Here is a 461,373-nt window from a genome sequence, read left to right as displayed (position 1 = left end):
ATTATACTGGCAAGTCTTGCATCTGCTTCAGCAGAAAAACCAAGCCAGGACCACATCCGCAAAATCCAGACCGCCGCGATCCAGAACAAGAAAAGCCCCGTCGCACATTGGGGCTTCGATCCTGAAAACTATACCCAGTGGTCAAACCATTCATTACGTCTGATTCCCGTCTATACCTTCGGTACCAAAGGGAAGCCGAACGGAATCGATCTGAATTCCTATACCGGTAAGAACAGCCCTTATCGCAGTGCAAAAGCTTTGGAAACCATTTACGGTTTCCTGCCTGAAAACAGTGTGAATCCCAAGGCCGACTACCTGGATCAAACCAATCTCTATGAAATCCAGCAGGCAGCCCTCAAAGCAGGAAAGAAGAATATCATCCTGTTTGTCTTCGATGGGATGGACTGGCAAACCACCAAAGCAGCCGCCCTGTATTATACCGGCAAAGACAATTACCAAGGCGGACGTGGCACCGGATTCCATTTCCAGGATTATCCCGCCGCGGGTACAACTCAGTTTGGCTTTATGGTAACGGCACCGCATAATGCGGGATCGAACGTCGACGTCAATCAGCAAAGCGTGACCAACCCCGGAGGCAAAATTCGTGGCGGCTACAACGCCCAAAAAGGTGGCCCGAACCCCTGGACTCCCGGTAACGATAAAAAATACCTGATTGGAAGTGCGAGCAACAATTACGGCGAACACGCTTATCCCGATTCCGCGAATACCGCCACATCAATGACAGCGGGAATCAAATCCTATAACAATGCCATCAATGTCGACCCTACGGGAGCCCCCGTCACGACGATTGCCCATCAGGCACAACAAAAAGGCTATTCGGTCGGCGTTGTCACCAGCGTTCCTATTACGCACGCCACACCGGCCGCCGCCTATGCTCATAACGTCAGCCGCAATGACTACCAGGACCTGGCCCGCGATCTGGTTGGGCAAACTTCGATTTCGCATCCCGAAGACCCGCTCCCAGGTCTCGACGTCGTTCTGGGTGGTGGCTTTGGCACAATTGAAAAACCATCGGGAGCAAAATCGCATGGGGAAAATTTCGTACCCGGCTGGAAATACATTTCCGAAGAAACGATGAAGAAAGCCGATGTCAAAAATGGAGGCAAATATTCGGTCGCCGTGCGGACTCCCAAGGTCAAAGGCAGCGAGGGACTGAAACAGGCCACAGAAAATGCCGTCAAGAATCATACCCGGCTGCTGGGTGTATATGGCGTCGAAAAATATGCTGCCCATCTCCCGTTCCAGACCGCCAACGGTGACTACCAACCCGCGGTCGGGTTAAAAAACAGCGCGGAAGTCTATTCCGCAGCAGATCGCCTGGAAAACCCCACACTGGCAGACATGACCGACTCCGCATTGCAAGTGCTCAGTCAAAATAAACAAGGCTTCTGGCTGCTGGTCGAAGCGGGCGACGTCGACTGGGCTAACCATGATAACAATCTCGATAACTCAATCGGAGCTGTCAAAAGTGGCGATGCCGCGTTCAAGGTGATTACGGACTGGGTCGAGAAAAACAGCAACTGGGACGAAACCGTCGTCATTCTCACCGCCGATCATGGCCACTATCTGCACCTCGATCAACCTCAGGCCTTGATCCCTCCAAAACAGGAAAAGCAATAGATCTGAGAGGCTCAGTTTGCCTGCAGTTTGCCGGCTGTGGGAGTCAGCAAGCCGGCATCCAGCATTAACTGAACCAGCTTTTGCGCCACTGGCCCCGCTACGCGGCTACCCGAGCCGCCATGTTCAATCACAACTGCAAAGGCATACTTTGGTCGCTCTGCAGGTACAAAACCCGCAAACCAGGCGTGGTCATTTTTCCCGCCACCGGTCTCCGCCGTTCCCGTCTTACCGGCAATGGTAATTTCTTTCATCCGCACCGTTTTATAACCCGTTCCCCGAGGGTGGGCGACCACATTGATCAACCCCTCGCGGACCCGCTCCAGTGTGCCAGGATGAATGCCACTCACATAACGACGAGGATGTGAAATCATCTGTCGCGTGGTCGTAGAGGATTCTGCGGAAGGCACGATACTGTGCCCCAGATGTGGCACAATCAGTTCTCCGTCATTGGCGACCACCGCCATCAAGCGGGCGATCTGTAACGGAGTCACCGTCAAACGCGACTGACCGATGGCGATCCCCAATGTATCGCCGGGATACCAGGGAGCGCTTCCTTTTTTCTTTTTTGTGGAAGGATCAGGCAGGTGCCCGCCTCGTTCGCCGGGAATGTCGATGCCCGTCGGTTTGCCAAAGCCCAGTTGACTGGCCCAATGGCAAATCATTTCCGGTCCCATTGTGCGGGCGGCCTGAAAGAAATACACATTGCAGGACTGACATAACGCCTGCGTCAGATTGATATCATTATGCCCGACACCATAATGGCGATAAATATAATCGCGGTGCCGATCAGGTCGATCCAGATAACCGCGACAGGCATAAGATTCATCCGGATCAATTTTGCCGCTTTCCAGTAGCGCGATTGAAGTTAGTGTTTTAAACGTCGACCCGGGAGGCAGCATCATCTGTGTCGCCCGCGGAAACAAGGGACGTTTGGGATCATTCAGCACAGCCTGCCACTCTTCAGGCGAGGGACTCAATAACAAGTTCAAATCGTAGCGCGGCGCAGACGCGGTCGCAACAATCGCACCGGTTCGCACATCCAATACCACCACACAACCGCCCGAGGAAACATCGAGCGCAGTCTCCGTATTCTCATCCGCAGGCTGTTGTAAATCGGATAAAGTCTGATCCAGCAACTTTTGAGTCTGCCCCTGAATCTGGGTATTCAAAGTCAGTACAACATCATCGCCCGACTTGGGTTCACGAATCACCTCGGTGCGAATAATCTCTCCCTGCCGGTTTTTGACCACCCGCTTCAACCCACGCAGCCCACGCAAATAACGGTCGTATGTTCGCTCGACTCCCATCTTCCCGATCCGATCTCCCTCCCGGTAATCGAGCGGATCTCCTTCCGGGAACCGTTGCTTACGAGCAGCCAGCATCTTTTCATCAATGCGATGACGAATGCCGATTTCATGCGGCGCGATCGTCTTCTGCGGATACTCACGTAACGTCGCAATTTGAATATTAATTCCCGGGAACCGCTCCGGATGTGCCGAAATGGCCAACGCAATTTCGCGTGGGATGCCTGATGTAATCGTGTGATAATCAAGTTCCTCGCGCACCACAATCCGGTCGCGTTGCGGACGACGAGGAGGCCGCGTCAGTGTCTCTTTCAAAAGGTTCCAGAACTCTGTCAGATGATCTTGTGCATCGACCGTTTCAGGTTCCCTAGACGTGCTCACAGATTGCGATGCCGTCTGTTTGCTCAACGCACGCTGATTTACACTTTCAATGATCGTTTCCACCCGTTGTTGAATCTGCTGGCGAGACTCTGCTAACTCATCCGAGGTCGAATGCATCACCAGTGCTAACTCATCCCACAATTGCTGACGGCGTGCTAACACCTGTTCTTTGGCGGCTTCGACCTGATCTTGTTTGCGACGATCAACCGGTTCCAGAAGCATCAAAGCCTGCTGTTTTAGCCAGCGTTTGTTCGGCGGTTCCTCGAGCCAGCGATAATGCGCCTGCAGATCGAAGCGTTCGACATCCATCGCCAACACGCGGCCATCAAGGGACACGATCCGCCCGTCGCGACTGGGAATCGTTTCAAACGATTCGGTCGTCCGACCAAACTGAGAATAAAAATGCTCTGCATTCATCATCTGGATAAACAGCAGACGCCCACTCACCGCCAACAACGGCGCAATCAGGATTAATCCCAGCAGAAAGACCCGCACGCCGGGCAGACGATCCACCTGAAACGACTGCCCTCTCGCATCGTTTTCTGAACTCAGATGATCATTGCCGGGCCGATTTCGCATGGGAATAAAAGGTTACTCTGAAGGAGATCTGGAAGGGAAACACAATCAGTGGGAGTAGCGACTTTCATAGCCGGTTCCCTGATGCAGATTCTGCTCAAAATCAAGGGGCACCAACCTCAGAACGAGTTTGAACGAGATGAGAAGAGCAAGTCCCGCCACCGCAGTATAGAGCGCATTTCCGACTGTCTGCTGTGCCAACAAAGTCAGATCGGGTAAGGCCTGCGTTTCCAGTCGATTTAGGATTTGAAACAGACTGTCAAAGATAAATGCGAATGCCGCCATCAGGACAAAGCGACTGATCAGTGAACGGATCTGAAAATGAATCTGGATGCGGTACGCCAGCCAGATCAGCCCCGTCAGTAATACAATGCCCGTGCCCGGAATCGCTGCATCGAAAGTCTCACAGATGAGCCCTGTCACGATCGCCCACAGAAAAACCCGCGGATCACGGTACCAGAACAAAGCAAAGCACAATACCAGCAGCAGCAAGTTGGGATGACTCCCCGCAACGTCCCCATTGGGCACAAAGCTGATCTGAGCGATCAGCATAAGATAACCGAAGATCAATAAACTGAATAATTTCACGAGTTCGTTCCTTCCTCAGTTCGTCAGCATCCGCCGCGGATTGATAATCTGCCGGAGTACACTCACCTGTTTGACATCCGAAAGTGTGACCGCCGGCTCAACAATGATTTTCCAGTAAGGAGCGCCTCGGGGAAGTTCGGCTTCGATCACGCGACCGTAATACATCGGTTGCCCCAAAGTCGATTGCATATTCAGCGGCAGTTCCCGATCGACTTCGCCCGTATACACTTCCTGTCCCACCTGAATCGATTCGGTCGGTGGAATCTGCATTAACTGGCATCTTCCTTCCCCCAGTCCCACCAGAATTCCATCGGTGCCCCATTGCAATCCCTGGTCCGTCTTGCGGGCAATCCGCGCCGATCCGCGATACTTCACCGACGTGATCGGTATCAGACTGCTCGTCCAGCGTCCGACTTCGCTGATTTTTCCAATCACCGCCTTCCCGGCATATAGTGAATAGCCGGCTTTCACTCCTTGTTCGGCGCCCTGATCAATCAACGGCAAATCGGACTGCAGCACGAACGAAGATTCATGCACTCCCTGCGCCTGCCCCTGATTCAGTAGTTGCCCTTCTCTTAACAGGGCAATTGATGACTCACCCAAAATATGAGCAGAGATCAAATCCGGCACCAGCAGACGTTCGCTCACCTGTGTCTGGTAGTCGGGAGCCCCCGTTTGCTTCAGCTGCTGCAGTTCTTCGGATAACTGCAGAGTCTGTAACTCAAGCCGCCGATTTTCCTGCTCTGCTTTCGACAATTTCGATTCGAGTTGTTGAGCGAGCGACGTGTCCTCTGTTACTTTGGTGGCCGGTAACTCCCAGTCTTTGATCTGCTGAACCAGTACCAGCCCCGGTTTCGCAGCATCACGTACCAGACTGTAGACGCGGCTCGAATAGGCAGACGGCACCGCATACAGGCCGATACCGGTCAGCATCGCTAGTAATACCAGCTTGATCTCCGATGAGCGCATCTCACGTTTCATAAACTGCGGCCCGTCCCTTTAAAAATCGCCTTCACCATTGTCGAAAGCGTGTCGCCATTGACTCAAGTGTTCCAGGCAAATCGCAGTTCCCCGCGCCACAGTCCGCAGCGGATCTTCATCCACACGCACTGGAATTCCCAATTGCTCGGTCATGTAATAATCAAGCCCCCGCAGCAAAGCACCGCCGCCCGTGAGCACCATTCCGTTATCCGCCAGATCTGCCACCAGTTCCGGCTTACATTGTTCGATGGTCTGCTTACAGCAATTCAAGATCGCTTCCAAAGGTCCATGCAACGCATCGCGAAGTTCTTCGCTGGTCACGATGGCTTTCCGGGGAATACTGCTGATGATATCCAAGCCTTTGACTTCGCCCGTCAATTCCTGTTCCAGCGGATACGCACTCCCCAGTTCCAGTTTGAGTTCTTCTGCCGTCTGCACGCCCATCCGCAATGAGAAATGCTGTTTCATATATTCCACAATGGCTTCATCGCATTTATCGCCGCCAATCCGAACCGAATTGCTGACAACGGTATCGCCCAGACTCATGATGGCGACTTCACTGGTCCCGCCACCAATGTCGCAGACCATACTTGCCATCGGTTCGGAAATCGGTAAACCGGCGCCAATCCCCGCCGCCTTCGACTCTTCAATCAGGTACACACGGCCCGCACCGGCGCGTTCCGCACTATTGAACACAGCCCGTTTTTCAACCGGCGTAATACTGCCCGGCACGGCAATCACGACCCGTGGTCTCAGCCCGCGAGAATGATGGCGGGCTTTGTGAATAAAATAACGCAGCATCGACTCGCAGAGTTCAAAGTCGGTGATCACACCCTCTTTCAGAGGACGGACAGCGATGATGCTGTCGGGCGTGCGGCCCAGCATCTGCTTAGCCAGTTTGCCGACTGCGGTTCCTTTTCCCAGAATCTTGCGGCTACCCTTATGCAGGGCCACCACCGAGGGTTCATCCAGCGCAATCCCCTCGCCCTGGATCGCGACGATGGTATTCGCCGTTCCCAGATCGATCGCCAAGTCAGGACAGAGCCATTGACGTAAACGGTGCAGCATCCTTGCACTACCGCTTCTTAAGGAAAAGAGTAAACTGCGGAAACAGAAACCAGCGGCAATCTCAGACACCGACCGCTGAGAAGCCTGCTATTCACAAAACATCCTGTTAAGATTGGGAAAATGTATTCGAGATGGTGAGTTTCTGCAAGATGCAGTTTTGAAACCGCCCCCCATCAGATAAAACAGGAAGATTTGGTAACCCTGGTTAGTCTTGCCAGATTTGGATTCCCCCCATTCGATGCTATAATTGAGAAAAATCCATTAAAAGAGAGTGAACCGCCCCCCTATGTATGATTCGGACGATGAAGAAGAAATTGAAAACACCACTGCGCAAGAACAACAATTCTTCATCCTGGGCGGTTCCCTGTTTTCGATTGCCTTTATCGTCATTGCCTTTGGCGTCGGCTGGGTCCTGGGAGTCAGTCCGCTACAAAATCTGAACTGGAGCTGGCCCGATCTCGGCATCGGAGTCGCTGCAGCGATGCCCATGTTCCTGTTTTTTCTGTTTGCCGTCCGCACGCGCATTCCAGCATTTCAAAAGATCAAACAGTTCCTGCTGGATGAGCTCGGCCCGCGAATTGAACATGGCTCGATTCTGGAACTGTTCATTCTCTGCATTTTTATCGGCCTGGGAGAAGAGATGCTGTTTCGGGGTGTTCTACAGTCATGGGCAACTCAATACGGCGTCGTTTTTGCCATCGTCTTCACAAGCATGCTATTTGGAATTGTCCACTCCATCACCCGTCTGTACGTGATCGTCGCCACGCTGATGGGCGTTTACCTGAGCCTGCTGCTCGTCTTTTTCTCACCCCAGAATCTGCTGATCCCGATCACCACGCACACCATCTACGACTTCCTCTGCTTTATCACCATCATGCGCCTGTACCGTCAGCAGGTGATCGCCGCGCATCCTGAAGTTTAGATCGAGACCGAGTGTGGCCGCTTATTTTGCTTCCAGCAACTTTCTCAGTTTCTCGCGGCCTGCTTTTTCCTTCAGGTTGAATTTACCCACAACATTGCCCTTTCGATCGATCACAATGGAACTCGGAAAGCCGTCAATGCCGTAGTCGACGCTCATTTTCGAATTGGCAACCGGTTCTCCGCCGGGCGAGTAAGGCAATTTTCGCAGTCGTGTCAGGGCCACCGGAAACGTAATTTCTCTCCCCTTCCAGACATTCTTTTGAATCTTGGTCAGTTTCTCATTCATCGCTTTGACCGAAGTCACCTCGTCATCTTCCCCATACGGTGTATGAATGCCGATGATCACCAGATCTTCATTCGCAAACTCGTCTTGTAATTTGAAGAGTTCCGGAATCCCGGAGTAAACACAAGGACCACACCACCAGCCCCAGAACTCCAGAATAACGACTTTGCCGCGTAACTCCGACAGCTTGACAGGCGGGCCATTTTTCCATTCCACGACATTGACTATTTCCGGAGCGGGCTTGCCTTCAAGCATAATCCACTTTTTAGCATCAGCATCTACCGTTCCTGCATCGAATTCTGTTTGTCCCTGCTTGATCACGATTGATTTTTCCACCGGGCTAATATGCGCCCCGTGGCCCACGATGGTAAACGCTCCTGGCGGCAGGAAGAAATGAAGTGTCGAATCCGGCCCATTACACCATTGACACATCAGATTCTCGAAAGCACTGACCCCTTGAATCCGACCGAGCTTTTTCCCTTTCGATTTCAGTTGGCTACATTCGATCTGCCAGGTGACATGACATTCGGGATACATCGTCAGGACCAGTGGCGACTTTTTGTCCTGAATGAGATCCGTGCGTTTGACGGCAACGAGTCTCCGCCCAGCATGGCGCGCATAGATCATACCACGATATTTGTCTGGATCGAAAAATTGAAGCATTCCATTGGAATCTGATTTAAGCTCGAAATGCCCAAAATTCCAGTCGGCGACATGCTCGTTATTAAAGCCTTTAAAAATGGAAAACATCCCTGTCTGTGCGCCCGCAACAGGTTTGCCCTGTTCGTCGATCAGTTGCACCGTGAGAAACGGTTTGACTTCGGAACTCGCCACTTTTTTCTCATCGTCTGCATATACGACGCCTGAAAAAAGTAATGTGGTTACCAACATGAAATAGTTGAATCCGAGTCGCATCACATTCTCCGAAAAATGTCCCGTTGGTATTGAAACCCTCTCTGCAGACAGTCATTCAAGCAACTTTTGTCTATCATATCAATTTTTTTACAAATCCCACTCGTACCGGACAATAGAACCCATAAAAAAACAGGACGAGCATGCAGAGCTCGTCCTGTTTATTAATTTAACGTCCGTTTCAGTTTTACTTTTTCTTTGAAGTCTTCGGAATTTTCGGATCTCGCTTCAAGGGTAGTGAAACCTGTTTTCCAGTCCAGGAAGACTGATAAATCGCCAGAATGATTTCCACACTCTTACGACCATCATTCCCGTCAACCAAAGGCTTCTTGCCTGTTTTGATCGATTTGATAAAGTCTTTCAACTGTTCCATATGACCGGCATAGGAAATTGCTGAGGGATCGCTGGCACCGCCGGTATTGCCGCTCTTTTTCGCCAGATCCGTGCGAATTTTCTTGTCGCGGGCATTCTCTTTTGAGAACTCCCAGTGCAAAACATCGTCCTGCTCGATAATCACAGTTCCCTCCGTACCGGAGATTTCTGTTTTCTTGAGCAGACCGGGATAGACGCTGGTGGTGGCTTCAATCACGCCGAGCGCCCCATTTTTGAAGCGAATCGTCGCAACGCCCGTATCTTCTACTTCGATGCGTTTATGAGCCAGTGTGCCGGTCATCCCGTTCACGTCGGCAACTTCACCCATGAACCAGTATAAGAGATCGACATTATGAATCGCCTGATTCATATACGCACCACCCCCATCCAGTTGCCAGGTACCACGCCATCCGCCGCTGTCGTAATATTCCTGTGTTCGCCACCATTTGACATAGGTATCACCAAGTGTCAGTTTGCCGAAGCGACCTTTCTCGATCGCTTTTTTCAATTCCTGATTCGCAGCTCCGAAGCGGGACGGCATGATGGTTGCCAGCTGAACCTTATTTTTCTTGCAGGCGTCGATGATCGCATCACAACGCTTCAGTGTTATTTCCAGCGGCTTTTCAACGACCACGTGCTTGCCCGCTTTGGCTGCGGCGACCGCCGGGTCCATATGTGCTCCACTGGGAGTGCAGATGCTGACGACATCCACAGCGGGGTCTGCCAGCATCTCATCTAAATCATGATAGGGCGTGCAACCATTCGCTTCTGCAAATTTATCAGCCGATCCTGCAAATCGATCAAAGCAGGCGACCAGCTTGGCGCCCCGAATCTCTTCGAGCGCCTTTGCATGAAAATTCGAAATCATGCCACAGCCGACAATTCCAAAACCTGTTGCCATAACTGTTGCTTTCTGTAGTACGTCAAAAAAGTGACTGTCTCTCCCATGTGAAACACGGGATCCGAGAACATAAAGTATCTTAATTAAGTGGCTCAACCAACGTTTTACGAAGTATTGTCGGCGATTGCAACGCGCGCCGAATCATTTCCCCTGTTTGCCCCTGAAACCGGCCAGGCTACGCACAAAACAATCTTAATCTACCAGTTCGACCTGACAGAACCGTTTCCTGCCCACCCAGAGCAACAGCCCCGACTCTACCGCGATCGCCTGATCATGGGCATCGATCAGTATTTTCTCTTCGCCCATCTTGGCACCCTTTTGTTGAATCGAACGCCGGGCTTCGCTAGTGGATGTACACAACCCGGCTTCTTTCAACAAATTCGCAGCAGGTAAGGTCCCATCCTCGTTCAGCTTTGACTTGGATAGTGTGACCACGGGGATCTCTGCCGGCATCCCGCCCGAACCGATCTCCCGTTGCCAGCGCTGAGCCGCTTCTTCTGCTTCAGCAGCATCGTGGTACTCGGTGATAATCGTTTTCGCCAGTTGCACCTTGGCTTCTTTGGGGTGCCCTTGAAGAATGGTCTTCACTTCTTCAAGAGGAAAGTCGGTCAACAGTTCATAAAACATCGGCATACTATCATCGGAAAGCTGCATGAACTTTTTCATCATTTCATACGGCGCTTCGCTGATGCCAATGTAATTCCCCAGGCTCTTGCCCATCCGCCGCACACCATCGGTGCCCACCAGAATCGGCGACATCACACTCACCTGCTGCTTCAATCCCTGATCTTTCTGCAAATCGCGGGCCAGCATAAACGAGTAGAGCTGCTCGGTGCCCCCCAGTTCAATGTCTGCTTTAATTTCAACAGAATCCCAGGCCTGCATAATCGGGTACAAACATTCGTGCAGATAAATGGCTGCTTCTTCACGATACCGCTTGGAAAAATCATCGCGCGTCAGCAACTGGGCCACTGTCACTTTGCTGCAGAGTTCCAGAATATCGGCAAAATTCATTTTGCTGAACCAGTCACCGTTCCGGACGACTTCGGCCTGCTCCAGATCAATCACTTTCCCGACCTGATTGAGATAATCGACCGCATTCGCTTCCACCTGTTCGGCTGTGAGACGCGCCCGGGTTTCATCCCGACCACTGGGATCTCCTACGAGTGCCGTATAATTTCCGATAATAATCACTGCCTGATGCCCCAGTTCCTGAAACTGACGCATCTTCCGCATCGGAACCGTATGTCCTAAATGGAGGTCAATCCCTGTTGGGTCAATGCCGTATTTCACCCGCAGAGGGATTCCAGACTCTCGACTCCATTTTAATTTTTCCGCCAGTTCCTGTTCAGGAACGATCTTCTCAACACCACGACGGATGACAGCCAATTGCTCTTCCACAGGCAAAAATTGCATTGAACGTACCAGACTCTTCTCTTATATAAATGGTTCTGAAAAAGGGGTTTCGCCCATTTTGTCGACTCATGCCACGAGCGTCAATCTAGGCAGCAGAATCGAGGTCAGTTATTTAACAACGATTTGTCCAATGAATGCCTCTCCCAATCAGGTCCGCCTTTGATCAGCAGCAAAACACCGGGCAGAGAGAATCAACGGACTCAATCTTGTGGGTTTTACAAAATGCCGGAAATTTCCCCTGTACACAGAAAGAATGACATTGATACAACTCCTTTAAATCAGTTACAAGAATCGTATCATAAACGCGCCTCAGATTGATTGAATATCCGACACGCCCTCCCCCTCAATCTCAAAACTAAGCCTGTCTTTCAATGGACATTTCAAATATTTTACAATTCAAACAGGATCAGGAATTTTCAAAACTCCTGCACCATGATAATTATATCGACCTCACCAAAGCCGCCCTCGAACTGGCCCGCGATAACCAGCCCGACCTGCAATTTGAGCCCGTTCTGATCTGGATTCGATCTCGGGCCTGTGAACTTTCCGGTCGTGTCGCACTGGCCAACGATGATCGAACACTGGTGCAAAATTTCGTAGACTGCCTGGCAAAACAGCACGGACTCATGGGGAACGCTGCCTGCTATCATCAGCCGGAAGGCAGCTACTTAAACCACGTGATTGAAACCAAACAGGGACTGCCGATTGCACTCTCGCTCATTTATATGGCAGTCGGAAAAGAGCTGGGAATTGAGATTCACGGAGTCGCTGCGCCCATCCAATTCCTCGTGCGTTACGAAACACATGCGGGTCCGTTATTTGTTGATCCTTATGCCAAAGGAGCCATCTATAACGAACAGGAGTGTATCGAACGGTTGGCTGAACTGGGAGATTTTCCCCACAACCAGCTCATCAGACTCTTAAAGCCGGCCAGCCATCGGGAAATTATCGTCCGCATGCTGATGAATCTCAAACGCATTCACGAAGAACGCCAGGATTATCAGAGCGCCTGGAATGTACAGCGACGCCTGTTTGCACTCAGCCCGCTGTCGAACAAACACAAAAAAGATCTGGCAGCGCTCAGCTTTAAAACAAAACAACTGAGCCTTGCTGTGGAACTGCTTGAAAGCTGCCTGAAGAGCTGCCCGATTTCCGAACAGGATGATATCAAACTGATGCTGCAAAAAGTTCACGCAGAACTGGCAAAATGGAACTGACATCGGGCAAACCGCCTGAGTCCAGTTTACAAACTGCTTACGCAACCTTTATTTTTGTCTGATATAGAAATTTGCCGCCGCTCTGAAACGTCTGACTTTCAGAAAAGCGACTCCAGGCCAGGCGGACGACGAGAAACTCCTTCACCGATTTATTCAAATCAAAGGTCACAGCAACTTCACGTGAATAGATGGGGGAAAGGTGTGAAAAGGAAATCCCCTCGATCGATAGATTGCGGCCTTCCACAACCTCGATGTCGGATTCCAGTTTTTTCGTTTTTGAATCGATCATCGCCAGACCAATCGAACGCTCCAGAGGAATCCGATGCCATTTACGGCTGCTGATAGTTGCGGGCTCCAGATACCAACTGGCGACAATTGTATCCGCCAGTTTATTCAGTTCGGGAATCCGTCGCAGGCAGGGAAATTTTTTTGTTTCGCGTAAAAACGCTTCGCGTTTGTCAAACTTAAACTCCGGTGCCCTGAACTCTTCTGAATCGCGCGACGTGACTTCTCTCTCGCATGCACTTAAGATTTGCCCCATTGAACCTGCTCTTTATAAACGTACTAAACTAGAAAACTGATCGAAGCTGTCAGGAATTCATGAAATGAGTTCCCAACCTCTTTGCAGAAAAGTGCTGACTTAAGAAATGATGCTGGGGAGTTTCAGGGAGAGAGATAACTTTAATTTACCCTCAAAAGAATTCATCGTCAAATTTCGATGTGATATGATTCCTGGACGATCTGTCTGACTTCAGCAATAATCACCCCAAACGGAATAACCGATTGCCTCTCGTCACAATTCCGGAAAAATTGCGAACACGAAATCTCAGGTCAGATAACGTCTTAGATAGACACCGAGAACTTGCTGAACAGAAGCAGAGGTTTAGTCCTCCTTTTCAGATTCCGGCAGAATCGCAGGCTCACAGACCGGGAACTCATGCTTCCAAAGCTGCTTTCACTTCTGCAATCACAGGCTCCCATTCTCCCAGTTGTGTCTGCCGAAACAGGCGGGCCGTCGGATACCAGGGACTGTCTGTTCGGTCGAGCAGCCACCGCCATTCAGGCAGCTGAGAGACCAGAATCCAAACTGGAACACCTAAACAACCAGCCAGATGCGCCACCGCCGTATCACTGGTAATCACAAGATCCAGATTTTGAATCAAAGCAGCGACCTCGGTAAAGTTACCAGTTTCGGCCCCGTACTCTGCCCCGGGCTGCAACAGGTTCCAGGATGCCTGTAGAGCCTCAATCTGGTCCAGTCCATTGACCTGCTGCAGGCTGACAAGTTGTACGCCCGGAAGTTCACCTAAAGGCAAAAACGTCTCTAATGGTATCGAGCGAAACTCATCCTTGGGAAAATTGAGATTGCCGCTCCAGTTCAAACCAATCTTCTTGCCCGCATAACCAGACAGGAAATCATGCCAAGACTGCTGCCGCTCAACGGGGGGCACAACAAAGGGCACATCGACGGGAATCGTTTCCTGAGTGGTTTCCAGAAAAAGGGGAACGCTCAATAACGCCGACTGATAGTCATGCTCGGGAATTTCATCTCCCTCAATCAGAATCTGGTCGATCTCGGGAATCGATCGCAGCAGCGCCGCAAGCTCGGTCTGACAGAGCAACAGCACCTTCGCGGCTCCCTTTCGCTTCAATTCCATCGCAAACCGCACAAACAAAAACGTGTCTCCAAATCCCTGTTCGCACCAGAGAAAAATCGTTTTTCCGGCTAAGGGCTCTCCCTGCCAGCGTGGTCCCGAAAATACAATGCGTGGTGCCGGTCCAATATCGGCTCGTCGTTCATAGCCCCGCCAGCCAGCTGCCAGATCCCCATTCAACATATAGGTTGTCGCCAGATTGAACTCCGCCATCGCAAAGTCGGGACGCAGGCTGAGCGCTTTCTTGAAATTTTCGCAGGCTCCTTCAACATCATGCTTCAATTTGAGCGCATTCCCCAGATTGTTATATCCTTCGGGCTGGACCGGCGCCGCTTGAATCGAGCGTTCGGCAGACTGAATGGCAGCTTCGATATTTCCCATCGATTCATACGCATAGCTCAGACTCACCAGGATCTGATAATGTTCCGGATGCGTCTCTAACATCGACTCATATAATTGAATCGCGTCGCGATACTGGCGTTGCAATACCAGCACGTAAGCCAGTTTCATCGCCAGATTAAAATCCTCGGGGACTTTTTCCAACAATTCTCGATAGATTGCTGCCGCCTCTGCCCAGTCTCCTGCCAACTTGAGCACGTCGGCGACCTTCTGATACGTTTCCAGGTTCTCTCTGTTTAAGTCATACGATTTTCGATAGCACTTGACCGCTTCGGTGAATAAACCGCGGCTCTCTAATAATGAACCCAGGTTGAAATAAGCACGCTCATAATGAGGATTGATCCGCAGTGCCTGCTCAAACGACTGGCCCGACTCCTGCCACTTGCCGGCAGCATGGTAAGCAACGCCTAAATTATTGTGTACGTCTGGCAACTCGGGCTGTAACTGAGTGACTTTGAGAAAATTGGTGATGCTCTGATCCAGATCCCCGCGCTGCAATTGCAGCGTGCCCAGATAGTACATGGCTTCCCAGTTTTGGCCGTCTGATTTCAACACACTTTGGTAGATCGTTTCTGCCTGATCCAGCTCCCCCGATTGGTGGTGCGATAATGCCGTTTTCAGTTGTTCCTGGATCTCAACCATGAGAAAACCTCTTCCCTACCTCTATTTAGGCAGCCCGGATCAGGGACTTTGGCCAAGTGGCTTTGAATTTAATGCTGGGTCAAAGTAACATTCTAGTAGCAGTACTGCAATAACTGTTTGATGTTCCTTGTTAGAGAAAGTAAAACGCATGGCCGCCCTTGTCTCCTGTTTGACAAACTCCTATGGTCGCTTTGGTCCCATCGCTGCAATAGAGCACATCCGTGATGCCGGGCTGTCCCACTTGGAACTGAATATCAAAAACCATGGTGTTCCTTCGTTCTTTAAAGAAACACCCCTGCTTACCAATGCGTCCACAGCTGACGACGTGGAGCAAGTGAAAAGCCTCCTGGAAAAACATAGCGTCAAACTTTCCAGCTGTAACATTACCAGTGGAAATCCACTCGAACCCGAGATTGTCTCAATCACAAAACAGAAGCTCGACCTGGCACATCTGCTGGGAGTCAAACTGGTCGTGGGCGGCGCCGGAGAAATTGAGCAGGAATCACAGAGAGAGGATCTCTACAAAAATTTACGTGAGATCGGAGATTATGCGTTCGCAAAAGGCATCACTTACTGCTTCGAAACCCATCCGGGAATTTGTGTGAATGCGGCCGGCATGTTACGTACGATGCAGGACCTGGATCATCCCCACTTAAGGCTCAACTTTGATACCGGCAACATCAACTATTACAACAAACACGCCAACGTTCTGGAATCGCTGCATGAAGTGGTCCACTATGTGAAACACGTGCATTTGAAAGATTCCTACTGCAAATACAAAGACTGGAATTTCACAACCCTCGGCGAAGCGGGGGGCGTCGACTTTCTCAAAGTCCGTTACATTCTGGAAGACCACAAATTTGAAGGCCCTTACAGCCTGGAGATCGAAGGCATTGAAGGGGAACCCGAACTCACGCTGGAAGAACATCACAACCGTGTGAAACAGAGCGTGCTATACCTGAGGGAATGCGGTTTCTTTGAATAAGGAATGGTTCCGTGCTGGAATACGTTAAGACCATCGTGACAGGACAATTTGAAGCGGCGCTCAGTATGTTGAATGAATGCATTCAGAGTTGCCCGCCTGATCGCTGGGAAAATCGCATAGCCAATATGGAATTCGGACACGTTGCCTACCATACGCTCTGTTACGTAGACCTGTACCTCTCTCCCGACAACGACAGTTTTCAGCTGAGAGAGTTTCACAACGAGTTCAACGATAACTGGTTTAAACCGAAAGCGGATCACCCCATCACACAGGATCTCGTTTCTGACTATCTGCAGGTCTGTCTTCAGAAAATGCGTGAGACAATCGCCGCAGAGAGTGAAGCGTCTCTTAAACAGCCAGCCGGTTTTGACTGGCTGGCCCAACTCACGTGGGGAGAATTGCACATCTACAATCTACGGCACGTGCAGCATCACGCAGGACAACTTAGTGCCTATCTGCGGCGCATCAATGTCGATACCAAGTGGAAATCGACAGGCTGGTCCCCTCAAAATCCCTGAGACCCAGCCTGCCTGTTCCTTAATCGGCAATCGGCCCCAGTTCTAATTCCAGATCTTTAAATCGTACTTCCATCGGGCCGCCCGAATGAATCTGGAATGCGATGATTCCCGCTTTCGCCCCTTGCGGATCATTCAGGTCGGTACAAAGCTTTCCATTGATATAGGTACGAATCCGTGGGCCGACGGCGACAATCCGATACTCGTTCCATTCGCCTTCTTTCACATGTTCTTCGCCTGATTTTTCAAACAACAGGCCGCGACCATGTTCTTCGTACAGCTTACCCCACCAGCCTTTGCCGACGTCCGCCTGATACCCTTTGACGTGACCGCCCGATTCCAGACTGCTGCGGAACTGAATTCCACTGTTGCCCGCATTGGGCGTGAGTTTAACTTTGGCTTTCAACTCAAAATCGCCGACGCGCAGATCACTCACCAGAAACTCATTCCGCTTGATCCCCGGCGAACGGCCTACAATCTCGCCATTCTCCACGGACCAGAGTTTGCTGTTCCCTGTCCAGCCTGTCAGATTCTGACCGTTGAAGAACAGTTTCAGGTTCTCTTTCGTCGCTTTCATCGGAACCTGCTTGGAGCTGGCCAGATAAGCCACCAGAGATCGCACTTCATCCCGATTCAACTGCTTCCACAAATTATCGGGCATCATTGATTTATCGCTCAGGCTCATCTCATCGATTTCATCACGGGGAATAATCACCGTTTCATTGGCCGTCGCAACTGCCACCGCGTTTTTATCCTGTTTCTTAATGATGCCGGTTACAATTCGTCCGGACTCCGTCAAAATCACCACCGGTTGATAATCCTTCGCCATCACGGCACTCGGATCAATCACATTCGACAGTAAATAGTCCAGGTTGGCCCGGTTGGAGCCGGTCAATTCCGGACCAATCGATTCGCCGGTCCCAAACAGTTTATGACACTGCTGACAGGTCTTCGCGAATACGGCCCGTCCCAGATGTAGATCCGGTGTCGGACGCGGCCGGGAAAGCATACTTTTATAGCTGGCGATCAGTTTCTTCTTATCTGCCGCTGTCTCGCGCACAATGCCCCAGACCTTGCCAATTTTTTCGTTCAGACTTTTATCTTTGAGGTTACCTAGCTGACGAATAATTTCCGCAGACAGATCTTTGGATGCAATCTCTTTCGCTTCCACAGCCGCCACGAGCTGATGGGCATAATCGGATCGACTGGCGAGCGTATTGAGTGCATCTCGCTTTTCGTTCAAATCGAACTGCGAATAGCGTTTCAGAATCGCAGGCGCTGTTCTTGCATCTGCATAACCGGCCAGGCCCCTTAGCGCTTCGCGGCGTAGGTTCTTTTCATCCAAAAGACTAATTAAAATCGGGACCAGTTGAGGGTCTTGCGCTCCCAGCAAAGAAGCCAAAGCCGCCTTCCGGCCTGCCAGATCACTCTTGGGGTCCACTACAATTTCGCGTAAGCGTTGCATCGCCGCTGGATCGCCAAAAGTCACGGCCAATGATAATGACCGTGATCGCACCAGAGGATCTTGACTATTAATCAATTTCTTCCCGACCGCAGTCCACGGTTCAGGCATCGGGAATTTGCGACGTCCACGCAGAGCATTGTTGATCGAATCCAGGAAGACTTTCTGGCGGTCGGCCGTCTTTGCCTCTCCCAGTTGTTGAACCAGAAATGCAACTGCCTCTTCTGTCCCGATATCGGCAATCCGCCGCAATGTATAAGATTCAATCAACGGAATCCGGGAATTTTTTGCCAGCTCAAATGACCGCTGCATATTATGGGGCGCCAGAGGTTCAATCGCATACCAGTACAGCAGTGGCAGATTGTGGTCGCTCTGATCTTCCGCATGGCTGACCAGCCCCGACAGAATATCCCACCGCTGATCTAGAGGTAATCGATTCGCAGCCGATCCCAGATACAGTCGCACAACAGGAGAAGGATCTTTCACCGCCAGTTCTGCTAACTGTGACAGAATCGCACTGGAAGGAGTCCCGGTTTCGAGTGCCAGCTGAATCGCCCAGCCTCGCATAAATTCACTCGGATCTTTCAGCGCCTGCAGAACTTTCTGTTCTGAGAGGCCACCCGTCACATGTAACGTCCACAATGCACGCAACCGGCGGGTCACATCATCATTGTTGAATGCCATCTCGGCCAATTGTGCGTGAACTTCCGGGTCCGCACCCCGTTCCTGTAGAATGCGACGCGACTGTCGGACATACCAGTCGTTCTCGTGCAACTGCAGCTTAACCAGTTCCTCACTGGAAAGTTTCTTCAGATCCACTTTCACGGGTTTCGCATTTTTGTAAGCCACCCGGAAAATCCGACCATTCGAACGGTCATGTTTTTGAAATTCACGATGATGACACTGATTCGTATCGTACCAGTCAATAAAATACACCTGCCCGTCAGGACCATACCGCAGGTAGAGAATTTGTGACGAACGGTCATTCGCCAACAGAAAATCGGGAGCAAAATCACCTTCGTAGCCCGATCCCTTACGTGCCAAAACATCCTGATTCAATCGGGCACCGTGAATATTATTCATGAATAACTGATTGCGATATTTTTCCGGCCAGCTGCCACCGAGATAAATCATGGCGCCCGCATGGGCGTGCCCACCACCGACCAGATCGGAAGCCACGCGGTCAGACTGGTTCCATTGGCCGCCGGTCCAGTGCCGGTGCTTGGCAATGGTTTTGATATCCTCGTAGGTGTAAGGGTTGAAGTGCTGCCCTGCCTGTCGGCGGTAGCGGGCATTCTGCACGATGTGAAACAGGTGTGGAATCACACAACAGGTCAGAAAGCATTGCCCTTGATCATTAAAGTCCACGCCCCAGGGATTACTCGTTCCGTGTGCAAAAACTTCGAACACGTGACGCGTGGGATGATACCGCCAGATCCCGGCGTTGATCGGCTGCCGCTGATCATCAGGAGTCCCCGGCTTGCCGACCCGGGAATGAGTAAACACGCCGTGACAACCATAGAGCCAACCATCAGGGCCCCAGATAAAGGAATTCAATGTCTCGTGCGTATCTTCATAGTGCCAGCCATCCAGTAAAACCTGTGGCTCGGCATCCGGCTTGTCATCGCCGTTTTTATCGGGAATAAATAACAGATACGGCGCCTGACCGACCCAGACACCACCAAAGCCGACTTCCAGACCGCTAACCAGATTCAATTTGTCTTTAAAAATTTTCCGCGTCTCAAATTTGCCGTCGGCGTCTTTGTCTTCAAAAATCAGAATCCGGTCTTTGCCTTTTCCCTCCGGCTGCTTACTCGGATACGCATAGGACTCCGCCACCCACAGACGCCCGCGGTCATCAATGGTCATCGCGATCGGCTGCTGCACATCGGGCTCGGCGGCAATCAGATTGACTGAAAACCCTTCCGGTACCGTCATCACTTCGGCGGCTTTTGGTCCGAGCAGACCATCGTATTTCTGCGTATGCGTCTTGGGAGGCGCACCACTGTTGGCAACGGTTAAGCGCGCTGGTTTCTTGTCGTGAAAACGAAAATGGTCGAAGTTGATATGCCCCCAACCACCCCGATGTTGATCGACCAGACGAATGAAAATTTCCTTCCCCTGATACTTGGAAAGATCGACCAGTACCTGATGCATCTGCTCATTGTTTCGACCGCTGGCTTTCGTAATCACCTTATTCGTTGCATGGTCCACAATTTCAACACGCGTGGAATCGTGCGCCCCGCCACCCACATAAAAGGAAGCAAAGGGATGATTCACTTTGATCGAAGCCGACGTCAACGTTCCCGTCGGCTTGTCTTCCAGGAATTCATATGTTCCGACCCAGAACTGCCCCTGGTGATTACTCCGCATATCACTTCGGCGGGCATGCACCGTATCCCCTTTGGCAGGTTGCCCCTGAAATGCAATCCCATCGGCAATCCAGTCATTCAGGTTGCCCAGCTCGAAATCCACATTCACACGCTTACCTTTGGAATTCGTCGCGAAAAACTCACCCGGCTTCAATTCATTCTTCAAGGAGACCTTCGGAGGCACATACTTTTTAGGCTGAGCCTTCTCCCAGGTTTCCTTGTCAACTTTCTGCTTCTTATGGACCAGCAGATAGGTGCCTGATTTATTTCCGACCACTAGATCGGGCAGTTTATCTCCCGTGACATCACCGGCAACCACTTGCGTTCCCACGCCCGATTTGTCATTGATGAGAAAAGGGAGAAAATCAACACTGTCTTTGTTACGGACAATTTTAAACCAGTAATTGACAGACGGATCTTTTGCACCGGGATCATGTCCCTGATGCGCCCAGAAGCGTTTTCCGGTCACGATATCTTTAATGCCGTCGCCGTCCATATCGATCAGATCAACGGCGTGCAGCTGAGAAAACACGACGCCATATTTATTCTCTTCAGGACGGCTCCCCATAATGACATGTTCAACAAACGTGATTTCATCATCCTGCTTCTGATTCTCAAACCAGGAGAGTCCATACGCGTGGGCCGCTTTGCTGGAGATCACATCCTGATCGCCGTCCCCGTCCACATCGTAGGCATACATCTGGGCGCCGCCGGCTCCGGTGAATTTGAAAGGATGCTTAACCCAGAAGCCCGGCTTCTTGAGATCCGCCGGTTGTTCCCACCAGCCATTTTTTTCAAGGATGTCGGCCCTTCCATCGCCGTTCACATCACCTACACCGAAACCGTGTGTAAAGCGACCGTACTTCAGGTTGGGAGAAATGGGATAAAACTGCCAGGGCTTCGTTGGATCTTTCCCCGGCCCCGCGTATCCCAGCTGACCAGCCGTGTGAAACACCAGCTCCGGTTCGCCGTCTCCTGTCAGATCGGTATAAGTGGGGGACTCATTATCGACCACCGAATGGGCCAGATGCTTCTTCCAGTGCCCCGGTTTGCCCTGAGGATTCGCATACCAGAATGCCGCCTTGCCGGGAAAACCAATAATCACGATATCCTTCCAGTTGTCCTTATTGATATCATGCACGTACGCGAAAAAGTTATCGGAATATCCATTCACATTCCATTCTTTGACCGGATAGAATTCGTGCTTCGTTTCGAATTTGGGTCCTGCATACCAGTAGGGCCCCGCGATCACATCCTGATGACCATCGTTGTTTAAATCGCCGAAGGTGGCGCCCTCGGAATAGAACTTGGTTCCCAGTTGCATCCGGTCAAACTGATGAACGGTATAATCTTCAGCAGCACAAAGAGGCGCTGCCGATATCAGCAGCATCAATAACAGGGAGTAACGAGCCATAACCATTCCCCTCGGTAATTTGTTTGAATTGGGTCGATCAGATCAAGTGAAAGAACTTCGTATATCAAGACGCCGCTTATTCCAGCGTAAACTCAGGCAGTTTTTTCAGTTCACCGCCCGCCACCGCAGATTCATGTGCCAGAATGCCGACGCTGGTCCAGTTAGCAGACAATGGAGCGTTTGGCCAGGGATCAATGTCTTCTACCAGTGACTTCAGAAACGCATTCACCAGATGTGGATGCGAACCCCCGTGACCGGCTCCCTGTAAGAAGGAAAGATGGTCAGCATCATGGATCGCCCGCGTAAATTTCTGAATTTCCGGCGGCAATAAATGAGCATAGTCGGGCACTTCCACACGCTCCGGAATTTCGGGCTCCGGCTTCTTGGCGGTATGCAGAACCGGGTTTTCCCCTTCGATTAAAGGCCACTCAAATGACTTTTTCGTGCCATACACGTCGACCGATTCCCGGTACTGTCGTGCTGTGTCAAACAGGAACCGCCAGATGTGAGCTGCGATATCAGAATCTTTGATTTTGATATGACAGGTTTCCACAGCAAACTTGTTGCCCGACTTCTCGGCAATGTCGTCGTTCACCGTGCCGGAACCGAAACAACTGACATACTCGGCACGACCATTGACCATCCCTAACACGGGGCTCACCACATGTGTCGCGTAGTGCATGGGAATCATCCGTTCCCAGTATTCCGGCCAACCTTCCATGTCCTGCGGGTGACTGGCCTGCATGTACTGAATCTTGCCGAGTTCCCCTTTGTCGTACATCTCTTTGATGAATAAAAACTCGCGGCTATAAACCACCGTCTCCATCATCATGTATTTCAAGCCGGTCTCTTTGACCGTATTCACGATCTGCTCGCACTCTTCCACCGTCGTCGCCATCGGCACCGTACAGGCAACATGCTTGCCTGCTTTCAAGGCTTTGATCGACTGAGGCGCGTGATCGGGAATCGGCGTATTGATATGGACGGCATCCACATCCGGATCAGCCAGCAATTCATCATAAGACGTATAACGTTTCTCAATATTAAATGTATCGCCAATTTGATTCAGATGCTCCTCGGACCGCTGACAGATGGCATACATATTGGCGTTGGGATGTGCCTGGTAAATGGGAATGAATTCTGCCCCGAAACCGAGCCCGACAAGCGCGACATTGATTTTTTTCTCAGTCATGACTTTCCTTCTACGCTGCATAGATCCCTGTTGTTTGTTGCGATCCCAAATTCACCGATGGATCAAAGTATATTTATTGTAAAACGTCTCAAATCAAGTACCATGTAAACTTGCGCATAATAAATTGAGGTATTTCACCGAACCGGAATTCGCCCTTTCCTAGCTAAATACAGGCAGAAACGGCATCTCTTCCAGTTACGTGTTACCCCATCCCTTTAAGAATATTACATTTACGTCAACAAAACGCTGAACATTCTACTGCCGACCATGAAACAACGCCCCTCGATCGCACTATTGATTGAATCCTCGAATTCCTACGCACGGGGGTTATTACGCGGCGTGATGTCCTATATCCACGAACATCATCCCTGGTCGATTTATCTGCCCGAGCATGGCAGAGGGTCCGTGCCCGTCAACTGGCTCAACAGCTGGAATGGTGACGGAATTATCGCCCGCATTGAAAATGAAAAAATCGCCGAAGCGGTCGTCAACTGTGGCGTACCCGCCGTGGATGTGAGTGCCGCCCGTCTCGCGCCGTCTCTTCCCTGGGTCGAAACCGATGACCGTGCGATTGCCACCCTGGCGGCGCAACACTTAATCGAACGTGGTTTCCAGCATTACGCCTTTTGTGGCGACGATCGATTTAACTGGTCCCGCTGGCGCGAAGACCATTTTCAATCCTGCATCAAAGCAGCAGGCTACACCTGTCAGATCTACCCTCAAGCAAAGGGGCGCAAAAAAACGATCCCCTGGGAGCAGGAACAACGGCGACTCTCGGAATGGATTCGTCAGCTCCCCAAACCAGTCGGCATCATGGCCTGTTATGATATCAAAGCACAACAATTACTTGATGTCTGTCGTACCATCAATGTTTCTGTGCCCGAAGAAGTCGCTATCATCGGCGTCGATAACGACGAGATTCTCTGCAATCTTTCCGAGCCTCCTCTCTCCAGTGTCATACCCAATACACGGCTCACCGGTTACGAAGCAGCCGCCCTGTTGGATCGAATGATCGCCGGCCAGACCGTCTCTTCAGAAGCCCATCTCATCAAACCGCTGGGCATCGAAACCCGTCAATCCACCGACATCCAGGCCATTGATGACAAATTCATTTCCGAAGCCGTTCGCTTTATCCGACAGCATGCCTGTGATGGCATCAATGTGCAGAACGTACTCAAACACGTTCCCCTCTCCCGCCGCGTCCTGGAAAGCCGCTTTCAAAAATTCATCGGCCGCTCGCCTCATGAAGAAATCATGCGAATTCGTCTCGACCGTGTCAAACAGCTACTCGAAGAGACCGATCTCTCTTTAACCGCAATCGCAGAACGCACCGGATTTCGCCATCCCGAGTATCTAAACGTCGCGTTTAAAAAACAGACCGGAACCACCCCCGGCTCATTCCGCCGCAAGCAGAAACAGACTCGCTGAACAGAATTCTTGAAAACCCCGCATCACCGCGTGATTTTTTCCCCGTTCTCTCGCCTGAATAGAAGAGCCGGTTTCACAACCGGTTCGCAGATCCACAATTTCCGGCATTCAGATGAGAGGCCAATACCAATGATTCAATCCCAAGATCCTCGTTGTAAACGCTACCTGCTCCTGGCTTACAGTGTGTTCTGGGGCGGAGAGTTTCTGGTCATGCTACTGGCCTATCTCGCGAAACAGGTCTTGAAAATCGAACCACATGGGATGGATTTACTGATTATGGGACCGGTTTGGCTCATTATGTTCGCGGGGGCAGCCCTGTTATTGGTTGGAAACTTTTATCTGAATATATTCGAGAACAAAATCACTAATCTGATTCTGGGGCTGATCAGTTCGATCATCCAGGCAGGCGCAAATTTTATTCTATGGCTCGTAATCTGGTTTATCTTTCTCACAGAAGTTCTTGACATTAATATCTGTTGATTGATCAGCAAATTCAGAACACCCCTGTTTCAATTCTTCCAGCAAACCGTATATTAGTAGATATTAATACCAGCCCTCTTCGCTTTTTACCTAATTTCTACAAATCGACGGAACAACATGACTGACACCGCTTCCCCTGCACCAGCTGAGAAGATCAGGAAACGCATCGTCTCTCTGGACCAGTTTCGCGGCTACACAGTCGCTGGTATGTTTCTTGTCAATTACATGGGCTTTTTTGTCGTCTGCCCGGTTGTACTCAAGCATCACAACACCTACTGCAGTTATGCCGACACAATCATGCCGCACTTTATGTTCGCGGTCGGCTTTGCCTTTCGGCTGACGTTCGGGCGACGGATTCAAACCGAAGGCGCTGTCTCAGCATACATGCGCGTGGTGCGACGATTACTGGGACTGGTGCTCGTCTCTTTAATCATCTACCGCGTTTCTCCGATCGCCAAAACATGGAGCGAACTCCAGTCCATCGGCGCGTGGGATGCCATCGCAGGGCCACTCAAACGGAACTGGTTTCAAACGCTGATGCACATCGCGGTCACTTCACTCTGGATCGTACCAGTCATCCGCGCGCGGGCGTCAGTGCGGATCGCATACATGATTTTCTCAGCGGCCGCACATGTGGTGCTGTCTTATTACTTTTACTTCACGTGGGTCAATTCCCCGCCGAATGGCATAGATGGCGGACCACTCGGTTTTCTGACCTGGAGTATTCCCGCCATCATTGGCACCCTCGCCTGCGACTGGATCGTGGAAGCAGAAGGCTTGCCGCGCATCAAACCGTTCCTGTTCTGGTCGGCAGTATTGATGCTGCTGGGCTGGGGCATTTCGTGCGGCACACGCTTTTATGATGTTCCTGTCGCAGATCGGACCAATCCGGCGATACAAACACACAAACTCGCCGCCCACCCTGTCATTCCGGATGAAGCGCAAATCAAAGCCAAACAGGGAGAGCCATTCACGGCGTATCTGGCAGAACCGCCATTCGTCAAACCTCCGGAACAGGAGCAGCGACAGTGGAACTACTGGATGATGAGCCAGCGGGCAGGCACCCTATCCTACCTGGTCTTTTCTGGGGGCCTGTCTCTGTTTGTTTATCTGCTGTTCCATCTGGCCTGTGATCGAGGCAACTGGCATCTGCCGCTGTTTCGAACCTTGGGAACAAATGCGCTGGTCGCTTACATTCTACACGACCTCGTGATGGAATCCGTCAAACCCTTTGCGACAAAAGATTCCCCCGCCTGGTACGCCTGGGGCAGCTTCATTCTGTTCTTCTGGATCACCTGGCTGCTGGTTCGCCATCTGGAAAAGAACAACATTCACTTGAAGCTGTGACCCCATTCTTAGCTCGAACGAATCGTCGACAGGAACTGATTGACTGCGCTGTTCAAGCTTTCGGACTGCTGGGAAATATCGTTTGCTGCATCTAACAGATCGCGAGTCGAGTGACTTGTTTCTTCGGCCGTCGCAGCAACCCGCTGGATACTTTCCTTCGTTTGTACTGTCTTCTCAGCTGCGTCTTCAACGTTCTGGTGAATGGTCGCGATCGACTCGCTTTGCTCTGAAATCGATGTGGAAATCGATTCACTGATTTCATCCACTTTGCGAATCGTATTGCTCACAGTGGAAATGTTCGAAACAGCGTCATTCACCACACCTTGAATGATACGAATCTGGTCCGTAATCTGATTCGTGGCTTTCGCAGTATCCTGCGCCAGATTTTTCACCTCAGACGCAACCACAGCAAAACCGGCTCCCGCCTCACCGGCACGGGCAGCTTCAATTGTGGCGTTCAAAGCCAGCAGATTTGTCTGCTTGGCGATGTCGGCAATCATTTTCGCAACCGAACCGATGTCGTTGGTCGCTTCCACCAACCCGGACATAAATTCTTTGGCATGCTCGCTTTCATTGACCGCTTGCTGAACAACTTCCGTCGACTCTTTCACGCGGGAGTCAATTTGTTGAATCGACTGATTCAACTGAACCGTGGATTCTGCTACCACATCCACGTTCTGGCTGGTTTGATTCACAAACTCGACAGAATCAGACGTTTCCTGGTTGGCTCTTTCCGTCACCGCTGTCAGCGATTGCACCGTGGCATGCAGTTGTGTGGCTGCTGCAGAAACAATTGTGGAAATCCCCTGGACTTGTTTTTCAAAATCATCCGCCATTTCCAGACGCTTGCTTGCAGCCTCTTCGATCTCTTCTGCCTGATGCTTCATTTTCTCACCGGCAGTATTAATCACCTCAGAAGCCTGTTTGAAACTTCCCCGCATCCCTTTCAACAGTACCTTGCGATAAAACTTACCGTTGGCAGCGGCCGTCAGCGATGCTTTCGACTCTCTCACAAATGCATCGGTGTAATCCAAAAGACTATTCACAGAACGAATCGCCCGCTCCATGTCACCATCAATATCAATATGCAATAGCCGTGCTTCCAGATCTCCCTGCGCAGCAGCTTCACAGACATCTGCTAATTTCTTGATCCAGTGCCGATAACGCTCCAGCTCAATGCGTTCCTCTGCAGAGATTGATTCCTCTGGCTTGCTGTCTGCGGCATTCGTTTTCGCTGTTTCCAGTTCTAACATCTGTCACCTTTGTTATTTCAAACTGAAAGTTTCGGTTTGATAAATTGATAAACGCGTTCTAAGTCTCCTAGAGGGCAAACACATATTCGTCGTATTGAATCCCCGCTTCTTCCAATTGGGAAACCAGAGCATCCGTTGCCTGCTGCATTCCAATCCGCCAGTCAGAGCTGGAATCTTCAATGCGTTTGAGGGATTGATAAAGCGCTTCTACTTTAGAGACAGCCGTCCGATCGGGAACTCGTCGGCTGGAATGATATCCAATGATTTTCCCGGTGTAGTCAAAGCTGGGTGTCACATGTGCCAGCACCCAGTAATGATCGCCGTTTTTGCAAAGATTTATGACGTACGCGAAAATCTCATTTCCCGATTCAATGGTGTCCCAAAGCAATTTGAACACGCAACGCGGCATATCCGGATGCCGTATCAAATTGTGAGGCTTTCCCAGCAACTCTGCTTCGGTGTAACCAGCCACCTCAATAAAAGTGTGATTCGCGTAGGTAATCAGGCCCTTCAAATCCGTTTTACTGACAATGATGTCGTCATCGTCAAAAGTTCTCTCAAAACCGGTTGGAGCGGGGCGTTCCATTTGATTCTTTTCCTGCATTTCAAAAATCGCATTCGATGAGCCAAAACGGGGAGCAACAGCTCAAAAGGCGCATTAGTACAGATATTTAGATATCGATATCACTTAATAGTTTTCGAACCAAACCATGCCCGGTGATTACAAAAGAAAATGCTTAGCGTCATTTGAGCGCAAAAAATCTGCCAATTGTCGTTTCAGGTGAATTGAATCGCCCCTAAAACCCAAAAGAACGATACAAACGTGAACACACCCAGACCATTTACCGCCACCCGTTTTTGCGATTCAGCGCACCAGAAAATATTGGAGATTTCAGCAAACGTCAAAGCGATCACCTTACAGAGAAAAACCTCCCTGATCGCAAGAAACCAGAAACCAGCCCTCGATGCTAAAGCGCAGGCAGATCAACCTGGCTTATGGAAACAACAGCGGGACAGAACTGCAACACGGTGAAAAAAACGACTTTCAAACCAGAGTCACTTCTTTATCGCCCTCAGTCACTTTGCCCAGCACGTGTGCGGGGCACTGGATGGATTGCAGTTTCTCCTGGACTTCCTTTGCCTGTTCTGCTCGCACGATGGCAACCATCCCGATTCCCATATTGAAGACGCGGAACATTTCATCCTCATCAATGTTGCCCAGGGTTTGTAACCACTTGAAGGCACTAGGCACTTCCCAAGATGACTTCTTCATCTCGATGCGTCGATTCGGCGGTAGAATTCGTTCGACGTTCTCAACCAGCCCTCCACCGGTGATATGGGCCAGGCCACTGAAGACAATTTGATCAGGATAATTTTGGTAAATCGTCTCGATCGCGCCGGCATAGATGCGGGTCGGCTCTAATAACAGACTTCCCACAGTCCGCTGGTTCAGTTCTTCGATCGGGTCATCAATTCCCAGACCCGCCATTTCAAAGACGACCTTACGAATCAGGCTGTAACCATTCGAATGAAAACCGCTCGACTCCAGCCCCAGCACAACATCGCCGGCCTGAATCGCATGGCCATCCAGGATCTGATTCCGCTCGACCACACCGACGCAAAACCCGGCCATGTCAAAGTCGCCATCGCCATATAAATCGGGCATGATGGCAGTCTCTCCTCCCAGCAAAGCAGCTTTGGAGAGCACACAGCCTTTACTGACGCCCTCCATCAATTCGACCAGTCGTTCTGGATCATCTTTGCCCAGCGCGATGTAATCCAGAAAGAACAGCGGTTCCGCTCCCAGACACAGGCAATCGTTCACACACATCGCAACCAGGTCGATGCCGATCGTATTATAGGTTTCCGCTTCAATTGCCACCTTGATCTTGGTTCCGACACCATCAGTTCCGGAAACCATGACTGGATCTTCATAATTCCGGGCGGCTGCTCCTGATCCCGGATTATTCAATCGAAACAGTCCGGCAAAACCTCCCGGCAAATCCATCACACGCGATTTCTGAGCAGCATGCGTTTTTGCTACTAAGGGATGAATAGAAGACATCGCTTTCTGATAGAGATCCAGATCAACGCCGGCATCTTTATAAGTCGCTTTAGTCATGAGGTCATCCGAATATGAAAGAATTGAACCAGGAATTGTTCGATCGCGCGCCTCGATTCAGCAAAGGCGGCTAACTTTGCACAGCATAACATTCCCCGGTTCATAAGAAAATCAAACGTCTTGGTTATTTGAGAGCCCGAATGGGAAAACCCGCGCAAACACAGATTCTTCTTAAAACTCGCAGATATGATCCTGACGTTCACTACATCCACGGCGAACTGCAGCATAAGATTCCTGCAATTCAATAGATGCTTGTTTATGTTTTACACTCATATCCGCGCTGAGGAGAAACCCTGCATGAAGTTAGCAACGTTGCAAACAGAACAAGGCACCACAGTTGTCTCGGTTGTTGACCAGGCAAACGAACTGACATTTTTTGATCTACGTTCCTTTGACGAGAGCCTGCCGCGATCGCTCAAAGGCATTCTCAGTCTGGAAAATGGACTGGAGCGAGCCAGAAAAGCCGCCGCGCAGGCTGAAGAGGCAGACCAACAGATTACAGGGACTCTGTTGGCACCAATTCCCCAACCAGGAAAAGTGCTCTGCATAGGCTTAAACTATCGGGATCATGCAGAAGAGACAGGAATGCCTTTTCCGGATGAACCCGTCTGTTTCAGCAAGTTCTCCAGCGCAGTCACCGGACCAGAGCATCCGATCCGCATCCCGGCTATTGCCAAAGAAGTTGATTATGAAGCAGAGTTGGTGGCGGTCATCGGTAAGACCTGCCGCAACGTCAGCCAGGCAGACGCTCCCCAATACATCGCCGGCTACATGAACGGCCACGATGTTTCGGCACGCGACTGGCAAATAGGCCGACCGGGCGGACAGTGGCTGTTAGGAAAAACAGCGGACACGTTCGCTCCGACTGGCCCTTACCTGGTAACGGCAGATGAAATTAATGACGCCAACAACCTACCCATCAAATTGACTTTGAACGGAGAGGTATTGCAGAATTCCAATACCGATAAATTCATCTTTACCATCGAAGAGGTAATCCAGTTCGTGTCTCAGTTTATGACACTCGAACCAGGCGACATCATCTTTACCGGTACACCTCCCGGAGTTGGAATGGCCCGCAAACCACCTGTCTATCTTAAGCCTGGAGACCAAGCCATCGTTGAGATACAGGGGCTGGGAAAATTACAAAATTCCGTAGAAGCGTGGAATTGAAATGTGTTGTCTACTCGGAAGTAGTAACTCGAACTGCACGCAGGCCTCGATCACTCTTCTCGGTTTCAAACTCTACAGTTTGACCTTCAACCAGTTGATCGAATGTGACGCCATCCAGTGATGAGAGATGAAAAAAGATATCCTGTTGACCATCGTTGATGAAGCCAAACCCTTTTTCAGTAATTTTTTTGATTGTTCCAGTGGCCATAAAGCCCATCCTCTAACTTAAAAGTCGCTCGACAATAAAACGGAGTCTATTGTCACTCTGTAACTGATCACCATGATAAGCAACTTGGCCCTAAAATGGTGACACTCTGAAAAAAATACGCACAGCGTATTATAACGCAAAAATAAAGAAATAATTATAGGTAAAAAAGAAAGTCAACAGCCACCACAAACAGGTTTCTAAATCGACTTGATTCCCTTAACCTGAGATAAGTGTGACAAACACTTATTGAATTAGCAAACTGTTATATCAAAGTTTCTCATAAAAATTTTGAGAATTCTAAAAAACGCTTTTCGGCACATTCTCCCATAAATACCGGGTTTCTCTAAATTTAATCTTGACCTTGACCACATTTTTTGGCACCCCACCAAAACCACTTTTTCCCCCTGAACAGAACACCTGGCCGCATTCACTCCAGTCTACGCGACTGATACAAGCGCCTTCACAAATGCAGTATTATCACTCTCCAAAGTGGAAAACCTCTTCACTTCTGACGATTTCAAACTGAATTATGACTTTAAAACGGGCATGTCGCTTGAAATCTACCCTCCTGCATTTTTTAATGCTCTTAGATTCCTGTCGAAGTACAGGAAACAAGTGACTCATTTTTTTACAACAACGATTCGGAAGGGACAACACAATGTCTTTCACAAAATTAAGCCGGCTCTGCGCCCTGCTTCTGACTGTCAGTCTTTCAGCCTGGACGGTAGGTTGCGGCAGCCCTGCTTCAAACGCTCCAGAAAAACCCGCTGCGACTGATATCCCTGCAGGCGATGCCCCTGCTGCAGATGCACCCGCTGAAGCAGGATCATCAACCGGTGACGCCGGCGCAGAAGTACCAGAAGGTGGCGAAGAGCCAGCAAAAAAAGCTGAATAAGCTGCCTGGTAGCAAACTGAATTGAAAACGCCCGTTCTTAAAAACGGGCGTTTTTTATTTGAGTCAACAAACACTCAATTGAGCCAGCACAAACCACCAGCGCCGAATTGCGCACCACCCTACAGATGTCACACCCCAATTCGGTAAAGATCACTTAATAAAACCGTGCTATTTCCTGCACGACGAATTATAATGGACTCACTTTCTTTTGAGAGGATCTAACTTCCTTTCAGCTTCTGTGCCATTACTTTCTCCTGCAAAGAATCATCGTGAGTCCTGGTACTCCCCGGTTCATACTTCAATGTCAAAGGAACACTTTTGTGAAATCAGCATCTGCCCTGGTACTTTGTTCGTGTCTGTTTCTGAATCTCTGCCTGCAGGATGCAATGTCCGCAGAAAAAACCAAACCCCAAGGCAAATGGATTCCCTTGTTCAACGGGAAAGATCTTGATGACTGGACCGTCAAAATTCGCGGCTACGATGCAGGAGACAACTTCGGCAACACGTTTCGCGTGGAAGATGGTCTCTTGAAAGTCGACTACGATCAATATGATGAGTTCGCCGAAAAATTCGGACACCTGTTTTACAAAGACTCGTTTTCAGATTACATCATCCGTGTTGAATATCGCTTCACAGGAGAACAATCAAAGGGAGGTCCCGGCTGGGCATTTCGCAACAGCGGAATCATGGTTCATGGACAAAGCCCCGAAAGCATGTCAAAAGATCAGAAGTTTCCCGTTTCCATTGAAGTCCAGTTACTGGGAGGTAAAGGCACTGGAAAACGCCCCACAGCAAACTTGTGTACTCCGGGCACGCATGTGGTGATGGACGGAAAACTGTTTAAGCCACACTGCATCAACTCCAGTTCCAAAACCTATCATGGCGACCAGTGGGTCACCGTCGAAGTCGAAGTACGCGGAAACAAAGTCATCAAACATATCATCGACGGGGAAACCGTACTCTCATATACGAAACCACAACTGGATGATCAGGATGCGGACGCCAAGCAGCTCATCGAAAAAGGAGCGCCGATCATGTTGGACAAAGGAACCATCTCCCTCCAGTCCGAAAGCCATCCCATCGAATTTCGCAAAGTAGAGCTCATGAAACTGGCACCTTAATCAGGTCTGCTATTGCTATTGAGAATCGGTTTCAAAGAACGGACGCCTGGGCTCTGGAACGGGAGAGATCTTGTTTCAATACAGGAAAATAGGCGATTTTGATCAGTTTCAGTCTGGAACAAATCCTTCGATTTACGAATACTACCTGTAGTATCTCAGACTGAAATTGATCTTTGTCCGACTCGACTAATCGTCGGCAGTACTAAGCAACTACGAAAGAAAGCAAAACCAAATGAAGGGTAGCCAGAAAATCATCGATGCCTTGAACGATGGGCTCACTATCGAACTGACGGCAATCAACCTGTATTTCATCTCATCAAAGATGTGCAAAGACTGGGGCTTCGACAAACTGGCCAAGCATTTCTACGATGAATCCATTGAAGAAATGAAACATGCAGAGCAAGTCATTGACCGGATCCTCTACCTGGATGGCGTCCCGGAAATTGCCCGTTATGATGTGATTCAAGTCGGAAAAACCGCAGAAGAGCAAATCCGTAACAGCCTCGCCCTGGAGACCAAAGGGGTCGCCACCTATAATGGAGCAATCGAACTCTGCCATCAGGAAAAAGACGCCGGTAGCCGGGAATTGATGGACCAGATGGTCGTAGAATCGGAAGAAAGCATCGACTGGTGTGAATCACAGCTCGAACTGATCACCCAGGTCGGAATCCAGAATTATCTCGCTGAGCAGATCCGGGAATAGGTTCCGTTTAACCAAGTGAAACGGCAGCGGCACAGAGACAACGCCGCTTGGATTGACCGCAATCATCGCACAATCCAGCCAGCAAGTCTTTAATGCGACAGTGGCAAGCGGTGCAACCTTTTCCCGCACCGCAGCCACGCGTTACTTCATGTACCGACTCTGCACTGGATTCGGTAATGCACTGTTGCACTTCTTCCGGTGTCACCTTCAAACAGTGACAGAGAAAACGGCGACGCGGAGCAACCTCAGTTGTCTGAACTGCGGCAGCGTGCTCTAACTTGCTCTCAGTAACAGTTGACATATCTCGTTATACCCAAGCGTCTGTTGCATCCAATGTGACAAGACGCTTTTTTATTCAGAGTGTATCGCGTGGTAATTTTCACAGGGTTCCACAGGCAGGAAACGCTTTAACCCTGGTTTCAGGTTTGACCTCACGGCAAGTCGAGTATGAGACTCAGTCTCAACTAGAACTAGTATATCGGTATTCGCAGAACTGTCAACTAGTCTGAAAAAAGATTTTTCACCTCGTCAGGATTAACCCGACCAAAACAGCGCACATTCATACACACCCAATATCAAATTCGTGCTGTCCACGAGGCAAACACCTGCAAAGCACCAGACCCTGCCCCAGATACGAAAACAGGCCCGCCGAAAGGCAGGCCTGAGACACTCTGGAAGGCGTGCAGCCACTCATGTCGTCTGCTTCTTAAATGCCGTATCGGGATCACGAAACCGATATCCGACACCCCGCACGGTCTCGATCAACTCGGAGTGCTTATCCAGCTTCTGACGCAATGCCCGAATATGTACATCAATCGTCCGTTCCAGGACCAGTGCATCATCCCCCAGAGCAGCATCAATCAGCTCGGCACGAGAAAACACGCGGCCCGGCTGCCTGACCAGTGCTTCGAGTAATTCGAACTCACTCCGCGTCAGTGAAATCGGCACATCATCAATCATCACACGATGCCGTCTGCGGTCGATCATCACTCCCTGGCTGACAATCGTGTCTGTGGCTTCTCCGTTGCTCTCACGGCGTCTGAGCAAGGCCTTAATTCGTTCCAGGAGAATTTTCACGCTAAACGGCTTCGTTACATAATCATCCGCCCCTAGCGTAAACCCGACCACCTGATCCGTCTCTTCTGACTTTGCCGTCAGCATCAGAATCAGCACGTTGCTGGTCACAGGATCAGACCGAAGTCTACGACACACTTCCAGTCCATCCATTTGCGGAAGCATCAAATCCAGAATAATCAGATCCGGAGTTTTGAGTTGTGCCTGTCGCAGCCCATCCATCCCATCCAAGGCAACAACCGCATCGTATTTCTCCTGTCGCAGATTGTATGCGAGAACTTCAGAGAGAGAACGATCATCTTCAATCACAAGAATGCGTTTCTTTGACATATCTTTTTCTTACACCACTTAAACAAAACAAATCAGGTAGAAAATGTTTCTTTATGACGATGACGAACAATTTCGCCTTCCGTCAGATAAATCACATCTTCCGCAATATTGGTCGTATGGTCGGCAATACGTTCAATGTGACGCGCTGAAGAAAAGAAATGTAGTGCCGGCTTTATCAATTCTGCATCGGTTTGCATCAACAGATAAATCTCGTTGATAATCTCACGATTATATCCGTCGACAATATCATCCCGCTTACAGACATCACGCGCTTTATCAGTATCAAAATCGACGAAAGCATCAATCGCATCACGAAGCATGGAAACCGTCACTTTGGTCATGGGTTCCAACGAGGAAGGAATGCGAAAATTGGGGTAATGGGACAACCCGATTGTCCGCTCTGCGATATTCACTGCCAGATCAGCGATACGTTCCAGATCGTTGTTGATCTTCAGCACCGTCGCCGTTTCACGCAAATCGACAGCCACTGGCTGATGTAGCGCCAGAATCTTCAGGCAGTCTTCTTCAATTTTGACTTCGCTTTCATTGATAGCACGTTCTTTTTCAATGACTTCGTTCGCAAGATCAACCTGCACCTCATACAGTGCACGGCTGGCTTTGGAAATCATCTCTTCCACCAGTGAAGACTGGGTGATAATTTCTCTTTCAAGCGATTCCATATCGCGCTGTAAGTGTTTCGTCATTGTCTTACCCAAACCTGCCGGTGATATAGTCCTCGGTCTGCTGCTTCTTGGGATTCGTAAAGAGCTCTTCCGTCGCCCCTGACTCCACCAGCAAACCCTGATAGAAAAACGCAGCCTGATCCGACACGCGTGCCGCCTGCTGCATGTTATGTGTCACAATGACAATGGTATACTGTTCTTTAAGTTCAAAAATTAAATCTTCAATGCGGGCCGTAGAAGCGGGGTCCAAAGCAGACGCCGGCTCATCCATCAGCAAAATATCGGGATCATTGGCGAGCGCACGGGCAATACACAGCCGCTGCTGCTGACCGCCGGATAAATTCAAAGCCGACTCACTCAACCGATCCTTGACTTCATCCCACAAAGCCGACCTTTGCAGCGATTGTTCAACAATCTCATACAACACTTTTTTCTTACGGATGCCGGCAATCTTGGGACCAAAAGCGACATTATCAAAAATCGATTTAGGAAACGGCGTTGACTTCTGGAACACCATCCCAATCCGTTTTCGCAAAGTGACAATGTCTGTCCGGGAAGAGTAAATATCCTGGCCTTCCAGTAGAATTTTACCCTCGACCCGAGTCCCTTCGATCATATCATTCATCCGGTTCAGACAACGCAGAAACGTCGACTTACCACAACCAGACGGACCAATAAACGCAGTCACACAACATTCCGGTATCGAAAGCGATATGTCGGTTAAAGCCCGATTCTCCGAATAATAAAAGGACAAATCTCGCACGCTGATTTTCTCAGTCGCCTGCGCTAATTCATCTGCAGTCCGCATGCTCTTACCATCGGGAATCGAAGGACGAACGAGTGGAGCTTTTGAATAATCGGAAGTCGCCTTATCGGATGGTTGCATATTTTTTTTAACCGAGGGTGTAGAAGCCATGGATTGAAAATCCTTGCTGAGTCCAATTATAGTTACTTTTTATCAAATCTCTGTGTCTATTTTTCGTTTTTCTGCTGCTGCTCAAAACGCGTGCCCTACCAGCGGATTTTTTTACCATATTTATGTCGCACAAATACGGCAATCGCATTCATACTGACTAATAAAATTAGCAGTACCAGAATCCCGGCTGCCGCCAGATGATGAAACTCTTCCTGAGGACGCGCAGTCCAGTTAAAAATCTGAATCGGCAATGACGTGAATTCATCGGAAAGACTCTCAGGCACAAACGGTACGTAAGCCATTGCCCCCACGACAATTAAAGGAGCCGCCTCACCCAAGGCACGAGACAGGGCTAAAATCACCCCCGTCATGATTCCCGGTAATGAAGCCGGCAACACCTGATACCAGACCGTCTGCCAACGCGTGGCACCTAACGCATACGCAGAGCGACGAATCGAATCAGGCACCGATCTCAGCGCTTCCTGTGAAGCCAGAATGATAATTGGCAACACCACTAGCGTCAGAGTCAACGCACCGGAGAGGACACTTCGATCAAAGGCCAAAGCCCGCACAAACAAGCCGAGTCCTAAAATCCCGTACACGATCGAAGGCACACCTGCCAGGTTGGAAATATTCAATTGAATCAATTTACGCCACCGGTTCTTGGGAGCATATTCTTCCAGATAGACGGCTGCGCCCACTCCTAAGGGAACGGAAAACAACGCAGTCAGACCGATCAGCCAGATACTTCCATATAACGCAGTCTTGATTCCCGCCTTGTGAGGAAATCGGGAAGGCAGCCGTTCGATAAAGTCCCAGCTCAACCAGCCTTTTCCCTGAATAATGATATTCCAGATCAGAACCAGTAACATCAGCACGCAGGTCATCGTCGCCAGAAAACAGAGGGACGTAAACAGAAAGTTTGAGATTCTGCCACGCGGCTTGGTTGTATATAGATCGAGTTTGTTGCTACTCATTCGTATTTTTCTCCTACGCGGGAGAGAATATATTGTGCAAGGATATTCATGGTCATCGTGGAAATGAACAGGGTCAAACCGACGGCAAAAATCGTACGATATTCTACGGTGCCCGTCGGCGTATCTCCCTGACTGACCTGCACAATGTAGGCGGTCATCGTTTGGATGCTCTCCAAAGGATTCAATGTCAACTTCGGAGTCGCCCCGGCAGCCAATGTCACCGCCATCGTTTCACCGATGGCGCGGGAGATGGCTAACAGAAAACTGGCAATAATTCCCGATAACGCGGCCGGCACAACCACGCGCACCGTCACTTCAAATTTATTCGCACCTAACGCAAATGCAGCCCCTCGTAAAGACAGAGGAACAGACTGCAAAATATCTTCACTTAAGGAAATGATCATCGGGAGAATCATAATCCCCACAACAATACAGGCACTGGCAGCATTGAATACGCCCGCACTGGGAAACACGTACCGAATAATGGGAGACACGAAGACAACCGCCAGATATCCATAAACAACAGAAGGGATGCCTGCCAGAATTTCCAGCATCGGTTTCACAACATCACGAAAACGGGGAGACGCATATTCGCTAAGATAAATGGCCGTTCCCAGACCGATCGGAACCGCCACAAACGCTGCTCCCCCGGCTACCAGTATCGTTCCACACATCAAAGGCAGAATCCCGAAATGCTGTGGCTTCAGGAGAGGCGCCCATCTCGTGCCTGTCAGAAACTCGATAATCGACACATCAAAGAAGAACTGCACTGACTCATACAACAGGACAACGACAATGCCCACAGTCACCAGCACAGAAATGCTGGCACACACAAACAGGCTGAAATGAATCAAACCTTCATAGACCGGGCGCAGTCTGACCAGCAGACCATCGCCCCTTTCTAAAGAGGTAGAGCGAGGCAGCTTGATTGCAGCTGCCTCGCTGAGTTCCATCTCGATCGATTGTTCTTCTTTCGAACGTTCGTCTGTCACTTGGACATTGCTCCCTTAAGGGCTTCTTCGTTCGCTTTCGCAACTTCATCAGATACCGGCACATAGCCAACATCTTTAGCAAGCTGAGCCGCATTTTCGAGATAAAACTTGACAAACGCCGCTACCTCAGGTCGCTCTAATGCTGACTTTCGCACATAGATAAACAGAGGGCGAGACAACGGTGCATAAGAGTTGTTACGTACGGTTTCCAAAGAAGGCTTCGTACAACCTTTGCCACCATCGACGGCCAGTAATTTCAGCTTATCTTTGTTTTCATCGTAATAAGCATATCCAAAATAACCGATTGCAAATTCATCTGAAGAAACACCGGTTACCAGAACATTATCGTCTTCACTGGCGGTGTAATCGGAGCGGCTTGCTTTTTCTTCTCCCACAATCGCTTCGGTGAAGTAATCGAAGGTTCCGGAATCAGTACCAGGACCATACAGCTTGATGTCTTTGGCGGGCCATTTGGGATCCAGGTCTTTCCACTGTTTCACGCCACTTTCAGGACGCCACAGTTCTTTGAGCTGACCGACGGTCAAACACTCACACCAGGTATTCTTAGGATTGGCAATCACAGCCAAGCCATCAAAGGCAACCGACAGTTCGATAAACTCGATTCCTTTTTCTTTGCAGGCTGCAGCTTCTTTTTCTTTCATCCCACGCGAAGCATCGCAGATATCAATTTCACCGGCGATGAATTTTTTCATTCCACCACCAGTACCGGAAATTCCCACAATCGGATGCACATCAGGCTGCACAGTTCGGAATTCTTCAGCAACTGCTTCACTGATGGGATAAACTGTACTCGACCCATCAATTTGTACCTTGCCGGACAGCTTCTCGCCGCCATCCGCTTCGCTCCCTGCTTCTTTAGCAGCAGGACCATTTGCGCTGTCACTGTTTCCTTTACAGCCAACACCAATCAGGGAAACCCCAACAGCCAGGCACATCAGCCCGAATACTTTCCCGATGTTTGTCTTGATCATTTCGTGCGTCTCTCCCAATGAGATATGGTGGTAAAACAAGATTGTTATCTGTGCAAATTAAGGTGCCAGAAACAGACCAGTCAAAACCAGACAACGGATGACAGACCTGCCTCGGACGTGCATTACCATACCCGCTAATTGTTAAGATAATATTAAGATACCGTGAAGTACTTAATCTTTCCCGAACATGGGGCGCAGAGAAAATGGTTCCTGTAAGTCTTTTTATAAAAGCAACTTACGAAACTCGTTATTAAGAATTAGCCACGAGGAAGCCGCACAGAAAACGTGCTTCCCTCACCGACTTTGCTGGTCACACTGATTGTCCCCTGAAAGGACTGAACCAGATGCTTCACAATCGAAAGCCCCAGCCCAGTGCCACCCAGTTCGCGCGAACGGGCTTTGTCAACACGGAAGAATCGTTCGAACAGACGGGCCTGATATTTTTCCGCAATCCCGATCCCCGTATCCTGCACCTGCAGTAGAACCATCCCAGAATCTTCTAGCTCCCAGCGAATCGTAACCCGCCCCTGATCGGGAGTGTATTTGATCGCATTATTAATCAAATTCCCCAGAATCTGATGCAGCCCCTCTTCGTCGGCTTTTACTTTGATCCCGGGTTCTTTTTCTTCAATTAACAATTCAATCTGATTGGACTCAGCCACTTTTTGCTGGTCGACCAGACACGATTCCACAAACGGCCGCAACTCAATGCTGATGATATCAAACACCTGATTCCCGGATTCGATACTCGCCAGACTGATCAGGTCCAGAATCAGCTGATGCAGACGGTCGGCCTGTTCTTCAATCCTCATCAAAAACGTCTTGTTGATTTCCGGGTCGTCCATCGCTCCCCGAATCAGCGTTTCGGTATATGCCTTGATCGAACTCAACGGAGTTTTCAATTCATGCGACACATTCGCCACAAATTCCTGCCTGAGCGACTCCAACCGGCGCAACTCAGTCATGTCAAACAACACGATCACCAGGCCAGGACAGGGAGTTCCCGGCAACGGTGTCGTCGTCACCCCCAGAATCCGATCGCTGGTACTCTCCAGTTCGACCTCCATTCGCTGCGGTTCTAACGTGTTCAAGACCTCTGTCACCGACTTTTGCAATTGATGATTGCGAACCGATTCAAACAGCGGCTTCCCCTCCGCTTCTTCCGGAGAGAAAAACAGCAATCGACCGGCTGATTCGTTGGCGAACAACACATGCTGCCGTTCATTCGTCGCAATCACTCCTTCGACCATCCCTTCCAGAACAGTACTCAACCGGTCTCCGCTGGCCTGCAACTGTCTGACGCGCTCGGCCATCTCCTGACTCATATGATTGAACGACTGTGCCAGAATACCCAGTTCATCATGCTGCGGAAAATAGAGCTTCTGATCATAATCCCCGCCGGCAATCGCCTCGGCGGCATTGGTCAGAATCGTCAGGGGACGAATCATCCGCGCCACAACCCAATAGGTCAGCAGCATCACCGTAAAACTGACCAGCAAGGCAATACTCCAGATCAACTTCTCGATTGAAGAAGTCTCCTCCTGGATTTTCGCCATCGTGATGGCAACCCGCACCACTCCTTCAGGCTGCCCGTCTTCCTTGAATAACAGGGCGTAATACAACATCGGTTCACTCAACGTCGGACTGAGCCGTTTTGAACTCCCCTCGCCGGTCGACATCGCCTGAATGATTTCAACCCGATTTTTATGATTCTCCATCTCCCGGACCAGCTCCAGAGTCTCCTGATCCGAGTCGGCGATCACCAGTCCGTCCATGTCAATCAGAGTCAATCGCGTTCCGGTCTTCTGCCCCAGCTTTTTCACTTTTTCCTGCAGTTGCTCTGAAAGTCCCTGCTCGAAAATACCATCCAGACTGCTCCGCATGATAATCGCCGAATCGTGCAGACGCTGCTTAATCTGTTCTTCAACCTGATCCTGCTGGCGTCCGGAAACAATCAAAACAAAGACAATTGCAGACGCAATATTTAAACCGGCATAAACCAGAAACAGTTTCCAGAACAGTCGCGAAGACCACATCGATACATCCACCTTGATGATTGACAGAGCATTCAACGATCATTAATGGCTGAATAGACTCTGAATACGCAATACGATACTCGATTGCCGGCTAAAGAGAATTCGCTTATTGTGATACCGATGCCTGTCTGTTCGCAAGGGCTGAACTGCATTTTCATTCAGAGTTCACGAGAACTGAGTAAAATAACGCGTTCGCGAATCCACAATACCTGCATCATAAAAGAAATACTCTTGAACGACACGAGCAGATGCGAACCCTGTCAAACGCATGTCGCAATTTGCTTTCAAAAAATGCACTGGATCATTCCCCGTCTCAGACAACCAGGTTTTCACCCCTGAAAAACAGACCTTTATTTCCGATTGACTCACAGCCGCGGCTCCCTAACATGCGGAGTTAGCGTCGCGCGCGCGAGCAAACACGATTTTCATCAGAAACTAAGTTCAGACTGCCTGAAACAAACGTCGCATTAACTCTTGCCCTGCCCGATGTTACCAGGACTCCGTTTTCAATCGCCTCTTCCAACAGCGTCTCAATTGTATCGTTTTGATACCGCTTCATTGCACTTTCCTGCGCTTTCATCGAACAAGAATTCCACTTCATCTGTGAATTTTCGCTTGCCCCATGCGTGCACTTCAGCATCATTGAGTGACGTCAGCCAACCACACACCACGTTCGTCCGCCAGCGCATTCACACCATCACAGTCAGCACACGCAGCCAAACCGCAACGGGAATTGTATGCGATAGCAGGCAACGTCACTAACTGAAGATCCGGCAGCAACGAACTGAATACGCCCCTGATCTGAGTGTTCAGACCAGGGGCGTGTCTCCTCAGGCAATCACTTTTGTGACCACGCCTGAACCAACGGTCTTACCGCCTTCACGGACGGCAAACCGATCTCCCTCTGCCAGTGCAACCGGGTGCGTGAGTGAAACACTCAACGAAACACCGTCGCCGGGCAAAGCCATATCAACGTCTCCCAGAACCATTGCGGTCCCGGTGACGTTGGTCGTGCGGAAGAAAAACTGCGGCGTATAACCGTTAAAGAACGGCGTATGACGGCCACCCTCTTCTTTCTTCAACACATACACTTCCGCTTCAAAATCCCGGTACGGCGTAACCGAACCCGCAACCGCCAGCACCTGGCCGCGCGACACTTCGTCGTATCCGGTCTTGCGCAACAGGCAGCCGACATTGTCACCAGCACGACCGGTCTCAACCAGCGCACTGAATGATTCGACTTGTGTCACCGTATCGACACGGGTCTCATCGCTCAGACCAAGGATCTCGACAGATTCACCGGCACGGATCTCTCCCTGCTCGATCTTTCCGGTCACAACCGTGCCACGCCCTGAGATCGAAAATACATTTTCAATCGACATCAGGAACGGCTTGTCGGTCATCCGCACAGGATCAGGGATAGAACGATCCAGTGCATCCAGCAATTGATTGATACACCGCGCTGCTTCCTCATCCGCCGGATGATCGTGAGCCTGTTTTGCAGATCCACGAATGAAGGGAACATCGTCTCCGGGAAAGCCGTACTGTGTCAGCATGTCCCGAATTTCCATTTCCACCAGTTCGATCAGATCGGGATCATCCACCAGATCGCATTTGTTAAGAAACACGACCAGATAAGGCACACCCACCTGCCGCGCCAGCAGAATATGCTCGCGCGTCTGAGGCATCGGACCATCGGCGGCCGAAACCAGCAGCACCGCACCATCCATCTGGGCCGCACCGGAAATCATATTCTTGATATAATCGGCGTGGCCGGGACAGTCGATATGGGCATAGGTACGATCTTCCGTTTCGTATTTGACATGCGAAGCGAGTATCGTCACCGTCTTGCTCTTATCGCGCACGATACCACCCTTGGCGATATCCTGATAAGACTTGGCCTGCGCCAGACCCTTCTCCGACTGCACTCCCAAAATGGCAGCCGTCAGAGTCGTTTTCCCATGGTCAATGTGACCAATCGTACCAACGTTGACATGAACTTTCTGAACCATTGCTCATAGCCTCCTTTCTCAAAGAGGAGTAGATCGCATTTACTGGCCAGCCTTCTGAGGTGAGCAGCCTCAGCAGCCTTTTTGTGCCCGTGCAGCTCCAGATCAGTTGATGCGACGAAAAAATGGTGACGTTAATTTCCAATGAGTTATGTACATAAAAAAACCCGCCTGATTGGGGAATCGGGCGGGTTGAACTGATGAATGAATAGTTGCGTCTCACACTCCAGACAACGATCCCACCCCGCCCTTGCTTGACGAGTCCTCTGATGATCTTGATCTGGTGAAGAATTGGAACATGGATTTTCCCTGTTTTAAAAGTGTGTGGGAGAACAGACACACCCGCCTCAAAAGGGTTCGGAGATTTTTCGTCAGCAAGACGAATCGAATTCGCGCAGCCATTAAGGAAACGCGCAACAGCAGACCTTCAAAGGCAACACAATCTTTGGCCGATTAGAAAAGAGAGTGGACCGAAAACAGCCAAGATAGCGTTTATTTAATCGTTCTGATCCTGATTTTGAGGTCGATCGAGTTCGCTACGTAAGAATTCACCGTAGCCGACGGTGTGTTGTTGCCCCTGTTCACTGGACGATGACCGCAGAAGAGGCCCATTAGCCGCAGGGCGTTAGCCCCGGTTGGACGTCAGGGGCAAGAACCGATCGAGTTAAGAAACACCACCTTGCACCGGTTCCTTACATTCGAAACACCATTTCGAGTTAAGAAACGCTAGCTAGTCAGGAATCGACGTCACCAGTTCTTCAGCAACGGCTTCCAGCACATCGGACGTGATCACAGGCAGTTCATCAGCATATCCGACTAACAAACCCAGATCACATAGACGATTGATCTTGCGAGGATTACCTTGGGTTAACTCAAACAGAGTCTCATAGGCCTCATCATCAAACACCGGCTCATTGCGGCCGGCCACTTCCAGCCGATGCTCCACATAATTGCGCGTATCTTCCGGAGAAAATGGTTTCAGCAGACAACGCACCGCAATCCGGTCGTCTAACTGGGCTGACCGTTGTAGATGGCTTAACAGCAATTGATCGCCAACTAACAACAGTGTGAAATCAATCTCGGACGTCTGTTGAAAATTCAAGAGCTGATGCAGCGTTTCGAAAATACGCTGATCGACAATCAGATGTGCCTCGTCAATCACGATCACAGGTTTGTGTCCCTGCTCGCACAGCAACAGCAACTGCCTGTGTAAGGCCCGTACAATCCGATCTTTCCCCGGCGTCACCGGTTCAATGCCCGCTTCCTCTGCACCAAGCTCGACCGCCAGATACGAAATCAGTTCGATCGGCGATAATTGGGGAAACACCAGATGCACGAACGGCTGATGCTGCTCAGCCAGCTGGCTCTTCAGTACATGACACAGATACGACTTTCCCATTCCAGAGCCACCAACGAGTAAACCAGCCCCCTTGCTGTTCTCGATGAGATATTGCAGCTTCAGTAAGCCCGCCTGATGGGGATGGCTTTCATAAAAAAAAGTGGCGTCCAATTTTTCTTCAAAAGGACCACTCTGCAAATTCCAGTAACTCTGATACATAAACTCTGATTCCCGGGAATGGTTTAGCGTAGGGCACTCTTATTGACACGTTGACTGATTAATTTCTCAAACGACGAAACGAACCATTCACTGGCAAGTCGTCAATTTCTTCGATTTCTCCCGTCAGCCAGGCGGCTCCATCATTGACTGGCTGACTCTGGCTGCCTGGTTGGTTCTCTCTGGAAATATAAACGGGGTACTCGCCTGCCACCTGCATGACGCGTTGTTCCCCATTCTGCTGACCTACCGCGTGATACACGCCCCCGTCATTCTGAGCTGTCCCCACAGCCTGCTCGACAGAAACGGTCCGGATCACAGAAGTTGGTTGAATCGGATTTTCGAAGCTTGAACTGACGGACGATTCTGTTTCAAGCTCCTGAAGTGGCAAAGACGCATCCAGACCGAACTCCATCGAAAGCTCATCGCTGGCCCCTAATTCCGGGGAAATCGTTTCCGGTTCCGACAACGCCGCCGGTTCCTCTAAGGAACTGAAAAAGGAAAGCAGTGCCATCATCGAAAAGATACTTGCCGACAGACCGGCAATCGTTTTCGTTGTCTGATTCCACTTGAAGGCAAAAGAGCATCTTCGGACAATCGGCGCAAACACCAGACGAAATAAATTCAGAGTGTGTTTGAAAAATAGAGACTTAAGCCAACTCATCTCTCGTTCCTTCGAGGGGTGAATATCTGATTGACAACAAATACGAGCTCAATCCCTGAATTTTTGCCAGACGGAACTAGACCGTCTATCACTGAAGTGAAACCCGCTCTGTCTGGAGACAGCAAGCGCTCTTCTTATATCGGTTAATGAGTATACCACTCTTGACTGTTTCACGGACTTGGTAAAACAGGAAGACCTGCTAAACAGGGTGACTAATTCAAGTCCAATACATCCGCCATGGTATACAGCCCCGCGCCCTGTGTTGCCAGATATTTAGCGGCAGCCAAAGCGCCATAGACATAACTGTCCCGGGTATGGCCGCGGACCGTCAAGTCGATCGTCTCACCCATCATGCCGAAGACAATCGTATGCTCGCCGACATTGTCGCCGGTTCGCAGAGCATGATAGCCAATCTCGCAGGTAGGCCGCGGCCCCGGACGTCCGTGCCGCCCATGAATGTGCTCGGTCTGTCCCATTTCATCGGCGATGATCTCACCAAAATGCAGCGCCGTCCCGCTGGGTGCATCTTCTTTAAACCGGTGATGGCGTTCGATTACTTCGACATCCACGCCGCCGGGAGAATTTTTGAGTGAATGCGCGGCTTCGCGAACCAGCTTCATCATCAGGTTGACGGCCAGACTCATATTCGGCGCCAGAATCAGCGGCGTCGTCTGAGAAGCGGTCAGCACTTCATTCCGCTGTTCCGGAGTCAATCCTGTCGTCGCCGCCACCAGCGGAATCTGCCGTTCCGCACAGATCTCGGCTACTTTCACCAGACCCGCCGGTAACGAGAAATCAATGATCACATCCACCCGGTCCGTCAGCTCTGATTGAATCGGAACACCAATCGGACCAATGCCCGCCACTTCGCCGGCATCTTTCCCCAGCACGGGAGAATTGTCAGACTCTAAAGCCGCCCCGAGTTTTAAATCCTGATCCTGATAAACCAGCACGGCCACGCGCTGTCCCATCCGACCACCGGCCCCATTCACTCCGACGAGAAGTTGATCACCCATTTCTGACTCCCACTGACTGAAACGTTTCGATGCACATTGATGTATTTTCTGGTACAGATCTCTGCTGAAGATCGTAATACAAGATCCTCGACTTTTCCATGAGACCCCCGGTCATTCTACCTGCATTTTTGACTTTATTCACCCCGGTTTTTGATTTCTGCAATCGCACACTGTAATTCGTGCACCACTTCTGCCTCAGACTCAACAGCCATCCGCTGCTCCAGAGATGTCGCGACCTCAGCCCCTCCCAACTGTCCCAGCGCCCAGGCCGCCGCTCCTCGAATCAACGGTTCCGAATCCATTAATACAGTCAATAGTACTGGCACTGCGGCCGCCTCTCCCCGATTGCCCAGCACAATCGCCGCATTCCGTAATAAACCGGCCCGTCGCGCACGCGACATCGGCGTACTCTGAAACCGTTTCTGAAAGCCCTCTTCATCCAGCGTCAATAATTCGCAGGCATCCACGGGCGAGAACGTCTCCACAGGCTGAAAGGCAGGCTCATGACTGACGGGCGCTTTGCGATTCCAGGGGCAGACATCCTGACAGACATCGCAGCCGAACATCCAATCCTGCATTCCCGGTCGCAACTCAGCAGGAATCGGCTGATCGCGCAGTTCGATTGTCAGATACGAAATGCATTTCCGCGCATCCAGTGTTCCCGCTTCCACGAATGCATCGGTCGGACAGGCTTCCAGACAACGCGTGCACGTTCCACAATGCGACGTCTCTTGCGGCGCGTCATATTCCAGCTCATCACTCAGCAACAGTCCTGCCAGAAAAAACCAGCTTCCTTCACTCTGATTCAACAGCAGCGTATTTTTTCCAATCCACCCCAGGCCCGCCAGTTGTGCGAAGTCGCGTTCCAACAACGGCGCCGTATCCACAATGCCGCGAGTTTCACAAGCGGGAAACTGCGCGTGAATCAGGCGTGCAAGCTGCTTCAGCTTTTTGCGGATCACCTTATGATAGTCGGTCGTCCCCCACGCATAACGAGAGACGCGCGCCTCGGTTTCTGAAAGGGGCGACGGTTCTTCCGTCCGGTAATTAAGCGTCAGCATCAACACGCTGCGCACCGAACTCATCACGTATCGCGGATGCTCATAGGCGTCTTTCCGCCGCTCCAGATAACTCATCTCGCCGGCGTAACCCTGATTCAGCCAGTCCAGAAAACTATGATACCCCGCTGGAGTCACCGCCGGTGCGACCCCCGCCAGATCAAAGCCGACCTCACGTGCCATCTGTTTGATTAGCGTGCTTTGTTGACTCCGATCACAGTCTGATCGTTCTGATGCTTCGGCCATAGTGTTCTCGAACGCAGACGTGTTGATTCAGACCGAAGGATGTGACTGCAGCTGTTCCCACTGCGCCCGACCTACCGTTAAGACTTCCGCATCATCACATTTCGTTAACGGAGTATAACGCGGATGCCTCGATTCTTTATAAGGATCGTTGTGCCGCGTATTGTAGCAGCAGATAAAGCCCCACCGCGGATGCTCGCTCTTGTTTTGATCAGAGCGATGCAACAGATTCGCATGAAACAGCACGGCAGACCCCGGCTCCAGTGTGCAGTAAACCAGTTCGAAACGTTCGCAGGCGGCCTCAACCCGTTCCGGGTCAGCTCCCGTCTGATCTCCCACCGGGCCATGATTGATCCGCCCCATCAGGTGACTCCCTTTGAGTACCTGCAGACAACCGTTTTCCCGGGTCGCCCGATCCACGGCGATCATGCAGCTTCCCATATCCGGAAACAGACAGCCGTTGTTGTACCAGTAGCCGTAATCCTGATGCCAGGCCCACGCGCCGCCGACCTTGGCCTCTTTCTGAATCATCTTGTGATGGTAATGATAGACCTCATCGCCGAGCAGTGCTTCCATCCGATCAACGACACGCTGACTGCGGGCGATCGCACCGTAAATATCATCGTGCAGCTCATTCTCGACACTCAGTTTGACCGCGCCCCCTTCGCCGTCCGCGCGACTAAAGGTCGCCTGCTGCATCGCCAGATCCGCACGGCCAATCTGTCCCAGCAGAGTCACTTCTTCCTGACTGAAGAGCCCCTCCACAATCAGAAAACCATCCTGCTGAAACCGATTGATCTCATCTGCAGTGAATAACTCCGCGCTCATCTCACTTCCCCCATTCTCAAACAGAGTTTTCATGAATTCAGGAAGCAACGGGTGGCACTGTTGGCTTGCCCAACAGTGTTTTTCAGCTCCCTCAACAACTCAAATCACAACCAATATTCGACCGGCGTGTGCCACTGTTGGCTCGTCCAACAGCGCCGATCCGATCTCTGCAATCAATACTCCAGACACCCAATAATAGATACCGTTTTGATGGAACGTCCCGAAATATTTCTCACTGTCGGACAAGCCGACAGTGCCACCCCAAGTTCTATCAGGATGACTTACAGAATAATTCAAACTCCCTCTCTAACAGTGTTTCTCAGCTCCCTCAACAACTCAAATCACAACCAATATTCGACCGGCATGTGCCACTGTTGGCTCGTCCAACAGTGCCGATCCGATCTCTGCAATCAATACTCCAGACACCCAATAATAGATACCGTTTTGATGGAACGTCCCGAAATATTTCTCACTGTCGGACAAGCCGACAGTGCCACCCCAAGTTCTATCAGGATGACTTACAGAATAATTCAAACTCCCTCTCTAACAGTGTTTCTCAGCTCCCTCAACAACTCAAATCACAACCAATATTCGACCGGCGTGTGCCACTGTTGGCTCGTCCAACAGTGCCGATCCGATCTCTGCAATCAATACTCCAGACACCCAATAATAGATACCGTTTTGATGGAACGTCCCGAAATATTTCTCACTGTCGGACAAGCCGACAGTGCCACCCCGAGTCCGATCAGACCAACAAAAAACATCTCTGATATAAGGAGAACCTCTCATCCAGTTTAACCTGTTTCCTCACAGGTTTCGAGCATCTCCCGTGCTCAAAACAAAAACACAGCCCGTTAACGAACAGGCTGTGCTTTGAGTTATCTTCAAGAATTGGGTTTCAAAGAATCGGAATCAGGCTTCATCCAGCAGATTGACTGCCGCGAATTCCTGACCTTCCAGCATGGCCAGACTGGCGCCGCCACCAGTACTGACGTGCGACACCTGATCGGCAAAGCCCAGTTGTTGAATCGCAGCAGCACTGTCACCGCCGCCGATAATGCTCGTCGAATCACTGTCGGCAATCGCCTGGGCAACCGCCTTCGTGCCGGCATCAAAGGGAGGCATCTCGAATACACCCATCGGACCGTTCCAGACAACGGTTTTCGCTGACTTGACGGCTTCTGCATAAATCTTGGCTGTTTCAGGACCGATATCCAGGCCTTCAAAACCGTCGGGAATCTCACCCGCTTTGACAACCACTTTGTTACAGTTAGCGTTGAAATCGTCACCGCAGTGCGTATCCACGGGCAGCATCAGTTTGTCGCCCCCTTTGGCAATCAATTCCTTAGCCAGATCGACTTTGTCTTCTTCGACCAGACTGCCACCAACCTGCCCGCCTTGCGCGAGAGAGAAAGTATACGCCATCGCGCCGCCGATGAGCACTTTGTCGCAGATTCCCAGCAGATTATCGATGACTTTAATTTTGTCTGAAACCTTCGCACCGCCCAGAATCGCCACAAATGGACGTTCGGGGTTGGAAATGGTGTCGGTGAGATATTGAATTTCTTTCGCAACCAGGAATCCGACGACTTTCGGTTTACCGTCCATCGCTTCCGGCACTGCGACCATTGAAGCGTCGGTACGGTGGCAGGTTCCGAATGCATCGTTGCAGTAAATATCAGCGAAGGCAGCCAGCTCCGCAGCGAATGCAGCGTCCCCTTTTTTCTCGCCGGCATTGAACCGCAGGTTTTCCAGAATCAGCACCTGACCATCTTTCAGGTCAGCCACTTTGGCTTTCGCATCATCGCCTACTGTATCCGTCGCAAAGGCCACGTCCTGACCTAATAATTCACCCAGACAAGCGGCCGTCGGCTTCAGGCTGAACTTTGCATCGCCGGCGTCTCCTTTGGGACGACCGAGGTGACTCATTAAAATCACGCGTCCGCCGCGCTCAATGACCGATTTAATCGAAGGCAGCGCCATCCGCACGCGGCGATCATCGGTGATCTTGAGATTCTCATCCAGAGGAACGTTGAAATCCACACGCATCAATACAGCTTTGCCTGCAACGTCTACGTTTTCAATTGTCTTTTTAGCCATGGAAACTTGAACCAGTCTCTTTTCATACAGAGGTTGAGATAGAATGTTAGTGTGATGAATACTTTAGATCTGAAAAGTATTCCTGATGATATTTTTTGCAAACGCAACTTTAAACACGTTTCGTGGTCGCTGCTACAAGGCCAAGAAAAGACTACTCGTCCATCACGTCTTTTTCTTTCGCATCAGCCATGCTGTTGACTTTGCCTTCGAATTTTTTGGTCAGATCCTGAATGTCGGTCTTGGTATTGTCGCGCTCGTCTTCCCCCATCACTTTGTCTTTTTCGGCCTGATCGGCGTGTTTGTTCGCATCGCGACGAATATTGCGGATCGAAATCCGGGCTTCTTCTGCCAGTTCTTTCACGCGTGAAACCAATTGACGACGACGCTCTGTCGAAAGCGGGGGAATGTTCAACCGCACGACGCGCCCGTCGGTATTCGGAGCCAGGCCCATATCGCTGGCCTGAATGGCTTTCGCAATCTCGCCCACCATCTGGGCATCAAACGGACGGATCAAAATCTGCTGTGGTTCCGGTACACTGACGTTTGCCATCTGCTTCAGTGGGGTCGGCGAACCGTAATAGTCAACGCGAACCGAATCCACAAGCCCCGGAGTGGCACGGCCTGTTCGAATGCCTTGCAGCTGTCCCTGCAACACATGAACCGCTTTGTCCATTCTCTCTTCCGCGTCGAGTAAAATTTCATCCTGGTCCATGTTACAAGTCCTTTGAATAGATGGCTTTATCTGAATAGAATCTTCAAGTGATGATGATCAATCGGTGTTTAGCAGAGTCTGTGCCCCCTCTCGCTTGTGGAAAAACAGGACGACTGAGCGCAACATACTCCTGGTTCCCTCGAACGGGAACAGAAACTGGCCCGATTTTAGTTGACCGGCTGGGAAAATCAAACCGTCAGATACGAGAAAAACCAGCTGAAACGTGTCCAGCTGGTTTTTTATCAATCATTTTTGCTTAAAATCCTACCCACTCTCAACGGCGGATCAGGAAATGGGCGATTCGTCCCGCGTCATTAAACCACTTAAATAAAGCAGGTTTTTCTCGGTCGGGATGTTCGTTCGGAACTGCAGATTCTTATTTCCCGCATGCAGCAGATCGCGGCGGCTGATCTGACCGACCAGCTGAGCACCATCACGCACCACCGGCAATCGGCGCGTCGCCGTGCTCAGAAAGATCTGGGCGATCGTCAGTAAATCGGTCTCTTCCGAGATGCAGCGTGCTTCGGTATCAACAAAGGGAAAAATTTGAGACGAGGGAAGTTGCTCATAGCTGGCTTTGATCAGCACGTCCATACAACAGCGTTCAGAAAAGACCCCCAACACCCGGTTGTCCGGGTCAATCACAGGGGCTCCTGAAATACGATGGTTCAATAGCATCCCAATTGCTTCCAGTACATCCATGTCCGGAGTTAACGTAATCAACTTCGTGACCATAATGTCCTTTGCGAGAACTGGTTTATTCATCGCACTTCCCCCTTCTAAATTGGCGTTTAGAATCACAAGGTAAAGGGAGCACACTACGAAAGAAATGAATTCAAAATAGTTGAGAATGTGTGCTCTCACTTCAGATATGAAATAACGCAAAACACGTTATTAAAAATTCAAATGTGGGAAACCTGTGTATTCTAACAACATAATTTTGACTTCTCAAAAAGTTTTCTACTGATCACCAGGTGTTCGATTGATTCTTGAAACCATTATCTTCTTTTAAATCAAGAACTTAATAAATTCCCGAAAAAACACCTCCCCTCGTTTTTTTCACCAAATTTCGATTGATGCCCGAAGAGTTGGAAGACCAGACTTATCAGGAGTGACTTGAGACGCCTATAATCATAACTGATTCAAAACTCTATTCTCTGAAGGCTTGTCGCAGTTTCAACCAGTGAGTGAACTGACCAACCATAGAAATCAATGATAATGGCACATCGAGTGGAAATTGACGGAGTCGGCTTACATCTGGGTCGCGCCGACCAGACATCCAGTGAGTGGATCGGGCAACACGAAGCACTGAAACAGCTTCTGGCCTGCTGGCTGGTAATTGATGAAAAAGATATGCCCTTGACGCCTCGACTCGTGGGAACACCGGGCATCGGCAAAACATCGCTCGCCATCGCAGGTGCGCGAACGCGCGATCAGGAACTCTATATTTATCAATGTACGGCCGACACACGGCCCGAAGATTTACTCGTGACTCCCGTTTTGGCCGAGAGTGGCAAAATTGCCTATCACGCGTCTCCGCTGGTCACCGCGATGATTCGTGGCGGAATTTGTGTGCTCGATGAAGGCAACCGCATGAATGAAAAGTCATGGGCCAGTCTGGCCCCCCTGCTCGACCATCGCCGCTATATTGAATCGATCGTCGCCGGCGTCACGATTCCCGCCCACCCGGAATTTCGTTGCGCCGTCACTATGAACGAAGACGAATCCACGTTTGAAATTCCCGACTACATTCTCAGCCGTCTGCAACCCAGTATTTCGCTCGAGCATCCCAACCGGGAAGATGAAAAAATGATTCTGCATTATCATCTTCCCTTTGCCGACGAGCATATGCTCGACCTCACCGTCGACTTCCTGCAACAGTCGCACAGCCTGAAGTTGGATTTCTCCACCCGCGATGGCATCAACGTTTTGCGTTTGGCATTAAAACGCGCCGCCCAGGACAAAGACCATCCCCTCAGCAAAGATGTCGTCTGGCTGGAATCGCTCAAAAGCTGTCTTGGCGACGATGCGCTCGACCTGGAATCTCTGTCAGAAAAACGAAAACAGAGCCTGGGCGGAAACATGATGCCGATGGGACTGGGAGATTTCTTTTTCTCACCAGACAACCCGCTGCACCCCGATCGAGACGATGACGACGACCTGGATGATCTGGATTTTGACGACGATGATGACGACCGGGAAAGCTATTAAACTTCACAAACATCGTGAGCGGCTTTGAACATCGTCTCTACTCAGGTTTCCGGGCTTCCACCGGCGGCTCTTCAAAACTGAGCCGGATTTGAAACGGTTCAATCAGAATCTGTTTCCGGTCTGCATCAGGAACATTCCAGATCCGTAGTCGATTGCTGCGCGTCGTTTCCTTCAGCACCACGTCCCCGGTTCGCAGATCAACCACCTGCAGGTCAACCAGTGTGCCATAGCTGGAAGGCGATCCCTGAATTCGTTTAATCCCGAATGTGATGACAGGCAGATCCAGAAATTGAGAAAATTCAATCCCCTGCGCCTTTAGAGGTAGTGACCACATCAACTCACCTGACTTGCGATCAACTGAATACACCATCCCGCTGAACAGAAATGAGGTCATGCTGAATTTTCGAAATGTAACTCGCTTTTGAGGAATACGCTTTTCAGGAATGTAAGGCAGGGTGACAAAGACCAGATATTGCCGCTGATTCTCCAATACCAGCAAATTGAGCACATTAGCCGCTGGTTGTCCTTTGACTTTATTTTTCACCTCACCCGTCCGCAAATCCAGAAACGAAATCGTCCCATCTGGTTGAATCATCACCAGATCGTAATTTTGTCCCAGTGTATAAGTCGACGACTTGCTCAATATCTGGCTCCAGATTTCCTGATTCGTCGTGAGATCCTTCAAGCGGAGATTTCGTCCGCCATCAGCTTGTTTGGTGATTGTCAGTATATAACGCTCAAACGCAAAAATGGGAGATTCGTCTTGTCCCAGTTTGAAGGCGTTGATCTCCTCTCCACTCTGACCACTTAAGACTCCATACCGTGTTTCCGAAGTATGATACCGTGTATCCGAACGCGCGATCGGTGTCATTACAATCACACGATCAGCATCACCAAAATGCCTGCTGCTCGTAACCACTCCCGGTTGCTTCCATAATACCTTACCAGTTAACAACTCGGCTGCGATCAAGTCAGTACCCAGCTGATAGCAGAGAAAATCCTGGTTGATCGTGCCGATCCTTCCCAGGATCTCGCGGTCGGCATTGCGTGTGATATACTCGCGTAATACCGGAGCCACACCGGTGCGCTCGATCGAAATATAGTCCCGCAGACTGGGTGGCCCGGCAATCAACCGCTGCTTCCACAACAACGTCGGCCGATTATTTGCATCCCGATTCAACGTATCCAGCACGATAAAATGAGACCCAAAGTTGACGACAAGATAATGCTGAAACACGCGAGCAGAAAAATACAGCTGATTCGGAACCTCAACCTCCGCTTCCAACAGTGAAAATTCCCACTGCTGTTTCCCTTGACCATCGTAGGCCAGCAATTTCTCTTTGGCCGGTCCTACCTCCAGTTGATAATTTTGAAACAACGGATTCGAAAGACCGATAATCTCTACCGGTAGCGAGGTATTCTGCCCTCTCGGATGTTCGCCGCGATAGACTTGCGCCGGATAGTCGGGCCACTCTGATTTCGTAGACTGCTGTTTCTGGAAACTTGATTCAGAACGCCATTCTGCTGCTAACTGCAACGACGTTTTCTGATCCAGGCAAACGACATTCGGCCAACGTGAAACCAACTCGTCCAGCAATGCATCTGCTTGCGCGGCATGACGCGTCCCCAGATAAATTTGCGCCAGCCTGGCTGTCGCAAATGCTGCCATTTCAGGATTCTTTGATTCTCGGAGATGTTCCAGATGCTGCATCAGGTGGCGACGCAAGGCAGCCTGTTCGTTGAGGGAACCGGCATTGATCGCCTCCTGCTCTAAGCGTTCAATCAGAAGCACACGCGCCTGCTCTGTTTCAGGAAGGTTTCCGCAACACAACAGAAAACGCTCCAACACATCCCGTTTGGCATTGAGCAGCTTCTCTGCAAAATACAGGGAAAAGAACTCATCGATCTCAGCGCGTTGCTGCTCGGAAGCGCGTGCCAGTAAAATTTCCAGTTGCGAACGAATCCATCGATCCGTTCGAACAAAAGAGCCTCCTTTGATCGTCTCCAACTCCAGAAGCCCGCGCAACTCAGACAGGCGCAGATAATTTTGCAGTGCCGCTTGCAAATTGCCCTGTTGCTGATAATTCAGAGCCAGAATCTGATAAAACCGCTTGCGTTGATCATCATCAACCAGCAAGGACTCCGTTTTAGAAATCTGGTTCAGATTCTGATTAAAATCATGATCCAAACTCTCCAGTAACATATCTGCATATAATCGTCGAGCTCGAATCGTAGGCTGGATTTGAATCGATTGATCGATTTTCTGCATCGCCAGATTCACATCGCCGGCAAACAGATTCAGTTCGCCCCGCAGCAGTTGAGCCAGAGCCAGATCCGCAGGCTGATTCGATTGATCGGCGAGACGAATCTGCTGCCGAATTGATTCCACAGATCGGAAACCGACCACCTCAGATTCATTTTGAGACACCAGCATTCCCCCGGCAGCAGCAAGATTACCGACAAGGGAATCCATCTCAACTCGGGTCCGTGCCAGTATCAAACCATCGTCCAGCCGAATACTGAGAATTTCTCCGGTATCCACCGGTTGAAAATAGGTATTCTTCACCACGATTCCACGACCACTGGGAGCAGGAATCGGCTGCGACTTCGGCCAGGCAGAATCGCCATCACTCAGTTTGATCGCCTCGATACGATCGTTGCTTACCAGCAGAATTTTGTCACCCTGAACGTCTGCGACAAATAATTTTTTCCGCCGTGCCTTCGACCATAACAATCGACCGTCGAACAGATCCAGACATTGAAGATTCTGCAGCTTGCGCGAGTAGATCAGCACCCGATTTCCCACAATCAACGGAGTAAACTCGGCCCAACCTTCCTCGTTTTTGTTAGTATCACGGGCAAAAGCGGCGTACATCGTAATTGCTTCGCCGCCGACATCCACCTTGCGCCACAGTATTCTGCGATTCACGATATCGATGCCGACCGTACAACCTTCGCCCGTTTCACAGACCAGCACACCATGGGCAAAAGACGGACTTAAACCCATCCGCCGTCGAATATGATCCATCGGGCGGCGATCCGTTGTAAAGTCGCGGGCAATCGGATACTTACTGCGATATAAAGATTGCGTCCAGAGCGTTTTACCCGTTTGCGGATCTAAGACCAGCAAACGAAACTCTCGCCCCTCTTCCGCCAGGCAGTAGAGCTTCCCGTCCAGAGGCAACGGCGCCCCCAAAAAATAATGCCCGGAATAGTTCATCGGGTTTTGCAGTCGCGGCCCCCCCGCTTCCCAGACAAACTTTCCTGAATCAGCTTCAAAGGCCATCAGACGGTTATACGAATTAGGCACCAGAATATTGTCGCGATCCAATCGACTGAAGTGATAAAATCCGGCGATGAATCCGACATTTTCCACACTAAAAACCAGTTTTCCATCCGTACTCAAGTGACCGGCGGTATAATCCTGCCAGGCACGCTGGGTCAGATATTTCTCCAGCGGAGTCTCAGGCATTCCCAATGACTCTTCGTCTTCATTCTGCGGATCTTGTAACAGTTTCTGATACAGCGCATCTGGCAACGTGGTTTGCCAGGTCAACTCTCCCTTCGATAAGGAAACTGCCTTCAGATTACGATGCGTTCTGAAAATGACTTGATCCTGGATGATCAACGGGCTGGCAGCCGGCAGCACTCCCGGAACATGTTTGCGACGATATTCACCCAACTTCTGCAGCATATTTTCAAGCGGCGGCGCATCTTTCTGACTGCTCAGTACCGAATCTTGTATCGTCGAGAAACGCCAGACCGGTTTTGCAGACGGCACGGCAAATAGAGCCGAAGCCAGACGTGAAGGACTGCCACGATACATGGTCCAATCCTTTTGTTCCTCTGCCGCTCTCAAATCTGGAGTACCCAGGAGAGCGGCAAACCAGTCCACCGGATTATCATTGGCGAACGTCAGTGTGATTTTTGTTCCATTTGGTAACTCAAAAGGCTTTCCGGAAGTCAAACGGACCAGCTTCTTCAACGTTTGACGGCATTTCCCCTGATTCCCCAGATAATACCAGGCAACCGCCAGTTTGAACGTCAGATGGGGCTCCTTTGATTGCCCCAGATCATGCCGATCGCTCAAAGCCTCCCACTGCCGCGTCGCCGCCCAAAAATCTCCCCGTTCAAAGTAATACGCGCCCAGAGTATACGCGGCTTCCGCTCCTGCTTTGGTAAAGAAATAGCGGCGCACCACTTCCTGCAGTTGATTGAGATCATCCTGCTCCACTGCCTGATTCAACAACTGCTCGGCCGCGGGACCATACTGCAGAGAATAAAAACGTTTCCCTTCAGCCGGCAAATCTGCGATGACCTGCAGCGCCATACTTTTCAGGCTGGAGAAATCCAATCCTTGTTCGGGAGACACATAATCCTCAGGGGCATCCAGAATCGACTGCAACTCCGGGATTCCCGCCGAGTATTTTTTTTCGCCAATCAGCTGTATCGCATCCCGATAATTTTTGGAGTAGAGCCGACTGGTGGGAAACAATGCATGACGATCCTCGCCCGGCTCCGCATTGCGCAAAGGTTGTGCGAAGACGGGAACAGAAAAGAGCGTGAGAAAAACCAGAAGCAACACCACCAGAGAAACGCAGTGTAGACAATAGCCGGTTAATCTGTCTGACTGTTTAAAAACGAACATAGGCGAATGAAGAGATTCTACTTCCTGCAAAAATTATTTTCATTGTAAACAGGTTCAGAGCGTGCTTCAAAACCCATTTTTCGGATGGAACGCGTTGGGATCAGGTTTATTGAACAATCAATCTGGTATCGGCAATGATTTCCTGAATCCCCTCATCGTTAAGCTGCCCTTTCTGGTAAGCCCGGTTTGCTTTTACATCACCTTTCCAGATCATCACATTGACCGTTGCCTCATTTGTGACATTATAACCTGCCGGGCCGGCAGCCCCCTCAAAAACCGTTAAGGGAACATGTTTTATTTCTGTTTCGTGAGCCACCTGTTCCAGACCCGGTTTCGCGGACGCTGGATCTTCGGTTAAAACGACCACAAACGCTGCCAGTTTTTCAGCCTGATGTGTGGCTACTTCCCTGTCGATTTTCTGAATCAGCGTTTTTGTATTCTGATCCAGATCACGAACAAAGATCCCTACCACAGGCCGCTCACCGTACAGGCAACGGTAACAGAGATGTTTTCCCTGATTCGGGCCGGTCACGTCTTCGACATCAAACGGCAACGGGATCGCACCAATCTCCATTCCCGACCGGAAGGAGACTTCTTCGGTCTGACTCAAGTCGGGTTGATTGCCGTCGGCTGCGCTGCCGGGAATTGCTGAGGCTGCCCCCCGTTGACTCGCCGGTTCTTCAGTCACGGAATTCGCAGCTTGCTCCACATTCCCGCAGCCCGCCAGCATCATCGCCGCCCACACAGGACAAACAACGAACCCTGACCAGACTTTGTTCATACGGATACGACACATCACTTTGCTCCGACTGGATTTACTTTAAATAAAATCTCACCTGCATCATCAATTGTATGCCGCCAGTACGTTGACTGTCGAGTACGAATCATGATATTTGCAGGTGAGTTCCAGGCCTGTCCAGTAACCGAAAACCGCTATTTCAAGCTGTTGACAAGCTTCAAAATCGCTTTACTGTCATCGGCGGCTTTGACTTTGGTGTTTTTCATGACGACTTTCCCGTTTTTGTCAATCACAAAAGTCCAGCGTGCGGCTGTCACACCACGGGTCAAAGTTTCTTCTTTACCATCAATCGTTCGCTTGATTGATCCGCCTTTTTTCAACGGGACACCGAATTTCTTCGCGACACCGCCATCTTCATCAGCCAGCAGAGTGAAATTCAGATCGTACTCTTTTTTAAACAGCTGATGACTTCGGGGGGAATCACCACTCACCCCAATCACTTCCACATCCTTTCCTTGCAGCGTTTTCATATCATCCCGAAATCCACAAGCCTGCTTGGTACAGCCACCGGTCATATCTGCGGGATAAAAATAAACCACCAGGATTTTCTTGCCAACATAGTCGGTCGATTTCCAGCCTTTCCCCTGATCGTCCTTGGCGGTAAACGCTGGGGCTCGATCACCCACATCCACTTTTCCGGGAGGCCCTGAGACCTGCCCCGAAGCACTGGCAGACAAACCGCACAGACAAACGAGACTCATCATGGAAATCGAGAGTTTACGATACAAAACCTTCATGTCTTTCACCTTGTGTTTAAAGTTACAGATTGATTTATCAACAAAACACTTTGAAAACTATTTTGCTATGAACGCAGAAATCTTCTTCTCGTCGTCCGCTTCAGACGGCAACTGACTATATTCACCAAATGCGGTCACCTGACGAGGCTGAGCAACCAGCAATTGCTGCCCCGCGATGATTAAATTCCCCCCCGTTTTCCCATGCAGGGCTCGCAACGCGATTCTTTGTGTTAAGGTTCCCCGTTCGGAATCGACGACCAGAATCTCTTCCCGTAAAGGCCAGTAAACATAATCTCCCGCCAGAACTCCTCGACCATAACCATAGCCTTCCGGGTCCTGGGAACCCAGCTTCCATTTGACAACGCCGGTAACTCGATCCAGGCCCCATAGCTGGTTGCCGCTGGCGATGAGAGTCGATCCATTCACACCCAGCAGATTCCGAATTTGATGCGGCAATTCCCGCCGCCAAAGTAACAAACCGGTATCAGCATCCAAGGCCATTAATTCAGTGGAGTCCTGCGGAGCGGCAAACAGAATCCCACGATCATACACGCAGGGCACCAGCCCCGTTTCCATATGATCGCTGAGCTCATGTTTGTTGACTCCCTCTTGTGAAGCATAGGTCACCAGCCAGTTGATCTTGCCGTCTCGGGAGTCCAGTGAAGCGATGGCTCCCATATCCGTGGAAAGATAAAGCTGGCCTTCTGCCAGGGTCAGTAATAAATGCGTGATATAGTTCACACCCTCTTCAATATTTCGTAACGCCAGACAAACCTTCTGATTCCAGATCAGTTCCCCGCTCTCTGTCGAGAAACACGCAACATTGGTTTGTACTTCTGGAAAACCGCGATGCAAAATCACATACAGTCGATCGCCAGAAACGACCGGTGCCCCTTCGAATGACCAGACATAATTCAGTTCGCGCAACTGAGCAGAAGAAATTTTCCAAAGTAGTTTTCCCTGCCCCTGATCAATATCCAGGCACACCAGATCCGAAAACAGACCCAGGCGTTCATCTTTGGCAACCGATGTCACCGGAGATCCCATGCGGGCATAAAGACGGCCATCGGCAATCGTCATCGTAAACCGAGGCACTCCCACCACAGGCCGAAAGGGAAGTCGGGAGGTACCACCCGGCACCGTCGGGTAAATGATCGGGCTAGCCTGTTCTTCCCCGGACCACGCCGGTAGTCCGCTCTTCCAGTTCAACGCATAAATCCGTTCGTCATCATTGAAGTAGACATGTTCCCCACTCACGACCGGAAACAGTCCGGGGGAAATTCGCTGCGCGAAGGCCGGCTTGCGGGGAAACTCCTGGCTCCAGTTAAGCGGCACTGGAAAAGACCATGCGATCGCACCGACATCCAGTTTTTTTTCTGCGCTGAAGTTCCGTCTCTGATCACCGGCAAACGTCTGCATTTCCAGTCGTGTCGCGGGAAGCGATACCTGAGAAGGATCTGCCAGGATAGAAGTTAAGATCGCTGCCAAATTTCCCTTTTGCCCCGCCAGAGTACCAGTCGCTTCCGGATATTTCTTGCGGAATACATCCCTTTCCAACGCAGCCCGTTCAATGTTTCCTTCGAAAAAGCTGACCAGAACAAGCCGCGCCAGGATAGACGGTATCGGTAAATCGGTGTCGGGATAAAGAAACACGCCCGGATCATACTGGCCCCGCGGAGCGGCGTCGGTGGGAGGGATCAATTTCCTCCAGTAAGCGCGGGCTTGAGACAAATCTCCCTGTTCCCAGGAAATCTCTCCCAGTCGATACAAGGCGTCATCTCCATAACTGCTCATTAAAGCCTGTTCAATAATATTCAACAGCGGTTGAACGGTCGCATCTGTCTCGGCCTGTTCCCACCAGCGTTTGGCACGCGGGTCAGTTTTTTCACGATAGATGGCGATCGCTTCACGCGGAAAACCAGCCAGCAGATTCTGGCAGTATTCCGACACCCGCAGATACCGGCCCGGCGATTCGGGATACAGCGAGTCGCCGTATTCATTGGAAATCTGTACTAAGATGTTGACCGCATCTTCCCACTGTCGCTCTGCCAGATAATCACGCACGGAACCCATTTTTTTGAGTACCGTATTATTCACATCCAATGAGACAGATTCACGAAATTTCAGTGAAGCGTCTAGCGGCTCCGGCTGCGCCAGACAGAACTCTGCCGAGAAACAAGTCGTTCCCAACACAAGCAGTGTGATGAAACCACGAAGCATTTGCATGGTTATGACGACCTCACCATCTTCGGCAACAGTGACAAGGCATTAAAAAGGACACGCCCCATCGGACGTGCCCGTATCGAAAAATCTCTCAGATCACTGAGATTGATTATTTAAACTTGGCAGGACTGATTTTGATCTGACCCAGATCAATGGTTTCTCCCGCTTTGACATTCACATCCAATGAGCGAACGATATAGCCACCCTTTTCATGCCAGATACGGAATTCGTTTTCTCCTTCGGGAAGGTTTTTAATCGTGAATTTTCCATCTTTATCAGAAACGACAACATAGGGGTGATCAGCAACAAACCAGTAGGCCTTCATAAGGGGATGAATGTCACAGGTCACTTTAAAAGGCAGTCTTTCACCAACCGGGTTGGAAACTTCTTTTCCCACGCGATCATTGGGGGTCAGAATGAAATTCACCGCTTCATTTCTGAATGGATGAGTATGTGTGTTATGAGCCACGGGATCAGCTGACTTCACCAGCACGTTTTGATCCGTGCGAACGACCATCGCATGTGGGAAAAAAGTACAAGCCTTCTGATCAAAGACCACGGTCTTTTCTTTCGATTCCTTCAGGTCAGGATGAATATCTTTGACTTTCCGTAAGTACATGAAGGCGTTTTTGATCCCCTTGTTATCGGCATTGATCACGAGCTCATTAGACAAATGATCTGTGGCAGCACAGACGGCAGTATCCTTGACAAGCGGGTCGCCTTTTTTACGCTCAATGACAGGCTTTGGTACATCGCCGTCATAGACAATCTGCCCTGTGATAGATCCCCAACCCTCTGCAGAAACGGTTGCTGGGCTGAGAAGACTCATACCGGAAACCAGAAGAGCAGCGATGAAAATCTGGCTAATATTCAATTTTTGCATGATTAAAACACCTCGTTTATTTGAAGTTCGATTGAAAAGACCATCATGGGGGAAGGAGACGAACCCTGCTTCAATGCAGAAGGTCCGTGTTTTTGGCAGGTTACAAAGTCAGGTGAGATTCTAAATCTCGAGACAAAAATTCCGCACTAATGAATTCTCGTCAGACTTCAGGATGACAGAACAAAGACCCAAAATCAAGTATTTCCGAAACAGGATTACCTCAATTTTCCGGATCAAAGGGGCACTCAAGTCCGATATGTATTTGTTTTTATGTTTAAAAAACAAAATTGAAGAGAATTCCGTGCCAGAACAAAAACTCAGTCCAAGGACACTTCCTGCATCAGATTCTGAAGTAATCCCTCAAAAACCTCATTTCCTTCTATGATTTCCGCACCGATTTCAACCGACCAGACCGGTATTTCAGACAATTTTTGTTCACTGGTTTTAACCAGATCTTTACTCGTCGTCAGAATTAACTCCGCGGAGGCATTCGCTGCCTGAACTCCGATCTCCTCCAAATCGTCACTCGAATAATGATGATGGTCCGGGAAAATTTGCATTCCCGCTACGACAAAACCGGCGTTCTCCAGTGTCTGGCGAAAACCCTCGGGATTGCCAATCGCACAGAACCCCCACACGGTTTTTCCGGCAACAGAGTCCAGAGATTCTGTTTCGCCTGAAACATTCACAAGTTCCTGAGGTCGAAAGACCGCACAGGCGATTCGATCTCGCGAAAGAGTTCGGGCAACCTCCTCTTTCAGATGCGCCAATGCCGCGGGCGAACATTGATCGGCGCGGGTCAGGATCACAAAGTCTGCCCGCTTTAATGACGACTTTGGTTCGCGCATCAAGCCGCGTGGCAAAAGCCAGCCATGGCCCCAGGGACACACGGCATCAATCAGCACAATATCCAGATCACGCGCCAGCTTGCGATGCTGAAATCCATCGTCCAGAACCAGAAGTTGCGCGCCCTCGTTAATTGCCTGCTTTGAAGAAGCGCAGCGATTCGGATTTTGATAATGCGGAACGCCGGGACACAGCCGATCCAGCAATAACTTTTCATCATTCACTTCGCCCGGTAAAGCACGATACCCGCGGCTCAACAATGCGACTTGAACCTGCCGTTGTTGAAACCACTTCGTCAGATAAGCTACGAACGGAGTTTTGCCCGTGCCTCCTGTCGTTAAATTCCCCAGGCTGATGACCGGAACACGAGGCCGCTCAATCGTGCGCAGCCGCCAGTCGAACATTCGATTTCGAATTGAAACCACCGCGCGGTAAAACAGACTGAAAACCCACAGACAGGGTTTGAGCGCCTGAGCGCGCCAATCCTGTCTCTGGCCTGAGATGATCCTCAGATATTCCACTTCGTTCACAAATCGGCCTGCTTTTACACTCGACAGAATGAAAGGAGTCGGTCGTGTCATCACAAAAAAACACGCCCTGTTCTGAACATGATAGCTGAGTCGAATCGTTCTGGCTAACCTGCAGCCAGTCTTCAAGACTCAAAATACTACCGCGCTCAAAACAGGGCGTGGGTGCAACAGGACAAATCAAATTGAACCAGAGCTCATTTCAGGAAGATCGTCGTAACAGATTGGTGACAGACTCCCTGAGCTCCTCGCACAACACTCAAGTGTGCGATCAGTGCTTCGGGTAAGGCTTATAACTGAGTTCAACGATTCGCCCCATGATTAAACGGACCCGTCTGGTTTGGGGAACTCTCCCGGTTTCAGGAAAAATCGCATACACCTGATAAACGTGTTGAATACCGGGAATCAAAGGGCGCTTCGTTACAAATTCCCAGATATCATCGTTTTCAGGATCACGATAACCAACCATTTCATCCCGCTGGGGATTCAACGCAACCACGCGAATATCTGTCGCACCAGGTGCATAGATATCCAATCCCGCATCACGTGGGTGGCCTTCAGGCCCATCGGCCGGCATCATGCGGGTGGGACGCATATAAGCGGTGCCCATCGTTCCCGGATAATGCAGGATCGTCGGCCTTCTTGGCATCGCCATCGGCTGCATGGCTAACGGCGGCGCTGCACTCTCACCGGCTGGTATCCCATTAAAGCCAGCAACACCACCTCCCGACTGGCACGACTGGCAACCAACGCGCGAACTGTTTCCCAAACCATAGACGGCTCCTTGATAATAATGATCTGCTATTGAACCTGAACCACAGCCACAGGAACTTTCCCCGCAACCGGTTCGACATTTATGTTTATGTCCCAGCTTCCACGGGCTGCAACATTTACCCGAATGAAACAGAGACAGACCACCCCGACCGCAATGACCTTTACCACATTTATGGTGACCAGCTTCGACCTGGTTCGGCGATGCCAACCAGACCAGTCCCAGAACCATCAGTCCGGTCAGACCTGCCTTGGCAGTTTTTATGTTCATCATTTTAACCTAATACTCCCTGTTATAATGAGACCGAACTGAAGTTCTCCCAGTGTCACTGAGCACACAGTGACGTTTCTCATCTTTTCGCTTTAGCAACTCTCAACTCAAAACGCTTTTTTGTATGAAACGAACCAGTTCATTCACACTCAGGAGAATGAAGCCAGTCTGATAGCGAAAGACATCCCGTCTCCCTTATCACATCGTCAGACAAACTCGATGTTTGTCTGTTGGTCATGGTGTATTTGTCAGAGTGACTTCAAATGCAGCACACTCTACTTTCAAACGTATCACTCCCCATCAGCCATGCAGAATGGAATTCAGAGAAAGCCGGTTTTTCGCGAATTGAGTTGAACTGCTTTGAGAGTCCTTTCGAACCGGTAAAAAACTCACCTCAACCAAGATGGGAAAGCCTGTTAAAATAAGGAAAACTTTGTCGTTCAGGGGAATCGATTGCATCAATTTTCACCAGTTTTACTGAAAATCCGTATGCAACCAGTATTCACCCAAATCTATTTACAGAAGCTAGTTGCGACATCACAAACATCCGCATCAGAGGGCTTGAATCGAGTCGGATTAATCCGCTTGCGCCGGCAAGGGCTAGCAGTTTCGAACTGAAAGAGACAACATTGACAATTCCACGTATGCGAACTAAATTGCCACCACCAAAGTGTCGATGCCGACTGATGTATTTGTCACACATACGCCAATTGCTTATGTTCTGAATATCAAAATTGATCTCGGATGCATAAACGCACTATAATGCTGGCGATCTGATTTAGGCCTGATGAACTGTTCCTACTTCTGAGTTTCAGACAACGGCAAGAGTTTATGTAAGCCCGATTTTACAAGTAGTGTGAAACGTCTCTGTGAATGGATTCTGCACTAATTATGATTGAAAAGTTGCGTGCTGAAAGTCGGTCCACTCGCCTGCCTTTTAACAATCTCAGTAGCTCAACTTTATTCATACATCGAAGTTAATACTTTTGCAGAAGTGAGATTCTATAATGTTAAAAAAGAGTAGTTTCCGATTTGGTATTCTGAGCCTGTTTTTGTTTGTGTTGACCACCGCTCCTTCCTACGCTCAGGAATGGGCCCAGAAGATGTTCGACAAAGACAAAATTGACTTTGGTGTCATTGCCCGTGGTTCTGACGCTCAATACCGTCTGAAAATTAAAAATATCTACCCTAACCAGGTTCATATTTCAAACGTCCGTACCACCTGCGGTTGCTCTGCTGCAGAACCGTCCAAAAGTATTCTGGAACCTGGCGAAGAAGGTTACATCCAGGTCAAAATGGATACCGCTCGGTTTCAGCGACGTAAAGATTCCAACGTCATCGTAACCATCGATGCACCGCAGTATGCCGAAATCCGAGTTCCTATTACTGCTTATATCCGTACCGATGTTGTCTTCACACCCGGTGCTGCCAACTTCGGTTCTGTCGAAGTCGGCAAAGGCGCTGAAACCACTGTCGCACTGGCCTATGCGGGCCGTGATGACTGGGCCATAACCGGCATCGAAACCAAAGACCCTTCTTTGACAGTGAAAGCCATCGAAACCGGTCGTGGCGGCGGACGCGTGAATTATAATATCGTACTGAATCTGTCTCCCAAAACGCCCCTGGGTCCCATTCGTGAGCAGATCATGTTGAAAACAAACGATGTCAACTTCACAACCGTGCCTCTACTGGTTGAAGCAAAGGTCGAGTCGGATATCACGATTACTCCCGAAGTCGTTTCACTGGGAATGATGATCCCCGGACAGGAAAAAACGGTCAATGTGGTTCTGCGTGGTAAAAAGCCATTCGAAATCAACAAAATCGAGTGTGAGTCTGATGATGAAGCATTCAAAATTCGGATGCCTAAAACAACTCAGCCGATTCACGTTTTGCCGCTGACCATCATGCCTCCCAACAAACCCGGTGATTATTCAGAAGAATTCACTGTGACCATTGCCGGACGTGGTGAGCCAATCACATTCAAAGCCTTCGGTAAAATTTCTGATACGAAAACGAACTAGTTTCACCACTGGTTCTTCATTGCGAGAAAAAAGGGCATTCTTCGGAGTGCCCTTTTTTATTGGGAAGCGATCCGTTCACGTCGGTTAATCTTCAAGTTCATTCAACCGATCCAGCACGATTTCCAGCATCAGTGGATGTAATCCCAGATGAGCACACAACCGGAATCGGGTTTCGGGATAGGTGGTACAGAATTCACTCCGATACTGCTCCAGATCGTTTTGCACGTGCACTCCCGCCGACAGAAAATATGGCAACATCAACACCTCGTCTGCTCCCGCAGCAACACAACGCGCCGCTCCGTCGGGAATCGTCGGTTCTGCCAACTCCAGATACGCAATTTCGATGATGGGAAACAGGTTTCGCTCCCGCAGCATCTCTGCGAGTTTCACAAGATCCTGGTTGGCCGCATCGCGCCGACTGCCATGCGCAATCAGGAGAACTGCCTTCGTTCTTGCATCAGTCATGAATTCAACCATAATAGAAAGTACCAGCATTTACTTACGCAACCACCGGTGCGATTATAGACTCCCGGCTGCATTCGGACACTGTACAATCTGCAACCAGTAATTCTCGGAACAACGTCACACTCCAGCGGCGATCAATTCACTTCAAAATCGAGTAGCAACCTTGAACACACACGAACACGAATCGGCCCCGGACAGGCTCGGCGAATATCTGATCGGAAAAAAAATTGGCGCCGGTGGTATGGGATCAGTCTACCTCGCCACCAATGTCCATACCGATCAAGTGGTTGCCATCAAAATTCTGCCTAGTTCGCTTGCACGGGAAGCCGGTTTTGTCGAACGCTTTCATCGTGAAATCGAAGCCCTGAAAAAAATGCACAATCCCTATGTGATTGAATTTTATGACAGCGGCGTCGAAAACGACATCTACTATTACGTCATGGAATACGTGGATGGGGAAACGCTCACCAAACGACTTCGCCGCGATAAACGGATCGACTGGAAAACCGTGATCGAGATTTCCATTCAGATCTGCTCGGCACTCAAAGCAGCACACGACGCCGGCATTATTCATCGTGACTTGAAACCGTCCAATCTGATGCTCAAAGACGACGGCACGGTCAAACTGGCTGACTTTGGAGTCGCCCAGTTGTTCGCGACCGAAAAACTCACGGTGACTGGCGGAATTATCGGGACTGCCGAGTATATGTCTCCCGAACAGGCGGAAGGAAAGCGCGTCAGCCGACAGAGCGACCTGTATTCTCTGGGAGCCGTGATGTACGTCATGCTCACCGGCAAGCCTCCCTTCAGCGGCAAAACGATGCTGGCGATCATCCAGAAACAAAAATACGGTCAGTTCGATCGCCCCGGCAGATATGTCGACGACCTCCCGGTCTGGCTGGAAGAAATCGTCTGCCAGTTACTGGAAAAAGATCCTCAAAAACGCTTTCCCGATGCCTATGTACTCTCCCGCCGCCTGCAGGAAGTCTTGAACAAATACGAGATGTCAACTTCGGAGGACACCTACGCCCTCTCAGGAACAAGCGATGTTTCCGTGACTCCCACCGTTGTGCAATCCGCGTCCGACCAGGAAGCCGGTTCCGGTACTCTGATGCAGGGCTTAATGCGGGCACAACTCGAAGCAGACAGCACCGGCTCCAAACTGAGCCAGCTCTTTGACAACACGTTTTTTCTGCTGGGAATACTGGCGCTTCTGGTACTGGGTGGATACTTCTGGTTCCAGGAACGAGAGTTAACAAAGTATGAAATGTTCGAAAAGGCCCAACAGATTCTCAAACAGCCTGAAAATCCCGAATGGTATACTGCCCGCGATAAATACCTGCTGCCTCTCTTAGAATCACCGCCCACGGAGTTGGAAGAGAAGATAAAAAAGTCTTTAAATCAAATAAATACCTATGAACTGCGCTCCAAAGCAGGCATGACCGCCAGGCGCAGATTACGCAGCGGACAGGAAAATGAACCCCGACGATTCATTATGCTGGCACAACATTATCTGGAAGCAGGTAATTTGGTACAGGCGGAAATTATTCTGTCTGCTTTGGTCGATGCACTGCAGGGAGACACTGAGCGAAAGGAGATGCGCGATGTTGCCGAACTCATGCTCAACGCTTTAAGAGAGGACGCAACAAGAACAGCGCAGCGTTATGTGATGCTGACTCAGTCCATGTCGAATGCGGATACCTTGTTCAAGGAAAAGAAATACAAAGAAGCAGCCGACGTCTGGAAAGCGCTTATTGTATTATATGGTCAAGATCCCAATGAAGTGGCTCAAAAGCAGATCGACAAAGCGAAACGAAACCTTGCGAACCTGCCCGAACTGAATCAGGCAGAAGACGCTCCTACCGAAACTCAGAAAGCTGAACCAGAGAATGAATGATTCGATTAATCTGAAAAATTATATTCGTGAAATCCCCGACTTCCCCAAACCGGGAATTCTCTTCCGCGACATCACTCCTCTGCTTGCCGAACCGGCAGTCTTTCAAGAAGTCATCGATCGCCTGACAGACTATTACCGTGATAAACAAATCACGGCAGTCCTGGCAGCCGAAGCCCGTGGCTTCATCTTTGCAGCCCCGTTGGCGCTCGCGTTGGGCGCTCGGTTCATTCCAGTCCGCAAACCGGGGAAACTGCCGTTCGAAACGAAGGCCTTCCATTACGAACTGGAATACGGCACCGATTCGCTGGAAATGCACACTGATTCCATTCATTCCGATGATCGCGTGCTGATCGTGGATGACCTGCTGGCTACCGGCGGTACCATCTCCGCCTGTATCGAGCTGGCGAAACATTCGCATGCTGAAGTGGTCAGTTGCGCGTTTCTAATTGAACTCTCGTTCCTGAAAGGGCGCGAGAAAATGAATGGTTGTGACGTCTTTTCACTGATCGAATACGACTCAGAATAACAGCAACCTTAAGGAACCCAGATTGCAGACGGGCTTTCAGTATTCGTGCTATTGTCGATGCGCCGCGCTTTGATGCGTACATAGGGCGCAACAAACCGACCCCGGTGCCGAAAGTGTCCGACTGGCGCACTGGGGTCTGCACGCATCGGCTCACGTAAATCTTCAATTACAAATCCCTGGCGGCACAAACCGCCCACCAGTTGATCCCAGCGATGCAGGTATTCCGTCGCCCCTTCTTCCCGGTACGATCGATCGTCCGCTTTCGGTAACGCCCCCTGCTGATAATATTCCAGACCGATCACGTACTGATTCTGCTGATCGCGGCTGGTAATCTGCAAACTGGTCGGCGTCTTATGCTGGCTGATATAGAGCCCCCCCGGCCTGAGGACCCGCGCCACTTCACGATAAACGGCCTCCACATCCGGCACGTAACAGGTACTCACCGGCTGATGCACGATGTCAAACTGCGCATCACGCAACTCAGACAGATCATCCATCGAAGTTTCCACAATCCGCACACGCAAACCACGTCGGCGTGCTTCCTGTTCGTCCAACTGCAGCATCTTATTACTCAAGTCAACCACAGTGACCTGCGCTCCGGCAGACGCATACAGAATCGATTGCCAGCCGCCCCCCGATGCCAGGCACAGTACCTGCTTCCCTTCTACGGAAGCGGGTAACCAGCCGCGGGAATCCAATGTCTGTAAAGGAGCACGGCACTCGTCATCAGTCGCGACCTTGGTAAACTGGCTGCGAACCTCTGCCAACCGATTCCAGGCACTACGGTTGATGGGCAGGTGTGACATGGGGAACTCTCGCTAACAGGCCGTGCTTAAGATTCCTGAGCTTGCGTTTGACTCTGTGCATCCAGCAACGCACCTGCAAAGGTCACCAGATCCCCCTTGCCACGTGCCACGCGCTGCAATACATCCAGATGATCGGTCTTGCGGCACAGATCCGTAAACGAAAATGTATTCGGATCTTCAAACTGACTCAGATAGGTTTCCGCCAGTTCAATCGCCCGCTCGTTCTGATCCACACGTGTTAATAAATCGATCAACACATAGGCAATCATCTGCTTGTCTTCATCGTCCGGCTCTTGTTCGAGCTTCTTTTCGAAATAAGCGATTCCCAGATTCCGATCGCTGTCCTCTCCCGTCAGCGCTTTAAAGAAATGCTGATGGGCCGGATAAAAATCTTCGAACGGCGCTTCTCCCGGATACTGAAACTGCTCATCCAACTGGGAACCGTATTCACAAAGCTCGATGACTTTGGCAAGACTCGGGTCGTCATCGTTCAACAGTCGGGCAAACCGCACAACGGAATTCAAATGCGAAACGTCAATATGATAGGCGCCCCCTTCGAACATCCAGTCTCGGCCTGCCATCAACTCCCGCAGATTCTCAGTCGGCGGTGCCATCGGAACTTTTTGCTGAACCTGATACTGCAGTGACTGCACCAGATCGCTGTAAAGCTGATCGACCAGCAACCGTGCCACCTTCTGACGGCTTTCCGGCTTGAGCTGCGCATTCATCTGATCAAACACGGTAATCGTATTACAGATGCCATTCACCTGCAGCATAATCTCAAACCCTTTTTCCGGGTTCGCGCCTTCATACACGCAGACCTGAATCAGTTCTTCGACCTTGCCTTCAGGAATCGTCCGCGGATTGATCTTGTTCAATGCCTCGGCTACCAGCTCCGGTTCTTGAATTGTCTGGAAATAGAGCCAGGCATCGGAATAGAGTTTTTCATCGAGAAACAGGCTGCCGACCTTACGGGCCGCATCGATATACGCATGCTCAAACTCTTTTTTCTGTTCCTCGGGAACCGGATCAAACGAGGTCGGCTGCAGCAACTCAACACCCAGTGCCTGTTTCTTTTTCATCAGCAAGGCATCAAACAGACGATGGTAATTCTTCTGTTCAGTCAATGTTTCAATCAACCGATCCAGCACGGCTTCCGGTGATTGCTGCTGTAACTCTTCCAGGGTTGTAAAGATATCTTCAGACATAATGCTTCTCTTATTTCTGGTCGCTTCAGTTTGACTGGCCTCTGCCAACAAGTGGCTCGCTTCGGATTCCCCCGATTGAATTCCATTGTAAGAATTCTCGAAGTCCCTGAGTACCCTGCCAATCCAGAAAGAGAAGATTCACTCTATTTCGCAGAATCTACTGTCTTATCAGACCTGGAATGAAATGTCGCCCAAAATGGTCCGCACGCTCGTTGGCGTACTCGCCAGATATTGATCACCTGTCTATTCCGGATTCATGGGCCACTACTCCACAAACAGCAAAGGCATCAGATCGCCGTCCGTATCAAACCGCCCGATTACCGATTCGTAATTCGTATGGTGCCCCAGCACGGCCCGCGCTTGCGCTCCCTTTTTCAAGCTGCGATAAACCAACAACTGATGTTTTCCAATTCGCAAACGATGCCCGGAGGCTTCATCTCGGGCGGAAATATTGCCCCCCTCACTCACGGTCAGACTCGCCCAGTCTGCCGGTTTGCGTTTTAATCCCGGCTCCCAGTCAATGATCAGCGGTGCATACAAGCCATTGGCGCCGGAAACTTGTTGCTGCAATACGAGTTGACTCTGATCATTCAACGTCAGGCTGCCCGGTTGAAAGAAATCCCGCTCCTGTGGCAGACCAATTGGAAACACACGTGCTGACAACCCTTTTGTCTTAAGCACCATCTCGTGAGTTTCGTCATCCAATGTACCCGTCATTCCCGGTGCTACAGGAATCACAGACCGATATTCCAGATTGGCGGTTTCGGTTCCCATCACAATATCAGACAGAAATACAAAATGCTGATTGCGGGGCAGTAAAATCTGGCGTTCCAGCGTGTATCCCGATTCCAGATTCATTTGCAGTTCCAGATAGTCTGCATCTTCATCCGAATTCCAGCAGACCGAACTCCAATCGCCGTCTCCGGTAATTTCCTTGCCATCCACGGTCAATGAAAAGTCCCAGGCCCCTCCAAACAAGGCTTTGCCTATCGCCGACAGACTCAACACCGGCAACTCATCATTCCAGGTGACCGCCAGCAGATTCGCCGCATCCGACCAGTAATTTCGCATCAATGCCAGAGCAGACCAGTCCGACTGACTCGAAGCATAGTCCTCTGCTTGAATCAAGAAACTCTTACGCTTTTTCTTATCAACGGACAACGAATTCAAATACATTCTCTCGGCACTTCTGCCGGGAAGCTCTGCAAAGTAAGCCGCTAATGTCAGCAGGCCAAGATGCGCCACGGAATGCGTCGGACACACTGCGATCTTACCGGAAACGTCACAGGCAGCCGCCAGCTTCTCAACCGAAAATTGAAATCGTTCCAATGCCTCTTTATCCCAGACCGGCTTTTTCCAGACCTGGCCTGTGAAGAGAGAACGCGTCAACGTTGCCAGCCAGAAATCGATTCGAGGCAGATAATCCGCATGCGGAGTGCCGTCGTTATCAGTTCGATCAAAAAAGCAGTCACGCAGATTTTGCTGGCCCAGTTGACGAAAGTGTTTCGCTCCTGAAATTTCCGAGAACAGAAAACTGAGACGCCAAGGCAACTCGCCGGAAATCAGAATCACCTGATCTTCCGGTGTCTCTGAAAAATCGGTCTCTTCCAGATTAAAACAAAGTGAGGCAGCGGCAAACAGACACTGACGCCACATGCTTATCAGCGCTGCAGGCGCTAAACGAGAACCCACATTTTCCAATAGCTCGGTTAACAGTAGCAACTCGTAAGGTCGCAGAGGTTCGGAAGTGGTCACCTGATCCAGCCAGCCACGTAGCAGACGACTGACTTCATCCCAACTCAATTCAGGTGTCTTTTTTCGCTTTCCACTTTTTGATGTTTTTTTATTCTTGCCAGGCAACTCCTGGACGGACTTGATCAGTTTGATTAAATCCGATGCACGGCACGTTTCGTCATCCGTCTCTTCTGACCACAGCGAAGCCCACATCATCTCTGCTGCATGTTTGACCTGCTTCTTTTGTTTCGCCGTTTCTTTCAGTCGCGCACACAGGCCTTTCGTGAACCGATTCAGATCGCCCGCCTGGGCCCCCTTCATCAGATCTCCGGACGGTTTCGATTTCCATTGAATCGCCTGCAGAAATTCTTCATCCGATAAGGAAACGATCTGTTGGGGTACTGACTGACCAAATTCGATTGACACTGTTTCTTCCATTTTTATGTATTCCCAACAACCCGAAAGATTTTCGCTCAGAACACCCTTCCAGGATCGATTTCTAGAACGACAATTGAAATACCGGTCAGCAGAGCCCGGTGAGACACCACCAATTTGCGCCAACTGGAGACTATAGGGTAACGGTATTTCTTGCGAAATCAATTGATCCAGCACCCATTCAGCATCACACGAGAAACATGTGACTGGGAATTTAACAAAAGATCACTGCCGGAAAGCCCCTCAGCATGGTCTGGCAACTGAATCAGAGCCAAATCAGCCCGTTTTCCCACCGTCACCGAACCGATCTCTTCTGACAGTTCCAAGGCACGTGCTCCCGCTAAGGTGCCGCATTCCAGAATCAGATCGGTAGAAACACCCGGAAATGACGAACGTAGAAAGAGTAACTCAGTCCAGAGACTCAAGTCCGGATTGGACGCCCGGCTGTCCGTCCCCAGCGCCACATTGATGCCCTGCCCGATCAGAGTCAGCCACGGATGAGGGGGATGCCCGAAATAATGGTGTGTCCGCGGACAATAGACGACCGTAATCTGCGGAGCCTGCTTCAAAAACTCCAGTTCCTCGGCTCCGAAATAATTTCCATGCACGGCCAGAGCCGATGTGAGCTCAGCCAGCGGTACCAGATAATCATACAGCCGCATTCCCTGTTTCAGGATGCCTGGATCCCAAAGCCCCAGCTCGGTCAATAAATCAACAAACGGCCCTTCTTGATGTTCCAGCAGATCCAATTCCGCCTGTGTCTCAGCCAGATGGACGGCCGCCGGCGCTCCCTGGTCGCGGGCCTGCTGAATCAGATTCAGATATAAATCGGGATGCACACTGTAAGGCGCATGCGGACTCAGCCCGAGTCGCAAACGGTCATACGCGTCCCCGGATGTCTGCTGTTCTAAATATTCAGCCGCCATTTGTTCCTGACCGGCAATTCGCTCAGCCGAGAACCCAAGGCACTCTCGAAATACCACCGCACGTGGCGCCGGCGCAGTCTGCTCCAGTTGATGGACACTTTCGACACTCGTTGCAATCTCTCCCAGACAGGTTGTGCCCGCCGCTAAACTTTCTGTCATTCCCTGTTGAATGCTCTGTTCCACAGGCACAGTCGACTCAAACCGCGACTTCATGATCGACCGAATCCAGTCGGTGAACGGAGTTGTTGGCCCCAGCGGTTGTGTAAGATGACTGAATTCGAGGTGCGTATGCGCATTTACCAGACCGGGAATCAAAGCGGTATTGCCCAGGTCAATCGCCCGAGGGTGATCGCCGGCATACACGGCAGAGATCCGGGAACCTTCGACTTCAACGACAGCGCCTTCCAGCGGTGGTCCATCGACGGGAAAAACCCAGCCTGCTTTTAAGATCTGACGTTCCAAAATTCTGCTTTGATCAAAACGGAAGTAGGGTGCAAGAGAATAAACAACCGCGGCATTATACCAGACCGACGGTTATTTGGTATCTGTCAGGCGGCGGTCGAATGAGGAAGAACTCAGGGATTCAGAAGGTAGTGAATCCTGGTCGCTTTGTGTTTTCGACTGCAACACCGTCCAACGTAACAAGGCGACTCCCACGATGGCACAAATCAGCAATAAAGGCCACGAATACCGCAAACCTTCCGGTCCCATCGTGACAAAATGCTGTAAGCCATTCTCGGGTACCCAACTCTCAGGAATGCGTTCGCGCAACACGGACAGGGAGTTATAGATAAAGTGAAAGATCACTCCCGGCAACAGGCTGCGACTATAAACGGCAATCATTCCCAGCGCCAGCCCCAGCAATGTGGCGTTAAACACCTGCTGAGGAATCATATGCATTGCACCAAAGGTCACACTCGACAGAATAATCGCCAGCCACGCCCGGCCCCGACGACCAAACCCACTCAAGATAAAACCGCGAAACGCTAATTCTTCGCAAACCGCTGGCGCGAATGCAAATGCCAGTAAGATCAACCAGATCGGCTGGTTCGGATCGGACATACTTTTCAGAACCGCCACGGTTCCTTCAGGCAGAGACGGGAAAAACCAGTCCAGACTCACCGCCAGTTCAAGTGACAGTGGATGTAACGCGAACGGCAGAATGAAACCGACGGCCAAAAACCCGAGACTCGGAAAATAGAGCCGGAATGTTTTTCGCATACTGGTCGTCAGCATGATCCCCATCATTAATGCAGGGGTCGCAATGATCGCCAGTTGTTGAATCATCAATAACTGCATCATCCGTAACGGACGCTCGGCATCAGTCGCCATCCGAATCGCATCGCCCATCGTATTCATCACGCCAAACTGTAATAACATGATGAGCACAAAACAGAAACCGGCTTCCGCAAAGCTGGGTAGCGCATCCTTGGTCCGCATCAGATGTTTGAGCCACAACCCCACTTCAAACCGTTCCGCTTCACGGAACAGCACATCTTCACGCTGAAATTGATCGATGGCCCACCACAGCGCCAACAAACTGTAGCCCACGCTCGTCACCAGAACTGGAATCGCATACACATAAAGAATTCCCGCATTCACGGATGAAAGCAGCATCCCCTTCAATAACAGCGCCACACCCACCACGGGCATCAAACTGTAAAACGCATTGATCTCCACAGCCGGAGAAAGACAGAACACGGTTAACCCCAGTGTCACCATCAATAACGGCGTAAGGTAATACTGTCCCTCTTTACTACTACGGGCAAAAGTCGCCAGCGCCAGACAGAGGGCACTAAATAATGCCGACAGCGGAATCAACAGCAACACAATCCAGAACAACGCGGAAAAGGACGGGAAGGAGAGATCGCCAATCTTGGAAAGCGCCCCCGCTCCCGCCACATTGACCATATGCCGCCCGGTAAAGCCCATGCTGGCCAGATTCAACAGCGCCGTCGAAACGCTGAAAATCATGACCGTCAAAAATTTGCCTAACACAATTTCAGTTCGTTTCGCGGGTGAGATCAGTAAGGTCTCCATCGTGCCCCGCTCTTTTTCGCCGGCTCCCAGGTCGATCGCCGGATAAAAAGCGCCAGTGGCTGCCATAATAATCAACAGCGCCGGAAAGAGCTTACTCCAGAGATTGGCCGCCAGTTGGTCATCCTGGGCTAAATCGATGGCATCCGGATTGATGGGCGTCGGCAACGATTCCGGAAGATTCGCCCGGCTCAATCGATCGCGCAGAATTGCTTTCTCCCAGGCCCGCATCACTTCTTCCACGCGGCGATAGGCAATCATCGATTTTTCGTCGGCACTGTTTTCCAGAATCAGAGGCCGCAACGAATCTGCCGGGTCAAAGTCAATCGGTTCATGCCGCGCCAGTTTCGCACTGACCTGCTCAATTTCTTTAGACAGTCCCTTGGGAATCAGGATCAGCACCTGAATCTGGCTCTCTGCAAACAGCTTACTCAGCCGCGCATTCGTCTCTGTGATTTCCCGCGCTAACTGGTTTTCCTGCTGCAGATCTTCCTGATCTTCAATCTCATCCCACTGACTCAGCAGTTCCTGATGTTTCTTCAGAACCACTTCCAGTGCCCGCGCCTGCTTCAGCAGTTTCTCTCGGTTCTCATCCTCCGCCGAGTCACCTTCCGCATCGCTATCTGTAATGACGCGCAACTTCTCTGCGTCGGCCGGCATCGTGAACCAGTTGGAAACAAATCGGTCTCCTTCCAGTAACTGTGGATGCTTCGGCAAATCCTTGGCGCCCAGCACGACCACATTGCGTGGCTGTTCGGAAAACAGCACCGTCATCTGCACCATGCCGATACCCATGGCCGGGTACAGCAGCAGCGGAAGAATCGCCACCATGAACAGCGTACGCCGATCGCGCATCTGATCACGCAGTTCACGCAGTAAAATAAGTTTGATATTCTTCCACTGTATCATCTGATTTATTGGGCCTTCATCGCCAGCTGGTCTTCATGCTCTTGGATTAAACTGAAAAACAATTCTTCCATATCGGACTCGTGATATTGTTCTTCCAGTTCCGGGATACTGCCGATCGCCAGAATTTTTCCTTTATAGATGACTGCCACGCGGTCGCATAACTTTTCGACTTCCCGCATAATGTGAGTGGAAAAGATAATGCACTTCCCTTCCTCACGCAGCGCTTCAATGGTTTTTAAAACCGCACGCGCGACCAGAACATCCAGCCCGGACGTCGGTTCATCAAATATCAGAACCGGCGGATCATGAATGATAGTTCGGGCAATCGAAACTTTCTGTTTCATCCCGGTCGACATCTTTGAACCGAGCATGTCTCGAATGTCATTCATCTGCAGCGTCGTAAAGATACGATCCAGCCGCTCCTGCAGTTCGGTTTCTTCAATGTCATACAGACGACCGAAATACTCCACCATTTCCCAGGCGGTCATTCGATCATAGATGCCGGTATTACAGGACATGAAGCCGATATGGGTTCGCACATCCTGTGGCTGGGTCATCACATCGTATCCGGCGACCGTCGCCACGCCACCGGTCGGCTGTAAGACAGTGCTCAACATGCGAAGGCACGTCGTTTTTCCGGCACCATTGGGTCCCAGTAACCCAAATATCTCGCCGGCTTCAACATCAAAACTCACGGAATCGAGCGCAACAATACTGCCACGACGCAAATCATCGAAACTCTTGCTAAGTTGCTCGACGTGAATCATATCCGTCCATCATCCCTAATGCCCGCGGTAGTCAGAGGATCAGTTTCACACTGTCACACTGAATTGAGAGGCTTACTTATATGTTATTATTACTAGCAAGCATAGCCTATCACGGCGAATCGGCTCTTTTCAGACGTGACTCTGGCCGATTTTCTCTCAGTTGAGTACCGGCAGAGGAACGCGACCTGATCCCTTGGCAGGACCATTAGAATCAGGATCATCAATATATTCATAAAAGACATTCCGTTGCCGCGGAATATATCCCGATTCGGTAATACAACGCCGAATGGTCTCAACCGTCAGATGATGCGTGGTTCCCGCCTGTGATACGACGTTCTCTTCGATCATCAGGCTGCCCATGTCATTCGCACCGAAAAACAGCGCCATCTGGCCCGTTTTTTCACCCTGCGTCACCCAGGAAGACTGGATATTTTTGAAGTTGTCCAGATACAGCCGGCTGACCGCCTGTGTTTTCAAATACTCAAACGCCCCCGCAGGAGGCACATAATCCATATCCGTATGGTCCGGTTGCAGTGTCCAGCAAATGAACGCAGAAAAGCCGCCCGTCTCATCCTGAAGATCGCGCAAACGATCCAGATGCTCAACCCGTTCGGCCAGTGTTTCAATGTGACCAAACATCATCGTGGCACTCGAAATCCCGCCCAGCTCGTGCCAGACTCGATTCACCTCCAGCCACTCCTCTGTCAGCGCTTTGCCGCGCGTAATCTCTTTCCGCACGCGATCCACGAGAATCTCACCCCCGCCTCCCGGCAGACTTCCCAGACCGGCTGCTTTGAGTCGTTCCAGCACTTCCCTTAACGACAGCTTGTTGACTTTGGTGAAGTGATGTAGTTCCGGCGGGCTGAAGCCATGCACATTCACCGTCGGATAGCGTTCCCGCAGATCGCGGAGCAAGTCTTCGTACCACTCCAGCTTCAACGTCGGATGCAGGCCTCCCTGCAGCAGAATCTGATCGCCGCCCAGTTCGATTGTCTCTTCAATCTTCTGATACAACTGCTCGGGCTTGAGCACATAGACATCCGGGTCTTTGGGGTTTCGATAGAAGGCACAAAAATCACAGACCGCAGTACACGAATTGGAATAGTTAATATTCCGGTCGATGTTATAGGTCCGATAAGGCTCCGGATGCAGACGTTTCGTGACTTCGTTGGCGGCTTTGCCTAAAGCCACCAGATCGTGAGACTCCATTAATTTGAGTCCCTCTTCTCGATTCAGACGCTCGCCGGCGACCGCTTTATCCAGCAGAGATGCAATTTCGGAAGACAAGAGGAACCCCCTCGGGAGCCAGTCCCGTTTTAATGGCTAATTCTTGAAACAGACGTAACCCGCAACATTCAGCAGGTCCCAGATAAAAACTCAGATTATTCTTCAGGTAACTCTCGGCCACCGCCACGTCAATGCCCAGCTTCGGTGCTTCCCGTCGCGCGATTTCATCCAACATCGCAACACCTTTGTCGCGGGCGCGGCACAATGCCGTATCCAGATTTCCCGTCTCCTGATCCCGCCGCACGGCCCACATCGCAAAGACAAACGGCAGCCCCGTCCAGCGCAACCATTCTTCGCCCAGATCCCAGGTCGCAACAAATTTGGTTTCCGGAGTATGAATCGCACGATCGCCGATCAATAAAATCGCATCCGCTTCCGTCGCTTCGATGGTCTGCTCAATCGGCAGGGGCTCCACTTCCGGGAACACGCCATATTGCTCAGCCAGCATGATCCGCACCAGCGTCGCACTCGTCCGCGATCCCATATCGAGCGCCAACCGTTTGATCTCCCCCAGGGGAACGCGGCTATACATCTTCACACTCAACACCGGCCCCTGCGTGGCCACACAGGCATTCGAAATCACTTCATAATCGGGATTCCGGATGACCTCAATTGAGGGAACCAACCCGACATCAATCCGCCCCGCTGCCAGATCATCGGCCAACAGGCTGGGATAATCTAACATCAGTTCAGCATTGTCAGCCAGATCTTCCAGATCTTCAATCAAAGGCTTCGAGTTGAGATAGGAGACCGCCCCCACACGGATGGGAGGCGGAATCAAGTCAGACATTATCGTTTGGCTTTCATTTCCAGTTGCAGTATCCGACTTATTATAGCCAGCAGTCTTCATCTCGCAATCAGCTTATAATATGGTGAAAACAGCGCCAGAACGCACTCTGATGCACATTCTGACCGTTGGTGTTACAATTCGTTAATTAATGCGACCTACAATATGATATTCTAGCAGTTTATGCCCCCACTATCAGGGACTATCTACCCGAAAATTCAAGGACGGTTGAAATTCGGGGGTATAATTCAGGCTGAAAAACCATCTACAGGCATCAGAAAGCAGAATCAGCATGTCAGATCATAAAAACGTGAAAGTTGGCTTCATCGGCGCTGGCCGGATGGCGACCGCACTCGGCGCCGGTCTGATCTCATCTGGATTTACGAAACCAGACCATGTCTCCGCCAGTGATACCTACGATGCAGCCCGAGAAACCTTCACCCGGGAAACAGGCGCTCAGGCGGTTGAATCAAATCTGGCCGTGGTCGAGCAATCCGAAATTATCGTTCTCTCGGTGAAACCACAACACGTCTCCGAAGTACTGGAGGAAATCAAGGGAACGCTTACCGACCAGCAACTGCTGGTATCGATCGCAGCCGGCTGCCCATTGTCACTGTTTGTCGAAAAACTGGGTAAGACAAAACGATTAATCCGCGTGATGCCCAACACTCCCTGTCTGGTCAAACAGGGTGCCTCCGCTTTCGCACGCGGCGGTCAGGCATCGGAAACCGACGCCAGTCTCGTCGAGTCGCTCCTGTCGACCGTCGGAACTGCCGTGGAAGTTCCCGAATCCCAACTAGACGCCGTCACCGGCCTATCAGGCAGCGGCCCCGCTTACATCTATCAGATTATCGAAGCTCTCAGCGATGGCGGCGTTCGCATGGGACTTCCCCGACATATCGCCACACAACTGGCTGCCCAGACTGTCAAAGGTGCAGCCGAAATGGTACTCGAAACCGGTGAACATCCCGGCGCACTCAAAGACGCCGTCACCAGCCCCGGAGGCACCACCATCGCCGGCATCCATGCCTTAGAAGCCGGCGGACTGAGAAACAGCCTGATCAACGCCGTTTCCGCTGCCACCAATCGCTCGATCGAACTTGGCAAACAATCCTGATCTCAAGGTCCTGTTGTTCGCGACGGCCCCCGGGTTCTTTTTAGCAGCCCGTTCGTTAATTATATTAACGAACTTGTTTTCCCTGCTGCTTTTTCTCAGAATGAAAAGAACCTGCATTCCAGATCCCACCTGAAAACAACGGGAGTTCCATCTATGATCAACCAACGATTGAGTCGTTTTTGTGTATTCTGCTGCCTGCTTGCCCTCTCCCTCACAACAGCGACGGCAGCCGAACCCGATCTGAAGACTTTGCTCGCAAAACCGATCCTAGAAAAAGATCAACCTTGGAAAGAGGTGCAGGCATTCATCGCTCCCAAGGTTCCCGGCATGCCCGAAGTCAGCAGTGTGGCCGAATGGGAAAAAACGATCGCCCGTATTCGCAAGGATGTCTTGAACAAAGTCGTCTACCGTGGCGAAGCCGCCAAATGGCGGGATTCCAAACCGAATGTTGTCTGGCTCGAAACCATTGCCGGCGGCCCCGAATACAAAATCCAGAAACTCCGATTAGAAGCTCTCCCCGGTCTCTGGGTGCCCGCTCTGCTCTATATTCCGAACGAGCTCTCCGGCAAAGTGCCCGTGGTCATGAACGTCAACGGCCATGATCGCAAAGACGGCAAAGCGGCTGACTACAAACAGGTCCGCTGCATCAATCAGGCAAAGCGGGGCATGCTCGCACTCAACGTCGAATGGCTGGGCATGGGTCAGCTCGGCACTCCTGGCTTTACGCATTACAAAATGAATCAGCTCGACTTGTGCGGTACCAGTGGACTCGCGCCTCACTACCTTTCCATGAAACGCGGACTCAACGTATTACTGTCGCACCCCAACGCCGATCCGAATCGGGTGGCGGTCGCCGGACTGTCAGGCGGTGGCTGGCAGACCATCTTCATCAGTTCGCTCGATGAACGCGTCACGCTTTCTAACCCGGTCGCCGGCTATTCGAGCTTCCTGACACGCGTGTATCACACCAAAGACCTCGGCGATTCCGAACAGACACCCAATGACCTCGCCCTCTATGCCGACTACACACACCTGACCGCGATGCGGGCTCCCCGTCCGACTCTGCTCACTAATAACTCCAAAGACAACTGCTGCTTCGAATCGGGATATGCCCAGCCACCACTGCTCAAAGCGGCGTTCCCGATTTATCAACTCTACGATAAAGAAGACAACCTGCAGAAACATGTGAACGACGACCCCGGCACGCATAACTTCCTTAAAGACAATCGCGAAGCCCTGTACCGCATGCTCTCGGCCCATTTTTCCGATCCGGGCAAACCGCTGCCGGTGAAAGAAATCGAGTGCGACGCGGAACTCAAGTCGTTCGACGAACTCAAAGTTGAACTCCCTGCGAATAACGCCGACTTCCACAGTCTGGCGTTGAAACTCAGTCAGAATCTGCCACGCCCTGCTAAGAAATCCTCTCCCAAAAAACAACGGGAGTCGCTCAAGAAAATCGTGCATTCCTCACCAGCAAAAGTCACCGGAGCTGAAGTCGGCCAGAAAAAAGAAGACAATACCACCATCACATTCTGGAAATTGAACGTCAACAAAGACTGGACCGTTCCCGCCGTCCAGTTTTCACGCAAGCCTGCGAAATCGACGACGATCGTCATCGCTGACGCCGGCCGCCAGAGTCTGGCGGCAACCGTCGAACAGCTGCTCTCGCAGGGAGAAAATGTACTCGCCGTCGATCCGTTTTATTTTGGCGAATCAAAAATCAGCCAGCGCGATTTTCTCTACGGCCTGCTGGTTGCTGCCGTCGGAGAACGACCGCTGGGCATCCAGGCCGATCAGCTCACCGGCATCGCAGAATGGCTAAAGCAAGACCAGGGACAATCGACTGTTCAAATTCAGTCAGCAGGTCCCCGTAGCAGTCTCATCACCCTCGTTGCAGCAGCAATCAAGCCCGAGGCGATCAACGGCGTCAGTCTCCAGAACTCCTACGGCTCACTCAAAGAGATCCTCGAAGAAGACAAAGCGGTCAACCAGGCCCCCGAACTGTTCTGCTTCGGACTGCTCAAGGAATTCGACATCAAAGATCTCGTCGCACTGGCAGGATCGGAAAAAGTGACGTTCATCGAACCCAGCGAGCGTGTGAAGCGCGAACTCTCTCACGTCACCGTCAAAAAAGACGTCAGCTATCTGGGTGAGGGGCGCACGGAAAAACTGGATCTGTACTTGCCCGATCCGAAATTTCAGAAAGGCCCTTACCCTGCCGTCGTCATCATTCATGGCGGCGGTTGGCATGGTGGCGACAAAGGAGCCCGCCGCGAAATCAACATCGGCACCAATCTCGCCAAAGCAGGTTACGTCTGTGCCAGCATCAACTATCGGCTGGCTAAGAAACAATCGAAGTTCACTGACAATCTGAAGCAGGTCTGGCCCGGCCATCTGCAGGACTGCAAAACCGCCGTCCGCTATTTGCGAAAACATGCCGACCAATATCAGGTCGACGCCAAACACATCGGCGCCATCGGCGGTTCCGCCGGTGGCCACCTGGTCGCCATGCTGGCCGTCACCGGCGATGATCCAAAGCTCGAACCCAACGCGCAGTACGCCGACTTCTCCTCGCGCATTCAGGCCGTCGTCCCCATGTATGGTGCGCATGATCTGACCACACTCGCGAAATCACGCGATATGCTCTCATCCTTCACAGAGGCAGAAAAAGAACTCAGTCGTCAGGCGTCCGCGGTGAACTACATCACCAAAGATGATCCCCCGTTCCTCATTCTGCATGGCACCAAAGACGCGCTGGTTCCCGTAGAACAATCCGAACTCCTGGCAGTCGCTCTGAAAGAGGGGAATATCCCCACTGAATTACTGATCATCGAGGGCGCTCCTCACAGCTTCCACCTGCAGCCAAAACAGCAGGACCTCAGACCTACCGTGATCGGTTTCTTCGATCGCCACCTGAAACCCTGATCTCACAAGCCCTCCTGGAGTTGACACCAGGTCAGACTCTGTTAAAATAAAACAAAATGTAGCCATGGCTACATTTAAACACTTGTCTACTGCCCCTGATGGGAGATGAATAATGAGAAGGCTGCTTGCTTTCACCCTGCTATTGAGTTTGCTTGTCGGCTGCCAGTCCAAGGAGGGCACCTCGCCTGACAGTACCACGGACCAGAAACAGCCGGAAATTGAGCTCAAATACCCGATTCCGGTCGCGGCAACTGTCGGCATGGTGGCAGACCTCGTCAAGAATGTCGGGCGCGAATATGTAAACGTAACCCAAATCATGGGATCGGGTGTGGACCCCCACATGCACAAAGCCAGCCGTGACGATGTGCAGACCATTATGAATGCCGACCTTGTCTTTTACTCCGGACTGATGCTGGAAGGCAAAATGGCCGATACGCTGATCAAAGTCTCGCGCAACAAACCGGTGTTTGCAGTGACGGAACTGATCGACGAAAAAACGCTACTCGAACCCGAAGACTTCAACGGACACTATGACCCTCACGTCTGGATGGATGTGGCCGCCTGGTCTCAATGTGTGGATGCCGTGAAAGATGCTTTAAGTCAGGTCGATCCCAAACATGCTGACGTTTATCAGAAGAATGCCGCAGAATATAAAAAAGAGTTAGAGCAGCTGCACCAGTACGGTTTGAAAACCATGCAGTCCATTCCGGAAGCGAGCCGCACCCTGATCACATCCCACGATGCCTTCAATTATTTTGGTCGTGCCTACGGCCTGGATGTTCAGGGCGTTCAGGGCATCTCCACCGAATCCGAAGCGGGTCTGAAACGCATTAATCAACTCGTCGATATGCTGGTTAAGAAAAACATCAAAGCGGTCTTCGTCGAAAGCAGTGTCTCCAAAAAGAACATCACTGCTCTGATTGACGGTGCTAAAGCGCAAGGCCATGACATCATCATCGGCGGCGAACTGTTTTCCGATGCGATGGGCGAAGCAGGCACATATGAGGGCACCTACACCGGCATGCTGGATCACAACTTCACCACTGTCGCACGTGCCCTGGGAGGAACAGCGCCGGAAAAAGGGATGCAAGGCAAGCTGACGCGCTGATCAAAACAGACAACACACATTCGCAAACTGCGCAATTCAATCGAAGCTGCTATACTTGAGAGAAACTTATTTCGCTCAATCATTTGATGAAGTAAAACCGGACTTATGAATACAAGAGAAAGCGTCGCCGCGGATACACCGTCCGAATTGTCCCCCACAGAAACTCCCCTCTCGGTATATGACTTAACGGTGGCCTACCATCGTAAACCCGTCATCTGGGATGTGAGCTTCGATATCCCCCCGGGAAAACTCGTCGGCATTGTCGGGCCGAACGGCGCCGGCAAAAGTACCCTGATCAAAGCCATCATGGGACTGATTCCCAAGGCTTCGGGGCGCGTCCAGATCTTTGGCAAACCTTACCAGAAAAACCGGCACCGGGTCGGCTATGTCCCCCAACGCGAAAGTGTCGACTGGGACTTCCCCGTGGATGCCCTCGATGTGGTGACGATGGGGCTCTACAAAGAAATCGGCTGGTGTCTGCCTGTGCGTAAAAAACACCGCACCCGCGCCATGGAAGCACTCGAACGCGTGGGAATCGCCGACTATGCCCATCGGCAAATCAGCCAGCTTTCCGGCGGCCAACAGCAGCGCACCTTCCTGGCCCGCGCCCTGGTTCAAAACGCCGACCTGTATCTGATGGACGAACCGTTTGCCGCCGTCGATGCCGCCACGGAAAAAGCCATCGTGCAAATTTTACATGAAATGAAACAGGCCGGAAAAACCGCGCTCGTCATCCACCACGATTTGCAGACCGTGCCTGAATACTTCGACTATGTGATTCTGCTCAATATGCGGGTCATCGATCATGGACTGACGGCGGACGTCTTCACACCAGAGAACCTTCAAAAAACCTATGGCGGTCGTCTGACACTACTCGAAGAAGCCACCGAAACCATGCGACGCAGGGAGCAGTCGCTATGAGGGCGTTCGCGCTGGTGTTGCTCGTCGTCAGTCTCTGGCCACACTCTTTCATTCTCGCGGCTACCGACTCGAACGAGATTCAGACTCAAAAATCCATCACCGACCGCAGTATCGCGATCCCGGAATGGAACGACTGGAAACGTGTGTTCCTGCTGCAGGATTACAACACCCGCATCGTCATCCTCGGCACCACACTGCTCGGTATGTCCGCCGGTATGATCGGCAGCTTTGCATTATTACGCAAGCGGGCCCTGATGGGAGACGCCCTCAGCCATGCTACCCTGCCCGGCATCGCCATCGCCTTCATCATCGCCACCTCTTTGGGCCTGAACGGGAAATCGCTGCCCATCCTGCTGGCGGGAGCTGCCGTCAGCGGCTTGCTTGGAATCGGCGGCATTCTCTTGATTCGCAACCTGACTCGCTTAAAAGAAGACGCCGCCCTCGGCATTGTGCTCAGTGTTTTCTTTGGAGCGGGGATCGCTCTCTTGGGCATCGTCCAACAGATGCAGACCGGCCACGCCGCCGGCCTCGAATCATTTATTTATGGAAAGACCGCTTCCATGGTCGCCAGCGATGCCTGGCTCATCGGCTCCGCAGGTCTGACCTGCATGCTGATCTCCATCCTATTATATAAGGAATTGACGCTGCTCTGTTTTGATGAAGGCTTTGCCAATGCGCGCGGCTTCCCGGTAGTACTGCTGGACATGCTCTTAATGGGTCTGGTCGTCGTCGTCACGATCATCGGCCTGCAGGCTGTTGGATTGATCCTGATGATTTCCCTGCTCGTCATCCCCCCCGCAGCAGCCCGCTTCTGGACAGAAAAAATGGCGTATATGTCACTCGTGGCTCTGATACTGGGAGCCCTCAGCGGCATGATCGGCTCAGCCATGAGTGCCATCTTCCCGAATCTTCCCTCAGGAGCGATGATTGTGCTCGTCGCGACCGCCATGTTTCTCTTCAGCATGGTCTTCGGCATTCCCCGCGGCATCCTGATCCGCAAACTGCGACGGCATCAGTTAAATTCGAAAGTGAATCGACAACACCTGCTGCGCGGCTTGTATGAGTATCTGGAAGCACGGGGACTGCTCAACGAAAAACAGACCGCAGAATCCACGTTCGTCCCCATGTCCACTTTACTGAAAATGCGAAGCTGGTCACCGGCCAAACTGAAAAAAATCGTGAATCGGGCACAGCGGGACCAGTTAGTCGTCTCCCTGCAGGCAGATCAAATCCGATTGACCAAGGCCGGTCTTCTGGAAGCGGCACGCATTGTTCACGAACACCGTTTGTGGGAACTCTATCTCATCACATACGCTGACGTCGCGGCCAGCAAAGTCGATCAGGATGCCGACGCCATCGAACACGTTTTAGAACCCGAAGTCATTGCCGAACTGGAAACGCTACTCGTTCGTCAGTCGACCGCAGGAGTCCTGCAGAGCCCGCATGCGATCGAGATCCAGCAGGAAAAAGCCAACGGACACCAGTCTGGTACACGGAGGGCAACCTGATGGGGGGACTGGAAAACTGGAACTGGTTTCTGGATGGCTGGATTATTGTTGCGGGAATTTTGTGCGCCGCCTCGACGGCACTGCTGGGCAATTTTCTGGTCTTAAGAAAAATGAGCATGCTGGGCGATGCGATCACACACGCGATTCTCCCCGGTCTGGCGGCCGCCTTTATGATCAGCGACAGCCGCAGCAGTTTGCCCATGTTTGTGGGCGCCGTGATTGCCGGAATTCTGACCGCCCTGTTTACCGAATGGATTCGCGGCTTCGGTAAAGTCGATGAAGGCGCCTCGATGGGTGTGGTCTTCACATCACTGTTCGCTTTGGGACTGGTGATGATCGTGCAGGCTGCCGACCACGTCGACCTGGACCCGGGCTGCGTTCTCTATGGAGCAATTGAACTTACGCCGCTCGACACGATCCTGATTGCGGGCTGGGAAATCCCGCGCGTGGTTGTCGTGCTCTCGGTAGTTTTGTTAATCAATCTGCTGTTCGTGATCTTTTTCCTGAAAGAACTGAAACTCAGTTCGTTCGACCCGGCACTCGCCACCACCACCGGCTTTAACGCCACGATGATCCATTACACTTTGATGACTCTGGTCGCCGTCACCGCGGTCGCCAGTTTTGAAACGGTCGGAAATATTCTGGTGGTCGCCATGTTTGTCGTACCGCCGGCAGCCGCCTATATGCTGACTGATCGACTGGGCCGCATGCTCGTGCTCAGTGTGATCCTGGCGATTTTCGCCGCGATCACCGGCCATATCAGCGCCATCACCGTCCCCCATTGGTTTGGATATCAAAGTACGTCGACCGCCGGCATGATGGCCGTCGCCTCGGGCCTGCTGTTCGTTTTCGCGGCCCTGTTTGGTCCCCGGCACGGGATCATTGTCATCTTTGTCCGTCGCCAGATTCTCGCCTGGAAAATCCTCGCCGAAGATATCATCGCACTCATGTACCGCATCGAAGAACGCGATCCACAGCAAAAACCGGATGTCAATTATCTGCGCGACATTCTGTTCTCGCGTCCTGTTCCAACGCAGCTCACACTTCGCTATCTCACAAAACAGGGACAGATCAAGGACACCAACGGAGCTTATGAATTAACGGAAACCGGTCGCGACATGGCCCGTCAACTCGTCCGCTCGCATCGATTGTGGGAACACTATCTGGTCGAACATGCGGGCATGACAGCCGAAACCATTCACAAACAGGCCGAACGACTGGAACACTTTACTGACCGCGATTTACGCGAAAAGCTCAATGCCGATACCCTCGAAACCGACCAGGACCCGCACGGCCGCCCGATTCCCCCCGAAGAGAATTCGGATTAACTCACAAATAGTGCTTGAATACCCTGCATTAGCGCGCCGTCTGCCTGGGGGCCGCTGAATGCCACGCTGACTTCATAGCCCCCCTGGTAATACGCTTCGGCCGTCGGCAAATACCAGGGGCCCCCATCACCGTAACCGGCGGTCGCGACAAAGCGGTCTGGCTGCAGCATCTGGGTACGTAGCTGATATTCCACAAAGGGCTCGGCGGGCAGATGGAGTAAGGAAATTTGATTGAGGTGCAACGCGCTTAATGTAATCGGCTTTTTCTGTGCATGGCGGTGGAGCCAAGCTAGTGTGAACGCCGGCCGATTGCGATGCACCACCCGTCGCGCATGATCGTTGATCTGCTTCTCAAGTTCGTCCGCCGAAAATACCTGATTCACGGGAGGCAGAAAATCAGCCGTCGCCCAACGGATTTTTTTAACGGGCTCCGGTCGCAATTGTTCCGACGCCTGTTCCATCGCTGCAAAGATCCGCTGTGTCAGTACCTGCCGATTTTCCCTGTGGGAACTGTTGTTGTATTTTCCAGCGTTAATATTGCCCGCACAGCCCGTGAAATAGACGTGCGTGCAACCCGGCGTATCATGCTCCGCTTTGAGCCGCCGTGCATGACCGACGAATTCACTGGTCACATTCCCTTCGGTGCAACAATAGCTGATGGGATGGACGGCGTAATAATAACAGGCCGCCACCTTCTCCCGGCCGTCATAAAAAGCCACTGTCTTCAACCAGGGATCAATCACCCCCGCCGGTAAGTCGCGAATATCATCACTGCTGGCGGCGACACTCCGATTCTTTAAGATCTTGCCTGCCTCGTTCAGAATCCGACGGTTCGATGCTACCTGCTCCACTTGAGATTGGGCCGCCGCAATGTGTGTTAATCGACGAGGTCTTTTCAGACTCTCCCGCACGGCAGCACCGGCCCGCTGCAGACAGACTTTGAAAAATTCCGGATCGAGGTTGGGCGGCAAATCGCCCTGAGCTCGTACGATCTGATCGGTCTCCAGACAGGCAAACGGCGCATCATGCTGATGCACACACTGGACCGCCACCCGGTCCGCAGTGGTCCCCGCCGCATCGGCTAAGGCTTTGCGCCACTGATAATGGGCGTCGTTACAAAGCCCCGTCCAGTCGACCGAGCAGACCACCATCGGCGCTCCTTCCCACAGGATCACAAACCCGATCGCTTCCAGTGGATCTTCAATTTTCGCAGCAGACGGAATCCAGCCGCCGCACAAGGAATGGCCGAGGGGAGGTGTGACATCAAATCGAAAAGCGGCAATCTGCAGTTTCATGGTTTCCTCAACTGATCAAAGACAAAATCTGTCATTCAGCATACGAGGAATGGCATGCGAAAACGAGACTTTCACTCATTTTTTCGCCGTTAATGCTCGGAGGAAACGGGAACTTCCTCTTCTTCAGGCTCGGGTTCAGGCTTGGAATCTGTTTGCGGATCCCATTCCCGGCCCACAATCAAACGCGCTCCACGCCGGAAACTGAGATAGGACCAGCCCCACTGCATGACAACCAGCACCCGGTTTTTAAACCCGGTCAGATAAAAGATGTGCACGACCAGCCAGACCACCCAGGCAATGAACCCGGATAATTTGAACCGCCCGATTTCCACAATCCCGCGACTGCGACCAATGGTGGCCATCTGCCCTTTGTCGCGAAAATGAAACTTACTGCGCGGCTTGCCTTTCAGTTCCTCGCGAATTGTTTTGCCGATAAACTTTCCCTGCTGCAACGCAACCGGTGCCGTCCCCGGTAAGGGAGTCCCCGTCTGATGTGTAAAGCTGGCCTGATCGCCGGCGACGAACACATTTTCATGCCCCTGCAGACTCAAATCCGGTTCCACAACAACGCGGCCCCGATTGTCAACATCCATACCTCCCGATTTCCCCAAGGGAGATGCTTCAACACCCGCAGCCCAGAGCACAGTCGCGGCGCGAATTCGCTCATCTCCCAATTCGACTCCTTCATCGTTGATGTTCGTCACCATCGAAGAAGTCCAGATCTGGACACCCAGATTCTCTAAATCGCGGGCTGCCCGGTTGGACTGTTGTTCGGAAAACATCGGCAAAATCCGTGGACCGGCTTCGACGAGAATCACGCGGGTATGGCTGGGATTGATCCGGCGAAAATCCTTGGACAAAGTAAACCGGCTCATCTCGCCAATCGCGCCTGCCAGTTCTACGCCGGTCGGACCGCCACCAACAATCACATAGGTCAGATATTTCTTTTGCTCTTCAGGATCGGTAATTCGTTCCGCATGTTCAAATGCAGATAAAACTCGTTTACGAATTTCCGTCGCCTGAGAAATGTTTTTCAAACCGGGCGCGTATTCTTCCCACTCATTGTGACCGAAGTAACTGTGCGTCGCACCACAGGCCAGCACCAGATAATCAAAAGGCAATTCGCCAAAATCGAATTTGACTTTTTGCCCCGGGAGATCAATCGATTCCGCTTCCCCTAACAGGACGCTGGTATTTCGATAAGTTGAGAGCAGGCTGCGAATCGGTGTGGCAATATCTGCGGGACTCAGTCCGGCCATCGCCACCTGATATAAGAGCGGTTGAAACAGATGGTAGTTGTGACGATCAACGAGGGTAACTTCGACTCCTCGAACGCCGCCCAGTTCCAATGCCGCGTTCAAGCCGGCAAAACCACCACCGATAATCAGCACCCGTTTGGGCTCTGTTTTGCTTCCTGGGTTCTGTAACGTATTCATCACACTAGTTTTATAGAAAGGACGTTCATACCAATCAAACAGAAGTCAGCGCCCTCCTCGATTTCGTTCATGCACACACTATAGCTATTCTAGACGATTCGTCTATGCGCACAAATTGCGTTCTTGAAAAAATCCAGTACTCAGGTTGTGAATCAACAAGTACTGATGAATTTTAAGCGAGAAGATCATGAATCACTTCGCCGTGCACATTCGTCAGACGGCGTTCGATGCCATTGTGATAATACGTCAAACGTGTGTGATCAATGCCCAGTAAATGCAGCACCGTTGCATGATAATCGTGCCAGGCAACCGTCTGTTCGACTGATTTCCAGCCGAATTCATCGGTCGCACCAAAATCAATCCCGTGCTTGAGACCGCCCCCTGCCATCCAGACGGAAAAACCGTTCATATTATGATCACGCCCCGTCCCCACGGTGTTCGAGGCAGATTGAGTAAACGGGGTTCGTCCGAATTCCGTTGAAAACAGAACCAGAGTGTCATCCAGCATGCCCCGCTGTCTCAGATCTTTCAACAAACCGGCAACGGGCTGATCGATGCGGGTCGCTTCGCGAAGGTGATTTCGTTTGACGTCTTCATGACCATCCCAGTTAATCCGCGGCGATCCAAACGAGCCACCAGAAAACAACTGCACAAACCGCACCCCCTGTTCCAATAACCGCCGTGCCAACAGACAATTGCGGGCAAAGGGAGCCGTCTCTTCAGAATCGAAGCCGTACAGGGCTTTCGTGGCAGCCGTCTCTCCCGACAGATCCGTCACTTGGGGAACGGCCAACTGCATTTTCGCTGCCAGTTCGTGGCTGCGAATCCGGGCGACCAGATCGCTGTTGGCTCCGGTCCGTTCAAGATGACTCTGATTGAATTGATTTAATAACTGGCGACTGGCGACTTCGGTGGCATTCGAAATCTTGCGACCGGGAAACAGATCACGTATCGCCGGTCCTTCGGTCTGGAAGGGAACCCCCTGATGCAATGCCGGCAGAAATCCGTTCGACCAGTTAATCGTTCCCGCCGCCGGATAGCCGCGGACATCGGGCAATACCACAAACGACGGCAGCTCATCGGTTTCACACCCTAAGCCATACGAGAGCCAGGCTCCCAGTACCGGAAAGCCGTTCAATCGAAAACCCGTATTCTCCTGAAACGTCGCCGGCGTATGATTGGCAGAGTCGGCTTTCATGGAACGAATCAACGTCAGCTCATCTGCCTGTGACGCGATGTGAGGAAACAGGTCTGAAATCCAGAGCCCACTTTTGCCCCGCTGTTTGAACTCAAAATCATTCTTGCGCAATAATCCAACCTGACCGAAAAACGTTTCCGGCTTCTTCTCGGTCGGCATAACCTTGCCATGCAGTTTTTTAAGCGCCGGCTTATAGTCAAACGAATCCAGGTGACTCAATCCCCCGATCAGGCAGACATGAATCACCCGTTTGACGCGCGGGGGGAAATGAGTTCCCGTTGGTAGAGTTTTCCCCGGAGCCTCTGCACAAAGTGGTTTCTGCTTCAGCAGCAAATCCATCAGCGCCGTTCCCGCCAGGCCGGTTTTCGCCCAGGAAAAAAATTCGCGACGCGACATACTGTCTGCATCACAGGTAGAACCGGCTTTCGAATTTTGATCAAAGGGATTCGTCATCATGGCTTCAATTCACATATAAAAATTCATTGCTATTCAGAATCACGCGGCACAACGCAGACAAACCGTGCTGCTCCAGAAAGTCGCGTGCCAGCTTCGCCTCTTGCGGTCGGGGACGCCGTTGAAACGCCAGTAGAAACAGTTCATCAATCTGCTGCTCCTGTTTTGAACCCGCCCGTTGCTCAACGCGCTCGGCTAACTGATCTGACATCCGCAACACGAATGAGGCATTCATTAACGACAGTGCCTGGAGCGGCGTCGTAGTGGAGGCCCGATCGGGCGTCGTCGTAGAAGGATCAGGGCAATCAAACGTTTCCAGCAAAGGATGCCGCCCGCCTCGGGCAGAAAACCGATAGATCGAACGACGATTGAATTCTTTGCCGACCGGATCCAACGGCTCGTAAAACTGGGTCCCTTTGAAGAAATAGGATTTCACATCCTGGTATCCCTGGCCGCCGACTTTGGGATTGAGTTCGCCGGCTACTTTCAGGATTGAATCACGGATCGACTCGGCTTCGATTCGCTGCGGGCTTTTCCGCCACAACCATCGATTGTCGGCATCGACTTTCAATGCCTCGGGCTGTGGTTCTGAAGATTGTTGAAAGGTCGCCGACATCAGAATCAGACGATGCAATGATTTCAGGCTCCAATTTTCGCGAATCAGTTGTGCCGCCAACCAGTCGAGCAGTTCCGGATGTGTACAACGTCCGCCGTTAAAGCCGAAATCATTGGGCGTATTCACGAGCCCCTGCCCGAAATGATAGTGCCAGACCCGATTCACAATTACGCGGGCAAACAACGGATTTTGCGAATCGGTCACCCAGCGTGCAAATTTCATACGTCGGTCGCGATCCGGGCTGTCGGACGCCAGTCCCAGATCGCCCTTCACGCCTTTGATTGCATTGAGCCCACCCGGATTGACCACGTCCGCCGGGGCATTCACATTCCCGCGTCGCAACACATGCGACACGCCCGGATTTCGGGAAAGCGCCGCATAGACTTTCGTCGGTTGAATCGCCTGCAGACGCGTGATTTCTGCCTGGAGTTCCTTCCGTTCTTTGAGCAGGGTTTGGCGCTGGATCTGTTCGGGTTTCGTCAATACCGCCGTCAGCTCTGCTTCTGAAAAATAAGTGCCTCCCCATTTTGCAGACGCTTGTATTTCTTCAGCCGTCAGTACCCGGTCATACAGGCGGGCTCTGCTGATGACACCTTTTAAGAGTCGATTCCCAGCAGGTGATCCATGTCGTAATCCAAACAAAATTTCGGATTTCCCGGCTGAGAACGGTTGTAACTGTCGCGACTGGTAAGCGATCCCATACGGTGCACCATTGCGATAGGCGGCGATTTTACCGTCGGCGTAATAGACAATCGCAATCTGTACTTCTTTTTCTGCCGCCTCTTGTTCTGCGATGCCCTGAAACGATTTGGTCCTGCTGAAATTATTACTTCCCGCCAGCCAGTGCCCCGGCTGCTGCTCGCCAAACACAATCGCATCGAACAGAACTCCGTCCACCGTCTGCACACTCATCACGCCACCGCCACGTTGATCGAGGTCCGCAAGTTTTACCCAGGCTTCGAGCGTCTTCTCTTTCAGATTCACCTTCAGCGGCTCGGTATTCAAAAACGATTGATTGCCGTCCACCACTAGTCCCTCTTTGGTCTGTTTTGCAGAACCGTGTAACGTCCCTTTTAAGCCCCCCACCTGATCCAGAGTGCTATTCTGAAAATCCCAGGCAGCAACCGGTGACGAGACAGAGACTGGTAGATCACTTTTATCTTGCGTTGTGCGACTGGCCATCACACGCTGGCGCGCCTGTGCGTCTAACTCGAATAGAGTCGCCTGAACTTTCTGCAGCTTCTTGCTATGTTCGGCCAACTGTTGCTGTGCCTGCATGTACTGGGGATTGGGAAGATCACGTTCGCCATGTTCGACGCCCGCCAGTGCAGCGGCAATCTGATAATATTCCTGCTGGCTGATCGGATCAAACTTGTGATCGTGACAACGGGCACAATTCACCGTTAATCCAAGAAACGTCTGGCTGACCACCCCAATTTTGTCTTCCAGTTCATCCTGACGCATCGTTTCCCGCATCGCCTGACTCTGGGGAATCACCACATCGTGCGGGCCGGCAACGAGGAACCCGGTCGCGATCACCGCACTGGGATCGTCGGGCTTCAGCATATCACCGGCCAGTTGCAATCGGACAAACTGATCGTAAGGCAGATCCCGATTGAACGCCTGAATCACCCAGTTCCGATAATGCCAGGCATTCGTACGTGGTTGATCCCGCTCGAAACCGTTACTCTCTCCAAAGCGAACCACGTCCAGCCAGTGCCGCGCCCAGTGTTCGCCGTAGTGCGGCGATGCCAGCAATTGATCTACCCGTTTTTCATAAGCATCCGGTGCAGGATCATTCACGAACGCTTCCACTTCTTCCGGTTCGGGGGGCAAGCCAATCACCGAATAATAAAGACGACGAATTAAAGTTCTGCGATCGGCGCGGGACTGGGGTTCAAGATGCTGCTCCCGCAATCGCGCCAGGACGAACGCGTCAATCGGATTGCGAACCCACTGTTTGTCGGAAACCTCTGGAACAGTCGTCTGGCGTAACGGCTGCAGTGACCACCAGTCATAGCCGCCCCGCTTTTTCGTTGTCTTGCTGAAGGGATCAATGGGATCGGTGCCCCAAGGCGCACCGGCCTGGATCCATTGTTTGAACAATCGCTTCTCATCTGCAGAGAGAGGATGTTCGGGAGGCATCTCATCGGACTCGATATACTGCCAGATCAAACTTTCGTCCGGCTTGCCCGCTTGCAGCGCGGGGCCACTTTCTCCTCCCTGAAAGGCTGACGCCCGACGGGAAAAATCGAAACCAGCTTTGGGATCCAGACCCGCATGACAATCCAAACAACGGGCGGCAATTAACGGGGCGATCACGCGGTCAAAGTCGGCTTGCTGCGTCGCTTTATTTTGAAAGGACTCTTCTGCTGGAGAGATCACAGGGCAACCCAACCAGAGAATCGCCGTCAAAACCATTCCAAGTTTTTCGCCTGCGCGCATGGCACGTTTCTTTCTGCTGCCGTTCGATTCGAAAGGAGGACTGCTCTATCGCTGATTGTCAATTTCCTGCGGATGAGGTTGACACACGTGCCTTGACCCCATACCATATTTCACTATTGAAACCTATTTCATATATGAAGTCAACAACAATGAGCGTCCCGCGCACAAATCCGAAAACCGATGCAGCCGCCTCTCCCAGTTTGCAGCGGGGCATTGCCTTGCTCGAATATCTGGCAAAACATTCGCATGGCTGCACCCTCAGTGAACTCAGCGAACAACTTTCCATTCCGCAGGCGTCTTTATTACGCATCGGAAAAGCACTGGAAGAGATGGGCTATGTCTCGCGCGATCTGGCGACGAAAAAGTTTTATCTCACGAACCGTTTCCTGCAGTTAATTCCTCCCAGCGTGCAAGATCGCCCTTTATCAGAATGTGCGATTGGCCCGATGCGGGAACTGCGTGACATGACCGGCGAGACCACGCAACTCTGTTGTCTGATTGATACCGAGATCGTAATCCTCGAACAGTTGCTGGCGCGACACGCCTTCAAGTACTCTGCGGAGATCGGTGCCCGTGCGCCTTGCTACAGTTGTGCTCCTGGAAAAGCCATCGCTGCTTTTTTACCGGAAAATGAACGCGAGGATCTGGTGAATCGAATTCGTTTTAAACGATTCACTCCACAAACGATTACTTCAAAACGTGCTTTTCTCAATGAATTGGATCTGATTCGCCAACGCGGCTATGCGATTGATCATGAAGAGGGGCTGACAGGCATTCGCTGCATCGCCGCTCCGATTCGAGATCGGAATGGCATCGCCATCGCCGCCTTTACGATCACGGGGCCAGCAGAACGAGTTCCGCAGGATGAATACGAATCGCTGGGGCAAATCGTTCAATCCCGGGCGAATGCTGCCACCGTGGAATTTAATCGATAAGTCTGCTCGTCGACATCACGGAATCCGCTTCAAAGGATCCACACAGTCCATACAATCGCACCAGTCGCGCTGACCGCTGATTTCACCACGAACCTGCCACTCGGATTATCAGGATTTGAGCCCGTCGTTCCTGCTGTCCCATTTCATGTTGCGATTTGACAACCTTCATTCCCGACCTAGTGTAAATATAGTCTATCCACATTGATGTATTCATTGGGTTGTATTAACAACGCCAAGCAGACATCAGTGTCTTAAATATGCTCCCAGTAACTATGTCTTTGTTTTGATACGAGAACCTATTCACTCCCCAGTGATAGTGACGCGTGATTGAACCAAAACAAATTCGTCTCCTGACAAAGACATTGCGATAAATCAGATTTTTTGTGGCGCGAAACAGAAAACCGAATTGTACGTGACAAACTGTGTCAGAGTTCCATTCGATTTTCGTATCCGCGTTAAGGTCGCAAGATGAACAGTCCTCTCATAGCAAATAGTAATTCCATGCCACAGCAACAGTCTGTGCATGGCAGCTATAATATGGGCTCTTCACAGATCCTGAAGGAACTCATCGCCCTTTCGACCGAACACGAAGAATTCTCGTTGGAATCGGGTGAAACGGATTTCGTCGATCAAGTCATCTCGCGCAAACACCTGCGGAAGTTACTCACCGCACTTCAGGCCCGCGATGCATCCACATTATGTCATTCCCGCCGCGTTGCATTCCTGGCAAAAGGAATCGCCACCAATTTAGGCTGGGAAGGAATTCATCTGAAACGGCTGGAAATCGCCGCGCTGCTACATGACATCGGAAAGATCGGTGTCCCCGACCATATCATGCTCAAGCCTGGCAAGCTGACATCAGATGAAATTGAATTGATGTCGCATTATCACAACATCGGTATCGATGTTCTGCAGGCCTGTCAGACCGACCATGAAGTTTTGACAATACTCTCACAAACCCGCTACCACTTCAGTGGCGCGACCAACGGCTTTCAATATATTGGTAGCGACGTGCATCAGGGTGCCCGCATCCTGGCGATTGCCGATGCCTATGATTCTCTGGCGACCGACCAGGTCTATCGGGCCGGCAAAAAACATGATGAAATCATGGCCATCCTGATGGAGGCCGCTGGAACTCAATTTGATGGAAACATTGTCTGTGCCCTTTCACGTTGGGAACAGAATGAACAAGACGTCTTCCATGATGCACTTCTTGAAGTCAACCGGCTTTATCAACCCAAGCCATTCAGCGAGCAGGAAGCACAGGAAGCCAACCTGATCAACAACATTTTCTCCTATCTGTTTCAGATTGAGAGTCTGTATGACGGATTTTATATCGTCAATGCCGATTTTCAGTTTCTCCTCTTCAGCCCGGGTCTGGAAAAACTGGCCGACATCCGGGCCATCGATATCCTGGGTGAAGCCTGGACCGCAAACAGCCTGCCGCTAACCAACAAGGAAGGCACCAGCCTGACCAGAGCAGAATGCTCGATGAACCGGGTCATTGCTAATGGAAAGCCGATGACCACCGAATTCATGCTGGAACGTCCTGGCGGCCGCCTGATCAACATTGAAGTTCAGTCGGTTCCCATGTTCGGCGAAGACGGACACCTGATGGGTATCGCAGAAATCTATCGCGACCTGTCCCGCGGCTTAAAACGACCTCAAGAATTCAACGACCTCAAACAGGCAGCCAGTATGGATGCTCTGACGTCCGTTGCCAATCGAGGCGAACTGGAAACGCAACTGGCGATCATGCTCAGCAGGTTCAACAAAGAAACCGATCCGACACCGTTGAGCCTGATGTTTATCGACGCCGATCACTTTAAAAACATTAATGACTCGTACGGACATTCGGTGGGTGATGATGTTCTTGTTGAAATGGCACGCCTGTTCCAGCACGAAACCTATTCGGGAGAACTGGTCGGACGCTACGGCGGGGAAGAATTTGTGATTCTTTGCCCTGAAACCGATTTGGAACATGCGGTGAAAAAAGCAGAACGCCTGCGGCTGGCAGTCAGTAACCTGAAGCTTGAGAAACTGGAAAAAACGGGTCTCTCTGCCTCATTCGGAGTGGCTCAGGTTGAAGAAGGCGACTCAGTAGAAAGTCTGTTCCGCCGCGCAGATTCTGCCTTGTACCACGCAAAAGAAACAGGCCGCAACAAGGTTTGCTCCCTCACCAGCCACCAGCTATTGTCCGGCATCGACCCAATCAGCGATTCGGTAGAGACGACCGTTGATGAAATGGTCTTTGAAAATACATTCCAGGCACTGATCTCCTCCGACATTATCGTTTACAAGCTGGGCGGTTTTGTAAATGACAATGGTGCGAAGTTGACAGAAGTCAACACAAACCGGGCCGTGATGCAACTCGGCAAATCAGGACTGCTCCCCTTCTGGGGTAAAACCGATGATCGAAAACCAGTTGAAGTGGAAGTCGAATTCGGGTGTGCCGCCAAAAAAGCGAACTCTAACAGCCGCAGTTCCACACCACGCGTCGATGTGATGATCCGAATTACACCACAGGGATGGGTCAAAAAACCACAGCTGTTCCAGCAACGTGCCAATCGCGTCTACCGACTCTTAAAAGATTACTTCGCTGCAGAGTAATCCTGAGCGGCAGAATCCGCCGGTCCACTCTCCTCTCCCCCCTTTCATGTTCCCTCACACGCCAAGGCAGGCAATCTAGCGAAGCCTTACGGAACACGTTGACTGATCCGATATTTGAATATCCAACGATTCTATCTGTCTTACGCCCCCTTATAACCCGCAAGACACGAAAAACCATACACGCCCCAATCTCGCCAACCCGATAAATCAAGCGTATCGATAAACACTCAATCTGCGCATGGTGGCTTACTAGTGGTTTGCAAAATAGACAACAACGGTCCTCATTTTCTTGAGTTCATCTCAGAATCGCGGCTACTGTTCTGCACTTTTCTGGCTGTAATTCTGACAGGACTTCCCGGGTGCGCTCATACAGACGAAGATTATGATGACACATGCTCTACCGTCTCCTGCCGTGTTAAGAAATGCTTTCTGTTTCATCATGATAAATGTTCTCCACATCCGTATCGTTCGCTGGAAGGATATCAAACTGACCTGGATAAATATGTGGTGAAGCACGCAGCCAAAAAGTGCGCTAAGCGCTCCTTAAAGACAATGGCTTGTAGTTGTAAAGACAAACCATCCAAAGCGTTTCGCAAAGGATACCAGCAAGCCTACATCGATATCGCACTAGGTGACTCGGGTGAAGTCCCACCTGTTCCTCCCGAAGAATACTGGGCCGCCCATTACCGAACACCGCAAGGTTATCTGGAAGTCCAGGAATGGTTCACCGGATATAAACTGGGAGCCGAGCACGCACTCGCCGATGGACGCTACGATTATAATAAAATCGCCACTCCGTATTCTCTGATGGACTGGAACCAGAGTGTTGCCGATCACTGGGATGAAAATACAGCCTACAGACAGGAGAGCCCTCCAACGCAGCCAACTCCTCAGGCGGCACCTCCAGCACCACTGAGCACTCCGTACCAGAATCAAAGTCCACAACCGCCGAAAATGACGCTACCGGAGCCCCCGCTGGCTTTACCGGCTCCCCCTGCACCGGCGGTTCCAGAACAGAGTCAGCCCAAACCAATCCAGGCGGTTCCCCAGAAAAAACAACCACAGGCTCAACCGATACTGCCCCCCAAGCAGCCTCGCAGTCAGCCTCCCGTTGTGGCTCCGAAACCACCATTACATGTGCAGCAGACAATTCCTGCTCCCGCATTAAAACGCCACCAGCCGGAAATCGGCAAACCGGCACCGCGTGCTTACATCAACGATGATCCGCCACCGAGTCCGTACAAATTACAGTCGTATCCTTATACGCCAATCCATACACCGTTACCCAGTCGTAGAACGCTTTCAAATCAATACCAGCAACAGAATCAGATAAACATACAACGTTTGCCGCGAATTTCGGAAAGGCAGCCTGGTATTAACAGGTAGTCACTCAGAACCCACTGTACCTGAGTCGCCGTGTGTTCTGAACCGAAACTCATTCAAAGGAAATGAACGACAGGATGTCGCAACACTTCAACAACGCCGTCTTCGAATTGAGAGGTTCGAGCAGGATGCTGAAACACCTTAAAACAATGCCTGCAATCAAGTGGCATCTTCTCTGCGCGCTGTTGTTGCCTCTGCTCTTCAACGGCTGTGCTGCCATTCATCCGATCAAGGGAATTCCCGCTCAATATCTGCCTATGGAATACAAGGGAGAAGTGCGCTCCGGCAAAGAGACGATTGACCTCTCTCTGCTACGACAACCCGCGCCGAAACATTATCTGCTCGATTCCGGAGACGTTCTGGGAGTCTACATCGAAGGCGTTCTCGGCCAGTTTAAAGATGTGCCTCCGGTTCATTTTCCTCAGACACAGGAAGTCGCCCCTTCCCTGGGTTACCCGATCCCCATCCGTGAAGATGGTACGATCTCACTCCCGCTTATCGGAACCGTCTTTGCCCGCGGACTGACTCTGACCCAGCTCGAAGAAACAATCCGCCGCAAATATACATCAGAAAAAAAGATCCTGCGCGAAGGCCGTGACCGCATTTTGATCAGTCTGCAGAAACCACGTTCCTACCGAGTGCTTGTCATTCGTCAGGAAAATGCGAATGACATTGTGGGTACAACCGTCGGTAATTTAAACGTAGGACGATCCAAACGCGGTACGGGGCGCGTGATCAACTTACCTGCTTACAATAACGATGTCCTGCACGCACTGGCAGAAACCGGAGGACTACCCGGACTGGATGCAGAAAATTCGATTTATATCATTCGCGGCGCCGCCCATCAGATGAACCATTCGATCTGCCCTCAACCCATCCAGACAGGTTCTGCCAACCCGAACAATGACGGTAACCGTCAACAGATCCAACAGGTCTCCGACACCTATACTCCCATCCCTCAGTCATCACCGCTGCCAAGCGATACGGCATTCCAGGTGGGTCAGCCACTTTATTCTTCTGATGGCGGCTTCTATTCGGGTGACTTTATGGCCCCCACAGTCATCAATGATTCCACCATGCAGCGTTCCGGAATCATCAAAATCCCCATTCGCCTGAGTCCCGGCGAACAGGTGCACCTCACACAGAACGATATCATTCTGCATGATGGAGACGTGGTGTTCATTGAATCCCGCGACACGGAAATCTTTTATACCGGTGGGCTGCTGGGGGGCGGACAATACACGCTGCCCCGCGATTATGACCTGGATATTCTGGGAGCGATCTCCATCGCCCAGGCATCACAGAACGGAAGTAATACCAAATCGAATGGCGGCCCTTCTGCGCTGAACCAGGATGTTACCATCAGTGCGAGCAACGCCATCATCCTGCGTCAGCTCCCTAACGGAACTCAATTGCCAATCAAAGTCGATTTGTATGAAGCGGTGCGACATCCCAGTCAACGCGTGCTGATTCAGCCCGGCGACTATGTGATTCTGCAATACACCAAATCAGAAGCAATCGCGGCCTTTGTGGAACGTCACCTGCTGGAAGGTGCATTGTTCGGGCTGGCAGCATCCAATCTGCAGGGAGGCGGCGGAGGCCGCTAACCAGTTAAGCCGATTCCATTCAACGCGTCCTGAATCGAAACAACCGACGTCTACTTGCGGATAATAAAACCCTGTTTTTCAGTGGGCTCTGCTAGAAGCACGCGCCCCGTATGTAGTTTGCCTTCCCGTCCGCCACGGGCAATGAGCAACAGCTTGTCATTGATTCGATCAATGCCGAGACTGCACTCGAGATCAAATTTCGCAAGAAACTGGTAACTGGTGTCTGCTTTTAACAGTTTCGTTCCATAACATCCGAACCACCATTGATTGTCGGCAAACGCCGCCGTTTGAATTCCCAGTAAGGTATAGCCGCTTTTCAGAACATGTTTTTTGACAAACTTAAAATTCGGATCATATTCGTACAGATAATTCTCTTCGATACCTTTCGGCAGTCCCCCCACCACGATGAACTTGCCAGCATGCACGGCAATGCCACCCGCACCATAAATCACTTCGGGAGTCTGATGCTTGGCAATCAACAATAATTTTTCTGCATCATATACGTAGACCCATGAATCTGCTTTTCCCTGGGGGTTATTGAAATCGCCAAAGTTCACCGCGACAAAAAGTTTACCTCCTTGAAAACAAAGATCCCCGTGATGATTGCCTACTGGAATTTTCACCAAAACCTTGCCCGCTGCATTAGTTTTGACCAGCTCCGTTGTAAAACTCCAGAAAATGTGCCCCTGCCCATCGATGCAGATTCCCTGCAGATGATGCGGATAGGCTCCCTCGCATTGAACGTTGGAATATTCTGTTTTCTTCTGAACCGCTGCTGCCTGATTTTCTGCCCGACTTGTCTCAGACAACCCGCTCACGAGCATGAATATCAAAACAAAATACACGCGCTGTAAATTCATAGCTTAAGAAATCTCCCACAACAAACAGAACTCTGATCAATCCTATATCCCAATCAATGACGTCCGTTTGTCATTTTTCAACTTCATATTCGAAACAAAATTAATCCGCGGAAATCAGATCCGGACCATCGCCGGCTCTTTTTTCATAGGTCCCTTTTGACGATTTCACATATTTGGTGAAACCGAGTTCGCCCAGACGTTTATCGTCGTTTAATGTACGCTTTGCTTCTGCATCCGACCATTTTCCGGAAAAATGGGCAGCCGTAATCACTTTACGCACCGGCTCCCCCGTCTCAGGATGGGTCGTTAATACAGGATCACTCATTCTTTGAATGACCTCAAAACGCTCACCCGGCGTTCCGTCCGGTTTAATCACTTCATAAACATAAGTAGGCATTGCTACTCTTTACCTCTCAACTCGACTTGGAAAACGTGATGCTAAGCCTCAAAACTCACCAGTCTGGGTTCTTCCCTGACTGTGATCACATCAGCTTACAAAGATTTTGATAGACCTAAAACAAGGCCCACCAGAGAATATCAGGGATAATTCCTCTTTTTCTCTGTGAAACCAGCTTCTGAAGACTCAAAAGGAGCCTTCTCGGACAGTAGAACCCGTGTCCTATTGTTAGTTTCCATTACAAAGACGGAATAATCCATTAAAATCAGGCAGATTTCATGTAATATAGCCGATGTGACAGTGAATAGACGCCAGCGGAACTCGGCTTGCAACACGCCCCTCATGCACATCCGCCCCCTCATTCTGCCTTATCGGAATCATACTCATTCCAGCAGAAGAGGAAAAGGTCCTGATGTTTGAACCTGAAGCTTGAGAATTAGTGACTGGTATTGCTGGACCTCGCGAGCTAGAATCTGTTAGCATCGTCTATTGCTGAACCCAGACAAACTCACATACGTATACACAACGTGGGTAGTATTTTTAATAGGAGAATAGTCCGTGCAAGTTGCGATCACTTGTCGTCATGGTAGCGTTTCAGATGGTCTCCGCGATTATATTACTGAAAAGTCTGAAAAGTTACTGACGTACTTTGAGAGGGTAACTGCAATCCAGGTAACGATCGACCAGGGTGAAAACCAGAATCGGGTCGAAATTCTCGTTGATGCAGAACACAAACATAATTTTGTTGCCCATGCAGAAGGAGATGAAGTTAAACCAAACTTTCATTCCGCACTGAGTAAAATGGAACAACAAATTAAAAAATATAAGGAAAAAATTCAGGACCACCGTCGTGATCTTCCTTTGAATGAAATCGCGGAAAACAACATTGCGGAAGCAGAATCTGAATAATTCCTGTGTCCTCAGTTACTTTTGGCTGAGTGATAAAAGAGTACTGACTTAGAATATAATTATAATGAAGTGTGATCAGCTCGGAACAATACCCCTCATTCTCCGTTGTTTAAGCTGTCGCAATTTACAACAACGTCTTGCGCTTTAACCGCGGACACTGATTTTTTTGCAGATGTAGTTAGAAGGAAAGAATACATGAAGTTAACAGACTTCGTGGTTTCGGATGCGATCATTCCGGAATTGAATGTAACAACCAAAGAAGAAGCAATCCGCACGATGGTTGCCAGCCTGAAAAATGCAGGCAGCATCTCTGCTGAAGATGAGGAAGGTATCGTCTCGGCAATTCTCAAGCGAGAAGAGCTGGGTTCAACCGGTATCGGAAATGGTGTGGCCGTCCCTCACACCAAACATTCTTCCGTAGAAAATCTGACCGCCGCAGTCGCCCTCTCTTCGGAAGGTGTCGACTTCGCCAGTCTCGATGGTGAGGATGTTTATATTTTGTTTTTGCTAATTTCGCCTCTGGATCGTCCTGGAGATCACTTACGCGGGCTGGAAAATATTTCCCGCCATTTGCGGAATCAAAAATTCTGTAATTTTCTCCGTCAATCCAAAAACATAGAAGACATTGTTGAACTACTTAACGAAGCTGACAGCAATCAGCTGGATTAAGTACCTGGACACACAAAGTCAGGGAGAACCTGTTCGAATTCAGCTCATACTTGCCGCCAATGCCGACCATTCATTTTGAGTTTCAGAAGAGATGCTCGACTCTGGCTCATTTCTGGTCGGACAATGAGGAAAGGGGTAATTACGAAATCTCACTGAAAATGCCATCATTCCTGAATGAGACACGGTTTGTTTTTCAGGTTGCTTGAGTAGTTATCAATTAGTGCCATGCAAGAATCTGTATGTCGTCAGATCGTCACTGTCAAAATGAAAGAGGGGCTGCACCTTCGTCCGATCTCGGAAATCGTCAGAATCGCACGCACTTATAACTGTGAAATGACGATTTCGAATGGAGACGTTTCCGGCAGTGCCAAAGAAGCCTTTGATTTGCTGGCCTTGGAGGCGAAGACCGATATCGAACTGGTATTAGAAGCCAGTGGAGAAGATGCCAGCAAACTCATGGAAGAAATCGTTCAGTTTTTTGAATCAGGGTATAAAAAATTCGAAGAAACGTCTGATCCATCTGAATAACCCCCGTACACACCGACTGAGTGGCTTCCCGCCAGTTGCCTGTCTGTTGAAAGCGCCATAGTAGGCCCTAATTGAATGCTTGTTAAACGTGGAATTGCAGTTTCTCCGGGAGTAAATTTCGGCCCCGCGCTCATTTTGGGGACGGAAGACTTTCGCATTCCACGTCAATTCGTCAGCGTCAATGTCATCGAAACAGAAATAGCGCGACTGAAATCCGCCTTGGACGCGGTCTGTGAAGAAATCGCTGAAAATGAACGACTCGCTTCAGATAAACTGGGAGAACAATACGGAGCGATTTTCGCAGCTCACCTGCAAATGGTCAGCTCACCGCGACTGCGCGAAGAGATCGAAACCCTGATTCGCGAAAAATGCTATTCTCCGGAACATGCTTCCAGCCGGGTTTTCCGCCGTTACACCAAACTAGTCCAGCATCTGGGCGATAATTATCTGGCAGAACGGGCCAGTGATATTATTGACCTCGAAAAACGGCTCCTGAAACAGCTTCTGGGTGAGAAACGAGAAGAACTTTCCAATCTAACCACGCCCATTATCGTTTTGGCAAACAATCTGACTCCCAGTGAAACAGCGGGTCTTGCCAAAGAATTTGTACTCGGTTTTGCCACTGAAGTTGGCGGCCGAACCAGTCATACGTCGATTCTTGCCGGAGCCCTGGAAATTCCTGCTGTCGTGGGTCTGGGTGACTTTCTCTCGGATATTTCCGGCGGTGATATGGTCATCGTGGATGGCAATAACGGCGAAATCATCATCGACCCCGACGAAGAAACGCTCGCCAAATACAAAGATACGGGAGAACGTCAGCGTTCGATGGCCGCCCGACTGGCGGCCCGCCGAAAAATCCGCTCTGAAACGAAGGACGGAACTCGGATCCACGTCATGGGGAATATTGAATTCCCCAATGAAGTCGAACACTGCCGGGAACGGGGCGCAGATGGAATTGGCCTGTATCGAACCGAATTCCTCTATCTCCAGTCCAATACCGAACCGACGGAAGAAGTCCACTACGATGCCTACTGCCGCGTCGTTCAAGCTGCTAAAAACCGGCCGATTGTTATTCGAACCCTCGATCTGGGTGCTGACAAAATCCCCCGAGGCTACAGACACCTGGCAAAAGAAGGCATGAATCCGGCATTAGGACTGCGGAGCGTCAGACTCAGTCTGCGCGACCTGCCTTTATTTAAAACTCAGCTGAGAGCGATCTTCCGTGCCGCCGTCCACGGCGACGTGCGGATCATGTTTCCCCTGATTTCCACCCTGTTGGAATGGCGTCAGGCCAAAATGATCGTGGGAGACGTCCTGGAAGACCTCGAAGAACGCGGAGTCGACTTCAATCCGAATATTCCGATTGGAATGATGGTCGAGGTCCCCGCGGCAGCCCTTCTGGCAGAAGAATTTGCAGAAGAAGTTGACTTTTTCTCCATTGGGACAAATGATTTAATTCAGTATACTCTAGCCGTGGATCGTTCTGATCCCGCAGTATCGCCTCTGTACAATTCTTCAGATCCTTCGATTTTAAGGCTGATTAAAATGGTTGTGGAGGCGGCCCATAAGAAAAATATACCGGTCACCGTCTGTGGCCAGATGAGCTCTGATCTCAAGTCGATTCCATTATTGGCAGGACTGGGAATCCGACAGATCAGTGCCACTCCACTGGCGATCCCGGAAGTAAAAGAAGTAATCAGACATCTGACAATAGAACGGGCAGAGGAAATCGCCGCACATGCGATGACCATCGATGTTGCCCGTGACGTAGAAAGTTATTTAAGAGGAGAATTGTATAAAATTTGTCCTGATCTGTTTGATGAAGAACTCCCCCTGTAACCAGATTACGTTACGATGCGGAACACTCTTTTGACACCAAGCAGACAGAACATATTGATTTCCGGATGAACGCGAAATTTTAACCAGCATTCATCATCACAATTTCACGTTTACATTTTGCAGTTGGTTTACTCGGTTTCAATGAAACCATCCAACTGCCGTCCAGTTCACCTCGGTGGTGAATGGATCAAGTAAGAACAAATTCCATTAAGACGAAATGTATTGCAAAATCATTTCCTGGCCCTGAAACGAACAACGTGTGAGCATCACAGGGGAATGCAATGGGAAGTCCGTCAAACAAATCTGGTATATCAGATCCAGTCAGTTTGAAATTCCCGCATCCCGTCGCCTCACATCAATGACAGCATGAACAAACCACCTGATCATTTACAGCAAACAATCAGCAAGACGGCAATTGCCGCCTTAAAGTGGAATGCTGCGGCTATCATGTCACATTTTCAGAGTCAACGAGGGACTCCCCCACTTGCTGGAACCACCTGCTCTTCACCTCAGTTTACCGCGATGGATGCCCGGCTTTTTGAGCTGTGCTCCGTCTCCGATAATCTGACTGACGAAGTAAGCAAACCAGAATCAGCAAACTCAGGATCAAAGCTCCTTCATGACATCGCACAGGAAATGATTCGACTCAACAATCGCATCATGAAATCTCTCATTGATTGTGTGCCTTCGGTTTTATGCCGAAGAAATACAATCCCCCCCAAGAGATCTGCCCGCTACTGGATTTTCTACTTCAGCGGCAGACTACAGACCGGCACACTCCAGGCAAAGATCCGATCGATGCAGGAAACGTCCGTCTCTTCAGCGACTGAGGAAGAATACAATTTTCGTCGTGAAACCACACGACAAAGGGTATTCCATGAAAAAGGAAATGCTGATTAATGTCCTCCAACCGGAGGAAAGTCGAATCGCCATCGTGGAAGATGGTATTCTCGAAGAACTTTATGTAGAACGAAACAGCCTCGAAAACCTGGTAGGTAATATCTACAAGGGAAAAGTGGTCAATATTGAACCCAGCATCCAAGCTGCGTTCGTCGATTTTGGTGTCGGACGTAACGGCTTTCTGCATGTCAGTGACATCGAACACCAGTACTACAAACATCTCACGGAAGGCAGCGACGGGAACGGCAAACCCGGGCGGGGTAAAAACTCAAAAGGCCGCCGCATCAATGAACGCAGCGTAGCCAACAAACCGCCGATTCAGGAAATCCTGAAACGCGGCAGTGAAGTCCTGGTGCAGGTCATCAAGGAAGGCATCGGCAACAAAGGCCCTACCCTTTCAACCTATATCAGTATCCCCGGACGCTATCTGGTGATTATGCCCGGTCTGCAGCGTGTCGGCATCAGTCGCAAAATAACCGACGAAGATGTCAGACGACAATTACGAACTATCCTCACGCAACTGGCACCGCCGCCCGGACTTGGATTCATCGTGCGGACCGCCGGCATTGATCGAACGGCAGATGATCTCAAACGCGACTTAAACTACCTGCTCCGCTTGTGGGGCACCATCGTCGGTCGTATCAAAAAACTGCCCGCTCCCGTTGAGATTTACTCAGAGAGCGACATGATGATTCGTACGATTCGCGATATCTATAACAGTGAAATCGATACACTCTATATTGATGAGCCCACCGCTTATCAAAGAGCACGCGATTTTATGAAAGTCGTGCTCCCCAAACACGTCAATCGAATCAAACATTATACCGGCAACGATCCCATTTTTTATAACAGCGATCTCGATGATGAGATCTGCAGTATTCAAAATCGGCACGTCCCGATGAAAGGCGGCGGATCGATTGTGATTGACCAGACAGAAGCCCTGGTCGCGATTGACGTCAACAGTGGAAATTACCGCGCCGATGACAATGCAGAAAAGACCGCATTTAAAGTGAATATGAAAGCGGCCGAAGAAATCAGCCGTCAGATCAGACTCCGCGACCTCGGCGGAGTGATTGTGATCGACTTTATCGATATGCGGGAAGAAAAACACCGCCGCTCAGTCGAACGCCGATTGCGTGAACTCGTCAAACGTGACCGCGCGCGAACGAAAGTTCTGCGTATCAGCCCCTTTGGTCTGATTGAAATGACCCGCCAGAGAATTCGCCCCTCACTCCGCAGAAGCATGTATGAAGATTGTCCTTCGTGCCGCGGAACAGGACAGGTAAAAACAGCCGAAAGTATGGCGATTGAAGTCATGCGGACGCTGATGACCACGGTGAATAAGAAGAACATTACCCGACTCGTACTAAATGTACACGAAAACGTCGCTAATTACCTGAATAACAAACGCCGCAAAGACATCACCAACCTGGAAGAATCTGCCAAAACCTCAATCATTATCAACGCACGTACAGATGTCGAACCAGAGCATCTAACCGCGCGTTGTTATGACGATATTGGAAATGAAGTGAATTTCTAGTCGTTTCTGACTCGAAATTTCAAAAGTGACACTTTACAATGCCCTGCTCGATATTCGTGTAACCAGCACAGGTTCTGCGCTTTGCTACCCTCGTGGCACGAGTTAACCGGCAAAGGCAAAAGTGTTTAACGATATACTATCAATAGCATTGCGCAATTGATTCTGAATATGACTCGGATTGACTTTGATTCACAAATCCGACTTCAGCACATTTATTGATCAAAGAGTAAGAAGAAAAGAAGGTTTGAGGATGTTTGTAGTAATCGAAGATGGCAGCCGTCAATATACGATTCAGGAAGGCGATACCCTGACAATCGACTACCGTGCTACAGCAAACGAAGGTGATGCCATTACTTTCGAAAGCGTTCTGCTGGCCAACGGCGGTGGAGCCAGTGCCATCGGCGCTCCCACGATCGAAGGCGCATCGGTAGAAGCAGAAGTCGTAAATCCTGAACTCAAAGGCGAAAAGCTCGAAATTCAAAAGTTTCGACGCCGAAAAAATTCACGTCGCCACACAGGACACCGCCAGAAATACACAACGGTTCTCATCAAAACAATTAACGTCCCCGGACTGGAAATTGTTGAAGAATCTGCTGAAGAAGAAACCGCTGCCGCGGAAGGTTAAGCTCCTTTTGCTCAACTCAGTTCAAGCAATTCTTCCTCAGTAGGAATTGCCGGTCTCGGCACGTTCTCTCATAGAATCAAGCTCCCTGAAACCAGTTTTCAGGGAGCTTTTTTTATTACTCCATTCCTGTCCCCTATCCGCGCTCTCAAAGCACATTCATTGAAAACGGGGTTGACCAAAAACTGTTATTCCGCATACCTTTATGCCGTTTTGAGGATCATGATGGCATACAATTCGCGACTCCAGTCTACCTGTGAACCGCTTGAATAGCTTGGATAGGACTTTCAGATGCACCTGTTTTTTTCAGTGGGCGAACCCAGCGGCGACCAGCATACCGCTCATTTGATTGAAGAAATTCGCAATCGCTGCCCGGAGGCCCGCTTCTCTGCGTTCGGTGGACCGGAAATGCAGGAGGCTGGCTGCCACCTGGAAGTACGTCTCACTGATTATGCCGTGATGGGAATTCTGAATGTCCTGCCGCTGATCTTTAAATTCATCCAACTCATCAAGCAGGTTGGCCAGTATCTCGAATCAGAACGCCCCGATGCAGTCGTCCTTGTTGATTTTCCCGGCTTCAACTGGTGGGTCGCCAAAAAAGCAAAAGCGCTGGGCATTCCCGTATTCTATTACCTGCCTCCGCAACTCTGGGCTTGGGCGCCCTGGAGAATTCGACGCGTGCGTAAAAATGTGGACTACATTCTCTCCGGTTTAAAATTTGAAAAGCAGTGGTACGAGTCACGAGGCGTCAAAGTTGATTACATCGGCCACCCATTCTTTGATGAAGTCGTCTCCAAAACGTTAGACCAGAATGTTCTGAGTGAACTCGCGCAGTCCCAAAAGAAAACCGTCGGCATTTTACCCGGTTCACGAACCAGTGAGCTCACCCGTAATTTCCCCGTCATGCTGCAAGTGGTCCGCCAACTGTCAGAGCTGTTTCCCGACGCGACATTCCCCGTCGCCTGCTACAGACAGGCCCATTTTGAACTCTGTCAAAACCTGATTCAGGAAGAACAGGCCACGGACCTGCCAATCCAACTCTATTTGAATAAGACATCAGAAATCATTGAAGCGGCTGACTGCTGCCTGATGGTTTCAGGCTCGGTCAGCCTGGAACTGCTGGCAAGAAAAACACCGGCGGTCGTTCTTTACCGCAGCCACTGGGGGATGTATTTCCTGGCCCATCTACTGATAACCTGCAAATACATGTCGCTCCCCAACTTGATCGCGGATCAAGAATTGATGCCGGAATTTCCCTCTGTCGGGTCACCGGAAAAAGATGTCGCCAAAATCTCGGCAATTTTCAACGACTGGCTCAGTACACCCCTCTCGCTGGAAAGAGCCCGTACGAAACTGACTTCACTCTATAATGAAACTGTGATTCCCGGTGCTTCAGCCCAGGCTGCGAAATCCATTGTGAGCCATATCCAGCCAGAAACTCAGCAGAAATCCGCCGCGTAATATACATATTTTCAGTACCGCTCGCGTTCGATTGTGTTAAATCAGGCACAAAACACCAAATTTCCAATGAGAATTTGGGGAACCTGTAATTGTTTGTTTTGTGTGAATGGTCCTCCAGAATTCTGCTCGTTAGAATCGTCGGATACGCTGAAACGGGCTGGTAAAATGCTGAAAGCCAGCCACAATCTTTCTATCTGAATAACATCTTGGAATATCGGGACGACGTACACTAATGGGAAAAAAAACGATCCGTATTGGAATTGTTGGTGCAGGGGCAAATACGAAAAGTCGCCATATTCCGGGATTTCAAGCAATTGAAGATGTCGAAATCGTCGGCGTCGTGAATTCCACACCAGAGTCGACGGAAAAAGTCGCCCGAAAATATGCTATTCCACAGACCTATGCCCATTGGCAGGAACTGGTTGAAGACCCTGAAATCGATGCAGTGATGATCGGAACCTGGCCCAATCTGCATTGTGAGATTACCTGCATGGCCCTCGAAGCCGGCAAGCACGTTCTGACTGAAGCCAGAATGGCACGCAATCTGGACGAAGCCAAAAAGATGCTCAAAGTATCACAGGCCCGCCCGGATCTGATTGCACAGATCGTCCCCAGCCCCTTTGGTTTAAAATACAACCAGGAAGTCATCAAGCTGATCTCCCAAAAATATCTGGGAACGCTACGCGAAGTCGTCGTCGTCGGAGCGGACGACTCCTTCTGGGATTACAGCAAAAAATTGCATTGGCGACAGGACAAGGAAATCAGCGGCAACAATGTTCTGACAATGGGAATCTTGCACGAGACCTTGAGTCGCTGGGCCCCTCCCACAGAACGGGTCTTCGCTCAATGTTCCATCTTCGAGCCACAGCGGCCTTCCGCTCAAGGCCAGGGTAATGCCGATGTAACGATCCCTGATAGCGTCCAAGTCGTCAGCAGACTTCAAGGAGGCGCCAACGCCATCTACCACTTAAGCGGTTCGATTCTGTTTGGCCCGGGCCTGCAGATCCACCTCTATGGCAGTCATGGAACAATTAAAGTTCACTTCACACCGGAAGAAAAAATCTTTGTCGGCCATATGGGGGAAGACGAACTGAAAGAACTCCATATCCCGAAAGAAGAACAGGGAGGCTGGCGCGTCGAAGCAGAGTTTATCGGAGCCATCCGTGGAGAAGAAATCATCCACCACACCGACTTCGCGACGGGCGTCAAATACATGGAGTTTACGGAAGCCGTCGCACTAAGTTGTCAAAAAAGTGAACCCGTGACGCTTCCACTGTGACCAGTCTCTAGCAAAGCTATTTGTAATGGCTTGAATTAACTTTCATCATCAAATTCTGGAAATCTGCAGCAATACCAGCTCAGTGAATGATGCACTATTATGACGACACCATTTCAATGGGAATTAGAGATTGCTCTGTCAGCAGTCAAACAGGCCTCTCAAATTTGCCGCTCTGTACAAGCAGCGATCACTGATGAAGTTCTGGAAAAAAAAGACAAAAGCCCGGTAACAATTGCAGATTTCAGCAGCCAGGCCGTCATCTGCCGGGCACTCAACGAGACATTTCCACAAGACCCCATCATCGGCGAAGAAGATGCTGCTGAGTTACGTCTGGAAGAAAATCGCGCGTTCCTGGAAATGATTGTCGCCGAACTCAATGCGGCGCAAATTCCGGAAACCTCTCCTGAAAATGTCTGCCGCTGGATCGATCAGGGGGGCGCCAAAGAGTATAGCAGCCGTTTCTGGACTCTGGATCCCATCGACGGAACCAAAGGGTTTTTACGCAAAGAACAGTATGCTGTTTCACTGGCCTTAATTGTCGACGGAAAGATTGTGCTCGGCATCTTAGGTTGCCCCAACATGCCTTTCCCGATTGATGAAACGGTCACGGGAACACTGTACTACGCTGTCGCCGGCCAGGGCGCTTTTGCGATTCCCCTGAATCAGGATCAGGAGCAGGCAGCATTTCCGATTCGAGTCACCACCACTGATGACTTCTCACAATCACGCTTTTGTGAATCGGTCGAATCGGGACACAGCTCGCACGGACATTCACAGCAGGTTGCAGAAAAACTGGACATTGAGAAAGAACCCAGAAGACTCGACAGTCAGGCCAAGTATGCCGTCGTTGCTCAGGGCAATGCCGATATTTACATGCGGCTGCCAACCCGCGTTGGTTATCGCGAAAAAATCTGGGACCACGCTGCCGGAGTACTCCTGGTACAGGAGGCGGGCGGCACCGTGACGGATATCACTGGCAAGCCACTGGAATTTGATCAGGGCTACGAATTGAAAAACAATCAGGGAGTCATCGTGACCAATGGACCTCTTCATCAGGAGTTGATTCAAACTCTGGGTGAACTGGCAATCAATGAATAGCCGCCGGCTTTCACTTTCGTATTGTTGATGAATTTTTGAACCGACATGGACTGGCAAATTGTAGTAACGTTCCTGGTATTGGGAGGAGTCATTGGCTCTCTCACGTTTCTACGTGCCGGTGCTGATACGATTCTCATGGGCGGGCTCACCATACTGGTTATCACCGGTGTAGTCGAAGCCAAAGATGCCGTCGCCGGCTTTGCCAATGAAGGCCTGATCGCTGTCGCGTTCCTGTTTGTCGTGAGTGAAGGGATTCGCCAGACTGGCGGCTTTGCCTTTACCGGTCAACAACTGCTCGGCCACCCTAAGTCGCTGACCGATGCCCAGTCGCGCGTGATGCTCCCCTCGGCTGTCTTAAGCGCGTTTCTCAATAACACGCCTGTCGTCGCAATGATGATGCCCGTCATATCTGACTGGGCCAAGAAAATGCGGATCTCGGTTTCGCACCTGATGCTCCCTTTAAGTTACGCAGCCATTCTCGGCGGCTTATGCACGCTGGTCGGTACGAGTACCACGCTGGTGGTCGACGGATTACTGCAAGAGCACGACAATCACCCTGGCCTCTCCATGTTTGAAGTTGCCTGGGTTGGTGTCCCCGTGATGATTGCTGGCCTGATCTACTTGTTGATCTGTTCCCGCTGGTTACTTCCCGAACGCAAACCGGCAATCACTCCCATGGATGACCCGCGGGAATATACCGTCGAAATGGTGGTCGAACCAGGCTGCCCGCTCATTGGCAAAACAATCGAACAGGCTGGCTTGCGTCACCTGCCAGGCATGTACCTGATGGAAATCGACCGGCAGGATACTGTGATCGCCGCTGTTTCTTCGAATGAACGTCTCGCCGCCAACGACCAGCTCGTGTTTGTCGGCGTCGTAGAGTCAGTCATCGACCTGCAAAAAATCCCCGGACTCAAACCAGCCACCGATCAGCTCTTTAAACTGTCTGGCCCCCGCTCGGAGCGTTGCCTAATAGAAGCCGTTGTCTCTGACAGTTTTCGATTCATCAATATGTCGATTCGCACGGCAAAATTTCGCTCCAACTATAATGCCGCCGTGATCGCCGTGGCACGCAACGGTCAGCGGATCAACAAAAAAATTGGTGACATTGAACTCCAGCGCGGCGATACCCTGCTGATCGAAGCACATCCTTCTTTCATTGATCAGCAACGAAATTCTCGCGAATTTTTCCTCGTCAGTCAGGTGGAAGATTCCACACCGCCGCGCCACGAAAGAGCCTGGATTGCCCGTACGATCTTGCTGGCGATGATTGTGATGGTGGCCTTCTTCAATGTTAAAATGATCGTCGCCGCCATGGTCGCTGCCGGGCTGATGACGGCCACACGCTGCTGCAGTGCAACCGAAGCCAAACGCTCCATCGACTGGGGCGTGTTGATTACCATCGCCGCCGGACTGGGAATTGGTCGGGCCATTGAAAATTCCGGAGCCGCGAATCTGATTGCGTCCACCTTCATCGGCGTGGCAAATAACAGCCCGTTAATCGTGCTGGCAATTCTGTCGTTAATCACCTTGATCTTCACGAACCTGATTACCGCAAAAGCAACCGCTACGCTGATTTTTCCCATCACCGTTGCCGCAGCAGCATCGCTCGATGTCAATCTCATGCCGTTTGTGATCACCCTGATCATCTCGGCAGCAGCCTGCTTTGCCACCCCCATTGGCTACCAGACCAATATGATGGTCTTCGGCCCTGGTGGGTATAAATATGCTGACTATCTTCGTATCGGCGGCCCACTGACTTTGATCGTCTGGATCCTCACCGTGATCATCGTACCTCTTGCCTGGCCCTTCCATCCGTGATAATCTAGCTCTAGACTGTGTCCAGTTTTACTGTAGCGTCTCCAAGGCTATTTGGACCAAGTATATTAGATTGAGGCACGCTATAGTAAAATGTGATGCGCTCTAGCACCTGCTCTCATGTTTCCCGATCAGGCGGTTCGGTCTAAGTGTGACCACCGCCCTCCTTTCGGGCCGTCAGTCATTTGCTGTTTTGTTTCGTTGAGAAACACTCCTATTCATTATCAGGACTCCACCATGAAGCGCCTCTTCTGTTTCCCGATTCTTGTTGCTCTGATCGTTGGCCTTTCACTCTGTTCGAATCCTTCACAGATACAGGCACAGGAGCCTGCTCCAGAAGATCGCGCCAAACTGGAACAGCAGCTTCAGGATCTGCAGAAACAAATCAAGGACCTCAAGCAGAATCCCAAAATCAAAAAGTCGCTTCTGGCAGATGTCGAAGTTTATGCGAAGGCCGCCGAATGGATTTTGCGACATAACGAATTTTACAAACCGCAGTATGTCAAAGACACATTTCAGATTCTGGAAACGGGGCAAAAACGAGCACAGCAACTGCAAGTAGGCAAACCGGAGTGGACACAGCAGACGGGAACGGTCATCTTCGGTTACTACTCAAAAATCGACGGTTCTGTTCAACCCTATGCGCTCACCTTTCCCGCAGACTTTAAAGAAAAGTCCAGCCATCGCTGGCCGCTCCACGTTGAACTGCATGGCCGAGGCGGCAAACGCAACGAAGTCTTCTTTCTAACGCGTCCTAACGGCAGAGGACCGCGAAAAGATCACGACTGGTTGCATCTGGATCCGTTTGGCCGCACCGATAATGGCTGGCGCTGGAGCGGCGAAGTCGACGTACATGAAGCCATTGATGATGTCAAAAAACGTCACCTGATCGACAAGAAACGAATTACACTTCGCGGCTTCTCCATGGGAGGCGCAGGCGCCTGGCATCTGGGACTGCATTACCCTTCGCTCTGGTGCGGCGTCGGACCCGGTGCCGGATTCGTCGACTTTTATCAGTATCAAAACTACAAAGAAAAACTTCCGCACTATCAGCACAAAACACTGCACATTTATGATTCCATCGACTACGCCCTGAATGCCGCCGATGTCCCTGTTGTGACCTATGGGGGCGGAAAAGATAAACAACTCGTCTCCAGCACACGGATGGTTGAAAAAGCGAAAGACCTGGATATCGAAATTCCGCTGTATATCAGCCCGGAGGCAGCGCATCAATCACGCATGCCCGCTTATCAGGATTTTCTCGCTGACCTTCTGAACCATTCAAAACAGGGACGCCCTGCCTGGCCCGGAAGAAAACAGATTCGCTTTATCACGTATACCCCCAAATTCAATGAGTGCGAATGGCTGACGATTGAAGAACTCGATGAAATGTATGAACCCACAATCGTTGAAGGGGGTATCGACGACGAATCAGGCAATCTGCAACTGACGACAGAAAATGTCGCTGCTCTTTCCCTCGCGCGCAATGTGGCTGCCAAAGTGGAACTGGATGGCACGCTGCTTCCACTGGAATCGGCCGCCAATGGGCTATTGCCTCAGGTTTATTACGTGAAAAGCAACAGCGGCTGGGATGTTCTGAAATATGAAGACTCAAAAACCTTCATCGAAAATCCGAACCAGCGAAAACGACACAATCTGCAAGGCCCGATTGATGACGCGTTTACACTCCCCTTTGTATGCGTCACAGGCACCAGCTCTCCTTGGGAGCCCGAACTCAATTCCTGGTCAAAATCAGTACTCACATTATTTGAAAAAGAGTTCGACAAATGGCTGCGAGCGAAAGTCCCTGTCATCAAAGACACTCAGGTCACGGATCAGATCATCGCTGACAAAAACCTGATTCTATTTGGTGACCCGGGTTCGAATGCCTTGATCGCCAAAGTCGTCGAAGACCTGCCCATCGAATGGACCCCAGATCAGATTACCGTGAACGGAAAAAGCTACGACACCAAAAATCATGGCGTTGCTCTGATCTATCCGAACCCGTTAAACCCCGCTCGTTATGTAGTCATCAACTCCGGACACACGATGCATGAAAAGGATTTTCTGGCTTCCAATTCCTGGCTTTTCCCCAAACTGGGAGACATCGCCGTGATTCAGTTTAAGAAATCAAAAGATGGCACCTATGAAAATGAAACTGTCTGGGCAGAACTCTTTGACAGTAACTGGAAATTACCATAACTCCGCATCAAACGCAGATCTGCTTCTGTAACAAACCAGGAACGTTGGGATTACGTAATGGATTATCACGACCCCGGTTTCGGCTCTGAAGGTGAGCGGGAACTTCAGAAGCGTTACGGAACGGAAAAACGCGCCAACAGTTTCTACGATCGGCAGATGATCGATTATTTGAATCCCCGGATGCAGGAATATATCCGGGAACAGGAGTTGCTGTTTATCGCCACATCCGATGCAAAAGGTGAATGCGATAGCTCATTTCGCGCCGGCATCCCCGGCTTTGTGCGAATACTGAATGAGAAACAACTTGCCTACCCCGAATACCGGGGCAACGGTGTGCTCGCCTCGCTCGGTAATATTTCAGAAAATCCGCACATCGGCTTGATGTTCCTCGATTTCTTCAAAGCTACGATTGGCCTGCACATTAATGGGAAAGCATCTATCGTCGAAAACGAAGAATTCCTGCAATCGGACAACACGCCACAAGAAATCAGAGACGACATCGCAACCGAAGATGGTAAGAAGCCGGAACGCTGGGTGATGGTGGAAGTCGAAGAGGCATATATCCATTGCTCAAAACATATTCCCCTGCTGACCAAACAGGATAAAAAAATTGCCTGGGGCACAGATGATATGAAATTAAAAGGGGGTAACTTCTTTGGAGTCGCATCAAAAGTGAATTCCAGGAAAGAATCCGGGGACGGCCCTACCTGAAAATAAATCGCGTAAACAACCTAAACATATACACTTAAGAGAAACCGAACCCGTAAAATTTACAAGAAAGCAACGAACATCCCTCCTTCTTGCGGTTCAAATCACGGATCGCTTGAATCGATCTTGCTTCATTCTGCGATTTTTCATAAAAAACCCACTCTCCTATCACATCATTTACTAATGCATGGCTCTGTCTTGTTCAGATTCGTGCATCCCCTTGACCAAATCAATGACCGCGGCACCTGTAGTGTGTCCTTATTTATTGAGCCCTTTACCCCAATGATCCGGGCAACGTAATGAAACAACACCGGCTCAGCACGGTACTGCCTGCTGTTCTAATTTTAATCTTGATGAGTGGCTGTGCTTCCACATCAGGCCAGCAAACGATGGCCTGGAAAGCGCCCACTGCGCCCTGGAAGTGGGGAAAATCCAAGAAGCCTTCAGCAACAAAGTCTTCCGAAAAAGCAGCAGTCGTCTCTGTGGATGATACTTCAAACAGCCGTGACGATACTCCAGCAAAGAAAAACAAAGAGACTGCTTCCAAAGTGAAAACAGGCAAGGTGACGACACACAATGTCGAACTCCTGGCTTATATTAACGAAGAGCTCAAAGACGCGTCTCCCCAGGAACGTGCTCAATATCTGAGCAGTTTCAAAGGTGTGGATCCGGAAATGATCCGCAATATTCTCCGTACGCGGAGAATCGTGAATAGCATGGATCAGCAGCCGGAAACGCAATTGGCGGAACATAATCCCGCAGACGTTTCTTCAATGATCCTTCCCGGACTGGGACACACACAACCGGGCGATTCTCCATCACCGGTCGTTCAAACCAGCGTTCAGCAAATGACTCCTCCCGGGCAGTTATCGCCTGATCACAGTCAAACGAATGCCATGTCAAATCCCGTGCAACTGGGAAATCTGGAAGCGATCGGCACGAATAACACAGACACCGGGTTACCCGTCATTTCCCCAACACAGCAACAGGCCTATTCCAGATCACAGACCATCAGCCAGGGACTGAATCATATTCCTGTGGTGGGAACATTAAAAACAAGGCTCTCTTCGGCATTTCAGCAGGGAACTTCTGCACTGCAAAACGGCATTTCCCGCACGAGTACGGCGATTATCGGTCAACAGGAAGGCGCACCACAGCCAATCGAAACAGCAAACGCACAAATGCAGCCAGCCGTTCAAGAACCAGCGGAACTGAATCCTGCACCAACCGTCAACCCCACACAACGAATGGGGGAAACCGGTAATTCTTCAGCAGCGCAACTGAGCCAGCTCATTTCAGTCGCAGAAGCAGAGCTCTCGCAATTACAAACGGGAACGACCCCTGAAGAAAAACAACATTTTATTGAACGTCATGTTTACCTGCGGATGTTGTATCTGATGGCAGGACAACACGAACGCGCACTGGAAGCAATTCCCGGAATTGAACCTGCCGACCAGGAATTCTGGCAGCAGACTTTCTGGGCAGTAGCCAACTATTTCGATAATGAGGCTATCCCGGATCAGGCTGACCGCGCGACACAAACCGTCGCCCAATTAAGACAGGCAACCGCCCGCCTGCAGGAAAAAGCCAATCTGAAACTCAAAAATGTTGCCTTCTGTCACAAGATCAACAGCTTTGGCAGTTATGAGCGTTTTGAACGCGATGAATACACGCCAGGCCGCCCCGTACTCGTTTACTCAGAAATTGAAAATTTCACCAGCGAACTGACGGCCGACGGCATGTATCGAACTCTTTTGAAATCCAAAATTCAAATTTTCAAAGCCGGTACGAATGGGGATCTGGTCGCAGAAATTCCCTTCGACACAACCGAAGATCTCTGCCGCAATGTACGCAAAGACTACTTCCACAGCTATAAATTTGAGATACCGCGGAATATCTCACTGGGCCCCCACGTCATGAAATTAACTGTGGAAGACGAAATCAGCCAGAAAGTGGCAACCTATACTCAAAACTTTACGGTTCGGTAAACCACGCATGCTTTCCAGTCCTTCTCCTGTGAACTGTCTTCAGCCCCGCTCTGGACACGCTTTCTGCTCTTCCCCTTGCCGACAGGCAACTGCATTCCGCTGGAATTTTCTGTCTCGTCAGCAGCAGGGAGATCAATTGCATTTTGCTTCCGACCAGGAAGTCAACACCAGGCGCAGCCTGAAAATGGCCAAAGTAGAAGCAGTTCTGTTTGTTGCGGAAACGGCACTCTCCACACGAAAAATTGCACAATTGGCAACGCTGGCGAATGCCGCTGAGGCAAAAGAACTCATCGACCAGCTCAACAACGCCCTGACTGCAACCAACTCGGCGTTCCAAATTAAACGTGTCGCCACCGGCTACCAGTTGATGACACAACCACAGTTTTCGTTCTGGTTGAATAAACTCCATCAGAGGCAGGCAGCGCTCAAGCTCTCTTCACCGGCCATGGAAACGCTGGCGATTGTCGTTTACCGTCAGCCAATCACCCGGGCCGACATTGAGTCGATCCGCGGAGTCCAGAGTGCTGAAATGCTCAAGCAGTTAATGGAACGTGGTCTGGTCAGAATTGGTGGTAAAGACGACTCGCTGGGACGCCCGTTTCTATATGAATCCACGCGAAAATTTCTGGAAATCTTTGGTCTGAAAAACCTGGACGACTTACCCATGGGGGAAACCCTGCGCATTCGCCCCGAACAGAAACCACAACCGGCGGAAGCAACTCCAGAAAACGAACTGGTTGAAGCTGCTCCAGAGCATGATGTTGAACTGGAATCAGACCTCAGTGAAGAAGAGGCTACGGAAGTCATAGAGGATACCAGTGATACTGAAGACGAAGATCTCAGCGCCGCCTGACATCTGCTGAGAAGATTCTAAAGCAGGTCAACGAATGATTGGTGTTTCGACCTTGATCTCCTCCTGAGGAGTTGGGGCCTGGTTCTGCCAGTTTTCTCCCACAATCCAGCGATAGTTCAAAATCCGTCGCCCATTGACTTGCTCAGCACGAATCCAAAGCTCTTTTCCCTTTAATGTATCTGCATTCGGTATGTAATACAATTTGCGATCCTGGCCATTTTTGAGCTCTGTAATAAAGCGTTGCATCCGTTTCATACTGGGAATAAACAGACTGCAACGAAACTGCAGGGTTTCCAGCGGCGATGTGTTATTGACAATGATCTGCTCTACTTCCAGCACATTTCCTTCGAGTTTCTTGTCAACCACATTCACCACAATATCGCCTAAACCTACATGATAGGGTCTGTGCACGCGAATTGAATATTTGCGTTCTGCAAAGATCTCGAAATCTATCGAGACATCTTTTTTTCCGAGGCTGGCATTGGAAGGCAGTGTCATAAATGTCTCTAAACGGTAGTCCTCACCTGTCCCGGTATTGAAGACCCATTCCTGTGGTTCCACTTCCCAGCCCTTGGGAACATTGAGCACGGCTTTCCCGCGAACACTTTGTGCAAAAGTATTCTTGCCGATGACCGCATCAGGATGGCCTCCGTATTCACTCTTTGATTTTCCTTTTTCAAATTGTGCTGCCAGTCGCCAGTACGCGATCTGCTTGTTACATTTTCGCACAATCACAGGAGCAGGCCCGACAGGTAATATATGACGTCGTGTTTCAGAATCACGTTCCAGATTGATTCTTCTGCCCCAGACATCGGTCGCATATACGTCTTCGCCCAGGTAAATCGTCTCTTCTATTGGTTCTTGATTCCAGGCAAACATAATTGCTTCATCATCTCGTGAAAACACATAATTTGTACTCTTATTAGGCATATTGAATGCCCCCTGATACTTGGCTCCCTGTAAAGCCAGCGCGACGGTTCTCCAAGGCAGAAACAACAGAGTCGGCGAACCATTCTGATTGAGTAGACCATGTTGCTCATCAAAAATAGAATCAGCAAAAATACCATCTGCTCCCATGTACTTTGCGGTCACCATGCGCTTTGCCAGATCGATTCCCCGCTCTTCAGGCAGGTAACCATCTTTGGGAAGTGGTGTGATGGAAACCCAGCGCGGGCTGGCCCCGGGAGAGATTCCGGCATTCTGTAATGCGCTAGCCAGTTCAGCAGCTGAGAGTCGTTCATCGTTTTTGATCGAAAGAAAACTGTTTGTGATCGTTTTTTGAGGCAGAGGCGTCTTCCAATCCCAGTGAATCCCCACATGGGTATCCCGGCCGATGAGGTCCAACTGAGACTTTACATTTTTCAAAGTTTGATTCAGGTTCTGCATCCCAATAAAACTCTTATCATCATCCCCTCCCAGCTGCCAGTAATTGACCAGCGAAGTATAGCGGGCAAAGACTTCTTCCAGCGAAGAGGACCAGAAACTGGCAGGCATCGTAAAGATCCCGCTGACCCCCTGCCAGTCTTTCGCAAATTGCGATCGTAATTCTTTAGGAGGATGATTCAGCAGTCCAATCGGGGTAATACTTCTGTTTGAAAACGCATCCAGCATCTCTGCAATGCGGCTGGGTCGTTGAAGATCTTCAGACGCCATCACATTCCACAAAGGAAATTTAATCCAGTTGATCCCTGCCTGTGCAGCAATGTCGGGTAATTCGTTTATCGGCAGTTGATCATTTTCCTGCGAGATCGTCCAGCCAAACTCTCCCTGGCTTCTGGGAGTGGCCAGATCGATCACGGCAAACGAGGTTTTCTTTGCCAGGATTGATTTCTCATCGCGCACTAATTTTGATCTGACCTCATAAAATCCATATTCCATCGGCTGCAGACGCCAGACTTCCGTATGATTGTTTCCATCCAGCAATCGGCTGTTAGCAACCCCCTTAACGTCTTCCGGATCAGTCATTAACTCCAGCGATGAGTCGGCCACTTTGCGATTCATGCTGTCAACCAGTTCCAGATCCAGGCGATATTTATTCTGGGGATTCAAACCACTGATGCGGCTGCTGACCCGAATTTCTGCCGAATGATCCACAAAATGGCGATGATAATTATTCAGAATGTCAAGTTGCGGCAAGCTGCCAACCCAAAGATCATCAAACCAGACGTCGCCCGAAATATCTTTCTGATTGTTATGCGCCAGATGGCACCCAATCACGATGAAACGCACATTAGGTTTGGGAGTCATCGGCCCTAATGTGACTTCAACCCACCCCTTATGAGTCCCTGAAACAGCACGACTTACAAAATTCTGAACACGTTGGCGTTTATGATCCAGAAATGAAATGGAAACCAGAGCGGCGTCGTGTTTTAATTTCTGAGTTTTGATGTAACCCCGAAAGACATATGCGTGATCAGAATCAATCTTCTCAGGCGGGGAATAAATGGTAGCATGCCCTCCATTCACTCCGAAATGCAGACTTTGTTGACCGCTTCGCCCCTGGTTCCGATCGATGCTCACTTCAACATACTGAGGATAACCGGAACCTTTGCGACGCGACCAATCATCCGGCAGATCATCAAAGTCCAAATCCTGATTCGTTTCAAATGAATAAGACAGGATCGGCAGCGTATCTTCCACCAGATGACCCTCAATGGGTAAACTAGCCAGTGCAGCAAGGTAGCAGGTGAGAAACGATGACAGTATCATGGAGCTTTCCTGAATTTGAAGATTCCTGTACTTACAAGATCGTCCATTTTTTGATCGAATCTCAATCGGGAACTGGACGGAAAACCCTGTTTTTCCAATCCTTTTCTATTCACGACGGGATATCATTCTCTTTTCACAAACGGTTAGATAAACTTTGCCAATTGACCGAATTACCGCAATTATTCCACTCAATTAAAATTTCAGTCAGAAATGCCCTGTAAGGAAACGAATGTTACGACTTAAACTCGCTGTCGCCACCCGTAGCTTTGGGTTGCCAATCAAACGGGCAATCAAAACAGCCGCCCAGATCGGCGCGCGGGGGGTGCAACTGGATGTACAAAATGAGATCACTCCATCCTCGTTCGGTGCGTCCGGCGATCGCCAGTTCCGCAAACTTTTGGAAGAGTTCAACCTCTCGATTGCTTCCTTGCGACTCCCCGCCCGACATGCGTTAACCGAGCCCGAATTTATCGACCAGCGAGTCTCACAAATCAAATCGGCTCTCGAGTTTGCCTGGCGCTTACGGGTGCCGATACTGATTATTCATCCGGGACAGATTCAAACCGATGAGGGTGGAAATTTCCTGCTTGTCTGTGAAGTCCTGAATGACCTGGTACGATTTGCATCACACATTGGAACAGAACTGTGTATTGCCTGCGAAACCAATTCCACATCGACCATCCGCGAGTTAGTTTCAAAGGTTAATGCGGGATTTGTGGGAATCGATTTTGATACTGCGGATATGGTTTTCAGTCATCAGAATCAGGAATCCGCCATTCGCGAACTGCATACGTGGATCAAGTCCTATCGTCTGCGGGATGCGATTCGAGAAATGGACCGGGGTGGTTCGGAAGTTCCGATCGGGCAAGGCATGGTCATGTGGGACCAGTTTCTGCCGCTTGTGATGGAAACCGGCTATCAAGGCTGGCTAACCGTCGATCGTACGCAAGGCGATCAGAAACTCGAAGACTGCCAGCGGGGCATCTCGTATCTGAATTCACTGCTCCCCTGATTTCAACCGTTTACCAGCAATTAAAGTGAGATCATGTCATCACTGGAACCTGAAATCCTGTCTGTCACGGAAACCACGCGTCAGATTAAAAATCTGGTCGAAGCCAATTTTCCGTATACTTGGGTGATCGGCGAAATTTCGAACTGCACAATCGCCAGTTCGGGACACGTCTACCTCACATTGAAAGACGATGCCGCCCAACTCCGCGCCGTGATCTGGAAACGAACGGCCTCGCGACTGAAGTTTCAACTCGAAGACGGCATGGAAGTCGTCGCGGCTGGACCGATTGAAGTCTATCAGGCACGCGGCACGTACCAGCTGAATATCGAACAACTCCTGCCACAGGGAGTCGGTGCGCTCGAACTGGCCTTCCGCCAGATGCAGGAAAAACTGGCCGCGGAAGGACTGTTCAGCCCCGAGCACAAACGACCCATTCCTCAATTTCCGCGCAAGATCGCACTGGTCACCAGCCCCACCAGTGCCGCCGTCCGCGATATGCTGCAAGTCATCACCCGCCGCTGGAAAGCCGTCGATCTGGTGATCGTCCCCGTCGCCGTTCAGGGAGAAGGTGCAGCAGAACAAATTGCCGCAGGAATTGAAATCGCCGCCCGAATTCCAGGTGTGGAAACCATAATCACCGGACGCGGTGGTGGCAGCCTGGAAGATCTTTGGGCGTTTAACGAAGAAGTCGTCGCCCGCGCAATTTTTGACTGCCCGATACCGATCATCAGTGCCGTCGGTCACGAAATTGATATCAGCATCTCCGACCTCGTCGCAGACCGTCGCGCGCTCACCCCCAGCGAGGCGGCTGAACTGGCAGTTCCGCTGCAGTCGGATGTGCTGGCAACGTTGACACACTGGAAAGACCAGCTAACCGCAAACCTGAAACAACGTGCCCGACAAGCCCGCCTGCAACTGGATGCACTCGCGGCTCGCCCTGCACTGACCCGACCTTTGGATTTGATTCACAACCGTGCGGCACAACTGGACGAACTGGACCGCCGCTTGAAACGCAGCACGCGCGAAATTCTCTCCCGGTATCAATCAGAAACCAAACATCTTTCTTCTGCGCTGGATGCACTCAGTCCTTTGAAAGTGTTAAGCCGCGGCTATAGCATCACGCGCGTTGAAACCGGAAAACAAGAAACAGAAATCGTCAAATCAATTCGACAAATCAACGCCGGGGATGTCCTGCAAACGCATGTGACTGATGGTACCATCACCAGCCAGGTTCAAAAAACAGAACCGGAATCAAACACAATCAAGTAAATCACCACTGTTTTTCAACCAGCAGAAAACTCTCATTTGAATAAGACCTGATCACATGGCAAAGAAAAAAGCAGCAAAATCGGAAATACCTCTGTTTGAAGACTCACTGGCAGAACTACAGGAGATCGTCAATACCCTCGAAGAAGGGACAGCCGGTCTGGAAGAATCGATGGAGCAATTCGAACGGGGCGTTAAACTGTTACGATCCTGTTACCAGTCTCTTGAATCAGCCGAACAGAAAATCGAAATTCTGACGCGTGTTGACGCAGACGGAAACCCGGTCCTGGAAGACTTTGATGCGACCGCTTCCATTGAAACCAAAGGTCCTTCCAAAACCGGACGACGCAAAAGCAGTTCAAAAAAGAATGACGAAGAAGACACTGATCGGACTCTGTTTTAAAAAACAGATGACGACGCATTCTCTGTAAGTTTCAAAGAAATTCACATGTCACAACCATTTCTACAATTGGCCATTGATGTCGGCAACAGCCGGATCAAATTTGTCTTACTCAAGACTGATGTCCTCGCGGAAGAGAACAGCCCTCTACCGCAGGTTGTGCATTCCATTTCCACATTGATCGACGGCTCTCTTCCCTGGGAGCAAATCAACGCCTGGTTTGAGGAACAACAGGAATTAACATGCCAGACAGTCGTCGCCGGTTCCAATCCGCGCGGCATCGCACGGGTTGTGCAAGATTGGCCGCAGGGAAATCTGCCGGTCCCCATCGAAGTTCTCAACACAGACAGCTTCCCTCTGGAAATTTGCGTCGATGAACCACGTAAAGTCGGCATTGACCGCTTGCTGAATGCAGTCGCCGCGAATGCTCTACGCACAACCGACCAGGCCGCCATTATCATTGATACCGGAACCGCAACCACTGTGGATGTCGTGTCAACTGATGGCAGTTTTGCCGGCGGTGCGATTCTACCGGGCTTTGAACTCTCTGCCAAAGCACTAAATGACTACACGGCTTTACTCCCCTTGATCCCCGTCGATGATCTACATCAAACAGAACCGATTGTGCTGGGAAAAAACACCACCGACGCGATTCGTAGCGGACTCTTCTGGGGACAACTGGGCGCGGTACGTGAACTCGTCAACCAGCTTCTGCAGCAATCGCTGCCAAATGCCAGACAGGTTCATCCCCTCGTCTTATTAACGGGCGGCGGTTCAGCCCTGTTGGCACCGCACCTGATCGAAGCCGTGCAGTTTGAGCCTTTGCTCTCATTACAGGGACTGGCACTGGTGGCACAAAAAATCAGTGGGGATCAATAACCGGCATGTCAGATCGTCTCCAGCCAAAGTCACAATCCTCGTGCACAGCCGCGCTGTTAACGCCCCGTGGCAGAGGCGCCGTCGCCACCATTCGCGTTCACGGCACACTCCCCGCGCTGACTCATGCCATTGATGCCTGCTTCTCGCCCGCAAACAGAAAATCATTAACAGAGCAGCCCCTCAATCGCATTGTATATGGACTCTGGGGACAAACCAACAACGAAGATCTGGTACTCTGCCGCATCGAACATGAGACTGTCGACATTCACTGTCACGGCGGTATGGCAGCCGTCGAACGAATTCTAGCCGACCTGCAAGTGCAAGGCTGCACAATTCAATCATGGCAGGAATTAGCCTGTCAGACAGAGCCTGCACTGGAAGTAGAATTACAGGCAGCACTGACTGCTGCCACGACATTCCGCGCCGCAGAAATTCTGCTGCGCCAGTCGCAGGGAATCTTGCGCACCACCTTCGAAGCGCTGATTCCCGACGAAACTGCAGACTTCGATGCGGAGTTTTTTCAGTCACAAATTCAAAACCTGCTCCGCTGGGAACACCTGGGGCTGCATTTAACGGCTCCCTGGCGAGTGGTACTCGCGGGCCGACCGAATGTGGGCAAATCGAGTCTGATCAACGCGATCCTGGGATACGACCGCTCAATTGTGTACGATGAAGCAGGCACAACCCGCGATGTCCTGACCGCAACCACAGCCATTGAAGGCTGGCCTTTTCAATTCTCCGATACCGCAGGCATCCGCGAACAAGCCGATGACTTGGAAGCAGCAGGCATCCAGCGAGCCGAACAAACCCTCAGCCAGGCTGACTGTCGTGTAATCCTGATTGACACCAGTCAGCCGGCACATCCGGACGATCAGCGACTGCTCTCACAATGGAATGATTCCATCGTGGTCGCCCATAAAACTGATCTCCCGCAACTCTGGGATGAACGGCTCCCCGAACAGGCAATTCTAGTTTCTTCCAAAACCAAAGCCGGCATCGAAGCTCTGTTAGAGACGCTGGTAAAACGCCTGATCCCGGAAGTGCCTCCCGAAACGACTGCAGTCCCCGTTACCAAACGGCAGATTGACTTGTTACATCAGGCAACTGCAGCACTCACGAACCAGGATCCGACCGCATATCGCAGTCTGATCCATCAGTTGCTGCTGCAGGAATCAAACCGCGAAACACTCAACGACGCGCCTTAACTGTCTGTTTCCACTGATGCAACGCCATCATCAAATTACCCTGAGTCCACAATAACGGCGTAATATCGTTGGGAATGTATTTCCCTTTTTCGAGGAAGTACGACTCCGGACAGAGATAAGGACCAAAGCGGCATTCCTCAGTTGTCAACTGATTCAACGAACGCTCCAGATGGAAACGCTGTTTTTCAAAATCGTCCGACTTGTCTGACTCGAGAAATCGTTGTCCGTAGATCACTGACATAATCGAATCGAAAATGCACCACTGTGCTTCCTGCCCCGGTTTTAACAGCTTATCCCGGCTGGCCTGATCCTCGCTGAAGTCGCTGGTCCGGTCATCTTCGCTGAGCATATCTTTATAGTCGGCACACCAGTACGAATCTCCCAGATAACGGCGGATGCCATAATCGCCCATCAGGTGATTTCTGGTATCTTCCAAAATCCTCTCGGCCATCTCGCCCTGTACCAGTCCCAGTGGATAGATCAGGAATAACAGCGCGCCATCGTATTTTCGCGCCAACAAAGGATCGGCTTGAATACACTCAGCTGGTAGAATTTCTGACAGTGTCGCTTGCCCCTGTTGAATTAACTCATCGACCATCTCAGAAGCAACCAGTTTTTTCCCATACTTAAGCTGGCTCCAATTCTGGCTTTGATCAAGATACTGTTTCAAAGTCAGTAATCCACTGACGACAGTGCCGATGCTGGACGCCTCTACCTTGCGTGCCTCTTCCCAGTGACCACTGTCTGCATCTTCCCAGAAACGGATCTTCCCGAAATAATGCACAAAAGCCGCCAATAACTCGATGGAATCATGCGTGGGCGTCAATTTCCCCTGTAATGCCAACAGACTATAAAACCAGAGATAATAACCCAGTGCATCATTTTGGGCGTGTGCCCACTTTTCATCAATTTCCCCCAGCGTGTTGCCGTCAAAGCGGATGTGTGGGCGCTTCATCACTTCCGTTGCGTGATGTTTTCCGGAAATGATGTTGTCAAAACGATCTCTGTGTTTGATGAAATAATCGGTCAATGTCGCTGCTGCTTTGCAGGCTGGCTCTGTTTTTCCGACCGCATTCAGGGCATGCGCAACATGAATATTATCACGAACCCAGATACTCTGATAACCCGTCGATTCATGAGCGATTGCTGCCGGAAACAAACCGTTTTCCAAAGCAGGAAACGAAAACGTATTCTGTGCTTCCAGAAAAGAAACCAGCTGATCGGTTTCCTCGATTGTTTCTGGAACCTGATTTAAAGAGGGGAGTTGACTGCCATCCATGATAAACACCTGACTTGAAATAGTTTCTTAAAATGATTCATCCCTGGAACCATCGATTTGTCTCATTAAAAAATGCGTCGAGCCGCGCGCAACGAATTGTGAAACAATTGGCTTCAAAATGCAACGGCAGACAGACGGGAACCTGCATTCTCGCTTGTTTCCAAAAAACAACAGCGTTGCATTTCTGCATCATTTCCTAAGTCGAGTCCATGACCGAGAGGAGCACATTCCACTGAAATCAGCCCCTCAACACCATCTGAAACCTCTATAATCTGCAGCATCATCCTAGTCTCCTGCATACGGAACCAACTTCAAACGTCTCCCCCGTTATCTCATCAGCGGGAATAAGATTTGCATTTCTCTCTTTCTGTAGAACTCTTCCATCTTCACACAGCCTTTTAAGCGTCGGTCTGGTTCATGAAATCTGCCTTGTCATCTATGATTCGATCCCCCAAAACAGGTCTCATCGCCTTGCTGATCGTCTTTTCGAGCCTGGCTGTGGCCCGCTGGAACCAGCTTTATTTTTTCACTCCCGACAGTGCCCGCTATGTCATGATGGCGAAATCACTTGTCAGCGGTGCGGGATATCGACTCATTGATACGCCGGGAGAACCGCTCTACGCACATCGTCCTCCCGGCATGTCGCTGCTGCTGTCACCCGCAGCGCTGATCGCTCCCTACAATATCTTACTTGCCAAAGCGACGGTCCTGCTCACGGCCCTGGCGCTGATTACACTGCTCTACCTGTATGTAATGCGTTTACAGGAACCATCACCGGACGCTGATCCCCGGCATTCGCGGCACTTCTACTGGCCTGCGTTTTTGATTGCCTTTCTGATTGCCATCAATCCCTATACCCTGTTTTTTTCGACAATTGTCATGAGCGAAATTCCGTTCATGGCTTGTTCTCTGGCGATTCTCTTTCTCCTGGCCAATCGACAGGATCGTCCCGGTAAAACAGATCTTCTGCTGTTCACCGGGCTCTTGGTCTTCCTCCCGTTTCTGAGGACAATCGGCATCGCTCTGGTTCTGGCTGTCGGATGCTGGGCCATAATACGACGCCAACGTTGGCCCTGGTTATCGGGCGTCGCCTGCTCTCTTCTGGCAACGGGCATCTGGATGGTTCGAAATTCCGCGTTGGAGCACAGTGGTTATGCGTCCGTCGCGTTGAAAGAGCTGCAATCACAGGGAATCGTCGGAACACTAATGAGCATCATGCAAAGATGCACCACACACTTTGAAAGTTTCTGTCAGAAGCTCTTCCCGGACATGCCCGGCTCAACACCCCGCTATACCCGCATGATTCTAGACGAAAACGCCTTGCTTCCCGGCCCCACCTGGATCTATCTCGCAATAGGAGCGCTGGTCCTCATACTGTCCTGTTATGGAATGCTCAAACGCAGACAACAAGGGGGAACCGTTGCTTTGTTGTATCTTATTTTCAGTCTGGGAATCCTCTCTCTCTGGCCGTGGATGCAACAGCGGTTTACTCTGCCGCTCATTCCCGTAGCCCTGGCCTTTATCCCCGCTGGTTGGAACGCATTTGTGGGACATATCGAAGTTGCCCGACCTATGACGCGTAAGGTGTCATTGGCTATGTTCTCAATACTCTTACTATTGTATTGCGGCTGGCAAATCAAAACGGATGCGTCGCTGATCAGCGCCAATCTGAAAATGATCTCGCAGGCGAATCAGTTCTATACGGATCAATTGCCTCCAAATCAATTCAGTCACTGGAACGCCGCCGGCGACTGGATCAAACAGCATACCCGCCCGGACAGCCGCCTGATCACACGCCGCGCCGATGTTGCAACCACCGGACAGCGTTATCAGCGTCTGAACTTTTTTGAAACGACCAATGCAGAAAAGCTGCATCAGGCGATTCAGGACTTTTCGGCCAACTATCTGGTCACCTTCAGTCGCGACACCGTCTCGGCTTTTCCCTGGCACCTGCTGGATCAAGATCTCGTGTATCGGATGACGCCCGTGTATGACGAACAGGGTGTGATGATCCTGAAACTGGAACCCAACAGAACTGGCACGATTCGCCAGGAATACTGGAATGCCGACGATTCGCTGAAGATCGCCAAAAAAGCCATCGAACGATTTCCGCATCGTCTTTCATTTCAAGTCGCCTTCACACAACAGCTGTTCGAAGCCGGTCACTATGCCGAATTGATTGAATATGTAGAACAGTTGCAGGAACAAAAAATTGAAGACGTCAGGCTGACCAATCTGCTGGCCTGGTCTTACATCAAAACCAAACGTTACCAGAAAGCCATACGTGAGTTTGAGCGGGCCTTCTCCATGCCCGACCAGAAAATGCTCCGCCGCGATCTGGTCCAGGGAATCAATCTCGCTCAGGAAACATTGCAGGCCAGCTACCAGCCCACCAGCGAGAAACAGCCATCAGAAGACGTTATTGAAAACAAAGATCTCCAGCTGGCGAAAACCTATTTGCGTTTGTCGTACATTCAGAAGGCGGAACAAATTCTCAGCGAAGCCTTGAATCAACCAGCTTCCTATCAGAATCATCAGGCAGAATTGCACACATTGCTGGCCAAAGTCTATCTCGCCGAAGGCCGCAAAACAGAGGCATTGGCACAACTGGACCTGGCCTTCCAATCCGGAAATTCCGAAGCCCGCCAGCTGTTAGACATGCTGGAACTGGAGGCACGAGTAGAAGTTTTTCTAAAAAACCGGGAAAATAATCATGATGATAAAAGCACACAACAGACAACCGTGATACTGCAGGAATTAGGGGCACTCGCTCAGTTTTACGCAAATACGGGCGTTCCCGGGAAAGCATTGTCTCTCATTGAACGGGCGAATACATGCCTGCCCAACGAGCCACAACTGTTGAAGTTACTTCTCAAGTACCAGCTGTTTTATGCACTGATTCCTGAGGCAGAAGAAACATTATTACAGCTGCGAAAATTGGCTCCCCACGATCCCGATCTGGCAGAGCGCGCCGAAATGATTGAGTGGCGAAAACAGACGCCCCGTTTCTAAAAGTCAACCATCAACACCGCTGGATGCGTTATTCGCGTGCCAATCCGACATGCCGCCGAATAGAATGTAGAATTTCGATACCGCATTTTGTTGCGAGTCAAAACGGAGGACTTCTCATGGAACTCTGGATTGATGGCTGGATGTACTACTTACTTGATATCTGGCACAACGCAACAACTTCAGATTATCTTAAACTGCTTCTCTGCGTGATTGTGGTCGGTGGCTTATTTAACGTTCACCGAAGCAATCTCAAATAATCACTCGTCCTGAGTGACTTCAACGCACCACTGTTCGCCGGCGTAAGATATCACATCTCCCGGCGACAGTTGCTTGCGTCGTCTGGTCTCGACGATTCCATTAACGGTCACTTCTCCTGCCTGGATCACGATCTTGGCATGACCGCCCGTCCCGACCGCAGCCTGCTGTTTTAAAAACTGATCTAAACGGATCGGTGGGCGTGTTTCTGATACCATGCGGTTTAATCTCTCTTAGGATGACTTCTTCTTGGTTTTCTTCTTTTTCGGCTTCCAACGCTGTTTCAATTGTTTCAGTTCTTCAGGCGTTGGCGCCTTAAAGGTCGCGTCCTGAGGCGTATCAGATGCAAGCGGGCTCGTATCGCCGGCTTTTTTCTGCCAGTCTTTCATCGCCGCCAGCAAGCGGTCTGAATGACTCTGACAGGCCGACTGCCCAAACAGATTCTTCGTTTCCGCTGGATCATTTTTCAGGTCAAACAGTTGTGACTTATTGATCTGTGGGTAGGTAATCAGTTTCCATCTGTCATCGCGAACCGAACGTTGCACGTCTTTGTAAGCAGTAAACAGGGTCTCACGAATTTCTGGTTTCTTGCCGCTGATCACAGGCCACATGCTAGAGGCGTCCAGTCCTTGCGGGACTTCAGTTCCCACCATTTCACAGACAGTCGGAAAGATATCATACAGATAAACGAGCGCATCACTCTGGCCGTGTGGAATCCCCGGACCACTGAAGATGAGGGGCGATTTCATACTGTGTTCATACAAGCTCTGTTTCCCCATCAATCCATGACTGCCAACAGCCAGACCATGATCGGATGAAAAGATAATCACGGTATTCTCATATTCGCCACTCTCTTTAAGCGCGTTCAGCAATCGACCAATATGACCATCCAGGCCCGTGATGTCGGCATAGTAATCATGCAGGTGCTTTTTCACTTCCGCTTTGCTGCGCGGGAACCCGGCCAGTAATTCATCACGTACGACCTGTTCTCCATTATTGAATGGATGCAAAGGCAGATAATTTTCTGGTAAGGGAATTTGGTCGCGCTGATAGAGATCCATATATTCCTGATCTGCCACGCGAGGGTCATGCGGGCAGGCAAACGCCAGATACATAAAGAACGGTTTGTCTTCTTTTGTTTTCAAAAACTGAATTGCATTATCGACGATTTCTTTTCCGGGCTGGCCCAATAGACGTGCCTGTTGATCATTCAGATATTGGGACTGATCGAACCGCTTATGGATCTCCATCGCCGTGTTCCCTTTTTTACCATGATGGTAAGTGTAATACCCGGCTTGTTTCATGGAGTCTGGAAAATTCGGTTTCTTAGCCGAAGCGTAACGCCCCGTCCAGCGGAAATAGGTGCGTCCGCTGAGTAGCATGTTCCGACTGCAGACACAAACAGCACCGGAGTTACTTCCCAGGCAGTAGGCATTGTTAAACACAAACCCGTTCCGCACGAGTTGATCCAGGTTCGGCGTCTGGATCAGTGAGTTCCCCAACGCATGAATGGTGTCGGCACGTTGGTCATCCGTAAATAAAAACAGAACATTCGGTTTTTGCTGCTGATCAGCGGCTTCTAAAATTCCCAGGCGGAATCCAAAACAACACAGCATAAAAAACAAAGCAAGAGAAACTCTCTGTCGAAAACTCATGAATGCCTCCAAGATTGAGCGCGAATCTGGTATCCTGATGGTCGATGGAACACAATTGAATCCAGCTTTAAACTTCAAATATATAGCAAGGACCACCCAAATGCCAGAAGCAGCCTATGATCCCGTCAGCATGATCAAACCACGCCGGAAATTGACGGGAATTTCAGCCGTTTTGCTCCCCTATCTGGAATCCGGGGAAATCGATCGAGATTCATTAAGTGCCCACATCGCCCGCACCGCTGAAGTGGGAATCACCCCCGCCGTCAATATGGACACCGGTTATGTGAATCTGATTGACGAGCCGACTTTTATTGAGGTCCTGAAGATCGCACAACAGACGCTGAGCGGCGGACCGTTTGTGGCAGGTGCTTTTGTCAGCGATCAAACGGGAGCCAACTTTGATGCCGCCGGTTATCAGAGAAAAACGGACCTGATCCAGGAGCACGGCGGCACCCCGGTCATCTTTCAGTCATTCGGTCTGATCGAACAGTCGCCCGCAGAGATTATTGAATCCTATCAGACGATCGCCGCCAATACTGATCGTTTTATCGGTTTTGAATTAACCAAAGATCTGGCTCCCTTCGGCTCCGTCTACGATCTGGACACCTATGCCGCCCTGATGGAAATTCCGCAATGCATCGGCGCTAAACACTCGTCCTTCCATCGGGAACCAGAGTGGGAGCGGCTACAGCTGAGAGATCAGAAACGGCCCGATTTCAAAGTTTTCACAGGCAACGACTTCGGCATCGATATGGTCCAATACGGCAGTGACTACCTACTGGGCCTGAGCACATTTGCCCCCGACCTGTTTGCCAAACGGGACGCCTACTGGGCTGCCGGCGACCCTGCGTTTTATGAATTGAACGATCAGCTGCAATATCTGGGATATTTCACGTTTCGCAACCCTTCCCCGGCTTACAAGCACTCAGCAGCTCAGTTTCTGCACCTGCGAGGCTGGACCAAAACGAATTTGACCCATCCCCAAAGCCCCACCAGACCCGACACCGATATCGAAGTCTTACGTGAATTGGGACAGCGACTCAATGTCATCGATTAATCAAAGAAGCCCCAATCCCTGTCGGAGATTGGGGCTTCTTCTATTTTTTATTAGAGAAACAAGCCGAAAAAAGAGTCAGATCGTGTTTAGCAATCAGCCAAAGGATCTTTCTTTTCGGTAATCACGGGCAGTTCCTGTGATTTTTCGGCGTTGATCTGAGTGTATTCCTGCCATTTTTCTGGAACATTGTCCTCATGAAAAATTGCTTCTACCGGGCATTCAGGCACGCATGCTTCGCAGTCGATGCACTCATCGGGATTGATATATACCATTGATTCCCCTTCGTAGAAGCACTCTACGGGGCAAACCACGACACAATCCGTATATTTGCAATTGAAGCAAGCCTCTGTAACCACGTGTGCCATGAGTTTTCCTTTCTGGACGTTGCTCTAAAAAAATTCTGTGAAACCGCTCAAAGCCGTTTCATTGAGTATAGGCTTCAAAGATCAAAAAAACAGCTGTTAAGCTTGACCAATTCGGGTGAAACCATGCCCGTCAGGCCATCATTTACGTATATAGTCGATTTTGGAATACGGTTCCAGTTGGAACTGATGCTTCATCGTAAAAGGCATAAAAACAGGTGTCAAGACTACAAAACCCGCCTGAAACCCGTCAATGCTTCTACTATCGGCAATCCCCAGGGCAATCATTTGCTGTTTGTAAAATAAGACCTTACGGTCCTGGGCCGTCCACTTCCTGAAACCAACATTCCAGAGTCTCTACTTTTCAGATCGACACATATTGACAGGAAACGGTTCTCGACATAATCTACGCACGAAATTTCGAATCACTTCTGTGAAACCCAAGATGGGGATTAGCCAAAGTGACCGGAACAGACACATCTTACCTGAAAATAAGGTGTACCAAATCTCTCAAAACCACCAACCTTACCTGTTTTTGAGCACGGAACTCCCCGGATTCCCATAGCGAATGGAGTCGCTGAATGACAAACGAGACCCCCACCCCTGTCCCCTTCATCAATCTTGTCGCCCAATACCAGAGAATTAAAGACGAAGTTCAGGAAGCAGTCCTGAAAGTATTTGATGATCAGGCATTCGTCCTGGGTGACGAAGTGGCAGAATTTGAATGTGATATCGCCGAATATTGCGATTCCCGAAATGCCATTGGAGTCGCCTCTGGTACAGATGCACTTGTGCTGGCATTAATGGCATTGGAAATCGGCCCTGGTGATGAAGTCATCACCAGCCCCTTTACCTTTTTCGCGACGGGAAGTTCCATCGCACGCGTTGGTGCCACGCCGGTCTTTGCTGACATTGATCCTGTCAGCTTCAACCTGTGTCCCAATTCGATTGAAGACAAAATTACGGAACGCACCAAAGCCATCATGCCGGTCCATATCTTCGGGCAATGTGCAGATATGGAACCGATCTGGCGAAATGCGGTTCGCAATGGCATTCCGGTGATTGAAGATGCCGCTCAAGCCATCGGTGCCGAATACCGCGGGCGACGTGCCGGTGTTCTCGGAACCATTGGCTGCTTCAGCTTTTTCCCCACGAAAAACCTGGGAGGTGCCGGAGATGGCGGGCTCGTCACAACTGACGATCCCGATCTGGCCACACGCATCAGACGCCTACGCGTTCATGGAGACCTGGGCGGATACCAGCACGCGGAAATCGGCATCAACAGCCGCCTTGACGCACTGCAGGCTGCTGTGCTGCGAGTCAAACTGCGACACCTGGATCAGTGGACCGCTGAGCGCCAGGAAAACGCACGACGCTACAATGCTTTGTTCCGCCATTATCAGCTGCTGGATTGCATCGAACCGCCAACGGTACTCCCCGATCGGCGACACGTTTACAACCAGTACAGTATTCGCGTCAAAGGCGGGCAGCGGGATCAGGTTCTCCAGGACTTGAGAGAAAAGCACACCGGCTGTGCTATCTACTATCCCCGTCCATTACATATGCAGCAATGCTTCCAATACCTGGGATATCAGCAGGGAGATCTGCCGGCAACAGAACTCATTACCAGCGAGTGCCTGGCACTGCCGATCTTCTCGGAACTGAATGAATTTCAACAGGAGACGGTGGTACGAGGAATCGCAGAAAGCTTGGGACGTCTTTCCTCTTCGCAGTTCCCAACACTCTATTCTGAAACACCCCCGGCTTCAAAAGCTGCTTAATCAGCCAAACTGAACTGATGCAAACAATCATCCCCCTGATTCCTTTACGAATCAGGGGGATTTTTTTATTGCCCACAATCCTGTTTTTCCGCTTTTCCCAAGTGGAAAACATACAAAAGTTATCCTGTTTTACCCAACCGGACCTCCAGCAACTCTCTCCCCCTGAAAATCGTGTAAAAACTCAAGTAGTCCCCACACGTGTTTGATTTGTCGTGTAAATTGATAGTAATGAAATTAATTTCCTGCATTGATGTGCAAAGCATCCACGACCAAATCCAAACTCCTGCCAAAATATTGACACTGATCGGCAGTTAAGGAGATCACATGCCGACTCTTTTTCAAAAAACAACAGTTCGATTCCTGGTAATCTTGATCCTCAGCGGGTCAACTCTGCGCCTGTTACCTGCTGAAGAAAACAAGAAAGAACCTGATCCTACCGCCGGCAAAACAGCCATCGCGCTCAATTACTGCCGTGCCTCGTTCTACCGCATCAAAAAATCCGGCTCCAAAGAAGTCATGTTCGAAGAGCGCGAGAAGATTTTGAACAACCTGAATCTGAACGGCGTAGGAGACGAGAAAGTCATCAAGCTCTACTCATCGGTCCTTGATGAGATCGGCCAGGTTGAGATCGCTGAACAGGAACGGGAGTACTTCAAAAATAAACACAACTACCATTCACGCCAAAAGTTAGCCACCAATGCGCTCGCTCTGACAACTGATGTCCTCACCTTCCAGTTTGGCAATGCCATCCGAACGGGTGCCAACAGTTGGTGGGATTATCGAAATGTGGAAGCGCAAAAAGATCTGGATCTCTGGAAGGTCGATAAAAAACGCATGGAAACGGTCGTTTCCAAATCAACGCTGTTTCTGGATACATTCTGGAAATTGGCACAAGAAAAAAATATCCCCGATGACTGGTTGATCCGTGATGACGATCTGGCATCGCTTGACGAAGCGATGAAGGAACGGAACCCCCGTATTCGTTTACGGATTTTAAAACGTCTGGAACGCTTTATGAGTCATTACCCGCCTTACTGGTATTACGTCGCACGGACCCAGCAGGCACAGGGACAACTCTTCGCCGCCTCCAACACCTATTCTGAGCTGGCAGACCGTGGCGAAGGCTATTTCCGTCGCGATGATATGCTGGCTTCCGGTACAGCAAACCTGGCTGGCATTCGTGACTATCTCGGACAGCCCGGAGCCGCACAAATGGCTCTGAAATCGCAAACCTATTCCAGTGAAGTCTGGGAAGCCAACCTGCTCTGCTCGCGGATTTTGCAAAAGTACCAACAACACGAGGAAGCAGAAGAAGCCATTCTCCGTAATCTCGATGTGGACCTTGAAACCAAACAGAGTTCGGTCGCCCTGCTCTCGCACTATTATGCAACCAACAATAAACAAAAAATGATGGCCCAGTTGAACCAACCTAAGATAGTGCAATCGGTCCCCGTGCCGACTCTGATTCAGTGCGCCATGTTCCTGGGAGCAGAACGAACGCCCCCGATCGCGACAGCACAGATTGAGTCTTCACTCTATGTCTACAAACAACTCCATTTTGGAGCGGACGACATCGTCATCGCTTCTACGGGCAACTGGCATTTGCATATGTCGCAAGCAGAGCTGGTCATGGCGAATAAAACGTATTCCCGACCGAAACTGGCGTCCGGTAAAAATGAAATTCATGCGCGGTTTGAACGCGTCGCCGAGTTTGGAAATCCATTTGGCGCTTCGAACCAATTGGCCTCTCAACCAAAACTACGACTGAAATACCCGGATGGTTCCAGCCTGGAACTGAAGCTGGCCACGGCACCACAAGACCGTGCCTCCCTGGAAGGGAATAATTTAATCAGTGCCCTCAAAGCCCCACCCGGGCAACATTACAAAATTGTCGGCGCGGAAATTCAAGGACAAACCATAGCCTTCCATCGAAACGCCATCGAAGACGATGGTCGTCGGATTGTCCGGCAAAAACCAACGGTCACACCAGATACACCTCGGATGTCGCAAGGAAAACAGCTTCCGCAGGGTCCCATCAACGAACAACCTCTGCAGGCGCAAACGACCCCGAAACTTCCCACTCTGGAAGCTCCCGAACTGCCGATCCCCAATTCGCCTCCTCCCATCCCTGCCCTTTCGTTTGACCTCGAAGAAAGAACGGACGACAAGAAAGGGAGTAAGAAGAAAAAAGGGACTGTCGTGAGTTTCCCGGCCCCGCCGGAAGATGACTAATGTATCGTAACCTCGTTTTATAATGGCTGCCTGCGCTGGAATTGAAAAACCGCGGCGAGAAATAGTGGTCTTCGGCCCGGTAGCCCGGTATGATACTTGTACAGATTCCTCAGCCCCTATCTAAGTTTCCGGGCTGTTTCCCGCGATCGGAATAATTTCCGTAACCTGTTTGCAGCAACCTGAAGCGACTGCGAACACTCTTGCTTGAGCCAGAAAACATGCTGCCCTCCGAAAATGATGTCACACAGCCTTCCTCAATAGAAGCCTGTTCACTTCCGTTGATTACTGACCTGACCCGCGATCAGCTTGCCCAGTGGTGCATTGAGCACGACTCTTCCTCTTATCGCGCAGACCAGATTCGACGCTGGATCTTCACCAAACGCGTGAACGATTTTGATGCGATGCACGACATTTCCAAGAAGTTTCGTGATCTGCTCAAAGAGAACTTTCGCCTGTTTTCCACCACCATCGTCAAACATCAAACGTCAAAGGATCGCACAGAAAAACTACTACTTGAGCTTCACGACGGTCATCATGTGGAATGTGTGCTGATGCGCGAGCCCAAGCGAAATACCGTCTGTATCAGTACGCAGGTCGGCTGTGCAATGGGCTGTGTCTTCTGTGCCAGCGGTTTACTGGGGCTGACCCGCAATCTGACCATGGGAGAAATCCTGGAACAGATCCTGCGGCTGGACCGGGTGATCGGCGAAGATGAACGCATCTCGAATATCGTCGTGATGGGTATTGGAGAACCATTGGCCAATTTGCCCGCTTTGATCCCCGCGCTGGATACTTTGAATCACAAAGGCGGCATGGGAATTGGTGCGAGGAAAATTACTGTCTCGACTGTAGGACTTCCAGCTAAAATTCGAGAACTGGCGGACGTCAATAAATCGTATATTCTCGCCGTTTCCCTGCATGCTCCCAACGATAAGCTGCGCGATCAGATCGTTCCCACGAACAATAAAATCGGCATCCAGAAAATCATGGATGCAACCGACTATTATTACGTCACCACTGGCAGGCGCGTCACCTTTGAATACATTTTGCTGGCAGGCGTCAATGACAGCCCTGCACATGCACACGAGTTGGCCGGCCTGTTAAAACATCGCAATGCCCATGTGAATCTGATCCCTGCGAACGGAGTCGAAGAAACAGGCTACCAGAGCCCCACAACGGCCGACGTGGATCGTTTCTTCATGACGCTCGCCAAGGGAGGTGTCAACGTAACCGTCCGTAAACGAAAAGGGGACGATATCGACGCCGCCTGCGGTCAACTACGTTTAAACCGCGAGAAAGAAAAAGACCTGGTTCAGGTTCAATAACTCAAACCGGAATGCCGCTAGTCCAGTTCGAAATCTTCCGGGTTAAAATTGACCAGCACATCATCCCGGAAAATGAGATACACACTACGACCGCTTTCATCCGGTCCCCACTTGTAAGCTTCATCGGTGGTCCGAAATGTCCCGCCAGTTGCTTTCAACCATTTGGAAGATTCCTGGTACTCACCTTCTTCACCAAGCTCTTTCTCAACGGTGGCACGTGTCATTCCAGAATACAAGCGGTTTTTGAGAATCCAGTCCAATGCTTTAGAGTCTCGCTCTGTCTGAAACCGCATCCGGTATTTTTCTGCCGAATTCACTTTTTTCTCGACACGATGTGAACCAGACATCGCTTTTGAATCCCATTCGGGCATCGTCTCACACCCTGAGCTCAAAAGAATGACTGCAATACTGCATACCATCCACGGCACCATACATCGAAGGTTGGCCATGATCCTGTCCACCTGATTGAAAGTAAAAAAGTTGTGAGAGCATGTAACTGCCAGGATGCGTCTGCAGTGGCAAATTACTTGAGAGAAGTGATTCGGGAGGGTGAATTGCTCTGTGAAGTGTGGTGCTTTTTAGCAAATCGTGCCAACTATGCCAAGGGCAATCTCGGCCAGCAAAATGTCGCCTTAACCTGCTGTTTTCAAATCCTTTAAGTCACTAATACTGCCCCAAAATCAAAATCGAATCTTTCACTGGGTTGTCAGATTCCCTGCGCACGTCTATCCTGAAATTGTTTGCTTTTTCGTTCTCAGTCGGCAACGTATTTCCCACAAGGTTTAAATCAATATGAAAATGTTTTGTGCTGGCCAATGGCAGGATACCAAACAGACCATCAACGTCACCAACTCATTCGATCAATCGATCATAGACACTGTTCCCAAGGGGAGTGGTGAAGACATCGCAAAGGCGGTCACAGTGCTGGAGCAGGGCGCCCGCATCATGAAAGCCATGACTCCCTATGATCGCAGTCTGATTTTGCAAAAAGCAGCTGATCTGCTGCTCCAGCATCAAGACGAATTTGCCCGCACGATCAGTCTGGAAGTCGGCAAGGTTCTGGCAGAGAGTCAGGTCGAAACCAGTCGCAGCGCCGAAGTGATTCGACTGTCAGGTGAAGAAGCCCGCCGCATGACCGGTGAAATGATTCCCCTGGAAGGAAATGCCGGGGGAAATAATAAAGTTGGTTTCACGCTCCGCGTCCCCTGTGGTATTGTGGCCGCGATTACACCGTTCAACTTCCCTCTGAACCTGGTCTGTCACAAAGTGGGTCCCGCGATTGCCGCTGGAAATGCGATTTTGATTAAGCCCGCCAGTGATACGCCACTCTCAGCTTTGAAACTCACGGAGATTCTGCTCGAAGCCGGCCTGCCTCCGGAAGCGATTGCCTGCGTCACAGGGCCGGGAGGAGAAATCGGACGCGCCATCTGCACCGATACCAGGATTCGAAAAATCAGTTTCACTGGCAGCTATGAAGTGGGAACCAAAATCTGCGAAATGGCCGGTATGAAACGGGTGACGATGGAACTGGGCAGCAACAGCCCGGTTGTCATAATGGATGATGCCGATCTCGACAAAGCGACGACTGCAATTACGATGGCTGGATATGCGAATGCCGGTCAGGTTTGTATTTCCGCACAACGCATTTTGACGTCTTCAGCGGTCAAATCAGATTTTGTCGATCTGCTGAAGTCCAAAGTCGAGAATCTGACCACCGGCAATCAGCTGGAAGATTCGACCAAAATCGGCCCGATGGTTCGTGAATCAGATGCGACCCGTGTCGAAGAATGGGTTAATGAAGCCGTCAGCCAGGGAGCCCGTTTAGTCTGTGGCGGACAGCGACAGGGTGCCATTTTTGCCCCGACGATTCTGGATGAAACCAAGCCGGACATGCTGGTCGTCAAAGATGAAATTTTTGGACCTGCCGTCGCACTCTCCTACTTCAACGATGTCAACGAAGCCATCGCCATGGCCAACGATACGACCTACGGACTTTCTGCCGGCATCTTTACCCAGGACATTGACCGGGCCATGAAATTCGCCCGGCAAGTTGACAGTGGAAACATCCACATCAACTGGTCCAGTCAGTGGCGAGCCGACGCGATGCCTTACGGCGGTTTAAAGCATAGCGGAACCGGCAAAGAAGGTCCTAAATATGCGATTCAGGAAATGAGCGAAGAAAAGATGGTGGTCATGCATCTGGCCGATTAAAAACCGGTAGACAAGCAGAACCGCTACAGCGTTATCCTACTTCATCTGGTAGCGTTTCAGCGTTCTGCCATCACGATATTTCCCGCTCTGCTTGGCCTGGAAAAGTTCGTTGGTGTGTACATCAATCGCGGTTAAATAATTCCCGCGATAGGCGGCGGTATCGAGACAGACCCAACCATCGAACACCAGCGGCTTCCCAGATTTCTGCGCCGTATGCCCGCAAATGATACGTCGTCCGGACGGGTCCGGCTCTTCGTCACCTTTGAGACGGTCCCAACGCAGTTCCTGAGGAGTCAGATCTTCCAAAGGCACGCCGGGTACAGCCGTCGCATGCACAAAAATATCTGTCTCGGTCTGATAGTAATCCAGAGCCGTCGCCATAAAAATACGATGCTCTTCAGGAACCAGATCGTAACGGCCGCCGTAGGAATCGAGGGCTTCCTTGCCGCCATGCTGCAACCACGTTGACTCCCAATGACCGCCGTTCATACCGTCCAGCATCATCTCTTCGTGATTACCTTTGATCATCACTAATTTGCAGGTCGCCTTCAGATCGAGCAGAATCTCAATGACATGCTTCGTACCGGGACCGCGATCAACGGCATCACCCAGACAGATAAAGGTATCATCCCGAGTCAACTCGAGATGATACAGAATCGTTCCCAACGCAACATCGCAACCGTGAATATCACCGATTGCAAACGTCCGTCCTTTCTGTGTCGTTTGATCCATCATGCGACCGCATTAATTCAAAGGTAAAGTTTCCTGTATCAGGATTTGTCAGATTGACTGGGAGGCATAATCCGAGTTGGCTTTGAACTGGGCTCCCCTTTCAATAACTGTTGACGTGCCTGAGTCTGTTGTGCCAGTCCATGAATCCGGATGAATCCCAGTGCCGTCTCATGAGGAAACTGATCGCCTTCCTCATACGTGGCCAGTTCCGGGCTATAGAGACTATGCTCACTCTTCAAACCGGTGACTGTGTGGTTTCCTTTATACAGAGAAACACGCACCGTACCCGAGACAAATCGCTGGTTCTTTTCAACAAATCCCATTAAGTCCTGATGGAAAGAGCTATACCAGAGACCGTCATAAATGATGTCGCTACAGGTCTGACTGATAAACGTTTTGAACCGTAGTGCCTGCCTGCTGAGCGTCAGGTATTCCAGTTCACGATGTGCGTTATGCAGAATCACAGCAGCCGGAGCTTCATAAATTTCGCGGCTCTTGATCCCTACCAGACGGTTTTCAACATGGTCGATCCGACCGACGCCATTTTCTCCGCCAATTTTGTTCAAGTGCAGAATCAGATCAGCGCCATCCATCTCCTTGCCATCAACGGCAATCGGACGTCCCTGTTCGAATTCAATCGTCACTTCTACAGGCTGATCAGGAGCCTCTTCTGGCGCCACCGTCCATTTGTAAGCTTCTTTGGGAGGTGCCACCCAGGGATCTTCCAAAATCCCGGCTTCCACAGAACGCCCCCACAGATTCTGATCGATACTGAAGATGCTCTCTTTCGTCGCTTCGACTTCAATGCCATGCTCTTTCGCGTACTGCAGTTCTTCCGTTCGCGTCCATTTCCATTCACGCACGGGAGCAATGATTTTCAACTGTGGTGCCAGGGTTTGAAAGGAAACATCAAACCGGACCTGGTCGTTCCCTTTTCCCGTACAACCATGGGCTACAGCCGTCGCACCATGTTCCTTGGCGACTTCGACCATACGGTGTGCAATCAGCGGCCGTCCAAGTGCGGTCGCCAGTGGATACTTGCCTTCATACATGGTCCCCGCCATCAGCGAAGGCCAGACGAAGAAATCAACAAACATGTTTTTTGTATCTTCGATGACTGCTTCCACAGCACCGGTTTTGATCGCTTTTTCTTTGATTCCATCCACATCGCGACCCTGGCCGAGATCACAGGTATAAGTGATCACGTCCATGTCATATTTTTCATTGATCCACTTAACAGCCACGGAAGTATCCAGGCCGCCACTGTAAGCCAAAACTACTTTTTCTCTTGCCACGAAATTCTACCAATCTTCTGGAATTGAAGGAGTAAAGATTCTATTTGATGGAATCTGCGAATGATGCAAATGTTACTATTATCAGTGCCTGTCCGCAATGCGCACCTTCTAACATTCTAGTCCCTCGCCCGGTTTATTAAAGCCAATCCAGAGCGATTCCGCTCGAGAATGAAAGTCTGAACGGCACATCTGTCACTGAGATGCAAGCCAGGGTCAGGGTAAAACGAAACGCACCCGACAGGAAACCCGCCGGGTGCGTTTCAATCTATTAGAAAACGGACGACATGTGACCTTAGTGCAGGTCGTCGTCATGATCGTCCTTACCCTTTTCAGCGATCAAAGCATCGCTGGTCAGCAGCAATGTTGAAACACTGGCAGAATTCTGCAGAGCAGAGCGTGTCACCCGAGTCGGATCGATGATACCGGTCTTGACCAGGTCTTCGTACTTCGAAGTGGCAGCATTGTAACCCATGCTGCCATCAAGTTCAGAGACCTTTTCGCAGACGACGCTGCCATCATCGCCGGCATTGTTGGCGATGGAAGTCAGCGGAGCACGGCAAGCACGCAGGATAATTTCGTAACCCACTTTTTCTTCCTGAGAAAGACCGGTCGGTTTGCAGGCTGCAGAACAGCGAAGCAATGCCACACCACCACCGGGAAGAATACCTTCTGCCACAGCAGCACGAACAGCGTGCAGAGCATCTTCAACGCGGGCTTTCTTTTCTTTCATTTCACTTTCAGTTGCGGCACCAACGTTAATTTGTGCAACACCGCCGGAAAGTTTTGCGATTCGTTCTTCCAGCTTTTCTTTATCGTAATCGCTGGTCGAATTTTCCAGTTCGCGGCGAATCTGTTCGATACGGGATTTAATTTCCCCAGGCTTTCCACCACCTTCAATGATTGTGGCGTTGTCTTTATCGACAGAAATTTTCTTGGCAGTACCAAGATCAGAAAGCTGCAGATTTTCCAGCTGAATTCCCAGATCTTCGAAAATTGCCTGACCGCCAACCATGATGGCAATGTCCTGCAGCATCGCTTTACGACGATCACCATAGCCGGGTGCTTTCACGGCACAGCAGCGGAACGTACCACGCAGTTTGTTGATCACGAGAGTCGACAGGGCTTCCCCTTCGATGTCTTCTGCGATAATCAACAGCGGCTTGCCGGCGTTGACAACTTTTTCCAGAACAGGAACCAGGTCCTTGATGTTGGAAATCTTCTTTTCATGAACCAATACATAAGCATCTTCCAGATCACAAGACATGCTTTGAGGATCGGTCACGAAGTAAGGCGAAAGGTAACCGCGGTCAAACTGCATCCCTTCGACGACTTCAAAACTGGTCTGCAGGCTCTGGCCTTCTTCAACGGTAATCACACCATCTTTGCCAACCTGTTCCATGGCGTCTGCCAGAATTTTTCCGATTTCTTCATCGCCATTGGAGGCGACTTTACCAACCTGAGAAATCGCTTTCTTATTTTTGCACTCGATCGACATTTTCTGGAGTTTTCCCACAATGTCATCGACCGCTTTGTCCATACCACGCTTCATTGCGATCGGACTGACGCCGGCAACAACCGACTTCAAACCTTCGTTGTAGATTGCTTCTGCCATAATTGTGGCAGTCGTGGTTCCATCTCCGGCAATATCAGATGTTTTGCTGGCCACTTCGCGAACCATGCGGGCCCCCATGTCTTCAAACTTGTCAGACAGTTCGATTTCGCGGGCAACAGAAACACCGTCTTTAGTAACAGTGGGGGAGCCAAAGCTCTTTTCCAGAATAACATTACGACCTTTAGGGCCCAGCGTCACGCGAACGGCTTTCGCCAACTTGCTGATACCACGTCGCATTGCTTCCTGAGCTTCCTGATCGAAGGCAATCATCTTTGCCATTTCACTATATCTCCATGTACTCAGTATGAAATTTGAAAGGAAGAGTAACCAGCCCACCTGAAACAGGGGCGATTACTGCTAAATACAGAATTTGACAGCTTAATAAGTTGCCAAAATGTCACTTTCGCGGAGCAACAGATATTCTTCTCCGCCAATTTTAATTTCGTCCCCGCCGTAGGGACTGAAAATTACACGATCCCCTTCTTTAACGGTCAATGGAAGCTTTGTTCCATCTGATTTGACATGTCCATCTCCGACGGCAACAACTTCGCCACGCTGTGGCTTGTCCTGTGCACTGTCTGGCAGAACAATTCCACCGGCGGTGGTTGATTCTGCGACTTCTCTTTTCAGAACGACTTTGTCACCAAGAGGGACAATCCGGGCGCCTTTACTTGCCTTGGCAGCCTTCTTCGCCATTGGGATCTCCTAGATTTTCTTTGATTTCTGACTCAAATGTCTTCACATCGAATGTATTTATAATCTGTGGTGGCCCAAAGCCATTCCACAACAACGCTACTGCTACTGAGATCACATACAGAGACCTCAGCGTGCTCTCCCTAGGTGCGAACGCCGTGCCTATTTCGATAATAATTCATAACTTCAATCACAATTTACATTTAACTTCAAACCCTCTGATTCGAAGCCATGTCGTTTCCTGCCGGACAGTCTGACGGGACTTCAATTCTGCTGCCATATTGGCAGCAGGTTGAAATCGAGTGTTGAGATCACCCTATTGGCCCCCGATAGGCTCTCCCTTTTCAAAACTTATTGAAAATCTGAATATTTATAATTGACACAACTGTTAAAATAGGTAATATCGACACACGAAACACCTCCCTGAAACTCTCGTTCAGGGCAGAGGGCTTCTCTCCCTCGATTCTCCTTCTGTCAGCTCTACACACTCTCTCTCAATGTATTCGTCTTCAAATGATTGAGATAAGACTACGAGAGGAGTTTGACGTGTCTGAGCCAAATTGTTCCCCCTCCCCATCAAACGAGATTCCAACCCTGACACATCGAGTTCGATGGGCGCATGAGTTGGTTTTACAAGGCAAAAGAACTGAGGCCCGGGCCTTGTTCTACTCTCCGGAAATAGAAGCGGCGGAATGGGAGCGCTGCCTGCACCTGGGCCAGTTTCTAATAGAAACTGGTTATGCATCAGAGGCAATTGAACCACTTTCGATCGTGCTGGATTATGCACATCAACAACAGGAAAACCAATTACGGTCAGTCGTCTGCCATAACCTTGCGATTGCTTATCGCAAATTAGGTTACTTTGAGCTGGCAGCTCAGTTCCAGCAATATTCCATCTCCTGGGGTGACCTGCGATCGGCAAATCACCTCACACTGGAACAGGAAGTTGATCAACTCTCTGATGATGCAGCCTGCGATCTGACAGGCCGCGCCAATGATGCGATTCTCCAGCAGGATTACCAATTGGCGGAACAACTACTGAACATTTCTCTGACTCGAGAGATTCTTTATGGCAGCCCCGATGCCCAGGCGGCAGACTGGGGAAATCTGGGAATCCTTCATGGTTTGCAGGGGAACCACACGCGCGCCATCACTTATCTATGGAAAGCCTATCTGCTGCATAAACAGACGACAAATCTGCCTGCGATGGGACAGGACCTGACTCATCTTGCCGAAATCTTCTGGGCATTGGGACGTTTTCAACGTGCAACACGCTGCCTTTCGCGCTCGATTCACTATTTTTCACTCTGTGATCAGACAGCCGACGCACAAACAGCGTCTGCCCGATTACACGAATTTCAGCGCCTGTTACAGGTCAAGCAACACAACCCCCTTCTGAATTAACTATATTGGTCTCAGGAAGATAAAGAGGGGGACGACATGAATTTCAGGTATTGTCCACTTGCGAATTGCCCCCCTGTCTGTTGATAATTAAGAAACGAGCGAGGTCGAATCATACCTTCCACATCCTGATCCGGAGCCAGATGATCTGTTCCGAGGTTGATCGACTCTCAAAGAATTCGAGCGATTTCCCAAAGACATCTCAAAGGTCATTCATGCCCATTAAGGTTCGCTGTAAAGAATGTAATGCTTCATTTTCCGTCAAAGATGAAGCGGCAGGCAAACGGGTTCGTTGTAAAGCATGCAGTGCCCCGGTCAAAGTTCCTTCAGGCCAACCCAAAAAGAAACGCCGTTCTTCCAGTGACTCTGCTGATACCGATGACTTTTTAGCTAGTTTTGACATCGATAAAATCGAGGACAAAGAATCGAAAATCTGTCCCCGTTGTGGATATGATGTCGATGAAGAAGATATCGAGTGCGCCAATTGTGGAGTCGACCTCAGCACAGGGCGCATGAGTGAAGCGACGCGTCGAAAACGAAAACGTAAAGGCCCTGCCGTTGAAGAGTTCTACTCAAAAGCATGGGGAGATGCGTATCGTTTTCTAGGGAATCACAAAGGGCTGGCGATAAAAACGGCCATCTACTCTGTGATCGCCAGTTGCCTGTTTTTCAGCTCCATCTTTATGATGTTCTGGTGCCATCGCACGCCGCCACGCGCATTCTGGGGATTTATCGCCTTTGTGTCGATCATGGCAATCCCGGGTTGGATCTGGTTCATCCAGACCGAAGTGGTCCGCTTTGCATTACAGAAAAAAGATAAACTGAAACGGATCAACTTCGACTTCTTCTTATGTTCCGCCCTGGGTATTAAATTTATTTTCTGGACCATCCTGTTCAGCCTGCCTGCGCAAGCCATCTTCGGTTCACTGGGTTACTATTATATCTCGAACGGTTCCACACCCGTCGGTGCGATCCTGATCGCCGTCGGCTTTATTCCCACCTTCCTCATGTTCCCTCTCGCAATACCGCACATGACGATGGTGGATACCACTCCCGGCTGGATGCCACATAAACTGGGAAAAGTATTTCTGGTACTGTTCAAACCCGCGATCTTCTGGTGTTTTGTATTTCTGATCACGAACCTGCCTGCCATTGGCTGCCTGGCAGGTATCGGTGCTGCTTATGGTAACGACCTGAATAAATTTTTCTCGAACGTCCGCTATAACTCGACAATTGCCGCGGATAATTCTGCAAAAGAGTGGGCTGATGAAAATAAAGTGAAAGACTTCCAGCCAGGACCCATGGTGGGCAAAACTCCCGCTGAACTGAAACCGAAGGTTTTGATCGTCCCTTCCATTCTCTGGTTTCTTGCCTGTCTTTTCTATGCTCCGGCCATGATCTATAATGCACGCGTGAATGGTTTATTGGCATTACACAGCAAACCAGACCTGGGCCTGATTACCAAAACTCAAGAAACGAAGTATGTTTCTAAGGCAGAGAGAGCACAAACAGGTCCCGCTACAGCCCGCTGGAAACTGGCGACAATTGGAGTGCTCGCAGGCTCAGGTGTAGGAACCGGGCTCTACTTCCTCATTCCCATGCTACCAGAAATGCTTCTATATGTTTTTATTGGTATATTTGGCTTAACGAACTTGGGTTGTTTTGGGACAACACTTGTAAAGATAAAGCAGGCAGACGGGGTCGGACAATGCGTACTTGGCTTTTTTATCTCACTATATGCTTATGGAAAAGGATGGGTTTACGCTGAGAAAGACAAGGAAATGGGCTCGGTAATGCTCACATGGACCCTATCCTTGATTGCTGGGAACATTTTAGTTCTGGGAATGGATCATCATGGACTCCTAAACGATAAAGAGAAGCCTCCAGCCGCCAATGCACCTGCTGAAGTTCCTGTAGGCGAAGCGGCTCCTTAATCCCCGAATTCTGTGTCAGCAGAAAGCCTCTGGTTGACAGCCCTGTCTGGTTGTTTACAATAGAGAAAGTTTTCACCGCTCTTCCCTCCTGCTCATCCCAGCGGGCAAATGGAGTGGGTACTCCTGATTCACTCTCCTGCAACGACGTGATATCATCGGGAGCCAATTGACAGTGTTCCATTTGTTCTGAACAGTGCCCCACTCATCCACTCGATGTCGTTGTCGCTCATCTTGTATAGCGCAATCCGTGGTGATGCTGTTTGAAATTGGTCTCTCCAGAATGATAAAGTTCCATGAAACCACATTCCCACGATCTATTTGATGAATCCACCATGAGTTTCGGGGATCACCTCGAAGCCCTTCGCATTCACTTGTGGAAAGCGTTGATCGGCCTTGCCATCTGTGTGGTAGGCGCTTTATTTATTGGCCATAAAATTGTCGCCGTTGTCCGTGCTCCCATTGATGCGGCTCTCAAAGAATACAATCTGGATCCTGTGACTGAAGAAGATTCAGAAAAGAAAGAGCAAAAGACGGTCGCTGAACTGATCGCCAGCCTCGAAAAACAACCAGAACAGACAGCGGAAACCAAAGCTCTGCAAAAAATCCTGCTGGATTATCAGCGCCGGATTGATAATCTGGAAGATAAAATGTCAGAGCCGGTCACTCTGGCAGTGCAGGAAGCATTTACCACGATTTATCTGAAAGTCTCCTTCGTTGCAGGCCTGGTATTTGCCAGTCCCTGGGTCATCTATCAGATCTGGCAATTTGTGGCGGCCGGGCTCTACCCGCACGAACGAAAATATGTCTATGTCTATCTCCCCATCAGTATCTTTCTGTTCCTGGGAGGAGCTCTATTCTGTTTTTACGCCGTGTTCCCGTTTGTGCTCAACTTCCTGCTGGGCTTTAACAAACTACTCGGCGTGAATCCCCAGATCCGGCTCTCGGAATGGATCAGCTTCGCGATCACATTGCCGCTGATGTTTGGGCTCAGCTTTCAGTTACCACTAATTATGTTATTCCTGGAACGCATTTCCATATTTACGGTGAAAGACTACAAAGAAAAAAGTCGGATGGCGATTTTGATTATTTCGATTATCTCTATGCTGATGACCCCCGCCGATCCCATGAGTATGCTCCTGATGATGATCCCCTTGATTCTGCTGTATGTACTCGGGATTCTGATGTGCAAATATTTCCCGAGTGCTAACGCCAGCCCTTTTGAAGCAGCTTAAACCGGCTGATTCCAGGCTCATTTTCCTCTGTTCATGGTTTGACAAGTTTCATTACAATGCCTGCCCTCCGGAACATTGGTTTCCGAAGTAAAGCTTGTATCTGATACCAGACCACTGAGGTTGAATATGAATACTCCTGATCCGGAATCTGTCGTCGAATCGGCTGCCGCGCCGACCAAGAATAAGAAATTCCTCAAAATCTCACTCGCCGTCTGCTTGATGATTGCCGCCGGCGTCCTGATCTGGGAGGAATTTCTGGAGGATCGACTGGTCGCCAAACGCTGGGGTGTGGTCGAACCGGGCAAAATCTATCGTAGCGGTCAGGTTTCCAGCTACCTGATTGAGCCGATGCTCCGTGAAAATAAAATCGAAAAAGTCATCGCCTTAAACGGAAGTGACTTGAACAAGCCTTATCTCAAGACCGAAGTGGAAACGGCCCGGAAACTGAAAATTGACCATCAGGTCTTACATCTGATTGGAGACGGCACCGGCGATGTAGAAGACTATGCCGAGGCCGTCGCTGAAATCATGCGTTGTGAAAAAGCTGGCAAACCCGTTCTCGTACACTGTGCTGCAGGCGCTCAACGGACTGGCGGCGTTGTCGCCGCATATCGAATGCTGGTTCAAAAGAAGACACCAGAAGAAGCCTATCGCGAACTGTTACAGTACGACTGGAAGCCCCATAAAGACCAGGCGTTGATTGATTATCTCAATCAAAACCTGGCCGCACTTTCCAAACTACTGGAACAGAAAATCGAATGGTACGAACCACCGGCCACGATTCCAGTCATCGGCAAATAGGCTGAAGTCCTGCCATGACTGGACAGAGAATTCAATTCGCGAGATATTATTTTCGCAAATTGGCAAACTGATTGCGCAGATACTCCTGAACGGTGATCGTATTTACGTCTTTGTTCTTGCGCAGAGTTTCCCAGTGATGAATGAGTCCACGATCTTTACTGTCCAGTTTCCAATGGATTTTGTGCTCTGCCCTTAAATGCAGTTTCTCTTCGAGCCGGGTCTGTAATTCCACTTCAATGGGAATCAGATCGCGCGAGCGAAGTTCCTGATTCAGGGAAATCCGCGAGCCAGGGGGTAATGTGTAGGGATGCAACACATAATTCAATCGGGCCATCCAGTCTGCAAACCGTAGATACGTTTCAACTGATGCCTTCTGATCGGGGGCAACACACTGCACGCGATAGTTGATCAGCTTACTGTCCAGAGTCAGTTGGTTTCTGGAATCATCAAACTCGACATCAAAAACCGGGTCGAGTTGAAATTTCAATTGTTCAGCGATTTCTTTACCCGACGATTTCTGTTTTTTGATTCGATCGTGGATATATTCCTGGGTCTGATGCCGCGCCACATTCAGCAGGTTCTTAATTTCATCAAAGTTGATCACCGCTTTGATCATGCGAGATTCATTGAGAATGATTAAGCGTTTCTGTACTGGATCGAAGATGGTAACTTCTCCCAAACCATCCACATGGTCGTAGACTTTTTCTGCGTGAAAAATCGAGACGCTACGGGAAACAATCGTCGGATCCACATCCGTTTGATGATGATAAACGGTGGTGCGAATCCGAAATTCCTGTGCCATGCAGGTAGGAATTCCCACAACATGCGCGACTGCAAACATGCCAATGACGAGAAATGATCTCCACATATCGGCTTAACTTTCCTGTGATAATAATATTTACGAACAATGATCGCCTTCACAAAATGTGAATTGACCAGCGATGATTCGGAGAATGATTGTTTGAAAATGGATTGAGAATTGAGAGAAGAGAGCAGAAGACTAAAAAAAAGCCGGTTTTGCTGCAAGAGGAATTTTGCCTCTGAGTCAGGCTCCTGTCCGCAACTTACTTGCACTAAAAGCACCACTCAAAACAAGAAAACCTAACTTATTTCATTCATTACACTTACAAGCACTACCCTTCGTTGATTCACCCGATCTTCTTTTGCCTTGAGCAGGCCCCGGTTTCTCTTTTCTCATCGGAACTTCATAATAGGAGTCCATTCGCACGATTCCGCGAACCATTTTTCAACTCGATTTCGCACAGAAACAGGATCACACATGGGTTCCCAGTCCGGAAAAAAATCACAAGACCCCGCTCTCTTGCCAGTCACCTATCACCTGAAACTTCCCAAGGATATTGTGCCGGAGGAAATTCAGCAGAAAGTGAAATCAGCGGAGAAAGGATATGTTCTCTGTGAATCCTATCCCTACCGAATGAAAATGGATCGGAAGAAATATGAACGGGAAATCAAACCGTTACAGATCGAACTCTTGAAGCTGCAAAAATGGGTAAAGTTAAATCGAGAACGAATCGTGATCCTGTTTGAAGGACGTGACGCGGCCGGTAAGGGAGGTACCATCAAACGCTTTATGGAACACTTGAATCCGCGCGATGCGCGGATCGTCGCGTTACCCAAACCGACAGAAACCGAACGGGGCCAATGGTACTTTCAGCGCTACATTCAGCATTTGCCCACCAAAGGGGAAATCGTCTTCTTCGACCGCTCCTGGTATAACCGAGGCGTGGTGGAACCGGTGATGGGTTTTTGCCGCCCTACCGAACACCATACATTTCTCCGCGAAGCGCCGCAGTTTGAAAACATGCTGATCAATTCCGGGATTCACCTGTTTAAGCTCTGGTTCTCAGTCAGCCGTGAAGAACAGTTCCGCCGATTCAAAGCTCGCGAGACCGATCAATTAAAACAATGGAAACTGAGTCCGATTGATATTCAAGGGCTCAGCCTCTGGGACGAATACACCAAGGCTCAGAATGCCATGTTCATGGCCACCGATACCAAAGCCTGTCCCTGGACGGTGATTCGATCAGATGACAAAAAACGCGCTCGCCTGAACTGCCTGCGATACGTGCTGAATCACCTCAATTATCCCAACAAAGACGAGGCCCTGGTCGAAGATTATGACACTCAAATCATCGGGCCGAAAGAAGTCATTTATGATACAAGTGAATGGTAAGCCACATTCTACTCTGCCAAACGGCAAGTCATTCAATACAATAAAAACTTTGCGCGCCTGATCGCAAATTCCGCCAGTTCCTGTTGATACAAAGCTTGGATTGCAAATACAGATTTACCAGCAACGACAGCATCAAACACACGCTGATTTGCCAGCAAACGGTTAAAACGTTTTGTCTCCCACTGATCAGGAAACAACAATCGTAATTGATGGGCCACTTCCAGCCCCGTACGCACCGATTGAAACTGCCGCCGATCGGTGATAATGAAATTCACCCCGCCACATAACTCTCCCGCAAACTTACTGGACTCCGGTGTAAATTGAACGGGCACAAAACGTACTCCGGGTAAACCAGACCGATTTAACTGCCGCGCCAGTTTCATCCCATCCAGCCAGGGAGCACCAATCCATTCAAAGGGAGTATCCGTTCCCCGCCCCACCGAGAGATTGGTTGTTTCCAGGAGGCCGATGCCGGGATAAAGAACCGCTTCATTCAAGTTCCGCATGTTGGGAGAGGGATTCACCCAGGTCAGACCGGTCTCGTCGTAATACATGTGCCGTTTCCAGTTCTTGAGGGGAACTACCTGCAACTCCACATTGAGCTTCAACTCCTCGTTAAACATCCGTGCCAATTCTCCGGCTGTCATACCATGGCGAACGGGAATGCGATGATAGCCCACAAACGACTGAGATCCTTCATCAAGGACAGGCCCGGCAAAATCGACACCGTTAATCGGGTTCGGACGATCGAGCACAATGAATTTGATGCCCTGCTTTTTAGCTGCCTGCATCGCATTTCCCATTGTGGAAATATAGGTATAAAACCGTGTGCCGATATCCTGAATATCGAACACCAGTGCATCCAGTTCCTGCAAGCTCTCTGGCGTAGGCGTGCGCGTTTTTCCATAAAGGCTGAAGATTTTCAAGCCGGTTTTCTGATCAGTGGAATCACCGATTTTCGACACGTCCAGTTTACCGGCGAAACCATGCTCGGGACTGAATAAGGTTTTCAATTGAACGCCGGGCGCCTCTTGCAGAAGTTGCACTGTGCTCTTTCCATCGCGGCTTAAACCGGTGTGATTGGTAATCAATCCAATCCGTAAGCCTTTCAATGCTTGAAACTGCTGCTGCCGCAAAACATCAATGCCGGACAGTACTTCTAAACTGTCGCTTGAAACAGCAGCTTTCCCCGTTCGCGACTGCGTACGTTGATCGATCGCCGCGGCCGCGATCGTTCCGATGCGGCCTGCCAGCGAATTGACCGAACCTTTTCCGTCCGGGTGAACTCGATTGCTGAGAAAAATCACAAACAGGTCCTGCGCAGGATCAATCCACATGGACGTCCCTGTGAAACCGCCATGCCCAAACGCATGACGTGAAAAGAAATCGCCTCGATTGGAAGAATAACGCGACAATTTATCCCATCCCAAACCACGGATCACATCCACTACAGGATAACCGCGGGTCATGATGTCCACGGTCTCCGGTTTTAAAATCTGAGCTCCCTCATAAGTGCCCTGTTTGAGCAACGCCTGTGCATAAACGGCCAGATCTTCCGCAGTCGAGAATAACCCTGCATGCCCGGCAACCCCACCTAATGCGTAGGCCCGCGGATCATGTACTTCGCCTTGCATCCAGCGTTTTTTACGTTGCTGGGTTGTCGCCGCCCGTTTCTGCAACTCCGGTCCGGGCAGATAACCAGTCTCTTTCATTCCCAGAGGTTGAAAGATATGCTTGCTCGAATATTCATGAACCGTCTGCCCCGTCACCCGTTTCACAATCTCTGCCAGCAAGATGAAACCGACGTCGGTATAAGCAAAACGGGTTCCCGGCTCGTAATACAACTTGAGCGCATAAATCCGCTCCATCGCTTTCTCGGGGCCATCCTGATAATCCTTCATTGAGTTATCGGGAATCAGGCCTCCCTGATGGGTCAATAACTGATAAACGGTCACATCCTGTTTGCCGTTCGCAGCAAATTCCGGGATGTACTTCGAAACGGGATCGCTGAGTTTAATCTTGCCCTGCTCCACCAGCTGCATCACGCTCGTCGCAGTCGCGACCGGCTTTGTCAACGAAGCCATATCAAACACCGTGTCGGTGGTCATTGCGATTTTTTCAGGTAGCAGCTGACGATCGCCAAAGGCTTTGAGAAACACAACCTTGCCCTGATAGCCTACCAGCACGACGGCTCCGGGCATCGAATTCCGTTCCAGGCCACGTTGAACCACAAAGTCAATCAATGCCAGTCGCCCCGGATCCATGCCGACGGCTTCCGGCTTGACGTGAGGCAGTCGCGGTGGGGCTTCTGCATGCCCGTTCTGCAAACTAATAACAAGAAACAGAAAACAAACTGCATTTAACGTGTGGCTCTTCATCGATTCATCCCACTGCGTGACTCAATTTGAGTGATATGCCATGACAGCAATTAATCCAGTTCCCATTGAAATCGAGCTGCCATCGGCATTCGGCGTCCCGACCCAAAAGCGCGGTTGGAAAGTTTAATCCCCGGCGGCATCTGACGTCGTTTAAATTCATTTCGATCCAGTTTATTGGCAACCCAGCGAACCGTTTCAATGGGATATTCTTTGGCCAGGCTCTTAACGGAAAGCTCGTCTTCAATCAAGCCTTTTAGAATCGCGTCCAGTAAATCATATTCGGGCAATGAGTCCTGGTCGAGTTGATTCGGCGCTAATTCCGCACTGGGTGCTTTTTTCAGAATGTGCTCGGGAATCAGCGTGCGTCCCGCTCTTTGGTTTACATACTGAGCAACTCGATAGACATCGCGTTTGAAAACATCACTCAGCACGGCAAAGCCGCCTGCCATATCGCCATATAGAGTGCAGTAACCTACCGCCAGTTCGCTCTTATTACCGGTCGCCAGGGCCATCCAGCCATGTTGGTTGCTGCGGACCATGACATTCGCCCCACGAATCCGAGCCTGCAGATTCTGGTCGGCCAGTCCTGCCGGCTCGATCTTTAAATCGTCTCCGATCACAGGCAGATTTTCAAAAGCCCGATGTACTTCATCGATGGGAATGATTTCATAGTCCAACCCCAGATTCTTCACCAGTTCCAATGAATCAGCCACGCTATGCTCGCTACTATAGCGGCTGGGCAGTAACAGTGCATGCACGCGTTCGGGAGCGATCGCCTCAGCAGCGATCGCACATGCCAGGGCGCTGTCGATTCCCCCCGATAAGCCCAGTACACAGTCAGTGAAGCCGCACTTCTGCATGTAATCCCGCAAGCCGAGGACAAGCGCCTGAAATAATTGTTCCTCGCGGGAACTCGTTTCGATTTCAAGTGAGACCGCTTCCTGAGGCGACTCTGTATCATACATTTGCAGGCCTTCTTGAAACCCAGGCATCTGCAGCACGATCTGATTTTTCCCATCGGTCACAAAACTGTGGCCGTCAAATACCAGGTCATCGTTGCCACCGACTTGATTCACAAACAGATAGGGAATCGCATATCGATCAACGTGTGTCTGCACAATTTGATGGCGGCGCTCTCGTTTATCAATTTCAAACGGACTTGCAGAAATATTGATTAATAAATCTGAACCGGCGCCTGCCAGGATCTTCACCGGATCGGGTAACTCCAGCGGCTGATTGTGATAAAATGTATCCGGCTGCCCCCACCAGGCATCTTCACAAATATGCAATCCCAGTTTGAGTCCCTGAAACTCGATCGGCTTGATGCGACTCAAATCGGCATGACGAAAATAACGCTGTTCATCAAACACGTCATAATTCGGAAGCAGCAATTTATGAACGCGAGACACCACCTGACCCTGATGCAGTAAACTCGCCGCGTTGGCGATCCGGCCTGGTGGCAGGTCCCGTCCGGTAGGATGCCCCAGGATGACACCAATCTCCGATTTGATCTCGCGCGCCAGTCGTTCGACGGCCCGGTCACAGGCTTCGACAAACCCTTCCCGCAATAGAATATCTTTGGGAGGATAACCACAAACGACCAGTTCTGAAAAGAGGACCAGATCAGCGCCCGCTTGTTCTGCCTGCTGTATCACTTCCCGTATTCGCTGACAATTTCCAGAGAGATCTCCTACTGTTGGATTCAGTTGTGCCAAGGCAATTTTCACAGACGTTCTTTACTCCTGAAACAGATGCTATCGGAATAGCGATTTTAACGCTCGTTCTGGCTGTAGCACCAAAACTCGCCGAAAAACAGCGCACTTTCAATGGTACTTCAATAAAAACGAGACGAATTACTGACTTTTTTTTGACCTGCAGAGAGTCGCGAACTAAGTTTAGGTGAGCAGATCCATATCTCTCAAGGGAACAGGGCTAGTTGTCTATGCCCACTTTGTATCGATTCCCCACCTCGAATCATCCCGGGACTGAGATCTCTTATGGCACATTCTAGAAAAAGAGCGTCAACAGAAACAGGCACACGACCTTTACTGAGTCATACTTCGATACTGATTATCAGTATCTTCATACTCGGAATGGCAACGGGAGAGCTTTCTACACTGCCCGCAGACAGCACCTTTCTGATGATGGGCGTGTTTGGTCTGGTTTCTTATTTTGGACTAGGTGCCCTGGCTTCCACGAGAGAACGGAAGCGAAGAAAGCAAATCCTGGAGCAAAAAGGAGAGGCGCTGGAAGGACGGCTGGAACGTCATCTGACCAACGACACCCAAACCAACTCGCCCCAACAAGTAGCCTCTGCAGCCCCCGATCAGACCAGCAGTCAATACCAGACGGTCAACACACAACCCTTCCCGTATCAAAACCGCTTTTAAGTTTCTGCCTGCCAGTTTAAATCAAAACGGCTCTAAGCGGCATGAACGCCGGCTTAGAGCCGTTTCATTTTTTTGGGTCTAAACTTTTAGTTGGCCGAAGGCGGACTGACTCGACGAACGCGGCTTAAGGCATTCTTCGCAGCAGTTCTGACTTCCGAGTTCGTATCAAATCGAGCCTTCTGGAGTTCGGGAATCGACTTGTGAGCATAAGGCCCGATTTCTCCCAAAGCATAGGCGGCTCCCGCACGAACCTGGCTGGCTTTATCCTGCAGAGCAATGGATAACGCTGCAATCACCCGATCATCTTCCGGCTTAAGATCAGCCAGACTGTAACTGGCTAACCAACGGATATTCACATCCTTGGACAGCAGACAATCTGCCAGTGTTTTATTAGCCTGGTATTTCCAATCAGAGTTCCGAGCCAGTAATTCCGCGGTATGCAGACGAACATACTCATTATTATCCGACAGAGATCGAACCAGAATCGGCGTCAACTCCTGAGATTGGAATCCAATCTGAGCCAGGACCGCTGCAGCAAAGGAACGATCGCTTTCCACAGAAGAATTCATGGCATCAATCAATGTGGGAACGGAATCATCGGTGTTCCCTTCGATTTTCCACAAGGAAAATGCAGACTGAATCCGTACTCCCATATTCTCATGCAGCGACAGTGATCGCAGTGCGGGGACAGCAGCAACCGCTTCCCCTTCCATTGATCCCAGACGTTGAATGGCCTGCTTCAGCATCGGTACTTCAATCGAATCGAGCTGCGCGACCAGTCTTCGTACTTCACCTTTCGCATCCGGACACATGCCAACAGCTGTCATCGGCTGAGTGACTTCCAGTTTTGGTTGACTCACAACCGCGTTCTGCACGAGAGATGGTTTGCTCTGCACAACAGGCTGCACTTCGACCTGGCGAGACACAGGACTGATCGTCGTTGTTTTCATCTCGGGATCAATCGGATTCCACTTACCAATCCGAGTTACAGCACGTCCTTCAAACGGCGATTCAACGGCCGCGACCTGATTCGAATGCTGATATTGTTTTTCGAACGGATTTTCCTGTTGAACTTCTGGGACCGACTGTTCAACCAGTTGGAACGTGGGCTGCTCGCTGGGCAATTCTGCTTCCGGAGGTGTGAAATCAGCAATCAACTCGTTCTGTAATTCACGCATCAGTTCATAGGCAGAACGTTTCTTTTTCTCTTGCTTCTGAACAGGTTTTGACTCAACCCGGGCGACCTGCTGTTCACGAGCAACTTCGACTGTCTTTTTCTCTCTCGCGACAGTTTGCTCCAGCCGATTCAGGTCATCATCGGTCAGTTTTCTGAATGCCACTTCTTGTTTTGCTTCAGAACGGGCTTCCGTTTTGGCCAGTAGCTTTTCAAAGTCGACTGTTTCTCTTTTCGTTTGTGGTTTGACTTCCTGTGTCTGAGCCACTTCCGCCTGCGGTTTTTCAAACGCCGATTCAGCCAAAGCCGGATCTGTTAAAAATGGGTTTTCGATTTCCTTTCCGGCATTCTTTTTGACAAGGTTGTCCTGAATCACGCGGAACGGAGAATCCTTTGTATCAGCAACTTCGATCTTCGGCTGTGGAAGCTGCTTTTTCTGATCAGACTGAGCCACCGATTTTTCCGTGACTTTTCGAAAGAAGTCTTTCTCCATTCCTGCCGTACTCAGCTTCTGCTTTCTCTGCTGAGATTGAGAATGATTGACCATCTTCATGTCTGTTTGAGCTGCTTTTAAAGCCGGATCTGTCGAAAGCTGGGCGATGTTCTGCTCGACACGCTTCAACAATTGCTCATTCTGCTGAAAGGCTTTGGAACCTTTCTTTAAATCTCCACCGACAGCCATTTTGCTGCTCGCCAGAGCCTTCTGATATTGCTTCAACGCTTGTTGTTTTTCTCCACGCTGTGAATGCAAATGTGCGACAATTTCATGCGCTTCTGCAGGCGTGCTGATCTTACAGAGCTGTGTATAGCTTTCTGACATTTTTCCCTGAATGCCAAGCACGGTTGCCAGACGCGTTACCGCACGCTCACTCTTCGGATCAAGATCAACCGACTCACGCAAAATCTCTTCCGCCTGCTGATACTTTTTCATTTTATAGAGTGCATAACCATAGTCACTCAACAGTTCTGGATTTTCAGGAGTCAGTTCCTGGGCTTTTTTGAAATACCCCAACGCTTCTTCACGGTCACCCAGTCGATAACTGACAATAGCCAGCCTGTGACAGGCAAAGGCGCGTTTCGGATCTGCTTTATGAATTGTTTCGTAGGCTTTTTTCGCCTTCTCCAATTCTTTTTTATTTTCCAGATCCTGCGCAGCAACCATTTTGCTATCCAGGACTTTTTGTCGGGTGGATGAGGGGAGCATGGCTGTGGGCATGTGTGAACAACCAGCGAACGGTACAGCGACAGACGCTGAAAGAACTGCGGCCCAAATACTGCAGCGCTTCATTATGAAATCCTCGAAAAAGACACGTCGAGAGCGATTAGTTTGCTTTAGCCGTTTCGTGAATACGATTCCCTGGAAACATCTGAGAGCCAGTTCAATTCTCGTCCGACTAGATCACTCTACCGGATGTCATTCCATTTACATGGATCATGTCAAATGAAATGCTTTGAACGACCACTCACGGCTTAATGAATAGTTCGGTTATTCACGTTGTGCTGATGCAAAGGGAACTACAGAATATCGTGCTCATAACGAAGATCGTGCCGGAAGAACTGATTGTACCGCGTAAAAAAACAAGGCGGCGTTTTCCGAAAAGTCAAAGTTTAACGATTATCCGGAATCTACCGCCGGCTCATTGAAACGCTTCTATCAAAGTCTACGCTTTATGATTCTAAAGCAGCCAAAATCAGCTTCAACATCTGACGGGCGGCGGTAAGCTGCCTGTATTGACGAAGTGTAAAATCTACGCTGGGCTGAAAATCGAGTGGCACTTCTTCCATCAGCCTGTCACATTGAAAGGTTTCCACAGCAAATAATTCCGGCGAACTGTCCAGACCCGACGCAGTTCGAACTGCAACTGCGATACAAATCATTCCGTCCTGCTGCTGGGGTGCATCGGGGCCCAGATGCCCCGTAATTGATGCAGCCAGTGACGCTTCCGGAGTCTGTTTCAAAACTCCCAGCGCCATCTCGCGGGCTGTCTCAACGCTCACATCCGTATATTTTTCGAGTGTCTCCGGTTTCACCCCCAGCCATTTCATTTTAGTATCCCAGCGGTAAACCACTGCGGAACCGCAAAAGTACTCCGAAATTCCGGGCAAGCTTGTGAATGAGGTCGCAACCAGGCCTCCGGTACAGCTCTCGGCAATCACCAGCCTTTGGCCCCGTAGTGTGAGCGCCTCTTTAACTTGTGTCGCAACCTGGATTAAAAACTCGGGTACCATCCGGATCTCCCAAAAAACAACCTTCTGCCCACGATTGATAATTTACACATCACGCTATCTATTCTACAGTGTGGTCGTTGTAATTATTACCTTCTCGCAGAAACTGAAAGTTCTACTCCCCAAATCATGTCGCGTTCCAAACCCACCAAAGATCTCAAACCCTATTTTCGAACTCTGGAAGATCTGGAAGGCCCCTTCGACTGGTCTGATTTTTTTGGCAATGACAATCCGGTGGTGCTGGATGTAGGAGCCGGCCGCGGTTTGTTCCTGTTCAATGCCAGTGGCGCTACACCAGATAAGAATTTTCTGGGCATGGAAATTGATTACCGTGAAGGACGGCGGGCCGCTACGAGATTACTGAAAGCCGAACGGCCGAATGCCCGTGTACTCGGCGGCGATGCACGCATTGCCTTTGATAAATTCATCCCGGACTCATCCATCTCAGAAGTTCATGTTTACTTCCCCGATCCCTGGTGGAAAAAACGCCATCATAAACGCCGCATCTTTACGGACGTCTTTGTCAACCGGATCACCAAGGCACTCAAGAATGGTGGGGAGCTTCATTTCTGGACTGACGTAGAAGAATATTTCGAACGGGTCAAAAATTTAATGGACCATGCGTCCCAGTTCATCCAGCGAGAAGCACCGCAAGAGAGTCTGCCCGAACACGACATGGATTACCAGACCAGTTTCGAAAGGAAAAAACGAAACGAGGGCTGGAAAATCCACCGCGGTCTCTGGGTACTTCAAAAGTAAAACACGTCCCCACAGTATCCGCGTCAGTTGTCTAAGACCGCCTGCTGCAAATCGATCGGTCGATTAAATTTGGCCCGACGTCCGATATGATACCACCAGATCCCTCGAATCGGATAAAACAGCACTGACCGGACATGCTCGTGCTGTTGCTGAATACTGCTGAGATAAGCTTCTTCAAAGCACGGCAGTTGATCTTGTAATTGAAGATGTTTAATTTTCATCAGGTCAGCGACAGCAGACTGGTGTCTTTCGCTTAAGAGATCAGTCTGTTCAATCCCAAATGACTGCACAAAACGCCGGGGCGGCGCAGGAAAAATTAACGACTCCCGATCATTGGCCGTCACCAGGGAATAGTCTTCTTCAAAGACAGTCGTAAAACTGTGAAAGCGTCCGTAGGGTGACAGCGTGACTTGAAAAAATGTCGCGTCATTCACGCTCTCCCAGGCCAGAATGAAATTCTGCTGCCAACGATAAACGCCCACCATTTCATAATGCATTGACTGAGCCCAACCGGACTCGATCCCACATTTTTCTGTCAGAAGTTCATTCCCGTCTTCTTCAGGCAACAAGATCAATTGTGGAGATCTCATATGCTGAATCGCATAATAAATCAAAATGGGAATCAGCACGAACAGATAACAGACAATGATTACCAGCAAGATCCATAAACCATTGATAAAATTGGCGTTAGCCAGCATAATCCGCTTCCGGAAAAAGTAGGTATGACCATCGGTGAAAGATTCACGGCTCTTTTGCGCGTCTAAGATTTACTTATCTTCTCACCCAGGCGATCAATTTTCCAGCCTAAAAGCTTGGCGTTAATTTTATCACTCAACGCATGGCACATCTCCAGAAATGCATCAGTCGCACGATCCTCATTCAATTCGTGCGCTGAAAATTGCTCCAGTGTCCCCTGACGCAAACTGGTCACATCATCAAGCAACCTCTGCAACGCGGGACCATCATCCTGATTGTTCCCATCCAGTTGCATTTGTTTATTTTCGATCTCGACAAGCTGTCTGATAAAGCGGTCCAGCCTGTGCTCCTTGGCTTTGGAGCGCCGCTTCTGAAACCATCGAAATAATAAATAAGCGGCAATCAACACCGATACCAGAAACGACCGCATCCCCTCCGTCGCTTCAACAAAATCGGAATTCAGAAATGGTTTTAGCTCAGGGTTATAAACATGGTCAGCCCCCGAATGCACGGGGAAGCCCTGATTATCTTGTGCAAATTCATGTCCTGCAGCAAATAGTTCGTTCAAATGCATCTGCCGCGAAAAATTCTGATGCAGAATAATCGCAGTCACTTCAGCAATCAGAGCATCAGGCGTCGATCCCTTTGTCAGCAAATGCGCGCCACAGGCAACGGTCTGTAGATTATTTTCAGGCACAATCGGTTCTTGAGTTCGAAACATGCCTGCTGGTATTTCGTATTCATAAAAGTGAGACGCCTTGCGAGTCAGAGCGCCGGTAAAGGGAATCTCCAGAATACGATAGTTGCCTGTTTCCAGTAAATCATGCAATACGGGTGCTTCAATCCCCACTGTCACAATCGCAGCATCCAGTGTTTTCTTTCCAAACTGTTCTTCGATTTCCTGATAGGAAAGGTACGCAGGTTCGATTTGATCCAAACTGAGTTGTAGGTGTCGTAAAAGCGGAAGACTGGCTGCCAGATCTCCCGATCCCTGATCACCAATCGCAATCCTGCGCCCCTTCAGATCCCTTACACTTTCAATGCCGGAGTCAGCGGGCACAATGACATGCATCACCTGCGAATACAAATTGGCAATGAAACCGATCTGATCCTCCGGGCTCACCAGCAACTTTGGTTGCGCCTGCTTCGCAGGTTCGAGTGCCGCCAGGGCATACTCGGTACCCGGTTGATAAAAACCCAGATCTACTTTTCCTTGACGTACTAACTCCAGGTTTTCCAATGAGCCTTTTGTTTCCAGAACCTTTACATCGACAGGCAGACGTTGCTCCAGCATGGTTTTGAGTTGCACCGCCATTCCATGATATCGGCCTTCCGGATGACCGGCGGCAATGGTGATCTGCCTCGGTAAGGCGGTCATCCAGCGATAGGTTTGATGCAGGATCACTGGCAGGAAAATCAGCAGGATCACAACCAGAATTTTTAATAAAGAACGCTTCATATCTATCTTCTTCGATGAATTCTCAAAAATAGTAATGCCTGATTATCTCAGCAGAATGTGCACAGAATATCATACTCATTTTGACTGAGGTTATCCCCTTTACAGGCGGAAAATCAGCGTTTCCTTCTCAAAGAACGAAACTCATCCCCACGAGTGTCAAACTGTTTTTGGATTTCCCGACTTTGCAGTGCTGTTTGCCTTGGCGCGATTTTTTGGCGAACTATGCTAAGGGACGATACCTCTGTATCATTAGGAAGTCGTTGTGATTTCCCTGACCTTTTTTCCATGTAATTATTAAGCGAGTGAGTTCCATGTACCGAGTCCTGATCACGGACAACCTTTCGCCAGCTGGTCTTAAAATTCTCGAAGACAACCCGGAAATTGAATTGGATATTCGTTCCGGACTCTCGCCGGAAGAAGTACGGGAAGCACTCAAGTCAGCAGACGGAATCATCATCCGCAGTGCTACGAAACTGACGGAAGAGGTTCTGAAAGATCAGCCAAGATTGAAGGCGATCGTACGAGCTGGTGTGGGCGTCGATAACATTGACCGTGCCGCCGCCACGCGTGAAGGAATCGTCGTGATGAATACGCCGGCTGGAAATACAACCAGTACGGCGGAACAGACGATTGCCTTAATGATGTCACTGGCCCGTAATATCGGCCCGGCTTACGCCACCATGAAAGAGGGAAAATGGGAACGTAAAAAATTAACGGGCACCCAGGTCGCCGGCAAAACACTGGCGATTATCGGCCTCGGTCGCATCGGGCTTTCTGTCGCACAACGCGCACAAGGACTGGAAATGAAAGTCATCGGATATGATCCTTTCATGTCCGCAGAACGCGCAGCCGAGTATGGCATCGAACTTTATAAGGAAGTTGATGAGCTGGTAAAGCATTGTGACTTCCTGACCGTGCATACTCCTCTGACAGACGAAACACGCGACCTGATCAATGCCGAGCGGATCGCCACCATGCGTCCCGGAGTCCGAATCATCAACTGTGCCCGGGGAGGCATCGTCAACGAAGACGATCTGGCTGATGCCTTGGAATCTGGTAAAGTCGCCGGCGCTGCTTGCGACGTCTTCACACAGGAGCCCCCGGAAAACCGACGTCTGATCGACGCCCCCAACATGCTGGCAACTCCACACCTGGGTGCTTCCACAGATGAAGCTCAGGAAATGGTCGCACTGGAAGCCGCGGAAATCATTTCCGACTTTCTGACGAAGAATGAAATTCGCCACGCCATCAACATGATTCCCGTCTCAGGTGCAGAGATGGCAGACCTCAAACCACACATCGAACTCGGACACCGGTTAGGCCTGTTTTTGTCACAACAGACCAAAGGCAGTTTAAAGAGCGTTCAGCTTCAGTACCGCGGTGAAGTCGCTGAAAAACAAACCAAGCTGATTACCTCCAGCTTCGCTGCAGGCCTGCTCTCCAACGCTTTTGAAGCGGACGTCAATATCGTAAACGCGACCGTATTCGCGAAAGAACGTGGCATCGAAATTTCGGAATCACGCTCCACCGAAGCGGGAACGCTGTCCACACTGATTTCAGCGACGATTGAAACCGAAGAGGGAACGTGCTCAGCTGCTGGCACCATCTTCGGCCAGGATTTCCTGCGTCTGACCAAACTGGACGAGTTCTATCTCGACGCTTACCTTGATGGAAATCTGCTGATTTACCGGCACCATGACGTTCCCGGCCTGATCGGCTACATCGGCACCGTTCTGGGAAATCACAATGTCAATATCGCCCACATGGCGCTTGGCCGACTGCAAAACCAGCCCGGTGGCGAAGCCATCGCAGTCTTGAATGTGGATGGTGAAGTCCCCGATGCAGCGATCGAGGAAGTTTCCAGCCACAAAGATGTTTCCTGCGTGAAACTCATTAAAATGCCACCCGCGACCGCTCCACTGTCCTGGTTGCAATAAGTTCATATTGGCTTAACCGTCGCTTCATCAAAGCTGATCGAGTTCGATGAAGCGACAGAGCCATTTCAGTATACATTTTGCCCCATCCCCCCGGAAACAGTTGATTGGGAGGCCCCCCAAGGTATAAAATATCAAAGGTGAGGGTACGCGCTTAAATCAAGTAAAGAATTTGCAAATTTTAATTGACTGCAGCATCTGTTAAGGTATTATGCCCGTCAATTCAAATGTTTCTTTACTTATGAGTCGCTTCGATTTTCATCGTTCCCCAATATTGCCATAACCTTGCTAAGAGATCTGGAGGGTGGGCGGCATATGATATCTGCAACTACCGGTAAGGCACAGTCCAGCGCCATGCAGGCGAGCGTGTTGGCGCTGAACAAGACTTATTCGCCGGTCCACGTGATCTCCGCCAAGCGTGCCTTCTGTCTGCTCAGTAAAGACATTGCGGAAGTCATCAGCGTAGAAGATGGCACCTACATGAACTATGACTTCGGTTCCTGGATTGAAATCAGTGGGCTCAGGTCAGAGTTCAATGAACGAACGGAACTGGAAGACTGGATTCTCACCGTCAATTTTGAAATCCAGGTTCCCCGTGTCGTTCGCCTGCTTCGCTATGATCGCATCCCCAACAATACCATCAAGTTTAACCGCCGCAACATCTTTATCCGAGACAGCTATCGCTGCCAGTACTGCCAGAAGAAATTCGGCGTGAAGCAGCTTAGTCTGGATCACGTTGTCCCCCGCTCTCACGGAGGCGGCATGAGCTGGGAAAATATTGTCAGTGCCTGTCGCCGTTGTAATACCAAAAAAGGAGGTCGCACTCCCTCTCAGGCTGGCATGAAACTGCTGCAGAAACCGGCAAAACCCAGTCGTAATCCGGTTCTGCTCCAACAAGTAAAGCATGAAAAATATGCTTGCTGGAAAAATTTTGTTGGCGGTAAAGAGTTACTCTCCTGCGACTGACTTCGCTTTCTCACATCATACAAGTGATTGAACACTTTCTCCCCACTGGAATCTTGACACATTTGTCATAAACTGATCCATAAAATCGACATATTCCCCGATATTATGACGATGAAATCAACTGATTTCTCTAGCCATGGTTCCACTCACCCCGAGGACCGTCTATAGTACGGTGCTGATATTTAAGCCCCTCGCTACAATTCACCGTGTTTACAAATTCAGGAATCTGGAATGTCGTCTTCTCCTTTAAACGTGGCCATTATCGGTATGGGAACCGTTGGTACTGGTGTCGCGAAAATCTTGCTCAACCGCGCCGAACAAATGACCACACGCGCCGGCCGTCCGATTCACCTGAAGCGAGCTGTCGTGAGAGATCTTTCCAGACCACGCGAGATTGACCTGGCAGCAGAAGTACTCACCGACGATATTGAAGCGGTCATCAATGATTCCTCGATCGACGTCGTGATTCAACTCGTCGGCGGAATTGATCCGGCTTACGATATCATGTTGCGTACCCTCGAAAGCGGTAAAGATGTCGTAACCGCGAATAAAGCGCTGCTCTGCGAAAAAGGGGAAAGCCTGTTTCAACGTGCTAAAGAACTGGGACGCTGCATCAGCTTTGAAGCAGCCGTTGCAGGTGGAGTACCGTTAATCGAAACCGTGACTCAGGCGATGTCAGCCAATCAGATTACTTCGATTGAAGCCATCCTGAATGGAACCAGCAATTACATCCTGACGCAGATGTTTTCTCATAACGTGAGTTATGCAGACGCGGTCAGCAGTGCGCAGGAAATTGGATATGCAGAAGCGGATCCCGCGATGGATGTGGACGGTACTGATGCCGCCCAGAAACTGGGAATCCTGGTGCAGCTGGCACTCGGCGTCAAAGTCAACCTGGATCAGTTCCTCAGGCAGGGAATCGACTCCCTCTCTTTAGCCGATTTGCAATACGCCCATGAGCTGGGATATACCGTCAAATTACTGGCAGTCGCCAAACTGCTGGATGGCCAACTGGAAATGCATGCTCAGCCCACGCTGATCCGCAATGATAACCCCCTGGCCCATGTAGAAGACGCCTACAACAAAATCGCCCTGGAAGGGGACGCGGTGGGGAAAATCTGGCTGTCAGGCATGGGAGCAGGTCAGATGGCAACCGCTTCTGCCGTGGTGGCCAACCTGATTGATGTCGCCGTCGGCCGCGCCGCAATCACCTTCCCACGGCTGGACCTCTGGAATCCTCGCCCGGATATCAACATCATGCCCCGTGAAGAGATCTCCCGGCGCTACTTCCTGCGATTGAATGTGGAAGACCGCCCGCATGTTTTGGCAGATATCACCAATGTACTGGGAGACCACGAAATCAGCATCGCCAGCCTGGTCCAACACGAAGCGCCTGAAGTCGATCAGACCGAGGACTACCCGATTGTGCCGTTGGTAATTATGACACACCGCACCACAGAAGGCCGCTTCCAGGCAGCCAGCAGGGAGCTGGATCAACTGACTTGTATCCGAGCTCCCTTTGTGCGTATGCCGGTCAACGATTGAACCAGATCTATTCGTCTTTCTTAGCTGCTGCTTCTTTGGGTTTGTCGTCAGCGGCCTCTTTCTTCTCAGACTTTTCAGCCGCCGGTTCAGCAGGCTGCTTGTCATCCTTTGCCTCTGGTTCAGCAGTCTCAGACTTCGCATCTGTCTTAGCAGGCTCCTCTTCGACAATTGTTGCCTTGACGATGTAGTCCAGCATCGGAAACTCTTTTTTCAGGTACGCATTGCCTTCTCCCACAATTCTGCCTTGAGAGGGCCCGGGGCCACTGGGAGCGCCTTCACCATATCCGTTGTAAAGGGAATCGACCACTTCCATGCCTTCAATGACTTTTGCAAAGGGAGAGAAGCCATAATCCAAATTTGAGTTGTCACCATAATTGATAAAGAACTGAGTGGACCGAGTATCGGGACCGGCATTTGCGAAAGAGACATATCCCCGTTTATTCGATTCCACGACGGGGTCGTCTGGAATGTTATTGTCGCGCCATTTGGCATGCAAGGCAGGATCACCATTGATCCCCACCTGTGCCATGAAACCATCAAGCACGCGAAAGAAAGCACAGTTATCATAAAATCCTAATTCAACCAGTTCCTTGAATCGTGCAGCCCCTTTAGGCGACCATTCCGGATGGACTTCCAGCAAAACATCACCCTTGGTGGTTTTTAATAGGACCTGATAATCATCCGCTGATGTAGTAGACGTTCCACCTTTGGAAGCCGCCTCGGGAACTTCCGCATCTCCGCCTGTCGGAGTTTCACTGTTACATCCTACAAAATTGACTGCAACCAGACACAGCGCGAACAAAGTAAAACGTGACATTTAATATTTCCTTAAGCTATCTGAAGTAATGAAAATGTGTATGAACTCAACCTGATTTAAGTTTTCTGAAGCTCCTGACTGAGCTGTTCAAACTCGGCCCGCAGAACGGGCATCGCCCCCGCTTGACTGGCAACCAGACCTCCCACCCGATTGGCAAACAGCACCGCCTGTTCCCAGCCCCATCCTAACAGACGTCGGGAAATCAGAGCGGCGGTAAACGCATCACCGGCTCCCACCGCATCTGCCACCTCTACAGGAGTACCCGGAATATCATATTGCCGATCGTCGGCGAAAATCAAACATCCTTCCGCACCGCGCGTGATACAGATTGCGTCCACTCCATATGCCTGTTGAAGATGTAGTGCAAACGCCTGCAGGTCTTCGGCAGAAATGGCCAGCAGTTCAGATAAAACCTGCACCTCATCCTGATTCAGTTTGACAATCTTCGCTGCTGTCAACGACCGTTCAATCCAATCACGGTCGTAGTACTTCTGACGCAGATTAATATCATACACGACCAGACAGGCTGAACTCGTCGCTGCCAGACACTGATGGATTGACTCGCGCGAGTCTGCCTCACGCTGCGCCAGCGTGCCGAAGCAGACGGCTTGCGCCTGTTTCATCAACGCAGCCAGTTGGTCATTGAATTCCAAATGATCCCAGGCAACCTGCTCATGAATCGTATACTGCGGATCGTTGGCATCACTGAATTCGACGGTCACGGTTCCCGTCGGATGGGTCTCATCAATCTGGACGTACTCAGTGGAGAGCTGCTGCTGCTTTAAAAATTCAAGTAACTCTGTCCCCAATGCATCGTCCCCGACGCGGGTCACAACAGTCCCCTGACAACCCAGTTGATTCGCCTGAAAGGCAACGTTCGCCGGTGCACCGCCGGGACGTCTCTCATCACCAAAACAGTCCCACAGCAATTCACCTAAACCGATTACCAGTGGAAGCGATGTTAAATTATTCATGGAACTCTGATTCAATTCTCATTCAATTCAATTACACTAATTCAAAGCGAATGAACCGACGACTCTCATGTCGTTCACTCAGCAATTGCTCCTGTCTGGGCATACCATACCATAACCCGGGATACAAATTCCATGCATCGCATTTATGAATACCGTCATTTAGTCACCCCCGAGGAAATAGACGGGCTGGGACACGTCAATAATGTCGTTTACTTAAAATGGCTGCAGGATGCGGCGGTTGCCCACTCCACCGCCAATGGCTGGTCCGGCCGCCGTTATCGGGAAATGAAAATCGGCTGGGTGGCCAGGAGTCACTACATCGAATATTTGCAGCCCGCATTTGTGGATCAGGAAATTGTGGTTCAAACCTGGATTTCCACGCTGCAAAAAGTCAAATCCCTCCGAAAATACCGGATCATTCGGCCCACTGATTCGGAGCTGCTGGTTCGCGCAGAAACTAACTGGGCGTTTGTGAATTATGAAAATCTCACGCCACGCCGCATTCCGGAAGAAGTCGCTTCCTGTTTTTCAATCGTTCCCGAGCAAGATGAACCCGCCTGAAGATCAATCACTTTTGATTCGACGGCCAAAATCCTAGTGAAGTTTTTCCACTCAAACGTGAAATCGACGTTCCCGCATGTTACGCTATAAACAATTCCATTGCGGGCAGTTCTTGACTCGAATTCGATTTCATTTTCCTTTCTTCCAGTTCATGGTGAGCAATGACGGATCAACCCTACGAAACGCTTGGCGCATTCTATCTAGGCCGAGAATACGATCTCCCCAACGACACGATTAAAGACGACCTGGTTCTGTATGACAGCAAAGACCTGACAACGCACGCTGTCTGTGTCGGCATGACCGGCAGTGGTAAAACGGGGCTCTGTCTGTCACTTCTCGAAGAAGCTGCCATCGATGATATTCCCGTCATCGCCATCGATCCCAAAGGGGACCTGGGGAACCTGCTGCTCAACTTCCCGGAATTGAAACCCGCTGATTTTCGCCCCTGGATCGAAGAAAGTGAAGCAGTCCGCAAAGGGAAAACGCCGGATGAATATGCCCGCTGGACAGCCGACCTCTGGAAAAAAGGATTAGCCGACTGGCAACAGGACGGCGACCGGATTCAGCGGCTGTGCTCTGCTGTCGACATGGCCATCTACACACCAGGCAGCAACGCCGGTTTACCGATCTCTGTTTTAAAATCGTTCGATGCACCCAGTGATGCTGTTTTGAAGGACAGCGATGCCTTTCGAGATCGGATCATGTCAGCTGTTTCAGGCTTATTAGCATTACTCAAAATCAATGCAGACCCGATCAACAGCCGCGAACATATTCTGCTCTCGAACATACTCAGCAGTGCCTGGAAAGAAAAACGCAATCTCTCCATCGCCAGTCTGATCCAGGAAATCCAGGTTCCACCGTTTGATAAGATCGGCTTCCTGGATCTGGAAACGTTTTATCCTTCGAAAGATCGTCTGCAGCTCTCAATGCAACTCAATAACCTGCTGGCTTCTCCGGGATTTGAAGCCTGGATGGAGGGAGAGGCATTGAACATCGAAAATCTGCTCATGACGAAACAGGGAAAACCACGTATTTCCATTCTCTCAATCGCCCACTTGTCCGAATCAGAGCGTATGTTTTTCGTGACGGTCTTGCTCAATGAGGTGCTGGCCTGGGTTCGAAGTCAGTCGGGAACATCAAGCCTGCGAGCGATTTTATATATGGATGAAGTCTTCGGCTACTTTCCTCCCACCGCGAATCCCCCTTCCAAAACACCGATGCTGACACTGCTGAAACAAGCCCGCGCTTTTGGATTGGGGGTCGTACTCTCAACACAAAACCCGGTCGACCTCGACTATAAAGGCCTCTCCAATACGGGAACCTGGTTCATCGGTCGCCTGCAGACCGAACGGGACAAAGCACGCGTTCTGGACGGACTGGAAAGCGCGTCCGGTTCCGCCGGCAGTCAGTTACATCGTCAAGAGATGGAAGCGATTCTGTCTGACTTGGGAAGCCGCGTCTTCTTGTTACACAATGTCCATGAAAATGCACCCGTCGTATTCCACACGAGATGGGCCCTCTCTTATCTCCGCGGCCCACTCACGCGCACACAGATCAAAGAGCTGATGGAACCCCGCAAGGAGGCACTTGCCGAATCCGCAACAGAATCAACGACGACTGCGCCAACGATCGCCACCGTCACAAAACAGAGCCCGAGTCAGCCGCCATTAATTCCCCTTGATATCAAACAGCGAATTTTCACCGCTTCCACATTGTTGCCTCAAGGGAGCCGTCTCGTGTATCGTCCCGGCATCATCGGCCTGGCAAAACTAAGATATGCTGACGCCAAGTCGAAAGTTGATCTCTGGCAGGACGTCGCCATGCTGACCACAATTACGGGCACACTTCCCGAATCACTCTGGGAAGAAGCCGTATCCATTCCCCCTGGTAATCTGGAGTATGACAATGAACCCGCTGCACAAGCACAATTTGCTGAAGTCGATAGCGCACTGACACGGAAGACACAATACAAAACCTGGGAAAAGAATTTAAAAACGTATCTCTACCAGGAACGTTCTTTGAACCTGTGGTTCAGTGCGGACCCCAAACTCTATTCGGATCCTGAAGAAAACGAAGCCGCGTTTCGCGCCCGACTCAAACAACTGATGCGTGAAGAACGCGATTTGCAGATTGAAAAATTGCGCACAAAATATGCGTCCAAATTTGAAACGATTAAAAACCGCATCCGAACTGCCGAAGAGCGTGTAGCACGTGAAGAATCTCAATACAGCGATAAAAAGCTGAGTACCTTCCTTTCAATCGGCACGACCATATTCGGCGCCATCATGGGCCGAAAAGTCGCCAGCGCGACCAATGTTCGCAAAGCTTCTACTGCAGCGCGCAACGTGGGCCGTGCCGCCAAAGAACACGGCGACATTGGTCGCGCCAAGGAAGCACTGGAAGTGCAACAGCAAAAATACGCGGACCTCGAAGACCAGTTCCAACAGGAATTAGATAAACTGGCAGAGCCCATTCATCCTGAAGACCTCGAAATCGAAGAATACCCGGTCCGGCCGCGCAAGTCAGACCTGATGGTAAATGAAGTGGCATTCGCCTGGCTCCCCTGGTCCGTCGATGCGACCGGCATCAGCCAGCCACTCTATCGACTGGACGGAGAATAACACGAGATGTGTAAAACAAAACAGGAGCGACGCCATTCACGCTTCGCTCCTGTTTGAAAGCTTATTTTACCACAAAGTTAATCATGCGGCCTGGGATCACGACTGCTTTTACAATCGTTTTTCCTTCCAGGTACTTGGCGATGGTCTCGTCCTGCTCAGCTGCCTGCTGCATCGCTGCCTGATCGGCGTCGGCTGCGATGGAAACTTTGGAGCGTAACTTTCCGTTGACCTGCACCGGTATTTCGACAACCGACTCCTGCAATAATGCTTCGTCGTATTGAGGCCACGACTGATAGGCCAACGAGCCGGTATGCCCCAACACACTCCAGAGTTCTTCTGCAATATGTGGTGCAAACGGCGAAAGAAGTAACACAAAGTCAGACAAGACAGACTTCGATCGAACTTTCTGCTGTCCCATCGCATTCGTGAATTCCATCATGCGGCTGATCGCCGTATTGAAGGATAATTTCTCGATGTCCTCAGTGACGGCTTTGATCGTTTTGTGCAAAATCCGTAACTGTTCTTCGGCCGGTGGCTCTTCCGAAACCGCTTCATTCAATATGACTTCTTCAGCGCGTTCCTCAATCATCAACCGCCAGACACGACCGAGAAATCGACTGACTCCTTCCACGCCGCTCATGCTCCAGGGTTTCGTTGCTTCCAACGGCCCCATAAACATCTCATACATGCGTAAGGCATCGGCACCGTACTGTTCGACCACAAAGTCCGGATTCACAACGTTGCCCCGTGACTTCGACATCTTATGAGCGCGGCTATTCACAAAAATGGTGGGATCATCCACAAGTACAAAATCTTCACCCTGTTTTTGCACCTGATCCGAAGTTAAGCTGATGCTATTCACGGGCTTGCCCGAAGCTGTCTCGATCCACTTTGTTTCGGACTCATCCGATTCTTCAACTTCCTTGGAAGAGACCCAGGCACCCTCTGTCGTCTGAAAGCCCGTCAATTCGACATCGCCTAAAATCATGCCCTGATTGACTAACTTCTGGAATGGTTCGGGGCAGGTCACAAAGCCACGGTCAAACAATACCTGATGCCAGAAACGGGCATAGAGCAAATGCAACACCGCATGCTCACCACCACCAATATAAAGGTCCACGGGCAACCAGTTTTTTTCGTTCTCCGGATCAATAAAACATTCGTTATTCTTCGGATCTGCGAACCGTAAATAATACCAGCACGAACCCGCCCATTGCGGCATACTGTTGACTTCACGATATAAACGGGTTCCGTCGCTATCGGTTTTATACAACCATTCGTCCGGTGCGACAGAAAGCGGGGGATCGGGTGTTCCAGCCGGCTTGAATTCTTTCAACTCGGGAAGTTCAACGGGCAAACTCTCTTCCGAATCAGCACGCATTAAACCGGTGATCTTGCCATCCGCATCCAATTCATGCCAGATCGGAAATGGCTCACCCCAGAAATGCTGGCGACTGAAGAGCCAGTCCCGCAAACGATAGTTAACGGCGCCTTTCCCAACACCCTGCTCGACCAAATTCGCGGTGATCTGTTTTTTGAAGTCCGCGGTTGGTGTGCCGTCAAATTCACCAGAATTGATAGCTGTCCCCAAGCCGGAAAACGGTGTTCGTTTTTCTCCTTCAATTTCCGTTTCGAGTGCCAACTCGTCTTTCGAAGGCTCATACCCGGCCGGTGGTTCGACAACGGGAATGATCGGCAAGTGAAACTCAACAGCAAATTCCCAGTCGCGCAAATCATGCGCAGGAACCGCCATGATCGCCCCCGTCCCGTAGCTGATCAAAACATAGTCGGCAATCCAGACCGGAACTTTCTCGCCATTCACTGGATTCACCGCATAGCTGCCGGTAAAGACGCCTGTTTTTTCTTTCGCCAAATCGGTCCGATCCAAATCGCTTTTGAGTGCGGCCTGCTTCCGGTATGCTTCAACGGCGGCTTTCTGGTCAGCAACCGTTAACCGATCCACAAATGGATGCTCCGGCGACAACACCATGTAGGTGGCACCATACAAAGTATCCGGGCGGGTTGTATAAACCCGCAAGACATCTTCTTCAGACTCTTCCGGAAAACCGGATTCAGCCCGCGCCGTTTGCCAGTCTGCAAATGCCTGATCCAAATCTGAACCAGACTCTTCAGAACCAATAAAGAAATCGAGTTCTGCCCCTTCGCTGCGACCGATCCAGTTTTTTTGCAACGACTTGATTGAGTCCGACCAGTCCAACCCTTCGAGACCATCAATCAAGCGGTCGCCGTATTTTGTGATACGGAGCATCCACTGGCGTAACGGAATGCGTTCGACCGGGTGGCCTCCACGTTCGCTCTTGCCGTCGATAATTTCTTCGTTCGCTAACACGGTTCCCAAAGCAGGGCACCAGTTCACGGGCGCTTCATGCTGATAGGCTAACCGCTGGCGGTCCTGATATCGGCGGGTCGTTTCTTCCCCCGCTGCTTTTACTTTTTCAGGAATCGGCAATTCGCTGATCGGCCGGGCTCGCCCCACGCGTTGTTTGCCATCGGGGCCCGTCCATTCACAGTCACTGTCAAACCAGGAATGAAATAACTGGAGAAAGATCCATTGCGTCCAGCGGAAGTAGTCCGGATCGGTGGTCGAAAATTCGCGGCTCCAGTCGTAACTGAAACCCAACATCTTTAACTGGCGACGGAATGTATCGATATTCTTCTGCGTCGTGATTCGGGGGGGAGTGCCTGTCTTGATTGCGTGTTGCTCGGCGGGTAACCCAAAAGCATCCCAACCCATCGGATGCAAGACCTGCTTGCCCTGCATACGGGCATGCCGACAGACAATATCGGTCGCCGTATAGCCTTCGGGATGACCCACGTGTAAACCATCGCCCGACGGGTAAGGGAACATATCCAGCACATAGAGCTTGTCTTTACCCTCAACGAATTCGCCTGTCTTGAATGTTTCGTGCTGGTCCCAAAAGGTTTGCCATTTGGTTTCAATCCGCTTGGCGTCGTAACGAGGCATTGTGTCCGGTCTTCCTAAATAGGTCATGGGCACCAAGGCCCGGTCAATAATGATTTACAGCAATTTGATTTACAGTCTGACAGGGTTCATTCCCCGGCCGCACATCGTAACAAACAGACAGGTAAACTGTCAGTGTTATCTTTAGCAATAGAGTAAGTTTAGCCATCCTCAGAAACTTTGCAATTCTGCCTGTTTTTGATATCGAGGGTTTCTTTACAGTCTATGATTTGTCAAAATGGGAGCTCCTCGATTCTGAACTTACCCGTTACCAGTATCAGCGCATTCCTATTATTCGGCTTAGTCCTGGAGTAAACATAATGGCAGTTAATTCACCCTCTCCGTTCGAACAGGAATCCCATCGACGTGACTTCCTGAAAACATCATCTTTGTGGAGCTTGGGAGCACTGACTGCAGGCTCATTGATCACAGACACGACAATGGCAGCAGGAGTTCAGGACAAAAAAGCATCTGAAAAACTCAAACTGAGCCTGGCCGCCTATTCTTTTCATCGCTACCTGAAACAAAGCTGGCCCAAACCACGTCCTAAAAAGATTCCCGCGACGATGGATATTCAGGATTTCGTCCGCTACTGCGGAAAGTTGAAACTCGATGGTTGCGAATTGACCAGTTACTATTTTCCCAACCCGGTCAGCGATGATTATCTGAAACAGACACGCGATCTCGCCGGTTCTCTGGGACTGGAAGTTTCGGGCACCGCCATTGGTAACGATTTCTGCCTTCCCCAAGGAGCTGCCCGAGATGAGCAACTGGAAATGACGCGGAAGTGGATCGATTATTCTGCAATTCTGGGCGCGCCAGTCATTCGTATCTTTGCAGGCCGAGTGCCTAAGGGAGGCAACGAAGCCGAAGCGATTCGCATGTGCCAGAAAGGCATCAATGAATCGCTGAAATATGCCGAGAAGAAAGGTGTCAGCCTGGCACTTGAAAATCATGGCGGCATCACATCGACTCCGGAACAGATGATGCGAATCATTGATGGCGTCAACAAATCACCCAATTTCGGGATCAACTTCGACAGTGGAAACTTCCGCACAGAACACCCGTATGAAGATCTTGCCAAAATTGCGCCACTGGCAATCAACGCCCAGATCAAAGTGGAAATGGGAGTACGTGGAAAAGAAGTGCCCGCGGATATTCCGCGGATCGTTAAAATTTTGAAAGACGCACACTACAAAAACTTCATTGTGCTGGAATATGAAGCCAAAGAAGAACCCAAGGAAGCGATTCCCGGCTATATTAAACAACTGCGGAAACTTGTTTGAGGCACTCTGTTTTCAATTTCAGTTACCGTTTAGTAAGAGACGATCATGGAAGAAGCTCAGCCTGAACCCCCTGAACAGGAAAAAGGACGCTCGTTCTGGAGCCATCAATTGCCTCTGGAACGAGAGACCTGTGTCTTTATTCTGGTCAATGCGTTAGACGTGTTCATGACCTATCTACTGCTGGTGACAGGTGGCTTCAGAGAATCCAACCAGCTTGCCAACTTTTTTATCGCGCGCTGGGGTATCAAAGGCATGGTGTACTTTAAGTTCGCCCTGGTTGCAGTTGTCACCGTGATCGCACAAATTGTTGCCAGAAAAAAAATGACGACGGGTCGTAATCTGCTCAACTTTGGTTCTTTGATTGTTGCTGGCGTCGTGATTTACAGTTTTGTGCTATTTCTCCGCTCAGGGCACATGTTTCAATGACCTGATGCAGCCTGTAGACCAGGATTACTCTGTTTGCATGGTGGTGAGGCGCACCAACCCGGCGAATAAAATCGCAGCGGTTTCAATTCGTAAAATGGCCTCACCCAGTTTGACCGGTGACGCCCCTCGATCCAACGCGGCCTGAAGTTCTTCAGAAGAAAAGCCTCCTTCTGGTCCGATCAATAGAATCACGGAACTCGTGGCTGCATCTATCAAAGTGGAGTTTAACAAATCTAACGGGCTACCAGATGGGTCTGCAATCAATATACGATGACCGGTCTGGCTGACTTCTTCCAGAAACTCATCCCATTTCTGTAGCGGAGCCAAATCCATCAGCCGCGTCTGGCCCGATTGTTTCGCGGCAGCGACGATCGTTTGTTGTAATTTTTTCAATCGATTCTCGCCTGGATCAACACTACTACGTTCCGTGATCAAAGGCACCAGCCTGCTGACGCCCAATTCCGTCGCCTTCTCTACCAGCCAGCGAAAGCGGTCTCCCTTGGGAACTGCGGTCGCTAATATCACTGGTATCTGGGAATTTGCCTGCGATTCGCGTCGCGCGGTGACTTTGACTTCAACCGTTTTTCGCGTCGTGTTCGTAATCACCGCGTCTGCTTCCGCCCCCGTCCCATTAAAGACTTCCACAGAATCACCGACCCGCAGTCGTAAAACGTGCAGAAAATGGTGCGCTTCACTACCTTCTATAAGGAGAAAATCCGGGGCAAAAGAACCTTCAACGTAAAATCGGTGGGGCATAAAATTATTTCAAGCTCTTCAAAATACGTAAGTTGAGGAAAAAAAGAACAGACGGACGGGGTTCGGTCATGCCGATGACACCGAAAGACCGATTTTAACAATAAGGGGAGTTTCGAGTCCAGAAGATGGTTGTCACCAATACTTTGGCACGATGCTCCCCATTGATGGATGGTATCTCGCTCCGTGTGCTTTCTGCAAGGAGCAGAGAATCTGAACACATCGGTTCTAACTCAAAAGACAACAGGTCAAAAGCGAATCATGTATTGCGATTTCTGGAATTTGTCACAAGCACCGTTCGACCAACAATTGGATCTGGAATACTTTTTTGAAAGTGAATTCCACGAGGAAGCGCTGGCCCGCTTATTGTTTGTGGCAGAAGAGCAAAAGAAATGCGCCGTGTTCACAGGCCCTGAAGGAACGGGCAAGTCGTTTACACTCAAGGTTTTCGAGACGATCCTGAAAAGAAGCCCCTATCAGTGTGAATCGATTGATCTATTCGGCCTGGGAGAAGAAGAATTCCTCTGGCAGCTCTGTGCGCAATTACGCCTGGGACCCGCATATACCACTCAGTTGCCTCAGCTCTGGCGACAATTGACTGATTACCTGATGGGACTGCAACTGACGCAGGGCCGCTTGATTCTGCTTCTGGACCATGTTGATCAGAGCCGCGCCGAATGTCTGAAATCAATTGAACGCTTGCTGCACACCGGAAATCAACGATTTCCTTCATTAACAATCGTGACGGCATTAGAGAATCTGAATTCCGGGGAAGCGGCAGCTGTCTCTCAATTCTCAGACTTGGCGATTGAACTCGGACCATTTGATCAGGAAACAACAGAAAATTATATCAGGTATCGCCTGAATTGTTCGGGTTGTTCCAAATCCCCTTTCACGGCTGACGCATTTCGAGAAATTCAAAAAGCGACCGAAGGAATACCAGAGAATATCAATCAAATCTGTGATCTGGCCTTGTTGGCGGGATACGAACAAAACCTGCAGGAAATTGACTCAGATGTGATCACCAGAGCAGGATTTGAAATAAAAGGCACGTCCCATACAACAAACCGCATTTCCGAAGTCATGCATGGTGTATAGAATAGTGGTGACAACAACCACTTTCATCACTTTTGAATCACTGGCGGAAAATGCATATTTGTCTGTTTGATATTGATGGCACATTGATCGATACCGGTGGTGCCGGACAACGATCGATCCTGCATATGCTGGAAGAAGAATTTCAGGTTTCTGCGCCCGTGGAAGGCATTCCGACAGCCGGGCGAACGGACCATGCCATCATGGTGGATCTCTTCGAATACTTTGGCATTCCGAATACCAGCCAGAATCGGCAACGCTTTGAATCCGCCTATCTCAAACTGCTTGCCGAAAAACTGAAAGAACGGCAAGGCCGCGTCTTGCCGGGCATCAAACCGATCCTGGAACAACTGTCCCAGCACACGCACATCGACCTCGGTCTACTGACCGGCAATTTTGAACATGGTGCCCGTCAGAAGCTGGAACACTACGACCTGAATCACTTCTTTGAATTCGGTGCGTATGGAGATCATCACGCCGATCGAAATGACGTGGCACACGAGGCAATCAAACAGATCCAACAACGCCACACCTCCGAGTCATTGACAGAAACTTCGATCTGGGTGATTGGAGATACGCCCAGCGATATTTACTGTGCGCGGGCGATTGGCGCCAAAGTGATTGCCGTCGCGACCGGTGTTTACCCGCTGGAAGAACTCCGCGCATGTGAACCAGACTACCTGTTTGAGCATTTCGAAGAAATCGAACCCCTTCTCTCACTCTTCGCGGCCCCCGAAACAGCTGACTAAAACAGCGTTTTCTGTTCCTGAATTGGCGCGATGCATTCCGGGGAATCATGGGCAACTTTATTCACATGGGAGCTGACAGGAAAAACCTGCATCTCCTCTGCGGGATAGGTCTGAAGTAACCGCTCCAACTGAGGAATGGGAGTGGTATCCGCACTCAGCCAACGCTCATATTGTTCCGGGCGCAGAATCACGGGCATGCGGGGGTGAATGGATTCCAACAGCGCATTGGCGGCCGTCGTCAATACAGAGCAGGTTTCCAGCTCTGTTCCGTCAGGGCTGTGCCACTGCTCCCAGATCCCTGCCATCGCAAACAGAGGTGCCTCATTGATTCGGACACACATCGCTTGCTTCGAACGATTCCCGGCACTCTTCCATTCATAAAATCCGTTAGCGGGAATCAGGCACCTGCGATAGCGAAATGCATTCTTGAATGCCGGCTTAGAGGACGCCGTTTCTGAGCGGGCGTTAATCATTGCCTGCCCCGGCGCAGGATCTTTCATCCAGCTGGGAATCAGCCCCCATTGAAAATGGTTCACGTTAAAACCGTCCTGGCCTCTGGTCATTGCCAGCACTGGCTGAGAAGGTGCAATGTTGAAACGGGGAGAGATTCGCGGAAAATTGACCATGTGAAATAATTTCATGATCTCTTCGTCAGGTGAAAATAAGAAAAACCGTGCACACATAATCTCGATTCGCCTTCACTTGTTTCGTGCAAACAATATGATGTTCTCTAAGCCAACGGTACACTATCATAGCTCGTTCTGGGCTGAATCTCCATTCATCCACTACAAGACATGACGCTACTCTATAATCTCCTACAGGAACTGATGCCATGACTGCCTTGCGAACTATTGGAAATACAAATATTCAAGTGACCCCCATCGCGATGGGCTGCTGGCCGATTTCCGGCGTTACGAGTGTTGATGTAACTGAAGAGGCAAGCCTGGCGACCTTGAATGCAGCTTTTGAATCAGGCATCAACTTTTTCGATACCGCCTATTGCTACGGTTATGAGGGAGAAAGTGAGCGTCTGATCGCGAAAGCTCTGGGAGAAAAACGAGATCAAATTGTGATTGCCACAAAGGGTGGCATTCACTGGTCCGACAGGAAACAGGTTCGCAATGCCTCACCCGCCAGAATCAAACAGGAATGCGATGAAAGTCTGTCGCGTCTGAATACAGACAGGGTAGAGCTCTATTATTTACACGGACCTGACCCCGAAATTCCTGTCAGTGAATCAGCGGGGGCGTTTAAAGAACTGCTGGAGGCCGGAAAAATACTTTCGGTCGGCGTCTCAAATTTTACTCTGGAACAACTACAAGAGTTCGCTGCTGTCTGCCCGATCTCAGCGTATCAACCACGGTATAATATGCTGCAGCGTGAGATTGAACTAGATCGTCTCCCCTGGTGCATTGAGAATCAGGTCTCTGTGATGGTTTATTGGCCGCTGATGAAAGGATTACTGGCCGGCAAACTTTCCCGCGATCATCAATTCGCCCCCGAAGATGGACGGCAAAAGTATCCCATGTTTCATGGCGAAGAATGGGAAAAAAACCAGAACTTTCTGGATGAGTTACGAATGTTGGCAAGAGACTTGAATCATACGGTAGCTCAGGTTGTCATACGCTGGACGATTCAGCAGACAGGAATTACGTGTGCGTTATGTGGCGCTAAGCGCCCTGAGCAGATTATCGAAAATGCGGAAACCATGAACTTTGAACTATCGGACTCGCAAACGGAGTCAATCAATCGTCTGATTCAAAAACGTGGTCCGATTGACTCCTGAGTATCAAAAAACAGCTCCTGTTTAAGGAAGAGTCAATCCTTCGCGAATCGAATAGCGAGCAAGTTCAACGCGATCATGAATTCCCAGCTTGTGCATGATTCGGTATTTGTGACTGTCGATTGATTTTTCAGAAAGATGCATAGAGCGTGCGACTTCTTTGACACTCTTCCCCCGTGCCAGATGCCGAAGCACTTCGATTTGCCGAGAGGTCAGTGATGCCAACATACTTTCTGATTGGATCGAATACCGATTCTTTTTATGATCGAAAATCAACCGTTCCTGAACGGATTGCGAAAAACAATATTCACCCCGAGCCGCTTTTTTGATGGCGTGAATCAAAGATTCAATTGGCTCACCCTTCAACAAATAACCGACCGCATTTACCCTGAGCGCCAATTCAATAAAGATATCGGAGAGATAACCGGTAAGAAAAATCATTTTGGTGTTCTTCAAGCGGGATGAAATTTCTTCGCCAATATCAAACGAACCGCGTCCTGGCAACTCAACATCCAAAATCACAACATCCGGTTCCGTTTCAAGAATCAGAGCCAGACCATCATCGGCATTAGTCGCCGTCCCGACGACTTCAATATCTGAGTCTCGTTGAAATCGTGTCACCAATGAATCAACGAGCATCAAGTGGTCATCGACTAAAACGACGCGGATTGTATCTGTTGAAGTAAGCATGCTGGCCCCCGGAAAAAATAAGTGCTAGAAATTATAGATATCAATTAACTAATGGTTCAATCTACTTTCCACCATTGTCTATTTATTATTAGCCCCTTCCAATATCTCTCTGCATTTCTTAGAGAGTTCATGTACGTCACTCGTAACGGATTCAACTAATGGATCTAATTCTTTTAATATGCCAGCTAACTCTGACTCAATATTCTTGGAGGGCAATGCCCCAAGGCAATCGTGTTGACACTGTAAAATGGTCAAGAAGTTATTCAATCGATGACATGTAGTACGGACATCTTGAGCGAACTCAAAGTGATCTTGTTGAAATGATTGTGCCATTGGCATTTGCGCTTTTGCTAGATAACACGGCAGCTATTTAATTATATCAGCATGTAGGAAGAAAGAACTGAACGAGTTTCTCGATCTTACTTCTGAGAAATGATGAATAAAGTATTATTGAAATGATAATACGATTTCTTCGTATCATAAGAAGAGACAGACGAATCATCAGTTAGACTTTCTACCTGCCATTCTTATCACACATCGTATACGAATTTCATTCATGGACTCAACTGCAAATCGAGAGAATTCTTTAGTAGAAGCCTTTACACACCAATACTTTCACGAATCTAAACGATCGATATGAGTGAAGCACCTCACTGCAGAAATCCGGATCTTTTTATCCTGTTTCATTTCCTCTTCACGTAACTTAAGACAGAAACTACAGGTTTCTCTTTGCTCCACATTCAAAAGGCCTCTTATCTGACTTATGTGTAGCAGTATCGATCTGTCTTAGTCTATTGCCTGGCTATTATTAGGAGGGATTTCACTGTATCTCTGCAGGACAAGGCCTCCAGTACAGTCGACAAAGTCGGAATACTCAGAAATGGTCTAGGGACCGTACAATTATTATTTCCAATATCGTGTTGATATTTTGGCACATGTAATTTTTCGTGATCTATGTTCTAAGTGAACAATTATTGAAACACACGATTTGTCAGGCAGTCATCAAAGAGTTGAGCAGAAACAACCGTTCAACATTGAAATTCGATAAGCCAGCAAGACGAACGAGAAATACCTCAGAAGAATCGATTTATAGATTTTGAATTATTCCCAGGAAACAGGAACTTGATAATGACGTCAACAACTACAGGTAAATCGGAGCTCACTGCAGAATTTGTGAATCCAATCATCAGCTCAACAATCTCTGTTTTTGAAATGATGCTGGGTTGCACGCCGAAACGTACTGGATTGAGTTTGAAAGCAGACCACCTTCCAGAACACGAGTTAAGTGCAGTGATTGGGATTTCTGGAAAGGCAGCTGGAACGCTCGTTCTCAGTTTATCAAAAAGTGTAGGCATTGGAATTTTAGATCGTCTCGTTGGGATTTCGTCCGATGAAATCAATGACGAAGTCTGTGATGCCGTTTGTGAATTAGCGAATATGATTGCTGGATCAGCTAAAGCTCAACTGGAGCACCTGGAAGCATCTATTAGTATTCCCAATATTATTACCGGAAAAGGGCACACTGTTCATTATCCTTCGAATGTTGTGCCAATTTGTATCGCGTTCGATTCGGAAATCGGAACCTTCACTATTGAAGCAGGATTTTCTGATCGCTAAAACGCCCCTGTTTGACTAATAGACTAATACTTGTTTTTGAACGAATTACTGACTTAAAGATAAAGGCCATTCCAATGAAAGTATTACTTGTTGATGACTCAGGAACAATGAGAACAATCCAGAAGCGATGTTTGTCGAAACTGGGTATCGAAGATGTGACTGAAGCAGAAGATGGAGTTCAGGCGTTAGAGATATTCCAGGCTTCCACATTTGATATTGTTCTGAGCGATTGGAACATGCCAAATATGGACGGTCTGCAACTCCTGAAAGAGATTCGTCAGCGGAACAAAGACATTCCCGTGATTATGATTACAACCGAAGCAGAACGTGCTCGTGTGGTCACGGCAATTCAAGCTGGTGTTTCTGATTATCTGGTAAAACCATTCACACCGGACAGTTTGAAAAGCAAACTGGAGCGTTGGGTCACTTCAAACGCATAAAGTTAAGTCAAATAATCTGTAATTGATTCCACCTTGGTTAACTTTGAATGCGCTTTGAAAAACGCGGCGTCACTCAGAGAAATTCGAGTCTTGAAAATGACTGTATTTTCATTGAATTGCATTACCGCAAAGGTCTTAGATAATGATTTCGCCTGAAAAAATTTGGTCTTCCGATCAACTACCAACCTTACCAGCTGTCGCAGTGCGGTTGTTGGATCTATCAAAAAATCCGGACACGGATATTAAGGAAGTAATTGAGACGATCAAAGCAGATCCTGCGATTACTGCTAAAATATTGAAAGCCAGTAATTCTTCATTTTTTGGTTTGAGATCTGAATGCAAAGGGATTGAACGGGCCGTTCCCCTGCTGGGAACTATGGTGGTCACTTCTTTGGCTTTGAGTTTTTCGCTCTCGGAATCGGCAATCACGGAAGGCCCGCTGAAATCACGATTTGATTCCTATTGGAAACAGTCCATCATTCAGTCTGCGGCAGCGGAACTGTTGGCTTCGAAACTGGGAAATGAATTAAAATATGATAGCTTTCTGATCGGGCTGCTCCAGGATATTGGCCATCTGGCTATGCTTCGATCAATTCCCAACGACCTGTTACCGGTCCTTGAGCAAGCGGAATCGCAACAACGAAACTGCTCTGAAGTGGAAACCGAGGTCCTGGGTATTAATCATACCGAAGTCGGCGTCAAAATGATGGAACGCTGGCAGATGTCAGAACAGTTCAAATCGGCAATCGCACATCACCATGATACATTTGAGCAACTGAAAGCGTTAGAATCAGATCCAAATTTTAAACTGATCATCATCATTGCAACTTCAGCATCCATTGGTGATTATTTCTGCTCTCCTAACAGCGGACTGGCCTTACATCGACTGCAGGAACTGACCGCCGAATTCTATAATATGCCACACGATGACCTGCATGGATTTCTTGAAAATGTCCAATCACGGTTTGAAGAAGCAGCTCAGGTTTTCCAAGTCAATATGGATGATATCGGATCACCTTATGAAATCATGGCTACGGCAAACGAACAACTGGTTCAATTAACGATGAAAGCCCAGGTCGATTCGACTCAAGCCTGTGCACGCCAAGCCGTCATCGAAGAACAAAAAGTCAAACTGGAATCCGAAAACAAACAACTGCAAAGCAAAGCAATCCACGACCCCCTGACAAAAGCTTATAACCGCAGTTATTTCAACGAAGCCTTTGAAAAAGAAATCTACAGTTGCGCCCGTGCTGCACATCCAATTGGGATTATCTTCTCGGATATTGACCGCTTTAAACAACTTAATGACACCTACGGGCATCAGTTTGGAGACCTGGTTTTACAGCGTGTTGCCCACGTTGCCAATGAATCCACCCGCCGTTCTGACGTATTCTGTCGCTATGGCGGTGAAGAATTTGTGATTATGGTCAACAATCCTTCCGAAAATGGAATCAAGGAAATGGCAGAAAGGCTGCGGGCTCTGATTGAGAACGAAGTTATTGAGTTCGAAGGAAAACGGGTCCCGGTGACAGCCAGTCTGGGTGCGGTCGTCGGCATTCCCCCTCGAAATATCACGGGCTTCGCCGAGCGTCTGGTTGCCGAAGCAGATGAGGCAATGTACGAATCAAAAGAAAAAGGAAGAAATCAGGTCCATGTCCGTTCCATTATCAGCCAGGAAGATCAGGAACTGCATCGACTCATTAAGCGCAGCAGATTCAGTCGCTGGTTGGTGACCAAAAAAGTCTTTGATATTCCCACCATCTCGAAAGCACTGTTAAAGTGCCCTAAACAGGGTGAACAAGTCAAAATAGGCGAACTTGCCATCGCTGAAAAACTATTGACGGCGGAACAAGTTGTCAAAATTCTCGATCAGCAGAAAGAAACAGAAAGTCGATTCGGCGAGGTAGCAATCCGTCAGGATCTCCTGACACTCGAGCAAATTGCCTATCTACTGGCATTGCAGATTGAACCTCCTATCGCCCTGGGGAAAACTTTAATTACCCTGGAGCTGTTGGATAGTACGAATACAGCAGAACTGGTGAAACAGTACCTGTCTGAGATCAAAGACAATGCAGCACCAAAAGAAGAACATCGAACTGAGTATGCAAATTCATAAATTCAATCTGAAATCACACTGATCTGGACGTTGTACGTGATCTCAGATCATGCCATAATCCACGATTTTATACCGCCAATGAAGACAAGAGGCTCGTGCTTGTTTTCGCCACACAAACCGAAAATGGATTTTCGAATATTTACCCATTTACATTAATCCCCCTAATTACGGAGGGCGATTGAGATGAACTTAATCGCTGGTGCACATACGCAACTGGAAGCAACAACTCTTGCATCAACAGCGGAAGTACCACACGACGACCACCACGCCCACGCAGAACCACCTGCTTTTTATAGCGTGATTCCTTTCGCCGCACTTTTGTTGTGTATTGCGTTTCTCCCTTTAATTCATAAAACCGAAGAATGGTGGGAACACAATAAAAACCGCTTTCTCGTTGCCGTCAGTCTGGGGCTGGTGACTTTGCTTTACTACACCTTTCTGTATGGACACGGTGTGGTAGACCACGGGACTCATGAAATGTCAGCTCCCGGATTTCCGGCGGCGATTGTTGTCCTCAAGAATGCCTTACTGGTTGAATACATTCCATTTATCGCACTGCTTTTCAGCTTATATGTCATCAGTGGAGGGATTGCCTTTAATGGGAATCTGGTAGGACGCCCTGCTTTGAACACAGGGATCATCGCCATCGGGGCCGCCATCGCCAGTTTCATCGGGACAACCGGGGCTGCGATGTTGTTAATTCGTCCGCTCTTAAAAGCAAACCAAAAACGAGACTATGTAGCCCACACCGTCATTTTCTTTATTTTCGTCGTTTGTAATACGGGCGGCTGCCTGCTTCCCATTGGTGACCCACCTTTATTTCTTGGATTCCTCCGGGGAGTTCCATTTACCTGGACGCTTTCACTCTGGCCGATGTGGCTGGCAATGAACCTCTCGTTACTGGCTGTTTACTTCGTGTTCGATACAATTCGCTATAAAAAAGAAGATAAAGAGAAAGTCGAAGCACCACCCGAAGTCTCAGAACCATTTTCACTCAAAGGCAGCATTAACTTTCTCTGGTTACTGTTAGTCATCTTCTGTGTTGCAGTCCTCGATCCTTCAAAACCGGTTCCAGGTACTGAGTGGCATGCTCCGCACTTCTTTCGCGAAGTCTGCATGTTTGCACTCGCTGGAATCTCTTTGTTAACCACTTCCAAAATGATTCGGAAACAGAATTCCTTCAACTATGAAGCGATTCTTGAAGTGGCGGCTTTATTTGTCGGGATCTTTATCTGCATGCAGGCACCCGTCCAAATTTTGAATGTGAACGGAGCCTCGCTGGGAATTAATTCTCCCTGGAAGTTTTACTGGGCAACAGGTGTGCTCTCCAGCTTCCTGGATAATGCGCCGACCTATGTTGTCTTTTTCGAAACAGCAAAGGCAGCCGGTACAAACGGAGCTGCCGTCGCGGGTGTCAACGAAGTTTCACTGATTGCAATCAGCTTAGGAGCCGTCTTCATGGGAGCCATGACTTACATCGGGAACGGCCCGAACTTCATGGTCAAAGCCATTGCAGAAAAGAATAACATCCGCATGCCCAGCTTTTTTGGATTCATGGCCTATAGCTGTGCAGTCCTGCTCCCACTCTCGATTGCTTTGACCTTTGTCTTCCTGGTCTGATTTCCCAGCCCTACATGGAAAATAAAAACAGGCAGCCCGGGTGACTCCACCTCAGGCTGCCTGCTTCTTTAACAGGGTCTGTTGATCCCGGAGTCTTATTTCTTCTTCCGGGCAACGACTTTCTTCAAAACGTACTTACGGGCCACCGGCTGATTGATCTTAAAGATTTTGTCTTCCAATGCCAGATCAGCCGCTTCGCTTTCCTGAATCGTCTTTTCCTGGTTTTCCAGTTGTTTTTCTAACCGGTCCAGTCGAGCCACCTGCGTTTTATCCTTCTGATCTCCTTGCGCATCCAGCTCGCGTTTGATCCGTGCAAACTGCTGAAAAGCGCGCCAGCTGTTCCGTTTATTCTTGACGGGACCATCGTTGCGTTCTTTGTTCAACAACGCCACTTTCATTGCCTGTTGGTACTGAGGCGTTTTTGCGTTGCTCTGCAATTCAATATGTCGTGCCAGGGCCGTATTGGCATATTGTCCCACCACGTTACCGTCAATCGACAATACATAACGACCGGCTGGCAGCCCATGAATCGACAATGATTCCTGGCTCATCCGATGCCCCAGCTTTGTCAACTCAGCTCCCAGTTGCGCTTCTTGCGGCACCACCCAGGGCAGGCTATCTGCCAGCCACGTAAATGAAACGCCATCATCGGTATATTGCAGATCAGAAAGCGTTCCCCCTTTGGCAGTCGCAGTGGGTTTTCCTTTGGCGGTCTGACTGATGTTAATCCGTGAAACCTGCCGTTGAACGTTCATATCAGATAACAATGCATACGCCATCACAACCTGCCCTGGTGGATCAGGGTGTATGGCATCTTTAATGATTGTGAACGAAGGATCTTTCTGACGGGCTGTGAGAGTGATATTATTTAACGGACTATACATGTCGACAAAGCCAAATCCCGACTCTGCTGCCACTTCGCGCAACCATGTTCCATAGTATGCGAGTACCGAGTTATACAATTCGACTGCTGCGGGATCCCGTTTCCGTTTACCCATGCGCGCGGCGCGTGCATCAAACATGGTTGGCGTCATCAGAATCGGTTGTGCACCGATTCCTTTGATTTTAGCGATCAATTCCTGCATATCTTTGTAATATGTCTGGAAAATGGTTTCATTGAATGGTTGATACTGCCCGTCGTTCATCCCCAGTAAAACGGTCACATACTTAGGTTTATAAGCGGCGACATCTCGATCGAAGCGGGCCAGAGCATCCCAGGCCTTGGCACCACCCACACCGGAGTTATGAAACTTCAATCGCATCTTGGGATAGCGTGTATAAAAAAAGTCTTCCACATACTGCGTGTAAAGACATTGGTGTGTGATACTGTCGCCGAGAAAGACGATCGAATCTCCGGACTTGAGTTCGAGTTTTGCCAGCGGTGCTTTATGAGTTTGTTGCTGTGCTTCCTGGGCCTGTAAACCTTGAGCCGTCTGCAGCAGTAATAACAGCGCAAACACAGAGATCAGTCGCTTCCTGATCAAAGAATAATGCATGATGTCTCTCCTCGTTCAAAATTGAAAATAGAATGATCCAGTTCCCTCAGGAACGGTTTATTTGAGTGAAAGTGAGACCTCCTACTGTCCTCTGAGCGATACCAATTTGCAAGCGCAACCTCTCCTGGGAGTCTCAATTTAGCCCAATTTCGAATCGGGAGCCAATCGTGCATCACGGTCTACAGACCGGGTGGATGAAATAACGGGCTGGGATCGGCTTGCGGTAACTGCAAGCGATCTGCAGTCTGTACATCAAGGAACACAGCAGCAGCCGGATCTGCAAAAACCAGCCGCCACCCGGGGTTTGCTCCCATTCCACGGATTTCATTGCGGGAATACCGGCTGTCCAGGATAATCACCGGCAATTGTCCCTGTTCATCCTGCAGAACATAGGCCCAGTTTGCATCCCCTGCCGCCATTTGCCGTTGAATTTGTTCGTAGTACTGGAATGTTTCTTTCGAATTCACTTCCAGGCGGCCATCAAAAAACACTTTTCGCTCCGGACCATTATGAAAGATGTACACAGCCGCTTGTCCCATGTTGGAAATAAAAGCACGGTGTGGCATTCCGGGCTTTCCGGTAAATTTTGCAGCGGCATGGGCATACCAGGCTTTCTGTTCTCCTAAACCCAAAACCTTGCCTTCCCCTCCCCAGCGCGCCCAGTGGCCCGTTAAGACACTGACTGTCAAAAACAGAAAGACCAGTGTGGAACTCCCCTTACCTGCGATTGACTTCTCTAACCAATGGGAGTTCACTGTGGAAGTTTCAGGAATCGTACCTGTTGCAGTTCGCAAAGGCATCGTTAAGCGCAGCCAGTCAGAGACATTGTCGCACAGGATGATACCCGCTATCAGCGAAAAGATTCCGGTATTCCGTGATGCCTTCCATGCCAGATGAGTAAAGGCAACAAAGAGCAGAATACGAAAGGGATTGACGCGTTTCCTGGTCAACAAGGGAAAGAAGCTGCACAGCGTCAGCAAAGCCAGCAGCACCTGTGAGAACAGATACAGATTTCGTAAACCGTACTGCCTGATGAAATTGATCGGGGGCTGAAATTCACCAACACGAACCGAATAAAAAGCCTGATCAACTGAAAATTTTTCATAGAGCGTTAGCGGAAACAATACTCCCTGCTCCAGATAAGGATTCAAAAAACAGGCCAGCCCTGTCAGCATACCAACTCGAATGAAAGTCATTCCGGAGATTGCCGTGGATGGCAGTTCCATCCCAAAGCGTCCCTGTGCCCAGACACGAATCAGATGATCCATTACAAACAGTACACTGACCACCAGCCCCAGCACAAACAACGCATGGCTATTCACCCAGAGCAACGTAACGAGCGGAATCAACCAGATCAGTTTGGGGTGTATCGAGATACGGCTGATCACATACATCCAACATGCAAGATACATCAGTGACAACATTTCCGGTCGAACCAGAGATCGGCCTGAGATACAAATCACGGGCAAAACCCATAACAACGCTTTCAGCCATGCAGGGACCGCTCTACCTGCAGCAAACCAGGCGAAGCCAATCGTCACAGACAGACAGAAGGCTTTGGTCAGAATCAGTAAATCAACGCCTCCCCAGCGATACAGCCAGGTAACCAGAATCTGGAACCCCCAATGCAGATCAATCCAAGGGCGATCAGAATCAACAAACGTAAACCAGTCGAAATAAGGAACTGTGCCACGCTCCAGAATCAACTCTCCCGTTCGCAGATGCCACCAGATATCCATGTTCCTTAACGGAAAGCAGGAAATCAGAAATGACCAGATCAGCAAAAACGATAAAAAAAAGAGTTCAACAGGCCAACGCCCCGTGTTTTGTAACTCCGCCGAGAGTGAGTCGGTCTCCAGCGACTCACGGGTAGCCTGTTTGGTCTCCTGCTTCTGTCGAAGCGAACTTTTTTTTCGGGACTGATTTTGAGACCGCCTTGCTTTGCGGGACATAGCACAAACGCTTTCTGTCTGACTTGATCAAGGAACGAACCTGTTGCTGGATTCTATTGTAGCCTGTTCTTCCCCGCCAAAAAAATGAACAAGGGTCGTTCCTGGCAAATCTTCCTTAGTCTGATCGCACAAACACCTGTCGTGCCCGTGTTCTGCACAACATAACGACTTGTCGCATTGTTTAGATCGGAACGCGCTGCTGTTCGGATTCGGGCGACCAGTCAAACTGGTACTGGTCCCCTTTTTGCAGTCGGGTCAGATAAATAATTTGATGTGTGTGCCCGACAAAATGTGGCACGGTATGGGAAAGGGCCCCCAGAACGGAAACAGAGAACCCCTGGATCTCACGCGTTTCCAGCAGCGTATTTGCAGACAGGGACTGCATTACTTGAGATGCTTGTTCAACTGTGCGGTTCAGCATGGCTTCTAGATCGTCTCGGGCAAGCCGCTGGTCCGAACAAAATTCCTGCTCGCGCTGCCGCTCATCCTGAAGTCTGTTGATTCCGCAGACAGCCCATTGATTTAAGTTGCCACACAGATGCAGTATGAGGTTCCCAATACTGTTCAGCCCAGGCTCTGGACGCCACCAGATTTGATCCAAGTCAAGCTGCTTCAGACAATGACTGATTTTGTGGAGCGACTGCTCCAGCAAATGGACCGACTCTTGAATAAATTCCTGAGTAATCTCATCGGCGGAAGGAGCCATGAATGTGCTTTCCTGTCTCGACCAGACTAAGTCAGGCGTGGCCCCAAACCATTCGCCAGATGGTTAATAATCCCGGCAACCGCACCCAGATATTTATTCCCTTTGGAACGCTCGATCTCACAGGAACTGGAAGACGGTTTTAACGCCCGGCTCTTGGCCTTCTCCGTCATCTTATCAAACACATCATCACGCAGGTCAAACAGACGTGAGGAAATAAAGATGTTGGAGGGGTTAAAGATATTGATTGCCGCTGCGACGCCGATTGCCAGGAATTCAATCGTGCGATCCAATTCCGGTGTAATATCGAGTTCGCCCTTCTGTACCAATTCTTTGATTGTGTCAAATTCCAGCTCTTTCCCCACACGTTGAGAAACATAGTGCGTTAAGGCCAGATCGGTGGCGACGGTCTCCAGGCACCCCTGGTTTCCACATCCGCAAACGCGGCCCCCCTCAGGTTCAACCGTGATATGTGCAATCTCACCTGCAAGACCGTGCTGACCATCCAGTAACTGACCACCGGTAAAGACTCCCATACCAAATCCGGAAGTAACATCCAGGTTGATAAAGTCATCCATTGCCTGTCCGGCACCATAGGTCTTTTCAGACAAACTCAATGAGGTCGATTTCTGAACCAGAATACATTCCAGATTGGTTTTATTGGCAATATCGGCGGCGGGAGTCTGACCATCCACAATGTGCAAGTTCGAGGCCAGGAAGATCCGCCCATCATTACTGTTGACCAGACCGGGAACCGTAATTCCTACGCCCAACGCTGGTATTTCCTCTTTCTCAACCAGATCCAGAATTTTTCTGGAGATCGTTTCGATCAATTCGGAATATGATTTGGGGGTCTTAAATCGATCCAACTTGTCTTCATGTAAATGGCCATCCAAACCTGAAGCAACCACCGAGCAGTAATCCCAATCCAGAATCACACCAATGACCTGAGCACTGAAACGGGGAAGCTGCAGCAGTTTTCCAGGACGGCCCACTGAAAATTCGGCCGTCTCCCGTTCCTCCAGCAGCCCAGCATCAAGTAACGCACTGACTGCTTTTGAAACAGTCGGCGCACTGATTCCAGAACAGCGCATTACATCTGCACGTGTTAAAGTTCCCTGGCTCTGGATCACTTCCAAAACCTTACGAACGTTCATTTTTCGTAATAAACTCGGTCGGTGTGGGGATTGCATAGTCACTCTACGTATTAAGAAAGAAATGAATTTAACAACGACAGATTGCTAAATTGATTAACAAATCAGTTGAACTGCATCACAAAAGCGAGAACAGGCCCTTACTAGACTGGCATACTTGGAACGCCTGAGTTGCAGGAAAGTAAAACATCCTGTAGCTGTAATTTCATATGATACGGAATCTTCATATAATTACAAATGCCCCGCAAATCATTAGTATTCATTTTTTCATGTTGCGGTATTTGGGCTCGAAGTTTCAGATATGAAACTGAGCGGAAGAAATTGCCCGATTTTAGTAAACAAACAGACCCGATTGACCAAATAGAAGTCAACTCGGGCCTGCTTGAGTTGGCAACTACCACACTTGATCAACCGGGTATGTAAGTAGCACGGTCTAACCGTTAAGGGACAATCAGTATTTAGAGTGAGAGCATAACTAAGTGTTTTCACTGACATGCTCTAATCAAGTATAGAACACACTTGGGGAACATGCGTGGAGGCATCACTCTTAAAATAGGCAGTTTATGCCCAACCAGAAAAACTTAGCATTAGTCCACTTATATCTTGCCCCGTTCATAGAAAGACTATTACTAGTAAAACGCAAATAAAATCTCAGAGTAACCAAAACTCTGAAAAACAAGTCTTCTTATTACGAAAATGATCCAACTTGAGTGGGAGAAGATTCAGGTTTTCGCTGTTAAAACTAAAATGGAATCGATTCTGGCAGATGATTCCTTGAAACCGGTTACTCCGTCGGCTACCTGGAAGCCTATTTTTCCACAAAAAAACGCCTCAAGACGGAAATCCTGAGGCGTTGAACGCTTGATAACTTAAAAATCAGGGCTATTCTTTCCCGGCAGCTGCTTCGTTATAGACATGCAAATCACGTGTCGGATAGGGAATATTAAATCCACGTTCATCAAAGCCCAGTTTGATTTTCTCTGTCAGATCCCAACGGGTCGCCCAGTAGTCGGCATTTTTCACCCAGGGCCGAACGACAAAGTTCACACTGCTGTCCCCCAGTTCATTCACTGCGATGATCGATTCCGGATCTGACAGCACACGCTCATCAGCCTGAACAGTTTGTTCTAAAAATGATTTCACTGCTTTCAGATCATCGTCGTAGCCACAGCCAATGACCAGATCGATGCGCCGTGTTTCTTTTTTAGAGTAGTTCCTGATCGTCCCGCCTGTGATTTTGGAATTGGGTAGAATAATCGCAATATTGTCACCCGTTCTTAAATGAGTGGAAAAAATCTGAATTTCTTCCACGATCCCGGCAGTGTCTCCCGCTTCAATATAATCGCCGACCTTGAACGGCTTGAACAGGATCAGCATCACGCCCGATGCAAAACTGCCCAACGTTCCCTGGAACGCCATGCCGACCGCAAAACCTGCTGCAGCCAAAACCGCAGCCAGCGACGTCGTATTAATCCCCAGCTCGGACAACGCCGCCAGGATCACGATCACCATCAAGACCGAATAAATAATATTCGCGAGGAACCGGGCCAAAGTCACATCCACTTTTGCCTGATTCATCAACCGGTTACAAAAGCGACTCAAAATATTGGCAACCCATTTCCCCACCAGAAAGATCGCAAGCGCCACAACAATATTGATTCCCAGTTGCGTTCCCTGTGTGGCCAGATACTCTTTGACAGTAAGCCAAAGATGATTTGCCGTTGTGATGGGATCTTTGGGAGTGATGGTCTCTTTCTGAGCAAATAGTAATGACCACATAGTCTGGTCCCTTTCTGAAATGAAAAATGATGAGAAAACGAAATGGCAAAACGACGAGCGTCGAACTGAAAACCGGGATCACCATTCCTGTGTGCTGTCTCTGGCTGGCACGATTCTATGAGGTTTCCCGCTCCAGTCCAACTTCGAATTTCATTATTTTCCGATGCAGATTCAGGCTGACACCTTTTGAGGGAAATGCCATAATGACTCCACAAAACAGTCCTGATCAACTACAATCTGTGGAATGCCAGTCGTGACTCGTATTCTCTGAGTTCTGATCGAAGTCTTATTTGCAGGAAGCAACCAATATGTTTATCCCTTTCCGCATCAGCTTGATTGTCAGCTTCTTCGCTGTAGGGATCACACTCTCCTCCCTGTCTGCTGCCGATCCGGAGAAAAAGAACACTGATTCTTCAAAAGCACTCGTCACTGTCAACGGCCAGCCTGTGACCCAGGCCGATCTGGATTTTGCTTACCTTTCGCGCGGTATCGCCAATGCCCACCAGGCTGCCAGACAGCAAATTCTGGAAGGTCTGGTCAATCAGCGGTTAATCGAAGCCTTTCTGGCGCAGCAAAAAATCACCGTCCCGCCGCAACAACTGGACGAGAGCGTTTCACGGGTCGAAAAATTAATCCGCAAAAAAGGGGATGAGCCTGAGCAGGTCCTTGCCAAAATGGGATTCACCCCGAAAAAGCTGCGAGCGGCGATCGCTCTTCCCCTGTCGTGGAACATTTATGCTAAACGAGAAATCACACCGGCCCAGATGCAAGCCTATTTCGACGCACACCGGGAAGAACTGGACGGGACACGCGTGGAAGCCAGTCATATCCTTTTGAAGTTGCCACCAAATGCAGATCAGGAAGCAGTGCAACAGGCCAAACAGAAACTAGCTGATCTTCGCAAACAGATCCTGGCCGGAACAGTTTCTTTCACTGACGCAGCTGCCCAGCATTCGGAAGCTCCCAGCAAAAATGAAGGAGGCAAACTGGTCACATCGGCTTATCGCGGTAAAATGCCCGTTGTTCTAACAGAACAGATTTTCCCATTAAAAGCAGGCGAAATCAGTGAGCCCTTTCAAACTCCCTTCGGCGTTCATATCGTCACACTCAATAAGAAACATCCCGGCCAATTCAGCCTGGAAGATGTACGAGGAGAAATTTTTAAAATTCTCTCCCGCTCTCTGTGGGAAACTACCATTCAGAAATTGCGCAGTACCGCCAAAATTGACTGGAAAACAGACTCACCAAATTAGAAACGCGCTTCCAGACTCAACTCACCTTCAATAGTTGAGAGAATCATGTATGCCCCCTAAAAAACTGATTGAGACAATCACTGTCGAAGGTACACAACCGGGGCAACACCTGCTCATCTTCGGAGGTGTTCATGGAGATGAATACGAGCCGATGGCCGCCATTCGACTCCTCAAAACACAAATCAATCCTGACCAGCTTTTCGGTAAAGTCACGCTGGTCCCGGTCGTCAACCAGCCCGCGTATGAACGGCTCAATCGGTGTGGTCCGGATGAACTTGATCTGGCAAGAACCTTCCCTGGTTCACCCGCAGGTTCAATCAGCCAGCAAATTGCCGCCGAAGCGACTCGACTCATTCAATCTGCCGACTATCTGATTGATCTGCACACCGGGGGTGTGATATCAAAGCTGGCTCCCTTCTCCGGATACACGCTGCACTCTGACCCCATAGTCCTGGAAACACAGCGGCGGATGGCGCGAGCCTTTAACCTGCCCGTCGTGTGGGGAACGTCGGCGCACCTGAAAGGTCGCTCTCTGTCAGCGGCCCGCGATCATCGTGTGCCTGCAATCTATGCCGAATGGAGTGGCGGCAGTGGCTGTGACCCGGAAGCCGTTTCCGGTTATGCAGCAGGGTGTCTGTCGGTGATGTCTGAACTAAAACTACTCGATCGTGACGTTGAACTAAAACCCATTTTGCATCACATCGAAGATGACCGCCAGGAGAGTGGTCATCTGCAACTCCAGAATCATGCTCCCGTGTCGGGATTCTTCGAGCCCGCTGTCCGGTTGATGGATCAGGTTCACGTCGGTGATCAACTGGGGACAATCAGCTCTGTGACGGGCGATGAAATTCTTCCTGTCACGGCCACGCAAACAGGTGTTGTGCTGGGACTGAGAACACTGCCTTATGTCAAACAGGATGAATGGCTGGCTGTGATTCTGGAAACCAAACGATAAACCACAATCGAGAGCCAGAGGATCTAGAGATGAATGAACGACCCGTTGCCATGATCACCGGCGCAGCAGGAGGCATCGGAGGTGAAACCGCTGTCTGCTTCGCCGAACGAGGCTATGATTGCGTTCTGCTGGCACTCCCTTCAGATGATTTAGAACCGGTCACCAACCGTATTGAGCAAGCCGGCGGTCAATTCCTGTGTTGCCTCGGGGATCTCACAGATCTCGACTATGCAAAGTCCGCCGTTGAACAGTGCATGGCAACCTGGAGACGCATTGACGTACTTGTCAACAATGCCGCCTGGCGTGAAATCATCACGATGCGAAAGATTGAACTCGCCAGTTGGGAAAAAACCTTACGCGTCTGCCTGACTGCCCCTGCCTTCATATCACGCTGGTGCGCCGAACAGATGGAGCCCCAAGGCAAGGGTGTCATCATCAACGTCTCAAGCATCCAATCCCAAATGGCTGCCGGCATCAGCCCGGCTTATGTCGCCGCTAAAGGAGCACTGGATTCACTCACTTACGAACTGGCAACGCTCTATGGTCCTGCAGGCATCCGTGTGCTCAGCGTCAATCCCGGCGCCATTGATACCGCTATGGGCAAAGACATCGCCGTTGACCAGCAACAGACAACGGCTGACAAAATCCGTCAGGCTTCCGAAGAGATGATCCCCCTGCGCCGCTGGGCTCATCCCCGGGAAATCGCCCGCAGTATTGTGATGCTCGCCAGCGACGATGCCAGCTATCTTACGGGCACTTCGATCACCGTCGATGGTGGCTGGAAGCAACAATGCTCCCCCTATCCGATCAAGCATCTGCAACTTCCTGATGAATTCCCCGCAGAGTAACTTTATTCTGCTGCATTGAGACGTCTGATTGCAATTCGAATTGCCCCCAGACTGGAATCATCCACACACTCCACAGACGAAGGTTCTCTCTGTTGAGAGTGTAGCCGTTCCAAAAGTGAAACCCTGAACTCGCGCTGCTGCAGCAACAACCCGCCAGTCAATGCCAGCGCATAATTTTCATTGGTAAAATGCAACCGGGAAACAACCGCCTGGACCAACTCCGCAAGTTCTGTCACCGCCTGCTGTAGTATCTCAATCGCTACAGGATCTTCGTTTTCTGCCGCCTCAAACACCAGCTTTGATAATGCGGCAATATCGCTACGTTTGCTTTCAGGATGATAGACATAACGAATTAATGCTTGCGGATCATCCAGGTTTAATGCGCGAAAAACCATTGACTGCAAACTGGTTTCCGGACCGCGACCATCGACGGCTTTTGTAATTGCTTTCAGCGCCGCCAGTCCGATCTGATATCCGCCTCCTTCATCTCCCAGCAAATATCCCCAACCTCCCGCGCGCGCAATTTTACCAGTTTGATTCGTTCCGTATGCCAGTGAGCCAGTGCCTGCAATCAATGCCACACCGACCCCCTCGGGTGTTCCCGCAGCCAACACGGTCTCAGCATCGGTCACAACATCAATTTGTTCTGCGACTTGATTCTCCTGCGCCCAATTCACCCACATCTGCTGTTCTTCTGCCCGACCGGCTCCTGACATTCCCATACACAAGGCAGCCACCCTTCGGGGCTGTGTACCAGCAGACTGGAATGCAAGCTCAATCGCCCGTAGTACTGCTGTCGCCGCTGGCGTGATGCCAATGACATTCAAATTCGAGGCGCCTGCTGTTCCCCGACCCACGACATGAAAATCGCCCCCCTCAGAATGAACCGCAAGAGACGCCAGAGTCTTGGAGCCACCTCCGTCAATTCCCAAAACGAGTTCGTTCGAGTGCAATGACATACTTCTGTTACTTCCCGGGAGAGCACAGAGACGCGTTAAGCAAAAACTTAAACGCCCTCTGTTCCTTCTAAAACCTGTCTAAGATGACCGTGCGCCTGTTTGAGCAGTTCTTGTGCAGTTTCCGGTGAAACGTTTCGCTTCACATGCACAATCGCCGTTTTCAGTTCTCCATGGCATGCTTCCAGAACAGACTCGGCTGCTTCCCGCGACAGATTGGTAAATGCAATCAGAATTCGAATCGATCGATCAATCAGTTTCTGATTCGTTGCACGTAAATCAACCATCAAATTTCCATACGTTTTCCCGATGTGAACCATCGCCCCTGTCGTCAGCATGTTCAATACCATTTTGGTTGCGGTTCCCGCTTTTAAACGGGTCGAACCTGTGACCACTTCCGGGCCTACAACCGGACAGATCGTCAAATGGGCGACCTCTGCCAGTTGGTTTTCCTGATTGCACGTTAATGCAATCGTTTGCGCCCCCTGCTCACGTGCATACTTCAAACCGGCAATCACGTAAGGCGTTCGCCCACTGGTGGCAATTCCTACCAACACATCATTTTTGTTGAAGTCCAACTCTTCCAGATCGGCAACGGCAAATTCCGGTCGATCCTCGGCCCCTTCAATGGCATTCGTAAGTGCCTGTTTGCCGCCGGCGATCAATCCCACCACAAGCTCGGGAGGACTGTTAAACGTTGGTGGGCACTCGCTGGCATCCAGAACACCGAGCCGTCCCGAAGTACCTGCCCCCATATAAATCAGACGCCCGCCTTTTAAAAAAGCATCTGTAATCAGATCAATGGCGGCGGCAATGGTCTCTGCTTCCGCTGCGACGGCAGCAGCGATCTTCGCGTCTTCTGCATTCATTAACTGTACGATTTCCAGACTGCTCATCGAGTCAATCTGATCCGAAGCCGAGTTACGCTGTTCTGTTGTTAAACGATCTAACATGTTGATTAGCCTGTCAAAAATACGATCTGCCAGTTACTATGATAACCGGGTTTTTGATTCCCGAAAGGATGCAACCCACCAATCTGGTCTTGATTTGTTAAAAGCCTTTGATTGATCCTGTCCTGCATATCGTTCATCGCATTCTAGCCAGACACACATTGAATTGAATCAGGTATCGCCTCTGTGAACATTGCCATTGGAACTGTCGACCTACTGATTCTCGGCCTGTATCTGATTGGCGTCGTGATCTTTGGTTCCTGGGTTGGCGGAAAGCAGAAAAATCTGTCCGACTACTTGCTCGGCGGAAAAACGCTTCCCTGGTGGGCTATCCTGGGATCGATTGTCGCAACGGAAACCAGCACGGTCACATTTCTCAGCGTACCGGGCATCGCCTATGAACCGGGAGGCAATCTGCAGTTTTTACAACTGGCACTCGGCTTTATTGCCGGACGTTTCCTGGTCATTCTGTTTTTGCTCCCGCTTTATTTTCGCGGAGAAATCTATTCCGCTTATGAAGTGTTCAAAAAGCGATTCGGCGGGACGACAGAACGTACGGCTTCACTGGCGTTTATTGTGATGCGGACTCTGGCCGATGGACTGCGACTGTATCTGACAGCACTGGTGCTGGAAAAGGTAGTCGGCATCCCGTTGACTGCCTGTGTTATTACGATTGGTATCGGCACCATTATTTACACCTGTCTCGGTGGAATGAAGTCAGTCGTCTGGAACGACTGCCTGCAATTCGTCATCTATATTGCGGGCGCCGTTTTTGCGTTCGCCATCATCATCCAGGCACTGCCTGATGGCTGGAACGAATACCAACAATTCGCGGTCACACATCATAAGTGGACGATGTTCAATTTTGACTGGGACCTGTCTGACAAATATACCTTCTGGGCCGGTTTGATTGGGGGACTGTTCCTTTCCATGGCCACACATGGTGCTGACCAGCTAATGATTCAACGCTATCTGGGTGCGCGAAGCCAGAAGGATGCCGCCAAAGCCCTGGGTATCAGCGGGTTTGTTGTTTTTGCACAATTTGCACTGTTTCTTTTATTGGGAATCGCGCTCGCCGCCTTCTACGATGTCTTTCCGCCCAAAACCGCATTCCAGAAAACAGATGAAGTCTTTGCGACCTTTATCATCGACAATCTTCCGGTAGGCATTAAGGGGCTGACTCTGGCTGCCGTCTTTGCCGCCGCCATGTCAACACTCTCCAGTTCACTCAGTTCCACCACGAGTGCTCTGGTCAATGACTTTTATTTGCCGCTGAGCTCAACGACAAAAAAACCGGCAGAGCTGGTTACAATCGGTCGTGTCTTCACAGCTTTGTTTGGAGTGGCTCAAATTATCGTCGGCATCGCCAGCCAATCGATCTCAGAGAGCGTGGTCGGGAGTGTATTCTCCATCGCCGCCATCTCAACGGGCCTCATTCTGGGAATCTTCTTTCTAGCAACCTTCAGTAGACAAGCTTCACAGGTTCCCGCACTCGTCGGATTTCTCATCGGCTTAATCATCGTGCTCTACGTGGCGTTCGGGATGAAAGAAGAAGTCGCCTGGCCCTGGTATACACTAATCGGAGCCAGCACCGTCTTTATCGTCGGAATAATCGGCAGTATATTTCTGCCTCAAGTAAATCAATCTACCGACGAATGAATTCTGACTTAGACCGTACGCACCACTACTGACAGCGCCAAAGGATCTGATCGGAAATCGCCAATTGTTCTTGTGCCGCAGCGATGTCACTTTTAAAGCGACGAGCATCAACCGGATACCCCTTGGTCGGCTTCAAGTCAGGAACGTGCTTCGACCAGTACTGATTGAACAGCTCCATCATCACTTCGCGCGTATACTTGCAGACCATCGAAGAGACCGCTACCGGGAAATGGGCTTCTGCTTTTGTCTGAAACCGAATTTCCGTGTTTCCCACTTTATAGACACTCTTCGCCGTTGATTCTTCCACTCGAAAAATCATCTCCCCATCAAGAATTTCATCCAGAAATTCATCGTAGCGATTCCGGCCGCCATGTTTATCACCAATAATGAGAGTTGGCTCTGTCGAATCCCGGTCCCAGACACGGGTCAGTAGCTGCATACACAGCCGCGTCAGCATGACTCCTTTACTGCCATATTCCCGGCACAGACGATTGAAGCGTGCAGGCAACACAATTTCGGAACAAAATGCGTGCAATTGAATTCCCGCAGCATCAAGGACCTGTTGTAAATCCTGTTTCGACAATTCAACAGACTCGGCTGTTACTGCTGTGGGAATCGTGAACTCACCGTTTTCATTCCAGGGCTGCTGCTGAATTTCCACCAGATGTTCGGGAGAAGCTACCAGTAAACGCCAGAGCGTCTCTAACGAGGTCAGTTCCTCTGCCCCATTAAATAGTTGCAGAAACGGGAATGTCGATCGCTCCAACGGACTCAGACCAGCCGTGGAAGAATGCACCTGTTTTGAATCGGCCACGTGCAACTGACTTGATTTTTTCCCTGGCTTCTTTTGAGAAACGACCGATTCCAATGCTTGCCAGAAATCAAACTCACGCGGATCTCCCGGTACTTCCCATAAACTCGCGGTAATCACCAGCGGTCCCAGATTGGGTCCGTAACCCGCTTCATCCATGCCGATCAAATAACCCATAAACTGCCCGCGAATGCTTAAGAAAGATCAATGAAACAAGATTGATACTACGCGGACATGATAAGAGAATCCGATCGTTAGCGAAACGATTGTTGGCAGAGAAAAAACAAGAGTCGCCGGATTATCAGGCTGTCATTCAAAACGCATCAGACCAAATGTATCGGGGCGCGGCTCTGTCGTGAGTGGATGATTCCAGCCTTGTAAACCGATGGCCGGCAGAATGCGGACCACAGAAAAGCCCCATGTTGTACGTTTTAGTTGTGTGGCAGGGGCCAGTTCCTTCAGAGGAATCGCAATCTCGGTTCTCCAGTACTGTTTGTCCTTTTCACGGGCCACGTACCAGCGCGGGTTCCAACTCTGATCAATCCAGCAACGATCGCTGGTCCAGCCTCTATGATCCACTTCCATCTGATAATAGGTGGTATAATCACGGTCGATGTCAAACGCAAACGAAAGTCGATCCTGCAATTGCAGATCGGCATCATAATCGCGGCCCGTATCAGGAGCCGCCGGGTAATTCAGCCCCGTGCTAACCGGGATGCTGGCAGCAAGATACAAATATTCTTTATCGTATGACATCAGCACAAACGGCCGACTGAGATTGTCACGCCCTGCTTCGCCCTGCTTTTGCAGATCAGAGACTGACTTTTCGGAAAGACGCAGTTCATCTGCTTCCTGCCAGCATTCATCCGACAACAACCCATCCAGCACAGGCCGTGTTTTGGTAAAGCGACAAAGATAAACGGGCCGAGGCGGCGTACTGGCCGGATGCAGCAACCAGTTTTCGGCTTTGGCAATATTTTTCCACGATTCATTGGCTCCGGGCTTATGAAAGTTGTGAAAAATATCATCGGCTTTACCGTGCGATCCAATCAAACGATAGAGCGAGGCGAGAGGAATCTGAACTTCCGGCGTTTCGTAAAACGCGGGCGCATATTTCTGGAACCATTTTACGGCCGCCAGTGCCTGTTTTTTCCAGTTCTCAGCGGTCTGAGTCCGCCAGTTGTCTTGAGCCCCCGTATTGAGCTGTCCCACTTGTCTTACGGTACTCAACAACGGGGAAGGAAGTTTCTCAGAAAACTGAAACGCATTTTGTACCTGACTCGATGCCTGCGGATCAGAATTCGTTGACCGCGAGCGTTCCACGGGAACCTGTCGATTTCGTTGCCAGGCGATCTCTTCACTGGACCAAAGTTGAAACAGCCATAACATACCCCGTACGGCTTCGGGCTCCTGCGGAAACTGTTCCACCAACTCCTGATACGTGGCCTCTGCTTTCACTAAATCCTGATTCGCAATGTATTGCTGTGCCAACTGCTCCAGTTGTAACGCTGCCTGACGACGCGAGAGTCCTTGTGTGATTGTTTTCAAATGAGACATCAGCTGCGCGGAAAATAAAGGATCACTAATCAGTTTAGAGGCCATTGCTTTCAGATTCCGTTGACGTTCCGCCAGTTTTCGATTGCGTTCCTCATCGGCATCATTAATCGAAAGTAACTCACGTCGGGCAGCAGAACCGGGGGCCAACCCGATCCCGGCAAACAGCGTTCCACCCGAAACAGTGGGTTGACTGTCGCCATCGTGGGACTGATCCACGTCGACCAGACGATAGACGCTGCGTTCTGCATCAGAGGTCAGAGTTTTACCAAGAATCTGTTTCCCCGTGGAAGCAACTGTCGCTGCCGTCGTGCCGAGACGAGCCAGATATTCGTCGGCGTCCACAGAAACCTGACCGGAACTACCGGGCGGCAATCGCAGGTACACTTTCTTGACCTTCCAAGGTGTCAGACCTGCGTGCTCACGGTGTTCAATATACCGCGTCGAATCCGCAGCGTAACGCACCGCCTGCAACATGGCATCTTTGACCAGGGTCGAAGCAGCATCTTTGCCTTGCGGTTGATCGATAATTAAAACCTCGGGCCGCCATGTCCGTAACTGCGCAACGAATCGACTCAACGTGACGGACGCCAGCCGACCTTCGGTATGCCGATTCCACTCTTCAATGAGACGGTCTGCATTCTGTTCGAGTCCTGGAATCTGAACCGGAAACCGCCAATCCTGCTGTCCCATCGATCCGCCGACACTGATCACCGATTCGTTCAACCGCAAATCCAGGTCCTGTTGTGGCTGACTGTCCGGTCCCAGATCACGACGAATGGGTAACGCGACCAGACTGCGGTAACCCTGGTCGCCCGCATATTTACTCAGCATATCAAACGAAATTTGAGAGGGTCGGGCATGCACACACATCAAAGCCACACGGCGGGGAGCCCTATGGTTTGACTGCCAGGTACGTCCGCCGTCCGTTGTGGATAGTATTGTGCCCAAGGCTCCGACAGCACAACCGGTCCGATCATCGACAAAATGAATCGCTGCCAGCGGTGCACTCTGACTGGTCCATTGCTGACGCCAGGTTTTTCCCCGGTCTGATGAGTGCCAGATAACGGAACCCGGATCGCCGGCAACCCAAACCAGATCGCCGCGAACTTCGACGGCTCGAAAATCTGAAAAATCTTTGAGTGAATCAGGCAGAGCCGTCTCCGGCATCTCCCAGACAACGCCCTTGTTGACTGATTTTCGGAGTAAGGCGCCATCGCCGACCATCCAACCGGTGGCCGTCATCGGAAGTTTGACTTCTTGTATTCCTCTTAATCCTTGAGGCGGAAACCGTGGGGGCAAAACTGCACCGCCGCCCACTAGAGTCAGTCGGCCTTGAGATCCCGCAATCACTCCCGTATCCACATCAAAAAACGCCGCGGAACGGTAGCCCATGGATTCGTAGCCGGTCACATCCTGCCATGTCTTACCGCCATCGGTGGTTTTAAATACGCCGGTCGCGTGCTGTACCGAAGCATCTCCGACAACCACACCTTCCTTCATTCCGAAAAAACGGACATAATGCAAACGAGGCAAACGTTTTTGGATCAGTTCTTCCCATGTCTTTCCCCCATCCTTTGTGAAGAGTAAGACTCCCTGATTCAGATGCCCGTATGCTGCTGTACCGCCGCCGGCAATCCAGCCAATTTGATCGGTCAGAAAACAGATATGCCGCAAGGGGCACTGCACGGGGCTCGAAACAAACTGCCATGTCTGTCCGCCATCCTCAGTTTTTCGAATCACCCCACGGTCACCAACGGCCCAACCAGTCTTAGATCCCAGAAACTGCACCGCGTGCAGGTTGGCATCATCCAGTAAAGGCGAACCTGCAGACGCAGATCCTGTGTCAGCAAACAAAGACTGAGAAACAGTCAGCAGACCGAGAAACAGCAGGCACCTGAACAATGCTGACGGCCTCTGGATTTTGTGGTTCTCTTGGTTAAAAAACAGCATCGGACATCCTTGTTCGAATCGATTCCACGCAAAACAGACGATCAGCCAGGCCGCTTCAACTCAGAATAGCCCTGATTGCCTGTCAAAAGCGGGGCGTAGTTTACAAAAATGCAGATTTTACGGGAGGGGAAGTTTAAACTCATTGCAGGTCCAATTTCACAAAATCCCGGTATTTTCCCCCGTGGATTGCTAGTGTCATCCCTTGAAGGGCCTCCCCGGATTGTTATACTGGGAAATCCTCGTGATTGAGCTGATCTTCATTCATCCGTACAGGATGGAAGAACTGACTCAAAAAATGCCCAAGTGGCGGAATTGGCAGACGCGCTAGCTTGAGGGGCTAGTGGGGGTAATCCCCGTGGAGGTTCGAGTCCTCTCTTGGGCACTTTGATATAAAAGGACTTAGAGCAATTCAGCTCTGAGTCCTTTTTTCATTGAATGGAATCACCGCGGACAAATCGCGGACAGAATTTCAATGAGATTGGAATTACATTGGATTCTGTAGATACCGTAATAGGGGAGCCTTCGGTGAAACACTTTTCACTACAGGAAAGGGATTGGCATGCTCCCCTTAACTTGAGCTATTTATTGTGAGAGTTTTCAATAGAGAAATTAAGGAGACAATCATGACGAAACGACGTAGAAAACGACATACCCCGGAGCAGATTATCCGTAAGCTCCGTGATTCCGAGACGATGCTGAATGCCGGAAAGACAATCGGTGAAGTCTGCCAGCAAATGGAGATCTGCGAATAATCCTTCAATCGCTGGCAGACTCAGTATGGCGGGATGAAGGCCGAAGAAGCCAAGCGTCTCAAACAACTGCACAGCGAAATTACCTAACCCAACCTTCATAAGACCTGGTACACGTTTTTAAGGCAGCTCAATCTCCTAAACTTCAGATTTTGGATTGTCCCAGACTTCCAACAAGTAAATTAGCCAGACCTTATTTATAGTTCACATACAATAAATCAAAGTCTTCTTTGAAATGCTCATAGATTATTTCTCTTAGCTCTGCATTCCAGCCAACACTATCTTTTACTGCCTTATAACCTGCATAAGATTTAGATTCATTCATTCTAGGAATTGGAAAATTCTTTGCCGTCACAAAAGGAAGCTGAAGAAGCTCTTCTTCTAGGTTCGCTGAACTAAAAACTAGATCAGCAGCATCAATATAGATTTTCTGTAGCGGTAGATTAATATGTTTTTCTTTGGTGAATTCTTCAAAACCTAATTTTTCATCCATGTAAAGATGTGAGAACAGATAAAAAGATTCCCAGCGTATAAAAGGTTCTCTAGTTGTCGTAAATGCTTGATAGTCTTTGAATTCTTCAGGAATATCAAATCGATGTCTTTCTACAAAAGGCTTATCAGGAATTCTTTCTTCAGGATCATTAAAGTATTGAAAATTGAATTCATCTTTCAGCCAATTACTTACACTGATTCCCGCACACTTAGGACAATGCAAGAAAATCGATTTTAAATTGTGATTGATGAGCATATCAAAGCTTCGTATTGTATCATAATTTTGATTAGTATATCAATTTCTGGATCCTGATAAGGGGGCAAAGTCAAATAATGTTAAACCGTTATAATAGTTCCATTTAAAATCATTGATTCAAAGCTGCTAATATATTCTGAAGGATCAAATTTCTGAACTGCGACCTGATATGCCATTTCAACTCTTTGATGATTCCGATCCGCCTGCTTTATTGCTTGAGCTAGTTGGTCAAGACTAGGTTCGAAAGGAACTTCGATGGCAAGTTTACCATATTCGGGTTCGAAATCCTGAAGAAAACCGACACGGGTTGATACCACGGGACATTTTGCCCCAAATGCTTCCATAGTAACTTGAGGTCCTCCCTCTTTAGGAGAAACAACAACAAGGCAATCCAAGACACCTAAGATCGAACCAATGTCTTCTGTTCGAGGGATGATTGTAACTTTATTACCACAGATCTGTTTTGCCTGCTCAATGACCTGCTGTTCATGGACTCCCTCTCCAACGAGCAAAGCGTGATAGTCATCACCCATTTCCCGTACCGCATTTACAACCGCTAGAGGATTTTTACCATTTTCAAATCTTCCGATATATCCAACAATTTTTACACCATCTTTAATTCCCCATTCGCTCCTCAGTTGTGATCGATCACGTTTTGCAATACACCGATTGAAGTCGAGACCATTGTAGATTACGTTTACACTGTTTCTCATCCATTCTGGAAAACAGTTTTTCCCCCCTTCAGATACTGCATGAAGTAAATGTTGTTTCCCATATTTTAAACTTACATCAATGTTTTTTCGGGTCCATTCACATTCCCCATGCGCGGATGAAATAACGACTACTCTATTCCAGTCAGTTTGATCCAGTTCCGGATTTGTGGCAATTGAGCCCCAAAGATTGACAACATCAGATCGATTTACAACAGCTTGATGGGCATTGGGAACGATAGTTACAAGCCCTTGAAATCTGGGATCATCTACACTGCAATAAATTGGACAATGATTTAACACTTCCCTGGCTGTTTCAGGATCAAAAGTCCCTGGCCCCTGTATGGCGATACCTGACCATCTAATTTTGTTACTACTTTGATTTAATAAAGTAATTATTGCACGCGAAACCCCACCCATTGAGCAAGTGCTAATACAAAAGCCAACTCGTGTCTTTGCTAATTCGAAATGGACGGCATTTTCAAACTCCAACAGCATCTTCGAAGGGCTGAAGGTTCTCCAAGCAACAGATTTAGCTCGTTGTACTTCTGCTGATTTGAAACCCGACCTCTTCACCGCATTAGCTAGTTCGTCTGGTGTAGGATTCAGATTTATACGATGTGTTAAAGTACCATGTTTTTTTTCCAATTCGGGAATCATTCCAACTGGGGTTGAGATAACAGGGCATCCAGCAAGCCATGCTTCAGCTGCTACCATTGGGCCTCCCTCTGCAGGGGATGCTATGATTAGCCTATCTAATGCAGCTAACATTGATCCAATATCTTCTGTTTTATCGAGAATTGTACAACGTGGTCCACAGAGTTTGTGAATCTCTGACCGTAGACTAACTTCAGCGTAACCATTCCCAATGTAAACAGCATGATAACCTTCACCCAACTGCTTTACGGCTTGAGCAGTTGCAAGAACATTTTTGTCGTTCGCCATTCGTCCCATGTAACCAATCGCAGTTACAGTTTCTGAAATCCCCCATGCTTGTCTTATCTTCGCCCGATCAATAGTCGGTGCACATCGTGAAATATTTACTCCATTATAGATTACATGCACAGTGTCATGTAATTCTTCTGGGTATGCATTAACCGTTTCTTGAGAAACAGCAAGGTGAACATGTTTCTTACCATACTTAAGCGCAGTCCGTATCTGGTTCTCACTGTTAATACAGCTTCCATGAGCTACCGTGATGATTGTTTTATCCTGGAAATCTGTTAGATCAAATAAGTCATGAGGCTGAGTATATCCCGTCAAATAAATTACATCACTATGATTGATCACCTCTTGAAATGGATTGCTAAACTCATCAATCGAATAGATATTACAAAAACGTTTTATTCTTTTTCCAACGTCATGGTCATAATTCTTGAAAGTAGAAATAGCAATTCCAGCCCATTCCATATGAGGCATTATAGGTGCTTCCATTAAATTCAGAAGTTGGCGTGAAATACCACCAAACGCCAAATCATAAAGAATGAATCCAACTTTTATCGACGACTTACAAATGTAATCTTCACGAGAACCATCGACTTCAGTCGCTTTAGAAGAATTCTTGTAATTTCTTAGGAACTGATCTGATAGTTGTTTGCTTTTTACGATTGACGTTCGCTTGCTATCGAGAGGCACATGACTCACATTCGGAAAGCTGTTGCTCTTTAATTTTTGATTCTTGTACTCTTTGAGTTTTTTAACAATATGGGACTCATACTCTTTTAGCATATGTTTTACATCAAACACTTTTCGCGATATGTTCCATGCCCTCTCAACAATTGGACTAGCTCTAGTCGCTTCCATTACAGTTTGAGCAATCTGACATGGAGTTGGGTTATCCGGTACATGAAAAACTAATTGCCCATATTTTGACTCAAGTTCTGGAATAAACCCAACTCTTGTTGAAACGACCGGACATCCAGCAACCCAAGCTTCTGATACCACAATCGGACCTCCTTCAGAGGGAGAGGCTGAGATTAAACAATCCAAACCTTCAAACACAGAGCCGATATCTTCGGTACGAGATATTATAGTACAACGTTCACCACAAATATCCTTTACGCGACTGATAACATTATCGTTATCGAGCCCTTCCCCAACATAAATAGCATGGTAACTCTCTCCTAACAGGGAAACGGCCTCAGCAGCTGCAAATATATTTTTTCCTGGAGCGAACCTACCAACGTACCCTAACGTGATAGTTTCTGGGCTAACCCCCCAACGTCTCCGGATTTCACTTCTGGTAACGGTAGGCTTACAGCGCTCAAAATCAACTCCGTTATAAATTACTTTGACATGATCCTGTAAGTGACTCGGGAAGACTTCGACGCCTTTTTGCGATACGCTAGTTAAAATTGATTCGTTGGCATAACCTAGGCTAGTTTCAATATTTTTTTGTGTCCATTCATTTTGTCCATGAGCAGTCACAAGCATCGGCTTTTTCTTCCAATTTGTGATTGCCAGTTCTGTAGTAGGAGAGGTATATCCCCACAAATTAATAACGTCAGACCGATCGAGGACCATTTGACAGGCGTTTCCGACAACAGAAACCAAACCTCGGAATTCTGGATGATCAATAGATGAATAAATAGGACAGTGCTTTAAGATTTGTTTGGCAGTATACGGGTCAAAAAGAAATCCACTTCCAATGGCAACTCCTGACCAGCAAAAGTTATGGTCGCAATTTGAATTCATCATATTGATCAAACTTCTTGTTACTCCTCCCATTGACAATGATGGAATACAAAAGCCTAATATGATCTTCTTGCTGTCAAATCCATTAACATGTTTAGAATGTTGAGGCTTGATTTCCTGTGGAATATAATTCCTTATTTTCCTATTCAAGTTTCGTTTTTGTCTTTCGACTGGTTGTAAGGAATCACGGGCAATAGCATCAGATGAATATAAAACCTTCCCATCTCGCATTATTAAATCGGGTTGAATCTCAGAACTCACTTTTGCCTTCATGTTGTCGTCAATCAAAGTTTTTGTCTTAGAATGTTTCGACAAGCAATGTAAGTTTTGTTGAAACTGTGAGACCTCTGTGTAGATTACGTTAAAATAATAAGTCCTTTGCCAGCGTTTAATAATGTGCTTTGTTGAGGATGTTGAATGTGATTTTCCATCAGTACGGATTTCAAGGATGCAGCCAGATTCTTCTAATAATTCAGGTAGCAAAAAGCTGTCTGGCATTCTATTCGACGATAAAATCAATCGAAATTCACTACTATACCAGTGGTGCATCAAAGAACTGATTATTTCTTTTAGATTCTGAATGGACAGAAACTGATTATAATGGATAGAAATTCTTTTTGGATTAATATAGTTAGACCAATATTTGATGGCGTCTAATGTAAGTTCTATTTTTTCTAAAGATACATGCGACGAAAGAATATTATCAGAGCTTGTGGTAAGCTGTATCTCTAGGTGCGCACTTTCCATTCTCATAAAATAAACATCCTTCCGATTACCCTCATTGATACTAAGTCAGGGAAGTAGAATAAGTGTGCAAATCACTCAAAAAATGTTTGCCATAGAGGTGCAATTCGAACATGGTGGCCTAATAATTACTTGGATTCTCTTAGCCAGACTCAAATTCGCATTGTTCTCGATAGTCCTTAGCTTGTCGATTTCCACTAGCTGTTGCTCTGGGATAAATCGTTGAAGATTCACCAATATGCTGCGCTAGGCTGGGCGAGTGAACAAAATAAGGAAGGTTGTTACGTTCACACCAAAATCCAACAACAGAATCGATATGATGTAAACCATCTGCAGGACCAAAATCGCGATGATTGAGTACCATTGAATCACATAATATAGCTCGAGCGGAGGGGTTCGAAAAAATATAAGCGAGAGCCCCCCAACTATCCCATCCTCGATCTTCTCGGATAAAGCCAGGTTTTGTCGCTTGGGGATAATGGCTGGGACAATAGATTGAAATGACTCCGATTTGTTTCTCTGGCCATAAAGTGAACTCCAGGTAATCCCGTAAGTCAGTCGCGAACAAGACATCATCCTGGCATAGCAAAAATGCTTCTGCTCGTGGATTACGTAAAACTAGTTCGGTTAATGCTAAATACCAGTTGGGAAATGCTCCCAAAGTTTCGTCTCTTCTTGACACAGGTAGTCGGTTAAATTCAGAAGGGATTTCTACACCTGGTTCTGTAAATAGTCGAGGAAAATCCCACCCCGCAGCTTTGAGACTGTCTAGGGTTTGAAGTAGTGTGCTTTTCTTGCGTGGTGCTGTTGTAACGCCGACAGCCCAGTGCTTGACATTTTGAACTCTGGAATTATCCATTCGAGAGCACTTCCTAAATATTAATATTTATAGTGAGAGGTCAATCTGTTGATGAGTTGAACACAGGAAGAATATTTTACAGGTTTGTTAATATCTATTAGACATGGTTAAGTTCGATTCCAGTTGATTCTTCAGCGGTAATAAACTCAATCGAAAGTGAATCAGCGATATCATCTGTTAAATAATCAAGTGAGTTTACTTTGATTACCGAAGCCTTCTGGTAATCGTCAGGATCATTCTGGGCTTTCTCCTGAATCTTTGATTCCACTATGTCTGAAACGAGACGGCTTATAATGCGGCCTCCTTCGCGTCCATTCGAAGTTTCGTTCAAATCGTGTCCTTTTTTTCCAATCAATCTGGCAACATCAGGATGACATTCAATCGTTTTCTGGCGCTTAATACTCCACTGTTTACTCATATGATTGAGACGACGTCCGGCAATTCCAATCATAGATTCTTCATCCAGAGAATTGAAAACCATAATTCTCTTGATCCGGGAAAGAAATTGAGCCGGAAAAACAGGTTGGCTTGATCGCTCATGTCTTACTTTTGATAAAATCTGTTTGACTCGCTCTGCAATTTCCTCAGCAGGTGTTCCATTTTTAGACATTTGAGATATTTGTTTGTCACCTGCATTGGTGGTCAAAATGAAAATCGCCCGATCTGCATACGCTTTTTGACCGCGTTGGTCTACTATCCATCCTTCATCAAACAGATTCAAAAAAGGCTTCCAGATATTGGGGTGGCATTTTTCGGCTTCGTCCAGCAAAAACACCGAATAGGGATCCGAGTTCAATTCGTTTACAAGACGCCCCCCCTCTTCATGACCGACGTAACCTGGTGGTACTCCCATAATGCCGGAAACACTGTGTGGCTCAGTATAATTTCCCATTGCATAAACCTGGACAAGACGAGAAGTTGAATAGAGTTCGGCAATGCGTTTGGCCAGTTCAGTCTTTCCGACGCCTGTCATACCAGCAAATAACATGACAGACGCTGGTTTGCCTGGTTCATTTAAGCCGGATTTAATCAAACTCAGTTCGTTAGCAACCAGACGAACCGATTCGTCCTGCCCCACGACTGCATCCAATAAAGGGTCTTCAAATCCAGTCGTCTGAGATTCTCCGGAAATGGTTTCTTCTGGTATCCCTGTCTTTTCTGATATGGCAGCAACGATATCAGATAAGTTGATTTCATCTCGATTCAGATTACGTTGTGTGCGATCGAAGTCGATGTTGGCACAAATCTGTTGAAGTAAATTGACCGATTTTGCAGGATGGCATTCATTGAGTATAAAAGTTGATGTGAGTGCGACGGCGCGTTCTGCTACACTTGCATCGATTGAGATCTGATAAGTATTTTGAAGTATCTCAGCTTGTCGTTCGGTAATTGTGTTCGCAATTTCTTCAGATGGTTCATCCAATTCGACACGGGTGAAATAATCGAGCATCTGCGCATCACTGCTGATGAGGTCGTTGAACTCCCAGCTTGACATCACGCCGATCACGCGTAGATTTGGTCGACTGATCATGGACCGTAAGAGAGGTTTATTAGAGCCGCCCTGGCTGCGTCTTAAAAGCGATCCAATTCCATCCAGGCAGAGTACAATTCCCTGCATCTTGGAAATACTTGCAAAAATTGATTCCAGACAGGCACGGCTGTCTTCAGGGCCAACATTATTACAATCCAGCCAGAGAAACCGTTCGTTACTCAGGAAGGGACTCTCGCCCTGTGAATTGTTCAGCGCAAGGGAGCGGATTAACGTGGTCTTGCCGACTCCTTTATTGCCCGTAATCAGGACATGTTTCCCGGGCATATAAAGCGTACGCAGAATTTTATCAACCGCAAATCGAATCCGGTCATCATCAACAATTCCATGCTCTAAAGGACCGGGATTGCTGTTAGCCCAACTTGTTAAATCAACAACTGGCAGTAATCCAGCAAGGTGTTGCAAAACGTCATTGGTTTGATCGACATTAGAGTTTTGAACAAATGATCGTTCCATGTTGAGGGGCAACCTTCAGTAATTAAACTATATTGAATACCCAAACAGGCCAACTTGAATATACGCTAGTGCAAGTGGCTCCGTTCAGATTGGATGGAATAATGTGTTGGTCTTTAATGAAACTTAAGATGTTGTCAAGAATTACTTTAGGGAGATACTAAATACGTCTGAACGAGTGAAGTATATACAAGAGGTCAGATTGCTTCAAGAAAAAACTACACGCTTTTACCTCCCTATACTTTGTTTCTGTTTAGTATGTGATATGAGATTAAGTTTATGTAACTACTGTTTCACCTGCCCAGCAGTTGTTTTGAGAGAATTAGGTGAATTGAGGGGGGGGGGATTCATAACCGCAAGAACCACTGGCTGCTGCATTCAGCGAATTGCATTAGTTGGATAATTCTTCTTTCAGAGACGATTTAGTTGTGGACTCACGCCCCAAGTGGGGGCTGCAGGGAGTTACCTTCCACACCCAATTCCAGTCAGATTGAATTAGACTACAGATTAGATTTTTAATATTCTGTAAAATGGAGGAATAATTCAGAGGATTGAAGTTTTCAGTTCCTGTAGTCGATGAAATTCATCAAATGATGCGCGGAGGACTACCTGCTCCTGCTGCCGGACAATGATTGTGTTCCCGGTCTCTTCCGGCTCAAAACCATAATGGTTCAGATAATGCCGTAATGCGACCTGATGATTTTCGACTTCTCTTTCAGAGATGATCTGGGGAAAGACTGTGATAATCCGTTGCAGACTATTTTCGACTGACCAGGGTATCTGCGGTTCGACGATGAGCAGCAACACGGCTCCCCCAGCATGAGGCCCTCGATAATAAGCCTGCCCCAGTTGTTCGCCGACGGCGATCATCCCCAGGGTATGGCCATCGATTGATTCCAGTGAAAGGCATGGTTCTGTCAGCTCGGGAATATCCGCCTCTTCTCCCCACTGTTTCATCTTTAAGGCAGTCTGGATTCGTTCAGGATGAAAGAAACTCATTTCATTCGCCCAGGACCAGAGCCAGGTGGCATCTGCTTCCGCTTCTGTTCCCAGGATCTCCGCCTGGAAATGATAGCGGTCGCCAAACGACAACACGCCGGTGGAAACATCATAATGCCAGTCGAGACCTTCAATCAGATCAGCCAATAGAAATTGTCGATCAAGTGCGTAGCAGTAGTGCTGATCAAGGAGGGAGGAGATATTCATTCTATACTTCAGTTGACGATCAATGCTCAATGTATGAGTTAAGGGGGGGCTCGAATTCAGCATGGTCTCAATAGACAGCATTGATCCGTGGATTTCATAATTGAGCTTGTCTGTGTTTGCCAATCTCTCTTCTATTAGTTTTTATTGTTCGCATCATATCTATCTCATTAAAATTTTTGATGTTCGAGTGGTTTAAAATAAACATCTTTCGAATCAATTTTATAGTTATCAGAACTTGACCAGCCAAATTGAGAATAGTCCAATTTTCCTGCAAATAAATAATACAAAAATTTAGTTGTGCTCATCTGAAACTCTGCAAATATTCCATAATCATACACAGTGAGGACTTCCCAATCATTGGGATCATCTTTTTTAGATAACCAAAAATAGAAGACCCTGGAATCCGAGAAACCCCAAAGAAATATTCCTCCCTTTTGAGGGTAAATTTCGTACGGGATATATTCATCCCCTTCAGCATCCTTAAAATCTGAAATTATTTCATTGTAAAAATCTAAATTATTAGTGTAGCTAGGGTCAGCAATATTTAATGGAGTTAATATCGCACCTTTCCCTTTACACCAAAATTCTCCACTCCCATATACTGATAAAAAACGCTGAAAATCATCTGGTATTTTATCTATATAATTTTGTTTTGATAAAGAATGTATAGGTTGATTGGGGGGAGGAACTAACTTTGTTATTTCATTGATGTAGTCGATACTCATAAAAACCCCTTTCTATTTCTTTTTACAAGCTGATGGCACAGGTTTATTTGGGTCGTTATCAACGACAGCATCAAGCTTGAATTTATTTCCATTCATTCCTCTTGCTTTTATAGTATAACTTTCAGGAACAAGTGGGTCTGAACCATAGTTTATTGTGATAATCAGTTTTATACATCCACATCCTAAGGCATCACCAATTCGATTTTCGCAGGTTTTATATCCACTAAGATTTACTCTGGAATATTGTGGAGTGAAATTACATGATCCGGTCTGACCTCCAAAACGGGAGGCAATAACATGTCCTTGCTGCCAACGTGAACTGCTATAAGGTGGCGTTTCCCTAAATTTGCCCCACCAGGGTGGGGTGTCTAAGTTTGTTCGAGCAGAATCATTTACTATTATTGCAGTACCTCCTGTCGAAACTGTTATTGGTTCAGGATACCAACTTACGTCGACGGTCTTACTTCTACATTGTGTATGTTGATTAGAACTTGGGCATTTTTCTGACGCATTATGCACGAGCATTCCACTTTGTCCGACGCGATAAACGTGATCGCCATCGACTTCGATATTATAAACGCGTTCGGGAGTGCGTTCCAGATTGCGGTTGGTAAATTGCCGTAAGCCGTTGAGTGACTTCAGACTATCACCGGGCTGGAACTCGTCTGCGGGAACCCAGGTTTGTTCTTTGGGAGCCATGAGTTCCAGCGTGATCTCCCTGACTGCGGTAGCCAGAGACGCGAAGGCCTGTTTCTTTTCTGTTTCGACAGGCAGCGAGTAGATGGAAGGTGATTCACAACCGCAGGAGCTATTGACTGCTGCATTCAACGAATTACAACATGCGGTTAATTCTTCTTCCAGGTTCGTTTCAGCCGCGGTTTCGCGCCAGAGGGGATGCCCGCCGGTGACGCGGAGCGGCGTAGATTCGCCTTCGATATCGAATTCCAGGCATTCGCCGGTTGAGTGCGCGAAGGTCGCGGTAATTACACGACCAGAGCCGGTTTCGATTTCCGGACAGTCGTCGATGGCTTCGACCAGCGCTTCCCCTTCCACGCCCATTTCGGGCATATCCAGCCAGAGCGTCTCGCCCACTTCCGGCTGATGCAGACGGAACCAGTCCGGATCACGCAGCAGCTGCAGATGAATGGTTTCGTCATCCAGACAGGGTAGTGTGAGCGTGATCACCCGATGCGCGGCCCATTCCAGGCTGGTTGGTTCATAGGGTACTTCACCTGTCCGTTCATCCGGCAGGTAAGTTTTCACACGCTGACCAATGCAAAGCGTTTCGATCGCTTGTGTCCCCTGTGGTGTATGCACCAGCGTGCCGGCACCAAAGCAATTTCCTGCATTACACTTCCGACATTTGGTTTCACAATTACCCCCGCTGGTATTTCCACCACCTTGACCACCCGTATCTTCGGTGTCACAAGCTACTGGTAATGCGCAATTGCCTGATTTACATTCATCGGGTGGTCCTTGAGGAAACAGGCTTTTCAGTTTTTCCATGACCCATTTAAGCGCTTTCTTGATGGCATTTTCGATCATGCACTTAAAGTTGCAAATTGCTTTTTTGATACTGCAAAGTACATTTTTGCCAAGTGCTCCAGCTACAATTGCGGCAATGAGAGCTTCGATTGCCGCTGTAATTAATCTGTAAAGAATATTGCATATTTGGCTGATGCTACAATTGCCATTGTTAAAGCAGCGAAGTGCTTGCAGGAATCCTTCAAAGATCCCCTTGACAATGCTACACCCATCCTTGATGAGTTCGCCCAGGTTACATAATTTGCCAATGATTCCTGAGATTAAATTGAGAACAAAGTCTTGAATAACACCGAGAATATTTTTTAACAGAGTTCCCAAGGGATCTTTTAAGAATTCATTAAATGCATCTATGGCTCCCTGAACGACTTCTTTTATCTTCTCTCCTGTTAGCCCAAGCTTACCAAGTATACAACTGAGAAAGCCGCCACTATCAGATGAACTCCCTCCAAAAATACAGTCAATGGTTGTTTGCACAATGGTAATTGCCATATCGACAATCCATTGAATGATGCCAGTTGATTTGTCAAATACAGTCCCGGCAACTTGCCAGGCCAATCGGGCAAGATTTTGTAGTGAGAGACCAATTGCACTAGCAATGGCTGACCAGTTTCCGCTGAGGAGATCTCCAACATTGATATCAAGACCAGAAAGCCTGCCTAAAATACCGCTGATTAAGTCTTCAATATTTGCTTTTATTTTCTCGTAAACGCACCCAAGAGCTGCTTCAAACAGATTATAGAATTCTCTAAGGGATCCTAATCCAAGCTTGGATGCCTCACAAATGATATTGGGAATCACTCCTGCGGCGCCCAGGCAATTGTCACTTAAGTCACTTAAGTTACAGAGGATTGGACAGACTTTATTGATCCAGTAACAAAGACCTTCTGTATCTTCTTCTGCTGGTTCATCGTTCGATGAATTATCACTACACTCATCATTCGAATTGCATTCTCTGGGGAGCAAGATGGAGAGGTAGCTATCTCGGATAAAATCATCTGACTTAGTCCACGCGTGTTGCCCAAAACTGGAATCGGTAAATTCACCTTGTGCAATAGCCGTAGCAGTATCCAGAGAAACTTCGCAATTCCAGAATTTTTCATTAGCCCCTCTCCGATCCGGTTTAAATTTAGTAGGATCTGATTCTAAAAGCGTCCCGATTCGTATACGTTTCGTACCTTTACCACAATTCGGACCTTCAATTAAAAGCCAGACTCCTCGCGGGAATCTTGGGTCCTGATTTGTTACGATTGTGTGTAGACCACTCGGATCTGTTAGAGTGGCTGCATTGTTGCCAGCATAGCGATAGAGGTTAATATCACCTGCGGCAAAACCAAGTGGGTCTTCTGATTTGAATCGTCCTTCATCGGCACCATAGATACGATTGCGGAGACTGTACAATCCGCTTTCAGAATCCCGATAATATCCCTCTTTCCCAATCCATTGATAGGGGTTAATGGTCGTACCCGTACTGCTCTTCACCTCTCCGAATACATCATAGAGATAACTGTCGGTGACAGTTTCTGTGTCATCCGTTATTTCACTGGTGCTACCTAGTGGATCAAAGTGATAGAAGCTACTTTCGGTGTCGCGTTCTTGGCTGATAAGATTACCATAAGCCTGTGGCACGACGGTATATTCCGCTTCGATTGTACCTATTTCGTCAAGTTCCAGAATGATATTCTGGTCATCCCACATATAGGACGTGTATTCCAAATCTGTCTCTTTCGACAACCGGTATTCGTTACTCTTCTTGTTAACTGGAGCATAGGTATAAGTTACGATGTCACCATTTGGACTTTCGACATTTGCAAGCTGATTTTCATACGTCCAGGAGTAAGTAGTAATATCACCAACTGAGTCTTCAATAGAACGTTGGTTACCATCTTTATCATAAATATAGGTTGAAATCCCAGATGATTCCTCACTGTTTTGTAGCCGATTAGCAGCGTCGTATGTGCTTGTTGTAATACCTATGTTATCTTCCTTCACGAGACGGTTACCAACAGCATCATAAACAAAGGTAGTAATAGTGGTGTCAATAGAATCGGTATAACGTTCGGAAAGCACCTGTGAAGTTGAATCGTATGTCCAAGTGGTAATGTCGCCATCTAAATTTATTCGCTGGGTCCGATTTCCAGAAGCGCCATAGGTATCCGCAAAGGAAGAGAAGGGAACATTGCCTGAAGTAAAGTGCGTAATATGAGTTTCTCGACCGGCTGCATCATAGACCATACTGGTGCGAGTTCCATTAGCCAGCTGTTTTTGAATTTCTCGGCCTGCAGAATCGTAAGAGAAAGTCGTCCTTTCATTGTGCTCATTTATGAGAGTAGTGAGTTTACTACGTACATCATAAGTATAAGTTGTTCTTCCAACAAAGGTCTCACGAATTGATCGTTGGCCAATGGCATCGTAAGTCCAGGTAACCCTTTTTCCAGCAGGCCAGGTCAAACTGCGTACTTGATTTAAAGAATCGTAGGTACGAGTAAAGGCACCTTCGCTGCTGTTGATCACAAGTGGATTGCCGATGGCATCATAGGTCCATGTCGTTCTCGCGCCATCAGGATAATGACGTTGAGTTTTACGACCAACGGCATCATAAACATACGAAGTCCGAATTCCTTCAGCATCAATTCGCACGTTTATGCGACCTGCTGAATCATAAATGGTGGTTTTACGATCCTGGAGGGGATTGATTTTGACAATTTCACGTCCCATTGCGTCATAAAGGAACGAAATTCGATTATTTCGCGCATCCTGTAAGGCACTGACTTGACCAGCCTGATCAAGAATACTCGTTGTACGAAAACCATTCGCATTTACCTCCGCAATGGTATGCCCGGCGGCATCATATACGGTGGTGGTGATCTCACCGAGTGGATTGATGCTGGCAACAGAGCGCCCCGCCAGATCATAGACGGTAGTAGTGCGTGCTCCCAGGGCATCGATGGCGACAACGGTGCGACCGGCACTGTCGTAGACAGTGGTGGCGATTTCATTCAGCGGATTGATGCTGGCGATGGCCTGGCCGGCGGCATCGTAGGTCGTGGTCGTGATCTCGTTCAACGGATCGGTTATGGCAATGGCGCGGCCGGCAGCATCGTAGGCGGTTGTCGTGATCTGGTTTAACGCGTCAATCGTACGAATGGCCTGGCCGGCAGCATCGTAGACACTGGTCGATCGATAGCCCAGGGCGTTGATCTCAGCGGTTTCCTGCCCCACTGCATCGTAGACGGTCGTCGTAATCTCACCGTCGGCATTGATGGTGCTGATCTTCTGACCAATGGCATCGTAGGTCGTGCTGGTTCGGTACCCCAAGGGGTCTATCTCAGTGATTTCCTGCCCCACCGCATCATAGACGGTCGTTGTGCGTTCCAGTAGTGGATTGACGCTGGCAATGGTGCGACCGGCGCTGTCGTAGACGGTAGTGGAGATTTCATTCAGCGGATTGATGCTGGCAACAGCGCGGCCGGCGGCATCATAACTCGTGGTGGTACGGTCGAGCAGTGGATTGATGCTGGCAATGGAACGCCCGGCAGGATCATAAACGGTGGTGCTGCGTTCTCCCAGTCCGTCAATGGATGCAACTTCCTGGCCAGCGCTATCATAGACGGTGGTCGTGCGCTCGTCTTCCGGGTTGATGGAAGCAATGGTATGCCCGGCGGCATCATATACGGTGGTGGTGATCTCACCGAGTGGATTGATGCTGGCAACAGAGCGCCCCGCCAGATCATAGACGGTAGTAGTGCGTGCTCCCAGGGCATCGATGGCGACAACGGTGCGACCGGCACTGTCGTAGACAGTGGTGGCGATTTCATTCAGCGGATTGATGCTGGCGATGGCCTGGCCGGCGGCATCGTAGGTCGTGGTCGTGATCTCGTTCAACGGATCGGTTATGGCAATGGCGCGGCCGGCAGCATCGTAGGCGGTTGTCGTGATCTGGTTTAACGCGTCAATCGTACGAATGGCCTGGCCGGCAGCATCGTAGACACTGGTCGATCGATAGCCCAGGGCGTTGATTGTGGCAATCTGTTGACCAGCGGCATCGTAGACGGTCGTCGTAATCTCACCATCGGCATTGATGGTGCTGATCTTCTGACCAATGGCATCGTAGGTCGTGCTGGTTCGGTACCCCAAGGGGTCTATAGTAGCGCTTATCAGACCGCGCAAATTATAAATCGTCGTCGTGCGGTCCCCATTGGCACTAACTTCTGCAATTTTTTGACCAGCATCATCATACACATGAGTACTTCTGTAACCAAGTGGATTGATTGTTGCTATCTCATTTCCGTCATCGTTATAGACAGAAGTAGTGATCTCACCTAACGGGTTAATTGTGGTAATTCTATTACCATCTAAATCATATGAAAAAGAAGTGGTGTTACCGAGGGGATCGACCGTTGCGACGACTTTTCCATTTGCGTTATAGACTGTTGTTACTGACTCATTAAGAGGATTGGTTTCGGCAATGGCACGGCCTGCGGCATCATAAGAAGTCGTCGTCCTGTTACCAAGGGGATCAATAGTTGCAATTGGCCTTGAAGCATTATCAAAAACTGTTGTTGTCCGATCACCTAACGGGTTAATTATTGCAATTGCCCGATTGTCATCGTCATAGACTGTAGTGGTTCGGTAATTCAAAGGGTCGATCGTAGCGATTACCAAATCATCGCTATTGTAGACATTTGTGGTGACATATCCGAGCGGATTCGTTGTTCTGATTTGACGTCCCAGAGCATCGTAAGAAAATGAAGTTCTGTTTCCTAAAGCATCTACTGATGCCAGTAAGTTATTGCTTGAGCTATAAATAGATAGGTTACTTTGTAAGTCTGGATTTGTAACAGAAATTTGATTTCCATCGGCATCATAGGCAAATGTCGTGCGAAAGCCTGACGCATCGACTTTGGCAATTACGCGCCCATCATTGTCCAGGAGATTTGTTGTAATTCGATTGAGGGGATCAATCGTGGCGATAGGCCTGGCATTGATGTCATATAAAGTAGTTGTCCGATACTGCATTGGACTAATCTTGGCGATAGGACGCCACAGATTGTCATACACTGTTGTGGCTAATAAACCAGAGGGGGATTCCGTTCGAATTGGCTTGCTGACGCTATCGTATGCAATTGTCACTCGTGTCCCCATCGGAGAAATCGTGGCGATTACTCTTTGGTTTACATCATAGACAGAAGTCGTAATTAATCCCAACGGATTGATTGAACGGATTGGATTCCCATTTTGATTATAAGAGTAAGTCGTTCGTTCGCCTGTCGGGTTGGTTTCAGATATCAGTAGATTATTTTCATTTCTCGAAAAAGATGAAACCAAACCCATGGGGGAAGTCTTAGTCGCAACCTGGTTATATTGGTTGTACGAGAAACTAGTGCGTTTTCTTGATGGTGAGATTGTTGAAATAGGATTGCCATCGCTATCATATACGTTTGTTCTCGTATAGCCCAACGGGTTAACAGTACTAGTTTGGAGACCGTTTGAGTCATATGCACACGTTATTCTTGATCCGTTGGGACTTTGGATACTATTGATATTCCCAGATGAATCATGAGTCAGCGTCGTTCTCGCACCATTCCAGTTGACCCAACCACGAAGTCTATTGTTTGAGTAATACTTATAGCTTGCGACGTTCTGAGTACCAGTTTCAAGCCCAGATAAATATTTCTCTCCTTGGCTGCCAGTATGCGAGCTAAAAGAAGTTCTGATTCCTGAGGGAGAAACCATTCCAGCTGGATATCCATTATCATAAGGATATGACCATAACTGCCCATTTTTTTCAGTACTGGTAATGTTGCCGATGTCATCATAGGTAACAGTAGTTCTACGATGATTTGGGTCAATTACAACCTGTTTATTCGAAGCTGGGTAAGTAAAGGTGAATCTGGTCCCGATCGGATACGTTAGAGAGATAACTCGTGAGTCTTCATCATATGCGTAAGAAGTAATATTCCCGCTAGGCTTTTCAATTGCAGTGATATTACTACTATCTTCCTCATAAGATATTGTATATGTTCCTCCTCCAGCTGGAGTAAAAGTTTTAAGTTTACTTTCCTCATAGGATAATTTCGTTTTACGATTACTCGAATCTATAATCGTAACAATGTGTGGCTGAGGGTCTTCATTGTACTCAAAAGTAAAACATAGACCGTAAGGGCCGACTATGGTGTCTGGTACAGATAAAACGCCAACTTGTTTTCGATTTATCTGCCAGGCAGAACCAGACTGATTTATTTCAACGAGACAGCCATCCTCATTGAAAGTCCACTCTTTGTTTTGGACAAGATCTGAAAGAGTCCATCCTGAAAGGTTTTTGCGCAGAGTAAAGCTTGTACCATTTGATGACGTATAATTCCCATTTGAATCTTTGTCATTGAACTCGTAGGCTCCTCCATCCCCTAAAATAACAAGAACGTTATCTATATTTATTTCGCTGGACGAAGACGAACTGGACGAACTGGACGAACCATTTTCGGGTTCGAAAGGGATAATACTAGCATCAAAATTCGGTATAAAACCAAGGCCACCAACCCCATCAATTGCAAGTGTAGACTGATAGGAAAATCGTGGTTGAAAGATATTTTGACCATCTCCTGGAGGAGAGAAAGAACCTCCAGTGGATCCATCCACTTGAGGTGTGAATAAAAACCTACTCATATTGAAAATCCTTATTTTGGGCATTTATTATCGGGATCGGGAGGAAGGATACCTGGTGTTGGTGCAGCAGGGATTGTCGGTGGTGGACCTCCTGATCCTCCTGTTCCACCACCAGCTGTTGGTTGCCCTCCAGGACCAGTACCTCCAGTACCTCCGCTTGTAACAGGTCCTTTAAGATAATAGAATCGAATCGTACCACTCCATAGTTCTTCTTCAGTTTTTATACACCTGATTTGATATGTTTGTACTGTAGTCGTAGTTGTTGAATCAGGCATAATGCCAGAAACAACGAGGGTACCTTTTATGGGCGGCTGCTTGTCATTGATTATCCACTCAAGGTCCTCCTTTTTGCCACTACTTAAAGCAGCTTTTAATGCAGCACCTTTTGAAGATGTTGCACTGCATTTGAAATTAGTAGTTTTAAGCGGTCCATAATCTCTGACTAATTCTGTCTCCCCTTCTCCAGACACCCCCGAAACGACAGGGCACTGCTGAGATGACGAAGAACTAGACGAAGAACTAGACGAAGAACTAGACGAAGAACTAGACGAAGAACTAGACGAAGATGAAGACGAGGTGGATGATGATGTTGATGTACTAGTTGAAGATGGATTATAAATTGAAGAACTGGATGAAGAAGAACTAGATGAAGAAACGCTGGTCGACGGTGCGGCTGATGAAGAAGATGACGACGAACTCGGTGCTGACGAACTCGGTGCCGAAGAACTCGGTGCTGAAGAACTCGGTGCCGAAGAACTCGGTGCCGAAGAACTCGGTGCCGAAGAACTCGGTGCTGAAGAACTCGGTGCTGAAGAACTCGGTGCTGACGAACTCGGTGCTGACGAACTCGGTGCTGACGAACTCGGTGCCGAAGAACTCGGTGCCGAAGAACTCGGTGCCGAAGAACTCGGTGCCGAAGAACTCGGTGCTGAAGAACTCGGTGCCGACGAACTCGGTGCCGAAGAACTCGGTGCTGAAGAACTCGGTGCTGAAGAACTCGGTGCCGACGAACTCGGTGCCGACGAACTCGGTGCCGAAGAACTCGGTGCTGAAGAACTCGGTGCCGACGAACTCGGTGCTGACGAACTCGGTGCTGACGAACTCGGTGCTGACGAACTCGGTGCTGACGAACTCGGTGCTGAAGAACTCGGTGCTGAAGAACTCGGTGCCGACGAACTCGGTGCCGACGAACTCGGTGCTGAAGAACTCGGTGCCGAAGAACTGGGGGACGATGAACTAGAAGGGCTTCCCGAAGAGCCAGAGTTGGCTAAGCTGGAGAGCATGACCATGGCTCCAATGCTCAACTCTGGTGCAATATAAAATGATTTTTGGGTTGAATCTGAATCGGAAAATGAGGCTCGAATATATTCTGGCCAACCATTTGCAATTGCATTATCGGCAGGCAAATTTGTGTTCAATTTTAGCAAAATTGAATTTGATAAATCACAAATGCTGTATGCAGTCCATTCAGGACCTTGTAGATCTCCTTCTAGTTTGAACCAAAGTTCAAACGTTCCATTCTTTGTTATGTTAGCTACGAAAATGGCCCTATCTAGTTGTTTCTTGGGAATGAAAGATGACTCCCAGACACAGCTTTTCAAGCTACGTTCGTGTAAATTTAGCTGGTATTCACCATTAAACTCTGAAAGAGTTTTGTCAGCACCGTTGATCCAAACACAAACTTGATCAGAAATGGCAGATGGCCAATTGAGGTCAGCAGGATTCTCGTTCATATGATTTCAATCCGTCGAAGTGAACGTATGTAATTTAGTTTGAGAGAAGTTAAAGTATTTCCCGCAAGTTCACTCAGTACATGTACACAGTAATATTATGTTTTCTATTCACAAAAACTTGATGTTATTGGTCTGTCGTCTACTAATCAATACTAATCGGAAGTATAAAATGAGTTATTTCACTGGTTTTCTATTACAAATTATCATGTTGTTTTGTATGTTTTGGGCAATGCGTAGACTTGGTAGTTTGAATAAAGAAATATTTAAAGAAATGAAAGAAAATCAGTAAAGCGGGCAGGTGCGAATGTATACTTGTTTATATGTGCGTTAGCGATTCGTGGATTAGCTCAATTCAGCTATTCCAGAAGCATTTGAGTGAACAAAATGCACTTTTTCTGTCAAAGTCTTTATGTACATTTTGCTAGTAATTAAAAATGAATTCTTACTGAAAGTGAGTCGTTGAAATGATCGTTTATCCGCTGAGGAAATCCTAAGTAAAACAGTGAGTGATGTTATATTGCTCTAAACTACATTGACTAGAGTGAAACGGAATTAAGCTGAGTGTTCTCCTCTGCGAACTTAGCCTATTAGATTGTACGGGAGTGGGGTAATTGGACAGACTAATTCTATAGTATGGTCTAAGGATAATTTCAAAAAGATACCAGCTTAAAAGTTATTGCTTTCTCGATTATATTCTCTTTCTGTTCTAAAAAACTCTTGGTTAGAAGAATGATTTAATGATTGATGAACTTTGTATAATTGGGCATCCCAGTCGGCTTGGTGGGGCTGATACTGAACTTGATCACCAAATATATTGTTGGCAGGCAATGGGAATTGAAGTACATATTTGCCCGACTGGATCACTTGATGACAATCTAAAGGCAATGGAGATGGGAAAAAGGGGGTGTGTTTATCATCAAGCTAACGACTGGCCCTCACTCGATGGAATGCACTGTATCTCGTTCTGCAATGGTCAGTTTCTCAAGCACGTAGAGTTGATCAAGCGCTATGCACTTACGACTACTTTTGTTAATTGTATGTCCTGGAATTTCGATAAAGAAGTTGAAGCCCAGTCTAAAGGCCTTATCGATTTTCATCTCTACCAGACACAACATTCTTTTGAAAAAGTTAGTCCGAAACTAAAAAGCCTTGGGACTTACCGTCCGCTTTACTTTGTACCCTATTTTCACGCTGAAGATTTTCCATATATCGATAACCGATTGCAGGACAAATTTCGTTTTGGAAGAATCTCTCGTGATGATGGGGATAAGTTCAATTCAAGACAACTTTGGATCTACGAATCAATGACAGCTCCTGTAGCTAAAGAAGGTTTAATTCTTGGCTGGGGACCAAAGGTTGAAAAGAAATTCGGTCGATGTCCAGAATCGTATATCAATACTCTTCCACCTGGATCGATAAGCCAGCGTGCCTTTTATGCACAATGTGAAGCAATCATCATGTCGACCGATACATTCGAAAATCTTCCCCGCGTTGGATTTGAAGCAATGGCTTCTGGATCAATTCTGATTGTTGACAATCGAGGTGGTTGGAAACTGGAAGTGGAAGATGGTGTAACGGGTTGGCTTTGTAAAGACGAACGAGAATTTGTTTACAAGGCATCTCGTTGTGCGTTTGAAAACGAAGAGCGCAGCCGGATGAGATTCGCCGCACTTAAAAAAATTCAAAACGCGTGGGGATTGCAGCCTGCTATGGATTCGTGGGCACAAGTCTTCGCACAATGGGAGTCAGTGGATTCGTAACCCGTTGTTCTAACAAAGGTCGGATTTGGACTGGCACATTTACTCAATGGCGTTTCTTGCCTGACTATCCCCTGAAACACAAGAGCAATATATGGAGATATTTCTTTGACAGCACAAAACCAACCAAGTACGGACCGAGTTACTAAATTAACCGATATTCGTTGGCGCCGTGAAATTCCATTGTGGTTGAAATCAGAGAAGCTGACAATCCTGGCAGAAATTGGCGTTCGGGATGGGGACCATTTACATTCCCTTTTGAAATCCAACCCTGAGCAAATGGTTGCTATTGATCTGTGGAAAGATGACGGAGTGTTAGGGCACAATGATGCGTTGTTTAATCAGGAACAAATCGAGCGTTGTTACCAAAAAGTGTGTCGTTTGGGAGAACAACATTCTTGCTTAGAAATTTATCGAGGATTGTCTGCAGAAATCGCACCACACTTTTCGGATGGTCACTTTGATTTCATCTATATTGATGCAGATCATACCTACGAAGGTGTCTGCCAAGATCTGGAGCTATGGTGGCCTAAAGTTCGACGCGGTGGAGTACTTTCTGGTCACGATTATATTCTTCGAAAAAATCCAAAAGGCTTGGTCTTTGGAGTCGTTCCAGCCGTCCATGAGTTTATCGGTAGACATTTTTTACAAGAACAATTTTATTGCACATGGCCAGATGAGCAACCTGGGAACTGGTTCATTCGAAAAACCTGAAGGAGATCTTTATGTCAGCTGGTTTTATTACTCTCGCAATAGGTGAAGGATATTTGCAAAAAGCCGTTGCATTCGCATTGTCTGCAAAGAGGTTCGGCTATTCCACAATTTTGATGTATGCAGATGCTGATCCAGTGTCCTATCAGAATGTATTCTCAAAGATAGTGAGCCTTGAAGGAACTAAAACAGTAAATACAACTCATACCTATCGTTGCTTTGAATTTAAGAAGTATGCTTATGAATTCTCCGAGGAGTTCGAATCTTGTGCGTTTGTTGATGCGGATTCATTGGTTATCCGAGACCCCAGTGAGATGTTCAAGTTAAGCGACGAATATCCGATTCATACACCTGGTGCGCGGGTTTTGCAAAATCACGAAAAATGGGGAGCAATTAATGAGTTGACCTCTCGTGAAATTTCGAATCAATTAGGAGCAGCAGTAGATGCTCCTCTTCACACGCTCAACGGTGGTTTTGTGATGTGGCGGCGTGGAAAATCTGCTGCTCAATGGTTTGCAGACTTCCAACGTGGTTTCAAAGAAATTTCATTTTTTTACAAACAAAAAACTGGTAAATCTCACAAGGTAAGGGATGAGCTTTGTATGTCAATTGCCTTTGCCTCTCAAAATATCTCACTACCGAAGTCAGATACATCGATTGGAATCTGGGATGCAGGTAATTTAGTCCTTGACATTGAAAAACAACTTTTTCAATGTCAAAAAGGGTTTTATTGGGAAGGACACACTTTTAATCCTTACATCGCACATTTTGGTGGAAGTAAGATATCACCTTTGTATCGCAAATTAGTTCGATATCTGCTTGGAATAAATCCTAAACTTAATCTTCCGCTTTTCGATACAGATCAAACGACGTCTTTGTTCAAGGAAAATGCAGCGTTCAATGGCTTTTCAATCAGTAGCATTGAATACGACTTTCTTGTTAATTTTGTGAAGCAGCACAAGATTCGACGGGTCTTAGAGTTTGGACCTGGTGCCTCTACTTGGGCTTTTCTTCAGGCGGGTTGTGAAGTTATATCCTTGGAGTATCAGGAGAAGTGGTATCAGCATTACTGCAAAATTTTTGAAGATCAACCACAGGTACAGATACTCAAGTTTGACAATCAACCAGAATTACATATCCCTGAATTAGAAAATAAAATATTTGATTTCGGTTTTATTGATTCTCCCGAAGGCACCCTTGGCAAGCATTATAAGAAGTTTTCTCGTTTAAATTCTTGTGAAATTGTCGCAACAAAAACACCACTATGGATGCTGCATGATGCAAATCGTCCTGGAGAGAAAGATACCCTTGCAGTTTTTATTGAGAGAGGATGGCAAAAGAACTCTCATGATAAGGTACCGAAATGTGTGAGCATGTCTCGTCCTTTCTCAAAATGCGAGAATTCAAGCGGAGTCACGATAACATCGAGAGATTTCACTCTTGATCATACAGCCCCCAAGCCACGCGCATACGATTTTTCTCACTGGCCTGTATTACCCAAAGCTTCTTGCCAATGCATTACTTACGGGCGTCCTGAATTGCTCAATGAAGCTATTGAATCGTTCTTGAGACAGGATTATCAAGGTGAGAAAGAGCTTATCATTCTTAATGATCATTCAGATATTTTATATGAAGAGTTTGACCACCCGGAGATTCATGTTTTCAACATCAAACAACGATTTCAATCAATCGGTGAAAAACGGAATGCATGTTGCGGTCTTTGTACTGGAGATGTGATCTTCCCTTGGGATGATGATGATATTTCCCTGCCTTGGAGAATTTCCTACTCAATTGAACAAATGAAGAATTGTAGTTACTACAAACCAGATCGTCTGTGGTACTGGAACAAAGGATCGATTAGGGTTTCCAAAACGATGGCTCATGGAATGGGAGCCTGGAGCCGTACTTTGTTCGATGAGGTTCAGGGGTACCCACATATACAAAGTGGGCAGGATCAGGCGATAGAAAAACTTTTTCAGAAGACTGGAAAAAGGAATGTGCCTGAAATAAATGAGAAAGATATTTTTTACATTTACCGTTTTCCAGGTACAGGCAGCTATCATCTTTCCTCATTTGGATATGGCAACGGACTTAAAGGGGCAGAGGAATTTGTCAGTCAGAAAGTTCGCTCTGGAATCTACAAAATCGACCCTCAGTGGAAGCAAAATTATGTGGGACTATCAAATGATGGTGTTGAACAATCGTTGGAACATATTATTTAATTGAACTTGAGATTGAATAGCACTGGTCTAAAGCTTTGTGTAATCATATCAAGGTTGCTTTGCTTATTTTACTCGTGTGAATCCTATGTCTGAATCTTTCAGTATTCAAACTATCTGGTCAGGAACATTCAGTTTTCGTTATGAGTAATTATTAGTTTTTTCCTGGAGTTGAAAAGTATTTCATCGCAGACTAAGTTCACAGAGCTTTAGTTTACATAAAGTTTAATTGCTGTGAAGCCTCTTTATGTCCTGGGAAAATTCGTAGTGTTTCCTGCCAGGCATTTTTTGCATTTAAAATATCACCTTGGTTATGATAAACATGGCCGAGGAGATTCCAGGTTTCTGCAGAATTCGGTCTAATTTCAAGTGATTTCCTGTAATTAGTGACTGCTTCTTCAAATTGATTAAGCTGTAGATACGCCGTTCCCAGATTATGGAATGCGGAAGCATCACCAGGATCCTGTTCGGCCAATTTATGCAAGACATTGAGTGAGTCCTCTAGCGTAGATTGTTCGAAGTGTAAACGACAGAGCTCTCTCAGCAAACCGAGTTCCTGTGGTTTTTGTGTGAGCTTTTTTTCCAATAATTCGATCGCTTGATTGGGATCGCCTTGCTGCTCCAAAAGTCGTGCAGAAAGAATGAAACCATCGATGTGGGTTTCAACTTGTCCACACATCGTCATTGTCAGCTGTTCGACCTGTTCCAGTTTCCTAGCTTTGAGTAGAGTTTCTCCCAGACATTTCCAGGCAGTGGTATAGTTTGGAATTTCTTTGATGATGAGGCGCCATTGTTCTTCCGCCTGTTCGTGCTTGCCCATGTCATCATAAACAACGGCGAGGTTATGCCGAGTTTTGTAACCACACAGGCCGACATCGATACTGGTAAAGTGACGATCGGTTTGTTCATTCAGGACTCGCAGATATGTTTTTTCTGCATCGATTAACCGACCAAAGTGGTGGTGTAACATCGCTTGCCGAAACAAAAGTTCCTTGTCACCGGGAAAGTGGGTCAGCCCCTGGCAACAATAGTCCCAGGCCTCCAGGTGTTGCTCGTTTTGAGAAAGGGCATTGACCAACAATGCGTAGGCCTTGCGAACCTGAGATTCACTGGGATGAGAGACATCCAGACATTGTTTCAGATACTTGATGGCCTCTGGATATTTCTCATCATCTGCATAAGTCATTCCCAGATTGAAGAGCACAAAGGGATGGTTGGGGCGTTCCGTATTATCCAATTCGAGGAGCCGATAATCGCGTTCCAGCTTTCGCTTTCGTCCTTCGACACTGTGATCAGATCCTGAATGCACAACATACAGATCGGTCCAGGATACATCGCCTCCTCTCCTACGGATGGCGGGAATTATCTGCTCATGAATTCGATGCTCAAAACGCAAATCCGGATAATTTCGAAACAGTTTCACATGATCCACGGCTGTCATACTGACATCACCTTCCGGTCCTGGGCAATGAACCTGCATGATAAAGCCCAGCAAGTGGTCTGGATGGTCTTGTGCCGCCAGTTCTTTTAGCTTTCGACCGCATTCTTCCGTGATAGTATCATCGGAGTCCATCCAGAAAATCCATTTTCCTAGCGCATGTTTGATAGACTCATTACGTGCGGCTGAAAAATCATCGCACCAAGGGAATTCAAACATGCGGGCACCGTACTCACGGCAAATATCAGGGGTGCGATCTTTTGAGCCGGTGTCAACAATGATAATTTCATCTACCCAGGGCTTAATGCTTTCCAGACAGGGACCGATGGTATCTTCATTGTCACGGACAATCATGCAGAGTGAGAGCGTATGTGGATAATCGACTTTGTCAGTTTCCATTGTGTCTTGAGACAGTTCTTTTTGTTCGACTGGTGTTTGCCATTTCTCTCGATATTTCTGCTCATTTTCTTGCATGATTCCTGTGAAATCTGCATTTGATCCAATGAAAGAGCGACTACCGAAGTGATGCACGAACGAGTCGGCAGCAATCACAGTACGGTACCCGGCAGCATTGGCCCTGCGACAAAAATCATCGTCTTCAAAGCATCCAATGCCGAAGCGTTCATCCAGTGTTCCAATTTTGTCAACCAACGTTCGTTTGAAGAGCATACAAAAACCGACCAGCCTGGATTCATCCAGCGACTGCTGATCATGTCGTTTTCCCAAATCCCAGGCGAAACCATCCAGGCTGGCTAAATCGGTATAGGTCACAGGGATCTGTTGAGGTCCGCTGATATTATTAGATACCGGGCCCACTATTCCGATATCTTCAGAAGAATGTAGTCGTGCCAGCAGGCGATGTAACCAGCCCGTGGTCATCAATGTGTCATTATTCAGAAGCAGAATATTGTCTCCTGAAGCAGCCGCGATTCCTTGATTCACGGCTGCCGGGAATCCTAGATTTTCGGAGTTCAAGATGACATCTGCGTCAGCAAGCGAGTTGAAGTAATCGGGGGTACCATCGGTGGATCCATTGTCGACCAGAATGAGTTCATACGGCTCATCGGTTCGCATTCTTAAACTGTCGATGCATTGCTGTGTGTAGGGCAGTTGATTATGCGTCACAATGATAATCGAAGTCAGGCCATAATCCGGTTGAGGGCGTTTGGTAGCGGTAATCAAATACTGATAGGCGTAGAATTCTTCGACTTCCTCAGGAGGGAGGCCATCAATGTGCAGACTGCCGATTTGAACTTTGCCCGGGTATCCCTGTTCTTGCCATTGCTGGTATCCCGGTCCTGGTACAATCTGGAGTTGGTCGATCTGGTAACCGGCGCGGAAGAACAACTTTTCAATTTCACGCCTGGTAAAAAATCGGTAATGAGTCTGATCAAGCAGTCCAGCACGTTCGTAAGTCCAGTTTCCTTCAATCAGGCCAGCGAGAACACTCTGATTTCTGACATTGGGGATACTGGCAACAATCGTTCCGTCTGGAGTCAGCCAATGGGCAATTTGCTTTAAAGTCTGATCCGGAGACTTCAAATGCTCAAGCACATCCGCACAAACCACACAATCAAATTCTGCTTCAGAAAATTCATTGGAGAGTGTTTCGATATCGTGTTGAACGACTCGGTCCAGACGATTACGGGCGTCCTGTGCTGCCAGTGGATCTAATTCAACTCCCGTGACCTGCGCTGATTGGCGCTGTTTGAGCGATTCACCCAAGCGTCCTGTGCCGCATCCCAGGTCGAGTATTGATTGTGCTGTTGACGGAATTAAAGCCACGACTTCTGGACGGGGGAATTCGAAATAGGGACGGTCCTGTTTGGATGAATTTTGAGAAAGTGTAGGAATTGTTTTATCTCCAACTTTTGATTCTTGAGAATGCTTACTTGAGGAATTTTCCAATAATGAAAGAGCCCGTATTACTGCTTGCTCGCTCAAGTCCATATGGTCTTCCCGCACCGAAAGCGCTTCTTCTCCACTGGCACCATCCAGATCGGTGACATCCGCTAACGATGACTGATGACGACGATTCAGCAGTAACGAAAAGATACGATCCGCTTTTCGAACCAGAAGTTCGTCAACCCCATATTTCTCTTTGTACGCATCGAATACATTTACCCATTCTTTTTGAAAAAAAGCTCCCCAGCCTACCAGTGACATCTGTGCCTTTCCGAAACAGTTCTCTGCATTCGCAAATAGATGGGGATGCTTGAGTCCATGGGCAATCCGATCGGGTGACGCGAGAAAGGCTTCATACAGTTCAGGAATGTTGTGGACGATACAATCATCGTCCTGCGTGAAAATAATTGGATGCTGCGCTTGTTGAGCACATAAAAACCGTCCATAAGTAACTAGATTTTGATCGGCTTGAATGACGTGTACGCCCGCGATGTCGATTTCCAGATGTATTTCCGGATTGTTGTTCCAGATCAGGATGTCATCAATGAACGCGTACTGCCGCAGATGGGAAATGATTTGACCGAGATTGTCAGGACGTTTCCAGGAAAGCAGACAGGCTGAAACGGATTTCTCCGGTAGGGGAATATGGTGATTTCTGTGACCTCGTTCTTCGGTTGAAGAATTTACAGGAGAGGGGGCCTGAACATTCATAGAAACGCTGGTTTTTGATTGCCGGTCTTCAATCGATGTCAGTAACGCCTGCATACGGTGCTGATACGTGTGCTGAGAAAACGCTAACTCGTGTCCCTGCCGAGCAAGTTTTTCCCGTTCTGACTCATGTTTCAGGTAATAGTCCACTTTGTCGAGCATTTCTTCAGGACAAGTATAGGTGGCAAAATGTTGTCCCTCTGAAAACAATTCAGCCTGTCCGTTCTCAGCCAGATCATTGGTGAGCAACAGACTGCCACAACCTAATGCTTCGAATACGCGCATGTTGATATCGTTTTTAACACTGTGGTTAAAGACTACGCGGGAAGCGGAATAGATGCGGGCCATCTCTTCAAAATATTTCTGGCCAATAAAGTGATCCGGATATTTTTGAACGAGCGTATTAAGTAAGTCACACCGCTCCTGGCCAATCAGATTTCCTACAAAAGAAAAGTCATACTGTTTCTCTACCTGATAGGGACGGTGAATTTCTGGATCACAGGCTAAAGGCAACCACAGTGCGGATGAAATGCCTTTGTTTTGGAGTTTTCTGGCACCATCTTGCTGCGCAGCAAACACAAAATCGTAATGAGACGCTTTTTCCACACACCAGGGTAAATCCATGTGTGTATCAATCACCCAGCAAGCTGCTGGTCTGAGATGCTCAGGTAAATGATATTGAAAGCCGTCGTCAATATTGAGAAACAGATCAAACTGATCAGCGGGAATTTCTGGAATTTCTTCTGGTAGAAAGTGTTCTACATCCACTAAATCTCCTAATGCACGTCGACAGTAAAATCCAGTCGTTTCGGGACGTGCCTGATTGTCAAAAATGAGAGCGATACGCTTGAAATTCACGGTGTTCCTCACTGAATTGAAGCTATTGTGCTTTGATGGCATAACAATATAAGTCGCTAGCCTGTCGATTATGTTTTAGATAGAGTTCCTCAAAGATCGTTTCCTGGATCCAGGAGAGAAACAGTGGCAGGCTGACATTTTGATAGAAGTTGGCATCAGGACCATAGCGGGTCCCGGTGCGCGTAGTCCCATGCTCCTTTCGCCCTTCACCTGCGCATGTCATGAAGAAAAGGCCACCAGGACGCAGGAGTGTTAACATATGAGAAACAGTCTGAGCAGCATACGGATCATGCTCAAAAGTTTCATTCGAACAGACGACATCGAATGATCCCGGATCGGACTGGAATTCATGTCCTAAGCAAATCTGGTCGACATCAGGGCCTGCCTCTGCATCAATTCCGGTGTAATCTGAATTAATAAATTCGTCACGCACAGAGCCGTTAATGTTGCGTGAACCGACTTCCAGAACTCGTGTCCCCTCAAAAAAGTTCGAAAATCGTTGTTTTACTTCGTGACAAAATTCTTGTTGTGCAGGATGCGCCATGGAGATCCTTTCCAAGTCATGATTATTTAAATAAAGGCTGATTCGTCTTATTGAAAAGTCGTTGGTAATCGCGTTGGATGACATCCTGCCATCGAAATCGTTCTTCAAATTGCCTTCTTCCATTTTCTCCATAGGCGTTTAATTGCTCTGGGTGATCGAGTAGTTGATTGAGCTTCCTTGTCCAGTCTCTGACATCTCCTGGTTGGCAGAGCAAACCTGTTTTCTGGTCTGAAACACTAAAAGGGAGTCCCCCAAGATTGCTGGCTATAACGGCTAAGCCACTGGCCATTGCTTCAACTGAAGTTCGACTCAGACCATCAGGAACGACAGTCGGTACGGCACAGAGATCAGAGTGCCGATAGTAGCGGGGAAGTTCTGCCTGTGACTTCCAGCCCACATATTTCACAAATTCCTGTTGTTCCTGAGGGGGATCAGAGGTCACAATCAATTCGAAGTCCTGCCTTGTCTTCCAGAGCTGTTCACAGGCTGCCAGTAAAACAGGGAACCCTTTGATTGGTTCATGGATGAGCCCGGCAAAGATGATGGAAACTTTGGACTCACTGATTTCTGAAGGGCACTTTTCGTCTGCAGGCAGTGGCCAGGGGAATCGGGAGTCATCCATTCCCCAGGTGACGACTTCCACACGATCACAAATAGATTCATATTGCGCTGCAATAGTGGGATTCAATACCAACACTGCTTCCGCATTTTGAAATGATTGCTGTAGGAGTTCATTGTATTCAGTCGATCCGACTCCGCTAAGCTGTCGTTCTAACTGGTGAAGCTGACCGGATCGATTTTTGACAAGGCAGTTAAAACACGTCTCCGCGTTGGTAAATTGATTATTTTCACAGGCAACAATACCTTGAGGTCCTGGAAGAATCTGTAAATTATTCAGGGGGCAAAGACACTCCAAGGCCTGCATTCGCAGAAAGTAAGGAAACTCATTGACGGCATCTGCCAGATGGGGTTTGAAATTCCAACTGTCTGTGATGAGCACACAGTCTGGCCCCCACTCACGAACTGCCATTCGAATACGATCCCGAATTGTATTTGCTTTCCATTCTTCTGGTGCAAAATTCAAGATTTGACTTTGAATAGGAGCACCAGATTCAATCTGGCCGATCTGCCAGGGATCATAGCGGACACAGAAGTGTCGCACTTCGTACCTAGACTGTTCCAGAAACTGAACCAGTTCCGTAGTATGGATATTGCCGCCACCCGTTGATGGCCAGTTATATAAAAAACTGACGATGGCGATTTTCTGGTTACCATCAGAATCAAGTGGTTGAGAGATGGAACCGTTAGATTCAGTCAACGTGGCTACAGAATTCACTGAGGGAACTGAGAATCTCTGAGACACTGTCTGCCTGGCAGATACACCAATCAATATGCGATCAATAATCGTTTTGAAACGCTTGCCGATGTTCTTCCGTGAAAGCGACTCTCGTAACTCAGCTCCAAATTCAAGCGTTCGTTCACGATATTCATCAGAAAACCAATATTCATGATCGTCGACTGAAGCTACTTGAAACCCTTGTTTGGCTAAATGTCTGACGCTGGAACTGTCTGAGTTCATAGCCAGAGGCAAACCGGATGCGAGGCATTCAATGGCTTTAGTCGGTGGTTTGTGTCTGGCCCGAAAATCTGTACCCTTGATATCGATTGCACAATTAGCAAGTCCGGCCCACTCAACGTGTTTGTCCGGAGTCCATTTCTCAATACGAACTGCCTGATTTCCAGTAAATCCTAGTTTGATTGGAGAGACAGCTGATGCTCTCTGCTCCAGATTCGTGAGAATCCACAGTTCACGAGGCAGTGGATTGCGGTTGATCCATTCAACCAAGGGGGGAAGATTTGAACAGATTCCCGTCCAGAGAATTGGTCCCTCTTCTGGCTTAAAACCAAGCGTTTCAGAAACGAATCGCACATGATGATCGAGATATTCTACAGGCGCATATGAGTTGAAATATTTTCGGAGCGATTCAGCGTGTGCGATGATCTGTCGGCATTGAAACAGCCAGTTTCCGTCTCGGTCAATGTCACGCACGGACCCGTAGCCATCTACAGGGCAAAAAATCACTGGGACATCTGGAGGTCTTGTCTCCATCAATTGCGGAAAGTCGTACTTAACAATGATGGCCAGATCACAATGGGGAATAGACTTCGTAAAGAATTCGATCTCATAATTCTTTGACAGCTCCTCTCCAATCTCTTTTCCGATCCATTCCCAGGAACCAATGCCAGGGTAAACAGGACCTATACCGATGTGAGATCGTTGCTCTGTCATTTATATTCCAGACGCTATACATCTCAACTCAGGGAATGCAAACCTGAAAAGAGAATGGAGTATGATTTATTGCGTTAAGAGTGATCAACGAGTTTTGAATTATTAACTCGAAATTTATTTCCAGGTCAGGATTAAAGGAAACAATAGATCTGCCCCCACGTCTATTGTGATTTTATGTTACGTTCTTATACTGTAATATCAAGTTATTATTTTATTTTAATATACATCAGATGTGATTAAACATGCACTATTGTGGTGTGATCATTTTCTTTGATTTGTGGTCCAAGTGTTGTGTTTACCGCTGAGATGAGGTTGAACTTATCGAGTACTGGAAATCTGACTGTGTTAAAACACAAAAACGATTCGAGACCTCGCTCATTTTGTAATTTATACGAAGGGTACCAGACAGATTTGAGTTTGAGGGACAATAACTAGTAGCTACAGTGGACAAATCACAGACACAGTTTCAATGAGATTGGAATTACATTGGATTCTATAGATACCATAATGGGGGAGCCTTCAATGAAACACTGACCGAATCGCAGCTTGTTTCACTTCGGGAAAGAGGTGACGATAACGACGGCGCATTTCTTCCGTCGTGTGTCCCACGAATTCATCGATCAGCCTTTGGTCAATTGAATGGGATGCAAGATTACTGATGAAGGAATGCCGCAGGCAATGCCACCCCGGAATGACGCTCCATTTACTGTTTTTCAACACTCTCTTGAAACTACTGTGTGCCTCATCACGTGTAATAGGTCGGGCTTTTTTAGCCTGTTTTTGATTGAATATATCCATTAGGGCGAATGTATATTTTCCACCAGGATGCTCGTCTTTCCATTCCTGCAGTGTTTCTTTCAGTAGCGAAGACATTGGAACCCTGCGCGTTGATTCTTGCCCACGACGACGCTTTTTCTCGCGAATAATAAGTACATCACCCCGAATGTCGGTGAGCTGCGATCGCATGAGTTCACTACGACGGGCTCCTGTATGTGCTGCCGCGACAATCATTGGATATAGAAACGTGTGCGATGCTTTCTTACGCACATGTTGAATCAATTGATCAATCTCATCTGTTCTCAGATACAAGCATTCCCAGAGCTCGCTTTGCTGTTCCTCAGTCAGATCGCCCTGTTCGATCTGAACTGTGATTTCATTGAAGGTTTGAAAGATAGGTCGTTCGGCTGACTTTGGAAGTTGTACATCTCGAATTTCAGGAATCTCAGAATCATGTTTGTCACGCTTCTTACCCCACTGAAGTACGCGTCTCAAAGTGACCAGTTCTTTTTTAATTGTATATGAGCTAACTTTTCCTTTCCGACGACCATTTTCTCTCCGACGTTTCTTGCTGTAGAGATCAAGGGCGTTCAAATCAATGTCTTCAATGACTACATCTTTCCCCAGAATGCGGAGTAAATTATTCCGATGTGTTTTTATTAACGAGATCGTTGATTCTTCCAGGGAATCGTCTGGCAACGAAGTAAAAAACGATTCGAAAAGGTCGTGAAGAGAGAGCCGAGTTTCAGAAATTGAATCACTATCACTGACATGAGGAGTTGTTAATTTGCCATCAGACAGCAAAAACGTTGGAATATCGGCATCAGGTGGCAAAGAAATTCGACCACTCTTAACGTCTCGAACCGTCTGTTCAAGATTTGCCAGTAATCGATTGGCTTCTGACTCGTCATCGGTATGCAGCGACCGCGTATACTTCTTGCCGCCGAACCGAAACACGACATTGAAATAGCCAGTGCGGTTCTCAAGTGAGGCCATGAGAGACGATAGCACCTTGCAGGAAAAACATTGTGAAGTCCAGATCTGCCCGATTGTGGGCGCCGTTTTCAATTTCGAAGGATGAGTGGTCTTGGACCATGATTTAGAATGCGTTGGACTTCTTCATGACTGACTCGCCATTCATGTTTCCGCCCATTAGCTTCCTTTTCTGCAGTAATACGACCAAGGCGGCACCACTCGCGGACTGTAAACTCGGCCCGGCCTGTAAGTTCCGCGAGATCCGCTGTGCTATACCATTCCTTCTGAGACTTTTGTTGGATCAGTTCAGAGAGAAGCATTTCGATCTTTTCGAGTCGATCCTCAATTTCTGGGACGTTCATCTGCATACCTTTCAAGTTTCGAGAAAGAGGGGACGGTGATCGAAGTTTCAATCACCGTCCGGAAATGAATCTGCCGGTGCTTCAATCCAGAATGATTTCGGCTTCAGCCCGTTCAACGTATGCCTGTGCCATTTGCAGCACGCGGACGGCCTGAGGTAATTCCGCCAGGTTGAAGGAAGAGGTATATTTAACGTCCTCCCCATCCTTATACCGTTTCTGCACATTGACACTGCGAACCGTGATGGGGCCTTCGTCTGTTTCAATTTCATGCCCGAAAACGGAAGCCGTGATGAATCCAATTCGGAACACTTTTTCCGGAGGATTATTACTGTTTCGTTTTGCACTTTTTTTAGCCATTGGTTCAACCTTTCTGTGGAAGGAACAGTTCTGAATTGCCTCTCATAGTTAATCAGCAACCCGTGAGATTCGTTTACCTGTCTGCATTGAAAAAACATCGAATCGAGCAGACAGACCGCGACCATGACACGAGTTTGCAAAGTGCGCAAGGAGATCGTGAACATTTTCAACGAGAGTTTGGCGGTCGTTTGAAACCGAACAAAGGGTGATGAGCGGGAGAGGATGTTCCGCTCATCGAATGAGATTCAAACAATGAATCGATTTCAGCCAGTCAAAATGCCTGGTACATCCAAAGATGACACTCGACGAAGTTGTCCAGCCTCCTGCCACAGAGGGTAGGTTTGATTCCGGAACGGTTGAGAGGGCAACCGTTCCGAAATGCTTTGATTCTCACTCCATTCTCGTTGGCTTGAGCAAGCTCCTGACAACCAACGAAAATCCTTCACCGTTGCGTTTGCATCCTTAAGCATCGTTCTGCTCCTCAGCTTTGCCACCGTTTTCAATAAATTCCCATGCTTTGATGAGTGCCATTGAAGCGGGCAGTAAATGTTCCGGAAAAAGAACGTGCGTTCGCTTTGTCTCATTGCCATCCCGGTAGGAACGGGTGAGACTGACCATCCACGTTTCGCGTGATTGTCCGTCGACAGAAGGAATCTGCTTGGGCCAGACAGCAGCGCTGATACCGCTGAATTCCACACGACAAATGGGTGGCTGTTTTGCTTCCTTAACCTTGTTAGTGGCGTTAGAAACTTTTGCCGGTGTTGTTTTCTTGTCATTTTCCATAATGATGAGGGAGTAAAGAAATTGAAATCCGTCAAATTGACGGGACGAAAGACCTGTCTCAACCAAATACCAAACCAACCCTCTCTGGTCGGGTTGAAGTTGAAACCGGTCGTTACATCCAATAAAAGTTGATGAGCGCGGGAGAATAACCTGCTCATCGAGTTGAATTCCTGATAGGAATTATGGTCAGCTTTAGAAAGCGTCTGGTACGTCTGAAAACGACACTCAACACATTCGCGAGCCTGCATCCGGAAGTTGACAACGGCAACTTCCGGATGACACACTGTTCTCACTCCTGCGGAATCGCTTCCGTCCTGATGGTCAGACCATCATAAATGCGACTCCCACCACCAAATGCAGAGCCAGGAGGCTCAATTCAAGTCCCATGCCCGGGAGGACACGGGGCTTGTTGGTTTTTCGAGTTGGCTGTGAAGCCCACTCGATGGTTTGAAACAGGTTTCGCCACTTTCCTTCCTGTTTTTTGAACTGAGTTGCCTGCTTCTGAAAACGGCTTAGATCTTCGAGAAGTTTTCTCCTCCGTTCTGTCAACCGATTCCAGTCATCAGCAAGGTCGACCTGGCGGGCGAGCAGTTGCATGTTGACAAAAGTTGGTTGTTTCCAAAACTGAAACCAATGTGGTTTCGCAATGACAATCGGTGCCATCATTTTGGAATCGACATCGTGTCGCACTGTGGTTGGTACGTGTTCCATACAGTTAGGGGTGAAATGGGGTACAAAAACCGCCCGTAGGCGGACATCGAAAAAGTTCGCTCCCGTAAGACGCTGCCGTGTCAGCGTGTACAAGAGATCTCGAACTTCCTGGATGTATTCAATCCGGTCATGCCGGAATCGATTCGTTTGAAAGGCACGCAATGGACTGTTATGCAGACTTGCAAGCTGTCGCCCAAACCAAAACAGTCCGGCATTGCCGGTTCGTAAAAAACAAAACAACATACATGGGAGGGAGTACGACTTATGCTCTTCTGACCAGAGGAAGAAGAGTGGAAAACAATCTGACAGTGGCAGGCATATGGCCGGTAGCTGACGGATGGTTTTCCGGGGGTGTCGGGGGCGATCTAGCCCCGACCTCACAGGTTGACTCGGTTCACCCCTGGAAAGCTGTGAGGTCGGGGATGGATTGAGCTTGCCGAATGACAGCCACGACACCCGTAAGTCGTTGGTGGGCAAACAAATACACATACAACCCACAAAACAGTCAGCGTATGTCGGGGCGGAGACCTGCCCGGAGACTCCGAAACAGGTAAATCGTTCATGATTTTGAGACTGCCAACGCATTGTCTGCCTCCTCACTATTTCGAACTAATTCTGATGTGACGGTTAATGATGTCGTTGGCTTGACCAACGGTTGTGGCTCGTCAGCTTCCGTCCGATACCAGACCCGCTCATGCAGGAATGTTTTCGGTGTTAATTCTGTCAGTGACGCAAACCGCCAGAAATCTGCGCCTGTTTTTTTCTGAAAAGCGCGACGAAGGGCATCACGCCGTTTTACACTCGGTGCAACCATCACCACGGTGAACCGATTCAGAGTTGTTTCCGGGAAATGTTTTCGGTGCCGTTGTTGGCGATGGAGTTCCGTATAACCGGGAGACTTCAATGCCGCGACACGATTGTGACTGTAGTTGTCACGATCCCGATCCTGCTCCAAATAGAAGACACCACGATGCCCGTCTACTTCCAGCAGAAAACCGGAGTCGGGAGCACAAATGATTTTTTTAGGGGCCGTCTTGAGTTCGGCATACAACCGAATTCGTTGTTTGGGATCAGGGTTCTCCGGATTGAGATATTCCTGCTCATTGCACCAGGTCACCAATTTGACAGAGCTTTGGGCAATGGCTTTGTCGAGCAGCATATGCGTGTTGGCAACCGCCAAATAATGATACAGATGCATCGGCTGCGCAATGCTGGTCGGCTTTACTAAATAACGATCGTCTTCAAAATGCTCCGCTAAAAACTGGCAACCTTTCTTTGCCAGATGATAGACGGGAGCCGGAGTCTCATCGCGCGGGTTCACGACCAGCATCCGCTGTTTGCTGATATAGCCGTCGTGCAACAGAGCCGAAAGGCGGCGGCGGGAGAGGCGACCATCTCGGTCGGTCGGATAGCACTCCTGCTGCACCATACGGCGATTCATCAAAAAATACCGGGCCAGCTTCTCGAATACCGGAATGTCTCTTGTGGTAATCATCGTCTGTCTACCTCTAACTGGGAAACGGATCATCACCTGCATCCTGCTCAGGTAATGCCAGACCCAGATTGTGAATGATTGCTTCCAGTTCCTGTTGACGTTCGGCTAAGACCTGCTGCGGGGAAGGAAAGACCTGTGCTAACAGGTCCAGGTAATGTTCCATACGCCGCGCAACAAATCTCGGGGACCAGCGAGCAGGATCTTGTGCCAAGGGGAATTGAATCCGCATCGGTTTTCCCGGACCGTAGACAATCGCTTCTCCAATCTGCAGTGATGCCAGCCGGGTCGCATACATCAGCTGGTGTTCTTGTGGCGAATAAAAGGTGACTCCAGTCACGACGTCTCTCCAAAGTAGCCGAGGAACCAATGACTGTTTAAAAGTTCTTCCCCTCGTTTTCCCCACAGATTGCGACCAGCTCTGACTGGTTTGGTGAGAGTGTCCCTTCGAGCCTCCCGTCGTCGAAGAACGACCATCGGTACGGTTTTCAGATTGCCCTGCTGTCGAAGATCGGGCATCACTGACCGCCTGTCGTATCTGTTGCAATTGTGTGTTGTAGGGATTCTGACTGGTTCCCGTTGTTTGCGAGCTTGATTCCGAATGACTGGTGGATGAACCCACCGAATGGCTCTGGGTATCACTCCACTGCTCGGTCTCCGTAACACCGTTTGATTCAGAGCCTCCCGTTCCCCTGGTTTCCGACTCACTTTCACTGAAATCCATCAGGGTGACTAAATCATGGCCCGCCTGATACTGCTGCGACTGCACAGTCTGATGTTTCACTCGCTGAGGATCATAGGTTGGGAACCCGATGATCTCGCCGAAAAACTTCGCATCATACGGATGCTTATGGCGAAATAGAAAATGTAGACCACACTGCCCAATCAAGGCATTTAGTAAACGATCATCCACACGATCCGGAAACGGATTCGCCCCTTGCGTGGCACAAACCAGACGTAATAAAAACTTGCGGATTTGGCCGGCTGCAGCAGTCAGTTCCGGTCCTGATCCCCTGGCAAAGACGGGAAGCTCATCCAGAAAGGCAAAGTACGGAGTAGGAGTATCACTATTAAAAACGTCGTGTAATAACTCGGCCAGAAATAAATTAGCTAATATTTGCTGATCTTCCTCCCGCAAAACGCCCCCTTGTCTGAGATTGACAATCACGATGGCGTTTTTTCGTCGCAGCTGTCCAAAATCGAGTACCCCGCTCGTCCGGGAAAGCATGGCTTCGATAATCGGATTACTGAAAAACCCCAGGATGCGGTTGCGCGTCGATTCGATCTCTTCCCGGATATCTTGCGGACGACCGGCGGCCAGATTCTCAAAGAAGTGCCGTGCCATGACATCGGGGACCGCTTGTACCAGAGCATTGTAGACATCAGAACCAACATCCAGAAAATGCTTTGCATCCGCCAGAGGTAAACCGAGTTCTGCAAGCGTCTTCAAAATTCTCATTGTCCAGGTAAAGAGGCGGGGACGACTGTCAAAATCTTCCTCTCCCCAGGCAGAGAGCAGAATCCGGCAAACATGCCCGATTTTACTGACCAGCCGAGCGCGGTATTGGATCGGGTCACGGGTCGATTCGACTGCGAGGGGATTGATACAGGTCGTACGCGATGTCTCAGCCGGATCGATATACACGACCCGGTTGCGGATCGATGCTTTCTGAGCCATACACCAACTCAGTATGTCTCTCGGATCAGAACCGTGCGGGCTTATGAACAGAAAGCCATATCCCAAGATCGCCAGGAGCTGCATCAGCACTTTCATCGCATTGCTCTTTCCGAAACCGGAGTCGCCGGAGATGAAGATTCCCGCCTGACTCTCAGCAAAAAGCTGTTTCGACGAGAAAAACGAATGCCGTCTGGTTCGGGATAGTCGCTTCGGTCTGATAGTTCTGGAAAGCTGGTTCATGTCTCTTCTCCTCGATTACCAAGCGTCATTTCCATCAAGGATTCCACTAATTGCTGGTCCTGTGCTTCCTGTAATTGCTGCTTTGTATCCGGATCCAGGCTCGCCTGATTCAGCGCAGCCTTCCGGTCAGCATGCTCCCGCTGCACTCGCTCTAACGTGGCAGAGAAATTTTCTGCTGGTCTCATGGTTCTGTTTTGCAACTGCCGCGAAGCTGCCTGTTCAATATAACTCGCCTCAAAACCGGCAACGCCCAGTGCCTCGACCAATACCGTGAGAGAATCGAGCAGAACCTGGGTCTCAGTACCCATCCGCAGACGGCGTACGAAATGTCTGACCAGTTTTTGCCGAAAGCGACGATACTGCCTTTGCCGCAAAGCCAGTGGAACCTCACTGGCGGCCTCCGCCCGAGAGGCCGCCCGCTGAAAATCAGGAGCCTGATCCAGCTGCAATAAAGCGACCTGGAGTGCACGATATTTTTGATTGAGCGCTTGTTGCCGACGGCGACGTTCATACATTTGCCTCTGCTGCTGTTGCTGGCGTCCCACTGAAACTGCATCGTTCTGTCGTTGCCATAGGTTCTGCCTGTGAGCAGACCGGATCACGCGATAGAACCGCTTACACAGCCACCAGCCCCCACCAGCCAATACCACAAGTATCAGAAGTATTTCCATGTGATATTTCCCCCCTTAGAAGAAAACATATCTAAAGTACTAACCGCCCCTGTTAATTGACGGTCGTTGATTTTTTCTGGTGTCCTTGCTCCGTTCTCACCCGAATAGAACCTGAGCTTCCTTCTGCCGAACGCGAAAACGTGATTCCACGATACGTTTCACAATCCGGACAGTAAGCGTTCCCTTCATCCGGATCGCTCAATGCAATGGAATTCCAGGCAAACAACGATGGGCATTCTGCATCGACTCCCAGATGCTTGCGGATCACATCTTTTCCATTGATGCGAAAATCGGGACGGATGCCGACCTGAATAAATTGGCGGTCTCCCAGCTGGTCAATCAATTGCCCAAAGCGATTCTCACAACCTCGGGTAAGAAGCCCCAGACAAATGTGACCGGCAATGGAGTCGAGCAATTGGATATCGAAAATTGTTGCGCCGTCACTCGGAGGATCGAGCGAACGCCCCTGCTGAGCAGCCTGCTGTTGTGCCTGATAGCGACCACTGCAGAGGCAGCGAAAACAGCATTCAAGATCCGGATGCCAAAAAACGACTTCGCCTCCGGCACCACCCGGATACAGGCCGATCCAGATTGCCGAGGCATTTAGAAGGAGAGCAACCTCATTACCCCGAGATTGGGCGGCAAAGGAATCGGTCGCAAAAATGAACAGATCACTGCTGCCGAATGATTCACGTATTTCTTCATCACTCAGTTTTGTAAAGTCCTCCGGAAAACAGTCCACCACCGCTTCAGGATTGATTTCCCAGATCTTGTTAGCCACAGCATGCACCTTCGGCATCCCAATATCAGCCGGAGAATGCCCCTGTCGAGAAATGTTTGCGTTTTCAATGATATCCAGGTCAACAAGCTTCCAGTGTTGCACACCGCATCGAGTGAGATTCTCAATCAGTGGCGCAGATCCACCGGCACCGATAATTGTCACTACCTTGGATTGGATGGTTGGAATATCAATCACATTTTTGATTCGCTCAAATTGCATGGTTCCATGCCTTTCTTTAATGAACTACGTTGTAAACATTGCTCGCTGCTCCTGAATAAAACCCGCCAATGCCGTCAGATCAGAATCAAGCGGGGAACCAGGACTTCGCGGGGATTACTGGCATCGATCTGGTAGGGATAGAGTCGACCATCGGCAACAATCGGGAGCATCACTTGTGTTGCTTCCGTGTTCTTAGGATTGGCAAACAGTTTGGCGACATACTCCAGATCCCCAAATGAAGGGTGCAACGCTCCGGGCGGATGTACGTGAACGACCCCTTTGCAATTCAACCCGACACCTTTTCGGTGTCTCAGGGTTCGATTGAGACTTGCGGCATCCAGGGTAAATGAAGAATACGTCGCATGACCGTTTTCGTCGGGAACATAGTGCGTGACGAGATCATCCTCTGCCGTAGGTCCCAGTAAAATTCCGGCCTTCTCCTTCTGAAAAGGATGCTCTACAAGATCTTCCAGAATTTGCTGGTAAACCGACCGAATCATTATCAGGATCGGGCCGAGGCCGGTCACTTTGAGATCTGATATTACGTCTTGTTTGCTCCCTTTGCGTTTCTTCCGACGACCAATGATAGGCTTCGGATTTGGTTGAATCTGCGTTTCCGGATCAGAGTTTTCTTGAATGAAGTCCGATCCGATAGGGAAGCCATCACAACACGCATTTTGTAGCGAATCCAAGTTTCTTCGCCAAAGTCCAGGCAGGTCGCCGTGAAAAGCGAGTGGGGGACTAAACATGATTGTTCTCCGGTTAAATGTGACAGAATAAATAAAAATGTGGGAAAGCCGGGGATCGATCATTTTGGTATCGACCCCGGCAATGCTCAGCCACTACAGATAGACTTTCATAACTGTCTCTATCTGCCAGTGTGCAGAGTTCCGTCCTCCAGTTCTTCAATACCAAATACAACGTATTTCATGACGAAGTCCTTCATTCAATGTCGTTCCACCTGGTAACCAGTCGTCATCGCAACGTTGGAACGAAGCCCGCTGTGGTAACGACCTCAGAAAAACACAACCGTTAAACGTTTACTCGCTTGCGGCCATTGGGAAATCTGCCAGTACGGACGTACTGGCTGTACCCTTCACAAAAAGCTATTCCAATCGCTTTCGCCTTATCGAGCGTGCGTGGTTCCTTTCCTTTGGAAACGCAAACCCTTCCATCGGAATACAGATGGCAATCATTCACGTTAGTGCTCTGTGGATTGTGCGGGTGTTGGGAGCAACGAATCTCATACGTCCCATTCCATTTCTGTTTGTACGTGACGGTATAGTTATCACTTCCATCGACCCGGTAATGTTTGGTAACAGCCATTGTTTTGGTACTCCTTCTTCATAGGAAAATTGTTTTAGTGAAACCCGAACAACGGGATTGAACACAGACGGTAAAACATATTACTTCGATGAAACTGAACTCGCTTTCGGGACAGAACCGTTCTTCTTTTCAGTTTGAGACTGACGAAATCGAAGCAGTTTTTGCAGTTCCTGGAAACAAAGAATCGCATGATCGATAGTTCCATCGGCAGAAGATATTTCCACCGCTTCGCCTTCACGTCCTGCGTATTCACATTTAGCTTTTTTGTGGTAACTGTGAATGGTGTACATTGATTGTTGGACCTTTCTCGTTTGATATTGAGACAGTAATGCTATTGCTTTGTTATGATTTCTTTGATCTTTAACCAGAGACGTTGGTGGACTAACACAAAAGGTGTTTTGATCGATGCGGTGGTCACTCCCGAAGCGATAGCACCTTCCAGGTTATGATTGAACATCCAGACAACGACCGTTGAGGTTACAAAGAGTGTCCCCCACAAACTAAGCTTTTCCAGAACATGGATTGTCATGTTTGACTCCCTTAAATGATTAGCCAAATAATAAAAGAGTCTCCGGTCGTATCCGGACATCCCTGTGGAACGCTTAGAAAAACCAACGTCCTGCTCAAGATATACATTCAGCATGTAGATGCTAAATCAATGTCTGGACGAGAAATTGGAGACGAGACGGCTCCAGGAGTACGATATCCTTTTAATGACATCGCTCTGCCAGGGGGCTCTACCCTTAGGCGCAGGCGCTGCAGTTTCCACGCTTTTGCAACGGAATTAAGTCAGTTGCCGGGACTGCGATGAAAACGAACACCACGCAGCAGGTCATTTATCAGACCAGTCGTATTGGCGGTGTGGCAATGTGCCAACCATGCCTGCAACGAGCGGCTGACATCGCAGCAATCGATTTCCCCTGCAGAAAAAAGCCGCTGTTGCTGACGGAGTCGCGACCGCATGCGGCGGACACTTTGTTGAGCCAAACGTCTACCGTTGGGTTTCAGTCGAAATCCAAGGTATTTCACGCCATGCTGTGAAGCATGCACTACTGTCTTTTGGGAATGCAACCGAAGACGAAGCGTCGCCAGAAATCGGACCACTTTTTCAGCTGCCGACCACAGGACTTTTTTCTCATCGGCAAATAGTAAGAGGTCATCTGCGTAGCGCACATATCCCGGAATACGGAGTTGCTCCTTGATGAAGTGGTCGACCGGATCGAGCAGCACATTGGCAAAAAACTGACTGGTGAGATTGCCAATCGGCAGTCCGGTCGGACGCAGGATATCTAATAGGTTATCACCTGGGAACCAGGTTCGAGGCGTCTCATCATCGAATATGCCCTCACCTGAAGCCACGATTTTCGAAACCAAGTCCAGTAGCCGATGATCGACGATTGTACGCTTCAGCAAATCAAGCAGTATCTCATGGTCAACGTTCGGAAAGAACCGCTGAATATCGGTTTGCAGGACAAATGAATGACGGCGGAGAAAATGCTGTGCCCGGTCGAGAGCTCGATGTGTTCCCTTTCCTCGGCGACAGGCATAACTGTCGTGAAGGAACCGCCGCTCAAAGAGCGGTTCGAGGACATTCACGATCGCATGGTGGACGATCCGATCGCGGAAGGGGGCAGCACTGATTTTGCGAGGTTTGGGATCACGTATGAAGAAATGCCGATAAGGTCCGGGTTCATAAGTTCCACCATCAAGTTCGCGTTGAAGTGTGAGCAAGTTCGATTCCCATCCGAAGTCAAAGGCGATGGCTCCACGTTTGAATCGCTTGCGGCGGCGGCAACGACGAGAGGCAAGTGTCAAGTTGTCCCATGATGCGAACTGGGGCCAGAGATTGCCGTAGGATTTTGCCACCGTGTCCACCTTTCAATAGAAACAAAAGACGGGTGGGGACGTTCGCTGACGCTACCAGCCCCCGCCCGTCGCTGCGGCTTCGGCCCCGTCGCCCAAAAAAGAAACACTCTCATACCCTCTTTTGGGATGGGTACACAGGAAACAGACCTGTCGTCCTCTTGGCACAGGCCGGACGTGCAGAACACACCAAGGTGCAGCAGACCCGACATCTGGCATAACGAACGATTCGGGGAGAACAATCACTCGGCACAATCGAAAACCAATTGTGTTGTTCCTGTTGTCGGGTGTGTTCCTGTTGCGGTACGCGGACCGACAGTTGTCGGCGTTGTTGTTCCACGACCCGCCACGCAACACGCGCAACGAACCCACGGTTAGCGGTCTGCCCCCTTTTGCCAGGCCCCCAGAAGTCGGCCTAGCTCATCAACACATTCTGCCGCAAATCGAAATTGATTACTACCTAATAATGTCAAATCAATTGTATAACGGAGCAGACCACGTAGGCAGAGTAGCTTGCCGTCGGCAAGTGCGAGAAATTCTTGACGCTGTTTACCACGCAGCGTGTTCGCCATCAGGATCAGTTCTTCAAACTCGAACGCGACACCTTCCAGACGATTCGTGTAACTATGCCGTAGATGCTTGGGAAATCGCTGGGTGTGTTTCAACAGCCAGAAAATAAAGTCGTGTGTTTTGACAAAGAGTGGTGTCTTGGGAACATTCATGGCCGCATTGCGACTGGGGGCTTCGCCCCCAGACCCCCTAGAGTTCAGAGTACAGAGATACAGAGTTCATTAAGATGAGGACGACTCGGGGAGAACAATCACTCGGCACAATCGAAAACCAATCGTGCCGTCCCCGCTGCCGGGTGCGTCCCTGCTGCGGTACGCGGACCGACAGTAGTCGGCGTCGTTGAACCACGACCCGCCACGCAACACGCGCAACGAACCCACGGAATCGTTCAAATTGGCGGTGAAAACCATCTTGTCTACATGCGTCTTGATCATTTCGAGTTTTTGTACTCGAGTCGCCGACTTGACAATGTGATTAGGGATGATCTCTTGTTGCTGGAGCTGCTTGATGATTCTGTCGAGGTAGAAGTCATGGGAGTAGCTGTCCTGGCACCATTCCAAAACGTTGCCGTGCATATGCCAAAGCCCAAACGCATTCGGGAGAAAATCATCAGTTAGAGGATCACCGTTTCCGGAAACCGGAACCGTGCACTGACGATATTTATTGTTGGCAGCATCGTCACGGTAATCGTCAGAGTCCCTGCTCGGATCGAAGTTGACCTCCCTCGTCGAGATTTTTTCAACGTTGGTTTTGTTAGCGAGAGAAAACAATTCCCGTTCATCATCATGTCCCGCTCGGCAGGCGAATTCCCATTGTGTTTCGGTGGGAAGTGCGTACTCTCCACCCAGCCAGCGAGAAAAAACGACTGCATCATACCACGACACACAAACAACGGGTGCATGATTGGTAAACTCAATGGCTACTTCGCCCTCATCATTTTTGGGAGCCACTCGCTCGAAGCTTTGCGCAAAAATGGTTTCCAGATTCGGATCGAATAAGCGGTATTGCTCCCTCGTCACCGTAGTCGTCTGCATTTCGAACTTTTCGACCCGGACACGATGAGGCGGAAACTCATTCTGATACTTGCTCGCTCCCATTCGAAAGATTCCGAAACCCTCGTTTGTGTTCGGACAAGGAGCAAAGTTCTCCACCAACATACGAGCGATTTCACCACGACACCGCGTAAATCCTGGATGTGGGTTCTGGTCCTGCATTCGCATGAGTTGCTGAAATTCACCCCGAAAACGATTCAGAACGAATTCTGCTCCAGGTAGCTGGTCTTCCTTATTGGGTGTTATAAATCGTGGCCAAGCTTGAAACATCAATTTGGTTGGTCGCGAGCCGCCATTCTTAGGCGGAAGGAATAAAACAGAAAGAGAAGCGGAAAGAATCTTTGGATTGGACTGCACGATTGTAGCAGGCATCTCGATGGCGAAACGCCATGCGTCCATCCAGGCTGGGTCGTTCGCGCGATCCAGCAATACTTCACGCTCGACACACTCAATCTTTGTGATGTTCTCCTTGTTATCATGCTCGATTAACGCCCAACCACCCCGCTGTTCGTTTTGTGCTAAATACAGTCCACAGTAAAATTCCATCATACTGCGGTGCCGAAACCCAAAAACGCTTTGTGTACTTGACAGAATGACTCCTCGATACGCAAGCCCAGCCGCTTTCCCAACTTCCTCCCATTCCTCGTCAGTCACAGACTCGGCCAGACGTGCAGACACATTTTTGCGAAAATTCCTGACTTCTCTTTCCCCCCACACACGACCGCTGTAGCCACCTTTACTCGAACGACCATCAACCATCATTTGGAAGCCTGCCGCGCTCACGATGCTTTCGATTCGATTTGGAGCCTCCTCACTAAATCGCCATCGAAGTGTTGGCAACGCTCGTTTGGTTTCGTGAGCGATTACTTCCAAGTAAAGTTCCGAACGATTTGCAAATGAACCGAGTAAATTGTCTTCGGCAAGATTTCGAATGTATTTCAGTAGGAGTGGTGATTGAAATAATGCTGAAATCTGGTCATATTGGGGAGCGATCTTCTTGAGGCCATCAATCAATCGTTCGCAGCGAGTTGCCCCCTCAGTTGATTGAGTCTCCTCGATGGTCGCGTCCAACCAAGCGTCTAATTCAGCGTCTATTTTCTTCGCTTGTGCATAAGTGACTTGTTCAATACGGGGATTATTTTTACAAAGCTCGTTCCACAAAGTTTCGCGTCTGCCAGGTAGATCTGCATCAGGCTCGGGCAGGTCGAGTTGCTCGATTGGTTTCAGCTCGTCATGAACGGGGCGAAGCTGAGTCAGATATTGATATTGCTGCTCGACGTCAAATGGGTCTATCTGTGCGTAACGCCAGTCTATATATAGAAATAATGGATTGACCTCATGTTCGACCCCGTATGGCCGACTAGTAAGCAGCACGCGACAATGCTGTCCAGTTTTCGCAAGGAACGTTTTGAGAGTGTCAGAGGCCGCAGTTACTTCATCCGGACCGAATTGATCAAATCCGTCGAGGATCAACACGACACGTCCTGCATCAAGGAGGGTTGACGTCAGTTGATTCGGATCGATCCCGTGACGCTCGCAGTCAGACTGAATTTCATCGCTGATCGCCCGTTTAAAGTCAGCAGGCCAGCCGAGTGCATCTTGAGTGGCAAATCTTACGGGGAGGCAAGCTTTGCCATTGTAGAATTCGTTCCAAGATTCCGTCGTAGAAAAATAGGCTTGCACGCGACGACTAAAAATCGTCTTTCCCATCCCAGAATCCTGCACAATACATATTCGTTGTCCGGCTTCAGATTTTAACAGTGCAACCAGTTCTTTCGTATTTCCACTGCGCGGAGTAACCGGCTCGAATCGTTGGCCCGAATCGCCTCCCACGGGGTTAGAATCCCGAAAATGCATACCGAGGGGCAGCAGCGAATAGTGGGGTTCCACATAGAAGCAAAGTTGCTCACGTTTGGTGTCCGTCTCACAATCCTGCTCCCAATTTTCGCGAAGCCGCTTGCAATACTTCTCAAGAACGACATCCACACTTGAATCAAATTGTGGCGGATCTTTGATCGGCTGACTGTCACCGCGACGAAAGAGTGACTCATAGGTCTTCAACAACCAAGAGAGTTGCTCTGCTGTTACAGGTTCAAACTTACCGGGTTTGTCTTCTGAAAGAATTCTGATACAGGTATGATCGAATAGGTCATCTGCAAGAAATCTGGCCACATATCCTGTCGAACTCGCTTTTGCTTGGTGAAAGCTGAATAGTCGAAGTAACAACGGATTCGTTGATTCCTCAGACTTGACATAACCAAACATTCGTTTGGCATAGTCTGTAAGCTCTCTTGGCTTAAGCTCCCCCAAAGCTTTACCGCAGGGCAGACGATCCGATTTACTAGCTTGATACACGACAACGCGTAAGATTAATTCAATCAATTCACATGCGCCTTTTTGCGGACTTGAATCGAAAGATATTGGACTTTCTAGTGGTTTATCTTCTGGTTTAGAACTGTGGCTCAACAGTCCTGAAAACCAGAACTCAGTATTTATCCAAGATCTGCTTATGTCAGGCGCTGTCTCTTTCGTCAAATCATGGATCTGAGCTAACGATCGGAAGTAAACTGTCAAACTTCCTTTTTTTGGCTTCTGGCTCTGATTTTTCATCCCCCAATTTTCCCCCGCGATCCCCCTTTTTTGAATTTTCTTTTATTAATCTCCCATAAAACAAGCGAAAAAACAAGTCACATTCATCGCGGGGGATTGGGGTTCAGCGGGGGGATTTTATTAGTCGGACACTTCTTGATTGTGGCAGACAATCAGCAAATCATGCTGTTTTCGGCCTTGGAAAGGCAAGTGCTCGCTGACTGCAGCAGTGGGCACCGGATGAGTTAGATCCGATGCCCGTGCCAGTGCCGCTGTTACATCGCGGAGAATGACGACACTGACTCGCACACATTACAGGTGCACCGGCGTTGTGGTCAAGCAGTTGTTCGCCGTGGAATACTCCAACACCAAAGGAGATGTCCATGGACACTCAGCAAAGAACTATACCACGTGGCCGAAGCTCTCGGCCTGACCCCCAACCTTTGCCATCGACAAGCGGAAATGGCGATCAAAAGCCCCCCCGTCCACCTGTCATCGTGGCGGGAGAAGGTGGAATGTTTAATCGCGAATTTATTGAAGGATATTTGCGCAGCCTTCGGGATTCGTTAGCCGACAGTGCTTATGGAGGAAGTTCTGAAAAAGATTCGGAATTCATGCACTGGTCACGTTAGATCGCCTGACACGCCGGGGGCGCTTCGAGTTTGAAGCGGCCCCGTTTTTCTTTCTATAGCAGTATCACAATAATGCTCTGCTTTAAAACCACGTAATTCACACAAGGGATAATCACAATGGTAAAATATAACAATACACAACATATTGAACAGTTAATCTGGGCCAATCATGATGGAAGCCGGTGGAATCATGATCCGCTAGATCCGGATCGTGCTGCGCGTCTCAGCAAAGAACTCAAACAGGCCGTTAGCGAAGATTTGAAAAATCGACTTGAAATTGGCCTGCATTATGCAAGCGATTACTCTGAACGTGAGATCGCCATAGTTGTCGGTAAAAACCCGTCAACCATTCACAGAACGATCCCGACAGCAATGCGATTACTGCGCGTGTATTTCTTAGTTACTCTGATAGGAGAGTGGCTTGATAAATATGGTGCCTGCCTGCTTTCCATACAGTCTGCTAAAACTATCAACTGGGAACACGATGGTTATTTCGTCACCCCACAACACCATCATTCCCTGCGGAAACGTCCTGGTCGGGAACAACTCCTCCGGCTTCTTAAACAGCAACGACGACTGCTTGAATTAGCAGCCGACCTGGAGGCAACCAATTCCGTACCCTATGTCGCTTGCTGGAAAGAGAAGCAAGCCAATCGCTGGTGCGTTGATTTTCCGCTGTATTTCAAAGACCGCAGTGCCGCAATCGCATTCGCCAAGGACAATAGTGTGAACTTCATTTTCCACATCGCTTCCAGTGAAAACGAAATTTTGTAATCAGGGAACAAGCGGATTGATATAATCTCTCCTACCTTGAACTCTCTCTGAATCTGAAACAGGGCGGCAAATTAATTTGCCGCCCTGTTCTCTTTAGCTTTCTTCAGAACCTACTTTTTTCGAAGCGCCCCACTTCAGTGGTCGAGGGTGATTGTATAGGTTTTTCCTTCTTCTCTTCTTCAGGTCCCTTTGAACCACCGTTTGTCATGTCTTTCTCCATTTCTAAATTTGAGTGCCAATAGCATTTTCCCATTTCAGGATATTTCCTATTTTGGGATACCCTGCCCAACTGAATAGTCTGCTGCAACTTGAAATTAAAAAAGAGCAGGCTAATGAAGAAATCTCGTTACTCTCAAAAATACTCACAGCTACTAAAAGCTTTAAAAGAAGCTAGAAAAGAAGCCGGGGTAACCCAAACCACGGTAGGAAAAATATTTGGGGCTCACGCTTCTTTTGTCTCTAAGTGTGAATCAGGGGAAAGAAGAATTGACGTGATTGAACTGGCGGCATTCTGCAGGATCTATAACGTACCGCTCGCGGATTTTTTACAACGAATCGATCCTTCATAAGTATTGACTGAGTCTCGGCCCCATCCAGATTATGTGAAGTTGACGGACCTTGGCCGCATAGACCTGGCGCGTGCTGCGAGATCCTAGAATGGTGTTGGTACGCTTGAAAGAAATCTCCTCCAGCAACTTCGGGCTGCTCATCGCGTTTGTATTGCCTGGCTTTACGGCCTTGTGGGGCGCGTCGTACCTGTCGCCAGACGGATCCATCTGGGTTTCTGGACCGCCCCGTTTGGCTGGGGTGATGCCGGCCTGCTCCTGCTCGCCGTAATCCTCTACATCGGATCCGCGACACACTTCGCAATTTTTACGAGCGCGTGAGCGACTTGCTCGCAACCAAACGTCCTGAGATGATCGACTGCGAGCAGACAATCGAAGCGGGCAGTGAAATCAGCCAACCCGTAGACAGGTAAAAGGTCACAGAAGACTGACTCACAAGCTCCTTACGATCGATTGAGTCAATCTTCTTTCTTCTTGCGGTTTGTTTTTTTCTTGTTAGTTTTCGTGTTTGTTGTAGGTTTTTGGGCAGGGTTTTTCTTAGCCACTTGTTCAATCTTCTTTAGTTCATCCAGTGTTTTCTCAAAGTCCTGATCAACAGGATGAGGGAGTGCAGCTTGTTGTTCTTTGTAGCGGTCGTATTCTGCTTCTGCTTTCTCTTTGGCGATTTCGTGTGAAATCTTGCCTGCATGACTGAGAACTTCACGGTCGGAAAGACGCAAAAAGTCGTCGAGCTTTTTGATCCAATCCGTCATATACATCGGCTGCCGATTCATCGCCTGTAATTCTGCGAATTCCAGATAGGCAGTGACAGTTCGATTCAGGACTTCAATTTCTGCTTCAGTGAGATAATTTTTCGCAACGCTCACTTCTGTCTTACGGGGCTTCGCCCCTTCCCAACTGGTCAATCCCATGTTCGGTTTCGTTGCATCAGCACGGCGATGAATGACTTCAGCGGCGGTTTGGCCATGAGCTGCCCAATGCATCTTGTTCTGGATCGTTTTGAAGAAGAGAGTTGAGGTTTCTGTTTGTGGGTCGTAATCGATGCTGGTTGCATAAATATCGAGAACCTTTCGCCAGAAGACGCGTTCAGAAGAACGAATATCTCGAATGCGTGATAGTAATTCATCAAAGTAATTACCGCCCCCCGCTCGCTTGAGTCGTTCGTCATCCATCGTGAATCCCTTAATGAGATATTCACGCAATCGCTCGGTTGCCCAGATGCGAAATTGCGTACCACGATGCGATTTGATGCGATAACCAACGGATATAATGGCATCCAGATTGTAGTGATCAACCTGCCGGGAGACTTCTCGTTTACCCTCTTTTTGAACTATTAAGTATTTCTTAATAGTTGCCTCAGGAAGAAGCTCCCTTTCTTCGTAAATTGCTTTGAGATGCTGATTTACGTTCGGAATTGTTGTCTGAAACAGCTCCGCAATCAAGCGTTGAGGCAGCCAGACGGTCTCTTCTGCCAGACGGACTTCAATCCGAGTTTGTCCATCTTCTGTCTCATAAAGCAGAAAATCTCCGGGATTATCAAGTATTGGGGCTGGCAGTTTATCACTCATTGATCACACTCTACTGTTTTTTTAATTATAGTTAAGTACTTATAGATAGTTTTATCAGTGACGACACATGCAAACCAGTGATTTATTTCGTAATAGTCACAATCCGCGTGCGAACCCCCGTTTTGCGAAACGCTTCTGAACTATTGAAGGCGTCTTCGGGAAGTTGTTCTGATTCCCCACCGACTTCATTCAGCCAGTTCCGAAATTCTGTCGCCTGGCTGTCATTCCGAAAGAAGGGGCCTTCGCTCATAATGGCGACCAGTGTTCCGTGGGGTGCAAGCAGACTGAAGGCATGGCGAACGTGTTCGATATCCAAACTTTTTTCAAAGGGTGGGTTCATCAGAACGCGATCATATTCGCCCTGATGTTCCAGAAAATCTCCCCGATTGACATTGTGCCCTTTCGCTTCGAGAACATCGAAGAGTGTGCCATTCAATTCGATAGCGATCACTTCAGTATCAGGATAATGCTGACGAAGTATGTCGAGAATATCGCCTTTTCCAGCGGAGGGTTCGAGGATACGGTCTCCTGGTTGAATATCTGCCAGTTCAAGCATTCGAGAGATAATTGTTTTCGGAGTGGGAAAGAATCCACCCAATTTGCGACCAACGAGAGCGTGTTCTGCTTTCAATACGGGATCATCAGCTTGTTTCTTTTGCAGATGCGGCACCAGTTCCCGGAGCGCCATGCGTAGTTCAGGAAGTGTGTGAATATTGGCTGCACGGAGTCGTTTAAAGTCGCCGAGCGAGTGCTCAAGCCATTGGACATCGATACCGACATCTTTGCAACGAGTGCAGAAATCGGAAAAACGTTCGATCTCATAGTCTTCTTTGAACTGAATAAAATCTCCTTCAGCAGGAATCCATTTTTTCATTCTCTGTGCCCGTTGCTTGACTCCCTTACGATTGACTGCACGGGCAATCACATCTGTGAAATTGCGTTTATAGATATTGGGATAGGGGAACTCTGTGAAATCCGCGTCTTCGATATCCATTGGGCGGTGATCGAGTTCTTCAACGGCGTTGTGCCGATCCCAGATCCCCATTTCTCCTTTTTCGCTGAGGAGCAAATCGTTTCGCTTTCGTTTTGCACGTCGAAGGACTGCAATCAGAGTCGCAAGCTGAGTCTTGGTTCTGATGCCATCGAGATAGATTGCCTCTCCTGAAGCGAGAGCAGTAGACAGACTCCGCAAGGTTCCCGCGAAAGCAATATCGACATAAGCCCGTCCACGAATGCCGGCTGCCATTTCTGATCGGCGAACGGTATTGGTCTGCCGGTCTTGTTGCAAAGATTCGTTCGCGTTCTGTTCAAGATCATCTGCCAATTGAAGAAGTCGTTCACTGGCGGTTTCAATCTTCCGTGTTTTGCGGTCTGCCAGTTCATCGCTTCGATCTGCATTGCCATGCAGGAGCGACTGGAATTTCTGTGCGGATTCTTCATACTTGAATTGGAAACCGGCATCATCCTTCTTGAAACTGGACCACCAGCCTCCCAGTTGTTTCGCCTTGAATTTCAGGTCGCTGAATGTAGCACGATCCACGCGCTCATTCAACTGACAAATCCAGAGCGGAATGTTTTGGCGAGTATGAAAACCCTCTTTGATGGTGATCTCTAAGCCCAAGAGATCTCCCGAGAATTGTTCGACGGTTGTTGGCTTTTTGTTGGCACGCTGCAAACGTGTTTGCTCTGCTCGCAATCGATCATATTGGATCAACTGCTCATGACTGAGATGAGATTCTCCTTTTCGATCAATGAAGTACCGGAACTCAGCGAGTGTTTCCGGATTTGTGAGGGATTTTTCGCTTTGTTCTATCGTGGCCTTTCGTTCTTGAACATATTGCTGAATGTCTTCATCAGTCAATGATTCCACCACCTTACGAATGGCATCTTCGTAAGATTCTCCCGAGAAGGGTTGATAGGTGACGATGTTTTTGAGGGTGTATGCCAGCGACATCGACCGAATAATCGCCTCACCATTCTGCTGTTTTGTGTTCCGTCGGGCATCGAGGCACCCAAATCGATAGGCCAGCACCTGTAACGCTTTTGCATTCTTGTCAGCAAGCAGCTCTGCAATCAACGCTTCTCTGCTGGAGTTCAGGCGTGAGAAATCGGCTTGAAGTTCAGACGCCGATAAATCTCCAGAATCGAGACGTTGCAGAAATGCTTGAAAGTCATCAAATTGATAGGGCCGGTGATGTTCCGTGAGTGATTCCACACCTTTGCCGTGGGAATCACGAGACGGGGTTTCGCCGGAATCCAAATTTGATGATGAGACGCGGTTTATCTCAGTTTCTTCCTTTTCTTGAGGCGTATTCTGTGTATTTGCTTTCTCAATCACTTCCGAAAGTGGGAATACGTCGTCAGAAACAGATTCGACTGCGGGATAAATGCTGCCGATTGCGAACCACGTTCCCTCACTTCCTTCTCGGAATGAAACGCGGACTTCCCGGTTTGCATGAGAGATCCCAACCACCTTGCCGATTTCCTGCTTGTCGCGACTAAAAAAGGCTTCAACCGTGTCACCTCGTTTGACAGTAAATCGGTGTTCGCCTCCATCGACATGATCGCCAACTCGATCCACGGTGAGCGTATTCCGATCCTCATCCGGATCAGGCCAATGATAGAATGGGGTTCCCTCAAAATTGTCTTGTCGATCAGGACGAAGAAAGAGCGGACGTTGAAACAGAAACCCTGGTTCGCCAAACTCGGTTTCAACGAGAGAGACATTGCCTGATTTTTGCAGGGCGACTAAAACACGATGGACTGGATTCGCCAGTGGGGCAGTAGAGTCGATCTCTGTAAACCCCATGTCACTGCGAATGTCTGACAGGTTCACTGAACCGACACAAGCAGAGAGATATTCGAGAATGCGACGTTTCAACGTCAGAAGATTATCTTCGACAGAATGCTCATCAGAGGATGAATCAACTGGATCTTTTTCTTGAAGAACGACATCCGGCTCCACAAACCCGAAGAGACTCGTCTCAAAATGCTTTAACATTTCATTGCGAGTGTGCCGTTGTGAATCGCTCCCACCCGCATCAATGTCTGCACTAAAGAATTTTTTGGCACGATCTATAAACTGATCCACACAAGCTTCGCGGGACTCATACTCCGCCCAGGGAGTAGAATTCCCTCTCAGATCTCCCACATGGTATCTCAAATCCGTACGAAGTGCCCAACGGTCCGAGGGTAACGGCGCAATTTCATACTCTGCCGAGGCACCTCGATCTTTTGTCTGAAGCATGCGAACTCCCTCACTGGTCTCCTTTGCCGGATCACGGACCGTTGCCGCCCACTCCTCATGCTGCTGAAGCCGCTCATCCAAATCCCCGGCAATGACTGATCCCGCTGGTTCTTCAGACGAATGTTCCGCTGATGAGTCACATTGTTGATCAACGTCCTCTGTGGAGCCCTCCTTGCCCCCGGAATCGGTTTCCGGTCGTGCAGACTTCAAAAAGTTCCGGTCATAACTTTCAGGAACAGTTTCATCGCCTGCCGTCAAACATCCATTCTGAACGGCCCAGCGAAAATCTTCCCGAATTTCGTCAATCACTTCCCGTAATACATGAACTTCCTGAGCTAGCAACTCAACCGTATCCTGCAATTCGGAAAGGGATTCTCCCGTGTTGTGTTGGCCGTCGTTAGAAGACATGGGCAACAGCGTGCCAGAAAACGATCATGGCATCAAGAAGCTGTCCGACCTGGGAAATGCCCCGCTAAAATAGCGACATGGAGAAACAGCATCGCAGCAAAGCGGCAACTACTGGATTTTGTTTAATTCGTCTTGCTGCAAGGCAAGCCGGGCCGCATGGCGAACGGTTAGCACAAACACGATTTGTTCCCGAATCGTAAAAACAATCCGAAACGGACCGTACAAGGCCTGACGGATTTCTGCTTTGACAAACTCGTTCTCGGGAGCCAGTCCACAGGCTTCCGGAAAGGTTTCGAGACCGGTCAATTTTTGTTCAAGATCGGGCTTTCCAGGCACTCGGATCTGCCGGTCCATGCTTGCGGATATAAGCGTAGGCACTTTTAATGTCCGCTTCCGCCCGGCGTGAAAGTTCCACTCGAAATGTCATGCTTCGTCGAGTTCGGACAGGACATCACGAAAGGGACGGGTTCGCCCCGCATCGACGTCAGCCAGCCCTGCCTCTAATGCTTTGAGGGAAGCTGCCAACTCCTCATCCGTACCAACCCCAGCATATCTCGATAGATCTCAATCGACATGAGGATGTACTTTCGCCCTTCCTCGTCCACTTCCACCAGTCCGTGGTGTTCGTCGAGGGCATTCCGCTGTTCTTCGGTGAGTCGTGGTTTTAACATGGTTTTAGTATAGCAGAAAGTGGCACATTCTGTCAGCAAAAAAGAAACACTTTCTCCCACTCCCTGATCTCCCAATCCTCTTCTGTACAAGGAAAAAATGTCACTCTACAGATCAGGGAGGTTATTCCACGGTTTCGGAACGAGCCATTGCTTCCAGCTGTTTTTTAAGCCGGGCACGAAATTCTTCAGTAAACGGCGGCAACCCTTCGATGACGCTATCTCGCTCAACCACTTCCAGGATCAATGCATGACGTCGGGCCGAGTCCCGTAAAAAGGGAGAGGCTTCGCTCAATGTCTTACCGGTTCCGAAATCTTTCATTCTCCCATTCTATCAATCATCTCAGTCCGCAGCGACAGAAGTTTTTTGATTGCGACCATACCGCTGACGGGACGTTCTGCGGATAATTTCCAGACGTCGCGGGTCACTGGACTGTTGCGGGGGAAGCGTCTCCATCGAGAAGGGTCGGCTGGGCATTCCGTCGACTAGCAGCCGCACGTAAGCCCGATACTGGGGGAGATTTACCAGATCCTGAACGGCCAGATGATTTCCCAACTCAGAAGCCAGAATTTCCGCATCCCGGGCCCCCACCTGAAACGCCAGCAGACTTCCGACATTTCCCCAGACCGCATGACGGGTCCGTTCTTCTATCTGGTCCAAATACTGATTGGCAATAGTGAGGCTCAAACCATACTTCCGGGACTCGGAAAGAATGGTTGCAAAGGATTCGGTTACAAAATTCTGAAATTCGTCCACATAGACATAAAACGGTGTGCGGTCGGAAGCATCCAGTTCCGCACGACTCATGGCAGCAAGCTGTAGGCCGGTTACCAGGAAAGAACCCAGCATGGTGGAGGCGTCTTCTCCGATTCTCCCCTTACTCAGATTGATGAGCAGGATCTGTTCCCGGTCCATGACAGTCCGCAAGTTGAGTTTGTTCTGCGGTTGTCCCAGAATCCCACGCAGAATCGGATGCGATAGAAATTGCCCGACTTTATTTTGAATAGGGGCCACGGCCTCCGCTTGAAACTGCGGCTTCCATTTCGCAAATTCCTGTTCCCAGAATGCACGCACCACTGGATCGCTGGTTCGATTCACCATCTGCCGGCGATAGGCTCCGTCGTTGAGCAACTGTAGCAAGGAGGCCAGGGACGTTCCCGGCTGTTCAACCAAAGTCAGCAAAGCATTTCTCAGAATATACTCCAGCCGAGGTCCCCAACTCTCGCCATACAGTTTCTTGAATGTCGATAGCACTCCTGAAGCGACCAACGGTCGCTGCGTCTCCTGCAGGCATTCCAAGGGATTATAAGCCAGGGGAGTCGCTCGATCCCCAGCATCAAACAGTATTACTTCATTCGTACGCGACCGGGGGACAGTGGCTGCCACTGCCTCGCTCAAATCTCCGTGCGGATCGATCAGGCAAATGCCTTTTCCCGCTGTGATATCAGAGGCTAGCAAATTCAACAACAGCGTTGACTTCCCCATCCCGGTCTTCCCCACAATGACCAGATGGCGCAGACGATCTGCGGGCCGAATACCAAACAGCTCAGACCGGTTGTTGTGAGTCGTCTTCCCCAGCACGGCTAGCTCTTGTTCCTCTCTTTTGAGGGGAATCCGTACCGGTGCCGGCAACTGGCGACTCTCGACGGTCGCCAGCGTGGGAGAGCAGACCTGAACCGTAGCCGGATGCCAGAGTGTGGCCAGTTCCGGAGTCGAGAGTACCATCGAACGAGGAAACCACGACGATCGAAATGTGCCCTCTGCTTGAAAACGTCCCAGGGCAGCGATCAGATCGTCCCGCTTTTGGCGAAAGAGGGAACACGAGGCATCGCCAGTAGAGACTTCAACCGCCAGTCTCACTAAAAACAGACGGCGATGGCAACGTTGTTCCTGATCACAGTGTCTCTCAAGTAGACGTTTTCGCCAAACTGGACACGGTTTGAACTGGATGCGAACGAGAGCAGCGATCGCGCTCTCAGCAATGGTCGCCAATACACCCGACAATGGATCGGCAAGCAGTCGTTGGTCCTGGTCTGTAAAATCTTGCCAACTGCGTAACCGACTGTTTTGAGGTTGCAGAAAGAGCCAGCAACGCCTGAAACGGGTTGGGGAATCAACGTCATCCGTGCCCCGCACCAGATGGCTGTCTGGATAAGCAGCCTGCAACTGCTGCTGGAAGCGAGTCAGTAAGGACTGGGAGGCGCGACAAGCAAGCATGACCTCCCCTCTTCTTCGCTCGATTCGTAGTTCCACATTGCCAGCGAATAGCTGGCCTGTGAACAGGGCATCCAGAACCTGTTCCATGTATTGGGGGCCGCGCGGATTATCGGGGGGAACGGAAACCGTCAACAACATCTGCACCAGTTTATCAAACATTTCCGAGACACGATGATCTCAAGCTTACCGTCCCGTTTCCCCGAGAAACTTTCGGCTGTTTTGGCTCAGATAAGCCAGATTCTCGGCCTGATTCACCCAAGTGGTCTATCAAGAGGTCAGCGATGCCAGGCGAGCACGCCAGCGAGCGTGCGGACCATTTCTGGAAACGAGCCCTTCCCGGTCTGATGAGACACCACCCCGTCACGTCTGGGAAACCGCTCGGGGGTGGGCTTGCCGTGGCCTGCCCCGTTCACCGCAGTCCCGAAAGTCAGGCGGGAGCCAACCGGCATCCACCACAAATGCCGGTTGATTGAAAGGCCCGCGAGCATGTGGCGTGGGAGAGCGCAAGCCCGGACTTCCCCGGTACTTCAGTGGAGTTGGCCTGCCGACAAGGGCCCGAGAATATCACACTTCAAAAGTCGCGGCCATTTGGTGTTTGGGCTGGTTGCGTTGTGGGCGATCCTGAGAAGAGGTTTGCGGAAGCAATCCTCGCTGCCGGTCGCGATTATCGACCAGGCAGACTTCATTGAGCGGATTGCCACAGGACAGAAACGTCGGCAGGTGTGTTCCCAGAAAGACCGTACGACGGGGATTGGCCATCACCTGTTTCGCCGCCTGCATGATGTGATCCAGACGTTCTGAGCTGCGGGTTGTGACAAACAGCACCACATAATGTTCCGGTTCAAAAGGATCAATGGTTCCCTGATGCTGATCATAGCCGCGCAGTTTACTTTCAATGGATTCTACCGCTTTATTGCTGCGGATCCGTTCTGTGCTGTTATCCAACTCCACTAGGTATTGAAATCTTTTGCCTTCCGGTGTTACCAGCTGAAATCCGCTATCCGGAAAGAGCGTTTTGTCACCAGCCTGGATTTTCAGTGTGTTTTCCCGGACCAGATTTTTGACGTGCACTCCCTGTTTGTGAGCAGCTACCAGCAGATGCACCAGAAATTCTCCCAGTGACCGGGTATGCCCATGATGATTTTCGGCAATTACTTCAAAATACCGCCGGCGCGGCAATTCCGCTTGCACACCGTGTAACCTTTGAAATCCCGATCGGGTCAACTTGAAATAATGGGGCGTTCCCACACCAGTGGTCGCATAGGGCCAGGCTTGCAGATAGCCGGCTTCTGTCAGTTTTTGCAATCGCCGTTGCAGTAAACGTAGTTGGGTAAACGGAGCGACAAAAGTCTGACTCAACTTGAAAAGCTGCTGGGCCGTCAGGGGATGGCAGTCGAGATAGAACAGAATCTCTGTATCCCGCTCCGTCAGTTTCAGAGTCGTTTTCGTTGCGCGTCGCATACAGACAGCTTACCATTTCCCGGACCGTTTGTTTTCCATTTTGGATTGTGAATTCACCTCGCAAGAAGTTTACACAGGGAGTTGATGAGTTGATCCAGCAGACCTCGCTGGAACAGGTCTTGAGTCATTTTCATCTGCCGCTCCCCGACCAAACCACGGGCGAATATCGAATGCCCTGCATGTTCAATGAAAACTGTGCGGAAAGCAGTTATGGTTCGCTGACCATCAATCAGAGCGATGTGGCCAAACGGATTTTCTGCCACTCCTGCGGCGTGCGGGGAAATCTGCTCACACTTCTCTGGGGACTTTCCGAACATCGCCCTCCCACGAGTGGTAAACTACGAGGGGACGAGTTTAAGGAAACCGTGGCTCTGCTCAAAGAGATTCTGGGAGACGAACCACACGAGAAAGAAATGTCTGAGCAATCAGTCCCAACACAAACATCGTCCGCTAAAGAACCGGCATTCAACATCCCCCTACACGACTCGGACAACGAGCGGGCCCGTGACCTGGTCACGCTCCACGAAACTTTGATCGTACATCCGGACGAAATGAATCCGGACGCGGCCGCTTATTTTCGGAAACGCCCCTGGCTGACTCCCGATATCGCCCGCCGCTGGCGGATGGGTTATCTGCCACATTCGGCCAAGAGCCTGCTAAGGGGCCGGATCGTCTATGCCTATCCCAACGAACAAAACGACATCCTCACCTATTTTGGTCGCGATCCCGCCTATGACCGGAAATGGCAAGCATGGAAACAAAAGGGCGCCCGTGAAAAGAACAAACCGATAAAGCACCGTTTTGTCAAAGGCTTTCAGCGGGGACTTGAACTATTTGGCCAGAATGGTGCACAGCGGTTATCAGAAAACCGGCTCCAGGAATCACTGCAGCAACTGGGGCTGGCAGTGGTCGAAGGTCCCAATGACGTGATTCGCCTGGATTGTTTGAATGTGGGGGCCGTCGGCCTCTGCTCCAACCAGGCTACCAATGACCAGATTGCAAAAATTGTCACTTTCGCCAAGCAGGTCGCCCGAGGTCAGGTGGTCCTGCTTCCCGACTGTGATCCAGAAGGAGAGGCCGGCTTTAAAGAGTTGCTCTGGAAGCTCAACGAACAGCCAGACATCAGTGTGAAGCTGGGCTGGTCCAGTGGCATGTATGGGGGGCAATTTGCGGGGCGGCAGCCGGAATCTCTTACTGACGAAGAATGGAACGAATACCTGCGTCCCGCATTGCTGCAGACTTAAAGTCCGAGGGCCGCCTTCAATGCTTCATCTACGTGCTGCATCACTTCATCTGACAGACTTCCCAATGTCCGCGTGATCAATGTTTGTCGCACAGTAAACAGATGCCGCCCCAAGACACAGGAAGACCCATGTAGGCCGGAACCGGCCCCCTCAGACGTAGTCGGATCCACTAAAAAATGCGTCCGTTCCTGAGCATGACGAATATTACCCGTGATCATGGCCACTATCGTGTCCCGTAATCGGGCATTGTCCACATCATTCTGGACAACCAGAGCAGGTCTCAGTTTACTGGAACGTCCGTCCGTATAAGGAAAATCGATGAGGACAATCTCCCCACGTTTCATGCAGAGGGACGCTGGTAGCCTTCAAGCAAGGGATCGTCGTTGTCATACTCGTTCAACGACTTATCCACCAGCTGGGTCACGACTTCAGAGGGAAGAACTGACCGATACTGTTCATAGAGATCCGCGCGCATAATGACCACGTGGATCCCATCCTCCGTGATTTGAATGGTTTCTCCTTTTGAGAGTGCCTGCTTTTCAGTATCGGTCAGTTTCATAGTGCTGCTTCCGGAAATGATTGTACAGAGTTTTCAAAAAGAGTCAATTTTTGATGTTTGGGAAAAGGTGTCAACAGCCTGTCAGCCACTCGACAGGAAATCCCTGATTGATGCCATTTCACGGAATCTCCCGCGCGCGGCTGCCGCCTCTCGGCGGCAGTGGGATGCCCACCGAAGAACGGGGCGTCTGATTCATAACAATTCCGATTCAGCACAAGGCTTCCGACAACGTCGGGGGAGACAGGGGAAGCGCTGTGAGCCCGTTGCTCGACGGGCGGCGGTGTCGCCTCCGGCGTGGGAAGCGGCGTGCGGCACACCACGAGCGTCCGGACCGTTTGACTGGCCCGACTCAGATCAGCGTCGGAAATAACTTCCTGCCCGAATTGGTCTTCATAGTCTCACGTCCGGATGTACGCGAGGTCCCCGGTGCAGCAGCCCGTCGATCTTGATCGCAGGAGTTGTCGGAAGCGGGGACCTCGCGGGCAATCGTCCCGCGAGTGGTGTGCCCTCATACGAGGGGATTTTGGCTCTGTCAAGCCAACGACGCATTCCTCTCTGAGGATCGTCGCGGTGATCAGACGGATGATCAACGATATGATCACTCACATGAGCACTCTTCAACAGCGTCAGCTGTCTCGTTTGGCCAGCTCAGCCAAACAGGCCATCATCACCAGGGGATCATCGTACTTTCCCTGTTCGATAAACTGTCTGACCGTCCGGCTGCAGGTCTGCATGACTGCCTGACGGATCTCATCCCGATCCGCCTCAGGGAGTTGGTTCCACTGAGTTCGGTACTTGTCCTGATGCTGTTTTTCCTGCTGACGTTGACGTTCTTCCTGTTGTTCCTGAATATTTTGTGCTTTTTCTTGCTGCTCTCGTTGTTGCCGCTGGTTCCATTGTTGGGCCACGTCGTTCCAATAGACCATCGTCGCTCCAAAGGCACGGGCTTCCGGAAACTGCACCCGCATGGCTTTGATGACACCGGGTAGTATCTGCTGAACCATTTCGAGTCCATATTGTTGAATCACATGCTCAGCCTGCTGCCGTTCTTTGACGGTGGGCTGATGCTGTTGATTCCCGTTCCAGCTCTGATAGAAGTCTTTGATCATATTTTCGGCAGCATTAGGTGCCCTCTTTGGCGAGGAGGTGGGGATACGCGATTCCGTTGTCGTCTGTTGCGCTCCAGATCGCTGAAACTGAATCTGCCAGTTCCCTGGTCCCAGTTTCTGATAGCGTTCCGATGGCGGCAATGGATCGATGAATCCCGGAATCTGTTCCAGTTCACGGACGCCGGTTGCCAGACGTTCCTTGATCTTGCCGATATGCTGTGTCTCTGCCAGCCCCAGATGGCTGGCAAACATGATCAGATCCATCTCAAACTTCGGTTCTTCGGACAGATGCTTATCCAGAAAGCGATACATGCGGCGAGAAATGGGCCGTTGGAGTGAAAAAAACTGGTCGGTATTCAGAGTACGGACATTGCCCCGCTGAATATCGGCAAAAACTTCCGACGCCCACTGAAACCAGCTCGCTTCCCTGCTCCGCTCTCCGCGTCCCCGCACCTGTTTCGTCAATTGATAAGACTCCAGCAGCCCGGTGGTGAACTCTTTTTCAAAGGTTCCCGCTTCCGTCGACCAGGAGTTTTCATATTTGAGCGTGAGTCCGGTCAACCGATCCAGGGCAATGGCCAGACGCTGGTTGCTGCTCCCGTTGTGCGGCCACTTCATCAGATCGAAGAGCTCGCCATTGCGGAATTTGACCCGAGGTTGCGAAAATCCGTTTTTGATGCGAGTGAGGGTCAGCAAGGCGACCAGCACTTCATCTTCCAAAGGCGTCGGAAAACCGTGCTTGGAAGCGGTGCGTCTGGTCAGCGTCCGAGGGACGACTTTTTTCAGATCTTTGTCGAACGCTTCAATTTCACTCACCAGTTCATCCGGTCGTCCCCCATTCTTGTCCTTGGGCTGCTGGTGCTGCAGGACGGCGATCGGAAAATCGATCAGGTTCAACTCATCCCGCCCCCGTTCATGGCTCGGTTCCAGCCGTTGACTGGTTGCAACATCGCTCATCCCCAGCAGACTGCCACAGGAAGCCGATTGCGCCAAGTGGGCCAAAAACAATCGATTCGCGCAGTGAGTGTGTGAGTGATTAAATATTTTTTAAAACACACTCACACTACAGAGTCTCCCATTAAGTCGATGACTTCGTGTTTACCGGTATTCCAACAGCAAAAGTGGAGGTTTCCAGATTCCGTTTTGTCTGTAAGAGAACAGAAAAAGTCCTTAACTGATCGAATTTGCGTCCGTAACTCATCGCCTGCGGTCTGTAACCCGTCGGCTTTCGTCCGTAAGACATCAAGAGGCTTGAGTTATGTGGAATTCAAGCCGGAATCCTCCAATGAGTGGCGAAAAATGTCCGTATGTGGTCTCAAATTGGTCTGTAAGTGATCGGTACTCTCCAACAAGCTGAAAAGATTGGCTGACTGTTGCTGAAAACAGGTATCAGACCTTAAGAATTTTGTCCTTAGGCCATCGCGCAAAATGTCCGTAATCGATCGAGGTTTTGTCTGTAACCTATCGAGAAATCAGATTGACAAACGAGCGAATTTGTTCGCTGATTTGTAGTTCACTAAATTAGTGATTGTTTGAAGTATCAAAAAGGAAGCAGGGAAGCAACCTGGAAAGAAAATGGAGTTTCCCCGAAAAACATTTTGATTGTTGGCTTTCGTAAGCCAAACACGCTCACTGATTCACTGTAGGTCTGCCGGATCGGAAGACCGTTCGATGATCTGTTTTTTAACTTCCCGTAACGTCATTAGCAGATCGGTGTCAGAGACGCGTTGTTTGCGATAAGTAAAAAGCACTGAACCTGTTTTGGTTTCAAATTTGCGACGGGTGACTGGTGCCCCCGGTTGTTTGGGTTGGCCGTTTTTTTGCATGTAGCGGCTCACCAGTTTTTCCGTATCGAGGGCCGTTAGCTCCTCACGCTGAATCCGTTTGAGCAGGCGAATTTGTCCTTCCACATCTAGGCGGGCCAATGAGTACAAGTGCCGACGGCTGATGCGACCACTGGTATCCTGACGTGCCAGGCTTTGCACTCCTTCGTCTAGATCCAGAATCTTCAGGAGTTTGGAGATTTCTCCCTTGGATTTACCGGTCTGCCGGACCAGTTCCGTCTGAGAATAGCCATTGGCGTCACGCAGGATTGCTAAGGAATCGGCCAGTTCAAAAGGATTCAGATTCGAGCGCTGCCAGTTCTCCACGATCTGTTCCAGTAACACCTCTTCCGCTTTGGGCGTTTTGACCCAGCAGGGAATTTCCGTCAGATGCGCTGCTTCGGCAGCCGTATAACGACACTCACCGGCAATAATTCTGTAGCGATCTTGAGCTTCGATATACTGCACACTGATCGGCTGCAGGATCCCCAGCTGCTTGACCGACTTCGTCAGTTCTTCCAAGTGAGCAGGATCGATCTTACGTCTAGGCTGGTTGGGATCGGGCTCAATTTTTTCAATCGCAATCAAAAATGCCCCTTTGAGTCGCCTGCGTCCCTCGGTACTGTTCCCGACATCCGCTTCGATCGGTTTAAACGGCAGTGAGTCCGTTTTTTGAAACGCGGCGCCGGCGGCGTCTTTTGCTGCTTTGTGCTTGCCGGATGCGGGTTTCGACTTCGGCAAAGAATTCCCGTGCGATGCGGGCTTCTTTGCTGTTTGGCCGGCGGAGGTTGACGGGGACGGCATGAGTAACAGCTTGTTCATAGCCTGCCCAATCAGGGATCATTATGTCAAAGGCTTTTTTGCCGTAGCGACTTCTTAATTCGTCTGAGTAGATTTGATGGTATTGTCGACGGGGTTTGATGCGGGAAATGAGATACCCCAGCAGTTCCAGCCGGGAATTGTGTCGTTGTTTGACATAATCAACCGCCTGCGTCACTTTTTCCACTCCCTGAGCGCCCCAGTCAGCGGGCTCCAAGGGCACAATCACAAAATCCGAGGCCGTTAAGGCTGCAAAGCCGGTCAGCGATAATTTCGTAGGACAGTCAAACAAGATGTAGTCGTAGTCGCCTTGAACCTGCTGTACCAGATCTACCAGACTGAACTGCAGATCAGCCTGCTCCCACTCTTTCTGACTGGCGACATCTAACGGCTGCAGGGCCGAATTCGCGGCGATGAAATCGATGTATGAGAACTTGGATTGCTGGATGATTTGCGTAGGATCAATGTCTTGAGTCGGATCGAAGAGAACTGCGGAGCCGAATGAAGAATTCTGATCGGGCCCCTGCATTAAATTACGTGTTAAATTTCCCTGCTGGTCGAGGTCCACAGCCAGAACTCTTCTCCCCTGCTCTTCACAGTTTCCAGCTAAAAGCCAGGTGGTATGGGTTTTGCCGACACCTCCTTTGAGGTTGATCACAGTAATTGCCTGGGCACGTTTGAGAGAGGGCATGATAAAAGATTACCAGTTTGTCTCTGGTTTCGTCGAGCTAAACAACATCTCATTCATATATAAACACCGTTCATTTGGAAAGAATGCTCAAGTTACTTCTAAATGCGAAATATCCTTGAATGCATACTGACTTCAAGCAACATCACTAATCGTAAAAAACAAATGGAATGATATAGAGAAATCTTGGTGTTATGTAAAAAGCCGTAATTAAAATATCAGTTGTTCAGAATGCTTAGAAATTTAGTTATAATCGATTGACCTTCCCCCCAACCTTGAGCCAGTTGGAACGTTAGAAATCCAATGTAAATCATCCTCGGCGCGCCGAGGATGATTTTTTCGCAAACTCCACCGGGGTCAGATTTCCCAGTGAGCTATGTGGGCGGTTTTCGTTGTAGTCCAGCCGCCACTGGTCGATTTGTTCCTGAGCATCTGCCAGGCTTAAAAACCAATGCTGGTTTAAACATTCCTGGCGAACCCGTCCGTTGAACGATTCAATATACGCATTATCCGTCGGTTTTCCAAGCCGACTAAAATCCAGAGTTACCTTGTTGAAGTAAGCCCACCAGTCCAGGCTCTTCGAAATGAACTCAGGACCGTTATCCACGCGAATCGATTGAGGACAGCCCCGAACCTCTTTGACTCGCTCCAGAGCTGCTACGACATCATCCCCCGTCATCCGGGTACCGACCCGAATGGCCAGACTCTCACGACTAAAGTTATCGACTAACGTTAACAGCCGGAATCGCTTCCCGTCAAACAGTTGGTCGGACATGAAGTCCATACTCCAACTCTCATTAGTGCAGCTGGCTTTCGGTCGCGTTACTCGGACCTGACAACTTCGATTCCGCCGTGGACGTTTTCGACGCATTTGTAGGCCTTCTTCGATATAAAGTCGGTAAACCAGCTTATGATTTACTTTCCATCCTTCACGCAACAAGAAAATATGTAACCGCCGATAACCGAAATCCACACGGGTACTGGCAAGATCACGTAACCAGATTCGTAATTCGGCCCGCTCGTCTCGAACACTTTGGTAACGGTGGCTAGCTCGCGGAAAGTTCAAGGCTTTACAAACACGACGTTCACTTTCGGCATAACTGACTTGCAACCGTTTCACCACTACTCGACGACGATCGGACCTCATACCTTTCCCTGGACAACATCCTGCAACATCTTTTTATCCAGGCTGAGATCGGCTACAAGCTGTTTCAGCTTTTTGTTTTCTTCTTCGAGTTGCTTCAGGCGGCGTACTTCAGCGACTCCCATTCCGGCAAACTTCTTTTTCCAGCGGTAGAACGTTTGTTCGGAGATGCCCATCTTGCGCGTCACCTCAACGACAGCGGTTCCTGACTCAGCTTGCCGTAGTGCAAAAGCGATTTGTTCCTCTGTGTAGCGTTTTCGTTTCATAGATCTGGTCCTTTTTAAAATGAAAGAATAACAATATTTCTCACATTCCGCATGGATCAAGAAACGGGGGCAAGGTCAAAATCACCAGGGACTCAATCATCAGATCATTGAAGCAGGAGAGGAAGTTGGTCAGAGTGCTGGAGAGATTGATTGTCGCGAACGGCTTGGCGGCCTGCTGAACTATTACTATCGCAAAGCGGCATAGTGATTCTGATCATCTCATTCTGTTTCTTCTGCGATCACAGTGCGCGCATTCTATTAAAATTGCACTTGAACGCTCTCAGCTTTATCAAAATAGGTAACAGTCGGCCGAGAATTGATTGTCTCAACTGAGTAGAAAGCTAAATCGAGAAAGAGTTTAACGCGCGGCTGAATAAATTGACCCTACGGGGGATGAGTAAAGCAGAACTCAATTGTTATAAAGTCGAATGTGGTTGCGAAAGTTGGTACGCAGCATGTTCAGCGGATGATGCAAAGAGGAATCAAAAATAATATGAAAAGAAATCGCCCCGTGTGATAGACGCTCGGGCTCATTATGAATTTTCAGACTCTCTGAAAAGGAAACGATTCCGTCCTGATTCATTGAAATGCAACGGAAAAAAATCCTCCCCACCAGGGCTGATGGGGAGGCATGAATCAATCGAAACAAAAACAGTCCTCGGCGACTTAGAACTCACCTAAGGTTTCACCACCTGCTTTTGTCACTAATGCTTTATTGATTCCCAAGTCCAGGTTTTCACTGACAAAACGGACAGATCCGTCAGTCAATAAACCGTGAGCTCCCCCGACATGAGAACTGCTCCAGTTGGTGCAGCGGGTATCGTCGGCACCATTGCCACCTGCAACTTGCTCAGGATCGGCATTGATTGAAGAGGTATGAGTGTCAATGGATCCCAGTGGACTGATCCAGGCAGCACATTTATTGATTTCAGACGGAAATTTCTTACTGAAATTCCAGTGATGATTTTCATAAATGGCAATCGTATTTGAAGTACCATCGACAATGTCGCGAATTCGGGCCGAACCGCGGTACCAGAAAATCCCCCCGACGCGACTGAGATCATTGTGGGTAATGTCTCTACCAGCATCAACCCAGGGTGCACCATTGGAACCGGTATCACTACAGTCCTTCCAACCAGTCCAGATGTAACCCATACTGCCAACATAATCGGTTCTAGCAGCCTGAAGTGCCCGCGAATTTCCACCGCTACCAGAAAAGCTATAGTGCATGGCAGAAGAGGTCAGCTTGGGCTGTGGGTTACTGGGACACAGGAGAATCGGAATCGTGGTTATTCGGGCAGAATCATTCGAAACGCTGTCCATGCCCGGGAAGGACGAAGTAGATCCCGAAGTATTGGTGATGTCATCAAAATTCATTTGATTATACAACGGCGCCTGGTCCATAAATGGCAGCGTCATGGAAATCCAGGAAACCGAACAGCCTACCTGTCCTGGACTGCGAGAGGCATCATAATTATGAGGAAAAATTCCATGAGTATCATGATAGTTATGAATCGCAACACCCAACTGTTTCAAACTGTTTTTACAGGTAGATCGACGGGCTGCTTCGCGTGCCTGCTGCACTGCAGGTAAGAGTAAAGCAATTAGAATGGCGATGATGGCAATCACCACCAGCAGCTCAATCAGAGTGAATGCGCGTGTTCGCATTCGTAGCTTCATAGATAAATTTTTCATTGAATGGTACTCCTGAAAAAGTAAAAAAAAGAACTACTCCTAAAATGCATCCTTTAAAGCTGAACCGGTACCTACTTAAAATAAAGAAAAAATCGGCATCTTAAAACATTATATTAAACCGGAAAAATTGTGCTGTTAAAATTCAATATCGACGACGTTTTCACCCTCTTTTACGGTGGCACTCTTGGGAGTTGTCATCTTAGAAGTATACGATTTTGGAAATGGTAATTTTGCTTTATTGGGATCACCACCACTGGCATAACTCTCTTCGCTGGGAGTCACAGATAAAACAACTTTATATGTACCAACCTGAGCTCCCTTTCCCCCTTTGGGATTGCTCACTTCATAACTGCCGTCTTCACCTGAAACACCGATTGCGGGAATCCCATCTTCAGCAGGGACAAACGAAACGCAAACATCCTTGATACCTTTTCCATCTTTTTTGATGGTCCCCTTGACCGGATGTAAAGTAGGAGCATCTTCCACACCACCACAGCCAGAAACTCCCAAACAAAAACAAATCAGAAAACACAACAGGAGGCACGATCGAAGAAAGAAATGATTCATTTGTTGGGCCCTTTCTCACATCATCATGAGATGAGAATTCAATTCAAAGTTGATAAGAAATTCGCTTCACAAAACGTGACTCTATTCCCACTTTGGAGTGATGGTTTCAAACCTCAAACACATATTAAGCAAATTTAAACATAAAAATCACGCAATATTTCACGCCAAAAGAAACTGTGGTGGAGTTTGTGATACAAATTGAAACATGATTGAGTTGCTTGTTGGTGGTATCGTCAACAAGCAAAAACGTAGAAATGGTTTCAGTGCGTACACACATAATTTATGAATAGCTATTTTTTGATATATGCACAACCAGTCAATTCTAGCAATGGCATTTACAAAATGTCAATCCTTTTCCGGGTTGAATGAATAATTGCGTTTTTTTAATGAATCTTACTTTAAGAACATATAAGCACATGAGATCGCCTGCTTAGTAGAATGTCTCTAACAGCCTGAGGCAGGAATCGGAATTACAGTCGTTTCTGAATTGCTGAGTAAACCTCCAGGTCGCCATTCAGGGACGTTACTTTGACGACGTAATGGGAGCAACGTTCGCAGAGCGGTTGCGTTCTGTTCTGATTGGAATTTCGATCAGAACAGAACGCCTGCTAATCCGCCGATTCACTTCGACTGACTCTAGCGGCTATCTGCGATTTATGCTTGACGATGGCTCAACCCGGTTTCTTGCCTTCGACGAAGAACAGACAACGGAGGCCGGTGCACGGGCGTTGTTTAATTACGTAATTGAGAACTACGATTCACCCGATGTTGTGCACGCGTATGCAATTGCCGATGCAAACTCGGATGCATATGTCGGGTCGTGCGGCTTCGCACCTTATGACGATGCTGTCGTCGAATGCTACTTTACAATCAATCCAGAACATCGAGGGAACGGGTTTGCTGTCGAAGCGACAAAAGCCCTTGTTGCTTCTCTGTCACACTTGGTCGAAGTCCGAGCCTACTGTCATGCCGATAATGTCGCAGCACACTGTGTTGCCCGGCGTTGTGATATGATCCCGTTGGGCTCTGGTCGAAATAAGAATCCAGGACTTGAAGGTTTAGTATTCGTTACACGAAAGGACAGATAATCATTAAGGCTTTGACATCGCGAGCGTGCAAGCGGAAGTTCAAGCTCTTTGTTCAGAAGCCCGGTGGGGTAGGGCGGCGGAAGTCACTTGGTGCCGTATGAGAGAAGATTGTCAAAGGTCACAACGCGGCGCGATAGCGGTCGGCCGGTGAACGCGTTTGCCACCGATTTTTCGAAAGCAACCTAACATGGCAAACCCCAAGCAACTTCCGGCAAGCGATCACGGATGCGCCGAAAACTCGTGGGCACCGTTTGATTCCTCAGGCACACTGTTTGACCACCCATTGCTCAGGCTCCTCACTCGCCTGGCAAACTCATCCCTTTTTACCGAACCAGATCAGATTCCTGCTGAACTCGACGTGATTTATTAGAATGGGTGTGCTGAACTAGGAATCGTAGTTGGAACGTCCATTAATTTCGGAGACCTTAAAGATATTTGCTCATCAACGGCTGGTGCAAACGGCAATCTTCTGATGTTCTCCTTTAGTCTATAATCAGAAACGTGAGAGACTGTTTTGGGAATAAACATTATGGAATTGAATGTATCTGCGTTTGATACGATTGGTCTGTGCAAACAATTTCCTCTTGGAGCACTACAAGCCGCTTCATTGAACCGAGGTGCAGGAGTTGACCTTTGGTCAGCATCCAGAGAGTTGCCATTGCATTTTTTACAATAGAAGTTATGTGATTGGGGAGTATGCTGACCAAGCACTCTTTGATAGCTTCTACAGACTACCCCTTTTACAGGTTCGAAGCATCTTGATCCTACGCAACCGGCAAGTGGCAAAAAAAGGAAAATTCCCGTGATCACTCTCAATAACAAATACAATTTAAAGCTCCAATATATCCGTATATTTTATAAGCTTAGGATTCAATCCAGAGTGACATATGGATGCAAGAACAGTAGTCTGCCTGCTTATTTGTCGACATTTTAATCCAATGGCCTTAAGAATTATTACAGAAAATTAAACAAACATTTGACCTTTCCCCGTTTCCTGATTCATGCGGAATGTGAGAGATTTTGTTATCTTGTATTCAGGAAAAGGATCAGATCTATGAAACGAAAACGCTACACCGAAGCACAAATTACATTTGCTTTACGTCAAGCAGAATCAGGTACTGCGGCAGCGGAGATTGTCCGAAAATAGGACCGATCATCTGGCTAAGAGCATGCTTCAAATGACTAATATTGTCCCCGTATGGTCAATTAATTCAGCCGTGCGATAAAATCTTTGATAACCTGGCTTTCTAATCAGTTGATACCATCCATTCTTGACTGACTTTCATCCTACGCTGGTAAGATAGGAGAGTTTCGTGCTGAATTTCTGTGAAGTTTGCGTACTGTGATCGCTGGAGAAACTGAATGATATGATCAAAACTACTACGCCGCTTTGCGATAGTAATAGTTCAGCAGGCCACCAAGCCGTTTGCGACACTCAATCTCACCAGCGCTTTGACCAACTTCCTCTCCCGGTTCAATGATCTGATGATCGAGTCCCTGGTGGTTCCGTTCTGTGTGATAATGAGTCAGGTATTCTGTAATTACATTTCTTAACGAGTTCTCCCCAAAGAATATCATTCTGTCGAGGCACTCTGATTTGAGTGAGCGAAAGAATCGCTCAATAAAAGCATTCAGATTAGGAGACCGTGGTGGCAAGACAATCGGCTTAGTATCTGACTGGTTTAAGATCATTTGAAATGACTCAGAAAAAGTCGTGTCTCGATCCATGATTATTTTTTGCATCTCACGCAAAAACCCTTCGTCCTCATCTGACAGGTTTCTGGCGATCTGTTTCATCCAAATTTCGTGTGGATTCATTGTGCAACCAGCAAAATGCGTTCTACGTGTCTTCAGTTCGATTACAAACAGCAAATAGAAAGTCACAAGGCCACTTTTCGTCCAGACTTCGTAACCGTTTCAGGAAATACACGGTCTATCAACGGGCATCGCGATATTTTTTCTTTTGAGAGCCAACAGAGGCTGAACTGAATAACTACCAGTTCATCGACGGCAAGTGTAGTGGGCTTCCGGCTATTACTACCGCGGACAAATCGCGGACAGAATTGGAAATTTTAAGGCAATTTATCTACAACGGCATCGCAGTGTAAAATCAACACATCTTTCTGGCATCAACGTAGTTACAACGTGAAAGCAGCATTTTCCCAATCTCCCATTTTTAGCTTGAGGGGCTAGTGGGAGTGGGGGTAATCCGCGTGGAGGTTCGAGTCCTCGTTTGGGCATTTTGAAATCAAAGGACTTAGGGCAATATCGCTCTAAGTCCTTTCTTATGAACGGGACTACTGCGGACAATATTTTAATGTGATTGGAGTGCTTTTGGTGAAACACTGACCGAATCGCAGCCTGTTTTACTTCGGGAAAGAGATGACAGTAACGACGGTGTATTTCTTCAGTCATGTGTCCGACGAATTCATTGATCAGCCTTTGGTCAATCGAATGGGATGAGAGATTTCTGATAAAGGAATGCTGCAGGCATTTTCCCCCAGGAATGACGCTCACATTTTAGTCTGAGGTCTATTTCAGTTGATCACTCGAAGTTTCAACTCGCTGTAAACGATAGACATCGATACCAACGGGATCAGAATAAACAGACTGAATTAAAATAGAATCGAATCTGGTATCGCTGAACGCACCTTTCTTGTCCCAAGATCGCTGTACCACCAGAAATTTCACTTTGGAATCGGCAAGTTTTCGGAACACTGCTTCTGATGAGGGTTCTGCGTTGATGGCTTCGCAAATGTCGAAATACTCATCCGGAAAGAAACCGGAATAGCCATTGACAAGTGGGACACCATGGAACGTGCCAAAGTACATCCACTTTGCCGTGGTCTCAAAGTCTTTGACTTTAAATCCAGCGGCAAAGGGAAAACAAGCTATTGCATGGTTGGGGGGAGTATTCTCTCGAATAAACTGAATCCACCCAGCATGACTTTCGGCACTGGGAATTTTTTCAAGCGCAGGTTCAGATGGAAACACCTCAAACACAGCAATCAGACAAAGGATTAGAAGCGCAGGTTTTACTATATAACTTTGCTGTTTTCTCGAACACAATCTTCGACTAATCAGGAAAGCTCCATAAAGACCTTGAGCGGCCAGTAGAGCAATCGTCATTTGCACGAAAAATGCAAATCGAAAAACATTGCGTACTAGAGAAAATCCGGGGCAATACTCTGTCAAAGTCCACCAGGGTCGCCATTCATAGATAAGAAGGTTCGGTCCCAGAGAAAGCAAAAAGGCAAGAAGCATGGTAATCAGCATAAACATCGTCCACCATCGCCAACGTTTCCGCTTCAATCCCAGAATGACTCCGATCATAGCAAACCCGGCCTTAAACCACCCGGGAGAAAGTCGACTCTGGTCTCGCGCTGCGCAGATATCAAATTCGATCAACTGCCTGCCTTTCGATGCGGTGTAGTCTCCTGGTAGAGCAGAAAGTTGTAAGACTGTCATCGGGTGACGTTTGAAGGAGTTTTCTTCAGAGGCTTTTCTCAAATGGAAAACTACGGGGCCTGTCATCACTGCTGCAACACAAATTCCAATGACCAAAGTGGCCCATAAATTCGGATTCAGCAGCCGCTTCCACAATGTCCCTGCAGCCCCGAGAAGCAGCACCGCCAGAAAGAAGCCCTGGTGACTACAGGTCAGAAAAGTGAGTCCGAACGCGACCCCAAGTTCCGCTCCAAGAAAAAGGGAAGAGCTTCGGGAAATTTTCAACAAGACGATCCAAGTCCACAGGATCCCCCAAAGGGGGGTCAACTGCAGGACATCTTGTTGCCAGTGTACAATCGGCAGCAGCAACAGCATGGCTCCCCCCACGATTGCAATGGAACGATTTACATTTAATTTTCTCAATAACAAAAATGCAAACAGTCCGTTGAGCAACAATGCAAACCACAGATAAATGTTATAGGCGAGAACGCGAGATTGGGTGAACCAGAAGAGGGGCGCCATGAGAATCGTAGTTGTTTGTGGCTCCGAAAATGCAAATGTATTTGGGGTTGGATGAAATATCGGCGCATTCCAATAGCTGTTAGTCCCCTGCAAAAACCCTTCCGCATTCCACCAGATTGTCCAAAGATTGAACATCGGAACTGTTAATGAGTCTGACGTCCCCGTTGGTAAACACGTTGTCGGACAACGTGCCAATGGCCATGTAGACCAGATAGCCAAGGTTGCATAGATAACAACGACAAGAGTTCCGAAAGCTGGTTTTGATTTAATTACTCTTCGGACTGATAAAGTCATGCAATGAAATGGCTCCCATCGATCATCAAACTACCTCAAGTCTCAGACACAGATATGAAAATGACTGTTAATGCAGAACTACCATTGGAAACGATTGAAAGAAGAATCAGACAGAAGAGAGATCATGAGAAAACAGCTCCCTCATCAGGATACCGGGCTTCCGAGGATTGTCAATTTGAGTATTGCGGTATTAATCAACCGGGTAGTTTGAGCTCGTATTTCTTCTCAATAAACAGAATCGTGAAACAGAATCATGGGGTACTTTTAATGTGGAGCTAATTTAGCTTGCATTACAATTTATGATGCTTCCACACCGCCCTGCTTCAGTGAGCAACTTTTGCGTTGCCTGTTTTCATGTTCCTGCTCTTTCAGCCGTTTGGATGCATTGAAAGGTGCTCCCACGAAACTGAGCTAGCCAGCTATCAAAGGATTGCTCACTAATTTCTCGCTGCGGAAAGACTTTACTCATCGTTTGTAACACATTCAACATGGTCTCAATGTTACAACGCTTTTGGACAATCAGTTCCAGGCATGCGACCTCGTGCAATTTTTCTCAAGTCTTATACGCATTAACTCATGGCAATGCGGCTTGAAATAACATATTTTGCTATACGACTAATTTTGAATCAAAGAATTAGTACATATCCCTCAACAAGTAAAATGCCTTTTGCACAGTTAGATGTTCTTAAAGAAGACTACATTCTTTAATGTCTTAATGAGTAATAATTAAGGCTAATTCTCAATCATCTAAGTTTCCGCAAAAGAGGGAAAACTTACACTTCATGAAATGTTGTCTTCACTTAGATTTAACGCAAAATTCTTTATTTTCAAAATTTCGTTAGCACTTCTCAATACTGCTGTATAACGTAGTCCAATGGTCAATCTGTATGTTTATGGCTTTATTTATGCATTTTTATTTTGTAAATACCTTTAATTAAAAGGCATTTACCTCCACTGCAGTTCCAGAATCATCGTTCTTAATTTTGGAGTTGCCTGCGGAAAATTCCTTCACGGTTCTAAGAATCGATACGCCACTTTTGGCAAAAAATTCATCTATCACGATTTGTCTTATCTCATTTTTTAATGAAAGGAAGAGAGGCATGGACCTGAAACGTCAGCGGAAACGTGGTTTTTCATTACATGGTTTTACACTTATTGAGTTACTGGTTGTCATTGCCATCATTGCCATTTTGATTGCCTTACTACTACCAGCTGTTCAACAGGCGCGCGAAGCAGCCCGTCGGACAGAATGCAAAAACAAATTGAAACAATTGGGAATCGCGATGCATGGTTATCACGAAGTGCATGGCTGTATGCCGATGGGAGCTGGGTCCAACGGCGGTCCGGGAGGACGGCGGCAGAGTGGGTTTGTGGGCATGCTTCCCTTTATTGATCAGGCTCCACTCTTTAATTTAATTGCAGCGGGTGGTACTGCCGCTGCAGTCGATGGGACCACAAATTATAATGGATTCGATTTTGTTCCCTGGGATAACAATCACAAAGCTGTCATAACAAAAATCCCCATGCTGTTGTGTCCATCAGACGGAGACACGACCGAAGAAAATCCACGTGCCAAATGCAACTACATGTTCTCGCGAGGTGACACTGCCTGGGACACCAACCCCGGATGGAACGGAAATGGTGGTCGTGGCCTGAGAGGTTTCTTTGTTGGTGGATCAGGCAACTCCAACGTGCGAAGAATCCGCGACATCACCGACGGCTTAAGTAACACGATTGCCATGGGTGAGCGTATTAAAGCAAAGCCGGGTGGAAATTCGATTCTGACTGGTGCAATTGCCACAAATATTACTCAAGCCCAATATCGTGCAGACGCATCGGTCTGTCTCAATAACTACAATAACTCAACCGACCAATATGCCGGGAGTTCGAGTCGTTGGGCAGGTTTGCGTTGGATGGATGGAACGGTAAGTTTTACCGGTATGACCACCATCCTTGGCCCCAATAAGCCGAGTTGTACTCAGCCAGGTGATGATCACGATGGGATCCAGGATCCAACCAGCCATCACGCAGGAGGTGCCCAGGTTCTTATGGGGGATGGAGCAGTTCGGTTTATCAGTGAGAACATTGACGCCGGCAATCCCGCTTCACCATCTCCCGCAGGTGCCACAAGGAGCCCCTATGGTATTTGGGGCGCATTGGGTTCTGTCGCAGGGAGCGAAACGATCGGCGAGTTCTAGGCTGGCTGAATCAGTCTATTCACCATCGACCTGAAAACCGGAGGGCGGTCAGAGTACCGCCCTCCGCAATGGTTATGTGTAGCGTTATTCGTGATACCAATTTCTAAGGGATTCCTACAATGAGAGTACGGATTTTACTTATCATCTCTATTTGCATGTTTTCATACGGTTGTAGTGGAGGTAGTGAAGAAGATCGGAAGCCTGTCTATAAAGTGACCGGAACCGTGAAATTAGGGGGTGCTCCCATATCAGGCGCAAGCGTTACTTTTGTGTCCAGGGAAAAACAACCCGTTGCTTATGGACGCACCAACGGCTCTGGCGCGTTTGAACTGACGACTTACGATCCCGATGACGGAGCAGCTGCCGGCACGTATGCTGTGCTGGTTACCAAGTACTTAGGCAAAGCAGCTAACGCCAGTAACATTAATGCTGCTCATGGAACCGACCCTACAAAGAACTACGATTCAGTCAGCGGCCACGACGCGAAAGCGACGCAAACGACTGACAACGTAATTTCGGCACAATATTCCGATGTGGCCACGACTCCGTTATCAGCAAATGTCGAATCCGGTGGAGAGAACAAATTCGATTTCGAACTCAAATAGCGGGATGGAGTGCTGATTGCACTATGTCCAATGGGAGACACTTGAGAATTGATGCAATGCTACTTGCTCGATGGCAAGTGGCATTGTTCGTCGGAACACTCTGCTTGGCCAGTGTGTGCGGTTGTGAGTCAGAACCTGTTGATCCGGCCATGTCTCTTCAGCAGGCTGAAGCGGCCCTCATCAAAAAAGACTTCGACCGCGCCGAAAAACTTGCCATGGATATTCCTGCCAGTGCCCCCGAACGCTCAGCTGCTCTCATCGTGGCCGGAGAAGCTGCCATGCACGATAAACGATTCATCGATGCGCTGGAATACTTTCAATTGGCGATTGATTCCAGCAAAACCCCAAAACACACCAAAGTAGCCAGATTTTCATTAGCCGAAGTCTATCGTGAGCTTGGACAATTGACGAATGCGATTCAGGCCTATCGGCAAGTGCTGAATGCAAACCCAGACAATGCTGCCACTCACGAACGGCTCGCATTCTTACTCAGTACTACCGGAGCACGCTGGGAAGCATTACCCCATTTCTTTTTTCTGGTTCGTAGTGGCACAGCCACGATTAATGAATTGGCAATCTTCGCGGATCTTGATCGACATGTTGAGCATAAAGCATTCCTTGAGTCTTGCTTGCTAAAATCAAAAGATGATCCCTATGTACGATTCGGGCTAGCCGCGCATTCGTTCTGGGACGGTGAGCCAGATCAGGCAAAAGAAAGCTTGCGTCAGATTGTTTTAGAAACTCCCGAACTGATCTCCGCACAGGCAATGCTGGGAGAATTACTGCTCGATGATAAAGAAACACAATTTGTGCAATGGCACCTGAATTTACCGGACGAAGCCGAATCGCATCCGGATATCTGGTATGTTCGCGGGCTTTGGGCACGCCGACATGACCAACGTCATATGGCCGCACATTGCTTTTGGCAATGTGTTTGCCGCGACCCAAGACACCGGCGCGCGAACGTTCAACTCAGTCAGGTGTTGGCATCACTTGGCGAAATAGCTTCGGAAGCATTTCGTGAGAGAGCGGCTCAGATGGTCGAACTGACACAGCAAGTCGACGACGTACTACGGAGTGGGGGACTCAATGAAGCAGCCGTTCATCAAACACTGGATTTATTGGAAAAAATGGGACGAATTTGGGAGACATGCGCCTGGGGGGTCCTGGCGCGTAACCAATTTAATACATCCGATTGGCCACAACAATATTTAGCGCGATGTGCGCCTCTATTGAATAGCGACCTGCCACTGGTGCAAGACGCTCAAAATTTGACAAAAAGAATTAACTTAACGTCTTATCCAGAGTTCCAATTACCGCAAGTCGATCTGAATTCTTCGGTCGAAGACTCCAAATTTCAGGTCAATGCTCAAATTCGGTTCTCACAATCAGACACCGGCATCGACTTCACCTACTTCAATAGTCCCGATCTATCGACAAAGGGTGTACGTGTATTTGAGTCAAACGGTGGTGGGGTAGCAGTTGTGGACTTCGACGGAGACGAATGGCCTGACCTGTACTTTACTCAAGGGACGGAATGGAAATCCGGTAAGACAGAGCCGTCGCCTTCCAAGCAGTATACAGACCACTTGTTCCGAAACTTGGGAGACTCATTTGAAGACATTACGGATTTATCAGGTCTCGGAAATCAGGGATATGGACAAGGTCCGACTGTAGCCGATTTTAATAATGACGGATTTCCCGACCTCTATATCGCCAACATCGGTCGCAATCGGCTTTACAAGAACAATGGAGACGGTACGTTCGAAGATGTTACCGATGCATGTGGACTAACAGGACAAGACTGGACGGCAAGCTGTGTCGTCGTTGATCTGAACGCAGACGGATTACCAGACCTGTTTGACGTTAACTACCTGCAAGGAAAGAATATCTATACGGCAATCTGCCAGGGGCAAGCATGCTCTCCCTCCGTTTTCATTGGAACTCCAGATCGTTTGCATCTGAATCAAGGTGATGGAACATTTGCCTGCATTCCGGATATCACTCCTGCAGCGGGAGCAAAAGGCCTGGGGGTCGTGGCACTTAATCTACATGATCGCAAACGACCATGCTTGTTTGTAGCCAATGATCAAACTCCTAATTTTCTGCTTCAGGCTTCCAGCACAGACGATTCTTCCAGTATTCGTTTGGAAAATAGAGGATTCATTGACGGAATCTCCCACAACGAAGATGGACTGTCAATGGCTTGTATGGGCATTGCCGCCGACGATGCAGACGGAGATGGGCGGATCGATTTCTTTGTCACGAACTTTAAAGATGAATCAAACACTTTCTATTCGCAAGACACAGAGGGAATCTTTATTGACGCGACAAAACAAGCTGGCCTGGCTGGCCCGAGTTGGCCTTTTGTCGGTTGGGGGACGCAGTTTCTGGATGCCGATCTCAACGGTGCGGTAGATATCATTGTGGTAAATGGTCATGTCGACGACTATCGTGATGTGGGAGGCGAATATCAAATGCGTTCTCAGTTTTTCAAAAACATGGGGAAAGGGCGTTTTATCGAACTTCCCGCAGTTGATGTAGGATCATGGTTCGAGAAAAAAATTCTAGGACGAGGGTTGGCACGTCTTGACTGGAACCGGGACGGCTTGCCGGATTTTGTCGTTTCCCAAATCAGCGAACCTGTTTCTCTCATGACAAATCGGACCACTGGAAGTGGCCATTTCATTAATGTCTGTCTGCATGCGACGAGAACCGCACGTGATGCGATTGGTACTGTCGTGGAGGTTGTCACGGAAGATCGACGCTGGAAAAAGCAAATCGTGGCCGGGGATGGTTACATGGCGAGTAATCAGCGGATGGTTCAATTCGGACTGGGAACAGCTGACTCCATTCAAGAAATCCTGATCCACTGGCCTTCGGGTGGTATGTCAAGAATGAAGAACCCTCCGGTCGATGCCACTCTGGAGTTGGTGGAGGGAAAGACTCATTTCGCACTATGGCGCGGTTCGGATCTCGAAAAATCAAATGCCGAATTAAAATTGGAATATGAAAGTAAGCTGGCAAATTCCAATGCGGTCTCGGAGAAACATAATGTCCGCAAAAGATAACTCTCCCCTTACACAATCTCGATCCAATCGAAGGCGGGTTGGGCTGGGTATTGTTCTGTTGATCCTCGCAATATGCGGATGGGTAACTTGGTATCAATTGTGGAGCCCCAATGTTAGTACAGAACGATTGATGCAACAGGCTAAACGTGACCATGCGATGGGACGGGAACAACAGGCAGAAAGAAAAGCCGCTCAAGTTCTGAATATCAACCCTGGACTTGATGAAGCGGTATTTCTCGCAGCTGAGTGCGCCGTATCACAAGAAAAATATCAACATGCACTCGACTACCTGAACCAATTGCAAACATCCAAGTCGGATGTGCTTCTACGTGCAGCATTGTTCACAGCAGATTTGCAGCATTATCAGCTGAGTCGATTTACCGATGCAGAACAGTCCTACCGCAGGGCGCTCGATCTTGATTCGGAAAACATACAGGCCAACTCCAATCTGGCGAGACTTCTGGGGCTCTGCGGGCGGCGGACTGACGCAATTCCCCACGTCTTAAAATTGATTCGCCTGGGAGTAGAAACGGATTTGCTGATGCTGCTCGCGCGAGAATCAGGTGTCATTCACGATCAGGATGCGCTGAAGCGGGCGAATGTAGAGGTTCGCGATGATGCGAATCCTTTGCTGGGTCTTGCCTGGCACGCTGCAGAGAACGAGCAAACCGAACGCGCCATCCAATTACTTCGAGACGCGATCGATCGACAGCCCGATCTTATTGCCGCCCATGTAGCGCTGGGGCGTCAATTGCTGATTACAGGTCGATTCAATGAACTTTTTCTCTGGGAAAAACAGATACCGCCTGAGGCAGAACATTATTCGGAGACCTGGCTTATTCGTGCACAAGCCGCAGAGAAAGAGGGATTGAAAGAAGCGGCGATTCGTTGTTATTGGGAAGCGGCCCTGCGCGCCCCGGAATCAAAACTTCCAAACTTTCGGCTCGCAACTTTACTGTTTGAAACGGGAGACACCGAAACGGCAGAAAAATTTGCAGAACACGTTGATCAACTACAGAAATTGAATGTGACCCAAGATCGGATTTTTTCAATGAATGATCAACCAAGCATCGAATCCGTATTGGAATTAGCAAGAAGCTATGAATCAGTTGGCCGATTCTGGGAAGCTTATGCCTGGTGCCTCTTATCTGTGCGAGTTAATCCATTACATCAGAATGCGCAGCTCTATCTGAATGAACTAAAAAAACAAGTTGAGGGCATCGCGCTGCAGCTGACAGCCAATACAGCGAACGTTGCAAAGTCTGTTGACCTCTCGATGTATCCTCTTCCAAACTTTCATGAGTCTCATAAATCTCCAGACAATATTAGTTTAATCACTTCATCAACAATTTCTGTTCGGGACGATGCGCAAGCAAATGGTTTGAATTTCCAGTATTTTAATGGGACCCAGGGCTCCCCTTCGCGGAGAATGTTTGAATTCACAGGCGGCGGAATCGGCGTCCTTGACTTCGATATGGATGGTTTCGCCGATATTTATTTCACACAAGGACGCCCCTGGCCACTCAACACGCAAGTGAATCATTTCTCCGATCGTCTCTTTCGGAATCGTGGGGCAACTCGTTTTGACGATGTGACGAGCGGCGGCGGTATTCGAGAAAGCGGCTTTGGGCAGGGAGTTGCCGTCGGGGACTTTAACACAGATGGGTTTCCAGATCTGTATGTAGCCAACATTGGGGCGAACTATTTATGGATGAATAATGGTGATGGTACATTTTCAGATGTGACGTTAGTGGCAGAGGTCGGTGGTAATCAGTGGACGACGAGTTGCGTTCTAGCCGATTTAAACTCTGACGGATTGGCAGACATCTACGCCGTTAACTATTTAACCGCAGAAGATGTCTTCGAACGAGTTTGTAAACACCCTGATGGGACACCGCGCGCATGCTTACCGTTTCACTTTGAAGGGGAGACGGACCGTGTATGGTTGAATGACGGAAACGGACACTTTACTGATGCGACAAAAGAGTTTCTCTCCGTAAAACCAAACGGAAAAGGACTCGGTGTCGCAGTTTGGGACTCGGACGGAACCGGAAAACTGAGTCTGCTCGTTGCGAATGACACCGGGCCGAACTTTTTTTTCGTCAACGAGTCGAACAGTAACAGTAAGATCAGTTTACAGGAACGTGGGACCCTGGCCGGCCTGGCACTCAATGAGGATGGAAAGGCCGAAGGATGTATGGGGATTAGCCTTGGCGATCTCAATGATGATGGAGAATTGGATGTCCATATTACGAACTTCCTGAGCGAATCAAATACCATCTATACGAATTCGACGACAGGATTTTACGAAGATCGAACCCGTATGCTGGGGCTGCATGCTCCCACATTAAATGTCCTCGGGTTTGGAACACAATTCCTTGACATGGATCTTGACGGACGTCTTGAATTATTCGTCTCGAATGGACACGTTGATGACTTGCGCCAATACGGACGACCGTATCAAATGCGACCACATCTGTATCAGGGGAACGGACAGCGATTCTTGAAAGTCGATGCAACCACATTGGGTCCGTATTTTCAGCAACAAAGACTGGGACGATCCGTTGCTAGAATTGACTGGAATCGAGATGGGCGAGAGGATCTGATCGTTGGTCATCTTGATGGTGGCTCCGCTCTATTAACAAATACCAGTGTTTCGACAGGACATTTTCTTTCACTCAGATTCTTCGGCGTTGAGTCAAATCGAGATGCGATTGGAACAACGATTCAAGTTCGAATCAACGGCAACACGATTACACGTCAACTCACTGCAGGAGACGGGTATCAAGCCAGCAACGAGCGCCGTATTGTAGTTGGTGTGGGACGTGCCAGTTTAATTGATGAACTGATTGTTCGCTGGACTTCGGGAAAAGTACAAAAATTCGAAAACGTGCCAGTTTCCCAGGAAATGTGGCTCCTCGAGGGAGGGAATCTCATTTCAATGACATTGGACGCAGATTCTGATAGCTGAATGAGGCTGGATCAAGCATCGACCACACTTCGCAAACACCTGATTATCGCCAACGTTTCGTAATTTAAAAGTAGATCGAATTTTAAATTACAAAGGGAGCTAAACTTATCTCAGCAAGATTTCATCAAAGATTGGAATGTTGACGACGGTATTGACTGGGGGGGATGCCGACCGCCTTCTTGAACGCAACTGATAGATATTCTTCATGTTGGAATCCTGCACAGTTCGCGATTTCGAACAGTGAAAGCTCCGTTTCAGTGAGTAGATTTTTCACCCGATCAATTTTTAGTCGGATAATTTCCTGATGCGGAGTTCGTCCGAGTAATTTCTGGAATCGATGTTCCATTGCACGTCGTGAAATCGGGATCTCTTGCAGAACGTCATTAACATTGATCCCTGAATAAGCATTTTTACGAATGAAACTTACGGCATGAGCAATTTCCGGATCATCAATCGCGAGAATGTCTGTAGATTGACGGGTTTCAACACCAATCGGTTCAATCAATAATGCATTGGGATTCACGGATTCGCCCGCCATCATACGGTCGAGCAAGTGAGCAGCTTCAAAACCTGCCCGAGAAGCATTGCAGCGAACGCTGGAAAGAGGTGGGTCTGCGAGTTCACACAGCAGGTGATCATTGTCAACTCCTAAAACAGCAACTTCCTCAGGAACGGCGATTTCAAGTTCCCGGCAAGCATCAAGTAACGCGCGTGCCTTGATGTCAAAACAGGCAAATATGCCCACGGGACGTGGAAGCTTTTTTAACCATTTGACTAGTTCGTTTTGCTCCACACTCCACGAATATTCAGAAGAGTTCTGTGAAACGGAATCGAGTTCAAAGTATTGTCGTCCTTCATTTTTAATAATTTGAGCAAAATACTGCTTTCGCCAGTTTGACCAGTTAAAACTAGGATCACCACAAAAAGCAAAATTCTGAAAACCGCGCTCCATCAAATGTTCTGCGGCCATTTGAGCAATCGCTTCATCATTCGTTTCTACCCAAGGGATGTCTGGCAGATGACGAGCAGCACTTACGTCGACGATCGGTAAACCGGTATTTCTCAAAATGGCTGCGATTTTATCCGTTTCTACCCGCGCAATGATGCCATCTCCTTTCCATTCAGACAACCAGGCAGGAGGCTGCCCACCTCGTTCCTGTTCCGGTAGATAAATAGACCAGCGCTCGTGTAACCGGACATATTTGGCAATTCCTTCCAGAACACCTCGCGCGTAGGAATTAGAAGTTTCGATGAGTAAAGCCACTGAGTGAGTTCGCTTCATACTCGTTTCCTGCCTGATTCAAACTGTGCAATGATGGGCGACCTCGTATTGTAAATTATCTCATTCGCAAAGTCGACAAGATCTTTCTAACTCAGCAGAATTCTATAGTTTATTCTTAATAAAATAGAATATTGAGTATCCTTCAATGTTTCTCGCGATGTAATTAATCTCAAGGACCATCTGTATTCACTCATCATATTGTGAGTACAAATGAATGCCAGAATTTGAACTCATTCCTCGGCGGAGTTTTTCCGCAAATCATGGCAGTAAGATCTGGAAGACACCGAACTTATGGGCTCGCAGGACGATTGAATCAGTCGTCCCTGAAGTAACAAAACCGATACTACATCATTCAGTAATTAATCGGATGAATCAAGAAGAGGGGACCTATCACCCTCAGAACCTTCCTCACGAATTCGATATAGAATCATAGTTGATTCTCGATAATCATGACATGACGGGAAGTTTTTTACTTATCCCTATTCAGCCCCCCTGGTGTTCATAGGAAGACATCCATCATTAAAACAAACGATGGCTCGGTTTAAAGTAATGACTGTGATCTGGTTTTGCCTCGTGGGAATTGGCATGTCATCTCCCAGGAAATATCAGGCGACTCCCGAAGAGGCACAGGATATGATCAGTGCCTGCGATGTCAATAAAAATCACAGGCCGTCTGCCGGAATATGCTCATTCAGGTACGACCTGTTGCCATGCTTTCGATTCCGTCATGTATGGTTGCAAATGTTACGAAATCGGGATGATGATTTTGCCTCCACTTTAGTTTCTTCATTCAAATTCTTGCATAGAACGACATCAAGTCACTCTTTAATAACGCGCCTCTGCTTCATCATTTTCATTGATGGAGGGAATCTTCTCTCTTAAGAGAGGAGGTGAATCGGATCGTTTCATTTTCTGAACAAACGCGACTAAATTAGAACGCCTGATCGATTCCAAACACACTGCAATCTTCTATTAAAATCGCAACTCCCAACCTCTATTTCACTTGTGAAAATGAGACCGCTTAAGGGAGGTCTATTTTAGCTTCAGCGGAATTCCTCCACGATTTCATTTACTTTTACCGATTATGAAGTCTCTTCATTCAAAACCTCATATTTAAGATTAATCGATCTTTATTTGTTCTGAAATTGCAGCCATAACCCAGAAAAGCAACTTACTCTTATACAGCAATGTCGCCTTTTTAAAACAATTTTCAGGAAACTGGAAACTCACTTTAGTTGATAAATTGAATTCACGAAGTAATCACTCACATGTCACATACTGAGAAGATGATTGACCAAAAAGATTTACCCCCTCAAGAAGGGATGAGCCAAAGCCTGGCTCTACCAGCGATGCTCGTTCTCTGGCTGGGTGCTGTGTTACTTGGTATGTCTGTGATCTGGGAATATCAAGTGACGCCGGGTGAACTTCCCGATGCACCAAAAGATTGGCCAGCCGACAGTCGTATGACCTGTAATCATAGACGGCCGACTCTGGTTATGTTTGCGCACCCTCGTTGCCCTTGCACGCGTGCCAGCATTGGTGAACTGGCCTTGATCATGGCACATGGTCCAGAACGGATTGATGCCCGCGTATTATTCTATAAACCTGCCAGTTTTCTTGAAGGATGGGAAAAGACAGATCTCTGGGAAACCGCGAAACATATCCCCGGAGTCTCTGTTTCGAGTGACATAGATGGTTCTGAGGCCCATTTATTTGGTGCCACGACTTCCGGTTATGTCTTACTTTATGATGCAAATGGACAATTATTATTTCACGGTGGTATCACGGGTTCACGGGGCCATTCAGGTGACAACGTGGGAAGAACAGCAATCGAGACAATCTTAACCGGTGGCAATACCGAAAGACAAACAACATTCACCTTTGGATGCCCTCTGCTAGGACGAAACGACGCTTGTCAGCAGGAGAATCAATAATGCCTACTCATATTTTATCTACAACGATGAATGAAACAGCTTCGAAAAGAGCTGATGAGCTATTTACGGAAAATCGGCGAGATCTTTACAGAAGAACCGACCGACTCTTTGCCTGTCTGATGATTGTGCAGTGGTTTGCTGCGATCGGAGCCGCATTTCTGGTAACTCCCCGAACATGGATCGGCTCTGTCAGCGAAACACATCTGCATGTCTGGGCGGCAATATTATTTGGTGGATTGATTACTCTCTTCCCTGTGCTTTTTACCTTTCTCCGTCCTGGTGCCACCTTAACACGACATTCGATCGCGATTGGCCAAATGTTGACGGCTTCACTCTTAATTCATTTGAGTGGGGGACGCATTGAAACACACTTCCATATTTTTGGATCGCTGGCATTTCTTGCTTTTTATCGAGACTGGCGCGTCCTGATCACTGCCACAACCGTTGTGGTAATCGATCATACAGCATTTGGTCTCTTCTATCCACAGGCTGTATTCGGAACGCTCACAGCAAGTCCATGGCGGATTGTGGAACATGGTGCCTGGGTTGTCTTTGAAGATATCTTTTTGCTGATTGCCATTAATCAGAGTTTAGGTGAAATGAAAGCAATGGCACGACAACGGGCAACCTTGGAAGAAACGAATGAAACAGTGGAAACAGAGGTTCAAAGACGAACACACGAATTACATACTGCCAACCAGTTGATCTCGGAAAATAACCGTAATTTAGAGCTGAAAACCCAGGAACTGAAACAGCAGGCTGAAGAGTTATTGGCAGCAAACGAACGGGCCGAACAACTCAGCGCTTTTGGTAAAATATTAGATCAATCTCATAACGAAATATTTATCGGCGATCCCGATACCTACCATTTTATTTATGCCAATCGAGGAGCGCGACTCAATATTGGTTACAATCTGGAAGAGTTACAAAAACTCACTCCTGTGGATATCACTTCGGGGCTCACAATGCCTGATTTAGAAAGGATGCTGGAACCCCTCAAGCTTGGTTTGCAAAGCTGTGTCGAATTAAACAGCATACATCGTAGAAAAGATGGGTCAGAATACCCAGTCGAAGTGCACATTGAATCTTCTGTTCTAGGAACGAGAAAGGTTTTTGTAGCCGTCATACTGGATATTACAGAACAGCAACGATCTTCCAGAGCAATTGAGCGGCTGTCACGATTCCCCGACGAAGACAGCAACCCGGTCATGCGAGCCTCTGCTGACGGGACGTTACTTTACGCCAATAAATCGAGTAAACATTTACTTGACTTCTGGGAAACCCAAAAGGAAAAACCACTCCCTGACGAAATCTATTATACGTGTCAGCAGGCTTTGAAAACGCATGAAACAATTGAACTCGAAATCGATGCCATCGATCGATATTACTCTCTGATCGTGACACCGATTGCCAAAGAAGAGAGCTACGTCAACCTGTATGCAACGGACATAACCTCGCGTAAGCATGCTGAAGTCGATCTAATCAAAGCAAAAGAAGTAGCTGAGGCGGCGAACCGCGCCAAAAGTGAATTCCTGACCAACATGAGTCATGAAATCCGAACCCCCATGAACGCCATTTTGGGGTTCAGTGATCTTATTCTAGACAGTGCCGGTGAACCGGGCGAAGTAGAAGCGGCACGTACGATCAAGGAAAACGGAGAATTTCTAATCAAACTAATTACTGATATTCTCGATTTATCCAGTATCGAATCTAAAAAACTCCATGTTGAATTAGTACGGTGCTCTCCTCACGAAATCATGAGTAAAGTGGTCTCCCTGATGAAACTCCAGGCAAAAACCAAAGGCCTGGTATTTGATTTCCGAATTGATGGTCCCATACCAGAAACAATTAATACTGATCCCACAAGATTGACTCAAATCTTGATCAATCTCATTGGAAATGCCATTAAATTTACGGAGACAGGAACCGTTGAGGTGATCACTCGCCTGGTCAATGAAAATAGCCAGCAACCTCAACTCCAGTTTGATATCATCGACACCGGCATTGGGATCGCCGAAGATAAAACCCATCTGCTTTTCTTACCGTTTACCCAAGCCGATGGTTCCATGACACGGAAATATGGTGGAACTGGTCTGGGACTGGCAATCAGCAAACGGTTGACAGAACTTCTGGGAGGAACCATTTCTGTTTCCGGTACTCCTGGAAAAGGAAGTACCTTTTCCTTCACCATTAACACTGGTTCCCTGGAGAAGATTCCCTTGATTGAAGGTCATATCACAGCACCAGTCATCAAGAAAAACGACACACAGACGGCAGTACCAAGTGAGTTCCCGTTACGTGACCAACATATTCTGGTCACTGAGGATGGAATCGACAACCAACGACTGATCAGCTTTATTTTGAAAAAAGCAGGCGCGAAAGTCTCGTTAGCCGAGAATGGACAAATTTCCTTTGATCAGGCGACAGCCGCAATGAAAGAGGGAAATCCTTTCGACGCGATTCTGATGGATATGCAAATGCCTGTTTTGGACGGTTATAGCGCCACTCAACAATTAAGAGAAGCAAATTTCAACGGACCGATCATAGCTTTAACGGCACATGCTTTGAGTGGAGATCGTCAAAAGTGTATTGATGCCGGCTGCGACGACTATCTGACCAAGCCAATTGACCGCAGAAAACTAATCGAAGTTGTGGCCAGTTATGTTCATGAAGCAGAGAATAGTCAAATATGTGCCAGCTAAAGCAGCTTCTCCGACATTAAACAATCTGTCTGCTGATTTTTATAAAAATCAGCAACTTTCGCCGTGATATTCTCCTGAAGACCCCGCCTTGATAATTGCAGGTTCTCATTATTAAGGGGGGGTTCTTGATGCGATGGACATTATTTCGGTCCCGACACTGGAAGTGGGGTAGAAGAAGCCGCCGTTGTGCTATCGTAAGTATGGTCATTTTCTTACTGACGGCAGCGCTGATCGGGCGACCATTGCTGCACTTAGCTCGAACGGCCTGGCAGGATACCGAAGTGCGCGAATCACCGCCGGAAGGTTTCATGGATGATGCCAGCCGAATGAATTTAACCCCAATCCATCAGGTTTGGCCGGTTCCCCTGGATACGACAGCAGCCGAAACACAACTCGCACAACTGTTTGCGCACGCGCATCGAACAGGATTACGCATCTCGATTGCTGGCTCGCGTCACAGTATGGGAGGCCACACTCTAATTCCTGGCGGGATCATGATCGACATGACGCCCTTCAAAAAAATGGAACTGGATGAAGCACAAAATTTGCTGCACGTTCAGGCGGGAGCAAAATGGAGTGAAATCATTCCCTGGCTCAACCAGCGAGGAAAGTCCGTCGCGATCATGCAGTCGAACAATTCCTTTACTGTCGGCGGGTCCATCAGTGTGAACTGTCATGGCTGGCAATATGGCCAACCTCCCATCGCCTCGTCAGTGGAATCCTTTCGTTTGATGTTGGCTGACGGGAAAATTGTCCATTGCAGTCGAACCAGAAACAAAGAACTGTTTTCACTGGCGCTAGGTGGGTATGGCCTGTTTGGAGTAATTCTGGATGTTGATTTGCGAGTGGTACCGAATGAGAGATACCGATTGGAACAATCAATCGTCCCTGTCGAGCAGGCCCTCGGTACGTTCGATACAATGATCGACGATCCCAATGTCGCAATGGTATTCGCTCGAATGAATATCACCCCCGATCATTTCCTGCAGGACGTCATCATCAATGTATTTTATCCTGATCCAGCTACTTCGGGAAAAATACCTGATCTAACAGAACCCAGCATAGCGGCAATTCGACGTCCTATTTTTCGAGGTTCCAGCAGCAACGAGTATGGAAAAAAACTGCGTTGGAATGCGGAGACAAAACTGCAACCACACTTGCAACAGAAATATTATTCGCGGAACCAATTACTGAATGAAGGTGTGGAAATCTTTGAGAATCGTTCTGCAGATCACACCGACATTCTGCACGAGTATTTTATCCCCAAGACAGGTCTTGCGGAATTTGTCAAAGCGTTACGTGAAATCATTCCACGACATAATCAGGACCTGTTGAATGTGACCGTTCGCCAGATTAATACGGATCAGGATACCTTTCTCCGCTATGCAGACCAGCAGATGTTTGCATTCGTGATGCTGTTTTATCAACCACGAACGGAAGGGGGAGACAGAAAAATGGAGGTAATGTCTGTGGATTTGATCGAAGCAGCACTTCAAGCAGACGGCCGATACTACCTGCCCTACCGTCTGCACGCGACACCACAGCAGTTTCACAGAGCCTACCCACAGGCTAAGCAGTTTTTTACATTAAAGAGAGACTATGATCCGCAGGAACTGTTCCAGAATCAGTTCTATCAGAAATATGGCAATCCAGAGAAAGAGATCGAGTATGATGAAGAATAAGATTACGAGTCTGATTTTCTCGGTCACGATCATGAAAGCAAATCAATGTGGATCCGCCTGAGGCTGGATATCGGCTGGCGCGACTTATGCTTTGGTTTCTGCAGTTCACTACTGCCGGGAGGCAGGCAAGTCGCTCAGGCAAAACTGGAAGACCTCTGGTCGGGAGGCAACAATGATGCACTGGTATGTCTCTCCGTCCGTAGTGGATTCGATCTGCTACTGCAGGCCCTTGACCTGCCGACAGGATCAGAAGTTCTGTTTTCCGCAGTCACAATTCCCGACATGCCACTGATTGCGAAAGCTCACGATCTCATCCCTGTCCCCGTTGATCTCAGCGGTAGCGATTTTCAGCTTGATCTGACCGCCTTACAGAAAACAGTCACTTCAAAATCGAAAGTGCTTGTCGTATCGCATCTGTTCGGCGCCCGACCTGAGATGGAAGAGATCCTCAAAGTGGCCCGCAAACATAATCTCTACGTCATAGAAGACTGCGCTCAGGCATGGTGTGAACCCGAGTGGCGCGGAAGCGAACAAGCAGACGCCAGTCTGTTCAGCTTCGGTCCCATTAAAACGGCAACGGCGCTGGGCGGCGCACTTTGTCGTGTGAGTGATCCTGCGATTCTTGATTGTATGCGAAACAGACAAGCACAGGAGCCCGTTCAGGTCGGTAGAAAACTCACCTGCAACATCTGTAAATTCGCCTGCCTCAAAGCGATTTCGACAAAACCCTTTTTCGGTACCATCACCGCACTTGCCAGACGACTTGGAAAAAGTGTTGACGACATCCTCGGCGGTCTAACTCGCGGCTTCTCAGATGATAATTTGCTGGCCCAGTTACGCCAACAGCCCAGCACCGGCACACTCCAGCTGCTGAAACATCGCCTGCAAACCTACGATACTCAACGAATCCACCGACGAATTCAACACGCACAGCGTATCATCACCCGGTTAGAACTGGAACTAACACAGCCGGAACGAATTAATCCACAACACTCGTTCTGGCTGTTCCCATTGCTGAGCGATCAACCTGAGGCACTGATCTCGCAGTTACAACAAGAGGGCTTCGACAGCACTCAGCGGGGACGTCTGGCGGTAGTTCCTCCACCCACTGATCGACCTGGACTCAACTGCCCGCATGCAACGCATCTGTTAAACCAAACGGTATTCCTCCCCTGTTACCCGGAACTGACCGACGCAGCCATTGATAGGATGTGTGGTTTGATCCTCAGTCTGGAGCAGGAAAAGACGGGCTATAACTGATAGATCTCATACGGAGCACTGCAGGGTGTTCCTCGTGAGACGTGCATGCGTCTCTCTCCTGGTTCAATGATCACAGAAAAAACGGTTTGCCAGAATCCGTGATCTGGATCATCATTGACATGCCGGCAAATGGAACGGGGATGGCCCTGATGATCTCTGAGCGCCGTCTTGATCTCCTCAACTCCGATCTCGGCGGTATTTGCACTCAGCAATTCATCAATCCGGGCTTTGCGAGGATGGGAACCGATCAGCTCCGGAAATTGTTCGTTATATTCACACAAATCCGGATGCAGACAATGATTGGTATGCGTTATCCAGCTGGTTTCTTCCGGACGTAGAACCTGCACATCGTCTATCGTGACTTCGAGGTCGGCAGGCCCTTCGGGTGTGGTCAACATGATGTTCGCCGGAATCGCGCGCTGTGCCCGCCTGATCGCGTGGACGGCGGTATCCAGACTGGTCGCCTCATATAATTCGCGGAGCGTGAAATAATGTGGAACTCCCAGCGAGCGACTCGGTGCCGGCAGCGAATTCAGACAGGCCCCGATCCCGGCTTCATTAAAGCCGATATAGGAAATTAATCCTGCCTGGGTCAGTGTCATCAGTGCCGGTTTTCCAACCGGGCGGCGTGTCAGCATGATGGTGAAGGGATCGAGCGTAGGATCATTGTCCCAGTTTTGCGCGACAATCGCGGAACATTTAGAAGTCGCAGGCAGGCTGATTGAGGTACAACCTGAGTCGGAGTCCGGGGTGAACTGGTTACGAATCTGCAACAGCATGATTTTCCAGAATGGCAATCTCGTGGCTTCAGCAACGCCCCGCAGTTCCTCAACAGAATCCGGGCTATATTCTTTCACAAACGGCAAGCACTGTTCCGCCAGCGATTTCGCGTGATCACAGCCGACCTGCATCGTCTCTTGCAGACGCTCGAGCGCCACTTCACAAAACACCTGCACTTCTTCTCTGGCTGTCTCTCCCAGCTGCTGACCCATTTCACGGGGCGTACCAGTGACTTCAATTTCACGATAACGGGTGGTTTCAGGCATGAAAGCTTCTCACTGCTGATTGAGGAAATCGGCTTTTGTTCTCACCTTCATCATACTGATTCCTCTTAGAGTTGTTGAGCGTCCATCGAAGATATGGCTGTGTCCTGTACTTCTTTTTTTATGAATGTCTTCTCATCGGAAGCTTCAGCACGAAATTTTTCGCGGAGAAAGGACTTCACAATGTTACTCCGAGAGAAGTCGGAGCCAGTAATCAAGGAAAGCCAGCCTTCACCAAAAGACAGAAAATCAACCAGACTATGGCGATCGAACACTTTCCGAGTCAATTCTTCAATCGTCTGCTCGTGCGTCGCAAACTGATGTACCCGACTGCGAATCGTCAGCAGAAATTCCAGTTTTCTCTGTAACTGCTGTTCTACCGCCTGGCTCCCTTCAAAAACGGTGCCATGGGCATCAAATAGCCATTCGGGACTTAAGGCCAAAACCTTTTCCAGGCTGGCTATCCATTGGGGACCATCCGCATCACCCAATTGACTGTCCAGATCGGCGGCGATGTAGAGATCTCCGCTGAATAAGATTTTTTTGTCCGGTTCAAACAGACAGATATGCCCCGGACAATGACCGGGCGTTTCGATTACATCAAATTGCGTATGCTCTGTCTTGATTGACGCCCCGATGGGACTCGCATCCGCAATCTGAGTCGGGCCAAATAGAAAACTGCGATACCAGCGCAATTCGACGGGAAAACGAATTTCCGGAATCGCATCCGGATGAACCAGCACCTGTGCTTTACACAGCTCGACCAAAAGGTCGTTGTTTCCCGTATGATCTTCATGATAGTGCGTGTTGACGACCGTGGTGATGTTATCCACGACTCCCAGTTCGATGAGTGTCTGTTTCAAACTGCGACGTGCCCAGGGAAAGCCCGTATCGATCAGCAGTGATCCATCCACGAGATAACAGACGGCGTAATCGTATCCTCCACTGAACCGGCTTAACAGGCGTGTCAGTAAATTATCGATCTGGATACAGGTGATATATTCCACGGGTTGCGTCACAGTCACACGAAAGGGCCATAAGGGAAAACGCCGACAGAATAGTGCATAAGGCTGCCACAATAGAAACCGCAGCCATTTTCCAATCATTGTCTTCTCCCCCACAGGAATCTTGTTTGCTCATCAGAACCAGAAGCGGATCGACTGGAGCCCCATTTTCTCAAACCAGGGATCCAGACGTTGTGCCAGCCGAGGCCAGTTCTGATGAGGAACGTTCGGATAGAGATGATGCTCCAGATGGTAGAGATGATCAAAGGCAATGAACCGAAACAGTGTCCCTCGAAATAACCGTGTCTGATGCACGGCATCGGTTGCCCGCGGATCATGTGGGATAAATGCAGTAATGAGCGGAATAATCCAGCTCCCGGCAATCATCAGACCGACATAGATGACAGGAATAAGAGTATACGGAATCGCAATCAGGGCTCCCAGGATCAGGCAAAACACAACCACGCCTTCCACGATAATCCAGTTCAATCGACCTCGCGGATTTCGCAGCGCCCAGATATAAATTCGAAACTGAAACACAAAACCTTCCAGGATGGCCCGCGGGAAAGACATACGGGATGCATCAGCTTCAATATCATCTTCATGCGGAAATCGTGCATGGTGGTTCAAATGGACCACCTGATAAGTATGACCGCTCCGAAGCGCGATCGCTTCGATCAGAAATAGGAAAAACTCATTGGTCCTGCGCTGTAAACCCAGATTGTGATGAACCAGATCGTGTGAAGTAGAACCGTAAGTAATGAAGCTCATTACAACCAGTGATAAGACTGCAAAGCCCCAGTATCCAGAACAGGCAAACAGCCAATACGCCAGACAGGCAATGAAGGGGACTGAAAGGGTTCGAATCCGCTGACATCTTGTAATCTGAAGTAAATCAGTACCGATGTCTGAAAGCCGAGGAAGATCTGTGGCTGCGATGCTCGTATTCATGTCGAACGCCAACAGGATAAAATGAAACACTGACTAAAACTATCTTAGCATAGGTGATCTGAAAATAAATCTGTTAACGAGATATTAAAGTAATTTGAGAAAAGTTGTTCCTGAACCGTTTTCAAAGTTTGGTTGCCCCAGGTTTGCGGACGGCACGAAAGCCGATACTGGGTGATGCCAGAGTCTTGGGCTTGGGGTAGATGCCGCCATGATAGACCACGATCCAGGCACTTCGTTCGTCCGCTTCGTCAGATGTCCAGAGATAAATCAGGGGGGCAAAGGGATCCCAGAGCGGAGACTCTTTATCAGGTTTGCGTTTGTAGTGTGGTTGATTTCGAACGGGGTCCCATGTTCCGCCTGCATTTCGATTGCCGCGCGTCAATGAACAGACAACTTCTTCGCGCGTTGGCAACCGCCAGAAACCTTGCGGTTCGTTGGCCAGTGACAGACCATCTTCAGTCAGATAGCGAACGCGTTCGCGGGCCTCGTGCCAGTCAACGCCTCCATCCCGACTCCACCCCGGACCGGCCGGCGCCCAGACGAGAGTCACCCCCAGCCCTTCCACCAACCGCTCTCCCCGATCACCATCATCGAATCGCGTGCAAACCCGATAGACAGGCTCTGCCCCCGATCCCAGTAATATCAACAGAGGAATTCCCACCGCAACAGCATAAGCGGCTGCTTTGGGCTGCGGTCGCCCGAATAGAAACAGAAGGCCCACTATCATCGGCAGGGCCGTCAAACAAAGTACGATCTGAATTGAAATACTCGACCGATCAATGATGATCAGAGTTGCGATCACCGCTCCCAGCAAAATAAACAACACTGCGCCGACACGGGGCCAGCGAATTCCCAATACGGCGACACCACTAAAAACGACTGCCGGGCTGAGATAAGCGGCCGTCTGCAGCAACCGCATCCCTAACAGAGGTTGCCACCAACCTTCGTGAAAAGCTTCGATGGTCCCCCAGAACGACCAGAAGCCGGCAGCGAGGGTGACCAGCACCACACCAATCCAGCCAATGAGATTCGTGGTGCGCAACTGGTTCTCCTTTATGATTCGGAGTGATACTGGGACTGCCCTTCATCACTTTTGCGAATGTTTTAAGTGTCTACGGCACTTCCCACAAACGCGCTGTACCATCCCAGCTTGCAGTCGCCGCCAGTTTCCCATCGGGGCTAAAAGCGACTGACGTCACTCGATCTTCGTGTTGAACTGGCTCTCCCTTGAGCTCGCCCGTTTTCACATCCCAAAATCGCGCAGTATTGTCTTCGCTTCCTGTGATCAGGGTCTCTCCATCAGGGCTGAATGCGACTGCTTTCACGGGATTGAATCTCTCATGCGGCAGCGGTTTCCCTTTGAGCTCACCGCTGGCTAAGTCCCACAGACGCACCATACTGTCCTTGCTTCCAGTGGCAATTGATTTTCCATCGGGGCTGAAGGCAAGTGCGTAGACACCATTAAATCTTTTGTTCTCAAGAGTTTTTCCCTGAAGTTCGCCAGTGATTAGATTCCATATTTGTACTTTATCACCACTTGCGATGCCAATCGTTTTCCCATCCGGATTGAATGCAAACGCATTAACTTGACCTCGAAACTGTAGTTGGGTTCCGTTTTTTTCACCACTTTCAATATTCCAGAAAGTGACTTCACTGTTCCGGTTACTTGCAACCAATTTTTGACCATCGGGGCTGATTGCCACAGCATACAGGTTTCCCAGATTTTTAATTGGCTTACCTTTCAAACGACCGCTGGAAACATCCCATAGGCAGACAGCTCCATATTCTCCGGCTGTGATCGCTGTCCTGCCATCAGAGCTGAAGGCCAATGCGCGGACCTCTTCGTTATGCTTTAACAACTTCCCTTTGGGACTTCGTGAGTCAACGTCCCATAGCCGCGCTACTTCGTAGTGACCCGCAGTGAGCAGAGTTTTACCATCTGGACTGAAAGTCACAATATTAACTGCTGATTGATGTCGAAGCGTATTTTTACTGTCGGCAGTTGTCGCCATGAAAACGAGTGCCGCACCAAAAACGAATAAGCCAAAAGGCGTTGTAATCCACCCCCATCTTCGCTTGTACAAAGCAAAAATGAATTGACCAATACCGTTTGTGCTCAGGCGAGGTTTATTACGAACCTCACTTGACACTTCAGACGATAAGTCTGACTGCTCTTCCATCTGACTTCTCCAAGACACCTCATTGAGCCAGGTAAGGGCGGCATCAGGAGGAACGGTAAAGCCCAACGCCCCCCTGGTTCAAATTACCGGCTCGCTTTTTCGTTCTTTTTGGCCTTCTTCAATGTGGTCAGGTACTCGACGATGTTGACGAGTTCTTCCTGAGTCAGCACTTTCTGCAGGTCAGCAGGCATGAGGGAGATCTTTTGTTGAATGATCTCATCCACGTCATCCATTTTGAAGGTGCGTGAAATCGCTTCCGCATCCTTGATCGTGATGGCGTCGTCAGTTTTATTAACCAGGAGTCCATTCACAACGTTTCCCGACTCCAGAATCAGTGTATACGATTCATAGTTGTGGCTGATGCCGGCACTGGGATAGAGGATCGACTCGAACAGCGCTTCGCGGCTCAGCTTCTTACCGATTTCAGACAGATTTGGCCCCACCTCTTTGCCCATGCCATTCACGACGTGACACTTGGCACAAGTACCTTTGGTGTTGAACATCACACGACCATCCAGCGTATCACCCTTCATCCCTGCCAGAACGTTAATGGGAGGTAGAGGTTTGTTGTCTTTGGTGGGCGGTGCCGGGAAAAGTTTGGCGGCCCGTTCTTTGACATCTTTCATAATCGTTGAAGACATCGCAGCAGCAGCAGTCTGTTTTAATTGTGAGTCAAAAGAATCTTTCTCTGCCAGGTCCAGCAGCGCATGTGCGCCGGGCCGAGTCTTGGCAATCGCCCGGACGGCTTCGCGACGATCGACCAGTGGTTCCTGATTGTCTTTGATGATTTTTAACAGGATCGCATTAGCTCCATTATGTCCGGCACTTCCCAATGCCCAGATCAGATCAAGTTTCTGATTCTGTTCTTTTTCGGTATCGCCTTTATCCTGCAGCGATTTCCGAATCAACGCATTCTGTTTCAGACTGAGAGCAGCGCTAATCGCATCGACGGCTGCCTGTGATTTACCCGATTGGCTGGCTAAAGCGACTAACTCGGGATAGTAATCAGACGCCTTGAATTTTCCGACCAGCTTTGTGAACTCGGGAGTACCCCGGCTACTGTCGATCACCTGCGCCAATGCACGCTGGTACTTTTTATCTTGTGTCACAACGTTCGCAGGCATGCGGGAAATGGCTTCTGCGATGATGTAGGTTTCCCGGGTTTTGTTACCTGGTTCCTGCATGAGTGCCAGTTCCGCAACCGCTGCATTTTTTTCTTTTCCGGGAATGAAGTCCAATGCACGGAAATAACGAGGCAGCTCAGCTAATTTCGTATCCGGGTTCTCGATAATTTTAACCAGATAAGGCACAGCCAAAGGAATCTTGGAGCGCCACAGTAGATCGCGGCCAACGGGAGTATCCCAATTGTCGCCCGCCTGCTTGAGCCAGGCTGACATGAATTTTGACTCCTGCTCATCCATGCCAATTCCGAGTGCTTCCAGATACCAGCGATCTTTACCATCATATTGATCAGCCAGTGTGACCCAAAGTCCGGGTGCGGCCGAGGATTGATTGTGATGCAGTGCGATGGCACACTCACGACGCACTTGCGGTGAGGGATCTTTCACTAACTGTTGCACATAGGGAATTACATCCAGTTTGTAACGGCGTGCCGCACGCAGGCCGGTGATGCGAATATCAGGATTCTCATCTTTGATCGCGCGTTCGACGTACTGGTTTGCCTTACCCTTAATGCCAGCCAACAGCCAGAGGGCGCGAGCGCGGTTCCTCTGGTTGTCAGTCTGATAGAGTACTTCCAATTGTGGTTCCGCCTGCTCCTGTAATTCGTGCAATTTATTCCAGGCCAGGTAACGGGTTGCCAGATTCGGGCTTTTAATGCCGGCAATCGCTCCCTCGATTGTGTTCAGGTCGAGCTTCTCGAATTGATATTTCGTATTGGGAGGCGCGATACGGAAAATTCGTCCGCGTTCCTGATCGCCAATCCGGTGTCCCCCCACGCCGGGATCATACCAGTCGGCGACGAACAGGGACCCATCGGGGGCAACACAGACATCGGACGGACGAAACCATTTGTCTTTTTCACTGGTGATGATATTGGCGATTTCGGCTTTGTAGCCAGCCCCCTCTTTTTCAACCGGATACGCGCGGACCACATTCGGTCCGGCATCGGAGTGAATAATTTCACCCTGATATTTTTTCGGTAAAAGAGAACCTTCATAAATGCAGATTCCCGTCGGTGAGCCGGCACCGGTCTGCAGCAAGTTTGGAACCACGCCCGGATCACGCAGGTGCCAGTGACGCAGGGGAATTTCAGTATGCATGCCAGTTCGTGGCGTCTTCCAGCGCGCCCCCGTCAGTTGATCGAGATAGCCGTAATTTCCGTATTCCATTACATAATTGATGCGGACACCACGGTTACCGTCGTCATCGTTATCTGACTGCCAGAGGGTGCCGAAAGAATCGACGGTGATTTCATAGTTATTTCGGAAGTTATGCCCCAGCACTTCGAAGTCAGAGCCATCCAGATTACAACGGAAGACCATCCCTCCCCAGTAAGGTTTACCATTATCCAAAACGGGACGTCCGTCACTTTCAAGAATCGGTTTTCCATCACGATCAAAAACCTGTTTTCCGGTATTCCCATAGTTCCAGTATAGTTTTCCATCGGGACCAAAAATCGAAGTATGGGCAGAATGGTCGTGCTCGCATCCAGCAACTTTGAACAGCAACTCTTTCTTGTCTGCTTTACCATCGTTGTTTTCATCGGTGAAGAGAAACACATTGGGTGAAGCAGCAACGATGACTTTGTTTCCCAGAACACAGATCCCCTGTGAACCGTTGATTTCATTTCCCTGATAAAAAACGGTTGTCTTATCGGCTTTTCCATCGGCGTCTGTATCTTCCAGAATCAGAATCCGGTCGCCCTCTTTGCGGGTCGGAATCCCACGCAGATTGGCGCGGTAATTGACCACTTCGCAGATCCAGACGCGGCCTTGTGAGTCGACGTCCATACTGGAGGGACTGCTGATTTTGGGTTCGGACGCAAACAGAGTTGCCTGCAGGCCGGGAGCCACCGTTAAACTGGGGACAGCCTGGCTGGGGTCATGTTCCGTCTGTGCAGACACGTTTGCGAGGTTGAATGTCGTATTCAGAAACAGGGCGGGAATAATCGCAAGCCAACGATACTTCATGGAGTCAGTTTCCTTCTTATGTTTTAGCTGATGTCCCGGGCGTGAGGTTCATTTTAATCCAAAGTTGTTTATTGATTCCACTCAGCGAGCATCGCTTTGATGCGTGCGGGATTAAAGTTATCTGGTTTAGAATAATCCTGATTTTTCTCGAGTAACTCGACTGTCACAGGCGCCGAATCGATGCCCTGAGAAGGGACTTCGACATGGGCCGTCCAGGCAATCGCATTCAAAACCAATTTGCGAAAATCATCGTGGCCCCAGTTCCAGTGAAAGTGGCCGCCGGTAAAACCAAAACCACGCCCGCCATCGGGACGTTCGTAGGCCCAGGCCATGTGTTGCGGCTGCCCAATTTCCTTACGTACCGCGGGATTTCCGCTGTGAGCACCATCAGGACGTTTGAGTGTTTCTTTGGGAGGAATCGCTGTCAGAATCGGCTGCACGTTTTTCATGTCGGGCTGAAACCGCATGTGATAATACCATTCATCATTGATGGCAAACGGCTCAACACCGTTGGAGATGGGATGAGCGGGCAGACTCTGATAATCGGCAGTCCAGTGAGGATTCACCGACCACCATTCTTCAAAGTAGCCACCAATCCAACGCAGAAATGCATCTCCTGATTCGCCTTTTGGTACTTCAACGCCGTAATGAATGTTGACCATGCCGACGCCTTTCTCGGCCAGCTTATTGAGCTCATCCAGATGGGCGTTATAAGGGTGACGACCGCCACCATCGCAGTAAATCACGATCGAATCAGCATCCTGCAGAATACTGGAGTCTTGAGGCCAGCCTTCGGTGACAACAGTGGCTTCAATATTCAAACCACTCTTGTTCAACGCGTCTGCCAGCAGGATGCACCCGGCACGATGCTCGTGTGCTCCATAACCGTGGCTTTTTTTACCGGCGATCAGAACGACTTTTTTTTTAGCGCCGTCGGTCGAAGAAGTTTTGTTTGCTTTCGGGAATTCTTTCAACTCAATATCGCGGAACTGCACAACCATCGGTGGCCCCTGATGAAGCTGCAGTGCGATGATTCCGTCAGCCCGTCGCTGTTCCACATCTTCATCAGTCACGTCAACGGTTGTCACGCCATTGATTTTATGAATGAAGTGATTGCCGCGAGCGATAATATGGTAATCGTTCCAGTCTTCCTTTTTGATCTTTTTCTGAATCTCATCTGTATCGCCGACTGATCCAACAACTTTGGGTTTGTGATCTTTCCCGATGACCGTCTTCTGTCCGCGTAAACCGAGAATGCCGCGAAAGCGCTCGCCATACAGAATACCCGAATATTTATCACCGGCTTCCATATCGGCCTGATATCCGCCGACCCGCCATTTGTCATCGCCGGGAACTGAGAAACTGCGGTATTGAATTCCCGAATTATGTCCAATGATTTTGTATTTGAGTTTTAATTCAAAGTCGCCGGGAGTTCCGCCACGCCAGATAATAAAGGTATTACCTTTCGTTGGATTTTCTTTAGTGGTTCTACCCGTGATGGCCCCATCTTCAACAGACCAGAAACGAGGATCGCCGTCCCAGTTTTTGAGTGTCTTGCCATCGAAGATTGGCTTGAACCCGTCCTCGCCTGCTTCAGAAACAGGAGGGCTTAAAAAGAAAGCCAGACAGAATAAAGATAGAAAAATGGGGGTATGAATGTAGATCAAGCGCCGTGACGTCATTAGTCCCTCCGGGAAGATAATCAAATGAGAAAGGTCGTTTCTCACTCTGGCAGGATAAGCTGATACGAATCTCTCTACTATCTTAAACAGGCGGGGGGACGTTTATCTAGCGTGAAACCCAAGATTGCCAAATAGATAAGATTGTTAAGTAATTCTTCCCTTCGGAGAGAAAATCCAAATTCAGACCTGGGTCACCATCAGAATTAAGCAAAGGCGTAAAAAAAGGCGCTGTTGCCAGCGCCTGGGTCTTGTTTGTCGCTTTGGATTTGTTTTACTTCAAAAAGACTTCTGCTTCTTCCAGGAAGTTGGGTTCCAGCGCCCGCATTTCGCCGACGGCATCAGCGAGGGCAACAGGAACAACTTGTGTTCCCCGCAGCGCGACCATATAGCCGAAGTGGTGTTTCAATGCCAGCCAACCGGCGTGAACACCACAACGCGTTCCGAGTACGCGGTCATAAGCACTGGGTGAACCGCCGCGTTGCAGGTGCCCGAGTGTCACATGTCGGGTTTCGAAGCCGGTTCGTTCTTCGATCAACTTGGCAACGGTTTCGCCGATGCCCCCCAGTTTGACGTGACCGAAATCGTCGATTTCCCCATCCTGTGTGGTGACGCCTTCTGCTTCACTGAAATGTGCACCTTCACTGACAATCACGATGCCATATTTTTTACCTTTTTCCCGACGTCGTTTTAAGACTTCTACCATCCGGTCCATATCGATTTCGACTTCCGGAACCAGTGTGTAGTCGGCTGCTGTTGCCAGGCCGGAGAACAACGCAATCCAACCAGCATGTCGGCCCATTGTTTCCACAACCATGACGCGGCGGTGTGACTCAGCAGTCGTACGCAAACGGTCAACCGCTTCCATGACAATATTGATCGATGAATCAAAACCAAACGTCACATCTGTCGAGCTGAGGTCGTTATCAATGGTCTTCGGGCAGCCGATGACAGGCAGTTTATGATCATTCCAGAGTTTGTTGGCAACACCCAGTGTATCGTCTCCGCCGATAGCAATCAGACAATCGAGGCCGAGATGTTCAAGTGTTGCAATTACTCTGGGAACATCTTCTTCCGCATTCTTATAAGGATTTGTGCGTGAAGAACCCAGGATGGTCCCCCCCTTGAAGATGATGTCATCTGTGTTTTCGGAAGTCAGTTCAATGTAGTTTCCCTCAATGGCACCACGCCAGCCTTCGAGCAAACCGTAAACTTCACCGCCTGCATTACAGATCACACGTACCGCACCGCGGATCACTGGGTTCAAACCGGGACAATCCCCACCGCCTGTTAAAATACCGACTTTCATTATTCTTCCTGTACCTGTTTCTTAAAAGTAAAGTCTCGAGATCTGAAACGAGACTTGAAAATGTACCATACAACAAATTGAAGTGAGCGAACCTTCGCCTTATAAACCGATGCGTTTTGCCGACAGGGGACTCAGCTGAGATGCGCGAATGCGTAATCTGACAAGTCTGTTACAATACAAAACGATCCGATTTGATATCGCCTTAATCGCACGGTGTTTATTTACCAGGTACGTTCGATAAATGTAGTATCGACCTTACCTTCAATGAATGCCGAGTGATTAAAGATTTTTTTCGCCAGCGGGATTGTGGTTTTGATCCCTTCAATGACGAATTCATCCAGGCAACGCCTCATACACGCCAGCGACTCTTCACGAGTGGGGCGATGTACGATGAGTTTGCCAATCAGAGAATCATAGTAAGGGCCCACTGTGTAACCCTCGTAAATATGCGAATCAAAGCGGACTCCCAAGCCAGCGGGAACTCGCAGCTTTGTAATTTTTCCGGGTGAACCACGAAAATCATTTTCGGGATCTTCCGCATTGATCCGCAGTTCAATCGCGGAGCCGTTACAGGGAATATTTTTCTGTTTGAAATCCAGTTTTTCCCCGGCTGCAACTTTGATTTGCTGTTTGATCAAATCGATGCCGGTAACTAGTTCACTCACCGGATGTTCGACCTGAATTCGCGCGTTGACTTCGATAAAGTAGAACTGATTATCAGGCCCGACCAGGAACTCAACCGTTCCGGCGTTGGTATACCCGGCTGTTTCAATCAGTCGACAGGCAGCCTTACAGATATCTTCGCGAACAGAGTGAGGCAAATTGGGAGCCGGGCTCTCTTCCACCAGTTTTTGATGTCGCCGTTGCAGACTACAATCGCGTTCCCAGAGATGCACTACGTTCCCATGGTTGTCGGCCATGATCTGGACTTCCACGTGGCGGGGATTTTCGATGTATTTCTCGATATAAACACCGGCGTTTTTAAAAGCGGCTTCTGCTTCTGCTGCAGCTGCTTTCAAGCCGGCTTTCAGAGAAATATCATTGCGGGCCACCCGCATGCCTTTACCGCCACCCCCGGCCGTCGCCTTAATCAAAACCGGATAACCAATTTCTTTCGCCACGCTTAATGCTTCTGCTTCATCGTTTACCAGACCTTCGGTTCCCGGTGACAAATGCACGTTGGCTGATTTCGCAATTTCGCGAGCGGAGACTTTATCTCCCAGCTGCGCCATCGCTTCATGTGGCGGGCCGATAAATTCAATATTGCAGCTGCGACAGACTTCTGCGAAGTGCGCATTCTCAGCCAGAAATCCATAACCGGGATGAATGGCTTGCACGTTACCGATTTCAGCCGCACTGATAATGCGATTGATCATCAGATAGCTGTCTGTTGCCGCCGGTGGTCCGATGCAAATGGCTTCATCGGCTAATGAGAGGTAGTGTGCATCCCGATCTGCTTCACTGAAGACCGCAACGGTTTCGATTCCCATTTCACGACAGGCGCGAATGACCCGCAGTGCGATCTCTCCTCGGTTTGCTACCAGTATTCTTTGAAACATGTGTTTTTGACTTGGTAAAAGGACCTACATCTGAAATTATGATCGCCACCGTTTAAAGCACGGCATCGCGAACATTCTACAAAAAGGCATTAGCCTTGCGTGATTCTGAACAGCGGTTGGCCAAATTCGACCGCTTCACCATCCTTCACCAAAATCTCGGAAATCGTCCCGTTCATCTCAGCAGGAATCTGATTAAAGACTTTCATTGCTTCCACAATGCAGACAATCGTATCAGCGCCGACTTTCGAACCGACACTCACGAATGGAGGATCATCCGGACTGGGAGATGCATAGAATGTACCAACGGTCGGGCTCTTGATCACGGGCCCTGATTCCGCTGCGAGAGCCGCCGCTTCCTGTGGAGCCGCGGGGGCAGCAGGGGGCGCTGGCGCGACGGGCTGCTGATGCTGAGCGGGATGAGGCATCGCCGTAGGAACCATCGAGATGGTCTCCTGCGGACCACGTCTTAATTTCCAGGTCTCATCGCCACGCTTCAGATTGACTTCCGTCAGTCCGTGCTTCTCCATCATTTCAAACAGTGTTTGAAGTTTTTCCAAATCGAACGGTTCACCTTTCGGCACCTCGTTTTTTGCCATTGACCTACCTTATTTCATATTCTCAAGCTGCACTCGCATTGCCTGTTATCCTGAGGGAATATCAACGCAAACTGTCGTCAGCAACGCATTTCAGTTTCAAACTCAATGTACCTGACTCTAGCTGGAAAGGGATCGCACACAGATTGCGCGCACGCTCTACCCTGCCCGACTTGCTAAGGTAGAGATTCTAAGCCAAATCGCCTTTGAAAACCAAGCGAAACAGGGGGAGTTTCTCTAATAAAATCATGCACAACGCGTGTTTGGCTCTTGGATTTCAGGAAACGACCTAAGTCTAAAGCAGTACAACTTTAACGATTTTAGGGACCCGCGTGATCAGAGAACGCCTACAGCAAAAATCAGTTATCGTTTGGATAGTACCGCAATCATCTCGATCTGAAATCATAAGATGGTAGATTCAAAGTCCTTAGGAACACTTGTGAGAACTTCATGTCCGGTTCGAGTGACTAATACATCATCTTCAATTCGGACTCCGCCCCATCCCGGCAGATAGATACCAGGTTCGACCGTCACGATCATACCTGGCTTTAATTCCGTAGTAATGTTCCCCCCCAATCGAGGCCCTTCGTGAATATCCAGGCCGATCCCATGCCCCAGACTGTGGGTGAACTGTTTTCCAAAGCCTGCTTTCTGAATGATGGTGCGTGCGGTCTGATCAACTTCCTGACAGGATACCCCGGGACGGATTGCCTTAATGGCTGCCACCTGAGCCTTGAGAACAGTCTGGTAAACTTTTTCGAATTTGGCGGAAGTGCGCCCGTGCACAATCATGCGGGTTAAATCACTTCGATAGCCTTTCTGCGTCATTGCTCCCCAGTCAACCAACAGAAAGGGGGCTTCTCCCACCTGCTTCTGTGTCGGTATCGCATGGGGCAGAGCAGCGCGTTCGCCGACAGCGACAATCGGATCAAAGGCAGCCTGGCGTGCTCCGAAACGGCGCATCGCATGCTCCAGTTCATGGGCTCCCTGAAGCTCGGTCATCTCGTCGGTCAACATCGCACGAAACACTTCATAGCCCCGCTGTGCCTGAGAAACGGCTTCGCGGATCTCCTGAATTTCGGAGACGTCTTTGATCATCCGTAATTCTTCCACAAGTCCGGAAACGGGAATCCACTGGACGGCCGGCGTGAGACCGCTTAACGCATCCAGTAAGTCGCAGGTCACGACATGGCTTTCAAACCCCAATTTGGGAAGATGGGCTTTTTTAAGCACTTTTTCGAGAGCTGCCGTCATGGATTCCGTTGCCTTACGGATATAAACATCCAGACCGGGGCATTCTTCTTCAAGCTGTGTGGTGTAGCGACCATCGCTGATTAAAACAGTCTGACTTTTGCCGATGAGCAAATAACTCGAATCGCCGCTGAAGCCAGTCAGATAGGTCACATTCGTTTCGCTGGTTACCAGCAGTGCCTCTGCACCGATCCGCTTTAGTTGTGAAATTAATTTCTTTTGCCGGGCAGCGAGATAATCCTTACTCATGTTGTTCCTTAAGCTGGAGAGTCCTGTGAGTCATACTTGCTAATTTTGATCTGATTACTTTCAATCCACCACTTCGATCAAATCGGTTATCGAAGTTATTCCACTTAAAACGATCGATGCCGGATCTTATACCTTTTATCAGAAATTTGCGAAGAAAAAAAACCGAAGTTTCTGTTTCTTCTGCCAAGGTGCTATGATTTTAGCAGTCTATCGCTTTTGGATAAGAACTGTCTCTCCTCAATTTTTTCTGAATATCGATTTTTCATGGAACAGAAACCGACCGAACTGATCTTCAAAATTCAGGACATGGATTGTGTCGAAGAAGTCTCAATTCTCAAACGGGAGCTCTCCCCGCTGGTTGGCGGCGAGGAGCACTTGTTCTTTGACGTTCTCAACAGACGAATGATCGTCAATCCCCAGACAGAAAATATCACAACCGCAGCGATCATGGATGCCGTCAGCCAGACAGGCATGCGAGCGGAGATCTGGGATGAGAAGAAAAAGCAGGATACAACAGCCTCATTCTGGTCTCGACAGGGGAGAACTCTGCTCACCAGTCTGAGCGGTGTCATGATGGGGACCGCTTTTTTGACTCATGTCTACTTAACAGGCAGCATTGGTGCAGCTCTCGGTGCTGAAGAAGCAACGAACGGTTTCATGCCGGTTCCTGTGCGGATACAGTACTTGATTGCTATCATCACGGGCATCTGGTTTGTACTTCCCAAAGCCTGGTATGCCTTCAAGCGTTTGCGTCCAGATATGAACCTGCTGATGTGCATCGCCGTCATCGGAGCACTCTGTATTGATGAGTGGTTCGAAGCAGCTGCCGTTGCATTTCTGTTCGCTTTCTCTCAACTACTGGAAGCGTGGAGTGTCGGCCGCGCCCGCAGGGCCGTGGCCGCACTGATGGATCTGACACCGCCGATTGCCCGCGTACGTGATGAGAGCGGAAACGAAACCGTTGTCGCTCCTGAGGAAGTCACGATGGGTGCCACTTTTATTATTCGACCCGGCGAAAAGATTCCCCTGGATGGCCGAATCATCAAAGGCCAAAGCGAAGTGAATCAGGCACCGATTACCGGAGAATCAGTCCCGGTAGTCAAACAGGAAGACGACGAAGTCTTTGCTGGTACAATCAACGGTGATGGACTCCTGGAAGCAAACTGCACCAAGTTAGCCGAAAATACGATCCTGGCACAAATCATTCGCATGGTTGGTGAAGCACAAACCCGCCGTGCTCCCTCCGAATTGTGGGTCGAAAAATTCGCCAAAATTTATACCCCCATCGTGATGGCCGTGGCGTTATTGATGCTGTTGACACTACCCACCCTGTTACAGATCTCGTGGCATGATTCTCTGTATCGCGCACTGGTGCTACTCGTCATCGCCTGCCCGTGTGCACTGGTAATATCAACGCCGGTCAGCATTGTGGCCGCTTTAGCATCTGCTGCCCGGAATGGGGTACTGATTAAAGGCGGTGTCTTTGTCGAGACCCCTTCCAAATTGAAATCGCTGGCGTTAGATAAAACAGGCACACTGACTCAAGGGAAACCTGTTGTCACAAAACTTGTTCCTTTGAATGGTCATACGGAATCAGAGCTTCTGGAACGGGCGGCTGCTCTGGAAGCACACAGCAATCATCCCCTGGCGGTCGCCATTCTGGACGCGGCGGAGGAACGTCAGATAGCTTTTGAACCAGCAGACTCCTATCAGATCATTCAAGGAAAAGGCGCCACAGCGCTGATCAAGGGAAGGGAATTCTGGCTGGGCTCGCACCGTTATCTGGAAGAGCGTAAAGAAGAAACGCCCGAAGTCCATGAACAACTGGAAACACTCTCTAACGCAGGGCAAACCGTAGTCGTAATCGGCAATGAAACGCATGTCTGCGGATTTATCGCACTGGCAGATCGCGTGCGTGAAACATCGGCAGAAGTGATTCGGGAATTGCACGCAGCCGGCATTGAACAACTGGTAATGCTGACAGGGGATAATGCCGGCACCGCCCAAGCCGTCGCTGAAGAAGTCGGCATGGACCGGGTTCATTCTGAATTACTGCCGGAGGATAAAGTATCTGTCATCGAATCACTGGTGGAAGAATACGAGTTTGTCGCGATGGTGGGTGACGGTGTGAATGACGCACCGGCGATGAGTCGCTCCAGTCTGGGGATTGCCATGGGAGCCGCCGGCAGTGATGTCGCCATTGAATCGGCTGATATCGCTTTAATGACTGACGATCTGATGAAAATTCCGTGGTTGATCAGGCACTCGCATCGTACACTGAAAATCATCCGTCAGAACATCATCTTTGCCTTAAGTATCAAGGTCTTATTCATGATGCTGATGGTATTGAACCATGCGTCTTTGTGGGCGGCGATTGCGGCCGACATGGGAGCCTCACTGCTGGTTATTTTTAATGGTCTGCGACTGCTACAGGCACAAACCATTGCCCGATTGAAAAATGTCTGACGCATCGCGATTCAACGCGTGTAATCGCTACGGTTTGCAAAGACGGCTTCCGGAATTTCCTGTCCGGTAATCGCCTTGAAGATCTGATTCAGCTGTTTACGATAAATTTCGTCTACACACACGACCTGGCACCCTCTGTCCTTTGCTTCCCGGATCAGATCGGTTTCTTCAGGCAACTGGCTGAGATCCATCACCGTCATAGTCTCGCGAAGGTAGGCCGGGTTGAATTCACTCTTTCCGTGCCCCAGTTTGAGATCAGGGTCCGTCTGGATTACCACATCGCTCAACGTATCATACAAATTGGCAAATGGAACATAACGAATATCAAACGTCCGCGCAATACCCTGTGCGGCCCGGTCATTGTCTGATGTCACACTGACGACGGCTCCCTGTTGTGCTAGACTGTATACAATGGCTTTCGTCAAACCACTTTGACCGAGGACCAGAATATTTTTGCGTTGGAAGACATTCTCCGTTCCCGTCGCCTTACCTTCGAAGGTTGCCTCCAGACTTTTGAGCGCGCTCCGCCGCATCGTATCATAGGCGTGCCAGCCATCCGGTTGATTTAACTGCAAATCACCATAACCGGTCTGTTCCGATGACTCTTCCAGATGCTCGGCCAGCGGTAAAATAAATTCTCCCATCCGCGGGCTGACCACCAAAGAACGAATTTTCAAAATTCCCAACATTTTATGCACCTGCTTGAAATCGTTGATGACCAGCGGCAAGCAGGTGTAATCCAGGCCTAACTGTTCTGAAGCATTATTGAAAATTTCGATCGTGCGCCGTTCGGCAACTCCCAGTCCGGCGACCCCGATAAAACGCGTTTTGGCAGAGATGCTTCGGTGATGATACACTTCATCCAATTCCGCTAACGTGGGTTGTCCTTCAAACGCTTCCATCCCTTTTTCCAGAGCAGCGTAAATCCAGGGAGAACCATATTTGATGCCCAGCAGCGAAAATGTAATGCCGGCTGCCCCCAGTCCCAGTCCTACAACGGGGATCTCGCGTTTCTGACTGATCGCCGCCAGGAGAGGCCAGGCAGTTTGCAGGGTGGGAGTTGGCCAGGTGAACTTGATGATGTCCGCTTTGGCTTCGGCCATTTCATCAAAAATCTCATCCACCTGCGAGAGTGGTTTCCTGAGACTCGTATAGCTGATAACACGTTTGGTTTTGCCAAATCGCGGCACTTGTTGTGCTGTTTCCAGATCAAGTTCGATGTACGCAGGCTCTGCAATAATCGCCTGCTTCAACAACTGAATTCGCTCGGAGTCTGTTCCTTTAAACTGGCCCCCTTCTTCCGGGCGGCGGCACGATACCAGGATCGGTATCTCAAACCCGGAAATCAAATCTCCAATGTCCGGAGTTTTGATCAATCGATCCAGACAGAGCTCTACCAGGTCCGATTGGGCGGCTGCGTTTAGAATATCAACTTTCGCAAAATTACGAGACTCGGGAGTCACGGAGATACATATCATGAGATCACACAATCAATGGGAAAGGAAAAGACCATCAGAGCCCATCAATTATGTCAAATCCATCGGTGATTAAAAGCGCCAATACAGATCTTCGGTCAATTTCTTTCACCACAAGATCCAGCATTCCAACATAAACAAAAACACCCCCTCTAAAATAGTAGAGGAGGTGTTCTTTGGAGATTCATCAGAGGTAAAATCACAACAGAAGTTCTGCTTCAGAAGTCAGTTGGTTTACCTTTTTCTGATTGATGTTGCAGGAGCCAAAGGAGGTTGGGCGTTTGCCGAGTGCACTGGAGGTTGAGGAGCTGTCACGCAATTCCCCGATGTACAAGAGCCGCAATTGCATTCAACAACCCACTTATAGCCACACTTATCACACGTATAATTATGTTTCTTCAGGACACGTACGGTTTTAATTTTTCCACATTTCAGTTCACAGCATTTTTGCCAGGGGAAACGCACAGGAGGAATGCAGATATCTTTGCACTCAATATTGTAGCAATGCTTTTTGACTTTTAATGTTTCTACATACAGCCGACAGGATTTACAGCCTTGTGAACAGTAGTTGCTGTTTCCACATGCACCGTTCACTTTGTTACAACAGGGAGCACCAGGATTGGCAAAATTCTGGTTTCCCCCGATGGTCATGGCTGTGACTGCCAGTAAAACAATTCCAAGATATTTCATAGGACTCACTTCCTGAAAGATTATTTTTGATCGTTCACACTGTTTATTCCAATTCGACCTGCTGTTAGAAGTCGACCATGAACCGTGTACCAAAGATGTCTGACTTACCACCGGTATAGCCATCGATCGGACCGCGGTCATCAATTTCAGCATGGATATAGTTAAACTGCATTCGGGCATGAGAATTCCACCACCAGACCAAACCCAGTGTCCAGTTGCGTTCGTCACCGCCAGTAACATTGCCGTTACTTAAGTCAAGATATGAGTAGCGTGCAGCAACCTGCCAGGCTCCCCAACCGCTTGCGGTATCACCGTCACAGGTATTGACGAGGAAGAAGTTTTCCAGAGGTTTCACACGAGCAATCGTTCCCGATTTCCGGTCGATCGGCTGGTATTCGCCAGTCAGGAAGTAAGCTGCCTGCACATAAGCACCTTCAAATGTCAGATCGGAACCAGAACTGCCGCGACCGACATTCGTAACCTGATATTCACTGACAACAGAGAAGGACCCTACGTTTAACATGGCTTCAAATCCAAGTGTATTGAACCAGGTTGCGCCAGCGATCCGACCAGTATCCAACCAGCGAGTACTTCCCGTACGTGCTTCGGGGCGTGTTCGGAAACGGGCTTCATTGTTATCCGTTCCGGAACCGGTGGCGTCACCATCAGGATTCGCCCACATGTCGGCAATACCCAAGTGCAGGTAACCGCGACCACCAGAAGTTTCATCATACCAGGGAGTTCCCGCCAGACGACCGTTGACACTCATTTGCCCTGCATCACCAACGTATTGGCCATCTCCGGCAATGTTTTCCAGATTAAAGATACCGTAGCGCCAGTTCCAGGTTTCATCTTCCGAAACACCATAAGCACAAATCCCCAGACGACGTGCATCCTCATTGAATGCTTCAATCACCAACGGACGTTCCATGAATGTGTTGTAACGACTACTGTTAAGGTGATCCATACCCAGAGGCCGTTTCTGATTACCAATTAAGAGTGTCTGAAAGACGGGTAGATCTTTCCATCCCATATAAACATCTTTGAAGGCCGGATTACCAGGATTACCAAAGTCATACTCAAATTTGTAGAGCATGTTATCTTTAATGTCGCCGGAAACACCAATACGCAGACGGCGGAATTCAAACCGGTTTTCTGGATCCATCGGGTCGGGAGGATTATTGAAGGCGGCAATGCCGGGAGTGCTGTCAGAAAAATTCCAGCTATCTAAATGAATTCGACCAAAGACTTTCAATGTCGTTACTTTGGATGCATCTTTGGCTTTCTTTTCCTGCTCAGATTCGCTGAACTTTTTCCAGTCTTCCTCGAGCGTCGAGAGACGGTTTGCCAGATCTTCGTTGCCGGCGGCAAAGTTATTGATCAACAGTTGTTCGGAATCATCCAGACCACCACCCACATCTTTCAAATGAGGAGGTAGAGCAGGTGCTGGAGGCGGAGTTTGTATTTGCTCCTCTCGTTTTTCCTGTTTTTGCTGCTCCAGTTCCTGGATTCGCTTTTCGGCAGTTTCTAACCGGTCCAGCAGTCGTTCCAGTTGATCAGAACTGAGTTTTGTGTCTTCTGCAAAGACACTTGGAGAGGGTACAATTGCCCCCACGAGGAGTAAAATCCCCGTCAGTTTCATGAATGTGCGCATCTTCATCCCTGATGTATCATCGCCCATAATCCATTACAGGCAAGGTTGTGCTAATTTCACTATTCATTGTGCGTCTGCACTAGATAGTCCGATTCCTATAGACGCTTATCGGTGATTCTTTTTTTAAGCGTATATTAAGAAATGATGAAGAAGCTCTGCATTCCGTCTCCCATTAGCTACACGCCCGACAGAGCCCCTAATCGGAACATTTTAACGCAGTAAAGCTCGCACTCATCTGAACTTATCACTACGTATTGAGTGATGCCCCAGTGGCTGCCAGTCAATCAATGCCTGTCGATCGATAAGGTAAATAACCGTATTTTAAGGGTTTTGGCTTTGACGCAACTCACATTTGAGCAGAAGTTCGAAAACTTAGCTGAGAAGGTCCGAACAGGCTCTTGCCTTGATCTCTTATAAAAGCTAAATTCAATCGCAATTAGTTTGCTATTACAATACATGCATGCCGATGGTGAAACCATGCCGGCAATCTCATATGATCAATTTGGATCTCAGGTGACTGTTTAACTCCATGAAACCCCTTTCTCCTTTTAAGCATGACATAAAATTAACGCTGCTCCTGCTGATGATTCCCTTGGTTCTGTTTCTGGTCGCGCCCGGATTTTTCATTTCGCGCGCAACCCTGGCCGCAGAGCACACTCATCCGCACCCAGAATCGGAAAATGCTGTCGACACACCGGGGGAGACAACAGAAGCATCCCCACAGAAAACTGGCAAAACGTGGGCATACACTCTGCTGGGAGGCTATTGCAGCGTGATCGTCTTTTCTTCATTGCTAGGGGGATGGTTGCCTTCACTGGTCCGTTTAACACATACGCGCATGGAAACGTTAATCAGTTTTGTGGGTGGCCTCATGCTGGGCATCGGCGTGTTCCATCTGCTGCCCCACGCGGTTGCTGAAATGGGGTCGGTCGATCGCGCTGTCTGGTGGATGATGGCGGGAATCGTGACACTCTTCTTCTTACTGCGAACGTTCCACTTTCACCAACACGGAACCGTGGAACTTGATGAGGAAGAAGATCACAAACACGACCATGATCATGACTGTGATCATCATCATGCGCACGCCCCGGTGCACTCGCACTCCCATAACCATTCACACCAATTGAGTTGGATCGGGATTGCACTCGGTCTGGCACTGCACACGCTGATTGACGGGCTGGCGCTGGGCGCCAGTATCATCGCCGAACAACACCATGAAGTCTTTCTGTCTCTGTTCGGACTGGGAACATTTCTAGCGATTACGTTACACAAACCTTTGGATGCGGTTTCCATCACGTCTCTGATGGCCGCCGGTGGCTGGTCTGCAGGCTGGCGAAATGCCGTGAATATTGGTTTCGCCTTAATGTGCCCCTTGGGTGCTTTGCTGTTTTTCCTGGGTGTTCAGCAGTTTTCCGGCAATCAGCACATCATCATCGGCTGCGCCCTTGCCTTTTCGGCTGGTGTTTTCATCTGTATCTCACTGGGAGATTTGCTGCCGGAAATGGAATTTCATTCTCATAACCGGTTCCGACTCTCGTTTGTATTACTGCTGGGAATCGCGCTGGCTTACGGCATCGGATTTATTGAGCCTGGTCACGTGCATGATCATGGGAGTCATTCCGGACATTCGCACGATCACGAGCACTAAATTAAAGAGTGCCGCTCATTTTTCCTCGCACTCACTGCAAATCCCCTTCAAGAGAATTTCCGTGACAGTGCCGACTTGAGTCCATTGTTTATTTTTGGGCGTCTTGAACTCAACATCGTGCAGACAGGAAACGCTGCCACATTCAGTACAGACAAAATGAGGGTGCTCAGCATCTTCGGGTTCATCCGGGTTGCGCAGCTCAAACCGCCATGCATGGTCGCCCAGTTCAGTCCGTTTGACGAGTCCCGCTTCAGCAAGATCAATCAGATTGCGATACACGGTTGCCTTATCAAACCCCATCGGAGTCAGATCTTCTGCGATCTCGGCATGAGTCAGAGGTGAAGTCGCCTTGCGTAAGAATTGAATCACGGTGATCCGGGCTGCTGTACTGCGCAAACCACTATTGCGCACTAAGGTGCGGATTTCATCAATCTCTTCAGCTTGGGACAGATTTTTCATTATGTTAGATCCAGGCACCCCACGGTGCCATTAAGTAAACAAACGGTTTTGATCAGTGCATCTTAACGATTATATACCAGGATTACGAGATACCGAAAATTATTTGTCGTTTCCCTGCGTTTCCGGGGTACTTGGCGAATATCCTCTCCAGCAGGGAATCCAACAGCGAACGGAACGTTGATAGTCGGCATACGCTCTATCAAATCGATGCAGGAGGTCCTGCTCCTCAATGGGTCGCACATAATAATTCCAGAGAAAAAAACCGACGATGATATAGCCTAGCGTCAACCAGGAACCACAAAACAAAGCGACCGCAGCACCTTGTGTCAGGCCCGCGATGGCCATCGGATTCCGCACATACCGATAGGGGCCGACGACAACCAGATGACGTGCCGTATCCAGGGGGAGCGGTGTCCCCCGGCCGTAGATTCCCATCATTGCACCGCTGGTCAGTCCCAGACTCCCCCCCAGCACGAACAGAATCACTCCCAGCACCCGCTGCCCGTTGAACCGAAATGCCGGACAGCCCAGGATCGATTCCAGCCAAATCAGCGCCGCAGGGATCACCAGCAGAAACAGGCTCCAGAAAATGACCGTCTGGCCAAAAATCTTCAGTAAAATTAACCAGAGTGGTGCGTCAGGCGTCGTCGGTCGGAATTTGATTTTGAACATGCTCGGCTTTCCCGCAATGACCGCCCGTGTGAATACAACAGACCAGCAACATCAGACTCAGACAGACCAGCATTAAGCCGGTTCCCAACCAGCCCCCCTGCGTCGCCAGGCTCAGCGACAGACAGTACAGGCTAACGTAAGCGATCCCCCCCGTCAGAAACAATAACACTGACCCCGCCCAATAGCGCTGCTTCCGAAGACCATACGCCAACACGAAGGAACCAGTCACAAAAATCACGCCGTCCGGCAGCCAAAAGGCCAGCAGCACCCGTTCCGGCAGTGTTTCTGACAGAAACAGCGAACGGCTCTCGGGGACCGCCAGTAATAGACACCACCACCCTACTCCGCCCAGCCCCTGCAGCAGCGGATAAAGAAACAGCCAGCTTTTCAAATCCAGACGCGATTTCATATTGCCAATCCTTGCGAAAATGACCACGATTGCCAACAGGAAATATCATTTTTTATGAAAACAGAGCCAGGAGCCTGCCATGATAGACGCAGAAGACCGCTGGGATGGGTCTGAATATGCAGATAATTCATCGATGCAGTATCGCCAGGCGTTAGAAGCTCTGAATCGGATCGACGTTGGTTCGTATGAACGCGTACTCGACATCGGCTGTGGCAATGGCGCCGTCACGAAATATATCTCTGAGCAGATGCCCGCCGGTCAGGTCGTTGGAATCGATGTCTCTCCTTCCATGGTGGAATTCGCCCAGCAACAGTACGCCAAACCGGGACGAATCGACTTTCAGCAGATGAGCGCCGATCAGCTTGAATTCAACAACGAATTTGATCTGGTCTGTTCGTTCAGCATCCTCCATTGGGTCAAAAGGCAATGGGACGTCTGGAGCGGTATCCATTGCGCACTGCGTGACGGTGGCCGTGTGCTGGCAGGATTCCAGGCCGACCACGAAGAATTCTGGGACGCAGTCTCCACGGTCTCACAACGCAGCCGCTGGAAGCCATTGTTGACGGACTTTGACGATCCCTATAACCATTGGACACGCGAGTTCATGCTGCGCTGTATACGCGGCAATGGATTCTATATCGAGCGGTTCGATGAAATCATTGGCGACGAATACTTCGGCACAAGAGAGGCCCTGGCTGACTTTTTCTGCTCCTGGGTCCCCGTTGCCCGCCACGTATCAGCCGAACTCCGGGAAGAACTCATGCACGAAATTCTCGACCTCTACTTCCAGCGAGTGGATGCCGAACTGGCAGAGAAAGCGGGCGTTCGAATGAAACGCTATATCATCCAGGCCTGGAAAAAATGATGGCCTGGCTAACAGTGAATCGCCTCGATTCCCCCGACCTGCATATATAAAAATTTTCGTGAGTTTCGTGGTTCAAAAGATATAAAAAACGGGTCTATTGCAGCCCAGCTCGATTTCTTATTGTCAATCGTTGCGGAAAGGGGCACGATTTTAGAATAGAGATTTGAAATCTCTGTCTGTATTATGATAGTTTGAATGGTTCCAAGTAACTGAGACAGACTTCAGATTGATGAAATCCCACCAGAACGAAAGCCCTCAGGATATGAAACGACTGCTCCTTACCACCGCCCTTGTCTTCAGCATCTGCCTGATTTGCAGTCAAACCAGTCAGGCACAGCGTCCCAAACCTAACTATGACGAAGCAAAAGTTCCAAAGTTCGAATTGCCCGATCCGTTGGTGACTGCGGATGGCAAGCAGGTGGATTCGGCTGAACTCTGGTGGAAAGTCAGACGGCCTGAAGTATTGCATCTGTTTGAAAGTGAAGTTTACGGAAAAAGCCCTGCTGCTCCCCAAGACATGCTGTTTGAAGTCACGTCAGTCAAAAACGATGCCTTGGGCGGCAAAGCGATCCGCAAAGAGGTCTCTGTTTATTTCTCGGGTAAAAAAGAAGAGCCGCGGATGGATCTGTTGATCTATCTGCCCGCCAAAGCCACGAAACCGGTACCTGTCTTCATGGGACTCAACTTTTATGGCAACCATACCATCACCGAAGAAAAAGATGTCAAACTCAACGATCATTGGATGCGTGCTAATAAAGATAAAGGCATTGTAGATCACCGCGCCACAGAAAAATCGCGTGGGGCCTCGGCTTCACGCTGGCCCATCGAAAAGATCATTGATCGTGGCTACGGACTGGTCGCCATCTACTGCGGCGATATCGATCCCGATTATGACGATGGTTTTAAAAACGGAATCCACGCGATCTATAACGCGAAACAAAAACCCACCCCCGATGAATGGGGCACCATCTCGGCCTGGGCCTGGGGACTCAGTCGCGCCCTGGATTACCTGGAAACCGACAAGCAGATCGACGCGAACAAGGTCGCCGTCATGGGACATTCGCGCCTCGGTAAGACATCCCTCTGGGCCGGTGCGCAAGACCCACGTTTTGCGCTGGTGATTTCGAATGACTCCGGATGTGGCGGAGCGGCTCTCAGCCGACGCCGTTTCGGAGAGACACTGAATGTCATCAATAATGCATTTCCACATTGGTTCTGTGACAATTTCAACAAGTACATCGATAAAGAAAATAAGTTACCCGTGGATCAACACATGTTGATCTCTCTGATCGCCCCGCGTCCCGTGTATGTTGCCAGTGCCGAGGATGATCGATGGGCAGATCCCAAAGGGGAATTCTTATCCGTAAAGTACGCTGAGCCAGTTTATGAACTATTGGGAACATCAGGATTCGGTGCCAAAGAAATGCCGAAAGTCAATCAGCCGATCCAAAAGCAGATGGGATATCATATGCGGACTGGCAAACATGATGTCACCGATTTTGACTGGCAACAATACCTCGATTTTGCAGACACACACTTCAAAGGCAGCTAACATTGGGAGTTGTTCTCGTAAAACAATAATCTGAACACCAGTTTGAAGTAATGTCTTTCAGGCTGGTGTTTTCGGAGCTTTTACCGATACCGAAAGCGTTCGATCGACCAGGTTTTCACTTCTACAGAGGGAGATTTCAGTAACGCCGCTTGCCTCTGCCTGAAATCCCTCGATAATATGAGGGAGCGTTACTTTACTAGTTTAGATCGATCTGACAATTCCAATATGATGATTCACCGTATCCAGCTCTCCATTTTATCTGACTTGCATTTAAACAGACTCTGTCTGATTGCCCTGGTTCTGGCCTTACTTCCTGCTTCGTTCGCGCAGGCGGATAAAGCCTCTGATGAATTTCAGCTGGCCATCGGACTCTATAAACAAAACCGCTGGGAACTGGCGACGGAGACCTTTCAGAAATATCTGAAAAATTATCCGACGCATGAGAATGTCCCTCTGGCGAAATTTTATCTCGGCCTGACACTCGTCAATCAGCAGAAATACAAGGAAGCCCGGGACGTTCTGCGGGATTATGCCAAGCAGTATCCCAAAAACAAAAACCTGCCCGATGCGCTCTACCGCATCGCGGAATGCAGTTATCTGCTGGATGATCTGGACTCGGCGGAAAAGGAATTCACAGACTTTCTCAAACTGTATCCCAATCATGCTTTGGAAGAATGGGCCTATCCCTATTTTGGCGATGTGATGCTCAGGCGTGGCAACGCCGAACTGGCAATCAAAAGTTTTCAGAGATCTCTGGAGCGGCACCCCAAAGGGGCCATGTCCGAAGACTCACAATTCGGTCTCGCGTCTGCGTATTTGCGGAACAAACAGCCTGACGAAGCAGAAAAGCGATTCAAAGAAATCGCTGGCAAAAAAAATCATTCTCGTGCCAGCGACGCACAGATGTCATTAGCAACATCGCTGTTTGATCGTGGACAATTTCAGGAAGCGGCCAAGGCTTTTCTGGAACTACCGGTGAAGTTTCCGGAGAGTCCTTTGGGAATCACAGCCCGGCTGAATGCCGGGTACGCGTTTTACGATCTGCGTGAATACGCAAAAGCCATCGAACAGTTTGAAATCGTCGCCAAAGATCCGAAACAGGCTGCAAATGCTCTGTATTGGAAAGGGGTCAGCCTGAAGGGAGCCGGTCAACTCACTGATGCGATTACCGCCTTTGAACAGGCGCTCAAATCAAACCCGACTCCCCAACAAAAAGAATTAACAAACTACCAACTGGCCGACGCTTTGTTACGTTCCGGGAAACCGGCGGCTGCCAAAACCTTATTCCTCGAACTGGTAAAGCAATCGCCCAAGAGCGATCTCGCCGACGACAGTCTGCATTTTGCCGTTGAAGCCGCCATGCTGACAGATCAACTGGCAGAAGCCGAGCAACTGGCGGGACAGTTTGAAAAAGCGTATCCCCAAAGCGGTCTGCGACTGCACCAGGAACTACTCAAAGGCCGCATCCGCGATGCCAAAGGTAAGCCAGAAGATCTTAAGGCAGCACTGAATCACTTCCAGACGGTGTTAGATCAAACGAAGCTCGAAAATACCCGACTGCTGGCCCGGCTTTATCTGGCACGCACATATCAGAAATTAAAAGAGTATGACAAGTCGATTCAAGTTCTGGAGTCGTATTTAAAAGATCCAAAAACTGACAAAGCATCAAGCGAATATGCCGACGCGCTGATTCTGCAGAGTAACAGTTTTAATTCACTGCAGAAGTATGCCGAAGCAGAATCGCTTTCAAAAGAATATCTGAAACAATTTCCCGATGAAGTCCGATTTAATCAGATCCTGGCAAATCTGATCATCATCACCGACAAAAATGAAAAGCCGAAAGAAGTCGATCAGTACCTCAAGCAATTGCAGACACGAAAGCCGGACGCCGATCTGCTCATTCAAACGTATCGCCAGTTAGCAGAACGAAACTACGAGAAAAAGCAGTGGGAACGGTCTAAAATATTCTTCGAGGAAATCGTCAAGCTCGGTTCGGATTCACCGGAATATCCGGCTGGCCTTTCCGGCTTGGCGTGGAGTGAATTTCAACTGGGTGAAAATCAACAGGCGGCTGCTCACTTTGAACAGTTTGTCAAAGAATTTCCCAAAAGCCCGCTCGCTGCTGAAGCGACCTATATGCAAGGTCGCAGCCTGGAAAGCAACAAGCAGCTGGAGGCAGCAGTCGCCGTGTATCAAAAAACATTAGCGCAATTTGCTCCTTCACGTTACGCGATGCTGGCTGGCTTGCAGGCAGCACGCACCCTGTTTCAGTTAAATAAAATCGATGACGTCAACAAAGCCTACGAAACACTGCTGGAAAAATTTCCTAAAGCAGACAACCTGGACAAGATCCTGGATGAATGGGCGTTAATCAATTACGAAGCAGAACAGTTTGAACAGTCGGATGCGATCTTTCGACGCCTGGTAAAAGAAACCCCTGAGAGTGATCTGGCCGACAATGCCCGGTTGAGCCTGGCGGAAAGTGATTTAATCGCCGGCAAGCTGGAAGCAGCAGCGAAATCATTTGACGAATTGCAGGCTTCACCCAAGTCCGATGAAAAGGTACAGCAGGTGTCCCTGTATCGGCTAATCGAAATCAATCTGGAACTGCAAAAATGGGATCAGGTTGAAAAATTTTCGAAAGCATTACTCAAGCGATTTCCCAAGAACGAATACGTGGCGTTTGCCCAATTCCATCAGGCCGAGGCGGCCCTCTATCAAAATCAGGTGGAAGCCGCCCAGAAGGAATTATTGAAACTGGTCGATGGCAAGAAAACAGAGAAACTGGGACAGGAACCCTGGTACCCGCGCGTCTGGGTGCTGTTAGCAGAAACCTATTTCCGTCAGAAAAAATATGACGAAGTCCAACAAACGGTTGATCGGTTCCGCAGTTGGGATTCGAAAAGCCCCTTTCTGTATCAGGCGGATGAAGTACTCGGACGCAGTTTGAAAAATCAGGCAAAATTTGCAGAGGCCCGCAAGGTCTTTCAGCAGATTATCGATTCCGAAAATGGCAGACGCACCGAAACCGCAGCCAAGTGCCAGTTCTTACTGGCGGAAACCCTGATGATTCAGGAAAAGTTCAAGGAAGCACTCCTGGCATATCTGCAAGTCGATATCCAGTATAAATTTCCCGAATGGCAGGCCCCGGCCCTGTTTCAGGCGGGGACGTGCCACGAAGCGCTGAACGAATGGGCTCAGGCGTTAAAAACATATCAGGACTTCCTGAAGCGTTTCCCTGAACATGAACTGGTACCTCGCGTCAAAGAACGCCTAAAGGCTGTTCAGGCTCAAATCAACAAGAAACAATAGTCCCTGCCCCCTTCTGCAGACTTTCATCACCGCCGGTTCCGCCTGGGAATTCCGATTCCAGACTCGACGGGAAAACCAAACTGACGTAAACTAGGTCTCATCATGTAAAAGTATCGTAATTACAATCTCAGGTTTTTCAGTTCCAACAGCGCAGTATTAGACCTGAATCAGGCCAGCATCAGAAACCTGTGGCACGTCTCCATTCAATTTAGAGTGACTTTCATTGCACATGATCAATTTTATCAGCAGCCCAAAACAGCCTTCCGCTGATCACTCCGATCAGGGACAGTGTGCGATTTTCTCTTACGAGCGACTTTCTCGGTTTCTGCTGCAGCTCATCATGATTCCTGTGATATCGCTATTGCTGTTTTCCGGTTCTGCAGAAGCTCAGGAACGGCTACCCAAATTCGTGGAATCGGTCAATGGAAAAATGGTGGAGGTCACTGATCCCAATGGACCACTGCCTGAAGACGGCCAGCCGATCAAACGGAATACGGTCATTCCTTCCACGCCGGAAGACATCATTCAGGAGATGGGTTATTTTCTCCTGCCGTTTGTGATTGCCTCGATCATTTCCATGTGGTTTATTATTGAGCGACTGGTCATTCTCAGGTCAGGACGTGTGATCCCCCGACATTTTGTGAGCCGATTCCTGAAACTCCTGAAGGATGGGAAACTCAATGCGCGCTCCGCACTGAAACTCTGCGAAGAAAATCCGAGCCCCATAGCCTCGGTCTTTGCGCACGGTGTTCGCAAGTGGGGCAAACCCAGTGTCGAAGTCGAACAGGCCATCATCGATGGCGGCGAGCGACAACTCTCGCAACTCCGCAAACACTTGCGCGTCATCAATGGCGTGGCTACCGTAGCCCCCCTGATGGGTCTGCTGGGAACCGTCATCGGTATGATTCAGGCATTCAATGAAATTGCCAACAGTAGCGCAATGGGCAAAGCCGAAGAGCTGGCTGTCGGAATTGCGATGGCCCTGTTAACAACGGCCTTCGGTCTGGGAATCGCGATCCCCTCGCTCATCATGTATATGTACCTGGCAGGCCGCGTGGATGGACTGGTCATGGAAATGGACCAAAATGCACAAGACTTAGTGCATCTCATCTCGGCGGAAGGCCTGGCATCCAATGCCGCCAGCCGCAAAACAGCCACTGCGTCGACTCCCAAAGCCAAACCGGATAAAACGACGAGTAAGTCGTAACAACACGGGTTTGAATCATCATTGCCCTGTTACTTTTCATCATTGTACCATTGTTCTCTCTCTGCAACCTGCTTCCATTGCTCCCTGGTAATCACATCCATGTTTTGCATATTTGTACCAGTCAGGACACATTTCTCATCCCACGAAATCAGCTCCTGTATATCAGCTGGGCATTGTGCGGATAGCTTTGGAATTGTCTGAGTATCAAATCTCCAAAAACCATCTTTAATCAACCCCATAATCTCTCTGACATTTTTGGGTTTACGCGTCGCTGACCAGGATAAGATTTGATTTACTATTTCCTCGTTCTCTTTAACATCATCGTCCAAATTCCAATAGTTGAATTCTCTAAATAAATATTTAGATTCACTAGCCTGCTGCAAGACGATCGAATAGTCAGATTGAAATTCAGTGTCATAGTACCAGGGATCTATGTTGTTTTTTGTTTCCTGAAGTGTAATCACAAAGGGATCAATCCATACAAGCCGGCTGGAGATCAACTGAAAAGTCCGTTGAAGCTCTGGAAATAATCGATCAACCTCAAAGCATCTTTGCAGTAAGCTCAGAACTTCTTTTTTTGCTTCTACCTTAATGCGGTTAATTTCGTTCATCATAGATTCAATTCTTAATAGCATCCAATTAATGCTTCTCTCAATCATAAATAGAAATGAATAGCACAGACCGATTTCAGTACTTGAAAAGCACTCTATTCCAATCCCTGGTTATCAGTTACATTTTTGCCATATCCTAAATCCTCAGGCCTTCCCTACGTAAAATGTACGAACCCCCCCTACTAAGTTGTTCCGAAGCCTATCCCTATTTACAATAGAACCAGTTTTCTGTCAGGGGGTTCGGTGTCTCGCATCGCTCTCATGACTGATTTACTCTTTATCTTAACACAAAGAGACGCACCATGGCTGAATCGAAAGAATTCCAGGCAGTTCCTCAGGAAGAAGACTTGTCTCAAATTGAGCGTGATCTGAAGTTCTACCCTTCCACAACCACGAACCCGGCGCTGTTATACGTTGAGCAGATCGAGCAATTCAATCGGGACGGTTATCTGCGCAGTCTTCGCATTTTCGATGATCAGGAAGTAGCGGAGAATCGAGAGTACTTTGACCGTCTACTGGAAACTGTCATCGCAGCCGGCGGGAACAGCTATTCCATCAGCACCGCCCACATGAAGTATGGCAAAGTCTACGATCTGCTGACGCATCCCAAAATTGTGGCGTACGTGAAAGATCTGCTGGGAGAAAATCTGGTCGCCTGGGGTTCGCATTTCTTTTGTAAGATGCCTCATGATGGAAAATCGGTTGCCTGGCATCAGGATGCCAGCTATTGGCCTTTGTCTCCTTCGAAGGCGGTCACCGTCTGGCTGGCCATCGATAATGCCGACCCTGAAAATGCCAACATGCGATTCATTGCCGGCAGCCATCATCACGGACATATGACCTATCGTCCGAGTGGCTCACATGAAGACAACGTGCTCAATCAGACGATTGATAATCCCGAGCAATATGGTTCCCCGATTGACGACTCGCTGCAAGCGGGCGAAATTTCTATTCACTCCGATCTGCTGCTCCACGGTTCCGAAGCGAACGAGTCAGACCGCAGACGCTGTGGTTTGACACTCCGGTATTGTGCCACCGACGTCCGCGCCGGCATGGACTGGAACGCCAAAGGAGTAATTGTGTCTGGTTCTGATCCGTCCGGTCACTGGCTTAACCCTGCCCGTCCTGAAAACGATTAAACATTGATCCCGCAACCTGGAATCCATCACTGATGCAGAAATACTATGCGGAAATTTTTGGCACCTTTATCCTGCTATTTTCGGGTGCAGGTGCCATCGTCACAAATCAGGTCTCTGGGGGAACAGTCACCCATGTCGGGATTGCCCTTGTCTTTGGGATGGTGGTTACTTCGGTAATTTATGCGATTGGTGAAATCTCCGGCGCGCATATCAATCCAGCAGTCACAATCGCGTTCTGGGTCGCACGACGTTTTCCCGGGAAAGAGGTGATTCCTTATATTATCTGTCAGGTGATCGGCGCACTGGCAGCGTGCCTGTTATTAAAACTGACTTTCCCAAGCTTGGCCAATTATGGCATGACGCTTCCTGCCGGGAGTGACATGCAATCGCTGATTTTGGAACTCGTTTTGACCTGGATGCTGATGTTCGTCGTGTTGTGCGTGAGTACGGGCGCGAAGGAAACCGGGATTCTGGCCGGAGTCGCCATCGGCTCGGTGATCGCGCTGGAAGCGATGTTTGCTGGTCCGATCTGCGGTGCCTCCATGAACCCGGCCCGTTCATTAGCCCCGGCGCTGGTCAGCGGAAACCTGAACTCGCTCTGGCTCTATTTTGTCGGCCCTATTGCCGGTGCAATCCTGGCGGTCCCTTCCCTGTGGCTGGTCCGCAATCATCACAATCAGGCTCCTGCGGATGAGACTCCAGACCAATTGGAATCGTGAAATTCCAATGACGAATTAGAAAAAAGATGTGACGTCTTCACAATAAATCGAAACCGCTCGTTTTGTAAAACACAACGACAGAGAGGAACAAACCATGATTCACTGGCAACAGATTTTTGTTTGGGGAATGGCTATTTCAGGATTCGCAGGTTCCATGGTCTATGCGGCGACACCTGCCCCCTCGGGGGATGCGTCCGTTGTCTCTCCGCAATCGAAAGTGGAAGAACTCTGGGTCGATAAAGGCTTCACTGAAGGTGCCTGCGTCGACGTGGATGGCATCATCTATTTCAGCGATATCAATTTCGCAGGCGGTCTTGGTAAGATTATGGCCTTTGATCCTGCAACGGGCAAAACCACTGTCTTCAGCGCCGATAGCGGACAAAGTAACGGTTTGATGATCGACCAGAAAGGAAACATGCTGGCGGCCTGCGGTGCCAATAATGGAAAACAATGTCTGGCCCGTATCACGAAGCAGGGAAAAGTAAAATGCATTGTTGATCAATTTGAGGGAAAGAAATTCAACGCTCCGAATGACCTGGTCGTTCACCCCAAAGGCTGGGTCTATTTCACCGACCCCCGATATGTCGGCACCGAGCCTCTGGAACTCGATCACATGAGTGTCTTCCGCTACGACCCCAAAACCAAAACGGTCCACCGAGCCACAACCGACATCACCAAGCCCAATGGGACAGTCGTATCTCCCGATGGAAAAACGCTATATGTGGCAGAAACTGACAATGGTGTCACCGGTCTTGAAAAAGAACCACCCCAAAATCCGAAAAAACGAATGACTCTGAATGCGTTTCCGATTAAAAAAGATGGATCGCTGGGTAAGAAAAAAGTACTGGCTGACTTTGGTGGGAAAGAGACCGGCATTGACGGCATGACGGTTGACCAGAAAGGCAATATCTATGCCGCCTTCCGGGCGGAGAGCCGATTTGGGATTGTCGTCTTTTCTCCCGAAGGAAAAGAACTGGCTTACATTCCGACTCCCACACTGCCAACCAATTGTACCTTTGGAATCGGCGATGATGCTTCCACGCTATATATCACCGCTGGAAGCGGTCTGTATCGAATTCCCTGCAAGATCCCCGGGTTCCACCCCTCTTTACCTGTCAAGAAATAGGATCTTCAGCGGACCTCGTTCAAGCGAATTAATCGAGCCAGGGCGACCCCCTGGTGATTGACTTCCCTGATAACCTGCCCCACTTTCATTTGCTGCGGCTTCAAGGTGTCCGGCAGGTACGGGTTTCTCTGAAAATACAATACATATTCTGAAACAGGCTTCTCAGACTCGAAGGGGATTAATCGAATCCCCTTCTGTTTCAGTTCCGGGGTTTCCTGCAGCATTTGCAGATAAGCTGGATGAAGTAGTGGTGCGAGTTGAATAACACTGTTTTCGGGAACGTCCTGAACCACCCGTTGTAACATGTCGGCGGTAATTGAGTCGCCCCAGTAAGTCAGCTCCATGCCCGCGGCATTCGCTCCCTGCAGCCCGCCGATCAGCAAACTGTAGGAACTGAGCCAGTAGGGAGCAAAAGCCAAAGTGGCATATGCTTGTGACAATAACAGGAGCACCGCCACACTGGTCGCGGGTTTACTGGGAATACGCTGGCGTAACCAGTCGAATGCCAAAGCTCCTCCCTGCCCAATAAGAATGGCTACGAGCGGAAAGACCATTAAAAACAGACGCACGCCATCATAGACGGTAATTCCAGGTAGCGAAAACAAGAACAGAGGCCATAGCAAAGAAAGCAGTAATAATATTTCTCCGCTGGGTCGACGGTGACTCCCTTTCAAAGCACGTACGATATTTGTGGAGCCGACAGAGCCCAGGACCAACAGCCCAACAGGGATGGTCGTCAGCAACATAACCCAGGGATAATGCCAGGGCAGATCGCGGTCGGCGTACTTGCTTCCGAAATATTCGACATAGAGAGCCGCCCGTCCGGTGGTTCTGCCAAGATATTCACTGAGATGTCCCACAGGATCGAACCAGAGCCACGGCCAGCCGACAAAGAAGATCAGAACGCCGATACCACCCCAGCAGATTAAAGGAAGAATCGCTTTCTGCCGCCATTTCCACAGCGCCCAGATCATGACGGGAATCGGAATCAATACGGCCTGTATCTTCGTCAGCAAAGCCAGCCCCAGAACCAGCCCGGTCAGACAGGCTCGCTTGGGAGTGGGTGGTGATTCTGTATCCCAAAAGTACACCACAGCCAGAACCGTGCTCACATAAAAGAGAGCGGTCACGGTCTCCAGAGCCGCCAGGTGCGCGTGGCCAAACAGGCGTGGCATCGCGACCAAGGAAGCAACGGCAATCAGAGCGGCTGTGTGTCCTGATCGTCGGAAAGTAAACCAACCTACCACAAACACGAGACAGGCAAAACAAAAGGCGGACGCGTAGCGGCCATAGGTGACAACGAACGGGCGCTCATCACTGCCTGCAACCCCGGCGACGGTCTCGTGGGCAATGCCAATCAGCAGACGCCCCAGGGGAGGATGATCGGGCAGATAGTTGGGATGTTCAAAGATTTCCCGCAGACTTTCAGGAGCAATGACCCCTAACCCATAAACCCGGATTGCCCGGACCAGAAACACGCCTTGCCCGACATTGAAGGGTTCATCCACCGTCATGCCGGGCCCTGGCCCCGTGAGGCTCAGATCCTGTGCACAATCAAGTTGGGCCGCAACCAGCACAAACGCGAGACAGGCCAGCAGAAGATACCAGAACGCGGCAGCCGGTCGCTGTTTGTTTTCAGATTCAGAAGGAGGCTTGAGTTGAGTCATACCCGTCATTATGCAGAAAGTGTGCGCGTAAAAAAACCCGACCAAGAGTTTTACCTCTTGGGCGGGTTTAGTCGTTCACGCAAACCAGCAAATCCCTTTGCGATTGTTCTGGTTGGGCCAGCGGGCCGTACTCTCGAGACCGTCCATAATATCGAGAACCTGACGTCCCTGGCAATCTCACCTCGAGGCATTCCTGCCCGTCATTAGGCGATTTGCTTTTTACGTCCAACCAAGGTCCGAATCCGTTCGGCCAGTAATGCAGCGTCAAATGGTTTCCGGAAAGTTTCGTTGAACAAAGTTCTGTCGAATCCGCTGGCGTTATCTTCATCGCTAAGCAGAGCAATCAGAACAGAGTCTGTGTAGTCTTTGTTACGTCGCAGGTTTTGAGCGATCATCAGAGCTTCATTTCGCCCCATAGCAAAATCAACAATTACACAATCAGGGTGTAATGATTCAGCCTGGATACCAGCTTCAAAACCACTAACGGCGTATTCAATTTTGAAGTCTTCCGTGGCCATCAGGTCATCAAGACTTGCTCGAACCTGAGTGTCAGCCCCAACGAGCAGCAATTTGCCCATGGCTTCATCTTCCAGTTCGCCCAATGGCATACCGTGTTCTTTAAGAAATCGAATAAGGTGCTCACGTGGGATTCGTCGGTCCTGAGAACCGGGAATCCGGTATCCTCTCAGGCGTCCCGAGTCGAACCACTTACTAACCGTGCGGGGTGCAACCTTACAGATCTTTGCTACTTGGCCAGTAGTGAAGATCGTTTTCATTGCGGGCTCTCCAATCACTTGCTTGGCAAATCTATTCGAAGAATGGTTACATTTCTTCTTCTTTAACCCCTACTACATTTGCGGCTATCCTGGCCAGTCAGTTTCACGTTGTAACCTGTGTAGTCTTGGGTCGGGGCTTGTTTCAGGAGACAGCATCTCCAGAAACTGTTTCAAAATGCCAATCTTTAATTTTAAGGAAATTTGGGATCTGGTACGTAATACTTTTTGGGGTCGGACTGAATGACAATCGCAATACCATTCAGATCAGTTCGTCAGACTAGATCCGTCTTGTCCTCTCCCCCCTTACAGACAATTGATTGGGAATGAACCAACCAAACTGATGTTGACTGGTTCGACGTGGTTTTTACGTCTTTCCGGCTTCAACCGTCTGCCCTAATTGCATCGACGAAATTAGCGTGAGGACTTTAAGTTCTTTGACAAGAGAGACTGCCGTAGTGACAGAGAGGCTGGGAATAGCTGACGGGGAAGAATCAACTGTGCGGAATATTATGTTGTAATCCACTATAATTCAGGCACTTAATGCACTTGTAGCAAATACTTAAGATATGAACCAAATTTATTGAGTGACTTGAATTTTTCGCGCAGGATTCTCTCTTTTTTACACCTGATGCATTCGAAAGGGGCGGATAACCGTTATGACATCAGCAACCTGTCTCAGGTTCCATGTTTTGGATCTGTCAAATCTATTACGCCGGTTATGCCGGTTTCCGTTGGCAATATTTGATAAATTCCAGCCCAATTTACCCTGCCTCAATGTCTGCTGAATTCTGGTTTTTCGCTTGCTCTCTGAAGGATGTCTGGTCTAAGATCAGAACACGTTCAGCAAGCTTCCTTGATAATGAGACCTTCTTCTGATCACCATCGATTCTCCTCAAAGACTCTCGATTCCAACCATTTGATTATTGAATACCTCAATTTAGAAATAACTCAATCGTTATGGCGCAGTCTCTTCAAGAATATGCTGATTGGTTAGCCAATCGTGATGATCTCATCTGGCCAGTCGCTCCCGAACTGGTAACGCCGAAAGCCACCCCCTTTTTAAAACCCTTAAGGGGAATCACTGCAGTCACATTCAGTGTCTACGGAACATTGCTGCATATTTCTGATGGTTACCTGCTGTTTGATCATGAACAGCAACTGCGAATGCAGATCGCCCTCGATAAAACAATCAAAGAATTCAATATGTGGAACAGTATGTCACGCAAACCGGGGGCTCCCTGGGAATACATGCTGTCCCAATATCGAAACCTGTTGGAAGACCAGCAGATTTCACAAAAAGTACCAAAAGGAGAGAAACCGGAAATCAACTCCGTCGAACTCTGGAAACAACTGATCGTTCGTCTGCAGAAAAATGAATATACGTTCGATGAATCATTTTATGGAAGCCTGGACGAGTTCAGCCTGAAAGTCGCTTACTTCTTCCATGCCTCCCTTCAGGGGCAGCAGCCGATGCCCGAGGCACTGGCCACACTCAGCCAGTTAAGCGCGCGTGGCAAAAAAGTCGCGCTGTTTGCTGATGCACAGCCTTTCACTCTGGTTCACGTATTGCGAGGATTGAGCTCGCAAGGTACACTGCCGCCGCTTGCCGAACTCTTCACCCAGGAATGTTTTTGTCTATCCTACCGTGAAGGGGTCCGCAAACCATCGGCTTCGCTTTACGAAAAAATGATCGATCGTTTCGAGCAGTTAAATATTTCGCCGCAGGAAATTCTGCATGTCGGGACCCGAATCCATGATGATCTGGCGGTCGCGAAACGTTTTGGTATCAAAACGGCTTTATTTGCTGGTGATTCCCTCAGTATGCGGGCCAGTAAAGAAGAAGTCAGAGATCCGGACCTGAAACCTGACAGATTGATCACCAATTTAAGCCAATTAGCGGAAATCCTCGATTAACATATGCTGCCAATTTTGCTAAGATCACGGGCTTAACAGCATGATCATTGCCTGCATTACCTCGTAAATCGCAGGTAATCACAATATTTTGCTCAGTCAAAATCATATCAATTTGAAGATAGCCCCTGCCAGGGAACCAGGGCTATTCATAATGATGCCCCTATTGGAGAAAAGAGACTATGCCTCCCAAGTTGCTTTACGGTGGAATTGACTTCGATTTTGAGAACCCTTTGTTCGGAATCGAAGACATCCGGGAAATTAACCCTCAGCGATTTGAGATGGAACAACTCTCGGGGATTGTTCATATCGATAATGAAAAGCACGGTATTGTAGGTTTTAAAGATGTGACCGAAGATGAATTCTGGGTCCGTGGCCATATGCCTGGCTTTCCCTTGATGCCAGGCGTCATTCTCTGTGAATGTTCAGCACAACTGGCTGGTTTTTATGCCCGAAAATTTAAGTTGCTCGGCGGCGACTTCCTGGGCTTTGGCGGCATGAACGATGTTCGTTTTCGTAGCCCTGTCTTTCCCAATCAGCGTCTGGTCATTATGGCACAATTGGCGCGGATTCGTGCCGGCAAGCGGGCTGAGTTCAACTTCCAGGGGCTGGTAGAAGGTAGTATGGTCTTCAGCGGCCAGATGATCGGCGTCCCGATTGACAAAAACCAGCAAATTCCCGGAACTTAGTCACCTTATTTGGTCGTTCCATTCAGAATCTCAAAAAAGCCAGGCTCCTGCGATCAGGAGACTGGCTTTTCTATTAGCGATTTAAGACATCCTGCATGTTCTTTTTGTAGGCTTCCACACCAGGCTGCCCGTAGGGATTGGTGTTGATCAACCGCCCTTCTAATACGGTCGCCAGCATCAACATCTGCAAGGTCTGTCCGACTGTATATTCATCCAGACAAGGCAAGATCAAATCAGCCGTTGGACGATTCGCATCGGCATACGCCTGATTCGTCCCCTCAATGGCAGCAGACAGAATATCGGGAATCGTTTTTCCCTGCAGCTTGTTAAGTTGATCCTGATTTTCGTTTTCGGGCACAACCGGCACTGCAACCGAATCAGTGTCAGCACGCTCGACAATCACATTCGTAATCAGTTTATCAAGGGCACCTTCCTGGTGTTGTTGTCCCCGGCTGTGCAGGTCTCGCGTATTCACAACCGTCAAAGGAGTTGCCCCTTTTTCTTCTTTCCCCAGACTCTCTGCCAAGAGCTGGTCGTACCAGAGACCCAACGCTTCGAGCCGTTTGCCCCAGGTAGAAAGAATTCGGATCGAAACGTTTTTCTCTCTTTCAAACAAGTGGCAGGTCGCCGTGTAATCCAACACCGGATTGTCGCCCATGGGCTGAGAGTTAAACCGGCTTGTCATGTCAGCGGCCCCTTGCAATAGCTGCTTCAGGTCCAAGCCCATCACGGCAGCCGGAAAGAGTCCTACCGCAGTGAATACCGAAAAACGTCCGCCGACATTGTCGGGAATCGGAAAGACGCTGGAGTACCCTTTCTCATTGGAAAAGTTTCGCAGTTTGCCTTCCAGTCCCGTAATTGGGACGACCAGTGAACGGCTCTTCTCTGAATCTGCACCATAATATGCCTCGAGCGCTTCGCGGAATAAACGGAAACCGACGGCCGTTTCCAATGTTCCCCCGGATTTACTGATGACGGTTAAACTCCAGCGCTGCAGTACATCATTGGGATCCTGGCAACTCGTTTTCAGTAAATCGCGGAGTGCTGTGATCGAATCATTGTCTACATTATTGCCTTCGAAATAGAGACGAGGCACACCCGCTCTCTGTTCGCGGGTGAGTTCATTATGCAAAGGATGACAGACGGCTTCGAACAACGCCCGCATTCCCATATACGAACCACCAATACCCAACACAACGAACCGGTCGGACTGCTCTCGCAGCTCTTGGGCTTTGGCTTCAATTCTTCCCAGCAGACTTTCGCCCTGCTTTTCTTCATACTCATCCAGCAACTGCTGCGGCAGATTCTGGAATCCCGCATCGAGCGGTTGTTTGTCAGCCGGTATCTGGTCGGTTCCCAGCAGTTCAATATCCTTCAGCATCTCCTCACGGGCTGCCATCAGATCGGGCTGCAGTGCTTCGTACCATTTATTATCAATTAAAAGACGGGCCGCTGAGTCATCATATCGTATGGAGTTTGTCATCCGGGAACTCTCTTTCATAAGGCTCTCATGTCTTACAACACTTACGCATCTTCTGCTGGTGGTTCGATTCCAAAATCTTCGATCGTTAATAATGCTTTGAAGGGAATATTCCGTTTCTCGAAATTGGCAGCGCCTCCCTGCAAACGATCAACAACTCCAATCGCCTGCACGACCTTGCAACCAAATTCTTCGGCACGATCGACAGACAGCAATGCACTACCGGCTGTGGTAATCACATCGTCTACAATCACGACTTTGTCGCCAGGCTGCACAGGGCCTTCGACAAATTTGTTGGTGCCATGCCCTTTGGGTTCCTTGCGGACCATGAAGCCATTTAAAGATCTACCTTGCTCGGCGGCCACCGCGAGCACGCCGGCAACAATCGGATCAGCACCAATGGACATGCCGCCGATGGCATCAAATTCCACATCGGCCAGCAATTCCAGCAGGCCCGCACTTACAAGTCGCAACCCATGCGAATGCAGGACGACCTGTTTTCCGTCGAGGTAGTAACTGCTTTTCTTTCCCGAAGCGAGTGTGAAATCCCCGAATTTTAATGCGCGCTCTCGAAACAACTCGATCAGCTTTTCCCGATCAAACATGAATGCTCTCTTCTCTACCCTGAATGTGTGTTCTGATAATGAAGAGCCAACCACCGATTAGTTCGTGTAAACGATTGCGGCTGGCTCAGCCACACGTATTCTACAGGCTGGAATTCAACATTCAAACAGCCCCGCGGACAAAGAATGAAAAGCGTTTGAGATTCGCAGGAAATCAGGGACGAATCACGACTTCTGATCCCACTCCCAGCAAATCATAGACTTCAGCGACATGCTCATTGAGCATTCGCACACAGCCTTTGGATTCTGCTTTGCCAATCGAAGCCGGGTCAATTGTGCCGTGAATGCCGTAACTGTCGCCGATGTCAATCCAGCGTTCGCCCAGTGGATTCGTGGGATCATCGTTGGCGATCACACCATCGGGTCCGTAATATGTCGGATCGACCAGTTTCTCTTTGACCTGGAATTTACCGGTGGGTGTCGAATGATCCTTGCCGGTTCCGATCGCGTAACGTTTCACAAAATATCCGTGTGCATGGATTGTCAAAGTGAATTCGCTCAAATCGACAAAAGCGGCGAACGGTCCCTTGATCACTTTCAGCTTCTGTCCCGGTCTGATTCTCTTCGGATCAATTCGATTCAGCTTCGCCAGATATTCCCAAGTGATTTTGTATTGTGTGGCCACTTTTCTCAGTTGATCGCCGGGTTCAATTTCATAGGGTGTCATGAAATGAGGTTGTGGCGAGAAATAAATGATTCGCGCTGTCTCTTCAATGCGTGATTTGATCACAGGATACAGGTCTGGCTGATCCCAGTAAATTTTAGATAGTTTCTTGTGCGCCTCGATAATTTTTCTCTGCTGAATCAATTGGTCGATGGCAATCAAATCGGGAGTTGTCTCTTGAGATGGATCGCTGCCGATTTCTTCTTTATAACTGGCATGTTTGGCCGTTTTGATGACAGGCGCACTGGCACGTTTAATCCCTTCGGGTGGATTCAGTTGTTTGGGCGCATTTCTGTCTGCCTGCTGTTGTGAACCTGCCGGCTTTTGACGTCCGACCAAAGGTTGCGCAGCGCCTTTGAATTGTCTGGGTTCCATCGCTTCATGAACGGGAGAATCGATCTTGGTATCAGCCTCGACAATCCCGCCTGTGAGTGTCCGCTTGTAGATACGCGGAATTTCGATATCCCGGCTCTGATAGGAACGCTGATTGTCACTCCCGTCCGTCAATTCTTCTGCCGGGGGTTCAGATTGGGCAATGATGGTCTCTTGTTCTAAGACCGGCTCAACATACTCAGAAGCTGTCTGATTCCTGCCAGTTGCTGATGCCGCTTCCTGAGTTGACTCATTCAAAGCACCCGTTGGTGCACTCCCCAGTTGAAGTGGAATCCACTCATTCTTCCAGGCGGCTGTCCCCAAAACGCCCAGGACCGCTATAATTATTAGACGAAAGGGTGTGATTAAACGGCTCTGTTTACGATATCGCATCTTGCCATCATCCTTGATTCACAATGCATACACAGTTTGGTTAAAATCAGAGAGGCGGAACTATAGCAAATCCGCCGAATTAAGCCTACGGCGATCCTGATGAATTCCTCTTGTGTATCCGGAGACGTAAGTCGTATATTAATAATTATTTAAGAGTATCCTAACAGGGACTCAGATCGTGAATAATTAGAAAGTTTTGCCAAAACAACACTAGGCATCAGCATGCTTATTGCATAACATTTGCAAAAACAATCGCAGAGAGCCTTTCCCGTGATACCGGGTTGGCATTCTCAGATTTTCAAACGAGGTCAGTATGTCACTGCTGCTGGAAAATGTAAAAAAAAGTTATAAGGAGCCCGATGGTTCCACGCTCCCCATTCTGGACATCGAACGATTCGAGCTGAAAGACAACGAACAGGTCGTGCTGATCGGCGAGAGCGGCTCGGGAAAATCAACCCTGTTAAATGTGATCTCCGGCATCACAGCCGCCGACAGCGGCAAAGTAACCATTGCCGGCACCGAGATCGCATCCATGCCGGAAGTGGTTCGTGATCGGTTTCGAGCCGAGCGGATTGGTTTTGTGTTTCAGACATTTAACCTGCTGCCCGCATTTTCCGCCTTAGAAAACGTGTTACTCGGAATGAGTTTTTCCCGCAAAAAGCCGAATCGTGATCGAGCCAAAGAACTGTTGGCGCTGGTAGGACTGGAACATCGCCTGCATCATCACCCGAAACAGATGTCAGTTGGGGAACAACAGCGTGTGGCGGTGGCCCGCGCTCTGGCCAATCAACCGAAACTGTTACTGGCTGACGAACCGACAGCGAATGTCGATGTGGCCAATCAGGAAACCATCCTGCATCTGTTGCGCGATGCCTGCGCTCAGAATCAGATTGCCATGCTGCTGGTGACTCATTCGCAGGAAGTGGCCAAACAGTTTGAACGCGTGGAAACTCTGACCGACTTCAATAAAGTACACGTTCAAGTTTAGCTTTGATGATTCTTATCGACGTCCTTCATCTTTTATTCCTCAGCGAACAAAGTAATTCCCCACTATGAATACTCTGACTATTGCCTGGAAAAGCATCCGACAACGTCGCCTCGCCTCTCTGTTAACGGCTTTGAGTGTTGCGCTGGGCGTCACACTAATGGTCTCCGTCCTCGTCATCAACAGTGTGATTGACCGAATGTTTAATCAGACTGCCAGCGGTTACGACCTGATTGTCGGTGCACAAGGCAGCCCATTACAACTGGTTCTGAGTACGGTTTTTCGCGTGGGAGCCCCCATTGAAAACCTGCCTTATCGTTATTACACCGAACTGAAAAAAGACCCTCGCATTGAAGAAGCCATTCCGTTTGCCATCGGAGATGTGACCCAAAAAGGAGGGTTTCCGATTGTCGGTACGATTCCCCGCTATTTTGCGTTGGAATATGTTCCCGGTCGTCATTTTCGGATCAACAAGGATGGAAAATTTCTGCCGGGCACCTGGGACGCGGTGATTGGATCTGTCGTTGCCAAGCAAAATAACTGGAAGATGGGTGATGAATTCCAACTGATTCATGGTTCTGCTGAAGCCGGACATGTGCATGATGAAAAATTTAAAATCGTTGGCATTCTGGCACCCACGGGAACTCCCAATGATCGAACGGTCTTTGTGAACCTGCGCGGGTTTTACCAGGTTTCCGGACATGAAAAACCACTGGATGAAGCACTGAAACGGGAAGCGGCATTTTTTGGAGAAAAACTCGACGAAGAAAAGCTCAAAGCACTTATGAAAGAAAACGCGGCTCACGATCATCATGATCACAGCGGCCACGATCACTCTGGTCACGACCATGAAGTTCCCGACGCCCAGAAAGAAGTTACCGCGATTCTGGTGCAGATGAAAGGCGACCGCTTGCGCGGCTTTACCACAATCAAGTTCCAGTCAGATTTAAAAGAAGCCAATCAGGCACAGGCCGTCAATCCGATCCAGCAAATCAGCTGGTTGATGCAAAATATTGTCGGGAATGTGCGCACCATGTTGATCGTGCTGACCGCGTTAATCATTGCCGTCTCCGGCGTCAGTATTTTTGTCAGCATTTACAACTCAATGTCGGACCGTAAACGGGAAATCGCCATCATGCGCGCTCTGGGAGCCGGCCGCACCGCAGTATTTACGATTATTCTCTCCGAGTCAGTACTGCTCTGCCTGGGGGGCGGCATCCTGGGAATCATCTTGGGACATGGTCTTGTTTTCGTCGCTGCTCCCATCATTGAAGCGCGCAGCGGGCTGTTGATCAATCCACTTGCCTTCAGTTCTCTCGAACTGATTCTGCTGCCGGTTCTGGTTGTGTTGGCATCTCTGGTCGGATTCATTCCCGCGATGACTGCCTACCGCACTGACGTCGCCAGTACCTTGAGTGACTGAATCGAATCTGCCTTAAGTCCAGCAGCTGAATGTTTAAGATGCGCGGATCGTACGTACTCTTCACCCAGTATTCACATGTCGCTCACCAGCACTTCATGCTTCGTCTCTACAATGCCCGGAATATTCTAAAGTAATTTCCTTGAGTAGAGACGCTGCATGCAATTTCAATCTGCGTACATCTCGACGCGTCTGGAACAAAGCAATCGGGGTCTCTTAATCACCTGGTCTGTGATCGCGGCGTTTACGACCTACTTCTGCATGTACGCCTTTCGGAAACCCTTTACTGTCGCACAATATGAAGACCTCGTTTTCTGGGGCGTAGGGTATAAAGTCATTCTGCTGTTTGCCCAGGTCAGCGGATATGCGCTTTCCAAATTCATCGGCATCAAAGTAATTTCCGAAATGACACCGAATCGTCGTGCAGCGATGATCTTAGGATTGATCGGCGTCGCGCATCTTGCTCTGCTCCCCTATGCGGTCGCCCCGTATTGGCTGAAGCCCGTTTTTCTGTTCTGTAACGGTTTGCCTCTCGGAATGGTATTTGGTTGTGTGTTTGCATTTCTTGAAGGAAGGCGTGTGACGGAAGCGATGGCAGCCGGACTATGTGCCAGCTTCATCATGGCCTCTGGAACTGTGAAAACCGTCGGTGCGATCCTGATGCAAGACTACGGCGTCTCTGAATTCTGGATGCCGTTTCTCACCGGTGCTTTGTTCTGGCTCCCTTTACTCATTGGGGTCTGGATGTTGCAGCAGATTCCCCCACCGGGTGAACTGGATGTGACGGCACGCTCGAAGCGATCCCCTTTTAATGGTGCGGAACGCCGCCAGTTTTATTCCCGGAATGCACTGGGGCTGACGGTCTTGATTTTACTCATGGTGTTGCTCACGATTTTTCGTAGCGTGCGCGATGACTATGCTGCTGAGATCTGGTCCGGTTTCGGTGTCGAAAAACCGGAAATTTTTGCCCAGTCAGAAATGCTGGTCGCGATTGCTGTTGTAGCACTCAGTGCAGCGGTGGTGTTTATTGGTGCCAACTATCGCGCGTTCAAAGTCGGTATGTCAATGGTCGGACTCGGATTTGCCTGCGCACTGGTCACCACATTGTCTTATTGGGGAACGACTCACTGGACGGAAGAGGCCGCATTTCAATTTATGGTTCTGATTGGCATCAGTCTGTATGTGCCCTACGTGCTATTCCATACGACGATTTACGAGCGCGTGATCGCCATGCTGCGAAACAAAAGCAATGTGGGTTACCTGCTTTACCTGGGAGATTTTGCCGGCTACATCAGCACGGTTGTGATGATGGCAATCGTCAATCTCGTCTTTGAAAAAAATCTGGATTTTGTTTCGCTGCTGTTCTGGCTGGCGCTGATCATTTCCCCCGTGTCCATCGTGGGCACCGTAGTGGTTGTTCTGTATTTCCGCCAGAAACAGACCGTCAGTGAAGCAACATTATTAGAACCACTTCAACTCGAAACTGAACCAAAACTTGGTACGAACACAGGTGTATTGTAATGACAATAACTATTCATCCAGAGCAACTCGAAATCTGGGAATCAACTGGCTACTTGAAACTCCCCGGCTTTTTAACACCAGTTGAGACCGATAACCTGCGCCAATGGATCGAAGAAATCAGTGAATGGCCCGCAAGTGATAACCAGTGGATGCATCATTTCGAACAGACGCCTTTCGGAATCAAACCAGCACGGACGGAATACATTTTAGGCTATCATACCGGAATACGAAAATTATTGACCGAAGGCAATGTGATTGAGTCCGCCGGTCAATTAATGGGCAAACCGGCGATTCTCTACAAAGAAAAAATCAATTACAAATATCCCGGAGGCGGCGGTTATGCTCCGCATCAGGACGCACCCGCATATGAGTTTATCAAGAATCATATTACATGCTCTATTGCCGTCGATGCAGCAACACCAGAAAACGGCTGTCTGTTTTTTGCCCCTGGTCTACATCAACAAGGCCTGCTGCATCTGGATGAGCACGGCTGTATCGAACCGCATTTCGCTTTAACATTAGATTGGAAGCCGGTTTCGATGCAACCGGGCGATGCCCTGTTCTTCAGCTCGTATGCGCCTCATAAAAGTCCTCCCAATAAAACACAGCAACCACGGCGGACTCTGTATCTGACATACAACGCTGCTGAGGAAGGAGATCTACGAGAAGAATACTACGCTGACAAACGACGTTCGCTCGCTGAAGTAGGACAAACCAGCGACGAGAAACTGAAAATCAGTAAAATTGGTCATTTTGATGGAAAGCCTGCGGAGCAATCATGAAAGAAAATATCGATATCTCATTGTGCGACACTTTATCACTCTCAAAGACACGTAGGGAAAATGTCGATGCCCTCTTTAACTTAATGCAACGTCATGGCCAGAGTTTTTATGATGAAGCGGTGACGCAACTGGAACATGCATTACAAGCCGCCCATTTGGCGCGAGAGAGTCAGGCGTCAATGGAGCAGATTACAGCGGCGCTGCTGCACGACATAGGACATTTCCTGATGGATGAACACGACGAACAGAACGATTTTCTGGTCGAAGACTGGCACCACGAAACCATCGGTGCACAACAGTTAGAGCCGTTCTTCGGCAAAGCGGTCACCGAACCCATCCTGCTGCATGTCCCCGCGAAACGCTATCTCTGTACGGTTGACGCCGAATATTTCAATGGGCTCTCTCAGGCATCTCAACGGAGTTTCAAGTTGCAGGGAGGTTTGATGACCGATGCGGAAGTAGCAGAATTCGAAAGTAACCCCTTTCATAACACCGCGGTCTTACTGAGACGCTGGGATGATGGAGCCAAGGTCAAAGGGTTGGAAGTGCCCGAGCTAAATGCATATCGGCGAGATGTGGAAAGCTGTCTGGAATGCGACTGATTTCTGAGACCGGTTTCACGCAAACTGAATTGAGGTAGCATCAACGGGAAATCATGTGAACAGATCGCTGAAATTGATGATAAAACAGGTGCAACTCGACTTTCGCAAAAACATCGCCGTAATCTCTTATTTAAAATAGACTTATAACATTCAGACGTGAAGCCTTTTCTTAGAGAAATCAGGATCACCCTCACAAATTAGGGTTGAGATTCTTAAGATTGATAAAAATTCAACAAAACGTGTAGCCCAGCCGTATATACTGTAGAGCCAGAAGCATGCCGACAGGGGTTTAGAGAGAAGTCATGATTTGACTTTTCGGAAGCTGAAAATTAATCAGCCTATCCCCTGCGTTCACTGATTTCTCTAGCATTCTGTAGGAATTCAGGGGTGCTCTGCCCCCTGAAGCATGATATGATAGTTGTAGTGCTATGTGGCTCTCATAGGGAGTCGGATCAAGTTCGCTCTCTCTGAGCGACGCGTGTTTCTGACTTATTCGTTTATTCCTGGTTCTTGTTGAATTTTTGAAAGGCCTTGCAAGATGTCGCAAGTTCTTGATGGATCCAATCACTCTTTAGAAAATGTCGCGCCTGTGCACGATGAGTTTTCTTACAAACCGGTGCCTCCGACTGCGGTCGTCGGTCTGGCGTTGGCGTTGCTTTCGTTCATCGCCCTGTTCGGAATTATTGGTTTAGGAATCGCCGTCTTTGGGATTGTCGTTTCTTTGATCAGCTTATTCAGTATCAATCGTTCTGGGGGAGAATTGGGAGGAAAAACAGTCGCACTGGCAGGAGTCTCACTCTCAACGTTTTTCCTTATCAGCGGGATTTCCTATCAGTCTTTTGTATACGCGCATGAAGTCCCCGAAGGATATCAGCGACTCAACTTCGCCAGTGATATTGCCTCTAAAGATTTTGTCCAGACCGACGGTGTTACCAGAGTTAACCCCGACGTCATGAAGATGGACAAACAGAAAGTCTTCCTCAAAGGTTATATGTATCCCACCCGCCAGACAGAAAACCTGAAGAGCTTTATTCTGGTCAAAGATAATGGCCAGTGTTGTTTTGGCGGACAGCCTGACGTCAAAGATATGATTCTGGTCGAACTGCAAGGCGATCAGCGCGCTGATTTTTATGCGGGTCTGGTCTCGGTAGCAGGCGAGTTTTTAGCCGAAGCACCGACGCAGGCTGGTGAATTAAAGCCCGTTTATCAATTGAAGGGAACACACTTTGAGCAGGCACAGACGGCCTATTAATCATTTGAAGCAGCCCCCGATTCCATTGAGAAAGTAAAAACTGAATTACCTGTTAATCTCTGAATGGCTCAGATTGAATTCCAGTCTGAGCCATTATCAACTTTGTTAAGAAGTTGGTGCAACCACCCGATCATCAGGAGTTTGATCACGTGCCCGCCCACCTTTATCCCACCCGATATATTATGATTCTATTGTCTCTCCTGACTGTAAGCAGCCTGCCTCTAATGGGTACCGGCTGTTCTTCGTCAGAGCCGACAGAGTACCGGCAGTTCAGCGAAACGATCGACGAACGTAGCCAGAAAACCGATGCCGATTCAGAAACCGAACAGGCGGCTGGTTCAAAAACTACAATCACAAATCAGACTCCCCCCCCTGAAAACGAAACAACAGCACCCGCGAAACAAACTACGACATCGCCAGAAAAAACAGCGAATCACACACCCTCGGTACCCACAAAAAAAACCACAGACAAGGTTGCAAACAACCCGGAACCGGTGAAACAGATAGATACGCAAGTCGGGGAAGAGGCGGCGCCCCTCGTTGCAAAAAAGCCGGATCCTAAAGATCGTGCATTAAGCGAGCAGGAGCAAAAAGAACTTGTCTCCCTCGAGCCACGCGAAGTGAAAATCCTGGTAAAAGAACGTATCTTTCGCAAAACGACTCCTGAGAACGCATTGCTGATTAACTATGATGATATCGATTTGCTGAAAGTCATGAACATGGAACCGGTGACTCCCGAAGCGCCGGAGCTGATGCCTCAATGGCTGAAAGATCTGGATGGCAAGCGTATTCGGATTCGAGGATTTATGTATCCTCCATTCCAACAGACAGGGAATGAGGTTTTTCAACTGGCCCGCGATAATCAGATTTGCTGCTTCGGAAAGAATCCGAAAATCTATGATCTGTTTCCCGTTATAATGCGGGACGGTGTCACAGCTGACTATATCCTGAATCGCCCCTTTGATGTTGTGGGCGTGTTTCATATTAAAGCAGAAACCATTGATGGCGAACTTGAGCGGATTTATCTGATTGACGACGCCATTGTGATTGACAAATAATGACAACATCCGATTCCCAATCTATAAACACAAAACAGTTTTAACCGCCACGAGGTTCGGCAATGAATGGTCTGACAAAACACGTTAAAAATCGCTTTTTCCTGGGACTGCTTTGCGGATTACTGATGCTGGCACAGGTCAGTACTGCCTCAGCCTGCCCGTTCTGTTCTGCCCCATCACTGACCTTAACCGAGCAACTCTCCCAATCGGATGTTGCCGTTCTGGTTCAGTGGACGGAAGCAGAGAAAGGGACGCTGGACAAAGCCGGTAAAACGGTATTTGAAATTAAAGAGATTGTCCGGCAGGCAGACAAAGATAAACTGAAAGTCGGCGATCAAATTACCATCAATCGCCATCGTCCCGGCAAAAAAGGGAATCTGTTTTTGCTGTTGGGCACCAAAGGAGCCAGCATCGACTGGGGCGATCCAATCGAAGTGACTGAAACCAGCTTCCACTATATTTCGCAGGCACCTGCTCCTGAAGAAAAAACATCCAAACGTTTGCGGTACTTCCTGAAGTTCCTGGAATTTCCGGACCAGATGATCTCGAACGACGCCTACGCCGAATTCGCTAATGCACCTTATGAGGATATCACGCCGCTCTCCAAAGAGATGCCACGGGAAAAAATCCGGAAATGGATTGTAGATCTGGAGACCCCTGTTACGCGACTGGGCCTGTATGGACTGCTATTGGGTCTGTGTGGCCAGGAAGCTGATGTCGCATTCATGGAGAAGAAAATCAATGAGCCCACAAAAGAGTTTCGATTGGGCATTGATGGTGTGATCTCGGGATACCTGCTGCTGACCGGTGCGGACGGACTCGACAAAATTGATGAAACCAAGTTTGTTCCCAAGGATGTCGCATTCAGTGAAACGTACGCTGCGATGCAGGCTCTGCGGTTCATGTGGACTTATGGCGACGGACGAATCAGCAAAGAGCGTTTACGTCAATCAATGCGTCTGCTGCTGGATCGTCCCGAACTGACTGACCTGGTCGTCGCGGACCTTGCCCGCTGGGATGACTGGAGCGTGTTGAACCGCCTGATGGGGATGTACGGCACAGGAGACTATGACATCCCGTCCATCAAACGGGCTATTGTGCGTTATCTCCTGGTCGCTTCCAAAGGGAAGAATAAAAAGGGTGGCGGCCCTGATGCCGCGACCACGGAAAAAGCAAAACAGATGCTCGACAAATTGCGAAAAGAAGATCCAAAAACCGTAAGAAGTGCCGAACGCTTCTTTTTCTTGAAATAAGACGCGAAAGATTCCACCAAGAGCGTCATAAGGAAATGACGCTCACTTCACTCTGCTTCAATTACCCGAAGGATCGGGAATGCATGCTCTGAAACAAAAATTAGTACTTCGCTCTTTCTCCGTTCTGGTGTGTGGCCTACTGGTCATCATCTCTGCACAGAATCTCAGAGCATGCCCGTTCTGCCCTGGCCCATCTAAGCCCTTAACCGAACAGCTCTCGCAAGCTGATGTTGCTGTACTGGCAAGCTGGGTGGAAGCAGAAGAGGGAACGCTGGAACAATCAGGAAAAACGGTCTTTGAAATCAAAGAACTCGTCCGTCAGCCCCAGAATGCGAATTTCAAAGCAGGCACTCGAGTCACCATCCAGCGGCATTATCCTGGCAAAACCGGGGCTCTGTTTTTGCTGCTTGGAAGCCGGGGAGCCCAGATCAAGTGGGATGATCCAATCGAAGTGACTGAAGCCAGTTTCCGCTATATCACGCAGGCACCCGGCCTGGAACAGGCAACCACCCAACGGCTGAAGTATTTTCTCAAATTCCTGGAACACCCGGACCAGACGATTGCCAACGACGCCTTTGCCGAATTCGCAAACGCGCCCTTCGAACACATTACTCCACTGGCCCAAGAGCTTCCGCGAGAAAAACTTCAGAGCTGGCTTGCCAGTTCGAAGACCCCCGTTCCGCGGCTCGGTCTGTATGGTTTATTAATGGGCCTGTGTGGCCAGGAATCTGAAATCGCGTTCATGGAACAGAAAATCAATGAACCGGCTGAAGAATTGCGACTGGGCATTGGTGGCTTAATCTCGGGCTACCTGATGTTAACAGGTGCAGAAGGACTGACGAAAATCGAGCAGAGTAAGTTCCGCGCTAAGGAGGTTGCATTTAGTGAAACCTATGCAGCCATGCAGGCACTTTCCTTCATCTGGACTTTCGGTAATCACAATATCAAAAAAGACCGACTACGCGCATCAATGCGGCTACTGCTGGATCGCCCCGAACTGGCCGACCTTGCTGTGGCAAACCTTGCCCGCTGGGAAGACTGGAGTGTGATGGATCGTCTGATGGAATTGTACGGTCAAGAGGACTATCAAAACCGGTCCGTAAAAAAAGCGATCATCAGGTATCTGATGGTCGCCGCAAAAGGGAAGCAGCAATCCGGGGAAGGCCCCGATGCAGCCACCGTGGAAAAAGCAAGACAACGACTCGACAAATTGCGTAACGAAGATCCAGCCACAGTCAAAAGTGCGGAACGGTTCTTTTAAAGTGACTTAAGGATTTACGGGCATTTTGTTTTTTCGCCTTGGGAACGTTGTCAGCAGAGGCGCGGTTTCGCTAGAGTGGCAGTACTGCTTTTCTCGTATTTTAAGACTTCATCGATAGAAAATATCTGTTATGCCTCGAACGATTTGTACTGCGAAAATGTGTGAATTTGGCCCGCATTTTGAAATTCTGCAAGGGGGTGGATTTGAAGTGGCCATCGTCCCGAACGAAGTGGACCTGCGTAAAGAGCCAGATCGCGTTTTAGAACAGGTACAAGGCTTCGAGGCGATTCTGGCAGGTGCGGAATTATATACTCGGGACATTCTGGAACAGCTCCCGGACCTGAGAGTCATTTCACGCTACGGGGTCGGATATGATGCCGTCGATTTAGATGCCTGCGATGAACTGGGAATTGCAGTCACAATTACTCCGGGTGTAAATCATCACTCAGTAGCCGAACAGGCGTTTGCACTGTTGATGGGTGTTGCCCGTTTAACGCGTTCACAAGATCGTGCCGTGCGGAGCGGGCAATGGGAACGAGCTTTAACGCCGCGCGTCTGGGGCAGCACCATCGGCATTGTGGGTCTGGGACGAATTGGCCAGGCAGTCGCCACGCGCGCCATCGGGATGGGCATGCAGGTACTGGCTTACGAACCTTTTCCCAATCAAGCCTTTGCTGACGAACATCAGATCAAACTCGTCGATCTGGATACTCTGTTAACTCAATCGGATTATGTCACATTGCATCTCCCCGTGACTCCCGACACGATCGACATCATTAATCGGGACACACTGGCTAAAATGAAGTCTGGATCCGTCCTGATCAATACCGCTCGAGGTGGCCTTGTGGATGAAGAGGCGCTCGTCGAAGCCCTTGAGTCTGGCCATTTACGTGCTGCAGGTCTGGATGTTTACAAAAAAGAGCCATTGCCTGTTGAAAGTCCACTGATCAAACTGGAAAATGTATTGTTGAGTTGTCACATCGGTGGACTGGATCAGGAATCGCACCGCGACGCGTATGCGATGGCGGCTCAGAATATCGTAAAATTGTATCAGGGAGAATGGCCTGAAGAGTGTGTTGTGAATTTGAAAAACACAACAGACTGGAAATGGTCGCGTTAACTCTTCTGATGAAGCAAGCAGGTTGGCACTCTCAGCAGCAAGAAACTGGACGCATCCATTATGACAGCCCCTCATTCCAGTTTTTTGAAGATCAGCCCCCGGATTTCTGTTTTACCTTTAATCCACGGGAGCGGTGACTTTGCGATTGAAGTTCGCCGGGTCATGCTGAACAATGACTTTGATTGTCTGGCGGTTCCGTTGCCCCCTTCATTTCAAAGCAATGTCGAACGGGCGATTACATTCCTTCCCAGTATTACCGCGGTTCTGCAGGAAGAGCCCCCGATTACCGGCTCTGCCCCCTGGGAAGAAGAGGACGACGATGAGGACGAAAACCAGCGCGTCTTCAGTTATGTGCCCATTGATCCCTGTCAGGGAGTCATTGCGGCGCTCCGCATCGCGATGATGGAACGCATCGACCGTCATTTTATCGACCTGGAAACACAACGCTTTGAGAGCATCTCCGCTTCATTGCCTGACCCGTATGCATTAAAAAAAGTCCCTCTCGAAAAGTTTTCCGCAGCGGTGCTGCCGGCGTTGAACAAATTACCGGAAGGGCAACCTCTGGACCGCTGTGCCATGATGGCCCATCGTTTGCGGGAACTGGAAAAAAAGTACAAATCTATTTTGCTGGTCTGCTCGCTTTCTGACTGGCCCTGGATTCACGACGCCTATATCGATCAACTTCCGCTGGAAGTCGAAGATGAAGCGGTCAACGACACCACGATTTATAGTGCGGACTCCGAAACGCTGTTATTTATGCTGGGCGAACTGCCTTATATTACAGGCCTGTACGAAGCAGCTCGCTCTGAACTGGAAGATGATGAAAATCTGTCTGTCGATGGAATCAAAGAACTGGCACTGACCGCCCGGGATCGCTATCGCCTTGAGCTGAAGTCACGTGGCCGCAAGATCACACCGAAACTGCTCTCGGTCTATTTTCGATATGTTCGCAACCTGTCACTCATCGAACGCCGCATTACTCCCGATCTGTATACTCTGGTAAAAGCAGCTCAGCAAGTCGCCGGCGATCAGTTTGCCATTCAAGTGGCAGAAACGGCCCGCGAATATCCGTTCGTGCATTTGCTGCCATTCGAAAAACTCAGCTTCGGAATTGAGCAGGCACAGCTTCCCAACGGGACCATGGTTGAGCTCAGTAATCGTCTCCCGGGCAACCCGATTTCCTGGCGCAGCTGTGAACTGATTCCCAAACCTCCCAAGCCGAAACAGGAGGAATGGGAAATGAACTGGGATCCGTACAAACAATGTAGCTGGCCGCCGGAAGATGTCGCCATTGAGAAATTTCGCACGAGTGTCAAAGACCATGCCCTCTCACTGCTCGGAGTCGATCTGGCACGAACCGAGAAATTTACGACCAGCATGAAAGACGGTCTTGACCTGCGCGAAACATTGCGAAACTGGCACACGGGGGAAATTCATGTCAAAGTCCTGCCTCCCAGTCGCGGTCGGCTGGATTGCGTGATCATGCTGTTTGATTCACCCGCTGATCCGAGAGACTATCCCTATCGACTCACCTGGCACGCCGAGCATCAGGACGAATCAACGCTGGCTTTTTTTGCAACAGACTATCGCAAGGAAATGGTAGGGCCGGGCATTGGTATGGCAACTTATGGGGGCGCCCTGTTTCTGTTTCCGCCACGTCCGGTTTACGATATCTGGAACGACGTGCAATTTGACTTTGTTGATACATTGGAAGAACGACTGCTGGTGGCCGCCTGCCATTATAGTGAAGAATCACATATCGCCTTGCTTAGTGAGGCGCCACCTGGTGCCGGATGGCGACGTCTGGCGAAACGCTATCAGAAAAAACTGATCCACGTCCCACTGGGACGTTTCAGCCAGGAGACGATTCAACAATTACAGATGTTTCATGTCCTGAACGGGCAAAATATCCGCAGTTTTGCCGCCCATTACATCAGAAAAGCTTAGTCGTTTTAGTCATCCTCTCCCCAGTTTAATCAATGCCGACTTATATAATTAGTTTTTTTAACAAATTGCCATCATGCCTGTTTTTATCGTGTTCATTGCTTCGAAAAGCGGTTAGAATACGTTTTGTTTTATACTTCAATCCCGCCATCCCTTTACTCCCAAATCAACGGAGAACCAGACTATGTCCGATTCTGTCAATCGTCGCACTTTTTTAGGGCAAACAGTAGCAGCCTCTGCTGCCGGTATCGCCGCCCCTGCGATTCTCTCAGCCGCCAATAAAGCCCCCAGCAAAAAAGTCACCATTGGAATCATGGGGATGCAACGCGGCCTGGCTCTGGCGAAAACCTTCGGTGCGTTGGACGGAGTTGAAATCAAATATGTCTGTGACACCGATGAAACTCGAGCCGACAAAGCAGCCAAGACTGTTGAGAAAGCGACTAAGAAAGCGCCACAAGCCATTGGCGATTTCCGCAAGATTCTTGACGACAAAGACGTTGATGCTTTGATCGTCTCTGCTCCGAACCACTGGCATTCACCGGCTACGATTTTGGGTTGTTCGGCAGGTAAGAATGTATATGTGGAAAAGCCCTGTAGTCATAATCCCAAAGAAGGCGAAATGATGGTGGCTGCTGCCCGCAAAAACAAACGGGCCGTCCAGATGGGAAGCCAGCGTCGTAGTAGTGAATCCATCATGGAAGGGATTCAGAAAGTCAAAGAAGGTGTGATCGGCGATGTCTATCTGGCACGTGCCTATTACCAGAGTGCCCGTGGTTCCATCGGAACCGGTAAACCTGCTTCTGTTCCCAGCGAACTGAACTATGATCTGTGGCAGGGACCGGCTCCCCGTCAGAAATATGTAGACAACCTGATCCATTATAACTGGCACTGGTTCTGGAAATATGGCAATGGCGAACTGGGAAATAACGGCGTTCACTCTTTGGATCTCTGCCGTTGGGGGCTGGACGTCGATTATCCGACACGTGTTGTCTCCAGTGGTGGCCGCTATGCCTTTGATGACGATCAACAAACACCAGACACCCATGTCGTAGCTTACGAATTCGACGGCAACAAACAGATCACCTGGCAGGGAACCAGTTGCAATCGTCACAAGAATGACTTTGTGACCTTCTTCGGCAGCAAAGGAAACCTGATCATCGGCACATCCGGTGGTTACCGCATTCTGGACGCCAAGGACAAAGAAATCGAAAAAGTAGACGGCAATCAGGGGATGAGCGAGCATGCTCAAAACTTCATTGACGCGATTCGTAATAATGAGCCGATGAGTCTGAATGCCGAAATTGAAATTGGCCACAAGAGCACGCTGCTATGCCACATCGGCAATATTGCCCACCGCACAGGTCGTACGATGACCTGTGATCCCAAGAACGGTCATATTCAGAACGACCAGGCCGCCATGGCAATGTGGGCACGGGAATACGAGCCAGGCTGGGAGCCCAAAGTCTGATCCCATCAGACTATTCTCAGTAATCAAATATTTAACAAATAAGGGAGCCGGTAAAGTGCCGGCTCCCTTATTTTCCAACTCAAAGAGAATGACTTTCCATGCGAACTCTGCTGTTTTTCCTTTGTATTAGTTTTGTGACGCAAACGGTTTCTGCCACTGAGATTCAACGCATCTGGCTGACTCACAAATCGAACCAGCCAGACAAGATCGTTGTGAACTGGTTGACTGAACAGCCCGGCGATTCAATCGTACGTTATGGTTTATCGCCCGAGTCGATGGACACCGTTCGGCTGGAAGAAGCGACAACACTACATCACGTTGAAGTCCCTCTTGCGCATCAAAACGCAACATATCATTACTCGGTAAAAACAGGCACACAGCAGTCTGCGATCAATACTTTTAAAGCGTATCCGACTGATCTTCTCCGGGTCGCGATTGTCGCCGACTGGCAGTCAAAACCCGACTTATCCAGTCTGATCAAAGAAGATGTGCACCTGCTGTTGACCGCAGGAGATAACATCCGCAATCTCTGGCAGACTTGTGGAGTCGGGCAGCGCAAGTGCATCAAACCATACATCGAGTTAATAGAGACGTACCCGGAGTTATTTCAATCGACGCCCTTCATGCCGATTTTGGGAAATCATGACCGCGAGGTTCATCCGCGTGATAAAACACCACCCGCGCATGCAGTCTATGATGTGGAAGCGACCGCGTTTCGGCGCTTCTTTGAACTGCCCGATGAGGAATGGAAATGGCACTTTGATCTCCCGCAGTTTGATCTCCGCTTCATCGGCCTCGATTTCAACCATATTTCGGACTTCGGCACAACGTGGCAAACCTGTCATGCGTTTGACCGGAATTCCGATCAATACCGCTGGTATGAGTCACTCACGACCAAAGCTCCAGGAAAGGTTGTCACGCTTTATAATGAGCGAAATGCGAATATCCGTAGCCAGCTTCGGGGAGGCTGGCACCAGTTGTTTCAGAGAGGCACCATCTGCGTGACCGGCTTTGGTTACTATGCCGAGCGGGCCGAACTAGACGGGTTAACTTATTATAACACATCCCTTAGCGGCACAGGTACGCAGTATGCAGATCCCCACTCGCAGTTTCTGGCGGGAAAGCACAGCTATCTACTTCTGACCTGCGAACGAAGCTCCGGAACAATGACCGTTGAGCTGAAAAGTTTGAAGAATGAAGTTCTGGACCGCCAGAGATTTCCCGCTTCAGTACGGAAGTCTTCAAAACCATAGACGTACACTCTGCGTTCTGCTTCGAAGTTGTCAGGAAGTACAGGCACGGATCATATTATTTCTCGCTCACCAGCGAAATTCTCGGTTCCAGCTCCGGAATATTGTCAGGCACGGAAAAATAAGTATCCTGCCGTGGTGCCGGTCCGCGATTCAGCTTATGCCATTGGCTGGGCTGTAGCGCATGCGGAAGCATTTCACATCCGGAAGCCAAAAGAGACATGCTGGGAATGATCGCGATGATGAGTACTTTTGAGAGAACTTTCATTGAGAGAATCCCGTTTCTTTTTCTAGTGTTTTGTCAGCAGGCGCGCACACAAACAAGGCGAACACTCTGCTCGTCTTTTAAAGTCGTGAAGTACAAAAATTGGAATGTTTCAATTGAGAAGTGAGAGATGAGGGTCGGATTCTAGCCAGACCAGGGCTGGCTGCCAAGACCATTTTGACCTGCAAAATCTGCCGCTAGAAGCATCAGGCGAGTGATTTTCGATTGCGAAACTGCTGTAACTGCTGTTTCAACTGAACAATAAGTTCCTGTGCAGCCGCACTTTCCGGCATGAAGCGAGTGCTGGCATAAGCGGCATACCATTCAGAAAAATTCTGATCGTGAATACGCCGCGAAAATTGCATCAACGTCTCACCTGGCTTGCGAACCAACTGATGTTTTCCCATCAGACGATCCATCTGTGCCAGCAGTAAATGTAATTCTTGAATCCGAAGAGGCTCTTCCCGAAACGCGGCCCGTGCCCGAAGCCGTTTTCGAATAATGCGAATGCCCCAGCGAAAACCAAACCAGAGAGCAACGCCACAGACCAGTAGTGCCAGTGGAAGTTGTGCTTCTGAAAGTGCCAGAATCCATTGCCCTTGCTGCAGGGCTATTTTCAGGCGTGAAAACTGACCAATAAAGGATTCCCAATACTGTCTGGCAGAGCCGGGTGCATAATAATCGGGCTGACCGGCTGGGGGCGTGGATTCAACCGTGACCCAACCTTGCTGCTCATCCCAGGCTTCGACCCAGGCATGTGCGTGCCTGTTGCGGGCAATCCAGAATTGATCATAGTGATTTCTTTCGCGGACGACGTAACCTGTGACATAGCGACAGGGAACTCCTGCCAGTCTTAATAACAGAGCTGTACCTGAAGCAAAATATTCACAATGCGCGTTCGGCTTTTCCAGTAAAAAATAAGTCAGTGGATCTTTGCCGCGTGGAATTGAGATTCCCAATTCATATTGATAATTGTTGGGAAAATACGTTTGAATGCGTTCGATTTTCTCAGCAGACGTTTTACAGCCGGCAAAGATCTGGTCTGCCAGTTCTTTGATTTCAGGAGAAATGTCGTACGGAAGTTGTAAAAGTCGTTTTAGAGCCGGTGCTGACTCCGGCCGATGGGGGAGTTGATTGCGTGGGAAAAAAAGCAAATAAGGATAACCACGTTCCAGTGACCGTGATGTCAGTACATCCTGACTGTCGAACTGCATACTGTCTGCGACAGCATTGACCAGTGGTGTATTTAAGGGGGCAAAAATATGTCCGGGCACGTCAGTCCAGATTTGAAATTCGATCCAGCTGGAAGAATTCGCCTGCCCCATCTGGAACCAGGTTCCCTCTTGCAGGATGTCGGTATTGACCCCCGCTGGTGGGACGGCGATGATCGGCGCGTTGTGATTCCCGACCTCAGAATGCCATTCCGAGTTAAAGAACTGCACAAAAGCACGACCGCGTAAATAGCCCGGTTCATCTGTCGATTTGACGCGTAAGCGGACTTGCTCGGCTCCGGAATCAAACTGTTTCGCTAAACTGCCCAGTTTTGAGATGGAGGAAAAACCGGCGCGCGAGGTAATTGCTGAAGTGCGCGGCTCTATCAGGCGATAGTAAAGCTGGTCCAGCTCACGTTCGTAACGATCTAAGCCCGTCGCCGTCAACCAGCCTAATAGCCAGACCACAGCAAAGACGTTCGCACGTATGATATAGACAGACCATTTCTTGTTCTGTTTTTTCTTTTGCTTACGAACCGCATGGCCCAGTTGGCAAAAGACTCCCGTTAACAGCACGTAACTGAAAACCAGCACCTGATAATACAAACCTCGCGAGCTGTGAATCAGGATATCCCCCGTCAAAATAAAAACAACGACGCCGAATAATGGAAAGGAATAGGGCAAAAAAGGAACAAAGTGATGATCAAACAACTGGCGGAGTTGGACGGTCATGACAAACTGTGCAGCCGCATAAGCTAAGGGCGTTCGAATTGCCATTTGGTCCAGGGTGAACTCATGCTGCGAGAGCATATATTTAACCATAAACGATATGGCCAGCAGGCTGGTCGTCCAAAAGACCTGACGACGCGAAAATGGAAATCGCAAAATGGGAAAGTACGATAATGCTGCCAGAATCACGATACTGGCAGAGAAAAACAGCGTTTCCGACAAGATACCAAAGATGGCAGCTTCCAGGCTGAGCATCGTGAACGCGATTGTCCGCTGCGCATTCATATCGATTCCACCTTCCCGTTGGCGATTTCATCGGGCGTGAAATGATATGCCTGACCGAACTCATCGGAATTGTAAGGTTTTGTTGTTTCTCCCTCATGAATGATGATCGTTTTCAGGCTGGAACCTGAATCCAGTACGGCCCGTGCCATTTTTTCGCGCTGCTCATCCCAGTCCAGAAAAATGCAGACTGCCGTCGAGACATTGGACAGTTCCTCAAAAACCGCCGGACCGATCGTTTCAAAGGGATCATCGGGGCAACGATCAACGCAAGACAAAATTTCCAGCACATTATCAAAGTGCGCTGTATGGCGTCCCGCACGAAATACATATAATTCCGGACCGGCAGCGAACAGATCGATCAGATACTCTCCGCGGGACAGAGCATCCGCAATGGAAGCTGTCAGACTGATTCCTGCTTCCAGTACATTCATGGAATGGGCGCTGTCTGATTTTGACAGATATCGCTGACGAAGACTCTTCAGCTTACGAACCAGCCACGCATCGGCAGGCATGTAAGTATCAAGGATCAGGGCAATGCGGCAATAATATTCTTCCTGATACTCGCGCACGACCGGTTTCCCCAACCGCGCCCAAGAGCGAAAATCGAGTCGGCGCGCTGGTTCGCCGGGGACGTATTCCCGGTTCCCGACATACTCGGGGGATTCTCCCACATTGGAAGTTAACGCGATACCCCCCGGCTGAAATTTACTACCGACCGGTAAATCGACACTCGTCAGTTGATGAAAGGCGGGCAGCACGAGCAGTGATTTCCCCGGCAGGGCAGCACTGCCGGAACGATTGAGATGAAAGGGGAATAATGTATGCACGCCCAGTTTGGGTAGCGCGTAAAAGCCTCTTTGTGGTGCATCGATCGTTACCGTTACATCGACGGATTCCCCGCGCGGCAGATATTCCAGAGTATCATCCCGGTCGGTTTGCGAGAGCGGTTTTTCCAGCCAGCGAAAGGAGACCGCCATATCATAGATTGGCAACCAGCCCTTGTTCGTCACGGTAAAATGTCCAATCGCCGGCTGTCCGGCTGTTGTCTGGGCCGGAAAATCTCCTCGTAGATCACAGCGAGGTCGAAAAACCCAGGACACGATTCCGTCAATCAAAATCAACGCCATCAGCACGCTGAACAAATTATAGATGGGAACAGAGACGGAAACCGTACCGATACCGGATAGAAAAAATGCGAACAACAGAATTTTGCCCGGATACGTCACCCGGTAGTACCAGTAGTGCTTGTGCATGCGTACTAACAACAGGCGATTCGTAAACGAATCTTTTTTTCGAATCGTCGGTGAATAAGGGTCGTATTCCGAGACATGCATTACTGATTCAACACTTCTTGATTACTGAGTTGAAACGAGAACTCACACTTTCGCATTCGTCGCTCTACCGAGCGCATCCTATCAAACCGCAGTCCGTATGCGGGTTAGTTGGGTACTTTCACTTTTTGAACAATATCAGACACCACATCCATTTTAGTGATACTGCTGTATTTTGCTTTCGAGGTTAAAATTAAACGGTGCGCTAAGACATAATCGGCCATGTGCTGCACATCATCTGGCAATACATAGTTCCTGCCTTTTAAAAATGCGATCGCCTGCGCCGCACGGAACAGCATCAGAGAACCGCGGGGGCTAACGCCCAGTTTCAGACGAGGATCGTTCCGCGTCGCATTGACCAGATCGATCATGTAGCGCGCCACACTCTGTTCGACATGCACGGTTTTCACCTGATCCTGCATCTGCACAACCTCTTCATGGTTCAGCACCCGTTCCAAATGGTCCACAGGATGCTCGGTCGATTGCGCAAACAAGATTTCGATCTCATGCTCTGCATCAGGGTAGCCCAGTTGCAGATGAATCAGAAAACGGTCCAATTGCGCTTCCGGCAAGGGATAGGTGCCATGAAAGTCGACCGGATTCTGCGTCGCCAGAACAAAGAACGGGGAAGGAAGTAAGTAACGAACTCCTTCAATGGTGGCCTGCGATTCACTCATCGCTTCCAAGAGCGCTGACTGCGTCCGAGGCGACGCGCGGTTAATTTCATCAGCCAATAAAATATTACAAAAGATGGGACCTTCCCGAAAATGAAATGTGCCATCCACGGGATTATAGATCGAAGACCCCAGAATATCAGTCGGCAGCAGATCGGGCGTAAACTGGACACGATTGAAAGGAACATCCAAAGAACGGGCGAGTGCCTTGGCCAGTGTCGTTTTCCCCGTTCCCGGCACATCTTCCATTAACACGGACCCATTCGAAAGCAGAGCCACGATCATCATATCGATGCTCTCTGACTTCCCTCGGATCACGCTGCTGAGATTACTTCTTAACAGGCTCAGTTTTTGGGCGTATTTTTCGCTCTGTTCCGGCAAGGTAGACTGTGCCATACGATGTCTCAATCATTGATAGAGTTTGATTGGAGAAATGCAGTTTCAAAGTGATTTTTCGAAAATGATGTTAGATCACAAAACTAAGTGATACATTGAATTATAACAGATCAACAGAAAATGAAAGGACCGACGAGCATATATTTCCCTGTGCGCAGCATCAATTTTGAATTCTATGTGAAGTTATTCCCCCTTGTTAAGCCAACAGATGCTTTTGGATTTGTTCAATTCACCCATCATTTCCCAGGTTGCCAGGGTTGTGGGCCATTCGGCTTCGCACTTAAAAACTTGGCATCCGTTTCCTGGTACCAGCGATGCAGTTGTTGGCGCATGTCAGCGACGCGCTGTGTTTCTTTGGATGCCAGATCTGTCCGTTCCCCGATGTCCTGTTTCAGGTTATAGAGCTGCACACGACCGTCTTCGAAGCGCTCAATCAGTTTCCAGTCTCCCTTGCGGATCGCCCCACCGGGGATGCCCCCCTGATTAGAGTAATGCGGATAATGCCAGTACAAAGTATCACGCTTCAACTGGGGCTGGCCTGTTAGTAAAGGTTTAAGGCTGACGCCGTCCAGGTGCTGTTCGGGCTTCGCAGGCAGACCGGCCAGATCCAGGATCGTGGGATAAAAATCGGTCGTGATGACGGGTTCATCACAGGTACTCCCTGGCTTTGTACCGCCCGGCCAACGAACCAGAAAGACTTCGCGAATACCTCCTTCATAGAGCCAACCCTTGCCCCCTCTCAAAGGCAGGTTCGAGGTCGGCGAACCTTCCGACGTACTCAAGCCCCCATTATCAGCAGTCAGCATGACCACGGTATTGTCTGCCACACCCGATGCTTCCAGTTGTTTCAGCACTTTACCGACAGCCCGGTCCATGGATTCCACCATCGCCGCATAAACGGCATGGTTCTGCAGAATTCTGACGCGCCGTTTTTCTTTGACGGGAAATACCTGCTCTTCGTCAGCAAATTCTTCCTGTCCGGTTAAGCCCAGCCGCTTTGCTTTCGCCTGATATTTGGCAACCAGAGGCTTGGGCCCCATCAACGGAGTGTGCACCGAATAAAAGGCAAGATACGCAAAGAAGGGTTGCTCGCGATGTGCGTCGATGAACTTCGCGGTTTCCGTAGCCAACCGATCGGGCAGGTGCTCTCCATCGGGTCCGTCGGTTAAACGCGGATTTCCATATGGGGAGAAATATTTTTTCCCACCATAAGGGCCGCCTCGATGCCAGCCTGCCCGGTTGATATCAAAGCCCTGGTTTTCAGGCCAGAACTCTTCGGTCGGTCCCAGATGCCACTTCCCGGCGAAAAACGTAGAGTAGCCATGTTCCTTGAGTGCTTCTGCGATGGTGACTTCACTTAAAGGCATCTTGTCGTTGAGCGGTGCGGGCAAATATTTACCGGCACGTTTCCCGGAAAAGAAGTTGGTGGCATCTACGCGGGTCGGATATTTTCCGGTCATGATGCTGTAACGTGTGGGGCTGCAAACCGGATTGGCGGCATAACCATTGGTAAACCGCATGCCGGTTTTCGCCAGCTGATTGATGTGTGGTGTTTCGTAAAATGTGTCCGGATTATTACAACCCACATCCATATAACCGAGATCATCCACCAGAATGAACACAAAGTTCAACGGCTTTGAGTTATTTTTTTCGGCAGCAAACGTCAATGAACTCTCAAGAGTCAGCAACATAAGCGTCAATATTAGAATAGAGCGCGACATAAACCTCATGTTGAAATACCTCAGTAGAAAAGATCAGCTGTTTTCAATTCCGTATTGCTTCAGTTTCTTACTTAGTGTGGTCCGATGCAAGCCCAGACAACGAGCGGCCGGTGCACATTGCCCATGAAATTTTTCTAAAGCGACTTCCATCACGGGCGGTTCGACCAAAGCCAGCAGTTTCTCATAAATATCCGCCGCCTGTTCCGGATCAGTCAGTTGCTGCTCGGCCCACTGCTTGAGCAACGATGCAATTTGCGCGTCAGAGCCTGCCTCCGTCTCATCCATTCCCAGAAACGATTTGGAAACGGGAGGTGGTAAATCCTCGGGGAGAATCGTCCCGCCACGTGCGCGGAGCGCTGCATGCTCAATTGCATTCCGCAACTCACGTACATTCCCATACCAGGGACGTCGTTCGAGTTCCGCAATCGTTTCTGGAGTTAAACGGTGCTGCATGCCTGTCTGGCGATCGACAAACCGTTCCAGAAAAAATTCGGCGAGCACACGAATATCTGCGACGCGATTTCTCAAAGGAGGAATCTCGATTTGAAACGTACACAATCGAAAATAGAGATCGTGGCGAAATTTCCCTTGTTTGATCAATGATTCCAGATTGCGATGTGTGGCGGCAATGACCCGAAAACTGGTTTTGACGCGCTGATTCGAACCGACCGGCAGGACTTCACCCTCTTCAAGTGCCCTTAAGAGTTTGATCTGAATCGAAAGCGGAATGTCAGCGACTTCATCCAGAAACAACGTTCCCTGATCGGCCTGTTCGAGGAACCCAACCCGCGCCGATTCGGCGCCGGTAAAAGCACCTTGTGCGTGGCCGAACAGTTCGCTTTCTGCCAGATTTTCACTGAGCGAGGCAATATTCACCGCTACAAACGGGCCGGAAGCACGATCGCTAAATCGATGAATGGCCTGCGCCGCCAGCTCTTTTCCCGTACCACTTTCTCCCGACAACAGCACACTCGCTTCTGAGCCGGCAACCAGCGCAATCGACTTGAACACATCTTGCATCTCCGGCGTCGAACCGACAAGACCTTCTACCTGGCGGGTCTCGCCGGGCGTGTGTTCTTCGCGCTGTGACTCAGTGATGGCTTTATCTAGTACCTGTTCCATCTGATTCAGGTCGAAGGGCTTTACAATATAATCGAAGGCTCCTTTGCGCACTGCCTCAACTGCAGTCTGCAAATCGCCGTAGGCGGTGATCACAATCACGGGGACCGGGCCAATTCGATCATAGAGCCCCTGCATGGCGGTTAAACCATCCATCCCAGGCAGGCGAACATCCATCACCACGACATCGGGGCGATTCTCTTCAGCCAGGCTTAAAGCCTGTTCTGCGGTCGAAGCCATGATCACCTGATGGCCGTGGCTCTCGCCGAGTTGGCTGAGGCCCCAGCAGATGGATTCTTCATCATCAACAATTAATAGTTTCGACACACTCTTTCTCCACATTTACCAGAGGCAACTCGACGATGAAGCATGTTGTCTGATCCCGCCGTTCCCAGCGGATCTCACCGGCATGATTCTGCACGATTTCTCTGGCGACAAACAAACCCAGACCGGTGCCATCTTTTTTGGCTGTGACCAGGGGTTCAAACATTTTATTCACGATGGAAGGCTCCGGACCCGGGCCTGTATCCTGTACTTCCAAAGTAACAGACTCTGGGCTGCTTTGAAACAGCCGGATACTGATCTGCCCGCGATCAGTTGACTCTGATCCCTCTTCTGGCTCTACAGGAACCGCTGCTTCAATGGCATTGAGTAAGAGGTTGGAAATCAGTTGTTCGAGCGATTCCGCGTCTCCCTGAATCATAATTTCTTCTGCAACCGACGTATCTTTGATTTCAATCCCAAAGTGTCTGGCTGTTGGCGTAACCAGACTGATGACTTTGGATACCATTTCACTCATATTAACTTGTTCGAAACTGGAAAAGTGCCCCCCCTTATTCTCCAGAAAGCTTTGTAGATACTGCTCGATCATACACAGCTGACGATTGGCAACCTGCAAAGTTTCATCCTGTTGCTCAACAGGGCATTTGCGGAGATGCAAATCCAATGCGATCCGGCATCCGGTAACAGCATTCCGCAACTGGTGCGCAATGGCCCCTCGCAGTTGCCCCAGTGTTTTCAATCGTTCGCTACGTTTGACTTCGTCTTCGTAGTCACCTAACAGTTCTGCCATCTGGTTGATGGAAATACTCAAATCCCGAATTTCATCATCACGGCCTGGCAGAATCATGGGTTGAAAGTCCCCATGCGCGATCTGTGCGACTTTGCGATCCAGTCGCTGCAAAGGACGCGTGACACGCGCGGCGATCACTGTCGCCAGAAAAGCAACAACTACCAGAGCAATGCTGCCTGCCAGGAGAGAGGGATAAATGGCATTCGAGAGTGCTTCCCGGTATTCCTTGACCGGATAATAAATATGTAAATACCGTAACCCCTGAGTACGACCACGGGGCTGGATCTGCACGACTGAATGAAAAAACGACGCATCGCCAGTTTGGATTACATCGGAAATTTGCAACTCATTCCATTCGGGGGGAGCCTGTGAGACGGGGGATGGAATAAAATCAGAACGGGTCGAAGACAGCACGTCGCCCTGCTGCCCTACGAGTACAAAATCGGCTCCGGATAAACCCTTGGTTTGATTTAAGACCGCTGCGGTGAGCGGAAAGGTAGCTTCGTTCAATGTATGCGCGATTTGACGGAACTGATCCCGAATCTGCAATTTAATCTGGTTGGTCGAAAGATAAGCATGCAATAACGTCACGCTGACAATCGCGCAAACCATAATGCCGACCATCGGAATCAGAATCTGGTACCTCAACGGCCAGCGCATTAATCGGAGTGCCTTCTTTTACTGAAACGAAAACTGTTTACGAATTCTGTGATGTGCCTCCTGCAAACTCTGAACCAGTGTGCTTCTTCCGCATGCCGATTCGCCACAGTTTCTTCCCTGATGCTCCTTATTTTATGACAAACGGGGAGAAGAAAATACGATGAACCTGTCAGAACAGCCAGAATTCTCTTGTGGAGCTGATCAACAGGACCTGTTTTGGCACAATCCGAACAACTGACCTGTCGTGTATTTCAGCGCCGCTGTCTGTTTTCCTGACACATCTGTCATCAATTGCGTCGTTTCGATTCGGTCAACGAATTCTAACTCGTTATAAACCGAACCAACGGCTCAGTATTTGACGGAAGCCCCTTGAAAACAAGGACTTTGGTACATATTTTGCACTTATTTTGAGATAGATTATTTGATTACAAACGAGAAAGAGACCTCTACAGGAACAACTGAGATGCGTAACAAACGTGGATTTACCCTCATTGAATTACTGGTGGTGATCGCCATCATTGCGATTTTGATCGCCTTACTGCTACCGGCAGTGCAGCAGGCACGTGAAGCGGCCCGCAGAACCCAATGTAAAAATCATCTGAAACAACTGGGACTGGCCGTGCATAACTACGCCAGCAGTTACCGCTACCTGCCTCCCGGCGCGAGTGTGGATCTCTCCGTTTCTGCTACCGGGAACAATGGCTCGTGGGGCGTGCATGGCCGCATCTTGCCGTTACTGGAACAAGGCAATCTGTATAACAATGTTGATCTCTCGATCGCCTGGGATTTTCAGACCGCCATCGATGGATTAAAAATCCCCGTTTATGCCTGCCCCAGCGATCCGAACAGTGATCGTGTTCGTGATCCGGGAGGCGGCAAGGTCAAACTCTACCCAACCAATTATGGATTCAACTACGGAACCTGGTTTGTGTTCAGCCCCACCAATGGTTCGGGCGGTAATGGTGCTTTTTACCCCAATGCCAGTTTGACGATGGCGGCGTTTACCGACGGTACAAGCAATACGCTACTGGCGTCTGAAGTCAAAGGCTGGCAGCCTTATACCCGAAACGGAGGCCCTTCCAGTACTACCATCCCGGGAACGGCATCAGCTGCTGCTACGATCGTTGCCTCCGGGGCCGACTTCAAAACCAATACAGGGCACACGGAATGGCCTGACGGGCGCGTCCATCACACCGGATTCACCGTGACGATGAACCCCAACACTTATGTGCCTTACACGAATGGCGGTACAGAATACGACGCCGACTTTAACTCGTGGCAGGAAGGGAAAAATGGAAGTGCCGGTTCGCCGACATATGCCATCATCACCTCGCGGAGTCATCATATCGGAGTCGTCAACGCGGTTCTGGTCGATGGATCGGTGCGAACGATTAGCGAGAATATCTCGCTAGAGATCTGGCGGGCATTGGGAACACGTGCCAACGGTGAGGTCCTTGGCGAATTCTGATTCATTTGCATCACGCGTTCAATTAAATAAAAACGAAAAGAGTTGATCTGACCTCAGATCAACTCTTTTTTTGTTGAACTCGAACTAATTGAGAGAGAATCGAATTTCATTCATGCCCTGCTGAATGAAAATGGAACCAATTCCTAAAACTATGGGAAATATCCCGATCTCACCTTTCAAAAATAACTTCAAATCTACAACAATGTGACAGGCAAACAAATCACCTCTCTGTTTTGAGGATTCTGCTAACACGGAAAGGGATCAGAACGATGAGTTATCAACCGCGTGTTATCGCTTTTGCAGGAAGCACCCGAGAGAATTCATACAATAAGCGTCTCGTCGCAATTGCCGCTGGAGGAGCCCAAGAAGCAGGGGCCGACGTGACCGTGATTGACCTGCGCGATTATCCCATGCCGTTGTTTGATGAAGACCTGGAAGCGAAGGAAGGTAAAAACGAACACGCCCGCAAATTCAAAAAACTGCTGGTAGGCTGTGACGGAATTCTGATTGCCTCTCCTGAATACAATGGATCGCTATCGGCGGTACTGAAAAATTCGATTGACTGGGCCACCCGCGCTGATGAAGGTGATCCCCCCGGTTCCCTGCCCGCCTTTCGTGGCAAGGTGGTTTCCATCATGAGCGCCTCACCTGGTGGCTTGGGAGGCCTACGAGGGCTCGTTCATTTAAGAGCCATTCTGGGTGGCCTGGGTTGTATCATGCTCCCGGCTCAGACGGCCATCTCCAGTGCCCATGAAGCATTCAATGAAGCCGGTAATCTGAAAGATGAAAAACAGCAGCAGCAGATACTGGATCAGGGTCGGGATCTTTCCAGTTTCATTGCGCAGTTGAACAAGATGGATTTTTGACCGATTCAACTTGAAAAACTTTGCCGTCATTCCACACAGGCTACTTTCTTTTTCATAATTGCTGTGGTTAAGATGAAAGGAACTCTCCTTTTATCATTACTTCCGAGTTGACTACAGGAATCAACATGAATTTCAAACAACGCCTGCTATTGCCGACCATCGCGGCACTTCTGTTTTGTGGATCTCAACTTCATTCTGCGACGGCAGCAGATCAACCACTCACTCCCTCCTCTGTTAATACAAAAGACAAAACAGACTGGTTTGATATCAAAAACCTCGGTGTGGAAGGGAAAGGCTGGACTGAGACAGAGGCCTTTTTTGATCGCCTGCCTGCGAAAGCCAAAGGCGTGGTTCGCCCGCCTGTCTGGTCACTCTCGAAACACTCGGCCGGCATCGCCGTTCGCTTTGTGACCGACGCCACCACAATCAAAGCCAAGTGGAAACTAACCTCTCCCTCGCTGGCAATGAACCATATGGCGGCGACCGGCGTGAGCGGGCTGGATCTGTACGTGAAAACGGAGTCTGGAGCATGGCGCTGGCTGGCTGTCGGCAGACCCTCCAAGCAGAGTAATAACACGACATTGATCTCCGGCTTGATTCCCGGCAAACGGGAATACTTTTTGTATCTTCCACTCTATAATGGTGTCACATCGGTGGAAATTGGAATCCCCGAATCCAGTCAACTCTGGAAAGCCCCGCCGCGCGAAGCGGGCAAGGATAAGCCGCTGGTCTTCTGGGGAACATCGATCACGCAAGGTGGTTGTGCCTCTCGCACTGGTATGGTACACACTGCAATTCTGGGACGCCGGCTGAATCGCCCGGTGATCAACCTGGGTTTTTCCGGCAATGGCCGTATGGAACCGGAGGTCGCCAAACTGATTGCCGAACTGGATGCGAGCGTATTCATTATGGATTGCCTGCCGAACGTGACAGCCGATGTGGTTGCCAGAGAGACCGAGCCACTGGTCAAAACGCTACGGGCCGCCCATCCGGAAACACCAATCCTGCTGGTGGAAGACCGCACCTATTCGAACGCGTATCTCAAAAAGAGCAGCCAGGAACGACACCGTACCAGTCGTCAGGCACTCCGCGAAGCGTATGAACGTCTCAAAAAAGAGGGCGTCAAAAACCTGTATTATCTGGAAGGCGATGGGTTACTGGGCGACGATACTGAGGGCACGGTCGATAGTTCGCATCCGACTGACCTTGGTTTCTTCCGACAGGCGGATGCCTTCGAGAAAGTACTCAAGCCGATCCTTGAGCAACAGTCCAAGTAATGTGGGTTCGTCTCTGCTGCTTCCTGTTTCTCGCTGTGCCTTTGTCGTGCGAGAAACAGGAAGCACCGTCTCAACCAAATACAGCACTCTCCTCGGACGCACGCTTTGAGGAATTTCACGCCGAGATTCAAAATTTTTGCGGCAACTGTCACCTCTGTCCTGATCCGGGTGTTCTCACGAAAGCATCGTGGCGGATGCAGATTCCGCGTGAGTATGCCCACTATGAACAGTCGCAGCACAAGCAGCTCCGTGTGCCACCGATGCCTGAAGTGATTCAATACTTCGAATCACAGGCACCTGAAAAGCATGTGCTTCCTCAACAGACCGCGAACCCCCTGCCCGGCCCGGTCACGTTTCGAAGACAGAAAATTCCAAATCCGGTAGCCGATCAACTTCCCGGCGTTTCTGATTTGAACTGGCTTCCCGACAAAAAAGGAACCGGAGAATTATTGATCACTGACCTGGGATCGGGTGAGATCGGACGCACTCTGTTTACAGCAGGTAAACCTGCTTTTCAATCGCTGGCAAAACGGAACCACCCGGCACACATTGAACGTGTCGACCTGAATCAGGATCTGCACGACGAATATCTCATCGCTGATCTGGGTAGTTTCGGTCCCGAGGATCATGACCGGGGGAAAGTCACTCTGCTGAGGTTCGATGAAGAAACACAGAAATATATCCCAAAACAACTACAGGAAGGACTGGGGCGGGTCGCTGATGCCAAAGCTGCCGACTTCGACGGGGACGGCGATCTCGATCTCATTGTCGCAGAATTTGGCTGGCAAAAAACGGGCCGCCTGCTCTATCTGAAAAACGTCTCTCCCTCCAAGACAGATCTCAAGTTCGAAAAACAAGTACTCGACGATCGGCATGGCGCAAGCCATGTGCTGATTACTGATTTCAATCACGATGGTCTGCTCGATTTTGTCACACTGTTCTCACAGGAACATGAAATCATCGTCGCGTTTTTGAACCAAGGTGACGGTCGGTTTAAAAAAGAGACCGTGTTTCAGGCCTCCGATCCCGCCTATGGTTCCTCCAGCATTTCGCTGGTAGACATTGACCAGGATGGCGACCTCGATTTGCTGTATACCAACGGCGATACAATGGATAGCTTTGACCTTCGCCCCAGTCATTCGCTGCAATGGCTGGAAAACAGGGGCACATTCCCCTTTCAACACCACCGGATCGCCCCCTTAACGGGCGCCTATTGTGCCACGCACGGCGACTTCGACGGCGACGGAGACACCGATCTCGCAGTCTGTACGATGACCTGGGATTATCAGAAGCCGCGGAATACGGTCGTCTGGTACGAGCAACAAAAACCGGGAGAGTTCATTCCGCATCCGCTCGATTATTCGAAGGGACAACATGCGGTCATTGAAGCAGGCGATTTTGACGCTGATGGCGACCTGGATCTGGCCGTCGGAAATTTTGAGCCACGAGAGATCGATCAGACAGCGCCTGCCGAATGGTTTTCGATCTGGTGGAACGAGGGGCCTGACAACTGACTTTTTTTTGCTACCACGAAATTCACAAAACCACACGAAAGAATGGTTTGCCAGGAACGAACTGGATTATTTCTGGGACTTCAGCAAATCGCTGATCTTTTTTTCGGGATCAACCGAGAAAATGGTTTTCGCATGCGGATCGGCGACTAGAATATTCTTTCCTGAGAGTGTGATGCCGACCGGATTGATGAATGGTTCGCCGGAGACCCATTTTTCTGTTTTCCCGTCGGGAGGGACTTTCCAGAGCGCTTTCTCATAGCCGTCACTGACGACTGCCGTACCATCGTCGAGGACCACGACATCGTGGGGAAAATTGAAGGGACGCCCTTTCACGACAACGGTCACTTTTCCATCGGAAGTCACTTTCAGCAGTTGATCTGCGGTCCCTGAAACGACCCAAAGATTCTCTGCCTGATCCAGAGCCAGACCGCGAGGTGCACTGACTTCGGCAAACAAAGTTGGCTTGCCGCCGGCAGCGGGTACTTTCCAGATTCGATGCAGTTCCAGATCGGAAACCAACAGATCGCCATTTTTGGTGACAACGATATCCATGGGAATCCCGATCCCCCCTTTCGTTAAGGGCGTCGGCTTGTCTCCCGCTTTTTCAAATCGATAGACATCACGGGTTGAAGAATCGCCGGCGAGTACGCGACCTTGCGAGTCGAGTGTCACACAACGAACGGCGTTCAAAGGCGTACGAAATACTTTGGAACCGGTGAAATAACTGGTGGCTTTCCCATCCTCTACGCTCCAAATTCCCGGTAGCTTCAGATCGGCCACATACAGGGGGCCTTTGTCGGCGGAGGCGACAGACAGAGGGTATAACATCTCTGCTGCCTGAACGATGTTTGTCGTGCAGAGAGAAAGAAACAGCAGAATCACGGAAACGCTACGAATGAAAAACTGCATTGTGTGGAGTACCTGGTCTAGAAATAATAATGAAAGGCCTGACCGCATTTTATCGAAAGTGTCGGGCAATTGCACTCATGAAATGCCGCTCAAGGTTTCAGCAGATGATTCCAGAAGCGGGCCCTGTCCTGTTTACGTGTGTGATACTGTTCTCGATCCTGCTGTAGCACCGACTCATCCGGATACCCCTGTGTCGGATAGGGATAGCTCTGCATCTCCCGAAATGGCAGCGGCTCGACCGACTGTCCCAGAATGGTATGCAGGTTGGCGTCTTTATCCCAACCGACGTTATGCAGAAAAAAGTCACGTTTCCAGCCCGGTTTCACCGGCCCTGCAGGCACGGAAAAACGGAGTCGCATCTCATCCCCCGATCCCATGATCACCAGCCGATTGTCGGCGGATTCCACTAAAGGCTTCACATCTCCATAGCGGGTGAATCCCCCCTGCATGGGCGGCCATTGAATACTGGTGGACCGGCTCTGATAGTCATAGCGTTCCGGGCCATTCCCGCGATGAATGATGGGCGTAGAAAACCCGCGATAGTGTAAAGTCGCAGATTCCAGCGGTAGCCCTCTCATCGTAAGTTCCGCCGCTGTTTCATCCACCGTGAAAAAGACCTGATCCCAATAGAATTCCATATTCGTTTCAATGCGCACACGATAATCGTCGGTCAGAAACTGATCGGTCAAATCGACAACGATCGTTTTTGTCTTCCCGCCGGGGAATCCCATGAAGGGCTGGATCGTTTTCCATTTTCCCTTTGCATAAGGCACCGACAACGACGGAGGTCGCGGCGAGGGCATCGACGGATTTTCCGATAACGCCAGATTAATGCCTGTGTCCGTCGGATAAATCCAGCCGGTCAGAAACAGTTTGATTCGGGGCGGCGTTTTCGCGTTCTTGACAGCCGCACTGTTCAAGTCCAGTTCCAAAGCGTGATCCTCGGTCAATCCCTGTCGATATTTTTCATCGAACGTTTTCGCATAAACGTCGTCGGCCTCTTTGATTTCAGGTAGCACATCGCGGCCTTTGTGATTGATGGCAGAAACGGGCGTCTGCGGATGCTGAACGGTATGCGTATCTACCTCGGCGATATCAGCAGGTCCTACCTTTTCATTGGAATAGATTTCCACTTCCGCTGGATGATCGATGGCAATCAATTCGACCATATCGAAGTAGCCGGCCTCCCAAAGCTCTTCAGTAATCCTCAGCTCATAGAAACCATCTTTGGCTTTCAAGCGGTTTCCGTCGATTTTAAGAAATTCCCAGTCACGACAGGGAGCGACGATTCCCTTTCCAAACTGCAGGCCAATCGGCGCCGCCCAGAGTAAATCGGTGTAGAACGAAAACTGTTCGCCGTCCCAGGTATAAAGATAAGGACAAGAACCCATCAGCGTCTGTTTTTCATAGATTCGCTGATCGGTCTTGGCGTTGATGATGTTCACGGGAATGCCGTTGGTCCATAAGACACGAATCGCTTCAGCGACTGTTTGTTTCCCGAGTCCGAAGTGCGTCGATTGTCCGGCAACGATCTGGGGTTGATAAATGGCGCCGCTACGTAATTCCAACAGACTGCCAATCCCATAATGATTGACGCGACCGCTGGCCGACTTAACTTCGCCTTTGACCTGTTCGGCCCGGAGTGAGACATCGATCCAATGATTATCATTTCCCTTATTCTGCCATTGAATCAGTTCGTTGCCCGCGAGCGCAATCACATCGAGACTGCCATCCTGATTCAGATCAGACAGTCGAAATTTTTGAATCGGTTTTGAGTTGGTGATGACCTGATCTTTCACATACGCGGTCTGCTCGGTTTTGCGTTCTGCTGTTCCCAGTAATAACTGCAGCTGAAGCGAATTCAATGCCACCACATCTAAAACGCCATCGTTATTCAAATCCCCGGCTTGCAAAACATTCCCCTGCACATCGACAGGCTCTGTTCCTCGAATGGGCTGCACAGAGGCAACCTGCACGCTGCCCGGTTCAGGATGATTAGTTTTCGCCAGCATGAGATCTTTGTGCCGTACTCCAACCAAATCCCAGGAGCCATTGCGGTCAAAGTCGGTCAGAACGCATTCTTCGAACTTATTGGCCGTGGGACCGTCATCCGATTCGACTTTGGAAAAGGGGCGCCAGCGAAAGCGGCCGTGGCGCAGGTTTTCCAGATAGCCGGCCTGCCTGGACTTGCGACTGCATAAGATCAGATCAAGATCGACGTCGCGATCCCAGTCGACGCGAACAATCGAAGTTGTCTCTAAATCTGATGGCGGTAATTGAGAATTGGCACTGATATCCTGAAACGAAAAATCACCCCGATTCGACCAGAGCGACAGACCGGCGTCAGTCGAAGCCACCAGGTCGAGGTCTCCGTCATGATCCAGATCTGAAAAATTGATCGCTAGAACAGCGGCGAGTGTCTCTAATGTTGTTTTCTGGGCTTTCAGAACCAGTGATCGCTGTCCGGTTTTAGCGTCTCCCCGATTTTCAAAGACCTTAACACCCGATTTTCCAACGAGCACCAGATCGAGATCGGCATCGCGGGAGGGGGAAATCGGAAAGACTTTCTGTTCCTTTTTCTCGTTCGTCGCAGACTGATTCATTTGTTGCACATCTGCATCGAGATCGACTGCGTGAACTTTAGAATAATCGCCGCCACTCTCCTGCTGTGTGATCAACCCCCAGGCCCCGTCGGCATTCTGTTGATATACAGAGATCTGCTTTGTTGTGAGAAGAATTAAATCAGGCTTACCATCCAGGTCGAAGTCGGCAATCTGCAGATCTTTGATTTCGGAAGGCGGCCCGTCAGCAAATTGCAGTAAACTGGGATCTGCAAACTTCACGGAAAGAGGTTTTTGCTGCGCGGGCCACTCGACGGCTTCATAGAACGCGGGTGGAAAATCGTGGATCACAAATTCGAGTGGATTCTGTTCGACCTGACGGCGATCACTTTTCACCAGATCTTCTGCAATCAACACATTTCTCAAAATTCGTGCATTGCGGAGTACGACGTTCCATTGCTGCTCTTTGAGAGCCGTGAGTGAATCGTCGATCAGTTTGTTCAAATCGAGCCGTGTATGATCTTTAACGCTGTCTACCAATGGCGCCGCCAACTGTTTGATTTTTTCAAAGACGGGAGTCGCCTGCGCCGATTTCTGATCGGTTACGACCTGCAGATAATCAAGTGAGAGAAACAGATTCTCCGGCTGCCGTTCCCAGGCCTTTGCCAGTGATTCTTTGGATGCCGCTTGCAGCGTCGGATCAGTACTCTGTTTTTGTGTCTGTGACAACTCAAACCAGATTGCGGCGTCCTGGGGATCCTGTTCGATCGCACGTTGGAATTCTTTCAAAGCCTGCGCTGTTTCGCCGAGTGCGACATGAATGCGGGCAGATAAAACGTAGCTGATGGCAGAAGCAGGGGCCATCTGAATCAACTGTTTCACCGTCTCAAGGGCCTGCTTCGCCAACGCCTGCCTTTCCGGTTGAGCGGATACTTTTTCCGGCGTTAATTGAAGCAAACGACAGATGGTGAGATCGCGAAAGCCGATTTGTTGTGTGGGCAACTCTTCTGTCAAACGCTCCAGCAAGGCATCGCTGTCGGCATAACGTTCGTTTTCGAGGTAGGCGATACCTTCATTTTTAAATCGCAGCAGTTCTTCCGCCTTTTCGTAGGAAATCGGCTCCAGCGCATTGGGACCATTCTGTTGTCGAGGTGGCGCCTTCACGGTTAAAAACAGTGCCAACGAACCCAGAAACAGAACCACGGCTGCAATGATCAGATAATGAGAGGGCCGGGAAGACATGAGTCAGACCTTATAGATGGAAATCCTTTGAAAATACTCCTGACCTCCAAGGATACACTTCTGCTATCTGAATACCAGTCAATCTCTTACCACTTTCCGGGCTCACATCAACTCTGACTCGATACGTCATTCGCCAGGCACAAATCTCTGCCGATTTGTTGACTCTAGTTGAGAACAGACCTAGAATCGGACCATTACATTTGAACAGATAGAGTGCTCGCCATTACATTCCTACCGAAAACTAATCGCGGAAGTTCTTTTCTAAATTACACTTACATCTCAGGTCAATCATATGTCTTTTGATGCGTATCATAAATGGCTGGGAATCCCTCCAGAGGAACAGCCGCCCCACTACTATCAATTACTGGGGATTTCCGTCAAAGAACGCGACCCTGAAGTCATTGAAACTGCTGCACAACGACAGCGTTCCATCCTGGAAGAGAACCTGCACGGCCCTCACCGAAAAGCAGCCTCACAGCTGATCTTTGAAGTTGAAGAAGCCGAACTGACTCTATTGAGCCCGGAACTGCGAGAGGAATACGACCGACAAGTCAGGCTGGTTCTCAAGAAACAGAAACGGAAGCAGAGCGGGCATAATCTTGATCCTGATTCCAACAGGCCCGCCGGCGAAGGTAGCGGATTATTGTACCGTTTCGTGGGAATCATGTCGGTTATTCTGGCTGGTTACCTCATCATGGCCTACTTCGAATATCAGAAGCCACGCACCGAAGAAGAAAAGAAAAAACTTCGCGCTCAACCGATCAGCGTGAAAAAACAAACCATACCGACGAAACCGGCAGCAGAGAAAACAGAGCCTTCAAAGCCTACACCGGTTCCCCTTGCAAAAACAGAAGCAGAGGCCGCAGCATGGATTTTCTCTGTCGGTGGAAAAATCAGAATAAAGTCAGGTAATGGGAGCGAATCGATCGAACGTGATACTGATTTACCGCCAAGCCCCTTTGAAGTGATTATAATCGACCTCAACAAGTGTGACGTCAACGATGAGACACTTGCCAATATTCTTCCACTGACTTCTGTACGATCTTTATTGCTCAATAGTACCAAGATCGCGGACAATAGTTTTAAAGTCATCAATCAATTAAAAAACCTGCAACATCTTTATGTTGCAGGGACAAACGTCACTGGTCAGGGAATCGCTCAATTGAGCGATCAGCTCAATCTTAAAGCCTTGTATGTCAATAATAACCGCGGTATTGATGATGAATCTATCAAATATGTCGTTCAATATCCTCAATTAACGGGTGTCTCTCTCGCAGAGACCGATATCACCGGTCGCTCATTAGCAACATTGACCAGTTTGAAAAATCTGATCAGGATTCAGATTCATCTCACAGAAATCGAAGATCAAAGTTTAGATCAACTTCAAGCATTTCCGGAGCTCCAGGAATTGCTTCTGGGAGGGCCATTAAATTCCGAGCAGGCAATTTTGAACGCACTTCAATACTTGAAGAAGCTGAAAGTTCTCTGGATCGTTGATGTCCCACTTTCGGATGCAGGAATAAATCGCCTGGCAAACATGACAACATTAAAGGAGATTCGATTAGTTCGCACCAAGGTCACCGATGCCAATGTAAATCGGCTCAAGCAAGCATTGCCAGGTGCTGAAATTACCGTAGAAAAATAATAGTGAGCTTATCGTAACTCAATTCTGTATCGCAGGCACAAAAAAAGGCGAGTTACCATCCAGTTGACAGCAACCCGCCTTTGAATATTTTGTAACTGAATTAACCGAACAGTTCGCGAACAGGATCTCCCATATCGGTGATTGGCACGGGGCGATCGCCGGAGAAGAGTTCTTCGGTCGGATCGATTCCCAGTGCAGCGTAAATGGTTGCATGCAGATCGGGTACGGAAACGGGCCGGGAAACGATCTTGGCTCCCAGTTCATCGGTTTCGCCGATGGTTTTTCCGTTCTGCAAACCGCCGCCTGCCAGCACGACGCTGAAGGCTTTGGATTGATGACCGCGGCCTCCGCCGGAATCGAATGAGGCGGGGCGACCGAACTCGGAAGCCACGACAATCAATGTTTTGTCGAGCAGTTTTTGTTGCTCCAGGTCGAGCACCAGTGCAGACAAGGCACTGTCCAGCTCTTTAATCAACAGATGCTGATTCAGCTGGCCGTCGTTATGGGTATCCCAGCCGGTTCCATTCACGAAGTTCAGGTTGTGTGAGACTTCGATGAATCGCACGCCGGACTGGATCAACCGTCGTGAGAGCAGACAACGTTGGCCGAACTCACCGCCATAGGCGTTTCGCAGGTCACTTTTTTCATTGCCCAGCTGGAAGACTTTCATGAATTCGGGACCTGACAGACGCAGCGCTTCGGCCACCGATTGATCGTAATCCTGAATCGTCTGTCCGCCCACACTTTTCTGACGGTACTCGGCCCGCATTTTTGCCAGCAGACGTTCGCGGCGGTCTTGCCGACTTTGATTCACGCGGGATGATCGTGTGAAACCACTGGGACCTGCGTTTGTATCGGTCAGATAGACATAGCCGGCTTTGCTGCCCAGAAATCCGGGGCCACGGGTCACGTTAGGATAACCGATGAGCACATAGGCGGGAGCGTGCTCGCTGGCCGCGCCTCGTTTATGAGCAACAACCGAACCAACAGAAGGATACGTAATCGTGCCAGTCGTAGGCCGACCGGTGTGCATGCGGTTTGTCGCGGCCGCGTGTTCGTCGATCACTTCGTGATGCACGCTACGGACAATGTTGAATCGATCCAGAATCGGTGCGCATTTGGAAAGATGCTCACAAACATCGGTACCTTTGATCGCAGTTGGAATCGGATCGTAATAAGAACCAGCCTTCTTTGCTTTCGCATCTCCTTTTCGTTTCGGATCCCAGGTATCGATATGGCAGGAACCGCCACCCAGCCAGATCATGATACAATGTTCTGCTTTACCGACGGGGATCGGCTGTTTTTTAGCCCCGTGTTTTGTTCCATGCTTTTCAGCCGCCAGCAGTTGCTGCCAGGGAGTTCCCAAGGCGGAAGCTGCCAGGCCGGTCACAGAAGCCTGTCGTAAAAAATCGCGACGTGTTGAATGAAATTCGTTCATGATGCGCTCTTATTTATTTTGAAAAGGTGTACTAAATCAGTTTATTTTCATGACAATCATTTTAAGCATTATGGAACAAAGACAAATTCCGGCGAATTCAATAGAGTCCAGAGCATATCTTCATAGCGATTCCGCCAATCGTCTTGTAGACGCTGTGTTGGTGGATCACCTTGTTTGACGGCTTCCTGCAGTTCGACTTTGATCTCGTTGGCACGAGGGCTCAAATGGTTTGACCAACCCACCAGATTCCGTGGCAGTGGTTCGCGACTCACAATCTGAGCATTCGTATTCACACGCTCGGCATAACCCGGTTTCAAGAGTTCGACGAACATTTTCATCTCACTGTCGGTCGGTTCGCGGGTGAGTGTTTTCATTACCGTCTGCTTGACTAATTCATCAACAGACTGATCCTTTAATGCCAGGTTTGTGAAATCACTATCGTCAGAAAGTCGTGTGAAACGTTTGCCGATCACGCCATTGGCGAGAATCGCCGGCTGCAGCGCCGTCGATGTGTACTCGCGAACGGTTACCGGATTCTGTCGTGTATCCCGCCAGCCGAATGTTTTCAGCAAGGTAATAAATGGCTGTCCAAACGGCAGTGCCAGACTGGGACGATCGCGTTCATTGGAAGGCGAAGTAAACTGCCAGGCACGACGCGGCGTTCCCAGATCAAGTGAACTGTGATAATCCCGCGAGCCATCGATGTCGATACACATCCGGCCGGCGTCCAGTGGTTTTCCGCAAATCGCAAACAGTGAATCCACAATCTGCTCTGCTTCCATGCGGCGTAGAACCGGGGAGGCAAAATTGTAGGTGGAATCAATGAGTGATTCAATTTTTGCAATGTCGGTTGCCGCCTGTCGCTGATACAGATCAGATTCAAAAATCAGTCGCGATATGTACTTTAAATCATACCCATGAATCACAAACTGTTGTGAGAGGTATTTGAGCAATTCCGGATGTGATGGTTCCTGACCATCCCAGTCATCAACGGGTTCGACCAGTCCCTGACCGAGATAGCGTTTCCAGATCCGGTTGACAATGACATTCGCAAATCGCTCATTCTGCGGAGAAGTAATAATCGCCGCCAGTTGTTCGCGAGTGTCCTTGGATGACCGCAAATAGTTCTCCGGAAACTTGCCGGGCTTAACCAGTTTTTCAAAGGTCCATTTGGGTGAGACGTTTTCGCCTGGTAATAAGGTGACCGAGACCAGCATCGAATTGGATTTCGGATCAAACCCGGGAATCGAACTGGTTTTGGGAACTCCTTGCGAAGATCGTTTGAGCATCGCCGCCAGGCTGAACAAATCACGTTGTTTGAAATCGTGAAACGGTGCATCGTGGCAGCGGGCACATTTCATATTCAAGCCCAGGAACGTCTGGCCTACGATGTGTGCTTTGGCTGCCATCGGTGCGTCGTTCTGCGATGCCATTTCAAATCCGGCAGGACCACCAAAGTATTTACTGCCTTCCATCATAACCAGTTCGGTCAGGAAACGATCGAAAGGTTTATTATCGTAAAACGATTCGTGAATCCACCAGCGGAATGGTCCGGTATTGTTCAAGGTTGGATTCACAATATTGGGATTCTCAGCCAGCACGTCCTGCCAGTAGCCCACCCAGTTGTCAGCCCAGGCGGGATCATTGATCAAACGCTCAATCGCAAAAGCACGGCGGGCTTCCGGTTTTTGAGCCAGATACTCCTGAACCAGTTCAGGCGAAGGTACGGTGCCTGTGGTATCAATTGAGAGACGTCGCAAGAAGGCGAGATCATCCAGTAAAGGTGATTGCGCGGCTTTCTCTTTTGCCAGACGTCGATTGATGAAATGATCGATGGCATTATTGGCACGCAGACCTTTCGAAGCAGAGGGCGCTTTCACCTGCGGCTGCTTGAGCGTTTCTGCTTTGGCAAGCTTGTGACGCCAGTCCCAGTACTTGTCTTCTTTGGCAGCCGCTTTTCTGCGATGCTCTGCGTTGACAGCGATCATGTCGTAGCGGTACTGGCGTTCGAAGGGGAGCCAGTCTTTGTCTGTGAGCATGACGACCTCATCGGTTGTCGTCAGTAACTGGAAATCTTTTTCAGGGTCACCGATGAAGACCGCAGTTTCGCCGAAATCAGGCCGATGGCTGGAACCGCCGACAATCATTTCAAAGCGGACGCGATGCGGTTTGCCATCGCCGGCGTATTCAACGACTTTTTCGGTATCGCCTCGATGCAGAGGGCGAATATTCGGCGCCAGGCTGCGATCGACTTCAAAGACTTTACCGTGAGCACTGCCGGAAATTTTATGGAAGCCCGTTTCGGCGATCAGTGTGTCGTCTATATACAGCCGCGATGCATTGCGGGCGCGAATCAAAATCCGTTTTTTCCCTTTGGGAATGTTCATGTTTGACATGGCACGAACCAGAAACGGATCAGGGCGATCCACTTTCACGCCTCGCTCAGAATAGCGATTGGGAATTTCAATCAAAGCGAAATGTGGTTGTGTGAATGTTTCCGCATAACGAGGGGGACGGAAGCTCCAGGACTTCCGATTGGGAATGCCTTCGTAGATATCAACCTGAACCCGATCAGAGGGAACGGCGGTCCAATCGATGCGGGGCTTGGGGGCAACGTATTTAAAATGAGCGGCAATCTGTTTTGCCGAGAGCACCTTACGATACAGGGCGAGTTCATCCATCAGACCATCGAAGGAGCTGTTCGCCGAGCCTCCCATGGAAGAACCGATCCAGACCTCATCATTATCGACGACGGGAGCGATCGTTGTATCGCCGCCCATATCCCATTTCCCGGAGATTGCTTGACCATCGACATACGCTTTGAGACTTTTCTTTTTTCCAAACGTGTAAGTCACAGCGACGTGATGCCAATTGCGGGCACTGATGCCAGCCCCTTTGGAGGTCCAGCGGTGGAAATTTGGTTTGACGTCTTTCTTGTCCGGATTGCCTCGAAACAGAAAGCTGATTTCAGAACCGGTCACTCGCAAGCCGTAGTTCTGATTATCGCGGGCAAATCCTTTGCGGCCCGTGCGGCCTTTGCCGATAATATAATAATGTCGTCCGGACTGAGTTGAGTTGAGGTTCACCCAGGCTTCGAGCGTGATCTCATCCCCGGCGGTGAAATCGAGGAAACTTTTCTCGCCTGGATCGACAACGCGGAGATAGCCTGCACCCGGTTTGAAGTGAGCCGCCTGATTTTTTGAACTGAAGAGCGGGAACTCAGAAGGACGCGGACCAGCGGCTGCTTCAGCGAGCTTGCCACTTTCCAGTGCCATCACGGGCCCCGCTTTCTTCGGAGCGGCTTGAACGCCCACGTAACCCTCTTTGGATCGTTGTTCGAAGCTCCAATAAGCGACTGGTTTTTCGGAAAGGATCAGCTCGCTGTAAGTCGCGGGTGCTTTTTTCGCTGGTTTTGGTTTTTCGGCGGCGACTGACAGGCTCGAGAATAGAGGCAGGGCGAGCGAAACAATCAGGAGGGAGCAGGAACTCTTAACGAATGCCAAATAGTTCATAGCAGGCAATTCCAGATAAATTCAGGTTCTCGGAAGAGATATCACAGCAGGCGAGTTTTGTGAGAACCGGACATTTCCGACCCACAAACAATACTGTACACAAGGATGCCACATTTATATAAATCGTGATCTATAAGAATATACCGAAGCCCCCGCTGATCTCACTCCAAATTATCACCTGATTGGGGAATTTGTAAAATTATTGTGAGGGAACCCCTCTTTTTGTGAGATTCTGCTTTATCTGGACACATTTATGTATGGCAAAATAGCCTCGACTAGATTCCTAATGTCCCAATTTACGATTTATTCGGATCAGATTTTGACTAAGGGACGAAAATAAATTCTGGTGAGTTCAACAAGGTCCAGAGCATGTCTTCATAGCGAGTCCGCCATTCCTCTTTCAGGCGTCTGGTCGGTGGGTCCCCTTTTTTGACAGCGACTTCAAGTTCGACTTTGACTTCGTTGGCCCGGGGGCTCACATGGTTTGACCAGCCCACCAGGTTTCGCGGCAACCGCTCACGGCTGACGATTTCGGCCTGCGGATTCACCCGCTCCGCGTAACCAGGATTCAACAGCTCTGAAAACATTTTGCGTTCCTCGGCCGTCGGATCACGTGTCAGTGTTTTCATCACGGTTTCTTGAATCAACGCTTCGAGCGGCTGATTCTGTAACGCGAGTTCTGTGAAAGCGCTGTCATCGGAAAGCCGGGTGAAACGCTGCCCTAACAGGCCATTGGCGAGAATGGCTGGCTGTAATGCAGTCGCTGTGTACTCGCGCGTCGTAATCGGATTCTGACGTGTATCCCGCCAGCCAAAGGTTTTCATCAACGTAATAAAGGGCTGCCCAAACGGCAGCGCCAGACTGGGGCGATCCCGCTCATTGGATGGAGATGTAAACTGCCACGCACGTCGCGGCGTTCCCAAGTCGAGCGAATTGCGATAACTGCGAGCGCCATCAATGTCGATACACATCCGGCCGGCATCCAGTGGCTTTCCGCAGATCACAAACAGGGAATCCACAATCTGCTCAGCTTCCATGCGGCGTAAAACCGGAGATGCAAAATTGTAGGTAGAATCAACCAGTGATTCAATTTTTGCAATGTCAATGGTCGCCTGCCGCTGATACAGGTCTGACTCAAAAATCAGACGTGCCAGATACTTTAAGTCATAGCCGTGTAGTACGAACTGCTGCGAGAGATATTTGAGCAGCTCGGGATGTGAAGGTTCTTGACCATCCCAGTCATCGACCGGTTCGACCAGACCATGCCCCAGGTACCGCTTCCAGACCCGGTTCACAATGACATTCGCAAAACGTTCATTCTGAGGAGCCGTTATAATCGCCGCCAGTTCTTCGCGCGTATCCTTGGAAGAACGGATATAATTTTCCGGAAATTTGCCGGGCTTGACCAGTTCTTCAAACGTCCATTGGGGCGTGACTTTTTCTCCCGGCAGCAGTGTGACCGAGACCAGCATTGAGTTTGATTTCGGATCGAAGCCGGGAATGGAACTGGTTTTAGGAACGCCTTGCGACGACCGCTTGAGCATCGCCGCCAGGCTGAAGAGGTCGCGTTGTTTGAAATCATGGAATGGCGCGTCATGACAGCGGGCACACTTCATGTTCAGACCGAGGAAGGCCTGACCGACAATGTGGGCTTTCGCCGCCATCGGCGCATCATTCTGCGATGCCATTTCGAAGCCGGCCGGCCCGCCGAAGTATTTGCTGCCTTCCATCATCACCAGTTCGGTGAGGAAACGATCGAAGGGTTTGTTGTCGTAAAACGACTCGTGAATCCACCAGCGAAAGGGACCGGTATTATTCAAAGTCGGATTCAAGATATTGGGGTTCTCTGCCAGCACATCCTGCCAGTAACCAACCCAGTTATCGGCCCAGGTGGGATCATTGATCAAACGATCGATCGCAAAAGATCGACGTGATTTCGGACTCTGGGCCAAATATTCCTTGACGAACGCAGGCGTCGGAACGGTGCCCGTGGCATCGAGTGAGAGCCGGCGCAGAAACGCCAGATCATTCAAATGTGTAGACTGTTTCGCCTTTTCTTTGACTAAACGGCGATTGATGAATTGGTCGATGGCGTTATTGGCCCGTAGCCCCCCGGATGCTGTCGGCACCTTGATCTGAGGCTGTTTCAGAATTTCCTCTTTCGCCAGTTTATGCCGCCAGTCCCAGTACTGATCCTCTTTCGCTGAGGCTTCTCGCCGACGTTTCGCATTGACAGCGATTTGATCGTAGCGGTACTGACGCGCGAAAGACAACCAGTCCTGATCGGTCAGCATCACCACCTGATCGGAGGGCGTCAGTAGTTGAAAATCTTTGCCGAGATCGCCGATAAAGACCGCGGTTTCTCCGAAATCAGGCCGATGCTTAGAGCCGCCCACAATCATTTCAAACTGTACACGATGCGGCTTGCCGTCGCCTGTATATTCAAAGACGGCTTCGGTATCGCCCCGATGCAGCGGACGAATATTCGGGGCCAGACTCAGATCGACATCGTAGACATTATCGTGTCCACTGTTGGTAATATTGTGGAAATTGGTTTCCGCAACCAGCTTATCGTCAATATACAGCCGCGACGCATTCCGAGCACGAACCAGAATCCGTTTTTTGCCTTTAGGGAGCGTCATCCGTGACATTGCCCGGACCAGGAATGGATCGGGCCGATCAATTTTCACGCCCCGTGCCGAGTAGCGGTTGGGGATTTCAATCAAAGCGAAGTGGGGTTGCATGAACGTTTCCGCGTAACGGGGCGGGCGGAAGCTCCAGGATTTCTTATCGGGAATCCCTTCATAGACTTCCACTTGTACCCTGTCACTGGGAATCGCCGTCCAGTCGATCTTTGGTTTGGGAGCGACAAATTTAAAATGAGCCGCGATCTGTTTTGCCGAGAGTGCTTTTCGATAGACGGCGACTTCGTCCAGCAAACCATCCAGCGAACTATTGGCTGATCCGCCCATGGAAGAGCCGATCCAGACTTCATCGTTATCAACAACAGGCGTCCGCGTTGTATCGCCGCCCACATCCCATTTCCCGGAAACCGACTTGCCATCAATGTAGGCTTTGAGGCTGTTCTTTTTCGCAAATGTGTAAGTCAGCGCCAGATGGTGCCAGTTGCGGGCACTGATGCCGGCCCCCTTTGAAGTCCAGCGGTGGTAGGTCGGCTTCTCGTCTTTTTTCTCAGGCTCGGTGCAGAACAGAAAACTGATTTCTGAACCGGTCACCCGTAGACCGTAGTTCTGATTGTCTCGGACCTCTCCTTTGCGATGCGTACGGCCTTTTCCGAGAATGTAGGAAAATCGCCCCGCTTTTGTCGAATTCAGATTCACCCAGGCTTCGATTGTGATGGCATCGCCGGCGGTGAAATCCAATGGGCTTTTTTCCCCCGGATCGACTACTCGCAGAAACCCGGCTCCTGCCTTGAATCCGGCGGCCTGATTTTGGGCGTCGAACAGAGGAAACTCGGAAGGCCGGGGGCCAGCTGCCGGACTGGCCAGCTTGCCGCTCACGAGCGCTTTGACAGGTTCGTTTTTTGCTTTCTCCGCGACAATGCTGCTGTAACCTTCAGGAGCCCGTGTCTCAAAATTCCAGTAGAGTGTCGGCTGGTCTGAAAGAATCAGCTCGCGATAACTGGTCGGGGCGGCTTGGCTACTTTTTTCTTTTTGCGCATAGGACGGGCTCGCAGCCAGAGGCAGAGCGAACAAAAGACCCAGCAGGCAAAGGAAGCGCTTAACGAATGCCAATTGGTTCATAACGGTCGGTTCCAGACAATCAAGTTCTCAAGGAGAGACGTCATAGCAGGCGAGTTTTGTCAGAGACAGGTCATTCTTAACTCGACAAACACACTATTCATCAGCAGACCACAGTGTCGTAAACCGTGATCTAGTCTAATATACCGGTCACCAGGTTGATCTCACGCAAAATTAGATCGGGTTTGTTCAATTTATAATTTTTTTGGGAGAAACCCCCTCTTTTTGTGAGATCCCGTGTTTTCTGGTATATAAAGGCAGAGAATTTTAACACTACCCGTCTCCGGTAGTACGGATATTGAGGATCACCGTCGACTTGAAACCTGAAGAGACAGAAAGCTTTGTTCAACTTTTAACCGCTCACCAGAGCGTGCTCTATGCTTACATCCGCTCATTACTGCCAGACTCAGAAGCGGTACAGGATGTGCTGCAAGAAACAAATCTGGTGCTCTGGCGTCGTTCTGAAGAGTTCGAAGCGGGCACGAATTTTGTCGCCTGGGCATGTAAGGTGGCTTACTTTCAAGTGTTAGCTTTCTATCGTGATCATAAACGAGATTCGATGGTCTTTAATGTAGAACTGGTTTCGATGCTGGCGAAACAAAATGAGGAGAAGCTGGCGGGTTCGCACGACCTGCAGCGGGTACTTTCCCGTTGTCTTGCCAAACTTCCAGAACAAAGCCGCCGCCTGATTCAGCAGCGCTATGCTGTGGGCGGATCGGTACAGGCGATTGCGGCGGAACAAGGTCGTTCCGTAGGCGCTGTTTCGCAAACGTTGTATCGCATACGGCAACTTTTACAAGAGTGCGTTCAAAAATCACTTGCCCGTGAGCAGGGAGAAAATTTGTCATGAATCAGAATCATCAACCTTCCGAGGACCAGAATGATCCCCAGGAAATTATCTCTGCCTTTCTTGATGGTTTACTAACCGAAGAAGAAAGTCAGGCTTTTCTGAAACGCCTGGAATCAGATGAAGCGGCACGGGATCTCTATCTGGAAATGATCAATACCGAATCCCTGCTGCAATGGGAACAGGGGCAAACCGCACCCTTGCCGGACCTGCTCTGCCTGACACCTGAAACAGCCGTGTCACAACCGGGCGTTGACCCTGGAGTAGTCTCGGCGCGAAAGCAACTGGCGTTCATGCGGTATGCACTGGCGGCAACGGTTGCCGTCTGTCTGTTTCTGACCGTGCTCCTGCTTATGGAAAGCCATCCCAGCCAGGCCATTGCGCGACTGGATTCGAGTGACGGCGTTCCCGCCGCCATGATCATTGAGGAACATCGCCCAGTCTGGGAACAGACCGAATGGACGCAGGATGTCAGCAAACCTCTGGTTCCGGGTTGGTTAAAATTAAAGTCCGGACGCGCGCTGATCGACTTTTTGAGCGGAACCACGATCGCGTTGGTGGGGCCTGCCGAGTTGGGAGTGAACTCGGATGATCGTGCGTATTTAAGAGCGGGTCGTCTCGCTGTTGTGGGAACGTCCCGTGTTCACGATTTCACGTTGACGACCGCCAATCTGACGATTCTGTCTCAGTCGGCTAACTTTGGTCTCTCAGTCACCCCCGATGAACAGACGGAACTGCATGTATTTGAAGGGAGTGTTGCTGTTTCTCAATCACAGCCCCAACCCGATGCAGAAATCACGCAAGACCAGACACCGGAAACCGCGGATTCGATTATTGTAGAAGCCGGGCAGTCGATTGTCTTTGATAACAGCGGGCAGGAAGTCGTCCGTCAACTGGCAGACCAGAGTGCCTTCCCCACCCGTGATCTGTTTTCTGTCGCAGATCCTCCCGGAGATATCCCGGCGATCGACTTTGCGGCACACAAAATTGAGCCTTACAGTTTTCAGGACGGGCAATATGAGTTACCGACGGATTATCAACTCATTGAACAGGGCAAAGGAATTCGTCTGTGGGGGAACGCCTGGAAGACGCTGGATGTGAACGCAGAGATTACCCCCAATACAGTGATCGAATTTGATTTCCGCTCTTCGCATCAAGGCCAGATTCACGGCTTTGGTTTTGACACCGACAAAAAGTACGATAAAGGGAACCATGTGTTCCAAATTTACGGCTATGAAGCCTGGTCTCACATCGGACAGCAGTTCAATACATATTCGGGAACTGGCTGGAAACGATTTCGAATTCGTGTGGGACGTTACCTGACCGGGAAATACCGTTACCTGCATTTTATTGCCGACGAAGATGTGATTGCCCGTGCGGAAAGTCAGTTTCGCAATGTGCGGATTTATGAGGCACCGACGCAACCATAGTTTTCTGATTGTGTAGGTCGAATTATTTTATCTGGTTCAAAAAATAACAACGACCTCAGTTTCCCTCAGTGGTACGATTCCACTGTTGGTTTCCTGCTCGCTGCGCTCGGCCCGGATTATATCCGGGCCCACCCCCTGTTCTCTTGCCAATTTTAATGACTAGTACTCAGTTCGGGTTCGGGCTCATCGGTTTCGGGGGGAGGTGGATCGTCTTTGAATCCGCCGAGGATCAGAAAGGTGGCGGCGAACAGCAAATAGCCAACGCCGATACCGGTTGCACGGAAGGTGAAACCATCGACATTATCGGCCATGAACGCCAGTCGGAAATGGATGTCATTGCCGATGATTTCATAAGCACTTGTCAGTCCGACAAAGGCGAAGAGTGCTGCAATGACGGACCAGACTGCGGCCGAACGATATTTGCCATCAATCAAACACGCACAAATGGCGGCAAGGATCATGCAGGTAAAAATAAAACCGCGTTCCATCACAACCAGGCCGTGCATCAGAAAACCATTGACCTCGGTAAACAGATTTGTGGAGAGAATCTCCTGCAGTGATTTCCCCTCGCCAACGAGTAAAGTCCCCTGCATGACGGTTGTCCCCCAGGCGGCAATCGCCGGGAACAGACCGAGGGCGACAGCAGGCGCATGTCGTTTGGGGGAAGCCTGAAATGCCTGCGCGGTAATCACCATGCCGATCCAGAGCACAATCGCGATACCCGCTTCGAGTGGAATGATCTTGCTGATGACACCTGTTGTTCCGGTGAGGCAGATGAACAGAAAAAAGATCCCATTCAACGTGGAATAACCGGCCCGCGAGCCCATCTCTTTCCAGCCGGGATGACCGATATAAATCGTCGTCGGAAAACAACTGCCGAGTAGCGACGCGACAATGGTTCCGGCGCCGTTGGCAATCATGGCGGGCTTGGCAGGATAACTGTCGCCGGCGGCTTCAGCCGACTCGATGTTCTGCATACTGCCAATCACGTTAAACAGACCCATGGGAAAAATCACCGACATATACCCCAGCCACTCACTGGGCTCTTTCAGCAATTCCCAGAGCGCAGAACCCGCAAAGTGCGGCGGATACCAGCCCCATTGTCCCCAGGCAGTTTTGATGGCTTCCGTACTCATCGCGGAGCCTTCCATCAGGTTTGGAATGACTTCGGGGAGTACCCAGGCGCAGATGGTGCCGACAATGATCGCCAGTAATCCGCCCGGAATGCGAAAGGGAAGTTTGGTACGCGAAAAGAGAGTCAGTAGCACAACGGCTGCGGGTAGCATGGCAATCAGAGGTCTCTGATAAATTTTCAGTGCAAACGTCATCGAGATAAAACCGATGGCGATACCGGCGAGTGTAGACAGCAGAGCCGCCCGCGGCGTCAGTCTGCGAACCCGATCGGCGATGAAGGCACCACAAAATTCGATGATGCCGCTACCAAAACAGGCCAGCAGGCCCATTTGCCAGGCCGCTTCCGGACTATTGGTGCGCTGATAGACGGGGACCATCACAAAAAAAATGTAAACCAGTAGCGAGGGCGTGTTAATCCCATACGGGAGCGCGCAGACATCGCTGCGGTTTTCCCGTTTCGCCAGTTGATGTGCCTGCCAGGCGTAAAAAATATTCCCGAAGAGGATACTGAGCGCGGCTCCGGGAAGAATATATTGCAGCAGTAATTTGGAATCAGCAGAGATCCCACACAGGCCACACAACGCTACAATTAATAGAAGCTGGACGAGGTTATCGATCATCAAAGCGAAAAAACCGTCCAGGTCGCGTCGTACGAAGAGGGGGTAATTGCTGTGCTTCATATTAACTGAGCAGTTCCTTGATATCTTCCTCTGTGAAAGGCTTTTGCAATCGAGCGCCTAATTGTGAAACAATGCGGGCCGCGGCGTGAGAGGCAAGGTGTCCCGCTTGATGCCAGTTCAAGCCGTTGGTAATTCCATACAGGATGCCCGCGGCGTACATGTCACCGGCGCCTGTGGTATCAATGGCGTCTGTCTCAACCCCTTCAATGGGAATGACGCGGCCTTCGTGCATCAGAATAGAACCATCGGGGCCAAGTGTCAGTGCCAGATTGGGAACATGTTTGTGGATGATGTGGGCACAATCGACGGCGTCATGTTTCCCGGTCAAACTGCGGGCTTCTTCCAGATTACAGAAGAGCAGGTCGATGGGGCCTTCAATTAATTGTTGAAATTCGTCTCGGAACATGTTGATCAGAAACGGATCGGAAACGGTGAAGGCAACTTTGACGCCATGTTTTTTGGCGAGTTCAATCGCACGGTAGGCAGCCCGTTTCTGGGTTTCCCCCGTAAACAGGTAACCCTCGACATAGACATACTCGGATTGTTTGATATGTTCCTCGTTTAAATCGTCTATACTCAGTGAGGCAGAGACCCCCAGGTTTGTGAGCATGGTACGCTGGGCGTCTTCGGTAATCAGGACAACACAGGTCCCGGTATGTCCCTCCGGGGCAGGCTCAACATCGATGGTCACGCCCAGTTTTCGCATATCTGCCAGGTCAAATTCGCCGAGCATGTCACTGGCCACTTTGCCGGCGTAGGCTGCGTTTCCACCGAAATCAGCAACACCCAGGACGGTATTAGCAGCAGAACCGCCGGCACATTGTGAAATCGGTGCACCATCTAGTTCGCCGAGTACTTTTTGTTGTGTTTCTTCATCAACCAGGGTCATGATACCCTTGGCAAATCCCAGTTTTTCCAGCGTGGCGTCTGAGACCCGTGCCTGAATATCGACCAAAGCGTTTCCAACGCCATATACATCGTATTGCATGTTTTCCCTTAACCTGATGGATTCTGAATCGTTTCAATTCAATCTTTTCAATCTTTTTACGGGGCAGATCGAACGCCAGATCAATATTTATCACAACGTGCAGATCATAACCAATGAATCATTCAATGGGAAACCACAGAGAGTAACCATCTAATCAGTTTGAAAAAAGCGGTCAGGTCACTACTATAGAGTCAAGAATCCAGTAAGCGTTCCCATCCTGGGGCAGTTCTACCGCAAGTACAATGATTTCTGGTCTGGATTCGACGACAACCAAACAGACGACAAATAGACTCAAACCACCGCATCAACAATTGAAGGATGCTTTAAGCATGACGAACTCCTCATCTGCGTATGACATGATGTACTCACTACCACCCATTGGTGGAAATCCCTCAACACGTCCCCAGCAGACGAATCCGGGGAGTTTTGCCAATCCGCCGCAGATTGCTCCAGGAGTTAAAGGTGCTTTAACGTTTTCTTCCCCTGATACTCCGGGAATGCCAGCTGTTTCCGATAAAACAGCCTGGGACTTCATGCCGGAAGGCTGGGAGCTCAAAGCGGGCTTCGAAGAAAATTATGAAACCGCAGACGCCTGGACGCCGCCAGCCGATTTTCTGCCGGTGACCCAACTGGAATTTGCCCGTTGCGGCACAGTCACACCGGAAATGGAACGGGTCGCCGAACGGGAGCCGCATCTGACAGCCGAACAGATTCGCGATGAAGTCGCCGCCGGTCGCATGATTATTCCGGCGAACAAAGTGCACCTCGGCTACCAGCTCGATCCGATGGCTATTGGCCGGGCCTCAAAAACCAAAGTCAACGCGAACATGGGGGCCTCTCCGGTTTCCTCAGGCACGGACGAAGAAATCGAAAAATTAAAATGGGCCCAGAAGTGGGGTGCTGACACCGTGATGGATCTTTCCACAGGGGGAGACATTGATGGCTGTCGGCAGGCGATCATTCAAAACAGTACGGTTCCCATCGGAACGGTTCCCATTTACTCGATGATCATTGCCCGTCGTCTGGAAGATCTGGATCATGCCAGCATTCTGCAGATGCTGAAACATCAGGCGAAGCAGGGAGTCGACTACTTCACGATTCACGCCGGCGTATTGCAGGAGCATTTGTCATTGGTCGCACAAAGACTGATCGGCATTGTGAGTCGCGGCGGTTCGCTGCTGGCAAAATGGATGCTGCACAACAAACAACAAAACCCGATGTACGAACTGTGGGACGACATCTGTGAGATTATGCGGGAATACGACGTCAGTTTTTCGATCGGCGATGGATTACGTCCCGGCGGACTGGCCGACGGTTCCGACCGTGCCCAACTGGCAGAGTTATGTGTACTGGGTGAATTGACCGAACGTGCCTGGAAAAAAGGGGTACAGGTCATGATCGAAGGACCGGGGCACATTTCCTTCGACCAGATTGAATTCAACATGAAGGTGCAGCGCACGCTGTGTCATGGTGCTCCGTTCTATGTACTCGGGCCACTGGTCACAGATATCTTCCCCGGTTACGACCATATCACCAGCTGCATCGGTGCGACAGCAGCCGGCTACCACGGTGCAAGCATGCTGTGTTATGTAACGCCGAAAGAGCATTTGGGCTTACCCAAAAAAGACGATGTGAAGCAGGGCTGTATTGCCTATAAAATCGCCGCACATGCCGCCGACGTGGCACTTGGTATTCCGGGAACCCGGAATCGCGACGATGAATTAACCGAAGCCCGTGCTGCACTCAACTGGGAAAAGCATTTCGAATTGAGCTTCGACCCTGATACGGCTCGTGCGTTACACGACGAAGACCTGGACGTCGACACGGACTTCTGTGCGATGTGTGGCCATGATTGGTGCAGCGTGCGAATTTCGAAAGAGATTCAGGAATTCATGTCGGGCAAGTCGGAAGACTATGCCTGGGACAAGGCCAAGAAAACACTGCCGTTGACCGAAGAACAGCAGGAAATTCTGGAGAAGCGAGGGGTACTCAGCCCGGATCAGATCCATAAGCTGGCATCGAAAGTCAAACAGGAAATGGCCGGCGATCAGGACAAAGCATCGTGCCACAGCGATTATGTGGCTCCCGAAGAAGCGCAACAGATGCAGACGTCTAAAGAGTTGCCGGTATTGAATCAACGCCCGTAGCGGATCATTTCATCATCTCTACTATCAAAAGCGGCATTTCCAGCAAGCTGATATTTGCCTGCTGAAAATGGAATTTGCACCTGCGCGGAACGTGTCAAAGATGACATACGATTCATCGCCTGATAATCACATCAGGCTGTCTATCTGCTGTATCTATAGTAACCACCGCCCCCAGCCAGAATTACAACTACAACAACCAGCTTAATGATTGCTGTCCAAAAATTGGCATTTGCCGAGAACCCTGAATTACAGTAGGGACAGGGCGCGGTATTACCATGGCCTTCCGCCGTAAATTCCCGATTGCAACTCTCGCAAGTATATGTGTTCTTGCGGGTAATAGGAATACGGGGTCGTGAGAAATTATTTGATGCAACCTGATTGTTCTCTGTTTTTTTATTACAGTGCGGGCAAGGTGCAGTTAGCCCCTGAAAAGAATCGGTCTTGAAGGATCGAGAACAATTCTCGCACGTGTAAATCGTATCGGTATCCTTCAGGCCGCAATGCGGACACTGCGTAAAAAAATGAGAGTCGGATTTATGAGTCTTTTTACACAGCGGACAGGAAAATGTTCGCTGCTTGAGGTGTAAGTTTTCATTCATGCGATTGGGATTCTGATTGGAGAAGGGACTATTCCCCGTCATTGCACCAGGAATTCGTCCGGGAATTCTCCCGGGAAAACCTCGGTTCATGCCTCCTGGAATTCCGGGGTTGCCTCCGCCATTCATAGCCAACTGTTCTGACTTTTTCTTTTCTCGTGGTTTGATCAGGCTCAGATCCTGATCACTGAAGAATTCCGTGATGAACAGTTCTTCTTTTTCCCCCGTATTGATCACAGCGACTGACTTGCCGTACGCCAACCGGACAAACTTACCTTTCAGCTGACGCTTGCTGCGATCGGTCCAGATACGGAATTCGTTTTCTCGCTCTTGGGGTGTGATAGAGAGATCAACTCCCGCTGCTTCTGCAGGAAAAAAATTGCCGGGAATTTCTTTCCTCAAACGTTCCTGAACGTACTCCTGGTCTTCTGCAGAAAAATTCAAATAAGGAAACTCCTGCGTCGCGCCGGTTTTGGTGATAATCAGCGTTACGTTGCCGTCTTCCATTTTCACATAGGAAGCGCCCACGGAATTCCCTGACAGATCGGTCCACTTGCGATGATTATTCACGCGGATGATTTGTTTCAGTTTTGTCGGTGAGAGATCGGGATCGAGGTCTTCGCGATAAACGAGCGGAATTTCGTCCATGCGACCGTGCATTTTCAACGCGTCTCTCAGAAGTTGCAGGTCTTCCTCAATCAGGGTCCCGATATGCACGCGTGCAAAGCCTGTGTTTCGCGTCACAAACATGACTTCGCGGCCGTTGATGCTGCTGAAACGTGCTTCAGACTTCTGGCCTTTTTTATCTGTCCAGACCCGAAAGTCACGCAAGGCGGAAACCAAGGCCGGGTCGATCTCAGTATTGGCTTTGATCACGTCGGGATCGTCATCCTTCGCGAGTGCTTTGGCTTTCTCGCGCATTTCTTCCCGATGTTTTTCCAGCTGCGCTTTGGCTTTTTCCTGCGCCATTTTCAGTGGATTCTCACCGGGCTTGATCGGATTTTTCATCTTGATTGTTGCAGACGGTAATTTAACCGGTGGCCCCCCACTCGAGAGGTTGCCTGCCTTCTCACCCTGATACTCTTTGGGCAAGAACGCCTGCATCTTATTCCTGCGGTGATATTCAATGACCCAATCCAAGTCTTTCTGGCTGAGTTGATCGAGGGGAATCTGCAACACTCCCGCTGGTTCTTTCTGAAGGAGTGCTTTATTCAGGGAAAGCGAAAGAAATTTGGCCTTATATTGTTTTCCATCCTTCAACGTCCATTCACGCACCGTATACGGTTTATAAGACGCTTCCGCCTCCGGCTTAACGGGCAGACTCTTTTCGGGCTGCTTTGTTTCGGGCACCGTTTCCGGTTGCTGCTTTGATTCTGGTAGTACAACCTGTGGTTTACGATATTTAGGTGGCAGGAAGCTCAGTTGTTTTTTTCGTTTGTAATACTCATAGAGCCAGTTCAAATCTTTCACACTCAGTTTTTCAAGCGGTACGCGTACCGTCCCCTGTCCCTCCAGTTTGAGCGTGGCAGTCGGACCCGAAACGCTAATTAATTTTCCCGTCGCTTCGGTGCCATCTCGGTAGGTCCAGGTGCGGACTGTGAAACGTTCGTAACTCTCTTCTGCAACGAGTGCTTGAGAAAGAAAAAATGAACTCACAATCGCACAGAAAAGAACAAATTGTGTTTTTGATGACTTCATTGTGCTCAAACCGTAATAAGAATGTAAAGTAGCCCCTTCCCACGAAGGCTATCGAGCATATCCACCAGAATAGCCAACATCCGTTCAAGTTCAAATAGAGAATTTCGAAAATTTCCAATCAGAAACTCGACCGAAACCCGTAAAAGGCGCAACCCGTTTAATCATCAGAACGAACCGATATAAACAGGGCGATTGGAGCCGGAAAATCTAACTCTGTTTTTTCAGGTTTTGTCCAGTTATAATAGGATTTGTGCAGTCGTCGTTTTTGCGGAATCGACTTTGGGTTTGATTTCCTGAAATCAAGGAGAGTAAATCGCTTTATGTTGAAATCTTTAAAGGGGCATTTTTTAATCGCATCCCGCAAGTTAAATGATCTCAATTTTTATCGATCCGTCGTCCTGATTGTCGAGCACAATGAGCAGGGGGCGACAGGCCTGATCGTAAATCGTCCTTCTTCTTTTTCGGTCACGAATGCGCTTTCAAAATATTTTGATCTACCCAAACTGGAAGACATGGTATTTATGGGGGGGCCTGTCGAGCCGAATGGCATGTTTGCTTTGCACAATGCAAGCGACCTGGAGAAAGCCCAGGAGCCGATTGTGCCCGGCTTATTCATGGGCAGCAGCCCGGAAGTCTTCGAGCAGGTGATCTGGCGGATTTCTGAAGGAGATCCGCACTTGGACTTTCGGATTTTTTTTGGTTGTGCGGGTTGGGCGCCGATGCAACTGGAGTCGGAGATCAATCGGATGGACTGGCTTTACACGCGTGCCACCGTTGAAGATATATTTGAAATCGACGCTTATGACATCTGGGATGCATTAATCAAACGAGCAATGGAGGAACGACGTTTTCTCCCACAAGAGGAAACAGCGCACCCCGAATGGAACTGATGACAGCGAACTGAAGAATTAACACCGCACTCAAATCCAACAATATGAAAAGTAATATTACGTATGACGTCTATTAAAATCACCGATCCGGAAACAGGTTCGTTCGCACATATTTTACCGGAGCTCGGTTTTAACTGTTATCAGTTTCAGGCCATGGTGGATGGTCAGTGTATCGACGTAATCGACTCGCTTCCAGAATTTGAACAAGGCAATCAACGTCCCAGCAGCAGTGGCATCCCGATTTTATTTCCTTTTCCCAATCGAATTGCAAACGCACGTTATAAATGGGAAGGCGTGACCTACGAACTGCCTCCCGAAAAAACCTATCATGACAAAACAGGAAATGCGATTCATGGGTTTTGCCTGGATCTTCCCTGGCGCGTGATTGCCCAGGAAGAATCATTTGCGATTGCCCAGTTTCAGCTGAGCATTGATGGAAAAAACCGTTTGCAATACTGGCCCGGTGACATCTTCATCGAAGTCAAATATGAGGTCAAAGGAGCCACACTACGGGCCGACATCCGCGTGGGAAATCCGGGGACGACTTCTGTTCCCTGGGGGCTGGGAACCCACCCCTATTTCAAAGTCCCTTTATCCGAACAAAGCAGTCCCAAACATTGCCTGATCGAAGCACCGGCAACAGAAGAGTGGGTCTTGGAAGACTGCCTGCCAACTGGTGTTAAAAAAACAATCTCGGAAGCCCATGATCTGCGAGAAGGAGCCTGGCTCGATCAATTGAAACTGGACCACGTCTTAAGTGGGCTGCCGGAAGAAACTGATCAGTATGAAAGTCTGATTATGGATGAGCAGGCAGGGCTGGTGGTGTCTCAGGATTATGATTCCCTGTTCTCAGAACTGGTTGTCTTCACCCCCCCCAACCGGAATTGTGTCTGTCTGGAACCTTATACTTGTGTCACAAACGCCATCAATCTGACCCGACAGGAAGCCGAAACCGGACTGCGGGTCTTACCGCCCGGATCAGAGATGAAAACCTGGATTGAAATCCGCGCCGGTAAAGTGATTGTTTAACTAATGTAGGGAGAAACAGAATGCGATGTCGAAACTGGCTCAGCCTGATTACGGCGCTGATTTCAGCGACGCTCCTGTTGTGGCCCGCAGTTGCTCCAGCGCAGTCAGACAGCTTGCAAAAACAGGACGCTCAACCGCCTTCGAACTCAGCGAACGTCGAGCGTCAACAGCAGCTGATTGAAATTGAACAACGGTTGAAATTATTAAAACGACAGCCCGCACATCAGCCGGCAATCTCCCCCGAAACAGAGTTCTTCCTAATGATTGATAACTCTGTCAAAGATATCATTAGGAACGACAGAAAGAATCAAGCTCACTTTTTTCTGACCCGGCTGACGCTCGTGAATCAAAGCCAGCGCCCTCTCAAACTGATCCGCAATCAGATCAAAGCCACAGTCGACGGAAAAGTTTCTCCGGTTGCGGGACTCCCAAAAATTCTCAATTACCAAAGTGTCCAACTAGGTAAAGTCAACCAGAGATTGAGCAAGCTGAAGTTTGAAGACGAGGTCGAAGTGGCCCCCGGAAAACAGGACAGTCTGTGGGTCGTGCTTTCCGATCTTATTTCAGAGGAACGTATTCCGGATATTGAACTTCAGGCGACGGTAAACGATCAGCGTTTGCAATTGAATGTGAATCGTTTTGAACTGGGAAGAATGCAGTATACCGTGCAATCGATGGGCCCCAGTCAGTGCCTGGCAGAACTGACGATCAGGGGAGAGTTGAATTCGATCAACGTCGGAAGTTTAGTACAGCAGATCGATCAACTTACGGCCGTCAACGTCAAACGATTTGTGATCTATTTTCCCGATCCCAAACCCAATATTGATCTCGGAGTAAAACAGTGGTTGCCTCGTGCAGCAGAACACATTGGAACGAACACCATTATAGAACGACGTTTCCCGGCATTCCCATCCACGGTCACCGAGTTGCACCTTTCCGGTGAAGTATTTAAAGATGTTAAGCCTCGCTATCCAAGCATTCTGCCGACTCAATTCACACATGCAACAGAGGAAGCTGCGATTCACGCTGCCCTCGACAGTGCAATGAAAGTTCTGTCACGGGAAAAAGTAGCAGAACAAATCCGCACAGGGCCGCCCGCTGTGCAAATCGCTGGACTCATCAGTGGAGGTCGGCAACTGACAAACGAAGAACTTCCCTTAGTGCTGGAACGGACTTCGCATCCGAACGAGGAAGTTCAACTGGCAGCCCTGTACGCCCTGCGTTATCTGGGAGAGCCACGCGCTTTTGAACGGCTGACACAAGTCGCTCAAACGCCTCCCGGGCCGAAGTTTGAAATGGCAGTCGCCAGCCTTGCGGAATCCCGCTTTGCGGAAGGCCAGAAGATTCTATTGAAACTATTACAACAACATCCGCCTGAAATTCAGAAAATCATCATTGGTATCATCGCCCAGAGTCCGCGTCCGCAATGGAGTACTACAATTTACAAGTTCCTTGATAGTAAAGATCTGGAGCTGCGCAAAGCGGCTATCAAGGCTCTGGTTCTCAACGGTCACCCACAATTGTTTGATGTATTAACTGATGCCCTGAATTCTCCATACGCCGATCTCAATCAAGTCGCCTTCCAGGAACTGATCAAACGCAAAGACTCTGCGAGTGAAGCACTGGCCATCAATTATGTATTGGAGCAACTACAACAGACTCCCCCGACGCAGGAAATGTTGAAGTTTATTGACCGCTTGAAAGATCCTCGCGCGATTCCGCTCTTGTTTCAACATTTACAGGGCTCAAAGCTTGAAGCAGGCTTGCGCATTTTAACTCTCAAAACACTGGCTTCGATTGGCGATCAGACCATTGACGAGAAGTTTCTGAAATATTATCCGCAAGCGAACTCGACAGAGAAAGTATTAATTCTGTCCTCGCTGCAGCAGCTGGAATCGCCCCACTTTTTTAATCTGGCCGAACAAGCACTGAATGATAAAGAGCAATCCATCGTGAAAGGTGTGATCTCAGGCTTGCGTTCCTCTTCCTCAATCGAAGCCGTCACTATCTTGAACAAGGCCCTTCAAAAGACAGATCAGTCTGGCACATGGACCGGCATCTATTCCGCCTTAATTTCCATTGGTACCCCCGAGGCACGCCACGCCATTATGGAAGCACGGTATACGGGTGACATCGACGCAAGGAAACAAGCGGCTCAGTCTGCTTTGAGCAGCCTTTATCGGAGTTCGCCTGGTAGCCATTTTTATAGAAAAGGAGAATTGCTGCAGAAAAAAAATGAGTGGCAGGATGCGGTTGAAGAATTTCAGGCCGCGATCAGCGTCGATTCTCAACTGGTCCCCGCCTATCTGGGAATTGTGGAGGCAAAATCGTCACTCAAACAATACGCGGAAGCACTTCAGTACGCAGACCGTGGAATTAAAATTGATAAGAAAGAACCACGGCTACATATCGCCAAGGGACGGATCTACATGGAACAGTCCCAAATGGCAGAAGCGACAAAGCAATTTCAGCATGCGATTGATATTGATCCCCAAAACCCATTCGTTTACGCCATACTCGCTTCACATTATTCTCAACTGCGCCAATTCGATAAAGCCATCAAAGCCTGCGACGCTGCAATTGAGATTAATCCGAAATATCTTTTCGCCTACACAATCAAAGCGCAAATTTACAATGAAACCGAACGTTGGGATGAAGCAATCAAAGTATATGATCAGTTAATAATTCAAAATAAAAATTATCTAAGAGCCTATACCGGCCGCGGTCATACTCATTTACAGAAGTCGGATTGGAAGGCCGCACAGAAAGATTTCCAAAAAGCATTTGAGCTTGATAATCGAAGTTCACAGGCGATTACCGGGTTGGCGCTTTGCATGGTTTACAACAAGGAAGAAGAAAAGGCGATCGAGTTTGTCGATGAGCATGCCGATCAGTTCGCCAGAGACGATCTGTTCCAATACAATGCCGCCTGTGTCTTTGGCCGTGTGCTATTCAATCTGAAAGATCAGGCTAAAACTCCTGATTTACAGAAAAAAGTGAAAGCATATCAGGAGAAAGCGATCCAGCATCTGACAAACTCATTCCAGCAGGGATTCGCTGATGTAGAATGGATGCAAAAAGATCCGGACCTCGCTGAATTACGGGAGCTCCCCGCCTTCAAATCGTTGGTAGAAACGATCAAAAAAAACGCCACCAAAACCAAACCGCAGGAGTAACCCCTGCCCTCAAAATAGGGGCTCTGCCCTAACCTGCTGTTTACTCTGGGTTTATCGACAAAGCACAGCAGCCGTTACATCGTCAATCATGTCGAGGAAAAATTGCCGTTTTCCTGTTTCCCGCTTTCTGCTACATTCCCGGCACTCTCTGCCAAACTCCCTTTCGGTGGATTCCACTCCTTTCGCGAAGTTCCATTCGCCTCCCCGTTTCATAGTGAGTCTCATGATGCGTCGTCATCAAATTTTCGCTTATCCTCTGGTGTGTTTAACCTTATTCCCTATTCAACTGCTTCGAGCCGATGAACGGCCCCGTTCCGATCAGCGCGAAACAGCGAAGACTGTGGATCAGTACGATCAATTTTCCGGGGGCAACCTGCCCTACAAGCCTGTCCCAAACGCTTCTGAAACAATCTTAAAACGCTGGTCGGCTGCATCCCGGTTTTTGTCGCCGGTCACCCCTCAGTCAAAAGTGGAAGAATTTAAAAAAGAGAATCAGACGTATTTTACCGGTCATGAACTCGCGCTGATTTCCGAATTTCAGCAACCGGTCACCGCGCAAACATTACTGGATGATTACGAGTGGCACGTGGTCAGACAAAGCAAAGCAAATATCATCCTTCGCGGTCAACCGAAGGATGTTTTGACACGTCATCTCTGTCGCCCGTTCGAATTATCCATCGATCCGCAATCAATGCTGCCGGAATCGTTGACGTTCCTGTCAGACCCAACCAGTCAAAAACAGGGTTTTGGCTCTATCGAACTGACGGCTTTAAAAGTTTCAGCAACCAATGTCGCAATGCATTCAAACGATGCACCACACTTTGTATCCCGCAAAGTGATGAAGGCGATCTTTCCCCAAAACAAAACTCCAGAGCAGCCAGCTTCTGCAACGAGTCCGATTAAGCGCGTCTCGTTTTCCAAATCGAGTTCCGAAAGTAAAAATGAGGCGGAACTGCAGGAAATCGAAAAACTGGTCTCGCGCTGGATTATGGAATCCCAACGGATCGACTCGATACTTCTAGCAAATGGCGTCACGATTCTCGGGCCGGGAGACAACCGACAAGTCACCATACCAGCAAAAGGATATACAAAAGCTGATGGAACGCGAGTCGGTGGCTGGTTGGGATTTCAGGGTTCGCTCCGCCCCTGGTTGATTAAAGTTGACCAGAAATCATTTCTGATCGAATCGTTCACAATTGAACTGGCGACAGATGAGTCAGGTCCCTTAGCGACACGTTTCACCACCTTAAAACTCAAGCCAAACCCTGACGCGTCGTCGCAAACGAACCCTGCAGAAAGATGGGATACGGTCGAAATCGAATTCAGCAGCCGTCAGCCACTGCCCGTTAAAATCACGAAGACCAGGCTCAATTTTGTACAACAGTTTCTGTTGTCAGATATAAAAGTGAAATACGCCGAGTAAAACAGGCCGCGGTTCACTCTTCTGGCGTCTCCCAGTCGCCCCAATGCTCCAGATAGTGCTTGTAGGCCGCGTTTCCTTCCGATTCCCGTTCCAGATACTGATAGGCTTCGGTGACAATCTCCTGCTCTGCCTCGATACTGAGGTGCCCTGTCAGCACGCGCGACCTGAGAAAGACAAAATAGGTATCCAGAACGTCGCAACGACAGTAGTCATTGATCTCCTTGACTTTTCCTTCGTCATACATGGTTTGCACCTGAGATCCGTCAATGCCGGTTTTTCCGGGTTTGCCAATCAGATTCGCCAGCAGGTTCAAGCCGCCGGTAACGCGACCAGCACCAAAATTGGAAAACAGATCCATCAAGTCGAGGTGTGCTGAAGTATTATAACGATTGCGACACTGGTCAAAACTACGCGCCTCGATATTGAACCAATCTGGTAGTGAAATCCCATAGCGATAGGCGGCTAATTCCAGGACCGGCAGATCATAGCCGCGGCCGTTGAAGGTCACAAATGTGGGCTGACCGTAGTGCGACCAGCCTTGCCAGAACTTCTTCGTAATCAGATGGGGACGATAATCGGGCGCGTCAAGAACCGTTAAATCCTGGAGCCGATAATCGGCGGTGATTTTGGCCACAGCAACCGAGATGGGTAGCATAAAGGTCGCAGGGATAAAATCACTGCCAGTCGCTTCGATCTGTTCCGCCTGATATTTCGCCAGAGCAGCCGAGGGAGACAGCTCTTCACCAGGATAACGAACCCGAGAAATCAGGTCGCCATCGGCGATGGCTTCCACGTCAAATACTAGATAGGCAACTTGGGACTGGGACACGTTTTCGCTCGCATTTTGTTTTGTAAGTTATGATAATATCAGCAGTTAACGCATTCACTAACGAACAGGATTTTGACGAAAAGGGGACTGGTTCCCGCGACATGCCGGATGGCCCCTTCCATTCGGTTCTGTTGATAAGTATAAACGATAATAAGAATTTATAGCAGTTTGGTAATTTCTTGATAAGGCTGTGGTGAATATGACCAACCCTGATGATCAACTGGTGGTTCAGGAAGACGCAGAGGCACAACGTGATCTGGAAGCGCAGGCTATTCGCGGTCTGTCGAATGCATATCTGCTGATGCGCGATGAAATCGGCAAAGTGATCATTGGTCAGACGGAAGTCGTCGATGAAATTTTGATTTCGCTATTCAGCCGCGGCCATTGTTTGCTGGTGGGAGTACCGGGGCTGGCCAAAACGCTGCTAGTCAGTACGATTGCCAAGATCCTGCATCTGTCCTTTCGTAGAATTCAATTCACGCCTGACCTGATGCCTTCGGATATTACGGGAACTGACGTTTTGCAGGATGATCCGGAAACGGGCCATCGTTCGTTTCAGTTTATGCAGGGGCCGTTATTTACGAACGTGTTACTGGCGGACGAAATCAACCGTACCCCTCCCAAAACTCAGGCTGCATTATTGGAAGCGATGCAGGAACGGCATGTGACCGTCGGCTCGAATACCTATCGGCTGCCCGAGCCTTTCTTCGTTCTGGCAACACAAAACCCGATTGAACAGGAAGGAACCTACCCGCTTCCGGAAGCACAGTTAGACCGTTTCATGTTTAATGTTGTGGTCAACTATCCTTCCGCTGCAGAAGAACTGATGATTCTGAAACAGACGACAGGCAGCCATAAACCCGACCTGGAAGCCGCGCTGACTGGTCGTCAGATTTTAGCGCTGCAGGAAGTGGTCCGTAAAGTTCCTGTGGCCGAGCATGTATTTGTGTATGCCCGCGATCTGGTGCGGGCAACACGTCCCGTGGAAGCGACGGCTCCCAAGTTTGTCAAAGAATATTTATCCTGGGGCGCCGGCCCGCGTGCGGGTCAGTTTTTAATCCTGGGTGCCAAAGCTCGAGCGATTCTGGAAGGTCGGTTCCACGTTTCGACCGAAGATATCAAATCGGTCGCGCACGCTGTGCTGCGACATCGAATTGTGACCACGTTTCAGGCGGATAGCAAAGGCCTTAAGCCGGACGATATTATTGATATGCTGATTGAACATGTTCCGAATCAGCTTAAAGCGCAGGCACAGGAAGCTGTCAAAGGCTAACAACGACGGCTTCTTCTTCCGCTGGCCACTATGAAATAATGACGTGTCATGTCGATTCCCGCTTCACAACGCATTTTTCTGGATAACAATTCCACGACTCGACTTCTGGATGAAGTCGTGGATCTGGTGGCAGAACAGTATCGGACGCATTATGCGAATCCGGGGAGTGCCCACGCCGACGGACGCCAGGCACGCCGCGTTCTGGAAGATGCCCGCGAATTGATCGCATCACTACTAGGTGCGAAACCGCAGGAAGTGATCTTTACCAGTGGTGGTACGGAGTCCATCAATCTGGCGATTCAGGGTTTTCTGACTGGTGCGCCGGGTGAAATCGCTTTACCGGCGGGAGAGCATCCCGCGACCGTGAATACGATTCGTAGACTGGCGGCCCGGGGTATCAAACAGGCGTTGATACCACTCGATGCAGAGGGCCGACTGCAGACCGAAGCCCTCAATCAGTTCGCCTGGGATCAGATTCAGCTGGTCACATTGGTTTTAGCACATAATGAAACCGGCGTGATCCAGGAAATCGCTCCTTTAGCGACGCTCTGTGAAGAACACCGAATTCCCCTGCATTTGGACTGCGTGCAGGCCATTGGCAAAATTCCGTTTCAGTTTCAGGATTCGGGAGCGACGGCCGTCAGTCTGGCGGCGCATAAATTTCACGGGCCGCGGGGCATAGGTGCGTTGATTGTAAAAGAAGGCGCGCGACTCCATCCGCAGATTGCCGGCGGTCATCAGGAACGCGGCAAACGCGCGGGCACCGAGCCGGTTGCTCTGGCGGCCGGCATGGCACGGGCACTCGAATGTGCGGTCCGCGACAGGGATCAACGCGCGCAACACGTTGCGAAATTGAGAGACCGCCTGCAACAGGGACTCAGCGAACAATGTGAGCCTGTTGTGATCAACGGATCTCAACTACACCGTCTGCCCAACACGTTGAACATTTCATTCCCCGGCCTGGATGGAGAGGCGTTATTGATCTCTCTGGATCTGGCGGGAATTTCGTGTTCGCTGGGCAGTGCCTGTGCCAGTGGTTCAAGAGACCCGGCTCCTGTGTTACTGGCGATGGGCTGCGCAGAGCGCGTCTACCGCTCTGCTGTCCGGTTGAGCCTGTCGTTCCTTAATACGAGCGAGGAAATTGAAGAGGCCATTAGCCGTATCAGCAGAGTGGTCAATCAGCTACGGTCTTAGACTCGCGAACCTGCGGGTAGAGCAGCTGTGCCTGTTTGGCGTTGAGCCACTCTTTCAGCAGACCACGAGGCAGATCGCGGCCGGATTACTCTCCCGGTGCGTCAAAAATGGTGAACTGCGGCAACGGCAAATCCGATTCGCCGAGTTCTTTGAGTTGCGTTTCAATCATTTGGATGCGGCTGGCGATGAGCTCGCGACGGTGCATCCATTTCTCTTCCCAGTTTCGGAACATGGTTTTCAGATTTTCTGATTCTACTGTTGATGTATGACGGGTCTTTTGAATTTTTACCAGTGATCTTCCTAATCGTGAGTGGGCTTCCCTAACCTGATGACTCGTGTGTTGAGGACACAAAGGCATGCGATGCTGCTCCCTAAGGTGTGCGATTCGTTAAAGTGGTCTTCTTAGGATGAATACATCTTGAAAGTGAATTTGATCAGCGCAGGTGAACTATGATTGTTTAAAATTATTCCATCAACTGTGAGCGACATCAATTGTCTATTTATTCAACCACCTGCTGCTGCCTGTTCGCTTTTGGCAAGATATGAAAAATGGATCGTCATTGCCGATCAGAGATCTTGAGCGAGATGCGGCGACTTTTTGCACGAATTCTGGGAGAAGCACAACAGACTAAGTTCATTTGTTACGACCTGCATTCATCAGAACAATTGTTATTAACCCGCATAATCAATAACTCTGCAATAGCAGTCACAAAATGCACGCCATGATTTCAAGCGCGTGTCGAGTTTGATGCTGCCAGGAAGTTCTTTCTGATCTGATCCTCAATGACCGAAGGCTTCATGACAGTAATCCATTTGTTCTTGCCTGAATGAAACGAGGGTTCCTTACTGATCTATAGATTATGGTGCTATTCCATAGATTCTGTTTACGGGAAGTCTTCATTCTGAGATTGCTCCTGCAGCTTCACTTTGAATTGTGAGCAAACTGAAACTGGTTCGTTATATTTTGCGCGATCGGCCTGGCTTCATTACAAAGCTACGAACGATAGGATTCCTGAGAAACACTCCACTGAGAACTTTCTAATCGGAAGTCGCCTGAAACGTCACTTTTTGATCGCGGTCTGTTCTGAAAATGCGTGGGCCATACCGACCGGCTGTCAAACAGGATGGATTGTGACGATTCTAGCCATCCCAAAGCCGGGGCAAGGTCCGGTTAGGCAAGCAGTAGCGATCGTACCGGCTGCCTTAATATTGATATCCCTTTGCGTGTCATGATCGCAAATTTCCTCTCTTACGCTAGGGGAGTTACAGCCGACATTTTGATGAAGGATGGGATAACAGTCACGACTAGTCCTTTCCAGTGTGTGATGACAGAGAGATCGGTTTATTTTCAAAAAAACACCAGAGACACCTAATTTACCCAAAGTAACATTCCGATATCAAAGGAGTGTGGTTGCGCAGCTTCCCTCTGCGTAATCCACAGCGTGATCTGAATCTGGAATGGTTTTGTTATGGAAAGATAAGCCACATCAGTTCGAGAAATCCTGTCAAAATGTATAACAATGATTGGCATTTTGGATTTGACAGGAACGAAAACTAATGTCTGCGAGTGGTTTCAGCATCACTCGGGAACCTAAATCATAAAGTAGCTAAACCCAGTAAATCCCTTGGGAAGCTTTAATTACAAGTGAGAAAGGCTGTTTGCCATGACACGAATTAATACTAACGTTGCCTCGTTGCGAGGTTTGCGTAGTTTAAATAAGTCTACAAATCTTTTGGATACCTCACTGACTCGATTGTCAACCGGTTTGAAGATTAACTCCGGTAAAGACAATCCTTCAGGTTTGATCGCCAGTGAGACTCTGCGATCTCAGGTATCAGCGATTGAGCAATCAATCAAAAACAGTAACCGTGCCAGCAACGTAATCGCGACTGCTGACTCGGCTTTGGGTGAAGTCACCAACCTGTTGAACCAGGTCCGAGGTCTGGTTCAGGAAGGTTTGAACGAAGGTGCTTTGTCACAAGACGAAATTGCGGCGAATCAATTGCAGATTGACACTGCTTTGTCCGCGATCAACCGTATTTCTGCCAACACATCATTCGCCGGCGACAAGCTGATCGACGGAAGTAAGGCATTCCGAACACAGGCTTCGGCAACCGACTCTGCTAAACTGTCCGACTTCCAGGTCAACGAAGCAGTATTTGGTTCCAGCAGCACAATTACTCTGGACGCGACCGTCGTGACAGCCGCTACTCAGGCTAGTTTGGATTATAGTGCTGTTGACGGTGGTCTGGCCTCTGCAACCACGATTGAAGTTGGTGGTGCCTCTGGTAGTCAGGTGTTGTTCCTGGGGGCTTCCAGTTCTCTAGACAACGTTCGTGACGCTGTGAACGGTGTGACCGACATTACGGGTGTGACAGCCACGAAGACGAACAAAGTAGCCAGCAACCTGCTTGTCAACAGTGCTGCTGCAAACTCAGATATTACATTTACTGACGCCCGGTCATCAGATAGTGTCTTAGGTGACACCGGCCAAAACATTCGAATTTCGTTTGTTGACCCGTCTGCTAACAGTGCTAGTGCGAATATCACATTCAACAATACGAATACCGATATTAACATTATTGTCAGCCTGTCAACGCTTGCAAACGGTGATATTTCATCGAATGCGACATCAATCAAAGCCTTACTGGATGGTAATGCTGATACCAACGTTCTGGTCTCGTCGGCCGTGGAAGGTGACGGTTCCGGTGTTGTCGACGCTGCTGCTGCTGCTGCCCTTTCCGGTGGTACCAACGCTTACCTGACATTCAGTGCTTCCAACTATGGTTCTGATGAATTTGTCGATGTGAACGTTCTCTCGGGAACCTTCGATACCGTCGATACCATCGCTTTAGGTAACTCTTTGAAACGTGATATTGGTTCTGACATTGTCGCCCGTATTAACGGTCAGGTTGCTCAGGGCTCTGGTCTGCAGGCTAACCTGCGGTCGCAACAGTTGGACGCTTCGTTCTCTTTCACTGCTGCTGCTAACACCGTAAACAATACTGCCAGTCTGACGATTACTGGTGGTGGTTCACTGTTCCAGATCGGTCAGGACGTATCAGCCGCCGGTCAGGTTGGTATCGGAATTGAAGCTGTGAACACGGCCCGACTGGGTGGTGTTTCCGGTAAGCTGTTCGAATTAGGATCAGGCGGTGGTAAGAGTCTGCTGGACGTCGGTCCTTCGGTCCCTGGTGCTGATTTGGTGAATATCATCGAAGAAGCGGTGAACCGTGTCTCAACACTTCGCGGTCGACTGGGGGCGATTCAGAAGAACGTGATCGAGACCAACGTCTCCTCACTGGGTGTTGCTCTGGAAAACATTTCTGAAGCTCGTAGCCAGATCGTGGATACCGACTTCGCTGTCGAAACTGCGAATCTGACGAAAGCTCAGATTTTGAACCAGGCTGGTATTTCGGTACTGTCGATTGCCAACCAGAACCCACAGCAGGTATTGAGTCTCTTAGGATAATCCTTGAGAGAGTCGGTTACCGACTGACAAATAAGTTAAATTCTAAAACACTACTCATCATCAGATGGGTAGTGTTTTTTATTTATACCCACTGTTCTCCCCATCCCCCCAAAGAACATTTGAGTCAAATACCTCGTTTAAGTCTGATTCTACCCTGATTCAAGAAACTATTTATCTCTCCTCCCGCCGCAGCCGATACAAACAGAATAACCGGCAAAGTCTAGCTAGCGATGCAACCTGGACAGGTTTCAACAGCTCGCATTGAAAAAAATACAATCCGTACTGTTATTCAAAGAAGATTCTATGCCTTCACCACAGGAACTATTGGCAACAGCGGTTCAACAGCACCAGGCGGGAAATTTGCCAATCGCGGAAGAACTATACCGGGAAGTGCTGCGTCACGATCCAACCCAGGCTGATGCCCTGCATTTACTAGGCGTGGTGTATTTGCATTTAAAGCAATACGAAAAGGCCATCGATTTTATTACGCGCGCCATTTGTCAGAATGACGGAATCGGGTCATTCTTTTCGAACCGTGGTGCTGCCTGTAAAGGCCTGGGGCGCTATCAGGATGCGATTACAAATTATGAACGCGCACTTGAACTCGAGCCTCAAAATCCGGCGTTCATACTAAATCTGGCTATCACTCTCACCGCAACCGGAAAAAAACAGGAAGCGATTGCAGCCTATCGCAAAGCGATTCAGCTGAAACCGGACTATGTCGATGCCCTGATTAATCTTGGCAATCTACTTCTGGAAGAGGCTGAGGATCTTGAAGAAGCGATCACCCTTTGCCAGCAAGTCGTCCAGTTAGCTCCTCAGGTTCATCTTGCTCATTTCAATCTAGCCAATGCGCTCGCAAAACGGGAAGAACCGCAGGCCGCCGAATTGTCCTATCAACGGGCGCTGAGTCTGGCACCGAACCATCTCGATACGATGAAGAATTATGCCGTATTTTTGTCGTCACAGGAAAAATACGAAGAAGCCATCACAATTCTCAGAAGAGCAGCGATCCTCCAGCCTGACTGCTGGGAGATCATTAATAATCTGGGCATCGTGTATACCGAGGTGGAAGATTACGAATCTGCCATCAAATGTTTTCGAGACGCTATAAAACGCGCCCCCGAAAAATGCGAAATCCTGTTTCATCTCGGCAAGGCATTGGAAGAGTCGGATCAGATTCCCGAGGCAATGCACACTTATCGGGATATCTTGAAAATACAACCCAATCACCCCGGTGCCGCATTTAGCTTAGGATCTCTGGTGGCATCACTGGGTGATCTGGATTACGCTTATGAAATCTTTCAGAGTCTCTATCAAAGCGACCCGACGAATACCGCATCCCTGTATGGAATGGGCTCGATCCGGGTGCAACAGAGAAAAATCGGTTCTGCAGTCGGTTATTTTGAATCATTAGTGGTACTGGAACCAGACCACCTGGAGTCGCGGCTGCATTTGATCGATCTCTATTCTCGACAATTACGTGACAAGGAAGTCGAGAAACATGTCGAAGAAGCACTCGAATACCACCCGGAAAATGTGGTACTCTGGAATTATCGAGGCCATGTTCAAAACCGAAAACAACAGCCCAAAAAAGCCCTGAAAAGTTTTTTGCGTGCCGTCGAACTGGACGATACTTATTTTCAGTCTTACAGCAATCTGGCTTCTATTTATCAAGGCATGGGCCAGTTCCAGGATGCAAAAGAGGCATTGGAAAAAGCGTACGAATTGCATCCTCAGCCGGAATATCGCCTTGCGTTGGCCAGTTTATTGCCACCTATTCCCGCTTCGCTGGAAGCCATAGAAGATGTTCGTATTTCGTTTATGCAAAAAATCGAGGAGATGCATGCCGACGAGGTACAAATCGATACTTCGATTAAAATAACTCCCGGCACATTTTATCTGGCCTACCAGGGATATAACGATCGCCCAATTATTGAACGCATGGCAGAGTTATATCAATGCAAGAACACTGTTTCCTGGAATCAGCAGGAACCTACTGTCGAGCGGGATGGCCGGATTCGAATCGGCTTCATTTCCAGTCTGTTCTATAATCATACTATCGGCTCCCTGATGAAAGGGATCATCAAGAACTTTGACCGGGAAAAGTATCATGTAATCACGATCTCTCCCACAAAATATAATGATGAAGCCGCTCAGGAGATCCGGGCGAATTCAGATGAATATGTTTTTCTGGGAATCGATCTGCAACGCGCCAATCAGGTTTTGCAAAGTCTGGAACTGGATGTCCTGTTTTATGCAGACATCGGTATGGACCCGTTCATCTTTTCGCTGGCCACTACGCGGCACGCGCCTGTGCAATGTGTGACCTGGGGACACCCGATTACGACCGGTTTAAAAACCATCGATTACTTTATCTCCAGCAAACTGATCGAGCCGGAAGACGCTGATGAACATTATTCGGAAGAATTAGTTCAGCTGGATGCGCTGCCGTCCTACTACATTCGTCCCACCTTGCCAGAGAAAATCAAATCTCGGGCCGCATTCGGATTTTCCGATGACGAACACATTTATGCCTGCCCTCAGACGCTGTTTAAAATTCACCCCGAATTTGATCAGGTTCTGGCGGGAATTCTGCGTAAGGATCCCAAAGCCCGGATTGTCATGATCCGTGATAAAAACTCCAAATGGAAAGATTTGCTGGTCACACGTTTCAACAAATCATTCCCAGATGTTGTAGATCGTATTCACTGGCTACGCGGGATGTCGACGGGCGATTTTTTGAATCTGATTTACATTTCTGATGTCATGCTCGACCCGATGCACTTCGGGGGTGGAAACACATCGTACCAGTCAATGGCCATCGGAACGCCTGTGGTGACTCTACCAGCGAAGTATATGCGCGGCCGAGGCATGCTGGCGGTCTACAAAAAAATGGGCATCCTGGACTGCGTCGTTTCGTCAATTGACGAATATGTCGATCTGGTCTGCCGCATCGGTGAAGATGAAAATTTCCGTGACCAGCTCCGTCTGAAAATTCTATCCAAAAGCCACCTGGTATTCGAAGACATCAACACCGTTCGGGAAATGGAATCGTTCTTCGAATCGGCTTTACAAAAAATCGAGTCGCAAAAAAAAACTCCACTATCTCTCACCAGTCAGACAAGTTCTGCCTCAAACAAGGATGACAGCATGGATGCTTCATTAAGTAAAACGGAAAGTGAAGATCACTCCAAAATTCTGAATTCGGCCATGCAGAATTACACCTGCCCTGCTTGTGGATATCATATTGCCGTCCAGTTTTACGATGGGGGATTGCTGCCTTTAACAACGCTGGCGTGGCCGCAAAGCTGCGAAGAGGCCCAAGCCATGGAGCGTCTGCCACACGATTTCATGCGGTGTGTTGACTGCGGCCACATTTCGAATGCGGCCTTTGATTATGCCAAGGTCCCCTACTCTGATAAACCAAACCTGATGTTCAACAAAGGCGCCATCTGGACCGAACATCTGCAAAAAGTCTGCGATCTGATCGCAGAGACTCTGCCCGAAAACCCGACGGTTGTGGAGATTGGTTGTGGCGAAGGTCATCTTCTGCGTTCACTGGCCAAAAAAATTCCCAACGGAACATTTATTGGCTTTGACCCGAATGCGGAAATTGAAACCGAAGGCGCACTGATTGAAGCCCGGGCCATGCTGTTTGAACCAGGCATACATCTGGGAGAACTTCGTCCCGATCTAATCATCAGCCGCCATGTGTTTGAACACCTGATGAACCCGCTCGGTTTTGCGCAAGAAGTCGCCTTTGCCGCGAATGTAGCCGACTGCGAAACAAAAGTCTTTATCGAAGTTCCTTGTATCGATGGCGTGCTGGCCGCGGGGCGCACGGTCGACTTTTTCTATGAGCACAATTCGCATTTCACGACTCAGTCACTTGAACGGCTTTTGACCCGCTGTGCGACCAGCGTTAATCTGATCGAAACCAGTTATAATGGCGAAGTCATTTATGGCATGGCCACTTTTCAGCCACAAAAGCATCAGGTCGAACTGGCGCGTCAGGCCGTCGCATTTCAGGAAAAAGCCTTGCTGTCCGCTGCTCAACTGGCGGTTCAGTTTGAAGAACTGGTAGAATCCGGCAAGCGGACCGCTATCTGGGGTGGCACTGGAAAAGCGGCTGCCTTTATTAACCAGAACCAGCTCGACAAACAGCGATTTCCCATTGTCATCGATTCCGACATGAATAAAGTCGGCACGTTTGTTCCGGGAACCGGTCAGGAAATTCTGTTCCGGGATCAACTGAGCTCAGACCCGGTTGAGGTCATCTTAATTGCCACGCAATGGCGGGCCGCCGATATTGTGCTCGAAATTCAACGCAATCAAATTCCCTATGAAACCATTCTGATTGAATATCAGGGTCAACTGATTGATTATTTCCAGGACAAACACCCTTATCGTGATGAAGAGAATCATGCGGAGCCAGCAGTGCCCCGCCCCCAGTTTCTCACTCAGAAAAACAGGCTGCGTGATTCGATCGATACTGATCTCAAATAGCACATCGCGGAGGCGCGCTGCGTAAGCGGGCTTCTGCTCAATACGAATACAGACAGGATTAAACATGATCATCTTCAATTTCGGAATTCCGAACTCAGGCACAGACTGGTCACAGGAAGTATTCAAGAAAATCTGGGAAAGCCAGAATTTTTCGTTTCAGGCTGAAGAAGCGCATACCCTCGAAGAGTTGAACCAGATCATTGGCACAATGAATGTGAACGAGCGGATGATTCTGCGGTTTCATTTATTGACTGAAGAGGCGATCGAAGCAGCCCAGCAGGATGCCGTTCGGCCTTTCTATCATTACCGTGATCCACGAGACGTGGTCTGTACCGAGATGCAAAACAGCGAAACCCCATTCGCGACCGCCGTTGATCAGACGGTTGCCGCCTATCAGGAAATTCATCATGCCCTTTGCCTGCCTGGAATCATGGTAATCCCCTATGAGCATCTTGCCGGCAATGCGGAAGGGTTGATTTTCCAGATGGCAACCAAACTGGGAGTACTCTTAAAACTGGATGTCGTTGCAGCCATCGCCGAGGAAATGCGCGCGATGCAGGCAGAACCCCAGTTTGCCGCGGCGGCCTCGACCAGCGGCGATGCATTCGCGACACAATCGGTACGCATTGATGAGGAACACACAGAGGAATCGTCCTTCGTGCAGCCTCTGATTGTCGGTAAGTGGCGTGACCAGCTGTCGCAATCAGAAAAATCGATGGTCACTCGTTTCTTTAAACCACTCGTTGATCAATTTGGCTACGACGCATAAACATTTAACATTACACGTTGTACCAGGGATGGTAAATCATGCTGCCTATCAATCAATTATGTACATTGAATTGTCCCACTGAGGGGATTGAACTTTCCGATCAGCACTTGAGCCAGTATGCAGACGATGGTGTGCTGCTGGTAAAAAATCTGTTTGATCCTGCGGAATTTCTCCCGATTCGAAATGATCTGGCGGGCCGCCTTAGTCTGCTGGAGCGACATTTTGGCTGTGATGTTTCCGAAGATGCGAATGCAATCACACAAATCAGCGACCGCCTGATGCGTCTGGAAGCACAGGCACCGGGAACGCAGAGCATTCTGTACGATTCGATGAATGCGGCCCCTTCTCTGCATGCAATGGGAACCAATCTCAAGCTGATGTCCGTTCTGGAACAACTGCTCTCGCCTGAAATTTCAATCCATGACCGCTATATCATCTTAATGAGTATGCCTCATGCGGAATGGCACCTCGCTTCGTGGCATCAGGACTGGTATTACAATGAAGGTCCGCATTCCACAATCACACTGTATGCGCCCTTACAGAAAACTGATCACCACAACGGCAGCTTAACCTTTGCACTAGGCGAACATCAGAGAGCACCGATTCCGCATGATGAACATGACCATGGGATCAAGACCAAATGGCATTCGCTGCCGACCGATGTTGTTCATAACTTCGAACGCGTCGTGCCGACCGCTCTGGAAGTCGGCGATGCCCTGCTGTTTCATAGCCTGGTGCCGCATTCTCCCTGCAAAAATGAATCGAACTACATTCGGTTTGTTCTGAATTTGCGATACCGGGACTTGAGAGACCCGCAATTCCTGAAAGATGGCTGGCGAATCAAAGAAATCACACGTGCCAGACAGGCCATGCAGCGAACCGCTTCCTGATCGTGCGTTGATACCGTCCGAGTTCTGACAGATTTTCACATAATACTTCATAAAAAAAGCTGATTTGAAATGGCAGAAAAAAAAGGCCTGCTTCGAGGCAACGTCGGTGAGTCACAAAATCAATCGACAGATGACTTAAATGCGCTCAACGCCGTCGAACAATATTGGGAATCGAGTGTTGGCACGAATTTGAACAAGCTGGATGCGTTTACCAAATACGTGTCGCGCCAAGCAATTACCAAATTAATGGCCCGTTATGAAATTTTTAAACAACAACTGGAAGTAAACGGTTCGGTTGTGGAACTCGGGGTGCACCGGGGCGCCAGCCTGATGGCCTGGGCCAATTTCAGTGCGATTCTGGAACCCGTAAATTATCTGCGGAAGATTATCGGCTTTGATACCTTCGAGGGGTTTCCTTCCCTGAGCGAAAAAGACACGACCGGAACCAGCGAACACCTGGAAGTCGGCGGCTTCAAGTCGGAAGAAAATGCAATGGAAGATCTAGAAAAAGCGATCAATCTTTATGACTCCACGCGCTACCTGAATCACATTTCTAAAGTCGAGTTAGTGAAAGGAGATATCAGCGTCACACTGCCGGCGTATCTGGAGCAGAATCAGCACCTGGTTGTCTCATTATTGCACCTGGATGCCGACCTGTATGAACCAACAAAAGTCGCGTTGGAACTGCTGATTCCGCGGATGCCGAAAGGCGCAATCATTGCCTTTGATGAGCTGAACATGGATTTATTTCCGGGTGAAACCCTCGCGGCTATGGAAACTCTGGGACTACCGAATTTACGGCTGAAACGGTTTCCTTTTGCCACCTCACTTTCCTATGCCGTGATCGAATAGAAACGTATCTGAAATATTCACTACAACCACTACAGTCAACTGAAAAACCGCTCCTTAAGGCCGATCTTCGCACTCTCAATTCAAGCAGCAACCTTTCGCTAACCGATACATATTGAGATGCAGTCGTTCATCCTGCGCGGACTATTGCTGACATTGATCAGCCAGCGAAGTCAGGATGCAACGAGTTGATTTTCAGTCGGGCTAAAAAGTATTTGATCAAACTCTGAATGTCAGGGAACGATCCGTGTACGTTCAACGAGCAGTTGCTCAGTCACTTTAATACAGGCTTGGTACAATGTCAGGCATCAGTTCCGGTGTCGGTCTGGCAACCGGATTAAACATTACGGAAATTGTTGACGCCATTATTGGTGTCCAACGTAATGCCCTCGTGCGCCTCTCAAATCGGGCATCCGCATTTGAAGCGACCGAAGGGGGGATCAAAACCCTTGAAGCCAACCTGCTGACACTGAATACCGCCGTTCAAAAACTGAATCAGCAAAGTACCTTTGAAACACTCAAAGCCACCAGTTCAGACACCAGCCAGTTCAGTGTGGCTGCCAACAGTACTGCGACTGCAGCGACCTACCAGCTGCAGGGACTGCGAAAGACATCGAATCATCAGGTGATTTCGAATGGTTTCGCCGATGCTGACACAACCCCCATTGGCACTGCCACCACGATTACGGTTTCGGGTGGAGGCAAGCTGGATGAACCCAAGCTGCTGGAAGAGCTGAATGACGGCCTGGGCGTTCAACGGGGCAGCATCCGGATTACGGACCGGGATGGACTGACCGAAGTGATCGACCTGAGTAAAACCATCACGATTGACGATGTGGTAGACGAAATCAACCAAAGTGCCACTTCGATCGTCGCTAGCATCGAAGACGATCACCTGGTTTTTACAGACACCGGAACCGGACTGGGCACGCTGAAAGTCAGTGAAGTCGGTGGCGGCCAGACGGCGGCGGATCTGGGCATCTTGAAATCGGTCGTGGCCTCGACATTTAGCGGCGATTCGGTTTATCGCGTCACCAGTGACTTCAACCTCTCGCAGATCAACGATGGGAACGGCATCACTACAGTGAGTGGGTCGGATGACTTTCAGATTACAGTCGCCGACGCTTCCACCATCGATATCAACCTGGACACAGCACAGACCGTCGGTGATGTAGTTGACCTGATCAACAACAACGGCGCCAACGGCGGGAAAGTAACCGCGGCAATCACCGCTAATGGGGAACTGAGCCTGATCGATAATACGGCCGGTGCGAGCACGTTTGAAGTGACTGCATTGAACAGTTCTCTGGCAGCCCGTGAACTGGGAATTCAAACCACAGGGCCCGGCGGAACGATTACCGGTACGCTGTCGGGGGGATTAAATTCGGTCTTACTTCGGAATTTAAACGGCGGCGTGTCTTCTGGCGGAACGATCCCGAACGCAGGGCAGATTTATATCGAAGACGGCGCGGGCGGCAACGCGACAATTGATTTTTCCTCCGCCAAAACACTGGACGACGTCATCGACACCATCAATGCCAATGGTTCGATCCAGATAGAAGCCAGCCTGGACGCCACGAAAACGGGTATTCAGATTAAAGATCTCTCTGCGCCTTCGGGAACATCGATTGAAATTCAGGATGTCACCGGGAACCTCGCCGGCTTTCTGAAAATCGACGCAGTGCTGGCAGATGGCAAACATACCGTCAGTTCCGGCTCACTGGACCTGCGTTATATTAACGAACAAACCTCACTGTCGACCTATGCCAAGAATGGCACGGCGGTTGCGTCCGGCAGTATTCGTATCACCGACCGAAATGGCGTCAGTTTCAATGTCGATTTATCCGATTCGACAACCACCAAAACCATCGGTGACGTACTGACGAAAATCAATGATGCCGCAACAACCGCAACTGCGCAAATCAATGCACGACTGAATGATACTGGCGATGGTTTTATTATAGAAAGCACTGGCGGCAGCAGTTTTGATGTCAAAGTCGAAGAAGTTTCCAGCGGTACAGTCGCGGCTGACCTGGGAATTTTAGGTTCGGGAACAACGGGCGTCGACAGTCGCCAGACCACGGTGATCACCGTGGAAGCAACAGACACACTCGAAGACATCGCCGATAAATTCAATGCAACAGGGGTCGCATCGGCGACGATTATTGACGACGGGACCGCGTTCAACTCGGCCCGACTTTCGATCACCTCTTCGCGAAGCGGTGCCGCGGGAGAGCTGATTCTGGAGAGTTCATACGATTTCGGCTTCGCCACTTCCGTTGATGCGGAAGACGCATTGATACGGATCGGCAGTAACCCGCAAACCTCGTTCTTACTCACTTCAGCGACCAACAGTTTTGACGACGCAATTACAGGACTGGAGATCGATCTGCTGGCAACAGGCAGTTCCCCTTCCACGATCAACGTGACACGCGATACTGCGGGTATCAAAACAACCATCAATACGTTTATTTCCGCCTACAACAGCTTTGTGGACGCCAAAGAATCGCTCACCAGTTTCAATTCCGATACGAACGAGCGCGGGGTCTTGAACGGAAACGGCATCGTCTTGACGACGGTTTCCCGTCTGGAAGGCTTGCTGACAAAGAAACTTTCTGTCAGCAACAACTCAATCAAAAGCATGTCAGAACTCGGAGTGCAGTTTAGCGATAACGGAAAGTTGAAGCTAAACGAGAGCATTCTGGATCAGGTATTGCTTGATGATCCGAACGCGGTCACTGAATTCTTCCAGCAGGAAGATACCGGCTTTGCTGTCGTGATGGATGAAGTGATCACAGCACTGACTGATCCCTTCACCGGTTCATTCAAAGCTCAGATTGACTCGCTTCAGGCATCGGCACTTTCCTTGAACTCGCGTGTGGAAGAACTGAACGGGATTCTGGAAGACCGCCGCGAACGGTTGATTCAACAGTTTACACTCCAGGAAACGATCGTGAATCAGTTGAATTCACAGCAGACAGCGCTGGAAAGCCTGCAGTTATTAAGTTCCAACTCATCCAATAAAAAATAAACCATCCATCAATTATTGATTTCTTCAAACCAAAAGAGGGGCCTTCAAGGAGATGAACGGAAAAGATTACATAGAGAACCAGGTTTTAACGGCAACGCCGCACCAGCTGCATTTAATGGTCGTTGATGGCGCACTCCGTTTTGCCCGGAAAGCAGCGCAAGCGGCCGAAGAACAAAATTTCGAGCAGGCCCATTTTGCGTTGGATAAAAGCCGCGATCTGGTGGCGGAACTGATCGGAGGACTCGATCCTGCACAACAACCCGAGTTGGTTGAGCAGTTGAAGGCGTTGTTTGTTTTTGTGTATGAGAACTTGAATCATGCTGATGTGAAGCAGGAAGCCAGTTTCATCCATGACGCCATCAAAGTCCTGAGCATTCACCGGGAAAGCTGGTGTGAACTGATCGAACAGCTCCAGTCGACCACAACTGAGGAAAAAAAAACGGTTCATTCTCAAGAACCAATTAAACGACCGCATCATATAGAGCATTCTGAACAAGCACACCAGAGCCGTTCCTGGTTGACTTAATCATAGGAAATCCTGTTGCTTGTGGCGCATAAAAAAGCACCCTCACCATTTACGATGATGAGGGTGCCTGAGGTGGAGACTCCCGCCTCGATGCAAGCCTGCTTCCTATTGCGGAAACGCTGTATTACTTAAAAGGCTTAATAGTTATAGCCGCCTCGACCTTCCCGTACTGGTGGACGATCGCAGACGATGTCGTTTTGGCCGTCACAGAAGTCAAATTGATCATGGAAGTCACTGCCATAGGTGTAGCCTTTATGGCCTGAGGCACCGGCGACATAAAAACTCTGGTTAATCCGACCAAAGGCACTGCCGACATCTTCGAGTTCCTGGTTCACATTGTTGGCGACTTCAGAGAGTCCGACAATCATGGCCAGGACGGCAATCGTTGAGACAAGGACCAGTTCGGACGAGACGATAAATCCCGCCTCTTCATTCATCAATTGGATCAGCACGGTTTTCATGTTGATGGCCTCCAGAAAGAGTTTTGGTTCATTTTTGTTTCGGGTTTAAAAAAACCTGCAGGGGTGGTGAAGCCCTGCAGGCTCTCAGCATCGGAAAGAAAGCACGTTTCGGGTAGAGGGTTGTCAGAGTGTGACGCGTTGATTATTGCACGTCCCACTGACCTGAGCAGAAGTCGGATTGATCGTAGAAGCTGCTGGATTCGGTACAGCCTTTGTGGCCGTGTGCGTTGCTCAGCATGTAAGACTGATCGATAGAAGAGAAGGCACTGCCGACATCTTCGAGTTCCTGGTTCACGTTGTTCGCGACCTCAGAAAGTCCGACAATCATAGCCAGAACGGCGATGCTGGAAATCAGCACGAGTTCTGCAGAAACAATGAAACCGGCTTCGTCGTTGATCAGTTGGTTGATGATGTTTTTCATAGTTGGTGTCTCCTGGTGGTGTAATATTGTTTTGCATCGAGTTAAACGTTTCAAAGTTGATACTGGGATGTAAAGCAAGCTGAATACCAAACGGGCCAAACCGTTAAAAAGTTTTTACATTCTGTTTAAAACGGGAAACGTAAGTCATTGCTTCATAGGGAGATATAAATTCTGATTGTCGGCGTTTTTTTCTGACCGAGGTTGGAACAGGCCAAAACCAGGATGAGGTCTCATCGCAACACGGGATCACAGCAGGCAGACAGAATTACCATAAGCTGTTTTCATAAAAAGAGTTATCGCAATGATGTTTCCATGCAACATGTTGAGAAATCACAACATGCAAATCAGGCGAGAGCCCGGCATGCCGAAAATCGAGAGTGAACCGTGCCGGAGCGGAAAACGCTCTTCACACAAAAGCCGATTCCTGATATGAACCGCAGCCGAAATAGTGGGGGTGTTGTTTCAATATGACTGGGAAGGGAATCCCAATGCGTAGATCATTTCACCTTTCAATCTTTTGTTCTCTCATACTTGGCCTTTCCTGGACAGGCTGTCAGATGGGAAGCGATGGACCAATTACCAGCACATTTGGTTATCGCGATGTGCCAACACAAAGCGAGCCTCCCGTCGAAACAGAAGAGGAAATCGAAAGCCGACTGAGTAAGGAAGCGGCGGACAAGTAAAACAGTAAACTGTTGAGGTTAAACAACCTGAGGCAGAACTATTTTCAAAGAGATCTCGTGATCTAAAGAAAAGAGGCAATCTGTCCGGCAATGTTAGCCGATGACGATACTGGATCAATTCTCGAACGACGTCGATTTTGACGCCGTCGAGGTATGAGATTAAAAAATCAGACTGAATTTGACTTGGACAAGGATGGAATAAGTCAACCAATGAACGGGCTGCGATTAATTTGGGTTCTCTGTATCAGCGCACTTCTACTGGGCACACAGACAGGATGTCAGGGTCTGGCCAATAAAATGTTCCAGATAGACAGCAACAGCCGCTCTCCCTTTTTTGGTCTGCAATTTTATACCAAGCAAGACAAGCCTGCCTCGATCCAAAATGTCTCTCAACTGCAGCCTGTAGAACTGGAACCGGCAATCATCCAGACGAAGGCTGAAGAACAGCCCTCGCGGTTTTCCAAATTTCCCAAGTGGTTGAATCCGATGTCGAAGAAGTCACAGCAGGAAGATCGTATTCCCCTGCCCCGCACCGATCTGGCAGAAAATGAAGTGATTCTGGAAGAACCCGCTGATGAATCAGCCAGCGGTGATTTAGGATCTTCGCTGGAAGATTTTTAGAGAAGACCTGAGCGGCACGACCATGGCCGCCGGTAATTTATAATCGCATGTGATCAAAAACGGTAGCGAGCGCCACTCCGCTTACGATAGGTGTGCTTTCGGATATTTCGTGGCCGTAATTGATTAGACTGTGTCCAGTTTTACTGTAGCGTCTCCAAGGTCATTTGGACCGAGTATATTAGATTGAGACACGCTATGGTAAAATGTGATGCGCTCTAGCTTCTCTTATCAGATCTCGCTGGCGTGTGCCACTGCTCGGCTTGTCCGACAGTGCCGGTTCAATTTCGGAGAAACAGTTTCAACAATTTCTCGTAGGGGTAGACCCATGTGTCTACCCGCTTGGCGAAACTCGATTGCGGATGACCGGTTGATGGGCTCTACTCAAACATTCGCAAGTTCATTCTTGAAACAACCCAGTCCCTGCGGGCCGACACTTGGGTCGGCCCCTACTGAAGAGGACTATGGGGATTTCTTTTTGCGGCGGGCTTCTGCTTTTTGTTTTGCTTCTTCGATAAACGTTTCGGGATCTTCTTCAAAGGCCTGTTTGCAGCCAGTGCAGCAGACGTAATAGTTTTTGCCCTGATAGCTGACCTGGATCGTGCCCGCGCCTCCGGTCACGATGCATTCCGGTCCGCCACTGCCTGACTCGGCCAGTTTCGTGCCTGCTCTGGTGTAGCCGACTTCTGCGAGGCGGTAATAAAATGACTGACCTTGATTCTGCTGCTCAAACAGAACCAGCGTGCGTTTTTCGTTGAGTCGCCGTATCGAGATGCGGTAGACGGCTCCTTCTTTATTGGGCGCAGATTCCAGGACCAGCGTGTCTTTCTTCAGCGTGCCTGTATAATCGCGTGTCTTGCCGTCGGGCAGGACTGTAGAAAGCAAGTACGTTTTCTTCTGCGGATCATAGGTGAGCAAAGCCGACTTGAGAAATTTGCCATCCGTAATCTGGTAGGCAATGCCGGTGGACTTCGGATCGAATTTCCAGACCCACTCTGCTTTTTCTGACCAGGCCCCTTTACGGGAATTCCGTTTGATCATCCCCACGCCGCGCCAGCCACCAATGAGCGAATTGAATTGAGCGAGTGCCTGTTTCGTTGCTTCACGATCTGATTTCGAAACCGCAGCAGCCTTGTCGGCTGGTTCTCCCTGAGCACTGGTCGACAACCAGAGCAATCCAGCAATACAAAACAGAGCCACAATCGATTGAGATGAGATTCGCATCAGACAGATTCCAGACAGGATAGAAAAACGGTTTCGCTCAAAGATGAAACACATCAACAGCGGGAACCGGTCGCACGGATTATCAATTTCTTATCGTAGCATACAAAAAAGCGGATGCAACGACCGTTCAGCGGAGATTCAGCTAAGCGACCCGGGTGATATCAGTTAGAATTCCGATTGCAGGTCAGAATATTAGAATGTACTACTTCTACAGTCTGGTGCAAACCACACAAATCAATTGGTAAACGCGAACGCTTAGGATGTCAAATGATTGGCAATTCAAGATCTCTCAAAACCCGATAACAGGCTCAGGTTGCGACCTGAACAGGAAGCACCAATACGGTGAATCGCATCAAAAGTGCGTGAAACAAGCAGGTTTTATAGTGCTAACAAACTCAGCTTCATCGAGTTCACCTGAAAAGGGTGGTGACACTCGCGCGCCCGACGTTATCTCCGCATGTTACCGATGGTCGAGATCGCGTCAAGATACAAATCTCGAACTGAACTCAAGGAAGAAACACTGATGGGCAAAGCATTGTATCTGCCAAACTACGTTGAAAGTTTAACTGATTACAACAAGCATCAATCAACTTATTCACGCGTGAGCTTTTTGAATTTTTCGTTGAGCTCTTTGGTGATCGGCCCCGGTTTGCCATCGCCGATCTTGCGACCATCCAGTTCTACGACCGGAATGACTTCTGCGGCAGAGCCCGTCAGGAAGCATTCATCGGCGATGAAAATATCATGTCGTGTGAAAGGAATCTGTTCAACGGTGATGCCGGACTGTTCGGCGAGTTTGATCACGGCGTTTCTGGTAATGCCTTCCAGAATGCCGGCGTCAATCGAAGGCGTTTTGACGACTCCGTCTTTGATAATGAAAATATTATCGCCGGTACATTCGGCGACTTCGCCTTTGTGATTGAGCATCAACGCTTCGAGACAGCCGGCGTCGGTACCTTCAATCTTGGCCATAATGTTATTCAAGTAGTTTAATGATTTCACACGCGACGAAAGCGCCGCCGGATGGTTGCGGATAGTGGCTGCGGTGATAATTTTCAAACCATCTTCGTAGAGTTGAGGATCATACAAGGAGATATTATCGGCGATGATAATCACCTGAGGATTGCTGGTACGGCGGATGTCGAGTCCTAACGAACCGGCGCCGCGCGTGATCACCAGCCGCACATAACCATCTTCGATCTTGTTGGCAGCCACGGTTTCGTTGACGGCTTTGATCATCTCGTCTTTTGAGAGAGGAATCTCCAGACGAATGGCGAGCGCGCTTTCGTATAAGCGGTCGATGTGCTCCTGCATCAGGAAGACTTTTTTGCTGTAGACACGAATGCCTTCAAACACGCCATCGCCGTACAGCAGACCGTGATCGAATACACTGATTTTTGCTTCTTCCTTGGGAAGCAGTTTTCCGTCAAGATAAATTTGGAGCGACATTACAATCTGGTACCATTCTCAAACTAGGCCAAGACACGACTGGCAGGTTTTGGCGGAATTTCCATCCTGTGTTGCAATCAGAGAAATCCATTTGCGACCGAAGAATCACATGCAGTGGCTCACGCCATTGACACAAAGCGGACGATGGTGGTTCAGACCAATAACAAGCGTTTGATCGTTTGTTACTAGGCAGGAACAGAAGCGGCCTGAGATTTCCCCAGAACCTCGATCTGTCCTTCCCGCAGGCGAACCGTTCGATGTGCCTGTGCTGCAATCGAATTATCGTGCGTTACCATGATGATAGTCAGCTGTTCCTGCTCATTCAAGTTGGTCAGCAGGTCCATAATTTCTTTCCCGGTACTACTATCCAGATTTCCGGTAGGCTCGTCTGCCAGCAGGATTTGCGGCTTGGCAATTAATGCCCGGGCAATGGCGGCCCGCTGCATTTCTCCGCCCGACATTTCAGAGGGGCGATGCTTGATTCGATGCGACAAACCGACTTTTTCAATGATCTCCAGCGCATCCTGTTTAAACTGTTTTTTGCGTTTCCAGTATTCCCATGTAGAGTAGCGGATCATGAGCGGAGAGAGCACATTTTCCAGCAGATTGAGTTCGGGCAGCAGATGATAAAACTGGAAGATAAACCCGAAGACCCGGTTACGAATCTGATCGCGGGCGTGGTCGGGCAAATCGTCGATCCGCTGGCCTTCCAGGCGAATTTCCCCGACATCCGGAAAATCCAACAAGCCGAACAGATGCATCAGCGTACTCTTTCCCGAACCGGACTGACCAACGATCGACAGGAATTCTGCCTTGTTGACTTCGACATCAATCCCGCGCAGAACAGGGACTTTGTGTTTGTCTTTTCGATAGGCCTTTTCGACGGCAATCGCGGATAACTGTGGATGCGGCATGGAAATGGTCTCTGTCATGAATTCATACTCGACATAAACGGGAGAACGACGAGGGTAACAATTTTCTCTTGTTTGAATGCGTTCTATTTCGGAGAACCCTATTCGTATCGTAACGACTCGACAGGATGGAAGCGGGCTGCTTTACGGGCGGGAAGAATGCTGGCCAGGACAGCAATGATCATCGCGCCGACCGCCACCCAGAACACCATCATCGGTTCCACATGAGTCGATATTTCGGGGAAGTAATAAATGCGCTGGTCGAACACTTTTCGACCGGTCACAAAGGTAATGAATTTTTCGATCTCGTTGATATACTTCACAAACAGCAAACCGACGATCACACCCACTCCACTGCCGACCAGCCCGAGTGCCAGTCCGTAAGACAGGAAGATCGACATGATGCCATTCGAGCTCGCGCCCAATGCTTTCAAGACGCCGATATCGCGAGTTTTCTCGATGGTGATCATGAAGAAGATCGCGAGAATCCCAAAACCGGCGACAGCAATGATCAGGAACAGCAAGACATTCAGGATCGCCGATTCCACTTCAACGGCTGCCAGCAGCGGCCCCTGCTTGTCTTCCCAGGTCCGTACACGGAAGAGATTCGCAGGTAATGCTTCTTCTAGTTTGCTAACGACCATGGCAGCGTCTTCCGGGTTTTTGAGTTTGATCTGAATCGATGTAATCGCTTTCTCGCCACTTTCCGGATCGAGCATGCCGCGGGCTTCCTGCAGATATTCCAGGTTGCAGAAAACCAGGCTGCTGTCGTGTTCACTCATGTCGCTCTTGAACAGATCAACGACGGTGGCATTGAAGTGAGTTGGTTCAGGAGGATGGCCGGCTGTCACCGTACTGATTTTGACATCATCGCCGGGCTTGACGATCTGAAACATTTCCGTCTTACCGGTATCCGGATCTTCATATGGAAAGCTGACGAGTCCGTAGCCGATATAGACGCGTGCCTTCAAAGGGCTGCCGGGATCAAGTTCTTCTTCTTTCCCAAAGGCCTTTGCTCCTGTTTTTTCATCAAAGGGATTCACAACCGAGTTTGCTTTCTCTGCGACCTGGGGTTTTGAATCAAAGGGAGATTCCTTAGATGATTCCGAGTCGAAGTCGGGTTCAGGCAGTGGCTCGTTCGATGCCGGTTCTTCAAAAGAGATCTGCTTGTTCTCTTCTTCAGGCGGCGGATTATGATTCCAGCGATCGACCATCCACTGGGCGCGGGTCGTCCATTCTTTGCGATAAGCCATCGCTTCCGGCGAGAGCTCCCAGTCGGGAACCGCATTTTCAGCGGTGTTGACCAGGTATTTCGAGAGCGGCCCGACGGTCGCTTTGGTATCGGGGTCGATGCCGATCAAAGTGACCGGTTTACTCTGCCATTGTGAGCCGTATTGCACACTGAGCATGGCATAAATTTCGACCGTTGCCGTGATGCCCTCAATGTCTTTACCCACCGCACGATTGATGCGGTCTTTGAGATCCTGCGTATTCGGAACGCCATCGAGTGAATTCGTCTCGACGATGACATCGGCCAGAATGCCTCGCAGCCGGGTTCGCATATCGGTGCTGAAGCCATCCATGACGCTGTTGACGACAATCATCGTCGCGACGCCGAGCGTCATGCTGATGATACTGGCCAGTGCAATATATCGGGTTCGCAAATATCGCAGGCATAACAGTGATTTGTACATACGGCCAATCCTTTGGCTGATTGAGTATTCTGCCGGCTCTCATCCAAATGAGTGCCGGACACATCCCTGGTTTACTCTGGTGGTGCTGGCTGACCTTCGGGCCGAAGTAGCGGGAAGTAAATCACGTCGCGAATACTGTGACTGTTGGTCAACAACATCACGAGACGATCAATGCCTATTCCCAAGCCTCCTGCCGGCGGCATACCAACCTTTAACGCTTTAATAAAATCTGTATCCATCTTCGCCATCGAGTCTTCATCTGACAGACCCGACAATTGTGTTTTAAATAATTCTTCCTGCAGCAGCGGGTCATTCAATTCGGTGTAGGCATTGGCCAATTCCATCCCATGCACGAACAGCTCAAAGCGCTCGGCGATGTTGGGGTCATCCTTTTTCCGTTTGGTTAACGGGCAAATCGACGCGGGGTAATCGATCACAAAAACCGGCCCGATTAAATGTTCCTCGCAGGTGGCTTCAAACACTTCATTCAGCAGCACATCCGGGTGCACATTTTCGGTCTCGATGCCATGCTGCTTTGCGACTTCGGCTACAGCAGCAGGATCATGGGGATCGCAGCCGGCATGTTCTTTGACCAGGTCGTAATATTTTTTCCGTTCCCACGGACCACTGAAGTCGATCGTCTGATCTTCACCCCAGGGAAGCTGCATCGTATCGCTGATGGCTTTGACGGCATCAGTAACGATGGCTTCGGTCAGATCCATCATCGTTTCGTAATCGCCGTACGCCTGATAGACCTCAATCATTGTAAATTCAGGATTATGCGTGGCGTCGATACCTTCATTCCGGAAGACGCGACCGATTTCATAAACGCGTTCAATCCCGCCGACCATCAAGCGTTTGAGGTGCAGTTCCAATGCGATTCGCATATAGAGTTGGATATCGAGCGTATTATGATGTGTAATAAAAGGTCGGGCCGCCGCACCGCCGGCAACGGCATGCAACATCGGCGTTTCGACTTCGGCAAACTTATGATTGCGCAAAGTCTGTCGTACCGAGTCAATAATCTGACTCCGCTGGAGCATTTTTTCCAGAACGCCTTCGGTGTAAATCAGATCGAGTGACCGCTGCCGGAGCAGCAATTCGACGTCTTTGACACTGTGATGTTTTTCCGGAGGCTGTGCCAGTGATTTGCAAAGCACAGTCAGTTCTTTGACAAAGACCGAAATTTCACCGGTCTCGGTGCGTCGCAGACAGCCATCAATACCGATCAGATCGCCGAGATCGAGTGTGCCCATCAATTCCCACTGGGCTTCCGTCAAATCGCCGCGGGAGAAGAGTAACTGAATTTTACCGGTCCAGTCCTTGATATCATAAAAGCGAAGCTTACCCGCTTTACGACGTAGCATAATCCGGCCCGCGATGCGAACCTCTTCACCATCGACGCCTGACTCTTCAGGAGCTTGATCGCGTGCCTCGGCGATAGGAGTGTGGCCGTCAAATCGCTGCCCAAAAGGATCGAGTCCCAGGGATTGGATTTTCTCTAACTTTTTAATCCGTTCTGCTTCGAAACGGTTGGGTTTCACTTTGGACATTGAAATCGATTAAGTCTAAGGCTGTATAAGATTTATTTACTGTAATTGACACAGGAATTCGGTCACTGTTCGAAATGTGTGTCAAAAAAGAGAATTTAAACTACTGAGAGAGGGGGGATAATGGCGAAATCTGCCGGTCAGGTCAATGGCAACCGGTTGAGAATATACATAGAGACATCTAAACCGGCAGGAATTCACGACTTTTGCTCACGCTGGTTCCACATCACAGTCCCATTGCAGCGGATCGGTTTCCTGCTGGCTGGCTCCGATTTTCAATTCCGGAAACTGCTGTTGTAAGAGTAGTGCCATTCGCTCCATCGCCGGTCGCTCGGTGGCGTAATGGCCGGGCAGGATCAATCCCATGCCCAGTGCACGGGCTTCCAGACAGGCATGGAATCTGGCTTCGCCGGTCAGGAGAACCTGACAATCATGACGATGGGCGTCTCTCAAGAATTCCGCAGCGGCCCCGCACGCGATGCCAATTCGACGAATCCGCAGATCAGATTCGCCGACAAACTGCAACGAATTCACTTTCAGTGCCTGCTTGATTAACTGATTCAGCTGCGGAAGTGTGAATTCCGCGGGCAATGTTCCATACCGGCCAGCGCCTCGTTGCTGTTCTCCCGACTCTTCTGATAGGGAGACGATGGGCCGGAGAACGCCGATCTCTTCCAGGCCGAGTAAATTCGCCAGTTGCCAGTTGATGCCTCGCTCAGCGCTATCATATGAGGTGTGCGGACTATAAACAGAGATTTTCGCCTGAATCAGATCGAGCAGCATTTTGCCTTCAACCGTCGTTGAGGTAATCTGTTGCACAGGTCGAAATAGAATGGGATGATGACTGATAATCAAATCGGCGCCAGCTGCGATGGCTTCTGCAGCCACATCCGGCGTCAGCGTTAAACAAGTGATGATTTGATTCACGTTTTGGGCCGGGTCTCCGGTCAGCAGTCCGACATTGTCCCAGCTTTCGGCCAGATCGGGAGGCGCGAGGTTGACGAGATAATCCTGAATTTCTGCTACGTTGCTCATCTTGTATTTCTCCGGCTTTTCTGGAGAGTCTGCAATTCTCACTCTGTGGGAAAATCGTGGAAGTTGATATCGTTGGGTCACAAATCTGAATTGATCAATGTATCATACAGCACTATACTTGGTGAAACCAAAGAACATGTGATTCATTTCTTCGAAATAAAGCAAGGTCAGCACTATGGGTCTGAAAACACGTTTGATCGCTCTGTTTGTGATTGCCTTTGGCGCCTGCATCATCCTGAACGGTCCGGATATTCTGGTCTATCTGGTCGCGCAAGCAGTCATCTCAGGAACATTTATCACGATGTGCCTGAAGAAAGAACGCGAGATTATCGCCAAGCAAAACCAGGCGGAAGCCGGTTCTGAGTAGTTGTTGAGTTTCGGCTGTTCTAAGCTGCTTTTTCTTCGAAAAATCCGTTTCCCCGGCTGAGAGACCGCCTGCTGGCAAGACATCTGCGGTAAAAGTTGGTTAGAATAGGGAAGACTGTTTAAAACCTTCTCTATTTCTCTCTAACCATGAAATAACCGTAAGAATGTCTTTTTTCAATTTGCGTTCTGTGTTTCCCAAAACCAGACAGAATTCTTTAACGCCGGTTCGTAAAAACGGCTTTACTCTGATTGAACTGCTGGTGGTGATTGCCATCATCGCCGTACTCGTTGCATTGCTGTTACCCGCAGTACAGCAGGCGCGCGAAGCTGCTCGAATGGCGCAGTGCAAAAATAATCTCCGGCAAATTGTTCTGGCCTGCCATATGTATGCCGACTCGAACGGCGGCTATTGGCCACGCGCTGCTGCAGACCACCATGCTGGTTTTGGAGGAAAAAAACGCTGGCATGGAGAGCGGGTCACCGCGGACGCAACATCCAAGTTCCAGGCACACCTGGGCCCCTTGGCGCCATTCCTCGAACAAAATGCGGAAATTAAAAAGTGCCCCACATTTGGTAACTTTGCCGCACACGGGACCGTGCCGAATGCATTCGAAGGTGGTACGGGCGGTTACGGTTATAATCAGGCCTATCTTGGGGGTACTTCCTGGAAGAATCCTTATCCGATCAGCAACATGGTGGCTACCAATATGCGGGAAATCGGCAGCCTGGCACGAACCGTTGCCTTTTCGGATGCCGCACTCGCACAAGGCTTTCCTGACCTGCACATCATTGAATACAGCTTCATCGAACCACCGTACTTTATTGATAACTGGACTCCCACCTACCAGGAAGCCCCCTGGCGGCCTGATCCCTCGATTCATTTCCGCCACACAGGAACTGTTGCCAACATCGGCTGGGCAGATGGACGCGTTACCTCTGCGGTGATGTCGGGTACGGGTACCTCGGCTTACGGCGGAGATCCCAAGAAGTTTCAAATTGGCTGGTTCGGTCCGATGGACAGCAACGTTCTATTTAGCAACAAAGATAAACTGGAAGCCGACATGGGAGGCGTTCAGTAATGAGCGACTCTGCGTTGCGAAAATTTTCTTATTTGCTGCCTGTGCTGTGTTTGATGCTACTACAAAGCTGTGCAGAAGAACGTCCGGCTGTCCCTCAACCGTCGGCGGAATACGTCGTGATGATTGATGAGCAGGGAACGCCGGAAAATATTTTGATCGACCAGTTTTTCAAAAAGGAAGATCACGCCGACGGAGTGAAGGTGCTGGTCGTCGATAAGCAAAGCACAGCACATGCAATGATTGCACCAGCGGAATTATTGAAGCAGAACCCAAACGCCGGCCGTTATCTGATCTTCAAACATGATGACCCGAAACGTCCGTTTGATGATCTTCCCCGTTAAGCTGTTACTTAAGAAATCTGGAATGACACCATGAAGCGTACACTTTCTCTTTTCAGCATCTTACTGTTCGTCCTGTTGATATCACCACTCTCGGCACAAACGGTGAAAACCCTGGCGGGCACCGGGAAACAGGGACACACGGGCGATGGCGGGCCGGCTGTGGAAGCGATGGTGGGAGAGCCTTATGGCCTCACACTCGGCCCGGACGGGGCGTTGTATGTCTGTGAAATCAAAAGCCATGTCATCCGTCGGATTGATGAAAAAACAGGAAAGATTTCCACCGTCGCCGGTTCGGGCCAAAAAGGGTACAACGGCGATGGAGGGCCAGCCCTGGAAGCAAAACTGAATGAGCCGTATGAAGTTCGCTTTGACAAAGCGGGTAATATGTATTTCGTGGAAATGGTGAATAACATCGTGCGCCGCGTGGATGCCAAGACCGGTAAGATTGAAACCGTCGCAGGCACCGGCAAGAAAGGCTTTTCGGGGGATGGAGGACCGGCGACAGAAGCGACTTTTTCACGACCGCATTCGATCGCATTGGACAACAACGACAATTTGTATATCTGTGATATCGGCAATCATCGCATTCGCCGCGTCGATTTGAAAACTGGCATCATCAGCACATTTTCCGGTACCGGCGCACGGAAGCCAACTCCCGATGGCGCGAAGGTTTCAGGCACCCCCCTCAATGGCCCACGGGCTCTGGATTTCTTCGCTGAAGGTTCTGGAAAAGGCTCTTTGTATCTCGCTTTGCGGGAAGGGAACAAGGTGTATCGCATCGATTTGGATAATGAGACTTTACATCACATCGCGGGGACTGGTAAAAAAGGATATACAGGGCATGGCGGACCAGCCAAAGAAGCGACTTTGTCAGGCCCGAAAGGAATTTCCGTCGCACCGAACGGAGACATTTATCTGGCTGATACCGAAAGTCATACGATTCGTGTGATCCGCAAGATAAATGGCATCATCGAAACAGCCGTGGGAGATGGCAAAAAAGGGGATGGCCCTGCTGGAGATCCCGCGAAGTGCCGCATGGCACGACCGCATGGAGTTTATGTGGGGCCTGAAGGAAACGTCTATATTGGTGACAGTGAAACTTACCGCGTTCGCAAGTTAACTACGGGACAAAAATAAATGAAAATCAAACATGAAACTTATCGCTGCTTGAGTACTTTTTCTGTCGCCACACTGCTGGTTCTGCTGGGAGGTTCGCTTGAACTTTCCGCCGGCGAAATCTGGCAACGTCAACAACTGGACGCCGCCTTCCGTTCGGAAGGATCTGCCGCGGCCGACGTGAATAAAGATGGTAAAATGGATGTGATTGCCGGCGATGTCTGGTACGAAGCACCGGACTGGAAAATGCACGAAGTTCGCAAACCCGGAAAATTCGTTGCTGGCGTGGGATACAGTGACAGCTTCTGCAACTTCGCTTACGACATCAACCAGGATGGCTGGACCGATTTCATTTACGTCAGCTTTCCCGGCAAAGAATTCTACTGGTATGAAAATCCAAAAAATAAATCAGGTCACTGGAAAGAACACCTGATCTGGCACAGCATCTGTAATGAAACTCCCAAATTCGAAGACCTGAATGGGGATGGAAAACCAGAACTGATCTTCGGCTCACAACCAGAGCAACAGATGGGATATCTGGAAATTCCACCGCCGGAACAGGCCACGAAAAAATGGACCTTCATGCCCATCAGCAAACCCGGCGATCCCATGAAAAACGGCACGTTCAAATATTACCACGGTCTGGGCGTTGGCGATGTTAACAAAGATGGCCGTCAGGATGTTCTGATTCCCAATGGCTGGTGGGAAGGGCCGAAAGAATTCGGTGAAGGGCTCTGGAAATTCCATCCGTTTACATTGAGTGTCAGCGGTTCTGAGCCTCCTGAAAAGATGGCCGACCTGTATGTGGAAGACCTCGACCAGGATGGTGATAACGACATCATTGGCAGTTCGGCTCATGCGTTTGGCGTCTGGTGGTTTGAGAATGTATCAGAAGGAGACAAACCCAAATTCAAAGCGCACCTGATTGACAAGAGCTACTCTCAAACCCACGCCATGCACTTCATTGATATGAATGGCGACGGACAGCGGGATATGGTCACCGGTAAACGGTTCTTTGCTCACAATGGGAAAGATCCGGGTGGTAAAGATCCGGTTGTGATGTACTGGTATGAAATCAAACGGGGTAAGAACTCCGCGCCGCAGATCATTCCTCACAAAATCGAAGCGGGCAACGATACCGGCGTGGGCACCCAGTTTTCCATGGCCGACATGAACGGCGATGGCCGCCCTGATATCGTACTCTCGAATAAAAAAGGCGTGAACGTTCTGATCCAGAATTAATCACCGCCGACATTCACACGCAGGATAGCAGACTGATTCTCTGTTATCCTGCGTTTTTTTACGCCTTGTTTTCCTTGCGTTCGTCAAGCACTCGCTGATATATCTCGCGCAGACGATGCGTCATCGTTTCGTGGCGGAATTGATCGGTGAATCGTTCTCGTCCCGTCTGACCAAACCGACGGCGTTTTTCAGGATCTGCGGCAAGTTCCATCAATGCCTGCGAGAGTGGTTCAATTGATTCGGGCGGCAGAAGATAGCCAGTTTCCTCGGGAATCACCACCTCCCGGGCACCATCCACGTCGTACGAAACCACCGGTTTGCCGGCAATCAGTCCTTGAGGCAGCACGCGGGCCAGCCCTTCCCAGACGCTGGTATGCACGACGATATCCATCGCATGAATCAGTTCCGGCACCCGCTCGGGAGGCACCAGACCGGCGAAGATGAAATGTTCTGAGAGCCCCAGCTCGGCGATACGTTGTTCAAATTCCGCTCTGAGAATTCCATCACCGACCAGCAGAAAGCGAACCTGTGGCTGCGCTTCGACGACCTGTTTGGCGGCTTCAATCAGATACTTGTGTCCTTTCAAATGAAACAGCCGCGCTACTTTGCCGATGACAATGTGCTCGGGGGCAATACCTAACTCGCGGCGAACCTCTTCCGGGGGGCGCGACGGCGTGAGAAACGGCTCGACTTCCATTCCGCTGTAAACGGTGTCGTAGCGATCGCGAGTGGCGATGCCAGCCGACACATATTGATCGGTCATCGCATCACACACACTAATGAGCCGATCGCAGCGCCGGGCCGCCCACTTTTCTGCAGCAATATAAGCGTGATAATGCACAGGAGACTGGCCGAAGTGAAAGGCGGCTCCATGAATCGTATGCACCGTCGGCAGTTTCAGATGCCAGGCGGCCGCCCGTCCGAGAATGCCGGCTTTCGAACTATGAGTGTGTACCAGATCGGGCTGGAAATCGCGGAGTTCGGCAATCAGTTCCCGATACGCGCGCCAGTCATTCCACGGACTGATGCTGCGTGTCAGATGAGGAACGATTCGTAAATCGAAACCACCCTGCTCTGCGCGGGGAATCAGCGTTCCTTCGGGTCCCTCGGTCGGCCCGGTCAGGAGCGAGACTTCGTCGTGATAATCGCGAAACTGATCTTCGACCGTATAGAGCGTATTCTGCTGCGCACCGCCAATGATCATCCGGGTGATAAGATGTGCGACTCTCACTCGAACACCAGCCTCTGGTTATTCTGTTGTTGGCAGCAATTCAATCTCGAAATCAAAATGGCTCTCTTCATACAATCAATTAAAATCAGTCTCTCTCTTAACCGGCTGGAGGGGGTGGAGGGGGTGTTGCTGCCTGAAAATATCCAGCCAACTGAGGCACCTGACTGGCAGGCAACCAGCCCGCCATCCCTGCAGACCAGACCTGGGTCGTTCCTGAAATCTGACCGCCGGCGATTCCCTGTGAAATCTGATCCAGCGAGAACGGACCTTGCGACTGACCATTCACGGCGATATGCCAGGCCGCCGGTGGTGGTGGAGGCGCCGGCTGCCCGGGTGCCCCCATACCAGGCGCGCCCATCATGCGGTTGGCCATCGCGAATCCCATACCGAGCCCCATACCTTCGGCGGCACCTCCGCCGGACGGGTTCTCGGCGGCGGACAACATTGCCTGTCCCATCTGATATTGCTGGAACTGGTTCATATCGCCGATGACGCCCATGCTGGTGCGCGTATCCAACGCTTTTTCGACCGTTTCCGGAAGCGAGATATTCACAATCAGCAACTGTGGCACTTCAAGGCCGTATTCGTCATCAATCCGTTCATTGACCATCGCTTTCAGCTCGGTCGAAATTTCCGTGTACTTGGAAGCGAGATCGAGTGCAGCATATTTGGATTCGCCGATCAGATCGGCAAACGAACTGAGAATGATAGACCTTAACAGTTCATTGATTTCATTCGAATGAAACTCTCCATCGGTGCCTACGAGTTCTTTAACCAGAATCCGTGGATCATTGGCTTTGAGCGAATAGTTACCAAAGGCGCGCAACCGAATGGGACCGAATTCCGGATCGCGAAGCATAATCGGATTAGGCGTGCCCCACTTCAGGTCTGTAATCTGTGTGGTATTGACAAAATAGACTTCGGAACGAAACGGGCTATTGAAGCCATGCTTCCAGCCTTGCAGCGTTCCTAAAATCGGCAGGTTATCGGTGGTAAGCTGATAATGTCCGGGCTCAAATACATCGGCGACTTGCCCACGATGCACGAACAGCGCCATCTGGCCCGGTCGCACAATCAGTTCGGCTCCATTTTTAATTTCATTCTGATAGCGGGGAAATCGCCAGGTGAGGACATGCTTCGAATCATCGATCCACTCAATGATATCAATGAGTTCGGCCCGTAATTTATCCATCCAGAATCCCATATTGATTTCCCCTCTTTTAGTACGACTGCTTGTTGAATCTGGCGTTTTGAGAATGGTGCAAAAGTGAATTGCGGGCAGCGAACGTGCCACATCGTTGATTGTAACCCGCTGTTCAGTTTGCCCGCAATCAAAGAGATCACAGACCCACCGATAATTCTCAAATCGGAACCGTTTTACTTATTTAATGGCTTCTCTACCCTTTGGTCTTCTGACCGATTCAGATTTTTCTGAAACAGGGGCACTTTTTTTAGAAACGGCATCGCAACTGGCCTGGATCAAAGAAATCGGCAAAAACACCCTGATATTTGCTGATTTCCAGACAAATAAGACCTGCAGGAACATGGCTAAACGTATACACATTTTCGCTTCTATAAATTGCTGTTGACCTGTTTTGTTGAAAGTTTTACATTCCCGCCGCGCTCTTATGGTAGAGCTTGAGACAAGGAAGTTTCGTAAATCTTCTGACGACTAAGTATCAACGTGATTGGTGACTCCGGAACCTGCTGATTCAGTTCAGTTCCGGAATGGTTTCCCAACAATCCAGGACCCAAAGGATTGTTGAATCCAGCATGTAAGCTGGTGGGGCTGAATTCAGGCAATCACATGATCCCCTCGCGTCGGATACAAAACATGGAGATTTTAAGCAATGGGCGACCCAACCCCAAACCCGCATGCGACCAACGCCAAGACAAACTCGAAACGAAAAATAATCTTTTTCGCAGCCGGTACAGGGCTGGTTCTTTTCGCTGGCATTCTTTTCTTCCAGACCTTCAATGCCAAAGACGGTGCTGCTGGTGAAGAGAAAAAAGCCGGTACAGTACGACTTTCCGGTGCACAACCAACGCTCCGCAGCCAGCCGGTTGCAAAAGTGGGCAGTGTCGTGATCACCGAAGATGAGCTGGCTCGTGAATGCCTGGCTCTGTATGGACCAGAAGTTCTGGAAAACGTTGTGAACCGGGCCATCATTCAACAGGCTTGCCAGAAAGCAGGCGTGGTGGTTGAGCAGGCTGAGGTTCACGCCGAAGTCGAAAAGATCGCAAAACGCTTCAATCTGGATACCAAAACCTGGTATGACATGTTGCTGGCAGAACGAAAAATGAATCCGAATCAGTATCGTCGCAATGTCATCTGGCCGATGCTGGCGTTACGAAAACTGGCCGGTCAACAAACCAACCTGACTCAGGAAGAGGTTCAGAAAGCCTTTATTCGTGATTACGGCCCACGTGTGAAAGCCCGGATGATCATGCTGGACAACCTGCACCGCGCTCAGACAACCTGGGATATCGTCAAACGAAACCCGGATGACTTTGAACGCCAGGCCCGTGAGAAATCCATCGAGCCTAACAGCCGTGCTCTGGGTGGAGCCATTCAACCGATTCCCCAATACTCTGACAATGAGAGCCTCTGGAAAGCTGCTTTCAAGCTGAAAGAAGGCGAGATTTCCGGGATCATTCAGATTGGCCCCAGTCGCTATGCCATTCTGTTCTGTGAAGGCCGTACGGAACCCGTTGTGACTGACATCAACGAAGTGAAAAACCAGTTGGTGGAACAATTGCTCGAAGAACAAACACAGGAAGCGGTTGCTCTCGTGTTTAAGAAACTGAAAGAAGAAACCCGGGTGGACAACTATATCACAAATACCACAACCGGTGGGGTTTCCCAGACTTCAGGCACGAATTTCGTGAAGGGTCCGGTGAAACAAGCGATTCCTAACCCGACACAGGGATTCAACAAACCTGGTAGATAAGCTCATTTCTCTGAAATAGAGAACCAGATAGCCAAAACGCGTGTCAGTCCTGGTTTACTGACACGCGTTTTTTCATGTTCTGTAGCCGTCTGTGAAAAAATCCTCGTATTCCGCAGGCGCATTTTTCAGAGCGATCGCGTAAAATAGTCTAAGTCGGGCGTGCTTCCTCTGCTCAATGTGAAGGCAGCGGATACAGAGCCGCCGATAGATAGTCGACAAATATTCCTTGTTATACAGGCAGTGCTTCAATTATGCGTGGCGAATCGGAAGTTCCCTCTTCAGACGATGGTTTTACCATCCCCGTTGCAGAGAGAGTAAAGCGTTTACCCCCCTACCTTTTCGGAAAGATCAACAAGCTGAAATACCAGAAGCGTGTGGCGGGTGTTGACGTAATCGATCTGGGAATGGGCAATCCGACCGATCCGCCTGATCCGCTGATTGTGGAGAAGATGGCGGAAGCAGTCGCTGATCCCCGGAACCACCGTTATTCGGTCGCCAACGGAATTGCGAACCTGAGAAAAGAAGTGACGTCTCGGTATTGGAAAAAATATGGTGTGAGGCTGGATCCTGATTCCGAAGTTGTCGCCTGTATCGGTTCCAAAGAAGGCTTCAGCCATCTGTGTCTGGCGCTGATGGGCCCCGGCGATACAGCCATCGTGCCGTCCCCTTCTTTTCCCGTTCACGTCTATGCGGTGATGCTGGCTGCAGGGAACGTGATTGAACTCGACGTCCGCGAGCCTGATCAGTTTCTTTCGAATATCGCTTATACCTGCGAGCATCTTTACCCGAAACCGCGCGTGGTGGTGGTGAACTTCCCTCATAATCCGAGCGCCACGGTGATCGAGCAGGACTTTTATGTGGAACTGGTCCGCCTGGCTCGTAAATATTCCTTTCTGGTAATCAGTGATTTCGCTTACGCAGACATTTGCTTCGACGGTTACAAAGCCCCTAGTTTTTTAGCGACTCCCGGCGCTTCAGAGGTCGGCGTGGAATTCACAACGATGAGCAAGGGCTATAGCATGGCTGGCTGGCGCATCGGCTTTTGCTCGGGTAATTCGGAAATGGTGCGGGCTCTCTCGACCATTAAAGGCTACTACGATTACGGTCTGTTTCAGCCGGTTCAGATTGCCGCGATCGTCGCTATGCGGCACTGTGAAGCCGCCGTCGACAGCATCGCCGCGGAGTACCAACATCGCCGGGATGTTTTCTGTAGTGGTTTAGAACGACTGGGCTGGGAAATCGAACGTCCCAAAGCGGGCATGTTTGTCTGGGCAAAGATTCCCGAACCATGGGCTCAAATGGGATCGATCGATTTCGCCATGAAGCTGCTCGATGAAGGGGGTGTTGCGGTCAGCCCCGGTCGCGGGTTTGGCGAAGACGGAGAAGGTTATCTGCGGATGGCGATTGTCGAGAACTCACAACGTCTCCGACAAGCGGTGAAGCAAATCGGGAAATGTATGAAGTCGGAAGAAATCGCCGCAGAATAGCCAATGCGAACGGGAGCCGTGAAGGTTTCCCACCATATCAGGTATTTTTGCGTTGATCGTCGATGGATTTCATAAAGCCTTGAATTTGATTGTCGGCCAGCTTGACGGTTCCGGCGTCTGGACCAATACGAATTCCCGTGCGCTGCATGGGCATTCTCTTTTCGACAATCGTATTGTCTGTGATGATCAGATCAGACGTTTTACCGGTGATATCAATGGCGACTCCCTGTTCTGCGCCGCTGTTGATAATTTGATTTTTAACGACCGTATTACGGTTAGCCCAGAAGTTTTTCCCGCGGGCGTCATCGCGAAACAGAATGCCTACTTTTCCGCTATTGGAAATCACATTCTCGCGCATGATGTTATCAGTATCATTATGACCTATTGAAATACCGAAGTTGTTTCCCGTCATCTGATTCTTTTCCGCCAGTCCGTATTTCACACCCCAGCACCAGAACAGACCGATATGATTGTTTTCAAAGCGACTGTTTTTGATCAGAGGGCGCTGTGAACCGGAGCCCGGATGCACGCCGAGACCGGCATTGTCGTGACTGCGGCAATTTTCGACTTTCACATCGTGACAGATCTGGAAGCTGATTCCGTCGCCGTTGTAATTGCGCGTGGTCACATTGCGAATGGAGTAACGATTGCAATCCTGCAGAAAAATACAACCGCCATAATTGCCATTCAGATTGGTATTATTTTCTCGGTTGCCATCCAGCGTCAGATTTTCAATGACCACATTTTTCGTATATTCACTGGTCAGGAGAGGAAAGAGAGATGACGCCGTCGGCTTGCCGGAGAGCCAGAGATTTTTACGAAGTCCGTCATTCAATTTGAAGCGGTTTCCTGATCGCGCCACGAGCGTGCGCTTAATCACATCCTGACTTCCCGTGTTGGGATTTTTCGTGATCAATACCACGCCGTCTCCCACCTGAAATCCAGCTGATTTCTCGAGCGTGATCTCCTGATCGTACCAGTCAGAATCTTCCGAGAGTGCAACGGTTTCAGAAGCGCCTTTGGTAATGATCGTTTCCGGCCCACTTCCCAAAAGACGAATCCGGGAAGGCAAATGCAGCGAATTTCGCAACGTGAACGTTCCTGGTAAAATCCGAACCGTGCCGCCCCCTTTGCCGGCGATATAATCGATGGCGGCCTGCAATGCTTTATCACCGCTGCCGACAATGTCACCAGCTTTGGTGCCGACGGAAATTGAAAGCCGCTCATCCCAGTTCGGTTCGAATCGCTGGTCGCCATCGGTGGCCCGCGGCTGCTTGACGGCAGGAAGTTTTTCGGCGGCAAGTTGCCTGGCAGTAACAGAACCGATTCCAGTGGCCATCGCGGTTGCGAGAAACTGACGTCGGGAGAGTGAAGACGGGCTCATAAAATCGCTCCAAAGCAATTCGGCAGGCAAAATTCGAAAAAGCGCTTTCCACTGAGTCTCCTATAATGCCATAGACAATTCAAGCGATTTTCCTTAGATCACGAAATCTGAGGCTCGATCCAGGACGTTCCCTGATTGCCCGCCTGATAAGATACACATTACTTTTCGTAAATCACCGATAATGGAATGAACGTGATTTGGGATTCTGCTAACCCGTTATTTTTGGTGCGGTCACCGGCGCAGTGTCCAAGCAGAACACCGTCTTTTGTGAATTCGATCGCGGTATAGCAATACCAGCCATTCGGGTTGGTTTCGAGATTACGAATTTGTTGCCAGGTTTTGCCTTCGTCTTTAGAGATCGCGATGGTCAATGGTGTTCGCTTACCACGTCGTTGTGGGTCAATCCCTCGATGATTATTCCAGACCAACAGTAAATCACCTGTCGCAGGGATACGCTCAATCGAAGCAGGGGAAACCGGCGAAATGATCTCAGATGGCTTGAGTTCTGAAAATGACTTGCCGCCATCCTGTGAATACGCAACAAATTGACTGCCACCATTGGTACGGCAGAATCCCATCAGTCTACCATCTTTGAGTTCGACAATTCCGGGCTCCTGCATATAGGGTTGTCTATCGCCCGGCTGTTTTTCGACGGCGACTTCTTCGCCGCGCTGCCAGGTCTTGCCACTATCGTCTGAGTAGTAACACAAAAAACGAGCACCGGGATTGAAGCGATCAGAGCCCTTCAGATTTTGATGCAATGCCAGAGGAATCACAATGCGGCCATTTTTTAATTGGATGACCCGGTCATTATTCAGAACATAGTAGCCCACCTGCTCTGCAGGAATAATGTCTACGGGGGCACTCCAGTGTGCTCCTTCATCGTTACTGAGTCGCATCACGGGAATTAAATCGTGAATCGAGTTTTTACGCGCGTAGAACAAAGCAATCTGACCAGATTGCAACCGCAGTAGCGAGACTGACATAATATTCTGTTTGCCGTCATTTTCAATAATTGTCTGGTCGTAAGCTGTCCATGTTTTGCCACCGTCTGACGAATAGCGACCAGCCAGATAAGCCGAGGAGTGATCGGCGGCGCCGCCGGTAAAGTGCGTATACACAAAAAGAATCCGCCCATCCTTGAGAGTAATAAAGTCACCTTCGCTGTTGCGTGGATTATTGTCTGTGGGTGGCAGATTCAGGACACGTTGTACTGGGGCAGTTGCAGGGAGAGCGTCCCGAGCTTTTTCGTCAGCAAAGAGGCTGCTTTGACTGCAAAGACCAATCGAAGCAGAAAAGAGTAACAACCGCTTCCAGGAAATCACGAATTTCATTTCACTCTCCTCTTACAAATGATCTGATGAGATCAGATCGCGCTGTAATTGTTCGATCTTTAATTAACAGTACCCTGATTGAATGGTAACAAAACTCACATCACAAGTTGATCTAAGTAGTTTTATTTTAATTTCTTATGAACCGAATCAACACCCGTTTGTCCATTTGATTTACCTGTCTGGCACCTCAACGATGACAATCACTGACAAGAATCGCATTAATCCATGAGGCAAATTCCTCAAATATATCTGTAAAACAATTGGTTCACTTAAACATAAAACATGTCAGTAGATATGTGTTTCGTAGAATAATAGAACCTGAGAAATTCAGTATTACTCCAATTAAATTATTGACAAATTAATATTTTGTCTTTTAATGAAGTTTCTTAATGCAACAAATCGAACAGGCTTTCGCCATTAAAAAATGTGAATATTTCTCTGTCAGTTCTGGCAGTTAATTCGTCGTTAAGTACAAATTTCGTTCTCTTATCTTTTAAATTAGTCGCTCTTTACAGCTAACTGAAATTTGTTTGCGCACGGTTTCTTCTTTGTTTGCATCTATAAATGCTGTGTGCATTTTCATATTCACTTCGCTTGAGAGCCGGATGAGAGTTCGAGATGGTCATCATTTCTCTTATTTCTCTATTTTTCCGGAGGTGAAGATGAGACGGCTCACAAGAAAACGGGGTTTTACCCTGATCGAGCTCCTGGTGGTAATCGCCATCATCGCGATTTTGATTGCCCTACTTTTACCAGCTGTGCAACAGGCACGCGAAGCAGCCCGTCGATCGACGTGCAAGAATAATCTGAAACAGATTGGCCTGGCACTACACAACTACCATGACAGTCACCGTGTCTTTCCGATTGGTGCAAATAATGTTGGGAGTGGCAACTTCGTCGACGTCAATCCCCAACCGACGCTGGCATTAAATCACACTGGCTGGTTGATGTTACTGCCTTATATGGATCAGGCACCGCTTTACAACCAGCTCAATTTGAGCATTGCCACCAATGGGCATTTTGGCTCCCCTTCGAGTTCCACTCCCAATTCGATTACAGGAGTCGCTGGAGGATGGCCGAATGCCAATAGTTCCCTGGTCCAGACGATTCTACCCGTTCTGCTTTGCCCGTCTGATGATGGGGAGACGATCGAAGTCAGGACTGACGCAGCCAACTATATTGCCAATCATGCGAGAACCAATTACCTGTTCTGCGCTGGCGGGCATGGTAATGGATGGTCTGGCGGGAGACTTTGGTCAATCTACCAAACCAGTGCCAGTAATCTGGCTGACGGACGCACCGGCATTCGTTACCGGGGTATGTTTGGTTACAACGGGGCAGCCAAAATCAAGGATGTCAAAGACGGAACCAGTACAACAATCGCTGTCTGTGAAGGCGCCATCAATGGCCGCACTAACGATGCATATACGCCGATCTGGGCCGGGTATCGTCGCTATGGCACCTTCGCTGTGAACCACCCCAATATTGATGCCAATCACATCAATAATGCACGGTACCACATCAATGGCCCTCTGCATGTACCCGGAATGACAAGTTCCGGTTCCACTGCCGATAGACGTCATCATGTGGGCGTTGCCTCCAGTGTTCACGAAGGGGGAATTCATGTTTTGATGGGAGATGGCTCCGTACGGTTCCTCAGCGAAAACATGGATAAAAACACCTACGCACTACTGACACGTATCAACGATAGCGAAGTCTTAGGCGAGTATTAATTCAATCTGGTTCCCATTCAGGGGCTCCGTGTATTAATTTTTAGTCTCAGCTCTAAGTAATTCATTATCTGTTGGTTACGTCAAAGGAGAACATTGTGAAACCGTTTCACAAGATGCTGCCGTTTTGCTTAAGTCTTGTATTTCTATTTTCAATAACAGCTTGTACCGGGAGCTCCAAAGGCGCTCCTGATGAAAGTGAAACTCCTGTCGAAGTCGGAGATGAGGATTCCCTGGCTCTGCCGCCAGAATAAGTGATTGACACACGCTTCTAGCTTATGGGCCTCGCTCATCTATTATCTACTTGTCACTCTTTTACTTAGCCAGCTGCTTCTTAACCTGAAGCAGCTGGCTTTTTTACGTCATCTCGATCAAAAGTTAAAAAATTGTCTGAGAAACTTATTTTCTTCAATACCACGGGTCGCTTCTCGGGTTCAATCTTTCGATGTCTACCAACATTTTTAGAAAATTGTGAATTTTTATAAACATAAATCACTCAGGACGATACTCTTCTTGCGTAGCAGCTGAAGCTTGATACTAAAAAGTGTTTCCTATTTTGTCGTATTGACAAATTACTTGTTTGGTTTTAATAGAGTTTAATTCCTTACATATCCGAGCAGTCTTTCGCCTTATATTGTTCTGTAGCTAAATTATCTGCCAATTCTGGCATTTATATACTGTGACAAAGTTGAGATTTCGTACTCTTATCATGAAATGAGTACCCAGCATATCAAGATGAAGACTTAGGAACGTACGCTTTTGTTTATTTCTTTAAAGTGCTGTGTCACTTTCTGCTTTCTATCTATTTGAAATCAGGATGAGAGTTCGAGTTCTATTTTCCTTTCTCGAAATTCTTTCTATCTGGAGATAAAGATGAGACGGCTTGCAGCAAAACGGGGTTTTACCCTGATCGAACTCCTGGTGGTGATTGCCATCATCGCAATTTTGATTGCTCTCTTGTTACCCGCAGTCCAACAGGCACGTGAAGCTGCCAGAAGATCCACGTGTAAAAACAATCTAAAACAAATCGGTCTGGCATTGCACAATTATCATGAAACTCACCGCGTCTTCCCATTGGGAACGGACAATGCCGGAAGCTCCAATGTTACCAATCAGACTCTCGCGTTAAATCATACCGCTTGGCTGATGTTACTCCCTTTTATGGACCAAGCTCCACTTTACAATCAGTTCAATTTTAATATCGCCACCAATGGCCAGTTTGATGGTACTTATAACTGGACCGGCGTCGCAGGTGGATGGCCGAATGCAAATAGCGATCTGGTAAAGACAATCCTGCCCGTGCTTCTTTGCCCTTCTGATGATGGTGAGACGATTGAAGTGAGAACGGATACAACAAACTACTTTGCAGACCATGCCAGAACAAATTATCTGTTTTGTGCTGGTGGCCATAGTAATGGATGGCCCGGTGGATCGATCTGGTCTGCCTATCAAACGAGCTCCAGTAATTTGGCATCAGGAAAAACCGGAATCCGCTATCGAGGCATGTTTGGTTTCAATGGAGCCGCAAAAATCAAAGATGTCAAAGATGGTCTCAGCAACACAATTTCCGTTTGCGAAGGTGCCATCAACGGGCGTACCGATGATGCCTACACCCCTATCTGGGCTGGCTATAGACGGCATGGTACATTCGCCGTCAATCACCCCAATATCGATGCCAACCATATCAACAATGCACGCTACCACATTAATGGCCCTGTGCATGTACCGGGAATGACAAGTTCCGGGACCACTGCAGACAACAGACATCATGTAAACGTGGCTTCCAGCGTTCACGAAGGTGGGATTCATGTTTTGCTGGGTGATGGATCCGTGCGTTTTCTCACCGAAAACATGGATAAGGACACCTATGCATTACTAACACGTATCAACGATGGTCAGGTCTTAGGCGAGTACTAAATTTGTCCTGAATCTCTCAGTAGAGATGATCTGTTTGAAATCAGATCTGGTCTCTTGACATTTTTCGTCTGGCTAAATTTTAAAGGAGATCATTGTGAATCAGTTTCACAAGGTTCACCCTCTGGTGTTAAGCATGATTTTACTGTTGCCCATTTCAGGATGCTTTGGAAGCTCGAAAGAAACTCCTGAAGATAATGAAAAACCTGTGCAAACCGGAGATGAGAGCACTTTGCTACTTCCGCCGGAATGAGTAACACGCTGAATGAGCTTCTCGCCAGCTGCATCGATAAGGGAGCAGCTGGCTTTTTTGCGTCAACATGTCGTACCAGGATTATTTCTTCGTTTTATCCAAGTCTGCTGTTGCCCCCTCCGCATTTAATCCGGGGTCGGGTTGAGTGGACTCTGCGTTATTAGCATTTCCACAGGCAGATACAATCAGACACATAAATAGAAAACAGAGACCCGCGAACTTGCGTGATAATTTGCTGGTGAGTTGCCTCATGATCCTCCCTTTCGACTAACACGTTCCAACAGCCTAACACTGAAAGAAACGTCTCTCTGGATTATTTTTTCAGGAAACCCGCGCTCCTTTTCTATGGGGAGCGCAGGTGAGAAGGTACTCGATCTGTGTTCTGAGCCAGACTGACCCCAAGAACAACAGTTCGTTTAAAACTCGCCGACTGTTAAACCGTCGTTTCGATGATGTAATCTCTGGTAAACGCCCCAATGATTTGCCAGATACGATTTATCATTCCATCCACCACCCGGAACACCGGTCGCACAGGCATTCGGATCATTACTCCACTCACAGCCACAGCCTTGAACAGCACACGTAGAACCGCTTCTGGTCGAAACGATATGCTCGATATTCTCCGAGATGAATCGGACGGCGCCATCAGCCATCAGAAAGTGCGCGCCCCCAGTATGGGTACTCCCAAATCGCCAGTTGGTAGAAGTCATGCCTGATTTGAGTTGATTGGTCATCGGATAGAAACCGGCTGCCATAAACCAATCCCAGCAGCAGGCAGTATCATTTCCCGGGCTGGAAGTTGTGTAGGTATTGTGTTGCAGTCCCAACCAGGAACCACCGGTCCAAACCTGATAGGATCTTTCACCGACGGCAATGGTATTTGAAGTTCCGTCTTTGAAACTGGAAACTTTAGTGGGACGTGCGGGATCCATTGTGAAAAATCCACCAGAGACAATCGCAGTGCTACTGTCGGAGTTTTGAAATCCTCCCGCACTACCAGCGTAACTGGTACTGGGGATAGAAGTCATGTAATTGGGGGTACCTGAAGCGTGGACGCTTCGTACCGGAGCACGATCAGTGTCGCTGGGACACAAGACGCCGGCAATGCCACTCAATCCCTGAATGACCGTTTTGTTCGTTCCCTCAAATATTCCAATATTAAAATTGAGCTGATTATAGAGCGGTGCCTGATCCATGTAAGGCAGAATCATCGCTCCCCAGCTTGCCGCATTCCCTAACTCATTCGATCCAACCCTGCCCCGAATTTGTGCCGGAGGGAATAATCCGAAGGTCTCATGATAATTGTGCAACGCCAGACCAATCTGTTTCAGATTATTTTTACACTGCGTTCGACGAGCTGCTTCTCGCGCCTGTTGCACTGCAGGCAGGAGTAAAGCAATTAAAATGGCGATAATAGCAATCACCACCAACAACTCAATCAGCGTAAACCCACGCCTCTGTAAAGAATTCAATTTCACGTCTCTGCTCCTTAGAAGAATAAAGAATAAGAAATGACAATCGCGACAAAACACAGCTTGCTCTAGAATTGAGCTGAAATTTTCCATCAACGAAAAGAGACTCTTAGATCAAACTCATCAACAGACATCAGACAAGAATTCTTAAACTCGCCTGCATTCAATCAGTCCGTTACCTTCGTTTCGGCCTGATTAATACAAAAGTCCATTAATATACATTAGGTTAATTTATGAGTCTACAGAGGTACCTGTCTAACTGTCAATAGTTTCATTCTTGAAACCATATTCTTTGTAAACTTGTATATTTTTTCTAAGTATTTTCCTTTACATCCTGATATTATGCCTGATTTGAAAGTGTGAGATCATTCCCTTAGATCAGGGAAGAGAAGAGGCGGGGCTGTATGTGAAAGAGTGGGACTCTCATTCCTCTAAAACACTTCATGGACAAGGAGTGTTGAGTAGAGTGTGTGATAGACTCAGGGGAAGGTTCTCTCGATAGAGATTAGACCGTATTTGGCAGGCTATAGAATGCACTGGGTGCGTATCGTCTGTGATTTCGGGTGTCTAAAATGAACAAGGGCAGATCTCTATAGAGACCTGCCCTTGTTGGACTACAGGGATCAATTAAATTGCGTTAAGGTATCTCAGCCTCAGGCAGACATCCTATCAGCTCAAGCTAGATTTGATTCACTTCGTTTTCAATTCAAACTTGAATGGTTCGTTGGTTTTTCCCACTGTCGCAGTGACTGGTGATTGACTCGGATCATTATAAATATCCGGGAGCTGATTCACGGCGCCGACATCAGCTGCCATCTGATCATTTCCAATCGGTGTCCCATCAGGCTTGACCAGACGGGTAAACAACACGCGATACGTTCCTTCTGCAACGCCATCACGTTGATCACGATCTTTGAGTGTAAACTTACCAGACTCATCCGTGGCCCCAAAACCACCATTCCCTTTCGTTGACTTTTCAGGGAAAAAAGTAACTGAAACAGCGGGTAACGCCTCGCCATCCACGGTCACAGACCCAGTCACGGGGTAAACTTCCAAGGTGTTTTCGCTCGCACCACCACATCCAACCAGGCAAAAGAACAAACAGCTCAAAAGTAGTCGATTATGCCACATTACATTAATATCCTGTCCAGTCTGAAAATCAGAAGAAGTACTTAAAACGGAAGCAATAAAGAGATAAACCACGGGCGTGTCAGATAACATCACCCGCGGCTATCTTTGATCAATTTATCCGGATTAGAGCTTAGAATTCTCCAAGCGGATTTCCATCAGAAATGTAGGCCAGGTTATTTCGGGTCGTCGCATCAATGTTTTCACTGATGAATCTGACTGCACCATCGCCCAATAAAACATGAGCTCCGCCTGTGTGTAAGCTACCAACGGTAGACCAGTCTCCCAGTCTTCCTGGTCCTGTGGGACGTTGAAACGGTGGTGAATCCCATGAGCAGCAGGGCCACCAGTTAATTCCACGTGAGTAGGTTAGATCGACGCCGTTCCCCACCCATTTTGAATAACCCCATGTCTGTGAGACACCATTATAGGTCCAACGCAGAGTTTCCCCGACCGCAACCGTGTTACTCATACCGTCCTTGACATCCCGGACTCGGCTACAGGAATCGAATCCAAACATGCGGCGGGTCGTTCGTGAATCACGATCCCAAATCGGGGCACTGCTGGAGGCACGTCTGACACTGAAATCGTAGTTTGTATAAGCACCCGTTTGTGTCGATGTTCCACTAGCTACAGAATAGTTGGCATCTGAAGTGCTGGTGTAATGTGTCTGATTGTCATCGGAAGGACACATGAATGCCGGAATAATCCGAGTGACTACCAAATCATTGGCGTTTCCTGGATCCCCTGGATTCAATCCACCCGGAACGGTCTTACCGTTCAATCGAGCCGTACTGGCAGCCAGACTGAAATTAAACTGATTGTATAAAGGAGCCTGATCGATATAAGGCAGCACGAGCAACCATCCTTTATGGTTGAGGGCTGTTGTATGGTTGGCCGAACTCGAAGTAATACTGGAACTATGGGAAACAGCGTACGGGAATGTCGAATGGGCATCATGGTAGTTGTGTAAAGCTAACCCGATTTGTTTCAGATTGTTTTTACAAGTTGAACGTCGTGCTGCTTCACGTGCCTGCTGAACCGCTGGTAATAAGAGCGCGATCAAAATCGCAATGATGGCGATCACGACCAGGAGCTCAATTAACGTAAAGCCGCGTCTCTTTGTGTGTCGTTGCATTTTCCACCTCCGGAAAAAATAAGAAAGAAATGAAATAAAATTACTCAAACGTGTTTTGGCTCAAACAAAAGAAAACGAGCTTTTGAAATGATCTTAAAATGAACAGCTTGAAAAATAATTAAGAATCTATTTCAAAGACACAGTCTAAATTCGTTAGTGCCACCCACGTAGAATTTGTGGGATTTGAATCAAACACAAACAATTAGATATCTAGACTTACTAAGTAATTCAGCATTAGACAGGGTGAAAAGCGCGTTGATAATACTCAACATCTCCAATTATGTAGATGAAACTTCTTATTTGTCAACATAATTAATGAAGATCGTTAATTTTAAATGAATATTCCTATTTCTGCCTGTTAAACTCCCATTTTCCTTTGAGGCATATCACCCAATCTGTCGAACCAAAATGGAGATCTGATGGAAGTCTGTCTTCCTTGAGGAAACCCACTTTCTAGAGACTGACGAAGATCTATCAACGTAAAAAGGGCAGGCCTTTTGATGGCCTGCCCTCCTTCCAGGGACCAGTGCAGTCATATTCAAATCATGTAACAGAGGCCCGAATTCTGGGTGCTTCCAGCAGATTATTTCGAGGTGATTTCAAAATCAAGTTGAGCACTGGGAGCTTTGACCGTTGCCATCGTAAGATTCATTTCACGATTGGGATTGGTATACTTCTCCGGAAGCAACTGGACTGCTCCCACGTCGGCAGCATCTTTGCCCTCCGGGATCGGACTCCCATCGGGAAGCCCCATCTTAGAAAATGTGACGATGTATTCGCCCGGTTCAATTCCGGGTTTGTTGCTCCGGTGCGTAACTGAATACTTCCCTTCACTATCGGTGACCCCATAACCGCCAGTGCCTGCGGTTTTTTTCCCTGGATTAAAAACGACGGTAATATTGGCGGTGGGTTTTCCGTCCAGCTTGACCGTTCCGGTAACAGGAATCAATTCATCAGGAACTTCTGATGCACTTCCTCCACAACCGGTCACCAGACCTACCATCAATGCAATAATGATGAATTGTTTATTCCATTTCAGCATCTACTTATACTTTCAAAAAACACCTGAAGAGAATGGCTTCTTCCTGATTCAACCCGCTGCAAAGAAAGGAGGCAGCAACTAGCGCATTTTTAGGGTTGGAGAAAATACCGATAAGAAACGTATCTCCTTCCTGCCTTATTTTCTGACAGGAAGGAGACAGAGGTCAATACAGTCAGATTTAGAACTCACCAATCGTATTTCCATCTGCAATATTGGCAAGATTGTTCCGAGTGGTTGTGTCAATATTTTCGCTGATGAATCGCACAGCTCCATCACCCATTAAGACATGCATTCCGCCCGTGTGCGTACTGCCCGGGTCACCCCATTCTCCGAGACGACCTGGTTGATATTGCGCCATTGGTGGAGATCTCCAGGTACAACAACGAAATTCGTTGATTCCCCGGCTGGATTTTAAATTGGTACCCAGCCCGACATGCGAGGCTGCTGCCCATGACTGGCATTCACCATCGTCAACATCCAGAGTGGTTTCCGCCACGGCGACGGAATTGCTTGTGCCATCCTTGACATCTCGAATTTGACATTTTGAGTTCAAGCCAAACATGGCACGTGTGGTTTTGCCTTCCTGGGTCCAATAATTACACCCTCCGGTATCGTGCGCGTTGGTCACACTAAAGCCATAACTGGTTCGGGCTGAGTTCGCTGCACCCGTTCCATATGCAGTGCTGGCAGGGCCATATTGTGCGCCACCGTCATCTGAGGGGCAAATCAGAACGGTAATAATGTTGGTACCTAAAACGGCATTTCCACTCGCGACTGCTCCCCCACCGGCCAGCGGATTAGTAACAGAACCATCTCTGCGGTCTCCGGAAGCAGCACTGAAATTATACTG

General features: G+C 49.3%; 342 protein-coding genes and 1 tRNA gene (2 of these 343 cut by a window edge). 154 read left to right on the top strand and 189 right to left on the bottom strand.

Annotation, left to right across the window (positions count from 1 at the left end; all coding sequences use genetic code 11):
• Positions 1–1,641, top strand: partial view of an alkaline phosphatase gene (locus Pan241w_RS02840; protein ID WP_145210675.1) — the 3' portion only. The gene continues 36 nt to the left of window position 1, outside the view; the window shows 1,641 of its 1,677 coding nt (coding positions 37–1,677); its start codon lies beyond the left edge, outside the window; its stop codon occupies positions 1,639–1,641.
• An 11-nt stretch (positions 1,642–1,652) separates the two neighbouring features.
• Here the strand turns inward: Pan241w_RS02840 and Pan241w_RS02835 are convergent, their stop codons facing one another.
• The 4 genes from Pan241w_RS02835 to Pan241w_RS02820 are packed head-to-tail and all read right to left on the bottom strand — an operon-like array spanning position 1,653 to position 6,539.
• Positions 1,653–3,905: a penicillin-binding transpeptidase domain-containing protein gene (locus Pan241w_RS02835; RefSeq protein WP_145210672.1), complete on the bottom strand. Its 2,253-nt coding sequence runs from the start codon at positions 3,903–3,905 to the stop codon at positions 1,653–1,655.
• Between the two features lie 45 nt (positions 3,906–3,950).
• A complete protein-coding gene (locus Pan241w_RS02830) occupies positions 3,951–4,490 on the bottom strand; it encodes a hypothetical protein (protein WP_145210669.1) in 540 nt (179 codons plus the stop codon).
• Positions 4,491–4,505: 15 nt separating this feature from the next.
• Positions 4,506–5,459, bottom strand: coding sequence for a rod shape-determining protein MreC (mreC, locus tag Pan241w_RS02825; protein WP_198000290.1), 954 nt, complete (start codon positions 5,457–5,459; stop codon positions 4,506–4,508).
• A 30-nt stretch (positions 5,460–5,489) separates the two neighbouring features.
• A complete protein-coding gene (locus Pan241w_RS02820) occupies positions 5,490–6,539 on the bottom strand; it encodes a rod shape-determining protein (RefSeq protein ID WP_145210664.1) in 1,050 nt (349 codons plus the stop codon).
• Positions 6,540–6,825: 286 nt separating this feature from the next.
• Between Pan241w_RS02820 and Pan241w_RS02815 the strand changes: the two genes are divergently transcribed.
• Positions 6,826–7,461: a CPBP family intramembrane glutamic endopeptidase gene (locus tag Pan241w_RS02815; RefSeq protein ID WP_145210661.1), complete on the top strand. Its 636-nt coding sequence runs from the start codon at positions 6,826–6,828 to the stop codon at positions 7,459–7,461.
• 21 nt (positions 7,462–7,482) lie between these two features.
• On the opposite strand, the gene Pan241w_RS02810 is transcribed toward Pan241w_RS02815, so the two are convergent.
• The 3 genes from Pan241w_RS02810 to tyrS all read right to left on the bottom strand — a co-directional run bounded on the left by Pan241w_RS02810 (position 7,483) and on the right by tyrS (position 11,344).
• Positions 7,483–8,658, bottom strand: a complete 1,176-nt coding sequence (locus Pan241w_RS02810) for a TlpA family protein disulfide reductase (RefSeq protein WP_145210658.1) — start codon at positions 8,656–8,658, stop codon at positions 7,483–7,485.
• Between the two features lie 184 nt (positions 8,659–8,842).
• Complete coding sequence (locus Pan241w_RS02805; protein ID WP_145210654.1) at positions 8,843–9,928, bottom strand: Gfo/Idh/MocA family protein; 1,086 nt, start codon at positions 9,926–9,928, stop codon at positions 8,843–8,845.
• A 192-nt stretch (positions 9,929–10,120) separates the two neighbouring features.
• Positions 10,121–11,344, bottom strand: coding sequence for a tyrosine--tRNA ligase (gene tyrS / locus Pan241w_RS02800; protein ID WP_145210651.1), 1,224 nt, complete (start codon positions 11,342–11,344; stop codon positions 10,121–10,123).
• Positions 11,345–11,715: 371 nt separating this feature from the next.
• On the opposite strand from tyrS, the gene Pan241w_RS02795 reads away from it, so the two are divergent.
• Positions 11,716–12,561, top strand: a complete 846-nt coding sequence (locus tag Pan241w_RS02795) for a SirB1 family protein (protein WP_145210649.1) — start codon at positions 11,716–11,718, stop codon at positions 12,559–12,561.
• 37 nt (positions 12,562–12,598) lie between these two features.
• Here Pan241w_RS02795 and Pan241w_RS02790 read toward each other — a convergent pair whose 3' ends face one another.
• Entirely contained in the window at positions 12,599–13,102 is a 504-nt protein-coding gene (locus Pan241w_RS02790) for a hypothetical protein (RefSeq protein ID WP_145210646.1), read from the bottom strand.
• A gap of 394 nt (positions 13,103–13,496) precedes the next feature.
• Positions 13,497–15,257 carry a tetratricopeptide repeat protein gene (locus Pan241w_RS02785; protein ID WP_145210642.1) on the bottom strand — a complete coding sequence of 587 codons (1,761 nt, stop codon included), beginning with the start codon at positions 15,255–15,257 and terminating at the stop codon, positions 13,497–13,499.
• A 148-nt stretch (positions 15,258–15,405) separates the two neighbouring features.
• On the opposite strand from Pan241w_RS02785, the gene Pan241w_RS02780 reads away from it, so the two are divergent.
• Entirely contained in the window at positions 15,406–16,242 is an 837-nt protein-coding gene (locus Pan241w_RS02780) for a sugar phosphate isomerase/epimerase family protein (protein WP_145210639.1), read from the top strand.
• Between the two features lie 11 nt (positions 16,243–16,253).
• Positions 16,254–16,760 carry a DinB family protein gene (locus Pan241w_RS02775; RefSeq protein WP_145210635.1) on the top strand — a complete coding sequence of 169 codons (507 nt, stop codon included), beginning with the start codon at positions 16,254–16,256 and terminating at the stop codon, positions 16,758–16,760.
• 19 nt (positions 16,761–16,779) lie between these two features.
• Here Pan241w_RS02775 and Pan241w_RS02770 read toward each other — a convergent pair whose 3' ends face one another.
• Together Pan241w_RS02770 and Pan241w_RS02765 are read right to left on the bottom strand one after the other, a co-directional pair.
• On the bottom strand, positions 16,780–22,005 hold the full coding sequence (locus Pan241w_RS02770) for a PVC-type heme-binding CxxCH protein (protein ID WP_145210632.1): 5,226 nt from the start codon (positions 22,003–22,005) through the stop codon (positions 16,780–16,782).
• Between the two features lie 76 nt (positions 22,006–22,081).
• Positions 22,082–23,197 (bottom strand): Gfo/Idh/MocA family protein, encoded by a 1,116-nt coding sequence (locus Pan241w_RS02765; protein ID WP_145210629.1) that lies wholly within the window; start codon positions 23,195–23,197, stop codon positions 22,082–22,084.
• Between the two features lie 267 nt (positions 23,198–23,464).
• Here Pan241w_RS02765 and Pan241w_RS02760 point away from each other — a divergent pair, with 267 nt between their 5' ends.
• From Pan241w_RS02760 to Pan241w_RS02750, 3 genes are all read left to right on the top strand, one after another.
• Positions 23,465–24,625: a XylR family transcriptional regulator gene (locus tag Pan241w_RS02760; RefSeq protein ID WP_145210627.1), complete on the top strand. Its 1,161-nt coding sequence runs from the start codon at positions 23,465–23,467 to the stop codon at positions 24,623–24,625.
• A gap of 129 nt (positions 24,626–24,754) precedes the next feature.
• Positions 24,755–25,105: a hypothetical protein gene (locus Pan241w_RS02755; RefSeq protein ID WP_145210624.1), complete on the top strand. Its 351-nt coding sequence runs from the start codon at positions 24,755–24,757 to the stop codon at positions 25,103–25,105.
• A 117-nt stretch (positions 25,106–25,222) separates the two neighbouring features.
• A complete protein-coding gene (locus Pan241w_RS02750; RefSeq protein WP_145210621.1) occupies positions 25,223–26,452 on the top strand; it encodes an acyltransferase family protein in 1,230 nt (409 codons plus the stop codon).
• A gap of 8 nt (positions 26,453–26,460) precedes the next feature.
• On the opposite strand, the gene Pan241w_RS02745 is transcribed toward Pan241w_RS02750, so the two are convergent.
• The 3 genes from Pan241w_RS02745 to purM form a co-directional block, all read right to left on the bottom strand.
• The gene (locus tag Pan241w_RS02745; RefSeq protein WP_145210618.1) at positions 26,461–27,705 is read right to left on the bottom strand and encodes a methyl-accepting chemotaxis protein; all 1,245 of its coding nucleotides are present in this window, start codon (positions 27,703–27,705) and stop codon (positions 26,461–26,463) included.
• A 67-nt stretch (positions 27,706–27,772) separates the two neighbouring features.
• Positions 27,773–28,291 carry a PAS domain-containing protein gene (locus Pan241w_RS02740; RefSeq protein ID WP_145210615.1) on the bottom strand — a complete coding sequence of 173 codons (519 nt, stop codon included), beginning with the start codon at positions 28,289–28,291 and terminating at the stop codon, positions 27,773–27,775.
• 459 nt (positions 28,292–28,750) lie between these two features.
• Positions 28,751–29,827 carry a phosphoribosylformylglycinamidine cyclo-ligase gene (gene purM / locus Pan241w_RS02735; RefSeq protein WP_145210611.1) on the bottom strand — a complete coding sequence of 359 codons (1,077 nt, stop codon included), beginning with the start codon at positions 29,825–29,827 and terminating at the stop codon, positions 28,751–28,753.
• A 297-nt stretch (positions 29,828–30,124) separates the two neighbouring features.
• Here purM and Pan241w_RS02730 point away from each other — a divergent pair, with 297 nt between their 5' ends.
• Positions 30,125–30,997: a fumarylacetoacetate hydrolase family protein gene (locus Pan241w_RS02730; RefSeq protein WP_145210608.1), complete on the top strand. Its 873-nt coding sequence runs from the start codon at positions 30,125–30,127 to the stop codon at positions 30,995–30,997.
• Between the two features lie 10 nt (positions 30,998–31,007).
• Here Pan241w_RS02730 and Pan241w_RS02725 read toward each other — a convergent pair whose 3' ends face one another.
• Positions 31,008–31,205 carry a cold-shock protein gene (locus Pan241w_RS02725; RefSeq protein ID WP_002649150.1) on the bottom strand — a complete coding sequence of 66 codons (198 nt, stop codon included), beginning with the start codon at positions 31,203–31,205 and terminating at the stop codon, positions 31,008–31,010.
• Positions 31,206–31,863: 658 nt separating this feature from the next.
• Here Pan241w_RS02725 and Pan241w_RS02720 point away from each other — a divergent pair.
• From Pan241w_RS02720 to bfr, 3 genes are all read left to right on the top strand, one after another.
• Positions 31,864–32,100: a hypothetical protein gene (locus Pan241w_RS02720; protein WP_145210605.1), complete on the top strand. Its 237-nt coding sequence runs from the start codon at positions 31,864–31,866 to the stop codon at positions 32,098–32,100.
• 386 nt (positions 32,101–32,486) lie between these two features.
• A complete protein-coding gene (locus Pan241w_RS02715; protein WP_145223161.1) occupies positions 32,487–33,221 on the top strand; it encodes a 3-keto-disaccharide hydrolase in 735 nt (244 codons plus the stop codon).
• Positions 33,222–33,453: 232 nt separating this feature from the next.
• Complete coding sequence (gene bfr / locus Pan241w_RS02710; RefSeq protein WP_145210602.1) at positions 33,454–33,924, top strand: bacterioferritin; 471 nt, start codon at positions 33,454–33,456, stop codon at positions 33,922–33,924.
• Positions 33,925–33,931: 7 nt separating this feature from the next.
• On the opposite strand, the gene Pan241w_RS02705 is transcribed toward bfr, so the two are convergent.
• The 18 genes from Pan241w_RS02705 to Pan241w_RS02620 form a co-directional block, all read right to left on the bottom strand.
• A complete protein-coding gene (locus Pan241w_RS02705) occupies positions 33,932–34,225 on the bottom strand; it encodes a (2Fe-2S)-binding protein (RefSeq protein ID WP_145210599.1) in 294 nt (97 codons plus the stop codon).
• Between the two features lie 389 nt (positions 34,226–34,614).
• Complete coding sequence (locus Pan241w_RS02700) at positions 34,615–35,328, bottom strand: response regulator (RefSeq protein ID WP_145210596.1); 714 nt, start codon at positions 35,326–35,328, stop codon at positions 34,615–34,617.
• A 32-nt stretch (positions 35,329–35,360) separates the two neighbouring features.
• Positions 35,361–36,032, bottom strand: coding sequence for a phosphate signaling complex protein PhoU (gene phoU, locus Pan241w_RS02695; RefSeq protein ID WP_145210593.1), 672 nt, complete (start codon positions 36,030–36,032; stop codon positions 35,361–35,363).
• Between the two features lie 4 nt (positions 36,033–36,036).
• Positions 36,037–36,927, bottom strand: coding sequence for a phosphate ABC transporter ATP-binding protein PstB (gene pstB / locus Pan241w_RS02690; RefSeq protein WP_198000288.1), 891 nt, complete (start codon positions 36,925–36,927; stop codon positions 36,037–36,039).
• A gap of 95 nt (positions 36,928–37,022) precedes the next feature.
• Entirely contained in the window at positions 37,023–37,904 is an 882-nt protein-coding gene (gene pstA, locus Pan241w_RS02685; protein WP_145210590.1) for a phosphate ABC transporter permease PstA, read from the bottom strand.
• Positions 37,901–38,857, bottom strand: a complete 957-nt coding sequence (gene pstC / locus Pan241w_RS02680; RefSeq protein WP_145223157.1) for a phosphate ABC transporter permease subunit PstC — start codon at positions 38,855–38,857, stop codon at positions 37,901–37,903. Before pstC ends, pstA begins: the two co-directional genes overlap by 4 nt.
• A 35-nt stretch (positions 38,858–38,892) precedes the next feature.
• Positions 38,893–39,888 carry a PstS family phosphate ABC transporter substrate-binding protein gene (locus Pan241w_RS02675; protein ID WP_145210587.1) on the bottom strand — a complete coding sequence of 332 codons (996 nt, stop codon included), beginning with the start codon at positions 39,886–39,888 and terminating at the stop codon, positions 38,893–38,895.
• A 257-nt stretch (positions 39,889–40,145) separates the two neighbouring features.
• The gene (locus Pan241w_RS02670; protein WP_145210584.1) at positions 40,146–41,924 is read right to left on the bottom strand and encodes a HAMP domain-containing sensor histidine kinase; all 1,779 of its coding nucleotides are present in this window, start codon (positions 41,922–41,924) and stop codon (positions 40,146–40,148) included.
• 394 nt (positions 41,925–42,318) lie between these two features.
• Complete coding sequence (locus tag Pan241w_RS02665; protein ID WP_145210581.1) at positions 42,319–42,504, bottom strand: hypothetical protein; 186 nt, start codon at positions 42,502–42,504, stop codon at positions 42,319–42,321.
• Positions 42,505–42,754: 250 nt separating this feature from the next.
• Positions 42,755–43,936, bottom strand: coding sequence for an elongation factor Tu (tuf, locus tag Pan241w_RS02660; protein ID WP_145210578.1), 1,182 nt, complete (start codon positions 43,934–43,936; stop codon positions 42,755–42,757).
• Between the two features lie 727 nt (positions 43,937–44,663).
• Entirely contained in the window at positions 44,664–45,491 is an 828-nt protein-coding gene (locus Pan241w_RS02655; RefSeq protein WP_145210574.1) for an ExeA family protein, read from the bottom strand.
• A 58-nt stretch (positions 45,492–45,549) separates the two neighbouring features.
• Positions 45,550–46,152: a hypothetical protein gene (locus tag Pan241w_RS02650; RefSeq protein WP_145210571.1), complete on the bottom strand. Its 603-nt coding sequence runs from the start codon at positions 46,150–46,152 to the stop codon at positions 45,550–45,552.
• 212 nt (positions 46,153–46,364) lie between these two features.
• Entirely contained in the window at positions 46,365–47,168 is an 804-nt protein-coding gene (gene dapB / locus Pan241w_RS02645) for a 4-hydroxy-tetrahydrodipicolinate reductase (RefSeq protein ID WP_145210568.1), read from the bottom strand.
• Between the two features lie 134 nt (positions 47,169–47,302).
• Positions 47,303–48,472 (bottom strand): tRNA epoxyqueuosine(34) reductase QueG, encoded by a 1,170-nt coding sequence (gene queG / locus Pan241w_RS02640; RefSeq protein WP_145210565.1) that lies wholly within the window; start codon positions 48,470–48,472, stop codon positions 47,303–47,305.
• Positions 48,473–48,499: 27 nt separating this feature from the next.
• Positions 48,500–49,297 carry a phytanoyl-CoA dioxygenase family protein gene (locus Pan241w_RS02635; protein ID WP_145210562.1) on the bottom strand — a complete coding sequence of 266 codons (798 nt, stop codon included), beginning with the start codon at positions 49,295–49,297 and terminating at the stop codon, positions 48,500–48,502.
• A gap of 912 nt (positions 49,298–50,209) precedes the next feature.
• Entirely contained in the window at positions 50,210–51,397 is a 1,188-nt protein-coding gene (locus Pan241w_RS02630) for a phosphoglycerate kinase (protein ID WP_145210559.1), read from the bottom strand.
• Positions 51,398–51,548: 151 nt separating this feature from the next.
• Positions 51,549–52,109 (bottom strand): ribosome recycling factor, encoded by a 561-nt coding sequence (gene frr, locus Pan241w_RS02625; RefSeq protein WP_145210556.1) that lies wholly within the window; start codon positions 52,107–52,109, stop codon positions 51,549–51,551.
• 285 nt (positions 52,110–52,394) lie between these two features.
• Complete coding sequence (locus Pan241w_RS02620) at positions 52,395–52,874, bottom strand: CBS domain-containing protein (protein ID WP_145210553.1); 480 nt, start codon at positions 52,872–52,874, stop codon at positions 52,395–52,397.
• 453 nt (positions 52,875–53,327) lie between these two features.
• On the opposite strand from Pan241w_RS02620, the gene Pan241w_RS02615 reads away from it, so the two are divergent.
• Positions 53,328–54,320, top strand: coding sequence for an AAA family ATPase (locus Pan241w_RS02615; protein ID WP_145210550.1), 993 nt, complete (start codon positions 53,328–53,330; stop codon positions 54,318–54,320).
• A 37-nt stretch (positions 54,321–54,357) separates the two neighbouring features.
• On the opposite strand, the gene Pan241w_RS02610 is transcribed toward Pan241w_RS02615, so the two are convergent.
• The 7 genes from Pan241w_RS02610 to Pan241w_RS02580 form a co-directional block, all read right to left on the bottom strand.
• The gene (locus tag Pan241w_RS02610; protein ID WP_145210547.1) at positions 54,358–58,968 is read right to left on the bottom strand and encodes a PQQ-binding-like beta-propeller repeat protein; all 4,611 of its coding nucleotides are present in this window, start codon (positions 58,966–58,968) and stop codon (positions 54,358–54,360) included.
• A gap of 106 nt (positions 58,969–59,074) precedes the next feature.
• Entirely contained in the window at positions 59,075–59,764 is a 690-nt protein-coding gene (locus Pan241w_RS02605; protein WP_145210544.1) for a hypothetical protein, read from the bottom strand.
• Between the two features lie 137 nt (positions 59,765–59,901).
• Positions 59,902–60,504 (bottom strand): peroxiredoxin, encoded by a 603-nt coding sequence (locus Pan241w_RS02600; RefSeq protein ID WP_232107336.1) that lies wholly within the window; start codon positions 60,502–60,504, stop codon positions 59,902–59,904.
• A 57-nt stretch (positions 60,505–60,561) separates the two neighbouring features.
• Positions 60,562–62,730: an outer membrane protein assembly factor BamB family protein gene (locus Pan241w_RS02595; RefSeq protein WP_145210541.1), complete on the bottom strand. Its 2,169-nt coding sequence runs from the start codon at positions 62,728–62,730 to the stop codon at positions 60,562–60,564.
• Between the two features lie 106 nt (positions 62,731–62,836).
• On the bottom strand, positions 62,837–63,610 hold the full coding sequence (locus tag Pan241w_RS02590; protein ID WP_145210538.1) for a hypothetical protein: 774 nt from the start codon (positions 63,608–63,610) through the stop codon (positions 62,837–62,839).
• 317 nt (positions 63,611–63,927) lie between these two features.
• Positions 63,928–65,037 carry a tetraacyldisaccharide 4'-kinase gene (lpxK, locus tag Pan241w_RS02585; RefSeq protein WP_232107514.1) on the bottom strand — a complete coding sequence of 370 codons (1,110 nt, stop codon included), beginning with the start codon at positions 65,035–65,037 and terminating at the stop codon, positions 63,928–63,930.
• A gap of 217 nt (positions 65,038–65,254) precedes the next feature.
• Entirely contained in the window at positions 65,255–66,028 is a 774-nt protein-coding gene (locus Pan241w_RS02580; RefSeq protein WP_145210532.1) for a hypothetical protein, read from the bottom strand.
• Between the two features lie 1,004 nt (positions 66,029–67,032).
• Between Pan241w_RS02580 and Pan241w_RS02575 the strand changes: the two genes are divergently transcribed.
• Entirely contained in the window at positions 67,033–68,046 is a 1,014-nt protein-coding gene (locus tag Pan241w_RS02575) for an Ig-like domain-containing protein (RefSeq protein WP_145210529.1), read from the top strand.
• Between the two features lie 84 nt (positions 68,047–68,130).
• Here the strand turns inward: Pan241w_RS02575 and Pan241w_RS02570 are convergent, their stop codons facing one another.
• Complete coding sequence (locus tag Pan241w_RS02570) at positions 68,131–68,511, bottom strand: sirohydrochlorin chelatase (protein WP_232107335.1); 381 nt, start codon at positions 68,509–68,511, stop codon at positions 68,131–68,133.
• 163 nt (positions 68,512–68,674) lie between these two features.
• On the opposite strand from Pan241w_RS02570, the gene Pan241w_RS02565 reads away from it, so the two are divergent.
• Together Pan241w_RS02565 and Pan241w_RS02560 are read left to right on the top strand one after the other, a co-directional pair.
• Positions 68,675–70,408, top strand: coding sequence for a serine/threonine protein kinase (locus Pan241w_RS02565; RefSeq protein ID WP_145210523.1), 1,734 nt, complete (start codon positions 68,675–68,677; stop codon positions 70,406–70,408).
• Complete coding sequence (locus Pan241w_RS02560) at positions 70,401–70,934, top strand: adenine phosphoribosyltransferase (protein WP_145210520.1); 534 nt, start codon at positions 70,401–70,403, stop codon at positions 70,932–70,934. Before Pan241w_RS02565 ends, Pan241w_RS02560 begins: the two co-directional genes overlap by 8 nt.
• An 8-nt stretch (positions 70,935–70,942) precedes the next feature.
• Here Pan241w_RS02560 and Pan241w_RS02555 read toward each other — a convergent pair whose 3' ends face one another.
• From Pan241w_RS02555 to Pan241w_RS02520, 8 genes are all read right to left on the bottom strand, one after another.
• Positions 70,943–71,740 (bottom strand): class I SAM-dependent methyltransferase, encoded by a 798-nt coding sequence (locus tag Pan241w_RS02555; RefSeq protein ID WP_145210517.1) that lies wholly within the window; start codon positions 71,738–71,740, stop codon positions 70,943–70,945.
• 26 nt (positions 71,741–71,766) lie between these two features.
• Positions 71,767–72,948 carry a hypothetical protein gene (locus Pan241w_RS02550; RefSeq protein WP_145210514.1) on the bottom strand — a complete coding sequence of 394 codons (1,182 nt, stop codon included), beginning with the start codon at positions 72,946–72,948 and terminating at the stop codon, positions 71,767–71,769.
• Positions 72,949–73,212: 264 nt separating this feature from the next.
• Positions 73,213–75,108, bottom strand: a complete 1,896-nt coding sequence (locus tag Pan241w_RS02545) for a hypothetical protein (RefSeq protein ID WP_145210511.1) — start codon at positions 75,106–75,108, stop codon at positions 73,213–73,215.
• A gap of 170 nt (positions 75,109–75,278) precedes the next feature.
• Positions 75,279–76,505: an amidohydrolase family protein gene (locus tag Pan241w_RS02540; protein ID WP_198000287.1), complete on the bottom strand. Its 1,227-nt coding sequence runs from the start codon at positions 76,503–76,505 to the stop codon at positions 75,279–75,281.
• A 72-nt stretch (positions 76,506–76,577) separates the two neighbouring features.
• Positions 76,578–78,989 carry an ABC transporter permease subunit/CPBP intramembrane protease gene (locus tag Pan241w_RS02535; RefSeq protein ID WP_145210505.1) on the bottom strand — a complete coding sequence of 804 codons (2,412 nt, stop codon included), beginning with the start codon at positions 78,987–78,989 and terminating at the stop codon, positions 76,578–76,580.
• Positions 78,990–78,994: 5 nt separating this feature from the next.
• Positions 78,995–79,756, bottom strand: a complete 762-nt coding sequence (locus tag Pan241w_RS02530) for an ATP-binding cassette domain-containing protein (protein WP_145210503.1) — start codon at positions 79,754–79,756, stop codon at positions 78,995–78,997.
• Positions 79,757–79,912: 156 nt separating this feature from the next.
• Positions 79,913–81,043, bottom strand: a complete 1,131-nt coding sequence (gene mqnC / locus Pan241w_RS02525; RefSeq protein WP_145210501.1) for a cyclic dehypoxanthinyl futalosine synthase — start codon at positions 81,041–81,043, stop codon at positions 79,913–79,915.
• Entirely contained in the window at positions 81,012–81,833 is an 822-nt protein-coding gene (locus Pan241w_RS02520) for a menaquinone biosynthetic enzyme MqnA/MqnD family protein (RefSeq protein ID WP_232107334.1), read from the bottom strand. Before Pan241w_RS02520 ends, mqnC begins: the two co-directional genes overlap by 32 nt.
• 289 nt (positions 81,834–82,122) lie before the next feature.
• On the opposite strand from Pan241w_RS02520, the gene proC reads away from it, so the two are divergent.
• The 6 genes from proC (at position 82,123) to Pan241w_RS02490 (ending at position 90,737) form a co-directional block, all read left to right on the top strand.
• Positions 82,123–82,947, top strand: coding sequence for a pyrroline-5-carboxylate reductase (gene proC, locus Pan241w_RS02515; RefSeq protein WP_198000286.1), 825 nt, complete (start codon positions 82,123–82,125; stop codon positions 82,945–82,947).
• A gap of 153 nt (positions 82,948–83,100) precedes the next feature.
• Positions 83,101–85,872, top strand: coding sequence for a prolyl oligopeptidase family serine peptidase (locus Pan241w_RS02510; protein WP_145210491.1), 2,772 nt, complete (start codon positions 83,101–83,103; stop codon positions 85,870–85,872).
• A gap of 112 nt (positions 85,873–85,984) precedes the next feature.
• Complete coding sequence (locus Pan241w_RS02505) at positions 85,985–86,980, top strand: metal ABC transporter solute-binding protein, Zn/Mn family (RefSeq protein WP_145210488.1); 996 nt, start codon at positions 85,985–85,987, stop codon at positions 86,978–86,980.
• A gap of 105 nt (positions 86,981–87,085) precedes the next feature.
• Positions 87,086–87,901, top strand: coding sequence for a metal ABC transporter ATP-binding protein (locus Pan241w_RS02500; protein ID WP_198000285.1), 816 nt, complete (start codon positions 87,086–87,088; stop codon positions 87,899–87,901).
• Entirely contained in the window at positions 87,898–89,409 is a 1,512-nt protein-coding gene (locus tag Pan241w_RS02495; protein ID WP_145210484.1) for a metal ABC transporter permease, read from the top strand. Before Pan241w_RS02500 ends, Pan241w_RS02495 begins: the two co-directional genes overlap by 4 nt.
• Entirely contained in the window at positions 89,409–90,737 is a 1,329-nt protein-coding gene (locus Pan241w_RS02490) for a metal ABC transporter permease (protein WP_145210481.1), read from the top strand. The genes Pan241w_RS02495 and Pan241w_RS02490 overlap by 1 nt, the downstream gene beginning before the upstream one ends.
• Here the strand turns inward: Pan241w_RS02490 and Pan241w_RS02485 are convergent.
• The 4 genes from Pan241w_RS02485 to Pan241w_RS02470 all read right to left on the bottom strand — a co-directional run bounded on the left by Pan241w_RS02485 (position 90,734) and on the right by Pan241w_RS02470 (position 98,180).
• On the bottom strand, positions 90,734–92,032 hold the full coding sequence (locus tag Pan241w_RS02485; RefSeq protein WP_145210478.1) for a hypothetical protein: 1,299 nt from the start codon (positions 92,030–92,032) through the stop codon (positions 90,734–90,736). The genes Pan241w_RS02490 and Pan241w_RS02485 overlap by 4 nt on opposite strands.
• 89 nt (positions 92,033–92,121) lie before the next feature.
• The gene (locus Pan241w_RS02480) at positions 92,122–93,468 is read right to left on the bottom strand and encodes an NAD(P)/FAD-dependent oxidoreductase (RefSeq protein WP_145210475.1); all 1,347 of its coding nucleotides are present in this window, start codon (positions 93,466–93,468) and stop codon (positions 92,122–92,124) included.
• A 172-nt stretch (positions 93,469–93,640) separates the two neighbouring features.
• Positions 93,641–95,119 (bottom strand): DUF1501 domain-containing protein, encoded by a 1,479-nt coding sequence (locus tag Pan241w_RS02475; protein WP_198000534.1) that lies wholly within the window; start codon positions 95,117–95,119, stop codon positions 93,641–93,643.
• Between the two features lie 7 nt (positions 95,120–95,126).
• Entirely contained in the window at positions 95,127–98,180 is a 3,054-nt protein-coding gene (locus Pan241w_RS02470) for a DUF1553 domain-containing protein (protein ID WP_198000284.1), read from the bottom strand.
• Between the two features lie 149 nt (positions 98,181–98,329).
• Here Pan241w_RS02470 and Pan241w_RS02465 point away from each other — a divergent pair, with 149 nt between their 5' ends.
• The 4 genes from Pan241w_RS02465 (at position 98,330) to Pan241w_RS02450 (ending at position 104,715) form a co-directional block, all read left to right on the top strand.
• Positions 98,330–99,115, top strand: a complete 786-nt coding sequence (locus Pan241w_RS02465) for an IclR family transcriptional regulator (RefSeq protein WP_145210472.1) — start codon at positions 98,330–98,332, stop codon at positions 99,113–99,115.
• Between the two features lie 468 nt (positions 99,116–99,583).
• A complete protein-coding gene (locus Pan241w_RS02460) occupies positions 99,584–101,725 on the top strand; it encodes a diguanylate cyclase (protein ID WP_145210469.1) in 2,142 nt (713 codons plus the stop codon).
• 552 nt (positions 101,726–102,277) lie between these two features.
• Positions 102,278–103,111, top strand: coding sequence for a hypothetical protein (locus Pan241w_RS02455; RefSeq protein ID WP_145210466.1), 834 nt, complete (start codon positions 102,278–102,280; stop codon positions 103,109–103,111).
• Positions 103,112–103,236: 125 nt separating this feature from the next.
• Positions 103,237–104,715 (top strand): polysaccharide biosynthesis/export family protein, encoded by a 1,479-nt coding sequence (locus Pan241w_RS02450; RefSeq protein WP_198000283.1) that lies wholly within the window; start codon positions 103,237–103,239, stop codon positions 104,713–104,715.
• 50 nt (positions 104,716–104,765) lie between these two features.
• On the opposite strand, the gene Pan241w_RS02445 is transcribed toward Pan241w_RS02450, so the two are convergent.
• On the bottom strand, positions 104,766–105,575 hold the full coding sequence (locus Pan241w_RS02445; protein ID WP_145210460.1) for a Kelch repeat-containing protein: 810 nt from the start codon (positions 105,573–105,575) through the stop codon (positions 104,766–104,768).
• Between the two features lie 100 nt (positions 105,576–105,675).
• Positions 105,676–105,972, bottom strand: coding sequence for an FmdB family zinc ribbon protein (locus Pan241w_RS02440; RefSeq protein ID WP_145210457.1), 297 nt, complete (start codon positions 105,970–105,972; stop codon positions 105,676–105,678).
• Positions 105,973–106,530: 558 nt separating this feature from the next.
• Between Pan241w_RS02440 and hpf the strand changes: the two genes are divergently transcribed.
• From hpf to scpB, 15 genes are all read left to right on the top strand, one after another.
• On the top strand, positions 106,531–106,881 hold the full coding sequence (gene hpf, locus Pan241w_RS02435) for a ribosome hibernation-promoting factor, HPF/YfiA family (RefSeq protein ID WP_145210454.1): 351 nt from the start codon (positions 106,531–106,533) through the stop codon (positions 106,879–106,881).
• Between the two features lie 195 nt (positions 106,882–107,076).
• Complete coding sequence (locus Pan241w_RS02430; protein WP_145210451.1) at positions 107,077–107,550, top strand: PTS sugar transporter subunit IIA; 474 nt, start codon at positions 107,077–107,079, stop codon at positions 107,548–107,550.
• A 225-nt stretch (positions 107,551–107,775) separates the two neighbouring features.
• Positions 107,776–108,078, top strand: a complete 303-nt coding sequence (locus Pan241w_RS02425) for an HPr family phosphocarrier protein (RefSeq protein ID WP_145210447.1) — start codon at positions 107,776–107,778, stop codon at positions 108,076–108,078.
• A 75-nt stretch (positions 108,079–108,153) separates the two neighbouring features.
• Complete coding sequence (gene ptsP, locus Pan241w_RS02420; protein ID WP_145210444.1) at positions 108,154–109,917, top strand: phosphoenolpyruvate--protein phosphotransferase; 1,764 nt, start codon at positions 108,154–108,156, stop codon at positions 109,915–109,917.
• A gap of 366 nt (positions 109,918–110,283) precedes the next feature.
• Positions 110,284–110,817 carry a hypothetical protein gene (locus Pan241w_RS02415; protein ID WP_145210441.1) on the top strand — a complete coding sequence of 178 codons (534 nt, stop codon included), beginning with the start codon at positions 110,284–110,286 and terminating at the stop codon, positions 110,815–110,817.
• Entirely contained in the window at positions 110,795–112,357 is a 1,563-nt protein-coding gene (locus Pan241w_RS02410) for an Rne/Rng family ribonuclease (RefSeq protein WP_145210438.1), read from the top strand. Before Pan241w_RS02415 ends, Pan241w_RS02410 begins: the two co-directional genes overlap by 23 nt.
• 250 nt (positions 112,358–112,607) lie before the next feature.
• Positions 112,608–112,982: a 50S ribosomal protein L21 gene (rplU, locus tag Pan241w_RS02405; RefSeq protein ID WP_145210435.1), complete on the top strand. Its 375-nt coding sequence runs from the start codon at positions 112,608–112,610 to the stop codon at positions 112,980–112,982.
• Positions 112,983–113,270: 288 nt separating this feature from the next.
• Positions 113,271–114,440, top strand: coding sequence for a lipid-A-disaccharide synthase (gene lpxB / locus Pan241w_RS02400; protein WP_145210432.1), 1,170 nt, complete (start codon positions 113,271–113,273; stop codon positions 114,438–114,440).
• 232 nt (positions 114,441–114,672) lie between these two features.
• Entirely contained in the window at positions 114,673–115,719 is a 1,047-nt protein-coding gene (locus Pan241w_RS02395) for a Gfo/Idh/MocA family protein (RefSeq protein ID WP_145210429.1), read from the top strand.
• Positions 115,720–115,818: 99 nt separating this feature from the next.
• On the top strand, positions 115,819–116,817 hold the full coding sequence (locus Pan241w_RS02390) for a 3'(2'),5'-bisphosphate nucleotidase (RefSeq protein ID WP_145210426.1): 999 nt from the start codon (positions 115,819–115,821) through the stop codon (positions 116,815–116,817).
• A 45-nt stretch (positions 116,818–116,862) separates the two neighbouring features.
• Positions 116,863–118,638, top strand: coding sequence for an SLC13 family permease (locus tag Pan241w_RS02385; RefSeq protein WP_145210423.1), 1,776 nt, complete (start codon positions 116,863–116,865; stop codon positions 118,636–118,638).
• Between the two features lie 234 nt (positions 118,639–118,872).
• On the top strand, positions 118,873–120,837 hold the full coding sequence (locus tag Pan241w_RS02380) for a prolyl oligopeptidase family serine peptidase (protein ID WP_198000282.1): 1,965 nt from the start codon (positions 118,873–118,875) through the stop codon (positions 120,835–120,837).
• Positions 120,838–120,894: 57 nt separating this feature from the next.
• Positions 120,895–121,548 carry a pyridoxamine 5'-phosphate oxidase family protein gene (locus tag Pan241w_RS02375; RefSeq protein WP_145210417.1) on the top strand — a complete coding sequence of 218 codons (654 nt, stop codon included), beginning with the start codon at positions 120,895–120,897 and terminating at the stop codon, positions 121,546–121,548.
• 296 nt (positions 121,549–121,844) lie between these two features.
• A complete protein-coding gene (locus tag Pan241w_RS02370) occupies positions 121,845–123,533 on the top strand; it encodes a hypothetical protein (protein ID WP_145210414.1) in 1,689 nt (562 codons plus the stop codon).
• Between the two features lie 7 nt (positions 123,534–123,540).
• On the top strand, positions 123,541–124,386 hold the full coding sequence (gene scpB, locus Pan241w_RS02365; RefSeq protein ID WP_145210392.1) for an SMC-Scp complex subunit ScpB: 846 nt from the start codon (positions 123,541–123,543) through the stop codon (positions 124,384–124,386).
• A gap of 27 nt (positions 124,387–124,413) precedes the next feature.
• Here scpB and Pan241w_RS02360 read toward each other — a convergent pair whose 3' ends face one another.
• The gene (locus Pan241w_RS02360; RefSeq protein WP_145210390.1) at positions 124,414–127,095 is read right to left on the bottom strand and encodes a hypothetical protein; all 2,682 of its coding nucleotides are present in this window, start codon (positions 127,093–127,095) and stop codon (positions 124,414–124,416) included.
• 229 nt (positions 127,096–127,324) lie between these two features.
• Between Pan241w_RS02360 and Pan241w_RS02355 the strand changes: the two genes are divergently transcribed.
• From Pan241w_RS02355 to Pan241w_RS02335, 5 genes are read left to right on the top strand one after another with little or no spacing between them, the layout of a single operon-like run.
• Positions 127,325–128,107, top strand: coding sequence for a sugar phosphate isomerase/epimerase family protein (locus tag Pan241w_RS02355; protein ID WP_145210387.1), 783 nt, complete (start codon positions 127,325–127,327; stop codon positions 128,105–128,107).
• Positions 128,108–128,140: 33 nt separating this feature from the next.
• On the top strand, positions 128,141–129,376 hold the full coding sequence (gene xseA / locus Pan241w_RS02350; protein ID WP_145210384.1) for an exodeoxyribonuclease VII large subunit: 1,236 nt from the start codon (positions 128,141–128,143) through the stop codon (positions 129,374–129,376).
• Positions 129,377–129,431: 55 nt separating this feature from the next.
• Entirely contained in the window at positions 129,432–129,776 is a 345-nt protein-coding gene (locus Pan241w_RS02345) for an exodeoxyribonuclease VII small subunit (protein WP_145210381.1), read from the top strand.
• 45 nt (positions 129,777–129,821) lie between these two features.
• Complete coding sequence (locus Pan241w_RS02340; RefSeq protein ID WP_145210378.1) at positions 129,822–130,652, top strand: type III pantothenate kinase; 831 nt, start codon at positions 129,822–129,824, stop codon at positions 130,650–130,652.
• A 5-nt stretch (positions 130,653–130,657) separates the two neighbouring features.
• Positions 130,658–131,857: a GTPase gene (locus Pan241w_RS02335; protein ID WP_145210375.1), complete on the top strand. Its 1,200-nt coding sequence runs from the start codon at positions 130,658–130,660 to the stop codon at positions 131,855–131,857.
• On the opposite strand, the gene Pan241w_RS02330 is transcribed toward Pan241w_RS02335, so the two are convergent.
• Both Pan241w_RS02330 and Pan241w_RS29240 read right to left on the bottom strand, forming a co-directional pair.
• Positions 131,841–133,136, bottom strand: a complete 1,296-nt coding sequence (locus tag Pan241w_RS02330; protein WP_145210372.1) for a glycoside hydrolase family 15 protein — start codon at positions 133,134–133,136, stop codon at positions 131,841–131,843. The two genes, Pan241w_RS02335 and Pan241w_RS02330, sit on opposite strands and share 17 nt — an antisense overlap.
• 113 nt (positions 133,137–133,249) lie before the next feature.
• Positions 133,250–133,420, bottom strand: a complete 171-nt coding sequence (locus Pan241w_RS29240; RefSeq protein ID WP_198000281.1) for a hypothetical protein — start codon at positions 133,418–133,420, stop codon at positions 133,250–133,252.
• Between the two features lie 145 nt (positions 133,421–133,565).
• Between Pan241w_RS29240 and Pan241w_RS02325 the strand changes: the two genes are divergently transcribed.
• Positions 133,566–136,148: a tetratricopeptide repeat protein gene (locus Pan241w_RS02325; RefSeq protein ID WP_198000280.1), complete on the top strand. Its 2,583-nt coding sequence runs from the start codon at positions 133,566–133,568 to the stop codon at positions 136,146–136,148.
• A gap of 257 nt (positions 136,149–136,405) precedes the next feature.
• On the opposite strand, the gene Pan241w_RS02320 is transcribed toward Pan241w_RS02325, so the two are convergent.
• On the bottom strand, positions 136,406–136,621 hold the full coding sequence (locus Pan241w_RS02320; protein WP_145210366.1) for an RNA-binding S4 domain-containing protein: 216 nt from the start codon (positions 136,619–136,621) through the stop codon (positions 136,406–136,408).
• A gap of 15 nt (positions 136,622–136,636) precedes the next feature.
• Positions 136,637–138,058: a sulfatase-like hydrolase/transferase gene (locus tag Pan241w_RS02315; protein WP_145210363.1), complete on the bottom strand. Its 1,422-nt coding sequence runs from the start codon at positions 138,056–138,058 to the stop codon at positions 136,637–136,639.
• Between the two features lie 100 nt (positions 138,059–138,158).
• Between Pan241w_RS02315 and Pan241w_RS02310 the strand changes: the two genes are divergently transcribed.
• A complete protein-coding gene (locus Pan241w_RS02310) occupies positions 138,159–139,115 on the top strand; it encodes a dihydrodipicolinate synthase family protein (RefSeq protein ID WP_145210360.1) in 957 nt (318 codons plus the stop codon).
• Positions 139,116–139,201: 86 nt separating this feature from the next.
• Here the strand turns inward: Pan241w_RS02310 and Pan241w_RS02305 are convergent, their stop codons facing one another.
• Entirely contained in the window at positions 139,202–139,480 is a 279-nt protein-coding gene (locus tag Pan241w_RS02305; RefSeq protein WP_145210357.1) for a ferredoxin family protein, read from the bottom strand.
• Positions 139,481–140,058: 578 nt separating this feature from the next.
• On the opposite strand from Pan241w_RS02305, the gene Pan241w_RS02300 reads away from it, so the two are divergent.
• The 3 genes from Pan241w_RS02300 to rlmN all read left to right on the top strand — a co-directional run bounded on the left by Pan241w_RS02300 (position 140,059) and on the right by rlmN (position 144,815).
• The gene (locus tag Pan241w_RS02300; protein WP_145210354.1) at positions 140,059–141,258 is read left to right on the top strand and encodes a DegT/DnrJ/EryC1/StrS family aminotransferase; all 1,200 of its coding nucleotides are present in this window, start codon (positions 140,059–140,061) and stop codon (positions 141,256–141,258) included.
• Positions 141,259–141,582: 324 nt separating this feature from the next.
• A complete protein-coding gene (locus tag Pan241w_RS02295) occupies positions 141,583–143,490 on the top strand; it encodes a hypothetical protein (protein ID WP_145210351.1) in 1,908 nt (635 codons plus the stop codon).
• Between the two features lie 218 nt (positions 143,491–143,708).
• The gene (gene rlmN, locus Pan241w_RS02290; protein ID WP_145210348.1) at positions 143,709–144,815 is read left to right on the top strand and encodes a 23S rRNA (adenine(2503)-C(2))-methyltransferase RlmN; all 1,107 of its coding nucleotides are present in this window, start codon (positions 143,709–143,711) and stop codon (positions 144,813–144,815) included.
• Positions 144,816–144,832: 17 nt separating this feature from the next.
• Here the strand turns inward: rlmN and Pan241w_RS02285 are convergent, their stop codons facing one another.
• Positions 144,833–145,186, bottom strand: a complete 354-nt coding sequence (locus Pan241w_RS02285; RefSeq protein WP_145210345.1) for a hypothetical protein — start codon at positions 145,184–145,186, stop codon at positions 144,833–144,835.
• A gap of 421 nt (positions 145,187–145,607) precedes the next feature.
• Between Pan241w_RS02285 and Pan241w_RS02280 the strand changes: the two genes are divergently transcribed.
• Positions 145,608–147,026 carry an aldehyde dehydrogenase family protein gene (locus tag Pan241w_RS02280; protein WP_145210343.1) on the top strand — a complete coding sequence of 473 codons (1,419 nt, stop codon included), beginning with the start codon at positions 145,608–145,610 and terminating at the stop codon, positions 147,024–147,026.
• 36 nt (positions 147,027–147,062) lie between these two features.
• Here Pan241w_RS02280 and Pan241w_RS02275 read toward each other — a convergent pair whose 3' ends face one another.
• The 4 genes from Pan241w_RS02275 to groES form a co-directional block, all read right to left on the bottom strand.
• Positions 147,063–147,761, bottom strand: a complete 699-nt coding sequence (locus Pan241w_RS02275; RefSeq protein ID WP_145210340.1) for a metallophosphoesterase family protein — start codon at positions 147,759–147,761, stop codon at positions 147,063–147,065.
• Between the two features lie 35 nt (positions 147,762–147,796).
• Positions 147,797–149,053, bottom strand: coding sequence for an argininosuccinate synthase (locus Pan241w_RS02270; RefSeq protein ID WP_145210337.1), 1,257 nt, complete (start codon positions 149,051–149,053; stop codon positions 147,797–147,799).
• Positions 149,054–149,345: 292 nt separating this feature from the next.
• Complete coding sequence (groL, locus tag Pan241w_RS02265) at positions 149,346–150,944, bottom strand: chaperonin GroEL (protein ID WP_145210334.1); 1,599 nt, start codon at positions 150,942–150,944, stop codon at positions 149,346–149,348.
• Positions 150,945–151,043: 99 nt separating this feature from the next.
• The gene (groES, locus tag Pan241w_RS02260) at positions 151,044–151,361 is read right to left on the bottom strand and encodes a co-chaperone GroES (RefSeq protein WP_002647314.1); all 318 of its coding nucleotides are present in this window, start codon (positions 151,359–151,361) and stop codon (positions 151,044–151,046) included.
• 543 nt (positions 151,362–151,904) lie between these two features.
• On the opposite strand from groES, the gene Pan241w_RS02255 reads away from it, so the two are divergent.
• The 4 genes from Pan241w_RS02255 to Pan241w_RS02240 all read left to right on the top strand — a co-directional run bounded on the left by Pan241w_RS02255 (position 151,905) and on the right by Pan241w_RS02240 (position 156,726).
• Positions 151,905–152,762 carry a hypothetical protein gene (locus tag Pan241w_RS02255; RefSeq protein ID WP_145210331.1) on the top strand — a complete coding sequence of 286 codons (858 nt, stop codon included), beginning with the start codon at positions 151,905–151,907 and terminating at the stop codon, positions 152,760–152,762.
• Between the two features lie 212 nt (positions 152,763–152,974).
• The gene (locus Pan241w_RS02250; RefSeq protein ID WP_145210328.1) at positions 152,975–154,693 is read left to right on the top strand and encodes a hypothetical protein; all 1,719 of its coding nucleotides are present in this window, start codon (positions 152,975–152,977) and stop codon (positions 154,691–154,693) included.
• A gap of 293 nt (positions 154,694–154,986) precedes the next feature.
• Complete coding sequence (tatC, locus tag Pan241w_RS02245) at positions 154,987–155,925, top strand: twin-arginine translocase subunit TatC (protein WP_145210325.1); 939 nt, start codon at positions 154,987–154,989, stop codon at positions 155,923–155,925.
• 126 nt (positions 155,926–156,051) lie between these two features.
• Positions 156,052–156,726 (top strand): dual specificity protein phosphatase family protein, encoded by a 675-nt coding sequence (locus Pan241w_RS02240; protein WP_145210322.1) that lies wholly within the window; start codon positions 156,052–156,054, stop codon positions 156,724–156,726.
• 46 nt (positions 156,727–156,772) lie between these two features.
• Here the strand turns inward: Pan241w_RS02240 and Pan241w_RS02235 are convergent, their stop codons facing one another.
• A complete protein-coding gene (locus Pan241w_RS02235) occupies positions 156,773–157,594 on the bottom strand; it encodes a hypothetical protein (protein WP_145210319.1) in 822 nt (273 codons plus the stop codon).
• Positions 157,595–158,005: 411 nt separating this feature from the next.
• Here Pan241w_RS02235 and ppk2 point away from each other — a divergent pair, with 411 nt between their 5' ends.
• Entirely contained in the window at positions 158,006–158,920 is a 915-nt protein-coding gene (gene ppk2, locus Pan241w_RS02230) for a polyphosphate kinase 2 (protein WP_145210316.1), read from the top strand.
• Between the two features lie 32 nt (positions 158,921–158,952).
• On the opposite strand, the gene Pan241w_RS02225 is transcribed toward ppk2, so the two are convergent.
• Both Pan241w_RS02225 and Pan241w_RS02220 read right to left on the bottom strand, forming a co-directional pair.
• Positions 158,953–161,298 carry an exo-beta-N-acetylmuramidase NamZ domain-containing protein gene (locus Pan241w_RS02225; RefSeq protein ID WP_145210313.1) on the bottom strand — a complete coding sequence of 782 codons (2,346 nt, stop codon included), beginning with the start codon at positions 161,296–161,298 and terminating at the stop codon, positions 158,953–158,955.
• A gap of 50 nt (positions 161,299–161,348) precedes the next feature.
• The gene (locus Pan241w_RS02220) at positions 161,349–163,025 is read right to left on the bottom strand and encodes an NAD+ synthase (RefSeq protein WP_145210310.1); all 1,677 of its coding nucleotides are present in this window, start codon (positions 163,023–163,025) and stop codon (positions 161,349–161,351) included.
• Between the two features lie 270 nt (positions 163,026–163,295).
• Here Pan241w_RS02220 and Pan241w_RS02215 point away from each other — a divergent pair, with 270 nt between their 5' ends.
• Entirely contained in the window at positions 163,296–163,688 is a 393-nt protein-coding gene (locus tag Pan241w_RS02215) for a hypothetical protein (RefSeq protein ID WP_145210306.1), read from the top strand.
• An 86-nt stretch (positions 163,689–163,774) separates the two neighbouring features.
• On the opposite strand, the gene Pan241w_RS02210 is transcribed toward Pan241w_RS02215, so the two are convergent.
• Positions 163,775–166,078 (bottom strand): HEAT repeat domain-containing protein, encoded by a 2,304-nt coding sequence (locus Pan241w_RS02210; RefSeq protein WP_198000279.1) that lies wholly within the window; start codon positions 166,076–166,078, stop codon positions 163,775–163,777.
• Positions 166,079–166,530: 452 nt separating this feature from the next.
• Complete coding sequence (locus Pan241w_RS02205) at positions 166,531–167,091, bottom strand: CinA family protein (protein ID WP_145210299.1); 561 nt, start codon at positions 167,089–167,091, stop codon at positions 166,531–166,533.
• 126 nt (positions 167,092–167,217) lie between these two features.
• On the opposite strand from Pan241w_RS02205, the gene trmB reads away from it, so the two are divergent.
• Positions 167,218–167,847 carry a tRNA (guanosine(46)-N7)-methyltransferase TrmB gene (gene trmB / locus Pan241w_RS02200; protein WP_145210296.1) on the top strand — a complete coding sequence of 210 codons (630 nt, stop codon included), beginning with the start codon at positions 167,218–167,220 and terminating at the stop codon, positions 167,845–167,847.
• A gap of 23 nt (positions 167,848–167,870) precedes the next feature.
• Here trmB and Pan241w_RS02195 read toward each other — a convergent pair whose 3' ends face one another.
• Both Pan241w_RS02195 and Pan241w_RS02190 read right to left on the bottom strand, forming a co-directional pair.
• Complete coding sequence (locus Pan241w_RS02195; protein ID WP_145210293.1) at positions 167,871–168,545, bottom strand: hypothetical protein; 675 nt, start codon at positions 168,543–168,545, stop codon at positions 167,871–167,873.
• A 62-nt stretch (positions 168,546–168,607) separates the two neighbouring features.
• Entirely contained in the window at positions 168,608–170,002 is a 1,395-nt protein-coding gene (locus Pan241w_RS02190) for a TAXI family TRAP transporter solute-binding subunit (RefSeq protein ID WP_145210290.1), read from the bottom strand.
• A 311-nt stretch (positions 170,003–170,313) separates the two neighbouring features.
• Between Pan241w_RS02190 and serA the strand changes: the two genes are divergently transcribed.
• The 3 genes from serA to Pan241w_RS02175 all read left to right on the top strand — a co-directional run bounded on the left by serA (position 170,314) and on the right by Pan241w_RS02175 (position 174,447).
• The gene (serA, locus tag Pan241w_RS02185) at positions 170,314–171,939 is read left to right on the top strand and encodes a phosphoglycerate dehydrogenase (RefSeq protein WP_145210287.1); all 1,626 of its coding nucleotides are present in this window, start codon (positions 170,314–170,316) and stop codon (positions 171,937–171,939) included.
• A 312-nt stretch (positions 171,940–172,251) separates the two neighbouring features.
• Positions 172,252–172,902: an HNH endonuclease gene (locus Pan241w_RS02180; RefSeq protein WP_145210283.1), complete on the top strand. Its 651-nt coding sequence runs from the start codon at positions 172,252–172,254 to the stop codon at positions 172,900–172,902.
• Positions 172,903–173,133: 231 nt separating this feature from the next.
• The gene (locus Pan241w_RS02175) at positions 173,134–174,447 is read left to right on the top strand and encodes a homoserine dehydrogenase (protein ID WP_145210280.1); all 1,314 of its coding nucleotides are present in this window, start codon (positions 173,134–173,136) and stop codon (positions 174,445–174,447) included.
• A gap of 7 nt (positions 174,448–174,454) precedes the next feature.
• On the opposite strand, the gene Pan241w_RS02170 is transcribed toward Pan241w_RS02175, so the two are convergent.
• Both Pan241w_RS02170 and Pan241w_RS02165 read right to left on the bottom strand, forming a co-directional pair.
• Positions 174,455–175,264, bottom strand: coding sequence for a peptidylprolyl isomerase (locus Pan241w_RS02170; protein WP_145210277.1), 810 nt, complete (start codon positions 175,262–175,264; stop codon positions 174,455–174,457).
• 56 nt (positions 175,265–175,320) lie between these two features.
• Positions 175,321–176,238 (bottom strand): carbohydrate kinase family protein, encoded by a 918-nt coding sequence (locus Pan241w_RS02165; RefSeq protein WP_145210274.1) that lies wholly within the window; start codon positions 176,236–176,238, stop codon positions 175,321–175,323.
• Positions 176,239–176,370: 132 nt separating this feature from the next.
• Here Pan241w_RS02165 and Pan241w_RS02160 point away from each other — a divergent pair, with 132 nt between their 5' ends.
• Positions 176,371–176,799: an acyl-CoA thioesterase gene (locus Pan241w_RS02160; protein ID WP_145210271.1), complete on the top strand. Its 429-nt coding sequence runs from the start codon at positions 176,371–176,373 to the stop codon at positions 176,797–176,799.
• Between the two features lie 161 nt (positions 176,800–176,960).
• On the top strand, positions 176,961–179,420 hold the full coding sequence (locus Pan241w_RS02155) for an ATP-binding protein (RefSeq protein ID WP_145210268.1): 2,460 nt from the start codon (positions 176,961–176,963) through the stop codon (positions 179,418–179,420).
• A 61-nt stretch (positions 179,421–179,481) separates the two neighbouring features.
• Here Pan241w_RS02155 and leuS read toward each other — a convergent pair whose 3' ends face one another.
• Positions 179,482–182,406, bottom strand: a complete 2,925-nt coding sequence (gene leuS, locus Pan241w_RS02150) for a leucine--tRNA ligase (RefSeq protein ID WP_145210265.1) — start codon at positions 182,404–182,406, stop codon at positions 179,482–179,484.
• 317 nt (positions 182,407–182,723) lie between these two features.
• Between leuS and Pan241w_RS02145 the strand changes: the two genes are divergently transcribed.
• On the top strand, positions 182,724–183,689 hold the full coding sequence (locus Pan241w_RS02145) for a sugar phosphate isomerase/epimerase family protein (RefSeq protein ID WP_145210262.1): 966 nt from the start codon (positions 182,724–182,726) through the stop codon (positions 183,687–183,689).
• Between the two features lie 45 nt (positions 183,690–183,734).
• A complete protein-coding gene (locus Pan241w_RS02140; RefSeq protein WP_145210260.1) occupies positions 183,735–184,115 on the top strand; it encodes a DUF5658 family protein in 381 nt (126 codons plus the stop codon).
• A gap of 24 nt (positions 184,116–184,139) precedes the next feature.
• Here the strand turns inward: Pan241w_RS02140 and Pan241w_RS02135 are convergent, their stop codons facing one another.
• Positions 184,140–184,871 carry an RsmE family RNA methyltransferase gene (locus Pan241w_RS02135; protein ID WP_145210256.1) on the bottom strand — a complete coding sequence of 244 codons (732 nt, stop codon included), beginning with the start codon at positions 184,869–184,871 and terminating at the stop codon, positions 184,140–184,142.
• Positions 184,872–185,129: 258 nt separating this feature from the next.
• Between Pan241w_RS02135 and Pan241w_RS02130 the strand changes: the two genes are divergently transcribed.
• Complete coding sequence (locus tag Pan241w_RS02130) at positions 185,130–185,966, top strand: ExeA family protein (protein ID WP_198000278.1); 837 nt, start codon at positions 185,130–185,132, stop codon at positions 185,964–185,966.
• Positions 185,967–186,016: 50 nt separating this feature from the next.
• Positions 186,017–186,712 carry an HAD family hydrolase gene (locus Pan241w_RS02125; protein WP_145210251.1) on the top strand — a complete coding sequence of 232 codons (696 nt, stop codon included), beginning with the start codon at positions 186,017–186,019 and terminating at the stop codon, positions 186,710–186,712.
• On the opposite strand, the gene Pan241w_RS02120 is transcribed toward Pan241w_RS02125, so the two are convergent.
• Entirely contained in the window at positions 186,709–187,395 is a 687-nt protein-coding gene (locus Pan241w_RS02120; protein ID WP_261344285.1) for an SOS response-associated peptidase, read from the bottom strand. The genes Pan241w_RS02125 and Pan241w_RS02120 overlap by 4 nt on opposite strands.
• 149 nt (positions 187,396–187,544) lie before the next feature.
• Here Pan241w_RS02120 and Pan241w_RS02115 point away from each other — a divergent pair, with 149 nt between their 5' ends.
• Positions 187,545–188,498, top strand: coding sequence for an aldo/keto reductase (locus tag Pan241w_RS02115; protein ID WP_145210245.1), 954 nt, complete (start codon positions 187,545–187,547; stop codon positions 188,496–188,498).
• A gap of 21 nt (positions 188,499–188,519) precedes the next feature.
• Here Pan241w_RS02115 and Pan241w_RS02110 read toward each other — a convergent pair whose 3' ends face one another.
• The gene (locus Pan241w_RS02110; RefSeq protein ID WP_145210242.1) at positions 188,520–189,185 is read right to left on the bottom strand and encodes a response regulator transcription factor; all 666 of its coding nucleotides are present in this window, start codon (positions 189,183–189,185) and stop codon (positions 188,520–188,522) included.
• A 1,128-nt stretch (positions 189,186–190,313) separates the two neighbouring features.
• On the opposite strand from Pan241w_RS02110, the gene Pan241w_RS02105 reads away from it, so the two are divergent.
• The 4 genes from Pan241w_RS02105 (at position 190,314) to Pan241w_RS02090 (ending at position 194,978) form a co-directional block, all read left to right on the top strand.
• Positions 190,314–190,802 (top strand): chemotaxis protein CheX, encoded by a 489-nt coding sequence (locus Pan241w_RS02105; RefSeq protein WP_145210239.1) that lies wholly within the window; start codon positions 190,314–190,316, stop codon positions 190,800–190,802.
• 74 nt (positions 190,803–190,876) lie between these two features.
• On the top strand, positions 190,877–191,242 hold the full coding sequence (locus tag Pan241w_RS02100; protein ID WP_145210236.1) for a response regulator: 366 nt from the start codon (positions 190,877–190,879) through the stop codon (positions 191,240–191,242).
• A gap of 142 nt (positions 191,243–191,384) precedes the next feature.
• Positions 191,385–193,358, top strand: a complete 1,974-nt coding sequence (locus Pan241w_RS02095) for a sensor domain-containing diguanylate cyclase (RefSeq protein ID WP_145210232.1) — start codon at positions 191,385–191,387, stop codon at positions 193,356–193,358.
• Between the two features lie 183 nt (positions 193,359–193,541).
• Positions 193,542–194,978, top strand: a complete 1,437-nt coding sequence (locus tag Pan241w_RS02090) for a sodium:proton antiporter (protein WP_145210229.1) — start codon at positions 193,542–193,544, stop codon at positions 194,976–194,978.
• Between the two features lie 95 nt (positions 194,979–195,073).
• Here the strand turns inward: Pan241w_RS02090 and Pan241w_RS02085 are convergent, their stop codons facing one another.
• The 5 genes from Pan241w_RS02085 to Pan241w_RS02065 form a co-directional block, all read right to left on the bottom strand.
• Positions 195,074–196,474, bottom strand: coding sequence for an SGNH/GDSL hydrolase family protein (locus Pan241w_RS02085; RefSeq protein ID WP_145210226.1), 1,401 nt, complete (start codon positions 196,472–196,474; stop codon positions 195,074–195,076).
• A gap of 179 nt (positions 196,475–196,653) precedes the next feature.
• Entirely contained in the window at positions 196,654–198,426 is a 1,773-nt protein-coding gene (locus tag Pan241w_RS02080) for a hypothetical protein (RefSeq protein WP_145210223.1), read from the bottom strand.
• A gap of 181 nt (positions 198,427–198,607) precedes the next feature.
• Positions 198,608–199,132 carry a DUF1572 family protein gene (locus Pan241w_RS02075; RefSeq protein ID WP_145210220.1) on the bottom strand — a complete coding sequence of 175 codons (525 nt, stop codon included), beginning with the start codon at positions 199,130–199,132 and terminating at the stop codon, positions 198,608–198,610.
• 26 nt (positions 199,133–199,158) lie between these two features.
• Positions 199,159–200,322: an ROK family transcriptional regulator gene (locus tag Pan241w_RS02070; RefSeq protein ID WP_145210218.1), complete on the bottom strand. Its 1,164-nt coding sequence runs from the start codon at positions 200,320–200,322 to the stop codon at positions 199,159–199,161.
• Positions 200,323–201,165: 843 nt separating this feature from the next.
• Positions 201,166–202,062 carry a mechanosensitive ion channel family protein gene (locus Pan241w_RS02065; protein ID WP_145210215.1) on the bottom strand — a complete coding sequence of 299 codons (897 nt, stop codon included), beginning with the start codon at positions 202,060–202,062 and terminating at the stop codon, positions 201,166–201,168.
• A gap of 308 nt (positions 202,063–202,370) precedes the next feature.
• Between Pan241w_RS02065 and Pan241w_RS02060 the strand changes: the two genes are divergently transcribed.
• Genes Pan241w_RS02060 through Pan241w_RS02050 form a run of 3 tightly spaced genes read left to right on the top strand, consistent with a single transcriptional unit; the run spans position 202,371 to position 205,118 of the window.
• Positions 202,371–203,315, top strand: a complete 945-nt coding sequence (locus Pan241w_RS02060; RefSeq protein ID WP_145210212.1) for a peptidylprolyl isomerase — start codon at positions 202,371–202,373, stop codon at positions 203,313–203,315.
• Between the two features lie 49 nt (positions 203,316–203,364).
• Positions 203,365–204,270: a succinylglutamate desuccinylase/aspartoacylase family protein gene (locus Pan241w_RS02055; protein WP_145210209.1), complete on the top strand. Its 906-nt coding sequence runs from the start codon at positions 203,365–203,367 to the stop codon at positions 204,268–204,270.
• A 29-nt stretch (positions 204,271–204,299) separates the two neighbouring features.
• The gene (locus Pan241w_RS02050) at positions 204,300–205,118 is read left to right on the top strand and encodes an SDR family NAD(P)-dependent oxidoreductase (protein ID WP_145210206.1); all 819 of its coding nucleotides are present in this window, start codon (positions 204,300–204,302) and stop codon (positions 205,116–205,118) included.
• Between the two features lie 2 nt (positions 205,119–205,120).
• Here the strand turns inward: Pan241w_RS02050 and Pan241w_RS02045 are convergent, their stop codons facing one another.
• A complete protein-coding gene (locus Pan241w_RS02045; RefSeq protein ID WP_145210203.1) occupies positions 205,121–206,077 on the bottom strand; it encodes an N-acetylglucosamine kinase in 957 nt (318 codons plus the stop codon).
• A 47-nt stretch (positions 206,078–206,124) separates the two neighbouring features.
• A complete protein-coding gene (murQ, locus tag Pan241w_RS02040; RefSeq protein WP_390621034.1) occupies positions 206,125–207,048 on the bottom strand; it encodes an N-acetylmuramic acid 6-phosphate etherase in 924 nt (307 codons plus the stop codon).
• A 162-nt stretch (positions 207,049–207,210) separates the two neighbouring features.
• Here murQ and Pan241w_RS02035 point away from each other — a divergent pair, with 162 nt between their 5' ends.
• Entirely contained in the window at positions 207,211–208,683 is a 1,473-nt protein-coding gene (locus tag Pan241w_RS02035) for a sodium:solute symporter (protein ID WP_232107329.1), read from the top strand.
• A 25-nt stretch (positions 208,684–208,708) separates the two neighbouring features.
• On the opposite strand, the gene Pan241w_RS02030 is transcribed toward Pan241w_RS02035, so the two are convergent.
• Both Pan241w_RS02030 and Pan241w_RS02025 read right to left on the bottom strand, forming a co-directional pair.
• Entirely contained in the window at positions 208,709–209,671 is a 963-nt protein-coding gene (locus Pan241w_RS02030) for a ribonuclease H family protein (RefSeq protein ID WP_145210194.1), read from the bottom strand.
• 132 nt (positions 209,672–209,803) lie between these two features.
• Complete coding sequence (locus tag Pan241w_RS02025; RefSeq protein ID WP_145210191.1) at positions 209,804–213,001, bottom strand: YCF48-related protein; 3,198 nt, start codon at positions 212,999–213,001, stop codon at positions 209,804–209,806.
• Positions 213,002–213,298: 297 nt separating this feature from the next.
• Between Pan241w_RS02025 and Pan241w_RS02020 the strand changes: the two genes are divergently transcribed.
• Both Pan241w_RS02020 and Pan241w_RS29600 read left to right on the top strand, forming a co-directional pair.
• Positions 213,299–213,383 (top strand) — tRNA-Leu (locus Pan241w_RS02020).
• A gap of 241 nt (positions 213,384–213,624) precedes the next feature.
• The gene (locus tag Pan241w_RS29600) at positions 213,625–213,753 is read left to right on the top strand and encodes a transposase (protein ID WP_232107328.1); all 129 of its coding nucleotides are present in this window, start codon (positions 213,625–213,627) and stop codon (positions 213,751–213,753) included.
• 190 nt (positions 213,754–213,943) lie between these two features.
• Here Pan241w_RS29600 and Pan241w_RS02015 read toward each other — a convergent pair whose 3' ends face one another.
• The 8 genes from Pan241w_RS02015 to Pan241w_RS01980 all read right to left on the bottom strand — a co-directional run bounded on the left by Pan241w_RS02015 (position 213,944) and on the right by Pan241w_RS01980 (position 232,116).
• Positions 213,944–214,498 carry a hypothetical protein gene (locus tag Pan241w_RS02015; RefSeq protein WP_145210188.1) on the bottom strand — a complete coding sequence of 185 codons (555 nt, stop codon included), beginning with the start codon at positions 214,496–214,498 and terminating at the stop codon, positions 213,944–213,946.
• Between the two features lie 80 nt (positions 214,499–214,578).
• Positions 214,579–218,655 carry a glycosyltransferase family 4 protein gene (locus tag Pan241w_RS02010; RefSeq protein ID WP_145210185.1) on the bottom strand — a complete coding sequence of 1,359 codons (4,077 nt, stop codon included), beginning with the start codon at positions 218,653–218,655 and terminating at the stop codon, positions 214,579–214,581.
• A gap of 133 nt (positions 218,656–218,788) precedes the next feature.
• Positions 218,789–219,505 (bottom strand): hypothetical protein, encoded by a 717-nt coding sequence (locus tag Pan241w_RS02005; RefSeq protein ID WP_145210182.1) that lies wholly within the window; start codon positions 219,503–219,505, stop codon positions 218,789–218,791.
• Positions 219,506–219,602: 97 nt separating this feature from the next.
• A complete protein-coding gene (locus Pan241w_RS02000; protein WP_145210179.1) occupies positions 219,603–221,510 on the bottom strand; it encodes an AAA family ATPase in 1,908 nt (635 codons plus the stop codon).
• A gap of 540 nt (positions 221,511–222,050) precedes the next feature.
• A complete protein-coding gene (locus Pan241w_RS01995) occupies positions 222,051–222,713 on the bottom strand; it encodes a DUF6882 domain-containing protein (RefSeq protein ID WP_145210177.1) in 663 nt (220 codons plus the stop codon).
• 167 nt (positions 222,714–222,880) lie between these two features.
• Positions 222,881–223,438, bottom strand: coding sequence for a hypothetical protein (locus Pan241w_RS01990; protein ID WP_145210174.1), 558 nt, complete (start codon positions 223,436–223,438; stop codon positions 222,881–222,883).
• Between the two features lie 12 nt (positions 223,439–223,450).
• Positions 223,451–231,646: an RHS repeat-associated core domain-containing protein gene (locus Pan241w_RS01985; RefSeq protein WP_198000277.1), complete on the bottom strand. Its 8,196-nt coding sequence runs from the start codon at positions 231,644–231,646 to the stop codon at positions 223,451–223,453.
• Between the two features lie 11 nt (positions 231,647–231,657).
• Complete coding sequence (locus Pan241w_RS01980; protein ID WP_145210168.1) at positions 231,658–232,116, bottom strand: hypothetical protein; 459 nt, start codon at positions 232,114–232,116, stop codon at positions 231,658–231,660.
• Between the two features lie 176 nt (positions 232,117–232,292).
• Between Pan241w_RS01980 and Pan241w_RS01975 the strand changes: the two genes are divergently transcribed.
• From Pan241w_RS01975 to Pan241w_RS01960, 4 genes are all read left to right on the top strand, one after another.
• Positions 232,293–232,886, top strand: coding sequence for a pentapeptide repeat-containing protein (locus tag Pan241w_RS01975; protein ID WP_145210165.1), 594 nt, complete (start codon positions 232,293–232,295; stop codon positions 232,884–232,886).
• A gap of 1,230 nt (positions 232,887–234,116) precedes the next feature.
• On the top strand, positions 234,117–235,139 hold the full coding sequence (locus Pan241w_RS01970) for a glycosyltransferase (protein ID WP_145210162.1): 1,023 nt from the start codon (positions 234,117–234,119) through the stop codon (positions 235,137–235,139).
• 105 nt (positions 235,140–235,244) lie between these two features.
• On the top strand, positions 235,245–235,850 hold the full coding sequence (locus tag Pan241w_RS01965) for a class I SAM-dependent methyltransferase (protein WP_198000276.1): 606 nt from the start codon (positions 235,245–235,247) through the stop codon (positions 235,848–235,850).
• An 11-nt stretch (positions 235,851–235,861) separates the two neighbouring features.
• Positions 235,862–238,069 (top strand): glycosyltransferase family 2 protein, encoded by a 2,208-nt coding sequence (locus Pan241w_RS01960; RefSeq protein WP_145210157.1) that lies wholly within the window; start codon positions 235,862–235,864, stop codon positions 238,067–238,069.
• A gap of 211 nt (positions 238,070–238,280) precedes the next feature.
• On the opposite strand, the gene Pan241w_RS01955 is transcribed toward Pan241w_RS01960, so the two are convergent.
• The 19 genes from Pan241w_RS01955 to Pan241w_RS01865 form a co-directional block, all read right to left on the bottom strand.
• The gene (locus tag Pan241w_RS01955) at positions 238,281–242,975 is read right to left on the bottom strand and encodes a glycosyltransferase (RefSeq protein ID WP_198000275.1); all 4,695 of its coding nucleotides are present in this window, start codon (positions 242,973–242,975) and stop codon (positions 238,281–238,283) included.
• 22 nt (positions 242,976–242,997) lie between these two features.
• Positions 242,998–243,519, bottom strand: a complete 522-nt coding sequence (locus Pan241w_RS01950; RefSeq protein WP_198000274.1) for a class I SAM-dependent methyltransferase — start codon at positions 243,517–243,519, stop codon at positions 242,998–243,000.
• A gap of 22 nt (positions 243,520–243,541) precedes the next feature.
• Positions 243,542–245,809, bottom strand: coding sequence for a glycosyltransferase family 4 protein (locus tag Pan241w_RS01945; RefSeq protein ID WP_145210148.1), 2,268 nt, complete (start codon positions 245,807–245,809; stop codon positions 243,542–243,544).
• A gap of 519 nt (positions 245,810–246,328) precedes the next feature.
• Complete coding sequence (locus Pan241w_RS01940) at positions 246,329–247,582, bottom strand: tyrosine-type recombinase/integrase (protein ID WP_145210145.1); 1,254 nt, start codon at positions 247,580–247,582, stop codon at positions 246,329–246,331.
• 68 nt (positions 247,583–247,650) lie between these two features.
• Positions 247,651–247,923: a helix-turn-helix domain-containing protein gene (locus tag Pan241w_RS01935; protein ID WP_198000273.1), complete on the bottom strand. Its 273-nt coding sequence runs from the start codon at positions 247,921–247,923 to the stop codon at positions 247,651–247,653.
• 81 nt (positions 247,924–248,004) lie between these two features.
• Complete coding sequence (locus Pan241w_RS01930; protein ID WP_145210142.1) at positions 248,005–248,280, bottom strand: hypothetical protein; 276 nt, start codon at positions 248,278–248,280, stop codon at positions 248,005–248,007.
• A 462-nt stretch (positions 248,281–248,742) separates the two neighbouring features.
• A complete protein-coding gene (locus Pan241w_RS01925) occupies positions 248,743–249,129 on the bottom strand; it encodes a hypothetical protein (protein ID WP_145210139.1) in 387 nt (128 codons plus the stop codon).
• A 255-nt stretch (positions 249,130–249,384) separates the two neighbouring features.
• A complete protein-coding gene (locus Pan241w_RS01920; RefSeq protein WP_145210137.1) occupies positions 249,385–250,359 on the bottom strand; it encodes a hypothetical protein in 975 nt (324 codons plus the stop codon).
• Entirely contained in the window at positions 250,334–251,269 is a 936-nt protein-coding gene (locus tag Pan241w_RS01915; RefSeq protein ID WP_198000272.1) for a replication-relaxation family protein, read from the bottom strand. Before Pan241w_RS01915 ends, Pan241w_RS01920 begins: the two co-directional genes overlap by 26 nt.
• Positions 251,270–251,282: 13 nt before the next feature.
• On the bottom strand, positions 251,283–253,184 hold the full coding sequence (locus tag Pan241w_RS01910; RefSeq protein WP_145210131.1) for a type IV secretory system conjugative DNA transfer family protein: 1,902 nt from the start codon (positions 253,182–253,184) through the stop codon (positions 251,283–251,285).
• Positions 253,181–253,855 (bottom strand): hypothetical protein, encoded by a 675-nt coding sequence (locus Pan241w_RS01905; RefSeq protein WP_145210128.1) that lies wholly within the window; start codon positions 253,853–253,855, stop codon positions 253,181–253,183. Before Pan241w_RS01905 ends, Pan241w_RS01910 begins: the two co-directional genes overlap by 4 nt.
• Before the next feature lie 52 nt (positions 253,856–253,907).
• A complete protein-coding gene (locus Pan241w_RS01900) occupies positions 253,908–254,855 on the bottom strand; it encodes a HesA/MoeB/ThiF family protein (protein WP_145210124.1) in 948 nt (315 codons plus the stop codon).
• Between the two features lie 74 nt (positions 254,856–254,929).
• Positions 254,930–255,604: a Mov34/MPN/PAD-1 family protein gene (locus tag Pan241w_RS01895; protein WP_198000271.1), complete on the bottom strand. Its 675-nt coding sequence runs from the start codon at positions 255,602–255,604 to the stop codon at positions 254,930–254,932.
• A gap of 283 nt (positions 255,605–255,887) precedes the next feature.
• The gene (locus Pan241w_RS01890; RefSeq protein WP_145210118.1) at positions 255,888–256,181 is read right to left on the bottom strand and encodes a hypothetical protein; all 294 of its coding nucleotides are present in this window, start codon (positions 256,179–256,181) and stop codon (positions 255,888–255,890) included.
• Between the two features lie 331 nt (positions 256,182–256,512).
• Positions 256,513–256,710: a hypothetical protein gene (locus Pan241w_RS01885; RefSeq protein WP_145210115.1), complete on the bottom strand. Its 198-nt coding sequence runs from the start codon at positions 256,708–256,710 to the stop codon at positions 256,513–256,515.
• Positions 256,711–256,970: 260 nt separating this feature from the next.
• Entirely contained in the window at positions 256,971–258,047 is a 1,077-nt protein-coding gene (locus tag Pan241w_RS01880) for a reverse transcriptase domain-containing protein (RefSeq protein ID WP_198000270.1), read from the bottom strand.
• A gap of 51 nt (positions 258,048–258,098) precedes the next feature.
• The gene (locus tag Pan241w_RS29995; RefSeq protein ID WP_390621033.1) at positions 258,099–258,401 is read right to left on the bottom strand and encodes a hypothetical protein; all 303 of its coding nucleotides are present in this window, start codon (positions 258,399–258,401) and stop codon (positions 258,099–258,101) included.
• 17 nt (positions 258,402–258,418) lie between these two features.
• Positions 258,419–258,766 carry a four helix bundle protein gene (locus Pan241w_RS01870; RefSeq protein WP_145210109.1) on the bottom strand — a complete coding sequence of 116 codons (348 nt, stop codon included), beginning with the start codon at positions 258,764–258,766 and terminating at the stop codon, positions 258,419–258,421.
• A 69-nt stretch (positions 258,767–258,835) separates the two neighbouring features.
• On the bottom strand, positions 258,836–262,276 hold the full coding sequence (locus Pan241w_RS01865) for an SUMF1/EgtB/PvdO family nonheme iron enzyme (RefSeq protein ID WP_145210106.1): 3,441 nt from the start codon (positions 262,274–262,276) through the stop codon (positions 258,836–258,838).
• A 728-nt stretch (positions 262,277–263,004) separates the two neighbouring features.
• On the opposite strand from Pan241w_RS01865, the gene Pan241w_RS01860 reads away from it, so the two are divergent.
• Together Pan241w_RS01860 and Pan241w_RS01855 are read left to right on the top strand one after the other, a co-directional pair.
• The gene (locus Pan241w_RS01860) at positions 263,005–263,661 is read left to right on the top strand and encodes a helix-turn-helix domain-containing protein (protein WP_145210104.1); all 657 of its coding nucleotides are present in this window, start codon (positions 263,005–263,007) and stop codon (positions 263,659–263,661) included.
• Between the two features lie 332 nt (positions 263,662–263,993).
• A complete protein-coding gene (locus Pan241w_RS01855; protein WP_145210101.1) occupies positions 263,994–264,230 on the top strand; it encodes a helix-turn-helix domain-containing protein in 237 nt (78 codons plus the stop codon).
• 455 nt (positions 264,231–264,685) lie between these two features.
• Here Pan241w_RS01855 and Pan241w_RS01850 read toward each other — a convergent pair whose 3' ends face one another.
• From Pan241w_RS01850 to Pan241w_RS01825, 6 genes are all read right to left on the bottom strand, one after another.
• Positions 264,686–265,795, bottom strand: coding sequence for a virulence RhuM family protein (locus tag Pan241w_RS01850; RefSeq protein WP_145210098.1), 1,110 nt, complete (start codon positions 265,793–265,795; stop codon positions 264,686–264,688).
• Positions 265,796–265,877: 82 nt separating this feature from the next.
• Complete coding sequence (locus Pan241w_RS01845) at positions 265,878–269,450, bottom strand: DNA methyltransferase family protein (protein ID WP_145210095.1); 3,573 nt, start codon at positions 269,448–269,450, stop codon at positions 265,878–265,880.
• 108 nt (positions 269,451–269,558) lie between these two features.
• On the bottom strand, positions 269,559–269,786 hold the full coding sequence (locus Pan241w_RS01840; protein ID WP_198000268.1) for a type II toxin-antitoxin system RelE/ParE family toxin: 228 nt from the start codon (positions 269,784–269,786) through the stop codon (positions 269,559–269,561).
• Positions 269,787–269,950: 164 nt separating this feature from the next.
• Entirely contained in the window at positions 269,951–270,121 is a 171-nt protein-coding gene (locus Pan241w_RS01835; protein WP_198000267.1) for a hypothetical protein, read from the bottom strand.
• Positions 270,122–270,242: 121 nt separating this feature from the next.
• Positions 270,243–270,440 carry a hypothetical protein gene (locus tag Pan241w_RS01830; RefSeq protein WP_145210089.1) on the bottom strand — a complete coding sequence of 66 codons (198 nt, stop codon included), beginning with the start codon at positions 270,438–270,440 and terminating at the stop codon, positions 270,243–270,245.
• 21 nt (positions 270,441–270,461) lie between these two features.
• Complete coding sequence (locus Pan241w_RS01825; protein ID WP_145210086.1) at positions 270,462–272,495, bottom strand: type IV secretory system conjugative DNA transfer family protein; 2,034 nt, start codon at positions 272,493–272,495, stop codon at positions 270,462–270,464.
• 122 nt (positions 272,496–272,617) lie between these two features.
• On the opposite strand from Pan241w_RS01825, the gene Pan241w_RS01820 reads away from it, so the two are divergent.
• Positions 272,618–272,809 carry a hypothetical protein gene (locus tag Pan241w_RS01820; RefSeq protein WP_145210083.1) on the top strand — a complete coding sequence of 64 codons (192 nt, stop codon included), beginning with the start codon at positions 272,618–272,620 and terminating at the stop codon, positions 272,807–272,809.
• Between the two features lie 91 nt (positions 272,810–272,900).
• On the opposite strand, the gene Pan241w_RS01815 is transcribed toward Pan241w_RS01820, so the two are convergent.
• Positions 272,901–273,797, bottom strand: a complete 897-nt coding sequence (locus tag Pan241w_RS01815) for a replication-relaxation family protein (RefSeq protein WP_145210080.1) — start codon at positions 273,795–273,797, stop codon at positions 272,901–272,903.
• Between the two features lie 89 nt (positions 273,798–273,886).
• Between Pan241w_RS01815 and Pan241w_RS01810 the strand changes: the two genes are divergently transcribed.
• A complete protein-coding gene (locus Pan241w_RS01810; RefSeq protein WP_145210077.1) occupies positions 273,887–275,041 on the top strand; it encodes a toprim domain-containing protein in 1,155 nt (384 codons plus the stop codon).
• Here the strand turns inward: Pan241w_RS01810 and Pan241w_RS01805 are convergent.
• Together Pan241w_RS01805 and Pan241w_RS01800 are read right to left on the bottom strand one after the other, a co-directional pair.
• On the bottom strand, positions 275,038–275,385 hold the full coding sequence (locus tag Pan241w_RS01805; protein WP_145210074.1) for a type II toxin-antitoxin system PemK/MazF family toxin: 348 nt from the start codon (positions 275,383–275,385) through the stop codon (positions 275,038–275,040). The genes Pan241w_RS01810 and Pan241w_RS01805 overlap by 4 nt on opposite strands.
• On the bottom strand, positions 275,382–275,600 hold the full coding sequence (locus Pan241w_RS01800; RefSeq protein ID WP_145210071.1) for a hypothetical protein: 219 nt from the start codon (positions 275,598–275,600) through the stop codon (positions 275,382–275,384). Before Pan241w_RS01800 ends, Pan241w_RS01805 begins: the two co-directional genes overlap by 4 nt.
• A gap of 67 nt (positions 275,601–275,667) precedes the next feature.
• Between Pan241w_RS01800 and Pan241w_RS01795 the strand changes: the two genes are divergently transcribed.
• Positions 275,668–275,970, top strand: a complete 303-nt coding sequence (locus Pan241w_RS01795; RefSeq protein ID WP_145210068.1) for a hypothetical protein — start codon at positions 275,668–275,670, stop codon at positions 275,968–275,970.
• Positions 275,971–276,226: 256 nt separating this feature from the next.
• Here Pan241w_RS01795 and Pan241w_RS01790 read toward each other — a convergent pair whose 3' ends face one another.
• The 6 genes from Pan241w_RS01790 to Pan241w_RS01765 all read right to left on the bottom strand — a co-directional run bounded on the left by Pan241w_RS01790 (position 276,227) and on the right by Pan241w_RS01765 (position 283,711).
• Positions 276,227–277,711, bottom strand: a complete 1,485-nt coding sequence (locus Pan241w_RS01790) for a replication initiator protein A (protein ID WP_232107327.1) — start codon at positions 277,709–277,711, stop codon at positions 276,227–276,229.
• A 635-nt stretch (positions 277,712–278,346) separates the two neighbouring features.
• Positions 278,347–279,273, bottom strand: a complete 927-nt coding sequence (locus Pan241w_RS01785) for a ParB/RepB/Spo0J family partition protein (RefSeq protein WP_198000266.1) — start codon at positions 279,271–279,273, stop codon at positions 278,347–278,349.
• Complete coding sequence (locus Pan241w_RS01780; protein WP_145210060.1) at positions 279,182–280,042, bottom strand: ParA family protein; 861 nt, start codon at positions 280,040–280,042, stop codon at positions 279,182–279,184. The genes Pan241w_RS01785 and Pan241w_RS01780 overlap by 92 nt, the downstream gene beginning before the upstream one ends.
• A gap of 307 nt (positions 280,043–280,349) precedes the next feature.
• Positions 280,350–281,449, bottom strand: a protein-coding gene (locus Pan241w_RS01775) for an IS3 family transposase (protein ID WP_390620971.1) whose coding sequence is annotated in 2 segments (ribosomal slippage) — positions 280,350–281,185 and positions 281,185–281,449 — 1,101 coding nt in all. Because the reading frame shifts where the segments join, the coding sequence is not laid out codon by codon here.
• A 666-nt stretch (positions 281,450–282,115) separates the two neighbouring features.
• Positions 282,116–283,144, bottom strand: a complete 1,029-nt coding sequence (locus Pan241w_RS01770; protein WP_145210057.1) for a DUF1559 domain-containing protein — start codon at positions 283,142–283,144, stop codon at positions 282,116–282,118.
• 135 nt (positions 283,145–283,279) lie between these two features.
• Complete coding sequence (locus Pan241w_RS01765) at positions 283,280–283,711, bottom strand: hypothetical protein (RefSeq protein ID WP_145210054.1); 432 nt, start codon at positions 283,709–283,711, stop codon at positions 283,280–283,282.
• 539 nt (positions 283,712–284,250) lie between these two features.
• On the opposite strand from Pan241w_RS01765, the gene Pan241w_RS01760 reads away from it, so the two are divergent.
• Positions 284,251–284,799, top strand: coding sequence for a GNAT family N-acetyltransferase (locus Pan241w_RS01760; RefSeq protein ID WP_145210051.1), 549 nt, complete (start codon positions 284,251–284,253; stop codon positions 284,797–284,799).
• Positions 284,800–286,179: 1,380 nt separating this feature from the next.
• Here Pan241w_RS01760 and Pan241w_RS01755 read toward each other — a convergent pair.
• Positions 286,180–286,596 (bottom strand): integrase core domain-containing protein, encoded by a 417-nt coding sequence (locus tag Pan241w_RS01755; RefSeq protein WP_232107326.1) that lies wholly within the window; start codon positions 286,594–286,596, stop codon positions 286,180–286,182.
• A gap of 735 nt (positions 286,597–287,331) precedes the next feature.
• Complete coding sequence (locus Pan241w_RS01750) at positions 287,332–289,062, bottom strand: hypothetical protein (RefSeq protein WP_145210045.1); 1,731 nt, start codon at positions 289,060–289,062, stop codon at positions 287,332–287,334.
• Between the two features lie 1,100 nt (positions 289,063–290,162).
• On the opposite strand from Pan241w_RS01750, the gene Pan241w_RS01745 reads away from it, so the two are divergent.
• The 4 genes from Pan241w_RS01745 (at position 290,163) to Pan241w_RS01730 (ending at position 297,907) form a co-directional block, all read left to right on the top strand.
• Entirely contained in the window at positions 290,163–291,260 is a 1,098-nt protein-coding gene (locus tag Pan241w_RS01745) for a DUF1559 domain-containing protein (protein WP_145210042.1), read from the top strand.
• Positions 291,261–291,379: 119 nt separating this feature from the next.
• Positions 291,380–291,865, top strand: coding sequence for a carboxypeptidase-like regulatory domain-containing protein (locus Pan241w_RS01740; RefSeq protein WP_145210039.1), 486 nt, complete (start codon positions 291,380–291,382; stop codon positions 291,863–291,865).
• Between the two features lie 56 nt (positions 291,866–291,921).
• Entirely contained in the window at positions 291,922–294,936 is a 3,015-nt protein-coding gene (locus Pan241w_RS01735) for an FG-GAP-like repeat-containing protein (RefSeq protein ID WP_198000265.1), read from the top strand.
• Positions 294,937–295,066: 130 nt separating this feature from the next.
• Positions 295,067–297,907, top strand: a complete 2,841-nt coding sequence (locus tag Pan241w_RS01730; RefSeq protein ID WP_198000264.1) for an FG-GAP-like repeat-containing protein — start codon at positions 295,067–295,069, stop codon at positions 297,905–297,907.
• Positions 297,908–298,031: 124 nt separating this feature from the next.
• On the opposite strand, the gene Pan241w_RS01725 is transcribed toward Pan241w_RS01730, so the two are convergent.
• Entirely contained in the window at positions 298,032–299,189 is a 1,158-nt protein-coding gene (locus Pan241w_RS01725) for a XylR family transcriptional regulator (RefSeq protein WP_145210030.1), read from the bottom strand.
• Positions 299,190–300,457: 1,268 nt separating this feature from the next.
• On the opposite strand from Pan241w_RS01725, the gene Pan241w_RS01720 reads away from it, so the two are divergent.
• The 4 genes from Pan241w_RS01720 (at position 300,458) to Pan241w_RS01705 (ending at position 306,767) form a co-directional block, all read left to right on the top strand.
• Entirely contained in the window at positions 300,458–301,123 is a 666-nt protein-coding gene (locus Pan241w_RS01720; RefSeq protein ID WP_145210027.1) for a thioredoxin domain-containing protein, read from the top strand.
• Complete coding sequence (locus Pan241w_RS01715) at positions 301,123–303,825, top strand: PAS domain-containing hybrid sensor histidine kinase/response regulator (protein WP_198000263.1); 2,703 nt, start codon at positions 301,123–301,125, stop codon at positions 303,823–303,825. The genes Pan241w_RS01720 and Pan241w_RS01715 overlap by 1 nt, the downstream gene beginning before the upstream one ends.
• A gap of 128 nt (positions 303,826–303,953) precedes the next feature.
• On the top strand, positions 303,954–305,507 hold the full coding sequence (locus Pan241w_RS01710) for an FAD-binding oxidoreductase (RefSeq protein WP_145210021.1): 1,554 nt from the start codon (positions 303,954–303,956) through the stop codon (positions 305,505–305,507).
• Between the two features lie 45 nt (positions 305,508–305,552).
• Positions 305,553–306,767, top strand: a complete 1,215-nt coding sequence (locus Pan241w_RS01705) for an aminotransferase class I/II-fold pyridoxal phosphate-dependent enzyme (RefSeq protein ID WP_145210017.1) — start codon at positions 305,553–305,555, stop codon at positions 306,765–306,767.
• On the opposite strand, the gene Pan241w_RS01700 is transcribed toward Pan241w_RS01705, so the two are convergent.
• The 11 genes from Pan241w_RS01700 to Pan241w_RS01650 form a co-directional block, all read right to left on the bottom strand.
• The gene (locus Pan241w_RS01700) at positions 306,758–307,813 is read right to left on the bottom strand and encodes a C45 family autoproteolytic acyltransferase/hydolase (protein WP_145210014.1); all 1,056 of its coding nucleotides are present in this window, start codon (positions 307,811–307,813) and stop codon (positions 306,758–306,760) included. The genes Pan241w_RS01705 and Pan241w_RS01700 overlap by 10 nt on opposite strands.
• Before the next feature lie 65 nt (positions 307,814–307,878).
• The gene (locus Pan241w_RS01695; protein WP_145210011.1) at positions 307,879–308,916 is read right to left on the bottom strand and encodes an MBL fold metallo-hydrolase; all 1,038 of its coding nucleotides are present in this window, start codon (positions 308,914–308,916) and stop codon (positions 307,879–307,881) included.
• 33 nt (positions 308,917–308,949) lie between these two features.
• Positions 308,950–309,765 (bottom strand): fatty acid desaturase family protein, encoded by an 816-nt coding sequence (locus tag Pan241w_RS01690; protein WP_145210008.1) that lies wholly within the window; start codon positions 309,763–309,765, stop codon positions 308,950–308,952.
• Positions 309,766–309,886: 121 nt separating this feature from the next.
• Complete coding sequence (locus Pan241w_RS01685) at positions 309,887–310,807, bottom strand: DUF7670 domain-containing protein (RefSeq protein WP_145210005.1); 921 nt, start codon at positions 310,805–310,807, stop codon at positions 309,887–309,889.
• Between the two features lie 70 nt (positions 310,808–310,877).
• Positions 310,878–311,777 carry a WD40 repeat domain-containing protein gene (locus Pan241w_RS01680; protein WP_390620970.1) on the bottom strand — a complete coding sequence of 300 codons (900 nt, stop codon included), beginning with the start codon at positions 311,775–311,777 and terminating at the stop codon, positions 310,878–310,880.
• A 251-nt stretch (positions 311,778–312,028) separates the two neighbouring features.
• Entirely contained in the window at positions 312,029–315,097 is a 3,069-nt protein-coding gene (locus tag Pan241w_RS01675; RefSeq protein ID WP_145209999.1) for a PVC-type heme-binding CxxCH protein, read from the bottom strand.
• 68 nt (positions 315,098–315,165) lie between these two features.
• Positions 315,166–316,779 carry a DUF1080 domain-containing protein gene (locus tag Pan241w_RS01670; RefSeq protein ID WP_145209996.1) on the bottom strand — a complete coding sequence of 538 codons (1,614 nt, stop codon included), beginning with the start codon at positions 316,777–316,779 and terminating at the stop codon, positions 315,166–315,168.
• 271 nt (positions 316,780–317,050) lie between these two features.
• The gene (locus tag Pan241w_RS01665) at positions 317,051–318,085 is read right to left on the bottom strand and encodes a 6-phosphofructokinase (protein ID WP_145209993.1); all 1,035 of its coding nucleotides are present in this window, start codon (positions 318,083–318,085) and stop codon (positions 317,051–317,053) included.
• A gap of 221 nt (positions 318,086–318,306) precedes the next feature.
• Positions 318,307–319,644 (bottom strand): acetyl-CoA carboxylase biotin carboxylase subunit, encoded by a 1,338-nt coding sequence (accC, locus tag Pan241w_RS01660; protein WP_145209990.1) that lies wholly within the window; start codon positions 319,642–319,644, stop codon positions 318,307–318,309.
• Between the two features lie 89 nt (positions 319,645–319,733).
• A complete protein-coding gene (accB, locus tag Pan241w_RS01655) occupies positions 319,734–320,240 on the bottom strand; it encodes an acetyl-CoA carboxylase biotin carboxyl carrier protein (RefSeq protein ID WP_145209986.1) in 507 nt (168 codons plus the stop codon).
• A gap of 399 nt (positions 320,241–320,639) precedes the next feature.
• On the bottom strand, positions 320,640–321,737 hold the full coding sequence (locus Pan241w_RS01650; RefSeq protein ID WP_145209983.1) for a M24 family metallopeptidase: 1,098 nt from the start codon (positions 321,735–321,737) through the stop codon (positions 320,640–320,642).
• A 264-nt stretch (positions 321,738–322,001) separates the two neighbouring features.
• Here Pan241w_RS01650 and Pan241w_RS01645 point away from each other — a divergent pair, with 264 nt between their 5' ends.
• A complete protein-coding gene (locus Pan241w_RS01645; protein WP_198000261.1) occupies positions 322,002–324,203 on the top strand; it encodes a heavy metal translocating P-type ATPase in 2,202 nt (733 codons plus the stop codon).
• A gap of 11 nt (positions 324,204–324,214) precedes the next feature.
• Here Pan241w_RS01645 and Pan241w_RS01640 read toward each other — a convergent pair whose 3' ends face one another.
• Together Pan241w_RS01640 and Pan241w_RS01635 are read right to left on the bottom strand one after the other, a co-directional pair.
• Complete coding sequence (locus Pan241w_RS01640) at positions 324,215–325,681, bottom strand: type I 3-dehydroquinate dehydratase (RefSeq protein WP_145209980.1); 1,467 nt, start codon at positions 325,679–325,681, stop codon at positions 324,215–324,217.
• A 751-nt stretch (positions 325,682–326,432) separates the two neighbouring features.
• Positions 326,433–328,022 (bottom strand): porin, encoded by a 1,590-nt coding sequence (locus tag Pan241w_RS01635; RefSeq protein ID WP_198000260.1) that lies wholly within the window; start codon positions 328,020–328,022, stop codon positions 326,433–326,435.
• Positions 328,023–328,551: 529 nt separating this feature from the next.
• Here Pan241w_RS01635 and Pan241w_RS01630 point away from each other — a divergent pair.
• A complete protein-coding gene (locus Pan241w_RS01630) occupies positions 328,552–329,670 on the top strand; it encodes a ZIP family metal transporter (protein WP_145209977.1) in 1,119 nt (372 codons plus the stop codon).
• Positions 329,671–329,685: 15 nt separating this feature from the next.
• Here Pan241w_RS01630 and Pan241w_RS01625 read toward each other — a convergent pair whose 3' ends face one another.
• From Pan241w_RS01625 to Pan241w_RS01615, 3 genes are all read right to left on the bottom strand, one after another.
• Positions 329,686–330,129: a Fur family transcriptional regulator gene (locus tag Pan241w_RS01625; RefSeq protein WP_145209974.1), complete on the bottom strand. Its 444-nt coding sequence runs from the start codon at positions 330,127–330,129 to the stop codon at positions 329,686–329,688.
• Between the two features lie 99 nt (positions 330,130–330,228).
• Positions 330,229–330,801, bottom strand: a complete 573-nt coding sequence (locus tag Pan241w_RS01620; RefSeq protein ID WP_145209971.1) for a methyltransferase family protein — start codon at positions 330,799–330,801, stop codon at positions 330,229–330,231.
• Positions 330,767–331,210: a hypothetical protein gene (locus tag Pan241w_RS01615; RefSeq protein WP_145209968.1), complete on the bottom strand. Its 444-nt coding sequence runs from the start codon at positions 331,208–331,210 to the stop codon at positions 330,767–330,769. The genes Pan241w_RS01620 and Pan241w_RS01615 overlap by 35 nt, the downstream gene beginning before the upstream one ends.
• Positions 331,211–331,289: 79 nt before the next feature.
• On the opposite strand from Pan241w_RS01615, the gene Pan241w_RS01610 reads away from it, so the two are divergent.
• The 4 genes from Pan241w_RS01610 to Pan241w_RS01595 all read left to right on the top strand — a co-directional run bounded on the left by Pan241w_RS01610 (position 331,290) and on the right by Pan241w_RS01595 (position 338,146).
• Positions 331,290–332,075 (top strand): class I SAM-dependent methyltransferase, encoded by a 786-nt coding sequence (locus Pan241w_RS01610; protein WP_145209965.1) that lies wholly within the window; start codon positions 331,290–331,292, stop codon positions 332,073–332,075.
• A gap of 262 nt (positions 332,076–332,337) precedes the next feature.
• On the top strand, positions 332,338–333,627 hold the full coding sequence (locus Pan241w_RS01605) for a glucuronyl esterase domain-containing protein (RefSeq protein ID WP_145209962.1): 1,290 nt from the start codon (positions 332,338–332,340) through the stop codon (positions 333,625–333,627).
• A gap of 225 nt (positions 333,628–333,852) precedes the next feature.
• Positions 333,853–336,939, top strand: coding sequence for a tetratricopeptide repeat protein (locus Pan241w_RS01600; protein WP_198000259.1), 3,087 nt, complete (start codon positions 333,853–333,855; stop codon positions 336,937–336,939).
• Between the two features lie 229 nt (positions 336,940–337,168).
• Entirely contained in the window at positions 337,169–338,146 is a 978-nt protein-coding gene (locus tag Pan241w_RS01595) for a MotA/TolQ/ExbB proton channel family protein (RefSeq protein ID WP_232107325.1), read from the top strand.
• A gap of 29 nt (positions 338,147–338,175) precedes the next feature.
• Here the strand turns inward: Pan241w_RS01595 and Pan241w_RS01590 are convergent, their stop codons facing one another.
• On the bottom strand, positions 338,176–338,760 hold the full coding sequence (locus Pan241w_RS01590; RefSeq protein ID WP_145209956.1) for a hypothetical protein: 585 nt from the start codon (positions 338,758–338,760) through the stop codon (positions 338,176–338,178).
• A gap of 299 nt (positions 338,761–339,059) precedes the next feature.
• Between Pan241w_RS01590 and Pan241w_RS01585 the strand changes: the two genes are divergently transcribed.
• The 3 genes from Pan241w_RS01585 to Pan241w_RS01575 all read left to right on the top strand — a co-directional run bounded on the left by Pan241w_RS01585 (position 339,060) and on the right by Pan241w_RS01575 (position 341,741).
• Positions 339,060–339,896 carry a phytanoyl-CoA dioxygenase family protein gene (locus tag Pan241w_RS01585; RefSeq protein WP_145209953.1) on the top strand — a complete coding sequence of 279 codons (837 nt, stop codon included), beginning with the start codon at positions 339,060–339,062 and terminating at the stop codon, positions 339,894–339,896.
• A gap of 32 nt (positions 339,897–339,928) precedes the next feature.
• On the top strand, positions 339,929–340,615 hold the full coding sequence (locus Pan241w_RS01580) for an MIP/aquaporin family protein (RefSeq protein WP_145209950.1): 687 nt from the start codon (positions 339,929–339,931) through the stop codon (positions 340,613–340,615).
• Between the two features lie 94 nt (positions 340,616–340,709).
• Positions 340,710–341,741: an SMP-30/gluconolactonase/LRE family protein gene (locus Pan241w_RS01575; RefSeq protein ID WP_145209947.1), complete on the top strand. Its 1,032-nt coding sequence runs from the start codon at positions 340,710–340,712 to the stop codon at positions 341,739–341,741.
• Positions 341,742–341,746: 5 nt separating this feature from the next.
• Here Pan241w_RS01575 and Pan241w_RS01570 read toward each other — a convergent pair whose 3' ends face one another.
• Complete coding sequence (locus Pan241w_RS01570) at positions 341,747–343,408, bottom strand: ArnT family glycosyltransferase (protein ID WP_198000258.1); 1,662 nt, start codon at positions 343,406–343,408, stop codon at positions 341,747–341,749.
• 203 nt (positions 343,409–343,611) lie between these two features.
• Positions 343,612–344,184: a helix-turn-helix domain-containing protein gene (locus tag Pan241w_RS01565; RefSeq protein WP_044238118.1), complete on the bottom strand. Its 573-nt coding sequence runs from the start codon at positions 344,182–344,184 to the stop codon at positions 343,612–343,614.
• 957 nt (positions 344,185–345,141) lie between these two features.
• Between Pan241w_RS01565 and Pan241w_RS01560 the strand changes: the two genes are divergently transcribed.
• Positions 345,142–346,098: an HAD family hydrolase gene (locus Pan241w_RS01560; RefSeq protein ID WP_145209941.1), complete on the top strand. Its 957-nt coding sequence runs from the start codon at positions 345,142–345,144 to the stop codon at positions 346,096–346,098.
• A 179-nt stretch (positions 346,099–346,277) separates the two neighbouring features.
• On the top strand, positions 346,278–346,784 hold the full coding sequence (locus Pan241w_RS01555) for a 3-hydroxyacyl-ACP dehydratase FabZ family protein (RefSeq protein ID WP_145209938.1): 507 nt from the start codon (positions 346,278–346,280) through the stop codon (positions 346,782–346,784).
• A gap of 73 nt (positions 346,785–346,857) precedes the next feature.
• On the opposite strand, the gene Pan241w_RS01550 is transcribed toward Pan241w_RS01555, so the two are convergent.
• The 3 genes from Pan241w_RS01550 to Pan241w_RS01540 all read right to left on the bottom strand — a co-directional run bounded on the left by Pan241w_RS01550 (position 346,858) and on the right by Pan241w_RS01540 (position 350,316).
• Positions 346,858–348,267, bottom strand: a complete 1,410-nt coding sequence (locus tag Pan241w_RS01550) for a glucose-6-phosphate isomerase (RefSeq protein ID WP_145209936.1) — start codon at positions 348,265–348,267, stop codon at positions 346,858–346,860.
• A gap of 41 nt (positions 348,268–348,308) precedes the next feature.
• Positions 348,309–348,869 (bottom strand): orotate phosphoribosyltransferase, encoded by a 561-nt coding sequence (pyrE, locus tag Pan241w_RS01545; RefSeq protein WP_145209932.1) that lies wholly within the window; start codon positions 348,867–348,869, stop codon positions 348,309–348,311.
• Positions 348,870–349,041: 172 nt separating this feature from the next.
• A complete protein-coding gene (locus Pan241w_RS01540; RefSeq protein ID WP_145209929.1) occupies positions 349,042–350,316 on the bottom strand; it encodes a L,D-transpeptidase family protein in 1,275 nt (424 codons plus the stop codon).
• A gap of 313 nt (positions 350,317–350,629) precedes the next feature.
• On the opposite strand from Pan241w_RS01540, the gene Pan241w_RS01535 reads away from it, so the two are divergent.
• From Pan241w_RS01535 to Pan241w_RS01475, 13 genes are all read left to right on the top strand, one after another.
• Positions 350,630–351,304 carry an ABC transporter ATP-binding protein gene (locus tag Pan241w_RS01535; RefSeq protein ID WP_145209926.1) on the top strand — a complete coding sequence of 225 codons (675 nt, stop codon included), beginning with the start codon at positions 350,630–350,632 and terminating at the stop codon, positions 351,302–351,304.
• Positions 351,305–351,368: 64 nt separating this feature from the next.
• Positions 351,369–352,724 carry an ABC transporter permease gene (locus tag Pan241w_RS01530; RefSeq protein ID WP_145209923.1) on the top strand — a complete coding sequence of 452 codons (1,356 nt, stop codon included), beginning with the start codon at positions 351,369–351,371 and terminating at the stop codon, positions 352,722–352,724.
• A gap of 156 nt (positions 352,725–352,880) precedes the next feature.
• Positions 352,881–354,242, top strand: coding sequence for a DUF5690 family protein (locus tag Pan241w_RS01525; RefSeq protein WP_145209921.1), 1,362 nt, complete (start codon positions 352,881–352,883; stop codon positions 354,240–354,242).
• Positions 354,242–355,024: a methylphosphonate hydroxylase gene (locus tag Pan241w_RS01520; protein WP_145209918.1), complete on the top strand. Its 783-nt coding sequence runs from the start codon at positions 354,242–354,244 to the stop codon at positions 355,022–355,024. Before Pan241w_RS01525 ends, Pan241w_RS01520 begins: the two co-directional genes overlap by 1 nt.
• Positions 355,021–355,626: a hydroxymethylphosphonate dioxygenase gene (locus tag Pan241w_RS01515; protein ID WP_145209916.1), complete on the top strand. Its 606-nt coding sequence runs from the start codon at positions 355,021–355,023 to the stop codon at positions 355,624–355,626. The genes Pan241w_RS01520 and Pan241w_RS01515 overlap by 4 nt, the downstream gene beginning before the upstream one ends.
• A gap of 538 nt (positions 355,627–356,164) precedes the next feature.
• The gene (locus tag Pan241w_RS01510; RefSeq protein ID WP_145209913.1) at positions 356,165–356,878 is read left to right on the top strand and encodes a DUF3299 domain-containing protein; all 714 of its coding nucleotides are present in this window, start codon (positions 356,165–356,167) and stop codon (positions 356,876–356,878) included.
• 149 nt (positions 356,879–357,027) lie between these two features.
• On the top strand, positions 357,028–357,936 hold the full coding sequence (locus tag Pan241w_RS01505; RefSeq protein ID WP_145209910.1) for a hypothetical protein: 909 nt from the start codon (positions 357,028–357,030) through the stop codon (positions 357,934–357,936).
• A gap of 62 nt (positions 357,937–357,998) precedes the next feature.
• A complete protein-coding gene (locus tag Pan241w_RS01500) occupies positions 357,999–359,189 on the top strand; it encodes a hypothetical protein (protein WP_145209907.1) in 1,191 nt (396 codons plus the stop codon).
• Positions 359,190–359,268: 79 nt separating this feature from the next.
• Entirely contained in the window at positions 359,269–360,450 is a 1,182-nt protein-coding gene (locus Pan241w_RS01495; protein WP_145209904.1) for a hypothetical protein, read from the top strand.
• Positions 360,451–360,580: 130 nt separating this feature from the next.
• Positions 360,581–361,570, top strand: a complete 990-nt coding sequence (locus Pan241w_RS01490) for a phosphoglycerate dehydrogenase (RefSeq protein WP_145209900.1) — start codon at positions 360,581–360,583, stop codon at positions 361,568–361,570.
• Positions 361,571–361,630: 60 nt separating this feature from the next.
• Positions 361,631–363,517 (top strand): hypothetical protein, encoded by a 1,887-nt coding sequence (locus Pan241w_RS01485; RefSeq protein WP_145209897.1) that lies wholly within the window; start codon positions 361,631–361,633, stop codon positions 363,515–363,517.
• Between the two features lie 181 nt (positions 363,518–363,698).
• Positions 363,699–364,982 carry a Gfo/Idh/MocA family protein gene (locus Pan241w_RS01480; RefSeq protein ID WP_145209894.1) on the top strand — a complete coding sequence of 428 codons (1,284 nt, stop codon included), beginning with the start codon at positions 363,699–363,701 and terminating at the stop codon, positions 364,980–364,982.
• Between the two features lie 98 nt (positions 364,983–365,080).
• Positions 365,081–366,235 carry a metallophosphoesterase gene (locus tag Pan241w_RS01475; protein ID WP_145209891.1) on the top strand — a complete coding sequence of 385 codons (1,155 nt, stop codon included), beginning with the start codon at positions 365,081–365,083 and terminating at the stop codon, positions 366,233–366,235.
• A gap of 55 nt (positions 366,236–366,290) precedes the next feature.
• On the opposite strand, the gene Pan241w_RS01470 is transcribed toward Pan241w_RS01475, so the two are convergent.
• From Pan241w_RS01470 to Pan241w_RS01440, 7 genes are all read right to left on the bottom strand, one after another.
• Entirely contained in the window at positions 366,291–366,500 is a 210-nt protein-coding gene (locus Pan241w_RS01470; RefSeq protein WP_145209888.1) for a hypothetical protein, read from the bottom strand.
• A gap of 203 nt (positions 366,501–366,703) precedes the next feature.
• Entirely contained in the window at positions 366,704–368,722 is a 2,019-nt protein-coding gene (locus tag Pan241w_RS01465) for a transglutaminase-like domain-containing protein (protein WP_145209885.1), read from the bottom strand.
• Positions 368,719–370,056, bottom strand: coding sequence for a DUF58 domain-containing protein (locus tag Pan241w_RS01460; RefSeq protein ID WP_145209883.1), 1,338 nt, complete (start codon positions 370,054–370,056; stop codon positions 368,719–368,721). Before Pan241w_RS01460 ends, Pan241w_RS01465 begins: the two co-directional genes overlap by 4 nt.
• Positions 370,057–370,160: 104 nt before the next feature.
• Positions 370,161–371,123, bottom strand: coding sequence for an AAA family ATPase (locus Pan241w_RS01455; RefSeq protein ID WP_198000257.1), 963 nt, complete (start codon positions 371,121–371,123; stop codon positions 370,161–370,163).
• 236 nt (positions 371,124–371,359) lie between these two features.
• Positions 371,360–372,814, bottom strand: coding sequence for a sulfatase (locus Pan241w_RS01450; RefSeq protein ID WP_232107324.1), 1,455 nt, complete (start codon positions 372,812–372,814; stop codon positions 371,360–371,362).
• Between the two features lie 63 nt (positions 372,815–372,877).
• Positions 372,878–374,290, bottom strand: coding sequence for a sigma-54-dependent transcriptional regulator (locus Pan241w_RS01445; protein ID WP_145209877.1), 1,413 nt, complete (start codon positions 374,288–374,290; stop codon positions 372,878–372,880).
• Positions 374,268–375,695, bottom strand: coding sequence for a sensor histidine kinase (locus tag Pan241w_RS01440; RefSeq protein ID WP_145209874.1), 1,428 nt, complete (start codon positions 375,693–375,695; stop codon positions 374,268–374,270). Before Pan241w_RS01440 ends, Pan241w_RS01445 begins: the two co-directional genes overlap by 23 nt.
• A gap of 463 nt (positions 375,696–376,158) precedes the next feature.
• Between Pan241w_RS01440 and Pan241w_RS01435 the strand changes: the two genes are divergently transcribed.
• The 4 genes from Pan241w_RS01435 to Pan241w_RS01420 all read left to right on the top strand — a co-directional run bounded on the left by Pan241w_RS01435 (position 376,159) and on the right by Pan241w_RS01420 (position 380,820).
• Positions 376,159–377,163, top strand: coding sequence for a DUF1559 domain-containing protein (locus tag Pan241w_RS01435; RefSeq protein WP_145209871.1), 1,005 nt, complete (start codon positions 376,159–376,161; stop codon positions 377,161–377,163).
• A 269-nt stretch (positions 377,164–377,432) separates the two neighbouring features.
• Entirely contained in the window at positions 377,433–378,029 is a 597-nt protein-coding gene (locus Pan241w_RS01430) for an NADPH-dependent FMN reductase (protein ID WP_145209868.1), read from the top strand.
• 125 nt (positions 378,030–378,154) lie between these two features.
• Complete coding sequence (locus Pan241w_RS01425; protein WP_145209866.1) at positions 378,155–379,306, top strand: SGNH/GDSL hydrolase family protein; 1,152 nt, start codon at positions 378,155–378,157, stop codon at positions 379,304–379,306.
• Entirely contained in the window at positions 379,306–380,820 is a 1,515-nt protein-coding gene (locus Pan241w_RS01420; RefSeq protein WP_145209863.1) for an FG-GAP-like repeat-containing protein, read from the top strand. The genes Pan241w_RS01425 and Pan241w_RS01420 overlap by 1 nt, the downstream gene beginning before the upstream one ends.
• A gap of 66 nt (positions 380,821–380,886) precedes the next feature.
• Here the strand turns inward: Pan241w_RS01420 and Pan241w_RS01415 are convergent, their stop codons facing one another.
• The gene (locus Pan241w_RS01415) at positions 380,887–381,729 is read right to left on the bottom strand and encodes an NHL repeat-containing protein (protein ID WP_145209860.1); all 843 of its coding nucleotides are present in this window, start codon (positions 381,727–381,729) and stop codon (positions 380,887–380,889) included.
• An 89-nt stretch (positions 381,730–381,818) separates the two neighbouring features.
• A complete protein-coding gene (locus Pan241w_RS01410; protein WP_145209857.1) occupies positions 381,819–385,532 on the bottom strand; it encodes an FG-GAP-like repeat-containing protein in 3,714 nt (1,237 codons plus the stop codon).
• A 292-nt stretch (positions 385,533–385,824) separates the two neighbouring features.
• On the opposite strand from Pan241w_RS01410, the gene Pan241w_RS01405 reads away from it, so the two are divergent.
• Entirely contained in the window at positions 385,825–387,177 is a 1,353-nt protein-coding gene (locus Pan241w_RS01405; RefSeq protein WP_145209854.1) for a hypothetical protein, read from the top strand.
• Between the two features lie 100 nt (positions 387,178–387,277).
• Here Pan241w_RS01405 and Pan241w_RS01400 read toward each other — a convergent pair whose 3' ends face one another.
• From Pan241w_RS01400 to Pan241w_RS01390, 3 genes are all read right to left on the bottom strand, one after another.
• Positions 387,278–388,615 (bottom strand): DUF1501 domain-containing protein, encoded by a 1,338-nt coding sequence (locus tag Pan241w_RS01400; protein WP_145209851.1) that lies wholly within the window; start codon positions 388,613–388,615, stop codon positions 387,278–387,280.
• A gap of 68 nt (positions 388,616–388,683) precedes the next feature.
• Positions 388,684–392,127 (bottom strand): DUF1553 domain-containing protein, encoded by a 3,444-nt coding sequence (locus tag Pan241w_RS01395; protein WP_145209848.1) that lies wholly within the window; start codon positions 392,125–392,127, stop codon positions 388,684–388,686.
• 323 nt (positions 392,128–392,450) lie between these two features.
• Positions 392,451–395,891 carry a DUF1553 domain-containing protein gene (locus tag Pan241w_RS01390; protein ID WP_145209844.1) on the bottom strand — a complete coding sequence of 1,147 codons (3,441 nt, stop codon included), beginning with the start codon at positions 395,889–395,891 and terminating at the stop codon, positions 392,451–392,453.
• A gap of 313 nt (positions 395,892–396,204) precedes the next feature.
• On the opposite strand from Pan241w_RS01390, the gene Pan241w_RS01385 reads away from it, so the two are divergent.
• Positions 396,205–396,738, top strand: a complete 534-nt coding sequence (locus Pan241w_RS01385; RefSeq protein ID WP_198000256.1) for a sigma-70 family RNA polymerase sigma factor — start codon at positions 396,205–396,207, stop codon at positions 396,736–396,738.
• Positions 396,735–398,165 carry a hypothetical protein gene (locus tag Pan241w_RS01380; RefSeq protein ID WP_145209839.1) on the top strand — a complete coding sequence of 477 codons (1,431 nt, stop codon included), beginning with the start codon at positions 396,735–396,737 and terminating at the stop codon, positions 398,163–398,165. The genes Pan241w_RS01385 and Pan241w_RS01380 overlap by 4 nt, the downstream gene beginning before the upstream one ends.
• A 152-nt stretch (positions 398,166–398,317) precedes the next feature.
• Here the strand turns inward: Pan241w_RS01380 and Pan241w_RS01375 are convergent, their stop codons facing one another.
• Positions 398,318–399,979: an NCS2 family permease gene (locus Pan241w_RS01375; protein ID WP_145209836.1), complete on the bottom strand. Its 1,662-nt coding sequence runs from the start codon at positions 399,977–399,979 to the stop codon at positions 398,318–398,320.
• Position 399,980: 1 nt separating this feature from the next.
• On the bottom strand, positions 399,981–400,967 hold the full coding sequence (locus Pan241w_RS01370; RefSeq protein ID WP_145209833.1) for an adenosine kinase: 987 nt from the start codon (positions 400,965–400,967) through the stop codon (positions 399,981–399,983).
• Positions 400,968–401,296: 329 nt separating this feature from the next.
• On the opposite strand from Pan241w_RS01370, the gene thiC reads away from it, so the two are divergent.
• Positions 401,297–403,114 carry a phosphomethylpyrimidine synthase ThiC gene (gene thiC / locus Pan241w_RS01365; protein ID WP_198000255.1) on the top strand — a complete coding sequence of 606 codons (1,818 nt, stop codon included), beginning with the start codon at positions 401,297–401,299 and terminating at the stop codon, positions 403,112–403,114.
• 140 nt (positions 403,115–403,254) lie between these two features.
• On the opposite strand, the gene Pan241w_RS01360 is transcribed toward thiC, so the two are convergent.
• On the bottom strand, positions 403,255–405,408 hold the full coding sequence (locus Pan241w_RS01360) for a zinc-ribbon domain-containing protein (protein WP_145209830.1): 2,154 nt from the start codon (positions 405,406–405,408) through the stop codon (positions 403,255–403,257).
• 320 nt (positions 405,409–405,728) lie between these two features.
• Between Pan241w_RS01360 and Pan241w_RS01355 the strand changes: the two genes are divergently transcribed.
• From Pan241w_RS01355 to Pan241w_RS01340, 4 genes are all read left to right on the top strand, one after another.
• Positions 405,729–406,298 (top strand): YqgE/AlgH family protein, encoded by a 570-nt coding sequence (locus Pan241w_RS01355; RefSeq protein WP_145209827.1) that lies wholly within the window; start codon positions 405,729–405,731, stop codon positions 406,296–406,298.
• Between the two features lie 63 nt (positions 406,299–406,361).
• Complete coding sequence (locus tag Pan241w_RS01350; RefSeq protein ID WP_145209825.1) at positions 406,362–407,327, top strand: aldose 1-epimerase; 966 nt, start codon at positions 406,362–406,364, stop codon at positions 407,325–407,327.
• Between the two features lie 20 nt (positions 407,328–407,347).
• Positions 407,348–410,503 (top strand): HEAT repeat domain-containing protein, encoded by a 3,156-nt coding sequence (locus tag Pan241w_RS01345; protein ID WP_145209822.1) that lies wholly within the window; start codon positions 407,348–407,350, stop codon positions 410,501–410,503.
• A 223-nt stretch (positions 410,504–410,726) separates the two neighbouring features.
• Positions 410,727–411,926, top strand: coding sequence for a hypothetical protein (locus tag Pan241w_RS01340; protein WP_145209817.1), 1,200 nt, complete (start codon positions 410,727–410,729; stop codon positions 411,924–411,926).
• 13 nt (positions 411,927–411,939) lie between these two features.
• Here the strand turns inward: Pan241w_RS01340 and Pan241w_RS01335 are convergent, their stop codons facing one another.
• A complete protein-coding gene (locus Pan241w_RS01335) occupies positions 411,940–412,755 on the bottom strand; it encodes a 3'-5' exonuclease (protein ID WP_232107323.1) in 816 nt (271 codons plus the stop codon).
• A gap of 199 nt (positions 412,756–412,954) precedes the next feature.
• Here Pan241w_RS01335 and Pan241w_RS01330 point away from each other — a divergent pair, with 199 nt between their 5' ends.
• Both Pan241w_RS01330 and Pan241w_RS01325 read left to right on the top strand, forming a co-directional pair.
• Positions 412,955–414,028 carry an AAA family ATPase gene (locus tag Pan241w_RS01330; RefSeq protein ID WP_145209814.1) on the top strand — a complete coding sequence of 358 codons (1,074 nt, stop codon included), beginning with the start codon at positions 412,955–412,957 and terminating at the stop codon, positions 414,026–414,028.
• Between the two features lie 48 nt (positions 414,029–414,076).
• Entirely contained in the window at positions 414,077–415,222 is a 1,146-nt protein-coding gene (locus tag Pan241w_RS01325) for a cysteine desulfurase family protein (RefSeq protein ID WP_145209811.1), read from the top strand.
• Positions 415,223–415,307: 85 nt separating this feature from the next.
• On the opposite strand, the gene Pan241w_RS29235 is transcribed toward Pan241w_RS01325, so the two are convergent.
• Positions 415,308–415,454 (bottom strand): hypothetical protein, encoded by a 147-nt coding sequence (locus tag Pan241w_RS29235; protein WP_198000254.1) that lies wholly within the window; start codon positions 415,452–415,454, stop codon positions 415,308–415,310.
• A 1,432-nt stretch (positions 415,455–416,886) separates the two neighbouring features.
• Between Pan241w_RS29235 and Pan241w_RS01320 the strand changes: the two genes are divergently transcribed.
• From Pan241w_RS01320 to fliS, 7 genes are all read left to right on the top strand, one after another.
• Positions 416,887–418,695: a flagellin N-terminal helical domain-containing protein gene (locus tag Pan241w_RS01320; protein ID WP_145209807.1), complete on the top strand. Its 1,809-nt coding sequence runs from the start codon at positions 416,887–416,889 to the stop codon at positions 418,693–418,695.
• A 303-nt stretch (positions 418,696–418,998) separates the two neighbouring features.
• Positions 418,999–423,204, top strand: coding sequence for a tetratricopeptide repeat protein (locus tag Pan241w_RS01315; protein ID WP_145209804.1), 4,206 nt, complete (start codon positions 418,999–419,001; stop codon positions 423,202–423,204).
• A 64-nt stretch (positions 423,205–423,268) separates the two neighbouring features.
• Positions 423,269–423,973: a sulfotransferase domain-containing protein gene (locus Pan241w_RS01310; protein ID WP_145209802.1), complete on the top strand. Its 705-nt coding sequence runs from the start codon at positions 423,269–423,271 to the stop codon at positions 423,971–423,973.
• A 38-nt stretch (positions 423,974–424,011) separates the two neighbouring features.
• Positions 424,012–424,863, top strand: a complete 852-nt coding sequence (locus Pan241w_RS01305; protein WP_145209799.1) for a phytanoyl-CoA dioxygenase family protein — start codon at positions 424,012–424,014, stop codon at positions 424,861–424,863.
• A gap of 69 nt (positions 424,864–424,932) precedes the next feature.
• On the top strand, positions 424,933–425,715 hold the full coding sequence (locus Pan241w_RS01300; protein ID WP_145209796.1) for a class I SAM-dependent methyltransferase: 783 nt from the start codon (positions 424,933–424,935) through the stop codon (positions 425,713–425,715).
• Positions 425,716–426,010: 295 nt separating this feature from the next.
• Positions 426,011–428,743 (top strand): flagellar filament capping protein FliD, encoded by a 2,733-nt coding sequence (gene fliD / locus Pan241w_RS01295; RefSeq protein ID WP_145209793.1) that lies wholly within the window; start codon positions 426,011–426,013, stop codon positions 428,741–428,743.
• A gap of 52 nt (positions 428,744–428,795) precedes the next feature.
• A complete protein-coding gene (gene fliS, locus Pan241w_RS01290; RefSeq protein ID WP_145209790.1) occupies positions 428,796–429,269 on the top strand; it encodes a flagellar export chaperone FliS in 474 nt (157 codons plus the stop codon).
• A gap of 137 nt (positions 429,270–429,406) precedes the next feature.
• Here fliS and Pan241w_RS01285 read toward each other — a convergent pair whose 3' ends face one another.
• Positions 429,407–429,730: a branched-chain amino acid aminotransferase gene (locus Pan241w_RS01285; protein WP_145209787.1), complete on the bottom strand. Its 324-nt coding sequence runs from the start codon at positions 429,728–429,730 to the stop codon at positions 429,407–429,409.
• Between the two features lie 142 nt (positions 429,731–429,872).
• The gene (locus tag Pan241w_RS01280) at positions 429,873–430,151 is read right to left on the bottom strand and encodes a Flp family type IVb pilin (protein ID WP_145209784.1); all 279 of its coding nucleotides are present in this window, start codon (positions 430,149–430,151) and stop codon (positions 429,873–429,875) included.
• Positions 430,152–430,639: 488 nt separating this feature from the next.
• Here Pan241w_RS01280 and Pan241w_RS01275 point away from each other — a divergent pair, with 488 nt between their 5' ends.
• Both Pan241w_RS01275 and Pan241w_RS01270 read left to right on the top strand, forming a co-directional pair.
• A complete protein-coding gene (locus Pan241w_RS01275; RefSeq protein ID WP_145209781.1) occupies positions 430,640–430,834 on the top strand; it encodes a hypothetical protein in 195 nt (64 codons plus the stop codon).
• Positions 430,835–431,044: 210 nt separating this feature from the next.
• Positions 431,045–431,455, top strand: coding sequence for a hypothetical protein (locus Pan241w_RS01270; protein WP_145209778.1), 411 nt, complete (start codon positions 431,045–431,047; stop codon positions 431,453–431,455).
• Between the two features lie 459 nt (positions 431,456–431,914).
• On the opposite strand, the gene Pan241w_RS01265 is transcribed toward Pan241w_RS01270, so the two are convergent.
• The 6 genes from Pan241w_RS01265 to Pan241w_RS01240 form a co-directional block, all read right to left on the bottom strand.
• Positions 431,915–432,676 carry a YHS domain-containing protein gene (locus Pan241w_RS01265; protein WP_198000253.1) on the bottom strand — a complete coding sequence of 254 codons (762 nt, stop codon included), beginning with the start codon at positions 432,674–432,676 and terminating at the stop codon, positions 431,915–431,917.
• 591 nt (positions 432,677–433,267) lie between these two features.
• Complete coding sequence (ilvE, locus tag Pan241w_RS01260) at positions 433,268–434,125, bottom strand: branched-chain-amino-acid transaminase (protein WP_145209772.1); 858 nt, start codon at positions 434,123–434,125, stop codon at positions 433,268–433,270.
• 185 nt (positions 434,126–434,310) lie between these two features.
• Positions 434,311–435,057: an ABC transporter ATP-binding protein gene (locus Pan241w_RS01255; RefSeq protein ID WP_232107322.1), complete on the bottom strand. Its 747-nt coding sequence runs from the start codon at positions 435,055–435,057 to the stop codon at positions 434,311–434,313.
• An 80-nt stretch (positions 435,058–435,137) separates the two neighbouring features.
• The gene (locus tag Pan241w_RS01250; protein WP_145209769.1) at positions 435,138–436,730 is read right to left on the bottom strand and encodes an ABC transporter permease; all 1,593 of its coding nucleotides are present in this window, start codon (positions 436,728–436,730) and stop codon (positions 435,138–435,140) included.
• A gap of 71 nt (positions 436,731–436,801) precedes the next feature.
• Positions 436,802–438,283, bottom strand: coding sequence for a lysine--tRNA ligase (lysS, locus tag Pan241w_RS01245; RefSeq protein ID WP_145209766.1), 1,482 nt, complete (start codon positions 438,281–438,283; stop codon positions 436,802–436,804).
• A gap of 207 nt (positions 438,284–438,490) precedes the next feature.
• A complete protein-coding gene (locus Pan241w_RS01240; protein ID WP_145209763.1) occupies positions 438,491–439,315 on the bottom strand; it encodes a Nif3-like dinuclear metal center hexameric protein in 825 nt (274 codons plus the stop codon).
• Positions 439,316–439,490: 175 nt separating this feature from the next.
• Here Pan241w_RS01240 and Pan241w_RS01235 point away from each other — a divergent pair, with 175 nt between their 5' ends.
• The 5 genes from Pan241w_RS01235 to Pan241w_RS01215 all read left to right on the top strand — a co-directional run bounded on the left by Pan241w_RS01235 (position 439,491) and on the right by Pan241w_RS01215 (position 443,459).
• On the top strand, positions 439,491–439,682 hold the full coding sequence (locus tag Pan241w_RS01235; protein ID WP_145209760.1) for a hypothetical protein: 192 nt from the start codon (positions 439,491–439,493) through the stop codon (positions 439,680–439,682).
• A gap of 163 nt (positions 439,683–439,845) precedes the next feature.
• Positions 439,846–440,760 carry a DUF1559 family PulG-like putative transporter gene (locus tag Pan241w_RS01230; RefSeq protein ID WP_145209756.1) on the top strand — a complete coding sequence of 305 codons (915 nt, stop codon included), beginning with the start codon at positions 439,846–439,848 and terminating at the stop codon, positions 440,758–440,760.
• The gene (locus tag Pan241w_RS01225) at positions 440,760–441,101 is read left to right on the top strand and encodes a hypothetical protein (protein WP_145209753.1); all 342 of its coding nucleotides are present in this window, start codon (positions 440,760–440,762) and stop codon (positions 441,099–441,101) included. Before Pan241w_RS01230 ends, Pan241w_RS01225 begins: the two co-directional genes overlap by 1 nt.
• A gap of 30 nt (positions 441,102–441,131) precedes the next feature.
• Positions 441,132–442,238, top strand: a complete 1,107-nt coding sequence (locus Pan241w_RS01220) for an NHL domain-containing protein (protein WP_145209750.1) — start codon at positions 441,132–441,134, stop codon at positions 442,236–442,238.
• Positions 442,239–443,459, top strand: coding sequence for an FG-GAP repeat domain-containing protein (locus tag Pan241w_RS01215; RefSeq protein WP_145209747.1), 1,221 nt, complete (start codon positions 442,239–442,241; stop codon positions 443,457–443,459).
• 58 nt (positions 443,460–443,517) lie between these two features.
• Here the strand turns inward: Pan241w_RS01215 and Pan241w_RS01210 are convergent, their stop codons facing one another.
• Together Pan241w_RS01210 and Pan241w_RS01205 are read right to left on the bottom strand one after the other, a co-directional pair.
• Entirely contained in the window at positions 443,518–444,690 is a 1,173-nt protein-coding gene (locus Pan241w_RS01210; protein WP_145209744.1) for a glycosyltransferase family 4 protein, read from the bottom strand.
• 97 nt (positions 444,691–444,787) lie between these two features.
• Positions 444,788–445,894 (bottom strand): SPFH domain-containing protein, encoded by a 1,107-nt coding sequence (locus Pan241w_RS01205; protein WP_145209742.1) that lies wholly within the window; start codon positions 445,892–445,894, stop codon positions 444,788–444,790.
• Between the two features lie 646 nt (positions 445,895–446,540).
• On the opposite strand from Pan241w_RS01205, the gene Pan241w_RS01200 reads away from it, so the two are divergent.
• Together Pan241w_RS01200 and Pan241w_RS01195 are read left to right on the top strand one after the other, a co-directional pair.
• Complete coding sequence (locus Pan241w_RS01200; RefSeq protein WP_145209739.1) at positions 446,541–447,641, top strand: peptidylprolyl isomerase; 1,101 nt, start codon at positions 446,541–446,543, stop codon at positions 447,639–447,641.
• A gap of 251 nt (positions 447,642–447,892) precedes the next feature.
• Positions 447,893–449,128: an aminotransferase class I/II-fold pyridoxal phosphate-dependent enzyme gene (locus tag Pan241w_RS01195; RefSeq protein WP_145209736.1), complete on the top strand. Its 1,236-nt coding sequence runs from the start codon at positions 447,893–447,895 to the stop codon at positions 449,126–449,128.
• Positions 449,129–449,165: 37 nt separating this feature from the next.
• Here the strand turns inward: Pan241w_RS01195 and Pan241w_RS01190 are convergent, their stop codons facing one another.
• Complete coding sequence (locus Pan241w_RS01190; RefSeq protein ID WP_145209733.1) at positions 449,166–450,512, bottom strand: right-handed parallel beta-helix repeat-containing protein; 1,347 nt, start codon at positions 450,510–450,512, stop codon at positions 449,166–449,168.
• Positions 450,513–450,670: 158 nt separating this feature from the next.
• A complete protein-coding gene (locus Pan241w_RS01185; RefSeq protein WP_145209728.1) occupies positions 450,671–451,846 on the bottom strand; it encodes a sialidase family protein in 1,176 nt (391 codons plus the stop codon).
• Positions 451,847–452,508: 662 nt separating this feature from the next.
• Between Pan241w_RS01185 and Pan241w_RS01180 the strand changes: the two genes are divergently transcribed.
• From Pan241w_RS01180 to Pan241w_RS29230, 3 genes are all read left to right on the top strand, one after another.
• A complete protein-coding gene (locus Pan241w_RS01180; RefSeq protein ID WP_145209725.1) occupies positions 452,509–453,579 on the top strand; it encodes a DUF1559 domain-containing protein in 1,071 nt (356 codons plus the stop codon).
• 870 nt (positions 453,580–454,449) lie between these two features.
• Positions 454,450–455,493 (top strand): DUF1559 domain-containing protein, encoded by a 1,044-nt coding sequence (locus Pan241w_RS01175; RefSeq protein WP_145209722.1) that lies wholly within the window; start codon positions 454,450–454,452, stop codon positions 455,491–455,493.
• Positions 455,494–455,587: 94 nt separating this feature from the next.
• Positions 455,588–455,743, top strand: a complete 156-nt coding sequence (locus Pan241w_RS29230; RefSeq protein ID WP_198000252.1) for a hypothetical protein — start codon at positions 455,588–455,590, stop codon at positions 455,741–455,743.
• A gap of 416 nt (positions 455,744–456,159) precedes the next feature.
• On the opposite strand, the gene Pan241w_RS01170 is transcribed toward Pan241w_RS29230, so the two are convergent.
• The 5 genes from Pan241w_RS01170 to Pan241w_RS01150 form a co-directional block, all read right to left on the bottom strand.
• Positions 456,160–457,221 carry a DUF1559 domain-containing protein gene (locus tag Pan241w_RS01170; RefSeq protein WP_315940503.1) on the bottom strand — a complete coding sequence of 354 codons (1,062 nt, stop codon included), beginning with the start codon at positions 457,219–457,221 and terminating at the stop codon, positions 456,160–456,162.
• A gap of 684 nt (positions 457,222–457,905) precedes the next feature.
• Complete coding sequence (locus Pan241w_RS01165; RefSeq protein WP_145209719.1) at positions 457,906–458,346, bottom strand: carboxypeptidase regulatory-like domain-containing protein; 441 nt, start codon at positions 458,344–458,346, stop codon at positions 457,906–457,908.
• A gap of 130 nt (positions 458,347–458,476) precedes the next feature.
• A complete protein-coding gene (locus Pan241w_RS01160) occupies positions 458,477–459,481 on the bottom strand; it encodes a DUF1559 domain-containing protein (RefSeq protein ID WP_145209716.1) in 1,005 nt (334 codons plus the stop codon).
• Positions 459,482–460,064: 583 nt separating this feature from the next.
• The gene (locus tag Pan241w_RS01155) at positions 460,065–460,523 is read right to left on the bottom strand and encodes a carboxypeptidase-like regulatory domain-containing protein (protein WP_145209713.1); all 459 of its coding nucleotides are present in this window, start codon (positions 460,521–460,523) and stop codon (positions 460,065–460,067) included.
• Positions 460,524–460,701: 178 nt separating this feature from the next.
• Positions 460,702–461,373 carry the 3' portion of a DUF1559 domain-containing protein gene (locus tag Pan241w_RS01150; protein WP_145209710.1) on the bottom strand. Its footprint extends 312 nt past the window's final position, so 672 of the gene's 984 nt are visible here — the last part of the coding sequence; its start codon lies off the right edge, out of view; it ends in the stop codon at positions 460,702–460,704.

This window comes from Gimesia alba, assembly GCF_007744675.1.
GTDB lineage: Bacteria > Planctomycetota > Planctomycetia > Planctomycetales > Planctomycetaceae > Gimesia > Gimesia alba.
The sequence above is the reverse complement of the archived record's forward strand: the minus strand, read 5'-3'. Positions and strand labels throughout refer to the sequence as shown.

Coding starts and splice junctions, on each gene's coding strand:
- Pan241w_RS01325 (WP_145209811.1), top strand. CDS start 414,077: ATGTCGATTCCCGCTTCACAACGCATTTTTCTGGATAACAATTCCACG.
- Pan241w_RS01595 (WP_232107325.1), top strand. CDS start 337,169: ATGATCAATTTTATCAGCAGCCCAAAACAGCCTTCCGCTGATCACTCC.
- Pan241w_RS02210 (WP_198000279.1), bottom strand. CDS start 166,078: ATGCCCACAGCCATGCTCCCCTCATCCACCCGACAAAAAGTCCTGGAT.
- Pan241w_RS02430 (WP_145210451.1), top strand. CDS start 107,077: ATGAAGTTAACAGACTTCGTGGTTTCGGATGCGATCATTCCGGAATTG.
- Pan241w_RS02010 (WP_145210185.1), bottom strand. CDS start 218,655: ATGAGAATGGAAAGTGCGCACCTAGAGATACAGCTTACCACAAGCTCT.
- Pan241w_RS02605 (WP_145210544.1), bottom strand. CDS start 59,764: ATGTGTCGTATCCGTATGAACAAAGTCTGGTCAGGGTTCGTTGTTTGT.
- Pan241w_RS02425 (WP_145210447.1), top strand. CDS start 107,776: ATGCAAGAATCTGTATGTCGTCAGATCGTCACTGTCAAAATGAAAGAG.
- Pan241w_RS02330 (WP_145210372.1), bottom strand. CDS start 133,136: ATGGATGGCAGTCAACTCCCCTCTTTAAATCAGGTTCCAGAAACAATC.
- Pan241w_RS02500 (WP_198000285.1), top strand. CDS start 87,086: ATGAATACAAGAGAAAGCGTCGCCGCGGATACACCGTCCGAATTGTCC.
- Pan241w_RS01530 (WP_145209923.1), top strand. CDS start 351,369: ATGAATACTCTGACTATTGCCTGGAAAAGCATCCGACAACGTCGCCTC.
- Pan241w_RS01455 (WP_198000257.1), bottom strand. CDS start 371,123: ATGGCACAGTCTACCTTGCCGGAACAGAGCGAAAAATACGCCCAAAAA.
- Pan241w_RS02165 (WP_145210274.1), bottom strand. CDS start 176,238: ATGAATAATTTAACATCGCTTCCACTGGTAATCGGTTTAGGTGAATTG.
- Pan241w_RS01305 (WP_145209799.1), top strand. CDS start 424,012: ATGCTGCCTATCAATCAATTATGTACATTGAATTGTCCCACTGAGGGG.
- Pan241w_RS01270 (WP_145209778.1), top strand. CDS start 431,045: ATGAACGGGCTGCGATTAATTTGGGTTCTCTGTATCAGCGCACTTCTA.
- Pan241w_RS02505 (WP_145210488.1), top strand. CDS start 85,985: ATGAGAAGGCTGCTTGCTTTCACCCTGCTATTGAGTTTGCTTGTCGGC.
- Pan241w_RS02000 (WP_145210179.1), bottom strand. CDS start 221,510: ATGGAACGATCATTTGTTCAAAACTCTAATGTCGATCAAACCAATGAC.
- Pan241w_RS02595 (WP_145210541.1), bottom strand. CDS start 62,730: ATGCAAATGCTTCGTGGTTTCATCACACTGCTTGTGTTGGGAACGACT.
- Pan241w_RS01605 (WP_145209962.1), top strand. CDS start 332,338: ATGAAACGACTGCTCCTTACCACCGCCCTTGTCTTCAGCATCTGCCTG.
- tuf (WP_145210578.1), bottom strand. CDS start 43,936: ATGGTTCAGAAAGTTCATGTCAACGTTGGTACGATTGGTCACATTGAC.
- Pan241w_RS02105 (WP_145210239.1), top strand. CDS start 190,314: ATGACGTCAACAACTACAGGTAAATCGGAGCTCACTGCAGAATTTGTG.
- Pan241w_RS01470 (WP_145209888.1), bottom strand. CDS start 366,500: ATGAAAGTTCTCTCAAAAGTACTCATCATCGCGATCATTCCCAGCATG.
- Pan241w_RS01250 (WP_145209769.1), bottom strand. CDS start 436,730: ATGTACAAATCACTGTTATGCCTGCGATATTTGCGAACCCGATATATT.
- Pan241w_RS01345 (WP_145209822.1), top strand. CDS start 407,348: ATGCGATGTCGAAACTGGCTCAGCCTGATTACGGCGCTGATTTCAGCG.
- Pan241w_RS01885 (WP_145210115.1), bottom strand. CDS start 256,710: ATGACAATCCATGTTCTGGAAAAGCTTAGTTTGTGGGGGACACTCTTT.
- fliS (WP_145209790.1), top strand. CDS start 428,796: ATGAACGGAAAAGATTACATAGAGAACCAGGTTTTAACGGCAACGCCG.
- Pan241w_RS01165 (WP_145209719.1), bottom strand. CDS start 458,346: ATGTGGCATAATCGACTACTTTTGAGCTGTTTGTTCTTTTGCCTGGTT.
- mreC (WP_198000290.1), bottom strand. CDS start 5,459: ATGCGCTCATCGGAGATCAAGCTGGTATTACTAGCGATGCTGACCGGT.
- Pan241w_RS01550 (WP_145209936.1), bottom strand. CDS start 348,267: ATGACAAACTCCATACGATATGATGACTCAGCGGCCCGTCTTTTAATT.
- Pan241w_RS02765 (WP_145210629.1), bottom strand. CDS start 23,197: ATGACTGAGAAAAAAATCAATGTCGCGCTTGTCGGGCTCGGTTTCGGG.
- Pan241w_RS02025 (WP_145210191.1), bottom strand. CDS start 213,001: ATGCTGTTTTTTAACCAAGAGAACCACAAAATCCAGAGGCCGTCAGCA.
- Pan241w_RS02075 (WP_145210220.1), bottom strand. CDS start 199,132: ATGGCTCCTTCCGCCGATGAGATTACTCAGGAATTTATTCAAGAGTCG.
- Pan241w_RS01600 (WP_198000259.1), top strand. CDS start 333,853: ATGATGATTCACCGTATCCAGCTCTCCATTTTATCTGACTTGCATTTA.
- Pan241w_RS01330 (WP_145209814.1), top strand. CDS start 412,955: ATGACCAACCCTGATGATCAACTGGTGGTTCAGGAAGACGCAGAGGCA.
- Pan241w_RS01920 (WP_145210137.1), bottom strand. CDS start 250,359: ATGCGTTGGCAGTCTCAAAATCATGAACGATTTACCTGTTTCGGAGTC.
- rlmN (WP_145210348.1), top strand. CDS start 143,709: ATGCTGCCCTCCGAAAATGATGTCACACAGCCTTCCTCAATAGAAGCC.
- Pan241w_RS02665 (WP_145210581.1), bottom strand. CDS start 42,504: ATGAAAGCGCAGGAAAGTGCAATGAAGCGGTATCAAAACGATACAATT.
- Pan241w_RS02135 (WP_145210256.1), bottom strand. CDS start 184,871: ATGCCCCACCGATTTTACGTTGAAGGTTCTTTTGCCCCGGATTTTCTC.
- Pan241w_RS01560 (WP_145209941.1), top strand. CDS start 345,142: ATGGCGCAGTCTCTTCAAGAATATGCTGATTGGTTAGCCAATCGTGAT.
- Pan241w_RS01945 (WP_145210148.1), bottom strand. CDS start 245,809: ATGACAGAGCAACGATCTCACATCGGTATAGGTCCTGTTTACCCTGGC.
- bfr (WP_145210602.1), top strand. CDS start 33,454: ATGAAGGGTAGCCAGAAAATCATCGATGCCTTGAACGATGGGCTCACT.
- Pan241w_RS02720 (WP_145210605.1), top strand. CDS start 31,864: ATGTCTTTCACAAAATTAAGCCGGCTCTGCGCCCTGCTTCTGACTGTC.
- fliD (WP_145209793.1), top strand. CDS start 426,011: ATGTCAGGCATCAGTTCCGGTGTCGGTCTGGCAACCGGATTAAACATT.
- Pan241w_RS02215 (WP_145210306.1), top strand. CDS start 163,296: ATGGCACATTCTAGAAAAAGAGCGTCAACAGAAACAGGCACACGACCT.
- Pan241w_RS01735 (WP_198000265.1), top strand. CDS start 291,922: ATGCTACTTGCTCGATGGCAAGTGGCATTGTTCGTCGGAACACTCTGC.
- Pan241w_RS01700 (WP_145210014.1), bottom strand. CDS start 307,813: ATGCCTGAAACCACCCGTTATCGTGAAATTGAAGTCACTGGTACGCCC.
- Pan241w_RS01850 (WP_145210098.1), bottom strand. CDS start 265,795: ATGAGTGATAAACTGCCAGCCCCAATACTTGATAATCCCGGAGATTTT.
- Pan241w_RS02460 (WP_145210469.1), top strand. CDS start 99,584: ATGAACAGTCCTCTCATAGCAAATAGTAATTCCATGCCACAGCAACAG.
- Pan241w_RS01200 (WP_145209739.1), top strand. CDS start 446,541: ATGGGCGACCCAACCCCAAACCCGCATGCGACCAACGCCAAGACAAAC.
- Pan241w_RS02600 (WP_232107336.1), bottom strand. CDS start 60,504: ATGAAGGTTTTGTATCGTAAACTCTCGATTTCCATGATGAGTCTCGTT.
- Pan241w_RS01555 (WP_145209938.1), top strand. CDS start 346,278: ATGCCTCCCAAGTTGCTTTACGGTGGAATTGACTTCGATTTTGAGAAC.
- Pan241w_RS01180 (WP_145209725.1), top strand. CDS start 452,509: ATGAGACGGCTCACAAGAAAACGGGGTTTTACCCTGATCGAGCTCCTG.
- Pan241w_RS01205 (WP_145209742.1), bottom strand. CDS start 445,894: ATGGGATTCTGGATGGATAAATTACGGGCCGAACTCATTGATATCATT.
- Pan241w_RS01855 (WP_145210101.1), top strand. CDS start 263,994: ATGAAGAAATCTCGTTACTCTCAAAAATACTCACAGCTACTAAAAGCT.
- Pan241w_RS01800 (WP_145210071.1), bottom strand. CDS start 275,600: ATGAAACTGACCGATACTGAAAAGCAGGCACTCTCAAAAGGAGAAACC.
- Pan241w_RS01510 (WP_145209913.1), top strand. CDS start 356,165: ATGTCGCAAGTTCTTGATGGATCCAATCACTCTTTAGAAAATGTCGCG.
- Pan241w_RS02590 (WP_145210538.1), bottom strand. CDS start 63,610: ATGCAAAAATTGAATATTAGCCAGATTTTCATCGCTGCTCTTCTGGTT.
- Pan241w_RS01845 (WP_145210095.1), bottom strand. CDS start 269,450: ATGTCTTCTAACGACGGCCAACACAACACGGGAGAATCCCTTTCCGAA.
- pstA (WP_145210590.1), bottom strand. CDS start 37,904: ATGAGTAGCAACAAACTCGATCTATATACAACCAAGCCGCGTGGCAGA.
- pstC (WP_145223157.1), bottom strand. CDS start 38,857: ATGGAACTCAGCGAGGCAGCTGCAATCAAGCTGCCTCGCTCTACCTCT.
- Pan241w_RS01635 (WP_198000260.1), bottom strand. CDS start 328,022: ATGCGCACATTCATGAAACTGACGGGGATTTTACTCCTCGTGGGGGCA.
- Pan241w_RS02155 (WP_145210268.1), top strand. CDS start 176,961: ATGACGGATCAACCCTACGAAACGCTTGGCGCATTCTATCTAGGCCGA.
- Pan241w_RS02295 (WP_145210351.1), top strand. CDS start 141,583: ATGCCGACTCTTTTTCAAAAAACAACAGTTCGATTCCTGGTAATCTTG.
- Pan241w_RS02675 (WP_145210587.1), bottom strand. CDS start 39,888: ATGATCAAGACAAACATCGGGAAAGTATTCGGGCTGATGTGCCTGGCT.
- frr (WP_145210556.1), bottom strand. CDS start 52,109: ATGGACCAGGATGAAATTTTACTCGACGCGGAAGAGAGAATGGACAAA.
- Pan241w_RS02225 (WP_145210313.1), bottom strand. CDS start 161,298: ATGAAGAGCCACACGTTAAATGCAGTTTGTTTTCTGTTTCTTGTTATT.
- trmB (WP_145210296.1), top strand. CDS start 167,218: ATGTCGCGTTCCAAACCCACCAAAGATCTCAAACCCTATTTTCGAACT.
- ilvE (WP_145209772.1), bottom strand. CDS start 434,125: ATGTCGCTCCAAATTTATCTTGACGGAAAACTGCTTCCCAAGGAAGAA.
- Pan241w_RS02610 (WP_145210547.1), bottom strand. CDS start 58,968: ATGTTCGTTTTTAAACAGTCAGACAGATTAACCGGCTATTGTCTACAC.
- Pan241w_RS02080 (WP_145210223.1), bottom strand. CDS start 198,426: ATGTCCCGCAAAGCAAGGCGGTCTCAAAATCAGTCCCGAAAAAAAAGT.
- Pan241w_RS01860 (WP_145210104.1), top strand. CDS start 263,005: ATGGTAAAATATAACAATACACAACATATTGAACAGTTAATCTGGGCC.
- Pan241w_RS02195 (WP_145210293.1), bottom strand. CDS start 168,545: ATGCTGGCTAACGCCAATTTTATCAATGGTTTATGGATCTTGCTGGTA.
- Pan241w_RS01690 (WP_145210008.1), bottom strand. CDS start 309,765: ATGAATACGAGCATCGCAGCCACAGATCTTCCTCGGCTTTCAGACATC.
- Pan241w_RS01740 (WP_145210039.1), top strand. CDS start 291,380: ATGAGAGTACGGATTTTACTTATCATCTCTATTTGCATGTTTTCATAC.
- Pan241w_RS01395 (WP_145209848.1), bottom strand. CDS start 392,127: ATGAACTATTTGGCATTCGTTAAGAGTTCCTGCTCCCTCCTGATTGTT.
- proC (WP_198000286.1), top strand. CDS start 82,123: ATGTCAGATCATAAAAACGTGAAAGTTGGCTTCATCGGCGCTGGCCGG.
- groL (WP_145210334.1), bottom strand. CDS start 150,944: ATGGCAAAGATGATTGCCTTCGATCAGGAAGCTCAGGAAGCAATGCGA.
- Pan241w_RS02750 (WP_145210621.1), top strand. CDS start 25,223: ATGACTGACACCGCTTCCCCTGCACCAGCTGAGAAGATCAGGAAACGC.
- Pan241w_RS01950 (WP_198000274.1), bottom strand. CDS start 243,519: ATGGCGCATCCTGCACAACAAGAATTTTGTCACGAAGTAAAACAACGA.
- Pan241w_RS01160 (WP_145209716.1), bottom strand. CDS start 459,481: ATGCAACGACACACAAAGAGACGCGGCTTTACGTTAATTGAGCTCCTG.
- lysS (WP_145209766.1), bottom strand. CDS start 438,283: ATGTCCAAAGTGAAACCCAACCGTTTCGAAGCAGAACGGATTAAAAAG.
- Pan241w_RS29235 (WP_198000254.1), bottom strand. CDS start 415,454: ATGTTCCGAAACTGGGAAGAGAAATGGATGCACCGTCGCGAGCTCATC.
- Pan241w_RS02780 (WP_145210639.1), top strand. CDS start 15,406: ATGGCCGCCCTTGTCTCCTGTTTGACAAACTCCTATGGTCGCTTTGGT.
- Pan241w_RS01515 (WP_145209916.1), top strand. CDS start 355,021: ATGAAAGAAAATATCGATATCTCATTGTGCGACACTTTATCACTCTCA.
- Pan241w_RS01575 (WP_145209947.1), top strand. CDS start 340,710: ATGATTCACTGGCAACAGATTTTTGTTTGGGGAATGGCTATTTCAGGA.
- Pan241w_RS01970 (WP_145210162.1), top strand. CDS start 234,117: ATGATTGATGAACTTTGTATAATTGGGCATCCCAGTCGGCTTGGTGGG.
- Pan241w_RS01440 (WP_145209874.1), bottom strand. CDS start 375,695: ATGCGCTGGCCGTTGAGGTACCAGATTCTGATTCCGATGGTCGGCATT.
- Pan241w_RS02050 (WP_145210206.1), top strand. CDS start 204,300: ATGAATGAACGACCCGTTGCCATGATCACCGGCGCAGCAGGAGGCATC.
- Pan241w_RS01275 (WP_145209781.1), top strand. CDS start 430,640: ATGCGTAGATCATTTCACCTTTCAATCTTTTGTTCTCTCATACTTGGC.
- Pan241w_RS02535 (WP_145210505.1), bottom strand. CDS start 78,989: ATGATACAGTGGAAGAATATCAAACTTATTTTACTGCGTGAACTGCGT.
- Pan241w_RS02170 (WP_145210277.1), bottom strand. CDS start 175,264: ATGTCACGTTTTACTTTGTTCGCGCTGTGTCTGGTTGCAGTCAATTTT.
- Pan241w_RS01360 (WP_145209830.1), bottom strand. CDS start 405,408: ATGAAGTCATCAAAAACACAATTTGTTCTTTTCTGTGCGATTGTGAGT.
- Pan241w_RS01940 (WP_145210145.1), bottom strand. CDS start 247,582: ATGGCCTCACTTGAGAACCGCACTGGCTATTTCAATGTCGTGTTTCGG.
- Pan241w_RS02340 (WP_145210378.1), top strand. CDS start 129,822: ATGTCACAACCATTTCTACAATTGGCCATTGATGTCGGCAACAGCCGG.
- Pan241w_RS01975 (WP_145210165.1), top strand. CDS start 232,293: ATGAAGAAACGCTGGTCGACGGTGCGGCTGATGAAGAAGATGACGACG.
- pyrE (WP_145209932.1), bottom strand. CDS start 348,869: ATGTTTGATCGGGAAAAGCTGATCGAGTTGTTTCGAGAGCGCGCATTA.
- dapB (WP_145210568.1), bottom strand. CDS start 47,168: ATGGGTGATCAACTTCTCGTCGGAGTGAATGGGGCCGGTGGTCGGATG.
- Pan241w_RS01930 (WP_145210142.1), bottom strand. CDS start 248,280: ATGGCTAAAAAAAGTGCAAAACGAAACAGTAATAATCCTCCGGAAAAA.
- Pan241w_RS01340 (WP_145209817.1), top strand. CDS start 410,727: ATGATGCGTCGTCATCAAATTTTCGCTTATCCTCTGGTGTGTTTAACC.
- Pan241w_RS01650 (WP_145209983.1), bottom strand. CDS start 321,737: ATGAGTAAGGATTATCTCGCTGCCCGGCAAAAGAAATTAATTTCACAA.
- Pan241w_RS02620 (WP_145210553.1), bottom strand. CDS start 52,874: ATGAATAAACCAGTTCTCGCAAAGGACATTATGGTCACGAAGTTGATT.
- Pan241w_RS01995 (WP_145210177.1), bottom strand. CDS start 222,713: ATGAATATCTCCTCCCTCCTTGATCAGCACTACTGCTACGCACTTGAT.
- Pan241w_RS01960 (WP_145210157.1), top strand. CDS start 235,862: ATGTCAGCTGGTTTTATTACTCTCGCAATAGGTGAAGGATATTTGCAA.
- Pan241w_RS01425 (WP_145209866.1), top strand. CDS start 378,155: ATGAATTTCAAACAACGCCTGCTATTGCCGACCATCGCGGCACTTCTG.
- Pan241w_RS01520 (WP_145209918.1), top strand. CDS start 354,242: ATGACAATAACTATTCATCCAGAGCAACTCGAAATCTGGGAATCAACT.
- Pan241w_RS02455 (WP_145210466.1), top strand. CDS start 102,278: ATGGCTTGTAGTTGTAAAGACAAACCATCCAAAGCGTTTCGCAAAGGA.
- Pan241w_RS02785 (WP_145210642.1), bottom strand. CDS start 15,257: ATGGTTGAGATCCAGGAACAACTGAAAACGGCATTATCGCACCACCAA.
- accC (WP_145209990.1), bottom strand. CDS start 319,644: ATGTTTCAAAGAATACTGGTAGCAAACCGAGGAGAGATCGCACTGCGG.
- Pan241w_RS01630 (WP_145209977.1), top strand. CDS start 328,552: ATGAAACCCCTTTCTCCTTTTAAGCATGACATAAAATTAACGCTGCTC.
- phoU (WP_145210593.1), bottom strand. CDS start 36,032: ATGACGAAACACTTACAGCGCGATATGGAATCGCTTGAAAGAGAAATT.
- Pan241w_RS02060 (WP_145210212.1), top strand. CDS start 202,371: ATGTTTATCCCTTTCCGCATCAGCTTGATTGTCAGCTTCTTCGCTGTA.
- Pan241w_RS02385 (WP_145210423.1), top strand. CDS start 116,863: ATGGACTGGCAAATTGTAGTAACGTTCCTGGTATTGGGAGGAGTCATT.
- Pan241w_RS02530 (WP_145210503.1), bottom strand. CDS start 79,756: ATGATTCACGTCGAGCAACTTAGCAAGAGTTTCGATGATTTGCGTCGT.
- Pan241w_RS01265 (WP_198000253.1), bottom strand. CDS start 432,676: ATGCGAATCTCATCTCAATCGATTGTGGCTCTGTTTTGTATTGCTGGA.
- Pan241w_RS02580 (WP_145210532.1), bottom strand. CDS start 66,028: ATGATGAACATAAAAACTGCCAAGGCAGGTCTGACCGGACTGATGGTT.
- Pan241w_RS02175 (WP_145210280.1), top strand. CDS start 173,134: ATGTCGTCTTCTCCTTTAAACGTGGCCATTATCGGTATGGGAACCGTT.
- Pan241w_RS02065 (WP_145210215.1), bottom strand. CDS start 202,062: ATGTGGTCATTACTATTTGCTCAGAAAGAGACCATCACTCCCAAAGAT.
- Pan241w_RS01625 (WP_145209974.1), bottom strand. CDS start 330,129: ATGAAAAATCTGTCCCAAGCTGAAGAGATTGATGAAATCCGCACCTTA.
- Pan241w_RS02235 (WP_145210319.1), bottom strand. CDS start 157,594: ATGTGGAGATCATTTCTCGTCATTGGCATGTTTGCAGTCGCGCATGTT.
- Pan241w_RS02360 (WP_145210390.1), bottom strand. CDS start 127,095: ATGATACTGTCATCGTTTCTCACCTGCTACCTTGCTGCACTGGCTAGT.
- Pan241w_RS01435 (WP_145209871.1), top strand. CDS start 376,159: ATGCGTAACAAACGTGGATTTACCCTCATTGAATTACTGGTGGTGATC.
- ptsP (WP_145210444.1), top strand. CDS start 108,154: ATGCTTGTTAAACGTGGAATTGCAGTTTCTCCGGGAGTAAATTTCGGC.
- Pan241w_RS02205 (WP_145210299.1), bottom strand. CDS start 167,091: ATGGTACCCGAGTTTTTAATCCAGGTTGCGACACAAGTTAAAGAGGCG.
- Pan241w_RS02730 (WP_145210608.1), top strand. CDS start 30,125: ATGAAGTTAGCAACGTTGCAAACAGAACAAGGCACCACAGTTGTCTCG.
- Pan241w_RS02495 (WP_145210484.1), top strand. CDS start 87,898: ATGAGGGCGTTCGCGCTGGTGTTGCTCGTCGTCAGTCTCTGGCCACAC.
- Pan241w_RS02275 (WP_145210340.1), bottom strand. CDS start 147,761: ATGATGGATCAAACGACACAGAAAGGACGGACGTTTGCAATCGGTGAT.
- Pan241w_RS02770 (WP_145210632.1), bottom strand. CDS start 22,005: ATGGCTCGTTACTCCCTGTTATTGATGCTGCTGATATCGGCAGCGCCT.
- Pan241w_RS01935 (WP_198000273.1), bottom strand. CDS start 247,923: ATGAACGTCCCAGAAATTGAGGATCGACTCGAAAAGATCGAAATGCTT.
- Pan241w_RS01475 (WP_145209891.1), top strand. CDS start 365,081: ATGCGAACTCTGCTGTTTTTCCTTTGTATTAGTTTTGTGACGCAAACG.
- Pan241w_RS01535 (WP_145209926.1), top strand. CDS start 350,630: ATGTCACTGCTGCTGGAAAATGTAAAAAAAAGTTATAAGGAGCCCGAT.
- Pan241w_RS02120 (WP_261344285.1), bottom strand. CDS start 187,395: ATGTGTGCACGGTTTTTCTTATTTTCACCTGACGAAGAGATCATGAAA.
- Pan241w_RS01745 (WP_145210042.1), top strand. CDS start 290,163: ATGGACCTGAAACGTCAGCGGAAACGTGGTTTTTCATTACATGGTTTT.
- lpxK (WP_232107514.1), bottom strand. CDS start 65,037: ATGACACGACCGACTCCTTTCATTCTGTCGAGTGTAAAAGCAGGCCGA.
- Pan241w_RS01730 (WP_198000264.1), top strand. CDS start 295,067: ATGCAACAGGCTAAACGTGACCATGCGATGGGACGGGAACAACAGGCA.
- Pan241w_RS01310 (WP_145209802.1), top strand. CDS start 423,269: ATGATCATCTTCAATTTCGGAATTCCGAACTCAGGCACAGACTGGTCA.
- Pan241w_RS01645 (WP_198000261.1), top strand. CDS start 322,002: ATGGAACAGAAACCGACCGAACTGATCTTCAAAATTCAGGACATGGAT.
- Pan241w_RS02085 (WP_145210226.1), bottom strand. CDS start 196,474: ATGCATTATTCTTTGATCAGGAAGCGACTGATCTCTGTGTTTGCGCTG.
- Pan241w_RS02805 (WP_145210654.1), bottom strand. CDS start 9,928: ATGGCAACAGGTTTTGGAATTGTCGGCTGTGGCATGATTTCGAATTTT.
- Pan241w_RS01620 (WP_145209971.1), bottom strand. CDS start 330,801: ATGTTCAAAATCAAATTCCGACCGACGACGCCTGACGCACCACTCTGG.
- Pan241w_RS01190 (WP_145209733.1), bottom strand. CDS start 450,512: ATGAGCCCGTCTTCACTCTCCCGACGTCAGTTTCTCGCAACCGCGATG.
- Pan241w_RS02480 (WP_145210475.1), bottom strand. CDS start 93,468: ATGAATACGTTACAGAACCCAGGAAGCAAAACAGAGCCCAAACGGGTG.
- Pan241w_RS01320 (WP_145209807.1), top strand. CDS start 416,887: ATGACACGAATTAATACTAACGTTGCCTCGTTGCGAGGTTTGCGTAGT.
- Pan241w_RS02115 (WP_145210245.1), top strand. CDS start 187,545: ATGACTGCCTTGCGAACTATTGGAAATACAAATATTCAAGTGACCCCC.
- Pan241w_RS01770 (WP_145210057.1), bottom strand. CDS start 283,144: ATGAAAAATTTATCTATGAAGCTACGAATGCGAACACGCGCATTCACT.
- Pan241w_RS01680 (WP_390620970.1), bottom strand. CDS start 311,777: ATGGCGACAACTGCCGACAGTAAAAATACGCTTCGACATCAATCAGCA.
- Pan241w_RS01525 (WP_145209921.1), top strand. CDS start 352,881: ATGCAATTTCAATCTGCGTACATCTCGACGCGTCTGGAACAAAGCAAT.
- Pan241w_RS01430 (WP_145209868.1), top strand. CDS start 377,433: ATGAGTTATCAACCGCGTGTTATCGCTTTTGCAGGAAGCACCCGAGAG.
- Pan241w_RS01905 (WP_145210128.1), bottom strand. CDS start 253,855: ATGGAAATACTTCTGATACTTGTGGTATTGGCTGGTGGGGGCTGGTGG.
- Pan241w_RS01370 (WP_145209833.1), bottom strand. CDS start 400,967: ATGCAATACGATGTATATGGCGTTGGAAACGCTTTGGTCGATATTCAG.
- Pan241w_RS01185 (WP_145209728.1), bottom strand. CDS start 451,846: ATGAAATTCGTGATTTCCTGGAAGCGGTTGTTACTCTTTTCTGCTTCG.
- Pan241w_RS02335 (WP_145210375.1), top strand. CDS start 130,658: ATGTCAGATCGTCTCCAGCCAAAGTCACAATCCTCGTGCACAGCCGCG.
- Pan241w_RS02450 (WP_198000283.1), top strand. CDS start 103,237: ATGCTGAAACACCTTAAAACAATGCCTGCAATCAAGTGGCATCTTCTC.
- Pan241w_RS01225 (WP_145209753.1), top strand. CDS start 440,760: ATGAGCGACTCTGCGTTGCGAAAATTTTCTTATTTGCTGCCTGTGCTG.
- queG (WP_145210565.1), bottom strand. CDS start 48,472: ATGGCCGAAGCATCAGAACGATCAGACTGTGATCGGAGTCAACAAAGC.
- Pan241w_RS02320 (WP_145210366.1), bottom strand. CDS start 136,621: ATGGTATCAGAAACACGCCCACCGATCCGTTTAGATCAGTTTTTAAAA.
- Pan241w_RS02795 (WP_145210649.1), top strand. CDS start 11,716: ATGGACATTTCAAATATTTTACAATTCAAACAGGATCAGGAATTTTCA.
- Pan241w_RS01315 (WP_145209804.1), top strand. CDS start 418,999: ATGCCTTCACCACAGGAACTATTGGCAACAGCGGTTCAACAGCACCAG.
- Pan241w_RS01490 (WP_145209900.1), top strand. CDS start 360,581: ATGCCTCGAACGATTTGTACTGCGAAAATGTGTGAATTTGGCCCGCAT.
- Pan241w_RS01725 (WP_145210030.1), bottom strand. CDS start 299,189: ATGAAGCGAACTCACTCAGTGGCTTTACTCATCGAAACTTCTAATTCC.
- Pan241w_RS29600 (WP_232107328.1), top strand. CDS start 213,625: ATGACGAAACGACGTAGAAAACGACATACCCCGGAGCAGATTATCCGT.
- Pan241w_RS01570 (WP_198000258.1), bottom strand. CDS start 343,408: ATGACTCAACTCAAGCCTCCTTCTGAATCTGAAAACAAACAGCGACCG.
- Pan241w_RS02355 (WP_145210387.1), top strand. CDS start 127,325: ATGTTACGACTTAAACTCGCTGTCGCCACCCGTAGCTTTGGGTTGCCA.
- Pan241w_RS01220 (WP_145209750.1), top strand. CDS start 441,132: ATGAAGCGTACACTTTCTCTTTTCAGCATCTTACTGTTCGTCCTGTTG.
- Pan241w_RS01665 (WP_145209993.1), bottom strand. CDS start 318,085: ATGAAAGTCGGTATTTTAACAGGCGGTGGGGATTGTCCCGGTTTGAAC.
- Pan241w_RS01300 (WP_145209796.1), top strand. CDS start 424,933: ATGGCAGAAAAAAAAGGCCTGCTTCGAGGCAACGTCGGTGAGTCACAA.
- Pan241w_RS01500 (WP_145209907.1), top strand. CDS start 357,999: ATGAATGGTCTGACAAAACACGTTAAAAATCGCTTTTTCCTGGGACTG.
- Pan241w_RS01415 (WP_145209860.1), bottom strand. CDS start 381,729: ATGCAGTTTTTCATTCGTAGCGTTTCCGTGATTCTGCTGTTTCTTTCT.
- Pan241w_RS02145 (WP_145210262.1), top strand. CDS start 182,724: ATGGCAGTTAATTCACCCTCTCCGTTCGAACAGGAATCCCATCGACGT.
- Pan241w_RS02550 (WP_145210514.1), bottom strand. CDS start 72,948: ATGTCTGAAGATATCTTTACAACCCTGGAAGAGTTACAGCAGCAATCA.
- rplU (WP_145210435.1), top strand. CDS start 112,608: ATGTTTGTAGTAATCGAAGATGGCAGCCGTCAATATACGATTCAGGAA.
- Pan241w_RS01460 (WP_145209883.1), bottom strand. CDS start 370,056: ATGCATGTCTCGGAATACGACCCTTATTCACCGACGATTCGAAAAAAA.
- Pan241w_RS01900 (WP_145210124.1), bottom strand. CDS start 254,855: ATGCAATTTGAGCGAATCAAAAATGTGATTGATATTCCAACCATCCAA.
- Pan241w_RS02100 (WP_145210236.1), top strand. CDS start 190,877: ATGAAAGTATTACTTGTTGATGACTCAGGAACAATGAGAACAATCCAG.
- Pan241w_RS01585 (WP_145209953.1), top strand. CDS start 339,060: ATGGCTGAATCGAAAGAATTCCAGGCAGTTCCTCAGGAAGAAGACTTG.
- Pan241w_RS01485 (WP_145209897.1), top strand. CDS start 361,631: ATGACAGCCCCTCATTCCAGTTTTTTGAAGATCAGCCCCCGGATTTCT.
- ppk2 (WP_145210316.1), top strand. CDS start 158,006: ATGGGTTCCCAGTCCGGAAAAAAATCACAAGACCCCGCTCTCTTGCCA.
- Pan241w_RS02615 (WP_145210550.1), top strand. CDS start 53,328: ATGGCACATCGAGTGGAAATTGACGGAGTCGGCTTACATCTGGGTCGC.
- Pan241w_RS02160 (WP_145210271.1), top strand. CDS start 176,371: ATGCATCGCATTTATGAATACCGTCATTTAGTCACCCCCGAGGAAATA.
- Pan241w_RS02005 (WP_145210182.1), bottom strand. CDS start 219,505: ATGGATAATTCCAGAGTTCAAAATGTCAAGCACTGGGCTGTCGGCGTT.
- Pan241w_RS02470 (WP_198000284.1), bottom strand. CDS start 98,180: ATGCGCGCAGGCGAAAAACTTGGAATGGTTTTGACGGCGATTCTCTGG.
- Pan241w_RS01590 (WP_145209956.1), bottom strand. CDS start 338,760: ATGATGAACGAAATTAACCGCATTAAGGTAGAAGCAAAAAAAGAAGTT.
- Pan241w_RS01670 (WP_145209996.1), bottom strand. CDS start 316,779: ATGACGTCACGGCGCTTGATCTACATTCATACCCCCATTTTTCTATCT.
- pstB (WP_198000288.1), bottom strand. CDS start 36,927: ATGGCTTCTACACCCTCGGTTAAAAAAAATATGCAACCATCCGATAAG.
- Pan241w_RS02820 (WP_145210664.1), bottom strand. CDS start 6,539: ATGCTGCACCGTTTACGTCAATGGCTCTGTCCTGACTTGGCGATCGAT.
- scpB (WP_145210392.1), top strand. CDS start 123,541: ATGCTTTCCAGTCCTTCTCCTGTGAACTGTCTTCAGCCCCGCTCTGGA.
- xseA (WP_145210384.1), top strand. CDS start 128,141: ATGTCATCACTGGAACCTGAAATCCTGTCTGTCACGGAAACCACGCGT.
- Pan241w_RS01910 (WP_145210131.1), bottom strand. CDS start 253,184: ATGAACCAGCTTTCCAGAACTATCAGACCGAAGCGACTATCCCGAACC.
- Pan241w_RS02190 (WP_145210290.1), bottom strand. CDS start 170,002: ATGAAGCGTTCTTTATTAAAAATTCTGGTTGTGATCCTGCTGATTTTC.
- Pan241w_RS02475 (WP_198000534.1), bottom strand. CDS start 95,119: ATGACGAATCCCTTTGATCAAAATTCGAAAGCCGGTTCTACCTGTGAT.
- Pan241w_RS02070 (WP_145210218.1), bottom strand. CDS start 200,322: ATGCAATCCCCACACCGACCGAGTTTATTACGAAAAATGAACGTTCGT.
- Pan241w_RS01750 (WP_145210045.1), bottom strand. CDS start 289,062: ATGACTTTATCAGTCCGAAGAGTAATTAAATCAAAACCAGCTTTCGGA.
- Pan241w_RS02375 (WP_145210417.1), top strand. CDS start 120,895: ATGGATTATCACGACCCCGGTTTCGGCTCTGAAGGTGAGCGGGAACTT.
- Pan241w_RS01235 (WP_145209760.1), top strand. CDS start 439,491: ATGGGTCTGAAAACACGTTTGATCGCTCTGTTTGTGATTGCCTTTGGC.
- Pan241w_RS01990 (WP_145210174.1), bottom strand. CDS start 223,438: ATGAGTATCGACTACATCAATGAAATAACAAAGTTAGTTCCTCCCCCC.
- Pan241w_RS02445 (WP_145210460.1), bottom strand. CDS start 105,575: ATGAATTTACAGCGCGTGTATTTTGTTTTGATATTCATGCTCGTGAGC.
- Pan241w_RS01870 (WP_145210109.1), bottom strand. CDS start 258,766: ATGAATGTTCCCAAGACACCACTCTTTGTCAAAACACACGACTTTATT.
- Pan241w_RS02030 (WP_145210194.1), bottom strand. CDS start 209,671: ATGGGTTATTTGATCGGCATGGATGAAGCGGGTTACGGACCCAATCTG.
- Pan241w_RS01230 (WP_145209756.1), top strand. CDS start 439,846: ATGTCTTTTTTCAATTTGCGTTCTGTGTTTCCCAAAACCAGACAGAAT.
- Pan241w_RS01495 (WP_145209904.1), top strand. CDS start 359,269: ATGCATGCTCTGAAACAAAAATTAGTACTTCGCTCTTTCTCCGTTCTG.
- groES (WP_002647314.1), bottom strand. CDS start 151,361: ATGGCGAAGAAGGCTGCCAAGGCAAGTAAAGGCGCCCGGATTGTCCCT.
- Pan241w_RS01285 (WP_145209787.1), bottom strand. CDS start 429,730: ATGAAAACCGTGCTGATCCAATTGATGAATGAAGAGGCGGGATTTATC.
- Pan241w_RS02305 (WP_145210357.1), bottom strand. CDS start 139,480: ATGGCACACGTGGTTACAGAGGCTTGCTTCAATTGCAAATATACGGAT.
- Pan241w_RS02300 (WP_145210354.1), top strand. CDS start 140,059: ATGACAAACGAGACCCCCACCCCTGTCCCCTTCATCAATCTTGTCGCC.
- Pan241w_RS01780 (WP_145210060.1), bottom strand. CDS start 280,042: ATGCCCTCTCTCAAACGTGCCCAGGCAATTACTGTGATCAACCTCAAA.
- serA (WP_145210287.1), top strand. CDS start 170,314: ATGTACCGAGTCCTGATCACGGACAACCTTTCGCCAGCTGGTCTTAAA.
- Pan241w_RS02670 (WP_145210584.1), bottom strand. CDS start 41,924: ATGTGGTCTTCGCGACTGTTCTGGAAACTGTTTCTGGTTTATGCCGGT.
- Pan241w_RS01760 (WP_145210051.1), top strand. CDS start 284,251: ATGGGAGCAACGTTCGCAGAGCGGTTGCGTTCTGTTCTGATTGGAATT.
- Pan241w_RS01410 (WP_145209857.1), bottom strand. CDS start 385,532: ATGTCTTCCCGGCCCTCTCATTATCTGATCATTGCAGCCGTGGTTCTG.
- Pan241w_RS01375 (WP_145209836.1), bottom strand. CDS start 399,979: ATGAAGCACAGCAATTACCCCCTCTTCGTACGACGCGACCTGGACGGT.
- Pan241w_RS01755 (WP_232107326.1), bottom strand. CDS start 286,596: ATGAAACAGATCGCCAGAAACCTGTCAGATGAGGACGAAGGGTTTTTG.
- Pan241w_RS02575 (WP_145210529.1), top strand. CDS start 67,033: ATGTTAAAAAAGAGTAGTTTCCGATTTGGTATTCTGAGCCTGTTTTTG.
- Pan241w_RS01865 (WP_145210106.1), bottom strand. CDS start 262,276: ATGAAAAATCAGAGCCAGAAGCCAAAAAAAGGAAGTTTGACAGTTTAC.
- Pan241w_RS02810 (WP_145210658.1), bottom strand. CDS start 8,658: ATGCGACTCGGATTCAACTATTTCATGTTGGTAACCACATTACTTTTT.
- Pan241w_RS01350 (WP_145209825.1), top strand. CDS start 406,362: ATGACGTCTATTAAAATCACCGATCCGGAAACAGGTTCGTTCGCACAT.
- accB (WP_145209986.1), bottom strand. CDS start 320,240: ATGGCAAAAAACGAGGTGCCGAAAGGTGAACCGTTCGATTTGGAAAAA.
- Pan241w_RS02390 (WP_145210426.1), top strand. CDS start 115,819: ATGACGACACCATTTCAATGGGAATTAGAGATTGCTCTGTCAGCAGTC.
- Pan241w_RS02285 (WP_145210345.1), bottom strand. CDS start 145,186: ATGCCCGAATGGGATTCAAAAGCGATGTCTGGTTCACATCGTGTCGAG.
- Pan241w_RS02570 (WP_232107335.1), bottom strand. CDS start 68,511: ATGACTGATGCAAGAACGAAGGCAGTTCTCCTGATTGCGCATGGCAGT.
- Pan241w_RS01695 (WP_145210011.1), bottom strand. CDS start 308,916: ATGATTGGAAAATGGCTGCGGTTTCTATTGTGGCAGCCTTATGCACTA.
- Pan241w_RS01765 (WP_145210054.1), bottom strand. CDS start 283,711: ATGAATCATTTCTTTCTTCGATCGTGCCTCCTGTTGTGTTTTCTGATT.
- Pan241w_RS02310 (WP_145210360.1), top strand. CDS start 138,159: ATGCCAGAAGCAGCCTATGATCCCGTCAGCATGATCAAACCACGCCGG.
- Pan241w_RS02700 (WP_145210596.1), bottom strand. CDS start 35,328: ATGTCAAAGAAACGCATTCTTGTGATTGAAGATGATCGTTCTCTCTCT.
- Pan241w_RS01985 (WP_198000277.1), bottom strand. CDS start 231,646: ATGAGTAGGTTTTTATTCACACCTCAAGTGGATGGATCCACTGGAGGT.
- Pan241w_RS01820 (WP_145210083.1), top strand. CDS start 272,618: ATGCCAGGCGAGCACGCCAGCGAGCGTGCGGACCATTTCTGGAAACGA.
- Pan241w_RS02815 (WP_145210661.1), top strand. CDS start 6,826: ATGTATGATTCGGACGATGAAGAAGAAATTGAAAACACCACTGCGCAA.
- Pan241w_RS02180 (WP_145210283.1), top strand. CDS start 172,252: ATGATATCTGCAACTACCGGTAAGGCACAGTCCAGCGCCATGCAGGCG.
- Pan241w_RS01895 (WP_198000271.1), bottom strand. CDS start 255,604: ATGTTTAGTCCCCCACTCGCTTTTCACGGCGACCTGCCTGGACTTTGG.
- Pan241w_RS02835 (WP_145210672.1), bottom strand. CDS start 3,905: ATGCGAAATCGGCCCGGCAATGATCATCTGAGTTCAGAAAACGATGCG.
- Pan241w_RS02520 (WP_232107334.1), bottom strand. CDS start 81,833: ATGTCTGACTTGATTCCGCCTCCCATCCGTGTGGGGGCGGTCTCCTAT.
- Pan241w_RS01825 (WP_145210086.1), bottom strand. CDS start 272,495: ATGTTTGATAAACTGGTGCAGATGTTGTTGACGGTTTCCGTTCCCCCC.
- Pan241w_RS02465 (WP_145210472.1), top strand. CDS start 98,330: ATGAGCGTCCCGCGCACAAATCCGAAAACCGATGCAGCCGCCTCTCCC.
- Pan241w_RS01565 (WP_044238118.1), bottom strand. CDS start 344,184: ATGAAAACGATCTTCACTACTGGCCAAGTAGCAAAGATCTGTAAGGTT.
- Pan241w_RS01675 (WP_145209999.1), bottom strand. CDS start 315,097: ATGAAGTATCGTTGGCTTGCGATTATTCCCGCCCTGTTTCTGAATACG.
- Pan241w_RS02635 (WP_145210562.1), bottom strand. CDS start 49,297: ATGAGCGCGGAGTTATTCACTGCAGATGAGATCAATCGGTTTCAGCAG.
- Pan241w_RS01830 (WP_145210089.1), bottom strand. CDS start 270,440: ATGAAAGATTTCGGAACCGGTAAGACATTGAGCGAAGCCTCTCCCTTT.
- Pan241w_RS01540 (WP_145209929.1), bottom strand. CDS start 350,316: ATGCGATATCGTAAACAGAGCCGTTTAATCACACCCTTTCGTCTAATA.
- Pan241w_RS02055 (WP_145210209.1), top strand. CDS start 203,365: ATGCCCCCTAAAAAACTGATTGAGACAATCACTGTCGAAGGTACACAA.
- Pan241w_RS01215 (WP_145209747.1), top strand. CDS start 442,239: ATGAAAATCAAACATGAAACTTATCGCTGCTTGAGTACTTTTTCTGTC.
- Pan241w_RS01380 (WP_145209839.1), top strand. CDS start 396,735: ATGAATCAGAATCATCAACCTTCCGAGGACCAGAATGATCCCCAGGAA.
- Pan241w_RS02090 (WP_145210229.1), top strand. CDS start 193,542: ATGAACTTAATCGCTGGTGCACATACGCAACTGGAAGCAACAACTCTT.
- Pan241w_RS01815 (WP_145210080.1), bottom strand. CDS start 273,797: ATGCGACGCGCAACGAAAACGACTCTGAAACTGACGGAGCGGGATACA.
- Pan241w_RS02755 (WP_145210624.1), top strand. CDS start 24,755: ATGATTCAATCCCAAGATCCTCGTTGTAAACGCTACCTGCTCCTGGCT.
- Pan241w_RS02790 (WP_145210646.1), bottom strand. CDS start 13,102: ATGGGGCAAATCTTAAGTGCATGCGAGAGAGAAGTCACGTCGCGCGAT.
- Pan241w_RS02760 (WP_145210627.1), top strand. CDS start 23,465: ATGAAACAACGCCCCTCGATCGCACTATTGATTGAATCCTCGAATTCC.
- lpxB (WP_145210432.1), top strand. CDS start 113,271: ATGCACCTGTTTTTTTCAGTGGGCGAACCCAGCGGCGACCAGCATACC.
- Pan241w_RS01915 (WP_198000272.1), bottom strand. CDS start 251,269: ATGATTACCACAAGAGACATTCCGGTATTCGAGAAGCTGGCCCGGTAT.
- Pan241w_RS02440 (WP_145210457.1), bottom strand. CDS start 105,972: ATGCCTACTTATGTTTATGAAGTGATTAAACCGGACGGAACGCCGGGT.
- Pan241w_RS02415 (WP_145210441.1), top strand. CDS start 110,284: ATGAACAAACCACCTGATCATTTACAGCAAACAATCAGCAAGACGGCA.
- Pan241w_RS02650 (WP_145210571.1), bottom strand. CDS start 46,152: ATGAGTTGGCTTAAGTCTCTATTTTTCAAACACACTCTGAATTTATTT.
- Pan241w_RS01400 (WP_145209851.1), bottom strand. CDS start 388,615: ATGAACGAATTTCATTCAACACGTCGCGATTTTTTACGACAGGCTTCT.
- Pan241w_RS29240 (WP_198000281.1), bottom strand. CDS start 133,420: ATGATGCTGCAGATTATAGAGGTTTCAGATGGTGTTGAGGGGCTGATT.
- Pan241w_RS02370 (WP_145210414.1), top strand. CDS start 121,845: ATGAAACAACACCGGCTCAGCACGGTACTGCCTGCTGTTCTAATTTTA.
- Pan241w_RS01835 (WP_198000267.1), bottom strand. CDS start 270,121: ATGTTAAAACCACGACTCACCGAAGAACAGCGGAATGCCCTCGACGAA.
- Pan241w_RS02395 (WP_145210429.1), top strand. CDS start 114,673: ATGGGAAAAAAAACGATCCGTATTGGAATTGTTGGTGCAGGGGCAAAT.
- Pan241w_RS01580 (WP_145209950.1), top strand. CDS start 339,929: ATGCAGAAATACTATGCGGAAATTTTTGGCACCTTTATCCTGCTATTT.
- Pan241w_RS02560 (WP_145210520.1), top strand. CDS start 70,401: ATGAATGATTCGATTAATCTGAAAAATTATATTCGTGAAATCCCCGAC.
- Pan241w_RS02410 (WP_145210438.1), top strand. CDS start 110,795: ATGAAAAAGGAAATGCTGATTAATGTCCTCCAACCGGAGGAAAGTCGA.
- Pan241w_RS02740 (WP_145210615.1), bottom strand. CDS start 28,291: ATGGAACGCCCCGCTCCAACCGGTTTTGAGAGAACTTTTGACGATGAC.
- Pan241w_RS02095 (WP_145210232.1), top strand. CDS start 191,385: ATGATTTCGCCTGAAAAAATTTGGTCTTCCGATCAACTACCAACCTTA.
- Pan241w_RS02655 (WP_145210574.1), bottom strand. CDS start 45,491: ATGTATCAGAGTTACTGGAATTTGCAGAGTGGTCCTTTTGAAGAAAAA.
- Pan241w_RS02715 (WP_145223161.1), top strand. CDS start 32,487: ATGTCCGCAGAAAAAACCAAACCCCAAGGCAAATGGATTCCCTTGTTC.
- Pan241w_RS02250 (WP_145210328.1), top strand. CDS start 152,975: ATGCCCATTAAGGTTCGCTGTAAAGAATGTAATGCTTCATTTTCCGTC.
- Pan241w_RS02140 (WP_145210260.1), top strand. CDS start 183,735: ATGGAAGAAGCTCAGCCTGAACCCCCTGAACAGGAAAAAGGACGCTCG.
- Pan241w_RS01280 (WP_145209784.1), bottom strand. CDS start 430,151: ATGAAAAACATCATCAACCAACTGATCAACGACGAAGCCGGTTTCATT.
- Pan241w_RS02130 (WP_198000278.1), top strand. CDS start 185,130: ATGTATTGCGATTTCTGGAATTTGTCACAAGCACCGTTCGACCAACAA.
- Pan241w_RS02240 (WP_145210322.1), top strand. CDS start 156,052: ATGAATACTCCTGATCCGGAATCTGTCGTCGAATCGGCTGCCGCGCCG.
- Pan241w_RS01720 (WP_145210027.1), top strand. CDS start 300,458: ATGTCACATACTGAGAAGATGATTGACCAAAAAGATTTACCCCCTCAA.
- Pan241w_RS01480 (WP_145209894.1), top strand. CDS start 363,699: ATGTCCGATTCTGTCAATCGTCGCACTTTTTTAGGGCAAACAGTAGCA.
- tyrS (WP_145210651.1), bottom strand. CDS start 11,344: ATGCAATTTTTGCCTGTGGAAGAGCAATTGGCTGTCATCCGTCGTGGT.
- leuS (WP_145210265.1), bottom strand. CDS start 182,406: ATGCCTCGTTACGACGCCAAGCGGATTGAAACCAAATGGCAAACCTTT.
- Pan241w_RS01610 (WP_145209965.1), top strand. CDS start 331,290: ATGATAGACGCAGAAGACCGCTGGGATGGGTCTGAATATGCAGATAAT.
- Pan241w_RS01175 (WP_145209722.1), top strand. CDS start 454,450: ATGAGACGGCTTGCAGCAAAACGGGGTTTTACCCTGATCGAACTCCTG.
- Pan241w_RS02280 (WP_145210343.1), top strand. CDS start 145,608: ATGAAAATGTTTTGTGCTGGCCAATGGCAGGATACCAAACAGACCATC.
- tatC (WP_145210325.1), top strand. CDS start 154,987: ATGAAACCACATTCCCACGATCTATTTGATGAATCCACCATGAGTTTC.
- Pan241w_RS01155 (WP_145209713.1), bottom strand. CDS start 460,523: ATGCTGAAATGGAATAAACAATTCATCATTATTGCATTGATGGTAGGT.
- Pan241w_RS01465 (WP_145209885.1), bottom strand. CDS start 368,722: ATGAATGCGCAGCGGACAATCGCGTTCACGATGCTCAGCCTGGAAGCT.
- Pan241w_RS01420 (WP_145209863.1), top strand. CDS start 379,306: ATGTGGGTTCGTCTCTGCTGCTTCCTGTTTCTCGCTGTGCCTTTGTCG.
- Pan241w_RS02315 (WP_145210363.1), bottom strand. CDS start 138,058: ATGAGTTTTCGACAGAGAGTTTCTCTTGCTTTGTTTTTTATGCTGTGT.
- Pan241w_RS01710 (WP_145210021.1), top strand. CDS start 303,954: ATGCGATGGACATTATTTCGGTCCCGACACTGGAAGTGGGGTAGAAGA.
- Pan241w_RS01405 (WP_145209854.1), top strand. CDS start 385,825: ATGTCTTTTGATGCGTATCATAAATGGCTGGGAATCCCTCCAGAGGAA.
- Pan241w_RS02705 (WP_145210599.1), bottom strand. CDS start 34,225: ATGTCAACTGTTACTGAGAGCAAGTTAGAGCACGCTGCCGCAGTTCAG.
- Pan241w_RS02630 (WP_145210559.1), bottom strand. CDS start 51,397: ATGGCTAAAAAGACAATTGAAAACGTAGACGTTGCAGGCAAAGCTGTA.
- Pan241w_RS02485 (WP_145210478.1), bottom strand. CDS start 92,032: ATGAAACTGCAGATTGCCGCTTTTCGATTTGATGTCACACCTCCCCTC.
- Pan241w_RS01715 (WP_198000263.1), top strand. CDS start 301,123: ATGCCTACTCATATTTTATCTACAACGATGAATGAAACAGCTTCGAAA.
- Pan241w_RS02725 (WP_002649150.1), bottom strand. CDS start 31,205: ATGGCCACTGGAACAATCAAAAAAATTACTGAAAAAGGGTTTGGCTTC.
- Pan241w_RS02490 (WP_145210481.1), top strand. CDS start 89,409: ATGGGGGGACTGGAAAACTGGAACTGGTTTCTGGATGGCTGGATTATT.
- Pan241w_RS01450 (WP_232107324.1), bottom strand. CDS start 372,814: ATGTTGCTGACTCTTGAGAGTTCATTGACGTTTGCTGCCGAAAAAAAT.
- Pan241w_RS02125 (WP_145210251.1), top strand. CDS start 186,017: ATGCATATTTGTCTGTTTGATATTGATGGCACATTGATCGATACCGGT.
- Pan241w_RS01705 (WP_145210017.1), top strand. CDS start 305,553: ATGTGGATCCGCCTGAGGCTGGATATCGGCTGGCGCGACTTATGCTTT.
- Pan241w_RS01390 (WP_145209844.1), bottom strand. CDS start 395,891: ATGAACCAATTGGCATTCGTTAAGCGCTTCCTTTGCCTGCTGGGTCTT.
- Pan241w_RS02510 (WP_145210491.1), top strand. CDS start 83,101: ATGATCAACCAACGATTGAGTCGTTTTTGTGTATTCTGCTGCCTGCTT.
- Pan241w_RS01255 (WP_232107322.1), bottom strand. CDS start 435,057: ATGACAGAGACCATTTCCATGCCGCATCCACAGTTATCCGCGATTGCC.
- Pan241w_RS01890 (WP_145210118.1), bottom strand. CDS start 256,181: ATGGCTGTTACCAAACATTACCGGGTCGATGGAAGTGATAACTATACC.
- Pan241w_RS02345 (WP_145210381.1), top strand. CDS start 129,432: ATGGCAAAGAAAAAAGCAGCAAAATCGGAAATACCTCTGTTTGAAGAC.
- Pan241w_RS02380 (WP_198000282.1), top strand. CDS start 118,873: ATGAAGCGCCTCTTCTGTTTCCCGATTCTTGTTGCTCTGATCGTTGGC.
- Pan241w_RS02015 (WP_145210188.1), bottom strand. CDS start 214,498: ATGCTCATCAATCACAATTTAAAATCGATTTTCTTGCATTGTCCTAAG.
- Pan241w_RS01195 (WP_145209736.1), top strand. CDS start 447,893: ATGCGTGGCGAATCGGAAGTTCCCTCTTCAGACGATGGTTTTACCATC.
- Pan241w_RS02745 (WP_145210618.1), bottom strand. CDS start 27,705: ATGTTAGAACTGGAAACAGCGAAAACGAATGCCGCAGACAGCAAGCCA.
- Pan241w_RS01355 (WP_145209827.1), top strand. CDS start 405,729: ATGTTGAAATCTTTAAAGGGGCATTTTTTAATCGCATCCCGCAAGTTA.
- Pan241w_RS02110 (WP_145210242.1), bottom strand. CDS start 189,185: ATGCTTACTTCAACAGATACAATCCGCGTCGTTTTAGTCGATGACCAC.
- Pan241w_RS02555 (WP_145210517.1), bottom strand. CDS start 71,740: ATGTCACACCTGCCCATCAACCGTAGTGCCTGGAATCGGTTGGCAGAG.
- thiC (WP_198000255.1), top strand. CDS start 401,297: ATGACGAACTCCTCATCTGCGTATGACATGATGTACTCACTACCACCC.
- Pan241w_RS01240 (WP_145209763.1), bottom strand. CDS start 439,315: ATGAGCAACGTAGCAGAAATTCAGGATTATCTCGTCAACCTCGCGCCT.
- Pan241w_RS01640 (WP_145209980.1), bottom strand. CDS start 325,681: ATGATATGTATCTCCGTGACTCCCGAGTCTCGTAATTTTGCGAAAGTT.
- Pan241w_RS02045 (WP_145210203.1), bottom strand. CDS start 206,077: ATGTCATTGCACTCGAACGAACTCGTTTTGGGAATTGACGGAGGTGGC.
- Pan241w_RS01615 (WP_145209968.1), bottom strand. CDS start 331,210: ATGAAATCGCGTCTGGATTTGAAAAGCTGGCTGTTTCTTTATCCGCTG.
- Pan241w_RS01805 (WP_145210074.1), bottom strand. CDS start 275,385: ATGAAACGTGGGGAGATTGTCCTCATCGATTTTCCTTATACGGACGGA.
- purM (WP_145210611.1), bottom strand. CDS start 29,827: ATGACTAAAGCGACTTATAAAGATGCCGGCGTTGATCTGGATCTCTAT.